The 461,373-nt window shown below is 45.9% G+C and carries 357 protein-coding genes, 13 tRNA genes, 4 rRNA genes, 1 other RNA gene and 5 pseudogenes (1 of these 380 cut by a window edge); 197 read left to right on the top strand and 183 right to left on the bottom strand.

The features are described from left to right. The 3 genes in view from ACZ42L_RS06060 to ACZ42L_RS06050 are tightly spaced (at most 29 nt apart) and all read right to left on the bottom strand, a layout consistent with a single transcriptional unit that may run on beyond the window. A protein-coding gene (locus tag ACZ42L_RS06060; RefSeq protein WP_464707042.1) for a LutC/YkgG family protein crosses the window boundary here: on the bottom strand, positions 1-75 show its 5' end (the start). Its footprint begins 507 nt before the window's first position; the window shows 75 of its 582 coding nt (coding positions 1-75); its start codon is at positions 73-75; the stop codon falls past the left edge of the window. A 29-nt stretch (positions 76-104) separates the two neighbouring features. Then, the gene (locus tag ACZ42L_RS06055) at positions 105-1,478 is read right to left on the bottom strand and encodes a lactate utilization protein B (protein WP_464701456.1); all 1,374 of its coding nucleotides are present in this window, start codon (positions 1,476-1,478) and stop codon (positions 105-107) included. Continuing rightward, complete coding sequence (locus tag ACZ42L_RS06050; RefSeq protein ID WP_464716922.1) at positions 1,475-2,212, bottom strand: (Fe-S)-binding protein; 738 nt, start codon at positions 2,210-2,212, stop codon at positions 1,475-1,477. The genes ACZ42L_RS06055 and ACZ42L_RS06050 overlap by 4 nt, the downstream gene beginning before the upstream one ends. Before the next feature lie 244 nt (positions 2,213-2,456). Between ACZ42L_RS06050 and ACZ42L_RS06045 the strand changes: the two genes are divergently transcribed. From ACZ42L_RS06045 to ACZ42L_RS06015, 7 genes are all read left to right on the top strand, one after another. Beyond that, positions 2,457-3,326 (top strand): electron transfer flavoprotein subunit beta/FixA family protein, encoded by an 870-nt coding sequence (locus ACZ42L_RS06045; protein WP_464716921.1) that lies wholly within the window; start codon positions 2,457-2,459, stop codon positions 3,324-3,326. 77 nt (positions 3,327-3,403) lie between these two features. Then, on the top strand, positions 3,404-4,426 hold the full coding sequence (locus tag ACZ42L_RS06040) for an electron transfer flavoprotein subunit alpha/FixB family protein (RefSeq protein ID WP_464707040.1): 1,023 nt from the start codon (positions 3,404-3,406) through the stop codon (positions 4,424-4,426). 78 nt (positions 4,427-4,504) lie between these two features. After that, a complete protein-coding gene (locus ACZ42L_RS06035) occupies positions 4,505-4,897 on the top strand; it encodes a four helix bundle protein (RefSeq protein WP_464716920.1) in 393 nt (130 codons plus the stop codon). A 79-nt stretch (positions 4,898-4,976) separates the two neighbouring features. After that, positions 4,977-6,689: an acyl-CoA dehydrogenase family protein gene (locus ACZ42L_RS06030; protein WP_464701451.1), complete on the top strand. Its 1,713-nt coding sequence runs from the start codon at positions 4,977-4,979 to the stop codon at positions 6,687-6,689. 188 nt (positions 6,690-6,877) lie between these two features. Then, on the top strand, positions 6,878-7,789 hold the full coding sequence (locus ACZ42L_RS06025; RefSeq protein ID WP_464716919.1) for a M48 family metallopeptidase: 912 nt from the start codon (positions 6,878-6,880) through the stop codon (positions 7,787-7,789). Between the two features lie 125 nt (positions 7,790-7,914). Beyond that, on the top strand, positions 7,915-8,370 hold the full coding sequence (locus tag ACZ42L_RS06020) for an NfeD family protein (protein ID WP_464701449.1): 456 nt from the start codon (positions 7,915-7,917) through the stop codon (positions 8,368-8,370). Between the two features lie 31 nt (positions 8,371-8,401). Further along, positions 8,402-9,355 (top strand): SPFH domain-containing protein, encoded by a 954-nt coding sequence (locus ACZ42L_RS06015; protein ID WP_464701448.1) that lies wholly within the window; start codon positions 8,402-8,404, stop codon positions 9,353-9,355. A gap of 109 nt (positions 9,356-9,464) precedes the next feature. Here ACZ42L_RS06015 and ACZ42L_RS06010 read toward each other — a convergent pair whose 3' ends face one another. Then, positions 9,465-10,013: a cysteine hydrolase family protein gene (locus ACZ42L_RS06010; RefSeq protein WP_464716918.1), complete on the bottom strand. Its 549-nt coding sequence runs from the start codon at positions 10,011-10,013 to the stop codon at positions 9,465-9,467. A gap of 282 nt (positions 10,014-10,295) precedes the next feature. On the opposite strand from ACZ42L_RS06010, the gene ACZ42L_RS06005 reads away from it, so the two are divergent. Continuing rightward, positions 10,296-11,384, top strand: a complete 1,089-nt coding sequence (locus tag ACZ42L_RS06005) for a UDP-N-acetyl glucosamine 2-epimerase (protein ID WP_464716917.1) — start codon at positions 10,296-10,298, stop codon at positions 11,382-11,384. A gap of 597 nt (positions 11,385-11,981) precedes the next feature. On the opposite strand, the gene ACZ42L_RS06000 is transcribed toward ACZ42L_RS06005, so the two are convergent. Genes ACZ42L_RS06000 through ACZ42L_RS05990 form a run of 3 tightly spaced genes read right to left on the bottom strand, consistent with a single transcriptional unit; the run spans position 11,982 to position 12,826 of the window. Beyond that, on the bottom strand, positions 11,982-12,245 hold the full coding sequence (locus ACZ42L_RS06000) for a hypothetical protein (RefSeq protein ID WP_464701445.1): 264 nt from the start codon (positions 12,243-12,245) through the stop codon (positions 11,982-11,984). 7 nt (positions 12,246-12,252) lie between these two features. After that, the gene (locus ACZ42L_RS05995) at positions 12,253-12,603 is read right to left on the bottom strand and encodes a phage holin family protein (protein ID WP_464716916.1); all 351 of its coding nucleotides are present in this window, start codon (positions 12,601-12,603) and stop codon (positions 12,253-12,255) included. Positions 12,604-12,610: 7 nt separating this feature from the next. After that, complete coding sequence (locus tag ACZ42L_RS05990) at positions 12,611-12,826, bottom strand: YtxH domain-containing protein (RefSeq protein WP_464701443.1); 216 nt, start codon at positions 12,824-12,826, stop codon at positions 12,611-12,613. Between the two features lie 226 nt (positions 12,827-13,052). On the opposite strand from ACZ42L_RS05990, the gene ACZ42L_RS05985 reads away from it, so the two are divergent. The 4 genes from ACZ42L_RS05985 to ACZ42L_RS05970 are packed head-to-tail and all read left to right on the top strand — an operon-like array spanning position 13,053 to position 16,584. Next, on the top strand, positions 13,053-13,535 hold the full coding sequence (locus tag ACZ42L_RS05985; protein WP_464701442.1) for an SPOR domain-containing protein: 483 nt from the start codon (positions 13,053-13,055) through the stop codon (positions 13,533-13,535). A 16-nt stretch (positions 13,536-13,551) separates the two neighbouring features. Then, positions 13,552-13,971 carry a Holliday junction resolvase RuvX gene (gene ruvX / locus ACZ42L_RS05980; RefSeq protein WP_464701441.1) on the top strand — a complete coding sequence of 140 codons (420 nt, stop codon included), beginning with the start codon at positions 13,552-13,554 and terminating at the stop codon, positions 13,969-13,971. A 45-nt stretch (positions 13,972-14,016) separates the two neighbouring features. Further along, complete coding sequence (gene def, locus ACZ42L_RS05975) at positions 14,017-14,580, top strand: peptide deformylase (protein ID WP_464701440.1); 564 nt, start codon at positions 14,017-14,019, stop codon at positions 14,578-14,580. Positions 14,581-14,601: 21 nt separating this feature from the next. Continuing rightward, entirely contained in the window at positions 14,602-16,584 is a 1,983-nt protein-coding gene (locus ACZ42L_RS05970; protein ID WP_464703979.1) for a tetratricopeptide repeat protein, read from the top strand. Positions 16,585-16,630: 46 nt separating this feature from the next. Here ACZ42L_RS05970 and ACZ42L_RS05965 read toward each other — a convergent pair. The 7 genes and pseudogenes from ACZ42L_RS05965 to ACZ42L_RS05935 form a co-directional block, all read right to left on the bottom strand. After that, positions 16,631-16,703: transfer RNA gene (locus ACZ42L_RS05965), tRNA-Lys, on the bottom strand. An 18-nt stretch (positions 16,704-16,721) separates the two neighbouring features. Further along, positions 16,722-16,797, bottom strand: a tRNA-Lys gene (locus tag ACZ42L_RS05960). A gap of 202 nt (positions 16,798-16,999) precedes the next feature. Further along, on the bottom strand, positions 17,000-18,634 hold the full coding sequence (locus ACZ42L_RS05955) for a RagB/SusD family nutrient uptake outer membrane protein (protein WP_464716915.1): 1,635 nt from the start codon (positions 18,632-18,634) through the stop codon (positions 17,000-17,002). A gap of 11 nt (positions 18,635-18,645) precedes the next feature. Next, positions 18,646-21,813, bottom strand: coding sequence for a TonB-dependent receptor (locus ACZ42L_RS05950; RefSeq protein ID WP_464716914.1), 3,168 nt, complete (start codon positions 21,811-21,813; stop codon positions 18,646-18,648). A 220-nt stretch (positions 21,814-22,033) separates the two neighbouring features. Next, positions 22,034-23,053 (bottom strand): FecR domain-containing protein, encoded by a 1,020-nt coding sequence (locus tag ACZ42L_RS05945; RefSeq protein WP_464701924.1) that lies wholly within the window; start codon positions 23,051-23,053, stop codon positions 22,034-22,036. A gap of 631 nt (positions 23,054-23,684) precedes the next feature. After that, the gene (locus tag ACZ42L_RS05940) at positions 23,685-25,205 is read right to left on the bottom strand and encodes an RNA-directed DNA polymerase (protein WP_464716913.1); all 1,521 of its coding nucleotides are present in this window, start codon (positions 25,203-25,205) and stop codon (positions 23,685-23,687) included. 235 nt (positions 25,206-25,440) lie between these two features. After that, positions 25,441-25,740: pseudogene (locus ACZ42L_RS05935) on the bottom strand (DUF3408 domain-containing protein); the annotation flags it as partial. A gap of 759 nt (positions 25,741-26,499) precedes the next feature. Here ACZ42L_RS05935 and mobA point away from each other — a divergent pair. Then, positions 26,500-26,946 carry a conjugal transfer protein MobA gene (mobA, locus tag ACZ42L_RS05930; RefSeq protein WP_464716984.1) on the top strand — a complete coding sequence of 149 codons (447 nt, stop codon included), beginning with the start codon at positions 26,500-26,502 and terminating at the stop codon, positions 26,944-26,946. Positions 26,947-27,003: 57 nt separating this feature from the next. On the opposite strand, the gene ACZ42L_RS05925 is transcribed toward mobA, so the two are convergent. From ACZ42L_RS05925 to ACZ42L_RS05875, 11 genes are all read right to left on the bottom strand, one after another. Beyond that, positions 27,004-27,330 carry an RteC domain-containing protein gene (locus ACZ42L_RS05925; protein WP_464716983.1) on the bottom strand — a complete coding sequence of 109 codons (327 nt, stop codon included), beginning with the start codon at positions 27,328-27,330 and terminating at the stop codon, positions 27,004-27,006. Positions 27,331-27,615: 285 nt separating this feature from the next. Next, complete coding sequence (locus ACZ42L_RS05920; protein ID WP_464716912.1) at positions 27,616-28,974, bottom strand: MATE family efflux transporter; 1,359 nt, start codon at positions 28,972-28,974, stop codon at positions 27,616-27,618. Between the two features lie 96 nt (positions 28,975-29,070). Then, positions 29,071-29,919: an AraC family transcriptional regulator gene (locus tag ACZ42L_RS05915; RefSeq protein ID WP_464716911.1), complete on the bottom strand. Its 849-nt coding sequence runs from the start codon at positions 29,917-29,919 to the stop codon at positions 29,071-29,073. A gap of 33 nt (positions 29,920-29,952) precedes the next feature. Further along, entirely contained in the window at positions 29,953-30,483 is a 531-nt protein-coding gene (locus ACZ42L_RS05910; protein ID WP_464716910.1) for an HXXEE domain-containing protein, read from the bottom strand. Between the two features lie 193 nt (positions 30,484-30,676). Then, a complete protein-coding gene (locus ACZ42L_RS05905) occupies positions 30,677-31,171 on the bottom strand; it encodes a sister chromatid cohesion protein PDS5 (RefSeq protein ID WP_464716909.1) in 495 nt (164 codons plus the stop codon). 38 nt (positions 31,172-31,209) lie between these two features. Next, the gene (locus ACZ42L_RS05900) at positions 31,210-32,184 is read right to left on the bottom strand and encodes a nucleotidyl transferase AbiEii/AbiGii toxin family protein (RefSeq protein WP_464716908.1); all 975 of its coding nucleotides are present in this window, start codon (positions 32,182-32,184) and stop codon (positions 31,210-31,212) included. After that, on the bottom strand, positions 32,169-32,900 hold the full coding sequence (locus ACZ42L_RS05895) for a DUF6088 family protein (protein WP_464716907.1): 732 nt from the start codon (positions 32,898-32,900) through the stop codon (positions 32,169-32,171). The genes ACZ42L_RS05900 and ACZ42L_RS05895 overlap by 16 nt, the downstream gene beginning before the upstream one ends. A 47-nt stretch (positions 32,901-32,947) precedes the next feature. Further along, positions 32,948-33,985 carry a nucleoid-associated protein gene (locus ACZ42L_RS05890; protein ID WP_464716906.1) on the bottom strand — a complete coding sequence of 346 codons (1,038 nt, stop codon included), beginning with the start codon at positions 33,983-33,985 and terminating at the stop codon, positions 32,948-32,950. 1 nt (position 33,986) lies between these two features. Next, positions 33,987-36,638, bottom strand: coding sequence for a hypothetical protein (locus ACZ42L_RS05885; RefSeq protein WP_464716905.1), 2,652 nt, complete (start codon positions 36,636-36,638; stop codon positions 33,987-33,989). 739 nt (positions 36,639-37,377) lie between these two features. Then, entirely contained in the window at positions 37,378-37,539 is a 162-nt protein-coding gene (locus ACZ42L_RS05880; protein WP_464716904.1) for a hypothetical protein, read from the bottom strand. 18 nt (positions 37,540-37,557) lie between these two features. Beyond that, complete coding sequence (locus tag ACZ42L_RS05875) at positions 37,558-38,793, bottom strand: site-specific integrase (protein ID WP_464716903.1); 1,236 nt, start codon at positions 38,791-38,793, stop codon at positions 37,558-37,560. 532 nt (positions 38,794-39,325) lie between these two features. Here ACZ42L_RS05875 and ACZ42L_RS05870 point away from each other — a divergent pair. Beyond that, positions 39,326-39,907, top strand: a complete 582-nt coding sequence (locus ACZ42L_RS05870; protein WP_464716902.1) for an RNA polymerase sigma-70 factor — start codon at positions 39,326-39,328, stop codon at positions 39,905-39,907. Between the two features lie 158 nt (positions 39,908-40,065). Here the strand turns inward: ACZ42L_RS05870 and ACZ42L_RS05865 are convergent. From ACZ42L_RS05865 to ACZ42L_RS05835, 7 genes are all read right to left on the bottom strand, one after another. After that, positions 40,066-40,138, bottom strand: a tRNA-Gly gene (locus tag ACZ42L_RS05865). A 5-nt stretch (positions 40,139-40,143) separates the two neighbouring features. Then, positions 40,144-40,216, bottom strand: a tRNA-Thr gene (locus ACZ42L_RS05860). A gap of 127 nt (positions 40,217-40,343) precedes the next feature. Further along, on the bottom strand, positions 40,344-40,982 hold the full coding sequence (locus tag ACZ42L_RS05855) for an HD domain-containing protein (protein ID WP_464716982.1): 639 nt from the start codon (positions 40,980-40,982) through the stop codon (positions 40,344-40,346). 7 nt (positions 40,983-40,989) lie between these two features. Then, entirely contained in the window at positions 40,990-41,898 is a 909-nt protein-coding gene (gene menA, locus ACZ42L_RS05850) for a 1,4-dihydroxy-2-naphthoate octaprenyltransferase (protein ID WP_464716901.1), read from the bottom strand. Between the two features lie 24 nt (positions 41,899-41,922). Next, the gene (locus ACZ42L_RS05845) at positions 41,923-44,253 is read right to left on the bottom strand and encodes a putative porin (RefSeq protein WP_464716900.1); all 2,331 of its coding nucleotides are present in this window, start codon (positions 44,251-44,253) and stop codon (positions 41,923-41,925) included. Beyond that, positions 44,250-44,504 (bottom strand): mechanosensitive ion channel protein MscS, encoded by a 255-nt coding sequence (locus tag ACZ42L_RS05840; RefSeq protein ID WP_464701436.1) that lies wholly within the window; start codon positions 44,502-44,504, stop codon positions 44,250-44,252. Before ACZ42L_RS05840 ends, ACZ42L_RS05845 begins: the two co-directional genes overlap by 4 nt. 12 nt (positions 44,505-44,516) lie before the next feature. After that, on the bottom strand, positions 44,517-45,431 hold the full coding sequence (locus ACZ42L_RS05835; protein WP_464701435.1) for a DUF4468 domain-containing protein: 915 nt from the start codon (positions 45,429-45,431) through the stop codon (positions 44,517-44,519). Between the two features lie 338 nt (positions 45,432-45,769). Here ACZ42L_RS05835 and ACZ42L_RS05830 point away from each other — a divergent pair. The 5 genes from ACZ42L_RS05830 to ACZ42L_RS05810 all read left to right on the top strand — a co-directional run bounded on the left by ACZ42L_RS05830 (position 45,770) and on the right by ACZ42L_RS05810 (position 55,166). Beyond that, a tRNA-Ser gene (locus ACZ42L_RS05830) sits at positions 45,770-45,857 on the top strand. Between the two features lie 371 nt (positions 45,858-46,228). After that, positions 46,229-49,405: a SusC/RagA family TonB-linked outer membrane protein gene (locus ACZ42L_RS05825; protein ID WP_464701433.1), complete on the top strand. Its 3,177-nt coding sequence runs from the start codon at positions 46,229-46,231 to the stop codon at positions 49,403-49,405. A 14-nt stretch (positions 49,406-49,419) separates the two neighbouring features. Further along, a complete protein-coding gene (locus ACZ42L_RS05820; RefSeq protein WP_464701431.1) occupies positions 49,420-51,123 on the top strand; it encodes a RagB/SusD family nutrient uptake outer membrane protein in 1,704 nt (567 codons plus the stop codon). 496 nt (positions 51,124-51,619) lie between these two features. Then, positions 51,620-53,626 (top strand): beta-glucuronidase LacZ4, encoded by a 2,007-nt coding sequence (lacZ4, locus tag ACZ42L_RS05815; RefSeq protein WP_464716981.1) that lies wholly within the window; start codon positions 51,620-51,622, stop codon positions 53,624-53,626. A gap of 7 nt (positions 53,627-53,633) precedes the next feature. After that, entirely contained in the window at positions 53,634-55,166 is a 1,533-nt protein-coding gene (locus ACZ42L_RS05810; protein ID WP_464701430.1) for a sulfatase family protein, read from the top strand. A 182-nt stretch (positions 55,167-55,348) separates the two neighbouring features. Here the strand turns inward: ACZ42L_RS05810 and ACZ42L_RS05805 are convergent, their stop codons facing one another. The 15 genes from ACZ42L_RS05805 to ACZ42L_RS05735 form a co-directional block, all read right to left on the bottom strand. Beyond that, positions 55,349-56,152, bottom strand: a complete 804-nt coding sequence (locus ACZ42L_RS05805; RefSeq protein WP_464701428.1) for a gluconate 5-dehydrogenase — start codon at positions 56,150-56,152, stop codon at positions 55,349-55,351. Between the two features lie 41 nt (positions 56,153-56,193). Further along, positions 56,194-57,105 carry a 5-dehydro-4-deoxy-D-glucuronate isomerase gene (gene kduI / locus ACZ42L_RS05800; RefSeq protein WP_464701426.1) on the bottom strand — a complete coding sequence of 304 codons (912 nt, stop codon included), beginning with the start codon at positions 57,103-57,105 and terminating at the stop codon, positions 56,194-56,196. Between the two features lie 23 nt (positions 57,106-57,128). After that, positions 57,129-58,499 carry a PTS galactitol transporter subunit IIC gene (locus ACZ42L_RS05795; RefSeq protein WP_464701656.1) on the bottom strand — a complete coding sequence of 457 codons (1,371 nt, stop codon included), beginning with the start codon at positions 58,497-58,499 and terminating at the stop codon, positions 57,129-57,131. 25 nt (positions 58,500-58,524) lie between these two features. After that, entirely contained in the window at positions 58,525-59,316 is a 792-nt protein-coding gene (locus tag ACZ42L_RS05790) for a hypothetical protein (protein WP_464707027.1), read from the bottom strand. A 57-nt stretch (positions 59,317-59,373) separates the two neighbouring features. Then, a complete protein-coding gene (locus tag ACZ42L_RS05785; RefSeq protein ID WP_464716899.1) occupies positions 59,374-61,323 on the bottom strand; it encodes a heparinase II/III domain-containing protein in 1,950 nt (649 codons plus the stop codon). A 47-nt stretch (positions 61,324-61,370) separates the two neighbouring features. After that, complete coding sequence (locus tag ACZ42L_RS05780) at positions 61,371-63,164, bottom strand: DUF4955 domain-containing protein (protein WP_464716898.1); 1,794 nt, start codon at positions 63,162-63,164, stop codon at positions 61,371-61,373. Between the two features lie 44 nt (positions 63,165-63,208). Beyond that, on the bottom strand, positions 63,209-64,408 hold the full coding sequence (locus ACZ42L_RS05775; protein ID WP_464716897.1) for a glycoside hydrolase family 88 protein: 1,200 nt from the start codon (positions 64,406-64,408) through the stop codon (positions 63,209-63,211). Between the two features lie 14 nt (positions 64,409-64,422). Then, on the bottom strand, positions 64,423-67,440 hold the full coding sequence (locus ACZ42L_RS05770; RefSeq protein ID WP_464716896.1) for a chondroitinase family polysaccharide lyase: 3,018 nt from the start codon (positions 67,438-67,440) through the stop codon (positions 64,423-64,425). A gap of 166 nt (positions 67,441-67,606) precedes the next feature. Beyond that, positions 67,607-71,590, bottom strand: a complete 3,984-nt coding sequence (locus tag ACZ42L_RS05765; protein ID WP_464716895.1) for a hybrid sensor histidine kinase/response regulator — start codon at positions 71,588-71,590, stop codon at positions 67,607-67,609. 17 nt (positions 71,591-71,607) lie between these two features. Then, the gene (locus ACZ42L_RS05760) at positions 71,608-72,828 is read right to left on the bottom strand and encodes a DUF4861 domain-containing protein (RefSeq protein ID WP_464716894.1); all 1,221 of its coding nucleotides are present in this window, start codon (positions 72,826-72,828) and stop codon (positions 71,608-71,610) included. A gap of 715 nt (positions 72,829-73,543) precedes the next feature. Further along, positions 73,544-73,723: a hypothetical protein gene (locus tag ACZ42L_RS05755; protein ID WP_464701413.1), complete on the bottom strand. Its 180-nt coding sequence runs from the start codon at positions 73,721-73,723 to the stop codon at positions 73,544-73,546. A gap of 16 nt (positions 73,724-73,739) precedes the next feature. Further along, complete coding sequence (locus tag ACZ42L_RS05750; RefSeq protein ID WP_464716893.1) at positions 73,740-75,797, bottom strand: leucine-rich repeat domain-containing protein; 2,058 nt, start codon at positions 75,795-75,797, stop codon at positions 73,740-73,742. A 323-nt stretch (positions 75,798-76,120) separates the two neighbouring features. Then, positions 76,121-76,408 (bottom strand): hypothetical protein, encoded by a 288-nt coding sequence (locus ACZ42L_RS05745; RefSeq protein ID WP_464716892.1) that lies wholly within the window; start codon positions 76,406-76,408, stop codon positions 76,121-76,123. Between the two features lie 202 nt (positions 76,409-76,610). Continuing rightward, positions 76,611-77,429, bottom strand: coding sequence for a hypothetical protein (locus ACZ42L_RS05740; RefSeq protein ID WP_464701901.1), 819 nt, complete (start codon positions 77,427-77,429; stop codon positions 76,611-76,613). 441 nt (positions 77,430-77,870) lie between these two features. Continuing rightward, positions 77,871-78,665, bottom strand: a complete 795-nt coding sequence (locus ACZ42L_RS05735) for a hypothetical protein (RefSeq protein WP_464701900.1) — start codon at positions 78,663-78,665, stop codon at positions 77,871-77,873. A 215-nt stretch (positions 78,666-78,880) separates the two neighbouring features. Here ACZ42L_RS05735 and ACZ42L_RS05730 point away from each other — a divergent pair, with 215 nt between their 5' ends. The 3 genes from ACZ42L_RS05730 to ACZ42L_RS05720 are packed head-to-tail and all read left to right on the top strand — an operon-like array spanning position 78,881 to position 86,340. Beyond that, positions 78,881-84,379, top strand: coding sequence for an alpha-2-macroglobulin family protein (locus tag ACZ42L_RS05730; RefSeq protein WP_464716891.1), 5,499 nt, complete (start codon positions 78,881-78,883; stop codon positions 84,377-84,379). Between the two features lie 12 nt (positions 84,380-84,391). Next, entirely contained in the window at positions 84,392-85,459 is a 1,068-nt protein-coding gene (locus ACZ42L_RS05725) for a DUF1573 domain-containing protein (protein WP_464716890.1), read from the top strand. 11 nt (positions 85,460-85,470) lie between these two features. After that, complete coding sequence (locus ACZ42L_RS05720) at positions 85,471-86,340, top strand: 4-hydroxy-3-methylbut-2-enyl diphosphate reductase (RefSeq protein WP_464701404.1); 870 nt, start codon at positions 85,471-85,473, stop codon at positions 86,338-86,340. Positions 86,341-86,460: 120 nt separating this feature from the next. On the opposite strand, the gene ACZ42L_RS05715 is transcribed toward ACZ42L_RS05720, so the two are convergent. Then, a tRNA-Gln gene (locus ACZ42L_RS05715) sits at positions 86,461-86,531 on the bottom strand. A gap of 505 nt (positions 86,532-87,036) precedes the next feature. On the opposite strand from ACZ42L_RS05715, the gene ACZ42L_RS05710 reads away from it, so the two are divergent. From ACZ42L_RS05710 to ACZ42L_RS05695, 4 genes are all read left to right on the top strand, one after another. Then, positions 87,037-88,053, top strand: coding sequence for a branched-chain amino acid aminotransferase (locus ACZ42L_RS05710; protein WP_464716889.1), 1,017 nt, complete (start codon positions 87,037-87,039; stop codon positions 88,051-88,053). Between the two features lie 75 nt (positions 88,054-88,128). Beyond that, on the top strand, positions 88,129-88,761 hold the full coding sequence (locus ACZ42L_RS05705; protein ID WP_464716888.1) for a DUF975 family protein: 633 nt from the start codon (positions 88,129-88,131) through the stop codon (positions 88,759-88,761). Positions 88,762-88,864: 103 nt separating this feature from the next. Beyond that, positions 88,865-89,635 (top strand): tRNA (guanosine(46)-N7)-methyltransferase TrmB, encoded by a 771-nt coding sequence (trmB, locus tag ACZ42L_RS05700; protein ID WP_464716887.1) that lies wholly within the window; start codon positions 88,865-88,867, stop codon positions 89,633-89,635. 17 nt (positions 89,636-89,652) lie between these two features. After that, the gene (locus ACZ42L_RS05695; protein WP_464707140.1) at positions 89,653-90,750 is read left to right on the top strand and encodes an Mrp/NBP35 family ATP-binding protein; all 1,098 of its coding nucleotides are present in this window, start codon (positions 89,653-89,655) and stop codon (positions 90,748-90,750) included. Positions 90,751-90,831: 81 nt separating this feature from the next. Here the strand turns inward: ACZ42L_RS05695 and ACZ42L_RS05690 are convergent, their stop codons facing one another. From ACZ42L_RS05690 to ACZ42L_RS05665, 6 genes are all read right to left on the bottom strand, one after another. Beyond that, positions 90,832-91,308, bottom strand: a complete 477-nt coding sequence (locus ACZ42L_RS05690; protein WP_464701396.1) for a MarR family winged helix-turn-helix transcriptional regulator — start codon at positions 91,306-91,308, stop codon at positions 90,832-90,834. Positions 91,309-91,416: 108 nt separating this feature from the next. Next, positions 91,417-92,517, bottom strand: coding sequence for a metallophosphoesterase (locus ACZ42L_RS05685; protein WP_464716886.1), 1,101 nt, complete (start codon positions 92,515-92,517; stop codon positions 91,417-91,419). A gap of 244 nt (positions 92,518-92,761) precedes the next feature. Beyond that, positions 92,762-93,445, bottom strand: coding sequence for a peptidylprolyl isomerase (locus ACZ42L_RS05680; protein ID WP_464716885.1), 684 nt, complete (start codon positions 93,443-93,445; stop codon positions 92,762-92,764). Positions 93,446-93,454: 9 nt separating this feature from the next. Beyond that, positions 93,455-94,597, bottom strand: a complete 1,143-nt coding sequence (locus ACZ42L_RS05675) for a cytochrome d ubiquinol oxidase subunit II (protein WP_464716884.1) — start codon at positions 94,595-94,597, stop codon at positions 93,455-93,457. Between the two features lie 11 nt (positions 94,598-94,608). Next, positions 94,609-96,186, bottom strand: coding sequence for a cytochrome ubiquinol oxidase subunit I (locus tag ACZ42L_RS05670; protein WP_464716883.1), 1,578 nt, complete (start codon positions 96,184-96,186; stop codon positions 94,609-94,611). A 28-nt stretch (positions 96,187-96,214) separates the two neighbouring features. Then, a complete protein-coding gene (locus ACZ42L_RS05665; RefSeq protein WP_464701386.1) occupies positions 96,215-96,436 on the bottom strand; it encodes a DUF4492 domain-containing protein in 222 nt (73 codons plus the stop codon). Positions 96,437-96,674: 238 nt separating this feature from the next. Between ACZ42L_RS05665 and ACZ42L_RS05660 the strand changes: the two genes are divergently transcribed. From ACZ42L_RS05660 to ACZ42L_RS05635, 6 genes are read left to right on the top strand one after another with little or no spacing between them, the layout of a single operon-like run. After that, on the top strand, positions 96,675-97,544 hold the full coding sequence (locus tag ACZ42L_RS05660; protein ID WP_464716882.1) for a hypothetical protein: 870 nt from the start codon (positions 96,675-96,677) through the stop codon (positions 97,542-97,544). Beyond that, positions 97,544-99,031 carry a TolC family protein gene (locus ACZ42L_RS05655; RefSeq protein WP_464716881.1) on the top strand — a complete coding sequence of 496 codons (1,488 nt, stop codon included), beginning with the start codon at positions 97,544-97,546 and terminating at the stop codon, positions 99,029-99,031. The genes ACZ42L_RS05660 and ACZ42L_RS05655 overlap by 1 nt, the downstream gene beginning before the upstream one ends. A gap of 14 nt (positions 99,032-99,045) precedes the next feature. Continuing rightward, the gene (locus ACZ42L_RS05650) at positions 99,046-100,032 is read left to right on the top strand and encodes an HlyD family secretion protein (RefSeq protein WP_464701381.1); all 987 of its coding nucleotides are present in this window, start codon (positions 99,046-99,048) and stop codon (positions 100,030-100,032) included. A gap of 41 nt (positions 100,033-100,073) precedes the next feature. Continuing rightward, positions 100,074-101,243, top strand: a complete 1,170-nt coding sequence (locus tag ACZ42L_RS05645; protein ID WP_464701379.1) for an ABC transporter permease — start codon at positions 100,074-100,076, stop codon at positions 101,241-101,243. A gap of 5 nt (positions 101,244-101,248) precedes the next feature. After that, positions 101,249-102,502 carry an ABC transporter permease gene (locus tag ACZ42L_RS05640; protein ID WP_464716880.1) on the top strand — a complete coding sequence of 418 codons (1,254 nt, stop codon included), beginning with the start codon at positions 101,249-101,251 and terminating at the stop codon, positions 102,500-102,502. A gap of 38 nt (positions 102,503-102,540) precedes the next feature. Then, a complete protein-coding gene (locus ACZ42L_RS05635) occupies positions 102,541-103,479 on the top strand; it encodes a cation diffusion facilitator family transporter (protein ID WP_464716879.1) in 939 nt (312 codons plus the stop codon). A 193-nt stretch (positions 103,480-103,672) separates the two neighbouring features. Here the strand turns inward: ACZ42L_RS05635 and ACZ42L_RS05630 are convergent, their stop codons facing one another. Then, positions 103,673-104,317 carry a hypothetical protein gene (locus tag ACZ42L_RS05630; RefSeq protein ID WP_464716878.1) on the bottom strand — a complete coding sequence of 215 codons (645 nt, stop codon included), beginning with the start codon at positions 104,315-104,317 and terminating at the stop codon, positions 103,673-103,675. Positions 104,318-104,627: 310 nt separating this feature from the next. Between ACZ42L_RS05630 and ACZ42L_RS05625 the strand changes: the two genes are divergently transcribed. The 19 genes from ACZ42L_RS05625 (at position 104,628) to ACZ42L_RS05535 (ending at position 129,893) form a co-directional block, all read left to right on the top strand. Beyond that, entirely contained in the window at positions 104,628-106,478 is a 1,851-nt protein-coding gene (locus tag ACZ42L_RS05625; protein WP_464716877.1) for an FAD-dependent oxidoreductase, read from the top strand. A 248-nt stretch (positions 106,479-106,726) separates the two neighbouring features. Continuing rightward, complete coding sequence (locus ACZ42L_RS05620) at positions 106,727-107,257, top strand: RNA polymerase sigma factor (RefSeq protein ID WP_464701371.1); 531 nt, start codon at positions 106,727-106,729, stop codon at positions 107,255-107,257. Positions 107,258-107,270: 13 nt separating this feature from the next. Beyond that, complete coding sequence (locus ACZ42L_RS05615) at positions 107,271-108,254, top strand: FecR family protein (protein WP_464716876.1); 984 nt, start codon at positions 107,271-107,273, stop codon at positions 108,252-108,254. Positions 108,255-108,264: 10 nt separating this feature from the next. Beyond that, complete coding sequence (locus tag ACZ42L_RS05610) at positions 108,265-111,708, top strand: SusC/RagA family TonB-linked outer membrane protein (RefSeq protein ID WP_464716875.1); 3,444 nt, start codon at positions 108,265-108,267, stop codon at positions 111,706-111,708. 12 nt (positions 111,709-111,720) lie between these two features. Beyond that, positions 111,721-113,250, top strand: coding sequence for a RagB/SusD family nutrient uptake outer membrane protein (locus ACZ42L_RS05605; RefSeq protein WP_464716874.1), 1,530 nt, complete (start codon positions 111,721-111,723; stop codon positions 113,248-113,250). 13 nt (positions 113,251-113,263) lie between these two features. Next, positions 113,264-114,700: a DUF4832 domain-containing protein gene (locus tag ACZ42L_RS05600; RefSeq protein ID WP_464707001.1), complete on the top strand. Its 1,437-nt coding sequence runs from the start codon at positions 113,264-113,266 to the stop codon at positions 114,698-114,700. Between the two features lie 16 nt (positions 114,701-114,716). Beyond that, complete coding sequence (locus ACZ42L_RS05595; RefSeq protein ID WP_464707000.1) at positions 114,717-116,486, top strand: hypothetical protein; 1,770 nt, start codon at positions 114,717-114,719, stop codon at positions 116,484-116,486. Between the two features lie 60 nt (positions 116,487-116,546). Beyond that, complete coding sequence (locus tag ACZ42L_RS05590) at positions 116,547-118,124, top strand: glycoside hydrolase family 31 protein (RefSeq protein WP_464716873.1); 1,578 nt, start codon at positions 116,547-116,549, stop codon at positions 118,122-118,124. Positions 118,125-119,116: 992 nt separating this feature from the next. Next, positions 119,117-119,623 carry a DUF6707 family protein gene (locus tag ACZ42L_RS05585; protein WP_464716872.1) on the top strand — a complete coding sequence of 169 codons (507 nt, stop codon included), beginning with the start codon at positions 119,117-119,119 and terminating at the stop codon, positions 119,621-119,623. A gap of 184 nt (positions 119,624-119,807) precedes the next feature. Next, positions 119,808-120,257 (top strand): hypothetical protein, encoded by a 450-nt coding sequence (locus tag ACZ42L_RS05580; RefSeq protein WP_464716871.1) that lies wholly within the window; start codon positions 119,808-119,810, stop codon positions 120,255-120,257. A gap of 1,319 nt (positions 120,258-121,576) precedes the next feature. After that, positions 121,577-123,106, top strand: a 16S ribosomal RNA gene (locus ACZ42L_RS05575). 140 nt (positions 123,107-123,246) lie between these two features. Further along, positions 123,247-123,320: transfer RNA gene (locus ACZ42L_RS05570), tRNA-Ile, on the top strand. Between the two features lie 21 nt (positions 123,321-123,341). Then, positions 123,342-123,415, top strand: a tRNA-Ala gene (locus tag ACZ42L_RS05565). 167 nt (positions 123,416-123,582) lie between these two features. Further along, a 23S ribosomal RNA gene (locus tag ACZ42L_RS05560) occupies positions 123,583-126,480 on the top strand. 88 nt (positions 126,481-126,568) lie between these two features. Further along, positions 126,569-126,681: ribosomal RNA gene (rrf, locus tag ACZ42L_RS05555) — 5S ribosomal RNA — on the top strand. The 16S, 23S and 5S rRNA genes sit together here with 2 tRNA genes alongside, the layout of an rRNA operon. 351 nt (positions 126,682-127,032) lie before the next feature. Beyond that, the gene (locus tag ACZ42L_RS05550) at positions 127,033-127,476 is read left to right on the top strand and encodes a lytic transglycosylase domain-containing protein (protein WP_464701354.1); all 444 of its coding nucleotides are present in this window, start codon (positions 127,033-127,035) and stop codon (positions 127,474-127,476) included. A 160-nt stretch (positions 127,477-127,636) separates the two neighbouring features. Next, positions 127,637-128,197, top strand: coding sequence for a LemA family protein (locus ACZ42L_RS05545; RefSeq protein ID WP_464716870.1), 561 nt, complete (start codon positions 127,637-127,639; stop codon positions 128,195-128,197). A 4-nt stretch (positions 128,198-128,201) separates the two neighbouring features. Continuing rightward, positions 128,202-129,203 (top strand): M48 family metallopeptidase, encoded by a 1,002-nt coding sequence (locus tag ACZ42L_RS05540; protein ID WP_464716869.1) that lies wholly within the window; start codon positions 128,202-128,204, stop codon positions 129,201-129,203. 3 nt (positions 129,204-129,206) lie between these two features. Then, positions 129,207-129,893, top strand: a complete 687-nt coding sequence (locus tag ACZ42L_RS05535) for a GDSL-type esterase/lipase family protein (RefSeq protein ID WP_464716868.1) — start codon at positions 129,207-129,209, stop codon at positions 129,891-129,893. 268 nt (positions 129,894-130,161) lie between these two features. Here the strand turns inward: ACZ42L_RS05535 and fabG are convergent, their stop codons facing one another. Together fabG and ACZ42L_RS05525 are read right to left on the bottom strand one after the other, a co-directional pair. Further along, positions 130,162-130,914, bottom strand: a complete 753-nt coding sequence (gene fabG, locus ACZ42L_RS05530; protein ID WP_464701346.1) for a 3-oxoacyl-[acyl-carrier-protein] reductase — start codon at positions 130,912-130,914, stop codon at positions 130,162-130,164. A 40-nt stretch (positions 130,915-130,954) separates the two neighbouring features. Next, positions 130,955-131,548: a TetR/AcrR family transcriptional regulator gene (locus ACZ42L_RS05525; RefSeq protein WP_464701344.1), complete on the bottom strand. Its 594-nt coding sequence runs from the start codon at positions 131,546-131,548 to the stop codon at positions 130,955-130,957. A 195-nt stretch (positions 131,549-131,743) separates the two neighbouring features. Between ACZ42L_RS05525 and ACZ42L_RS05520 the strand changes: the two genes are divergently transcribed. Continuing rightward, positions 131,744-131,816 (top strand) — tRNA-Met (locus ACZ42L_RS05520). Between the two features lie 96 nt (positions 131,817-131,912). On the opposite strand, the gene ACZ42L_RS05515 is transcribed toward ACZ42L_RS05520, so the two are convergent. The 4 genes from ACZ42L_RS05515 to rlmN are packed head-to-tail and all read right to left on the bottom strand — an operon-like array spanning position 131,913 to position 136,102. Continuing rightward, the gene (locus ACZ42L_RS05515) at positions 131,913-132,941 is read right to left on the bottom strand and encodes a lysylphosphatidylglycerol synthase transmembrane domain-containing protein (RefSeq protein WP_464716867.1); all 1,029 of its coding nucleotides are present in this window, start codon (positions 132,939-132,941) and stop codon (positions 131,913-131,915) included. Beyond that, positions 132,938-134,098, bottom strand: a complete 1,161-nt coding sequence (locus ACZ42L_RS05510; RefSeq protein ID WP_464706996.1) for a PdxA family dehydrogenase — start codon at positions 134,096-134,098, stop codon at positions 132,938-132,940. Before ACZ42L_RS05510 ends, ACZ42L_RS05515 begins: the two co-directional genes overlap by 4 nt. A gap of 20 nt (positions 134,099-134,118) precedes the next feature. Further along, positions 134,119-135,063: a DUF4837 family protein gene (locus tag ACZ42L_RS05505; protein WP_464716866.1), complete on the bottom strand. Its 945-nt coding sequence runs from the start codon at positions 135,061-135,063 to the stop codon at positions 134,119-134,121. Continuing rightward, positions 135,047-136,102, bottom strand: coding sequence for a dual-specificity RNA methyltransferase RlmN (gene rlmN / locus ACZ42L_RS05500; RefSeq protein ID WP_464716980.1), 1,056 nt, complete (start codon positions 136,100-136,102; stop codon positions 135,047-135,049). Before rlmN ends, ACZ42L_RS05505 begins: the two co-directional genes overlap by 17 nt. A gap of 91 nt (positions 136,103-136,193) precedes the next feature. Between rlmN and ACZ42L_RS05495 the strand changes: the two are divergent. Both ACZ42L_RS05495 and ACZ42L_RS05490 read left to right on the top strand, forming a co-directional pair. Further along, positions 136,194-138,464: pseudogene (locus tag ACZ42L_RS05495) on the top strand (DUF4922 domain-containing protein); the annotation flags it as partial. Between the two features lie 28 nt (positions 138,465-138,492). Next, on the top strand, positions 138,493-139,773 hold the full coding sequence (locus tag ACZ42L_RS05490) for an MFS transporter (RefSeq protein ID WP_464716865.1): 1,281 nt from the start codon (positions 138,493-138,495) through the stop codon (positions 139,771-139,773). A 24-nt stretch (positions 139,774-139,797) separates the two neighbouring features. On the opposite strand, the gene ACZ42L_RS05485 is transcribed toward ACZ42L_RS05490, so the two are convergent. Together ACZ42L_RS05485 and uxuA are read right to left on the bottom strand one after the other, a co-directional pair. Further along, positions 139,798-140,610, bottom strand: a complete 813-nt coding sequence (locus tag ACZ42L_RS05485) for an SDR family oxidoreductase (protein ID WP_464716864.1) — start codon at positions 140,608-140,610, stop codon at positions 139,798-139,800. A 9-nt stretch (positions 140,611-140,619) separates the two neighbouring features. Further along, positions 140,620-141,819 carry a mannonate dehydratase gene (gene uxuA / locus ACZ42L_RS05480; RefSeq protein ID WP_464716863.1) on the bottom strand — a complete coding sequence of 400 codons (1,200 nt, stop codon included), beginning with the start codon at positions 141,817-141,819 and terminating at the stop codon, positions 140,620-140,622. A 346-nt stretch (positions 141,820-142,165) separates the two neighbouring features. Between uxuA and ACZ42L_RS05475 the strand changes: the two genes are divergently transcribed. Next, complete coding sequence (locus ACZ42L_RS05475) at positions 142,166-143,743, top strand: thiol-activated cytolysin family protein (RefSeq protein WP_464716862.1); 1,578 nt, start codon at positions 142,166-142,168, stop codon at positions 143,741-143,743. Between the two features lie 239 nt (positions 143,744-143,982). After that, positions 143,983-144,381, top strand: a transfer-messenger RNA (tmRNA) gene (gene ssrA / locus ACZ42L_RS05470). A gap of 609 nt (positions 144,382-144,990) precedes the next feature. Here ssrA and ACZ42L_RS05465 read toward each other — a convergent pair. Continuing rightward, positions 144,991-145,530, bottom strand: a complete 540-nt coding sequence (locus tag ACZ42L_RS05465; RefSeq protein WP_464716861.1) for a hypothetical protein — start codon at positions 145,528-145,530, stop codon at positions 144,991-144,993. A gap of 86 nt (positions 145,531-145,616) precedes the next feature. Between ACZ42L_RS05465 and ACZ42L_RS05460 the strand changes: the two are divergent. Then, positions 145,617-145,930, top strand: a pseudogene (locus ACZ42L_RS05460) (conjugal transfer protein TraG); the annotation flags it as partial. A gap of 227 nt (positions 145,931-146,157) precedes the next feature. Here the strand turns inward: ACZ42L_RS05460 and ACZ42L_RS05455 are convergent. From ACZ42L_RS05455 to ACZ42L_RS05410, 10 genes and pseudogenes are all read right to left on the bottom strand, one after another. After that, positions 146,158-146,628: a hypothetical protein gene (locus ACZ42L_RS05455; RefSeq protein ID WP_464716860.1), complete on the bottom strand. Its 471-nt coding sequence runs from the start codon at positions 146,626-146,628 to the stop codon at positions 146,158-146,160. Between the two features lie 122 nt (positions 146,629-146,750). Continuing rightward, positions 146,751-147,708 (bottom strand): annotated as a pseudogene (locus ACZ42L_RS05450) (IS30 family transposase). Between the two features lie 126 nt (positions 147,709-147,834). Continuing rightward, a complete protein-coding gene (locus ACZ42L_RS05445; protein ID WP_464701326.1) occupies positions 147,835-147,993 on the bottom strand; it encodes a hypothetical protein in 159 nt (52 codons plus the stop codon). A 346-nt stretch (positions 147,994-148,339) separates the two neighbouring features. After that, a complete protein-coding gene (locus ACZ42L_RS05440; RefSeq protein WP_464701325.1) occupies positions 148,340-149,278 on the bottom strand; it encodes a DUF6528 family protein in 939 nt (312 codons plus the stop codon). A gap of 63 nt (positions 149,279-149,341) precedes the next feature. Then, positions 149,342-151,171, bottom strand: a complete 1,830-nt coding sequence (locus tag ACZ42L_RS05435) for a BACON domain-containing protein (RefSeq protein ID WP_464716859.1) — start codon at positions 151,169-151,171, stop codon at positions 149,342-149,344. 30 nt (positions 151,172-151,201) lie between these two features. Beyond that, positions 151,202-152,137 carry a phosphodiester glycosidase family protein gene (locus tag ACZ42L_RS05430; RefSeq protein WP_464701321.1) on the bottom strand — a complete coding sequence of 312 codons (936 nt, stop codon included), beginning with the start codon at positions 152,135-152,137 and terminating at the stop codon, positions 151,202-151,204. A 50-nt stretch (positions 152,138-152,187) separates the two neighbouring features. Further along, positions 152,188-153,960: a RagB/SusD family nutrient uptake outer membrane protein gene (locus ACZ42L_RS05425; RefSeq protein ID WP_464716858.1), complete on the bottom strand. Its 1,773-nt coding sequence runs from the start codon at positions 153,958-153,960 to the stop codon at positions 152,188-152,190. 20 nt (positions 153,961-153,980) lie between these two features. Next, complete coding sequence (locus ACZ42L_RS05420) at positions 153,981-157,490, bottom strand: TonB-dependent receptor (protein WP_464716857.1); 3,510 nt, start codon at positions 157,488-157,490, stop codon at positions 153,981-153,983. Between the two features lie 145 nt (positions 157,491-157,635). Next, positions 157,636-158,565, bottom strand: a complete 930-nt coding sequence (locus tag ACZ42L_RS05415; RefSeq protein WP_464716856.1) for a FecR family protein — start codon at positions 158,563-158,565, stop codon at positions 157,636-157,638. 56 nt (positions 158,566-158,621) lie between these two features. After that, positions 158,622-159,200, bottom strand: coding sequence for an RNA polymerase sigma-70 factor (locus ACZ42L_RS05410; RefSeq protein WP_464716855.1), 579 nt, complete (start codon positions 159,198-159,200; stop codon positions 158,622-158,624). A 401-nt stretch (positions 159,201-159,601) separates the two neighbouring features. Between ACZ42L_RS05410 and ACZ42L_RS05405 the strand changes: the two genes are divergently transcribed. Next, the gene (locus tag ACZ42L_RS05405) at positions 159,602-160,483 is read left to right on the top strand and encodes a carbohydrate kinase family protein (protein WP_464716854.1); all 882 of its coding nucleotides are present in this window, start codon (positions 159,602-159,604) and stop codon (positions 160,481-160,483) included. A 308-nt stretch (positions 160,484-160,791) separates the two neighbouring features. Here the strand turns inward: ACZ42L_RS05405 and ACZ42L_RS05400 are convergent, their stop codons facing one another. Next, positions 160,792-163,185, bottom strand: coding sequence for an outer membrane beta-barrel protein (locus ACZ42L_RS05400; RefSeq protein WP_464716853.1), 2,394 nt, complete (start codon positions 163,183-163,185; stop codon positions 160,792-160,794). 170 nt (positions 163,186-163,355) lie between these two features. Next, positions 163,356-165,050: a putative transporter gene (locus ACZ42L_RS05395; RefSeq protein ID WP_464716852.1), complete on the bottom strand. Its 1,695-nt coding sequence runs from the start codon at positions 165,048-165,050 to the stop codon at positions 163,356-163,358. 248 nt (positions 165,051-165,298) lie between these two features. On the opposite strand from ACZ42L_RS05395, the gene ileS reads away from it, so the two are divergent. From ileS to ACZ42L_RS05365, 6 genes are all read left to right on the top strand, one after another. Beyond that, positions 165,299-168,913: an isoleucine--tRNA ligase gene (ileS, locus tag ACZ42L_RS05390; RefSeq protein ID WP_464716851.1), complete on the top strand. Its 3,615-nt coding sequence runs from the start codon at positions 165,299-165,301 to the stop codon at positions 168,911-168,913. Between the two features lie 75 nt (positions 168,914-168,988). Further along, positions 168,989-169,372 carry a TraR/DksA family transcriptional regulator gene (locus ACZ42L_RS05385; protein WP_464716850.1) on the top strand — a complete coding sequence of 128 codons (384 nt, stop codon included), beginning with the start codon at positions 168,989-168,991 and terminating at the stop codon, positions 169,370-169,372. Continuing rightward, positions 169,369-170,040, top strand: a complete 672-nt coding sequence (locus tag ACZ42L_RS05380) for a lipoprotein signal peptidase (protein WP_464716849.1) — start codon at positions 169,369-169,371, stop codon at positions 170,038-170,040. Before ACZ42L_RS05385 ends, ACZ42L_RS05380 begins: the two co-directional genes overlap by 4 nt. Continuing rightward, on the top strand, positions 170,021-170,968 hold the full coding sequence (locus ACZ42L_RS05375) for a DUF4296 domain-containing protein (RefSeq protein WP_464701302.1): 948 nt from the start codon (positions 170,021-170,023) through the stop codon (positions 170,966-170,968). The genes ACZ42L_RS05380 and ACZ42L_RS05375 overlap by 20 nt, the downstream gene beginning before the upstream one ends. Then, complete coding sequence (locus tag ACZ42L_RS05370) at positions 170,968-171,174, top strand: hypothetical protein (protein WP_464706979.1); 207 nt, start codon at positions 170,968-170,970, stop codon at positions 171,172-171,174. Before ACZ42L_RS05375 ends, ACZ42L_RS05370 begins: the two co-directional genes overlap by 1 nt. 64 nt (positions 171,175-171,238) lie before the next feature. Then, positions 171,239-172,888, top strand: coding sequence for a dipeptidase (locus ACZ42L_RS05365; protein WP_464716848.1), 1,650 nt, complete (start codon positions 171,239-171,241; stop codon positions 172,886-172,888). A gap of 163 nt (positions 172,889-173,051) precedes the next feature. Here ACZ42L_RS05365 and ACZ42L_RS05360 read toward each other — a convergent pair whose 3' ends face one another. The 3 genes from ACZ42L_RS05360 to ACZ42L_RS05350 all read right to left on the bottom strand — a co-directional run bounded on the left by ACZ42L_RS05360 (position 173,052) and on the right by ACZ42L_RS05350 (position 178,593). Further along, a complete protein-coding gene (locus ACZ42L_RS05360) occupies positions 173,052-173,645 on the bottom strand; it encodes a hypothetical protein (RefSeq protein WP_464716847.1) in 594 nt (197 codons plus the stop codon). Positions 173,646-173,792: 147 nt separating this feature from the next. Continuing rightward, positions 173,793-177,359: a pyruvate:ferredoxin (flavodoxin) oxidoreductase gene (gene nifJ, locus ACZ42L_RS05355; RefSeq protein ID WP_464706976.1), complete on the bottom strand. Its 3,567-nt coding sequence runs from the start codon at positions 177,357-177,359 to the stop codon at positions 173,793-173,795. Positions 177,360-177,405: 46 nt separating this feature from the next. Beyond that, positions 177,406-178,593 carry an ATP-binding protein gene (locus tag ACZ42L_RS05350; RefSeq protein WP_464701653.1) on the bottom strand — a complete coding sequence of 396 codons (1,188 nt, stop codon included), beginning with the start codon at positions 178,591-178,593 and terminating at the stop codon, positions 177,406-177,408. A 243-nt stretch (positions 178,594-178,836) separates the two neighbouring features. Between ACZ42L_RS05350 and ACZ42L_RS05345 the strand changes: the two genes are divergently transcribed. Then, positions 178,837-179,919: a hypothetical protein gene (locus ACZ42L_RS05345; RefSeq protein WP_464716846.1), complete on the top strand. Its 1,083-nt coding sequence runs from the start codon at positions 178,837-178,839 to the stop codon at positions 179,917-179,919. Between the two features lie 461 nt (positions 179,920-180,380). Further along, positions 180,381-181,242 (top strand): annotated as a pseudogene (locus ACZ42L_RS05340) (Abi family protein). 56 nt (positions 181,243-181,298) lie between these two features. Here the strand turns inward: ACZ42L_RS05340 and prmA are convergent. Further along, the gene (gene prmA / locus ACZ42L_RS05335) at positions 181,299-182,156 is read right to left on the bottom strand and encodes a 50S ribosomal protein L11 methyltransferase (RefSeq protein WP_464716845.1); all 858 of its coding nucleotides are present in this window, start codon (positions 182,154-182,156) and stop codon (positions 181,299-181,301) included. Positions 182,157-182,297: 141 nt separating this feature from the next. Here prmA and ACZ42L_RS05330 point away from each other — a divergent pair, with 141 nt between their 5' ends. The 7 genes from ACZ42L_RS05330 (at position 182,298) to ACZ42L_RS05300 (ending at position 192,593) form a co-directional block, all read left to right on the top strand. Further along, positions 182,298-183,245 (top strand): hypothetical protein, encoded by a 948-nt coding sequence (locus ACZ42L_RS05330; RefSeq protein ID WP_464716844.1) that lies wholly within the window; start codon positions 182,298-182,300, stop codon positions 183,243-183,245. A gap of 58 nt (positions 183,246-183,303) precedes the next feature. Then, positions 183,304-184,884 (top strand): OmpP1/FadL family transporter, encoded by a 1,581-nt coding sequence (locus ACZ42L_RS05325; protein WP_464716843.1) that lies wholly within the window; start codon positions 183,304-183,306, stop codon positions 184,882-184,884. Positions 184,885-185,057: 173 nt separating this feature from the next. Continuing rightward, a complete protein-coding gene (locus tag ACZ42L_RS05320) occupies positions 185,058-186,350 on the top strand; it encodes an MATE family efflux transporter (RefSeq protein WP_464716842.1) in 1,293 nt (430 codons plus the stop codon). After that, the gene (locus ACZ42L_RS05315) at positions 186,341-187,618 is read left to right on the top strand and encodes a DNA recombination protein RmuC (RefSeq protein ID WP_464716841.1); all 1,278 of its coding nucleotides are present in this window, start codon (positions 186,341-186,343) and stop codon (positions 187,616-187,618) included. Before ACZ42L_RS05320 ends, ACZ42L_RS05315 begins: the two co-directional genes overlap by 10 nt. Before the next feature lie 152 nt (positions 187,619-187,770). Beyond that, on the top strand, positions 187,771-190,038 hold the full coding sequence (locus ACZ42L_RS05310) for an aconitate hydratase (RefSeq protein WP_464716840.1): 2,268 nt from the start codon (positions 187,771-187,773) through the stop codon (positions 190,036-190,038). A 14-nt stretch (positions 190,039-190,052) separates the two neighbouring features. Continuing rightward, entirely contained in the window at positions 190,053-191,234 is a 1,182-nt protein-coding gene (gene icd, locus ACZ42L_RS05305; protein WP_464716839.1) for an NADP-dependent isocitrate dehydrogenase, read from the top strand. A gap of 12 nt (positions 191,235-191,246) precedes the next feature. Continuing rightward, positions 191,247-192,593: a citrate/2-methylcitrate synthase gene (locus tag ACZ42L_RS05300; protein WP_464716838.1), complete on the top strand. Its 1,347-nt coding sequence runs from the start codon at positions 191,247-191,249 to the stop codon at positions 192,591-192,593. 185 nt (positions 192,594-192,778) lie between these two features. On the opposite strand, the gene ACZ42L_RS05295 is transcribed toward ACZ42L_RS05300, so the two are convergent. Then, positions 192,779-193,942 carry a hypothetical protein gene (locus tag ACZ42L_RS05295; protein WP_464716837.1) on the bottom strand — a complete coding sequence of 388 codons (1,164 nt, stop codon included), beginning with the start codon at positions 193,940-193,942 and terminating at the stop codon, positions 192,779-192,781. Positions 193,943-194,099: 157 nt separating this feature from the next. Here ACZ42L_RS05295 and ACZ42L_RS05290 point away from each other — a divergent pair, with 157 nt between their 5' ends. After that, positions 194,100-194,807 carry a TetR/AcrR family transcriptional regulator gene (locus tag ACZ42L_RS05290; RefSeq protein ID WP_464716836.1) on the top strand — a complete coding sequence of 236 codons (708 nt, stop codon included), beginning with the start codon at positions 194,100-194,102 and terminating at the stop codon, positions 194,805-194,807. A 166-nt stretch (positions 194,808-194,973) separates the two neighbouring features. Here ACZ42L_RS05290 and ACZ42L_RS05285 read toward each other — a convergent pair whose 3' ends face one another. Genes ACZ42L_RS05285 through ACZ42L_RS05275 form a run of 3 tightly spaced genes read right to left on the bottom strand, consistent with a single transcriptional unit; the run spans position 194,974 to position 197,407 of the window. Next, on the bottom strand, positions 194,974-195,108 hold the full coding sequence (locus ACZ42L_RS05285; RefSeq protein WP_464701269.1) for a dehydrogenase: 135 nt from the start codon (positions 195,106-195,108) through the stop codon (positions 194,974-194,976). Positions 195,109-195,116: 8 nt separating this feature from the next. Continuing rightward, on the bottom strand, positions 195,117-196,553 hold the full coding sequence (locus ACZ42L_RS05280; RefSeq protein ID WP_464716835.1) for a DUF4270 domain-containing protein: 1,437 nt from the start codon (positions 196,551-196,553) through the stop codon (positions 195,117-195,119). A gap of 41 nt (positions 196,554-196,594) precedes the next feature. Beyond that, on the bottom strand, positions 196,595-197,407 hold the full coding sequence (locus tag ACZ42L_RS05275) for a glycogen/starch synthase (RefSeq protein ID WP_464701834.1): 813 nt from the start codon (positions 197,405-197,407) through the stop codon (positions 196,595-196,597). Between the two features lie 162 nt (positions 197,408-197,569). On the opposite strand from ACZ42L_RS05275, the gene panC reads away from it, so the two are divergent. Then, on the top strand, positions 197,570-198,421 hold the full coding sequence (panC, locus tag ACZ42L_RS05270; protein WP_464716834.1) for a pantoate--beta-alanine ligase: 852 nt from the start codon (positions 197,570-197,572) through the stop codon (positions 198,419-198,421). Between the two features lie 2 nt (positions 198,422-198,423). Further along, positions 198,424-198,765 (top strand): aspartate 1-decarboxylase, encoded by a 342-nt coding sequence (panD, locus tag ACZ42L_RS05265; RefSeq protein WP_464716833.1) that lies wholly within the window; start codon positions 198,424-198,426, stop codon positions 198,763-198,765. A 79-nt stretch (positions 198,766-198,844) separates the two neighbouring features. Here panD and ACZ42L_RS05260 read toward each other — a convergent pair whose 3' ends face one another. The 6 genes from ACZ42L_RS05260 to hisG all read right to left on the bottom strand — a co-directional run bounded on the left by ACZ42L_RS05260 (position 198,845) and on the right by hisG (position 204,349). Further along, positions 198,845-199,270, bottom strand: coding sequence for a biotin/lipoyl-containing protein (locus ACZ42L_RS05260; protein WP_464716832.1), 426 nt, complete (start codon positions 199,268-199,270; stop codon positions 198,845-198,847). Positions 199,271-199,274: 4 nt separating this feature from the next. Then, positions 199,275-199,424, bottom strand: a complete 150-nt coding sequence (locus tag ACZ42L_RS05255; protein WP_197421711.1) for a hypothetical protein — start codon at positions 199,422-199,424, stop codon at positions 199,275-199,277. A gap of 21 nt (positions 199,425-199,445) precedes the next feature. After that, on the bottom strand, positions 199,446-201,011 hold the full coding sequence (locus ACZ42L_RS05250; RefSeq protein ID WP_464701257.1) for an acyl-CoA carboxylase subunit beta: 1,566 nt from the start codon (positions 201,009-201,011) through the stop codon (positions 199,446-199,448). Positions 201,012-201,124: 113 nt separating this feature from the next. Continuing rightward, positions 201,125-202,165 (bottom strand): histidinol-phosphate transaminase, encoded by a 1,041-nt coding sequence (gene hisC, locus ACZ42L_RS05245; RefSeq protein WP_464716831.1) that lies wholly within the window; start codon positions 202,163-202,165, stop codon positions 201,125-201,127. 35 nt (positions 202,166-202,200) lie between these two features. After that, entirely contained in the window at positions 202,201-203,490 is a 1,290-nt protein-coding gene (gene hisD / locus ACZ42L_RS05240; RefSeq protein WP_464716830.1) for a histidinol dehydrogenase, read from the bottom strand. Positions 203,491-203,497: 7 nt separating this feature from the next. Continuing rightward, positions 203,498-204,349: an ATP phosphoribosyltransferase gene (gene hisG, locus ACZ42L_RS05235; RefSeq protein ID WP_464716829.1), complete on the bottom strand. Its 852-nt coding sequence runs from the start codon at positions 204,347-204,349 to the stop codon at positions 203,498-203,500. 88 nt (positions 204,350-204,437) lie between these two features. Here hisG and ACZ42L_RS05230 point away from each other — a divergent pair, with 88 nt between their 5' ends. Next, complete coding sequence (locus ACZ42L_RS05230; protein ID WP_464716828.1) at positions 204,438-205,646, top strand: MltF family protein; 1,209 nt, start codon at positions 204,438-204,440, stop codon at positions 205,644-205,646. A 441-nt stretch (positions 205,647-206,087) separates the two neighbouring features. On the opposite strand, the gene ACZ42L_RS05225 is transcribed toward ACZ42L_RS05230, so the two are convergent. The 5 genes from ACZ42L_RS05225 to mazG form a co-directional block, all read right to left on the bottom strand. Further along, the gene (locus ACZ42L_RS05225; RefSeq protein WP_464701247.1) at positions 206,088-206,531 is read right to left on the bottom strand and encodes a hypothetical protein; all 444 of its coding nucleotides are present in this window, start codon (positions 206,529-206,531) and stop codon (positions 206,088-206,090) included. Positions 206,532-206,629: 98 nt separating this feature from the next. After that, positions 206,630-207,349, bottom strand: coding sequence for a GYF domain-containing protein (locus tag ACZ42L_RS05220; protein ID WP_464716827.1), 720 nt, complete (start codon positions 207,347-207,349; stop codon positions 206,630-206,632). 35 nt (positions 207,350-207,384) lie between these two features. Beyond that, complete coding sequence (locus tag ACZ42L_RS05215) at positions 207,385-208,299, bottom strand: ribonuclease Z (protein ID WP_464716826.1); 915 nt, start codon at positions 208,297-208,299, stop codon at positions 207,385-207,387. A 3-nt stretch (positions 208,300-208,302) separates the two neighbouring features. Then, complete coding sequence (locus ACZ42L_RS05210) at positions 208,303-208,866, bottom strand: lipocalin-like domain-containing protein (RefSeq protein WP_464706943.1); 564 nt, start codon at positions 208,864-208,866, stop codon at positions 208,303-208,305. Continuing rightward, positions 208,863-209,747 carry a nucleoside triphosphate pyrophosphohydrolase gene (gene mazG, locus ACZ42L_RS05205; RefSeq protein ID WP_464701239.1) on the bottom strand — a complete coding sequence of 295 codons (885 nt, stop codon included), beginning with the start codon at positions 209,745-209,747 and terminating at the stop codon, positions 208,863-208,865. The genes ACZ42L_RS05210 and mazG overlap by 4 nt, the downstream gene beginning before the upstream one ends. 102 nt (positions 209,748-209,849) lie before the next feature. On the opposite strand from mazG, the gene ACZ42L_RS05200 reads away from it, so the two are divergent. Both ACZ42L_RS05200 and ACZ42L_RS05195 read left to right on the top strand, forming a co-directional pair. Continuing rightward, complete coding sequence (locus ACZ42L_RS05200) at positions 209,850-212,495, top strand: valine--tRNA ligase (RefSeq protein ID WP_464716825.1); 2,646 nt, start codon at positions 209,850-209,852, stop codon at positions 212,493-212,495. Between the two features lie 94 nt (positions 212,496-212,589). After that, on the top strand, positions 212,590-213,807 hold the full coding sequence (locus tag ACZ42L_RS05195) for a clostripain-related cysteine peptidase (protein WP_464716824.1): 1,218 nt from the start codon (positions 212,590-212,592) through the stop codon (positions 213,805-213,807). 85 nt (positions 213,808-213,892) lie between these two features. Here the strand turns inward: ACZ42L_RS05195 and ACZ42L_RS05190 are convergent, their stop codons facing one another. After that, positions 213,893-215,641: a phospho-sugar mutase gene (locus ACZ42L_RS05190; RefSeq protein WP_464701234.1), complete on the bottom strand. Its 1,749-nt coding sequence runs from the start codon at positions 215,639-215,641 to the stop codon at positions 213,893-213,895. A 176-nt stretch (positions 215,642-215,817) separates the two neighbouring features. Between ACZ42L_RS05190 and ACZ42L_RS05185 the strand changes: the two genes are divergently transcribed. From ACZ42L_RS05185 to ACZ42L_RS05135, 11 genes are all read left to right on the top strand, one after another. Further along, positions 215,818-216,135, top strand: coding sequence for a DUF4491 family protein (locus tag ACZ42L_RS05185; RefSeq protein ID WP_464701233.1), 318 nt, complete (start codon positions 215,818-215,820; stop codon positions 216,133-216,135). A 13-nt stretch (positions 216,136-216,148) separates the two neighbouring features. After that, the gene (gene rlmH / locus ACZ42L_RS05180) at positions 216,149-216,619 is read left to right on the top strand and encodes a 23S rRNA (pseudouridine(1915)-N(3))-methyltransferase RlmH (RefSeq protein WP_464701231.1); all 471 of its coding nucleotides are present in this window, start codon (positions 216,149-216,151) and stop codon (positions 216,617-216,619) included. 356 nt (positions 216,620-216,975) lie between these two features. Then, entirely contained in the window at positions 216,976-217,287 is a 312-nt protein-coding gene (locus ACZ42L_RS05175; protein ID WP_464716823.1) for a T9SS type A sorting domain-containing protein, read from the top strand. A 92-nt stretch (positions 217,288-217,379) separates the two neighbouring features. Then, the gene (locus ACZ42L_RS05170) at positions 217,380-218,855 is read left to right on the top strand and encodes a L,D-transpeptidase family protein (protein ID WP_464716822.1); all 1,476 of its coding nucleotides are present in this window, start codon (positions 217,380-217,382) and stop codon (positions 218,853-218,855) included. Between the two features lie 14 nt (positions 218,856-218,869). Further along, positions 218,870-219,397 (top strand): RNA polymerase sigma factor, encoded by a 528-nt coding sequence (locus tag ACZ42L_RS05165; protein ID WP_464716979.1) that lies wholly within the window; start codon positions 218,870-218,872, stop codon positions 219,395-219,397. 47 nt (positions 219,398-219,444) lie between these two features. Beyond that, positions 219,445-219,816, top strand: a complete 372-nt coding sequence (locus ACZ42L_RS05160) for a hypothetical protein (RefSeq protein WP_464716821.1) — start codon at positions 219,445-219,447, stop codon at positions 219,814-219,816. A 2-nt stretch (positions 219,817-219,818) separates the two neighbouring features. Next, entirely contained in the window at positions 219,819-220,262 is a 444-nt protein-coding gene (locus ACZ42L_RS05155) for a hypothetical protein (protein ID WP_464716820.1), read from the top strand. Next, positions 220,262-220,996: a tRNA pseudouridine(38-40) synthase TruA gene (truA, locus tag ACZ42L_RS05150; RefSeq protein WP_464716819.1), complete on the top strand. Its 735-nt coding sequence runs from the start codon at positions 220,262-220,264 to the stop codon at positions 220,994-220,996. Before ACZ42L_RS05155 ends, truA begins: the two co-directional genes overlap by 1 nt. 2 nt (positions 220,997-220,998) lie before the next feature. After that, positions 220,999-221,916 (top strand): EamA family transporter, encoded by a 918-nt coding sequence (locus ACZ42L_RS05145; RefSeq protein WP_464716978.1) that lies wholly within the window; start codon positions 220,999-221,001, stop codon positions 221,914-221,916. 139 nt (positions 221,917-222,055) lie between these two features. Then, positions 222,056-222,943, top strand: coding sequence for a 4-hydroxy-tetrahydrodipicolinate synthase (dapA, locus tag ACZ42L_RS05140; protein WP_464701814.1), 888 nt, complete (start codon positions 222,056-222,058; stop codon positions 222,941-222,943). Between the two features lie 11 nt (positions 222,944-222,954). Beyond that, positions 222,955-223,842, top strand: coding sequence for an AraC family transcriptional regulator (locus ACZ42L_RS05135; protein WP_464701215.1), 888 nt, complete (start codon positions 222,955-222,957; stop codon positions 223,840-223,842). Positions 223,843-223,851: 9 nt separating this feature from the next. On the opposite strand, the gene ACZ42L_RS05130 is transcribed toward ACZ42L_RS05135, so the two are convergent. Beyond that, the gene (locus tag ACZ42L_RS05130) at positions 223,852-224,886 is read right to left on the bottom strand and encodes an asparaginase (RefSeq protein ID WP_464706926.1); all 1,035 of its coding nucleotides are present in this window, start codon (positions 224,884-224,886) and stop codon (positions 223,852-223,854) included. A gap of 136 nt (positions 224,887-225,022) precedes the next feature. Here ACZ42L_RS05130 and uxaC point away from each other — a divergent pair, with 136 nt between their 5' ends. The 6 genes from uxaC to ACZ42L_RS05100 all read left to right on the top strand — a co-directional run bounded on the left by uxaC (position 225,023) and on the right by ACZ42L_RS05100 (position 234,734). After that, positions 225,023-226,426 (top strand): glucuronate isomerase, encoded by a 1,404-nt coding sequence (gene uxaC / locus ACZ42L_RS05125; protein WP_464701211.1) that lies wholly within the window; start codon positions 225,023-225,025, stop codon positions 226,424-226,426. 322 nt (positions 226,427-226,748) lie between these two features. After that, positions 226,749-227,546 (top strand): polysaccharide biosynthesis/export family protein, encoded by a 798-nt coding sequence (locus ACZ42L_RS05120; RefSeq protein ID WP_464716818.1) that lies wholly within the window; start codon positions 226,749-226,751, stop codon positions 227,544-227,546. Between the two features lie 143 nt (positions 227,547-227,689). Continuing rightward, entirely contained in the window at positions 227,690-229,576 is a 1,887-nt protein-coding gene (locus tag ACZ42L_RS05115; RefSeq protein WP_464701208.1) for an amidophosphoribosyltransferase, read from the top strand. 20 nt (positions 229,577-229,596) lie between these two features. Then, complete coding sequence (carA, locus tag ACZ42L_RS05110; RefSeq protein ID WP_464716817.1) at positions 229,597-230,673, top strand: glutamine-hydrolyzing carbamoyl-phosphate synthase small subunit; 1,077 nt, start codon at positions 229,597-229,599, stop codon at positions 230,671-230,673. Between the two features lie 8 nt (positions 230,674-230,681). Next, positions 230,682-233,906, top strand: coding sequence for a carbamoyl-phosphate synthase (glutamine-hydrolyzing) large subunit (gene carB / locus ACZ42L_RS05105; RefSeq protein WP_464716816.1), 3,225 nt, complete (start codon positions 230,682-230,684; stop codon positions 233,904-233,906). A 177-nt stretch (positions 233,907-234,083) separates the two neighbouring features. Continuing rightward, on the top strand, positions 234,084-234,734 hold the full coding sequence (locus ACZ42L_RS05100) for a DUF1349 domain-containing protein (RefSeq protein WP_464716815.1): 651 nt from the start codon (positions 234,084-234,086) through the stop codon (positions 234,732-234,734). Between the two features lie 109 nt (positions 234,735-234,843). Here ACZ42L_RS05100 and ACZ42L_RS05095 read toward each other — a convergent pair whose 3' ends face one another. The 3 genes from ACZ42L_RS05095 to ACZ42L_RS05085 form a co-directional block, all read right to left on the bottom strand. Beyond that, positions 234,844-236,253 (bottom strand): threonine/serine exporter family protein, encoded by a 1,410-nt coding sequence (locus tag ACZ42L_RS05095; protein ID WP_464716814.1) that lies wholly within the window; start codon positions 236,251-236,253, stop codon positions 234,844-234,846. A 174-nt stretch (positions 236,254-236,427) separates the two neighbouring features. Further along, positions 236,428-238,116, bottom strand: coding sequence for a putative transporter (locus ACZ42L_RS05090; protein ID WP_464716813.1), 1,689 nt, complete (start codon positions 238,114-238,116; stop codon positions 236,428-236,430). A 390-nt stretch (positions 238,117-238,506) separates the two neighbouring features. Further along, entirely contained in the window at positions 238,507-239,325 is an 819-nt protein-coding gene (locus tag ACZ42L_RS05085) for a hypothetical protein (RefSeq protein WP_464701197.1), read from the bottom strand. A gap of 139 nt (positions 239,326-239,464) precedes the next feature. Between ACZ42L_RS05085 and ACZ42L_RS05080 the strand changes: the two genes are divergently transcribed. From ACZ42L_RS05080 to ACZ42L_RS05070, 3 genes are read left to right on the top strand one after another with little or no spacing between them, the layout of a single operon-like run. Beyond that, positions 239,465-240,739 (top strand): replication-associated recombination protein A, encoded by a 1,275-nt coding sequence (locus ACZ42L_RS05080; protein ID WP_464716812.1) that lies wholly within the window; start codon positions 239,465-239,467, stop codon positions 240,737-240,739. Positions 240,740-240,769: 30 nt separating this feature from the next. Next, the gene (locus ACZ42L_RS05075) at positions 240,770-241,726 is read left to right on the top strand and encodes a D-2-hydroxyacid dehydrogenase (protein WP_464716811.1); all 957 of its coding nucleotides are present in this window, start codon (positions 240,770-240,772) and stop codon (positions 241,724-241,726) included. A 4-nt stretch (positions 241,727-241,730) separates the two neighbouring features. Further along, positions 241,731-242,372 (top strand): trimeric intracellular cation channel family protein, encoded by a 642-nt coding sequence (locus ACZ42L_RS05070; protein WP_464701191.1) that lies wholly within the window; start codon positions 241,731-241,733, stop codon positions 242,370-242,372. Positions 242,373-242,434: 62 nt separating this feature from the next. On the opposite strand, the gene ACZ42L_RS05065 is transcribed toward ACZ42L_RS05070, so the two are convergent. From ACZ42L_RS05065 to ACZ42L_RS05055, 3 genes are read right to left on the bottom strand one after another with little or no spacing between them, the layout of a single operon-like run. Continuing rightward, positions 242,435-243,736 (bottom strand): NCS2 family permease, encoded by a 1,302-nt coding sequence (locus ACZ42L_RS05065; RefSeq protein ID WP_464701190.1) that lies wholly within the window; start codon positions 243,734-243,736, stop codon positions 242,435-242,437. 23 nt (positions 243,737-243,759) lie between these two features. After that, positions 243,760-244,536, bottom strand: coding sequence for an NAD(+) diphosphatase (gene nudC, locus ACZ42L_RS05060; protein WP_464716810.1), 777 nt, complete (start codon positions 244,534-244,536; stop codon positions 243,760-243,762). Then, positions 244,536-246,293 carry a bifunctional metallophosphatase/5'-nucleotidase gene (locus tag ACZ42L_RS05055; RefSeq protein WP_464716809.1) on the bottom strand — a complete coding sequence of 586 codons (1,758 nt, stop codon included), beginning with the start codon at positions 246,291-246,293 and terminating at the stop codon, positions 244,536-244,538. The genes nudC and ACZ42L_RS05055 overlap by 1 nt, the downstream gene beginning before the upstream one ends. A 98-nt stretch (positions 246,294-246,391) precedes the next feature. Between ACZ42L_RS05055 and ACZ42L_RS05050 the strand changes: the two genes are divergently transcribed. The 10 genes from ACZ42L_RS05050 to glmM all read left to right on the top strand — a co-directional run bounded on the left by ACZ42L_RS05050 (position 246,392) and on the right by glmM (position 260,510). Further along, entirely contained in the window at positions 246,392-247,063 is a 672-nt protein-coding gene (locus tag ACZ42L_RS05050) for a DnaJ domain-containing protein (protein ID WP_464716808.1), read from the top strand. A 74-nt stretch (positions 247,064-247,137) separates the two neighbouring features. Continuing rightward, on the top strand, positions 247,138-247,842 hold the full coding sequence (locus ACZ42L_RS05045) for an RluA family pseudouridine synthase (protein ID WP_464701184.1): 705 nt from the start codon (positions 247,138-247,140) through the stop codon (positions 247,840-247,842). Positions 247,843-248,023: 181 nt separating this feature from the next. Continuing rightward, on the top strand, positions 248,024-248,347 hold the full coding sequence (locus tag ACZ42L_RS05040; RefSeq protein ID WP_464706896.1) for a hypothetical protein: 324 nt from the start codon (positions 248,024-248,026) through the stop codon (positions 248,345-248,347). A 130-nt stretch (positions 248,348-248,477) separates the two neighbouring features. After that, entirely contained in the window at positions 248,478-248,945 is a 468-nt protein-coding gene (locus ACZ42L_RS05035; protein WP_464716807.1) for a hypothetical protein, read from the top strand. Between the two features lie 154 nt (positions 248,946-249,099). Next, positions 249,100-253,725 carry a translocation/assembly module TamB domain-containing protein gene (locus ACZ42L_RS05030; RefSeq protein WP_464716806.1) on the top strand — a complete coding sequence of 1,542 codons (4,626 nt, stop codon included), beginning with the start codon at positions 249,100-249,102 and terminating at the stop codon, positions 253,723-253,725. Beyond that, complete coding sequence (tamL, locus tag ACZ42L_RS05025; RefSeq protein ID WP_464716805.1) at positions 253,722-256,088, top strand: translocation and assembly module lipoprotein TamL; 2,367 nt, start codon at positions 253,722-253,724, stop codon at positions 256,086-256,088. Before ACZ42L_RS05030 ends, tamL begins: the two co-directional genes overlap by 4 nt. A 99-nt stretch (positions 256,089-256,187) precedes the next feature. Next, positions 256,188-257,099: a glycosyltransferase family protein gene (locus ACZ42L_RS05020; protein ID WP_464701176.1), complete on the top strand. Its 912-nt coding sequence runs from the start codon at positions 256,188-256,190 to the stop codon at positions 257,097-257,099. A gap of 250 nt (positions 257,100-257,349) precedes the next feature. Next, positions 257,350-258,387 carry a DHH family phosphoesterase gene (locus ACZ42L_RS05015; protein ID WP_464701790.1) on the top strand — a complete coding sequence of 346 codons (1,038 nt, stop codon included), beginning with the start codon at positions 257,350-257,352 and terminating at the stop codon, positions 258,385-258,387. A gap of 75 nt (positions 258,388-258,462) precedes the next feature. Then, a complete protein-coding gene (locus ACZ42L_RS05010; RefSeq protein ID WP_464701173.1) occupies positions 258,463-259,098 on the top strand; it encodes a DUF4827 domain-containing protein in 636 nt (211 codons plus the stop codon). Between the two features lie 29 nt (positions 259,099-259,127). Next, positions 259,128-260,510, top strand: coding sequence for a phosphoglucosamine mutase (gene glmM / locus ACZ42L_RS05005; protein WP_464716804.1), 1,383 nt, complete (start codon positions 259,128-259,130; stop codon positions 260,508-260,510). Positions 260,511-260,518: 8 nt separating this feature from the next. Here the strand turns inward: glmM and ACZ42L_RS05000 are convergent, their stop codons facing one another. The 12 genes from ACZ42L_RS05000 to epsC all read right to left on the bottom strand — a co-directional run bounded on the left by ACZ42L_RS05000 (position 260,519) and on the right by epsC (position 275,710). Then, complete coding sequence (locus ACZ42L_RS05000) at positions 260,519-260,989, bottom strand: DUF4112 domain-containing protein (protein ID WP_464716803.1); 471 nt, start codon at positions 260,987-260,989, stop codon at positions 260,519-260,521. After that, positions 260,973-261,722 carry a hypothetical protein gene (locus tag ACZ42L_RS04995; RefSeq protein ID WP_464701168.1) on the bottom strand — a complete coding sequence of 250 codons (750 nt, stop codon included), beginning with the start codon at positions 261,720-261,722 and terminating at the stop codon, positions 260,973-260,975. Before ACZ42L_RS04995 ends, ACZ42L_RS05000 begins: the two co-directional genes overlap by 17 nt. Then, the gene (gene queG, locus ACZ42L_RS04990; RefSeq protein WP_464716802.1) at positions 261,715-262,692 is read right to left on the bottom strand and encodes a tRNA epoxyqueuosine(34) reductase QueG; all 978 of its coding nucleotides are present in this window, start codon (positions 262,690-262,692) and stop codon (positions 261,715-261,717) included. The genes ACZ42L_RS04995 and queG overlap by 8 nt, the downstream gene beginning before the upstream one ends. Beyond that, positions 262,670-263,281, bottom strand: coding sequence for a polysaccharide deacetylase family protein (locus ACZ42L_RS04985; protein WP_464701165.1), 612 nt, complete (start codon positions 263,279-263,281; stop codon positions 262,670-262,672). The genes queG and ACZ42L_RS04985 overlap by 23 nt, the downstream gene beginning before the upstream one ends. A gap of 6 nt (positions 263,282-263,287) precedes the next feature. Then, on the bottom strand, positions 263,288-266,620 hold the full coding sequence (locus ACZ42L_RS04980; RefSeq protein WP_464716801.1) for a protein O-mannosyl-transferase family: 3,333 nt from the start codon (positions 266,618-266,620) through the stop codon (positions 263,288-263,290). A gap of 313 nt (positions 266,621-266,933) precedes the next feature. Then, on the bottom strand, positions 266,934-267,644 hold the full coding sequence (locus ACZ42L_RS04975) for a metal ABC transporter ATP-binding protein (protein ID WP_464716800.1): 711 nt from the start codon (positions 267,642-267,644) through the stop codon (positions 266,934-266,936). A 3-nt stretch (positions 267,645-267,647) separates the two neighbouring features. Continuing rightward, the gene (locus ACZ42L_RS04970; protein ID WP_464716799.1) at positions 267,648-268,880 is read right to left on the bottom strand and encodes a metal ABC transporter solute-binding protein, Zn/Mn family; all 1,233 of its coding nucleotides are present in this window, start codon (positions 268,878-268,880) and stop codon (positions 267,648-267,650) included. Then, positions 268,856-269,794 carry a hypothetical protein gene (locus ACZ42L_RS04965; protein WP_464701158.1) on the bottom strand — a complete coding sequence of 313 codons (939 nt, stop codon included), beginning with the start codon at positions 269,792-269,794 and terminating at the stop codon, positions 268,856-268,858. The genes ACZ42L_RS04970 and ACZ42L_RS04965 overlap by 25 nt, the downstream gene beginning before the upstream one ends. Positions 269,795-269,842: 48 nt before the next feature. Then, positions 269,843-271,111 (bottom strand): phosphoribosylamine--glycine ligase, encoded by a 1,269-nt coding sequence (gene purD, locus ACZ42L_RS04960; protein WP_464701156.1) that lies wholly within the window; start codon positions 271,109-271,111, stop codon positions 269,843-269,845. Between the two features lie 51 nt (positions 271,112-271,162). Beyond that, the gene (locus ACZ42L_RS04955; protein ID WP_464716798.1) at positions 271,163-273,343 is read right to left on the bottom strand and encodes a S9 family peptidase; all 2,181 of its coding nucleotides are present in this window, start codon (positions 273,341-273,343) and stop codon (positions 271,163-271,165) included. Beyond that, positions 273,333-274,796, bottom strand: coding sequence for a THUMP domain-containing class I SAM-dependent RNA methyltransferase (locus tag ACZ42L_RS04950; RefSeq protein ID WP_464701152.1), 1,464 nt, complete (start codon positions 274,794-274,796; stop codon positions 273,333-273,335). Before ACZ42L_RS04950 ends, ACZ42L_RS04955 begins: the two co-directional genes overlap by 11 nt. A 17-nt stretch (positions 274,797-274,813) precedes the next feature. Then, positions 274,814-275,710 carry a serine O-acetyltransferase EpsC gene (gene epsC, locus ACZ42L_RS04945; protein WP_464701778.1) on the bottom strand — a complete coding sequence of 299 codons (897 nt, stop codon included), beginning with the start codon at positions 275,708-275,710 and terminating at the stop codon, positions 274,814-274,816. Positions 275,711-275,923: 213 nt separating this feature from the next. Here epsC and ACZ42L_RS04940 point away from each other — a divergent pair, with 213 nt between their 5' ends. The 8 genes from ACZ42L_RS04940 to ACZ42L_RS04905 all read left to right on the top strand — a co-directional run bounded on the left by ACZ42L_RS04940 (position 275,924) and on the right by ACZ42L_RS04905 (position 284,875). Continuing rightward, positions 275,924-277,192 carry a Gfo/Idh/MocA family protein gene (locus tag ACZ42L_RS04940; RefSeq protein ID WP_464716797.1) on the top strand — a complete coding sequence of 423 codons (1,269 nt, stop codon included), beginning with the start codon at positions 275,924-275,926 and terminating at the stop codon, positions 277,190-277,192. A gap of 292 nt (positions 277,193-277,484) precedes the next feature. Then, entirely contained in the window at positions 277,485-278,246 is a 762-nt protein-coding gene (locus ACZ42L_RS04935) for a GIN domain-containing protein (RefSeq protein WP_464716796.1), read from the top strand. 153 nt (positions 278,247-278,399) lie between these two features. Beyond that, a complete protein-coding gene (locus tag ACZ42L_RS04930; protein ID WP_464716795.1) occupies positions 278,400-279,125 on the top strand; it encodes a sugar phosphate nucleotidyltransferase in 726 nt (241 codons plus the stop codon). Positions 279,126-279,135: 10 nt separating this feature from the next. Beyond that, positions 279,136-279,936, top strand: coding sequence for an ATP-grasp domain-containing protein (locus ACZ42L_RS04925; RefSeq protein WP_464706860.1), 801 nt, complete (start codon positions 279,136-279,138; stop codon positions 279,934-279,936). A gap of 5 nt (positions 279,937-279,941) precedes the next feature. Further along, the gene (locus tag ACZ42L_RS04920; protein ID WP_464701143.1) at positions 279,942-280,865 is read left to right on the top strand and encodes a CDP-alcohol phosphatidyltransferase family protein; all 924 of its coding nucleotides are present in this window, start codon (positions 279,942-279,944) and stop codon (positions 280,863-280,865) included. Positions 280,866-280,892: 27 nt separating this feature from the next. Beyond that, positions 280,893-281,597 (top strand): HAD family hydrolase, encoded by a 705-nt coding sequence (locus tag ACZ42L_RS04915; RefSeq protein WP_464716794.1) that lies wholly within the window; start codon positions 280,893-280,895, stop codon positions 281,595-281,597. Further along, on the top strand, positions 281,594-284,212 hold the full coding sequence (locus tag ACZ42L_RS04910) for a DUF5686 family protein (RefSeq protein ID WP_464716793.1): 2,619 nt from the start codon (positions 281,594-281,596) through the stop codon (positions 284,210-284,212). Before ACZ42L_RS04915 ends, ACZ42L_RS04910 begins: the two co-directional genes overlap by 4 nt. 24 nt (positions 284,213-284,236) lie before the next feature. Beyond that, positions 284,237-284,875: a response regulator transcription factor gene (locus ACZ42L_RS04905; protein ID WP_464701137.1), complete on the top strand. Its 639-nt coding sequence runs from the start codon at positions 284,237-284,239 to the stop codon at positions 284,873-284,875. A 134-nt stretch (positions 284,876-285,009) separates the two neighbouring features. Here the strand turns inward: ACZ42L_RS04905 and ACZ42L_RS04900 are convergent, their stop codons facing one another. The 6 genes from ACZ42L_RS04900 to ACZ42L_RS04875 all read right to left on the bottom strand — a co-directional run bounded on the left by ACZ42L_RS04900 (position 285,010) and on the right by ACZ42L_RS04875 (position 293,020). Continuing rightward, the gene (locus ACZ42L_RS04900; protein ID WP_464716792.1) at positions 285,010-285,927 is read right to left on the bottom strand and encodes a dihydrodipicolinate synthase family protein; all 918 of its coding nucleotides are present in this window, start codon (positions 285,925-285,927) and stop codon (positions 285,010-285,012) included. Positions 285,928-285,966: 39 nt separating this feature from the next. After that, entirely contained in the window at positions 285,967-287,199 is a 1,233-nt protein-coding gene (locus ACZ42L_RS04895) for an MFS transporter (RefSeq protein ID WP_464701134.1), read from the bottom strand. Between the two features lie 48 nt (positions 287,200-287,247). After that, complete coding sequence (locus ACZ42L_RS04890; protein WP_464716791.1) at positions 287,248-288,270, bottom strand: cyclically-permuted mutarotase family protein; 1,023 nt, start codon at positions 288,268-288,270, stop codon at positions 287,248-287,250. Positions 288,271-288,341: 71 nt separating this feature from the next. Beyond that, positions 288,342-289,121 carry a creatininase family protein gene (locus ACZ42L_RS04885; protein WP_464716790.1) on the bottom strand — a complete coding sequence of 260 codons (780 nt, stop codon included), beginning with the start codon at positions 289,119-289,121 and terminating at the stop codon, positions 288,342-288,344. A 99-nt stretch (positions 289,122-289,220) separates the two neighbouring features. Then, the gene (locus ACZ42L_RS04880; protein WP_464716977.1) at positions 289,221-290,750 is read right to left on the bottom strand and encodes a Gfo/Idh/MocA family protein; all 1,530 of its coding nucleotides are present in this window, start codon (positions 290,748-290,750) and stop codon (positions 289,221-289,223) included. A 140-nt stretch (positions 290,751-290,890) separates the two neighbouring features. Next, positions 290,891-293,020, bottom strand: a complete 2,130-nt coding sequence (locus ACZ42L_RS04875; RefSeq protein ID WP_464716789.1) for a Tex family protein — start codon at positions 293,018-293,020, stop codon at positions 290,891-290,893. A gap of 129 nt (positions 293,021-293,149) precedes the next feature. Here ACZ42L_RS04875 and abc-f point away from each other — a divergent pair, with 129 nt between their 5' ends. Then, the gene (gene abc-f, locus ACZ42L_RS04870; protein WP_464716788.1) at positions 293,150-295,105 is read left to right on the top strand and encodes a ribosomal protection-like ABC-F family protein; all 1,956 of its coding nucleotides are present in this window, start codon (positions 293,150-293,152) and stop codon (positions 295,103-295,105) included. A gap of 38 nt (positions 295,106-295,143) precedes the next feature. Beyond that, a complete protein-coding gene (locus tag ACZ42L_RS04865; protein ID WP_464701650.1) occupies positions 295,144-297,177 on the top strand; it encodes a M13 family metallopeptidase in 2,034 nt (677 codons plus the stop codon). A 78-nt stretch (positions 297,178-297,255) separates the two neighbouring features. Here the strand turns inward: ACZ42L_RS04865 and ACZ42L_RS04860 are convergent, their stop codons facing one another. Next, complete coding sequence (locus ACZ42L_RS04860; protein WP_464716787.1) at positions 297,256-298,734, bottom strand: alkaline phosphatase family protein; 1,479 nt, start codon at positions 298,732-298,734, stop codon at positions 297,256-297,258. 386 nt (positions 298,735-299,120) lie between these two features. Between ACZ42L_RS04860 and metA the strand changes: the two genes are divergently transcribed. From metA to ACZ42L_RS04845, 3 genes are read left to right on the top strand one after another with little or no spacing between them, the layout of a single operon-like run. Next, entirely contained in the window at positions 299,121-300,038 is a 918-nt protein-coding gene (metA, locus tag ACZ42L_RS04855; RefSeq protein WP_464716786.1) for a homoserine O-acetyltransferase MetA, read from the top strand. A gap of 8 nt (positions 300,039-300,046) precedes the next feature. Continuing rightward, positions 300,047-301,897 carry a peptidase U32 family protein gene (locus ACZ42L_RS04850; RefSeq protein ID WP_464716976.1) on the top strand — a complete coding sequence of 617 codons (1,851 nt, stop codon included), beginning with the start codon at positions 300,047-300,049 and terminating at the stop codon, positions 301,895-301,897. Continuing rightward, entirely contained in the window at positions 301,887-302,894 is a 1,008-nt protein-coding gene (locus ACZ42L_RS04845; RefSeq protein WP_464716785.1) for a zinc ribbon domain-containing protein, read from the top strand. The genes ACZ42L_RS04850 and ACZ42L_RS04845 overlap by 11 nt, the downstream gene beginning before the upstream one ends. Positions 302,895-302,907: 13 nt before the next feature. On the opposite strand, the gene ACZ42L_RS04840 is transcribed toward ACZ42L_RS04845, so the two are convergent. Then, complete coding sequence (locus ACZ42L_RS04840; protein ID WP_464701118.1) at positions 302,908-303,561, bottom strand: hypothetical protein; 654 nt, start codon at positions 303,559-303,561, stop codon at positions 302,908-302,910. A 190-nt stretch (positions 303,562-303,751) separates the two neighbouring features. Here ACZ42L_RS04840 and ACZ42L_RS04835 point away from each other — a divergent pair, with 190 nt between their 5' ends. The 12 genes from ACZ42L_RS04835 (at position 303,752) to ACZ42L_RS04780 (ending at position 315,699) form a co-directional block, all read left to right on the top strand. Further along, the gene (locus ACZ42L_RS04835; RefSeq protein WP_464706837.1) at positions 303,752-305,200 is read left to right on the top strand and encodes a hypothetical protein; all 1,449 of its coding nucleotides are present in this window, start codon (positions 303,752-303,754) and stop codon (positions 305,198-305,200) included. Continuing rightward, positions 305,197-305,712, top strand: coding sequence for a DUF6646 family protein (locus tag ACZ42L_RS04830; RefSeq protein WP_464706835.1), 516 nt, complete (start codon positions 305,197-305,199; stop codon positions 305,710-305,712). The genes ACZ42L_RS04835 and ACZ42L_RS04830 overlap by 4 nt, the downstream gene beginning before the upstream one ends. A 304-nt stretch (positions 305,713-306,016) precedes the next feature. Then, positions 306,017-306,607 carry a Tat pathway signal sequence gene (locus tag ACZ42L_RS04825; RefSeq protein ID WP_464706833.1) on the top strand — a complete coding sequence of 197 codons (591 nt, stop codon included), beginning with the start codon at positions 306,017-306,019 and terminating at the stop codon, positions 306,605-306,607. Between the two features lies 1 nt (position 306,608). Further along, a complete protein-coding gene (locus tag ACZ42L_RS04820; RefSeq protein WP_464706831.1) occupies positions 306,609-307,490 on the top strand; it encodes a tetratricopeptide repeat protein in 882 nt (293 codons plus the stop codon). Between the two features lie 303 nt (positions 307,491-307,793). Continuing rightward, entirely contained in the window at positions 307,794-308,624 is an 831-nt protein-coding gene (locus ACZ42L_RS04815; RefSeq protein WP_464706829.1) for a prephenate dehydratase, read from the top strand. Positions 308,625-308,660: 36 nt separating this feature from the next. Continuing rightward, positions 308,661-309,842, top strand: a complete 1,182-nt coding sequence (locus ACZ42L_RS04810) for a pyridoxal phosphate-dependent aminotransferase (RefSeq protein WP_464706827.1) — start codon at positions 308,661-308,663, stop codon at positions 309,840-309,842. A 13-nt stretch (positions 309,843-309,855) separates the two neighbouring features. Then, on the top strand, positions 309,856-310,923 hold the full coding sequence (locus ACZ42L_RS04805; RefSeq protein ID WP_464706826.1) for a bifunctional 3-deoxy-7-phosphoheptulonate synthase/chorismate mutase type II: 1,068 nt from the start codon (positions 309,856-309,858) through the stop codon (positions 310,921-310,923). After that, positions 310,920-311,705: a prephenate dehydrogenase gene (locus tag ACZ42L_RS04800; RefSeq protein WP_464716784.1), complete on the top strand. Its 786-nt coding sequence runs from the start codon at positions 310,920-310,922 to the stop codon at positions 311,703-311,705. The genes ACZ42L_RS04805 and ACZ42L_RS04800 overlap by 4 nt, the downstream gene beginning before the upstream one ends. Positions 311,706-311,707: 2 nt before the next feature. Further along, positions 311,708-312,661 (top strand): endonuclease/exonuclease/phosphatase family protein, encoded by a 954-nt coding sequence (locus ACZ42L_RS04795; RefSeq protein ID WP_464716783.1) that lies wholly within the window; start codon positions 311,708-311,710, stop codon positions 312,659-312,661. A gap of 409 nt (positions 312,662-313,070) precedes the next feature. Continuing rightward, a complete protein-coding gene (gene ffh, locus ACZ42L_RS04790) occupies positions 313,071-314,420 on the top strand; it encodes a signal recognition particle protein (protein ID WP_464716782.1) in 1,350 nt (449 codons plus the stop codon). Positions 314,421-314,472: 52 nt separating this feature from the next. Continuing rightward, positions 314,473-315,351, top strand: coding sequence for a bifunctional methylenetetrahydrofolate dehydrogenase/methenyltetrahydrofolate cyclohydrolase FolD (gene folD / locus ACZ42L_RS04785; RefSeq protein ID WP_464716781.1), 879 nt, complete (start codon positions 314,473-314,475; stop codon positions 315,349-315,351). 204 nt (positions 315,352-315,555) lie between these two features. Beyond that, complete coding sequence (locus ACZ42L_RS04780) at positions 315,556-315,699, top strand: hypothetical protein (protein WP_464716780.1); 144 nt, start codon at positions 315,556-315,558, stop codon at positions 315,697-315,699. A gap of 21 nt (positions 315,700-315,720) precedes the next feature. Here ACZ42L_RS04780 and cobC read toward each other — a convergent pair whose 3' ends face one another. From cobC to cobU, 4 genes are read right to left on the bottom strand one after another with little or no spacing between them, the layout of a single operon-like run. Further along, the gene (cobC, locus tag ACZ42L_RS04775) at positions 315,721-316,257 is read right to left on the bottom strand and encodes an alpha-ribazole phosphatase (protein ID WP_464706823.1); all 537 of its coding nucleotides are present in this window, start codon (positions 316,255-316,257) and stop codon (positions 315,721-315,723) included. Further along, positions 316,254-317,051: an adenosylcobinamide-GDP ribazoletransferase gene (gene cobS, locus ACZ42L_RS04770; protein WP_464701743.1), complete on the bottom strand. Its 798-nt coding sequence runs from the start codon at positions 317,049-317,051 to the stop codon at positions 316,254-316,256. The genes cobC and cobS overlap by 4 nt, the downstream gene beginning before the upstream one ends. A 3-nt stretch (positions 317,052-317,054) precedes the next feature. Further along, complete coding sequence (cobT, locus tag ACZ42L_RS04765; protein WP_464701742.1) at positions 317,055-318,098, bottom strand: nicotinate-nucleotide--dimethylbenzimidazole phosphoribosyltransferase; 1,044 nt, start codon at positions 318,096-318,098, stop codon at positions 317,055-317,057. Position 318,099: 1 nt separating this feature from the next. After that, positions 318,100-318,627 (bottom strand): bifunctional adenosylcobinamide kinase/adenosylcobinamide-phosphate guanylyltransferase, encoded by a 528-nt coding sequence (gene cobU / locus ACZ42L_RS04760; RefSeq protein ID WP_464706821.1) that lies wholly within the window; start codon positions 318,625-318,627, stop codon positions 318,100-318,102. A gap of 419 nt (positions 318,628-319,046) precedes the next feature. On the opposite strand from cobU, the gene ACZ42L_RS04755 reads away from it, so the two are divergent. The 6 genes from ACZ42L_RS04755 (at position 319,047) to ilvC (ending at position 326,574) form a co-directional block, all read left to right on the top strand. Next, positions 319,047-320,222, top strand: coding sequence for an OmpA family protein (locus ACZ42L_RS04755; protein WP_464706820.1), 1,176 nt, complete (start codon positions 319,047-319,049; stop codon positions 320,220-320,222). 322 nt (positions 320,223-320,544) lie between these two features. Further along, entirely contained in the window at positions 320,545-322,347 is a 1,803-nt protein-coding gene (gene ilvD, locus ACZ42L_RS04750; RefSeq protein WP_464701085.1) for a dihydroxy-acid dehydratase, read from the top strand. A gap of 16 nt (positions 322,348-322,363) precedes the next feature. Further along, positions 322,364-324,079, top strand: coding sequence for a biosynthetic-type acetolactate synthase large subunit (gene ilvB / locus ACZ42L_RS04745; protein WP_464716779.1), 1,716 nt, complete (start codon positions 322,364-322,366; stop codon positions 324,077-324,079). A gap of 28 nt (positions 324,080-324,107) precedes the next feature. Next, positions 324,108-324,650, top strand: coding sequence for an acetolactate synthase small subunit (gene ilvN, locus ACZ42L_RS04740; RefSeq protein WP_464701737.1), 543 nt, complete (start codon positions 324,108-324,110; stop codon positions 324,648-324,650). Beyond that, positions 324,637-325,407, top strand: coding sequence for an acyl-[acyl-carrier-protein] thioesterase (locus ACZ42L_RS04735; RefSeq protein ID WP_464716778.1), 771 nt, complete (start codon positions 324,637-324,639; stop codon positions 325,405-325,407). The genes ilvN and ACZ42L_RS04735 overlap by 14 nt, the downstream gene beginning before the upstream one ends. A gap of 123 nt (positions 325,408-325,530) precedes the next feature. Continuing rightward, entirely contained in the window at positions 325,531-326,574 is a 1,044-nt protein-coding gene (gene ilvC / locus ACZ42L_RS04730; protein WP_464716777.1) for a ketol-acid reductoisomerase, read from the top strand. Positions 326,575-326,647: 73 nt separating this feature from the next. Here the strand turns inward: ilvC and ACZ42L_RS04725 are convergent, their stop codons facing one another. Together ACZ42L_RS04725 and recJ are read right to left on the bottom strand one after the other, a co-directional pair. Continuing rightward, positions 326,648-328,555, bottom strand: a complete 1,908-nt coding sequence (locus ACZ42L_RS04725) for a RecQ family ATP-dependent DNA helicase (protein WP_464716776.1) — start codon at positions 328,553-328,555, stop codon at positions 326,648-326,650. A gap of 13 nt (positions 328,556-328,568) precedes the next feature. Beyond that, positions 328,569-330,299 (bottom strand): single-stranded-DNA-specific exonuclease RecJ, encoded by a 1,731-nt coding sequence (recJ, locus tag ACZ42L_RS04720; RefSeq protein WP_464701075.1) that lies wholly within the window; start codon positions 330,297-330,299, stop codon positions 328,569-328,571. A gap of 582 nt (positions 330,300-330,881) precedes the next feature. Here recJ and ACZ42L_RS04715 point away from each other — a divergent pair. After that, positions 330,882-333,311, top strand: coding sequence for a DsrE/DsrF/DrsH-like family protein (locus ACZ42L_RS04715; protein WP_464716775.1), 2,430 nt, complete (start codon positions 330,882-330,884; stop codon positions 333,309-333,311). A gap of 7 nt (positions 333,312-333,318) precedes the next feature. Further along, entirely contained in the window at positions 333,319-333,675 is a 357-nt protein-coding gene (locus ACZ42L_RS04710; RefSeq protein ID WP_464701071.1) for a MarR family winged helix-turn-helix transcriptional regulator, read from the top strand. A gap of 93 nt (positions 333,676-333,768) precedes the next feature. On the opposite strand, the gene ACZ42L_RS04705 is transcribed toward ACZ42L_RS04710, so the two are convergent. Both ACZ42L_RS04705 and ACZ42L_RS04700 read right to left on the bottom strand, forming a co-directional pair. Further along, on the bottom strand, positions 333,769-334,974 hold the full coding sequence (locus ACZ42L_RS04705) for a C1 family peptidase (RefSeq protein WP_464716774.1): 1,206 nt from the start codon (positions 334,972-334,974) through the stop codon (positions 333,769-333,771). Between the two features lie 68 nt (positions 334,975-335,042). Further along, on the bottom strand, positions 335,043-336,443 hold the full coding sequence (locus ACZ42L_RS04700) for an aminopeptidase P family protein (protein ID WP_464706814.1): 1,401 nt from the start codon (positions 336,441-336,443) through the stop codon (positions 335,043-335,045). Positions 336,444-336,551: 108 nt separating this feature from the next. On the opposite strand from ACZ42L_RS04700, the gene ACZ42L_RS04695 reads away from it, so the two are divergent. Further along, entirely contained in the window at positions 336,552-337,394 is an 843-nt protein-coding gene (locus tag ACZ42L_RS04695) for a patatin-like phospholipase family protein (protein ID WP_464716773.1), read from the top strand. Positions 337,395-337,398: 4 nt separating this feature from the next. On the opposite strand, the gene trmD is transcribed toward ACZ42L_RS04695, so the two are convergent. Continuing rightward, positions 337,399-338,079: a tRNA (guanosine(37)-N1)-methyltransferase TrmD gene (gene trmD / locus ACZ42L_RS04690; RefSeq protein WP_464701729.1), complete on the bottom strand. Its 681-nt coding sequence runs from the start codon at positions 338,077-338,079 to the stop codon at positions 337,399-337,401. A gap of 160 nt (positions 338,080-338,239) precedes the next feature. On the opposite strand from trmD, the gene ACZ42L_RS04685 reads away from it, so the two are divergent. Further along, positions 338,240-338,983 carry a nucleoside-specific channel-forming Tsx family protein gene (locus ACZ42L_RS04685; protein ID WP_464716772.1) on the top strand — a complete coding sequence of 248 codons (744 nt, stop codon included), beginning with the start codon at positions 338,240-338,242 and terminating at the stop codon, positions 338,981-338,983. Between the two features lie 47 nt (positions 338,984-339,030). Here ACZ42L_RS04685 and ligA read toward each other — a convergent pair whose 3' ends face one another. Then, a complete protein-coding gene (gene ligA / locus ACZ42L_RS04680) occupies positions 339,031-341,010 on the bottom strand; it encodes an NAD-dependent DNA ligase LigA (RefSeq protein WP_464716771.1) in 1,980 nt (659 codons plus the stop codon). A gap of 306 nt (positions 341,011-341,316) precedes the next feature. On the opposite strand from ligA, the gene ACZ42L_RS04675 reads away from it, so the two are divergent. Genes ACZ42L_RS04675 through ACZ42L_RS04645 form a run of 7 tightly spaced genes read left to right on the top strand, consistent with a single transcriptional unit; the run spans position 341,317 to position 348,696 of the window. Continuing rightward, entirely contained in the window at positions 341,317-342,087 is a 771-nt protein-coding gene (locus ACZ42L_RS04675) for an amidohydrolase (protein WP_464701061.1), read from the top strand. A gap of 34 nt (positions 342,088-342,121) precedes the next feature. Continuing rightward, positions 342,122-343,720: a thiamine pyrophosphate-dependent enzyme gene (locus ACZ42L_RS04670; RefSeq protein ID WP_464716770.1), complete on the top strand. Its 1,599-nt coding sequence runs from the start codon at positions 342,122-342,124 to the stop codon at positions 343,718-343,720. Continuing rightward, positions 343,717-344,295, top strand: a complete 579-nt coding sequence (locus tag ACZ42L_RS04665; RefSeq protein ID WP_464701057.1) for an indolepyruvate oxidoreductase subunit beta — start codon at positions 343,717-343,719, stop codon at positions 344,293-344,295. Before ACZ42L_RS04670 ends, ACZ42L_RS04665 begins: the two co-directional genes overlap by 4 nt. 3 nt (positions 344,296-344,298) lie before the next feature. Then, positions 344,299-345,612, top strand: coding sequence for an aminotransferase class I/II-fold pyridoxal phosphate-dependent enzyme (locus ACZ42L_RS04660; protein WP_464716769.1), 1,314 nt, complete (start codon positions 344,299-344,301; stop codon positions 345,610-345,612). A gap of 13 nt (positions 345,613-345,625) precedes the next feature. Beyond that, complete coding sequence (locus ACZ42L_RS04655; RefSeq protein WP_464716768.1) at positions 345,626-346,927, top strand: phenylacetate--CoA ligase family protein; 1,302 nt, start codon at positions 345,626-345,628, stop codon at positions 346,925-346,927. After that, positions 346,927-348,240, top strand: a complete 1,314-nt coding sequence (locus tag ACZ42L_RS04650) for a phenylacetate--CoA ligase family protein (protein WP_464716767.1) — start codon at positions 346,927-346,929, stop codon at positions 348,238-348,240. The genes ACZ42L_RS04655 and ACZ42L_RS04650 overlap by 1 nt, the downstream gene beginning before the upstream one ends. 27 nt (positions 348,241-348,267) lie before the next feature. After that, on the top strand, positions 348,268-348,696 hold the full coding sequence (locus ACZ42L_RS04645; RefSeq protein WP_464716766.1) for an amino acid-binding protein: 429 nt from the start codon (positions 348,268-348,270) through the stop codon (positions 348,694-348,696). A gap of 47 nt (positions 348,697-348,743) precedes the next feature. Here the strand turns inward: ACZ42L_RS04645 and ACZ42L_RS04640 are convergent, their stop codons facing one another. Next, positions 348,744-349,142, bottom strand: coding sequence for a PaaI family thioesterase (locus ACZ42L_RS04640; RefSeq protein ID WP_464701050.1), 399 nt, complete (start codon positions 349,140-349,142; stop codon positions 348,744-348,746). A gap of 193 nt (positions 349,143-349,335) precedes the next feature. On the opposite strand from ACZ42L_RS04640, the gene ACZ42L_RS04635 reads away from it, so the two are divergent. Beyond that, entirely contained in the window at positions 349,336-350,001 is a 666-nt protein-coding gene (locus ACZ42L_RS04635; protein WP_464706804.1) for a B3/B4 domain-containing protein, read from the top strand. On the opposite strand, the gene ACZ42L_RS04630 is transcribed toward ACZ42L_RS04635, so the two are convergent. Then, positions 349,998-350,900 (bottom strand): YitT family protein, encoded by a 903-nt coding sequence (locus tag ACZ42L_RS04630; RefSeq protein WP_464701648.1) that lies wholly within the window; start codon positions 350,898-350,900, stop codon positions 349,998-350,000. The two genes, ACZ42L_RS04635 and ACZ42L_RS04630, sit on opposite strands and share 4 nt — an antisense overlap. Before the next feature lie 349 nt (positions 350,901-351,249). Here ACZ42L_RS04630 and coaW point away from each other — a divergent pair, with 349 nt between their 5' ends. The 5 genes from coaW to cbiD are packed head-to-tail and all read left to right on the top strand — an operon-like array spanning position 351,250 to position 358,360. After that, entirely contained in the window at positions 351,250-352,080 is an 831-nt protein-coding gene (gene coaW, locus ACZ42L_RS04625; protein ID WP_464701718.1) for a type II pantothenate kinase, read from the top strand. A gap of 8 nt (positions 352,081-352,088) precedes the next feature. Beyond that, positions 352,089-353,498, top strand: a complete 1,410-nt coding sequence (cobJ, locus tag ACZ42L_RS04620; RefSeq protein ID WP_464716765.1) for a precorrin-3B C(17)-methyltransferase — start codon at positions 352,089-352,091, stop codon at positions 353,496-353,498. A 20-nt stretch (positions 353,499-353,518) separates the two neighbouring features. After that, complete coding sequence (gene cbiE / locus ACZ42L_RS04615) at positions 353,519-354,730, top strand: precorrin-6y C5,15-methyltransferase (decarboxylating) subunit CbiE (RefSeq protein WP_464716764.1); 1,212 nt, start codon at positions 353,519-353,521, stop codon at positions 354,728-354,730. Further along, complete coding sequence (cobM, locus tag ACZ42L_RS04610) at positions 354,727-356,487, top strand: precorrin-4 C(11)-methyltransferase (RefSeq protein ID WP_464716763.1); 1,761 nt, start codon at positions 354,727-354,729, stop codon at positions 356,485-356,487. Before cbiE ends, cobM begins: the two co-directional genes overlap by 4 nt. Next, positions 356,474-358,360 (top strand): cobalt-precorrin-5B (C(1))-methyltransferase CbiD, encoded by a 1,887-nt coding sequence (gene cbiD, locus ACZ42L_RS04605; RefSeq protein ID WP_464716762.1) that lies wholly within the window; start codon positions 356,474-356,476, stop codon positions 358,358-358,360. The genes cobM and cbiD overlap by 14 nt, the downstream gene beginning before the upstream one ends. A 9-nt stretch (positions 358,361-358,369) precedes the next feature. On the opposite strand, the gene ACZ42L_RS04600 is transcribed toward cbiD, so the two are convergent. Both ACZ42L_RS04600 and ACZ42L_RS04595 read right to left on the bottom strand, forming a co-directional pair. Then, a complete protein-coding gene (locus ACZ42L_RS04600; RefSeq protein WP_464716761.1) occupies positions 358,370-359,395 on the bottom strand; it encodes an iron chelate uptake ABC transporter family permease subunit in 1,026 nt (341 codons plus the stop codon). Positions 359,396-359,408: 13 nt separating this feature from the next. Beyond that, positions 359,409-360,566 (bottom strand): ABC transporter substrate-binding protein, encoded by a 1,158-nt coding sequence (locus ACZ42L_RS04595; RefSeq protein WP_464706798.1) that lies wholly within the window; start codon positions 360,564-360,566, stop codon positions 359,409-359,411. A 223-nt stretch (positions 360,567-360,789) separates the two neighbouring features. On the opposite strand from ACZ42L_RS04595, the gene ACZ42L_RS04590 reads away from it, so the two are divergent. The 5 genes from ACZ42L_RS04590 to ACZ42L_RS04570 all read left to right on the top strand — a co-directional run bounded on the left by ACZ42L_RS04590 (position 360,790) and on the right by ACZ42L_RS04570 (position 371,228). Next, a complete protein-coding gene (locus ACZ42L_RS04590) occupies positions 360,790-362,256 on the top strand; it encodes an SLC13 family permease (RefSeq protein WP_464701034.1) in 1,467 nt (488 codons plus the stop codon). Between the two features lie 555 nt (positions 362,257-362,811). Beyond that, the gene (locus ACZ42L_RS04585) at positions 362,812-365,718 is read left to right on the top strand and encodes a TIM-barrel domain-containing protein (RefSeq protein ID WP_464716760.1); all 2,907 of its coding nucleotides are present in this window, start codon (positions 362,812-362,814) and stop codon (positions 365,716-365,718) included. A gap of 2 nt (positions 365,719-365,720) precedes the next feature. Beyond that, entirely contained in the window at positions 365,721-368,162 is a 2,442-nt protein-coding gene (locus tag ACZ42L_RS04580; RefSeq protein ID WP_464716759.1) for a glycoside hydrolase family 2 TIM barrel-domain containing protein, read from the top strand. Between the two features lie 169 nt (positions 368,163-368,331). Continuing rightward, entirely contained in the window at positions 368,332-370,215 is a 1,884-nt protein-coding gene (locus ACZ42L_RS04575; RefSeq protein WP_464716758.1) for a TonB-dependent receptor, read from the top strand. Positions 370,216-370,247: 32 nt separating this feature from the next. Continuing rightward, positions 370,248-371,228, top strand: a complete 981-nt coding sequence (locus ACZ42L_RS04570; protein ID WP_464703952.1) for a DUF362 domain-containing protein — start codon at positions 370,248-370,250, stop codon at positions 371,226-371,228. A gap of 191 nt (positions 371,229-371,419) precedes the next feature. Here the strand turns inward: ACZ42L_RS04570 and ACZ42L_RS04565 are convergent, their stop codons facing one another. Together ACZ42L_RS04565 and ACZ42L_RS04560 are read right to left on the bottom strand one after the other, a co-directional pair. Further along, the gene (locus ACZ42L_RS04565; protein WP_464716757.1) at positions 371,420-372,058 is read right to left on the bottom strand and encodes a DUF4230 domain-containing protein; all 639 of its coding nucleotides are present in this window, start codon (positions 372,056-372,058) and stop codon (positions 371,420-371,422) included. Positions 372,059-372,064: 6 nt separating this feature from the next. Then, the gene (locus ACZ42L_RS04560; protein WP_464716756.1) at positions 372,065-372,742 is read right to left on the bottom strand and encodes a DUF4230 domain-containing protein; all 678 of its coding nucleotides are present in this window, start codon (positions 372,740-372,742) and stop codon (positions 372,065-372,067) included. A 366-nt stretch (positions 372,743-373,108) separates the two neighbouring features. Between ACZ42L_RS04560 and ACZ42L_RS04555 the strand changes: the two genes are divergently transcribed. After that, positions 373,109-373,582 (top strand): DUF4738 domain-containing protein, encoded by a 474-nt coding sequence (locus ACZ42L_RS04555; RefSeq protein WP_464716755.1) that lies wholly within the window; start codon positions 373,109-373,111, stop codon positions 373,580-373,582. A gap of 14 nt (positions 373,583-373,596) precedes the next feature. On the opposite strand, the gene ACZ42L_RS04550 is transcribed toward ACZ42L_RS04555, so the two are convergent. The 4 genes from ACZ42L_RS04550 to ACZ42L_RS04535 are packed head-to-tail and all read right to left on the bottom strand — an operon-like array spanning position 373,597 to position 375,690. After that, entirely contained in the window at positions 373,597-373,977 is a 381-nt protein-coding gene (locus ACZ42L_RS04550) for a DUF6557 family protein (RefSeq protein ID WP_464701021.1), read from the bottom strand. Between the two features lie 23 nt (positions 373,978-374,000). Beyond that, positions 374,001-374,498, bottom strand: a complete 498-nt coding sequence (locus tag ACZ42L_RS04545; protein WP_464716754.1) for a 3'-5' exonuclease — start codon at positions 374,496-374,498, stop codon at positions 374,001-374,003. Between the two features lie 12 nt (positions 374,499-374,510). Continuing rightward, positions 374,511-374,987 carry a 6,7-dimethyl-8-ribityllumazine synthase gene (gene ribH / locus ACZ42L_RS04540; protein ID WP_464716753.1) on the bottom strand — a complete coding sequence of 159 codons (477 nt, stop codon included), beginning with the start codon at positions 374,985-374,987 and terminating at the stop codon, positions 374,511-374,513. A gap of 1 nt (position 374,988) precedes the next feature. Further along, positions 374,989-375,690, bottom strand: a complete 702-nt coding sequence (locus ACZ42L_RS04535; protein WP_464716752.1) for a tetratricopeptide repeat protein — start codon at positions 375,688-375,690, stop codon at positions 374,989-374,991. 164 nt (positions 375,691-375,854) lie between these two features. Between ACZ42L_RS04535 and recF the strand changes: the two genes are divergently transcribed. Then, positions 375,855-376,958, top strand: coding sequence for a DNA replication/repair protein RecF (gene recF / locus ACZ42L_RS04530; protein ID WP_464716975.1), 1,104 nt, complete (start codon positions 375,855-375,857; stop codon positions 376,956-376,958). A 6-nt stretch (positions 376,959-376,964) separates the two neighbouring features. Continuing rightward, the gene (locus tag ACZ42L_RS04525) at positions 376,965-377,255 is read left to right on the top strand and encodes a DciA family protein (RefSeq protein WP_464701014.1); all 291 of its coding nucleotides are present in this window, start codon (positions 376,965-376,967) and stop codon (positions 377,253-377,255) included. Positions 377,256-377,264: 9 nt separating this feature from the next. On the opposite strand, the gene ACZ42L_RS04520 is transcribed toward ACZ42L_RS04525, so the two are convergent. The 13 genes from ACZ42L_RS04520 to ACZ42L_RS04460 form a co-directional block, all read right to left on the bottom strand. Beyond that, a complete protein-coding gene (locus ACZ42L_RS04520) occupies positions 377,265-377,807 on the bottom strand; it encodes a 5-formyltetrahydrofolate cyclo-ligase (RefSeq protein ID WP_464701012.1) in 543 nt (180 codons plus the stop codon). 46 nt (positions 377,808-377,853) lie between these two features. Next, complete coding sequence (locus tag ACZ42L_RS04515) at positions 377,854-379,503, bottom strand: S41 family peptidase (RefSeq protein WP_464716751.1); 1,650 nt, start codon at positions 379,501-379,503, stop codon at positions 377,854-377,856. Beyond that, complete coding sequence (locus ACZ42L_RS04510) at positions 379,490-379,927, bottom strand: deoxycytidylate deaminase (protein WP_464701008.1); 438 nt, start codon at positions 379,925-379,927, stop codon at positions 379,490-379,492. Before ACZ42L_RS04510 ends, ACZ42L_RS04515 begins: the two co-directional genes overlap by 14 nt. Before the next feature lie 2 nt (positions 379,928-379,929). Further along, positions 379,930-382,011: a M3 family metallopeptidase gene (locus tag ACZ42L_RS04505; protein WP_464701006.1), complete on the bottom strand. Its 2,082-nt coding sequence runs from the start codon at positions 382,009-382,011 to the stop codon at positions 379,930-379,932. A 321-nt stretch (positions 382,012-382,332) separates the two neighbouring features. Further along, a complete protein-coding gene (locus ACZ42L_RS04500) occupies positions 382,333-384,480 on the bottom strand; it encodes a M3 family metallopeptidase (protein ID WP_464716750.1) in 2,148 nt (715 codons plus the stop codon). A gap of 37 nt (positions 384,481-384,517) precedes the next feature. Continuing rightward, complete coding sequence (locus tag ACZ42L_RS04495; protein ID WP_464716749.1) at positions 384,518-385,117, bottom strand: Crp/Fnr family transcriptional regulator; 600 nt, start codon at positions 385,115-385,117, stop codon at positions 384,518-384,520. Between the two features lie 101 nt (positions 385,118-385,218). Continuing rightward, on the bottom strand, positions 385,219-386,244 hold the full coding sequence (locus tag ACZ42L_RS04490) for an FAD:protein FMN transferase (protein ID WP_464716748.1): 1,026 nt from the start codon (positions 386,242-386,244) through the stop codon (positions 385,219-385,221). Between the two features lie 21 nt (positions 386,245-386,265). Then, complete coding sequence (locus ACZ42L_RS04485) at positions 386,266-386,958, bottom strand: DUF6048 family protein (RefSeq protein ID WP_464716747.1); 693 nt, start codon at positions 386,956-386,958, stop codon at positions 386,266-386,268. Then, a complete protein-coding gene (locus ACZ42L_RS04480; protein WP_464700997.1) occupies positions 386,909-387,388 on the bottom strand; it encodes a DUF6452 family protein in 480 nt (159 codons plus the stop codon). The genes ACZ42L_RS04485 and ACZ42L_RS04480 overlap by 50 nt, the downstream gene beginning before the upstream one ends. Continuing rightward, positions 387,376-388,338 carry a glycosyltransferase family 2 protein gene (locus ACZ42L_RS04475; protein ID WP_464700996.1) on the bottom strand — a complete coding sequence of 321 codons (963 nt, stop codon included), beginning with the start codon at positions 388,336-388,338 and terminating at the stop codon, positions 387,376-387,378. Before ACZ42L_RS04475 ends, ACZ42L_RS04480 begins: the two co-directional genes overlap by 13 nt. 2 nt (positions 388,339-388,340) lie before the next feature. Continuing rightward, positions 388,341-388,868 carry a DUF4199 domain-containing protein gene (locus ACZ42L_RS04470; RefSeq protein ID WP_464700994.1) on the bottom strand — a complete coding sequence of 176 codons (528 nt, stop codon included), beginning with the start codon at positions 388,866-388,868 and terminating at the stop codon, positions 388,341-388,343. A gap of 162 nt (positions 388,869-389,030) precedes the next feature. Then, positions 389,031-389,104, bottom strand: a tRNA-Thr gene (locus tag ACZ42L_RS04465). A 198-nt stretch (positions 389,105-389,302) separates the two neighbouring features. Then, positions 389,303-391,885, bottom strand: coding sequence for an endonuclease MutS2 (locus ACZ42L_RS04460; protein WP_464703838.1), 2,583 nt, complete (start codon positions 391,883-391,885; stop codon positions 389,303-389,305). Between the two features lie 135 nt (positions 391,886-392,020). On the opposite strand from ACZ42L_RS04460, the gene ACZ42L_RS04455 reads away from it, so the two are divergent. Both ACZ42L_RS04455 and rpe read left to right on the top strand, forming a co-directional pair. Continuing rightward, positions 392,021-392,146, top strand: coding sequence for a hypothetical protein (locus ACZ42L_RS04455; protein WP_464700990.1), 126 nt, complete (start codon positions 392,021-392,023; stop codon positions 392,144-392,146). Between the two features lie 17 nt (positions 392,147-392,163). Then, positions 392,164-392,823: a ribulose-phosphate 3-epimerase gene (gene rpe / locus ACZ42L_RS04450; RefSeq protein ID WP_464716746.1), complete on the top strand. Its 660-nt coding sequence runs from the start codon at positions 392,164-392,166 to the stop codon at positions 392,821-392,823. Here the strand turns inward: rpe and ACZ42L_RS04445 are convergent. Beyond that, positions 392,820-393,416, bottom strand: a complete 597-nt coding sequence (locus ACZ42L_RS04445) for a sigma-70 family RNA polymerase sigma factor (RefSeq protein ID WP_464716745.1) — start codon at positions 393,414-393,416, stop codon at positions 392,820-392,822. The two genes, rpe and ACZ42L_RS04445, sit on opposite strands and share 4 nt — an antisense overlap. Before the next feature lie 458 nt (positions 393,417-393,874). Next, positions 393,875-395,224, bottom strand: coding sequence for an MATE family efflux transporter (locus ACZ42L_RS04440; protein WP_464716744.1), 1,350 nt, complete (start codon positions 395,222-395,224; stop codon positions 393,875-393,877). A 145-nt stretch (positions 395,225-395,369) separates the two neighbouring features. Here ACZ42L_RS04440 and ACZ42L_RS04435 point away from each other — a divergent pair, with 145 nt between their 5' ends. Next, entirely contained in the window at positions 395,370-396,071 is a 702-nt protein-coding gene (locus ACZ42L_RS04435) for an alpha/beta hydrolase-fold protein (protein WP_464716743.1), read from the top strand. Here ACZ42L_RS04435 and ACZ42L_RS04430 read toward each other — a convergent pair. Beyond that, positions 396,054-397,139, bottom strand: coding sequence for an AAA family ATPase (locus tag ACZ42L_RS04430; RefSeq protein WP_464706780.1), 1,086 nt, complete (start codon positions 397,137-397,139; stop codon positions 396,054-396,056). The genes ACZ42L_RS04435 and ACZ42L_RS04430 overlap by 18 nt on opposite strands. A 236-nt stretch (positions 397,140-397,375) precedes the next feature. Here ACZ42L_RS04430 and ACZ42L_RS04425 point away from each other — a divergent pair. Then, positions 397,376-397,449: transfer RNA gene (locus ACZ42L_RS04425), tRNA-Pro, on the top strand. 39 nt (positions 397,450-397,488) lie between these two features. On the opposite strand, the gene ACZ42L_RS04420 is transcribed toward ACZ42L_RS04425, so the two are convergent. Genes ACZ42L_RS04420 through ACZ42L_RS04400 form a run of 5 tightly spaced genes read right to left on the bottom strand, consistent with a single transcriptional unit; the run spans position 397,489 to position 402,252 of the window. Beyond that, positions 397,489-398,385, bottom strand: coding sequence for an outer membrane protein assembly factor BamD (locus tag ACZ42L_RS04420; RefSeq protein WP_464716742.1), 897 nt, complete (start codon positions 398,383-398,385; stop codon positions 397,489-397,491). A gap of 10 nt (positions 398,386-398,395) precedes the next feature. Next, entirely contained in the window at positions 398,396-399,103 is a 708-nt protein-coding gene (locus ACZ42L_RS04415) for a glycoside hydrolase family 25 protein (protein ID WP_464716741.1), read from the bottom strand. Between the two features lie 56 nt (positions 399,104-399,159). Further along, positions 399,160-399,858, bottom strand: a complete 699-nt coding sequence (locus ACZ42L_RS04410) for a hypothetical protein (protein WP_464716740.1) — start codon at positions 399,856-399,858, stop codon at positions 399,160-399,162. 12 nt (positions 399,859-399,870) lie between these two features. After that, the gene (locus ACZ42L_RS04405; protein WP_464716739.1) at positions 399,871-401,163 is read right to left on the bottom strand and encodes a Na+/H+ antiporter NhaC family protein; all 1,293 of its coding nucleotides are present in this window, start codon (positions 401,161-401,163) and stop codon (positions 399,871-399,873) included. 24 nt (positions 401,164-401,187) lie between these two features. Continuing rightward, positions 401,188-402,252, bottom strand: a complete 1,065-nt coding sequence (locus ACZ42L_RS04400) for a LacI family DNA-binding transcriptional regulator (protein WP_464716738.1) — start codon at positions 402,250-402,252, stop codon at positions 401,188-401,190. Between the two features lie 247 nt (positions 402,253-402,499). Here ACZ42L_RS04400 and ACZ42L_RS04395 point away from each other — a divergent pair, with 247 nt between their 5' ends. The 5 genes from ACZ42L_RS04395 to ACZ42L_RS04375 all read left to right on the top strand — a co-directional run bounded on the left by ACZ42L_RS04395 (position 402,500) and on the right by ACZ42L_RS04375 (position 409,255). Then, complete coding sequence (locus ACZ42L_RS04395; RefSeq protein WP_464703813.1) at positions 402,500-403,522, top strand: PfkB family carbohydrate kinase; 1,023 nt, start codon at positions 402,500-402,502, stop codon at positions 403,520-403,522. A 13-nt stretch (positions 403,523-403,535) separates the two neighbouring features. Continuing rightward, positions 403,536-404,207 (top strand): bifunctional 4-hydroxy-2-oxoglutarate aldolase/2-dehydro-3-deoxy-phosphogluconate aldolase, encoded by a 672-nt coding sequence (locus tag ACZ42L_RS04390; RefSeq protein ID WP_464716737.1) that lies wholly within the window; start codon positions 403,536-403,538, stop codon positions 404,205-404,207. A 271-nt stretch (positions 404,208-404,478) separates the two neighbouring features. Then, on the top strand, positions 404,479-407,931 hold the full coding sequence (locus tag ACZ42L_RS04385) for a sensor histidine kinase (RefSeq protein ID WP_464716736.1): 3,453 nt from the start codon (positions 404,479-404,481) through the stop codon (positions 407,929-407,931). Positions 407,932-407,937: 6 nt separating this feature from the next. Next, positions 407,938-408,663, top strand: a complete 726-nt coding sequence (locus ACZ42L_RS04380; RefSeq protein WP_464700967.1) for a DUF5932 domain-containing protein — start codon at positions 407,938-407,940, stop codon at positions 408,661-408,663. After that, on the top strand, positions 408,653-409,255 hold the full coding sequence (locus ACZ42L_RS04375; RefSeq protein ID WP_464716735.1) for an ABC transporter substrate-binding protein: 603 nt from the start codon (positions 408,653-408,655) through the stop codon (positions 409,253-409,255). The genes ACZ42L_RS04380 and ACZ42L_RS04375 overlap by 11 nt, the downstream gene beginning before the upstream one ends. Here ACZ42L_RS04375 and ACZ42L_RS04370 read toward each other — a convergent pair. The 3 genes from ACZ42L_RS04370 to ACZ42L_RS04360 form a co-directional block, all read right to left on the bottom strand. After that, positions 409,252-411,033 (bottom strand): ABC-F family ATP-binding cassette domain-containing protein, encoded by a 1,782-nt coding sequence (locus ACZ42L_RS04370; RefSeq protein WP_464716734.1) that lies wholly within the window; start codon positions 411,031-411,033, stop codon positions 409,252-409,254. The genes ACZ42L_RS04375 and ACZ42L_RS04370 overlap by 4 nt on opposite strands. Then, a complete protein-coding gene (yihA, locus tag ACZ42L_RS04365) occupies positions 411,033-411,629 on the bottom strand; it encodes a ribosome biogenesis GTP-binding protein YihA/YsxC (protein WP_464716733.1) in 597 nt (198 codons plus the stop codon). Before yihA ends, ACZ42L_RS04370 begins: the two co-directional genes overlap by 1 nt. A gap of 235 nt (positions 411,630-411,864) precedes the next feature. Continuing rightward, positions 411,865-413,196: an ATP-binding protein gene (locus ACZ42L_RS04360; RefSeq protein ID WP_464700960.1), complete on the bottom strand. Its 1,332-nt coding sequence runs from the start codon at positions 413,194-413,196 to the stop codon at positions 411,865-411,867. Positions 413,197-413,537: 341 nt separating this feature from the next. Between ACZ42L_RS04360 and ACZ42L_RS04355 the strand changes: the two genes are divergently transcribed. Then, entirely contained in the window at positions 413,538-414,824 is a 1,287-nt protein-coding gene (locus ACZ42L_RS04355) for a DUF3078 domain-containing protein (protein WP_464716732.1), read from the top strand. Positions 414,825-414,907: 83 nt separating this feature from the next. Here ACZ42L_RS04355 and secA read toward each other — a convergent pair whose 3' ends face one another. The 3 genes from secA to ACZ42L_RS04340 form a co-directional block, all read right to left on the bottom strand. After that, positions 414,908-418,249, bottom strand: coding sequence for a preprotein translocase subunit SecA (gene secA, locus ACZ42L_RS04350; protein ID WP_464716731.1), 3,342 nt, complete (start codon positions 418,247-418,249; stop codon positions 414,908-414,910). A 129-nt stretch (positions 418,250-418,378) separates the two neighbouring features. Next, positions 418,379-419,791, bottom strand: coding sequence for an alkaline phosphatase family protein (locus ACZ42L_RS04345; RefSeq protein ID WP_464716730.1), 1,413 nt, complete (start codon positions 419,789-419,791; stop codon positions 418,379-418,381). Continuing rightward, positions 419,788-420,999: an Lnb N-terminal periplasmic domain-containing protein gene (locus tag ACZ42L_RS04340; protein ID WP_464716729.1), complete on the bottom strand. Its 1,212-nt coding sequence runs from the start codon at positions 420,997-420,999 to the stop codon at positions 419,788-419,790. Before ACZ42L_RS04340 ends, ACZ42L_RS04345 begins: the two co-directional genes overlap by 4 nt. A gap of 86 nt (positions 421,000-421,085) precedes the next feature. On the opposite strand from ACZ42L_RS04340, the gene ACZ42L_RS04335 reads away from it, so the two are divergent. The 8 genes from ACZ42L_RS04335 to ACZ42L_RS04300 all read left to right on the top strand — a co-directional run bounded on the left by ACZ42L_RS04335 (position 421,086) and on the right by ACZ42L_RS04300 (position 430,817). Beyond that, positions 421,086-422,393 carry a hypothetical protein gene (locus ACZ42L_RS04335; RefSeq protein ID WP_464716728.1) on the top strand — a complete coding sequence of 436 codons (1,308 nt, stop codon included), beginning with the start codon at positions 421,086-421,088 and terminating at the stop codon, positions 422,391-422,393. Positions 422,394-422,409: 16 nt separating this feature from the next. Further along, positions 422,410-423,075 carry an OstA-like protein gene (locus tag ACZ42L_RS04330; protein WP_464703951.1) on the top strand — a complete coding sequence of 222 codons (666 nt, stop codon included), beginning with the start codon at positions 422,410-422,412 and terminating at the stop codon, positions 423,073-423,075. A 20-nt stretch (positions 423,076-423,095) separates the two neighbouring features. Beyond that, the gene (locus ACZ42L_RS04325; protein ID WP_464716727.1) at positions 423,096-424,355 is read left to right on the top strand and encodes a hemolysin family protein; all 1,260 of its coding nucleotides are present in this window, start codon (positions 423,096-423,098) and stop codon (positions 424,353-424,355) included. 170 nt (positions 424,356-424,525) lie between these two features. Next, positions 424,526-426,667 carry a SurA N-terminal domain-containing protein gene (locus tag ACZ42L_RS04320; RefSeq protein ID WP_464716726.1) on the top strand — a complete coding sequence of 714 codons (2,142 nt, stop codon included), beginning with the start codon at positions 424,526-424,528 and terminating at the stop codon, positions 426,665-426,667. Positions 426,668-426,791: 124 nt separating this feature from the next. Next, positions 426,792-427,160, top strand: coding sequence for a transposase (locus ACZ42L_RS04315; protein ID WP_464698446.1), 369 nt, complete (start codon positions 426,792-426,794; stop codon positions 427,158-427,160). An 8-nt stretch (positions 427,161-427,168) separates the two neighbouring features. Beyond that, positions 427,169-428,050: an IS3 family transposase gene (locus ACZ42L_RS04310; protein WP_464698445.1), complete on the top strand. Its 882-nt coding sequence runs from the start codon at positions 427,169-427,171 to the stop codon at positions 428,048-428,050. Positions 428,051-428,743: 693 nt separating this feature from the next. Next, positions 428,744-429,727 (top strand): Gfo/Idh/MocA family protein, encoded by a 984-nt coding sequence (locus tag ACZ42L_RS04305; protein ID WP_464716725.1) that lies wholly within the window; start codon positions 428,744-428,746, stop codon positions 429,725-429,727. Positions 429,728-429,776: 49 nt separating this feature from the next. Continuing rightward, positions 429,777-430,817, top strand: a complete 1,041-nt coding sequence (locus ACZ42L_RS04300; RefSeq protein ID WP_464703778.1) for a DUF4421 domain-containing protein — start codon at positions 429,777-429,779, stop codon at positions 430,815-430,817. Positions 430,818-430,819: 2 nt separating this feature from the next. On the opposite strand, the gene ACZ42L_RS04295 is transcribed toward ACZ42L_RS04300, so the two are convergent. From ACZ42L_RS04295 to ACZ42L_RS04285, 3 genes are read right to left on the bottom strand one after another with little or no spacing between them, the layout of a single operon-like run. Then, positions 430,820-431,674 (bottom strand): N-acetylmuramoyl-L-alanine amidase-like domain-containing protein, encoded by an 855-nt coding sequence (locus tag ACZ42L_RS04295; protein WP_464716724.1) that lies wholly within the window; start codon positions 431,672-431,674, stop codon positions 430,820-430,822. A gap of 1 nt (position 431,675) precedes the next feature. Continuing rightward, entirely contained in the window at positions 431,676-433,886 is a 2,211-nt protein-coding gene (locus ACZ42L_RS04290) for a RelA/SpoT family protein (RefSeq protein ID WP_464716723.1), read from the bottom strand. Positions 433,887-433,901: 15 nt separating this feature from the next. Beyond that, positions 433,902-435,422, bottom strand: coding sequence for a DUF4301 family protein (locus ACZ42L_RS04285; protein WP_464716722.1), 1,521 nt, complete (start codon positions 435,420-435,422; stop codon positions 433,902-433,904). A gap of 348 nt (positions 435,423-435,770) precedes the next feature. On the opposite strand from ACZ42L_RS04285, the gene ACZ42L_RS04280 reads away from it, so the two are divergent. After that, the gene (locus ACZ42L_RS04280) at positions 435,771-436,805 is read left to right on the top strand and encodes a GNAT family N-acetyltransferase (RefSeq protein WP_464700936.1); all 1,035 of its coding nucleotides are present in this window, start codon (positions 435,771-435,773) and stop codon (positions 436,803-436,805) included. Between the two features lie 63 nt (positions 436,806-436,868). On the opposite strand, the gene thrC is transcribed toward ACZ42L_RS04280, so the two are convergent. From thrC to thrA, 3 genes are read right to left on the bottom strand one after another with little or no spacing between them, the layout of a single operon-like run. Then, positions 436,869-438,176: a threonine synthase gene (thrC, locus tag ACZ42L_RS04275; RefSeq protein ID WP_464700934.1), complete on the bottom strand. Its 1,308-nt coding sequence runs from the start codon at positions 438,174-438,176 to the stop codon at positions 436,869-436,871. Continuing rightward, on the bottom strand, positions 438,173-439,429 hold the full coding sequence (locus tag ACZ42L_RS04270) for a cofactor-independent phosphoglycerate mutase (protein ID WP_464716721.1): 1,257 nt from the start codon (positions 439,427-439,429) through the stop codon (positions 438,173-438,175). The genes thrC and ACZ42L_RS04270 overlap by 4 nt, the downstream gene beginning before the upstream one ends. Before the next feature lie 5 nt (positions 439,430-439,434). Continuing rightward, positions 439,435-441,870, bottom strand: coding sequence for a bifunctional aspartate kinase/homoserine dehydrogenase I (gene thrA / locus ACZ42L_RS04265; RefSeq protein WP_464716720.1), 2,436 nt, complete (start codon positions 441,868-441,870; stop codon positions 439,435-439,437). 182 nt (positions 441,871-442,052) lie between these two features. Between thrA and ACZ42L_RS04260 the strand changes: the two genes are divergently transcribed. After that, positions 442,053-443,642: an NAD(P)/FAD-dependent oxidoreductase gene (locus ACZ42L_RS04260; protein WP_464716719.1), complete on the top strand. Its 1,590-nt coding sequence runs from the start codon at positions 442,053-442,055 to the stop codon at positions 443,640-443,642. A 188-nt stretch (positions 443,643-443,830) separates the two neighbouring features. On the opposite strand, the gene kdsB is transcribed toward ACZ42L_RS04260, so the two are convergent. Continuing rightward, the gene (gene kdsB, locus ACZ42L_RS04255) at positions 443,831-444,586 is read right to left on the bottom strand and encodes a 3-deoxy-manno-octulosonate cytidylyltransferase (RefSeq protein ID WP_464716718.1); all 756 of its coding nucleotides are present in this window, start codon (positions 444,584-444,586) and stop codon (positions 443,831-443,833) included. Between the two features lie 142 nt (positions 444,587-444,728). On the opposite strand from kdsB, the gene ACZ42L_RS04250 reads away from it, so the two are divergent. From ACZ42L_RS04250 to ACZ42L_RS04235, 4 genes are read left to right on the top strand one after another with little or no spacing between them, the layout of a single operon-like run. Next, complete coding sequence (locus ACZ42L_RS04250) at positions 444,729-445,841, top strand: phosphatidylinositol-4-phosphate 5-kinase (RefSeq protein WP_464703949.1); 1,113 nt, start codon at positions 444,729-444,731, stop codon at positions 445,839-445,841. Positions 445,842-445,847: 6 nt separating this feature from the next. Continuing rightward, positions 445,848-446,297, top strand: coding sequence for a NanQ anomerase/TabA/YiaL family protein (locus tag ACZ42L_RS04245; RefSeq protein ID WP_464716717.1), 450 nt, complete (start codon positions 445,848-445,850; stop codon positions 446,295-446,297). A gap of 23 nt (positions 446,298-446,320) precedes the next feature. Then, positions 446,321-448,378, top strand: coding sequence for an alpha amylase C-terminal domain-containing protein (locus ACZ42L_RS04240; protein ID WP_464716716.1), 2,058 nt, complete (start codon positions 446,321-446,323; stop codon positions 448,376-448,378). A 3-nt stretch (positions 448,379-448,381) separates the two neighbouring features. Then, the gene (locus ACZ42L_RS04235; RefSeq protein WP_464716715.1) at positions 448,382-449,542 is read left to right on the top strand and encodes a DUF6057 family protein; all 1,161 of its coding nucleotides are present in this window, start codon (positions 448,382-448,384) and stop codon (positions 449,540-449,542) included. A gap of 9 nt (positions 449,543-449,551) precedes the next feature. Here ACZ42L_RS04235 and ACZ42L_RS04230 read toward each other — a convergent pair whose 3' ends face one another. From ACZ42L_RS04230 to ACZ42L_RS04205, 6 genes are read right to left on the bottom strand one after another with little or no spacing between them, the layout of a single operon-like run. Beyond that, positions 449,552-450,031: a hypothetical protein gene (locus ACZ42L_RS04230; RefSeq protein WP_464716714.1), complete on the bottom strand. Its 480-nt coding sequence runs from the start codon at positions 450,029-450,031 to the stop codon at positions 449,552-449,554. A gap of 11 nt (positions 450,032-450,042) precedes the next feature. After that, a complete protein-coding gene (locus tag ACZ42L_RS04225; protein WP_464716713.1) occupies positions 450,043-451,527 on the bottom strand; it encodes an ATP-binding cassette domain-containing protein in 1,485 nt (494 codons plus the stop codon). Positions 451,528-451,535: 8 nt separating this feature from the next. After that, positions 451,536-452,111 (bottom strand): crossover junction endodeoxyribonuclease RuvC, encoded by a 576-nt coding sequence (ruvC, locus tag ACZ42L_RS04220; RefSeq protein ID WP_464700914.1) that lies wholly within the window; start codon positions 452,109-452,111, stop codon positions 451,536-451,538. Positions 452,112-452,121: 10 nt separating this feature from the next. Next, a complete protein-coding gene (locus tag ACZ42L_RS04215) occupies positions 452,122-452,763 on the bottom strand; it encodes an MBL fold metallo-hydrolase (RefSeq protein ID WP_464700912.1) in 642 nt (213 codons plus the stop codon). A gap of 1 nt (position 452,764) precedes the next feature. Further along, on the bottom strand, positions 452,765-453,391 hold the full coding sequence (gene rsmG / locus ACZ42L_RS04210; protein WP_464700910.1) for a 16S rRNA (guanine(527)-N(7))-methyltransferase RsmG: 627 nt from the start codon (positions 453,389-453,391) through the stop codon (positions 452,765-452,767). 7 nt (positions 453,392-453,398) lie between these two features. Continuing rightward, positions 453,399-454,196: an RsiV family protein gene (locus ACZ42L_RS04205; protein WP_464700908.1), complete on the bottom strand. Its 798-nt coding sequence runs from the start codon at positions 454,194-454,196 to the stop codon at positions 453,399-453,401. 66 nt (positions 454,197-454,262) lie between these two features. Here ACZ42L_RS04205 and ACZ42L_RS04200 point away from each other — a divergent pair, with 66 nt between their 5' ends. From ACZ42L_RS04200 to ACZ42L_RS04165, 8 genes are all read left to right on the top strand, one after another. Further along, entirely contained in the window at positions 454,263-454,919 is a 657-nt protein-coding gene (locus tag ACZ42L_RS04200) for an HAD family hydrolase (protein ID WP_464700907.1), read from the top strand. 190 nt (positions 454,920-455,109) lie between these two features. Then, positions 455,110-455,928, top strand: coding sequence for a 3-methyl-2-oxobutanoate hydroxymethyltransferase (gene panB / locus ACZ42L_RS04195; protein ID WP_464716712.1), 819 nt, complete (start codon positions 455,110-455,112; stop codon positions 455,926-455,928). A gap of 22 nt (positions 455,929-455,950) precedes the next feature. Beyond that, entirely contained in the window at positions 455,951-457,135 is a 1,185-nt protein-coding gene (locus tag ACZ42L_RS04190; protein WP_464706752.1) for an MFS transporter, read from the top strand. 78 nt (positions 457,136-457,213) lie between these two features. Next, positions 457,214-458,581 carry a right-handed parallel beta-helix repeat-containing protein gene (locus tag ACZ42L_RS04185; RefSeq protein WP_464716711.1) on the top strand — a complete coding sequence of 456 codons (1,368 nt, stop codon included), beginning with the start codon at positions 457,214-457,216 and terminating at the stop codon, positions 458,579-458,581. Between the two features lie 24 nt (positions 458,582-458,605). Beyond that, positions 458,606-459,076 carry a cytidine deaminase gene (gene cdd / locus ACZ42L_RS04180; RefSeq protein ID WP_464700900.1) on the top strand — a complete coding sequence of 157 codons (471 nt, stop codon included), beginning with the start codon at positions 458,606-458,608 and terminating at the stop codon, positions 459,074-459,076. Positions 459,077-459,458: 382 nt separating this feature from the next. After that, positions 459,459-460,988, top strand: a 16S ribosomal RNA gene (locus tag ACZ42L_RS04175). 138 nt (positions 460,989-461,126) lie between these two features. Further along, positions 461,127-461,200: transfer RNA gene (locus ACZ42L_RS04170), tRNA-Ile, on the top strand. Positions 461,201-461,221: 21 nt separating this feature from the next. Then, positions 461,222-461,295, top strand: a tRNA-Ala gene (locus ACZ42L_RS04165). Positions 461,296-461,373: the final 78 nt, after the last annotated feature.

Raw genomic sequence — 461,373 nt, 5'->3', positions numbered from 1 at the left:
GATATTCATATCGGGCATGTCAAACTGTTCTTTTGTATTGGAACGTAGCTTGGCAAATAATTCTTCCTTCTTCATTTCTATATTCGTTTAGTCACGGAAACAGGTTATTTCACTTTTCCTTCTTTCCATAATTCGTGGAAAGATTTCTTGGCAAACTCTGGTTTGGCATGTCCGATACCCCACGGATTGAGTCTCTGGAAATGGGTGAGAGCTTCCGGAATGTAGTTGGCTAGTGGTGCAAACTTCAATGCCGTGGTATAGAGCGTGGGCGAATTGAACAGCACTTTCATGCCTGTAGACATGGTCTTCTTCATCGGGTCGGCCTTGCCATATCGGTCGAGACGTTGACGCCAGAAGTAGATTTGGCTTCCCGGATTGACATGGGTGGGGCATACATTGTCGCAACTCAGGCACAATGAGCATGCACTGACATTGTCGCTGTACTTCTGTGGATTCTTCAGCATACCCAGATTGACACCGATAGGGCCGGGGATGAAGTAGGTATAGCTGTAGCCACCCGAACGGCGATATACAGGACAAGTGTTCATACAAGCACCACAGCGGATACACTTCATGCTTCTCCAGTGTTCTGCGTCGGCAAGCATATCGCTGCGCCCGTTGTCCACAAGAATCACGTGCATCTCGGCACCCGGACGGGCTTGGCGGAAATGAGAGGTGTAAGTGGTGGTGGGCTGACCTGTTCCGCAACGGCAGAGCAGACGCTGGAATACAGCCAGGGAGTCGTAGTCGGGTACTAGTTTCTCGATACCCATCGACACGATGTGCAACTTGGGCATTGAGGTTGTCATGTCGGCATTGCCCTCGTTGGTGCAAACCACGCAGTCGCCGGTGCTTGCCACACCGAAGTTGCAGCCCGTCATGCCGGCTTCGGCTTCCATGAATTCCTCACGGAGATGGTAGCGTGCGCAGCGTGTCAGGTAGGTTGGGTCGTAGTTTCCAATCTCTTTGCTGATGCCTTTTTCCTCGAACATGCGCCCCACCTCTTCACGTTTCAGGTGGATAGCCGGCATCACGATGTGGCTGGGAGCTTGGTCGAGCAGCTGGATGATGCGCTCGCCGAGGTCGGTCTCTACCACGTCAATGCCACGTGTCATCAGGTAATCGTTCATGCCACACTCTTCGGTAAGCATGGATTTGGATTTCACCATCTTCTTTACCTTGTGGCTTTCAAGGATTTCGAGAACGGTCTTGTTGAATTCTTCGGCATCTTTGGCCCAGTGTACGATGACACCTCGGCTCTCCAGATTCTTGGAGAACATGTCCAGGTAGTCTGCCAGATGAGTGACGGTGTGTTTCTTGATATCGCTGGCATGTTCGCGCAAGTCTTCCCATTCGGGCAGTTGCTTGGCCATGTTGTCTCTCTTGGTACGTACAGACCAGAAAGTCTGGTCGTGCCATGTAGTTTTTTCCACATCCTTATTAAATAAGGTGGCGTTTTTGGAATGAAGTGTGCTCATAGTCCTGCTGCTAAGATTTCTGCTACATGAATGAATTTGATAGGTTTCTGTTCGCGCTTGGCAATGCCTTGCATGTGCATCAGGCACGAACTGTCTGGGCCTGTGATGTACTCGGCTCCGGTAGCCATGTGGCGAGCAATCTTGTCTCGTCCCATGCGGGTAGAGACTGCCGGCTCTTCCACGGCGAACATTCCGCCAAAGCCGCAGCATTCGTCTGAGCGTTCGGGTTCTTTCACCGTGATACCTTCTACAAGGTTCAGTAAGTCTACGATTTTATTGTATGGGGGAATATTTCTCTCAGTGGGCGAAGATAGTCCCAGTTCACGTACGCCGTGACAACTGTTGTGTACACTCACCACATGGGGGAATTTGCTGGGCAGCGACTTCACTTGAATGATGTCGTGGAGAAATTCCACAATGTCTTTGATGCGGGTAGAAGTGACGCATTCGTGTTCGCCTTTGAGAATTCTGGGATAGAATGTCTTGACGAAGGCTGCGCATGAAGCAGAGGGAGCTACCACATAATCAAAGGCCTTGAACATGTCTTCAAACTTCATGGCCAGTGGTTTGGCCATGTTCTCGAACCCGGCATTGGCCATAGGCTGGCCACAGCATGTCTGCTTGACAGGGTAAGTTACGTCTAGTCCCAAATGGGTCAGTAACTTATAAGTAGCCACTCCTGCTTCAGGATACAGGGCGTCTACATAACAAGGTATAAATAAACCTATCTTCATATTGTTATATTGTTCGCTAAATCAACTTATCGCTTACAAATTTAATTAAAATATTAATATCTTTGTCAAGACATGTTATAAACTTTGGGGCGTTGTATTTATTTAACTTGAATGGGAGTTCTGCATCGGATTCACATTCGGGTAGTAAGCATGTTATTTCGTATTTTTATTTGGTTTTACGTGGGAATTTAACTACTTTTGCGACGATATACACGTAAAACCGAACAATAGATATATTAATTTTATGACATTGAAAATCGTTGTACTTGCCAAACAAGTACCAGACACAAGAAATGTAGGCAAAGATGCGATGACTGTCGAAGGGACCGTTAATCGTGCTGCCTTGCCCGCAATCTTCAATCCTGAAGATTTAAACGCGCTGGAACAGGCCCTTCGCTTGAAGGACCAGTATCCGGGTTCTACCGTTGGTGTACTGACAATGGGTCCTCCTCGTGCAGGCGAGATTATCCGCCAAGGACTCTATCGCGGTGCTGATACGGGTTGGTTGTTAACCGATAGGTTGTTTGCCGGTGCTGATACGCTGGCTACGAGCTATGCCTTGGCCACAGCTATCAAGAAGATTGGTGGCGTGGATATTGTTGTCGGTGGTCGTCAGGCCATTGATGGTGATACGGCACAGGTTGGTCCTCAGGTGGCTCAGAAACTGGGCTTGAATCAGGTGACATACGCTGAAGAAATCCTGAAAGTAGAGAATAGCAAGGCAACGATTCGTCGCCATATCGACGGTGGGGTGGAAACGGTAGAAGCACCGCTGCCTGTAGTAGTGACAGTGAACGGAAGTGCTGCTCCCTGTCGTCCTTGTAATGCAAAGTTGGTGATGAAGTATAAGTATGCTACATGCCCGATGGAGCGTAAGGGTGATGAACCTTGGACGGACTTGTATGCCGAGCGTCCTTATCTGACATTGAATCAATGGTCGGTAGCCGACGTTGACGGCGATGCAGAACAATGTGGTTTGAGCGGTTCTCCTACGAAGGTGAAATCGGTTCAGAACATTGTGTTCCAGGCGAAAGAAAGTCAGACACTGACGGCTAGTGACAGCGATGTGGAAGGTCTGGTGAAGGAATTGTTGAACGAAAAGATTATTGGATAAGTGATTGGGTTTTTGGGTTGCCGACCTTTATCGGTGGCACGAACTCATCAACTCATAGACTCAAAGACTTGATCATTATGAATAACGTATTTGTATATTGTGAGATTGAAGGCACGGAAGTTGCTGAGGTGTCTCAAGAATTGCTGACCAAGGGTCGCAAGCTGGCTAATCAGTTAGGGGTAGACCTGCATGCCATTGTTGCCGGAACAGGTATCAAGGGTAAGGTTGAAGACCAGATTCTGCCCTATGGTGTGGATAAATTGTTTGTGTTCGACGCAGAAGGACTTTTCCCTTATACCTCTGCTCCACACACAGATATACTCGTCAATCTGTTTAAGGAAGAAAATCCGCAGATAGCTTTGATGGGTGCAACGGTGATAGGACGTGACCTCGGTCCACGTGTTTCTTCTTCGTTGACCTCGGGACTGACTGCCGACTGTACGCAGTTGGAGATTGGCGACTATGATGATAAGAAAACCGGGAAGCATTATGAGAACATGCTTTACCAGATTCGCCCTGCCTTTGGTGGTAACATCGTGGCTACTATCGTGAATCCTGATCACCGTCCCCAGATGGCAACGGTTCGTTCGGGCGTGATGCAGAAGGCAATCTACGACGGTCAGGCTAAGGGCGAAGTGGTATATCCCGATGTTGCCAAGTACGTGCCGGAGACCGACTATGTGGTGAAAGTGATTGATCGCCATGTGGAAGCTGCGCAAAACAACCTAAAAGGCAGTGCTATCGTAGTGGCCGGTGGTTATGGTGTTGGCAGCAAGGAGGGCTTTGACCAGCTCTTCCAGTTGGCTAAAGAGCTTCATGGAGAAGTAGGTGCTAGCCGTGCAGCTGTGGATGCCGGATGGGTAGACCACGACCGCCAGATAGGTCAGACAGGTGTCACGGTGCATCCCAAGGTGTATATCGCTTGTGGTATCTCTGGTCAGATTCAGCATATTGCAGGAATGCAAGATGCGGGTATCATCATCTCTATTAACAATGATCCGGACGCTCCAATCAATAAAATAGCCGATTATATCATCAATGGTACGGTAGAAGAGGTAGTTCCGAAGCTCATCAAATATTACAAACAGAATAGCAAATAATAAATGAATCGGAGATAACCGGAGTTATTGGGATTTAATCGGCTTGTCGGCCGACGGAAGTTAACAGATTGATGTCTTATGGCGAATAGTTTCACCGATATTATTGCATGGAAAGAAGCACACAACTTTGTGTTGCGTGTATATGGGATTACAAAAGGGTTTCCTGATATAGAGAAATTTGGACTCACCTCGCAATTCCAGCGTGCAGCAGTATCTATTGCAGCAAATATATCGGAGGGCTATCGTAAACTGTCCAAAGCAGATAAATTAAGGTTCATGAATATAGCTCAAGGAAGTTTGGAAGAATGTCGTTATTATATTATTCTTTCACATGATTTGGGATATATCAATGAAGAGAAATATCTGGATTTGAATAATCAGATTGAAAAGACAAGTTGGTTTCTCAATGCTTATACTAGAGGCATCTTGGAGAATCATGCTTTGCGGAAAGAGCAGGAGAATCAATCATAGATAAGCTGTTGTCGGTTAACTTTGGCGCATAGCGCCTAACTTCAAATAATTTCAGTTACCTACCATAAACGAAAATAACATGGCAAATTATTATACAGACCATCCAGAGATAGGATTCCACCTGAATCACCCTCTGATGAAACGCATTGTAGAACTCAAAGAACGCGACTTCGTAGAGAAAGAACAGTTCGAAGATGCACCCGTTAACTATGAGGATGCAATCGAAAACTACAAGCGCATTCTGGATATTACAGGTGATGTTGCAGCTAATATCATCGAGCCAAATTCCGAAGATGTAGACATAGAAGGACCACACTTGGAAAACGGGCGTATGATTTATGCGAGCAAAACGTATGAGAATCTGGATGCAACACGTAAGGCCGGACTGTGGGGAATCTCCATGCCACGCCGCTTTGGCGGACTCAATCTGCCCAATGTAGTGTTCTCTATGCTCTCTGAGATAATCTCTGCTGCCGATGCAGGATTCCAGAATATATGGAGTTTGCAGAGTTGTATAGACACGCTCTATGAGTTTGGAACGGAAGAGCAGTGCCAGAAATACATTCCGCGTATTTGTGCCGGAGAGACCATGTCGATGGACTTGACCGAACCGGATGCCGGTTCTGACTTGCAGCGTGTAATGTTGAAGGCTACATTCGATGAGAAAGAGAACTGCTGGAGACTCAATGGTGTGAAGCGTTTTATCACTAATGGCGATTCTGATATCCATCTGGTACTGGCCCGTTCGGAAGAGGGAACACACGATGGACGCGGACTTTCCATGTTCATCTACGACAAGCGCGACGGTGGAGTAGATGTACGTCATATCGAGCATAAACTCGGTATTCATGGTTCGCCGACCTGTGAACTTACTTACAAGAATGCAAAGGCAGAGTTGTGTGGCAGTACCCGTCTGGGTCTTATCAAGTATGTGATGGCCTTGATGAACGGTGCTCGTCTCGGTATTGCAGCACAGAGTGTCGGCGTAGAGCAGGAAGCCTATAATGAAGGACTCGCTTATGCCAAGGACCGCGCACAGTTTGGCAAGAAGATTATTGAATTCCCGGCTGTTTATGACATGCTTTCACGCATGAAAGCTAAACTGGATGCCGGTCGCTCATTGCTTTACCAGACGGCGCGCTATGTGGATATCTACAAGGCGCTTGACGATATTTCGCGCGACCGCAAGCTCACTCCCGAAGAACGACAGGAACAGAAGAAGTATACACGTCTGGCCGATGCGTTCACTCCTTTGGCCAAGGGTATGAACTCGGAGTACTCCAATCAGAATGCCTACGACGCCATCAGCATTCATGGTGGTTCCGGTTTTATCATGGAATACAAGAGCCAGCGCCTGTTCCGCGACGCTCGTATCTTCTCTATCTATGAGGGTACTACGCAGTTGCAGGTGGTTGCCGCCATCCGTTATATTACCAATGGAACTTATCTCGGTATCATGAAAGAAATGCTGGAAGCCGAAGTTTCCGACGCTTTCAAGCCTTTGCAGGCTCGCACAGCTAAGCTCGTAGCTCTCTACGAAGAGGTATTGGAGAAGGTGAAGGCAGCCGATAATCAAGAGGTTCAAGACTTCTTGGCCCGTCGCTTGTATGATATGACAGCCGACGTTATCATGTCATTGTTGATTATCGACGATGCTAACCGTGCTCCGGAACTTTTTGCCAAGAGCGCCAATGTGTATGTTCGCCATGCCGAAGAAGAAGTTTGCGGTCATGCAGCATATATTAATAACTTTGATGCAGACTGTCTCGAAAGTTTCCGTGTCGCAGAATAAGTAAGCTCGGTAGTATATATAAAAAAGGTATATTTCCTCATCCGCAGAGGGAATATACCTTTTTTGTTTCTCCGGTAGAATCATGGTGAATGTTAAAAAACTACATTTTCCCTGTTCTACATGTCTTCTTCATTGCGATTTTTTTTACCTTTGCCGTGTATTTATAGATATTTCAAAAATTAGAGAAGATGAAAAGTTGCAAGTTTTTATTGCTATCCTTAGTGGTATCTATGTTGATGGCTTCTTGTGGAACCACATCAACGGTGCCAATTACTGGGCGTAAACACTCTTTGATGGTGTCGGATGCCGAGGTCTTAAGTTTGAGCAAACAAGAGTATACCAAATTCATGAAGACTGCCAAAACCTCTACTGATGCTGTGAATTCGGCGATGGTCAAGCGGGTAGGGCAGCGATTGGCCAGTGCCGTAGAGAATTATTTGCGTAGCAATGGTATGGCTTCTGAAGTTCAGAACTTCGCTTGGGAATTCAATTTGGTACAAGATAAATCGGCCAATGCGTTCTGCATGCCCGGCGGTAAGATTGTTGTTTACGAGGGACTCCTCCCATATACGCAGACCGAGGACGGTCTGGCTATTGTCTTGGGGCATGAGATTGCCCATGCCGTAGCTAAGCACAGCGCCGAGCAGATGTCTAAGAAGATGCGCCAGCAGTATGGTACACAGATAGGTGGCAGCGTACTTTCTGCCATTGGATTGGGTGATGTGTCGGGTATTGCTTCTGCCGTTGCCGGACAATATTTCTCATTCCGCAATCTGAAGTATTCGCGCGACAACGAGACTGAGGCCGACCATATGGGCTTGATATTTGCCGCTATGGCCGGATACGACCCACAGGTGGCCATTCCGTTCTGGAAACGTATGTCGCAAGGCAAGAGTGGTGGCAGCGATATGTTCAGCGATCACCCCTCCGACACCAAGCGTATCGCAGCGTTGCAACAGCAGATGCCGGAGGCTTTGAAGTATTACCGGGCATCGGGAGCAGCTGTCAGAAGTATAAATATCGGTTCTGCCACGACCCCTAAGACCACGAAAAAGGCTACTTCCAGAAAGACTACTGTCAAGAGTAAGAAACGCAGATAATTGGCAGCAAGGATTGCCAAACCAAGAAATGGAGCTATAGTCATAGGATTATAGCTCCATTTTTTTGTAGTCAAAAATCTTTTCATTATCTTTACGGTCGACAAATCATTATCACAGAATAAGCTATGATAGAATACTTTGTACAGCATTTATGGCTCTTTTGGACCATCATTGTCTTCGTGTGTTTAATCCTTGAACTTACTTCGGGCGACTTTTTTATTACCTGTTTTGCTATCGGTGCATCCGTGGCGTGCGGTGTGAGTCTTCTCGATTTGCCTTTCTGGGTACAAGTCTTGGTATGGGCCGTTGCCTCTGTCATGAGTATCTGGCTCATCCGGCCACATCTGGTAGCTCGCATACATGCCGGTGCCGACGAGCGGTTGAGCAATGCCGACGCCTTGATAGGGCGTGTGGGGCGTGTCAGCGAGACAATCGTAGCCAGTGCATCGGGCAGGGTAAAGATAGACGGTGACGACTGGAAGGCCGTTGCTCCGGGCATATCCGAGGATATTGCAGTGGGGAGTAGGGTGAAAGTTGTGTCGCTCGACAGCATTATCCTGACCGTAGAACCAGTGGACTAATTTTATTTTCAAACTTAATATCTATCAAATTATGACATTTACATCAATTGTACTGATTGCTATTGTTGTCTTGGCACTTATCTTTGTCAAGATGGCTGTGGTCATTGTTTCGCAGAGCGAGACGATGATTATAGAGCGTCTGGGCAAGTACTATGCTACACTTAAACCCGGAATCAACGTCATTATTCCGATTATTGACCAGTCGAAGACCATCGTAACAATGACCCGCGGTATGTATCGGTATTCCAATACCATTGATTTGCGCGAGCAGGTGTACGACTTTGCCAAGCAGAATGTGATTACGAAGGATAATATCCAGATGCAGATTAATGCTCTGCTGTATTTCCAGATTGTCGACCCGTTCAAGGCTGTGTACGAAATCAACAATCTGCCCAACGCCATAGAGAAGCTCACGCAGACCACGCTGCGTAATATCATCGGCGAATTGGAACTCGACCAGACGCTGACCAGTCGAGATACCATCAATACCAAGCTGCGTGCAGTGCTCGATGATGCTACCAATAAGTGGGGTATCAAGGTGAACCGCGTGGAACTCCAGGACATCATTCCGCCCGAAAGTGTGCTTCAGGCTATGGAGAAACAGATGCAGGCAGAGCGTAACAAGCGTGCCATGATTCTTACAAGCGAGGGCGACAAGCAGTCGCAGATATTGCAGTCGGAGGGTGAGAAGGCAGCCACCATCAATCGGGCTGAGGCCGACAAGCAGCAGGCAATACTTCGAGCAGAAGGTGAGGCACAGGCCCGAATCCGTAAAGCTGAGGCCGAAGCTGTGGCTATTCAGAAGATTACAGACGCTGTCGGACAGAGCACCAATCCAGCCAACTATCTGCTTGCTCAGAAGTACATTGCCATGATGCAGGAACTGGCTGCGGGCGATAAGTCAAAGACCGTGTACCTGCCTTACGAGGCTACCAACGTGATGGGCAGCCTGGGCGGTATCAAGGAATTGTTCAAAGGCGAGTAACCTCAGGACGATATTATCATAACAGAAGCCGGAGTAAACATCCGTCTGTCTCCCTGCATGGGTGAGGACAGCAGATGTTTGCTCCGGCTTTTTGTGTATATACGTGTCGTCAGACAATCTCTGCACCGAGCGAATGCTCGAAATGTCCGAGTGCCCAAGCATGTCCTTGCGGATTGAAACTGGCCACAGCGGCTTGGTGAACGACGATTCTAAATCCTAGATTGTATGCGTCTACAGCGGTGTGGAGTACGCAGATGTCGGTACACACCCCTACCAGATGTACTTCTTCGATACCGCGCACACGTAGTTGCAGTGCCAGGTCGGTGTGTGCAAAGGCCGAATAGCGCGTCTTGTCGAGGTAGTATACATTCTTGTCATGCTCGATGGTACTGTAATATTCGCCGAGTCGTCCGTAGAGTCGGCGTCCTTCAGTTCCTTCCAGATTGTGGGAAGGGAAGAGCTTGTTCTCCGGATGATATTCGTCATTGAGTTTGTGCAGGTCGATGGCGAATACGACAAACTCGCCGTCGTCGTGGAACTGTTGGGTAATGCCGACGATGGCAGACTCTATTTGCTGTCCTGGTACGCCGCAGGTCAGTTTTCCGTCGGTAGCCACGAAGTCGTTTGTGTAGTCGATGTTGATTAGTGCTTTCTTCATGTCTCTATGTTTTTGTTTGCGGATAAGTTTTTACAAAGTTAGTCAATAAACCGAACAATCGAGCATGGCAGACCATGTAATTTGCTTGCTGGCATGAATCTTCTCCCTTGTTCCTGCTCTAATCCCTGCTAAATATTTATCTTTGCAGTGCAGAATATAAGGTTCTTACAGGCAGCATCCCACAGGTCTTATCCTTTGGCATGTTCAGGATAAGGTACAGGGAACTCTTTGCTGCCATCACAAAAAGAAAATAGTAAAAAAACGTTTTAACAACTTTAGTATATGAATATTTGTATTGTCGCCGGCGCTCGTCCCAATTTTATGAAGGTAGCCCCCATTGTCCATGCCATTCAGCGGGCAGCGAAAGAGGGGAAGGATATTGATTTCAAATTGGTTTATACCGGTAGCGAGGGCGATTCCACGCTTGAACCGTCGTTGTTTGCCGACTTGGAGATAGCTCCTCCCACCATATATCTGGGTGTAGACTGTGAGAATCTGAACGAACTTACGGGGCAGGTGATGTCGGCATTTGAGAAGTATCTGGATGCGAGTCCGGCCGATGTGGTCATCGTCGTAGACGATTTGGCTTCAACGATGGCGGCCGCCATCGTTACCAAGAAGCGTGGGGTGTGTCTGGCCCATTTGGTTGCAGGCACGCGTTCGTTCGATATCAATATGCCCAAAGAAATCAACCGATTGGTCATCGACGGCTTGAGCGACCTGCTTTTCACTGCCGGTATGGGTAGTAACAGTATTGCTACACGTGGCGGAACAGAGAATGCACAGGTGTATATGGTCGGGAATATCCTGATGGATACGCTGCGTCTGAACCACGGGAAGGAGCAACGCCCGGCTATTTCAGATGATTTGAGGGATGGGGAGTATCTGATGTTTACACTCAACCGCAAGGCACTCATGGCCAATGAGGAAAATCTGAAGCTCATGTTGGCCCGCCTGATAGAGGAGGCACAGTCGTTGCCCATCGTAGCTCCGTTGCGTGGCATGGCGGCGAAGGTGGTAGAGGCTTGTCTGCCCGCCAGTGCCGGAGGATTTAAGATAGTAGAACCGCTGACATACTTGGAATTCGGTTATCTCATGGAGCATGCCAAGGGAGTGATTACCGATTCGGGCAATGTGGCCGAAGAGGCTACCTTCCGCCAGATACCGTGCATCACGCTTAACAGCTATACCGAGCATGCAGAGACCGTCAAGGTGGGTACGAATGTCTTGGTGGGCGAAGATGCCGAACTCTTAGCCCAGTCTGTTCGTGGCATGGTGCGTGGAGAGTGGAAGAAGGCCGGTATTCCCGAGCGGTGGGATGGGCGCAGTGCCGAACGCATCGTACAGATACTGCTCGATATGAAGTGCTAGTCGGAGGATTTCCAGTTTATCCTGTCTGGCATCTAAGGTATTGTTCCCGAAGCCCAAAGACTTATGGACTTTCAGTCTTAAAAACTCAGTTCGTTTACTGCAAGGCCTCCGCAGTATCGCTGCAAAGCCCGAACAGAAACACTGCAAAGCCTAGTCAGCAATGCTGCTAAGGCCTTGCAGTGTTTTAATTGACAAGTATACGGGTAAACGAGCAGACGGGGCTATGAGGTACAGGTGGAGAAGTTGGGGACTATGTGAAGTCAATCAGTGCTGGTTGTAAGGTCTGGATAGGGCGATTTTGTATGGAGAGTCGGAGGGAGAACAGCGTATTTGGTGGGTGATATAGATATGCTGTAAATGGATGGAAAATAACCAATCGTGCTGTAAAATGGTATGTTTGAGTTAATAATTGTTATAAAAAGATGCTTTTCTCCTTACATTATTTGTATATGATTAAATAATTCGTACATTTGCAATGTGTTTTTCATAGTATTAGATTTAAGGTTAACAAGGTTGGAGTACGGCGGTACTCCTTTTTTAATGTCTTGATGTTAACCCCTTGCATTGCGAGTTGTTACAAACTGCTTGTTGTCTGCTTTATTTCTTCTTGAACTTCCGATAGAGTTTCCATCCGAGTATGATACCATCGAAGAGTCCTGCCCCGGTGCTCATAAGCCCGGAGAAACGCTTGGACGGAGTGGATGAAACCATCTCTTTGGGTGCATGGAACAGGTCGTTCCAGAGTATTTTGATGCGCTTGTCATCGTTCTGTATCTCGTTGAGCAAAACCTCTTTGCGCAGTCTGATATCGCTTAGTGAGCGGAATGTCTCCGTGGGTTGGTTTTGATGGTCGATGTGCATAATATGATTATTTAGACATGAGAAGGCTTGCCAGGAAGCGTACAAGCGGACGTTCTATCCATGCCTTTCTGAATGCCACAAATAAAATGAGGATAAAAATGTAGACACCTGCTACCAGGCCGAAAGCTCCTACGCTGCCCAAGGCTGGCTGCAAGGCGTAGGCAAGGGCGAACGACAGGTAGATGAGAGCCAACAGAAGCAGCAGGGCGAAAGCCGCTGCAATGGCGATAACGGTGAACAGGCGTACTATCTTATCTATTACATCGAGCTTCACGTATTCGCTCTGAAGCCCGATGTAATGTTTGACAACCTCTACGAGCTGTCCGATGTTGTCGATGTTTCTGTCGTTAGAAAACATGTACTCCTTATTCTGTAACGGTGCTGGCGTCCTTGATGTCGTCTACCAAGTCGTCTACTTCCTTACGTGTGAGTTTGATGTTGTGCTTCTGGCAGAAGTCGTCTACAGTTTCGGCAATCTTGTTGCGAGTGTCTGTTCCCTTCTCTGGAGCCATGAGTAAGCCGAGTGCTGCGCCTGCAATAGCGCCACCCAGGAATGCTCCGATATAACCTAATGTCTTCATAAGCTTGTTTTTAAATTAAACGATAAAAATGTATTGGGACAAATATAGTAAATGTTTTGTGACTGCAAACTGTGTCCTAGGTGATTTTTTGTTAAATACCCTGTATTCAAACGATTTAACAATCTTTATGCGGGCTAAACTTCTGATTTCGTCGGATATTTTGTAATTTCGCAAGATAATATTAGTAACGAGCAATTAAGTTTAATCGTCTAAACAATTAAGAAATATGAAGAAGTATATGGTTGCATGTGCCGGACTTTGTGTGGCATTGGCTTTTACAAGTTGTAAATCGAGTGAGAGTGCTTACAAGAAGGCTTACGAAAGGGCTAAAGCACAGGAACAGACAACGACCGAACCAGAGACAACGACTCCGACAGTGACACCCGTAACCCAGCAGCCTGTAACCCAAGCAACGGTTGTGGACAATGCTGATAATGCAGTCGTACGCCGTGAGAATTATGCTGTGGTGAGCGGTCCGGCTATCAACGGTTTTGGTGTGGTGGTTGGCTCATTCTCTTTGAAGGCTAATGCCGAAGGACTTCAGAGCACTTTGCAGTCTGCCGGTTATACTCCGTCAATCGTATTGAACAGTGAGCGCGGTATGTATCGCGTCGTAGCAACATCTTTTGCATCTAAGAGTGATGCTGTCCGTAGTCGTAACGACTTGCGTAGTAAGTACCCTGATGCGTGGTTGCTCTTTAAGAAGTAAACCATACATATATTGAGTGGGACGTATACTTGCTATAGATTACGGTAAGAAACGTACAGGGCTTGCAGTCACCGATCCGTTGCAATTGATAGCTAATGGATTGGCGACTGTTTCTACGTCTGAGCTATTCGACTATCTCCAGCAGTACATCGGGCGTGAGCCGGTGGACCGCTTGGTTATAGGCAAGCCCATGCAGACCAACGGATTGCCGAGCGAAAACATGCAGCGTGTACAGCTGTTTGTCAATCGTTGGCGCAATGCCCACCCTGAGATACCTATCGACTTTTACGACGAGCGGTTCACGTCTGTATTGGCTCATCGCGTATTGATAGAGAGTGGAGTGGGGAAGAAGGTCAGGCGGGAAAACAAAGGACTTGTAGACGAAATCAGCGCGACTATCATCTTGCAGGATTATATGTCGAGCCGTGGCCTGTAAGGCTATATAGACACAGAGATAACAAACTAAAATTAGAACGAGAAAGTGATTTTACCCATTTATACTTATGGTCAAAGTGTGCTTCGACAGGTGGCAGAAGACATTACACCTGACTATCCGGAGCTTGACCAACTGATTGCCGACATGTTTGAAACCATGACCGCTAGCGAGGGGGTGGGACTTGCTGCACCGCAAATTGGCAAGCCCATACGTCTGGCAGTGATAGATTTGGACGTGTTGAGCGACGATTTACCTGAATATAAGGATTTCAGGCGTGCTTACATCAATCCGCATATCCTGGAGATAGACGAAACCTCCGAGAAGGTAACGATGGAGGAAGGATGTCTCTCTATACCGGGAATTCATGAGGGAGTGCCGCGCTATTCGCGCATCCGCGTGAAGTGGATGGATGCCGACTTTACGGAGCATGAGGAGTGGGTAGAGGGGTATCTGGCTCGCGTTATGCAACACGAATTCGACCATTTAGACGGAAAGATGTTCGTAGACCATCTGACACCTTTCCGCAAGCAGATTATCAGCAGTAAATTGAAAGCCCTTGTCAAGGGTAAGTTTCATTGCGGTTATCGGGTAAAGGTAGCTCGCAAATAAGACCATTCTTGGTTTGCGATGATGAGGAATAGGAAACTTGTAGTCCTGATACTGTTCGTGTGGTGTACCGTTTCTATGCGTGCACAATACAATACGAACAGGCTTTTGATTTCTGCGGAAATCGCATTGGATTATCATGACTATGTAGTTGCTATTCAGCATTGCAACAATATTCTTTCAGGAAAACCCTATCTTTATCAGCCGTGGTTCTATCGGGGAGTTGCCAAGGAGTCTTTGGGCGACTATGCCGGAGCAGAAAGTGATTTCACGGAGGCTGTCAAACTGAATCCCTACATCTATCAACTCTTCAACTTTCGTGCAGAGAGCCGACTGAATCAGGAAAAGTTTCAAGATGCCATTGCAGATTTTGATGCGGCATTGAAACTGAATCCCGACCAGAAAGGGAGTTGGTTCAATCGTGCTTATGCCCGATATAGAAGCAAAGATGTAGGGAAAGCACGCGAAGATTTGGAATATGTCATGAAGCGTTGGCCCGATATGGCCAATGCCTATGGCTTGATGACAGAGACATATCTGAATGCCAATGACACGGCTACGGCTTCGCGATGGTTGGAGAAGACATTGAAGGTGAATCCGTATGATGGCAATTCGTGGTCTATCGTGGGGCGTCTGAATCTTCAACGTAAGAATTGGGCGACAGCAGAGAAGGCTTTTTCCAGTGCCATCCATTATACCCCGAACGTGGTTAACAACTATACGTATCGGGCCATGACGCGTGTCAATCTCAATAAGTTGCGTCAGGCAATGGAAGACTATGATCGTGCTATCAGCATGAATGATAATAACTTCATAGCACATTACAACCGTGGATTGCTCAGACAGACGCTTGGCGATGACAACCGTGCCATCGAAGACTTTAATTTTGTGCTTCGCTTGGAGCCTGATAACTTGTTGGCGCTGTATAATCGTGCTATCTTGTTGGACCGAACGGGAGATTATCGGGCTGCCATTAGAGATTATTCGCGCGTAATAGAGAAGTTTCCGAACTTCTGGAGCGGTCTGATGAGCCGTGCCAACTGCTATCGCCGACTGGGTATGACGGCCAAGGCAGAACAGGATGAGTTCAGAGTTCTGAAGCGACAGATGGATAAACATGTCGGTATTCAGCAGCGTTGGTCGCGCAGCAAGCTCCGTCAAGTACGCAAAATGAGCGATATTGATGTAGAGAAATACGATCAGTGGGTAGTGCAGGATGATGAGGTGACGACGCCCGAATATAAGAATGAATACCGTGGAAAAGTGCAGGATAGGAATGTGGAAGTAGAATATATGCCGATGTTCATCCTGTCGTATCTACCTTATAAAAATGGTATTAACAGCTATCAATTGGTAGACCGCGATGTAGAACGGTTCAATCAGACTGTCGGTCCTGTGTTGCCAGTATATATTTCATGTAAATCCAATGCACTGACGCAGGAAGAGTCGCGTCGCTATTTTGTGGCTATTGACAGTCTGAGTACACGTATCTCGGACGTGAAAAATCACCATCAAGTCACTACTTTGCTTTTTCAGCGTGCCGTGGCGCATGCCAGTACGCACAATTTCTCTGAAGCTCTGAACGATATCAACGATTATATCACGATGGATTCTACTTCCGTGCTGGCCTATTGGGAGCGTGGGGTGTGTCAGGCCATGATGTCTGGTTATGCCCAAGGCAATGGAAACGATTTGAAGTTGATTGTGGGTAAGTCGCTTGACGACTTGCGTAAGGCCTCTGAGATGTCTGGAAAGAAGAACGCCTTTATCATGTATAATATCGCCAATCTTCAGGCCATGCAGCGTAGCTATGGTGATGCTGCCGACACATATACGCAGGTAATCAATCTGAATCCTAGTCTTGCGGAAGCTTATTTCAATCGTGGATTGACGTATATCTTCAGTGGCAATAAGGCGAAAGGGCTTGCCGATTTGAGCAAGGCCGGTGAACTGGGTATCTATGATGCCTACAGTGTGATGAAGAAATACGCTTCGGAAAAACATTAAACTAAAGGAAATAAAAAAAGAGAAACATCGAAATGTTTCTCTTCTGTGCGCCCTTAGGGACTCGAACCCTAGACCCACTGATTAAGAGTCAGTTGCTCTACCAGCTGAGCTAAGGGCGCGTTGCTCTGCTTTGTGTGTGGTGCGCCCTTAGGGACTCGAACCCTAGACCCACTGATTAAGAGTCAGTTGCTCTACCAACTGAGCTAAGGGCGCATACTCTATCCAATGAAATGAGCATTTCTGAATAGCGAGTGCAAAGGTAATGCGTTTTTCGTTAACATGCAAATCTTTCCACTGTTTTTTGCCAAAAACAATGCGAGAATGCCTGAACGTAGACAATCTCGCATTGATTTTAGTGGATTCGGATATTTGTCATGCAACAGTGTTACTATTGCTTTGCTATCTTTTAGGGGTATTATCTCTTTAGGTTCGGATTCTTTTCAACCTCACTGCCAGGATAAGGCAGATAGTTCATATTATCATTCCAGGTTCCGGTTACAGGTACACTTTCTGTGGCTGTGAAGCCTTCGGCAACTGCAAGTGGAGCATTGCTCTTGCGATATTCAAAGTTGTCTTTCAACATGTTGAGACGGAATTCGTCGCTGCGGCGTGGAACTAGTGCCACCCAGTTTCCGGCAACTTCCCATCCATGTTCTTTGAAGGCTGCTTTGGCCAGTTGGTCGGCACTCATGGCGTCGATATTTACGCCGTCGACTTTTTTGGCAGCAGGACCATCGACAGCGCGTACACGTACTTTCTTTAAGCATTCTTTGGCCAATGTAAGGTCGCCACCACTGCGGGCAGCACTCTCTGCGTACCAAAGCATGACTTCTGGATAGCGGATGAGTTGATGCCTTGTGTCAGTACACATACCTTCATAGGGGCGTTGTGTATAGTCGTAAGGTGCTTTCACTTCGCTGCCGTTCTTGTCGGCATTGAGCGTGAAGATGGAAAACATTGGGTGGCGTTCTGGTACTATGGCTTTACCTTGGCTGTCGAGTGCCCACCAGTCTACGAGAGAACCATCCTTTTGTCTAATCTGTGGATCGTATATCGCACGTTTACGTGGACCGTCGGGGAATTCTTTCCAGAATTTAATCTCGCCCCAAGCGTCGCCCCATCCACCGAGACTTTCAAACAGGCAGCAACTTGAGAATTCAGAATCGGTAAACCAGTTTTTGGTGGGAGAGAAGTTGATTCCTAGAATGGTTTCCTTGTTGTAGTTGTTTCCGTAAGAGTATACGTTCTTCCAGTCTGAATCTATCGTTGCGTCGTATTTACCGGAATTGACCCCGTCGATTACTTCTTTGGCTTTGGCGGCAGCCTTGGCATAGTATGATTGTCCAAGATTGAGCGGTGTACCTGCCATCGACATGTATACAGCAGCCAACGTAGACTTCACGGCCTGTTGGGTGACGTAGACATCTACACCGAAGAGATGGGCTGGTTCTGATGTATAGCTAGCTGGCAGATTGAGCTTGTCGGCTGCTTCAAGGTCACTTACGATGATGTCGTAAATGCCTTTTACATCGGTCAATTCGGTCTTGCTGTAGTCGTTCTCGTTGTGTAGGTTGACGGGCAATGGACCAAAGATACGTACCAAATAGTAATAGGCATAGGCACGCCAGAAACGGGCTTGACCAACGGCGATATTGACCTTGTCGGCTGGCAGTGTCGTGTTTTCCGCAGCGTCGATAATAAGATTGGCTGCTTTGATGACATTATAGTGGAATCTCCATGAGTCGTTCACACCCTTGTTGTTGTCTGAAGCATTGAAGGCATCGATAGCTGCACATGCTTGCTTGTTAGAGCCGGGATTGGCGGTGATGTCATCTCCCTGCCACTGAGGATAGCCTGGGTTTGTGTAGTTTTGTGTGTGGTTCACTTGTTCGTAAAGCGCATAGAGACTTTGGTCAATGTCGCTTACGGTCGTGAAGAAATTACCAGGTGTACGTTGTCCTTTCGGGTCTTCGTCAAGGATATTGCCACATGATTGGAATGTTAGGGCTGATGCTGCAAGCAGGCAGCCGAGAAATATCTTATTTTTCATGTTTAATGCTGTTAGAAATTAAAGCGAATATTGAATGTAAAGGTTCTTGGATTGGGATATGCACCCATGTCGATACCATTGTCCATGTCGACATTGCTCTCTGCAAACGACATACCTGATGGGTCGGCTCCCTTATATCCTGTGATAGTGAAAAGATTTTGTGCGCTCAGGCTTAGCCTGATGTCGGCAAAACGGGTGTATTTGCGTGCAATGTTGTAGGCTATACTGATGTTTTCGCAACGGACAAAGTCGGCATTTTCAATCCACTTGCTGGAATTTCCTAAGTTGTTGTTACCTACAGCGTTGAGAGCCGGCATGGTCTTTCCTATCTCACTGATGTAGTTGGCATCGGTTACAAACTTTGAAGCACCTACCATGGAGTTCATCGCAAAGCGTACAAGGTTGAGACGCTGAGCACCGAAAGCGCTGTTGAAGAAAGCGTTGAATTCCCAGTTCTTGTAAGTAATTGTATTGTTCCAACCCATAGTGAAGTCAGGGTTAGCACAGCCTAAAACCTGACGGTCGTTGCTCTGTGGTGTTGTCGTAATGCTGCCGTCTTGCGCATAGTAGCTATCAAGGCCTTCTGTATTGAGTCCGGCCCATTTATATCCGTAGAAAGTACCGATAGGTTGGCCAACTTTAACAATAGTAGAAGGGTCTACTGTACCGGCTGAAGGTGAGTTGCCATAGAGTACCGGGTCTTCTGCTGTGAGTTTTTCAACTCTGTTCTTCAGATACGAGCCGTTGAGCGTAGTGGTCCAAGAGAAATCTTGAGTCTGGATGATATGTGCTGTGAGCGACATGTCAAAACCTTTATTGCTGATTTCTCCTGCATTAATCCAATATTGGCTTCCGCCGAGATAGTTGGCTAGTGACTTGTGCAGCAGTGCATCGGTAGTCTTTTTATTGAAATAGTCGAAGGAGAATTCAATGCGGTTATTGAGGAAACTGACGTCAAGTCCCAAGTCAAACTGCTTGCTTTTTTCCCATGTCAAGTCTGGAGTAGCCACGCCGGCAGCCCAATAGCCTGTATAGGACGAAGAAGTACCGAAGTCGAAACTTGTAGTAGCGAGGTTACCTAATGTGGCATAGACAGGAATACTTTGATTACCAATGAGTCCATAGCTGGCACGTAATTTCAGGTTGCTGATCCATTCTATTGATTCCATGAATTTTTCGTGGCTGACAGTCCATGCAGCTGCAATGGATGGGAAATATCCCCACTTCTTCTTGCTGAAACGTGAACTACCGTCGGCACGCATCGTAGCTGTCAGCATGTAGCGGTCATCGTAGTTATACATCACACGACCTACACCAGAAAGAAGCCCCCATTTACTGTATGAGTTAGAACCTGAGCGACTGGCAGCATTGTTATAGTCCCACCATCCCACGCTTTCAGAGAGCAGATTGGAACCTGACAGTCCCATCATACGCGTAGTACATTGGCTGGCTTCAAATACACCGGTAGCCGTCAGAGAGTGTTTGCCCCAGTTGCCCATGTAAGTGAGATTGTTTGTTGATTGAAGCATCATGCGCTGCATATCATTGTTACCCATACTGCTCTTGGGGTATACTGTGGCACTGGAAAAGCTATAGCCCTTTCCATCATAATAGTCAAATCCGTTGGTAGAGGTAAATGTCAGGCCGGGAAGAATGTTGAACTTCAGGTCTACACGTCCGTTGATAATGTCCGTACGATATTGGCTGGCATTTCCTGTGAGTACACCGTATGGGTTGCTCTCAATGGAGTTGTAGGGATCATGATTGAAATTGCCGGCTGTATCGCGGACTTCCATGGTAGGAGAGTAGTTCTGAGCTATCCATAGGGGATTGCCTTGTGCCATACTGAAACCTCCTCCGAGACTTTTGCCGTGGCTGTAATCAAGGTCGCCCGTCACTTCAAACCATTTATACAGTGTGGAGTGCAAGTTGATTTTTGCTTGATAGCGTTCGTGCTGTGTACTTTCTACCACACCTTTGTTTTTCAGATAACTGCCGCTGATATAGTACTGGGTTTCTGCATTACCTTTGGAAATGACAACCTTGTAATTCTGTACTACGCCTGTGCGAAGTATCATATCCATCCAGTCTACACCGGGATTAGTGCCATCAAGATAGGGTTGAAGTTCGGTTTTGTTGCTTACTTTGTTGCCGTCAAGTAAGGCCTGTGCATAATCTTTTGTTCCCATTACTTTAGGCATGTGGTAGGCATTCGATAGTCCAAGGCTGGCATCGAATGTAATAGTCTGCTGTCCTTTTTTACCTTGTTTGGTCTGGACAAGTACCACACCGTTAGATCCACGGCTTCCGTAAATGGCAGTAGACGAAGCATCTTTCAGCACTTGAATGCTCTGGATGTCTTCTGAGTTGATGCCGTCAAGTCCGCTTTCGCGCACAATGCCGTCAACCACGTAGAGTGGGTCATTGTTACGATGAATGGAGCTAGTACCTCGAACGCGTATTTTTACGCTACCACCGGGTACGCCGCTCTGTACTACATTGATACCGGTCATACGGCCTTGGAAAGCTTCGCTGATATTTTTGATGGGTTGGTCTTTGAAAGCCTTATCGTTCATGACTGCCACCGAGCCGGCCAAATCGGCTTTGCGTACACTTCCATAACCTATTACAATGACCTCATTGAGTACATTGTTGTCTTCCGTCATCGTAATCTTCCAGTCGTGACGGCTGCCCACCGGCAGTTCCTGAGTGGTAAAACCTATGTATGAGATTTGGAGTGTGTTACTGTTGTTGGCATCAATGGTGAAGTTGCCATCTATATCTGTGAGTGTGCCGGCATTACTACCCTTTATCTTGACCGTAGCCCCGACAATAGGATCTCCGTTGGCGTCAATGATAGTTCCGGTTACCTTGCGTTTTGTGGCATTACCTTGTTGTGTCTTGGCAGGCTGTACATTGCCTGTAGAGAGTACGATGGTGTTGTCTACCAGTTCATAGCTCACTCCCGAATCGGCGAACAATTCCGACAGGAGGGTTTTGAGAGCTTTGCCATTAGCAGTAACTTGTGTTGGCCGTTCTGTATTAATTTGGCTGTTGTTGAAGAAAAATTTGTAGTGTGTCTGTTTCTCTATGGCATTCATGGCCGCCTTGACAGTATGTACATTTTTGCCAAATGTCACGTTTTGGGCATGTGCAGGCATAGCCATTAATACAGACATACACCCAGAGAGTATTGTTAATTTAAGACTCCCTTGCGAAGGTGATAGATTTGAATGTTTTTTCATTTTGTTATTAGGTTTAGAATTGTTTACTGTAAAAGATTCTATAAAGAATTTGTTGCATGCGTTAGACGGTTTACCGTCCTGCATTGACACTCTATGCAGGAGTTCTCGCTTTCATGATGTTTTCTGTTTTTTTAGTTATTGTCAGTTATTAATCTCAATATATTTCTATGGTCTGCGCTTGTTTCTCTATGTCTGCATTAGGTACGTAGCGGAATTTCATGTTGGACGATATGGAAAGAATCTCAAGAATACGCTCAAGTCGTTGCCGTTTGAGTGTACCGGTGAATCTGTTATGGTATACAGAAGGATGTCTGACAATAAAATTAATGTCGAATCGTTTCGATAGGCTGCGGAGAACTGCTGTCAGTGGAGTATTACGGAAAATGAGCATTCCGTCCTTCCACGATGTGGCTACGTCGGTTTCTGTGTCAAATACGCGAGCCTGATGTTCGTTGGCCGAGTAGACAATCTGTTGTCCTGGGTGTATTCTGCGTTCGTTCCATTGTCGTGAAGGTGTCATGTAATTCAGCCCTATCGATCCTTCTACTAGTGTGGATATTACTTGGTGGGTCTCGTTGTCGATTTCCAGATTGAAATGTGTGCCATATACTTTGACATGGGCATCGTAGGGAGTTTTAACGATGAAAGGGTGTTTTTGATCTTTGCTTACATCGAAGTATGCTTCCCCTGACAGGCTTACTTGGCGTTCGTCGCCATCGAACTGTGCTGGATAAGTGAGTCGAGAATTGGAATTGAGCGTCACTTTTGTGCCATCGGGCAGCAAGGCGGTGGCTGTCATACCCGGATTGGTGGCTACAGATAGCATTTCCACAGAATGAGAACGATAATTCTGATAGAACATGACAGCAGCTGAGAGTAGCAGAGGGATAAAGAGTATGGCTGCTACGCGCTCTATTTTCCGCATGGCAGTTTCCATACGAGTCCGCCACAGTCGGTTGTTCAGCCTTTTCAAAGCCTGTTCGGTGTCGGTATGCTCGGCGATGTAGAGGTTGTCCAATGCCTGATATGCCCGGTCCATATTTTGGGCTATATGTTGGTGGTCGTCCGATTCATTGAGCCATGTTTCCACCTGTTGGACTTGCTGCTCGTCCAGTTTTCCTTCCATGTAGAGTGGAAGCAGGTATTCGATATTTGGTTTTTCAGATTCACTCATAGTCAACTGTTTGAGATTGCGGTTCTATTTATATGACAGAGCAAAAACGGATGTTCCTAAACAATAGTTCGTATTTTTTTTGTTAAAATCTATCATTTAGGTTCAAATGATTGGCATTCAACAGCCTAATGAGTTATGAAATGCAATAGGTAATGATTTAGCGACCTATCTTCAACAGTGATATACAACGCTTTGCATAACTCGAATAACCTATTGCAAAGATAAGGGTATATCGTGAGAAAAAAGAATTTTCTCCAAATTATTTTCGTAAAGCCGTCCGTTGGGGCGGCTTTTTGTTTTCGCCCCGCTTCTCAGTCTGCATATCCTCCACTTATGCCCGTGTATCATGTCGGGATCGGTTGTTCGTTGTCAGCGGCAAAGGTAGCTCCGGGCTTCTACGGACAAAAAAGGTCGGGGCGGCAAGCCGTTTAGACGACAATCTCCACACTTCCATTTCATTGCAGGTAGTATTCTCGCCGTAAAACCTTGTTTGTCCTAAGCCCTACCTTTTTACGCCACTGAAACGAAAACGACCGACCCGACGGAAAGACGCATAAAAAAATGTCGGGTATGCGAGAAGCAGGGAAAAAGAAAAAGTTGAAACTCAAACTTTTATGGAATGATAGCCTCATCATAGAGAATGTGTAAAAATATCTACTTCATCATCCTTTATCATTTCATCCATTTTAGCAAATATAGTTTTGTCAAAGATGGACGTTGGAAGTATTAGTTTCTTGATTCTATTATTACCACTGAACCAACTATTATCCCAAATATCAATACTTTCTCCTCTCACGATACTGCACAACGCTTCTTTAAAGCAAAATTTATCAACACTATCTTTTAGCATCCTTTGTAACCAAATTTGAGCAAATTCAGAATTTGGTGTTTCCATTAAACGTTTATATATCTTATTTGAAATGGATAACTTCATCTTTTCTTCTGTGTTCTTTAGTATTTTACTAATAATAGAACAGCATACAGGTATTGCTTTAGGATTATGAAGCATAATGTCAACCGTTATGCTGATAATTTGAATGGATTTTTCTTTGTCTGATATTTTCTTGTTTAATTCCGTTAATCCTCGAGCGACACTTCCAGAATTGAGGTACATAAGACTATGCTGATGAATCAATAAAAATTGCTTTTGTAGTATTATGTCGCCTTGATTAAGCTGAAACCATGATAATTTATCAGGTTTAACAGAACTTGATATGATATTTTTGTTCTCTCTCGTTTTCGAAGAGTTTAATTTTAATCCGAAAGGAACGATGATCTCCGACAATAGCCTTAAAATCACCTCTCCATCATTTGGAGCATTTACGAAAATCTTATAGTCATCTCTATATCTAAATATATTGTAGTTCTCTATTTTATTTTTACTTATTTCGACTGCGAGCAATTCATCAATATAACCTAAAATTATTTCTGCAATAAAATCCATCAAAACAGAACCTTGAGGAATTCCATTAGTTTGCCCATACTGCATATTTCTTATATGAGTGTCTATTTTATTTCCTAATAAATTCCCATCTCTTTGCTTTTTTGCAATGTCAATTGTTTCAATAGCCCATGCTATAGAATGAGTGTATAGTGAGCCATAACAATCAGCAATATCTGTATCATATGAAAATTTATAATCCAATGATTGGTTTATAGATTCCTGTTCTATGTTTTCCCACCATTGAAGTATCTGTTCCGCCTTATCTGATTGTTTGCTTCTTGCTTCTACTGGGATACTAAAACACTTTATCTTTTCGTTGCTCTGAAAATCATGGAATCTGCCCAATAATTTTTTCCAATTTGCTTCCTCTGTGATTTCTTTGACTAATAGAACATAAAGAAAAGGATGTATTATTTGTAGTGGTCGCCAAGAAAGTTTTCCATCTTTGTTTGCAAATAATATGTGGTTTACTTTTTCACAGTTTCTCAAGTTGCTTTCAGAATAAAAAGTTGAAACATCTTGTGCTTTATCTACAGCCTTACTTATTTTACCTAATAGCTTAGCAAAAGAAAAGTATTCAGGAAGATCTATATTGCAATAACTTTCGTCTTTTAGAAAGAATACCTTTGCTTCTTCATGAGACATTTCAATTATTGATTTTCGACGCATACACTCATATTGAAGTTTATTTTTAGCAAAGTTACTCATACATAATGAGAAAGGCTAAGAAAATGGCAAGAAAACGCCCCTTGTGGAGCATAAAATGTCGCAAGAGGCGTATCTGACAATCAAGAAACAAACAAGGACAAACTCCATCTTTCGCTGTTTGGCAAGTCCTTTTAGGCCTTTTCCTTAGTAGCGATAGAAAGAGATTATTCTTTGTGGGAAATCCCCCCCTAAAATCTATGCCCCATATAGCAATTTACAACAGCTACCTAAATTTCATCTCCGCCAATGTATCTTGCAGTTCTTTGGCAATATAGATGGTCTTGCGATTTTTCAGGGTGTTGCGACAGATGAAAAGCGACTCATAATCCCCCTTGTCGGACTTTCGCCTTTCTCTTCTTTGGTGTATTGAAAAATCCTTTGACATTGGCTCGTCATTTGGACGTTCCGATTCGACACTCTGCTCTTCAGATTGAGAGCGTTTTATCTCACTCTCTTTTCTTTTCATGGGAATACCTTGTGAAATAAGTTCTCGGATGGCAACGGGATCAACCTTACCGTTCTGGTTCTCTGTCATACTTTTTTAATTTTTATTGTCATTATACAATTCACTGTCCGTTTCGTTGCCGATATATTTACCGATGAAGATGAATACATCCACTATCTAAGATATGCCCGATAATGGGATTGTACCAGCAGAGGTACATCCTTTCATTCAGTTCCTTTCTGTGGAGATGTTCATTGGTGTCTATCAATACAATCGAACGATTGTATCTGCTTTCGCACATTCCCACGTTCGAATAAGGGAATCAAGGACATGTTCTTTGATATACCTCCTCACCTATATCGCTCATCGGAACGTGATGTTATCGAAGACACATACCCTCATCGACATATTCGACGGTGCAAATATATGGCTCGGTGATGCTGTAATCAGCGTGATTTCCTTTGGTGCGTACTTGTGGCTTCGATTTGGATACTTGTGGCTTCATCTCTCCTAATGGCTTTGGGGACAAGAGGTAGTAACTTTGCAGCAGGCGATAAGCCGGTATTTCATGGCTTTGAAAACATACATTTCGGGAGAATAACATATCGTTCTTCGGAACGAATTTATTTGCATCAGTGCAAATAGCAAGGTATGTCTTGCGTTACCCGAAATTATTTCGATAACTCAAAACCCTTGCTCTTGGCAGAGGGCGGAACAACTCCGAAGTCGGTGTTCTTGGATGGAAGTTTTCGTTGTCTTGACAGGCTGTTTTATCACAAATGCTCTCTAATGGAATTAGCACGTTCTGTTTCCCGAAGAGAGAATTATAAACCATTAAAATCAGAAGTAATGACAAAGAGAAATGTGGGACGACCTCCCAAGAATGAACGAGCCAGCCATTGTTGTATGGTTCGATTTACGGCCACTGAATTTGCTTGTTTCTTTACACTAATCGAGCAATCGAGGCTTCAAAATAAAGCCACTTTCATCAAGGCAAGGGTCTTTAATGAGACATTTCGGGTGATAAAGGTGGATCGTTCCCTGCTGGATTATTATCAGAAACTGACGACTTTGTACGGGCAATTCCGCAGTGTGGGAGTTAATTACAACCAGACAGTAGTTACAATGAAGAGCAACTTTAGTGAGAAGAAAGCCTTTGCCATGCTCGCAAAACTGGAGAAATTGACGCTTGAATTGGCAATAATCGGAGGTGAAATCGTGCAACTCACTCGTGAATTTCAAGAGAAATGGCAACATCGGCAACAGCCTTTTATTGTGTATTTTATTCCTCAATGAAAGAGAATCAGGCTTCCCGAAATGAGAGGAAAGCCTGATTAAGCCATTTGAATGCAGTTATCGTTTCTTGAAGTTACCACCTTTCAGGTCGCTATCCACCATACGCTTATTGAGTTTCTCACGGAGTTCATCAAGAAAATAGGTGCGGCTGTTATCTTTGCGACGCTTCATGTTCATATAGACGTTGTAGCAGTTCTTTATCTCCACTCCGAAGATTTCCGAGAGAGCATCTGCCAACTCCTCTACACCTATTTCTCCGTTGTTGATACAGTCGCAGGTGTCGAGAGCATAAAGGAGTTCAACTAAATCTGTTGCTTTGCCTGTCCAACAGAGTTTCTTGGCTGGTTTGACGGGAAAAGCAGGAAGAAGCCCCTGCATTCGCATCTTCAGTAACTTCAACTCCGTGTCAATGACAAAGAGTAGCTCCGACACATTTTTTCCCTTTCCGTCCATCAAATACACCGCTTGCAAAGTTTGTAAACGAAAACGAGTATAGCGGAGAATACGGAACAAAGAGATGGCATCGTCTTCTGCATCACATAGATCAATAATCCTCTTCATAAAGTCCTCCAATGCTTTTTGTTCTTGTTCATTTGTAGAGCAAGACAAAATTATCATCTTAAATTCTTCCGTTTGAGTAAGTCTTAGCATAATCATATCTTTTATGGTTCAACATTGCAGATTCTCTGTTGTGAGATGTGATTTATGACCTATCTCCTTATGAATTCGGACAGCAAAGAACAGTGTCATTAAAGTTGCAAAGACGTCGGCAATAGGCTGTGCATAAAGCACTCCATTTAGTTCCCAATACGATGGAAGCAGCAATATTATAGGGATAAAAAACAAACCTTGCCGTCCGATGTTTAGCAGAAGACTTTGCCTTGCTCTTCCGATTGCCATATATAGTGTGGAATACACAAATTGGAATCCGAAAGTGAAGAACATAATCGTATTGGCTCTAAGCGCAATTCTTGCTATTCTCTGCATTGTTTCGTCTTTACCGAAACAACTGACGATAGGAGAGGTAAAAATGACTATAAGAATACTCCAGAGCACACAAAACGAGGTTGTGAGTATCAGAGAACAGCACACCGCTTCCCTTAATCTTTGAAAATTGCCTGCCCCGTAGTTATAGCCTGCCATAGGTTGGAGTCCTTTTACAAATCCGAAGACCACGTTTGTTCCCAATGTGACGATTTTCAGGACGATACCCACAGCCGCAACAGCCTCTGCCCCATATTTCACAGCGGCTTTCTGCAACAAACTGATGGAAAGGGTCTGGAGCAGTTGCAAAAAGAGCATAGAGATACCAATCTTAATGATGTCTGCGTATATTCTTATCGTGGGAGCGAACAAGGCAAGAGATACTTTTATCTCTGCTTTCGTAAGGAAACGGATGTAAATAGCTGTCGTGATGATTCTTGAAAGAATAGTTGCCCATGCAGCACCTTCCACATCCCAATTGAAAGTGTAGATAAACAAGGGGTCTAATGCAACATTAACGATAGAGCCGATGATCATTGCCGACGCAGATGTCTTCGACGCACCTTGTGAAACAATGATATTGGACATGGACACATTCAATGTTCCTATGACACAACTGATGATAAAAAGCCTGCCATAGGATTCTGCCAAACTCATCATCTCCTCGTTTGCTCCCATGAAAAGTAGGATGTCCGGCAGGAACGCATTGCACATAAGGGCAATGAGAGCTGCCAATATCACAGAGGTAATCACTGAGACGGAAGCGACCTGACTTGCCTTTACAATTTGTCTTGCTCCCAACAGACGGGATATATACACTCCGCCTCCGACACCGAACATCAATCCTATCCCGAGAAACAACAGCGACAGAGGGAAAACGACCGATACGGCGGCAACAGGAAGAGTTCCCAAACGTGCAACCCAAAAAGTATCTACCACATTGTATATTGCCATAATCAGCATTGCGATGACAATAGGTATCCCCAACTTTGTTAGGGCTTTCATCATACTTCCTTCTTGCAAAATATTCACAGCGTCGTTCATCCTTATAATCCGTATCTTTTAAAGTGAATAAAGTTCACTGCAAAGGTACGGTGGGATACAGACTGTCACAATAGACGGACAATGGTAATGATAGCACTATTCGTGGTAAGTCCTTCTGAAGAGCGTGGGAGAAACGCCTGCAACCTTGGTAAACAGCCGTGTGAAGTAGGAGTAATCGTTAGAGCCTAAACTATGTGCAATCTCTTTGATGGAATCTGTAGTATAGACCAATTGACGTTTAGCCAACAAAATAATCTCGTTTTGGATATGGTGGCTCACACTTGTCCCCAGAACAGAATTTACAGCTTCATTCAGGTAGGCAACGGTAATGTTCAGCCGCCCGGCATAGAATGATGGCGAACGTTTGCTTCGGATATTGCTTTCCAACAAATCCCGAAATTCCCATACTATTTCCTTGTGTCTGGTCACTGTCCCCTGCAATTTAGATTGAGCTATCGTTGCATTTACAATGTTCTCCACGACTAACCCTACAATGACGGTGGTCAGTCGCTGAACGACTGCTTTGGCAGATAGATTTTCCATGCCACTCAGTTTGCAGTCAAGAAGTGATAATAATAGTTTCTGTTCCGATATGTCGGATAGTTGTATTTGAGGGCGACCGTATCTCTCAAGCGTTCGTTTTTCCTCCTCGTTTACCAATACAGAGTCGATAATCAGAAACGTTGCGGAAAGATTGAAAGCGTCGATGATACGGTGTACTTGTCCCGGACGGATGATGACCAGACTTTCCTTCCTGAAAGTGTATTCCTCGAAATCAATATTCAGACAGCATTGCCCACCCTCGATGAAGCCAAAGAAATAATAGTCGTCAGTATGAGAAAAGGCATATCTGTCTGAAGATGCAGATGTTTTAGATATAATCGTCTTCAGATAGACTCCAAAATCTGTGAGTTGTGAACTTCTATGGATTGGTAACTGGGGCATATCTTTCAGTTATTTCATGATTGACAATACTTTCTATCTTTTAGTCTGCCATTTTTGAAACTTGCTCATCAAGAAAAAAGCGGAGAGTAAGCTAAGCATTGTTAGGATAATCCCGACAATTGACCATAAGAACATTTGTGAAGGAGATAGAATAGATGCCTTTAGAAATTCAACAAAGGCATAGACACAATATGGCAATGTCAAGATTGTGGTAATGATAACAGGTATATATTTTCGGTATATTGCCCATTGTGCAAGATGTACTATAAGATGGACGGAATACCCTGCAAATGCAGCGAACCACCATTGATAAGCGTCTAGCCATATCGAACAGAAAGAAATAGCAGAAAACAGAATAAATTCATGAGCCGTACCAACAGCAAACGTGGCTGTTGAATAGTCAAAATGTCCCCTATGTGCAAGAAACTGCTCGAATTTCGGGAAACGCCTTTTTAATTCGTTTCTATTATTGCCAAGCCAATTCTGGAACATAATAATCTCTTCGTATTCGTGAATCATGAATACAATAGGGAGAAGTAGCACTATCGTTTCTAATTTCGTCATCTCTCATCCATTATTCTATATTGGTTTACTGTTAGGATGAAACTTTATAATCACATATAGTCCTGTAATGCTTTCTCTGTGATGCGGATTGCCCCCGCACTATGAATACGGACGACAGAATGTTGGTCATTATCAGCAAACCATTGCAATTTATCCAAATAAGGTTCTACAACTTTAGGTTTTCTCTTTCCCATCACACGAAACATCTCAGGAGTTCTATCCGCACTCTTTCAGACTCGTCTTGCATCAATTCGTAAAACAGCTTTAGCCTTTCACAGAACAACTCTGGAGCACTCGTTGCAATATTTTCACAAGCCCAAACAAATGACAGTCTTACATTATCGGCTTCATCTTCTACCATTTGCATCAGTCTGTCTAAATAAGGAAGAACTAAATTCTTATCTGCTCTACCTATCCGTCCTATTGCATTTACTGCTCGTTCCCGTAGTTTGGGATCTTTGTTTTCTAAATAGTTGGCAATTTTGCCAATGTGTTCTTGCATTCGCAAAGGATATTTTAGTCCCATTTCTCCAAGAAGCCACAAAACCTTTGCTGTTACAGCAGATGAATATTTTTCTGAAAGTCCTGTTGCAACATCATCTATCGCAAATTCCCATTTATCTTTGCTCTTTGTCCGCAATTTCAACTTATCCAAAAATTCTTTTTCGGTATTTGTCGGTTTATCCATAATTGTTATAATATCGCTTAATACCTTATTTATGCACATTACTGAATCAATAAATTATTTAAGACTTTGGTGAAATTTTCCGCTATCAACATTTCGTTAGGAATTTCAGAGAATGCTAAAGGCATTAACTCTTTCCGATAATTAGGACTAAGTTTCATCCATATTCCCTGAAAATCTTTAATCAAAGGGGAATCCTTAACAGGTTTTATACACCACCCATTAGGCTCGGAAAATTGTTGTTGGTCGTGTATAAAAAGTTCTTGGAAATCGCTCTGGAAAGCAGTTGATTGAATATAATCATAGCATTCATTATCGTTTATCAAATAATACAAATCATAGAAATGACGAATTTTCGAAGATAAGGATTTAATGGTATCAGCCTCAAATGAGAAACGAAACAATGAAACCAATTTCTCCACAGTCGTTCTCCGTTTGTCTAAAACATTGATTGAGAAAGATTTTAAATTGTATTGTTCTATTAAATCTATTCTGCCAATAGTTACAAGATACTCTGTCAGAAACGAGCTGATTTCCTTATTGATGTATGGATATGGGTTCGCATAAGTATTGATCTCGATTAGGATCTGTCCTGCTTTCATAGCGGAAGAAGTTAGTCCGACCAAGTTTGGATATTGATAAATTGCCTTGTAGAAGCGAGATCCTTTACTTGTTACATTGGGTACGACAAGTTCGTTTAGATCGGCTGACATATCCTTCGCAAGTCGTTTGATGAATGTTTTTAGTTGATTTCCAGAAAAAGAATCCGCATCAATGACAGCTACATCTATATCCTCAGAAAAGCGATTGGTTAGACGGTATGCTTTAGAGAGGGACGTTCCCCCTTTGAAAACTACTTTCTTGGCATTGATATTTTGAGACATTCTCTGTAACGCACGAGTAATCCAATAGTCTTTTTCGATAAATTCTGGTCTTATATTCAAGGTGTTTGCTGCAAAATTGAGTAGTTGGGCAAACAGAGGTTGATTTTCGTGCAGTTTCATCTTATATTCCATTTCTTTTGATTAGGCAATACTTCTTGCGGAATTGATAAATTATAAAATGTCTGGTAGTTAAGCGACGTTTGCAATATCAGAACATCTTCGTTCGGATTCAACACTTCAAGCATTGCACCCAATAATGCGATTGTCTGCGGAGTGTATTTTAAAGACAGTTTTTTTATTTTGTTGCGTTGAATTTCGCTTAACTTAGATAATAGTCCCAAGAGTTTTTTACAGTTATCCGCAGGGTTAGTGTCAGGAATATTTTTGAAGAAACGAAGGCAATCGAGTAACTGCAAAAGTGGGATATTCTCTTTTGTGATAGTATTCCATTGCTTTACAAATTTTATCCTGTAATAACCACGCTTTGTGCTTTTCTTATCTTTGATAGTTCCTATCTGCAAAATGGCAGAAACTTGTGTAGTTAATCCAAGTTCATTAAAAATTTGATATCCTGTAATATAACCAATCAGTTTGCCGTTCTCTTCCAGTAAGTCCTTTACAATCTGATAACTGTTGGGCATAAGCTCGCCAAACTCTGTCATTTTTGTTTTATAATATCGTCCTTTCGATAAACGTCTAATTTCACCAGCTTTAGTCAAGTTTTCTAACACCTTGTTTACTGATTTTTGCTTGGTAACTGCAACAGGAAAATCGCTTGCAGAAAACACGATACCATAATCTGTTTTCTCTATTTTGTTTCTTACTATTTCTGAGATATTTCCGCTCATAAATTCGTTTTTATTCCGACAAAAACACGAATATCTTTTCGCACAATTCAATCTTCATCTTTATAATACACCTTGTAAAATTTTCCACGCTCATCTTCTCCCTGTTCTACATTTTGGCGATTGCCGGCAATGACGATTTGGATTTTCTTATCCAAATTGATGACCCGTTTATAGGAACGTTGCTGCTTTTTACAAGCAGATTCGGAAATTTCGAACTGATTATCGATGACAATTTCACTTTGGTTCTCGTACTCCTGCTTATACTGATGAAATCTTTCAATCACTTCGGGTTGAGCAATTACTTCATGGGCAAAATCATTAATATCAAAAGTTCCTTTCTCTTTGAAAAAATCCAACGACTTGTTAAGCAAATCAATTTGATCTGCTTTGGAAACTTCAAATTCCTTAGGCAATTCTTTGGTTACAAAGTTTTTTGCTAACGCCATAAAATTTTGCGTATTAGCGTATTCGTCTTTTCGTTGGCGGACATGCAGGAAATCATCAATCCAGTATTGGGCTTCTACGCCCTTATTGGTATTATCAACCACAGCAACTACATATCCGTTTTCTCTGTCCTTATTGAAAATCAGGCAGCCTTTGTCCAGCTTTTTAATGTTGATACCCTTGTCGCTCTCTAAGTTGAAACTGTTGTTTTCATGCAACACCTTCAAAAAAGTATCCTTGTTCTCAGACTTGAATAGCCCTACAGCATCAAGAGTTTCTCCATCTAATATACAGTCTTTAAAATAGACAGTATAAAACTCTCCGCCTTTGATTTTAGGGTGGGTGCTTTGCTCATACAAATGTTTTGCCAGATTTATCGATTGTTCATATAGTTGCTCAGGTTCATCAAATATCTTGGATACATAGGTATAAACCTCATTCAATACCAAATCACTCTCGTGGTAGAGTTGGTAATACTCTTCGGAAGTGAATGGAGAGAGGAAATAGTTGATTAATATCTCTTGTATAGAAATTATACGATCCAAAGAAGAATTAGAATAACTTATTCCTTCATCTCTAAGTTTATTTCCTATTTTATGCAAAGCACAATTCTGTATTTTTATCTCAAATGCTGAAAACATTTTATATTCTATTAAATTGTTTAAACTTCTCTTTCTTTAATTTATTAAACTCTAGTTTTAATTCTGTTTCTAAAGCACTTTTACTTTTAACCTTATCCTTAGATTTATTGTCAATATATAGTGTTGATTTAACATTAAAAATGCCATCTTGTATGGGCTTGTTAACTAAAGCTCCAGAAAAATTCAAAATAATATAGTAGTTTCCCGAAACTCCTCTTATACAATACCTATAATTGATTGCCAATTCTTCGCTTAGAATAATCTCTTTCAAAGTATCATTCTGTAATTCTTTGATTGAATCTAAGTTCTTGCCTTTCAAAAGTGTAGTGCACTCTTTTCCTTTTTTATCAGCATATTCATCAGGAAGATTTGCTGATTCGTCAAACATGTATTTAAACGATTTGGCGTTAAAACTTTTGAAAATATCAGAAGAATCGATATTAGTAAAACTCAACAAAAAATTAGTTCGCTCTTTATTAGTAAACTCAGAAAACCTAACTTCAATACACTTATCCTCAATTTCGTTGCTTTGAATTAATTGTTCTGATAGTTGTTTAACAACTCTTTCTGCTGCTACTCTTGCTGGTTTTGAATTATATTCTTTTGTAAATTCTATTTTGTTAACATTTTTTTTGACGATTACAGTTGCAGTACTTCTCGCAATACTTACAAGAGCCTGTTTATTAGGGTTCTTTTGTTCCAAATGTATTTTGACCGTGTAACTATCGGTATCTTTTTTAGGCTTTGTTTGTTCCAAAGAAACAATATCAGCTTTCAAGCCATCTTGTAATGTATCTTGATCGATAGTTTTATTAGAGAACAACTGATTCAGTTGCTTGTTTTCGTCAACTAAGTTGTACTGCGCAGAACTAGATTCCATAGTTTTATTATCAATATTCACAAACTCAACTAATAATTCAATGTCAAGTGAACTAAAAAGCATACTTGTCATCAACTGAATTATTTTCGTTTTGTTGGCTGTTTTAAAATAAATACCTTTGCTTTGCAAGAAGATTTTTAAGTCTTCTGTCTTTACTGCATCTGAATCTAAAAATGGCTTTAAAGAATCTCCATAAGGTAAATAGTCTATGAGATGGGGTTCAATTCTCAATTGTTTTGTCTTATTGATTGTCTCATCGAAATCTTCATCTTTTAAGCTAATTATATTCGACGGTACAATTCGCAATTCGGAAGAATTGCATAAATTTAATTTTTCGATGAAGATTTTGCCTATTAAATCATTGTTACTATAACTACGGATAGTTTCATTAACCTCATTACCATATTGACCAGCGTCATAATCAGTAAAGTAAATTTTATATTCATTTGCCAAACCACTTGTTAATCGTATAAGCAGCCATATAACCTTTCGCAGCCTATCTTTACTATATGGGTCTGAACAAAAAAGTAGCACACTAATTTTATCTCTATCTTCTTTTATGATAGGCAATATCGAAGAATTAAGATATTGAGGAGGCATATAAGTATTTCTTTTCCCTATTTTATTTATTTGAGAATTATCATCCGTAATTGGGTATAGGAATTTTACTGTCAAATCATCTCTATATTTTCTTGCAGTAATTATAGAGCTAATTAAGAAATCTGCCTTTTTATTGTCAATTGCATAGTAAATAATGTTTTTATCCATTTTATTTTTCTTATAAGCATCATTTAATTTTGCAATTGCTTGATTTTGTTCCGATTCTTTCATGGATAAAAGAAATTGAATGCAATATTCAATAGAATTATCTCTGTTTATTTTCTTTTCTTTAATTAGGTGTTCTCTTACACTATGAACGCTAAAAAGACTATTTTTAATTGTGTTTGTATAGTCGGGGAAATATTCGGCATCTATATTTGCATTGATATAAACAATGTCTTTTAGATTATCTTTAAGAGGGCAATCGTAATTTCCCCAAAAATCAACCTTAAATTGTTGCTCTTTTCCTAGTTTTTCATCATAATGTGTAACCGTTTCATCAATATTCAATGAGTTCCAACCTATCAGTTTCAAAATATGTTCCATTATTACAGAACTAACGTCTTTATTACGAGGAGGTGTATCGGGAAGTAGCAATGAATAAGAACATCTTTCTAAATATCTTTCAATCCCTTGTAGAGACTCAAGCAAATTATTTTCAAACTCAGAATGCTCAACTGTTTTCCCAATTACAGATTCTTGTAATATTTGAGAATTTAATGCACGGACAAACATTTGCCCTAATTTTGGGCTAATGACATTCTTGCCTTTCCTATCAAAAAAAGAATTAATTTTTTGTATAATTACTGCTTCAAAATCTTCTATCGATAAATCCTTATTTACAACTACTACCTTGTCAATTGTGCTATTGGGTAATTTTCGCAATTTAGAATCGACATAACCAACTAAAGTTAGTTCATATTCATCAGCATTGAGACTTTTTATACTTAATTCATTAGCCCATTTTTTTGCAATTGAAAAAGAGATGACATTTTTTGAAGACTTAACCTGAACAACTTTTTTCTTCCCACCATTATAAGTCCATAATATGTCTACTTTTTCGGATTCGTCATTGGGTTCAACACAAACAGTTTCCCAATCTGTTTCAAAGGAATCTAATAAAGCAACCAATGACTGTAAAAGATACCCCTTTATAGCATATTGACCATTCATAATTCTTTCTTTTTAGATTAACATTTCCCTTTTAATTATAAACTATTTCATTATATAAGTATTTGTACTATTTTGGATGCCGTCCTTTAGGAAAGTATATTGATTTGTAATGTTTTAATTACAAACAAAATAGAACTCCTCTGCCGAACCATTACAAAGATACAATATTTCGTGTTTATGCCAAATAAAACACGAAATCTTTTTTTTGTGAGGGAGTGTCAAAAGTCAAGTTAGAGAATTTGAGCTTGTCAAAATGATAGGTTGAAGTTCTTTATAGCTTCCACGGGAGTAGCATGAGCTACGCCGTGTTAATAGGTAATAACCAATCCTTCAACCCAGTAATGGGTACGCAACTACCTATATTTTAATACTCTAAACAATTTAACCCATACAGACTTGCGGGGGTTAAGGACTATTTGTCACGGGGTAGGGTAGGCTAGCTCCGCTCACCAACCGTCGTGCTATACCTGTGGAAGCCCTATGGGTTTTCCCTATCAAAATCTAGGTCAGAAATTCTAATATTAAGTTTTGACACACCTCCGTTGTTTCATAGAATAATTTACATGAATAAAACTAATGCTTGAGTATGTGCCATTTGGTTCTAACTTTACCTCCTCTCATTGATGGAAATTTCTTGTCCCTTCTCCCCGAAAGCAGAAAGCCAACAGAATGATGACTTCCATGTCATAAAATTCCAAGAAAATTGTCCTTATGGAAAAGGTTCTTCTTTTTCCCATTCTCAAGAGAAGAGTTCTTCCCTGAATATCGCTCTGATTTGTGCGTTCACCGTGCCGGAGAATGCCCCAAGCAGGTCGGCAATTTCGCAAGCAGACATCCAAACGGGAGCAGTCGGGAGATGTACTTTTCCATTCTCTCCAATGATTATGATTTCTCTTTTCATCGTGCGTCCTCCTTTTCATTATATGGTGATACCGCTAAATTGTTCTATCTTGCTCAACTTGTCAGAAAGGGTATTCATGTCCCGGCTTTCCTTTTCGTGGGTGATTTTGGCATAGATTTGTGTCGTGCGGATATTCGTATGCCCCAGTATCTTGGAAAGCGTTTCTATGGGAACTCCGTTGGTCAGACAAATCTCCGTTGCCATGGTATGGCGACTGGTGTGCCACGTTATGTTCTTCTCTATTCCGCAAAGTCCGATGATTGTTTTGAGGTTCTTGCAGGCGGTAATGTACTGCGGAACGGGCAGGAGATAATTTTCCTTTGCCATGCCGTCATACTTTTCGATAATCCTCATTAGAATGTCCATCAACATGATGTTGGATTCCACGCCAGTCTTCTGTCGCTTGGTCATAATCCAGAGTTTCCCGTCAAAGGAGGTTTGAAGATTGTCTTTGGTCAGGTTCTTCATATCGGTGAACGACAAGCCGGTAAAGCAGCAGAATACATAAAGGTCACGCACCAGTTCCATTGACTTGCGGCGAAACTTCAAATCCATCATTTGACGTATCTCGTCCTTGGTCAGATAATCCCTTTCCGTACTCTCGGCGGAGATACTGTAGTCCACGAACGGGTCTCGAACAATCCAACCGTGATTCTGGGCAATGGTAATCATTCGGCGCAAAGGCATTATGTAAATCCATACGGTATTGTTGCAACACTGTTTTTCCGTGCGAAGGAAAATCTCAAAGTCCGTGATGAATGCGGGAGTAAGCTCTCGCAAGGCAATATCGCTCAGACGGTAGCGTGTCCTGATGAATTCTTCCAAGTGCTTATAGACCGTGCAATACTTGTCGTAAGTGGATTGGCTCCGCAAGCCTGCATCGACCTGCTTGGCAAAATCTTCATTGTGTTGGGCATAGACCGTCAGCAGTGTCTCGTGCCGTATCTCCAGACCCAAGAAAGCGTTTTTTATTTTCTCTGCTGTGACATAGTTGTCCCTTTCGGCAATCTCCTTGTATTTGGCATTGATACCCACCCGGATCTTATCCAAGAAGCGGTTGGTCTCCAATGCCACGGCACTCTTTCCCGACGCCCGGTTACTCTTGATATCCCATAGATTGGGGAGGATGTCGCATTTGCAGCTGAACTGTGCAATGGTTCCGTCGATGGTGATGCGACACATCACGGGAACGGAACCGTCTTTCTTAGGGGCGTTCTTTTTGAGGTAGAACAGAACCTTAAACGTACTTCGCATAACTCTGACTCTTTATAAGTTACAAAACTATTTATTGTCAGGTTATTCGCTGATACGCAATTCATTGTACTTTGACGGGAAAGATTCCAAGCATTCATTTTTTTGCCTTTTTCCTTTCCATTGTCCCTTAATCGGGCTATCTTTGCAGAAGATTTCAGTTGGGGGTTAGCCCATTCGTTACCGTTTTTGCCATTCCTTCCCAGTTGGATATAGGGTAATGTTTTAGTAACGCTGCTCTGTCCAAAGTTGGCAAAAGTCCGTCTTTTGGCGGTTTTTCCCCGAATGGTCAAATAATCAGAACTGACTGACTCACAAATCATTTGCTATGTCCTCTCATTTTTTGACCGTTGAGGATAGATTTTTCAGGAAAACTATTCTGATTTACTTTTCAACCTAAAACTAGTCTGTCAAAATCGGTTGTAATATGATAATTTTATGTAAGTTTGCATGGCTTAGTAATTTTAATACGGGTAGCAGAGATGAGTATTTTGTACTCTTCTGTTTCTAACAATGCCATCATAATCACATAAAGATGTCGGATACAGAACTGGATATAGCATTGCTTTCGCTTTTAAAGTCGGGAGATAAAAGAGGATTCGATACCCTTTTTCGTAAATATTATCGTCCTCTTTGTGCTTATGCTTATCGTTTTGTAAATTTTGAAGATGTCGAAGAAATTGTGCTGGATGTATTGTTGTGGATATGGCAGAATCACGATAATCTTACCATTCATACGAGTGTTCAAGCCTATCTCTATAGGGCGGTTCATCTGCGTTGTCTCTCCTGTATCGAGCAGCATACAGCTCGTGAGCGTGCTCATCAGCGCTATCAGCTTGAATTAGGCGATGTGATTGCTTCGGAGATTGATAGTTTCGAGACCCACGAACTGCTTCTGAATATCCAGAAAGCCATTAATCGACTTCCACCGAAATTTAGAGAGGCTTTTGTGATGCACCGTTTTCAGAATCATTCATATAAGGAAATAGCACAGTTATTGGATGTTTCGCCAAAAACTGTTGACTATCGTATTCAGCAGGCTCTGAAACTTTTACATGAGGATTTGAAAGATTATTTTCCCTTTGCTCTCCTTTATATTGGGATACATTCACTCTGAGGAGACTATAAACTAAAAGTCAAACCAAAACTCAAACTGCAAACTATCAAAATACGCCCAAATGCGCCCAAATTTGATGTTTTCAATAAATAAATTCTTGCTTTTTAGGTGTTTGAAACAATCTTTTCAAACGTGTAACTTGCTGATTATCAACGAAGAGCGGTAAACGGGGCTCGAACCCGCGACCTTCGGCTTGGGAAGCCAACGCTCTACCAACTGAGCTATTACCGCTTGTGAGCCGATACCCGGACTCGAACCGGGGACCTATTCATTACGAATGAATTGCTCTACCAACTGAGCCATATCGGCATCAACATGCAGATTTCATCTCTCTGTGTAGATGTGAGTGCAAAAGTAGTCTTTTTTTTTAGATTGACCAAACTTCCTGTAAACTTTTTAAGGGTTACGAGCGAAGAACAAAAAACAAGGGCTGGGCTTACTTTTGTTCTGCTATCTCTTGGTCGTATATGCGGTCAAACTGAGCTTTAAGATTCGTCTCGATGGCTATGATGTCTCGTATCGTCTTGAGATTTTTCTCGTTTGGGCTATTTCTAATCCATAGATGTATGTAGCCGTTGGCTGAGTATTTCTCTTGCATGTGCGATTTAAAGCGTTCCCACTGTGCTTCTTTGTCAAATTCCGGATGTTGCTCCAGACCGTATTGAACAGCTCTTCTGAATACGGTATCGGGTTCTAAGTCGCGATCGGCCTCTGCCACAATCTTGCCATAGATGCTTCGGGGAGCATGACTGGCACTTGCCCTATGGTCTTCCACAGCCTCTTTCATAATCTTGATTTGTTCTGTTGAGAACCATTTCTTGAGTCTGGCATCGGCCAGGAGTATTTTTCCTCCGGTGATGTGGTGGATGGCACGAGGCCCTTTCATGCCCAAGTCGTGGTAAGCTGCGATGGCATACGACATGTTGATGTCGGCTCCTACTGTCCTTGCGAGCAGCATACTGTTCTTGATGACACGATTGACATGGCCCAGGCCATGACTCCTTCCGAACTCATTATAGCGTGGGAGAATGTTTTTTTCGACAAACTCCATCAATTCTAAATCTACATTGGCTATGACCATATTATAATATAAGGAGACTTATGGAGGTTAACATACCATATATAAACATATTGCGAGCTGTCTGTCCCAAAATGAGGTTGAGCGCCTTGCCACGGTTGATTTCCTTCATTTTGCGCCATGTGCGTGTGTGCAGAATGAGATAGACGGCCGGTAAGGTTGCTGTAAATAGGTGGGCATTGAGCATTAGCAATACGACGATGTTCAGTCCCACGGCTATCCATCCACATGCCAGATAGAGCCATTCGGTATTTGTTTCGCCAATCATGGTGACCAATGTATGCTTCCCGGCAGCCATGTCGTTTTTCCTGTCGCGGTAGTTGTTTACCAGCAATAGGGTGTCGATGACCAGTCCGCAAGCTATTGAGGCTATGAATACCGGCCACGCGATGTCGGTCGTTATCAGGTAGTAGGTGCAGCACACTGGCACGATACCAAAGAAGACAAGCACCAGCACGTCGCCCATGCCGATGTAAGAGAGCTTCGTGGTGTATAGAAAACAGAAAGCTACGCATAGCAATCCCACGATAACCATCTCTGTTCCGCCATACCAAATGAGCGGCAGACCTGTTATACACGCTATGAACGTCGTCACTATCAAGCCTTTCTTCATGGCTTGGGGAGTTATCCATCCCTGCGCACAGGCCCTTCGTGGGCCTAGTCGGGCATCGTCGTCGTTGCCTCTGATGAAGTCGAAGTAGTCGTTGATGAAGTTGGCGTCAATCTGCATGATGAATGCGAAGAGCAGACAGAGAACGGCTGGTACAATCCTGAATGTGCCATGCCTTAGTTGCGTGGCTGCCAAGGCTATGGCCACCATAATAGGCACTGCCGCACCTGTCAAGGTCTTCGGACGCGATGCCAGCATCCAGGCTTTGCCCGAGTTTGTCTTGATTTCGCTTTGTACTTCCATAAAAAACGATTCCAGCAGTTTTGATTAATTGAAGAAATTCCAACTTAGGCCGAACCTCAAAAGTCGCCCGTTTAGTGGGTGATGAGGGGTCAGGAAGTAGTTTTTCGTGCCGCTTCCGGCATTCACATGACTATACATCACGAAGAATCTGGTATGTTTCAAGTGGAAATTGGCATATACGTTCACAATAGGGTAGTTGCCTGTTTTCACCCGGCTGTCCTCGCCCGTGGTGCTGGTATTTGTCTGTACGGTATATTGTCCAAGTGCCGGACTGTATTCGGGCGCATAGTAAGCTGTGAAGTAGCGTGCATCTGCTCCGAAATCGCACTTCAACACGCGGGCAATCTTGAATCTCAGGTAGAGGTTGGTGTAGGCATTCAGTGTCGGCACGGGTAGCACGTCGTTGTTGCTAGACTTCTGATAAGTGATGACACTTTCCCAATTTATAGGGCCGAAAGTGAAATCCTGGCTCAGCTCTGCGGTAAAGAGCGTGACAGCGCCACTATGTTGCTTCACTGCGACAGTATTGGCCGTGCGTGTGTTTTCGCCTGCGGTGTAGCTCTGGGCAAAGTAAGTATGGTTCTTGATATTGTCGGCAGCCACGCGTAAGTGCGTCCGAGTTTTCCTGAGCCATAGCGAGCCTTGCAACCTTGTATGGAGTATTTTGCTCATGTCGTCATTGTCCCACCAGAAATGTCGGGCATGATAATGGCGATAATAAAAGGTAGGATTGGTGCGGTGGAAGAATCCCGATGCTGCCAACTGAACCGTGTCTCCCAGCAATTTGATGTTCAGGTCGGCCGTGGCATCCAACTTTAATTGTCCGGCATCCTTACCGGCCAGCCACGTCTCAAGTACGGCATTGTAGTGCAGCATTTTCCCCTGTGCCTTGTTCAGTTGCGCTCCCACGCTGATGGTCTGTTCGTTGTAAGTGTCCACACCGTCGGCCGAGGGGAGGGTGAAGTGGCGTATGTCGCTCGTCAGAAATCCTTTCAGTCCGGCTTTGGCATATTTGTTGAATCCTTCCAACAGCGATATGGCAAAGGTATTCTTCAGCTGGTAGTGCCGTGTCAGGTCGTAGATGGAGTCGCCTTCCAGTTTCTCCAGTGCCTTGTACGTGTTGGCGTAGAAGTTTTCGGGGGTCTCGTAAGCCTGATAGATGCGACGGGCATAGTCGAATTGCAAGGTGTGGATGAAGCTCGTTACAGGCACGTATTCGTTTTTCAGCCATGTAGTATCCTCCTTAGCCTTGTCGGCAGCCGCTATCAGGCTGTCTGCCTGCTGCTTGCCGTTCACTCTGATTCGTCCGCCATCTTGTGCGCCTGCTACAGGCTCGTCGCCCACCACTTGCGCATCATCCGGACGGCCGGCAAAGGTCGCCGGCTCTTTTTCGTCCTCGTTTCTTCTTCGTTGCGGCTCGTCAGGCAGTCCTTCTTTCTCCCTGGTCTTCCTTAAGTCCTGCTCTTTCTTCGACTCTATAGCAAACTTTCTTGCCTTGATTTCCTCTTCGCTCATGCGTACCTTGCGGTTGAAGCCCAGGTTATATCGTTGCGATAAGAAGATGTGGTGATTGTCGTTTCGGTTCCAGTTTTTGGACAGGATAGTCGGAATCTCGTCGGTGGAATAGCTGTCTGTATAGCTCTCCGGGTGTCTGATGTAGTTGTCGTTGGCAATACCTCCGTTTTCAGCCACCTTCTGATGGTTGGTCGATAGCAGCAGATGGGCCTGATAGCGGTCGGCTATGTAACTGCCATACATGCTGTAGTTAAAGTGCGATGTACTTTGAGATGTATAGAAACCGCGTCCGTATAGATAGTCGAAATTAAATCCTACACCCAATTTCTTACCGGCATTCACACCGAATTGTGCTGTAAAATGGTCCTCGCCATTTACCTTTCCACCAGCCGTATTGTAGCTTAGGTTGGTGAAAGGGGAGAGCGTATTGGTGAATTTGAATTTATCTACAGGCTTCACGAAGAAGTCGTAGGGCGCTGTGAAGATAAATTGCCCTGCTTCCGGGCGGTCTATAAATACGCGATGGATGCGTGGCGCACCCAGGTTTCCGGTCGTGCTGTACTCTCCCCTCAGTCCAGTCGTGAAGATGGTGTTCATATACATATGGGAGAGCGTGTCCATTTGGGTGGGCTGCACGTCGCCGAATCGCGAATCCACAGTCCATACCTTGATACCCTTGGGAATCTCTTTATGACTTCCAAGGCTATCAGCCTGATTATTCTTGTTTCTTCTGCTGATGTTGCCGCTCTGGTCTATCTGGTTAAATTCGTTGTCGTCAAACTGTGCCAGGGCTGTTCCCGCAAGGCACAATAGACAGAGCGTGATGAATGCTTTTCTCATTTATGGAACATTCGTAATGCGACCTCTATGAATTTAATCACTACTCCCGCTATCATGATGGTGATGGCAATGCTTTTCTGCATTGTGAAGACATACATGCAGACACCTGCGATGGCCAATACCATGAAGCAGATGTTCAGAATGTTTCTCAACTTGAATAGCGAATCCCTAGTGTCGATACGCTCCATGCGGTGCTTGGGTCTGACAGCTATCTGTTCTTCCGTCGCCTGTTCCTTATTATCCTGTGACATACTTATCTTTCCTTATCGTAGTGCTTCAGCCAATGCTGCAAATATCTCATTCTTGCGGTCGATAGTTCCTCTTCTGAACTTTCCTGTCAGTTTGACGAGCTTTGTGCCGGCTTTGTTGAGACACTTCTTGTCTGTAATCAAGTCTTCAGCCGACGATTTGAAGCCTGTCGGACGGTCAGTCTCATACGCATAGCTCAGGCGTTCCATGGTGATGTGGGCGCGTCCTTCGTCGCATTTGACCAGTAGCAGATAGTTGAACTCGGTCCTGTCTATTGACAGGAAGCTGCTGTTGAAGACCATCCATTCCTTGAATTTACCTGCAATCACGTTCTCCTCTTCGTTGACAAGTGCCATGCGGCTGTCCATTTGGCCGTCTTGTGTCATCAGTTCCTGTATTTTGGCGTACAGCAATTGATAGATTTCCTGGGCCGTTTTGCCGTTCGCTTCTATCTCTGTTTCAAACACTACCTTGCCCTCAACTTCGGGTACAGCACCTGCCAGATAGTCTTGTGCCAATGCCTGTTGCCCAGTTGCTGCCGCTTCTTTTTTCTTCTCGGCAGCCTTGACAGGGGCTTTAGGTACTATCCATCCCTTCTTCACGTCGCCGGTAGACTTCTTCATCGTACCGTCATTGGTGGTTTTAGTAGCTGTGTTTTCTATCTTTGTAGCCGGAACTACAGTCTTCTTGGCAGGCGTCAGGGGCGTGGCCGGTATTGTTTGTGCAGGGGTGGGCGTGGCACTCTCACCCTTTATCTTGGCCAACTTCTTTTGCAGCTTGGCTGCTTTCTTAGCTTCCTTGATGGCTTGCTTGGCTATCTTTTGGGCCTCTTTGGCCTGTTCCAGTTGCTGTTTGGCGTTTTCTACGACGGTTTGTGCTTGTATGCCCAATGACAGACACAGCATCAATGCAGTGAAAATCTTTCTCATGTGCTGACGTTTTAAACTAGTAATAATAGGCAAAGTTAGTAAAAAAGATGAGAAATGAGAATATAAAGAAAATGGAATGGTGTAACTTGACAATTATTAACGGTTTACTGCAGGGCCTTGGCAGTGTTGCTGTTTGGCCTTTGCAGTATTGCTGAATGGGCTTTGCAGAGGTGCTGCCGAGGCTTTGCAGTAAACTCATGGTGAAAGACCGGTGGGGCAGAAGTGGCAGTCCGATTATGTTAAAAACTCTCAAACACCATGCTGTTGGTCACTTTTTATACCGTAATATGCCGAAAATCCATAAAAAAGTAATACTTTTGCACCGCTTTACAACACAAGGAGAGATGCTCGAGTGGTTGAAGAGGCACGCCTGGAAAGCGTGTAAACCCCTAAAGGGTTTCGTAGGTTCGAATCCTATTCTCTCCGCAGTTGAAGCATGATAATTAATATATGATGTAATTATCGCTTCCTTTCCAGTTTTGTTTCTCGTGTTTGTCAGAACGTCTGGCTGTCTGTTTTTCTTTCCCGGATTTATTGTTGCAGTTGGCATACTTGCCATATTTGCGTCTGTAAGCATGCGCCTGACATGCCGAATGGCTTGTAATCGCCCTGTTCGTCGGGCTGCCCGATAGGATATAAAGGTTTTGTACGAGCTGTCGGAATATCGTGTAAATCTGTGAAAAATACAATTTTAGACTTTATTTGTACGATTTTGCACTATACATATAAACCGATATATATATATTTGCAGCGATAAAACTTGATGAAATAACACTAACCTAAATAGTTTATAGTCTATGGATTTTTTGATAACAAATTCATTCCTACGACGGGTTTGCCTTGGTTCTGTCATGGCTTTTCCGTCTGTTACGGTGTTGGCAGGGGGAAATATTCCTACCTTCAATGCCTCAGTCATTCAGTCTCCTTTACAGAAGACCGTTACGGTCAAGGGTGTCTTGACCGATGAATCCGGACCGATGATAGGTGCTACTATCATGGAAAAGGGAACATCCAATGGTGTCATCTCCGATTTGGATGGTAAGTTTTCTATTCGTGTATCCTCGCCCGATGCCGTCTTGGTGATTTCCAATGTGGGCTATCTCACCAAGGAAGTGAAGGTGGGTGGACGCGAGCATATCAACATCAAGCTGGAAGAAGACCGCAAGACATTGGATGAGGTCGTAGTAGTGGGTTATGGCACACAGAAGAAAGTGAACATGACGGGTTCGGTCTCAGCTGTCAACGTGGCCGAGATGGCCAAGAGTCGTCCCATCACCAATGTATCTCAGGCACTGGCTGGTGTAGCTGCCGGTGTGTCGGTCATGTCGAACAACAACCAGCCGGGTAACGACAATGCCTCCATTCTGGTGCGTGGTCAGGGTACGTTGAACAGTTCTGCACCTCTTATTATTATTGATGGAACGGAAGCCGGAATCAATACCGTGAATCCACAGGATATAGAATCGGTATCCGTGTTGAAAGATGCGGCCTCTTCTGCCATCTATGGTTCGAGGGCAGCCAATGGTGTCATCCTGATTACCACGAAATCCGGTAAGCGCGGTAAAATCTCTGTCGATTACAACGGCTATGTGTCTTTCGAATCTATCCGCAAGACATTGACCCCAGTATCGAACTATGCCGACTACATGGGAATCATCAATGAAGGTTACAAGAACAGTAAGAAGGCAGAGCCTTTTACGCAGGATGTCATTGATGCTTGGCGAAACGATGCCGGTAAGAATCCGTTGCAGTATCCTAATACCAACTGGATTGATGAGACATTCAAGACAGCTGCTGCTACCAATCATGCCATTTCCGTTTCCGGCGGTTCTGAGAAGATTCGCTTCTACGGTTCGTTCGGCTATTTGAATAATCCGGGTGTCATGTACAATGCCGGCTTCAAGAAGTACAGCGGACGTCTGAATCTGGATGTCGATGTGGCTAAATGGCTGAATATCGGTATGCACATGAACGGCTATGTATCTGACATGGAGCCGGGCAATAACGAGATAGACAATGTCTTTACCTATACATCTGCCACCACTCCGGGTATGGTGTTCCGTGCGCCCGATGGTCGTTTCGGTGCTATGAACAATGAGCAAGACGCTGCTCAAAGTGCTGCCAACAACCCCTTGATACGTGCTTTCAAGTGGGCCGGAAATAACAGGAAGAACAATTTCCATCCTCGTTTCACAGCAACTTTGAAGCCTCTGAGCGGCTTATCTCTGGCACTCAGCTACTCGTACGAGCTGCTCGACCAGGAGATTTCTCGCAAGCCTGTCTTGCTGGAAGGATGGAATTTCCAGACAGAGCAGATTACTTCTACCACTAAGACGCGGTATTCTTATTATAATTCCGATGGCAAGACAGAGCGTTATTTCAACGATGCTGTGTTGCGTTATGAGAACAAACTGTTCAAGAATCAGTTAGCTTTCAATGTGATGTTGGGTGCTAGCCAAGAGCTATATAGAAACAAGAGCTTCCATGTTTCCAAACAGGATTTGATAGATTTGAACATGGATGCACTGGATGGAGCGACCGGTCAGGCCAGTGCCGGAGGTAATAAGACGGAGTGGGCGATGCGCTCTTACTTCAGCCGCCTGAACTTAAACTGGCAAGACAAGTACCTCTTTGAGTTCAACTTGCGTGCCGATGGCTCTTCTCGTTTCCAGTCCAACAAGCGTTGGGGATACTTCCCATCGGCTTCTGCTGCATGGCGTATTGACCAGGAAAAGTTCATGGAAGCAGCTTCCAACAGTTATTTGAGCAACTTGAAACTGCGTGTTTCATACGGTTCGTTGGGTAATAACTCTGTAGGCAACTACGATTCACAGGCGCTCTATACGAGTGATGCCGGTGCTTACAACTACGTATTGGGCAATTCTATGGTTACAGGTATGGCGATGGCAGCATTGGCCAATCCGCTCTTGACATGGGAAACCACAAAGGTTTTCGATATCGGTCTCGACTTTGGCTTCTTCAATAACAGGCTTACCGGTACTATCGATTACTTCAATAAGCGCACCACCGACATCTTGATTAATCTGCCTGCTCCCCATGTTCACGGTATTACATCTCTGCCTAAGACCAATAGTGCCATCGTTACGAATAAGGGTATGGAGTTTACATTGGGTTGGCAAGACCGTATCAGCGACTTTACATACGGCATTACGGGTAACCTCACCTATGTCACCAACAATGTCGATAAGTTTAAAGGTACTGATAAGGGAGGCCAGTCTATCAGCGATGCCAACCTTATCTGGGAGGGTCACAGCATCAATTCGCAGTATCTGTTGCGCGTAGACCGTCTGTTGCAGACCGACGAAGACATGAAATTGGTTCAGCAGATGATAGACAACGCACCGAAAGATGCCAATGGCAAGAAGATGAATCCGTTTGCGGCATTCGGAACACCCGAAAAGGGAGACTTGCTGTATAAGGATGTGAACGGTGACGGTATTATTGATAACCAGGATAAGGAAATCGTCAGCGATGGTCCGAATCCGAAGTTCCTTTTCGGTCTGAACCTGAATGCAGCTTGGAAGGGATTTGATTTCTCTGCCTTGATTCAGGGTTCTATGGGTGCAAAGATGTTCTGGCAGCACGATGCCTACAATACTCCTAACGTGCGTATCGGTTATCAGCTGAACAGTGATGTGGTCAATGGCCGTTGGACAGAGGGCCGTACGGATGCCACCTATCCACGCCTGTTGGAGTATCAGGACCGTCGCAACGTCCAGACGAGCGACTTCTTCCTTGAGAACAAGAGCTTTGTCAAGATTCGCAATATCCAGTTGGGATACACCATTAATCAGAAGTTGACCAGAAAGATTGGTCTCGAACGTCTGCGCTTCTATGGCAGTTTGGAGAACTTCTTTACTTTCACAGACTACAGAGGATTCGATCCTGAGGTGAGCGGAATGGCTTATCCTTCTATGAAACAAGCCGTAGTCGGTATCAACTTATCATTCTAATAAATACTATGAACATGAAAAAGATATATTCTATTATACTGGGTCTGCCCCTTATCCTGACGTTGTCGGGATGCTACGACCTTGAGCGTGTACCGGCAGACCAAATGAGTGCTTCTACATTCTATCAGAATGAAGAGCAGACAAAAGAAGCCATGATGGCTGTATATAGCAACATGCAGAACGACCATGCTTTTGGAATGCAGTTTGCGATGGACGGACTGGGTGGTATAGCTATGGGCTATGGTGTGTATTCGTATCAGAATTTCCAGGTAGGCACATACGATGTGAACAACAGTTGGATTCTCAACAAGTGGACATACTTGTTCGAAGGCGTGGCCAGAGCCAACAATGTGTTGCAGAATGCAGAGAAAGCTAAGATGTCGGACGACTTGAAGAAGCAGTATAAAGCAGAGGCCAAGTTCATGCGTGCATTGTATTACTTTACGCTGATGGACTTCTTTGGCGAAGTGCCTATCTACGATGAGACCGTCGTTATTACCGACAGTTATGCCGATATGAAGAAACCACGCAACTCAATGGATGAGGTAAGGACGTTCATCTTGAATGATTTGACCGAAGCTTCTACCGTGTTGCCTGAGAAGTGGGGTAAGTCTGATGCCGGACGTGCTACCAAATATGCAGCTACTGCCTTGATGGGTAAGGTGTATCTCTACAAGAAAGACTACAAGAATGCAGCTGCCAACTTTAAAAAAGTCATCGACAGTAAGCAGTTTGAACTGTACAACGACTATGCCGGACTCTTCAAACCGGGTGGCGACGAAAGCTCTGAAATGATTTTTGCCATCCAGAATATGGGCGGTGTAGGTACCGATCATGGTATGCCGATGTGCTTCTATATGGGTTCTCGCGAAACGTTCGGAAGCTGTTGGAACAACGTCATGGTTTCGCCGTATTTCGTAGATAGCTATGAATACAAGGACGGCAAGCCCTTCAACTGGGACGACTGGTTCCCCGGAATCCAGACCGATGACAAGAAGAAGGTGGCTACATTCAGGGCTACATTGAAGAATGGTAAGGTGACGAAATATCCTGCCGGCAAGGCCAAACTGCTTGAAATGTACGACAAGCGCGACCCCCGTATGATGGCTACAGTCATCATGCCATACACACGCTACGCCGGTTGGTATGCCAATGCACCAGAAGACTGTGAGTTTATTATTGCTACCGGTATTACCAGTGGTAACGGCTATATCCGTCCGAACCAGAACTACGAAACCTATCTGTGGCGTAAGTTTGTACCCGAAGGTAATATGGGCGGAGCTATCAACAACCGCCAGCACACGCCTATCAACTTCCCGTTGATTCGCTATGCCGATGTACTGCTGATGATGGCCGAATGTGAAAACGAACTCGGCCATCTGGACGAGGCTGTGAAACTCATCAATCAGGTGCGCAGTCGTGAGAGTGTTAAGATGCCCGGTATCAATAGCGGACCGGCTTACTTGGAGGCAAAGACCAAGGAAGATGTGTTCAAGCGTATTCGCCATGAGCGTGCCGTAGAGTTTGCCGGCGAGGGTTTGAGCTTCAGCGATATGAAGCGTTGGAAGTTGCTTGAGGAACTGGACGGTCGTAAGGAGAACGACATCACAGGTAAGTATCGTTACACACGTTCTGCCAAATCGCGCGATTATCTGTGGCCGATACCCGGAACAGAGATTGAAAAGAATCCGGACTTGAAGCAGAATCCAGGTTGGTAAGATTATGTGAGTTCGACGAATTAAAAGAGTGCAAGCTGTGTATCAATGTGTAGGAATAATTGATACACAGCTTCCTTGGAAACCTGCAATAACCACCCGACGCTCCGAGCGTTTTACTATAAATTATTGAAATATCTGTGTCTTGAAAGATTTATCAGGATGATGTTCTCTAATAGGGTATGTTGCCGTCAAAAGAATAAAAAAACTTGCAGAATTCATCTACCATAAAGAAAAATTCTGTAACTTTGTTTTCGGTGAGCATAGCAATGATTTTTTATAATGCTTTGATAATTAATATATTAAAGTTGAAATAGAATCTGATTATTCACCAAATTTTGTAGATACTTATAATTCGTCGAACTCACATTAAGATATGAATATGAAAAATAGAAATCTATTGCAAAGCCGAGTCAGCATTGCTGCCAAGGCTTTGCAGCATTGTTGCCGAGGCTTTGCAGCAAAACTGCAAGGCCTTTGCAGTTTTGTGTTGTTGGGCATGTTGCTGTGCCATCAGATTCCCGTGTTGGCACAACGAAGTTATCGGCCGTTGAATGAGAAGTGGATGTTCCGCTTCTCTCATCAAGTGCAACGGGGTTCGGAGGTGCAGGTTGACCTCCCCCATACGTGGAATGCCGTCGACGCTTTGAGTGGTAAGGCAGACTACAAGCGTGGCATCGGCAACTATACCAAGAAGTTTTTTGTTCCCAACGAGTGGAGTGGCAAGCGTCTGTTCATTCGTTTTGAAGGAGCTAACAGCGTGGCCCATGTCTTTGTCAACGGCAAGTTCTTGGGCGAGCATCGCGGCGGCTACACTGCCTTTATCTTTGAGTTGACCGATAAGGTGGACTACGGAAAGGAGAATACTGTGCTGGTGCGTGTGAATAATGCCGAGGATTTGAGTGTGATGCCACTGGTGGGCGACTTCAATTTCTATGGCGGTATCTATCGTGCCGTATCTCTGTTGTTGACCGATAAGACCTGTATATCGCCCTTGGACCATGCGTCTTCGGGGGTGTATCTCCAGCAGGAGTTGGTAGATGGAGCATCGGCCAAGGTCAATGCACGCATCGTTCTTTCTAATGCCACTCCTGAAACGAGTAAGGTTCAGGTGAGGCTGACGGTCTCTGATGGGACAAAAGAGCTGTTGCGAGAGACGAAGGCGGTAGATATTGCTGCCCGAACCGATTTGCAATCGCTTGATATTCCCTTCACAATCAGCAAACCGCACCTGTGGAATGGTTGTGCCGATCCATTTATGTATCGTGTCCGTGTATCGCTTTGGAACGGGCAGCGAAAGCTCGATGAAGTAGAGCAGCCACTGGGTCTTCGCAGTTATCGTTTCGATGCCGACCGAGGTTTCTTCCTCAATGGGGTTCATCTGGCCTTGCATGGAGTATGTCGCCATCAGGAGCGGGCGGTCGTAGGCAATGTATTGACGCCCCAGCATATTGAGGAAGATGTGGCCATCATGCGCGAGATGGGAGTCAATGCGGTGCGCTTGGCCCATTATCCACAGTCTGCTTATACCTATGACATGATGGATAAGACGGGTATTCTGGCGTGGGCAGAGATTCCTTTCGTAGGGCCTGGTGGGTATGCCGACAAGGGCTTTGTAGATACAAAGGCGTTCCGAGAGAATGGAAAGCAGCAGTTACGCGAGATGATTCGGCAGCATTATAATCATCCCAGTATCTTTGTGTGGGGACTGTTCAATGAGTTGAAATACGACGGTGATAACCCCGTAGAGTATGTCAAAGAACTGAATGCCTTGGCTCATCAGGAAGACCATACGCGCCCTACGACCTGTGCCAGCAATCAAGATGGCAATATGAATTTAATCACCGACGTGATGGCGTGGAACCGCTACGACGGCTGGTATGGTGCTACTCCCAAGTCGCTGGCCACTTATCTGGACAAGATGCACGCTGCTTATCCGAAACTATGTATCGGTATCAGCGAGTATGGAGCAGGTGCAAGCATCTTTCAGCAGCAAGACTCGTTGAAGCAACCTGTGCCTACAGGCATGTGGCATCCGGAAAACTGGCAGACCTATTACCACATGGCCAACTGGGATATTTTGTCGCATCGCCCCTATGTATGGGGCACGTTCGTGTGGAATATGTTTGACTTCGGAGCGGCGCATCGTACTGAGGGCGACCGAGTAGGAATCAACGATAAGGGCTTGGTGACCCACGATCGCAAGACAAAGAAGGATTCTTACTTCTTCTACAAGGCCAACTGGAATCCACAGCCAATGGTCTATATCGCCGAACGTCGTGCTGTTGAGCGTACACGGCAGCAGACTGTGGTCACGGTCTTCTCTAATTGTAAGTCGGTAACGTTGCTTGTCAATGGTAAAAAGATAGCCACGCAGCACCCCGATTCCATGAATGTATGTAAGTTCGAGGTAACCTTGCAGAGCGGCAGTAATACCCTGCAAGCTGTTGGGACAGCCAAGAAACAGCAATTATCTGATACTTGTGAATGGTTTCTTAATTTATAAATAAGTAATGAATAATAAGACAAACAGTATATTATGTGGTCTGATGCTGGCGCCGTACACTTTGTGTGCAGCCAGTCAGGCCGACAATCGCCCAAATGTAATCTATGTATTTCCCGACCAGTTGCGCAACTGCGCATTGAATTTCTGGTCGCAACAGGGGTTCAGAGAATCCGTCAACTTCAAAGCCGACCCTACGCATACGCCGCGTATCGACAGATTTGCACGTGAATCGGTGGTGCTGACATCGGCTCAGAGCAACTTCCCCTTGAGCAGTCCTCATCGTGGCAGTCTGCTCACTGGTATGTATCCGAACCGCAGCGGCGTGTCACTTAATTGTAATTCCAACCGTCCGAACAGCTATATTCGTGAGTCGACCACCTGTATAGGCGACGTGTTCAGCCGTAATGGCTACGACTGTGCCTATATCGGGAAACTGCATACCGACCGCCCGGAGAAGAATGATCCGGCCCGCCCCGGCCACTATGTGCAGGATATAGACCCCGTGTGGGATGCTTTCACGCCTGCCAACCGCCGGCATGGATTTAACTATTGGTATTCATACGGTACGTTCGATGAACACAAGAATCCTCATTATTGGGACAACAATGGGGTGAAGCACCAGCCACATGAGTGGTCGCCCATACACGAGGCCAAGGTGGCTGCGGACTATATCCGTAATCAGGCCAACGTGAGGGACACGAAGAAACCCTTCTTCATGATGGTGGCGATGAACCCACCGCACAGTCCTTACCGCTCGCTGAACGACTGTATGCCCGAAGATTATGCGCTCTATGCCGACAAACCGATAGATAGTCTGCTCATTCGTCCGAATGTAAACCTCCAGATGGGTAAGGTGAAATCGGCTGCCTATTACTTTGCTTCGGTGTCGGGAGTAGACCGTGCGTTCGGTATGATACTCGATGCTTTGAAGGAAGCCGGACTGGATAAGAATACCATTGTCATTTTCTCGTCTGACCACGGGGAGACAATGTGCAGTCAGAACACCGATGACCCCAAGAACTCGCCCTATACAGAGTCGATGAATATTCCGTTTATCGTGCGTTATCCAGGGCACATCACGCCACGTGTAGACCCGTTGCTCATGTCTACGCCCGATATTATGCCGACTGTATTGGGACTGGCCGGACTCGGACAGGATATTCCTTCTACAGTGCAGGGGCGTGATTATTCGGCGTTGCTGAGCCAAGAGAATATCAAGGCGAAGCGTCCGGATGCCGCGCTCTATATACAGAATGTGAATGGGGAGAAAGACGCTGCGGGTAAGACGATAGACTATTTCCCATCGGCAAGAGGCATCAAGACGGCACAGTATACCATGGCCATCTTCATCAATAAGAAGTACAAGGTGACACAGACTTTGCTCTTCGACGACCAGAAAGACCCTTATCAGCAGCATAATTTGGATATAAATACACATAAGGCAGTGTATAAAAAGCTGTTTAAGCGCATGTCGCAATTACTGAAAGAAGTCGACGACCCTTGGTATTCGAAAGGAATCGTCAGGAAACTGAGAAGATAATGACAGGTTTACAGTAGACTCAAAAACGATTGATAAGCGTAGCCCGGCTGCCCATGGATGGCGGTCGGGCTTTTTGATATAGTCGTGTTGGAGGCAAGATACAAAAAGAAAGGCTGACTCTACATCACGTAGAATCAGCCTTATAATACAATACCTAATCTTAATGAAACCTTATAAAAGGATTATGGTTGTTTGCCGATGTAAGCTAGAATACCACCATCTACATACAGAATGTGACCGTTGACAAAGTCACTGGCATTCGATGCCAGGAAAACAGCAGGTCCCATGATGTCTTCGGGAGTTCCCCAGCGCGCAGCGGGAGTCTTGCTGATGATGAAACTGTCGAAAGGATGACGGCTTCCATCGGCCTGGCGCTCGCGTAGGGGTGCTGTCTGTTGGGTAGCGATATATCCTGGTCCGATGCCGTTACATTGGATATTATGCTCTCCAAACTCTGAACAGATGTTACGAGTGAGCATCTTCAAACCACCCTTGGCAGCTGCATAGGCCGATACGGTCTCGCGGCCAAGTTCGCTCATCATCGAACAAATATTGATAATCTTGCCTGCACCCTTCTTCTTCATGCCAGGAATGACGGCCTTGCTCACGATGAATGGCGCATTGAGGTCGATGTCTACCACCTGGCGGAAGTCTTCTACCGACATCTCTTCCATCGGTATGCGCTTGATGATACCGGCATTGTTGACGAGAATATCAATCGTTCCAAGCTCGCATTCGATGTCGGCTACGAGTTTTTTTACTTGTTCTTCGTCGGTCACGTCGGCTATATATCCTTTTACTTCGATGCCCTTGGCAGCGTAATCGGCCAGTGCACGATCCAGATGTTCTTGACTGCGACAGTTGAAAGCTATCTTAGCTCCTGCCTTATAGAAAGCCTCGGCAATGGCGAAGCCTATTCCATAGGCTGCTCCGGTGACCAAAGCTACCTTCCCCTCAAGAGAGAAGTTTTTTGAGAATGTGTCCATATAATGATTGATTGTTGGATTTTAAGTTGTTAATCGTACTTTTATTTCAAATCAGTCATCTTCACTACCTGCATGTCGCCGTAGTCAAGATTTTCGCCTGCCATGCCCCAGATAAAGCTGTAGCTGCTTGTTCCGGCTGCACAGTGGATACTCCATTGCGGAGAGATGACAGCCTGCTCGTTGCTCATCCACATCGGGCGGGTTTCCTGAGGTTCACCCATGAGGTGACAAATCATCTGGTCTTGGGGTACTTGGAAATACAAGTAAGTCTCCATACGACGCAAGTGAGTGTGGGCCGGCATGGTGTTCCAGACCGAACCTGTCTTCAGTTCTGTGAGTCCCATTTGCAACTGACAGGTGCGAACGCCGGCTACTCCGTCGATAATCAATTGGTTGATGACACGGTCGTTTGAACCTGCCAGCGAACCAGCCTTGATAATCTTAGCCTCTTTCAAAGTCACCTTGCGCACAGGAAAAGCTGTGTGAGCAGGAGCGCTGTTGATGTAAAACTTGGCTGGCGAAGCGGCATCCTTGGAAGTGAGAACCACTTCTTTTACGCCACGGCCAATATACAAAGCCTCTTTGAAGCCGAGTTGATAGGCTTTTCCGTCGACAGTGACTGTGCCTTCACCGCCGATATTGATGATTCCCATCTCGCGGTTGTCGAGGAAGTGCTGTGTATGGAGCGGTTGGATAGATTCCAGTTTCAGTGGAGCTGCTACGGGTTCAGCCCCTCCAATGAGGAATCTGTCGTACATGGAGTACACCCAATTCACTTCACCAGGTGCAAAAACCTTCTGTATGAGAAATTCCTTGCGCAACCGTTGGGTGTCGTATTGCTTGGCATCCTCAGGGTGGTGGGCATATCTCACTTCATAGTGGGTGTAACTATTTTGCGCCATCATTGCGATAGCTGTGAATGCGAATGTAAGTAATAAGAATGTTTTCTTCATGCTTCTATGTCGTTTTAATGGGTTTAACCGAGTGAATTCTTCTCCTCTTGCAAGATTCTGCGTCTGTTGATGAGCATCAAGGCAATAGCCAGAACTACCAGCAGTGCTGGCCCTATATAGGATAGGTAACAGGTAAGTTTATAGATGCACCATCCTAGTAGAGACGAAGCAAAGTCGAGAGCACCGCCTGCAAAGCCATCGGGAATCTTGGCTGCTGCGTCTTGTGTGGCTGCATATACGGCGTTGGCTGCTACGGTGAAGTCGGCTGCCATGTCGGTAACGAAATACAGACCGACGGTAAGTGCCACCAATCCGATGATGAAGGTCTTGACAACATTGCCTTTGGTAATGGGCAGAACCAGTGGAAAGAGGTAGAACATGCCAGCTAATGAAGCCAACGGGAGGAATTGGTTGCCCGGCAAGATGACGGCGAGGAAGAGTACGGTAGGGATGAGCAGCAAGCTCACAACGAGGGTTGTGGGATGTCCGATGACCAGTGCCGGACTCATACCGATGTTCACTTGTCGACCGTTGAACTTCTTCTCTACAAGCGTCTTTGTCTTTTCCGAGATAGGCAACAGACCGTCTATGAACAGGCGAGTGATGCGGGGAATCAATTCCATGACAGCTCCCATGATGATACCAAGTGTCAGAATTCCCTTGATGTCGGCCTGTGCAAGGTAGCCGATAAGGATTCCGACGATAACTCCGAGTACAAGTGGTTCGCCCAATACGCCAAACTTCTTCTTCAATCCTTCGGCATCTATATCGAGACGGCTGAAGCCTGGTATCTTGTCTAGGAGTTTGTTCACAATCAAGGCGAAGGGAACGAAACTCTGGCAGAAAGGTTGTGGAATGGAGATACCATCGAGGTTGCCATAGTATTTCTGGAAACTATTGGCTGTGAGATCGGCCATCACCATAGTGATGATATAGCAGATGATGGCAGCAAAGTAGCCCCACAACAGGCTTTCGCCCATGACAAAATAGACCACTGCACCTATAAAGGCAAAGTGCCAGTAGTTCCACAGGTCGATATTGACAGTACGGGTGGTCTTGGTGAGCAGCATCAGGAGATTGACACCGAGACACACCGGAATGACGAGTGCGCCTACTGCGGTGTTGTAAGCAACACTGGCTGCTGCCGGCCAACCCATATCGAAGACTCCTAATTGGAGATTGTAGATATTGGCAATCGACTTGAGTGGTTGTTCAAAATTACTGGTGAGCAGACCGGTTACTATACCAAGACCGACAAAACCGACGCCAACATAGAGGCCGGATTGAAGGGATTTGCCCGGTCGCAAACCGATGCAGATACCTATTATCGTGAAGAGAATAGGCATCATGACGCTTGCGCCCAGGCTGATGATATAGCTAGAGATTTGTTCAATGATCATGTTAGCTTATACTTGAAGATTATTTCTTGATGAATTTCTTTCCCTGCTTAATATAAACACCTTTGGGAAGTTTGTTGAAGTCTGTTCCTACAAACTGGCCATTGAGGTTGTAGATACGCTCAGGATGCTTAACACCGGAAGTTTGTATTGCTGCGATGCCGGTGGTAGGCTTCTTTACTTCTACGCTTAATAGGATGCTAGGTTTGTCTATAGAACTAATGAGTACATAACCATCTACTTTAGAAATACCCTTGTTTGTTGTGTTAACGGCTTCTGTAGATTCAAAACCTTTTATGATTTCAAGGTCTTGTGATGTAAGTCCGCGGCCTTCTTTACCACCGGGGCGACTTACAACGATAACCGTATCGCCTTTGGCTACATTAGGAATTACGAAGAAAGCCCCATCCACACGAAAGAATATACCATTTCCTTTGTTATTTTTGTAGATGCGGAAGGCTTTCTTGTTATTGCCATGGAAACGTCCATTTTTTGTATTGACAAGTCCAAATCTCAGCCCCTTAGTCATTTCGAGTTCCATACCATTGGCTTGGATTATAGAAGAATAAAGTGCAGCAGAGTCTCTGTTGGTAAAGTATGGACTGTAATCTTTACCTTCCTTGGAATAGCGTCCTACATAGATGCCTTTACCACTGGTACTGGTGTTGTAATAATAGTCGTTTTCTAACGTCCAGTCTGCGTCAAGATTGCTGATGTCAGTGTCTGATAACTTGAGGAAATCCCATTTCTGTTGAGCTACACTGGTCATGCAGACTGTGAATAATACTAATGTCAATAGGTAAAATCGTTTCATAATAGATGTGTTTAATGGTTGATAAATTGATAATAAATAGTTTTCAAATGATGTATTTTATTGTTTTGTAATGGTGAAATTGTATTTCCCCTTGTTGGCAATCTTTTTGGCTTTCAGTGTCACTCTGATGATTTCGTTGCCCCAAACATTAGAGAGACGTTTGTCGGTGATGCTGACCGTTTGCAGTGAGGGGATGAACATATTGGCATCGTAGTGCAGACAAGCCTTCTGTTCTTTTACCAGTATATTTACTTGTCCGGCTTTGGAAATGTCTACTTGTCCCCAAGTCATGAAGTTGATTTCATTGGCTACAATAGCACCGGAAAGCTCGAAAGCGTCGGTGATAGTCATCTTGTCTTTGAGAAGTCTGTACGAACGGTTCCATGTCTTCACCTGTGCCGTTGCAGGATAAGCCTTGGCAATGTCTACACTGAACTGCATTTGCTTTGCATTGAAAGTCGTATTGGTAGCCTTGTATTGCGCCCCTTCATGTTCCGGAATACCATTAATCAAAGGAAGATTGTGGTAGTTGCTTTGCATGGTCCAGATATTATAGCGCTCATTGCTGAAAGTCTGCTTGGTATAAGTACCCACACCGGCATCAATAAAGATAGGTGTAGAGTTGATATACAGTGAGAATGTACCCACGTCGTTGTGGTTATGACTCTCATTATTGAAGCCGCCTTTCATGGCTAGAAACATCTTGCTCTTATTTGTCATGTAACAGAATTCGGTCTCTGGATACCATGTATAGGCAGGATGATTGAGAGTACCTTGGGTAGCTTTCAGCTCTTCTTTGATAGCAAGCGTAGCCAACATGCGATAGACATCTGTGCCAGCAGACAGGTATCGGCCTTGTTCTTCGGTCTTCGCGCTTCTCTTATCAAGATAGGCTGCGAAGTTTTTCATGAGTTGGCTGTCTGTACCTTTACCGTAACGGAAGACTACGGGGATGAAGGCTAAGTCGGCTTTAGCAGATGCGTCGGCAAAGTTGACAACGTAGTCGTTGCCTACATAGCTGCGGACGATGTATTCGCCCATGTTGCGAACCATCGGGTCGCGCATCACATCTACTCTTCCTCCGGTACTCATTCGGAGTAACTCGATGTAATCGAAGAACTTTCCGGGTGCATGTCCCCAATAAGACGGGCCTTCTTCGCATGCTCCGTCTTGCTTGATGTAGTTGAGATATTTGTCTACCGATTCAATCGTCAGATACACGGCGTTGGCCAGTTTGTCGAGGTCGTTCTCTATCAGCATGTAGCTTTGGAGTACGTTGAAGTTGCACCAGGGAGTCCAGTTGTTGAGCAAACTGCCTTTCTGGTAGTTACGCGCCATCCACCACAGGTTGTTATTGTGGATGAATGGGAGTAATTGGCGCTGTACAATCTCGCGCTTGAGACGCGGAGACAGCGTCTTGTTGACCTTATCAAACTCTTCGTGGAAGAAATAATAGATCCACGACATCATAGCTCCAACCTCGCCACTCCCAAGGTCTATAATCTCTTCATGGATGGATGGGAGAGAGGAGTGAGATTTCTGTAGGCTGTTTAGATGAGCGGAAAGTACCCACGATGCCTTTTCACAGGTGAAGTAGACACCATTGATGAGTTGTGGGATGAAGCGTCCTTTACCCTCGGCAAGTTCGGCCATCATCAGAGCGGAGATTGCAGAATTGTTACTACTGTTGGGTTCTTGCATGATATTGCGGTTGCCGGTCTTGCTATATTCCAGGTAGTCGGTAGCCTTAATTACCCGCCATTGATAATCAAGATAGCGTGTACCACGTTTGATGGCAGCTTCCTTGGATGCACCGAACAGTTTGTCCCATCCGCTTCTATCGCTGTAGGCAGGATAGGAAACCCATTTCTGGTTCATGACAAGTGCATCTTTCAAAGTCTCTTTGGAGACCTGATGCCCCAGCAAATTCCTTTCAGTATAAGCCCTGCCCGATACACTACATAGTAGTATCAAGGCCAGAAGCGAATATTTTATGATGTTTTGCATGTTGATAGTTGTTGGAAAGATTGGGTATATAGGTGTGTACCTACATGTTAGTTGATTCGTACCTTCTTACCGTCAATGATATAGAATCCTTGGGGAAGTTGGTCGACGTCCATATCCAGTTTTTCACCTTTCAATGTATAGATGCCTTTATCCAGTCCTTCTGCAGGTCTGAAGATTTGTGGAGACTCTATACCTGTGGTAATCTGTTGCATCCACTCGTTCTTCTTGCCTAAACGGCGCTCTAGCTGAGCTAGATAGAGCGATTTAGGATTGACTGCTGTCCCATAGCTTTCATTGCATTTCATTTGGCTTTCGGCAAAGTTGATGAGGTGTCCGTGGAATCCAACGACCATTGGAGGCATCACTTTAACCCATACATTACCAGAGTTCCACCAGTTATAGGTGCCGAATGGTACTGTCTGGGTGGGTTTTGATTTGAAGTTCCAAATCAGCAAGTCGTCCAGATGGTTGGGGAGCTGGTTTCTGTCTCCACCCATTCTTCTGGGCATAAATCCACCTGTGCATACGTCGATGAGGGTAGCGCGAGGCTGTGTAGCGTGGCTTTCAAAGCATGCGTCCAGTCCCCAGTCGCAATTCCAGATAACGCATCCGATGCTGTGCTTGGATACGCCACAGGCATGATATTGGCCCAAGCCGTCGTAGCGTGTCTTGTAATCTTGCTCTACATAGTAGCCGTCAGAGTGGTCGTACACGTTTCCGATGAATGCACGTGTGCTGTTTGCAGCGCGTACGGCGGAGTGTCCACGGTTGCCGGATATTTCAATTTCGTATGCACTTGTATTGGCACAATGCTCGAATGTGAGTGCTTCGCTGATGCTCTGGAAGCCGACCCGGCGTACCCAAGAGTCGGTCAGACGCATGAGTAGGAGAGGCTTGTAAGCACCGTCATCCTCCCAAGTACGATGATGGACGAAATCGTTGCAGGCGTGTCCTACAAAAGTCAGGTCTTCTATACCCACTTCTTCATAGTGTGGATATTCTTGTAGTCGCCATCCCCAAGACTCTTTTACCTCGTGCATAATGGGTTCTTTGAAGGTGACAACGTTACCTTTAACAGATTCAACGACATGATATTCGTCCACTTGCACACCATTGTTGATAAGGTCGGTCATCGTATGTTCAATGGTGCAGTTTTGTAATTCTTCAGTAATGACATCGTCTCTATAGTTCTGTACTTTGAGCCATACCCATTGGCCAGGTTTTACCTGACTGGCATCTTGAATAGTAATAGAATGTGAACCTTTCTTAGAATCGGCGGTAATAAGGCCATATACCTTTAAATCGGTTTCTTTTTTACCATTATGTTTAATCTGCAACATAATGGGGGAACTATACAATGCTTTAGTCTTTGGCAGATTGGGAGTCTTCATCTCTAGGAAGGTTTTGTCTTTACCGTCACCTTGGATAACAAAGTGTCCCATGTTTACAACAATAGGCTCTGACTGTTGCATACCAGCTTTCATGATATTATCATCGTCATCATGGAGAATATAATTTCCTTCAGGGAAGTAGATGATGGCTTTGGCTTTGGCTTTCTTGCCAATTTTGGTAATGAGATCCTTGAATGCTTGACGATCGGACTTGCCATCATTGGGGATTAACCCATATTTAGTAACATTATATTCAGTATATCCAGAGGCTTTGAGTTCTGCAATTGTAGGGGGAACTTTCTCTCCATGTTTATATCCAGCATAGGAGTAGTCCAGAATAGCACTGTTTGTAGGGTCTGCATTGAATTCCGTCCAATAGTGGTTGTCACCCTGTGCATAGGCTATAAGCGACATACCTAGTCCGATGAAGATAGATAATTTGTGTTTCAATGAATGGTGATACATATTAAATAGATTATAAGTTTATACTCATGTTATTTTTTTGTAGCTTCTACTTTTCGACTTAAAGCCTCCAAGAAGTAGTAATCGGCATAGTTGAGAGGAACGTCGATTTCGTTGTTATGGGGAATACTACCTACAGAGTGCATCAGTAGGAAACAGCCGTTCTCTCCCAAAGCAGAGCGATATGCCGGTTTAGACATGTTTTTCAACATCTTGTCAGCAATCTTCATGTAGCCCTTGTTTGGTGCATATTGTTCCAGTTCGTAGAGTGCTGAGGCTATACAGGCTGCGGCAGAAACATCCCGCGGTTCGTTAGGAATCTCAGGGGCATTATAATCCCAGTAAGGTATGAGGTCTTTCGGCATGTGCTTATCGTGCAACACAAAGTCGAGTACACGTTCTGCCAAGTCAAGATAACGTTTGTTTTTTGTGTAGCGATAGCATACGGTGAAGCCGTAAATGGCCCATGCCTGTCCACGCGACCATGCTGATTCGTCGGCATATCCCTGTGCTGTGACGCGTCGGCGCACCTTGCCAGTGTTGTCGTCATAGTCGACAACATGGTAGCAGCTGGCATTCTTGCGGAAGTGATTCTTCAATGTTGTGTTGGCATGTGCTACTGCTACATTCCAGAAAGTAGAGTCGCCCGACAGCTTGGTAGCCTCGAACAGTAGCTCCAGATTCATCATATTGTCGATGATAACGGGGCATTTCCAGCCACGTTGGGCTTGCCATCCGCGGTCTACATTCCATGATTGGATGATTCCTGCCTTGGGTCTGAATCTGGTACAAAGCGATTTTGCCGTCTGTACAATGACGTCTTTATATTCTTGATGTCCTCCGAGACGATAGCCATTGAGATAGCTGGAGCCAATCATGAAGCCCACATCATGATGCCATGTCAAGTATTTAATGGAGTCGAGAATCAATGTATATTGCTCTGCATGTTTCTTCCAGCTCTCTTTATTGGTCAGATTATACAGATACCACATGCTGCCTGCCGGGAATCCGGAACACCAATCATCGGTAGGAATATACACGACTTGCTGTTTGGAATAATTGTATGTCTTTGGTAGAGCGAGAGGTTTAACCTTTGAAATGTTGTCTACCATCAGTCCATATTGTTTGTCGGCAAACTGGATATTTTTTTTTATCCACGTGCTGTTTGCTCCCTCTGCAAAAGCCGAGAGCGAGAAAAAAACTGTCAGTCCAAGTGATAGTAATTTTTGCATGGTTGATTAACTATTTATTGTTTGATGAATTCTAAATCATAGCTTGTACCATCTTGCGTTTCTATCAGAATCGTAGTGGTGTCTTGTTGTATCGTTGTCTTGACGTTGGGCAACAGATTTTGAAGTTTCCATTTGCCTTTTATATTCAGCGTTACGGGAACTGTCTGGCTCTTGTTTCCTGTCCACGAGCGTGAATAAATACTGCGTTCTACCCATTTCCCCTGTTCGTCGTAGCGCTCGTCGCTTTGGCCACGGTATAAAGCGAGGTCGGGCTGGGCGATAGTAAGCGTCAGGCGAGAGGCTGTCGGTACATAGGCCATCAGCAGACAGGCGGTATCTACACGGCGAACCAAATCTCCAGGAAGTGGGGTAGTGGTTGCTTTCCAAATAACGTATGAATCTGTGTGATTCGCTTTCGAGCGGATAATATGTGCAATGCTATCTTGTTTGAGCACCTCATAAGTGGGGGCTTTGGCAAAAGTTTCTAGCTGCTTCTGCGTTGTGTTAGGCAATATTGCATATTGATATTTTGCATTTTGCGGTGCTTTTCCGTGTTCTATAACAAGCGACACCCAGTCTCCTTTGCTCTCTTCATCGGTGTCCTCGGTGCGTGATAGCTGTGGGAAGTTCTTTCGTAAGATAGCACCATTGGGACAATAATATCCTGTTGATAAAGCGTCAAGACACACATTGCCTGATAGCGAGGTCCGATTCCAATAATCATGTTGTGCAGATGAGCTTACTGCTTGCTGCAAAATGGTGGTTTCGGTGGGATACTCTGCAACCTTGTTTTTAATGTCTGAACCCAGGCAGACAATCGTCCCATCTATGAAGTGGAAGGACTTGTGCGCCCAAAGCGAGCCGTTATATTTCTCGTTCTCATGCAGAATCATTCCAAAATTTCCATTTCGACCTAGCTGTGACAATCCTCCGGCAAAGCTTTGGTCTGAGAGTAACATCTCTTCCAGACCTGAGAATGTATCTACATTATATATTCGGGCTTTCAGTAAATGGAATGGTAAGACGGTTGCTGTCGTTCCTGGAATATGCGACCAGTCAAATCCTGCTTGTTGCCATCCGCTTGTTAGTGGTGTCACATCGCCTTCTTGACTTGTCAGGAGTTGCAGACTTCCATGAGCCAAATAGCGTCCATAGAGATTTTCTTTGTTGTAATGCTCGGCTGCCCAAAGGTATCTGGAATGGCCTACGGCTACTGCCGACCATTCTCCTCTGCGATGAATGGAAGCACAGGCGTATGGCATTGCCAGATTACCCTGTGGAGCTTGTTCCGCCTTCAAGCCTTGTGCTTGCAGCGTCTTCCATATCTGCTTCTCTAGATATGATTTTTTTGGCAGAGCCAATCTTAGATAGGCAGCAGCCATTGTTGTGTCAATCTCACTGCCGTTTTCCGGGCATCCAGTCATAGCCATGAGTGCATAGTGCAGTGGAATCAGTTCTCCCAATCCGTCAGGATGCCGTCCCGACATCGCCAAGGGGAAGTGTCGTTTGTTGCAATACATCCGCATGGCCAACAGGGCTTTGCGAATTGTTCGATGTGCTTCTACTCCTATTCTGAATGATGTCTGTCTTAATACGTAGGCCATTTGGGTGATTCCAGTCAGTCCGCCGATGGCGTATGCAGGGTAATGATGACAGTGATGATAGGCACTTCCGTCTATTTTCAAGGCGTCTTTCAGTCCGTCGGCCGGTCGACAGCCGTTGTCTATCCATCGGCTGAACGCCTGTAATCGTCCCACTTTCTCCTGCCCATCTTCCATTAACAATATGCTTGCCATGCAACCGATAGCTTCCGTGTTGAACGTATCCATATCAGCACCATTTTCTGTAGGCACGTCATAAAGCGAATTTGTCTGGGCATACCACAGCAAAGTCTGCTCAGCTTCATGCGAACGGCCACTCTCTCTGAGTACCTCTCTCATGAGGTAATAAGCCGGGAACATCTGGCGCAAGCTGTATCCGTAGTGGTGTATGTTTCCCCAACAGCTTCCATATACGACACCTTGATCGGTAATATGGTCGTACAGGTTCAAGAACATATCCTTCAGTTCGCCTTTGTCTGTTGCCGAAGTGGCATGGTGGTAAGCCGTTGCCACCTGATTCATCAGCTTGAAATAGTTACCCATTTCTACACCGGCTTTGATAAATAGATTTTTGTCCCATTGAGGGAGCAGGCGTTCATAGGCTTCGGCATGTCTTACAAAGAAGACAGGTGTGCCTGTCACATAGCCGTTTTTCCGTTCAATGTGATATTTCTGATATTGCTTTCGCATATTCTCCATAGTTTTGGGAGTTAGTTTTCCGGGACTATAGATAATATCCATGAAACGCTTTTCCATCATCTTAATGTCACTCACATGAGAAGGTGTGAGGGCAGGGAATGGAGTTTGGGGCTTCTTGAGCGAATTATTGTATATCTGCAACCAGTGGTTTCTGGTCTCTTTATTGACAAATGGTACTTGTATATCGGCTGTTTGTTGGCGGGCGTCAACCTTTGTAGCCAATATCATGTGGTCGAAATATAGATTGCCGGCAGCCTTCGGTGCTTCCACGCGCAATTGGTTCATACCCACTTGGGGTGTTCCTTCCATGTCGCGCTCATAGCATACCCATACGCCACGCCATCCCTTGTAATTGATATTCATGGGGAAAGAACAGCACGGCTTGCCATTTTTGAGGAAAGAAAAACGAATCTGTGCATCCAGTGGTTTCTCATTATACACCCACACGATAAATGCGGAAAGGTAGGTGTCTTTACCTGTCGCATCCTTAGGCTCAAATTCTATATCTTTGGATAGTGTGAGAATGCCGTTGGCTTTAAAATTCCAGTGTATGGAATTTGCCCCATGCTTGAAGTGCTTGGATGAAATGTCAATCTTCGATTTCGAGGTCTGAATATCGTTGAGGGCTTTCGTGTCTTCGAATGACAATAGCTGTCTCAACTCCATAGGCTGTGCTGTAGCCGGTATGGAACTGATAACAAGTGCCCACAAGATAATTAGACTGCGAATCATTGTCTGACGATGTTTAGGTACGAATACTCAATCGCGAGTGATTGTCAATACTCGTATTTCGTTACGTAAAGATTAATGGTTAACGCAAATTTAAATCTAAATTCACGCGTATCAAAATATATCTGTGACGAAAAAGTACAAAAAGAGTCAGAATTAATACAAGTGCCTAATTATCAGTGTCTTCTGTTCTGTACTTTGATGGCATGATGTGGTAGAAGTCTTTGAAACATTTACAGAAATAGCGGGCAGAAGAAAAGCCATTCTTGTCGCTTACTTCTGCTATCGTGAGGTCGGGTTTTGCTTTCAACATACTGGCGGCTTTTTTCAATCGGTAACTCTGGATGAAGCTCATCGGCGTATCAGATGTGAGGCTCTTCCACTTGTTGAATAGTGCTGTTCTTGACATACCTATCTCGCGTGCAAACTTGTCTACGTTGAAGTTCGGGTCGGCATAGTTCTCTTCTATCAGCTTGAGCGCACGTTCCAGCAGCTTCTTGTCTATCTCGTTGGTGGCCAGCATATCGGGTTGTTGTTCTGCCGATTTGGAGAAACGCTGCTGCAACATCCTACGGTTATTGATCAGATTGTTGCATCGTGCCAGCAGAATACTGGCCACGAAGGGCTTGGTGATATAGTCGTCGGCACCTATCTTCAGGCTTTCTACTTGGTTGTCTACGGATGTACGGGCTGTTAGAAGCACCACGGGAATATGGCATATCTCCGGATTACGCTTGATAGAGCGACATAATTCCGTGCCAAGCATCTTCGGCATCACCAGGTCTGTCAATACAATATCGGGCAACGCCTCTTTGACAGCTGCCAGTCCTTGTTCGCCATCTTGTGCTGTCAGCACTTTGTAGTATGGGCGAAACAGGTCTTGAAGCATGGTGAGAAGTGTCTCGTTGTCTTCCACGATAAGGATGGTGGCAGTTTCTTCTTTCCGCTCTTCTGTCTTTTCTTCTTCCGTGTCGGGCATCAGCACAGTGTCCACAGGGAGCGTTTGTACCATGAGCTGTTGCTGTCCGGTAATCTCTCCTTTTGGAATCTTGATGATAAAAGATGTTCCATTGGTGGCGTTGCTCGTCACATGTATCTCACCCTGATGTAATTCCACGATGCCTTTTACCAGTGCCAAGCCGATACCGGTGCCTAGTTCGCGCGATGATAATTCCAGCTGTTCCACCTGATAGAAGCGGTCGAAGATTTTTTCTATTTGCTCTGCTGGGATAGGATTGCCGGGATTATTTACCAATAAAGTGAAAGTCCTCTCGTCGGCCGACAGTACGATAGACACATCTCCACCCTGTGGAGTATGCTTGATGGCATTAGCCAGAAGGTTGTTGATGACCTTTTTCATTTGCAGCAAGTCGAGTTTGGCAATGATATGTTCTGCGTCGCATTGCAGTTTCACCTCTATCCCTTTGGCCACTCCGTATTCGCGGTAGATGAGGAAGGTCTCATATACCAGCGAAGTCAGGTCCAGTTCTATGGGATGTATCACCATCTTGCCTTGCTCTTGCTTTCTGAAGTCGAGCAGTTCGGATATGAAGTCTCTCAGTTGCATACTGCTCTTGTGTATGCTGAGTAGCTTCGAGTACACCCGTGGATTGAATGTATCCATCCCCAGCATACTTTCCGATAGTCCTATAATGACTGTCAACGGATTTCGGATTTCGTGCGAGATGTTTGTAAAGAATCGCAGTTTCGACTGATTCATCTCTTCGATGTCCGACGCCCGTTTGCGTTCGTATTTCAACGAGGCATACAGATTGACGCGCTCCAGATAGTTGCTGGTGAAATACCATATGATGAAACCGAGTATGAACGGGTAAGCCAGATAGGCCCACCACGTTTTATACCACGGCGGCAGAATGCGAATCTCCAGTTTGGTAGCTTGTATTTCCGGTCTCGACGACTTGCAGATGAGGGTATATGTACCTGGATTCAAGTTGGTGAAGCTCACTACCGACTGTCCCTCGTGCAGTTCGTTCCATGTCTTGGAGTAGCCCTCCAGCTGATAGACCAGCCGTGCACGGTTATCTTCTATATGATTGGAATTGGCTATCTCTATAGCAAACATCTTCACGTTGTTCTTCAGTACCAGCTTAGATGTGTATTCCAATGCTTGTTCCAGTAGTCCTGTTTCGTCTTGTGGATTCACTTCTTTACCGTTGACGAAGAGTTTGCCAAACTGTATATTGTATTTCTTTGAGATATTGTGTAGCTGTTTCTCGTTGAAAAACAGCATGCCGTTGACACCGCCTAGGAACACTTGTCCGTCTTTACTCATGTAGAGTGCCCGCTCGTTGACGGCCGACAATGGGAAACCGTTGTTCCTGCCGAAGTTCTGAAAATGTTTTTCCTTGAGGTTGAATTCGGAGTAGCCTTGATTGGTGATGACCAGCATTTTATTGTCAGATACCGACGATTCGCAGATAGAATAGACGCAGTCGCTCGCCAGTCCATTCTTATTGGCATCGTAGTTTTCAAAGCTGTTGGTCTGTGGTATATATCTGTCTATGCCCGTACCCGATGTGCATATCCATATATTTCCTCGGCGGTCAGTATAAATCTTGTTGATGTTGTTACTGCTTAGCGAATGGCGGTTGTGTTCGTTGTGCCGATACCAGTATAGCTTCTGTCTCTTCATGTCGTAGCAGAACACGCCGTCTCGCTCTGTTCCTATCCAGAGTTGCTGCTTCCTGTCTATCGTTATACAGGGAATAACCGATATGTATTTGCTGAATTTGTTTCGCCTTAATAGCTGTTGGCATTTACCTGTTTCCGGGGTAAATAGGCAGACTCCGTTTTGAGTGGCCAATATCAGTTTGCTGCCATAGGGTACAATGTCTCTCACAATGTTCGAGGGGAGCGAATGGGGGTCGCCGTCCCGTCGGCTGTAGTTGGTTATCTTGCCCGATTTCAAGTCCATTCTGTTGAGGCCTCCCAAGTGAGTTCCTATCCACAGACATTGTCTTTTCTTGTCGTAGTATATGGACTTGAGGTTGTTGTGCGTGATGATGTTAGGAGTAGAGGGGAGCGAGAACCATTTGATTTGTCCCGTGTTTCTGTCATACATGTTCAGTCCGCCCCCTTCTGTACAAATCCACAGATGTTTCTGATCGTCTTCCGTCATGCTTCCAACGATGGGACTGCTTAGTCCCTCGGCAGGGCTTTTACCCTGTCTGAAATAATTGTATATTTCAAATTCCGGATTGAAATAGTTCACTCCGCCGAAGTAAGTTCCCATCCAGAGTGTGCCCTGTGAATCCTTGGCAATGCTCCAGATAGAGGCATTGCTCAGGCTTCCGGCTTTACCGTCGGCACTGTAGAGTTGGAATGCACCGCTCTGTTTATCCAGTCGTTGCAATCCTCTGAAAGTTCCAAGCCATATATAGCCAAGATTGTCTTGGCAGAATGTACGTACGAAATTGCTCTGTAAGCCGATATGGTCTTCGGCCCTGACATTTCGAACTCGTCCGTCGACACTCATTCTATACATTCCGTCGGCCCAGCTCCCTATCCATGTTTCATTCTCTCTGTCGGTATAGATGTCGGTGATGCTGCCTCTTGGAATGATATGTTCCATCGTCCCGGCTTTCGTTCTGCGGTACACTCCGTTGTTGTTAGTACCGATAAGCATGTTCCCTCTGCCGTCAAATCCGATACTACTGATGGTCGTATGGCTGGGAAGTACGGTAAATACCGTATGTTGAAGCTCATGGTCGTAGGCATAGACGGTATTCTCTACGCCCACATACAACTGTTTGTTGAATCTGATGGCACCAATGGGGGCATGGGTAATAGTCTTGAACTTTCGGGTAGCAATATCCATCATAGCCAGTCCCTCGGTGCATTGCAGATATAGTCTTTTATGTCCGTCGGATATAACCCTGCTGACAGTATTGCAGAAGAGCGAATGGGGTTCTCCCTTTTTCTTGCGATATACCGTGATGGTATTGCCATCATAGTAGTTCAGTCCCTCGCGCGTAGCAATCCATATCATCCCCAGCGAGTCTACACATACACTGTTCACAGAGACTTGCGACAACCCATCTTCAGGCATCAGATGCTTGAAAGTGATGTTCTGGGCCAGCAGTGATGTGGTCTGTAGGATGATAGATAGAAAGAGCAGTGAGAGTCTTTTCATGTAGGGATAGTTCGTGATTATCGGATGGTTAGTTTGAGCGGACTCTTCAATCCCGCCATATATTCCTCTGACCTGAGTTGCCATTCGGCTTGTGTACGGACATCGTAGTTGCTCCATGCACTGCCGAAGTAGTAGGTATAGCGTGCATTATTCTGTAATTTCCTCACGATACCGACCACATGCCCTTCGTAGCCTTTGTCGTTATTGGTCTTCGGCAGATACGTTGTCTGGGCGCTTTGGGGGAACAAAACCCCTGTATATATCTGGAAGTTATGTTTTTCCGGTGCATCGGTAGGGTCTACATATAATATATAGTCTTTGCCCAGTGTCATGTCTTTCTTGTCGGTAGAGTGTACCACGATACCGGCTGCCATATCCATCGGCTTTTGCAGGCCGTCGTACCATACGGTTGTCTTGTTGTAGTTCGAGCCTTTATCCAGACTGATGATGCGGTGTTCGGTCACTTGGTCGTTGTCGCCTATCTTCTTGGTGTCATACGTGAGTGCCAGTGTGAAACGCAAAGGACCGTTGTCGAGTATCTCATACTCCTTGAAACAGTAGGGAAAGACCAGCTCGCCCTGGCTCATGAGTGCCGGTGTGCCACATCCCAATGTTGGCCCGACATTATAGCAGTCCATGCCATTTCCCTGGTCTAGGTGGAATGTTGTCGCCATTCTGATGGCCTCTGCCTGCTCCTTTTTTCCTGCCTTGATGAGCTTCTTCTGTCGGGTTGTGCCGTCCAGTGCTGTCGTGTAGCGGTCTTTGACCACCAGTTCTGGCGTATTCTTGGTCCATACATCAATGCCAAAGGCACGCTCTCCCGTTCTTTGTAATGCCGGACCATATACGCGATAGATACCCCTGTCGTTTTCCCATGTGATATCGTCAACTCTTTCAGGGTATATTTTACCATACACCCATGCTTTCATGGGTTGGGGAATGCCTTTCTCTACAGTGAATGTAGCCTTGCCGTGGGGCAGTATTTCCACATCAAAAAGCAGTTTCCGATCATGCGTCAGTTGGTATGTTATCTGTTGTCCGAAAGCATTTTTTACGACGACCGATTCGTATGGACCTACAGGGATGCGCTTCAATATACTGTCGTAAGGCACTTCCACGACTTCTTGTCGCTGCATAGGTAATTCGTTGGTGACGGTTAAGGTCACTTGTTGTGCATGTCCGGCGAGAGGCAGCAGGTAAAAGAGAGACAGTATGCTGCTGATTTTAAGTTTCTTCATGATATGTCGTATTTACTATTTTGTGTAAGTTAGTTGTCTCAAAGTGGATATGAGTTGTATTCAGAACCAGTGTCTTTGTCGTATATCGTGGCTTCACAGATTGTTAATCACTGCTATTCGACGACGTAACTGTAGCTCTGTCTACCTTGCAGGGAGATGATACTACCTCAGGATTTCTCCACTTTTGGTTTTACAAAAATACGTAAAACTCTCTTTTTACAAGCCATTTTGTATTTGTTTAACAATGTTGACGAGTAAACAAGTTGTAGAGACAAGAGGTTTTTGAGTTGATGAGTTGATGAGTTGTAGGGGCGAATTGCAGGATAAGTAGTTGATGAGTTTTTAAGTTTGTGAGTTGTAGGGACGAATCACGTATACTTATGAATAGTATCGGCGTTGCAAAATAGCCCGAAGGGCTGCTCATTCATAGTCGTGAAGCGAAGTGGAAACCTATGGAAAAAGGGAAGGGGGGATACAGCCCGAAGGGCTACCCATTCATAGCCGTGGGCCTTTAGGCCTACGGAGAAAGGCGCATAAAAATAATTGAGTCTGAAAGACTCCCCATATATAAATAGGTGTAGGGCAGTCTTGCCAGACTGGATAGATAGCAAACGACAACCGGAGACAATCTTGCTCTCGCTCGACTGTCCCCGGCTATGAATGGGTAGCCCTTCGGGCTGTCAATCAACTTTTTGACAAATTCGTACTGATTCGCTTAGAGCGATTCACCACCATCCCAGTTTTCCACAGGACCGGTAGGATCCAGATAGTGGTCTTTGTTTTGATTAGGAGAAGTTCCTCCTACTTCTGCCTCACGGCTCGTACGCATCAGGTATCCCTCGTGTTTTATTTCGATGATGTTGAATTCAGGGCTAGTATATGTTTTTTTATTCATGACGAATCCTCCTTTATTAGTGTACCATGATTTTCTTACCATTCACTACGTAAACGCCTGCTGGCAATCCATTGAGGTCTTCAGACCCTTGGCGAACCAACTGGCCATTGAGGTTGTACACATTCACCAGGCGTGTTGCCCCGTTGCCTACCTCGATGGCAACTTCATCTATACCAGTGGTGGGGTCTTCGTCTTCAAGGCCGAAATATGAGATGCTTCTTGCACCAGCACTGGCATCAGTAGAGAAAGAGTCGTCGATACCGTCGGTACCTACTCTTTGATTCTCTTTAAATATCTGGACAGTGGCTGTATATGGATTCCATTTACCTGTGGTACCAATCTGATAGAAGAACTTATGCTTGTCGCCACTCTTACCTAAGAAGTAGCTGAATTTCGGCATGTTGATGGGTTGGCCTTTACCGTCATTTACGTTTTTATCTACATTTGTTAGATAGCAACCGATAAAGCGATAGTTGTATACGTTCTTCTGTTCTTCAGCGGTCTGGATACCCTTTTTCGTCGCATGTACGATGGTGGGTTCCGGATATCCAGGCTCTCTATGATAGCCTTCGAAGGTGTATGTCTCCCCCGTATTCAATGCCTTGGTTGGGAAAATCATATACGAGATATGGTCCTGTATCACCATTGCATCATCGCCAGAGGCTTTCTGGTATTGGTCGTCCTTGAACTTCAGGGTAATTCGATTCTTGTCATAATCTCTCACCACTTCGTTCAGTTTACATACTTCTGTATTCTCACCAAATACCTCGCGCACTTGGGCTTTGGTCATTTTGAAAGGTACACAGATGGTCCACCATTGGTCGGGGGTTATCTTGGAGAACTTCCATTTCTCCGTGTCAGTATTAGGTGCGTTGATGTCGGATACGGCAATGGAGAATTTGTGGAGTCCCATGTAATTCTTGTCGTACGTAGTAGTTCCATTCCAAAGCGTTCCAGCTACAGCATTGTCGTAGGTATGGTTGTATGAGTATTGGCCGGGCCATATCTTCATATCCCCGTAATACAAGTCTTTGAAAGCAGCATACTTGTTGTCCCCTCTTTTCTCTACTTTGTATTCGCGTGTGATGTCGATATACTTGGCACGTTCGTCATTGGTCAGGTCTGAACGAAGATGGAGTACAGCCATAGTGTTGGCAGCATAGGTATAGTTGCGACGTTCGGCATAGCCGTTATTTGTATCGCCGAATTTGTTTTCAAGGTCAGCACTATAATTAGTGTCTACCATACCGCCATTGCCCTTATAACTACCATCGTCAAAAGCACTTTGACCAACGATTGGAGCTGTCTTCCCAAGGAAATATACATCCAGTAAGATAGTCCTTTCAAATACCTTGTCTCCCAATTTCTCAAAACCCTCCGGGAAGCTGATTGTTTTCAAATTAGGGCATTGTTGGAAAGCCTCATCGCCAATAGACTTCAATGAATTTGGCAACGTAATGGCGTTGATGGCAGTATAGTCGAATGCGTTACGACCAATAGATACCAATCCTTCTGGTAGGTCTATGGTGGCCAACTTTTCTTCGTGTGAGAAAGCATAGTCTCCTATAGAAGTGTAGCCTTTAGGAATGGTTACACTTTTGAGATTGTCTCTTGTAAAACAAAACCCAAAATAATGGGGTAGGATACCATCAGTAGCTACAGGGAGAACTACTGACGTTGCATTGATGTGGGTATAGTTGTTTGGTAGAAAATCATGCTCGTTAACACTGTAAGTCCCACTCCCTTCAACTTTGATGGAAGAGATAGTAGCACGGCCCATATCCAATGTAGGAATGGTCCAAGTATTGGATGTCTGATTTTTGCTGACCAATGTCTTGATATCCGTGCTGTTGATATTGCCGGTAATCACGAGGTGGGTTGCAGCCTTAATAAGTGCTTGTTTCGCAGAAACCTCTGACGAATACTCATAATTACCGTTGGATAATTGTCCAATCTGCCCAGCATTGCCTTCTACAGCGATAGTAACAATGCCGTTGGCGCTTGTTACTTTAACGGTAGCCTGCACACTCACAGCCATGAGTATGGCTATGATTATAAATAATAGCTTTTTCATCCTTATTTAAATTAATCTTTTTATCTTCTCTAATTGAAAGTAGAATTGATGTAGTTTATATCCTTTTATCTTCGATAGAATGAATCTGTCTGTACTAAGAATATCCAGTTTCTTTTTATTCTAACTTTACATATATATGGCAACAAAAGTATCTCAAAATTCTAAAATAGAACAGAAAAGCGTATGTAAAGAACAAAAAGTTGTGTTTGTTTAACGTCCCCCCCCCCCCCGTTAACAGGCGTTAACAAAAGTTCGTGGGTTGATGGGTTGTTTAGTTTGTAGAGTTGTAGGGGCGAATTGCATTCGCCCAATAGGTGAGGATGTTACGTTATGTGATAAAGACGGTGTAGAGACGGAGTGTACTCCGTCTCATAGGCAATGCTGGTTATCAGGGGAAGAAACTGAGGAGGCGGTGTACACACCATCTCTACATGTCCAATGCTATGGACGATATAAGTATGGTAGCACAATTGTAGGGACACGGCATGCCGCGTCCCTACGATACCATTTATATATGATTGTAGGAACGAATAGCATTCGCCCGATAGGTGGGAACATTGCGTCAGGTGATAAGCATGGATAGAGTAGAGACGGAGTGTACTCCGTCTCATAGGCAATGCTGGTTATCAGGGGAGGAAACTGCGGAGACGGTGTACACACCATCTCTACATCTCCAAGGTTATGGTCAGAATACCTATATATATTAAATGAGACTGTCCAGCGTTGCCACATACGAAAACCGGAGACAGTCGTGGCATTTGCCCGACTGCCTCCGATTGTGTATAGGTGGCTTTTCAGCCAAACGATGTATGATTAGCGGATAACTTTCTTGGTTGTTCCGTCGCTCATCTTGACGATGTTCAGTCCGCGTTGCATCTTCGATAGTTGGCGACCGTCAACAGAGTAAATAGCTGTAACAGTAGCTTCGGTCTCTGTGTTAGGCTGGTCGATGCCATTTATGATAAGATTACTTTTGGGAACGATTTCGACTTCGCTCTTTACAACTGTTCCACCTTTTACAACTGCTTTAGCACCGCTATATGCACCGATGGTTGCATCTATAGGAGTTAAGAGTTTGCAGTTTTCGAGAGTGATTTCAGCCCATCCTCTGATAGAGCCTGTGTTTTTTCCTGTAGCTTTGACGGTAGCGTTACGGATGTGAAGTTTGTGCTTGTTACTGGAATTAATACCTGAAGTACCACCATTGGCGATGAGGGTACAGCCGTCGATGGTGACGGTAATGTTATTTCCAAATACAGGCGTAATGGCTGTTCCGGGGCTGGTGACAGTAAGTGTACCCTCTCCCTTGATAGTCATGGAATTGCTTGTAGAAAGTGCTGCGAAGAAGTTCTTAGGATTGTTCATAGTGATGGAGCAGTCGCCTTTTACTATGATAGACAATCCATTGTCAAAGTTGTCCACTACAGTGCCAGTGTGGCTAATATGAGCATTCTCAAGAGTCAGTGTCTTGGTTTGGGCGTTGTAATGTACTTTGCCACTGATGCCTGGGCCAGTGATGCTCTGTGTGGTGCTATAGCTTTTTCCAGCAACATAGATGTTAGCTTGTGCGCTGTTAGTCCACAAGAGTGCCACTGTGGCGAAAAGGAATGAAAGGAGTATATTTTTTCTCATAAATTACTGTGCCTCCCTATGACCCCCTCTCGTTTGTTAGGGGAGCGTCTTGCGGAGGCTCGGACGCTTGGGTTAATTACTTATATATTTAAAAACTCATGAAGTTTATGACTTTGTCGTGCAACTAGGCACGGAGATTTTGCCCTTAGAGAGGGCGAATGCAATTCGCCCCTACAGTTAAATAGTACAAAGGACTGCCACCATAATTATATATAGGGGAGTCTTTTCAGACCAGGTAACTCACGAAATCATTTACTCGTCAATTCACCCACGCTACATGCTAAAAACTGCAAAGGCCAAACAGCATTGCTGAAAAGCCCCTGCATTTTTACTGCCAAGCCTTTGCAGCAATGCTGTTTGGCCTTTGCAGTAAAATGATGGTAAGCAGACACGTGGACAACCATGCGAACCTTGCTCGCCGACAGGGATGTGTGGGCCTCGTCAGTCGGCTGCATTGTAGTCGAATGTAAGGCTGGTGGGCGACGTCTTTCCGATATAAATCTTCTTCCAGACTTGGTTTCCCTTACCGTTTTTCTGCCTGAGTACCATTACTTCTGCACTGTCGTTGACAGCCAGGGGAATGGTGTAATGCACATTGGGCTGTGTGGCTTTATAGTCTTTGCCGTAACTGCCGTAAAAGTGCCTGATGCCTTTCTCGTCTTTGGAGAAGAATCCCGCCGACGTTTTTATACTGATATAAAACTCGTTGTTGGAATAGTCTTGCGTGCTGAATCCAGTCAGTGTCACATCTATCTTGCGACATTCGGGAATCATGCAGTCTACTTGTTCGGAGGCATCGGGACGCCCATATATTTCCATCTGATAAGTCGCATCCTCCGGAAGCAGATATTTGTCGGCTGACAACTTGCTTGCATCTGCTGTCAACCTATAGGCTACATAGGGAAGATGCTGCTTGAAGAGCGTATCTTCGTCGGCCCGTACATAGAATTTCAGCTGATAATTACCGTTCTGGTCGGTCTTGGTCTCACTCTTTTTACGCGTAAGACTGCTAAACAATCGGGCGTCGATGAAGTCTACATGCAGCTTCACGTCTTTGATGCCGATGCCGTCTGAATTGACCACTCGGCCGTTGAATACCACTGCATTCTGTTCGTCCGGAAAACCATTGTCTTCTTCTTTCTCATTGCAGGCAGATAATAAAAGGCTACAGGCAAGAAGAATAAGTACGCGCGAGAGAATGCGTTGTACTTTTGTTTTTCTATTGCCGTATTTCATAATGACTCTGTCTTTTGATGTAATTACGTTAGTCCATTGATGGTGCAAAATTATAAAAATAGCCTGATTTTGCGTGTTTCGTTTAACAAAAATAAACAAAATAACATGCGATTCTGTCGTGCAAAAGTCTGGTTTTCCTTTGATTCGCTATGGAAATCTTGTATCTTTGCATGAGATAAGTGTACTTGTAGGGAATCAGTTTTAAGCATATTGATATGAAGAAATATTTGTTGGCACTCGTTGCGCTGATTACTTTATGTCCCTTTGCAGGCATGGCCGAGAGCTATGTGTCGCTGTGGAAGAGGGTGGCTGTGGCCGAACAGAAGGATCTGCCCAAGACGCAAATCGCGATACTCAATGCGATTGTGAATAAGGCTACGGCTGCCGGAGACTACGGACAGCTCATCAAGGCGCAGCTGAAGATGGCCGAGGCAGAGACTGCCATATCGCCCGACTCGCTGGGAAAGCACATCGAGCGATTGGAGAAAAAGCAGAAGAAGGCCGAAGGAAGGCAGCAGGTGCTGGCCGATGTCTATGCCGCGGTGTTGGGACATATCTATAAAGACTATACTTCAAAGGAAGAACATGCGCGTATCAGCAAGCAGTACTACGAGCTGTCGGTGCGGCATCCCGACCTGTTGGCCCGCCAACTGGCTAAAGACTATGAGCCACTCGTGGTAAAAGGATATGACAGCAGCATCTTCTATGAAGACTTGTTGCACGTGGTAGGTTTGGAGGCTGAGGCTTACAAACTACTGCACGATTACTACAAGGCGCATGGAAACAGGGCCGCGGCTTGTATCTGTGCCTATCTGATAACGCAGCAAGACCGCCGGGAAGACGTGATGATGGTGCGCAAGTCGCACTATCTGCAGACGCTCGATTCGCTCATCAGCGAGTATGGCGACCTGCCGATGGCAGGCGAAGTGGCCATAGAACGCTACAACTTTATGGATAAGGCGGTGGATACGTCGGTAGAAGAGAAGATAAACTACATCAACTATGCGCTCAGCCGGTGGGGAACATGGCCACGTATGAATGTGCTGCGCAATGCGAAGACGACACTCACGCTGCCCTGTTTCCTGATAGATATGGGACGGGGAGTGCAGATTCCCGGCAAAGAGCGCCAGGTTGCCATCCGCTCTATCACCAATGTGCAGCAGCTGAAGATGACGGTGACCAGGTTGGACTATACCGCTTCTACAGACTTAGACCCTAACGATGCAGAAGACTATGCCGAACTGCGCAAACATCTGCAACTGGAGACACAGAAGACCGTGGCCCATCGGTACATCGGACTGCCTGCCTATAAGGTGACGAGTGACTCGATGGTGATAGAAGGACTGGCCAAAGGCGTGTATCTGGTGGAGTTTACGACAGACAACAGCAACATAACTGCCGAGCGTGCCTTGCTGCATGTGAGCGACGTGTATGCCGTCTCTGAGGTGTTGCCAAAACGGCAAATCAGGATAGCGGTGGTGAGTGCCACCACAGGGCAGCCCATTCCTGGGGCAAAGGTGAGATTGTTCACTGGTTCTTATTACGGCGAAAAGGCAGTGGTCAATACTGTTACGTGTGATGAAAAGGGAGAGCATCTGTTCAGTTATTCAAAGCGTATGCCCGATAGGATATATGCGTTCACGGCTGAGGATAAATACTGTCCGGATGCAGACTTGAATGGTTACTTCGGTTACAACGGGCGTAGAGACACGTCGGAGGTGGCACAACTGCTGACCGACCGAAAGGTCTATCGACCCGGCCAGACCGTGCATGTGGCTGCCATCGTATATAAAAACATGGCCCAGGCAGACACGAAGGCTGTTCAGGGCAAGGAGTTGACACTCACATTGCATGATGCCAACGGGGAACAAGTGGCCTCGAAAGAGGTAAAGACCGATGGTTTCGGCACGGCATCGGCCGAGTTTACGTTGCCGACATCGGGACTGACGGGGCGTTTCTTGGTGCGTGCCAATGTGGGTTATGCCAGTACGGACTTTTCGGTAGAGGAATATAAGCGGCCCACATTTGAGGTCTTGTTCGATAAGGTGAAGCAAATCTATCACAGTGGCGATACGGTGAGGGTGCAAGGAAAGGCGCATACATACGCCGGAATGCCCGTGCAGGGAGCACAGGTGGCCTATTCGGTGGTGCGCCGGTCGGCTTTCTGGTGGTATCGCTCGGCTGGTTCGACCCTGACGGTGAAGACAGATACCACGGTAACGGCCGATGACGGAACTTTCAAGATAGATGTGCCGATGCTTTTGCCGGAGGAAGGTGACGTCAATGCACCGCGGTACTATTCGTACGAGATAGAAGCCAAGGTGACCGACCTGAATGGTGAAAGCCACACGGGCGAGACTCGCTTGCCGTTGAGCAACCGTACGGCGGTGTTCACCACCGACCTGCCTGCCAAGATAGAAAGCGACAGTTTGAAGGCTGTCAGCTTCAGTTATCTGAATATATCGAGTGAACCTGTCGCTGGGAAAGTGTATTTCAAGATAGACGATATGCCCATGTCGGGCCAGACGAACACCCCCATCAGCGATGTGCGCATGATGAAACTGAAGTCGGGACTGCATGTGCTGAAGGCTATATGCAATGAAGATACGCTGGAACAGAAGTTTGTCGTGTTCTCTGTGAAAGACCGGAAAACAGCCGTACCGACACATGATTGGTTCTACCAGAGTGCCGAAATATTCCCGCGGGATGGTAAACCTGTGTATGTGCAGATAGGATCGAGCGATGCCGACCAGCATATCCTTTATACGATGATGAGTGGGGACAAGGTGTTGGAGAGTGGGGTTATCAGGCAGAGCGAGGCCCTGAATACACGTGCTTTCCGCTATCAGAAAGAGTGGGGAGACGGCATCTTGCTCACTTATGCGTGGGTGAAAGACGGGCAATGCTATACGCATGTAGCAGAAATACTTCGTCCTCTGCCCGACAAGCGATTGCTGTTGGAGTGGAAGACATTCCGCAACAGATTGGTGCCGGGACAGGATGAGGAATGGACGCTGACCGTGAAGCGCCCCGACGGTAAGGCGGCGGATGCACAGTTAGTGGCAACACTGTACGACAAGAGCCTGGACCAGATAAGGAAGAACAAGTGGAATTTCGTGCCATCACTGCATCTTAGTCTGCCCAAAACATATTGGCAGGCTGTCAATTTCGAAGAAATAACCATGTATGGCGAACTTCCTATGCAGGCTTTGCCGGAGAAAAACCTCAGTTTCTCGCACTTCGATGAATCGCTGTTTGACTTGGATTATGGTCTAAGATTGTCTACACCTTACTATGCTTTTGCTGCGGCAAAACCCAGAAGTTTTATGACAGGCTCAGTCAGTACAAAGGAAAAGAAGATGATGAAAGCCGAAGTGCTTATGGCAAATATGGCTGACGCAGTCGTAGGAGAGAATGAACTGAGAGGGCAGGAAGAAGATAAGGCGGCTACGGCAACTGGTCAGTTGCGTGAAAACCTGAACGAAACAGCTTTCTTCTATCCCGCTTTGATGGCAGATAAGAATGGAGATGTGAATGTGAAATTCACACTTCCGGAGAGCGTGACGACCTGGAAATTCATGGGATTGGCACACGATGCCGATATGAGATATGGTATGCTGGAGGGTGAAGCTGTCGCACAGAAGACGGTGATGATACAACCTAACATGCCTCGCTTTATGCGTCTGGGCGATAAGGGAGAAATCAATGCGCGCCTATCCAACACTTCTGATAAGTCGGTAAAGGGCAAGGCTATGCTGCAAATCATTGACCCGGAGACGGAGAAGGTGCTTGCAGAGGTAGTACGCAACTTCAATGTGGAGGCAGGAAAGAGTGCGAACGTGAACTTCACCGTAGTTCCTCGTGAATTCATGGAGGGACACGGGCTTGCTTCTTCGTTGTTGATTTGCCGTACAATGGTAGAAGGTCGTGGGGTCAGCGATGGCGAACAGCACTATCTGCTTGTTCTTCCGGAACAGGAAATGGTGACCAATACATTGGCATTCTCGCAACAGGGAGCTGGTGTGAAAATGGTTGATTTAGCCCAATTGGCACCTGTAGGCAAGGAGGTGAAGCTCACAATAGAATACACCAACAACCCTGAATGGTTGATGATACAGTCGTTGCCTACCGTCAGCAACACGCGTGAGAATGACGCTATCAGCCTGGCAGCTGCCTATTATGCCAATAGTCTGGCTGCACATATCGTGTACTCCGACTCCACTATCGGTCATGTGGTGAAGCAGTGGAAGGCAGAGAACAATGCTCAACAGACGAGTAAGCTGATGCAGAACGAAGAGTTGAAGTCGCTGATGCTGGACGAAACGCCGTGGTTGACGGATGCCAAGAACGAAACGGAGCAGCAACAGCTGTTGGCCGATTACTTGGATGAGTCGCAGTTGGACAAGCGCCAGGCTGCCGTATTGAAGAAATTGAGCGGCTTGCAGAATCCTGATGGCTCGTGGAGTTGGTGGCCCGGTATGCAGGGCAGTCGTTACGTGACGGCCGAAGTGACCAAGATGCTGGCCCGTCTATGCACGGTGGCGCTCGATCAGGAAGCCTTCAGGCTCATCACGAAGTCTATATCGTATCTGGATAAGCAGCTTCAAGAGGAATACGAGCGCATGATGGCGGAACGGAAGCGTGGTGTTACTATCGAGACTCCGAGTGAAATGGCGCTGGAGACGCTCTATATCAAGTCGCTGCTGAAGAACCTTGGCCGACAGGGAGGAGAGGCGCAGGCCTACATGTTGAAGCTGATAGCTGCTTCGCCTGCCCATTATACCATCTATGGCAAGGCCAACACGGCCGTTATCCTGGCTCGCAACGGCTACAAGAAACAGGCCGAGAACCACCTTAATAGCCTGAATGAGTATAGTGTCTATAAAGAGGAAATGGGTAGGTATTACGATGCGCGAAAGGCTTTCTATAGTTGGTGCGATTATAAGATTCCGACGGAAGTGGCTGCCATCGAGGCTATGTATCTGCTTCGTCCGACCGATAAGCAGACCATCGCCGACATGCAGCGCTGGCTGTTGCAATGTAAACGCACGCAAAGTTGGGACACGCCAATAAATGCAGTCAATGCCATTTATGCGTTTACATTGGGTTCTGGCAGTGAGAAGGGGGCGTCTGCGTTCCGATTGAATGCCGTTCCTGCTACGCTCTCTATTGATGGTAACGCGATTGAGACAAAGGAATCGACTGCCATCGGGTATGTGAAAACGGTAAAAGAGGGTAAGGCTATGAAGACATTCACAGCCGAGAAGAAGAGCGGAGGCACGAGCTGGGGGGCGCTATATGCCCAATTTACCCAGAATACCGCAGATGTCAAAGCTGCAAGTATGGGCATTCAGGTGAAGCGAGAAATCGTTGCCGGCCAATCTACACCGTTGAAAGTGGGTGATAAGATAAAGGTGCGTATCACGATAACAGCCGACCGTGACTATGATTTTGTGCAGATACAAGACAAGCGGGCCGCCTGTCTGGAGCCTGTCAGTCAGCTCAGTGGCTATCATTGGGGCTACTACTGCACTCCCCGCGACAATACTACGAATTATTATTTTGACCAGATGGCCAAGGGTACACATGTGGTAGAGACAGAATACTATGTAGACCGTGCCGGTGAATACCAGACCGGCTTGTGTACCGTGCAGTGTGCCTATGCTCCCGAATACAGTGGACGGGCAGCAGTAAAGGCCATACATATTAAATAAGAAAACAGACGAATGAACAGAAAGACAATGTTAACAGCCTTGTTCATGATGGCTTCTCTAGGCCTTCATGCACAGCAGATAAGAGCCGAGCGTGACGAATTGAATATGGGACAGGTGCTCTTTCGCGCTCCCTCAACGGTGGAATTTAAATTGAGAAATACGGGAACGACGGAATTACGAATAGAGAAAGTGCTGTCGGATTGCGGTTGCACACGGGTGAATTTCCCAATCAACGGCATTGCACCCGGTGCAGAGTTCACTGTAAAAGCCACGTATGATGCCAAGCAGTTGGGGCATTTCCATAAGCAGATAGGCGTCTATGCAGCTGGCGGGACAGCTCCCGTGATGCTCACTTTGAAAGGTGTCGTGGTGGCAGAGTTGACTTCTTTTGCAGGGAATTATCCTGTCCAGCTCGGTCAGCTGCATACCGATATAGGTGATATAGAGTTCGACGATGTGAACCGAGGAGACATGCCGGTGCAGAAGATACATATTTATAACAGTACGGACCGCACGGCCGAGCCGGTGATGATGCACCTGCCCAGTTACCTGAAAGCCGAGATAGCTCCTTCGCGCATAGCTCCGGGGCGTATGGGTGTGGCTACGGTGACGCTCAATTCGCGTATGGTTCGCGATTTAGGACTCAATCAGACGACCATATATCTGGGTTTCATGCCTGGCGATAAGGTGTCTGAAGACAAGGCAATTTCCGTCTCTACCGTATTGTTGCCCGATTTTAACCAGCAGAATGCAAGCTTTAAGCGTGGCACTCCCGTCTTCTCGGCTTCTGCTACGACACTGAGCCTTGGACGCTTTCAGGGTAAGAAGCGCCTGAGGGGAGTTATTGAAATAGAGAACAAGGGTAAATCTACGCTCGATATCCGGCAGTTGCAGATGTTCACTGCCGGTATAGAAGTGGCTCTGAACAAGGCTAAGATTGCGCCCGGAGAGAAAGCAAAACTCAAGATAACGGGCGTGGCCGACCAGTTGCGTAAGGTTCGTACCAAACCGCGCGTACTGATGATAACCAACGACCCTAAGCAGTCGAAAGTGATTATCAGCATTGATTACAAACTGTAGAAAGGATATTCATGTTACAAATAGAAATAGATAATGGCAGCGGCTTCTGCTTCGGAGTCACCACGGCCATTCAGAAAGCCGAAGAAGAGTTGGCTTCCGGCAAGACGCTCTACTGTTTGGGCGATATTGTACACAATGGTATGGAGGTGGAACGATTGCATGAGCGTGGGTTGATAACAATAGACCACGACCAATTGCGCACCCTTCATGATGTGAAAGTGTTGCTTCGTGCGCATGGCGAACCGCCTGAAACCTACGAGATAGCGCGTCGGAACAATATCGAAATCATTGATGCTACATGTCCCGTCGTATTGCAGTTGCAGCGCCGTATCAAGAAACAGCACGACAATAACGAGGATAATGCGCAGACGGTTATCTTCGGGAAGAACGGTCATGCAGAGGTGTTGGGACTCGTGGGACAGACCCATGACAAGGCCATCGTGATAGAGAAGTTTGAAGATGTGAAGAAATTGGACTTCTCGCGCGACATCTATCTCTATTCGCAGACGACGAAGAGTCTGGATGAGTTCCATCGGATTATAGACTATTTGCAGAATCACATGCAGGGTGGGGCGACATTCAAGAGTTTCGATACCATCTGTCGACAGGTGGCCAACCGCATGCCCAACATTGCAACCTTTGCCACCCGGCACGATGTCATTCTCTTCGTGAGTGGGCGGAAAAGCTCGAATGGCAAGGTATTGTTCAAGCAATGCCAGAACATCAATCCCAACAGTCACCAGATAGAACGTGCCGAGGAGATAGATATGAGTTGGTTTGAAGGTATCAGGACGGTTGGCATCTGTGGTGCAACCAGTACGCCAAAGTGGCTGATGGAGGAATGTCGGGATTATATCCTACGCCATGTAGAGTCAGAATAAAAACAGAAGAGTGGGGTGTCGGTTGAAAAAAGATGCCCCACTTTTTTGTTTGTGGGGAGATTATATCAAAAAGAAAAGAGGCTAACTCGTTGTCTTGACAACTTGTTAGCCTCTTTCTAGTTGGGATACTCGGACTCGAACCAAGAATGACAGGACCAGAATCTGTAGTGTTACCATTACACCATATCCCAATTTATGTGCAATCAAAATCTCCAATTCCGAATTGCGATGCAAAGGTAGCCGTTTTTTTTGAAACCGCAAAATTTTCATTCATTTTTTTCATTCTATTTGTTTCGAGGACTAATCTCTTTCCTTGGGTATTGGAACGGGAAAATTTCTGTTCCGTAGTCCTCTTGCCTTTTATTTCAGGTCTGGTCAGCCTGTCAGTACTTTCAGCTCTCAGCTCTTACCTCTAAACATTTTCCTCAATTTACTGCAAGGGCTTGGCAGTGATGCTGTTTGACCTTTGCAGCATTGCTGTTCGGGCCTTGCAGTGATGCTGCTAAGCCTTGGCAGTAAAATGAGCTTGATGTGTTGATGGGGCTTTCGTTTGGTGGGTTGATGGCGATAGGGGCTTTGCTGTGAGTGTAAACTGTCGATATTGTAGAAAAAAGGAGGTAGTATTGTTGTGAATGAAAGATATTATTATTACTTTTGTAGGAAAGTATCATATAAAACATTAAATTCGTTGACATTATGAAAGATTTGGATTGGTCTAATCTGTCTTTCGGTTACATACCGACAGACTACAATGTCCGCTGCAATTATCGTAACGGCAAGTGGGGCGAGGTGGAGGTTTGCTCCGATGAGTATCTGAAACTTCACATGGCTGCCACCTGTCTGCATTATGGTCAGGAAGCCTTCGAAGGGCTGAAAGCCTATCGCTGCCCTGATGGCAAGGTGCGTGTCTTTCGCATGGATGAGAATGCTGCCCGCTTGCAAAGTACATGTCGTGGCATTATGATGCCCGAAGTTCCGACCGAGCTTTTCGAAGAGATGGTGAAGAAAGTGGTACGCCTGAATCAAGAATACATCCCTACATACGAGAGTGGGGCGACACTCTATATTCGCCCGTTGCTCATCGGTACAAGTGCACAAGTGGGTGTTCATCCGGCCGATGAATACATGTTCTTGATTTTCGTAACGCCCGTAGGTCCTTATTTCAAGGGAGGTTTTGCGAGCAATCCATACGTGATTATCCGCGATTACGATCGTGCAGCGCCTTTGGGTACGGGTATCTATAAGGTGGGCGGAAACTATGCAGCATCGTTGAAGGCCAATCAGATAGCCCACCAGAAAGGCTATGCCAGCGAATTTTATCTGGACTCTAAGGAGAAGAAATATGTAGACGAGTGTGGCGCAGCCAATTTCTTTGGTATCAAGAACAATACATACGTTACGCCGAAATCAAGTTCTATATTGCCTTCTATTACCAATAAGAGCTTGATGCAGATAGCAGAAGACTTGGGGTTGAAGGTGGAACGACGCCCTGTTCCGGAAGAGGAACTCGACACGTTCGAGGAAGCCGGAGCATGCGGAACGGCTGCCGTTATCTCGCCAATCTCGCATCTTGACGACCTCGATACGGGCAAGGTCTACAGCTTTGGAGACCAGCCCGGTCCGTGGTCCAGGAAACTCTACGACACGCTTCGTGGCATCCAGTATGGTACGGTGGAAGACAAGCATGGATGGATTACAGTGGTAATTGACTAGGAAACTTTATTCATGGAGCATGTCGGGGTGTCTCTCGGCATGCCCTTATTTTATAATCTAATCATCATTGAATTTATGGACTCACTTTCTAATTATCGTCAACGTGCGTTGCAGTCGCTCGAAGGCAACTGGGGAAATGCTGTAATCGTAACGGTTATCTATTTGCTTATCGCTTCAATTTTTCAAGTTGGTCTGGAATCTGTGTTACCTTTTTCTAAAGACATATCGAAATTGAGTGGTGGCCTTCTTAGTATCTTGGTACTTGTGCCAATAGGTTGGGGATTTCTGGTGTACTTCCTGCGGTTGGTACGACATGAAAAATTGGGCGTGAAAGATTTATTTGCAGGCTTCGCCGATTATGCTCGTGTGCTGCTGGCCATGCTCTTAAAGACCGTCTACATCCTCTTGTGGACGTTGCTTCTTATCCTGCCGGGTATCTACAAGTCGCTTTCCTATGCTCTGACAGAGTATGTGCTGTTAGACCATCCGGAAATGAATGGCGAGCAAGCTATCAGGGAGAGCATGCGCCTGATGCGCGGTAAAGAGCTTTCGCTGTTTCTGCTTGGCCTCACGTTCATCGGTTGGGCGATACTCTCGATTATCACGCTTGGATTGGGATTCATCTTCTTGATACCCTATATCCAGACGGCATTGGCCCATTTCTATGAGGATGCTGTGAAGGAAGACAGGGGCGTTATAGAACTATAAAGGCGCGGAAATCGCTCTTTGATGCCTGGTTTGGTCGGGCTTCTTTGCACTGGCGAAATAATTGTTGTACCTTTGTACCCGGAATAAAAAGAGAATCAAACAAATGGGAAAAGGTAAGTTAGCTAAGTTTGCAGAGATGAAAGAGATGGCCAACGTCTTCGAATATCCGTTCTCGGTGGTCGATAACGTGCCGTTCACGATGAAGGGTCGTTGGCGCGAAGAGTATTTCCACAACGACAATCCTATCGTATTGGAGCTGGGATGTGGCAAGGGAGAATATACCGTAGGACTGGGCAAGCTCTTCCCGAATATCAATTTTATAGGTATCGATATTAAGGGTTCGCGCATGTGGACGGGTGCAAAGCAGGCTCTCGAACAGCAGTTGCCCAATGTAGCGTTTCTCCGTACAAGCATTGAAATCATCGACCGCTTCTTCGGCAGGGATGAGGTGCAGGAGATATGGCTTACTTTCTCCGACCCTCAGATGAAGAATCCGCATAAGCGACTCACCTCTACTTTCTTCATGGAGCGCTATCGTCGTTTCCTCGTAGATGGCGGACTGATTCATCTGAAGACCGATTCCAATTTCCTCTTCACCTATACTAAGTATATGGTGGAGCATAACCGACTGCCTGTAGAAGTGTGTACGGAGGACCTATACCACGCTACGCCGACGGCTCTTGTGGGACAACCCATCCTCACCATACAGACTTATTACGAGTCGATGTGGATAGAACGGGGACTCAATATCCGCTACCTGCAATTCCATCTGCCACACACAGCACCGTTGGCAGAACCCGATGTGGAGATTCCGCTCGACGAATATCGCAGTTATCATCGCACCAAGCGTAGCAGTAAAGATACGGCAAAATAAGCAAAAACATTAGAATGATGACATTATATCCCAAGTTAATAACAGATGCACTGGCTACCGTGGTCTATCCCGGTACCAAGAAGAATCTGATAGAAAGTGAAATGCTGGCCGATGATGTGCGCATCAACGGCATGAAAGTAGAGTTTACGCTCGTGTTTCCACGCGAGACTGATCCTTTCCTGAAGTCTACGGTGAAGGCTGCCGAGGCTGCCATCCACTACCATGTAGATAAGTCTGTGGAGGTAACCATCAAGACAGAGTTCAAGAATGCAGCTCGTCCAGAGGTGGGAAAATTGCTTCCGGAGGTGAAGAACATCATTGCCGTGAGTTCAGGAAAAGGCGGAGTGGGCAAGAGCACGGTGTCATCTAACCTCGCCATCTCGCTCGCCCGACTGGGCTATAAGGTTGGTCTGCTTGATGCCGATATCTTTGGGCCGTCAGTGCCTAAGATGTTTGGAGTAGAGGATGCGCGTCCATATTCTGTTCAGAAAGACGGTCGCACGCTGATAGAACCTATCGAGAAGTATGGTGTAAAGCTGCTGAGTATCGGCTTCTTCATCGATCCTGACACGGCAACGCTATGGCGTGGGGGCATGGCTACGTCGGCTCTGAAACAGCTGATAGCCGATGCCGACTGGGGAGACCTTGATTTCTTCATTCTTGACACACCGCCGGGAACGAGCGATATCCACCTGACGCTGTTGCAGACCCTGTCTATTACGGGTGCTGTGATAGTCAGTTCGCCACAGAAGGTAGCCTTGGCCGATGCGCGCAAGGGCATTGATATGTACCGCAACGACAAGGTGAATGTACCTATTTTGGGGTTGGTGGAGAATATGGCATGGTTTACACCGGCCGAGTTGCCGCAGAATAAGTATTATATCTTTGGCAAAGATGGCTGTAAGAATCTGGCCGCAGAGATGAATTGTCCGTTGTTGGCGCAGATTCCTATCGTACAAAGTATTTGCGAGAGTGGCGATGCCGGAAAGCCGGCTGCTTGCAATATCGACACCATGACGGGACAAGCGTTCATCAATCTGGCGCAGGCTGTGGTGACAGTGACCAACCGTCGTAACAAAGAACAGGCACCGACGAAGATTGTAGAAGTGGATTAAGTCTTTTCGCAACGGCGAAAAGCGATAAAAATTAAATCTCTCGTAGTAAGTGGAATCACCATGCTACGAGAGATTTTCTTTTTATTTCGTATTCTCCTCTGCCACTTCACTCTTGCGATGGTCGAGGATTGGATTGATGAAACGGTCTAACTGTTCGCTCAGTGCCATCAGTTCGTCCATGCTGATATCGTAAGTATTGAAGATATTGATGAGGCATCCGGGGAAGTCCTTGCATTCATCTTGCATCGTCTTTCCTTTCTTGGTGAGAGATACAATCTTCTGTCTATGGTCTACCGGTCCGACAGTGCGGACTACCAAATCCAGCTTCTCCATGCGCTGAATGAGTGGAGTCACGGTATTGGTCTCCAATACCAGTTTTTTGGCAATGTCGTTTACGGGTTGGTTATCCTGTTCCCATAGAACCATCAATACCAGATATTGCGTGTACGTAATGCCTAATTGCTTGAAGAAAGGCTCGTAAGCCTGAATGATGAGTCGACTAGCTGTGTAGAGTCTGAAGCAGACCTGATTCTTCAATTTTAACTGTTCATATGCCATAAACAAAATCTTTATATTCGCTGAAATTATATCTCCCAACGGAGAAATCAAAGTGCAAAGATAAAGATTTGTTTTTGTATCGAAGACGATAGGGATGTTTTTTTCTTATCATTTAACCGATGTTAAGGTCAAAACGACATATTCTGACCTTGTTCCGATACGAAATTTGCCTCCCCAGATACCAATACCGCTGCTTACATAGTATTCTGTCTTACCTTTTGTCAACGGTCCGAAAGCGTCTTCGTAGATGGCATCTTCAATCCAACTGATGGGCCAGACCTGTCCGTAGTGGGTGTGTCCGCTGAACTGGAAGTCGATGCCGGCGCGTTCGGATTCCTCCAGATGGTAGGGCTGATGATCGAGTAGGATGGTGTAGGTAGACTGGTCGACGGTGGCTACAAGTTCCTTCAGCGACTTGCGATGCTTGTTGGTGCGGTCGTCTCGGCCAATAATGGTAAGCTCGCTGTTGAAGACGATGCTGCTGTCTCGTAGTAGGTGGATGTTGGCAGCGCGATAGAATCGTTCGCTCTTCGGTTCGCCTGCGTAGTAGTCGTGGTTTCCCAATGCCGCATAGACAGGGACTTGGAGGCGTCGGAACTCCTCGGCCATATCGGCACGGAGCAGCGGTTCGACGCTGATATCGACTATATCGCCGGCAATCAAGACCAGGTCGGCATGTTCGGAATTTACCTTATTCACCCATTGGGCCAGGTCTGCCCGCGTATTATGGTAGCCCAGGTGCAGGTCGCTCATCAAAACAATCTTCAGAGGTTTATGCAATGGCTTCTCTGTAGTGAAGTTTAGGGGTACGCGTACTTTGTCGTAGTAGTGCAGATTGCCATAGATGAAGAGGGCAGAGATGATGACTAATACGGACAATGTCCCTCGTATGCTGCTGTGGAAGAATGAAGCTGGGACGATATGGACGGCCCGTCCGAGGTCTAGGAGCAGGAATAGCATGACCAGGTACAGCAATACGAAGAGCGACGACGTGCCGGTTTCGTACACGATGCGTGCTATAGTCGGCGGCAGATTATCTGGTCCGACGAGGAAATTGAGAAAGAGCATGGAGAAGCACAGTACCATACCGGCAATGATGACGGCTTTTAGCAGATTGCTAAAAGGCAGCATCATCCACACGTGCCAGCCCACATAGCTACAGCCGATGACTGGAAGCAGAAAGAAAATGATAGCCCACATTGTATTCATTGTTTATGTGTAGCAAAGGTAATGGTAGTTTCTGAAAACTGGAAATGTTCTCGCTGTTTTTATAGCAGAATCCTTGCTGATAGTTGCGTGGATCGGCTCTTCAATCCATATGATTCTTTATACAAAAACTGCCAAGGCTCAGCAGCAATGCTGCCAGGCCTCGGCAATGTTGCTGTTTGGGCTTGGCAGCGTTACTGCAAGGCCTTTGCAGAGAAATGAGTGATTTTATCCTCCTCTCTTATCTTTATTTTACTACTGTTGCACGAACGATGGCGATGTCTTGTAGAGGACGGTCGTTCTTGTCGGTTTCGGTGTTTTGGATGTCTTCTACGATGTTGAGGCCCTCCACTACTTCACCGAATACGGTGTACTGTCCGTCGAGATGGGGAGTCCCACCTTGGTTGAAATAAGCTTCACGCAGTGTGGGCGGAATAACTACCGTACCTTTGGTGGCTTGGTCAATACGCGCCTGTACCTGATCCATCATGTCGTCGTTGTAGCGACGGCCATAGGATATGTAGAACTGACTGGCCGATGACCGACGTTCCGGATTTACATCGTCCGACTCGCGGGCAGCTGCTACTGCTCCTCGTTTATGGTATAGTTGCGGGTAATGTATTTCGGCCGGCAGCGTATAGTCGGGCGAATAAAGTCCTAATTCGGCTTCCGGTTCGGCATGGCGCGATGTAGAATCGCCCGTCTGAATCATGAAACGATTGATGACGCGATGGAATAAATTGCCATCGTAGTAGCCTTCTCGCACAAGTTTCAGGAAGTTGTCGCGATGGAGTGGGGTTTCATTGTAAAGAACGATACGTATGTTTCCCTTTGTAGTCTCCAAAAGCACTTCATGGCGCAGAGTGTCGTTCTGCGCCATGAGTGATAGAGGGAACAATAGCAGGGCTATTGTATAGATGAGTTGTTTCATATCTGTTGATTAATAGACATCACCTTGAGACACCTCGTCTTTTGTTATCTCTTTCTTGTCGAGTGCTCTCCATGCCACAACGATGTAAGCCAATACGAAGGGAATGAACAGCGATACGACCGACATGGTCTTGAGTGTAAACGGACTACTGCTGCTGTTGGCAATGGTCAGCGAACTCTGTAGGTCGACGTTGGAGGGATAGTAAGCCGTGTTGTTCCAGCCTGCCATGAGGAAGAGAACCAATACCACGAGTACGACACCGATACCGGTGGGCCAGATGCCACGGATAAAATCTTTCTTCAACACGGTAGCGATGACACCGCCAAGTACCAATACCACGCCCACTAGGAAGATGATGGTGAGATACCACATGTCTAGGAAGTTGTGCAAATATTTGTAAGGTTCTATGGCGATGATTCCTGTAGCAGGGTCGTAGGCGAAGCCGTCTTTGCACAGCATACGAACCAAGAAAGACAGGAAGAACACGAGGAACGGAACGGTGGCATACATTAATTGCTTGCGGGCCTGGCTGCGAACAGCCTCGTCGTTCACATTATTAATAATATAGAGAGTTCCAAGCATGCGGGCAAGGAAGAACACTGCGAATCCGAAGATGAGATTCCAAGGGTCGAGCAGGGCATCCAGACCGTGACTGAGGTTGGCCCAACGGCTGATAACCGGTTGTAATTCCTGGGTGATGTTCATTTTGTCGACGATGAAGTTGCTGCCGTCGAAGAATGTGGCTACAGCGCCACCGAGCAGCAGCGGAGCTAAAATTCCGTTGATGACGAGCATCCACTGGAATGTACGAGTACCGAGCAGATTGCCCAGCTTGTTCTGGAATTCGTAGCTGACAGCCTGCATGACGAACGTGAAGAGGATAATCATCCACAGCCAGTATGCACCGCCGAAGCTGGTGCTATAGAACAATGGGAACGAAGCAAAGAAAGCTCCGCCGAAAGTAACGAGTGTGGTAAAGGTGAGTTCCCATTTGCGGCCGGTAGAGTTGATGACCATACGACGCTCTTCGGGGGTCTTGCCAAGGCTGAATATCAGTGAGTTAGCACCTTGTACGAAGAGCAGGAAAACGAGCAGTGCTCCCAATAATGATACCAGGAACCACCAATAATGTTGTAATATGCTATAGTCCATAATTGTTCAGTTTAGATAGTTATTGATGTTTCAGACTCTTCTGTAGCAGAGCTACTGTGCTCAGGTCCTTTCTTGATTTCTTTGAGAAGGATGCTGATTTCTACAGCCAGCATCGTTGTGAAGAGGCCCAGGAAGATGAAGAAGGTGAGGGCTATGCTACCCGAATTGATGTCGCTCACGGCAGCCCATGTGGGAAGCATGTCCTGGATGGTCCAAGGTTGGCGTCCCATCTCGGCTACAATCCATCCCGATTCGCTGGCAATATAAGAGAGTGGGAGGGTGGCAATGCCTGCCCACAGCAGCCATTTGGCCTTGCTGATGTCCTTGCGATAGACGAAGAACAGGGTCAGGGCGAAGAGCAGGATAAACAAACTGCCTAAACCGACCATGATACGGAAGGCCCAGAAATTAATCGGAATGAAGGGGACAACCTGATCGGCTGACTTCACGTAACCGTATCCGAAGTAACGTATGTTGTCGGCCAGTGTCTTCTTGGTAGCCTCGTCTTTCTTGCCGGAGCGGTATTGCTGTAAGGCAGCGATAGCCATCTTGCCTTTGGCTATCTTCTCTTTTACGGATGGCTCGCGTGTTCCGTCGGGCTTGGTGTAGCCGTTGATAAGTTCATTGACGCCGGGTACATAGCCATGTAAATCGTGTGTGGCCATGAAGGAGAGTGCGTAGGGAACGGCTATACGGAAAGGTGCTTCCTGCTCGTTGGCATAATCGGGCTGCTTGAAAGGATTTACCCAAGCTGCAACAGTCAGGCTTTGGTCGTTCCCACCATTATATAATGCTTCCATGGCAGCCAATTTCATAGGCTGCACCTTGCTTACTTGGTAAGCGCTGCTATCGCCGGTGATGGCAGCGAGGAGCGAAGCGATGAGACCTACGCAAGCACCTATCTTGATACTTTCGGTGGCCAACTTCTGCTCGCGCTTCTTTAATAGATACCAAGCGCTCACAGCTACAGTGAAGGCTGCACCGATAATCCACGAGGAAGTGACGGTATGGCAGAACTTATCAATAGCAAATGGCGACAAGGCTACGTCAAGGAATGAGTTCATCTCGAACCGCATGGTGTCGGGATTGAAGGTCTGGCCGATGGGATATTGCATCCATGCGTTGGCAACGAGTATCCACCATGCAGAGATTGTAGCTCCCAGGCCGGTCAGCCATGTCGATGCGAGATGGAAACCAGGGGAAACCTTTTTCCATCCGAAGAACATGACAGCGACGAATGTTGATTCCATGAAGAAGGCTATGATGCCTTCGATGGCTAGTGGAGCGCCAAAAATGTCGCCCACAAACCAAGAGTAATTACTCCAGTTGGTGCCGAATTCAAACTCCAGGATGATACCGGTAGCTACGCCCATAGCAAAGTTGACACCGAATAACTTTTGCCAGAAACGGGCTGCATCGCGCCAGAAACGCTTTCTGGTTCGATAATAACAAGTCTCGACGATACCCATAATGACTGCCAATCCCAGTGTCAATGGAACAAACAGCCAATGATACATTGCCGTTAAGGCAAATTGTGCCCGTGACCAATCAATGGTTGCGGCAGAAATGTCTAAAAGTTGATTTACCATACTTTGTGTGTAATTATTGTGTTGTTTACTATTTTGCCCTGTTGATTAATTGCTCCGATACGAATTGCCCTTTTTGTCCTTTAGGGGCTTTCTTGCCTAGAAAGTCGGGAAAGAAGAATACCTTGAGGATGGCAAACATGATGAAGAGCTTGATGAGAATAACGGTCCAGAGGGTTTTCCCCAGCGTCATGTGGCGAAAACCGTCGTAGTATAGGTCATAGGCTCTGTACAGAAAACTATCTTTTTTCATGATGTTTTTCTTGTAATATATGGTTTAACAATGTCTTGACAGACTGTTTGAAAAGTCTGAAAATCGTAATGATTACAATTTTGATTGTAAAAATACAAATTAAAATTTAATGTAGTTGTCTTTTTCCATAAAAATGCTAATTTTTAATATATTATGGGATAGAAATGCTGGAATTCTTGGAAAGTTAAGATAAAAAGTTTAAATTTGCATAGCTGTTGAATCGAAATCAAATCTCAAAATGAAAAAGATATATTATCCTTTGATTATTATAGGTTTGTTGCTTGTTGCAGGTATCGTGTATTTGAGTATAAATCTGCACGAACAGCAGCAGCAGAATAAGGAGATGCAGGAACTGGCGGAGCTGGATAAAAAGGAGATGGAAAACGAGTATCAGCAATTCGCCAACCAGTATAGTGAGATGAAATCGCAGATATCCAACGACTCTATCGTGGCACAGTTGACTGCCGAGCAGGAGAAGACCCAGCGCTTGTTGGATGAATTGAAGAGCGTGAAGAGTTCTGATGCTCGCGAGATTGCGCGCTTGAAGCGTGAACTGGCTACGGTAAGGCAAGTGTTACGAAGCTATGTCATGGAGATAGATTCGTTGAATAGACTCAATCAGAACCTCACGGCAGAGAATACTCACATCAGAGGGCAATACGAGGAGGCTACGAAACAGATAGAAGGTCTGAGTACCGAGAAGGCTTCGTTGTCGCAGAAAGTGGCCATTGCCGCACAATTAGATGCTACAGGAATTAACATGATATTGAAAAACCGTCGTGGAAAGACTACAGACAAGGTGAGCAAGTGTACCGTTATTCAGGTGAACTTCAGCTTGGCTAAGAATGTGACTGCGGCTAGTGGAACGAAGACTGTGTACGTAAAAATCGTTTCACCAACGGGTTCTACTCTCGGAGAAAGTGGAAGTTTTGACTATGAAAATCGTACGTTGACCAGCACGATGAGAAAGTCGATAGAGTATGGTGGACAGGAAACGCCTGTCACTCTTTACTGGAATGTGACACAAGCCCTTGAAGGGGGTACTTATGTGGTAAGTATCTTTGCAGACGGAAACATGATAGGATCGAGGAACTTTACATTTAAGTAATGAAGAAGTTACTAACTTTATTTTTATGGGTTGGTATTCTGGCGTCGGCAGAGGCGCAGAGAGTATTGAGCTTGGATAGTTGCCGTGCCCTGGCATTGAGCAACAATAAGCAGCTCAATGTCTCTAAGCTGAAGCAGCAGGTGGCCGCGAATATCAGGAAAGCAGCACGTACGAAGTATCTGCCGAAGGTAGATGCGTTGGCTGGGTACGATTATACCAGCCGCGAAGTGTCTCTATTGAATAAAGAACAGAAGTCTGCCTTGGGCAATTTAGGTACTACTGCTACGGCGGGTGTGGGCAGCAATCTCACGACCTTGACAACCACATTGGTGCAACAGGGAATCATTTCGCCGGGCGTGGCTCAGCAACTTTCCGGAATCTTGGGGCAGTTGACACCAGCTTTGGCACAAATGGGAAACCAGTTGGGAAGCAACATCAGGGATGCTTTCGAAACGAATACGCACAATATCTTTGCCGGCGCGGTGATGGTTCGTCAGCCTCTTTATATGGGTGGAGCTATTGTTGCGGCTAACAATATGGCGCGTATCAGTGAGCAGTTGGCACTGAATAATACGGATGTCGTGACCCAATCCACCTTATATAATATAGACCAGGCATATTGGACGGTGGTATCTCTTCGTCAGAAACATAAATTGGCGTTGAGCTACCATGAGCTGGTTTCGAAATTGGATGCCGATGTCCATAAGATGATTAAGGAAGGGGTGGCTACCAAGGCTGATGGATTGAAGGTGGATGTCCGTGAGAATGAAGCCGACATGCAGTTGACCCAGGTGGAAAATGGACTCTCGTTAGCCAAGATGTTGCTATGCCAACTCTGTGGCCTTCCATTGGATGAGGACATCGTGTTGGCTGATGAGAACAAGGATGGGTTGGGGGTTGACGAGTTGGCCCCGACGATGGATAAGGAACAACTGGACCAGTCGCGCCCTGAATTGCGCATGCTTCAGAACTCTGTAGATTTGAGTAGGGAAGCTACAAAAGTGATTCGTGCAGCTTATCTTCCGCAAGTGCTTCTGACTGGAGGTTATTTGGTGTCTAACCCCAATGTGTATAATGGTTTTGAGAATAGATTCTCCGGCATGTGGACATTGGGAGTGATGGTGCGTGTGCCGGTTTGGAATTGGTTTGAAGGAAGCTATAAGGTGCGTGCATCGCGCATCGCTACCGACATGGCTACGCTGGAGTTAAGCGACGCCCGTGATAAGATAGGATTGCAAGTTGCACAGAGTCAATTCCGTGTCAAGGAGGCACAGAAGAGATTGAACATGGCTCGACAGAATATAAAGAGTGCAGAGGAGAACCTACGTTGTGCCAATTTGGGATTTAAGGAGGGTGTGATGGAGTCGACGGATGTCATGGCTGCGCAGACGGCATGGCAACAAGCGCAGAGTCAGAAGATAGATGCGGAGGTCGATGTCAAGCTTACCCTCGTTAATCTGAAGAAAGCTCTTGGTATATTACAATAATCGAATAGAATATCATGTCAGTAAAATCTCAACATAATAATATTCTGCTAGCCGTCATTGGATTTGCGGCAGCTGTCGTCATTGTGGCTCTTATCGGTTTCTTTACGTTAGGAAAAACAGAGGAAATCATTCAAGGCGAAGTGGATGTGTCGGAGTATCGGGTATCCAGCAAACTGCCTGGGCGTGTGGTCGAACTTTGTGTGAAGGAGGGAGATTACGTTCATGTGGGCGATACCTTGGCTTTATTGGAAGTACCTGAGGTCGATGCACAGAAGCAAGTGGCTGAGGCTACGCAGGGAGCGGCAGCTGCTATGCGTGATATGGCAGCCAATGGAGCACGTAAGGAACAGATTCAGGGTGCTTATCAGTTGTGGCAGCAGGCTTTGGCAGCGTGCGATATAGCTCAGAAATCATATACGCGCGTGCAGCATTTGTATGATGAGGGCGTGATGAGTGGCCAAAAGCGTGATGAGGCTTTTGCAGCTTATAAGGCTACACAGGCACAGGTAAAGGCTGCTGAAAGCCAGTACGAAATGGCTAAGAATGGTGCACGTGCAGAAGAAAAACAGGCTGCTGCCAAACAAGCACAGGCTGCCAAGGGAGCTGTGAACGTGGTGAAAGCATTGTTGAAAGAGACCGTTCAGATAGCACAAGTAGAAGGTGAAGTGAGCGATGTATACCCCAAAGTGGGCGAACTTGTAGGAATCGGTTCACCCATTATGAGCATATCGGTGATGAAAGATATGTGGGGAACTTTCAATATACGTGAAGATCAGTTGAACGGTATGAAGGTGGGAGATATCGTAACAGCTTATTCGCCGGCTTTCAATAAAGACCTCCAGATGAAAGTCTATTACATAAAGGATGAAGGTTCGTATGCCGTTTGGAAGGCAACAAAGTCAAACGGGCAATACGATATGAAGACTTTTGAGGTAAAGGCACGTCCTATCAAGGCTTTTGAAGGGCTTCGTCCCGGCATGTCATTGGTCATTAAGAAATAACAGGAGTATCAGATTGTCGTAAACAGCTAGTCATTCTTGGAATGCACACCATTAAACAGATATATCATATTGCACTTCGCGAGTGTGGCATTTTGTCCCACAATCCTATTTATCTGTTTTGCATGGTCATTTTTCCCATCATCGTTGTGGTCTTTTTTACTTCGTTGATGAGTGCCGGACAGCCCACCGATATGCCCGTGGGTGTGGTCGATTTGGATGGCACAGCAACCACACGGCAACTTGTTCGTAAACTAGATGCGTTTCAGTCGACGCAGGTGGTGGCCCGTTATGATAATGTGAACGAGGCACGCACGGCCATTCAGCGCAATCAGATATACGCATTTCTGTATATCCCCCATGGAACTACCGACGGACTGATGACCGGTAGCCAACCCAAAATATCTTTCTATTATAGTAATACGTCGTTGACGGCGGGTGCATTATTGTTTCGCGACCTCAAAACCATTTCCACGTTAGGCTCGGCCTCAGTGGGGATGAAGAAACTGTCTGCCATCGGTAAGACCGAAGATGAGATTCGTACTTATCTTCAGCCCATTGCCGTGGATCTCCATACCATTAATAATCCGTGGGTAAGTTACAACGTCTATCTTAGCAATATGCTTATCCCTGGTTGCCTGATGGTCTTTTTCTTCCTGATTACGGCCTATTCTTTGGGTACGGAATTGAAATTTAATCGTGCCAAGGAACTCATGCAGATGGGCGAAGGCAATATCTATCTCGTGCTTTGCGGGAAATTCTTACCTCAGACTTTGATATTTCTTGCCATCACCTATGGCTATATGGGCTATGTTTTCGGAATGTATGGATTCCCACATCCAGGTGGTGTTGTTCCTATGTTGCTGCTTGGATTGCTCACAGTTCTGGCATCCCAGTGCTTTGGCATCTTCATCTTCGGCCTCATCCCGTCTATGCGTATGTCGATGAGTGTCTGTTCGTTGTGGGCCGTATTGAGTTTCTCAATGGTGGGAGCAGCCTTTCCGGCCTTTGCCATGTCTCCTGCTCTGGAGATGCTGGCCAACCTATTCCCCTTACGGCATTACTACATGATTTACCAGTTATGTATCTTCAACGATTATCCGTTGCTTGAGGCATGGCCCTATATTCTTGCCCTGATAGTATTCATGGGCCTACCGTTGTTCATTATTCGTCGACTCTACATCGTATTGTTGACTTATGACTATATATCATAATAGGTATGGATAAAGACAGTCTGATATATAAAATAAGTCGAGGATTGCGCGATATGTGTTATATATGTATCCGCGAGTTAAGACAGACGGTCACCGATGAGGGAGTCTTGATTTTCTTCATTCTGGTGCCTTTGCTCTATCCGCTGGCCTATTCATGGATATATAACAATGAGGTAGTGCGCGATGTACCGGTAGCTGTGGTCGATTTATCACACAGCCATGCCAGCCGCGAATTTGCCAGATTGCTTGATGCGTCGCCCGATACCAAGGTGGCTTATTATAGTAACAGCTTGGACGAAGCGAAAGATTTGGTGGGCAAACAAGTTGTCAATGGTGTCATTTATTTCCCCGAACAGTTCCAGACCAAGCTCTATCGCCACGAACAGACGCATGTGGGAGTATATTGCGACATGAGTTTGATGCTTACGTATAAGGCTATCTACCAGTCGGCCCAGGCAGTAGCATCGCAGATGAATACCGACATCCAACTCTCTCTCTCCAAGAATGTCACTTCGCGCGATGAAGAGATAAGCAGCAGACCATTGGATTTTGACGAAGTTCCCATCTTCAATACCACTGGTGGATATGGTAACTTTGTTATTCCGGCTGTACTTATGTTGATTCTACAGCAGACTCTTTTGCTTGGAATCGGTATGTCGGCAGGCACTGCACGCGAAACGAACAGCAATCACGAACTAGTTCCCATCAGTCATTATCATGCCGGAATTTTCCGTATTGTATTAGGAAAGTTCATGTGCTACTTCATGATTTACATGGTCTTGGCAGCTTATCTCACGCTGGTAGTGCCGCGTATGTTTGGCTTCATATCGTTGGTTTACGCCTACGATCTCACCATGTTCATGCTGCCTTATCTGTTGTCTTGCATCTTTTTCGGCATGACGATGTCGTGCGTGGTCCGTTATCGCGAGAATGTCATGTTACTGGTGGTATTTACATCGGTCCCATTCTTGTTTCTGTCAGGCGTGTCGTGGCCACAACATAACATCCCTGGAGTTTGGCAAGGCATCTCATGGTTGTTCCCATCGACGTTCGGTATTCGTGGATTTGTGCGTATGGGTAGTATGGGAGCACGCCTGTCCGACATTCATCCGGAGTATATTGCACTCTGGATTCAGACGCTGGTTTATTTCTTCCTGACCTGCATCGTCTATCGTAATCAGATGCGTCGAGCGCATCCTAAGGTATCTAAGGATTCTATGAAAGCTACATATGCTGATGCTCCGGCGGTGACAGATTAAGCATCTGCATCATTCAAACAATTATAAATTCTTATCTCATGAAAGAGAAATCTCATGGTATGGCAAGTGTGTTGGCTGCTTTGGCTGCCAATCTGTTGGTCGCCATATCCAAGTTTGTAGGTTTTGCCTTTTCCGGTTCGACGGCGATGCTGAATGAATCTATCCATAGTGTAGTAGATTGTGGCAACCAGATATTGCTGTTGATAGGCGACAAGCGTGCTAAAGGCATGGCCAGCGAGAGCCACCCTTTCGGCGAGTCCAGGGCAAAATATTTTTTCAGTATCGTGGTGGCCATGATGCTGTTTTTTGCTGGTGGAGCGCTAGGTATCATGGAAGCGACGGAAAAACTCTTTCATCCCGAACATTCGGTAGAGAATACTTGGCTGGTCATGGGTATTCTGGCTTTTGGCATGATAGTCGAATGCTTCAGCCTGCGGGTGGCCATGAAAGAGATAGCCGAGCTGAACAAGGAGAAGCTACCCTTGTTCCGTTTCTTGCGTGAAAGCCGTCATAGCGAGGTGCTTATTATCTTTGCCGAAGACCTTTGTGCCGTGATAGGCCTGCTTCTGGCCATGCTTGGTACTATATTGGTGGCTGTTACCGGTCTGGCATTCTTCGATGCTCTGTCGGGTTTGCTCATAGGTCTCATGCTCTGTTTGGCAGCTTTGTTCCTGGCGCGCGAATTCTATAGCCTCATCATCGGTGAATCCATGACTGCAACCGACCGACAGCTGATGAATAAAGCGTTTGACAGAGCAGAGGTGAAGCATCTCATCAATCTTAAAACCATCCATCTGAGTCCGACAAATATCTTGGTGGCTGCAAAGATAGAGCTGCAAAGTGAATATCGTGCCGAGTCGGCTACGGTCATCAATAGGATAGAGGAAGAGATACGCCGGAGTTTCCCACAGTATAAGATATACATTTATATAGAAACCGATGTATATCAGCCGGGTTATCAAGTGAAATCGGAGTAGTCGGCTGCAAAGGCTTTTCAGCAATGCTGCCAAGGCTTCGCATTATTTCTGACTAGCCTCGGCAGCATTGCTGTTACGGCCTTGCAGTGAAGTCATACTACTTTATACTAATTATATCCGATAGAGTATAATTAGCTAGTATCAAGTCAGACTGCGTTCGCTAGGGTATAATCTCGCTGTCTTATAGGGGAAATCATTGTATCATTGATTGAATCCTTTTGATGACTTCCTCACTGATATCATCAGGTATCTTCATGTCCCCAAATGTGACTCTTCTGTCTTTTGGGTACTCATTTCCCCATATAACAGATTCAAGAGAGTTGTAAAGAGTTTCTATGTCCGGTATCTGAAATTCGTCATCCTTGTATGTACTTAGTGCTTTGTTGAACAATGAGAACAGCAGGGATATATATGTCTTATTCTTTGTCGTATGACAATAGCTTCCCATGCAGCTAATAGCTGTACGGATAGTCTCTTCATAAGTTTCATCATCTATATTGATGAATTTACAAAGCAAGTCTTCATATTTTGCAGCTAAATTCCAGTAGCTGTTGCTACATAATACCTTTAAAGCGGTGGCTGTGATAGAGTCGCAAAATGCTTCTGTATTGATGAATTTTTCAATGAGGGCAATGTTGTCTCCGGTTGGTTTCGTGCAGAGACCAAAAGCTGCAATACCATTGTGAATCCCCAACGAAGAATCCTCCTGCCACGAACATGTTTCAATCTCATTCAGTGTGCTTTTTAAATATAGCAGTTCTTCTGCGGTCAATGAGAATGTCCATTTGGCTTTGTCAAACAAAGCAGCCATATCCTTGTTGTTAATCCGTAATTTCATAGGTCTTGTTTCATATCTTATGTCAGCGAAGACCATCGTAACAGATTTGTCAGGCTGTATAGATAATGTCTGGCTGTGTTCATGTTTGTTTAATATATTCGTGCAGACAAAAGTAAGAAAATATATTGATTAATAGGAATAGACCACTTATGAATCTGGGAATATCAAAAAAAGAACGTAAAAGATTTGTTGTAAAGAATAATTCTGTAACTTTGTCTCTGTATGAATTCATATCTATATCTATGAAGATACTATAGTATATGATATCTTCTATATTATGTTGTATGTACTGTTTTAATACATAGAAGTGATGAATAGAAAAGTCAGACCTTTGTTTTTACTGCTTGTAATGAATCTTTTTGCGTTTCAAGGTGTCGCAAAAGACTATGATGTATTGGTAATAGGAGGTGGCGCAAGCGGTGTATGTGCTGCTGTACAAAGTGCCAGGTTGGGTAGCCGTACAATATTAATAGATGATACCCCTTGGCTTGGTGGCATGCTCACTTCTGCCGGTGTTAGTGCTACGGATGGAAATTTCAGACTTCCAAGTGGCTTGTGGGGTGATTTTATAGATGAGTTGGTTTCTTATTATGGCTCATTGGATGCGTTACGCACAGGGTGGGTGAGTAATATTCAGTTTGAACCATCGGTGGGAAATACTATTTTCCAGCGTTGGGTAAAAAATGAGAAGTTGCTGACGTATTGTCCAAATACAAGATATGTCAGTATTAAGCGTTTGCAAAATGGATGGGATGTTGTTATACAAAAGGGGAAGCAGAGAGAACATATAAAGGCTTCTTATATCATAGATGCCACAGAATTAGGCGATGTTGCCAAAGAGGTGGGTTTGTCCTACCGTGTGGGACTTGATGCGCGTGAGCAGACAAATGAGAAGGCTGCATTGGCCCAAGCGAGTAATATGATTCAGGACATCACTTATGTCATGATTCTGAAGGAGTATGATGAACCGCATCTGATAAAGCGTCCGGATGGGTATACCCCTTATGAATTCAGAAATTGTTGCATCAATCCATATAATGATTCTACGGCTAAGCAAAAGCCCTGGTCGCAGGAGATGATGATAACTTATGGTAAATTGCCTAATCGTAAGTATATGATTAATTGGCCGATGTTCGGCAATGATATTTACTTGAACGATATAGAATATACACCGGAGCGGCGCAGGAAACTGCACAAACAAGCCAAAGCCAAGGCTTTGCGTTTTTTATATTTCATGCAGCATGAACTGGGGATGAAAAACTTTGGACTTGCCGACGAATATCCTACGGCTGATAAACTTCCTTTTTACCCTTATTATAGAGAAGGTAGAAGGTTTGAAGGAAGAGTCATGTTCACCTTGAATGATATTTTATATCCTTATGAGCAGTGTTCGGCACTTTATCGCACGGCAGTGGCAGTGGGTGATTATCCGGTAGACCAGCATCATAATGAAAGAGAGGTTGAGGGGTTGGAATTACCTAGTATACCGTCGTGGGGATTGCCCATGGGCGTGTTTTTCCCAAAGACAGAGGACAGATTGTTATTGGCAGAGAAGGCCATATCGGTTACAAACTTAGTAAATGGTACAACCCGTTTGCAACCTGTGGTTTTGCAAATAGGGCAGGTGGCAGGAACTTTGGCCGGTATGGCTGTAAGAGAGGGCTGTAGTCCTCATCAATTATCAGTAAGAAAAGTACAGACGCAGTTGCTAAGTACAGGAAATTATTTGTTGCCTTATTTGGATGTCAAAAAATCCAGTCCTCTATTTCAGGTATATCAGCGGATAGGTGCTACAGGAATTTTACGAGGTATAGGCAAACATGTGGGTTGGTCGAATGAAACATGGTTAGAGGTTGACAGTGTTTTGTGCAGGAAAGATCTCTCTGGGCTGATCTCTTTTTATCATTTAGAACCATTGGACTATGACGATTCGATGGTATCTGTGGATGATGTCGTATTGCTTATTACGAAAATAGCCCGTAAGGAAAACATTGTATTCCGACAGGATGTTCGTAGTTTAATATCTGAGTGCTTTGGAAAGTATGGATTTAAGATGGCTAATCATACAATTAGCCGTGGGGCGTTTGCCACGGTTATAGATCAGTTGCTTCATCCTTTTGAAGCTAAGGATTGTGACTTGTTTGGCAATCTTCAGCATTGATTATTGCTAAGCAATATTCTGACGAGCTGTCTAAATGAATGTACATTCAAAGCATCTGCACTCACTTAGGTAGCTCGAATTGTGTAAATCTGTTGTCGATATTTTACCCATCATTGCGTATAACTTTGAGAATAATGGCCTACCTTTGCCATTCCAGAAACTAATATTAGCTAATATTAACAAAAACTTTGTAGCAGTTATGCGACGATAGCTACTATACAGAACATAGATAACCTCATAAGTCTGATATGCCACAATTAGATAAAAGCATTTTGTTAGGACTTCGAAATGGTAAGTTAAAGCATTTTGAAATGGTATTCCGTCATTATAATAGATGGATATATAATTTCGTATTCGATTTATTAAAAGATGCTGCCGCGGCTCAAGATATTACCCAGGATGTCTTTATACAAGTTTGGAATCATCGTGAAAATATTGATAGTGATGCTAATTTTGAAGGTTATTTATTTACGATAGCTCGTAATATGGTGTATCATGCTGTGCAGCAAGAAGTGAAACGGCAGCTATATGCCCAGCAAGTACAATACCAAGGACATGAACAAGACGTGGAGTATAATGAGGCAGACAAGTTGCTTATGGAAGAGTATATCATGAATTTGTCGAAGCAACTGCCTGATATGCGGCGTCAAATCTTGATGCTCTATTGGAAGTCGGGGCTTAACTATCGTGAAATTGCAGAGTGTCTGAATATTTCGGAAAGTACTGTCGCAACACAGATTCAACGCTCTTTGAAATTTATTCGCTCAAAGATAGACTAATAACAGAGTAAACATGAAGCATCAGCAAAATATATATCGTTCATTATTAGGCAGACTTTATAGTCGCCATGTAGATGTAGGTGATTTGAAATCATTGAAGTCATGGCTTGAGGACGAGCATCATGAATTTGACGAATTGTGTCAAGAGGTGTGGGATACTGTGCCTACGACGGCCAGCGACCATCGCGAAGAGCCAATGTTGGAGAGTATTTTGGAACAAATAAGTGTAGAGCCACGCAAGAATTATTCGTTGTTGTTTCTGAAGATAGTAGCATCTGTATTGTTCTTGTTGTCTATGGTGCTAGGCTACGACTGCTTTAAAAACTATTCTCATGCCAAGCAGCTGGCTATGCAGTCATCGGAGGTCGTTGTAGATTATGGACAGCGAGCACATCTTACGTTGCCTGATGGCTCACGAGTCTGGCTGAATTCGGGGTCTCAGCTGAATTATGGAGCGGATTTTAACCAGAAAAATCGTACTGTAGAATTATTGGGCGAAGCCAAATTTGAAGTGGCTAAAAATCCAGAAAAGCATTTTATAGTGAAATGTTCCGGTATCCAAGTAGAGGCTTTGGGTACGGTGTTTGCCGTGAAAGGATATCAGATAGATTCAACTGTTACGGCATCGTTGCTGGAAGGCAAGGTGCGCGTTTATAACCATACGTCGGGTATAACGCTTATGCCGATGCAGCAAATCATATATAATAGGAATCAAGGGACTTTTACCATGCGCGAAATGGAAGATTCATGCGAAGCTGATTTCTGGTTGAAAGGATTCTTGTATTTCCATGATACCTCACTGGCTGAAATGGCTTTGACACTGGAAAGATTATATGGTGTGAATGTGGTGTTTTCCACAAATGAATTGCGCAAGGCCACATTTACCGGGACTATCCGTAACAACAGTCTCCAGAATGTATTGCATATTATTAGCCTGACCTATCCATTACGTTACGAGATAAAGAATAACACAGTTGTGTTGAGTAATAACCTATAATTATATAAGTATGATAAAACATCCTAATGATCTAATTCGGAGGGGAATAGTAGGAGCTTCTCTGCTATTCTCCGTACTGGGAATGCAAGCGCAGATAACGATGCGTGTGCAGAACAAGACGTTGAAAGAAGCTTTACAGCAGATTGAGAAAGAGTCGGGGTATAGCGTGTTCTATAGTAACAAGCTGACGGGACTCGATAAAAAAGTCTCAATTACAGCGAAAAATGAACGTGTAGAACATGTGCTGGATCAGTTGTTACGTTCTACCAGTATTTCTTACAGCATTGAGGGAGGGCAGCAAATTGTCCTGAAGATGCGCCAAAAGAAGACTGCACCTACAAGTATCTCTAAGACTAAAAAGACAGTCAAAGGTCAGGTGACTGATGTCAATGGCGAACCTCTTATTGGTGTAAGCGTAGGTGTTGAGGGAAATACAGCAGGTGCAGTGACAGATTTAGACGGACGATTCCAGCTGCTGGCTGCGGTGGGCAGTACATTGAAGTTCTCGTATGTTGGATTTCAAAGTCAAACTCAGCGTGTCACCAATGCCGATAATTACACGATAGTGCTTGCCAGCGACGACAAGCTGCTGGACGAAGTGGTAGTTGTAGGATATGGTGCGATGAAAAAGCGTGACCTCACTGGTGCAGTATCATCTGTGAAGGGTAACGACATAGCTTTGCCCGGAGTAGCTTCTGCAGCACATGCTTTGGCAGGAAAAGCTGCCGGTCTTTATGTGCGGCAAAATTCTGCCCAGCCTGGTGGTGGATTGGATATATTGATTCGTGGTGCAGGTTCGGTAAATGCCAACAATGATCCTCTTTATGTGGTCGATGGTTTTCCCATTGCCAAGATAGATCAAGGTAAAGGTACAAATGCACGTATGGACCCCGGTACACAGGGTGTCTTGAACTTTATCAACCCTAACGATATAGAAAGCATAGAGGTGCTGAAAGATGCTAGTGCCACGGCTATTTATGGTGCACGCGCAGCCAATGGTGTTGTCATTGTGACAACTAAGCGTGGTAAAGAAGGACGTGTAAATGTGAATTATAATTATAACTACTCGCATCAGCAATTCACTGATAACTACGATGTGTTATCGCTGAAAGAGTGGATGCAAGAGAAAAATAAGTCTACTTGGGAATACTGGATTTGGGAGAATCAGGTAGGTCCTTGGGGTAAACGTACATTAGAAGAAGCGTTGGCTGCACCGGTCAACGGTCAGGGATATACACGTCCGTTTACAGATGCCGATATTGCAGCAGCCGGTGATGGTACTGATTGGGTAGGATTGATAACACGCAACGGGCATATTCAGGAACATAATCTAAGTATTCAAGGTGGCAGTAAAGATACACAATACATGGTCTCGTTTAACTATTACGACAATGTGGGTATTATCCGTAATTCGGGCATGACACGTTATACAGTGAAAAGTAATATAGACCAACGGTTTTTGAATATCTTTAAGACCGGTATGAACCTTACGCTCTCACGAATTAATAATGATAATACCCAGCTGGGATCGGAACAGTACGAAAAGTCGGGTATTATTCGTTCAGCAGTGCAGATGGGACCACATATCAAGGCTTATGATGAGGCTACGGGTACTTATCCTGTCAATCCATTGCTAGGTACGCAACCCAACCCTTATTCGCTATTGAACAATATTGATAAGGGGCGTACCGACCGCTTGTTGGGAAATGTATATTTGGAGGCTACGCCTATTAGCGGATTGCTTCTGCGCTTGAATGCTGGTATTGACCGTGCAAACATTAGTCGTAAGACGTATGAACCCAAGACCACTCTTTATGGAAAGGCCCAACAAGGTAATGCCGACATTTATACCTATGACAATAACCAGTATCTGCTGGAAGCAACTGCTACCTATAATAAGACATTTAAAGATATCCATAAAGTAAACTTCCTGTTAGGAGCTTCGTATGAGAACTTCAATTTCGAAACGTCGAATTTAGGAAATAATAATTTCCTGACCGATGGTTTCACCTATAACAACATGGGAGCGGGTACTGGAACCAAGTTGGTAGGTTCGGGATTTACCAAGAACAAGATGGAATCTTACTTTGCGCGTGCAGGCTATATACTGAAAGACCGCTATTACTTCACGGCTACGATGCGTGCCGATGGAGCCAGTGTGTTTGCCAAGAATCATAAATGGGGTTATTTCCCCTCAATGGCCTTGGCATGGACTGTCAGTGAAGAAAATTTCATGCAGAGTCTGCCCAAGGTGAGTTTGCTGAAATTGAGATTGAGTTGGGGTAAGACAGGTAACTCTGGTATTGGTTCTAATGCCTTTGCCAGTTACTATGCTGCACCTGCTTATAATCGTGGCGACGGTTCGCAGATTATTGGCGTATTCCAAGGAAAGTTGGAAAATCCCGATTTGAAATGGGAAACAACTACCGAATGGAACGCCGGTTTGGATCTGGGATTTTTTAAGAACCGTATTTTGTTGAGTGTAGAATACTATCATAAGGTTATCAGTGATTTGTTGAATTATAAGCCTTTGAACTATTATCACGAGATATCGCGTGTGATGGCTAATATCGGTAAAACCCAGAGTACGGGTATCGAAATAACTTTGAATACCAAAAATATTGATACACGAAACTTTAAGTGGTCTACAGATTTTGTGTTCACCAAATATAAAGACCGCTGGAAAGAGCGTACACCTGACTGGAAACCTGCTGTATTTGAGCGCGAAGACGATCCTATTCGTTCTATCTATTCACGATTGGCCGACCACATCTTACAAATAGGTGAGGAAGTGCCGGCTGCACAACCATTATTGAAACCGGGAGAAGTCGTAATAAAGGATCTCAATGGCTATAAACGCGATGAAAACGATCAACCTGTGGTGGATGAAAAAGGTCGATTTATTCTTACAGGTGGCCCTGACGGACGTATTGATGATGCCGACTATGTACTTATCGGGTCACAAGATCCAGGATGGCTTGCCGGTATGACAAATACGTTCAAGTATAAGGATTTTGATTTGGGTATTCAACTCAATGGTATGTTTGACAGGGTGATGCAAGATCCCACAGAAATGGCTTACGGCCTTGGTGGTGGTGACATTGCACGTTATGGTTACAATGCGTTGCGTATTATTAAGAATCGGTGGACTTGGGATAATCCATCTACAGAGTATCCTTGTTCGTTCAATGCTTGGAATACCAACTATACTACCGGTGACTGGTATTATCAGAAAGCGTGGTTTGTGCGCTTATCCAATATCACACTTGGTTGGAATATACCGCAGAATTGGCTGGCAAAGACAAAAGTTATTTCTAAAATTCGGTTGACGATGAGTGCAAGCAACCTGTTCTGTATAACACCGTATAAGGGACTTGACCCGGAAACCGATTATTATACAGCCGCTTATCCCAATGCACGCACGTATAGCTTTGGCGTAAATATCTCATTTTAAGTAGGAATCAATATGAAAAGAATATATTTAATCAATACTTTGTTTACAGCATTGCTGGCACTTGCAACAACAGGATGTACCGACCTGGTGCCTGTAGACTCTTCGGAAATCAATACTTCCAACTTCCCCTCTACCGAGGCCGATATCGAGTCGCGTGTCATGTCGTGCTATTATCCTCTACGCGGTAACTGGTGGGATGGTATATTTACTCCCTCAGAGCGTGGTGTCATGTTTGTAAATGACTGTACTACGGGTATCTTAACAGGAAACTTTGGTGCTCAGAAGATGGCATCGGAATTGAACTTCTATCCGGAAAGTGAAGAGATAACCTGGTTTTATTACAAGCGTGATGAGCCTAATGGGTATGCTAATAAGGTCAGTCGTTGCACATTGGTACTCGATGAGATAGAGCATAGTACCATAGACGAAAAGGCAAAGGCTAAATATATGGCAGAAGTGAAGTGCGCCCGCGCATTCCTGTCTTATGTATTATATGATATGTATGGTCCTCTTGTGGTGCCTCCATTGGAGGTATTGAAAAATCCTTTGGATGAAAAACCCTTGCCAAGATTAGAGCGTGCTGAAATGGTAAAGTTTATAGAGGATGATTTGAAGTTTGCCGCAGATAACTTACCTGTAAATCCGGAGTATGGACGTTTTAGCAGTGGTTTGGCCCATATGTTGCTGATTCGTCTTTATCTACACGAAACGGCAGTAGATAAAAGCTACTTTGCCAAGGTTGAGACCGAGGCACGAGAATTGATGAAGGCCAAATATGGTTATGGCCTGCAAGCAGACTACAATAAAATGTTTGAACTGGGCGGGCAAGGACAGGGCAATAAGGAAATCATCTATGCCATACCTTGCTCTTATGATGGTCCGAACTATAATCAGTGGCACATGATGGTATTGCCGACCGACTTTCAGCAGAATGGTATGTCGGGTGGTTGGGGAACTGTTACCAGCACTTGGTATTTCTATCAGTCGTTTGAGGCCAATGATGTACGTAGAGCCAAATTGCTGACCTCTTATACAAATAGTGCAGGAGAGACAGTTGATAAGGATACTCCCCAATCTCCATTGGCAGCTGGTCCAATAGCCTTGAAAATAGGATATGATCCAAAGGTGAGTGGTTCTGGTGGATATTCGGATATAGACTTGATACTCTTTAGGTATGCTGATGTGTATTTGTCGTTGGCTGAAGCTTTGTGTCAGAAAACGGGTGCTACGGCTGCTGACTTGAAAGAGGCTGCAAGTTATGTAAATGTAATCCGTAATCGTGCTGGTTTAGGTAATCTAAAGCCTGAAGATTATGGTACTTCTGATAAACTGCTGGATGCTATCTTAAATGAGCGTTGGCATGAGTTCTGGTGTGAGAATGGTCAGTTCAGAGCCGACCTGATTCGTTATCATCGCTTGATACCATTGGTGAAGAAAATCAATCAGTCGCCTTATGCCGAGAACTATAAGGAGTTGTATCCATTACCACTCTCTGTAATCTCTGATGGTAAGGGCGAAGTAAAACAGAATCCAAATTATTAGACATTAATTCGACATGAACATGAATAAACGTATATTATATTCCATCATATTCTCTGTGTTAGGATTGACCACTTCGTGTGGAAGTAACAATGAATCTAATGAGAATGTTGAGCCGGAGAAGGAGACACTTGCATTGGTTAAATATGTTTCGGACAATACTGAGTTTGCAAATCCAGAGCGTGGATTCTATACGCAGCTGGAAGGTAATATGACCACTCCGGTATCGGAATCAAGGCTGCGTGAACTTCGCAATGATAAAAAGTCGTTGGTGATGTTGATGTACTATATGAAAGAGTATAGAAACGCCGATTTAGGGAAAAATGTGATAACCAAATTGAGTGCAGACTTGGATAAGGTAAGGAATACCGGACTGAAGGCTATTATCCGTTTTGCCTATACCAACGAAATTGATGGCGAAGATGCTCCATTGGATAGAATTCTGAAACATCTTGATGAATTGAAGCCTCTGTTCGCAAAAAACAAAGATGTAATAGCTTGTGCGCAGGCTGGTTTTATCGGTGCATGGGGTGAATGGTATTATTCCACCAATCGACTGAACAATACGGCAGCTTACAATGCAGTGATAAAGAAGTGGCTTGAGGTGTTGCCTACTGATAGATGTGTGCAGGTGAGAACACCTAAGTATAAGCAGGACTATCTCAATGTAAAAGCGGGATTGACTCCTGAATTGGCCTATGCCGGTACACCGGCAGCTCGTATTGCCCACCATAATGATGCTTTTATGGCTGATGAAAACAATATGGGTACTTATGCAGATGTAAAGGTCGACAAGGCTTATATTGCAGAAGAAGGTCTTTATCTGCCTATCGGTGGTGAAACCTGTTTGCCCAGCCCATCGGCTGCCATATCAACAGGTGCGGCTGCTGTGACAGATCTCAGCATGCTCCATTGGTCGTTTTTGAATGATGCCTACGACAAAAAAGTACTCAATAAATGGGAAAGTGAAGGGTACATGACCGATATCAAGAATAAATTGGGCTATCGGGTGTCCTTATTACGTGGTGAATATTCAACAAAGCATCAACCAGGAAGCGATTTCGTATGTAAACTGTCCTTGTTGAATCTGGGTTATGCGGCAATGTATAATCCAAGAGACATATATGTAGTTTTGCGTTCGGAGAGCAATAATCAAGAGTACTGGGCAAAGTTGAAAGAAGACCCACGTACATGGAAACCGTTACGTAGTGCGAAATTGAAGTTAGAGATAGCTTTGCCCACCGATATTCCGGCTGGTAAGTATAAAGCCTTCCTCTTCTTGCCCGACCCAGAACCCACCTTGGCTAAACGACCTGAATATGCTGTAAGATTAGCTAATAAAGATATGTGGGAAGATAAAACCGGATACAACGATTTGAATGTCAGCATCACGGTAGATGCAAATGGAAATCTGCCCGCAAGCAAATCGTCACTTCATTTCGTCAAGAAATAATAAAAGTAATTATAGTATGAAAGTATTTAATCATTTATATATCATCGCATCATTGATGTTGTCATGCTTGGTAATGGCGTGCAGCGATGACAATACGCCGGAAAGTGCAGGGAAAGATGGACCTAAGCCTTCGATGGATGTGCTGGTGTCTCCACAGGGTGGTCTCCACTATGGAGATAAGTTAAACCTTACAGGTCTCATGGAGGATGAGAGGAATCTGGACCATTATGAGTTGGTGTTGAAGAACAGCAAAGGTGATACGCTCACAACGAAGTATCAGATGCTGTTAGGCAAATCGTTTAATGCCAATGATTACTTGCAGATACCTTTGCCTAAGAATGCACAAATTGATGACCTGACGCTCCAAGTAAAGCTTGACAATACGCGGAACGGTGAGGTGGTTGAGGAATTCGACCTGCCTATGGTGGGACTTCCGATTTTCGAGAAATTGAATTTGATTCTTGGTAATGGTAAAATTATAGAGCTGGAGAAGCATGGCGATATTTACGAAAGTGCTGTAGAAAATGTATTCCCTGCTAAAATCAAGGGTATCATCTCTACGACCACGGGAAAGAATGGAATTTATTGGGGTGTTAAGAATGGTGAGGTTGCCACTATGGCTTCCGATTCAATAGTTGTGGGAGCAGATATAGAAGCATCTTACACTGTCTCGTTTAATCCCCAGACTTTCGAGTTCAAGACGGGTGAACATCATGTGTGGACTCCATTGCCATCGGATAATGTCTATTATATCTTGGGAACGATATCAGGGCATTGGCAAGATGGCGAAATTACGAAAGAGCGTTCAAAGATGATGCTCACAGGATTTGAAAGTGGAAGTGAACGCTATTATACGTGGACGGCTCCCGATGGTGAAGATCCGGAAACAGGTATGTGGGGACAAACTGCTGCTGGTACATTCCGTCTGAAGAAAGGTGGCGAACAGAAATATATTTTGTGGGATGGTAATAAAATTGTAGAGAGTGCCACCGATAATACAGGAAAAGCATTCCCGGTAACTGCTGGTGGCCCGTTCACCATTAAGAGCAATTTCAAGAATAATGTTTGTACCTCGGTAGAAATTGCCGGTGGTGGTAAGTCGCTCGTATTTAGCAATGGAAAGGTTGTCGTAAATGGTGTCCCTGCTGCGGCTTCTATTCTGTTTGCTAACAGTACATTGCCATTGAAGCCTGGTACAAGCTATATATATGAAGGTACTGTAAATTTGAAGAAAGGACAGACTATCGCTTCGGTATTTGATTTGTCTTCATTCACTTGCAATCCAGACTTGTTTACCGGAGGTGGTAATTCTACATGGACGTTGAAGGCTAACAGTGGTAGCTATCTCATTCGTTTGGATGCCTTTAGTGGTGCTCTTTATGCTTGCCCCACAACAGCCTATCCTGATGTCATCTATATGGATGGTTGGAGTTGGGCACCTACATCTACTTCCACTGCCGTTGCATGGAATGCCGAGAATGTGCTGCCACTGGTGAAGACTTCTCGTGGTACGTATGAGGCTACTTTCTATAACTTTGGATGGGGTGGTGATGTCGCATTCTATGTCACGCATCCAAGTTCTGGTGCGACAACTCGTCTGCCTATTACCAACTTCAATAGTGGATATTTGAATCCGTCGAATGGTGATACCAGTTTCAAGATTCCTGCTGCGGCTGGTTACTATAAGGTAGTAATAGACCTGAAAGAGGGAGTTAATATTAGTGCTGCTGGTGTCGTGACACCTAAGGGAACTTCTAAGTTCTCAATAGACTATGTTGAACAATAAAAGTGTAATATCTCGTTCCTCATTATGGGGGACGAGATATTTTAAATTAAAATTATCGTTATGAGAAAAATACTTGTTCTGTGTTTGTCGTTTTTTGCGCTGTCTCATCTACATGCTCAACAAGTAGCCATGCAGCCGAAAGAATGCTGGTGGGGCATAGGTACGGGTGTCGGAACTCAACTGCCTATAAGCGACCATACATTCGAGGCAAATACACGTGTTGAAAATTTCAACAACCAAACTGCCCCTTTGTTGTTATCAAATCAAGGGCGAGCCATTTGGTTGGATGCGGCCTATCGTTTGAAAGCTTCCAATCGGGTGCTCCAGTTCCAACCTGCTAAGGGTGGGATAGATATGCAAGTGTATGGCAAGACTTTGCGTGATGCCTATTTAGGTGCTATGAAAAGTCATTTCCCAGCGACAGGAGAAGTCCCTCCATCACTGTTTTTCGAGCGTCCTATTTATAATAGTTGGATAGAATTGCTTTATAATCAAAACCAGGCAGACATATTAAAGTATGCACACAATATTATTGATAATGGTTTTGCCCCCGGCATCCTCATTATTGATGATAATTGGCAGCAAGATTATGGTGAGTGGGAGTTCAGGGCCGAGAAGTTTCCGAATCCAAAGCAAATGATAGACGAACTCCATAGTCTGGGATTCAAAGTGATGCTGTGGGTATGTCCGTATGTGTCGCCTGATAGTAAGAAGAGTCGGGATTTTGAAGCCAAAGGATTCTTTGTGAAGGCGAAGGGGACAAATCAGGCCGTAGTGGCCCGATGGTGGAATGGTCATAGTTTTGTTTACGATTTGAGTAATCCGGAAGCTTATAATCAGATACGAGGAGAACTGAAGGATTTGCAAAAGAAATATGATATAGATGGATTTAAGTTTGATGCGGGCGACTCTTACAGTTATTTGGAAGAGAATGTAGATGTGTACGATGGTAAATCTTTCGATATTGAGCAAACTTATTTGTGGGCTGCGCTAGGACGGGAATTTCAGTATAATGAAATGCGTGCCTGTTGGAAACATGGCAACGAGGGACTCGTTCAGCGTCTAGGGGATAAAAAGTATTCATGGGTAGGAGTGAGCCAGTTAGTACCCGATATGATTTCTGCCGGCTTACTGGGCTATGCTTTTACTTGTCCCGATATGATTGGTGGCGGTGAATATGGTAGTTTCTACAATGTAGACGAAGATAAATTTGACCAAACGCTTATCATTCGTTCGTGCCAGATTCATGCCATGATGCCTATGATGCAATTTTCGGTAGCGCCGTGGCGCATTCTGTCTAAAGAAAATCTGGCCATTGTCCGTCAATATGCGCATTGGCATACAGAGCTTGGACCTTATATTTTAGAACAAGCAAGGAAATCAGCTCAGACTGGCGAACCTATTGTTCGCCACATGGCATACAGTTTCCCGAATGAAGGATTTGAACATATAAGCGACCAATATATGTTTGGAGATAAATATCTGGTAGCTCCTGTGACAACTGCTGAAAACCACCGAACGGTGAAACTTCCTAAAGGGAAGTGGCGCGATGACCAGGGAAAGGTATATGTAGGTGGTAAAGTCTATTCATTAAATGTGCCACTTGATCGTTTGCCTTGGTTTGTGAGAATAAAATGATATACACTAAAAGCATGTTATGCCTCTCGTAGTGTGGAGAGTGCTTGACCATCTTAAAAAGCCTGTAATGCTCACCACTCTTTTTGTGAGAGAGGGCTGGGGAAAAGGCTGATATAGCCAGAAAGGGCGACCCGTTCATAGCCGGGGACAATCGAGCGAAAGCGAGATTGTCTCCGGTTGTTGTTTGCATCTGTCAATCTAGTCTGACAAGACTGCCTTTAGATATTATAGATATTTACAAAGGATGGTATAAATGATGGAATTCCACAATAAATGGCTATATTTGCAATCATAGGATGGTGTACTTATAGCCCAATGGGATGAAAAGACCCCAATCAGAGTTGTTATGAATTATCCTTGAAACATGGTTTTGATTTGGCAAGATTTTATGAGAATGAAAGATAATGAACTGTCAAATTAAGAAACAATCACGTATTAATTTAAAACGTACGGGGTAGAAAAATCCATTCATTTACTGCAAAGGCTCGACAGCATTGCTGCCGAGCCTTTGCAGCACTGCTGTTTGGCCTTTGCAGCATTGTTGCCGAGGCCCTGCACTTTTCGAGGGGCAGACATTACATATCATATTCACTTAGATGAGTTATATTCCTTAAATAGAGAATGGAAGATTTTCTTATTCAAAAGAAGACATCAAGGCAGAAAGAATGATTTATGTTTTTCTATCACCTATTCTTAACTAATCCGAGCGAATGGAACTGATAGATAATTTCTTTGGAATCCTTTTCGCTTACCTCTGCAAGCAGAGTGCGTACACAGCTCCTTGCTTTTAGTGTTGTTCGTCATCCTAGAAATGTTTTTGCTATTTATGTTTGGCAAGAAAGAAATATTTTACTATTTTTGAAACGGAACAAAATGCAACTGAAGATATTTTTCGGAAGAGTCTTTACTGGGTTAAAACGAATTTCGTTAATTGCCAGTCTTACAAGTGTCTACCATTCATCGTAATCATAGTAAAATAATTGATTAATATAATGATGGAGAAGAATATATTATCATTAAAAAACATACAAGAAGTTTATGAATATTGTACTAAGGTATATAAATTATTTATATTAGGCGAAGAAGAACAAATTTTGCTGAGAAGGTTAGAGAACGTTGAAAAGATACCTTTTGGGAATTATGATAGTTGGACTTGGATTGAGCCGTTAATTATGCTGAAAAGTAAATTATCAACGGATTCAAATATTAAAGCTTTATGCCGTGAAAGAGTACTTATGGTTCTTAATACTGGGAATGAATTACAGCGAAAAGTTAAGAAAAATGTTTTTCAACGTATTCTAAATGGTAAGGAACTGGGATTAGATTTAATTGAAAATGCAAAATATGATAACAAGAATGAACTCCTAATTGAATCATATTTAAAAACGATAATGCAGATTATAACAATAATCGAAATGGGAGCTTCTTCTGATTTTAGTGTTGAAAAGGCTGAGAATTTACTGCAAAAATTGATAGCAGAGGTAAAACCGTTAATATAATTTCCCTTGCTCGTCTGGCAGATAGACCTCATTGGATTTAAATACGACAAAAGAAATGATGGTGCTTTTAATATAGCTGGAACTATCCAAGATTGTGTATCAAGGTTCTCAAAAAAAGGAAATAGCTAAATAAGTACGGATAGAATTTATAATATCATCGAAAATCATCAAAACAACAAGAATTATGAATAATAATTTTGATAATGACTTTCATAGTCTTTTAACTGAAATAGTAGAGCTGGCATTTGAATATGTAGATAATAATATTGACGAAGTTGATGTTGTTTATGCTATTGGATTAATTGAAGAAGGATATTTTTTCAAGACGTTTTATAAAATAAATGGGCAATTAGCAAAGTCACACAAAGTAAATGATATATCTAAAAAACAGTACGATATTTCAAGTACAAGAGCATTTAATTTATTAAACCTTGGAAATGAAATTTTAATGAAGATAGAAAACCTGTTTATGAATTGCAACAGAGAAATTCCAACGATACTTAAATTAGTATACTTCCCTAAAACGGGTAACTTTGAAAGTTACTTTGGGTATGAAAGAAATTTTTCACATTCTACGACCAAAACAGCTCAGGATATTTATGAGGAATGGTATCGCAATGAAGGTGTTTTGTAACCAGATTGAGATTAGTTGCATGAGTATCATTTTATATATACCAAAATATACCCGACGATTTTGGATGTCAGGATTTATACTGTGCAAAATAAATGTTAGGATAGGGCAAAATATGAGTAAGATTAAATCATTAATATATTTGCATTGTATAGATAATGGCAAGATTCTATATTATACTGATTATAGTAAATCAAAAGAAGAAACATGTGCTATTAAAAAATGTGGTTAACAGAATCTGTTAAAGATAGAGACATACGGGGAAGGAATCCTCGCACTCCTGCTACTGCTGGCTTTGGCTTATCTGTATTGCTATTATCGGTAAACTGTAGGGAAAGGTGTCAATGTGAATTTCGTTTGGGAGCAATCTCTTGATAATTAGAAAAATCGGTTATGTAAGATGATATTAAAAACAGGAAAATCATTATATCTTCGCATTTGGCAGGATGCACTCTATAATATTCGGAAGCACAATCCCGAAGATTACAAATGGATGTCGCTTGTTTTCATTTCTATGGGGAATGCACTTAACATACTGTCGCTACTCATATTGCTGCACTTGATTGTCGGCACTCCCATATTGTTGTTCCAATATGTGCATGCCGATTTTAGTAGCATCCAGCCAATAGACAGTTTCATGAAATTTTTTATTCAGTTTTTCCTGTTGCCACTTCTGTTGAACTATTATTTTATATTTTACAGAAAGAAATATGTTACACTTTTAAATGTTACCGAAAAACATCATCGAGGGCGATTATTCGCCTCTTATATGATAGTCTCAATCATGATGCTTGGCTTCATGGTGATTCTTTCCTATATAATATTGTGATTAAAAGTATTCTCAATTTGGGTAAACTATATTACCATCTCGAATTTGGGGAATAATATATGCTTTGGAAAAGGAGAATAGAGAATAGTCATAAACAATTAAATGCAATCTCTAAGTCGTGTCAATGGCTATTATGATAGTTTTTTGTGTAAACTCTGCTGTTTTTCTTGATTTACATCAACGTTGTGTGTAAATTTTGCTATTTTTCTAAAAATATTCGTTTAAAGTTTTGGCAGTTTGGATATAATGCTGTACTTTTGCATCCGCTTTCGCCTGATAACGGCGTAGCACTAAAGAAAGAGTTCTTTGAAAAGATTTACATAGACAGAGAAGTAGTACAAGAGCGACTCTTCCGTATTTTTGATATGGTGAGAGTCGGGTAAAAGAAACGAACCGTCAATATGATATTGAGACAGGTATTCTTTAGACCATGAATGCTAATCCTACGAGCGAAGGTATATTAGTTCCTTATTATGGGACACAGACAGATTTTACAATGTAGAGTTTGATCCTGGCTCAGGATGAACGCTAGCTACAGGCTTAACACATGCAAGTCGCGGGGCAGCATGGGGATTGCTTGCAATCCCTGATGGCGACCGGCGCACGGGTGAGTAACACGTATCCAACCTTCTCCTTACAACGGGATAACCCGGCGAAAGTCGGACTAATACCGTATGGTATCCGACGCAGGCATCTAACTCGGATTAAAGGTTCAGCGGTAAGGAATGGGGATGCGTCTGATTAGGCAGTTGGCGGGGTAACGGCCCACCAAACCGACGATCAGTAGGGGTTCTGAGAGGAAGGTCCCCCACATTGGAACTGAGACACGGTCCAAACTCCTACGGGAGGCAGCAGTGAGGAATATTGGTCAATGGGCGGAAGCCTGAACCAGCCAAGTAGCGTGCAGGATGACGGCCCTATGGGTTGTAAACTGCTTTTATACGGGGATAAAGTGGGTCACGTGTGGCCTTTTGCAGGTACCGTATGAATAAGGACCGGCTAATTCCGTGCCAGCAGCCGCGGTAATACGGAAGGTCCGGGCGTTATCCGGATTTATTGGGTTTAAAGGGAGCGTAGGCCGCTTGTCAAGCGTGTTGTGAAATGTAGATGCTCAACATCTGAATTGCAGCGCGAACTGGCGAGCTTGAGTATGCACAACGTAGGCGGAATTCGTCGTGTAGCGGTGAAATGCTTAGATATGACGAAGAACTCCGATTGCGAAGGCAGCTTACGGGAGCATTACTGACGCTGAAGCTCGAAAGTGCGGGTATCGAACAGGATTAGATACCCTGGTAGTCCGCACGGTAAACGATGGATGCCCGTTGTATGGTCTTCGGACCATGTGACCAAGCGAAAGCATTAAGCATCCCACCTGGGGAGTACGCCGGCAACGGTGAAACTCAAAGGAATTGACGGGGGCCCGCACAAGCGGAGGAACATGTGGTTTAATTCGATGATACGCGAGGAACCTTACCCGGGCTTGAATTGCAGAGGAAAGATCCAGAGATGGTGATGCCCTTCGGGGCCTCTGTGAAGGTGCTGCATGGTTGTCGTCAGCTCGTGCCGTGAGGTGTCGGCTTAAGTGCCATAACGAGCGCAACCCCTTTTCCCAGTTGCCATCGGGTAATGCCGGGCACTCCGGGGATACTGCCGCCGCAAGGTGTGAGGAAGGTGGGGATGACGTCAAATCAGCACGGCCCTTACGTCCGGGGCTACACACGTGTTACAATGGCCGGTACAGAGCGTCGGTCGTATGCAAATACGATCCAATCCTTAAAACCGGTCTCAGTTCGGACTGGGGTCTGCAACCCGACCCCACGAAGCTGGATTCGCTAGTAATCGCGCATCAGCCATGGCGCGGTGAATACGTTCCCGGGCCTTGTACACACCGCCCGTCAAGCCATGAAAGCCGGGGGCGCCTGAAGTCCGCGACCGCGAGGACCGGCCTAGGGCGAAACCGGTGATTGGGGCTAAGTCGTAACAAGGTAGCCGTACCGGAAGGTGCGGCTGGAACACCTCCTTTCTGGAGCCGTGGGTTTTAGCATGGTATGTTGGATACCTGTATGGTTCGTTTTTTTTTCTTGTACTTCTCTATCTGTTTAAAAAATAAGAGAAAAGGGAAGCCGGGCGGTCCAGCCCAGAGGCCTGAACACCGCCGGACAGAGTCCTATAGCTCAGTTGGTCAGAGCGCCACACTGATAATGTGGAGGTCGGCAGTTCAAGTCTGCCTGGGACTACTCTGTAGTGTAAACCCTTGCGGGGGATTAGCTCAGCTGGCTAGAGCGCTTGCATGGCATGCAAGAGGTCAACGGTTCGAATCCGTTATTCTCCACAACAGTGGGTATAGGTAGTAAGTGATGAATCCATGGGTCAACAACTCATGAACTTACAGACTTACGTACTTACAGACTCACATCCGATCTTTGACATATTGACACAAGCAAGACTGTAGAATATAACAACAGTACAAAGTATGAGCATCCAAATTTATTTTGGTGCCGTGAAAGTAAGTAAGGGCGTATGGCGGATGCCTAGGCTCATGGAGGCGATGAAGGACGTGATAAGCTGCGATAAGCTGCGGGTAGATGCAAATAATCTTTGATCCGCGGATTTCCGAATGGGACAACCCGGCCGTCTGAAGGACGGTCATCCCCGCTGTGCGGGGAGGCTAACCGAGGGAACTGAAACATCTTAGTACCTCGAGGAAAAGAAAATAAATGAATGATTCCCCCAGTAGTGGCGAGCGAACGGGGAACAGCCCAAACCCCGGTTGTGGCAACGCATCCGGGGGGTTGTAGGACCACGCCGTTGTACCTTGCGTGTGAGAGGAACCGTCTGGAAAGCCGGACCGTAGCGGGTGACAGTCCCGTACTCGAAGCACAATGGGGCATAGTGGTATCCTGAGTAACGCGGAACACGAGGAATTCTGCGCGAATCCGCCGGGACCATCCGGTAAGGCTAAATACTCCCATGAGACCGATAGTGAACCAGTACCGTGAGGGAAAGGTGAAAAGCACTTCGATGAGAAGAGTGAAACAGTTCCTGAAACCATACGCCTACAAGCGGTCGGAGCTCAGTAATGAGTGACGGCGTGCCTTTTGCATAATGAACCTACGAGTTACCGTCACCGGCAAGGTTAAGGTGTTCAGCACCCGAGCCGCAGTGAAAGCGAGCCTGAACAGGGCGTATAGTCGGTGGTGGTAGACGCGAAACCAAGTGATCTACACTTGACCAGGTTGAAGTCCCGGTAACACGGGATGGAGGACCGCACCAATAAGCGTTGAAAAGCTTCTGGATGAGTTGAGTGTAGGAGTGAAAGGCCAATCAAACTTGGAGATAGCTCGTACTCCCCGAAAGGCATTTAGGTGCCGCGTACAGTGTTCTCCGTGAGAGGTAGAGCGACCGATAGGTCAAGAGGGCTTCACCGCCTATCGCGACCTGACGAACTCCGAATGCTCACGGACCGGAGCTGTGCAGTAAGGGGGCGGGTGCTAAGGTCCGTCCCCGAGAGGAGAAGAATCCAGACCGTCGTCTAAGGTCCCGGAATTCTGCCTGAGTTAGTCTAACGAAGTCTGGTCCCCGTGACAGCCAGGATGTTGGCTTGGAAGCAGCCATTCATTCAAAGAGTGCGTAACAGCTCACTGGTCGAGGGTCCGGGCATGGATAATAATCGGGTATAAGGCAGATACCGAAGGCACGGGATAGTATTAAAGAAAGTATCGGTAGGGGAGCATTCCATCGGCGTCGAATGGTTTACGTAAGTATTCCTGGAGCTTATGGAAAAGCAAATGTAGGTATAAGTAACGATAAGAAGGGTAAGATTCCCTTCCGCCGTAAGACTAAGGTTTCCCGGGCAATGCCAATCATCCCGGGGTTAGTCGGGTCCTAAGTCTCAGCCGAATGGCGATGGCGATGGCAGACACGGTCAATATTCCGTGACTACCAATGGGAGCGACGTGGAGACGGAGCAGTGACACAGCCGCGGACTGACGGAAATGTCCGTTGAAGGGTGTAGGCGTTGATGGGAGCAGGCAAATCCACTTCCAGAGCCGAACCTGAGAGTATGGAGCCCTCCTCGGAGGAATCCAATAGCGCTGGTAACCATACTTCCAAGAAAATCCGCTAAGCATATTCCATTGGTACCCGTACCGTAAACGGACACACGTAGTCGGGTAGAACATACTAAGGCGTTGAGAGATTCATGGTTAAGGAACTAGGCAAACTGACCCTGTAACTTCGGGATAAAGGGTCCTCATAGGAATATGAGGCGCAGAGAATAGGTCCAGGCAACTGTTTAACAAAAACACAGGGCTGTGCTAACTCGAAAGATGATGTATACAGCCTGACACCTGCCCGGTGCCGGAAGGTTAAGAGGAGATGTCACCAGCAATGGGAAGCATTGAATTGAAGCCCCGGTAAACGGCGGCCGTAACTATAACGGTCCTAAGGTAGCGAAATTCCTTGTCGGGTAAGTTCCGACCTGCACGAATGGTGTAATGATCCGGACGCTGTCTCAATCATGATCTCAGTGAAATTGTAGTATCGGTGAAGATGCCGATTACCCGCGATGGGACGAAAAGACCCCGTGAACCTTTACTACAGCTTAGCATTGACCTTGGTCATCCGATGTGTAGGATAGGCCGGAGGCTTCGAAGCGTGTGCGCCAGCATGCGTGGAGCCATCCTTGAAATACGGCCCTTTGGCTGTCTGAGGTCTAACGCGCTGCTGCGCGGACACTGCTTGGTGGGTAGTTTGACTGGGGTGGTCGCCTCCAAAAGCGTAACGGAGGCTTCCAAAGGTGCCCTCAGGTCGATTGGTAACCGACCTTTTAGAGTGCAATGGCATAAGGGCGCTTGACTGGGAGGCAGACATGCCGAGCAGGCAGGAAACTGGGGCATAGTGATCCGGCGGACGTGTATGGAAACTCCGTCGCTCAAAGGATAAAAGGTACTCCGGGGATAACAGGCTGATCCCCCCCAAGAGCTCATATCGACGGGGTGGTTTGGCACCTCGATGTCGGCTCGTCACATCCTGGGGCTGGAGAAGGTCCCAAGGGTTGGGCTGTTCGCCCATTAAAGTGGCACGCGAGCTGGGTTCAGAACGTCGTGAGACAGTTCGGTCTCTATCTATCGTGGGCGCAGGAGTTTTGCGTGGTGCCGACACTAGTACGAGAGGACCGTGTTGGACAGACCTCCGGTTTACCGGTTGTGCCGCCAGGCGCACCGCCGGGTATCTGAGTCTGGATTGGATAAGCGCTGAAAGCATCTAAGCGCGAAGCCAGCCGCAAGATTAGAACTCCACATGAGGGCCGTCGCAGACGACGACGTTGATAGGGTGCAGGTGTAAAGACGGCGACGTCAAAGCCGAGCACTACTAATTGCCCGATACTTTCATGGCAGCGTGCTTCTACTTTGTACGGTGAGCCTTCCCTTTGGGGGAGGTAATTATGACAGTCATTTGCTTGTGTGCAATAGTCAACCCCATATCAGGTGGCTATGGCGGCGGTGTCCCACCTCTTCCCATTCCGAACAGAGAAGTTAAGCCCGCCTGCGCCGATGGTACTGCAATGCAATGCGGGAGAGTAGGTGGCCGCCTTCTTTAACGGGAGCCTCGATTACAGATGTAGTCGGGGCTCTTTTTGTGTTTGTATCTCTTGTGAAGGTGGTAAAAATATATCTTAATAGTTTTGATAAACTTTTACATTAGGTCCTTTTGAAAATATAAAAAGCGTTTATAATCAGTGCTTTATGCGTTTTTTATTCTTTGTTTTCAGATGTTTTTTGTACCTTTGCATTGATAAGAATAAGGATAACACTTCTTGTTGTATTAGAAGAGTTGTTCGCTAAGGTATCTAACGGAATCGAGGATATTGGTAACGCTTTTTCTCAATAGCCATATTCGTGTGCATTTTTGCTTTTCTTCTTGCACAGGTTCCATAAATAAAACAAAATGGAGAGAATAAAGAAAGTTGTATTTTTATTTTTACTTATCTTTGCGTCATTTCAGGTGACGGGCCTTGCGGCAAATGGTTTAAAAGCTGTACCTAACAGTAAACAAGTGGATTGGAATCCGGTGATGGATGCCATTATCCAAGTAGAGAGCAGAGGAGATTCGAAAGCCAAGAGTGGTAATTCGGTTGGTGCAATGCAAATTACACCGATTTTAGTTGCTGAATGTAATCAGATTCTTAAGCGAAAGAAAAGCAAGAAGAGATTTAAGTTGTCTGATCGGTTCAGTATTTCGAAGTCCAAGGAAATGTTTATACTTTTCCAGTCTGCACATAACCCTTTGAACGACATCGAAAGAGCTATACGCTCATGGAACGGTGGTCTTCACTTTAGTGTCAAGCGAACGCAGCGATATTTAGAGAAGGTTATGAACGTCATGAAATAAATTATTATTTCTATAAAATCCAGTCAGTAGATTGATGCTACTGACTGGATTTTTCCTTTTATAGCGTAAACAATCTAATAAATCTTAAAATCGTGTTGTATACTCAACTTTTGCACTATATTTGTATACTAATAGATATAAACTATAAATTGATAAGAATATGACATTAATTATTGTTGTGGTAGTCGTTGTACTACTTCTTGTATGGGGTGTAAGCCTTTATAATAACTTGGTGAAGCTGCGCAATAACCGCGAGAATGCCTTCGCAAACATTGATGTACAGTTGAAGCAGCGTCATGATTTAGTGCCACAGCTTGTGGCAACGGTAAAAGGATATGCCAATCATGAGAAAGAGGTGTTCCAGCGTGTTACAGAAGCACGTGCGGCAGCGATGGGCGCTACCTCTGTCAATGACAAGGTACAGGCAGAAAATGCTTTGACCGGCGCTTTGGCTGGACTGAAAGTTTCTCTGGAAGCTTATCCGGAACTGAAGGCAAATGAGAACTTCCTCCAGTTACAAAACGAGCTTTCCGATATTGAGAACAAGTTGGCGGCAGTACGTCGTTTCTTCAATTCTGCAACGCGCGAATTGAACAATGCTGTTCAGACGTTCCCTTCAAATATCTTTGCCAAGATGTTTGGCTTCCAGAAAGAGCCTATGTTTGAAGTTCTACAGGAGGAGAGAGCCGTTCTAGACAAAGCTCCTGAAGTAAAGTTCTAGGCCGATGAAGTATGTAGGCATGCAGACCCAAATCAGCCGTAACAATGCGTTAAGCGTGTTGTTGCTGCTTATGTTTCCAGTGATTATATTGGGAATGGTTTGGGTGTTCCTTGCTCTTTTAAACTATTTCGGTGGCGGATATTATGATGAGTATGGCAACGTCGTGCATCAGCTGGAAGTCGATACCGTCAATTACTATTTCATAACGAGCATTCCGTGGGTAATTATCGGTGTGTTAGTGTGGTTTGTTATTGCCTATTACAGCAATGCCCGGATGATACAGACAGCTACCGGAGCGCGTCCGCTGAGCAGGCGTGATAATCCTCGTGTATATAATATTGTGGAAAACCTGTGCATGACCTGCAATATGGACATGCCCCAAATCAATATTGTAGACGATGACCAGCTGAATGCTTTTGCCAGCGGAATTGATAAAAAATCATATACGGTCACTGTTACCACGGGTTTGCTCAATCTGCTTACCGACGAAGAGTTGGCCGGTGTACTTGGACATGAACTCACCCATATTCGCAATCACGATACGAAATTGCTGATTACCAGTATCATTTTTGTCGGCATCATCTCTACGGTGATGTCGCTTGTGGTGCGAATGATGTACAATATGATGTGGTATGGGGGCGGTCGGAGCAGTCGCGACGGCGAGAAGAACGGACTTTCTGTTATTGTTATCATGCTGATAGGGGTGGTATGTTGTGCCATAGCCTATTTCTTCACGCTTATTACTCGATTTGCAATATCCCGTAAGCGTGAATATATGGCTGATGCGGGTGGGGCAGAACTGTGTGGCAATCCGCTAGCTCTTGCTTCTGCCTTGCGTAAGATTTCGGCCGATCCGGGACTTGATAACGTCAAGCGTGCAGACGTGGCACAGCTCTTTATTATTCAGCCCGACGAAATGGAGCAGGGATTAATGGCTTTTATGAATTCTCTGTTCAGCACTCATCCCGATACAGCCAAGCGCATACAAATTCTGGAACAGTTTTAGGAAATGAATCAATTAAAGTGTCTCTTGACCACAGTGTTGGTCGTCTCTTCGCTATCTATGGAAGCGCAATCAGTGAAGTACAGCCCGTTTCAGCATTATACCGAGCGTATCAAGGAGTTTGATAGCATGGCGCCTATTGATAGTTCGTCCATTGTCATGTTGGGCAACAGCCTGACAGAGAATGGAGGCGACTGGAATGCCCGGTTGGATGGCAAGCGCATTAAGAACCGTGGCATCTCCGGTGATGATGCCGAAGGTATCAAGCATCGCCTGGTTCAGATACTTCCCGGTCGTCCGAAAGCGATTTTCCTGATGGTGGGAGTCAATGATTTAAGTCATCAGCTGACACCTCGGCAGGTGTTTGATAATATCTGTTCGGTGATAGAGCAGATTCGTAGCGAGTCTCCACAGACCCGTTTGTTCGTCCAAAGTCTGCTTCCTATCAATGAGTCGTTTGGCCGATGGAAGACGCTGGAAGGCAAAACCGATGATATTCCGGTCATCAATCGGCTGCTGAAGCAGTATTGTCAGAAGCATGATATTACCTATATCAATCTCTTTAAGCAGTTTGTACGCCATAGTACGAACGAACTGAGAGCCTCCCTCTCAGTCGACGGTCTGCATCTGTCCTCAATAGGTTATAAGATTTGGGCCTTTGAGTTGCGACGCTATATACGGGACTTGGAATAAGTCGGAAAGGCTGTGTGTAATAGACTTGGCCAGCGTTTGGTGCATGGTCGCGTTGCCTGATAGTCAGCTTGGCTAGCCATGAATGTATCACCCTGCATACTGCAAGGCTTCGGCAGTGCTGCTGCAAAGCCTTTGCAGCCTTGTTGCATGGGCTTGTCAGCGATGCTGTCCGGCCTTTGCAGTAAATTCAGAGTTACGTAAAAGAAAAGTCCAATGTATATCCTTGGGATGTACATTGGACTTTATGTTTGTTCGGTATGTGAACTGATTACATGTTCATACCGCCGTCAATCTGGATAACCTGGCCAGTTACATAGCTTGAAAGGTCTGAAGCCAAGTAAACTGCTGTGTTTGCGATGTCCTCTACCGTACCTCCACGGCGCAATGGAATCTTGTTGGTCCATTCCTTACGGATGTTCTCAGGCAGCGACTGCGTCATAGCTGTGTCGATGAAACCGGGAGCAATGGCATTGGCACGGATACCCTTGGGGCCCATTTCCTGTGCTACGCTCTTGGCCAAAGCTATCAAGCCTGCTTTGGAAGCAGCATAGTTGCTCTGGCCTGCGTTGCCGTGAACGCCCACTACAGAAGCCATGTTGATGATAGAACCCTGGCGCTGACGCATCATGACAGGCACACAGGCGTGGATGAAGTTGAATGCGCTCTTGAGGTTTACTGCGATTACGGCATCCCACTGCTGCTCAGTCATACGCAGCATCAGTCCGTCTTTGGTAATGCCGGCATTGTTAATCAAAATATCAATAGAGCCGAATTCTTCCTTTACCTTGTTCACCACTTCTTCGCTCTCAGCAAAGTTGGCTGCATTGCTTGCATATCCTTTTGCCTTCACACCCTTAGCTGCAATCTCACGTTCTGTAGCCAATCCGCCATGCTCTTCGTCGATAACGAGGTCGGTGAAAGCGATGTTAGCGCCTTCTTCGGCAAACTTCAAGGCGATAGCCTTGCCAATTCCACGTGCAGCGCCTGTAATCAGGGCTGTCTTACCTGTTAATAATCCCATTGCTTAATTGTTTTATTGTTTTATAATAAATATCTGTTTCCTATTTTTGTTTGGATTTTCCGAGTGCCCCGTAAACAACCTTAGCCACCAGGGGCTTGCTGCTCTCTTCTGTCAGTCCGTGTCCTAATCGTCCATAGATGAAAGGCACTTCCAGTCCTTTGATACAATAATGGGTGATGTCGGCCACCAGTTCCACATCCTCAATGTCAAACTCGCCGTCGTTTTTCCCGTCCTGATATACTTTGCGGAAAAGTTCTATTTCGTCTTCATCGAAATTCTTCCTCACCTTTTCCACCATCCAAATGTTCCTGAAGAACTCTGCTCGCAGATTTCCATTTCTTACCACGGTCTCGCGTATCATGCTCAGATGCGTGTATATCAGCTCAATAATTTTATCCTGAGGACGAATCTTGAGTGCAGCCACTTCGTCGAGTCTGTCTGACAGACGCTCCAATTCCGACTCGATGACAGCCGAGTAAACATCCTCTTTCCTGCTGAAATAGGTGTAAAGAGTTCTGCGTCCCTTGCCCGATGCAAGGGCAATGTCGTTCATAGTCGTATTTGCAATGCCGTTTTTGGCAAATAGTTGTCTGGCGACATCTACAAGTTTCTGTCTGGTTTTCGATATAGACATCTGTTGATTCCTCCTATATTTCTGTTGTTTGCACATTGTGTTGTACTGTGCAAATGTAATAGAATTCTGTCATACAGCCAAATTCTATGCGTTGTTTTACCCCTTTTAACGAAAAAACTGCTCTAACATTTGGTCATATCAAATAAAAGTCCTACCTTTGCACTCGCAATCCAGCAAGGGGTTGATTATTAATATCGCGGAGTGGAGCAGTTGGTAGCTCGCCAGGCTCATAACCTGGAGGTCGCATGTTCGAGTCTTGCCTCCGCAACTGTAAAGTCCGAAAGTTATCTTACTGATAAACTTTCGGACTTTTTCTTTTTTGTTTCCCCTATTTAGGGGGATGACTTTTCTTGCAAGGCAATTCTTACCGTCCGGTTTTTCCGATGCCTGCGGGTCTCTTTTTCTCCAGTTTGATAAGCAGAAGACCTATACCAGTCCATGCAAGTTCTCGCAATCTGACGAGCAAGGCTACGAAGATGCCTGCACTGGCTGTAATGCCTAAGGCCGTGGTAGACATGAGAAAACCGCCTTCACGGCCTCCTAATTGCAGGGGAATGAAGAATAGCAGATTGGCAAAGAGGGTGGTGAAGGCAATGATAAGGATACATTGCAGATAGTTGACCTGGGGCATGAGTACCAGTAGTATGAAGAAAACTTCAAGTGCCGAACAGATACGGCAGCTCAATTCCAGCAGTACTGCCGACACGAACGTCTTGGGATTTTGCTTGTGTAAGGCTGCTATCTGGCTGTCAATCGTGTCTAGTTGTTCGCGATGTTGCTCGATGAAAGGTTGTGCCCACCTCTTCAAGATGGGGATGTGGCGCAACAGGTTCATGGCTCTCACGGCTAGGCCCTTGCGGTATCCGGAGGTGAAAAACCATATACCGAGTAGACAGAAAGCTCCGGTGGCAAGCAGTAGGCAGCCCATCAGGAAGTTGACGTGCTGCGTAAAGATATATAAGAAGATGGAAATAAGCCAGAACCAGAAATGGCTGAAGATATGCGTCATGGCGTAGAGGATGACTGATGACGAGGCGCGCTCAGTTCCTATTTTCGGTGCTAGCGACATGATACGATAGGGTTCGCCTCCCATCAGTCCACCCGGTGTGGCGTAGTTGAGGGCAAATCCCGATACCGTAATCTTGTATAGCCACCAGAATGATACCGGCGAGCGCTTGCCATTGCCTTCTGTCTTGTCTTGGCTGTGGATGATGATATACCATGCTCCTGCATTGAAACAATAGAGGAACAGCCATAATAGCAGCACGGCGAAGAACCAATAACCGGCATGTTTCAGTCCGTTCCATACCGCGGCAAAGTCGAGTTGCGTCACCATAATGGCTAGCACGGCGATGCCGAAGGCAAAGAATGCGTTCTGATATTTCTTGTTCATGACTCTTCTTGTGTGTCGGTATTTGTCGTTGGTTTGCCCTGTGGTTTACGGGAAGTGCCGTTCTCATGCTTCTTTGGGATGGAGAACCTCACTTTCTCGCTCTCGTCTCGTCTTTCGTGATAGAGTTTCGGAAGCGGATGAGACAATGGCTCGTCGTAACGTTGACGGTTGCGGAATATGTCTATGGCCAGGAAGATGGCATGTCTGAAGGCGGTTTCGTCGACCACTCCCTGTCCGGCTATGCTGAAGCAAGGAGTCATATCAGGCGATGTGGTGACGATAGGGATACCGGCTGCAAACTTCACGTTCCTTTCGTCAGTGAGTGCTTTGAACGGTGCGATGCCCTGATCGTGATACATGCCCAGAATGCCATCGAACTCGTCGTAGGCTCCCGAACCAAAGAACGTAGTGGCTGTGTATGGGCCGAATGCCTGTATTCCCTGACTTGCGAGTTCGTTGATGGCCGGTTCGATGATTTCCTTTTCTTCAGTACCCAGCTCACCTTCTTTATTGATGGCATTCAGCGAGAGTACCGCAATACGTGGATTGGAAATATTGAAATCTCTGCGCAATGCTTCAAAGAAAAGTGTTGCCTTGCGCTGTATGTTGTCTTTTGTGATGTCTGACGCAATATCTTTGAAAGCACAGCGATTTGATACGGTAGCAATGCGCAGGTCGTCGTGAACACATATAATCATAGACTTCTTGCCATCGCCCAGGCTTGTCTCTATATATTCGGCATGGCCGGGAAACTTAAATCCCTCTGCCTCGATGTTACCGCATGATAGGGGAGCTGTCACCAGGACGTCGTAGAGGTCTTTGCGATAGTCGGTCATGGCGCAGTCGAGTGCTTTGAGAGCTGCTTTCCCGCTTTCCGGTGTAGGCTGCCCCATGTCTACTTTCACCTCTTCGTCGAAACAGGGAATCAGGTTGATGCGTCCGTCTTCTATTTCCTCGGCGCTGTTGACGATGCTGAAATTAGTCTGTATGTCCAGAGCTTTGCGATGATAGGCTGCTGTTTTGGGCGAACCATATATGATAGGCGTACACAGCTCCAACATTTCTGGTTCTGCAAAGGTCTTGAATATGAGTTCATATCCGATTCCGTTGGTGTCGCCGTGTGTGATAGCCACACGGATTTTTCTATTTTCGTTCATTTCTTTTATATTGATGTTGTTCAATCCTCGGCTTTCGTCTTGAAGGTGAAGAGTATAGCTTCAGACTGTCTGATTAAGTTTCTTTTCTTCGTTTCGGGCGCATATACGAATGCTTCGGCAACAACAAGCCTGTGACGGATGTTGTCGGTTTTTATACGGCAAACGAACGGTCCGCCCATGTCATCGCCTTTCATGTCCCACAATCCACGAATGAATTGTCGGAAGACGAGCGATTCCGCAACTGTCTGCATGTACATAGAGTCGGTCTCGCCCTTAATGTTTTCTCGCATCACACTGTCTCTTATGTGGGTAAACATTTCGGGTGTGATGGTCTTTTCTGTAGTATTCTGTGGGAGCGTGTAGACACATAAGCCTTGCATCCCTGTTGTAGTGGTGGTGGATAACCACACGAAATCCTTTCCCCATTTACTCGCAGTCATGTCGGCTGGAATCCACATCGTGATACCAAGGCGGCTTCGTAGTAATTTTTCCGCTTTAGTATAGCGCTTGACCTTGAGTTGTGCCACGGTATGTTGTATCTCATGGCGGAGCAGCATGTTTCTTACTTTCAGCCCTAATAGGCTTTGCTTCTCTTTCAATGTGCTTGCCGATGGGGCAGAGACATGGATTATTAATTGAGGAGAAGCGTATACATTGCGCTCGATTTTAAGTCCCACTCGTGAATATTGTGCAGAGTCTATGGAAACTCTTACGATATTGCGGGCATTTTGTGTGATGGCATTGAGTGTAGTCGTAGATAATGTGGAAACATCGAACGACGGCTCCGGTTGTGGGAGAGCTTCCACGTCTGCCGTGAGCATACAGTACACAATGCTGTCTTGATCGCCCGTGAGCAACACCTCGTATGGGCGGCCACCACTCTTGGGAAGCAGGCCGTTGCGACCTTGGCATGCAGCCAGTAATGCTCCCACGAGAATCAGCACAATTTTAAGATGTGCTTTCATCCTTTCTCATTTCACCAATCTTCTTGGCTGTACTTAGCAATCCGCAGGCTGCAAAGATATCCTGTCCTCTGCTAGCTCTGATGGTGGTGAAGATGCCGTGAGCCGTCAGATAGTCACGGAATGCTTCCATTTTTTTCTCATCAGTGCCATGTAAGGGTACGTCGGGAATCTGGTGGAAGCGTATCAGGTTGATGCGACACTCTATTCCCTGAAGTAGTTTGAGAATTTCTCGCGCATGTGTCATGGAATCGTTAATGCCGCCGAACATGATGTATTCGAACGACAGACGACGCTGGTGAGAGAAGTCGTAGTTGCGAAGCAAGTCGACAATCTCTTGGATGCTTATGCCTTTCTGTGCCGGCATCAGTTGAACTCGCTGCTCGGCCATAGGTGTGTGCATGCTGATAGCTACATGGCAATCACTTTCTTCGAGAAATCTCTTTAGTTTGTTCCTGACTCCCACACTGCTGACAGTGATGCGTTTCGGACTCCAGGCGTAAGCGTAATCGGCTGTAAGAATCTCCGTTGTGCGCAACACATTGTCGAGATTGTCCATAGGCTCACCTTGTCCCATGAAGACTATGTTGGTGAGTTTCTCGCGTTCGGGCAGTGAGTATATCTGGTTAAGGATGTCGCGGGCTTCCAAGTTCCCCTCGAATCCTTGTTTTCCTGTCTGACAAAACAGGCAATTCATTTTACAGCCCACTTGTGAAGATACGCAGAGAGTGGCTCTGTCATTGTCGGGAATATAGACCGTTTCTACAAAATTGCCATGCTCGGTAGGGAATAGATACTTGATAGTTCCGTCTTTAGAGTGCTGTGCATCAATCGGTCCGGCACATCCAATTTTATATTTCTCGGACAAATTCTCCCGATTGGCTTTCGAGATATTGGTCATCTCTTCAATCTCTTTGACATGTTGACCATAAATCCACTTGGCCATCTGGCCACCTGTGAAAGATGGCATTCCCAATTCCTTGGCCACTGATTTCAGCTCGGCCAAAGTCATTCCTAGAAGTGATTTTTTTTCACTAATCATCATGCAAAGGTAAATGTTTTCGGTGAGAAAGTATTATCTTTGTGTCAGATTTTAATTGGAAGGGAAGAATATGAGAGAAGAATTACAGTCTGATAAAAACCTACAACAATTTTTTGATAGTCAGTTAGAGGTTTGGGAAGATGCCGGTCAGCGTTTTCGCGATTTGACTAATGTGACAGTGAGAGATTTCGGTATGGTTCGCCTACAGTTCAATCCGGCACGTATGGTAAGCACAGGCGCAAAGATAGATAAGCAGACTTTGCAGGAAAGACCGTGCTTCTTGTGCGCCAAGAATCGACCGGTCGTGCAGACTTCATTGCCGTTTGGTGATGATTTTGAGATATTGATTAATCCTTTTCCAATTCTTCCAGTTCATTTTACGATACCAGCTCGCGTGCATCAACCGCAAAGCATTCAAGGGCATTATAGCACTATGCACCGGTTGTTGGAAGAGCATCCAAGTCTAATGGTGTTTTATAATGGGCCGAAATGTGGAGCAAGCGCACCCGACCATATGCACCTTCAGGCTGGTACGGGATGTGAATTACCGCTTCAAGCTAATTGGGCTACACTCTCAAAGCAGCTTAATGTAGTCTGCGAACTAGCCGGGGGCGACTGTTTAGGAACTGTAGATGGATTCTGTTGTCCATTGTTTGCCATTGTCAGCAAGTCGAGAGAGAATAATGAGAAACTTTTCCAACTACTTTATAAGGTTCTGCTAATACGCGAAGATGAGCCAGAACCTATGATGAATATCGTGTCATGGCGCGATGGCGACAATTATATTTTTGTAATTATCCCACGTGAGAAGCACCGTCCAGATTGCTATTTCGCGGTGGGGGAAGAGCAAATACTTGTGAGTCCGGGAGCTTTGGATATGTCGGGACTAGTGATTACACCACGTTTGGAAGACTATCAAAAGTTGTCGGCTACCGATGCCGAGGGCATCATAGCAGAGTGTGGAATCAGTCGCCATAACATGCAACAAATCGTAGATAAGTTGAAATCTGAAGTTGTCGGAATATCGTCAGTTCAGTCAGTTTTCCATCAACAGCAACCAAACGTATCTGTCGGTATCGTCGGTGCGCACCGGATAGAGTTTACCTTTCATTCTCCTTATTTGGTAAATGAGCAGATGGTAGTGGGAAAACAGGAGGTGACACTTGCTGGGGGTATGATACTATGGAATGGAAAGATATACGAGCAACTATCTTTTTCTCCTCAGCAAGATAGTGCTTCTTTCTCTTTGGAAGATGTGACGATAGGAATCAATTTCCATTGGGAACGTAAAGAGGTACAAACCTTCCTCGGTATCTTGAGATTTACCGTCGATGGCGACCGAATCTGGGCTATCAATGTATTGCCTGTGGAGCAATATCTGGAGAGTGTCATCTCCAGCGAAATGAGTGCTACGTCGAGCCTGGAATTGCTCAAGGCGCATGCTGTTATTTCTCGTAGCTGGCTTCTCGCTCAGATGGAAAAGCGTAATCGGGCAAATGATGAGACAGAGAAAGTTTCGTCATGTACGAGAGACGATGAGCAGTTGATACGTTGGTACGACCGGGAAGACCATACTTTGTTTGATGTTTGTGCCGATGACCATTGCCAGAGATACCAGGGAATAACGAAAGAGACGAGTCCGCATGTAAAAGAAGCGATTCGACAAACGAGTGGTCAGGTGCTTATTTCGAAGGGCGAAATATGTGATGCCCGTTTCTCGAAAAGTTGCGGTGGTGTGATGGAAGAGTTCCAATATTGCTGGGAAGATACGCCGAAAGATTATCTTGTGGCTCTTGCTGATACGGCCAATGAACATGTGTTCCCTGATTTGCGGATAGAGAAAGAGGCCGATAGGTGGATTCGCACGACTCCTGAATCGTTTTGTAATACGCACGATAAACATGTGCTGAGTCAGGTGTTGAATGACTACGACCAAGAGACAACTGATTTCTTTCGTTGGCATGTAGACTATACACAACAGGAACTAAGTGCTTTGATACTGAAGAAAACACAGATAGATTTTGGGCAGATACTCGATTTGCAGGCTGTAGAACGAGGAAAGAGCGGAAGAATATGTAAGTTGCGCATTGTCGGGACTAAGCGAATCTTCACGATAGGCAAGGAACTGGAGATACGCAGGGCCTTGAGCGAGAGCCATCTCTATAGCAGTGCGTTCGTGGTAGATAGATTGGATATGGATGCTAACGGCGTACCCCGGCAGTTCCGTCTCATTGGAGCAGGGTGGGGACACGGTGTCGGTTTGTGCCAGATTGGGGCTGCGGTGATGGGGGAGCAAGGATATCTTTACAATCAGATTTTGCTTCATTATTATCCCGGTGCATCTGTCTGTAGTCTCTATTAGGAGGAATCGGAATACCATGAATATACGTATGATGAAATATAAGAATCCGTGGTTGTGGGTCTCGGAACTGTCTTTTGCCGAAAGCTTGTCTTTTGTGGCACTCATGACTTTGTCCATGATACTCTATAAGCAATTAGGATTAAGCAATTCCGAAATTACATTTTATACCTCATGGTTGTATCTTCCATGGGTATTGAAGCCTTTGTTACGGCCTTTTCTTCCTGTTATTAAGGATAAGCGTGCCTACGTTTCGATGATGCAATTGCTCATAGGATCAGCCTTCGGCGGAGTGGCTTTCTTTATTCCATCCAAAGATTGGTTGCAAGGCACATTGTTTTTCTTTTGGTTAATGGCTTTTGCCACAGCTATACATAGTGTGTTTGGTGCTGCTTATTATGAACAAGAACCAGCTCAGCGCCGCCGATTCAGAGTGAAAGGTATCTATACAGTCTTTCATCATCTGGCCATCATATTCGGGCAGGGTGTACTTGTAATGATTGCCGGAAACCTACAGGTTATCTATCGTAACAGCATCAGTTATTCGTGGAGTCTTGTATTTTATGGTGTGGCAGGTTTGTTTATTGCTTTTTGGTTATGGATTCATTATGCGTTACCTGGCTCTCGCGAACAGACGAAGAAGCACCAGACAAATATCCGCGAGCAGTGGAGTGATTTCAGACAAGTCAGCTATGAGTTCTTGCAACGTCCCCAAACGTGGCTGGGATTGCTCTTTGCCTTGTTCTATATCATGCCCCAAGGTCTGTTGGTACGGATGTCTCCGCTGTTCTTGTTAGACTCCTTGCGCAATGGCGGGTTGGGACTTTCTCCCCAAGAATTTGGCTTTGTGCAAGGTACGGTGGGGATTATAGGTCTGGCATTGGGTGGCCTCCTTGGTGGAATGGCAATTCGCCAGTCCGGTTTAAAGGCCTGGTTATGGCCTATGGTGTTGGCTTTTACCCTGCCTGATGTGGTGTATGTCTACCTTAGTCATGCAGTTCCGACTAGCCTGATGGTGATTAATCTATGCGTGTTTCTAGAGCAGTTGGGATATGGGTTCGGTCTTACGGCTTATATGTCTTGCTTGTCTTATTATTGTCAAGGAGAACATAAGAATTTGTACCATTCCCTCTGTATGTCTATGATGGCTTTAGGGATGATGATTTCCGGATTGTTTTCGGGAATGATACAGACAGAATTAGGCTATAAAATGTTTTTTGTCATTGCTGTGGTGAGCAATATGGTAACCTTTATAGTCGTGGCGTTAGTGCGTGTGACGGGCGATTATGGGAGAAAGTCTCAACAAGTATAGGAGACTTTCTCACCCTTTTCCATATTACATGGCAAAGATATTAAATCCGCCATCCACTACGGCCACCGTTCCTGTAACGAAGGCTGAGGCCTCGCTCATCAGATAATGGATAGTACCGCACAGTTCTTCCGGTTTACCCATTCTGCCAAACGGAGTTTGGCGTATGACGTTCTGTCCTCGTTCGGTATATGTCCCATCAGGATTGGTAAGCAGTGTTCGATTTTGCTCGGTAATAAAAAAGCCTGGTGCAATGGCATTAACCCGGATACCTTCACCGAACTTCTTGGCTGTTTCGTGGGCCATGTAGGCTGTGAAGTTGCTGATTCCGGCCTTTGCAGCCGCGTATCCGCATACGCGGGTTAAGGGTCTGAAGGCAGCCATACTGGAAAAGTTGATGATGCTACCTTTACCTTGTGCTACCATGGGGCGTAGGAATACCTGCGTTGGTATGACTGTTCCCGTAAGATTGAGATTTAAAACTTGCTGGAACTGGTCGGGCTTGAGGTCAAAGAAGTTTTGGCCAGGGCCGATAGTTGCGCCGGGTTGATTACCACCGGCTGCATTCAATAAGGTATCAATTCTGCCATACTTCTCGATGATATCTTTGCAGTTCTGTTCTACGACTTCTTGATTCATGACATCGGTCTTCCAGAATGAGGCTTCGCCACCTGTTTCCTTTATATCCTCTACAATGGTATTACCCACCTCTTCATTTCGTCCCAATATGTTTACTTTGGCCCCGTTTTCTGCCAGATATTTTGCTATACAGCGTCCTAATACACCTGTGCCGCCTGTAATGACGACCACATTGTCCTTGATATCAAATAAATTGTTCATAGTAAATGGTTAATCAAAAAATCCCTGTTGTTTATATTCTATTCCCAATTCTCGGTCTACCGTGGCGAGAATACCCTGCACCTGTCCCATAGCAAACATGCGGCCGAGGAAACTGTAGCCTGCATTATAGCCTCGTTCTGCATCTCCTAGCATGGTCATACCGTGGTCTACGCGCATAGGAAGGCTGGGATTAGTGCGTTCGAAGATACGTACCAGCTCTATAATGTCGGCACGTCCACCTAGATGGCTGGCTTCTGTGAAGTCGCCGTTGGGGAATATGTGGCACGAACGTAAATGTACAAAACTGGTACGTGAAGCATATTTGCGAGCCAATGCCACTACATCATTGTGTGCACCGGCCGACAAGCTGCCCGCACAGAATGTCAGTCCGTTGTGTACATTGTCCACAGCGTTGAGCAACCAGGCTATATCTTCATCGCTTGTCACGATACGTGGAAGTCCTAAGATGGGGAAAGGTGGGTCGTCGGGATGAACACACATATATATATTGCATTCCTCGCAAGTGGGCATGATGGCATTGAGAAAGTAGCACATGTTCTCACGTAGTTGGTCGCGCGTGATGCCTTCGTATAGGGCAAGCAGTTCGCGGAACAGTTCTACGGGGTGTTCATCATCTTCTTTGATGTTTCCACTGACGAATCCCTGCGTCTTCACGATAATGTTTTCTACCAATCGATGATTGTCTTCCTGGGTCATCGTGTGTTTCAATTTCTCTACTTCTGCCAATATTTCAGGGCTCCAATCCTTTTCCGCACCGTCTCTCTGAAGAATACAAATGTCGAAATAGGCAAATTGGGCATGAGAGAAATAGAGGTTGGTACTGCCGTTCGGATTTTCGTGCGTGAGGTCCGTACGCGCCCAATCCAATACCGGCATGAAGTTATAACATACCGTATGGATGCCTTCTGCTGCCAGATGGCGCAGACTTTGTTTGTAATTCTCGATGAGAATATCGCGATCCGCCGAACCATATTTGATACCTTCGCTTACAGGAAGACTCTCTACCACGCTCCATCGCATGCCATAGCTTTCTATATATGTACGGAGGTCGTGTATTTGTTCCTGTGTCCAAATTTCACCGTTGGGTACGTCATGTAGGGCGGTTACGATCCCCTCTACTCCTATTTGTTTCAGCATGGCAAGTGTAATCTTGTCTTTTTTGCCAAACCATCTCCATGTTCTTTCCATGAATTCTCCTTGTTTTATCTGATTAGATTATATGGTTGCAAACTTAATGAATTTATTTGAATTCCCTGTTTTTTACTAGATTTTTTATCATACAAGTGAGTATATGGTTTGAAAAAGGGAAATATAGAGATGCGGCTTTTTTTATAAATAACAAAAAAAAAGTTATATGAAATATTTGTATATCAATGAGTTAGCTATATAGTACACTGCTTTTTAAACACGCATGGCTATATTGATAAATGAAAAAGAATGTTAAAACGAGACTTCTGGCGTGCAATGTTTTCCATATTGTTTCATTAGCTTATCATATACGAACAGTAATTATTCACTAACAGTAATAACAATTATGAGAAAAACAACATTCAAAAAAGGCCTCTCAGTGTTGGCCTGCGGGGCTATGATGCTATTGGCTTCATGCTCACACGACGACTTGGAAAATGACAATTCACGTGCGCAACGCACAAGTATTAACGACTATGTGTACGCTCTTCCCTCCGTTCAGCAAATCAATCCGTTCAGGGAACGCCTTGTGAACGATGGTCAGGCTCACGAAGTAGGTCTCAATATGCAGCAGTTTCGTCCCACACGCAGCTATATGACACGCGCTTCAAAATTTGAGGAAGAGTATGAACAGGCTAAAGAAGTAGAGGAGATGTTGCTCTTTACCGAAGATCAGGAGCTTTTCTATCCTGGTGCGCTGATTCGTTCGAAAGAATGGGTGACGGGAAACTACCTGCCTATTGAGGTAGAGCGTAAACCCCTCACGCTTTCTACCACGTTGCTGGGAAAAGAAAAGAGTGTGGTAACAGTTCAGAATCCTACCCTTTCAAGTATCCGGGCAGGTATGAACGAGTTGCTCACCAAAGAGTATGATGCCCCAGCGGCTAACATCACATACTCAAGTGAGGAAGTATTTGACGAGGAGCATCTCAAGATAGCCATGGGATTCAACTACAGTGGGGCTGGCGGTTCGGCAAAGGCAAACGGAATGTTTGACTACAAGAAAGAGCGTAACCGCTTCCTTGTGAAGATTCAGCAGGTATTTTATACCATCGACGTGGATAAACCTCGTACGCCGGCCGACTTCATCGCCATTCCCGAAGGCGACTATGAACGCCAGATAGGAAATGAGAAACCCGTGTATGTTTCATCTATCAAGATGGGGCGTGTGTTCCTTCTGGGTATAGAAACCACACTGAGCAAAATCGAGGCACAGGCTAAGATTCAGGCCTCTTTCCTGTCGGGAAGTGTGGGGGTAGAAGCAGAAACGGCCTTCGACAATTTGAAGAAGAACTCTACCATCACTGCGCGAGTGTTGGGAGGCGATGCTAAGCTCAGTGCACAGGCCATCACCGACATCAAGCAAGTCCCCACGCTATTGGCCGAGGGGGCACGCTTCAGCCGCGAGAATCCGGGGGCTCCTATCGCCTATAAGCTGCGCGAGTTAGGCACTAACAAGCCATTCAAGACAGTTATCTACTCGAAGTACCACAAGAATGGAGCACGTTTCAAGGACAACAAGCTTGACTTTACCGTGAGACTTTCAGGTACATCACTCAAGACGTCGGCAGGTGAACAGCTGGAAGAAGTCGGTGTTTCGCACATCGTGGTAAAGCGCAAAGACGCATCGACATCGAAGAGAGAACTCAAATTCCTCACTGGGTGGATTGCCGATGCACCTCTTTCGGGCTTGCAGGTTGGAGATAAGGTTTACATGGAGATAGACCGTACGGCCAAGGGCGATAAATACAAGAAATTATATACCTTTGAGCTACCCGACATAGAGAGTCTCATGCGCCGTACCGAACAGTTACGAGGGAGCAAGCCTCTATATGATCCGAAGGAGAGCGAACCGCTCATCATCACCGATACGAATAAGGAGGTGACGCTCTCACTTATCATCAAAGACCAGAAATTATATTAAGATAATTCTTTAAATATCAGTAAATACAGCAAAAGATTGTAGACGTTAGAATCTTTAGATTCAACAAAGGGTAACAGTATGAGATGGGTATGGCCGTGGAGGTCGTACCCATCTTTTATAAGATGTTGAGTAGGAATTAACCGACTTGGCCATACAAAAAGTAGCTTTTCTTTGTATGAATCATATATTTGCTATATCTTTGCAGTGGAAAAGTATTTCCATACATCTATCATTATCATGGGGTTGACTGGATTTGACAGCGGGATGAAATGGGATGTAAGCACGCGGAGGCTCGTCGGCTACCTCCATAATCTGAGTGGACACAAATTTAATTGGCGAAAACAATTACGCTCTCGCTGCCTAATCGAAGTACAGTAGATTACTGGCTTTATCCCTTCACCAGGTGAGGGGACGAGACATCGCTCTAAGGATGTTGTTCCGAATCTGAGGGTCAAGCGGTGCAGGAAAATCGGGAATAGTCTATGTAAGCCTCGTTGCATGGATGAAATTTAGAGGATAAGGTTGCAGTTGGTGGTCCGGGTCTTGCTGCAATTCGAAAACCTAAGGCCGGAATAAGCGTGTAGAAAGCATGTTGTTTCCCTGTTTGGACGTGGGTTCGAATCCCACCAGCTCCACATTTATTTACTCTGAATAAGAGAAACTATTTAATCAGATAATCGCCGTAGCTCCAACGAGTTGCGGCGATTATTCGTTTATATACATCCCTGTTTGGGGGTAATATACAGATATTGCCCTTATACCTGATTATTTACAACCCTATTGATTATCAGGTTGTTATTCTTACAATTCTCAATTTGGAGCATTACCCTTCCAGTTGTGAGCTGGTATTAATCTCATAGCATACTTGCGGATAGAATACGCTCGTACTCATAACTATCTTTTTCTTTTCTTCCTTACCCATTTATAAAGTTCCCACAGCCAAAAGAGAGTAATATATATTATTAAAAATCCCATTTAACTCCTTCGCTTATAGGAAGAAACACAATAAGTATGGGGAGACCTACTGCAATTATTGACGCTATTAAGTACGTTATAATTATAGCTATAAGAGGCATTTTTTTCTTACTCATTTTATTTTGCACTTTCCAAATTGTACCACTTTTAATTTCCCTTCTTCAATAATAGCTTTATGTCGTTTTCGATTCCGTCCAAAGAAGTACCTACTTACAGTATATACATGCCCTTGCATACCACCTTGCAATGTTCCGATTACAAAAGCTCCTGCTTTAGCTTTCATTCCACCACATAATACTGATTATACCTGCACAAATTGCGCCGATGAAAAATATAGAAGAAATAACATACCAAACCGCATTATTCTTATGACTTTCAAATTTGTGGAAATAGCCTATATATTCCTCATTCTTTTGACCCATGAAGTGGGTAAACAGTAAGGAGAGAACACAAATGATTATAAGAAATATAAGGAAATGGGAATTCTGGATAGGAAGTATTCTAAGTTTCTTGAAAACTGACAGAATAAGCATTTCATAAGGAACAAACATAAAAGCCAATGTTCCTTCTGCACGCGAAATACTCATTCCTATATTTATATCATAAAAAACGACTTCCATCGTTTTATACACATTTTTTATATAGTGCTCCAGCGTTGGATTATTTTTCTGAATATAGCCGAGCGGATTCCAAAAATATAGCCGTTTGCATACACGATTGATGAAAGGTTCAAGTATTCGCATCGGCATGCGATAACTCCATCTTTCTGCACGATATAGAGAATATAAGAGTCTTATTACAAAGAGTTTCATAGCTAATAAACGTGATCTTATAAATATTATTTGATATTTGCTTTTTTTACTAATACCAACAAACTACTTGCTTGCCTTCTAAAAAGTCAAGCAAGATTTCTAATCTCACGCAGGGTATGTTTGTCGGTGCTGTGTCCGACAACTTTGATGAACGTATCGACCAAAAGATTTTCCATGCAGAGATAGTGGTGGATAGCGCCAAAGTCTCTGCTGAGATGAAAGCCTACCAGCCCATACCCGTGATAGCGAACTTTATAAACGAAGATGGTTCCGACAATCTCAAAGAGACCATCGAAGCCAATTATCGTAAGGTAAAACAGAGATACTGTCGCTTGTTGATTCAGAGATTCAAAGGATAAAGAATACCCCTGCCTTGTCTCATCTCATTTCGGACAAGTAGCGCAAACATGAATCAGATAGTGTGGATGGTGGTATAATGGTTTACAGAGCAGAACTATATCCACAGGTTGATCTTATGATAGCCGTCAGCATTAATAATTACGCTTATACCAAATTGTTTTCGTTTCAATTCTTTTAGCCCAGATTTTTACGACCAAAATTATTTTTCATAAATTTTCAGGATGTTTTTGTTAGCATAAAAATCGCCCCCACATTTTTTATGGGGGCTCATATATGAATTAAAACACATACAAGAACCGCCCCCACTATCATGTCAGCAATCGCAAACAACAAGCATTGATAACGCCATTTTTTTATATTGATGTCACGTATGCTTTCGAAGTACTCAAAATAGCAATGGTCATATTTTGATATGGACATAATATAAAGCGACAAACAAAATAATATCAATACAATATAGCAGGCCATTATTTTGTGCCCTAGAAAGAGGCTAACTAGAACCATAAACAACAAGGCTATAGGTGCAGAAAGAACACCAATTATAGCGATTGAATGATTGTTAGCCACCCATAGCGAATCACGTCTTAATCGTTTTTTATCATAATGCCCTAGTATGTTTTTGCCAAATGTTATCTTTGCGTCTATTGCCAAATCCCATTGGGAAAGCATATCGCTTATAACATAATTTAGAATATTGTAATAATAGACAAATGTTCCCAGATAATTTCTTTTCTTCATATTTTAATTATTGGATACCTTTGCAGAGAATCTATCTGCAAAGGTAACACTTTTTATTAAGAAACTATTTAAAAGTAAATAAAAGCAGAATCCCACACTAAGTCAGAAACCCCAGGGCAGATTCAACCAGCAAGTGCAAAATTACGATATCTTATTGAAGAACTCTTTCTTCGGCGTTGAAAAGTTTATCTTTTCCCTTGGCCTTCTATTCAATTTCTTCTGAATAGTCATAATATTCTTGTCTGTGAACTTACTAAAATTTTCCTTCTTGGGTATGTATTGCCTTATGAGTTTGTTCAAGTTCTCAATGGCTCCCTTTTGCCATGAGGCGTAGGGGGCGGCAAAGTACACCGGTACACCAAGGTATTCTGTAATGTCTTTGTGTGCGGCGAACTCTGGTTCATTATCCGTAGTTATCGTCCTGATGTGTTTTTTGTATGGCAATAGCAGCTTTCTCACCACTTTGGCCAGAGGTTTGGATTGCTTCCCCATAGGAAGCTTCTGCATGAATAGCATACTTGTCGATTTCTCCACCAGGGTAAGTATTGCGTTTGATTCGGAATCCACTATCAAATCCATCTCGAAGTCTCCGAAACGTTTCCCATCCACTTCCTTGCTACGTTCGTGTATACTTACCCTGTCCTTAATAGGTAGATGCCTGCCCTTAGGACGAGTTCTGTGCCTGAGCTTGTGGCGCATATGGCTTGCAAGCACTCCTGTACCGTCATTGTAGACCAGGTTATAGATTGTCTGCCGGGATACCTTTATACCTTCGTCCCTAAGAAGATAGCCCGATATCTGCTGAGGAGACCACTGTTCCTCGATAATGAAATTCTTTATTCGCCAAATGAGTGCATCATCCTTCCTGGAGTTTGATACGCTACGCTTTCTGCGAGCCATAGCTTTCTCTTGAGCCTTAAATCAGATGTACTTACCTGAGGCTGTGCTGTTGCGCTTTAGCTCACGTGAGAGGGTGGCTTCACTGATGCCAACTATCTTGGCAATCTCTTTTCTTGATGTTTTCTTTTGAATTAAGGCGAAAATTTGCGACCTTTGCTCCGAGATTAATTGATGGTACATAAGCAATACAAAGTTAATTAATCTTTGGGAGACTATGGTCTCCCTTTTTATTTGTATTGCCGGTTGTTTCTTTTTTCCTTGCCGAGAGAGGCAAGGGCCTATTGTTATTGCACTTCGTTTTGGAAGTTACACTTCAAGTTCAATCCTGATGGCATCTGCTACGGTTTTGTCTGCAATAGCATCGTACCATGCTCCTACAGGTATCTCCTCCCTCTGCCATGAAGCGCAGCTCTGCCAGGCGTTGTATGAGATTGCAGTCAATCCCCCTTGGGGTGCTGTAGTCATGTTCCACCGATGCCTGATAGCAGAAGCCTGCCTGCCGTATGAGCCTCTTTATAGTAACCCTTAGCATCATCAGAAAAACTCGTTTACTCGTCAATCTGTCTACTTTTAAAAACTGCAAAGGCTCGGCAACATCGCTGCAAGGCCCGAACAGTAATGCTGCCAAGGCCAAACAGCAACGCTGCCGAGCCTTTGCAGTTTTTAGAAGTAGACAACTAAACAAATTGACGAGTAAATGAGTAGACAAGTAGGTGAGTAATCGAGTGGACAAGCTGGCTGTAGAATGGAAAATATATTAAAAAAAAATAGCGCATCGTCTGATGAGAGGCGATGCGCTATTTGCGTCTGTTTACTTTCCTATCCAGCGGGCTTTGTAGATTTTAAAGCCGTACGAGCGGAAGATGGTCTTGCCGGTTTCGTCGATAAGATCGTCGGCCCACCACTCTTCTTTAGGGCATAACATGATGATGCCGTGAGTAGAATTAGATACGCTCTTGACAGCATAGAAATTGGAAAACTCCTTGACCGAATTGTCGCGCAGATTGTATTTCCATACCTTCTGGTTGGTAGCCAGCCACAGCATGTCTTCTTCGCCCTCAATGGGATATAGCTCATGCACACCGATAAGTTTTCCGTCGGGCGAGTCTACGTCTTTTGTCTCGTGGTTTTTCAGCAGTGGTTTTTCCTTGTCTCCATTATACTCAAAGATGTGCATGGTGTGGGCAGCCGAATACAGTCTATTGCGTTTCTTGTCCCAATACACATTGTGGGCGGCCGGTAGGTCGTATTTGGCCACCATTGTTCCGAATCCTTTGATGGTATCGGTGCGGAATGTAGCGAGGATACCGTCGGTAGATGATGCCGTGACGATATTGCCGTCGGGCAATAATTCGGCAGAGTGGGGATTCACGCCGGCATAGCCGTAGAACAATGTCTTCTTGTCGGCAATACGGATGAGGGCTACGCCACCGCCGGAGGCAGCCATCAGAATGCACGTGTTGTTGTAGACGGGTTTCACATCGCTGGGATTAGAGAACCATTTGCGATGTTCTTCGTTCACTTTTCCTATGGTTGCCGTCCATTTCCATACCACCTTTTTGGCATCGGCATCGGCTATGACTACCGACGCATCGGCCTGATTGGTGATGACAATGGCTTTCTCTGGCATGACAAACTCGGCTTTCTTGAGTGTATCGACGGGAGAGTCTTTGCTGCAACCGCAACTACAGCTTAATATGATAACAGCAATTAAGCCTAACAGGGGATTATTGGTTTTAATCTTTTTCATATTTGTGGGTTTGGTTTTATGAGGTGGCAGCAGTGGTGGCTGCCGCCTCATAGTGGATATATGTTATTTTCCGTCGTACTCGAATGCACCGAGGTCGATGGCCGAACCAACGACGCGCGGATTGCCCATGATATCGTATGGCAGCTGGAAGTCAGTTTTCTTGCCGGCATTGATACACTTAGATCCCGTCTTCAACCGATAGTCTCCGTTGACTACAGGGTTGACAAACTTTGGTCCGTTGGCGTCGTCGTTGTTCACATTCAGCTCGAAGCAGTCGATGAAGTTGATATTCTTCTCTTTGATTCCGCTGTGAACGGCACTGTTGGTAACCGTAGCCTGGCCGGCAACGAATGCACGGTAGCCAGTTCCTGCGGTCCGCTTGATAGCCCATATAATCGAGTTGAACCACTTGCTGCCACCACTCATATAGTTGGTGTTCCAACCATCCGACATAGAGCTGACCAGTGTACAGTTGTAGAATTCGGAACCGTCTCCACGCACGATGTAGTTCTTGGAGTGCAAATCGTGTATGTAGCAGTTCACCATCTTGCTCTTTTGCAGATAGAATATCTGTTTGCCGTGGCGTATGTTGCGGAATTCGCAGTTGCGGAAACCGTGGTTCATGTAGATTTCGAAGCATCCCACATCCGTATTGGTGTAGTTGTCGCAGTCGGCAAAGACGATGCCATCCATCCAGCAGATAGCTCCCGTATTGTTCCAGGCAGCCATGAATTTACGCTCTCCGCCAATGAATACGGGCTTGTTCTTGAGGTTGCGGAGGTGCAGTTTGTCTTCAGTTCCCTTGAAACCGCCATATACGTTCACGGCTTTCCACGTGAGGGTAGACTTGAACTGATACTCGCCCGATGCCACCCATATTTCCATGTCACCATTGTTTGAGGCTGCACCCATCGCATCGTGGATGCTGCCGAATGCCCGTTCCCAAGAAGAACCGTCGCCATTGCCGCCGGGCTTGACGTAGATAATCTGGGAAACGCCGCGCTGGGTAATCAGGATGGTATCGGAAGCATCGGCCACAGCGCCCTTGTTCTTGATGACTATATAGCCGTTGCGCTCCTGTCCGGTGGTGTTGGTTTCCACCTCTGCCGATATAAGCACGTTCTGTACGGTCTTTCCAGTAGCTGGAGGAGCAGACTTAATCTTTATCCAATTGGCGCTGGGTACACATTCGTAATCGACATTGAGGGTTACCGGAATATCCAGTGCAAACTCGCCCTTCTTGATGACCAAATCCTTCTGTGAGGCCTCCAATGGTATGAACAATATCTTATCGGTGGGCTTCTGGATGACAGACAGCGTGGCCGACTTCTTTTTGTCTTTGTCGTAAATAGTCACTTCGGTGGTGCGGTCCTTACCCGTCGGATTGGGTGTAGCTGCTACTTTCAGATGGGTCTTGTCGGCTTTGGTAAAGCTGAATCCGTTTTTTGCTGCCACTTCGGGCTGCCAGTCCAGATGGGTTTGCACTTCGAGCAGCACCTCGCCACCCTGTTTGTTGAAGTAGACCAGGCTCTGTGGGAGGGTGATGAGTGTACCGCGTCCACGCTGGGTAACCTTGATGCGCTGGCTGTATTGGTCCATCAGTCGCACTTCGATATAGCCCTCGCGGTCGTCCATGGTAGGATTCTCCTCACAGGCGAAAACGATAGAGTCGGATTTCAATGCCTGTCCGCGATAGCGGCTCAGCTGAATCCAACCGTCGGAAGCCTCGGCAAACCACGGATATGACGACTTCAACGGCATCACCAGACGCTCGCTCTGAGGCTCTGTGGTAACACTCTCTTGCACGTCGAGACTTGGCTCTACGCGTTGTATATCATATTTCTCGCTGCATGATGTAAGGACATGGAAGCATGTCATTGCACCTACTAGCATTGTTGGTATTAATCGGTAGCTCTTCATAACTTATCCTTTCTTTATGACTACTAAACCATTAAATATCGGTCGTTGCTCACCGTCGGATGGTTTGTTCAATACATTGATAGTGCCTTTGCCATCTTTGGCGGCAAAGGTGGAAGATGCACCACCATCCAAATTCAACGCATTGTGGCATCCTGCGTGCTTACAGATACCGATGGCGTCTTCTACACGTATTCCTTTGGAGAAATCGTCTTGCTGTCCGTCGACCACGAAGAGATAGCATTTCTTGCCGTCTTGCGACAAGCCGACGAAGGTGCGTGGGGCGAATGCCATAGTGAGGTCGTTGACTACCAGCAGGTCGTTGGTCTCGCCGTCGGTTATCAGGGCATGGAATCCGCCTATGGCATCTTGGATGTCGGCTGCATAGCTCTTGAAGAATCGGGGATGTATGATGCGAATATCGCCATTCTTCAACTTGACTATCATGCCTTCATTGCCTGCGGTATATGTGTCTTTGATAGCTTTTCCATCCTTCACAAACACATTCATGGACTGGTAGTTGTCCTTGACTTTACCGAAGAAATCGCCATTCACACCGGCATAGACCGTCTGTCCGGCCTTCTCCAGAGCTTCTATCTGCCCTGTCAGTGGCTGTAGGGTCGTAGGATTTTCGGCATTATCGGCACAACAGGCAGCTAATGTCAGGTTCTTGGTTAAATCGACCTCGGCAATAAGCATGTGGGTCTTGTATGTACGGAACACCATCTTGACCTCGGTTACGTTCACGCCGTCGGTCACACTCCACATAGAGTCTTTCTCTACACGCTGCAATTCGGGCAGATTGTCGGCTATGTTTTGCATCAGTGCAGTTTTAGCCCCTTTGTGTGGAAAAGCCGCATCTGCATTGTCGGACGAGTCTGAACAGCTCGCCGTGAACAGTACTATGCAGCTCAATATTGAATATAATATTGTTGATTTCATTACTTCTGGTTTTAATAATCTATCAATATCGGTCTCTTGTTCTCCGTGGTCTACCATCCCGGATTGTCGGGTAGGAGGTTCGGATTCAATGAGGCTTCGTTGATAGGGATGTTATACAAGTAATTCTTCTCTGTGAAGGAAGGCTTGTAGGTAGCACGGATGGCATAGGGAGTGATAAAGCCTTTCGCATCCATGCCCACTTTCTCCTTGATGGTCTGTATCTCTTTGGCTGTATAGAACTTGGTGTCCATAGGCATACCGCGACGCTCACGGTTCAGTAATTTGACGGCAGCATGCCAGCGACACAGGTCGTCCCAGCGCGTATTCTCGGCAAACATCTCTATTCGGCGTTCTCGGCGAATCTCCCGAATCAGGTTCTTGTTTGTCCCAACGATTTCCGGATACTTGTCTACAAGGTCGGGGTCTTCTATCGGATTCTCGCTCAGCTTATGGGCGAATCCAACTCTCTGACGCAGCGCATTGATGGTCTTATCCAGCTCAGGGTCTAAACCCAGTTCGGCAGCAGCTTCTGCCCGGATGAGCAACACCTCGGCATAACGCATCACAGGAGCATCAACCGAACCTTTGAAATGCTCAGTTCCCTGCCATTCCGACTCTTTATAATATTTGCTGATGCAATAGCCTGAAGCCGAAGTGCCATAGAAGGGACGGTCGTCGGTAGCATTGAGCAGGCTGAAGATGTTGGGCGCACCGCCCTTTCTCTTGCCACCGTCGGTCCTGTATAGGTATTGAGCGTGTTGGCTATTGGCATCGGGGACACAGATAGTCTGCATCAATCGGCCGTCACGATTGGTCATTTCTGCCAAATATCCCATGTCCGGCTTGTGGCAACCGCATATAGATATGGGCTTACCAGTTTTGGAACACAGGTATTCTTCATAGCAGTCACGGCTCATACCCATATCGCTTAATGGGTGTGAACGCGAAATCATGTGGCCCATATTGACTGTGGGGTCGTATTCGCGCGTCAGGATGATTTCGGAGTTACCCTTGTAATTCTCCTGAATGAAGAGATTGAAGTAGCACATGTCGACTCCACCCTCTGTGTAGAGAGAGTGCTTGTATTCCGGTCTCATCAGTTCGCCGGCAGCATCGTAAGCCAGTTTCAGCAATTTCTCATCACCTTCCAGATGGCGGTATCTGCGCCATGTACCTTCGTAGAGGCACACTCTGGCCTTCAGTAGGAGTGCTGCGTTCTTGCTTACCTTGCTGACATCCGTAAGCATGGGTAGGTATTCGATAGCCCTGTCCAGGCACATGATGATGGAATCGGTCACCAATGTACGCGAATCTCTCTTCTTATACAGCTCCGGATCTTTTTTGTCCAGTACCTTGTCATACCATGGCACATCGCCGAAACGCTTCATCTTATTGAAATAGTCCCATGCCTTGAAGAAATAAATCTCGCCGGCATAGTGCTTCTTGTCAATGGCATTGGCCGGTGTCTTGTGGTAGTTTGCCAAGAAAGCGTTGCATCCTCGTACCGTACTCCAGTTCCAAGCACCGTCGGTCTGGGTCTTCACGTTCTTACCGAATGCTATCTGGTTGGGCGCACCTCCCAAGATATTATCGGTCTGCATGTCGCCTCCGAACATGGGGGAGGTGTCATACGAGCGCGGATCGCCATGTCCGATGATGAGCCGCGGATAGTATGTATGGCAATATTGCTCCAGTGCCACTCCATTGGCTGTTGACCAAAAGCGATCTTCGGTAATGGTATCGTCCGGTTCAACGTCTAGGTAGTTACAGCTTGCAAGCAGGATTCCTGCGCATGCAGTTAATAATATATGGTATTTTTTCATTGTATCCAGTATTTAAATTCTTAGAATGAAACATTGACACCAAACGAGAATTGACGCATGAATGCGTATTCTTTTCCCGCATTAGCTCCACTGCCGGTCAGACTCTCCACGATATCAGGAGTCATGAAGGGTGGCATATATGTCTTCTCCCAGAGGTTGTTGCCGCTTATATAGACTTTCAACTGGTCTATGTGCAGGCGCGAAATCAGCTGTCGGGGGAATGTATAGCCTATTGACAGGCCTTTCAATCGCAGATAAGCTGCATTCAGCAGATATTTGGATTGGCGTTGGGTGTTTCGGCTGTTGAGCGATTTTCTGGGATAATAGGCATCCGGATTTTCCGGACTCCACGTATTGTCAATGTGGTACTGATTGATGTTTCCGTTGTAGATACCGCGTGGGAATCCCCAGAATTGGTCACTCTCCGTCCAGACATCGCGCTTGCCCAGGCCGTCGAACATAATCCAGAAGTCGAATCCTTTCCAGTTAAGGGTAGCCTGTACATTATAGCGGTAGCGCGGTGTGTTGTTGCCGATAATCGTACGGTCGCCCGGTTCGGCAAGTGTATTCTTACCCACGTCGATGACACCGTCGTTATTCAAGTCGCGATAGCGAATGTCACCGGGTTTCCATGTGTGATAGATAAACTTCTGGACGTAGTTCATACGAGCGCCTTCGTGTTCGTCTCTCACATATCCATCGGTGATATATCCCCAATAGTCGCCTAGTTTCTGTCCCTCATAATACATCGACAATGAACCGGTAGGATTGTCAAACTTGGTGATTTTGGCCTGATAGTCGGAAAGTCCTACAGATAGTGAATAGGTCAGTGGACTGTTAAATACGTTGTTAATCTTATCTTTCCAGGCCAATTCGATTTCCCATCCTGTTGTGCGCAGGTCTGCAATGTTCTCCTGGCCACCACTGCTTCCCAGTACGGCCGGTAGAGTGACGGAGCGAATCATGTCTTTGGTGTCGCGCACATAGTAGTCGAATTGTCCGGTCAGGCGTTGGTTAAACAATGCCCAGTCGATTCCGATGTTCTTGCTGATGACCTTCTCCCAGGTCACGTGGTTGGGAACTGAAGGTGCAGACAGATAGGTCAATGGGTCGCCATTCATCATGTAATTGCTCATAGCACCGCCGTTCAGGCTGGCAATATACGAGAAATATGAGCTGATGGCTTGGTTGCCAAGCACACCGACAGAGCCTCTGAACTTCAGATTGTCGACCACTTTGCGAAGTGGAGCAAAGAATTTTTCCTCAGAAATGCGCCATCCCAAGGAAGCAGATGGTACGAATACGTGGCGTTTACCTTTCTGGAATTTAGACGAACCGTCGTAGCGGCCATCCAACTGTACCAGATATTTATCTGCATATTCATAGTTGAGGCGATAGAACAAGCCCTGGACACGCCACTTGGTATCGGTTTCCCAGTTGCTGGCATAGTTGATAGCCAGATGGGAGATAGGTGTACTGTTGTCAAACAGGTCGGTCATCTTCAGCGTGAATCCTTTGTAGTCTTTCCCCTCTTGGTTGTAGCCACCCATGATTTTGATGTGGTTTTCCTTGTTCGGATTCCAGTCATACTCTGCCCATACGTTGAGTGCCTCGTAAGTATGTTCGCGGTTTCCGTTGGCCACATGGTTGGGCGATTCGGCCTGTAGGGCCTGTGCGCCTTCGGGCATGGTCTGATATACGGTCTTTCTGTGTTCCTTGGTACGGCTGAAGAATTTGTTGATAGAGTAATTACCCTTGATAGACAGGCCCTTGAGTGGGTGGAAATCGAAACGTCCCGTGTACCACATATCGTTGCCTGAAATCACCCTGCGTCCTGCATTGGCCATGTGTCCGATGACATTGAAATTGCCTCGGCTCAGCGACATACCGGCAAACTCGCCGTTAGGCAGGAATACCGACAGGGTAGGGAACATTCTGTACACTTCGTAATACCATGTCGCACCATCGCCACCATATTTGAACGGTTCGTCGCTTTGGGTGTAGTTATACTTGGTTGAGAAGCCTATATCGAGCATTTTGTTAATCTTGGTATCGAACGTAAATGCCAGATTGTAACGCTTGTAGGTGTCGTTACCATAGCGGAAAATACCGTTCTGGTCTTTAAAACCACCCGAAAGATAATAGCGGTTGCGGTCGTTGCCACCCGAAAGACTCACGTTGTGCTGTTGCATCAGAGCTGCGCTCTTGTAGAATTCGTGTATCCAGTCGGTATTGCCCACGTAGGCCCATCCCGGCTGGTTGGGTGTATAGTTGGGACTTTGAATACCCTCGGTATCGACAAGCACAGCCGGATTGTGTTCAGGGTCGGCTATGTGGGCATCCAGAGCCTCCAGAAAGCGGTCGGTGAAGTAGTAATTTCCAGGTTGCTCACTGTCATAGGCATCGTTCCAAGCGCGTGCCCAGACGTCTGCCCTGGGCATCTTGGGGAGTCGTGCCGGTTTGCTCCAAGCTAAATTGTTGCTGTAGCTGACCTTTACCTTCTGGTTGGCCTTGCCTTGCTTCGTGGTGATGAGCATGACACCGAAGGCTGCACGTGCACCGTAGATGGCGGCAGAAGAAGCGTCCTTCAATACAGATACGCTCTCTACGTCTTGCGGATTGAGCATGGAGATGTCGCCCTCCACGCCGTCAATCAGTACCAGGGCAGAGCCACCGTTGAGAGATGTGTTACCACGGATGTTGATACCGGCACCGGCCGATGGCTGTCCGCTGCTGAATGTGATATTCAGATTGGGTACTACACCCTGCAAACCTTGCGCGATGTTGCCGATGGGGCGGTTGTTCAGCACATCGCCCGATACGGCTGCCACTGCGCCCGTCATGGTAAGTTTCTTCTGTTTGCCGTAGCCCACGACCACGAGTTCGTCGAGCAACTTGGCATCTTCGCTCAGTACGATGTCGAACGAACTGCGCCTTCCTACCTTCATGTGTTGGCTGGTATAGCCTATATACGATACGGCGAGCATAGCGTTGTCGCCCACCCGCAAACTGAATCGTCCGTCAATGTCGGTCACCGTAGCGTTGTTAGTACCGTTCTCTACGACACTGGCTCCGATGATGGGGTCGCCTTTCTCATCGGTCACCACACCGTGTACCAAGCGTGTCTGCTGGCTGTTTTGCAGGGTTGCGCTTTTTCTTTGCGTTTTTTCGCTGGCTGTTCTTCGCGAAGTGAGCATGATGTTGGTGCCTTCTATCACATAGGTGGTAGCCGTACCTTTAAATAATTGGTCGAGAACGGTGTTGATGGGTTTCTTGGTGGCATCAATGTTTACACGCCTGTTTAAGTCAACTTCTGTTTCGTTATAGACAAAGAGGTAGTCGGTCTGACGTTCTATCTCTTTCAGAATCTGTTTAGTGTTGCTGTTGTTCAACCTAATGGTGACGCTATGTGCCTGGGCATAGGATTGCATAGCAAATGTAGGGTTGGTGCCTAAGAACCAGATAAAGACACCGGCTTTTATCAATAATGCAAAGCGTCGGTCTATCTTCAGATTACATTTGAAAATCATGTTAGTGTGGTATTAAGGATTTACTCATAGGTCTTTTTGTCGTCAATCGTTCCCGACTGAACAGTAGAAGGCTTGCCGGGATGGCAGCGGAGTGGCTATTGGGGTGTATTCATAGGCATGGTGGTTTTAGGGGTTTGACGATATGTCAGTGTATGATAATGGTCTTGGTGTCGCTATTCTTGGTATAAGTGAAGTCGTTGTCCAGCTGTAGCACGCGCAACACATGCTCTATACCGTCTTTGGTTCTGAATTTTCCCGTATATTGCTTGTAGGCTATCTGCTTGTTTTTCATCACAATGCGGTAGTCGAAGTAATTGCTCAGTAAGTGCATCACGTCGACAAGCGGAGTGTTCTTGATGGACAGTACGCCTTCGCGCCATAGGAAATAATCGGTGTTGTCTATGGATTTCTGTATCAGCTTATTGCCTACGAGCGTTGCCGTGGTATTAGGTGTCAGGGTAGTTCTGATATGCTTGTCTTCGCTTATCAACTCTATCTTGCCGTTTACGAGCGATGTTTCCCACTCTTTCTCATGTGCATAGGCACACACGTTGAACTCTGTACCCAGCACTTGTATATTCATCTTAGAGGTGGAAACGACGAACGGACGCTCCTCGTGCTTGGTTACTTTGAAATAGGCTTCGCCGTCGAGCGCCACGGTTCGGGTCTTGCCGTCCATCATGGCATCGAAAGTCAGCCGGGTATTGGCATTGAGCCACACCTTGCTACCATCGGGCAACGACATCTCGGTGCGCTGTCCGGAGGGCGAATATACGGTTACCATCTGGTTGTCAGTGTGTTGCAGCGATGTAAAATGCCATGCCAATGCAGCTCCCACCACTAGGAATACTGCTGCTGCAACACGCCACCAGGGACGTAGCTTGCCCACGAAAGACGATTGCGACTGGACTTCTGTGTCGCCGCTTTCGTACCACACGGCTGCATCATACACCCTGTGCAGCCGTATGAACTCTTGCTTGTTAGCTGGGCTTTCGCCTATCCAGTCTACCACAGCCTTACGCTCTTCGTCGGTCGGGCAGCCTGCCAGGTAACGATATAACACTTCTTGCTCCATATTATATATACGTAACCCAAGGATTACCTCCTAAAGGAAATATGAAAAAAAAGAACTTATGCGCCAAATAGAAATAGAAACATGGGAAGATAGTCGCGCAAGGTCTTGTGCAATGCCTTCAAGGCTTTGGTAATATGATATTCCACTGCTTTCTCCGATACCCCCAGCTTGTCGGCTATTTCCCGATGGGTGAGTATTTCGTTGCGGCTCATCTCGAATACCATTCGTGTTTTCTCAGGTAATGTGTTTAAGGTCTTGTGTGCTATGTCCATGATTTCTTCCTCGAAAATGTTATCTGTGGTGCAGCTTTCCAAAGCCTCAGTCTGGTATTCCACCTCGCGGATGGTCCAGGTCTCTACGTGTTCCTTCATTTGCAATTCGCTTTTGCGGTGGCGCAGGTAGTCCAGTGTCCTGCTTCTTAACACGCATAGCAGATAGGCTGCAATGCTATCCTTACGCTCCAGATCAATGTTTTTCCACACGCTGATCATGGCCTCCGACACGATATCCTCCGTTGCCAAATCGTCGTGGACGTACGATTTCACAAAGGCTAAGGCTCGTCTATAGTACTGTTTGTAAATGGTATTAAACGTCAATGACAGGGCTGGGCTATCATGTTTCTTGACTGGAGACATCGCGAACGTTTCAGTTTTGATGTTAAGGATGCTGTGAGAGATTCTCGTTTCAAAAGTAATATATTTTTCTATCTCCTCAAAATAAACCCTGCTTTTTTATGCTTATGTAGTCGAAAGAGTGGGAAAAGGGAGTTTGTATGGTAAGCTTCCACCCCTGTAGTATTTACAGTCTAAAGTATATATGACTGTATTGTGTGATAAGAATCGTTCATTTGCATTAGAAAAATGGTACATGCAATCTTTTTACAATCAAATGATTGATTCCGACCATCATATATGCTTGATAAATTGTATTTTTGCAAATGTCAAATAGTTTATCTCTTTTCTTACATCGGAAGGGTGAGAGCGTAGGCACATGAGTGAAACAGATAAATGATGAAAACCAACTAAACACAATGATTATGACTAATCAAGAACAGAAGAGATATGTAGTAGGGCTGGGCGAAGCGTTGTTCGATTGTCTGCCCGACGGTTCAAAATTGGGTGGTGCACCCGCTAACTTCGCATACCATGTCAGCCAGTTCGGCTTTCCGGCTATGGCCATCAGTGCTTTGGGCAACGATATATTGGGCGACCAGGCCAAGACTGAATTCGACGAGAAACATCTTAACTATATCATGCCCACGGTTGCTTATCCTACCGGAACGGTGCAGGTGGAGCTTGATGATGAGGGTGTACCCACGTATGAGATCAAGACTGGTGTGGCTTGGGACAACATTCCTTTCACACTAGAGATAGAGGCTGTGGCCAGGAATGCACGTGCCGTGTGTTTCGGCTCGCTGGCCCAGCGTGGTCCGGTGTCTTGTGACACTATCCAGAAGTTCCTCGCTGCCACTCCCCATGATTGTCTGAAGGTATTTGATATCAATCTGCGACAGAATTTCTACACCAAGGAAATCATCTGCCAGTCGCTCAAATCCTGCGATATTCTGAAGATAAACGATGAGGAACTGGTCACTATCGGTCGCCTCTTCGGCTATCCCGGTCTCGATATAGAGAATAAATGCTGGCTCATCATGGGCAAGTACAATCTGAAGATGCTCGTGCTCACCTGCGGAGTCAATGGCAGCTACGTGTTTGCACCAGGGAAGAAGAGTTTTGTGGAGACCCCGAAAGTCGATGTTGCCGACACTGTGGGGGCTGGAGATTCGTTCACGGGCAGCTTCACGGCCGCCATTCTTGAAGGCAAGTCGATAGAAGAAGCACATAGGCGAGCTGTCAAAGTGAGTGCCTATGTGTGTACGCAGAAAGGTGCTATGCCCAAAATCAAGATAGAGGATTAGTTCCTTTGCAGAGGGATACACCCACGTTCAAAAGTTAAAAGTATAGTGTTGTAACAAAAAAGTTATCTTTCTGTACTGTTTTTCATTTATATAAAAGAGTCTAAACCTCTAATGCGTGAAGCATTGGAGGTTTTTTGTTCGGTTGCGTATAGATTTGAGATGATTTTACTGCAAAGGCTTCGCAGCAGTACTGCCAAGCCTTTGCAGCGATGCTGTCTCGGCCTTGCAGTCTTGCTGCGAAGCCTCGGCAGTAAACTGAAGGTAAATAGTGGGGGAAATAAACTGATGTGCGTTGCGGATGCAAAGACTCAGAGTCGCTCGGCTTCCTTGATTGTCTTATGTTCCACATTATATTTCCTTGCTCCTAGGTAATACCTTACTTTGAAGCCTATCTGTCGCGTCTCACTATGTCCCCACGATGCTATCTGCAAATTATCGGTATGCCCATAGCTGTCCCAACGCTGTGTATGGAAAGCATCGGTCAGGATGATGGATGTGTGAAGCCGGTCGTTGAAGAAGTTTCTGCTGATGCTGGTGTTGACATATCCGCTGGATTTCAGTACATCATAGCTACCACCCTGGCGTTTGGAGCGATATTGTGCAGCCACTTCCAGGCGCAATTTTGCCGGCAGGGTGATGTTGTTGGTGAGGTTGAGCGTATATGATGGTCTGCGATAGACATGGTTATGGCTTTCGTAATCCAGTTTGTTGACAAAATAATAAGCACCTAGGTTCATGTTCGTATCCCACCATGAGGCAATACGCTTGCTGTAGACTGCCTCTATGCCCACTTGCCGTTGCTGTCCTATATTCTTTGTGGTCATCACTATCTTATTGTTGTCGTAGACATCGTTGAGTCCTGTGAAATAGTTGTCAAGCATGTTATACGAGAGGGTGACGGCCAGTTGCCTGTGCGACAGACTGAATAGGAACTTATGGTTTGTCTGTGGAGTGATGAATGGATTGCCTTTCCAATAGGTCAGTTCGTCCAGCAGATACTCAAAAGGGTTCAGGTCTTCATATCTTGGTTTATCCTGACGCTTGCTGTAGGCCAGTGTCATGCGTGTGTTCTGTGTTGCCTGATAGGAGACAGAAGCGTTAGGGAAATATCCGAAACGGTTCACTTTGTTGGTTTCGTCTTGGGCTTGTGGGGTGTATGGGCGTAGCAGACTTTTGCTGTGCATGTATTCCAGTCTCATGCCGGCTGTGGCCATCCACTTGCCCAGATGCAGTGTATATTGCAGATAACCTTCAAGATTTCGCTCGGAATATCTGAACCGATTGGACCTGGTACGGTCTAGTTGGAGTGCCGAAGAGAATTTGAAATCGTTATCGCTGTTGATGGTTGAGGCTTTGACGCCTGCCAACAGTTCATTCCCTTTACCTGTCTGCTGTTTGTAATCGAGCATCACGGAGGCTATGTCTATGTGCTTGTCGGTTTCTGATTGATATACGTCTTGATGATGGAGCGTGCCGTTTGGCTGATAATAAGTGTTAGGCTGATTGCAGTATATATAGCCGCCGACATGGATGTAATCTGCATTTACCGAGAATATCTGCTTTTGATTCGGTGTGAAAGTATAGGCTATATTGCCGCTGTATCTGGGGATACGTTGTCTCTGATAATCGTTTTCGGCATATAGTAATTGTGTCAGTTGGTTCGTTGTGTCATATATCTGGGTCTGGGTCGATGTGTGGCCTGGTCCTTTGTTGATACTGACAGAGGTGTTGAGCGTGAACTTGTGCTTGTCGTTGGGCTGGTATACCAGGTCCATGTTGCCTGAATAAGTGTCTCGTTTGTCTGCATCTTCGGTGGTCGACAGGTTTCTGTTGCCATCTTGTATCCTGTCGCTGCCATATTCCATAGCGTAGTGGCCGATGGTCTGATTATAAGCGACGCCTATTTGCCAATGTTTCCAGTTGTATGACAGCAAAACGTCAGAAGTCTCATGGATATAATTCCAATATGATAGGCCGTGCGAAGTGGTAAGGTGGAAGCCTGCATCGGTGTTGTTTTTCAACACGATGTCTATGATACCTCCTGCTCCTTCGGCTTCGTAAGAGGCATTGGGGTTGGGCGAAGTGCTGATTTTTTGTATTCGTGTAGAGGAAAGTGAGCGTAGATAGGCAGCTAAGTCATCTCCCTGTAAGGCAGTCTTCTTGCCGTTGATGTAGATGGCTGTACCACCCAGCGACGACAGCGATATGTTGCCTTTGTTGTCGATGTGGATGCCGGGCGAATGCTTCAATACGTCTATGGCATTGCCTATGTCGGCCAGATAACTTTGGGCCACGTCTATATTTACTTTTCCAGCTTCCATTTTAATGGTGGGTCGGTGTTTCTTGGCAGTGATGATGACATCGGCGAGGTGGGCAACTTCGCTTTGGATGGTAATCTTGATAAGTTGCTCTTTATGGGGAATGGTAAAATTGAGCGTAGTGTCCTTATAGCCGAGTGAGCTGATGTATGCGCTGTAGTGGCCTTTGTCTAGTTGCATGTGGACTTCTCCCAACGTGTCGGCAATGCCATTCCTGACCACTCGCTTGCTATCAGTGTCGGTAATAACGATGCTTGCTGCATCGGCTGCCACGTGTTCCTTGTCTTTTATTTGAAAAGTGATGTGTTGTTGTGCTGATAGGTTCTGGATGGCAAATGATGCAATACAGATGATGGCTAGCTTCATGATAAATCGTTTTTTCATACTGATGGTAATACTGTTTTATGTTGTAAAGGTAATAAAAATAATTATCATGTGTAAAAAAAAACGAATCTTTTGCTTTTTTTTAGATTTATATCTGAGGACAAGAAACAAAGAAAAGGGGTATGACTGTGATGAGCCATACCCCTTTTTCGTAATGTTTTATTGTGTTGTTATGCTCCGCAGAAGAACAAGACGACTATCTGTGCCGAGAAGATTCTCAGGAACATACTCAATGGATATACCGTACTGTAGCCGATGGCCGGTGCCTCTTTGGTGCAAGAACTGTTGGCATAGGCCAATGCGGGTGGGTCGGTGTAGGTTCCGGCAATCATACCCATGATGGTGAAGTAGTTGAACTTGAACTTCAGGCGAGCTATCGTTCCGACAATCAGGATAGGAATGACGGTAATCAGGAAACCTGTATAAACGTATTTCAAGCCGTCGCCCTGAACTACAGTCTCCCAGAATCCAGCTCCGGCCTTGATACCAACGGAGGCCAGGAACAATACAAGTCCGATTTCGCGGAGCATCATATTGGCCGAAGTGGTGGTATAGGTGACGAGCTTAAACTTGTATCCGAAACGGCCGATGAGAATAGCGATAATCAGCGGACCGCCCGCGATACCTAGTTTCAAAGGTACAGGCATGCCGGGAAGGGCGAGTGGAATGCTACCGAAGAGGATTCCGATGAGGATTCCGATGAAGATGGTAGCGATGTTAGGTGCATCGAGACGCTTTATAGAGTTGCCCATCATCTCGGCTACACGGTTCACGTTGTCTTCAGGACCTACTACCATCAGGCGGTCGCCCACTTGGAAATGGTGGTTGCGACTGGCAAAAAGATCCATGCCCTGACGGGTGATTCGAGTGACGTTGACACCGTAGACACTGGAGAAGTGCATCTTGCCAAGGGTCTTACCGTTCATAGAAGGACGGGTAACGACGATACGCTTTGAAATCAATGGTTGCTTCTCGTTGCCCGTTTCCCACGGAGTATCTATTTCCGGACCGATGAAAGCCTGGATGGCTTCAGCGTCGGCTTCGGCACAAACAACGAGTATCTCATCGTTCTGGCAGAAGATGGTATCGCGTGTAGGAATGGTAACCTGTCCGTCGTGGAGCAAGCGTGAGCAGACGATGTCGCGATTGAGGAATTGCGAAATCTCAAGGAGTGAGCGTCCGACAATATAGGTGTTGGTGACACGGAGGTGCATCTGATAAGGCTTGGCATGAGGATTCTCGGCCTCCTGCTCGTTCAGTTTAGCCTCTTCGTCTTCTAATCTTGTGTGTGTGATATAGCGGATAGCGATGGTAGCACCGATGATACCGAGCACACCGAGTGGATAGGCGCAGGCATAACCCGATGCTATCTGAGGTACTTGTCCTTTGGGAAATACGCTGTTCAAGGCTTCGTTGGCAGCTCCAAGACCCGGCGTGTTGGTCACAGCTCCGTAGAGTGTACCGACCATCATAGGCAGGTTGTTGGGGTTGCTGGTATCAAAGAACAGATAGTAGCAAGCAAACATGACCAGCACATCGAGGAAAATCATGGCTGTAGACAGGGCGTTCAGCGTGACACCGCCTTTGCGGAAGCTCTCGAAGAAGCCTGGTCCTACCTGCAAACCGATGCAGAAGACGAACAATATCAAGCCAAAGTCTTGGATGAATGTGAGGATGTTTGTCGGAGCTGTGAACCCCACGTGTCCGGCAAGGATGCCCGCAAACAGTACAAAAGTGACTCCGAGAGAGATTCCGCCAATCTTGATTTTACCCAAGAGTACACCTACCGCAATGACTATAGCGTAGAGTAGGGCGATGTGCGCCACGGAGTCTGTTGTAGTAAATAAATTAATTAACCAATCCATAAGATATTTAAGATTTGACTGCAAAATTACGCTAAAAAGGGCAAATTGCAAAATAAACATAATTGTTTTTCTTTTTCTGATGATTGAAAGTGGTCGGGGCTGTAGATACACCTTATTATTATACTAAAAAACAAGGCTTGGTTTGGCTGTGAAGTTTTTTTTTCTTACCTTTGCGCCCTATATAAAAAGCGTGTGTACGCTTACTTTTCAGATGTATAATTACGTAAAAATAAAATCGTAAAGGCAATATGGGTAAGAAGTTTACCGAGCATAACGGTCTGGATTTGACACGGACCAATGATGACGTTTTAGCAGAGTGGGAGAAGAAAGATATTTTCCATAAATCCATTGACGAGCGCGAGGGATGTCCTCAGTTTGTGTTCTTTGAAGGGCCTCCTTCGGCAAATGGTCATCCGGGTATTCACCATGTGCTTGCCCGTGCCATCAAGGATACATTCAACCGATATAAGACTATGAAGGGCTTCCAGGTTTACAGGAAGGCCGGATGGGATACGCACGGACTCCCCGTAGAGCTTGGTGTGGAGAAAGAATTGGGTATCACGAAGAAGGATATCGACAATAAGGAGTCGGAGAAATACATCTCTGTAGAGGATTACAATCACAGATGCCGCGAGAATGTGATGAAGTTTACGCAGGAATGGCGTACGCTGACAGAGAAGATGGGCTATTTCGTAGACTTGGACCATCCCTATATTACCTACGACAACAAGTATATCGAGTCTATCTGGTGGCTTCTGAAGCAGATTCACAATAAGGGGTTGCTCTATAAGGGCTATACCATTCAGCCTTATTCGCCTGCTGCCGGAACGGGATTGAGTTCGCATGAGCTGAACCAGCCGGGCTGTTACCGTGATGTGAAAGACACTACGGTGACGGCGCAGTTCCTCATCAAAGAACCCAAAGAGGAATGGACGAAGTGGGGTAAGCCTTGTTTCTTGGCTTGGACGACAACTCCTTGGACGTTGCCTTCGAATACTTCGCTCTGTGTGTCGCCAAGTATTGACTACGTGGCCATACAGACTTATAACGCCTACGATGCTCAGCCGTTGACGCTTATCATGGCCGAAGCACGTGTAAATGCTTACCTGAAACCCGAAGGCGAAGTGACTGGCGATGCCGAGCTACCCGCTTATGCACATGGTGATAAGGTTGTTCCTTACAAAGTCATTGGTCATTATAAAGGCGAGGAACTTCTGGGTATCAGGTATGCACAGCTGATGCCGTGGGTGAAGCCGTGCGAAAAGCTGAACGATCTCTCTGCCCCTTACGTACAGGAATATGCCCGGCTGCATCCGGAAAAGGTGTTTGCAGGCGAAGACGGGCGCGATAAGTTCGTCGAAATGGAGAGCGAAGCCTTCCGTGTTATCTCTGGTGACTATGTCACAACAGACGATGGTACGGGTATCGTGCATATCGCTAACACTTTTGGAGCAGACGACGCACGTGTGGCTAATGCTGCCCATGTACCGGCATTATATCTTATCAGCAAGAAAGGCGAGACACGTCCAATGGTCGATTTGCAAGGCAAATACTACTTGCTGGATGAGTTGGATGCCAACTTCGTGGCCCATTGCGTAGATGTGGAAGCCTATCAGCGTCATGCAGGCGATTATGTAAAGAATGCGTATGCCCCGAAGTTTAATCCTAATGGAGTGTGGGATAAGAAGGCTACCGAATCTTCTGAAGACCTCAATGTGGTTATTTGCATGGAGATGAAACAGGAAGGTACGGCCTTCAAGATAGAGAAACATGTACACAATTATCCCCATTGCTGGCGTACAGACAAGCCGATTCTCTATTATCCATTGGATAGCTGGTTTATCAAAGATACGGCGAAGAAAGCCCGTATGGTAGAGTTGAACAATACTATCAACTGGCATCCGGAGTCAACGGGTACAGGTCGTTTCGGTAACTGGCTTGAGAACCTGAACGATTGGAATCTTTCTCGTTCACGCTTCTGGGGTACTCCATTGCCTATTTGGCGCGATGAGAACCGTGGCGAAAAGTGTATTGGGTCGTTGGAAGAACTTTACAACGAGATAGAGAAGAGTGTGGCTGCCGGTGTTATGCAGTCTAACCCGATGAAGGATAAGGGCTTTGTACCCGGTGACTATTCTCAAGAAAACTATGATAGGATTGATCTTCACCGTCCATATATCGACTATGTGGTCTTGGTAAACGACGAGGGACAGCCTATGTATCGCGAGATGGACTTGATTGATGTGTGGTTTGACAGCGGGTCTATGCCTTATGCACAGTTGCATTATCCCTTTGAGGGAGAGATGGCATCGGGCACCGAAGCCGACCGTGAAGCTATGGTGAAGAGCCAATATGAAGGTACTGCCATTGCTCCTAAGTTCTTCCCGGCAGAATTTATCAATGAGGGTGTAGACCAGACTCGTGGCTGGTTCTTTACATTGCATGCCATTGCAACGATGGTTTTCGACAGTGTTGCCTTCCGAAATGTCGTTTCTTCCGGTCTGGTACTGGATGCCAAGGGCAATAAGATGAGCAAGCACGTGGGCAATGTGGTAGATCCTTTTGAGATGATAGGCAAATATGGAGCAGATGCAGTACGCTTCTATATGCTGACCAACAGCGAGCCTTGGGACAACTTGAAGTTTGATGCTACGGGTGTAGACGAGACCCGTCGTAAGTTCTTTGGAACGCTTTACAACAGCTATTCATTCTTTGCGCTCTATGCAAATGTAGACGGGTTTGACCCAGAAATGGCTGCTGTGGCTCACGACCAGCGTCCGGAAATAGACCGTTGGATACTCTCTTGTCTGAATACATTAATCAAGAAAGTCGAGAAGGAACTCGAAGATTACGACCCAACCCGTGCAGGCCGTCTCATCGAATCGTTCGTCAACGATGATTTGAGCAACTGGTATGTACGTCTGAATCGTAAACGTTTCTGGGGTAAAGAGATGGACGGAGACAAGCTCAGTGCTTATCAGACACTCTATACCTGTCTGATGACGGTGAGCAAACTGCTGGCTCCGATGGCGCCATTCTATGCCGATGAGTTGTATCACGACCTTGGTGGCCAACTCGAAAGCGTACACTTGGAGAAGTTCCCCGTTGCCGACGAGTCGGCTATAGACTCCGCTTTGGAGGAGCGCATGGAGATTTCTCAGAAGATTACTTCGATGGTTCTGGCCTTACGTCGTAAGGTCAACATCAAGGTCAGACAACCGTTACAGCAGATTATGATTCCTGCTGTCGACGAACAGCAAAGAGCTTACATTGCAGCTGTGTCCGACCTGATTAAGAGCGAGGTCAACGTGAAGGAACTGAACTTCGTCGAAGGTCAGAGCATGCTGGTGAAGAAAGTGAAGTGTAACTTCCGTGTCATGGGTAAGAAATTCGGTAAACTCATGAAAGAAGTTGCTGCCCAGATGGATAGTCTCAGTCAGGAAGCTATTGCAGCATTTGAATCTGACGGCAATATCCGGTTGACTGTGCAAGGCCAGGAGGTAGTTGTCGAGGTGGCAGATGTAGAGATTATCAGCGAAGATATTCCCGGATGGCTCGTTGCAAATGAGGGAAATCTGACAGTAGCATTGGAAGTTGAACTGACCGACTCATTGTTGAATGAAGGTATGGCTCGCGAACTTATCAACCGTATACAGAATCTCCGCAAGTCTTCGGGCTTCGAAATTACGGATAGAATTGTGGTGACGGTTGCACCGAACAAGCGTTCTGATGCCGCTATTGCCGACTTCTGCGACTATATCAAAGCTCAGGTGTTGGCCGATGATATCGTCATTGCCGACAATGACGGACCGGAGATAGAGTTTGAAGAAGACAAACTGAATATCAAGATAGAACGAAAATAGAAAGTGACTGGATGGGAGATGGGTTTCTAAAGAACTCATTTCCCATTTTTTGTTCAACTTAATAATCACATAATTATGGAGAAGAAAGTGCGTTATTCTGATGAGGACTTGGAGGAATTCCGTGTGGTCATCAACGATAAACTAAAGTTGGCTCGTCGCGATTACGATGCCATGATGCGACAGCTGATGAATCTTGATGGCAATGATGTGGACGACACGTCTCCTACTTACAACAAAATGTTGGAGGAGGGTAGTGCCAATCAGAGCAAAGAAGAGATGATACAACTGGCGCAACGTCAGCAGAAATTTATCAAGGGACTTGAAGCTGCACTCATTCGCATCGAGAATAAGACCTATGGTATCGACCGTATGACGGGTGAACTCATACCTAAGGAGCGCCTTCTCATAGTGCCTCACGCAACCCTCAGCGTTGCTTCTAAGAATGCACGCAAGCGATGAATAGGATGAGGGTGCGTTTGACTGACGGTCGATTGGCCTTCATCTTGATTCTTGCCATCATTATCATTGATCAGATTATCAAGGTAGAGGTCAAGACCAACATGTGTCTTGGTGAATCTATCCATGTGACCGATTGGTTCTATATCAGTTTTATAGAGAACAACGGAATGGCCTATGGTATGACACTTGGTAGCAAGTTGGTATTGAGTATCATGCGTATCATAGCCATCTGCTGTATCGGATGGTATATCAGTAGTGTGGTGCGGGCAGTCCATCATACCGGCTATGTCATGGTGCTTTCCATGATTCTTGCTGGTGCGGCAGGCAATGTTTTCGACTCGATGTTCTACGGTTTGTGTTTCAATGAGTCGTCTCCTTTCGTCGTTTCCCACTTTGTGGACTTTGGAACTGGCTATGCTTCTTTCCTCGAAGGGAAAGTGGTCGACATGTTCTATTTTCCCCTGATAGTCACTACGTGGCCGGAGTGGGTTCCGCTCTATGGAGGACAAGAATTTATTTTCTTCTCTCCGGTGTTCAATTTTGCCGATGCCTGTATCAGTGTCGGAGTCGTTCTATTGTTAATTTTCTATCGTAAGGATATGGAAGGAATGGGCAATACGTTCAGAAACTCATTCCCTAAGAAAGCAGATGAACACACAGAATCATAGCAATATCGTCCGTGTAGCCACATTATTTCGCATGTTGGGCTTGCTTGTCATGGCGGGAATGTTGGTCGTATCCTGCAAACCTACTGTGCCATCGAGCATCATCCAGCCCGGCGACATGGAAGATATTCTGTATGATTATCATTTGGCTGAAGGGATTGCAGGACTTCCCGGAGCCGACAGCAAAGAATTTATTACCTATCGGGAAGCTGTGTTGAAGAAGCACGGTGTGACCTCGGCCGAATTCGATTCGTCTATGGTCTATTACCTCCGGCATACCGAACGGTTGGAGAAGATATACGAGTCGTTGTCCAAACGATTGAGCGATGAGTCGGCATCCTTGGGTGGCAACCGTGGAAGCGATGCCTATGGCATGCTTTCGGAGAATGGAGATACAGCTAATATCTGGCGTGGCGAGCGATCAATGGTGTTGTCGATGTACGAGCCTTTTAATCTCTATTCCTTTGTTCAGCCGGTTGATACGGCATTCCGTAAGGGCGACCGCCTGATGCTCGACTTCGATTCCCAGTACATATTCCAGGACGGTTCGCGCGATGCCGTGGCAGTATTGGTGGTGAAACTCCAGAACGACAGCATCGTATCTCAGGTGGTACATATCGGTGGAGGTAGCCGCCAGTCGGCTTCAATCGAGGATACCGGCAAGTTGGGAATCAAAGAAGTGAGAGGCTATCTCATGCTGAATACACGCTCGGATATTTCATCCCGCTCTTCAACGACCTTGCGTCTGTTGCTGATTAACAATATACGGTTGATTCGGATACATGCCAAGGCCGAGTCGCAGACGGCTTCTCAAGATAGTACCGCGGTGTCAGGGAAGGTGGATTCTGTTCCTCCGGCATCACGACCTACGCCTGATGGACGGCCGAGAAGATTGCCGCCGACGAGAGTTCCGATGGGAGGCATACGCTGATGAAGGATTCGTCGCCCCGTATTAAGCGTATTGCTGTGAACCGCTTGTTGGTCGATGGTGTGACGATTTGCCCGGCAGTGGTAGAGTTGCAGGGAGAGCGTGTACTCTCATTTTGTTCGCTGACCGAAGAACTTGCGATGACCGAATGGCTCGGAGGTACGTTGCAACTGGTGAAAGAGGGCGGTATATATAGGGTACGCATATAAGAATCCCGTTGCTTGACGGGCTTGGATATATAGCAAATAACAATGTTTTAATGGATTATTGGATATGGGAAAGAGAAAGATGTCTGTTCTCGTCATGCTGATGATGTCGGCATGGGGATTGGCATGTACTAATTTTATTGTAGGCAAGAAAGCCAGTGTGGACGGCAGTGTGATGTGTACTTACAACGCCGACGACTATGGTATGTTCATCGGATTGTGTCATTATCCTGCCGGCGTACACGCCAAGGGCGAGATGCGTAAGATTTACGACTGGGATTCAAAGGTATATCATGGTGAGATACCGGAAGCCCCGATTACCTATAATGTCATTGGCAACATCAATGAGTTTCAGGTTTCCATCGGCGAGACCACATACGGAGGGCGCGAAGAGATGGTCGATACCACCGGTATCATAGACTATGGCTCACTCATCTATTTGGGCTTGCAACGCTCGCGTACCGCTCGCGAAGCCATCCAAGTGATGACTAAGCTCGCAGAGACCTACGGTTATAACAGTGGTGGAGAGACTTTTACCATCTGCGACCCTAACGAAGCGTGGATTATGGAGATGATGGGCAAAGGTCCGGGTAGCAAGTCGGTAGTCTGGGTTGCCCAGCGTATTCCTGATGATGCCATCTGCGCCCATGCCAACCAGAGCCGTATCGGCAAGTTTGATATGAAGGACAAGGCTAATGTGATGTATAGCAAGGATGTCGTTTCGTTTGCTGTTTCCAAAGGATGGTATGATGGCAAGAAGGCCGATTTTTCTTGGAAAGAAGTCTATGCCAAGCCCGATTTCTCCGGACGTCGCTTCTGCGATGCGCGTGTATGGTCGTTCTTCAATCGTTTCAAGGCTGGCTTCGAGCGTTATCTGCCGTGGGCAGAGGGCAAAGACCCCAATGCCGAAGACATGCCGTTGTGGGTGATTCCCGATAAGAAATTGAGTTTACAGGATGTCGAGGCAGCCATGCGCGACCACTATGAGGGTACGGCTTTGGCTACCGACAGCGCCGATATGGGCGGTGGTATATGGCAGATGCCGTATCGGCCGACGCCATTGATGTTCAAGGTAGACGGCAAGGAGTATTTCAACGAGCGTCCCGTGAGCACACAGCAGACTGGTTTCTCGTACGTGGCCCAGCTGCGTGGATGGTTGCCAAGAGAGATTGGCGGTATTCTGTGGTTTGGCAACGACGATGGCAACATGGTAGCCTATACGCCCGTCTATTGCGGTAATAAGATACAGCCCAACTGCTATAACACACCTGGGGCAGATGCCGTGACATTCTCGATGGACAATGCTTTCTGGGTTTGCAACTGGGTAAGTAATATGGTATATCCGCGTTACAGCCAGATGTTCCCCGAATTGAAGGCAGTGCGCGATAGTCTCGAACAGTCTTATTTTGCAGCACAGAAGGATATCGAAGACAAGGCTATGCACCTCTATACTGCCGATAAGACAGCTGCATTGAAGTATCTGAATGATTACAGCAACCAGCAGGCCGAGCAGATGTTGGCTCGTTGGAAGCAGTTGGCTACCTATCTCATCGTGAAGTATAACGACATGACAGTGAAACCTACCGATGCCAACGGTCGCTTCAAGCGCACGCCGACCGGTTTGGGAGCACGTGTGAAGCGCGTAGGTTATCCCGATGCTTTCGCCAGAAAGCTGATTCAGTCTACCGGAGACAAATTCGCTGTGCCACAACCGTAATTTACTTGATATACTGCAAAGGCTTGTCAGTTTTGTTGCCAGGCCTTCGCAGTATTGCTGACTGGCCTTTGCAGCATTGCTGCTGAGCCTTTGCAGTAATTCGATATACAAATAAAGGGATGACCGTATGGCCATCCCTTTTTCCGTATCGTGTGTATATGGATTACAGACCGAGCTTCTTCATCGCGTCACCGGCAGCTTTAGAAGCTGCTTCGCCAGCTTTCTGCTTGGCTGTTTCCTTAGCCGATTCTACAGCCTCGTTAGCCTTTTTCTTGGCCGATTCCTTAGCTGCTTCTACACTTTTGGCAGCATCTTCAGCACCGGTCTTGGCTGCATTGACAGCTTCGTTGGCTGTAGTGGCTGCATCGGTAGGCAGGCTCTTGATGCCACTGATAAGTGTATTCACTGTAGCATTGTCTCCAACTACGCTCTTGATTTGGTCGGCATGTTCTTCTACGAATTGCTTTACTACCTGAGCATACTTCTTGGCTTCTTCCAGTTTGCCACCCTTAACAAGCTCTGCATACTTGGTCTGAAGTGAGGTGAGTGTCTTTGTCAGGTCTGTGCCGTTCTTCTCAGTCAGTTGATTGTTCAGCAAGTTAACGACTGCCTCGGCACTGTTGGCTGCAACAGCGGCTGTATCGACAGCAGCTGCTATTGAATCTGAATCAACTAATTGTGATGCACTCTTGGTCTGGTTGCCACAGCTAGCCATTGTCAAAGCTACAGCTACGGCTGCAAAAAAGATTTTTTTCATTGCGTTCTCTAATTTTAAATGATTACTAAATCGCTGCAAATATAGGTCATTTTTGGTTATGAAGCACTTTCTTTCAGTTAATAATAACAAAAAGAGAGCTGTAAAATGATTTACAGCTCTCTTCAACAGTTATTTTATCTGAATTGCTTAAATGGTTTCAGACCAATCTTCCTTTGTCTTGCGAACGTAGCTCTGGTAGCGGAGCTTAGCCATCTGCTCGGCAGCAGCGAACAATTCTTCTGCCTCGTTAGGATAAGCCTTCTGCACAGAGAGGTAGCGCACCTCGCCCAGGAGGAATTCGCGGAACTTGCTCCAGTCTGGTTCTTTAGAGTCAAGCGAGAATGGGTTCTTGCCTTCCTCGGCCAACATAGGATTGTAACGCCACAAGTGCCAGTATCCGCTTTCAACGGCGCGACCTTCTTCGGCTTGGCTCTTGCCCATACCACCCTTAGCTTTCAAGCCGTGGTTGATACAAGGAGCGTAAGCAATTACCAATGATGGTCCGGGATAAGCTTCGGCTTCACGGATAGCCTTCAAGGTCTGTGCCTGGTCTGCACCCATTGCAATCTGGGCTACATATACATAACCGTAGGTTGTTGCCATGAGTCCGAGGTCCTTCTTACGGATTCTCTTACCCTGAGCAGCAAACTGTGCGATAGCACCCAGAGGAGTAGACTTAGAAGACTGACCACCGGTGTTAGAGTAAACCTCTGTATCCAAAACGAGGATGTTTACGTCTTCGCCGGAAGCTATTACGTGGTCCAGACCACCGTAACCGATATCGTAAGAAGCACCGTCACCACCGATAATCCACTGTGAACGTTTTACCAGATAGTGGTCAAGTGTCTTCAACTCGGCACAAGTGGGGCAGCCGTTGGCAGCGCCTTCGGCAATCAGTGGCTTCAACTTAGCGGTAGCTTCCTTAGAAGCGGCAGCGTCGTCCTTACCCTCAATCCATGCCTGGGCAGCCTCTTTGAATGCTGCCGGAGTAGAATCCTGGGCAATCAGGTCGTTCAGCAGCAGGGTGATGCGCTCTTTCATCTTCTTGTTTCCGAGTGCCATACCCATACCGAACTCGCAGAAGTCTTCGAACAATGAGTTGTCGAAAGCAGGACCTTGTCCGTTCTCGTTGGTGGTATAAGGAGTAGAAGGCAATGAAGCCGAGTAGATAGAAGAACATCCCGTAGCGTTGGCAATCATTTCTCTGTCACCGAAGAGTTGAGAAATCAGCTTCACATAAGGAGTCTCACCACAACCGGCACAAGCACCTGAGAACTCGAACAGAGGCTGAGCGAACTGAGAGTTCTTCACGTTGCTCTGTACATCAATCATGTGCTGCTTGCTCTTAACGTTCTGAATGAGGTAGTTCCAGTTGTCAATCTGCTTCTGTTCACGTGTGAATGGAACCATCGCGAGAGCCTTACCCTGCTTGTTGCCCGGACATACGTCGGCACAGTTACCACAACCTACACAGTCGAGCGTGCTTACCTGAATGCGGAAGTGCATGCCTGCCATAGGCTTCGGAACCTTCATTTCGAGTGTCTTGTCGTCGAAGCCCTTCAGTTCTTCCTCGTCGAGTACGAACGGACGGATACATGCGTGAGGGCAAACGTAGGCACACTTGTTGCACTGGATACAGTTTTCAGCGGTCCACTCTGGGTGGAATGCCTCTACACCGCGCTTCTCAAAGGCAGAAGAACCGTTCTTCATCGTACCGTCGACCATATCGTATTTCACGAAGTCTGATACCTTCAAGAGGTCGCCCACCTGTCCGTTGATAGGACGTACAATCTCCTTGATGTATGCGGGAGCTGTATCTGTAGCGTCTTCTTCGTCGTCTGCAAGGTTAGCCCAAGCTGGGTCAACTGCCAGTTGCTTGTATTCGCCACCGCGATCTACGGCAGCATAGTTCTTGTCTACAACGTCCTGACCCTTTGTGCCGTATGATTTCACGATGAATTTCTTCATCTGCTCTACTGCCAAATCAACAGGGATAACCTCTGTAATGCGGAAGAATGCGCTCTGGAGGATCGTGTTGGTACGGTTGCCCAGACCAATTTCCTGTGCTATCTTGGTAGCATTGATATAGTAGACAGTAATATTGTTCTGTGCGAAGTAACGCTTAATCTTGTTAGGAATGAAGTTAGCAAGCTCCTCACCCTCGAAGATAGTGTTGAGAAGGAACGTTCCGTTCTTCTGCAAACCGCGGATAACATCGTACATTCTCAGGTAAGCCTGAACGTGACATGCCACGAAGTTAGGTGTATTTACCTGATAGGTAGAGTGGATGGGAGAATCTCCGAAACGCAAGTGAGAGCAGGTGAAACCTCCCGACTTCTTAGAGTCGTAAGAGAAGTAAGCCTGGCAATGCTTGTCGGTATTGTCACCGATAATCTTCACAGAGTTCTTGTTAGCACCTACAGTACCGTCGGCACCCAGTCCATAGAACTTAGCTTCGAACATACCTTCGCCACCCATCGGAATCTCTTCAATCAAAGGAAGTGATGTAAAGGTAACATCATCCACGATACCTACGGTGAAGTGGTCTTTCGGTTCAGCCAGTTCGAGGTTGTTGAATACGGAAATGATGTGTGCAGGAGTAGTATCGGCAGAACCCAAACCATAGCGACCACCCACAATCATAGGCTTGTTCTCTACGTCGTAGAATGCACTCTTCACATCGAGGTACAGTGGCTCACCCTCAGCTCCAGGCTCTTTGGTACGGTCGAGAACGGCAATACGCTTAACGGTCTCAGGCACAGCAGCGAGCAAATGCTTTACAGAGAATGGACGATACAGGTGTACTGAAATCATACCCACTTTCTTGCCTTGCTTCATCTGGTAGTCGATAGCCTCGCGAGCTGCCTCTGTTGCCGAACCCATCAGGATGATAATGTTCTCAGCATCCTTTGCACCATAGTAATTGAAGAGGTGATATTCGCGACCGGTAATGTCGGAAATCTTAACCAGATAGTCTTCTACTACTTCAGGAATATTCTCGTAATACTGGTTGCAAGCCTCACGATGTGCGAAGAATGTCTCTGGGTTTTCAGCTGTACCACGTGTTACAGGGCGCTCAGGTGAGAGCGCACGGTCGCGGAAACGCTTGATATCTTCCGGGTCAACGAGCTTAGCTATCTCGTCTTGGTCAATCTGTTCTATCTTGTGGTACTCGTGTGAAGTACGGAAACCATCAAAGAAATTGATGAAAGGAATGCTTGTCTTCAGCGTTACGAGGTGAGGAACTGCTGTCAAATCCATCACTTCCTGAACAGAGCCAGAGCAGAACATAGCGAAGCCGGTCTGTCTACAAGCCATGACGTCTGAATGGTCTCCGAAGATACAGAGAGAGTGTGTAGCAATGGTACGGGCCGATACGTCGAATACACAAGGTAACATCTCGCCCGCAATCTTGTACATGTTAGGAATCATCAACAGCAAACCCTGAGAAGCAGTGAATGTTGTTGTCAATGCACCTGCTTGCAGCGAACCGTGCAAAGCACCGGCTGCACCACCCTCAGATTGCATTTCCTGAACTGTCACCGTCTGACCGAACAAGTTCTTACGACCCTTGGCTGCCCAGGTGTCTACGTGTTCTGCCATCGGAGATGATGGTGTGATAGGATAGATAGCTGCTACTTCTGAGAACATGTAGCTCACATGAGCGGCTGCTTCGTTACCATCACAAGTGATAAACTTTTTTTCTTTAGCCATTTTATTGCAGATAAAATATTAATGAATTGTTTTTGTATATATTTACTTAATACAGAAAACCCAATAGCCATAAAGGTATTCTGTTGTCTTTTCCTATTTCTGTGTTGTAGCGTGCATAGAATGTATCGGGGTTGTACCTGATCTTATGTTCGCTCTTGGCGTCGCACACTCTGAACTTCAAGTCGTTGTCTACGATGAAATGTTGGTTTTTGCTGCCTTGGTTTACCAAGTGGTCTTTCCACAAGGCATTCACAAAGAAAGTCTCCATCATGTCCTGCTGATTCACCTTGATAGGGTAGATGGCGTGCATGAGATTGGAGTTGTGGAGCATCACCTTCGACGGCTTCTTGGGGAAATCCTGTCCCACAGGATAGATAATATTGATGAGTCGGGCATCGGCCAGATACTTGATGTAGTTCATGACGGTGGCTCGACTCGTGTTGATTTCTTCTGCCAGATTACTGATGTTGGGTGCTTTCGACCCGTCGAGTGCCAGCAGATAAAACAGTTTTTTTATCTTTGTGAGGTATTTCAGTTCTATTTGTTTGATGAGCAGAATATCCACTTCCGTCATCATATTCATGGTTTTGAGCAGATTCTCAGAGAAGTTCCTGTTCTCCAAAAAGAATGGATAGAAGCCATGATGCAGATAATCGGGGAAGAATTTCATCGGACTCACCTTGGGCAGAATCTCTTTGATGATGTGCTCGTGGTTCTCCAGAATGTCGGTTAAGGTGTAGGGAGCAAAGCTGTTGCCCGTCAGTAGGTTGATGTATTCGCGGAATGAGAATCCACGCAGGTTATAGCTCTTGACGATGCCGTTGAGTTCCGGGTTTTCTTCTTTCAGTCTCATGACACTACTACCTGTAAAGATTATCTTCAGTGCCGGGTAGTGGTCGTAGCATTTCTTGAGTTCCGAACTCCAGTTTGGCTGCTTGAACACCTGGTCTATCAGCAAAACCCTACCTCCCCTGTCTACGAAATCACCGGCAAAGTCGGCTATTCCTCTGCCTTGGAAATAGAAGTTGTTCATGTTGATATACAAGCACTGGCGGTCGTCAAGCTCGAAGTGTTCTTTCGCATATTGCAGCAAGAAAGTCGTTTTCCCTACGCCACGCGTTCCTTTGATGCCAATCATACGGTCGGACCAGTCTATTTCGTCCATCAGAGTGCGGTGCACCGGGGCGTTCGTATGCTCTACCAAATATTTATGCGTGCTGAAGAAAGCTTCCATATTTGCCTTGTCAGTTCTTGTGTCTATATTCTGTGCAAAGATAATCAATATTTCCAAATTTGCAAACTCTAGATAGCAAAATATGCTAAATGAACAAAAATAATTCATCGCAGATATTTGATGGTAAATTCATCTGGATAAATCAAAATCAAGGAAAAGAGGTTTTGCAGTCGAATTATGTTTCCGAATGGCATTCCTTCGGCGGAATATTGCTACTTTTGCATCACTTTTTCAGAACGCAAGATGAAACTACATATATTCAATCCCGAACACGACTTGGCATTGGCAGCCAACATTCCCAACTTTACTGCACCCCATGCAGCCCGTCAGCTTCGTGCCGACCTGGACTTTTTACCGGCTTTGTGGGCCGACGAGGGCGACTGGGTATTGGTCGATGACGTTGATGCTGTCGTGCGCCGGACGCGTCATTTGCGTCGCTATATGGCCGACGTGGAGTTTGTGACGCCTAAGTGTTTGGGTGAAAGGGAGATAGACGGAGTGGATATTCAGCCCTGGGGGCATGACACCGCACTTAATTATCAGCTGCTACAGATGACCCCCGCCTTTGCCGAAAGTGTGTTGTCCGATTTCCGTCTGGGACAGCAACGGCAGATGAGCGGACGGCCCTGGGCAGCCAAGCACTTGCTGCCGGCTCTGACGGAGTTTGACGGTACGGTGGGCAAGTCGTGGATAGTGACGAGCATGGATGGGCTGCGCGAGATTGTAGACGGTGGCGGCGACTTCGTATTGAAAGCTCCCTGGAGCAGCAGTGGGCGTGGCAACCGTTACTGGTTGTCCGACCGCGAGGTAGATACGCATCTGTTGGGATGGTGCGATAACATCATCCGAAAGCAGCATGCCTTGATGGTAGAACCTCTTTATAATAAGGTCTTAGATTTCGGGGTGGAGTTTTATGCGTCGGGCGCCGGGCAAGTCAATTATCTCGGATTGAGCATGTTCCGTACTGTTCATGGCGTGTATCGTGGCAATCTGCTCATGGCTGAACGGCAGAAAGAGGAGAGGTTGCAGAGCTATATACCTGCCCGACTGATACAGGATGTCTGCAATCGTATAACCCTACTGATGGGCGAACTGCTCGGTAATACCTATATAGGTCCGTTCGGAGTGGATATGATGGTGGTGACGGGCGCGAAGAAAGACGGCTCGACCGGTGATTTCCTGTTGCATCCGATGATAGAATTGAACCTGAGGCGAACGATGGGGCATGTGGCTTTGAGCCTTTCTGCACATCTGAATGAAGACGAAAAACGTGTCATGGTGATAGACTATGCCGACCGTTATCGCTTACATGTGGTCCGCAGCTGATGGCTGTTTGTCAGCTTTGGAAATTTACCTGATTGAGTGCAGGGGCTAGTCAGTTTTGCTGCCGAGCCTAGTCAGCATTACTGCAAAGGCCGGGCAGTAATGCTGTTTGGCCTTTGCAGTAAACGAAGTCCCCCCTTTGAATTCGAGGGTTTCTTCAAATCAAGAGCATAATAGTGTTGGAATTATAATGTATTGAATGGTAATTGGGGAGAAGCTTCCCCAGTTACCATTTTTTATTTTGAACATTCAAGATAGAATTGCATTTTTTTGAAAGAATATTTGGATAATTTAGAAAAAGCATTATCTTTGCAATCGAAAATTAGAAGATTCTCGGAATAGTTCCGAATCAACGATAACAGAACCCGTCGGCATCCCGTAGAACTGCTGGCGGGTCACCTTTTTTATATGGGCAAAAGCCACGCACGATAGAAGAACAGTTGCACTTGCTAAGAACTCGTGGAATGAAGTTCAATAGTGAGGAGAATGCGAGGACTTGTCTCTCACACATCAGCTATTTCCGTCTGAAATACTATTGGACGGATATGCTTGATGATGAGACAGAGCATGATTTCCTTCCCACTGCATTGTTTGATGATGTGCTTGCCCGTTATAACTTTGACCGTAATCTTCGGTTGGTACTTTTCGACGCCATTGAGATTATTGAGGTTGCTCTTCGTGCCAAGATAATCAATCACCTGTCACAAGCAAAAGGGAATGGGCTGTGGTATCTTGACAAGACTCTGTTTGAACGTGAAGACTATTTTGAGGACTTTGTGCTTGACTTGAAATATGAGTTCAGTCGTAGCACAGAACCCTTCGCAAAAGAATATATAGCTAACGCCCCTAACTGGGATGCAGAATCTAGGTGGTGACAATCCCGATGCTTGGATGATTATGGAGGTGGCTACCTTCGGTACATTATCAAAAATGTACAAGAACCTGAAGAACCAGTTGCCCTAACGGTCTATGATAGCCAATGACTTCGGTCTTTATTCTGCCAAGGAAATGTCAAGTTGGCTGGAGGCTATTTCTGTCCTGCGAAATATCATTGCTCACCATTCCAGGCTGTGGAACCGAAGCCTTTCTAAACAACCGATGAACCTCAAAGGACATCGTGACAAATGGCTCATCACGCTATTGAGTGACAATCAGAAGAAAAAGCCCTATGGCGTGATAACTGCTATGTTGTATTTGTGCAATGCAGTATATCCAGAGAACCAAATCAAGCAGAAACTGTTGCAACTGCTTGAAAGTAGTACCGATATACCCTATGCTCGACTCGGCTTCACAGGAGATTGGTGCAAAGAACCAATTTGGGGATAGCTTATTTAATGGGTTTTCTTATTTTCACGGAAAGCTACACTTCATAAACTCACCAACTAATTACCGAATACGAGGCAGCACCAATTATCCTTGGTAGTGGTGGATAAAAGTTCCAAACCGTTGTCTGTAGCTTTCTGAATGAGGCTCTCGGCGTCTTCGGTGTAGAATCCGCTTAGGATGAGTTTGGCATTGCTGCCCATCACATCTTTGAAGTTGTGCATGTCGTCGAGCAATATGTTGCGATTGATATTGGCCATTACGACGTCGAAGACACCACATACATGCGATAAAACGCTTGAGTTGCCCAGCAAGACGGTCAGGTTTTCGACATTGTTCAACCGTGCGTTGTGCTCAGAATTCTCTACACTCCATTCGTCGATGTCATAGCCTATGACTTCGTGGGCGCCAAGTTTGGCAGCCACAATTCCCAGAATACCAGTGCCACAGCCACAGTCAAGCACGCGTTTCTGCGATAAGTCCAACGCCAAGAGTTGCGACACTATCATCTGAGTGGTCTGATGTGTACCCGAACCGAACGCTTGCACTGGCTCAATGCCTATTTCCAGGTCTGTCAGCTGCGGAGCTTCGGCGGTATGCTTGGCATCGTATATGGTGATTTTCCCATCTACACTGATAGGGTCGAAGCCCTGTTCTTCCCATTCCTGATTCCAATTCTTGTCTTCAGCTTTCTCTGCCGTATAAGTAATGTGGATGCCTTCGAGTGGTAGTTGGGCAATTTGCTGGCTGACAATTTCATCATGAAACATGTCTTCCTGGATATATCCATTGATACCATCTTCTGTGTCTTCGAACGCCTCGAAACCTATTTCTCCCATAGAGTCGGCCAGCAGTTCGCTGGCAGCTTGTCTTAGTTCGCCTGTGGGAATGTTGAATTTAATGATTATATATTTCACGATGTGGTTTAATTTGTGTGCAAATATATAAAAAATAGGGAAAAACCTATCACTGGATAGGGAATTTCCTTATATTTGCATATAAATAGTAGATACTTTTGTATTAGTAAAAAGCGTAAAAGAATAAAAAGGAGCATAAATATGAAAAAGTTATTTTTTGTTTCGATGCTGGCTACATTCTTGCCATTGTCGTTGATGGCACAGGACGATGATCTCTACTTCACCGCGAAGAGGAGTGCTGAGCCAACTGAGATTTCTCCCAAGGCCGACAATAGAAATACCTATTATGTAGGTAGCAAGCGCGATGTCGATGAATACAATCGGCATGGCAAGTCGTGGAGTCTGTACCAGAAGGTAGGTGAAGATGGGAAAGGCAATGACATTATCCAGTTTCAGAAAGGTAATGGAATGTATCCGGATTCGGCCTACATCGACACGACTTTCGTGGGAAAATACTACGATACGGTGGTAGAAGATGACGATTATGCCTATACGCGTCGGATGTCAAGATGGGACGGATATTATGGTTGGTATTCTCCCTGGTACTCTCGTGGATGGGGCTATGGCCCTTGGTACAGTTCGTGGGGATGGTACGATCCTTGGTATTCGTCTTATTATTATGGTGGATGGGGATGGTATGATCCTTGGTACTATGGTGGCATGTATGGCGGATGGGGCTATCCCTATCGTGGTTACTGGGGCTATGGGGGCTATTGGGGCTATCCCGGTTACAGAGGCTTGTATGCCGTAGGCCGTCCGAGCAATGGTGTGCGTACCTATAGTTTCCCGAATCACCGTGGGGCAACGGCTTCTTCGCGTAGTGGTGTAAGAACATACTCGCGCAGCAATGCGGCAGGCCGTTCGGTTCGTCCAAGCCGTTCTGTATCCAATAGTAATTTTGGTCAGCGCTCGTTCGGCTCACGTTCTTATACGCCTAATATGAATAGTGGTGCATCCAGAAGCGGTGGCTCGTTTTCCGGTGGCGGTAGCTTCGGTGGCGGAACGCGCTCAGGCGGAGGGTCATTCTCCGGTGGTGGTCATTTCGGTGGAGGTAACTTCGGCGGTGGTGGTCATTTCGGACGTCGCTAAGGCTTGTCGTATCGTGAATTCAGAAATAGCTTAATTAAGGAAATAGTTTGTATCAATCATGAAGATTAAATATTACTCATTGGCTGCGATGCTGTCGTTGTCGCTGCCGGTATTAGCACAGGAAACCTATCAGGACGTAAAGTTGATAGACAATGATTTGAACGGAACTGCCCGTTATGTGGGCATGGGTGGCGCGATGGAGGCTCTCGGAGCTGAAATCTCTACCATCAGCACAAACCCTGCGGGCCTTGGCTTGTTCCGCAGCAGTCAGGTATTGATTTCGGGAGGATTGGTCAGTCAGCAAGACGCCAAGACGAGTCTGCCTTACGATAATTTCCGTTTCGACGGTAAGAAGACCAATATGAGCTTCGACCAGATAGGTTTGGTGTGGTCTCACCGTTATGGACGCACGTCGTTTGTGAACGTAGGTTTCAACTATCATAAGAGCCGTAACTTCGACCAGATACTCTCTGCTATGAATACGCTGTCGAATGCGTCGCAGAATAAGAACACTGCCCGCAAATACGACTACGGTAAGGAATTGAAGAAGCAGTATGGAGGCGATGTGGCCGATATGGTATGGAATGGTGTGGATGCTGCGTATGCAGAGATGCTTCCGTATGATAAGACGAATGATGTATATGGCTATTTCAATGCCAATAGGTTTATGTTCGGGCAATATCAGAAAGGATATATCGGCGAATACGACTTCAATATCAGCGGTAATATTAATGACCGCGTGTACTTGGGCTTGACATTTGGTTATCACGACGTGCATTATCGCAGCAACAGTTACTATACGGAAGACTTGGTTACGACGGATAATGCGATAGTCAATTCGTGGGAGAGCCTGAAGATTACGGGTTCGGGCTTTGATATTAAAATTGGTGGAATCTTCCGTCCGATGGCCGACTCGCCTTTCAGAATTGGTGTATATGTCAACAGTCCGACATTCTACGATCTGGATATGAGTTCTACGCAAGACTTGGAGATGGGTACAGCCACAGACAACAGGTCGGCCAAACACGGTTCTTCCTACAGCTATAAGGTATATACCCCGTGGAAATTCGGTTTGAGTTTGGGACACACGGTAGGCAACTACTTGGCGCTGGGTGCGACTTACGAGTATGCAGACTATGGCTCTATCAACAACAGACTGAACAGCGGCTCTTATTATGATGGGTGGAGTGTTTATGAGACGACGACCAAAGATGCCGAGATGAATACTCATACAAGTTCTACGTTGAAAGGTGTTTCTACCTTGAAATTGGGTATGGAGTTCAAGCCGGTAAAGGATTGGGCTGTTCGCCTGGGGTATAATTATCTGTCGCCGATGTTCGATAAGAAGGGTGTGCGTGATGGCTCGGTCATTTCTCCGGGTACGATGAATGCCTCGTCTACGGATTATACCAACTGGAAGTCGACCAATCGCTTCACTTGCGGTGTGGGCTATACGGTGAAGAAGTTCAATATAGACCTGGCCTATCAGTACAGTGCGCAGAGTGGCGATTTCTATCCATTCATGCCATACTACTACAATGCCGATGAAAGTGCGCATGTAGAGAACAACGTGGCCGATGCAACAAAGGTTGACTTCAAGCGTCATCAGTTGCTGCTGACCTTGGGTTATAGATTCTGAAAATCCCGTTATAGGGCTACTGAAAGATATTTGTATAACATTAGTTTTTTTAGTGGTTAATTTAGTTTTAGTAAGTATGTGAGAGACTTGTCGGGAGACAGGTCTCTTTTCGTTTGAAATAAGTGGAGGCTATATTTGTATTTTGGTGCTTTTTTGTGTATATTTGCAATACAATGAAACCGATAGACAGCCGTATCCTCCAATTAGCCATTCCCTCCATCATCTCTAATATCACAGCTCCGCTGCTGGGTATGGTAGACTTGGCTATTGTGGGCCATCTCGGCGACATGGCCCTTATCGGGGCTATTGCAGTGGGGGCGATGATATTCAATGTCATGTATTGGCTGCTGGGATTTCTGCGGATGGGTACGAGCGGTATGACGTCTCAGGCATTGGGCAGACGAGATTTTGGGGAGGTGATGACACTGTGGCTGAGTTCGCTGGTTGTAGGAGTAGGATTGGGCTGCCTGCTCATTCTTCTCCAATGGCCTATCGGCCACCTTGCTTTGGTCGCTATTCAACCCTCAGATGCAATTTGGCAGTTTGTCGAGACCTATTTCAGGATATGTATATGGGGCGCACCAGCCATGTTGGGACTGTATGGACTGACTGGTTGGTATATCGGCATGCAGAATACGCGAGTGCCGATGCTCGTGTCTGTCTTCCAGAATGTAGTAAATATAGTGGCCAGTCTGACCTTGGCGATAGGGATGGACATGAAGTTGGAAGGTGTGGCACTGGGAACATTGACAGCCCAATGGAGTGGCTTCTTGCTGTCTTTGCTGATTTGGCTGATGCGATATGGGAGGCTGAGCCGATATATGACGGGTGTGCGGCTGACGGGTAACTTCTTCACCGTGAATCGGGATCTGTTTCTTCGAACCGTATTTTTGGTGTCTGTCAACCTGTTCTTTGTCTCGGCAGGAGCGCGAAGTGGCGATGTGGTATTGTCGGCCAATACATTGCTGATGACACTTTACACCCTGTTCTCTTACATCATGGATGGCTTTGCCTTTGCCGGTGAGGCCCTTGGGGGGAAGAGCTTTGGGCAGCGCGACCGTGCCGGATTCGATGAACTATGCCGTAGGTTGGCTTTCTGGGGAGGTGGAATGGTGGTACTGTTCACCTTATTATATATGGTAGGTGGACATCTGTTGCTCAGTCTGCTGACTTCCGATGTTTCTGTATTGGCTGTGACCGACAGTTATTTGGGATGGGCCTTACTGATTCCGGCAGCCGGTGTCGGAGCTTTTATATTAGATGGAATCTTCGTGGGGTTGACTGCAACGCGTGGTATGATAACCTCCTCTTTCTTGTCGACAGTGCTGTTTTTAGTTGTCTATTTTGCAGGAATGGGCGTCTGGAGCAATCATGCACTCTGGTTGGCGTTTATCCTCTATCTGATGAACCGAGGAATAGTAGAATATATTTGGTTGAAAAAAATAAATAGAGTAATATGGAAATAGTTTATCTGTTAATAGGTTTGTTGATAGGAGCATCCGTTGCTTATCTCGTGCTTCGGACTAAGGAGAAAGAGAGGTATATGAATTTTCAGATACAGCAACAGCAGGAAATCAATGGAGTCAGGCTTGAGTTGGAACGTACCACCACCCAACTGGAGGAGGAGCGGAAGCATAATGAGAAGGAAACGGTACTGAGACAGGAGCAGATGAATCAGCAGTTGGAAACGGTGAGAGAGCAATTAGTGAATGCTGCTAATAAAATATTGGACCAGACGACGGACAAATTGAAAGGGCAGAATATGGAGTCTATGGGCCACCTGACGAAACCATTGATAGACAATATGGCCCAACTGGAACAGGCTATTCATCGTACTAACCAGGAGACAGCGAAGAATACGGCTTCGCTGTCGGAGCAGTTGAAGTCGATGGTAGAGCATACTGATAAGATAGATGCCACGGCTACAAGGCTCGCCAATGTGATGCGTGGGGCGAATAAGGCGCAAGGCTCGTGGGGCGAATTGGCTCTACAGAACCTTTTGGATAGCCAGGGATTGCGCTTGGGTATAGACTATGACATCCAACAGACGATTACCGACGAGAAGGGTATGGTGATATTGAATGAGGACAGTGGGCGACGTATGATTCCCGATGTGATACTCCATTATCCCAATAACGAAGATGTAGTCATTGATGCAAAGATGAGTATTGAGGCTTATTCGAAGTACATGAACGAGGAAAATGAAGACTTGAAGCGGAAATATGCCGAGGAAGTGGTGCGCAGCATCCGTACCCAATACCAAGGACTGGTGAAGAAAGACTACAGTCGGTATATCAAGAAGCCTAGAAGAGCCATTGACTTCGTGATAATGTATGTGCCTTATGATGGGGCTTTGCAACTGGCTTTAGAGACTGATCCGAAGCTATGGAGTGAAGCTTTCGACAAGCAGGTGTTTATTACCAGCCAACAAAACCTGATGGCTATTCTGAAAATCATACAGATAGCATGGCGTCAATACTCGCAGACAGAGAATCAGAAGAAGACATTTGAATTGGCTGAGGAGATGTTGAAGCGTGTTGGTGACTTCATTAAGAAGTTTGATAAATTAGGTAAAGACATTGATACGCTTCACAATGATTATACGGAGGCATATAAAAAGGCCTATACGGGCAGGCAGAGTATTGTGCAGAAAGCAAATGAACTGAAGGAGCTGGGGGTGAAGGAGACGGCAACCCATCCTATTCCTACGACGGTGGCAGAACTCGAAGCATAGTAGACAAAAAGTCTGGTGTTGTATAATAATACGACATATTTTTAGTTTTTGGCAAATGTTTGTTTCATATTGTTGAAATAACAGGAGATATAGTTATAGATAACTTTATTTTCGTATATTTGCAGAAACGAATGAATAAATAGCGAGAAGATATGATACTAGACATGGAAATGCTACAGACATTCTACGCTTCTTATGGAGACAGAGTGCGGAAAGCGAAGGAAAAAATACGCCGTCCACTTACTTATGCCGAGAAAGTGTTGTTTGCTCATCTATATAGCAATGAAGATTTGAAGCCTTATAAGCGTGGGGTGGACTATGTGAACTTTCGTCCGGATAGGGTAGCGATGCAGGATGCAACTGCCCAAATGGCTGTATTGCAGTTTATGAATGCCGGAAAGAGTCGTGTGGCAGTTCCTGCCAGTATTCATTGCGACCATTTGATTCGTGCCGATGTGGGTGTGCAAGAAGATTTACCTCAGGCACTGAAGACCAATCAGGAAGTCTATGATTTCTTAAAATCGGCTTCTCAAAAGTTCGGTATCGGTTTCTGGGGGCCTGGAGCTGGTATTATTCATCAAGTAGTATTGGAGAATTATGCTTTTCCAGGAGGGATGATAATAGGTACAGACTCGCACACTCCCAATGCTGGAGGATTGGGGATGGTAGCTGTAGGAGTGGGGGGAGCAGATGCAGTGGATGTGTTGACAGCTCAACCGTGGGAACTCAAGATGCCTAGATTGATAGGTGTGAAGCTTGCGGGAAAACTCTCTGGATGGGCATCTCCCAAGGATGTGATTCTGACGATACTGGGAATGTTGACGGTCAAAGGTGGTACAAATTCTATTTTGGAATACTTTGGCGATGGCCTGGAGTCGATTAGTACTACCGGTAAAGCCACTATCTGTAATATGGGAGCCGAACTTGGTGCTACATGTTCTGTCTTTCCATTTGATACCCAAGCCGATGATTACTTGAGAAATACAGGGCGTGAGGCGATAGCATCGCTTGCACAGCAATGTGCTGGAGACTTGCGAGCAGATGCAGAGGTGTATGATTCGCCCGGAAAATTCTATGATCAACTGATAGAAATAGACCTTTCAAAAGTAGAACCTCATCTGAATGGTCCGTTCACACCGGATGCTGCGACACCCATTTCCCAAATGGAGGCGAAGGTTTCGGCCAATGGTTATTCCCCGATTGTGGAGGTTGGACTCATTGGAAGCTGTACAAATTCCAGTTATGAAGATTTGTGTAGGGCTGCAAGTGTGGCTCGACAGGTTGCTGAAAAACATATTCCGGTGAAAGCACAGCTGATTATTAATCCTGGTTCGGAGCAGATACGATATACCGCAGAGCGGGATGGTATACTGGCCGAATTTACTAAAATTGGTGCTGTGATCATGACGAATGCGTGTGGCCCATGTATTGGTCAGTGGAAAAGGCATACCGATGATAACGAGCGGAAAAATTCCATCGTGACATCATTTAATCGTAATTTCAGACGTAGGGCAGATGGAAATCCCAATACATACGCCTTTATCGGTAGTCCGGAACTGACAATAGCTTTGGCCATAGCAGGTAGGTTGGACTTTAATCCTGCTACGGATACGTTGTTGGACGAGAATGGTAATATCGTGAAGTTGGATGAACCGACCGGTTATATTTTCCCACCCAAGGGGTTTGAAGTGAAAGACAAAGGCTTTATAGCGCCTTCTGACGAGTACAATAACACCGAAGTAATCATCAATCCGCAATCCAATCGCCTTCAAAGGTTAGCTCCGTTTGCAGCATGGGATGGTCGGGATTTCACAGACTTGCCATTGCTTATCAAGACACAAGGGAAGTGTACGACCGACCATATTTCTATGGCTGGGCCGTGGTTGAAGTTCCGTGGGCATCTGCAGAATATCTCTGATAACCTTTTGATGGGTGCGGTGAATGCTTTCAACGGCGAGAGTAATCATGTGAAGTGTCAACAGGATGGGATGTATATGGCTGTCTCTGCGGCAGCGAAAGCATATAAGGAAGCAGGCCAGGGGAGTATCATAGTGGCCGAAGAAAATTACGGTGAAGGGTCTAGTCGGGAACATGCTGCCATGGAACCGCGATTCTTAGACGTGAAAGTGGTGCTTGCCAAGAGCTTTGCCCGTATTCATGAGACCAATTTGAAGAAGCAAGGAATGCTGGCATTGACCTTTGCTGATAAGGCTGATTACGATAAAATATACGAGGACGACCGTCTGTCTGTAGTCGGACTGGCAGACTTTGCTCCCGACAGACCACTGCATGTGATTGTCAAACATCAGGATGGAACGCAGGAAGAGTTTCTTGCCGAGCATACTTATAATACTGTTCAGGTGGCTTGGTTTAAAGCCGGGAGTGCACTGAACTATGCAAAACTGAATGAAGAATCATAAATCCTACGTCGAATATGGCAAGAGTAAGTAAGACAGGACAGATATTGAATGTGCCCCATGTGGTCACTGTGCCGTTTATAGAGGGCGACGGTGTAGGAGGTGAAGTGATGCCCGTGTGCCAAAAGGTTGTTGATGTTGCTGTGCAGAAGGCCTATCAGGGCAAGCGAGCTATCGAATGGATGGAGGTCTTGGCTGGTGGAAAAGCTTTTGAACAGACAGGAGAATGGCTGCCAAAGGTAACGCTAGATACTTTTCAGGATTATCTTATCGGTATCAAAGGACCGCTGATGACGCCTATAGGTGGTGGAATTCGGTCGTTGAATGTAGCTTTGCGCCAGACGCTCGATCTGTATGTTTGCCAGCGTCCTGTGCGTTATTATCAGGGTGTTGTTTCGCCGGTAAAGCATCCGGAGAAGGTGGATATGTGTATTTTCAGAGAGAATACGGAGGATATTTATGCCGGTATAGAGTGGGAGTGCGGTAGCATTGAGGCTCAAAGATTCTTTCAGTTTCTGCATGCCGAGATGGGAGTAACGAAGGTTAGATTCCCGGAAACATCAGCATTTGGGGTGAAACCAGTGTCCCGCGAAGGTTCAGAAAGACTTATAAGAAGTGCTATCGAATACGCTTTGGCACATCAGTTGCCCTCTGTGACGCTTGTACATAAGGGCAATATCATGAAGTTTACTGAGGGTGGATTCAAGAACTGGGGCTATGAATTGGCCGAACGAGAATATGGTGATGCACTCAGGAGTGGGGCTTTGGTGGTGAAAGATTGTATCTGTGATGCCTTCCTTCAAAATGCACTCTTGAAACCGGAAGACTATAGTGTGATAGCAACGATGAATCTGAATGGCGACTATGTGAGCGATATGTTGGCTGCTCAAGTGGGTGGTATCGGTATTGCGCCAGGGGCAAATATCAACTATCAAACCGGCCATGCCATCTTTGAAGCCACTCATGGTATTGCTCCCGACATAGCAGGGAAGAATCTTGTGAATCCATGTTCACTTATTTTGTCAGCAGTGATGATGCTAGATTATCTGGGATGGAAGGAAGCTAGCGAACTAATCAATCAAGGATTGGAGCATCTGTTTGCCCAAGGATATGCCACGACTGATTTGGCTAAGTTTATGGAGACAGGTAAACCGCTTGGTACACGTGAATTCGGTGATATGCTGATAGACTCACTTTAAAACTATGAAACAATGAAAAAAGAATATTTGATATACAAACTCAGTGATGAAGTAAAGAATTCCAGCAAGATAGATAAAGATGCCTTTGCCCAGTTCGGAGTCAAGCGTGGCCTGCGAAACGATGATGGCAGCGGTGTGCTTGTGGGCCTGACGAATATCGGTAACGTTGTCGGTTACGAGCGAGATGAAGATAATAAGTTGCAACCTACTGAAGGAAAACTGTTTTATCGAGGCTATGAACTCGACGATTTGGTATCACCTCTGCTCAAAGAGAAGCGTTTCGGATTTGAAGAAGTAGCCTTCCTGCTTCTGTCGGGCAAGTTGCCTGATAAGGAGGAATTGGGGGCTTTCAAGGAACTGCTCAATGATAATATGCCACTAGATCATCGCACCATCGTGCATATCATAGACTTGGAAGGCTCTAATATCATGAATATTCTGGCCCGATGCGTACTCGAAATGTACACATTCGACCCCAATCCCGATGATATAAGTCGTGATAATCTGATGCGTCAGAGCATAGAACTGATAGCCCGTTTTCCCACGATTATCGCCTATGCTTACAATATTTACCGCCACTCGGTGCAGGGACGAAGCCTGAATATTCGTCATCCGCATGAGAATTTGAGCATTGCCGAGAACTTCCTCTACATGCTGAAGCATCACGACTATACCGAGTTGGATGCGCGGATGCTTGACTTGTTGCTTATCATCCAGGCTGAACATGGTGGTGGTAATAACTCTACTTTCACCGTGCGTGTGACGTCTTCTACCCGTACAGATACTTATTCGAGCATCGCAGCCGGTATCGGTTCGTTGAAAGGACCATTGCATGGAGGTGCTAACATTAAGGTGATTAATATGTTCCACCACCTGAAAGACCAGATTAAAGACTGGAAAGACATCGACGAGATAGATACTTATCTGAATCGGATGTTGCAGAAAGAAGCGTACGACAATACGGGACTGATTTATGGTATCGGGCATGCTGTCTATACCATGAGCGACCCTCGTGCCGTAGAGTTGAAACGACTGGCAGGCGAGTTGGCCAAGGAGAAAGGCCGTACTGATGAGTATGATTTCCTTTGCCTGTTGGAGCAGGAAGGTATCAAATGCGTATCGGCGTTCCGTAAAACAACGAAACCCATTTGTGCAAATCTCGATTTCTATAGCGGATTCATCTATGAAATGATAGGATTGCCACAGGAAATCTATACGCCTATCTTTGCAATGGCGCGTATTGTGGGTTGGACGGCACATCGTATTGAAGAGCTGAACTACGAAGGGCGGCGCATTATTCGTCCTGCTTACCGTAGCGTGCAGGAAACAAGGAAGTATATCAATATAGACAAGCGATAAACTTAGTGATAATTGAGAAAAGGCGAGGAAAATCATTCCTCGCCTTTTTTTTGTTAGGGCCATCGGTAGAATCAGGAAAAAGATGCACACCTACTATTTCAAAGTGGCACTTTGGCCATCCCAGTCAGTGTGAAGAGCAGGATTACTCTAATGGCTGGGAATTCTATGATTTTTATTTCGAGAAACTATTTCTTCGTGATGAAATGAACGTCGAGCACCTGGATAACCTCATTGTTTTTGTTAGTAAGCCAAATTCGTCCTTTGGTGTCGGTATCAACAGGCTTTTTGGCAATAGATTTTAGTGCATCGGCTGACACGAAATCGGTCCATAGCAAGTCTCTTGTTTCGCGGTAATGGCGTTCGCCCGGATTCTCTACTGGTGTACCGGAGAACATGACCATGCTAATCGTTGCCGCACGCTGAAGGGCTGCATCTTCCTTGCCGGGGATAGGTTGGATGCTGAACCGTTCGTAGGGATGTGCTGCACTACCGTCCTTCGTCAGCAACAACTCTCCCTGTTGATTCACCCATACGGTGTCTTGACTCAACGCATAGATTTCGTTTTGAGGCATAAGCGATTTATCTTCCGACCACAACCACAAACTCTTGGTGCTCGTACCATCGGTAACCGATATGTCTACCCCGTTCTTCAGAAGCGTCAACTTGACATGCTTGTCTGCTATTTCTACCTTTACGCGGTCGGAACCGTTGGGTGTGAGTACTTTGAACGAGCCGTTATAGTCGGGTACATCAAACTCAAAGACAGTGCCATCTACTTTAGTTTCTCCCTCATCAACACTTATTTTCAACCAGCCCTTGGCATTGAAATCATAGGTATAGTGCTGTGTGAAATACTTCATGTCTTCCGCAGTCATACGTGTGTAGACACTCACAAGATGCGTATCACTTCCTTCCGCTCTGAGTACAACCATCCGGTTGCCTTTCAGAGAGAGTATTTTGATGTTATTGGAGGCTTGGATGTCAATCATATTGTGTGAAGCATCATAGTGGTATTTGTTTAGAAGATAGCCCACGTCTGGTTTGGAGTGTGATTGGATATAGCAGCAGACAGAGTCTGGAGATATGAAATTGTATGCAGCATGGACAAGAGTCTTGTCGGCAGAGTAGTAGGATGCCGGGTTTATGCTACCGTCGGCAAGCACTTCATGGCTCTCGTAGTGATACCAAGCCTTTCCTATAACCTGCTGTTGAAATATGGTCTCAGAGATGGTCTCAGGATGATCATAGAATACCTGGAACTCATTTTCGTCATCGTGGTGGCATGAAGTCAAGACACAAAAAAGCAAGACAGAAAGTGCCATTAAGGTGGTCTTCAATAGATTCTTCATATAGCTGTTTTATTTTAAAATGTTTATACGTTGTGCAAATATACAATATTTATTATATAAAATAACTTTTATGATATAATGATTTTTTCTGTTTCGGTTAATTTCTTTATATTTGCAATAGATTTTATACTATATATATTTCTTATAATTATATGATATGCTGATGGAGAAGAATAGTTCCAAGCGATATAGAAGAACGAAAGCTGATTTGGAAGCTGATATTATCAAGTCGGCGGAAGCTCTCATCAAGAAGAAAGGATTTTCAGCAATGCTTGTCACGGATTTGATGAAGAAGGCAAAGATAGAACCTCCTGTGTTCTATAATCGTTATCATAATCTTGATGAATTCTTTGACGACTTCGTAAAAGAGTATGACTATTGGTTTAAGGACGTGGTTGCAGGAAGTCAATTTCCAAGCAATACCGAGGCTGGATACGTGAGTATATTCAAAGAGGTACGGAAAGCATTGGTGGATCGATCCGTCATGCTTGAACTTCTGCGCTGGGAAATAGCCGAAGGAAATGAAACGACGAAGCGAACGGCGATGCTGCGCGAGATGCACACGTTGCCTCTGGTAAGGAGTTTCGAGGAGCGTTTCAAGGATTCTGCTATCGACATTGCTGCCATTTCATCTTTGATTATCGGTGGTGTCTATTATCTCAACTTGCATCGTGACCGTTCCCTTTTCTCAGGTATTGACGTGAAGAGCGAGGAGGGACAGGAGCGCATAGAGCATGCCATAGAGACTTTGGGACGCATGATTTATCGATACGATGATGTGCGGAATGAGAAAGCTGCAATAGCAGAGCGGTTGAAACGAGAGGGAGTCAGCCAAGATGTGATTGACAGATGTGTGACTTTGTAGGTAACTAAGAAAAGCGGGTGTACCATTTGGCACACCCGCTTGCGCTATGTTTGAAAATTGATTTAACTATATGGAATGAGTGCAGGGGCTTTTCAGCATTACTGCTGAGGCTTTGCAGCGTTGCTGTTTGGCCTTGGCAGCAAAGATGCCGTGGCTTTGCAGTAAACTACAGTGCTTCGTCTTCGGCTCTGGCAATGCCTCCCTGGGATTTCAGGCGGGGCAGTCCCCGCTTCTTGCGAAGCCACTCTGCCTTTCTTTTCTCATACTCCTGTCGGTGTCGTTCCAAGAAGTTGTCAGCCATGGGACGCGCTATTTGAACTTACTGTAGATTACGTTTATCTTAATGGGCGTGTCTCCTCCCACGAGTCTTGTACTCTTGAGCGTCATGTCATGGTAAATGCCCGATATGACTGTCGTGTTGTTGGCCGTCACGGTGGTAGATTTTACCGGAATGATGAGTACCTTGTTCCAGTTGGCCGACGCCTTTCCAGCCTTCTTGTTGTCGTACATCTTCTTGATGAGCGAACCGATGTTGTGGAACGTATATGTATTCGTGTAGCGCGAAGTCGTATTATTGATTTGCTTCGTGTCGGCCACTGTGAGGAACGAAGTCCTTGAGTCGGTCACCTGTTTGTTCTTGAAGAACGATGCCAGACTGTCGGCAGGTATGAGCAACAACTCCTTGGGGAAATCAAAGGTATATTTGCTTGTCGTAGTATTGTTGAGACGTTGCAATACGATTTCGGCCGTATTGATGGAGTCTCGTTCATGATTCTGCATGATTTTCTCTACCGGCAGGGTCATCTCTGTGTAGATACCGGCAGGACTCTTCAGGTAAGTACACGACTTGTCAGCAAGTAGTGGGGCGGTATTCTCGTTGGAGATTTCGGTCGACTGCAATACTTCGGTAGTGCCGGCAAAGCGGGTAGAGCCGACATAGGTGGTGGAATCCTTGGCTTTGAAATAGATATTCATCAAGCTCGCATAGATATACATCATCGAACCTTGGCCGCTCTGAGTCTTGAAATAGAATCCCGGAATGACATTCTGAATCAGTTTGTATGAGTTCTTGAAGTATTCAGGATGCGCATAGTACATTTGCATGACGTATGTACCGAAGTTTTTATAGGTCTTGCCATCTGCCCCTGTGTATGGGTCGTTCAGACTTATTTTGATATGCTTGAAATACTCTTTTGATTTGCGCTCGCCTTTTGAGAGTCCTAAGTCGGTGATGGTGTATGCCTTGTCTACTTTAATCCCGTTGCTGCGAACCATGCCGTTAGCTTCGGGGTTGAAGTCCGAATAATAGTCGACTCCTTCTTTATAGGGCGTCTTCAACTCCATGGCACGTACTTTCATGGTAGCCAATGAGTCGCCGTAGAAATCGTCAAAGTACAGCCTGATGTCGCATGAGTCGGCATAAGCCAGTCCGTCTGTCTTGCTGACGATGCTGTCTAATGCAGGGAGTTTGAAATTTTCCAAGGTATGGAACTGCGTCATGAAGTTGCCGGTAACATAAGAACCGGTCTCCGTATCCTTGACTTTACCCAATGCACCAAACGAACTACGCGAGAGAACGCTATTGGCTGCGACCGAACGTGTGGTCACCTGAAACGTATCGGTAGATACAATTATCTGGTCTTTGGTATTGTTGCTGAGTGATGTTCCGATTTCGTCTGTAGTGCTATCGCATGCGGTAATCATGAAAGCAGCAAGAATTGCACTTGCAAAAATCCTGAATTTCATACTTCTTATTCTGTGAATTAGTATTTAAGATTTGTCCCTGATTAATCTTCTGAGGGACAAATCTTATTATAGAAATCTGTATATGCAGCTGAATAATCCTCTCCCGGATAGTTCAGAATGTCTATCTTCTTGTCCTTGGCATAGTCGAGCAGCTCTTGGTTCACATTCGGACCGGCCTCGATAACGGCATCGCTATAGTCGATGGCCAGCTTGCCCAGTTCCTTGAAGTCGAATGTCTCGTTGTAGTTTTTCAGCAAGGCAGCCTTTGCACTGCGGAATTCTACACAGCTCTTGAAGTTCTTTCCAAGATCGGTTTTCAGTTGGCTTTGGAAGAGCGAGGTGATGACTTTGGTATTGGCAAAGCATGGCTCTTCGTGGTAGGCAGTCTTGATATAAAGTGGAATGACAGCTCCCATCCATCCTTGGCAGAGGATGATGTCGGGCGACCAGCGCAGCTTCTTGACGGTTTCGAGTACACCGCGGGCAAAGAAGATGGCTCTCTCGCCATTGTCCGGATATTCTGTACCGTCCTCATCTTCTGTCATTTGGCGCTTCAAGAAGTAGTCGTCGTTGTCAATGAAATAGACTTGGATGCGGGATGTCGGGATAGAGGCCACCTTGATAATCAGCGGATGGTCGGTATCGTCGATGATAAGATTCATTCCCGAAAGGCGTATTACCTCATGTAATTGTCCCCTCCGCTCGTTTATGTTTCCCCATTTGGGCATAAACGTCCTGATTTCGAAACCACTCTCCTGGGCTTTTTGTGGGAGGTCTCTTCCCATGATAGACATTTCGGATTCTGCTACGTAGGGCGCAATTTCTTGGTTTATGAATAATACTTTTTTAGCCATAAAATCAAATTTATACCTTGCAAAGGTACAAAAAATCCTTCACATTCTTGGTGGGCTTACTTCTAAAACACGCAATTCTATGTTTTATTGGCATATTTTTAATAATATTCTTTCTCATTTAAGAAAAAAGTTGTTATTTTGCGGTGATTAAATTTTAAGGCAATGAAAGTATTTCATACGGTAGTTGAGCTTCAGAATGAGTTGTTTTTAGTGCGTAAACAGGATAAGAGTATTGGTCTGGTTCCTACGATGGGAGCTCTCCATGCGGGCCACGCGTCGCTCATCAGGAGGTCGGCATCCGACAATGACGTAACCGTTGTTTCTGTCTTTTTGAATCCAACACAGTTTAATGACCCTGCCGACTTGGAGCGTTATCCGCGTACATTGGACTCTGATTGCGCGATAGCTGAAGAGAGTGGGGCTGATTATGTATTTGCTCCATCGGTGTCGGAGATGTATCCTGTTCCCGACGAGCGCCACTTTGAGTTTCCGCCGGTGTCTACAGTGATGGAGGGGGCGAAGCGTCCCGGACACTTCAATGGGGTATGCCAGGTGGTGAGCCGATTGTTTTATATCGCCACTCCCGCCCGCGCTTACTTCGGAGAAAAGGACTGGCAGCAGATAGCTGTGGTGAAACAGCTTGTGAAATACATGGGGCGTGACATTGAAATCGTAGAATGTCCTGTTGTTCGCGAGGCCGACGGATTGGCCATGAGCAGTAGAAATGCGCTGTTGGCAGCCGATGAGCGCACCATAGCACCGGCTATCTACAAGGCTTTGGCTGAGAGTGTGAAGCTGTCGGAAAGCAAGACCGTGGCCGAGATTCATGAGTATGTGGTGTCTGCCATCAATGAGGTCGAAGGCTTGGATGTGGAATATTTTGAGATTGTAGATGGCAATACGTTGCAAGAGGTCGGCTCTTGGGAAGAAAGTCCGTATGTAGTTGGCTGTATTACAGTGAATTGCGGAAAGACTCCCATCCGCTTGATTGATCATATTAAATATCGTTCGTAAGCATGCTGATAGAAGTATTAAAGAGCAAACTTCATTGTGTTAAGGTGACGGAAGCCAATCTTAACTACATGGGGAGCATCACGATTGATGAAGATTTGATGGATGCTGCCGGTATGATAGTGGGCGAGAAAGTTCAGATAGTGAACAATAATAATGGTGAACGCTTTGAAACTTATATCATCAGAGGTGAGCGCGGAAGTGGTTGTATCTGTTTGAATGGAGCGGCGGCCCGCAAGGTTCAGGTAGGCGATGTGGTCATTATCATCTCCTATGCACTGATGGATTTTGAGGAAGCCAAGACCTTTAAACCTAAAGTAGTGTTTCCGGAGAATAATAAGGTATAGATTTTTCACTTGTTATAAACATAAAAGGGATGACATTGCGCAAGCAAGTCATCCCTTTTTTATAGTCGGGCGGCTGTGATTATTCTATCACAACCAGGGCATCTTCCTCTAGGACAGCCTGTCCTTGCTTTACACAGATGGCTGTAACCTTGCCGTCTTTTTCGGCTTCTATATTGTTGGCCATCTTCATAGCTTCCAATACTACGACCGTATCGCCGGCCTTCACCTCGTCGCCTACAGCCACGTTGATGGCTGTAATGGTACCGGGTAGCGGTGCCTTGATGGCGTTGGCGGTATTCACGTTGGCTGTAGGAGTGGCAGAAGATTCAGTTTCTTCCTGTACAGGTTTGCCCAGAACCACTTTCTCTTTCTTGGGCTCTTGCTCCTGTTCCATTTCTACTTGATACGCATCGCCGTTGACTGTGACGTTGGCAATGTTGTTCTCAATGTCGCCGATGGCAACCTTGTATTCCTTGCCATCAATTGTATATTTGAATTCTTTCATCTTTTTACGGTTTTGCGGTGAAACTCAGGAACTTGGCATTCCATAGCGTTTGTTTGGGCTTGATGGTTATAATGCCCGGCTCTTTATCATGCACGTTGTTGCCTTGGTATTCAAACAAGGCAAGTGCAATGGCTGCATATACGTTTTTATCCATTTTTTTCCTCGTTACTTGAAATTACATAGGCATACAACCATGCTTCTTGGCGGGCAGACTCTGCTTCTTGGAAGCCAGCTGTGCCAGTCCGCGGCAGATACGGAAGCGTGTGTTGCGAGGCTCGATGACATCATCGATGTAGCCAAACTGTGCTGCCTGATAAGGATTGGCAAACTTCTCCGTGTATTCATCTTCTTTTTCCATGAGGAATGCCTTGACGTCACCTCCTGCCTCTTTGATATCTTTGGCTTCCTTGCCACAAAGCACTGCAACAGCTCCACTTGCTCCCATAACGGCGATTTCTGAAGAAGGCCATGCGAAGTTCAAGTCGGCACGGAGTTGCTTGCAGCCCATTACGATGTGGCTACCACCGTAGCTCTTGCGCAGTGTGATGGTAATCTTTGGCACTGTAGCTTCTCCGTATGCGTACAACAGCTGTGCTCCGTGCAGGATAACAGCATTGTACTCCTGGCCTGTACCGGGCAAGAATCCGGGTACGTCTACCAATGATACGATTGGAATATTGAAGGCATCGCAGAAGCGAACGAATCTGGCTCCCTTGCGACTGGCATTTACATCCAACACTCCGGCGTATGCTGAAGGCTGGTTGGCAACGATACCTACGCTCTGACCATTGAAGCGTGCGAAACCTGTAATGATATTCTTGGCAAACTTAGGCTGTACCTCGAAGAACTCACCGTTGTCGGTCACGGCAGTAATTACCTTGTACATGTCGTATGCCTTATTGGGATCGTCGGGTATAATCTCATTCAATAGGTCGTCTTTACGGTCTATTGGGTCAGTGCATTCTACACGCGGTGCTTCCTCTGTATTGTTGCTTGGGATATAGCTCAACAGTGTCTTGATAATCTGAAGGCATTCCTCTTCAGTCTTGGCTGTGAAGTGGGTAACGCCGCTCTTGGTAGCGTGAACGCTCGCACCACCTAAGTGTTCAGCGTCAATGTCTTCTCCGGTAACGGTCTTCACTACCTTAGGCCCGGTCAAGAACATATAAGATGTATTCTCGGTCATGGTGATGAAGTCGGTCAATGCAGGAGAATATACCGCACCGCCGGCACATGGACCCATGATAGCACTGATTTGTGGGATAACTCCACTGGCCAAGATGTTGCGCTCAAAGATTTCGCCATATCCGGCTAGGGCAGAGATGCCTTCCTGGATACGAGCACCACCAGAGTCGTTCATGCAGATAACCGGTGCACCGTTCTGCATTGCCATATCCATGACCTTGCATATCTTCTGTGCCATTGTCTCGCTCAGTGAACCACCGTTAACGGTGAAATCCTGGGCGTAGAGATATACCAGTCGGCCGTCGATGGTAGCACTTCCGGCAACGACACCGTCGCCAAGGTACTGCTTCTTTTCCATGCCGAAGTTGTGGCAGCGATGGAGTTTGAACATGTCATACTCTTCGAAGCTTCCTTCGTCTACCAACATATCTATTCTCTCGCGTGCCGTATATTTGCCACGTGCATGTTGCTTCTCGATAGCTTTGGCACCACCGCCCAAGCGAGCTTGCTCACGTTTGGCAATCAGCTCTTTGATTTTTTCAACTTGTTTACTCATAAATATAATTATGTATTTTTGTATTTTCGGAATTGTATATTGGGTACAAAGTTACTAAAACTTATTGAATATCGGAAATCCGTACTTGTAAATTATGTTACATTCATTCTGTGTCAGAGTCCATAGACGCGTAGTGCTGCCAACAGTTCGTTGTTTTCAGACTTTGCCCCTACGGTAATTCGTAGGCAGTTGTTGCATAATACCACCTTGGTACGGTTTCTGACAATGATTCCCTTAGCAACCAAGTAGTCGTAAATCTGTTGTGCTCCATCCATTTCGGCAAGGAAGAAGTTGGCATCTGAAGGGTAGACAGTCTTGCAGATAGGCAGCTCCTTGAAAGCCATGCACATTCTGTTGCGTTCTGCCAAGATAGTCTTCACCCATTTTTCCACCTCGAAAGCATCGTTCAATGCTTCCATAGCCTGCTGTTGGGTCAGCAGATTGACATTGTAGGGATACTTCACTTTGTTGAAGAGGTCGATGATTTCCCGACTGGCAAAGGCCATGCCCAGTCTGATGGCAGCGCATCCCCATGCCTTACTCATGGTGTTGAGTACGATGAGGTTGGGATAACTTGCCAGTTCGGAGCGGAGGGACTTTGCACTGGAGAAGTCGCTGTAGGCTTCGTCCACGATTACGATTCCGTCGAAGTGGGTAATGACTTTGATGATTTCTTCTCTGTCAATATTGTTGCCAGTCGGGTTGTTCGGACTGCAAATCCAAATCAATTTGGTATTCTTGTCAGTTGCTTCGAGTAGTTTTTCTGCCGATATTTGGAAATGTTCGTCGAGCAATACCGAGCGATATTCTACATCGTTGATATCTGCGCATACTTCGTACATGCCGTATGTAGGCGCTATGGCCACCACATTGTCTATTCCCGGCCGGCAGAAGATTCGATAGGGGAGGTCTATGGCCTCGTCGCTGCCGTTGCCGAGGAATATACATTGCGTGGGCACACCTTTCACCTTGCTTATCTTCTCCTTCAGTTCGGTCTGCAAAGGGTCTGGATAGCGGTTGAATGGTTTGTTGTATGGATTCTCGTTGGCATCCAGAAATACATGTGCCTGATGTCCGGAATACTCGTTTCTGGCACTGGAGTACGGAGCTAAATTCCAAATATTCTCTCTACAGAGTTCTCTTAATTCTTTCATGAATGTCTATTCTTACGGGTGCTTGCAATCTTGATTTATAGCTCTCCCAATTCTTGTAGCCTGACGCGCATGGCGTTGGCATGGGCCTCCAGTTGCTCGTTTTCGGCCATGCAAACCACAGCTTTGCCTATCGAGTGGATTCCTTCGGGCGTCAGTTCCTGAAAAGTTACCTTCCTGTTATAGCTGTCTAGGTTCACACCATTGTAGGCGTGGGCATATCCGTGAGTCGGTAGGGTGTGATTCGTACCGCTGGCGTAGTCGCCCGCACTTTCACAGGCGTATTGTCCCATGAACACACTTCCGGCATTGACTACCTTCTCGGCCAATGTCCTATAGTCTTCCGTGCAGAGTATCAGGTGCTCCGGCGCGTAGGCATTGCTCAGCTCTATGGCTTCGTCTGTGTTACGGACTAGCACCAGTTTGGAGTTCTCCAGCGTCTTGGCAGCTACTTCCTTACGGGGTAGTCTGTCCAGTTGAATCTCGATTTCCTGCATCACGGCATTGAGTTTCCGCTCACTTGTGCAGATGAGGATGACTTGCGAATCCGCGCCGTGTTCTGCCTGCGACAGTAAATCGGCAGCAACGAAGGCCGCATTGCTCTTGTCGTCGGCAATGACGCAAACCTCCGATGGCCCGGCCGGCATGTCGATGGCCACGTCGTGAAGGCTCACTTGTTGCTTCGCAGCCATCACGTATTGGTTACCCGGACCGAATATCTTGTAAACCTTTGGCACGCTCTCCGTGCCGTAGGCCATTGCTCCGATGGCCTGGATACCACCGATTTTAAATATCTTGCTGACTCCGGCTATAGATGCAGCCATCAATATGGCAGGATTCACCTTACCGTCTTTGTCGGGCGGTGTGCATAGTACAATCTCCTTGCACCCTGCAATCTTGGCCGGAGTGGCCAGCATCAGCACGGTAGAAAAGAGGGGAGCTGTGCCTCCCGGAATATAAAGTCCGACCTTTTCGATGGCTACTGCCTTCTGCCAGCAGGTAACTCCAGGGCATGTCTCAATCTTTTCCGGTTTGAAAGTTTGTGCCTGATGAAACTTCGCAATGTTGCTGTGGGCCAATACGAGAGCGTCTTTCAGCTCCTGATCGATGAGATTTTCAGCTGCATTGAGTTCCTCTTTGCTCACAGCCAATGTCTCCAGTGTGGCATGGTCGAACTTCTGTTCATACTCTTTGACAGCCTGGTCGCCACGCTGCTTGATGTCGCTCAGTACGCCGGCAACAATGTCGTTCAACTTCGAGACGTCCAAATGCGGACGCTCAGTTATCTCTGTCCATTCAGAAATGGTAGGATACTTATATATTTTCATTGTCTGCTTATAGAATCATTTTCTCTATGGGGCTTACGAGGATGCCTTGCGCTCCCAGCTCCTTGAGCTTGCCGATAATCTCCCAAAAGCGTTTTTCTTCCAGCACCGTGTGGATAGAACACCAGTCGTCGTCTGCCAATGGGATGATGGTAGGACTCTTGATGCCGGGCAATACTTCCGCTATCTCTTTCACCTTAGCCTTGGGGGCATTCATCATGACGTATTTCTTGTCTTGCGCCGAGCGCACGGCTTCGAAGCGGAACAGCATCTCGTTGAGAATCTGATGCTTTTCCTCGTCCATCTTCCAGTTGCCGATGAGCAGTGCTTCGCTCTTCATCACGACTTCAACTTCGCGCAGGTTGTTGCTCACGAGCGTGCTGCCTGAGCTGACAATGTCGAAGATTCCGTCGGCCAAACCGATGCCCGGACTGATTTCCACAGAGCCGGTAATCACGTGAATGTCGGCCTGTATGCCTTTCTCGTGTAAGAATTTTCCGAGTATATGGGGGTATGAAGTGGCAATCTTGCGCCCGTTGAACCATTCGGGGCCGGTGTACTTGAATTCCTTAGGAATAGCCAGGGAGAGGCGGCACTTACTGAATCCGAGCCTGGAAATAATCTGTGCGTTCTCATTTCGTTCCACGAATTCATTTTCACCGACCACGCCTATGTCGGCCACACCGTTTGCCACGCTTTGAGGAATATCGTCGTCGCGTAGATAAAGCACTTCCAATGGGAAGTTGGACGACTGTACTAGGAGGGTGCGCTTGCTTGCGCTGATTTTGATATCAGCCTCCGACAGAAGATTCATTGTATCTTCAAAGAGACGACCTTTGGATTGTACGGCAATTCGTAACATATATTATTCTTATTCAATTAATTAGGCAAATTTACTTATTTCCAAGGATATGTGCAAATTAAATCTTAACTTTGTGCCGTTTTTTAATATGGTACATAAACTCATAAAATTTAGGTTGAAATACGTATTCTTTCTCGTATCAGCGCTATGTTTTGTCTTGGCGTCATGCCAGGAGTCGAAGAAGCCTGAACTTACTCCTTGGGGAACGGTCTTGGGGGGTGATACAGCTGTCGTGGCATCTTCGTTTACGTTCAGCGACATGGTGAACAATGGCGAGATGATTATGCTCACGCTCAGTGGGCCGGAAACTTATTACGATTATCATGGCCGTGGGTTTGGTACGCAATACCTGCTTTGTGAGAAGTTTGCCGAGAAGGTAGGCGTGTCGTTGCGTGTGGAAGTGTGTAAGGATACGGCCGAGCTGATTTCCAGATTGAGGAATGGCGACGGCGACTTGGTGGCCTTCCAGTTGCCTCAAACACGTCGTGATATCATATATTGCGGTGTCGGTGTGGATTCGGCCAAAACCCAATGGGCTGTGCGGGAGGACAGTCGAGAGCTGGCCGATACGCTGAATCGGTGGTTCAAGCCGGAGCTGATAGCCGAGGTAAGGCGCGAGGAAGATTTTGCGCTTTCTACGCGTAGCATTACGCGTCGGGTCTACAGTCCGATGCTCAATCGCAGTAGTGGCGTCATCTCCCACTACGATGTGTACTTCAGGCGTTATGCTCCTTTGTGTCGGTGGGACTGGCGATTGCTCGCCGCCCAGTGTTATCAGGAGTCTACTTTCGACCCGCAGGCTCGCTCGTGGGCCGGTGCTTGCGGACTGATGCAGATTATGCCGGGGACAGCCAACCATCTCGGACTGCCGCAATCGCAGCTCTTCGAGCCGGAAGCCAATATCGCAGCGGCGTGTAAATACATCGCCGAGTTGCGACAGCATTTCCGCGATGTGCGCAATCCGATGGAACAGACTCTCTTTGTATTGGCGGCTTATAATGGTGGTTCGTTTCATATTCGCGATGCGATGGCACTGGCACGGAAGTATGGCCGCAACCCTTATAGTTGGGCCGACGTGCGCGAATTCGTGTTGAAACTCAGTACGCCGGCTTACTATTCCGACGCCGTGGTGAAGCATGGGTATATGCGTGGGTCGGAGACGGTGGGCTATGTCGACCGTATCAGAATGCGATGGGCGCAGTATAGGGGAGTTGCCGGAGGTGACGTCTCTATGGGCGGAATGTCCGTGGGAGCTACTCCGAAGAAGGCGAAAAGAAGGAATCGTTTCCAGATATAAAAAAAGCGATAACCTTCACAGGCAACCGCTCCAAATCTTCAATAGGTATTAGTCTCTTTAAGGTAAAAAGATTGTTTTCAGGATAACGTTTGCAAAGATAAGCTAAATTTTCTAACTTGCAAATCTTTCCAGCTACTTTTTTGCTCAAAATAGCCTTTATGTGTATCAGACTGCATTTTTCTGAGATTTCTGCAGGGCCTTGGCAGTGTTGCTGAATGGGCTTGGCAGCATTTCTGTCAGGCCTTTGCAGTGACGCTGCCGAGCCTTTGCAGTGAAATGAATGGAAAATGGTTAGTAACTAAACAGGTGGAAAGGTGTGTGAAAAGGCGATGCCCGCAGCCTGTGGTATGACGGTTCGGGCATAAAAAAGAGTCGAAGCTGGGCTTCGGCTCTGTCTGTCATATATGGTATGTATTCTGTTGCGGTCGGTCGCTTCAGTCCTTATTTGCTGATAAGGTCGTTGAAGAAGCTGTCCAAATCATCGTCGAGTCCGGTCATTAAGTCGCCACCGATGATGATGGTGTCGTCGTCGGCCACGTAGAGTTCTGCTATGTTCTCGTTCTCATCGTCTTCGAGTACGAAGCTATAGGGTTTGAGCAGACCGAGGTTGTTGGCTATGTCTGCATTCTTATGAAGGAAATCTCGCAGGATTTTCGTTACACATAGATAGAACTTGTCGTCCTTGTTGTCTATCCATTCTTCAACCACGCATCGTGTTATCTCTGTATCGCTGTCATCGAGTGCCAGCATTTCGCCGGAATCTTGAGATACCTTGATATGAATGTCGGTCATCATAGTGGGAGACTCACAGGAAGAGAGTTTCTGTGCAATCTTGTTGAGAAAACGTTCTAATTGCAGATGAGTTTGTTCGGTTGGTGACGTCATATTCTGATGGGTTTAGATGAATTGCTACAAAAGTAAGATAAAAATGTAAGGCAGGCAAGCATATATACAGAAAATATTGCGGCAGTCGTCATTATCTGTCAAAGTGCTTGTTGGTCTGGAGATGCTTCGCTGCCGTCTTCGGAAGCATCTTCGGGAGTCAGTCCGTGTTTCTCTAATGCCTGTTTTACGTCGGTCTTGTCGAAAGTGTAGACGTGTCCCAATATGCCGTATGATATGGTGTGCGACTTGCCGTTGAGGTGTATCGTGCCGATAGAGAAGATTCCGTAGTTATCGACTTCGAGCATCTGGTCGACGATGGCAGATGTCATGTGTCTGGTTATCAGGCCACTGATAATCTCCATTCCCTGAGAGAAAATATCCTCGTCACTGTCGTATTGCTGTGTATTGAGGACTTCCTTCACGGCTTGCTGTATGGCTGCGTTGTGGTCTTCGCGGCTAGGATTGGTGATGGCCAGGATGCCAAGGATGATAGCAATGCCCAGAAATACGAAACCTCTCCAATGGCTTCGTTGTTTGGAAGCTACCTGATGAACTGGTTGGGGCTGGTCTGTCGCTTCCGGATGTGATGGCTCGTCTTCGGGCGTCGGGATGGCTTGCGGTGGAATAGGAGGGGGAACGGCTGTGGCAGACGATAGGTTGAACAATGGTTTCAGTTCTTCTACTAGCCATGCCGGTGTCCATTGTGTTAACTCGGCCGACCATACTAAAGTCTCTTGTCCTATGTGCATGTCTTGCAACTGTGCAAGCGTATAAGGGCCTTGCTGCTGATTGTCGACAATGATAAAATACTGTGTCATCTTTTATTCTGTTGTATAATAGGTGTCAACCTGCATTAAACATTGATAGTCATGCCCTCTTTCGTCAGTTCGGTGTTGGGGAATATGGCTCTTGCTTCGGTGAGTAAGGCTGACTCGTCGTTGTATCGGGCACTGTAGTGGCCCAGTAGCAGCTTCTTCACATGGCCGTCTCTGGCCACCATTGCTGCCTGTTCGGCCGTGCTGTGGTAGTATAGTTGTGCGCGTTTGAGCTGCGAAGCATCGTATGTACTCTCGTGGTAGAGCAGGTCGACCCCTGCGATTCGGGTGTGCAGTTTGGGCATGTACTTGGTGTCACTACAGTATGCGTAGGCTCTCGGAGGGTCGGCAGGTGTCACTAGGCGTGCATTGGGAATTGTGTCTCCATCCTCGTTCGTCCAGTTTCTTCCGGCCTTGATGTTGTTGATTTGACTGATAGGGATGTGGTAGAAGTCTATCATGTCGCGGCGGATATGGGGTGGGGTGGGTTTCTCGCGAAACAGGAAACCGCAGCAGTCGATGCGGTGATTCAGTGGGATAGACTCTACGCTTACGCCACGGTCTTCATAGATAATCTGTGCTACCGTGGTGTCTACGGTGTGGAATACAACTTGGTATTCGAGTCCACTGCAAAACATCGGCAGCTCCAGGTCGAGCAGCTTGCCCAGGTCGGCAGGCCCGTAGACGTGTAAGGGAGCTGTGCGTCCCAGCATGCCGAAAGTGGAAATCATCCCTATCAGGCCGAAACAATGGTCGCCGTGGAGATGGGAGATGAAGACGGCATTGATTTTCGTGAAACCGATGCGCATCTTTCTTAATTGATTCTGCGTGCCTTCTCCGCAATCTACCATGAATGATTTGCCCCTCACTTCTACAATCTGTGAAGTGGGTTGGTGTTTCATGGTGGGCAGTGCGCTGCCGCATCCGAGGATGTAAATACGGAAAGGTTCCATCGCTTACTTGCTGCGTTTGTAGGCAAAGATGCCTTCCTTGTTTTCCAAGTACAGGCTGTCTGCGCCCAGGTTGTTGATGTCGAACGTGTCTTTGTTGAGTACAAGGCGGCCGTTCCAAATCTTCCACGAGGTCCAAGGCTTGCTTTCGGCCTTGATATTGCTGCTGATGATGCCACCCTCCTGAATCTCGAAATTCTTGTCTAGACTGGTCCATTTGCCCAGGAGTGTGGTCAGGTTGATAACCTTTAAGGCCACGTTGCCATCGGTGGTTTGCTTGGCGATGACTGCCATGCGGTCTCCGGCCAGAAGTCCACCGCGCACGATGGCAGAGTCGATTCCCTCATCCAGCATCTCGTAGGTGAGTGTGTCGCCGGCATCCGAGATGATTTCGAGGTTGTGCATAGCTGTAGATTCGCCGCAGACGCCATAGATAGTACTGTCTGGGATGGTCGATGTCGTCAGGCTGTCGGCAAACTGTTGCTTGACCACTTTCCCTTTTTGCTGTTGGCAAGCAGAGAAAACGACTGTACTCATTGCCACGACGGCCAGTATTATTTTCCTGTTCATACGTTTTGTTCTCCTTTTTTAGATTGTGCTTTAGCCTCATTCCAGAGTGCATCCAATTCTGACAAAGTGCAGTCGTCGAATGTCTTTCCTTGTTCTTTGAGGCGTTTCTCGATATATTCGAAGCGGGTGATAAACTTCTGGTTGGTGCGTTCCAATGCTGTTTCCGGATTCAGATGGTAGAGTCGGGCGGCATTGACAAGGCTGAAGATGTAGTCGCCCAATTCGTCGGTAGCGGCTTCCTTGTCTCCTTTGTTGAGTTCGGTCTCCAACTCGCCTAACTCTTCTTTCACCTTATCCCATACATCTTCTTTCTTCTCCCAGTCAAATCCAACGTTGCGGGCTTTGTCCTGTATGCGGTAAGACTTGATAAGAGCAGGTAGCGCCGTCGGAACTCCTGAGAGTACAGTGCGGTTGCCATCTTTCTCTTTCTGTTTGATTTGCTCCCACGTTCCTTCCACCTGGGCGGCGGTTTCGGGGCGGCCAGAAGAAATGGTCGTGTCTTCCTTGCTCACCACTTGACCGGCTTCATTGATGGTCATGTTGGGATTTGACACCTGCCAGCCAGTCCAATCAATGAACGGATGACGGAACATGAGCTTGTCGGCTTCTTGGTTGCACACATCCGAAACGTCGAAATGACTATCTTCTGCTCCCAAAATCGAATAGAAAAGCACGTGTTCCATGACGTCTCCCAGTTCTTTGCAGACATTCTTGAAATCGCCCTTTGCCAGGGCATCGCATAGTTCGTAGACCTCTTCGATAGTGTTAGGCCTGAGGCTTTCGTTGGTTTGTTTGCGGTCCCAAGGGCATTCTTTCCTTAATCTGTCCTGTACATCGAGCAGTCGACCGAATGCTGCAAGTTTTTCTTCGCGTGTGTGCATGTTCTTAAATATTTCTGCAAAGATAATGAATTTCAATTATAAATTCGTAATTTTGCAACGTTTATTAAACAAGATAGAAATCAATATTACGCTATAAAACAGATGGAATTAGCAAGCAAATATACCCCACAGGAAGTGGAGTCTAAATGGTATCAATACTGGTTGGATAACAAACTCTTCAGTTCTAAACCCGATGGGCGCGAGCCATATACGGTGGTTATTCCGCCACCCAATGTGACTGGTGTGCTCCACATGGGCCATATGCTGAACAATACGATTCAGGATATTCTCGTGAGAAGGGCCAGAATGGAGGGTAAGAATGCTTGCTGGGTGCCGGGAACAGACCATGCTTCCATTGCGACAGAGGCCAAGGTGGTTGCCCGTCTGGCTGAGCAAGGTATCAAGAAAACAGACCTTTCGCGCGAGAAATTCTTGGAGCATGCGTGGGATTGGACCAATGAACATGGGGGAATCATCCTCAAACAGCTTCGTAAGCTGGGTGCTAGCTGCGACTGGGATCGGACTGCCTTCACCATGGACGAGACTCGTTCGAAAGGTGTCATCAAAGTTTTCTGCGATTTGTATAATAAAGGTTTGATTTATCGCGGGGCTAGAATGGTGAACTGGGACCCACAGGCCCAGACGGCATTAAGCGATGAAGAGGTGGTATACAAGGAGGAACATTCAAAACTCTACTACCTTAAATATATGGTGGTAGAGGAACCTGGCAAGTATGCCGTGGTTGCTACGACACGTCCGGAAACCATTATGGGTGACTCTGCGATGTGTATTAATCCTAACGATCCGAAGAATACGTGGCTTAAAGGTAAGCACGTCATCGTACCATTGGTCAACAGAGAGATTCCCGTTATCGAAGACGAGTATGTGGATATAGAGTTTGGAACGGGCTGTCTGAAAGTTACTCCGGCGCATGATATCAATGACCATGCACTTGGACTCAAGCATCATCTGGAGACTATTGATATCTTCAATGATAATGGTACTATATCTGAGGCTGCCGGGCTGTATGTCGGACGGGACCGTATGGTTGTGCGTAAGCAGATAGCAAAGGACTTGGAGGTTGCCGGGCTGATGGAAAAGGTGGAAGACTATAACAATAAAGTGGGTTTCAGCGAGCGTACCAATGTGCCTATTGAGCCGAAGTTGTCTACACAGTGGTTCTTGAATATGCAGCATTTTGCCGATTTGGCGCTGTCTCCAGTGATGGATGATGAGATAGAGTTCTATCCCAAGAAATATAAGAACACATACCGTCATTGGCTGGAAAATATCAAAGACTGGTGTATTAGTCGCCAGCTATGGTGGGGACATCGCATTCCTGCCTATTATTTCACGACTTCTGATGGCAAGAAAGATTTTGTTGTGGCAGAGTCGGCAGAGCAGGCTTTGGAGATGGCGCAGGCTAAGGATGCCGCTTTGACAGCCGCCGATTTGGACCAAGAGAGCGATTGTCTTGATACATGGTTCTCTTCCTGGTTGTGGCCTATTTCTGTGTTTGATGGGGTGAATAATCCGGATAACGCGGAAATCAATTATTACTATCCTACCAGCGACCTTATTACCGGTCCGGATATTATCTTCTTCTGGGTTGCCAGAATGATTATGGCCGGTTACGAATACCGTGGTAAGATGCCGTTCAAGCATGTGTATTTTACCGGTATCGTGCGTGATAAGCTAGGCCGAAAGATGAGTAAATCGCTCGGAAATTCTCCCGATCCGCTCGCGTTGATAGAGAAATACGGTGCCGATGGAGTGCGCATGGGCATGATGTTGTCTGCTCCTGCGGGCAACGACATCCTCTTTGACGAGAGCCTATGTGAGCAAGGACGTAACTTCAATAATAAGATATGGAATGCCTTCCGTCTTGTTAAGGGATGGGAAGTGGCCGATATGGCACAGCCGGAAGAATGTGCTATCGCCGTGAAATGGTTCAAGTCGAAGTTGAAGATAGTCAATGCAGAACTGAATGAGCAGTTCCGTCAATATCGTATCAGTGAAGCATTGATGACTGTTTATCGTCTTTTCTGGGATGAATATTCCAGTTGGTATCTTGAGATGATTAAGCCGGAATATGGAAAACCCATTGATAGAACTACCTATGAAGCAACGCTTGAGGTGTTTGAAAGCTTGCTGAAGATGCTGCACCCGTTCATGCCTTTCATCACGGAAGATTTGTGGCAGCATATCTATGAGCGCAGAGATGGAGAGTCTATCATGACTCAACAGTTGGAAATCGAAGCTCCTACAGATGCCGACAATGTGCTGGATAAGTCTGTTGAGAATGTGAAACAGATTATCGGTGGCGTCAGGATGATTCGCAATCAGAAGAATATTTCTCCGCGCGAACAGCTTGTCTTGCAGGCTGTGAAGTCTTTCAACGAGGCTGATTTCATCTCTGTTGTCTTGAAGATTGGTAATCTGGAGAAGGTTGAAGTGGTAGAAGAGAAAGCTTCAGACGCTGCTCAGTTCATGGTGGGAACCGATGAATATGCCGTACCTATTGGCTCGTTGATAAATGTTGAGGCCGAGATAGAGAAGGCCGAAGCACAGTTGAAGCATCTTGAAGGCTTCTTGGCAGGCATCAAGAAGAAGCTTTCTAATGAGAAATTTGTGGCCCATGCTCCTGCTCAGGTAGTGGAATTGGAGCGTAAAAAGCAAAGCGACTCTGAAGAAAAGATAGCTGCACTCAAGCTTACCATTGCCGATTTGAAGAAGAATCAAGATTAACTCATAACACTCCTTTCATGGTTTTTGTTTGCAAATCATGGAGGGAGTGTTTTCTTTTAACTCAATTTTTATGCGTCAAAAAAATCTATTATATGTGTTATTGATTTTGAGTCTGGGATGGATGGTGACTGCCTGTCATCATAAAAATCCGGAAGACGACGAATTGAATGGTAGATTCAAGCCTACCTCCAAGACTCTTTTTGTGTATATGCCTTGGACTGCCAATACACGAGGTACGGATAATAATAATTCTCTCTATACCGATTTTCAGGGGAACATCAATGACATGAAGAAAGCCATCAAGACGATGGGAGGGCTGGGGGACAACCGACTTATTGTGTTTATTAGCCAAAGCTATACGAAGGCACATATGTTTGAAATCTCCTACTATAAGGGACAGGTGGTTTGTGATACACTGTTTACCTACGGGGGTACTAAGGCCGATGCGTCTTCTGCGTTGAAGACACTGCCCGCGTTAGGCGAGACAACCGGCGTTACAAGCATCCTGAACGATGCTTATTTGCATTCTCCATCAAAGATCTATGCCACAGTTGTCGGCTGTCATGGTATGGGATGGTTGCCCAAGGGTAGTTATCCAGCCCGTAGTAGGGCGTTTGGAGGAAGCGTTGCAGCCACCCAGATAGATATTGTTGATTATGCTGCTGCTATCAAAAACTCCAGGATAGGGAAGATGCAGTTTGTTGCTTTCGACGATTGCTACCTCTCTAATGTGGAGACAGCATACGATATGCGGCATGCAACCGACTATATAGTGGCCTCTACGAGCGAGATTATGAGTGCTGGTATGCCTTATGAGCTTGTTTTGCAATACCTGCTGAATACGCCCAATTATAATAAGGTGTGCCAATCCTTCCATCAATTTTATCTAACCTATTCGTATGGTGGACAGCCTTATCCCTATGGAACGCTTTCAACGATAGATTGTAGCCAGGTAGAGAAGATGGCCTCGCTCATGAAGACCATCAATACCCAGTATCCATCCGGTGTATCCGAGCTTGCCAAGGTGACTATCTTAGACGGTTTCACCAACCATGTATTCTACGATATGGAAAGCTATGTGAACCAGTTGTGCCAGGATGCGACGCTGAAAAGACAGTTTGCTGACCTCTTGAAGAGATTAGTACCCTATACGGTTTGTACTCCCGAAATCTATAGTGCTTATCTAAATTATAATGCCGGTGGAGCTTTCGCTGTTTCCAGGAGTTCGGGTATCACCATCAGCGACCCTAGCTTGAATAGTGATGCTATAGAGAGCAAGAAACTTACTGCATGGTGGAAGGCCACGCATTGATGAAGAATCTGTTATAGAAAAAGTCTATAAACGCAAAAGAGACGAAGCGCGAGCTTCGTCTCTTTTTTATTCTCAAATAGGAATCTTAGTCTAAGTTCAGAGATTTCTTGATGGCTGCTACCTTCATATCGCCCTTCTTATCAAGCTCCACGTAGTCGGCCTTGTCGTTCATCTGGTCTTTTACTTCCATGTAGAACTTAATCTTTGGCTCTGTACCCGATGGGCGTACCGAAACCTTAGTGCCGTCATTGCAGAACCACTGGAGTACGTTGCTGGTATCGGGCATGTCGAGTTTGGTTACATTGCCATTCTCGTCAGTCTGTTCCAAAGTCTGGTAGTCTTTCCAGCATACAACCTTACTGCCACCCAAGTCCTTCGGAGGATTGCTACGGAAGTCGCTCATCATTTGCTTGATTTCGTCAGCACCGCTCTTGCCGGGGCGTACTACGTTGACAGTAAATTCCTTGGAGAAACCATATTCCAAGTAAATATCCATCAGCAAGTCGTATAGTGTCTTGCCCTGATTCTTGGCATAAGCACATATCTCAGCCAGTAATGACATAGCCGATACGGCATCCTTATCGCGCACGAAGTCTTCTGCCAAGAAGCCGTAGCTCTCTTCGCCACCGCCAATGTACTGCTGTTTGCCCTCTGACAAGAGAATTTCGCGGGCAATCCACTTGAAACCGGTGTAGCAGTCGCGCATCTCGATATTGTTTTTATCGGCAATCTGCTTGATGACTTCGGTTGTCACAATGGTCTTCACGATGAAGTCTGTAGGTTGCATCAGTCCTTTTGCCTTGCGGTTGGTGATGATGTAGTACAGGAATATCAGGCAAGTCTGGTTACCATTAATCAATACCCATTCGCCCTTGTCGTTCTTACAAGCCATACCTACGCGGTCGGCATCGGGATCGCTGGCCATCACGATGTCGGCATCGAGTTTCTTTGCGTCACGTATAGCCAGTGTCAGTGCTTCGCTATTCTCCGGATTCGGGCTGACGACTGTAGGGAAATCGCCACTCTTGACCATCTGCTCTTCAACGCAATATACGTTGTCGAAGCCCCACAACTTCAGGCTGCGGGGAATCATCGTCATACCCGTGCCGTGCAACGGAGTGTAGACTATCTTCAGGTCGTGCTGCTTCTTGATAACCTCCGGGTCGATGCTGAGCGTGTGGACTTTCTCTAGATACGCCTTGTCCACCTCTTCGCCGATGATTTCAATCAGTTCCTTGTTACCTGTAAACTTCACGTCGTCCACAGTCACCTTGCTTACCTCATCAATGATGCCCTTGTCGTGAGGTGCCAATACCTGTGCTCCGTCTTCCCAATAAGCCTTGTAGCCATTGTATTCCTTGGGGTTGTGGCTGGCTGTGATGTTCACACCTGCCTGGCAACCGAAGTGGCGGATGGCGAACGAACATTCCGGTGTGGGGCGCATATCGTCGAACAGATAAGCCTTAATGCCATTGGCCGAGAAGATGTCGGCTACGGTCTCGGCAAACTTCCTGGAGTTGTTACGGCAGTCATGGCATACAACGACAGAGATTTGTTCCTTATCCTTGAAGTTGATTTTGAGGTAGTTGGCAAAACCTTGGGTAGCCATTCCCACTGTGTAGATATTCATTTTGTTGGAGCCGGTGCCCATGATGCCGCGCAGACCGCCTGTTCCAAACTCCAAATCTTTGTAGAAGCTCTCAATGAGTTCGGTTTTGTCCTCGGCGTCAAGCTTGGCTTGTACGTCCTTACGGGTGTCTTCGTCGAAAGCCGGCGACAGCCATTGCTTGGCCTTGGCTTCGCATTGTGCAATAAGTTCTGTGTTGTTTGCCATAATATATATTAATAATGTGTCAGTTCTATGATAAGGCAAAGATAAGCAAATTATTTGAATGTGTCTCTACAATTTCATTAATTTTTCGTATCTTTGACAGCGTTTCAATTCCCCCTGTAGCTGCTCATGAAATCATGAGGAAAGTGCTATGTGGGTTTATCTAAAATCAAAAACTTATGTATTTTACAGGTTTAATTATTGCTATAAGTACTTTTCTCATTATTGGTTTCTTCCATCCTGTCGTTGTCAAGGTCGAGTATTATTTCGGCACTCGCTATTGGTGGCTTTTCCTGCTCCTTGGCATCGTGGCCATAGTCTGCTCTGTCTGTGTGGCCGATGTGGTGTGGAGCAGTCTGCTCGGCGTCTTGGGGGCGTCGTTGCTATGGAGTATCGGCGAGATATTCAGCCAGAAGAAGCGAGTGGAGAAAGGGTGGTTTCCGGCTAATCCTAAGCGTATTGATGAGTACGATTTCAAGGATGGTGTGCAGCATTGATTCCCGTTAGCCTATGAAGACAGAACTCGTCGTGGTCGGGAAGACCGTCAACAAGCATTTCATTGCCGGTATTGAAGATTATACGGAACGTATCGGGCATTACATGCCTTTTGAGATGACTGTGATACCGGAACTCAAAAACACGAAAAGCCTGACCGAAGAGCAGCAGAAAGAACGCGAAGCGGAGTTGTTGTTGCGCCGCTTCCAGCCTGGAGATACCGTCGTATTGCTCGACGAACACGGCAAGGAATTCCGCTCGGTGGAGTTTGCACAGTGGATAGCCAAGAAGCAGTCGACTGTCCGCAAACTTGTTTTTGTGGTGGGCGGACCTTATGGTTTCGCGCCGAGTGTATATCAGCGTGCCGACGAAAAAATCAGTCTGTCGCAGATGACTTTCAGCCATCAGATGATAAGACTCATCTTTGTGGAGCAGATTTATCGTGCCTGTACCATTATCAAGGGCGAGCCTTATCACCACGAATAGATAAGTGGCCGGAAGGAATAAGGGTGTAGTTCCGTGGCTTGCTATTCCTTGTGCCATCCCGTATAAATCATTCTTATTAATCACCTGTTATCTACCCATTTTACTGCAAAGGCTTCGCAGCATCGCTGCCTGGGCTTTGCAGTAGTGCTGTTCGGGCTTTGCAGCAATACTGCCGAAGCCTTGCAGTAAATGAAGTTGATGGGTGCCGGGGGACGATGGTGGGAAAATAGAAGACCCAATACGTATTTATTGCATTGTCGGTGTGAAAAAATATTAAAAGATAGACGTTGGTGCTGGCGTCGGAATCCTAATTACTTGATATTTTATACCTTTGTGTTATAAAATAGGTTTGTAAGATGATGAAGCGATTGTTATCACTATTGGCTGTCGGGATGTTGGCAATGACAACACCCCAGATATTGCATGCTTCGTCGGTAGAATATTCAGTAAACGATGAATTTTCTAAAATATCTATCTCTATTATAAACCGGAACGTATTGGCAATTACAGGGGCAAATGGTCAGGTGGTGCGTGTTTATAACCTTACCGGCATGTGTGTGGTGAGTTATAAGATTGATGCAGATAATTTCCACTACGACCTGAATCTCCCCAAAGGATGTTATATTGTCAAGGTAGGAACTGTCGTTCGTAAAGTCTCTGTTAGTTGAAGTGTCTGAAGTTTGTTCTTCTGGTTGCAGTGAGTTGCTTCCTTTTAGGAGCTTGTAACGAGAAACCGGTCAACCCAAATAGAAATCTGAGCTTGGAAAGTTTTTCAAGTTTGGATTCCAGTGCATTCTCCCTGAATTCTCACCGCATACGCGAATATATTGATGTGGCTATGCGCAATGATGCCGACTCGATGAAGGCCGACTACGAGACGCGTCGTTACTATCGCGCCAAGGGAGCTTTCGTATGGATAGACAGGCTGGGGGTAGACCATCGGGCTTTGCAGTTGTTGGAGCAACTCAAGACTGTATCGAGCATGGGATTCTCTGAGAAAAAGTTCAGTGTAAGCCAGATTGAGGAGGATTTGGCACGGGCCAGAGCATTGGATTTCGATTCAGATGAAAACCAGATAAATAAGGTATATGGGCGATTGGAGTACCACCTGACCAAGGCCTACTTCCGGTTTGCGTCGGGACAGCGATTCGGCTATGTCAATCCCCGGCGTCTGCTGAACTCCCTGGATGTGAGAGACAGCGACTCCGTACACGTCAGCTATAGGCAGTTGTTCGATGTGGGACAGGACAGGGTGGACGAATCGTTCTATCGTGTGGCGCTGCGCAAGGTACGTCAGGATAGTGTAGCTGTTTTTTTGAAAGAAATTACGCCGAAGAACGCACTCTATACAATGTATCTCAATCTGCTGAACGACACTCGTCAGAAGTTCGACCGGATGAAGATACTATGCAATCTGGAACGTGCAAGATGGCGTACGTACGACGACCCGTCAAAGCACCGGAAGTATGTGCTGGTGAATATTCCGGCATTCAGATTGATGGGAGTGGATGGCAAGGATACCATCACCATGCGTGTGGGATGTGGCAGTTTGGAAACGAAGACGCCCTTGCTGTCGAGCCAGCTGGAGCGTATGGATGTGAATCCGAGGTGGGTATTGCCTGCCAGCATCGTGAAGAAGAGCGTGGCCCATCATGCCGGCGACAGTGCATACTTTGCCCGTAAGCGTTTCTCGGTGATAGATCGGCATACGGGAAAGAAGGTGTCTGTGCATCATGTCACGGCCGGCATGCTGATGTCGGGGCGTTATTACGTAGTGCAGACAGGCGGTGTGGGCAACTCCTTGGGTAGGATTATTTTCCGCTTCAACAATAATTTTGCCGTGTATCTGCACGATACTTCACAACGCGACTTCTTCAATCTACACGACCGAGGAGTTTCTCATGGCTGTGTGCGGGTGGAGAGACCGTTCGATTTGGCTGTGTTCCTATTGGCCGAAAAAGATGGGAGTGTGGTAGATAAAATCAAATATTCGATGTCTGCACCAGTGGGACTGGAGGCCGGGCAAGCCGACGATGAAGAGACGGATAAGGCAGAGAGAGAGGAAATAGACCGGAGTATGCTGATACGCTCTGTGGCGATAGCTCCTAAAGTGCCACTCTATATCACGTATTATACGCTCTATCAGAATGCTCGCGGGGTGCTGGAAGAGTATCCTGATGTATATGGCTATGACCGTGTGTTGTATGGTATGTTGAAAAACTTCGGTGCGCGATGAGTGTAGAAGTGGATATGTGGCAACACGGGTTGACCGACCCTGCCAAACGACGGGAAGCTTTCTCGATGGCAGTGCGCCGATACAGCGAACCGCTGTATTGGAAGATTCGTCATATCGTGCTGACCCATGAGGATGCCAACGACGTGCTTCAGAATACTTTTATCAAGGCTTGGAACAGTCTGGATAATTTTAAGAATGATTCGAAAATCTCTACTTGGCTGTTCCGCATAGCTATCAATGAGAGTCTGGACTTTGTACGTAAGCAGAAAGTACGGGCGGTTGTCAGTCAGGACGGGGATGGGGCGGTGGCCGATACGCTGCTGGCCGACACCTACTTCGACGGCGATAGGACGCAGGCTCTGTTGCAGGAAGCCATTGCGCAGTTGCCCGAAGTGCAGCGTGCAGTCTTTACCTTGCGCTACTATGACGAGATGAAATACAGCGCCATGAGCGAGGTGCTGGGTACAACTGAAGGGGCGCTGAAGGCAAGTTACCATCTTGCCGTGAAAAAAATAACAGAATATTTAAAGACCAGGGATTAAACCCTTGTGGTTGGTTTACGTCTGAATAATAAAAGGAGATGAGCATCATGATAGACCAAGATGAAGAAATACTGAGACGGGAGTATGGGAAGGCAGAGTGTTTTCGCGTACCCGATGGCTATTTCAGTCAACTGGCCGACGAGGTAATGGGCAGGATAAGGCAACCGGAGCAGACCGTTACCGTTGCGCCCAGGCGTCGGGTGCGTCGTCGTATTGTCTCTGTTGTGGCAGCAGCTGCATGTATAGGTGTGGTAGGAATAGCGTTGTGGACCTATTTCCCACAGTCGGGAAGCAAGCAGGTGATGCCTTCCGATAAGCGCGTGATGAGTGTGAACGTGAATGAAACGGCGGTAGATGAGGTGGCAGATTATGCCATGCTCGACAATGAGGATATCTATGCGTCTCTGGTAAACGAATGAATATGAGTAGGATAATGGTCATGAAGAGAGCTTTTGTCGTTGTATTGACGCTCACCATTGCGTTGGCTGTCAATGCCCAAGGGCCGAAGCGGAAGTTTGATCCGGTTCAGTTTGAACGCGACTTGGAGCAATATATCACGAAAGAGGCTAGTCTCTCGGTGTACGAATCGTCGGTATTCTTCCCTCTGTATCGTGAGATGATGGGGAAGCAACGTGTCATTTTCGGGCAGATGAAGCGTTACCGCTTTGTCGATGTGCAAGACAATGAAGCGAGTGCCGATGCTATTGAGAAGCAAGATGCGCTCGATATTAAGATGAAAGAGCTGCAACAGGAGTATCATCGTAAGTTTATGAAGGTGTTGCCGGCAGGCAAAGTGTTTCAAATCATCAAGGCTGAGTCGCGTTTCCATAGACAGGCATTCAGGCGGGCAGCGAGGGCTAGATAATGAATAGACGTTACTTTATATGGCTGCGCTATGATGGTACGCACTATCATGGGTGGCAGATACAACCTAATGGGAACTCTGTACAGAATGAAGTGCAGAAGGCTTTGTCGTTGTTATTGAAAGACGAGACAGAGATAGTGGGCGCTGGAAGAACCGATGCGGGTGTGCATGCGCGCATGATGGCAGCCCATTTCGATACCGAAGCGATATTTGAATGTGCTCAGTTGACCTATCGGATGAACAGTTTGTTGCCCCGTGACATCTCTGTAGATAAGATAGAAGAGGTGGATGGCGAATTGCATGCACGCTTCAGTGCCAAGAGTCGCACCTATCATTATTTCATTCATCAGGGTAAGAATCCATTTCTGAACACCTACTCTTGTGAGTTGAGGTATCAGCTCGATTTTGATTTGATGAATGAGGCGGCTCGCCGGTTGTTGGAGGTTAAGGATTTTGCGGCTTTCTGTAAAAGTCATACCGACGTGAAGACGACGTTGTGCGATGTGACGGAAGCACGTTGGGTGGAGCTGCCCGACAGGCAATACATGTTTGTAATTACTGCCAATCGGTTCTTGCGTAACATGGTTAGGGCTGTGGTAGGTACCCTGTTGGATGTGGGGAAACATCGCTTGACGCTGGAAGAGTTTGATGAAGTCGTGAAGACGGGTAATCGTTCGAATGCCGGAGAGAGCATGCCGGCCAAGGCTTTGTTCCTGGAAAAGGTGGTATATTGATGATTTGGCTGACGTTTGCATTCCTATCGGCTGCGCTGTTAGGATTTTATGATGTGTTCAAGAAGAAAGCCTTGCGTGACAATGCGGTTATCCCCGTATTGTTCCTCAATACGGTATTCTGCTCGTGCATCTTCCTTCCGTTTATATTATTCTCTGCTTTCACGCATGTCTTGGATGGGAATATGTTCTATGTTCCCACTGTAGGATGGGGCGTACATAAGTATATCGTACTGAAATCCTGCATTGTTTTGTCGAGTTGGGTATTCGGTTATTTCTCGATGAAGCATCTCCCTATCACGATTGTCGGGCCTATCAATGCCACTCGTCCGGTGATGGTACTGGTGGGAGCGATGCTTGTTTTTCAGGAGAGACTGAATGCTTGGCAGTGGGCAGGAGTGCTTTTGGCTATCTTCTCGTTGTGGATGTTGAGTCGGAGCGGAAAGCGGGAAGGCATTGATTTCAAGCATAATAAGTGGATTGTCTCGTTGCTCTTGGCTGCCGTGTTGGGGGCTGTCAGTGGCTTGTATGATAAATATCTGATGGCGAGCACGGCTGATGGGGGAGTGGGTTTGAACCGCATGGTCGTTCAGAGTTGGTACAATATTTATCAAATGGGCATGATGGGAGCGATGATGTTGCTCATTTGGCTGCCCACTCGTAAGCATACGACGCCGTTTCATTGGGATTGGAGTATCATCATGATATCCATATTCCTGTCGGCAGCCGACTTTGTCTATTTCTACGCATTGGGTATGCCCAGTGCTATGATATCCATCGTGTCGATGATAAGGAGAGGAAGTGTTTTGGTAAGTTTCCTGTTTGGCGCAATGATTTTCCACGAGAAAAACCTCAAAGCCAAGACTTTAGACCTTTTCTTTGTCCTGCTCGGTATGATATTCCTGTATATTGGGTCAAAATGAGAAATGAATCATTGTAGTATAAAACGGTACTTATATTTCGAGATTGATATAATTTAAGCGTTTTTCTTTGCATATTTCTTTAAATCATGTAACTTTGCAAATAGAACTTGATGGAAAATCTAAGGAATACAAAGAAGCTATGGCACAGAATATTTTCAGGGGTTTAGGCGTTGCATTGATAACTCCTTTTACTTTAACAGGAGAGGTTGATTACCTCTCATTGAAGCGTTTGGTTGAATATCAGATTAGCAACGGTGCTGATTTCCTGTGTATTTTGGCCACTACCGGTGAAGCTCCTTGTCTGTCGGATGAGGAGAAAAACAAGATTACCGAACTGGTAAAGACAGTCAATCAAGGGCGTGTGAAGATTCTGAAATATTGCGGTGGCAACAATACCGCAGCCGTGGTGAAGGAAATTCAGACTACCGATTGGAGTGGAATTGATGGTATTTTGAGTATTTGTCCTTATTATAATAAGCCGTCGCAAGAAGGTCTGTATCAGCATTTCAAGGCTATTGCCGAGGTATGCCCGTTGCCCATAGTGCTTTATAATGTTCCAGGAAGAACGGGAATCAACATGAAAGCTGAAACAACCATACGCCTGGCGAAAGATTTTCCCAATATCGTTGGTGTGAAAGAAGCAAGTGGCAGTCTCGAACAAGTGGATGAAATCATTAAAGGTAAGCCCGATAATTTTGATGTCATCAGTGGTGACGATGCCCTGACATTCTCCATGATAGCCAGTGGCGCAGCCGGTGTCATCTCCGTGATTGGTAACGCTTTGCCCAAAGAGTTTTCACGAATGATTCGTCTGGAGTTCAAGGGTGAGTTCGAGCCGGCACGCAAAATCCATCACATGTTTACCGAGTTGTATAGTCTTCTGTTCGTAGAAGGAAACCCTGCCGGTGTAAAAGCCTTGCTAAGCGATATGGGAATGATAGAGAATGAGCTGCGTCTTCCGTTGGTTCCGACGACGATTAAGACTCGCCAAAAGATGTCTGCCATCTTGAAAGATTTAAGAATTTAACACTGTAACGGATGAGTGAGGATAGGAGAGTGATTCATGAGATAACTCCACTTATGGGGAAAGATGTGTTATACATTGCCGATCGCCATAAGAAAGAGTTTACGTATCCTATCCATAATCATGAGGTGTATGAGTTGAACTTCGTGGAACATGCTGCCGGAGTCAAGAGGATAGTGGGTGATTCCAGCGAAGTAATAGGTGACTACGACCTGGTCTTGATTACCAGTTCCGACTTGGAACACGTATGGGAGCAGCACGAATGCCACAGTGAGGATATTCGGGAGATTACCGTTCAGTTCGATTTTAATATGACGGAAGACAATCTGTTCGGTCGAAATCCGTTCGTGAGCATGCGCAAAATGATGATAGAGGCCCGAAAAGGTCTGTGTTTTCCGATGAGTGCCATCGTACGTGTGTACAAGATGTTGGATAGTTTAAGTGGCATACAAGATGGTTTTTATGCCGTTACTCAGTTTCTTTCTATCTTGTATGAACTGTCTAAATGTCCCGATGCCCGTACACTTTCATCGACTAGTTTTGCCAAGATTTCGGTAGAAGACGACAGCCGTCGCATCCTGAAGGTGAAGAATTTCATCAGCAGGAATTACATGGATGAGATTCGACTCACCGTATTGTCGGAGATGGTCGGTATGAGTCCGAGTGCATTCAGTCGTTTCTTCAAGTTGCATACAGGGCGCAGTTTATCAGATTATATTATTGATATCCGGTTGGGATATGCTTCGCGTATGTTGGTAGATACGGCGAAAAGCATCTCTGAAATCAGCTATGAATGTGGATTCAACAATCTTAGCAACTTTAACAGAATATTCAAGAAGCGCAAAGACTGTTCTCCCTCCGAGTTTCGGGAGAACTATCATAAGACTCGCGTTATTGTCTAGTCATTCGGTTTATCTGACCGTTATTTCGCCTGCTATGCAGGTATTCATCTTTTCTCTTATTATTTTTGGGTCGTCGTAGCAGTCCAGCAGATACATCAATTTGGTAACTGCTGCCTCCACCGTACTGTCATATCCGCTGATGACACCAGCTTCCTTGAGCTGGTATCCAGTGTCGTATCGGGCCATTTCTACCGTTCCGGAAATACATTGACTGATGTTCACGACGGTAATGCCTCTTCTGCAAGCCTCGGTTAACAATTCTACCAGCCACGGACTCTGTGGCGCATTCCCACTTCCATAACTTCTCATGATGATGCCTTTTAGCTCAGGTGCGTCGATGACATGTCCCACGATGTTGTCTTGGATACCTGGGAAAAGCGAGAAAACAATCACATTTGGATTCATTGATGCGTGCGGAATCATATCCTTGGTGTAGTCGGGTGTGAGAATATGATGGTCGTGGAAAGTGAAGTTGACACCTGCTTCGCACAGATGAGGATAGTTGAACGAGTCGAAAGCATTGAATCCGTCGGCATTCTGCTTGGTCGCTCTGTTGCCTCGAATCAGTTTTCCACCGAAATAGATTGATACCTCTGGAACAGCCGGTCGGCCATCTATATTCTTCATGGATGCCAACTCGATGCTTGTCACCAGATTTTCTTTACCGTCGGTGCGCAGCAGTCCGATGGGCAGTTGGCTTCCGGTGAGTATCACGGGCTTGGTGAGATTGCCTAGCATGAAGGAGAGGGCGGAAGCTGTATAAGCCATAGTATCTGTGCCATGAAGTATGACGAAACCGTCGTATTCGTCGTACTTTCTGCTGATAATCCGTACCAGTGTACTCCAAAGTCTTGGAGACATGTCGCTTGAATCAATCGGGTCTTTAAACTGGTACACGTCTACGCCGACCGATAGCAGGGCAAAATCGGGAATCTTACTGATGAAATGACTGAAATCGAGTGGTTCCAACGAACCCGTTTTCGGGTTTTGTCCCATGCCAATAGTTCCACCTGTATATATCAACAGCACCTTCGAATCTTTCATGTGTCGTTATTTCCTTGGTTTGAAATGCAAATATAGCTTAAATTACTTAGTCGCACAAAAAAATGAATTATATTTGCATGATAATCTAGAACAGACGAACTTGTTGTCATAATATATAAAGAATATCCGATTACCAATGAAAGAATTTATGGATGAGAACTTCTTGCTGGAGACGAGCGTCGCACAAGAACTATATCATAATCATGCTGCTCAGAAGCCAATTATAGACTATCACTGCCACTTGAGTCCCAAGATGGTGGCTGAAGATCATCGTTTTGGGAGCATCACCGAACTGTGGCTAGGTGGAGACCATTACAAGTGGAGAGCAATGCGTACCAATGGTGTGCCCGAAAAGTATTGTACCGGTGAGGAAACATCGGATTGGGAGAAGTTTGAGAAGTGGGCGGAGACCATGCCTTATACCTATCGTAACCCTTTGTACCACTGGAGTCAATTGGAGTTGAAGACTGCCTTCGGTATCACGAAGCAGCTCTCTCCGCATACAGCCCGCGAGATATACGATGAGTGTAATGAGAAACTTGCCATGCCGGAATATAGTGCCAGAGGATTGATGCGGCATTACCATGTGGAGTGTGTGTGCACTACCGATGACCCGATAGATGACTTGTGCCATCATCGGGCGACCAGGGAGAGTGGCTTTGAGGTGAGAATGTTACCGACATGGCGGCCAGACAGAGCTATGAATATAGAGAAGTCTGGCTATTCGAACTATATTCATCAGTTGGCAGAGGTGGCAGGAGCAGACATCAGGAAGTTTGCCGATTTGGTGGATGCGTTGCAAAAACGGCACGACTTTTTTGCAGCAAATGGCTGTAAACTCTCTGATCATGGTATTGAGGAGTTTTATGATGAGCCTTATACGGATAGCCAGATAGAGACCATTTTTGAGAAAGCTATGCGTGGACAGTTGCTCTCTAAGTTGGAGATACGGCAATATAAGCACGCTTTCCTGACCATGTGTGCCGAGATGGATGCTGCATCCGACTGGGCGCAGCAGTATCATTACGGTGCTATCCGCGATAATAATGGGCTGATGCTCGACAGGATTGGCGTAGATACGGGTTTTGATTCTATCGGTACATTCAGTACGGCAAGAGCCATGAGCCATTTTTTTGATGAATTGAATAAGAAAGGTATGCTTACGCGTACGATAGTTTACTGTCTGAATCCTTGCGATAACGAGATGGTGGCAACGATGATGGGGAACTTCCAAGACGGTAGTGTGCCGGGCAAGATGCAGTTTGGTGCAGGCTGGTGGTTCAACGACCAGTTGGATGGAATGACCCGACAAATCAATGCGTTGTCTAATCTGGGACTACTGAGCAGGTTTGTCGGGATGCTCACCGACTCCCGTTCTTTCCTGAGTTATCCCCGACATGAGTATTTCAGAAGGCTGTTGTGTAACATCATCGGCAACGATGTGGAGCATGGATTGATACCAAACAATCCGGTAGAATTGTCCCGTATGATAGAAGACATCAGTTACAATAACGCGCGTCACTATTTTAAGTTGTATTAGTGCAGGGGCTTGGCAGTGTTGCTGCAAAGTCCAAACAGCACTGCTGCAAAGCCTAGGCAGCAATACTGCTAAGGCCTTGCAGTAAAATGAATGAATTTTAAAACATCATTGATAAATGATAATTGGTGGGTAAGCTGGTAGCTATGGTGGGGCAATACGGATTGTCTCCTATCTTGCCGTTGGGCTTTTGGATGGTTCGCGGAGTTCTGTTGACGAAAGTTAAAACCTACTCGCATTTTATTAGGACAAAAACTTGGCAAATTAAAAAAATACAAGTATATTTGCACAATCATTAAACGATAATTATACTATTATTATAGTTATGAAAAAAACTCTAACAATTCTACTTTTCATAGTAACTGTCTTGGTATTAGGTAGTTGCTCTGGTGCGAAAAATGTAGCTTATTTCCAAAACATCGACTCGATAAGCTTGCAGGTATCCAAAGGTCTTTACGATGCGAAAATCATGCCGAAAGACATGCTTACCATTACGGTTATTACGACCGACCCGGCAGTTGCAGCTCCTTTCAACTTGGCTGTTCAGAATACTATCGGTTCGGGAGGCCAGATTAGCGGTGGCTATGGTACGCTTCAAGGATACTTGGTTGATAATGACGGAACTATCGATTTCCCGGTTATTGGTAAATTGCATGTGGTAGGATTGACGAAATATCAGTGTCAGAACTTGATTAAAGAGAAGATAGCTCCATACTTGGCTGCATCGCAGAATCCTATCGTGACGGTTTCGATGGCCAGCTATCGAGTGACGGTTATCGGCGAAGTGGGCCGTCCGGGAGTTGTCCCTGTATCTACAGAGAAGATGAGTGTGGTTGAGGCTTTGGCGCAGGCTGGCGATTTGACAATCTATGGTAAGCGCGACAATGTGATGCTTATCCGCGAGGATGCAACTGGTAGAAAGGAAAGTCATCGACTCAATCTGAATGATGCCAACTTGATAAATTCTCCATATTATTATCTGCAACAAAACGATATTCTGTATGTTGAACCCAATAAGGTGAAGGCACAGAATGCGGCAATCGGCTCTTCGACAACCATTTGGTTCTCGGTTGTCGGTATTCTGACCAGTTTAGCATCATTGATAATAAATGTAGTAAAATAAGAAAAATGAAGAAGTGAAAGATTGATAAGGTTTTAGTTCAGTCTTTCACTTTTTTGATTTATGCCTCTTGTAGGCGTTGGTGTGACAGTGTTGTCGCACCATTTGTAAAATAGGGAAACTGTAGATAAAAAGAATATAGAATTGTGGAAACTCTAAAGCATGAATGTGGTGTGGCCTTGGTGAGGCTGCTGAAACCTCTGGAATATTACCAACAGAAGTATGGTACGTGGATGTATGGCTTGAACAAGCTGTATCTGATGATGGAAAAACAGCACAACAGAGGGCAGGAAGGTGCCGGTATGGCATGTGTAAGTCTGGAAGCTGAAGCCGGACAGGAATATATGTTCCGTCAGAGAGCAGAAGGCACTAAGGCCATAACAGAGATATTCGGAGAGGTGCATCGCTCGTTTAAGCACTTTTCGGCAGAGCAACTGAATGACGTGGAGTATGCAAAACGCCATATTCCCTTTGCCGGAGAAATGTATATGGGGCATCTTCGGTATTCTACGACAGGCAAGAGCGGACTATCCTATGTGCATCCTTTCTTGAGGAGAAACAACTGGAGGGCAAAGAACCTGTGCTTGTGTGGAAATTTCAATATGACTAATATTGACGAGATTTTCGACCGATTGAGGGCACAGGGGCAGTGGCCACGTATCTATAGCGACAGCTATATCATGCTGGAATTGCTGGGGCATAGACTGGACCGTGAGGTGGAACGTAACTTTGTACAGGCCCAGAAGAATGGCTTGGAAGGCGTTGGCATAACTGAGTACATAGAAGACAATGTGTTGATGTCGAACGTGCTGAAGACTTCTATGACAGGCTTCGATGGCGGATATGTGGTTTGTGGACTTACCGGTTCGGGCGAGATGTTCTCCATGCGCGACCCTTGGGGCATTCGTCCGGCATTCTATTATATCAATGACGAGATTGCCGTGCTGGCTAGTGAGCGCCCGGTTTTGCAGACAACGTTTGACTTGGAATGCGACGATGTAAAAGAGTTGCCTGCCGGTGCAGCCTTATTGGTAAAGCGGAATGGCGAGTGCTCCATCGAACAGGTGCTGGAGCCGCAAGAAAAGCAGGCATGTTCGTTCGAGCGGATTTATTTCAGTCGAGGTTCTGACCGCGACATCTATAAGGAGCGTAAGAAACTTGGTGAGCAGCTTACTGAGCCTATTCTGAAAGCTATAGAGAACGATACGAAGCATACGGTGTTCTCTTTCATACCGAATACGGCCGAGGTTGCATTCTATGGAATGCTGGATGGTTTCAAGAACTACGTCAATGAGCAGAAGATTGCACGCTTGTCTGCTTTGGGACATACGCCTAGCCATGAAGAATTGATGAGTATCTTGCAGGAAGACGTGCGTAGTGAGAAAGTGGCATGGAAGGATATTAAACTCCGTACATTTATCACCGAGGGCAATTCGCGCAATGATTTGGCATCGCATGTCTATGATGTTACGTACGAGAGTATCGAACCCCATGTGGACAATCTGGTGGTTATCGACGACAGTATTGTGCGTGGAACAACGTTGAAGGAGAGTATCTTGCGTATCTTGGACAGATTGCATCCTCATAAGATAGTGATTGTCAGCAGTGCTCCGCAAATCAGATATCCCGATTACTATGGTATAGATATGCCCCGACTGGAAGAGTTCTGCGTATTCCGGGCAACCATCGAATTGTTGAAGGAACGTGGATTGCAGCATGTGGTAGAAGAGGTATATCATACTTGCCAGGCCGAGTTGGAGAAACCTAAAGACGAGATGAAGAATGGTGTGAGGGATATTTACAGCCCCTTCACGACGGAGGAAATCAATCAGAAGATTGTTGAAATGCTGCGTCCGGAAGGTATGAAGACTCCTGTAGAATTGGTTTATCAGTCTATCGAGGGATTGCAGATGGCCATACCTAATCATAGAGGCAACTGGTATTTCACCGGTAAATATCCTACTCCCGGTGGTACGAAGCTCTGTAATGAGGCCTTTGTAGATTACTTTGAGAATGTATATAAGAGTGAATAATATTCAATAAAGAGAATAGAATGAAGAAAGTAACATTAATATTGGAAGACGGAACAAGGTTTCATGGTAAGTCTTTTGGCTACGATGCACCTGTAGCGGGTGAAGTTGTATTCAATACTGCCATGATGGGATACCCGGAGAGTCTTACAGACCCTTCCTATGCCGGGCAGTTGATGGTATTGACTTATCCGCTTGTAGGTAACTACGGTGTACCTGCATTTACGATTGAGCCATCGGGCTTGCCCACTTTTATGGAGAGTGATAAGATATATGCGTCTGCCATTATTGTTGCTGATTATAGTGAAGAGTATTCTCATTGGAATGCTGTAGAGAGCTTGTCAGACTGGTTGAAGCGCGAACATGTACCGGGAATCACGGGCATTGATACGCGCGAGTTGACCAAGGTGCTTCGTTCTCATGGTGTGATGATGGGTAAGATTATTTTTGACGACGACCCTGATAATATTCCTCAAGCTGATTATGAGGGTGTAAACTTCGTCGATAAGGTATCATGTAAAGAGATTATCCGTTATAATGAGGGTGGCGGAAAGAAAGTCATTCTCGTGGATTGCGGCGTGAAGGCCAATATCATCCGATGCTTGATTAATCGTGGCGTGGAGGTGATTCGAGTGCCCTGGAACTATGATTATACCGGAATGGAGTTCGATGGACTCTTTTTGGGTAATGGTCCTGGCGACCCTGATATGTGCTCCGAAGCTGTGGATGTGATTCGTAAGCAAATCAGTATGAGCCGTAAGCCTATATGTGGAATCTGTATGGGCAATCAGCTTTTGGCTAAAGCTGGTGGTGCATCTATCTATAAATTGAAGTATGGACACCGTTCTCATAATCAGCCGGTGCGTATGGTGGGTACGAATAAGTGCTTCGTGACAAGCCAAAATCACGGTTATGCTGTCGATATCAAGACCATTGGCAAGGATTGGGAAGAACTCTTTGTAAATATGAATGATGGAAGTAATGAGGGAATCAAGCACAAGACAAATCCTTGGTTCACCAGTCAGTTCCATCCGGAAGCATGTTCCGGCCCTGTCGATACGGAGTTTGTATTTGATGATTTTGTTGCAACCTTAAAGTAATAGAGAAGATGAAAGATGAGAAGATAAAGAAGGTACTCCTTTTAGGTTCAGGTGCTTTGAAGATTGGCGAGGCCGGTGAGTTCGATTATTCGGGTTCACAAGCGCTCAAAGCCATGCGTGAAGAGGGTATTTACACCGTATTGATTAATCCTAATATCGCAACAGTTCAGACATCCGAAGGTGTTGCCGACCAGATATATTTCCTCCCTGTGCAGCCTTATTTCGTTGAGCGGGTCATTGAAAAGGAACGTCCCGATGGTATTTTGTTGTCGTTTGGAGGTCAGACAGCGCTTAATTGTGGCGTGGAACTCTATAAGAGTGGTATTCTGGAGAAGTACAATGTGGAGGTTTTAGGTACTCCCGTTCAGGCTATTATAGATACGGAAGACCGTGAACTCTTTGTTGAAAAGCTAGATGAAATCGACGTTAAGACCATCAAGAGCGAGGCTTGCGACACGATAGAGAAGGCTCGTAATGCAGCCCGTTCGTTGGGTTATCCGGTGATTATACGTGCTGCCTACGCCCTTGGAGGACTCGGTAGCGGTTTTGCAGACAACGAAGAGGAACTGAATAAGTTAGCAGAGAAAGCCTTCTCTTTCTCTCCGCAGGTACTCGTTGAGAAGAGTCTGAGGGGATGGAAGGAAATCGAATACGAGGTAGTACGCGACCGCTTTGACAACTGTATTACCGTATGTAATATGGAAAACTTCGACCCTCTGGGTATTCATACGGGTGAAAGTATCGTTATTGCGCCCTCCCAGACGTTGACAAACAGCGAATACCACAAGCTGCGTGCATTGGCTATACGAATCATTCGGCATATAGGAATCGTCGGAGAGTGTAATGTTCAGTATGCTTTCGACCCCCAAAGCGAAGACTATAGAGTCATAGAAGTGAATGCCCGATTGAGTCGTTCGTCTGCTTTAGCGTCTAAAGCTACAGGTTATCCCCTGGCTTTTGTCGCGGCGAAATTAGGTTTGGGCTATGGGCTGTTCGACTTGAAGAACTCTGTAACCAAGACTACCAGCGCGTTCTTTGAGCCTGCATTGGACTATGTTGTGTGCAAGATTCCACGTTGGGACTTGTCTAAATTCCGTGGGGTAGATAAGGAGCTAGGCTCTTCCATGAAGTCTGTTGGCGAGGTGATGGCTATCGGTCGTAATTTCGAAGAAGCTATCCAGAAGGGCTTGCGCATGATAGGGCAGGGCATGCACGGCTTTGTAGAGAACAAGGAATTGGAGATAGATGATATTGATGCGGCTTTGAGAGAACCTACCGATAAGCGTATCTTTGTGATTTCAAAGGCTATGCACAAGGCCTATACTGTTGAGCAGATTCATGAATTGACGAAGATAGACAGGTGGTTCTTGCAGAAATTGAAGAATATTATAGATATTGATGAGCAACTGAAGACTTGCAATATCAATACGCTTGATAAGGAGTTGCTACAGAAAGCCAAGGTCTATGGATTTACAGACTTCCAGATTGCACGTGCTGTAGGACTCGAAGGAGAACTTCATAACATGTTCAAAGCACAGCTGTTGGTACGTAATCTGCGTAAGAACTATGGCATTTTGCCAGTTGTCAAGCAGATAGATACCTTGGCGGCAGAGTATCCGGCGCAGACCAATTATCTCTATTTGACCTATGCAGGTGTGAAGAGTGACATCGATTTTGAGAAAGACAAGCGTTCTATTATTGTTCTTGGTTCGGGTGCATATCGTATTGGTAGCTCTGTGGAATTCGACTGGTGTGGTGTGCAGGCTTTGAATACAATCCGCAAAGAAGGGTATCGCTCGGTGATGATTAACTACAACCCAGAGACCGTTTCTACAGATTATGATATGTGCGACCGTCTCTATTTCGACGAGTTGACGTTTGAACGCGTCATGGATATTGTAGATTTGGAGAGTCCGCATGGTGTCATTGTCAGCACAGGAGGCCAGATTCCAAACAACTTAGCAATGAAGCTGGATGAGCAGAATGTACCGATTCTGGGTACAGCTGCGCAAGATATTGATGGTGCTGAAGACCGTGCCAAGTTCTCGGCCATGCTTACCCGCAATGGAATCAATCAGCCGGAGTGGAGTGCATTGACGAGTATGGACGACATCGGAAAATTTGTTGAGCGTGTCGGATTCCCTGTATTGGTTCGCCCGTCGTATGTCCTTTCAGGTGCAGCTATGAATATCTGTTCCAACGAAGAGGAACTCGTGAAGTTCTTACAGCTTGCTGCCAATGTGAGCGAAGACCATCCTGTAGTCGTATCAAAGTTCATTGAGCATGCCAAGGAAATCGAGATGGACGCCGTAGCGCGTAATGGTGAGATTCTGGCATATGCCATCAGCGAACACGTAGAGTTTGCCGGTGTGCACTCAGGAGATGCTACTATCGCCTTCCCACCGCAGAAACTGTATGTCGAAACAGTTCGCCGTATTAAGCATGTGAGCCGTCAGATAGCTAAGGAACTGCACATCAGCGGTCCTTTCAATATCCAGTTTATGGCTCGCGATAACGATATTCTAGTTATTGAATGTAATCTTCGTGCTTCTCGTTCATTCCCGTTTGTCAGCAAAGTGTTGAAAATCAACCTTATCGAATTGGCCACCAAGGTGATGCTGGGACTCCCTGTAGAGAAGCCGAACAAGAATCTTTTCGACCTCGAATATGTTGGCATCAAGGCTAGCCAGTTCTCCTTCAGCCGTCTGCAGAAGGCTGATCCGGTCTTAGGAGTAGACATGAGCTCTACCGGCGAGGTCGGTTGTCTGGGTATTGATACCAACGATGCGTTGCTGAAGAGTATGCTTAGCGTCGGACAGCGTATCCCGGAAAAGACCGTTTTGCTCTCTACCGGTGGTGCAAAGCAGAAAGCTGATATGCTCGATGCGGCTAAAGAGCTTGTAGACAATGGTTATAAGCTCTATGCTACAGGTGGTACTAGCAAGTATCTTACCGAGAACGGCGTAGAGAACGAGCGCGTGTTCTGGCCGTCGGAAGGCGGGCAAGAGCCGCAGGCATTGACCATGTTGCATGAGCATAAGATTGATATGGTGGTCAATATCCCCAAGAATCTGACGGCCCATGAACTTACCAACGGTTATAAGATACGCCGTGCAGCCATCGACCTGAATGTACCTTTGATTACAAACAGTCGTTTGGCAAGTGCATTTATCCACGCATTCTGTACGATTCCGTTGGATGAAATAGAGATTAAGAGTTGGTCTGAATATTAATCAGATTTGCAATATAACAAGAAGAGCAGATATCCGCTGGGATGTCTGCTCCTTTTTGTTGATATGCAAAAGTTTGCATCGTAGGTATGAAATAGCTCAATAGAATAATTGTTCAGTCCAGAAAAACTGGTTACTTTTGTATGTAATAATATTCAATATAACAAAAGAACAGAGAAAATGAAAAGATTATTCTTACTTGCGCTGATGTCTGTCATGCTGTTACAGTCTTATGCTCAGCGCCTTGACAAGATGCAGTGGTTTAACGAACCTGGTTCATACAAAATCACTGATCGTCAAGTGATGATGGATGTTCCGGCACATTGCGACTACTGGAGAATTTCCCATTATGGTTTTACTGTCGACGATGCACCTTTCTATTATGGAGTTTGGGGCGGTGAATTTGAAACCAAGGTAAAGATTTCCGGCGATTACAAAGTGCGTTTCGACCAAGCTTGTCTGATGATTCGTATAGATAAGGAGAATTATCTGAAGGCCGGTATCGAATATGTGGATGGAAAATACAATATCAGCTGTGTGGTAACTCATCATACGAGCGATTGGAGTGTCATCGCTTTGGACAAGCCTGTAGATCATATCTGGATTAAGGCTGTGCGCCGTCTGGATGCGATAGAGGTGTTTTATTCCTTCGACGACAAGGTTTATACGTTGATGCGTAACTGCTGGATGGCAGATAACACTCCTGTGCAGGTGGGCTTAGCGGCTGCATGTCCAGATGGTGAAGGATTTACGGCAAGGTTTGAGAACTTTCAAGTGAAGCATCTTCCCGACCAACGCCGTATAGAATGGTTGAAGGCTCATGCCGAATAACATTCCCTGTAGAGAGGAATAGTTTTCCAGCTTTCATAGAATAAGCCAAAGATTCCATACCCTAATCAAGATGGAATCTTTGGCTTATTGTTTTTATTAAATGTCTGTATTACGCTTCTTTCAATTCCGTGGCAGCATCGTGTTTACGCTGTCGCTCTATCACCATGTCGAGTAGCTTCTTATTGCGTTTGGGAGTTACCATGCGCCGAACGAATATATTGGGAATGGCCAGGCCTATGGCGATGAACAAGATAATCAATGTGGCCCTGATACCATTGTGCATGGCCACCGTAACTTCGCCTACAACACCGTGCATATCAATGAATGCAAACAATGAACGATACATCAGTACGCCCGGAATCATCGGAATAACGCAGGGGATAGACAGGCAGTGGTGGGGCATGTGAAACCAGTGCATGGCCTGTGTACAGATGATACTGATGAGCGCTGAGCCAACGAACGAGCCTGTAATCAGTCCCATGTCCAGACCTATATTATCGGTACTGGGACCCAGATTCACGAAGTTGCGTGTGCAAACGGCAATGATTCCACCTATAGCCAATACCGGCAACAGCCGTTTGGGGAAGTTATAGATGGTAGCGAATCCCACAGCCGAGATGGCCGCTGCAATCGAGAATTCCAAGTAAGTGTGATGAGGTATCATACTCAGATTCTTGACAAAGTTGTCGATGCCGCATATCTCTATAGCCATTGCGATACCAAACGCCATGGCAAGTACGAACATCAAGGTAATGACGGCACGCGTGATGCCTATCTGAACATAGTTTGTCAGCATGTCGCTGACAACGTTGATAATCGGCACACCCGGCACTATGAACAGCGTACATGCCATCAATGGATGCCACGGCGTATCCGTATGGAGTATCGAAGCCAGCATATCGGGCATTGCAGTCATCAGTTCTGTAGAGAGCGAGAATTTTGCAAACAGCCATGCGATGAGTGTGGCTACGAAAGCCGAAAGCGTGATATTGATATAGGTGTTCGACCCTTTCTTGTTCAGATAAGTCTTCAGGCGCATACCGAGCATCGCTGCTATCGAGGCATAGAAGAAGGCTGTCCAGTCGCATCCGAACTGAATGCAGAATCCACCACAGGCAAATCCGCTACAGGCAGCAACTTGCCAGTCGGTGTAGCTGTTCTTTCTCTCTTTGATGGCATTCAGTGCCTGTTCGTATTGTTCGAGCGAATAGTCTTCCTTGATAGCCAGCCACGACAGTTTGCTGATGGCTGTGATGGTGGCCATATTGATGCCATGTTTGTCGCATCGTTGGTATTTGCTGTACAGACGGCCGTCGATACAGACATTGACCATGAGAATGTTGAAGTTGAAATAGATGTGCATATCTTCCTCGATGATACCGAGAAATGCGGCTACACGTTTCATGTTTCTTGCAATGCGGGCAGTGTCGGCATTGCTCGACATGAGGAGACACCCTGTGTCCAGTAACAGTTCCAGTTTTTTGAGTACGATGGCTTCCGAGTTACAATGATTATCCATGATTCCTTTGTGTTCTTTGAAATAATGTTATCTGAATTTCTTGTGCAAAATTACGCAAAAGTATTGCAGTTTGAATGTGTTTTTTGAGAGATATAAAAAGTCTGCTATCGAACGAAGCGATAGCAGACCTGGGAAATTAGTCAGGTTTTGTCTAAATCTAGAATACTAATCTTTTCACCCCATTGCAAATATCATAATCTGTACTGTCACGATGCGCAGGAACATTGAGAACGGATATACCGTAGCGTAAGCGATGGCAGCCGAGTCGGTCGAAGTAAGTTCGTTGCTGTATGCCAGTGCTGCCGGATTGGTGTTAGCACCCGAAAGTACACCCAGCATCGTGAAGTAGTTGAGATGATACACATATCGACCGATGAGTCCTCCTATTAAGATAGGAAGCAGCGTAATGATGAATCCGAAGGCCACCCATGTAGCTCCTTGCCGGCTGATGACGGTATCGAAGAACGAGTTTCCTGCGCCGAGGCCCACGCATGCCAGGAAGATACAGATACCAATCTCGCGTATCATCAGATTGGCACTGATGGTATTGTAGGTTACGATACGGTATTTCGGTCCGAAGCATCCCATCAATATGGCCACGACAAGCGGTCCGCCGGTCAGTCCGAGTTTCAGAGGTGCGGGAATACCCGGTATTACGAAAGGTATGTTTGCCAATATACATCCGAGCGCAATGCCCCAGAATATGGATATGATGTTAGGAGTATTGAGACGGCGCATGGAGTTTCCGAGTATCTTCTCGGTATGGCCTATGGCCAACTCTGTACCTACCACCGTCACGCGGTCGCCCATTTGCAGTTGTAGCTGTGGTGTGGCGACGAGGTCGACACCCGAACGGTTTACCCTTGTAATATTGGCGTTGAAGTTGCTTCTGATTCTCAGTTGCGCCAGACTCTTACCATTGAGTTCGGGTTTAGTAATCAGGATGCGTCTCGATATGAGTTCCTTCTCGTATGGAGTCCAGTCCATTTCGATAGATTTTCCCATCAGTGCTATGATAGGCTCAATGTCTTTCGGATTGGCAATAATGAGCAGTTTGTCGCCCTGTTGGATGGTTGTCTGCCCCGTAACGAGGGCGTTGTGAGCCTGATTGGCGGCATGTATGATGCGCGAAATCACGAACTGGCGTTTCACCATAGGTCGGATATGCTTGATGCTCATGCCGTTGATCATCTCATTGGTCACCTCTACGGTGAATGTTCTCACGCTTAGCTCTTCCAGATGTCCCAGTCCGGTCTTCGCATTTGCATCCTCTTCCTCCTTGTTGATTCTGAGAATGTATCTCAGTAGTACGAAAGCCAGGATGACACCGAATATACCAAGTGGGTAGGTGACGGTATAGCCCAATGCTATTTCTGGTGCGTCGATGCCGTTGAGGTCGCTGTTGGCCTGTTGGGCTGCACCCAGTCCGGGAGTGTTGGTCACTGCTCCGGAGAGGATGCCGGCCAGTGTGGTGATGGGAGTCTGGGTGGTGAAGTGCAGTATGATGGTGATGACTACACTCAGAAATATCGTGATGATGGCTAGCATGGTGAGTGTCTGGCCGCCTTTACGGAACGAAGAGAAGAAGCTCGGACCTACTTGCATACCGATGGAGTAGACAAAGAGGATGAGGCCGAACTCTTTCATGAAGTGTAACAAATGCTCATCGAGATTCAGATTTAGCTGGCCGAACAGAATACCGAAGAAGAGTATCCACATGAGTCCAAGTGAAACATTACCTATTTTTATTTTCCCTAACGACAGTCCCATCGCAATGACAAGGGATAGAATTAATACTGAGTGGGCAACACCGCCTCCCCATAGGCCGGGCATTCCCTGAAACAAATGCTCTAAAATTTCCATGATTGGTCGTAATTGGTTTTATGGCTGCAAAGTTACCGCATGTCGGAGAGATAATACTATCGTGGCAATTACATTCAGAGAGTGCTGCTATTAGAATTTTCGATAGCCATGCGTGTTTTACTGCAAGGTCTCCGCAGCATTGCTGCAAAGCCCAGACAGTGATGTTACAGAGCCTAGTCAGTAATGCTGCCGACCCTTTGCAGTTTTCATTTGATGGGTTGGAGAGTAGACTGGTTGGCTATAAATAGGCGATAGTGGGTAGGTGATAAGGATTTGTTGACGATGTCTGCGACATGGAAAATGGTGTGGAGCTGGGTATTATTCAGATACGAAAAAGGGGAATCAGGCTTGGCCCGATTCCCCTTTTAGATGTTTATATAGTATCTCTACTTAATAGCTGTCGTCGTCCGACATGTCTTCTGCCTCCATATTGAGGTCGTCGGGATTCTCCTCGAAAGTAGTGCGATAGCTCTCTTCGGTCAGCTTGTCCTCGTCGAAAACATCTTCGTCGTCATCTGGCTCGTTGTAGTTGTCTTCGATTTCCGGTAAATCCTCGTCGTCGTTTTCGATGCTGTTGTCTTCAAAATCCAACTTGTCCAAATCGTCCTCGCTGTCAAATTTGATTCTCGGACGCTCCAGTTCTGGCTTCTCTTTGGCAAAGATGGCTTCAATCCATAGTCCCTTTGGAATTTCAAGCACGTCGAATCCGTCGGCCACCTTCTTCTCGTACATACCGCCTTTCTTGTGCAGTCTGTCTTTAGGCAGGGTGGTGGTGCTGATGTCGAACCCATGTTCGATGATGTCTCTGATGCTCTGTGAGAGTGACTCCCAACCGCCGCCGAAATTGCGGTCGATACATTCCAGCAGCTTGGCAGCAGAGATATGGTGTATATTCTCATAGGTAAGGTCGGACACACGCATGATGGCACGCTTCTTCAAAGCCCACTTAGCCTTGTTGTTTTCGCCCATTCTGAGGCGTCCTATCTTAAAGCCACGGTCTTCGTATTTCCTGATTACTTCCGGTTTGTCAACCTTAATCTCTTCTGCATCGAATGCGCTTTTGATGACATCTAAATAATGTCTCATGTTATCCTTTAGGTCTGCATCTTTCTCGGCAGCCTCCCACATACGGAATATATCATTCTCCTGAATATCCCAAACATTGCTTTTGCTGAGCGTCTTTAGGGTTAATACTTTTTGTTGTTTCATATAAGTGATTGCTATTTATCGTGCGTTAAATCCTGTGATGGATAGCGCTGCAAAAGTACATAGTCTGTATCATATTCACAAACTTTTCAAAGGGAATTTTTGTATTTCTCCTCCTTATTCTCTATTTTTGCATACATATATGAGTGAACCGTTAGCAGAGCGGATGCGCCCCAAAACTTTGGACGATTATGTCGGCCAGAAACATCTTGTAGGTGAGGGGGCTGTGTTGCGCCAAATGATAGACACCGGTAGGATTTCATCGTTCTTGTTGTGGGGGCCGCCGGGTGTTGGAAAGACTACGCTTGCACGCATCATTGCCAATAAGTTAGACACTCCGTTCTATACTTTAAGCGCTGTGACAAGTGGAGTGAAGGATGTTCGCGATGTCATAGCGCGAGCCAAGGAAAGCCGATTCTTCAGTACAGCCTCGCCCATCTTGTTCATAGATGAGATTCATCGCTTTAGCAAATCCCAGCAAGATTCCTTGTTGGGTGCGGTGGAGCAGGGAGTGGTGACGCTGATTGGAGCTACGACGGAGAATCCCTCGTTCGAGGTCATCAGACCGTTGTTGTCGCGCTGTCAGCTATATGTCCTGAAGTCGTTGGAGCAAGACGACTTGTTGGAATTGCTCCATAAGGCTATTACGACAGACATATATCTGAAAGAGCGCCACATCGAACTGAAAGAGACCAGTGCGATGCTGAGATATAGCGGTGGCGACGCGCGAAAATTGCTGAATATCCTGGAATTGGTGGTCGAATCGGAAGGGAAAAACGATGTCGTAGTGACCGACGATTTGGTGGTCGACAGGCTTCAGCAGAATCCTTTGGCCTATGATAAGGATGGTGAGATGCACTATGATATCATCTCTGCTTTTATCAAGAGCATCCGCGGAAGCGATCCCGATGCAGCCTTGTATTGGATGGCCCGCATGATAGAGGGTGGCGAAGATCCGCAGTTTATTGCACGGAGATTGGTGATTAGTGCCTCTGAGGACATCGGATTGGCCAATCCCAATGCGCTGTTGCTGGCCAATGCGGCTTTCGATGCTGTGATGAAGATAGGGTGGCCCGAAGGACGTATTCCCTTGGCAGAGGCCGTGGTGTATCTCGCAACGAGTGCCAAGAGCAATTCCAGTTATCTGGGTATTGATGCGGCATTGGAAAAAGTACGCCAGACGGGTAATCTTCCTGTGCCGCTACACCTGCGTAACGCCCCGACTAAACTCATGAAGCAGTTGGGCTATCATGATGGATATAAGTACAGTCATGATTATCCTGAACATTTCGTAAAGCAGCAGTATATGCCCGATGAACTTGCAGAAGAGCGGCTGTGGCATGCTCAGCCCAATGCTGTGGAGGCGAAGTTGCAGGAACGTATGGCTCGCTTTTGGGGCGAGAGATATAAGGAATAATATATATAATGGTATAAAGATATTGATAAAATGAAAATCGTTGAGTTGGATGCACACTCCATCAATCCCGGAGACTTGTCTTGGGATGGACTGAAAGCATTGGGGGAGTTTGTGGAGTATGAGCGTTCTACGCCTGATGAGGTGGTAGAGAGAGCCAAAGATGCGGATATAGTATTGACCAATAAGGTGGCTATTCGCGAGAAAGAAATGAGCCAGTTGCCTCGTCTGAAATATATCGGCGTGATGGCTACCGGGTATAATACCATTGATTTGGAGGCAGCCCGCAAACACGGTATCGTAGTGACCAACATTCCGGCATATAGCACCGACAGCGTGGCGCAGATGACATTTGCCCAGATTCTGAATATAACGAATCGGGTAGACTATTATGCCGGACAGAACAGGCAGGGCAGGTGGAGCAGCAATCCCGACTTCTGTTATTGGGACAGTCAGTTGCATGAGATTGCCGGAAAGACACTTGGTATCATCGGCTTGGGCAATATCGGTATGAAAGTGGCTGCCATTGCCAAGACTTTCGGTATGGATGTATTTGCTTACACGAGTAAGAATTCGGCCGATTTACCAGCTGGAATCCAGAAAACCACGCTCGAAGGACTCTTTGCTGTGAGCGATATTCTGAGTCTGCATTGTCCGCTGACGCCGGAAACAAGGGAGATTATCAATCGTGACAGCATCAATAGGATGAAGTGTGGGGCTATCGTTATCAATACAGGGCGTGGTCCGTTGGTCAACGAGCAGGATGTGGCCGACGCACTGGCAAGTGGACAGTTGGGGGGATATGGTGCTGATGTGATGTGCCAGGAACCGCCTCGTAAGGACAATCCGCTGCTCCGTCAGCCCAATGCCTTTATCACTCCACATGTGGCTTGGGCTACTATCGAAGCTCGCAAGCGGCTGGTTGATATTTGTGTAGAGAACGTGAAGGCCTTCATAGATGGCCATCCCATCCATGTAGTAAATGCTTAACGCTATGTTCTATCAAGACCCTGAGGTTGTTCGTACGGTTCAACAAGTCCTGGAATTTATTGGTACTTTCGCATTCGCCATATCTGGTATTCGACATGCGGCGGCTAAGCATTTTGATTGGTTTGGCGGCTTTGTGTGTGGCTTTGCTGTTGCTATTGGTGGCGGAACACTGAGAGACGTCATGTTGGGGACTACCCCCTTCTGGATGACTTCGTCTATCTATATTATTTGTACGGTTATAGCGCAGTTGTTTGTGATTGTTTTTGCGCGGTCGCTGAATAAGTTGGATAATGCCTGGCTTATCTTTGATACGCTGGGATTGGCGCTGTTCACCATCGCCGGTATGCAGAAGACATTGCAATTCGGTTATCCTTTTTGGGTAGCAATCATTATGGGGTGTATTACCGGAGCTGCCGGTGGAGTGGTGCGCGACGTATTTCTCAATAAAGAACCACTCATTTTCCAGAAAGATATTTACGCCATGGCCAGTATCGCAGGTGGTCTGGTGTATTGGGGACTCGTTTCTTTGGAGGTGAACGTGGGGATTGTGTCTATCGTAACGTTCCTAGTCATCTGCCTTATCCGCTTCTTGGCCATCCGATACCATATATCGTTGCCAATCTTGAAAGACGAAAACGATGCCTGACATATACCAACAATAAAGCCCGACAAATGTCGGGCTTTATTGTTGTATGCTTGTATGAAAATTTATTCGAATACGAACTTCATGATGAAGATGATAGCCAAGATAATCAACATCGGATTGAGAGCCTTGAACTGTCCGGTACATAGCTTGATAATGACATAAGCCAAGATGCCTAGGCAGATGCCGTCGGCGATGGAATAGCAAAGCACCATTGTAATCATGGTGATGAAAGCGGGGAATGCTTCGCTCACGTCGCTGAGGTTAGTCTTCTTGACACAGTCAATCATCAATACGCCTACGAGCACCAATGCACCGCTGGTGGCTGCGCTGGGAATAACCAGGAACAGCGGACTTAAGAACAGGCTGAGCAGGAACAGGCATCCTACGATGAAGGCTGTAAGACCGCTTTTACCGCCTTCTGCGATTCCAGAGGCACTTTCAATGTAGGTGGTGAGGGTTGAACTACCTAGCATCGCACCGCAAGTAGTACCGATAGCATCGCTCATCATAGCCTCTTTCACGCGTGGAATCGTACCGTCTTTTTCTACGATACCGGTCTTTTCGGATAGGCCGACAAGTGTTCCTATAGTATCGAAAACGTTGACAATAAGCAGGGTGAATACTACGATAAGCGTGTTGAAGTTGAGCAATCCGTCGAAATCAAACTTCCAGAAAATGGGCGAAATGTCCTTAGGAGTAGAAACAGGAGTCCATCCTGATTCCATTTGTGTAACTCCCATAGGAATTCCAATGATGGTTGCTGCCAGAATACCATAGAACAATGCTCCCTTCACATTCCTTGCCATGAGGATTCCACTGCCCAAGATAGCAATGAGACCCAGTATACATTCAGGGGTGAAAGCGCCCAGTCCGACGAATGTGCCTTCCTTGGCTACAATGATACCGGCATTCTTTAGTCCGATAAAGGCAATGAACATACCGATTCCGGCACTGATGGCATAGCGTAGATTAAGCGGAATCGAGTCGAGAATCATTTCTCTGACGTTCAGGAATGTAATCAGAATGAAGATGATACCTTCTATCAGCATAATGGCTAGACTCTGTTGCCAGGTGTATCCCATTGCCTGACACAGGGTGTAAGCGAAGAAAGCGTTGAGTCCCATACTGGGTGCCTGGGCAAACGGAAGTTTCGCCATGAAGGCCAGCAAGAGTGTTGCTATGGCTGCCGCTATGGCTGTTCCTGTGAACAATGCGCCTTTGTCCATGCCTGTCGTAGACAGGATTGCTGGGTTGACGGCAAGAATGTAACTCATCGTTAGGAAGGTTGTAGCACCGGCAATAAGCTCTGTCTTCACCTTCATTGTCTGTGGATTGAATCCAAGTGCTTTTTCAAGAAAACTCATATTGGTTATTTATGTTTAAGGAATTAATAATCGTTTGCCAGCCAGTCGTCCAATATCATACGGGCGATACTTAATTTTTCGGGGATGGTAGGCAGTGTCTCTTTGGTAAACCAAGCCCCTTTGCTCAATTCGTCTGCCTGTAATTTGATTTCGCCGGACACATAGTCGGCATTGAATCCTACCATGAGACCACTGGGATAGGGCCACGGTTGTGAGCCGAAATAGCGTAGATTGGTAATCGCAATGCCTGTCTCTTCCATCACTTCGCGATGTACAGCCTCTTCCAAGGTCTCGCCTGTTTCCACAAAACCAGCCACAAGACCGTAGAAATCGCTCTTGAAGTTTTTTGCATGAACCAGTAACACCTCGTTATCGCGATGTATCAATACTATGACGGCGGTTGCTAATTGCGGCCAAACTTCTTTCCCACACGATGTACAGCGCTTGCTGATGTCGGTGTGCATGTGCATTGGAGCACCGCAGACACCACAGAATTTCGTATTCTTGTCCCAATATAGCAGTTCATGACATTTGCCTGCCTTCAGGTAAAGTTCTGTACTCAATTTGTAATAGGATGCACGCAGTCCGCACATAGTGAGTCCCGAACGGTCTGTTACGGGTGTATCAATGCTGAAAGCCTTTGCTGGTATACCGTCTTCCGAGGGCGGAATATTCATGACGTGTGTCCAAGGTTTGAGGGCAACAGGTGGTTCTTCCCCACATGGAATAGAACAACTGCCGTCTTCCCGACACTCCAGTAGAATGTCTGACTTGCAAAATACAAACCAATAAGTCTTCATTATTTCATGTCTTTCGGATCTTGCGCGCGACTAAAGAGCAACATATTGTCGCGTTTGGCAGCCTCACGTGTCCATGTCTCAGGTATAAATTTCCAGTTGTTATTGGGCTTTGGGTCCATTACTTTTGCCTTTTCTATCTCCTTCATCAGGTAGTATCGCTGGTCTTTCTCGCTTCTCCAGATGATGCGACTCTCCAAGCTGTCGCGCGGAATTCCTGCACCTCGTGTGAGCAACTCGCCACCGCCGTTTCCCCGATAACTGTTGATAGCCACCTTATACCATTCGTTTTCCTTGAACGGACGGCCGTCGGCCATACTGATAATATGCACCTTTTGCCCGTCGGGTTTAGTCACATCCACCTCATAGATGATGCCGGCTGCACTGTCAAAGTTGAATGTGAAGTTCTTGAAGCCAAGTCGCTGTTGGTCGCCTTTGGTATCGGCCAGCAACAGCAGGTGGTCGTCCGGACTTTTCATCGTGTTCACCCACTGGTCGTAGCTCATTTCCAGGTGCTTGCGAATTTCCTCGCCTGTGAGTCGCATCACGTAGAGTTGATTCTCAAATTTATACAGGTTGAACATGTCGGATACATGCAATGTGCCGGCTTTGATGCTTGCATCGAAAGCTAGGGGAGCATTGAATGCAATATCGGCATCGGTAATCTGTAACTGCAAGTTGAGTATCAAATCGGTGAAGGCAGAACTTCCGAAGAAGCTGTCACGCGTATAAATGGTGTTCTTAAAACTGCCAATTTCGCGGTTCACAAAGCTGTTTACCTTTTCTATCTGACTCTTGAAATGTGCCATGTAAGCCTCGTCAATGGGCTGGTCGGTAACATCTACCAGTTTTCCTACGACCTTTTTGTCAATCACCTTGCCTTTTCTGTTGAGCGTAACCGTAATCTCTGCATCGGCCACAGTCATGGCGTTGTTGGCTGGATCGAGACATACCACAGGTTTGCCTGCAACATTCTGCACCGTTTCGTTGGAACGCGTGTGGTCGTGACCAAACAGCACAAGGTCGAAACCTGGTACTTCTCTGGCCACCCGATGAGACGCATTCTCCTCGTATTCATCTGTCTTGATACCATTGTCTTTTCCACTATGGAAAAGACCGATGATGATATCGGGATGCTCGGTATCCTGTACTGTCTTCACCCATTTCCTGGCCGAGACCACCATGTCTTCAAAGTACAGTCCCTCCCAAAGGCCTTTGGAGAGCCAACTGGGGATGGCCGGAGTCAGCATACCGATGATGGCAATCTTGACACCGTCTCTATTAAGTATGGTATAGGGCTTGATATAAGGTTTCTGGGTCTTCGTGTCTATGATGTTGCAACCCAGCATGGGACAGTCAATCTCTCGTATCCATTTGTCGTAGACAGCATGCCCGGTCTCGATGTCATGGTTTCCTACCGTCCCGGCATCATACTTCATGTAGTTGACAATGTCGGCGGCTACGTTTCGTTCTTCCGTGGCTATATAGTTATAGTAATAGCATGTGGGCTGTCCTTGCAGTATATCGCCGTTCTCCAGCAGCAGCACATTGCTGCCATAGTCCTTGCGCAGCGTGTTTACATAGCTGCTCACTCTGGCCATCGAACCTGCTTTCGGTTTGCGATTGATGAAGTCGTAAGGGAAGAAACTACCGTGTACGTCGCTTGTTTCAATCACTCTTATGTTGACAGTTTTATTTTTTCCCATAGCGTTTGTAGAAAGGCAGAGCGCCATGAGACATGCAAAGAAGATTCTTTTCATTTTGCTTTTTCATTTATGTGTGCAAAGATAATGTTTTTTTATGAATACGGCATGGTTTTTGCTCACTTCTTCATAAAGAATAAAAGAGCATAGAAATCATGGCATTTATAGATTATTACAAGATTCTGGGTGTCGACAAAAGTATCCCACAGAAGGATGTCAGAGCAGCCTACAGGAAGCGTGCAAAGCTGTTCCATCCCGATTTGCACCCTAATGACCCGAAAGCTAAGGCCAAGTTTCAAGCATTAAACGAGGCCTACGACGTGTTGAGCGACCCCGAAAAACGTCGCAAATACGACCAATATGGCGAAAAATGGCGCGAAGCCGATATGTTCGGTGGTGGTGGCAACCGTGGAAACTATCAGTGGTCTTCGGCCGATGGGGGTAATCCCTTTGAGGGGTTCGACTTCAACAATTTCGGTGGTGGAGGTTTCTCAAGTTTCTTCAAAGACCTCTTTGGCAGCGGACGTACGGCCAACGGTGGCCGCTCGGCACGCCAAGGGTCGGGCAGTGTGAACGCCGAAGTGAATATAGACCTTTACACCGCTTTGTTGGGCGGTGAGGTTATCGTACAGTTGAGCGATGGTACGAAAATCAAGTTGAAAATAAAACCAGAGACACAGAATGGTACGAAGGTGCGCTTACGAGGTAAAGGCGGGCGTCGTGCCGATGGCACATTCGGCGATTTGATAGTCACTTATCACGTCACATTGCCCACTGGATTGACCGAGCGCCAGAAGCAGTTGCTTCGCGAAATGCAACTGGGATAATGGGATGGGAATGCGGAATTGTTCGCATTCTCATCCTTTTTTGTATCTTTGTATTCGTATAAACAAATAAAGCGATGCAAGTAGTTTACGAAGACAATCATCTGATAATCGTCTCTAAGCGCAGCGGGGAGATAGTGCAGGGCGACAAGACGGGCGATACACCGCTCAGCGAGACGGTGAAAGCGTATATCAAGGAGAAGTATCGAAAGCCGGGAAACGTGTTCGTCGGTGTGATACACAGGCTCGACCGTCCCGTCTGGGGACTCGTGGTCTTTGCCAAGACGTCAAAGGGTCTCTCGCGAATGAGCGAGCTGTTCCGTACCGGCGACGTGCATAAGACTTACTGGGCCATTACGCGTAATGCGCCGGCACAGCCTGAAGGTACACTGACCCACTGGCTTGTGCGCAACGAAAAGCAGAACAAGAGCTACGCCTACGACCATGAAGTGCCACGCTCGAAGAAAGCTGTATTGAACTATAAGGTAATAGGCCGGTCGGACAACTATACGCTGATAGAAGTGGAACTGCTCACGGGTCGCCATCATCAGATACGTTGCCAGCTTGCAGCAATGGGCTGTCCCATCAAGGGCGACTTGAAATATGGGGCACAGCGCAGCAACCCTGATGGCAGTATCTCGCTGCTGTCGCATCAGGTGGAGTTTGTGCATCCTGTGTCAAAAGAACCGTTGCGTATCGTCGCTCCATTGCCCGAAGACCGCTTGTGGAGTGCCATTGCACCCCAAGGTGTATCACAAAAACCTAAAAACTCATCAACCTGAAAAAACTGCAAGGCCTCGGCAGCATTGCTGAACAGGCTTTGCAGCACTGCTGTTTGGCCTTTGCAGTATCGCTGCCGAGGCTCTGCACTGAATGGAGGGTGAGTTTTTGAGTTTCTGAGTTGATGAGTTAGAGCTTACAACGTTTTAGTTTTTGAGTTTCTGAGTTGGTGAATTTGTATTTATGATGAGAAACATTCGGGATTCGATAGTAGCCATCTTGTCTGTTGTTATCTGCACTATTATATATTGGTGCAGCATGGTTGTCAACCGTCTGAAGGACAGGCTGCTTCTCTTCTTCCTGCCCGATATTCCGTCGAAATGGTATAGTGAGGCTCTTTGGCAATATCGACTGGACCGACTGTTGGGTGTACACAGACCTTATCGTGATTATCTGGGAGAGACGGCAAACCGTAGGACGAGTGGCATGGAAGGGTGTCTGATACTGCTGTTGGTGGTGGCTGCGCTTGTATTCGTGGGTAGTGTCGCATATATGCTGATAGTGTGAATAGGATAGAAAGGGGCGTCTTATGCCCCTTATTCCTGTCCTTGTCTGCGTTTTTCCAAGGAAAAAACTTGTAATCCTAGAGAATAATATTTAACTTTACGGCAATATATTTCTATAACCTTTTATTATCATGGAAAACGAAAACACTCAGTATGAGAACTATTCTCACGGAGAAGAGAATGAATCTTGGTGGAATCGACGTAGTAGGTCGGGCTGTCTGGACACCGGCCTGAAGGTGGGTTGTGGTTTTGTTCTTGGAGTGGTAGTGACTTGCGTCGTGCTGACTGCCGGTTTCTTCGTGTTCAGTCCTCTTTTAGAATATGTCAAACAGGATGATGGGCAGCAGACAGAAAAAGTGATAAAAGACTATGAATGGTTTGAACTGTCTACGAAAAAAGGCGTCGTAAGGCTGCATACCTCTATGCCGAAGGATTCCGTGAAACTGCTGATGGGGCGTCCAAGTGCTACGTCTGTCAGTAATTCCGGGCGTTGGATGAGGGAAACTTGGGAGTATATGGGGCGCAATCAGTTCTCTGCAGAGTTTACTTTGGAATTTGAAGATGGCGAACTGCAATCGGTAAGTCAATATCGAGAATAACGAATGAAATGGCCGTGGTGCTGCATAGGTCGTTATAAAAAGCGGCTTTTTGAAAATTATCGCACTAAGAATTCGCCGTTTTTAGAAAAAAGTGGTTACTTTGTAGGCGTCTAAGGATGGGCAGCCTTTTGCCCGAAAACAGTATAAGATTTCTATGAAAAAGAAGCTGAAGTGGGTCGCTGTCATTATTTTGACGCCGATACTCTTGTTTGTCATACTCGCATTGTTGCTCTATTTTCCTCCCTTTCAGAATTGGGCGGTAGCTAGGGTGGCTGCTTACGCTTCTGAACAGACTGGCATGGAAATCTCGGTGGAGCATGTCAACCTGGAATTTCCGCTCGACCTGGGAGTTGAAGGAATCAAGGTGATTCGGCAGAATGACTCTCTGCCACAGCAGAAAGACACCGTGGCGGATATCCGCAAGGTGGTAGTCGATGTTCAGCTGTGGCCTTTGTTGAAGAAGCAAGTGCAGATAGACGAGCTTGCATTCAGCCAACTGAAAGTAAATACGACTGATTTTATTCATGAAGCAAGGGTAAAAGGTATTATCGGCGAACTCAATCTGAAAGCTCATGGCATAGACTTGAAGGCAGAATCTGTAAAGATAGAAGATGCCAACCTGAAAGATGCGAAAGTGAATATAGAGTTGAGCGATACCGTGCCACCAGATACTTCGCAGCAGAAAAACTTTTGGAAAATAGCGGTGAACAGACTCAATGTGGAGCGTACAGACGTGACGGTACACATGCCGGGCGACACTTTGCAAGTACAAGCCTACTTGGGTAAGGCTGTGGCTGAAGATGGCTATTTTGACTTGTACAAAGAGAGGTATCAGGTAAGGAAGTTTGATTGGTCTGACGGTCGGCTAAAATATGATAACAACTTCGAAATCTTTGGTAAAGGATTAGATTATAATCATCTGTTAATCAGTAATATATCGCTAGGATTGGATTCATTGGATTATTTTAGTCCGAAGCTTTCCTTGCATCTGCGAGCATGCCAGTTTGACGAGAGGAGTGGTTTGCAGGTGCAGCGATTGGCTGGGCGTGTGCAGATGGATTCCACGAGGCTGTATCTACCGTCAGTGATTCTTAGAACTTCGGAATCTTCGTTGAACGGCGATTTTGATATGGATTTGAATGCGTTTGCTGACCAGAATCCCGGAAAATTCAATGCTACGGTGCATGGAAGATTTGGCAAACAGGATCTCATGGTGTTCATGGGCGAAATGCCGTCAGGTTTCCGTCGGGCTTGGCCTAACTATCCTCTGTCTGTCGACGGTGTGGTAAGAGGTAACATGAAGCGCATTGCGTTGACGGGTGTGAACGTGAAGTTACCTTCTGCCTTTGATGTACGGGCCACTGGATATGTGTTGAATCCTACCGACGCCAAGCATCTGAAAGCTAGTCTGGATTTGAAAGCCGCGAGCTATCGGATGGATTTCCTGACCTCATTGTTGGACAAGGAATTGATGAAAACGGTTCGTGTGCCGGAGGGAATCACGTTCGATGGCCATGTGGATGTGAATGGGCAGACCTACGCATCGACTTTCGTGGCCGGCCAAGGAGGGGGCAGGCTGAGTGGAACAGCCCGTTTTGACGCTGCGCGAATGGCTTATGCGGCCCGTCTCACGGCCTCGCGGTTGCCCGTACAGAACTTTGTCCCGCACATGGGATTACATCCTTTTACGGGATTTGTGGATGTTTCGGGTGTCGGGACGGATATGTTGTCGCCTCGTACTCGCCTGACAGCCAAGGCTCGTATACAGAAATTCCGATATGGCAAGTACAATCTGGATAACATGACAGCCGATGCAACGGTGAGTCGTGGGCTTGCCCGTGCCGATATTGTGAGCCGGAACGACCTGTTGAAAGGCAATATACATGTGGATGCGAAGTTGAATAGCAGACATGTGGATGCCAAGGTGATGTGCAATCTGGGCAAAGCCGACTTCTATCATCTGCGTATTGCCGACAGTCCTTTGACTGCTTCGATGCGTGCCAACGTGGCTTTGCAGACGGATATGAAGCACTTCTATATGGTCAAAGGCACTATGCAGGATGTTGTGATAGACGACGGTAAGCATGTATATCGCCCCGGTGACTTGGATATAGACTTGTTGACACGTCGGGATACTACCCACGCGGTGCTTAATTGTGGAGATTTCCACCTGAGAATGAATGGAAGTGGAGGTTACGAACGATTGATGGCACAGGCTAACGGTTTCGTAGCTGAGGTGCAGTCTCAGCTTCGGAATAAGCAGATAGACCAAGTGAAGTTGTGGCAGAAGTTGCCCGATGCCAACCTGTATCTGGTAAGTGGTAAGGACAATTTCTTTGTAAACATGCTCAATCGCTATGGTTATCATTTTGCAAGTGCCAATATAGATATGCTGTCTTCGCCCGTAACGGGGCTTAACGGGCGCCTGCAAATCGACTCGTTGGTGGTCGATAGCATGCAGTTGGACACTATTCGGTTTAATATCTATTCTACTGATAATGCCTTTACATATCATGCTCAGGTGCGCAACAACGCTCAGAATCCGCAGTATGTGTTCAATGCCATTTTCGACGGAGGACTGCATGAACGGGGAGCTAACCTCAAGGCTAGGCTCTATGATGGAAAGGATAAACTGGGAGTAGCTATCGGATTGACGGCCGATATGGAGTCGAATGGTATCCAACTGCACATGGACGACCATCCGGTTTTGGGATATAAGCAGTTCTCGGTGAACGACAGTAACTTTGTATTTCTGGGTGATAACCGCAGGGTTAGAGCCGATTTGAAGTTGCGTTCTGCTGATGGGATGGGCGTACAGGTTTATTCTAATGATGATAATGCGGATGCGTTGCAGGATATTACTTTCAGTTTGAACCAGTTTGATTTAAAGAAAGTGCTGTCGGTAGTGCCTTATACACCTGATTTGGCAGGCGTCTTGAATGGGGATTACCACTTGATTCAGACGCAAGACGAGTTGTCGGTATCGTCGAATATGATGATAGATAACATGGTATATGAGAAGAGTCCGATGGGCAATGTGGGTGCAGAATTCGTCTATATGCCTAAAGCGAACGGCAGCCATTATGTGGATGGCATCCTCATGCACAATGGTAATGAGGTGGCAACAGTCAAGGGTACATATCTGTCAAAAGGTGATGGCTATCTGGATGCGACCCTTGGATTCGACCGTCTGCCCTTGTTGATGATGAATGGATTCATTCCTCAACAGCTGTTTGGTTTCAAGGGATATGCCGAAGGAAGTCTGGATATGAAGGGAAGTCTGAGCAAACCGGATATCAACGGCGAGTTGTATGTCGATTCGGCTTATCTGGTAAGTCAGCCGTATGGCGTGGAAATGCGGTTTGACAACGACCCAGTGACCATATCAGACAGTCGGTTGCTCTTTGAAAACTTCATGATGTACTCGCATAACGAGAGTCCGCTCATCATGTCGGGGTATCTGGATTTTGCCGATCTTAACAATATGTTGATGGACGTAAGGATGCGTGCAGACAATTTCCTATTGATAGATGCCAAGGAAAATTTGCGTTCTGAGACTTTCGGGAAGGCTTATGTAGACTTCTTCGGACGTATGAACGGGCGGGTAGAAAACTTGCAGATGCGAGGCAAATTGAATGTTTTAGGGGCTACGGATATGACTTATATCCTGCGTGATTCGGAACTGTCGACCGATACACAGTTAGATGAACTCGTGAAGTTTACCGACCTTCAAGACTCTATACAAGAAGTAGTGGAGCGTCCCAAGCCCGAAGGTTTCAACATGGCGTTGGCCATTAGTATTGACGAGGGTGCTCATATCGTGTGTGCATTGAATGCAGATAAGACCAATTACATCGACCTCATGGGTGGTGGAGACCTCCAGATGACGTATAATGAGGTGGACTTCGTGGGATTGAAAGGGCGTTATACGCTGAATAGCGGTGAAATGAAATACTCGTTGCCGATTATTCCTTTGAAGACGTTTAACATCCAAGATGGGAGCTATCTAAGTTTTACGGGCGACCCGATGAATCCGAATCTGCACATCACGGCGACTGAAAACGTGAAGGCTACGGTCAATGAATCGGGTAGTAACGGTAGGGTTGTGGACTTTACATGTGGTGTAAAACTGAGTAAGACGCTCAGTAAGCCGGGTGTGGAGTTTATCATTGATGCACCGAACGATATGGGGATAGCTGACGAACTGAATACAATGTCGACCGAAGGTAGGGGAAAAGTGGCTATTACGATGCTGGCTTCGGGTATGTATCTGACCGATGGTAACACCAGTTCGTTCTCGATGAACAGTGCATTAAGCTCGTTCTTGCAGACCGAAATCAACAAGATAACCGGTACGGCTATGCGCTCAATGGGGCTTGATATTGGTATGAGTGTGGATAATGCCACCACTTCGAGTGGTGCAATGCACACGGATTATAACTTCAGATTTGCCAAACGACTGTGGAACAACCGTCTGAAAATTATCGTAGGCGGTAAGGTTTCTACGGGTTCAGAACTGGAGCAGAATCGCAGCAATACTTTCTTTGATAATGTAGAAATGCAATATAGGCTTGACCAGAAGTCGAGTAAGTATCTCCGTCTGTTCTATAACAACAGTACCTATGATTGGTTGGAAGGAGTAATCGGGGAGTACGGCGTCGGTTTCAAATGGCGTCGGAAGCTTGATCACTTCAAAGATATTTTCCGATTTCATACGCCCAGGGAGGATGTCATACCAGCTTTGTCTGCCGATTCAGTAAAAATGAAGAAGAAAAAATGAGAAGTAATGCAAACAAGATAGTCTCACGGGTGTTGCTAGGAGTCATTGTCCTGTTAGCAACACAGTTGACCTCGTGTTCCTCTACAAGCGCAATACCCGATGGCGAGCAGCTTTATACGGGCTTAGAGAAGATACAATACACCAATTACGAGAAGAACTTACATGCCGAAACCACCCAACTGGAAATGGAATCGGCGTTGGCTGCCATTCCCAATGGCGCTCTCTTTGGCAGCAGCTACTATCGTACCCCATTCCCTATACGCCTCTGGATATGGAACGCTTTTTCACAATCAGAGTCTACTTTGGGCAAATGGATGACGAAAACATTTGGCACTCAGCCCAAGCTGATGAGCCAAGTGAATCCGGAGTTGCGCTCTTCTGTGGCCGAATCTCAGCTGAAGAAGTTCGGTTATTTCAATGGTAAGGTGTCTTATGACATTAAAACCGCACACAATCCTAAGAAAGCCAAGCTATCTTATACAGTCAATATGGGGCATTTATGGACTGTAGATACGTTGCAATATACTAATTTCCCCCAAGTAACAGACAGTCTAATACAGGCCGGAAGGACCGACGCGCTCATCAAGTCGGGCGACCCTTTCAGTGTTTCCATGCTGGATGGTGAGCGTCAACGCATCTCCCGACTGCTCCGCAATAATGGTTTCTATTATCAGCAAACCGGTTATAGCTCGTATTTGGCAGATACACTGAACACCAAAGGCAAGGTGGCACTCAAGCTACAGATGGCCGATAGCCTGGATGCCGATGTGCTTACGAAGTGGTATATAGGCAGGGTGACATTCAATCTTAAACGCAGTTTCCTCGACACTCTTTACAATTCGACGACCCGAAGAGCAATAACCATCAATTTCAATGGTCGTAAATCGCCAATACGAACGGGAGTTCTGCTGCGTGGTCTGCGCCTGCGTCCACGCCAGTTGTATAGTCTGGCCGACGAAGAAGAGACTTCCAAGTATCTACAGGGTACAGGCTTGTTTGCCAACAGCGATTTGGTTTTCATGAAGAGAAATGACGAACGACAGAGCGATACACTCGACCTGGCCGTGAATTGTGTTATGGAAAAGAAGTATGATTTCTATGTAGAAGCCAATGCTAAAGGCAAGACAACAGGCCGACTAGGTCCGGAATTGGTGCTGGGTCTTACGAAGTTGAATACTTTTCGAGGCGGAGAGAAGCTCGACATCAATATTCATGGCTCTTACGAATGGCAGACGGCGCATCGCTCTGAGGGAGCTGCTGCACAGATAAACTCGTATAATTATGGTGCAGATGTAGCTTTAGTGCTTCCCCGATTACTCACGCCTAGGAATCTGTTTGGCGCTCGTCGGGATTACACAAAATGGCGCAATCGCAGTCGCAGGCATTATTACTTTACCCCCACTACTACGCTCAAGGCTTCGTCGGACGTGCTGAACAGAGCTGAATATTATAAGCGTCACGTCGTTTCGGGTGAACTTACGTATGATTTCTGGACGAGTGCGCAGTCTCATCACAGCTTCAGTCCACTGATACTCTCGTATGAATACATGACCAGTACGACACAGGCGTTTGACAGTCTTTCGCGTACCAATGCTTATTTGCAGGTATCCATGCGCGACCAATTTGTCCCTAAGATGAGCTATACCTACCAATATACCAGTCCGTCTGCCTATCGCAACCCCATCACATGGTCGGCTACGGTAAGCGAGGCCGGCAATCTGATTTCGTTGGGGTATATGGCTGCTGGCAAGAAGTGGGGAGACAGGAACAAGAAGATGTTTAAGAATCCGTTTGCACAGTTCTTCAAACTGGAGACCGACTTTGTGAAGTTGTGGCAGCTTTCAGAATCTTCTTACATCGTGGGGCATGCCTCTGCCGGAGCTATATGGAGCTATGGCAATGCCACGGAAGCTCCTTACTACGAGCAGTTCTATGTAGGCGGTGCCAACAGTGTGCGTGCTTTCACGGTCCGGAGCATAGGTCCTGGCCGCTATAAACCGCAATCTTCCAAGTATTCTTATATCGAACAGACGGGTGACTTGAAGTTGCTGTTCAATCTGGAGTATCGTACAAGGCTGTTCGGAAGCCTCCACGGTGCAGTGTTCTTGGATGCCGGCAACGTGTGGACATTGCGAAACGATGTGTCGCGTCCTGAATCTCAGTTCAAGATAGATAGATTCTATCGCGATATGGCAGTGGGTACAGGCGTGGGCTTGCGCTATGATATGGGCATGTTTGTCATCCGTATCGACTGGGGCGTGGGACTGCACGTGCCTTATGAAACCGATAAGCGAGGTTTTTATAATGTTGCCAGCTTCCGCGATGCGCAGAGCCTCCACCTTGCAGTGGGTTATCCATTCTAGGAAAATAAGCTTATCGAAGATGTTCGGATTCTCATAATAATTGTTTACTTTTGCATAAAAGAAAATCTATATTTACCCAAATTCATAAAAATCAATAGTATGAAACCAACTTTGTTGCTTCTTGCTGCCGGAATGGGCAGTCGTTATGGTGGACTGAAACAGTTAGATGGATTAGGTCCTAATGGTGAGACTATCATGGATTATTCTATCTATGATGCCATGAAAGCCGGATTCGGGAAAATCGTTTTCGTTATCCGCAAGGACTTCGAACAGGATTTCCGCGAAAAGATATTATCTAAGTACGAGGGCCATATACCTGCCGACCTGTGCTATCAGGCACTCGACAGCCTGCCCGAAGGGTTCAGTGTACCCGAAGGTAGAGAGAAGCCTTGGGGTACGAACCATGCCGTGATGATGGCCAAAGGCGTCATCAACGAGCCTTTCTGCGTTATCAACTGCGACGATTTCTACAATCGCGACTCTTTCATGGTTATCGGTAAGTTCTTGGCCGACCTGCCTGAGGGAGCTAAGAATCAGTATGCAATGGTCGGTTTCCGCGTGGGTAACACGTTGAGCGACAATGGTACGGTGGCTCGTGGAGTCTGTGCCAAGAGCGAGGAAGGCAACCTGACCACCGTCGTAGAGCGTACCGAGGTGATGCGTGTAGACGGTAAGGTGTCTTATAAAGATGAAAACGGCGAGTGGGTTGCCATCGAAGACAACACACCTGTATCTATGAATATGTGGGGATTCACTCCCGATTACTTCGACCATAGCGATGCTTACTTCAAGGAGTTCCTGAGCGATCCTAAGAACACAGAAAACTTGAAGGCAGAATTCTTCATTCCATTGATGGTCAATAAGCTCGTGAACGAGGGTACTGCTACTGTAAAGGTACTCGATACTACGAGTAAATGGTTCGGCGTAACCTATGCTGCCGACCGTCAGGCAACTGTAGACCGCATTCAGAGTCTCGTTTCTGAAGGCCTATATCCCAACAAGTTGTTCTAAAGCAGATTTTCCTTGATTTACTGCCAAGGCTTAACAGCAATGCTGCCGAGCCTTGGCATTTTTGTTGCAAGGCCTTGGCAGAAATGTTGCCGAGCCTTTGCAGTTTTTTTATTTGGCGGGTACGGGATACAAGTAGGCGCGAAGATGAGTGGGAAGTAATGCTAATGAAGGGTCTACCCTGTACATCTTGTAGAGAATCTGTGGCTCTCCGGTTATGGCATTCTCTTTTTTTTATTACCTTTGCACCACTATGCAAATGAACATTCTCAACGATGCTGAACTGGCCGTATTACGACAGGTTATCAGCGATTCTAATCATATAGTAGTGTGTTGTCATAAAGGACCTGATGGAGATGCCATCGGGTCGTCGTTGGCATGGGTAGAGTATCTGCGCCAGATGGGTAAGGAGGCTACGCTGGTTATTCCGGATGCCTTTCCCGATTTTCTGAAATGGCTGCCCGGTGTGGAGCGTATTGTGCGCCATGACCGCCATCCCGACCGGGTGGAAGCATTGTTCGGACAGGCCGACTTGGTGTTCTGTCTCGATTTCAACGTACCGGGACGAGTGGAAGACATGGAGCAGGTACTCGTTGCGTCGGCTGCTAAAAAGGTGATGATAGACCATCATCTGAATCCTGATATGGACACTGTGCTGACCGTTTCTCATCCCGATATGAGCAGCACATCGGAGATGATATTCCGTATTATCTGGCAGTTGGAGGGTTTTGAGCAGATGACCAAGAAGATGGCCGTACCCATCTATTGCGGTATGATGACAGATACGGGAGGCTTCACCTACAATTCTTCGCGGCCTGAAATCTATTTTATCATCGGTCAACTCTTGACCAAGGGATTCGATAAGGATAAGATTTATCGTCAGGTATTCAATAATTACAGTTCCTGGGCCATTCGTTTCCGTGGCTATTTGATGAGTCAGAAGCTCAATGTCTTTGAAGATTTGCATGCCTCGTATTTCTCTGTCACCAAGCAGGATATGCAGGACTTCCACTTCATCAAGGGCGATTTGGAGGGGCTGGTGAACGAACCGCTGCGTATCAAGGGACTGAAACTCTCTATCTCGCTGCGCGAGGACGACCGTCATGAGAATACGGTATTGGTGAGTACGCGCTCGGTCGACAACTTCCCTTGCAATCTGTTGGCAGCCGAATTCTTCAATGGCGGTGGCCACATGAATGCTGCGGGCGGCAAACTGCATTGTTCCATAGCCGAAGCTGAGCAGATAGCACGTCGTGCCATCGCTCATTATGAGAATTTTTTAAAAGGTTAAAAGTTTTATAAAACATATAAGGTCAATCATAATTAGTAATCTTTTTTGTACCTTTGTGCGATAACATACAACATAATGAAGAAATTTACATTCCTCTTTTTCGCCTTGGTTGGTGTCATTATCTTTGCTTCTTGCCGCGACCATGAGTCGTATGCAGATAAGAAGAAGAAAGAGCGTACAGCCATTTCTCAATTTATTGCAAAGCATAAAATCAATCTTATTACTGAGTCGGAATTCTTTAAAGATACGACGACCGATGTCAGCAAGAATGAATATGTACTGCTGGAAAGTTCCGGAATCTATTTGCAGATAGAGAGAAAGGGAACTGGTAGTCTGATTAGGCCGGGCGAGACGGCCAATGTGTTGTGTCGTTTTACGGAGACAAACTTGATGACCGACTCCGTTATCTTGAGTAATAATGTGCTTTTTTACTCTATGATACCGGATAGAATAACGGTTCGCAATACGAGCGGTACATACTCCGGCGTGTTCGATAGCGGCAATAGTGTGATGTATACTGCCTATGGTAGTACATCCGTACCTACCGGCTGGATGTCTGTATTCCCTTATATCAAGATTGGCAGGCAGACTAGAGATAATGAGGAAATAGCCAAGGTGAGGATTATCGTTCCCAGTGACAAGGGAACGCTTTCAGCCTCTCGCTCGGTTTATCCCAGTTTGTTTGAGTTGACATTCCAGCGCGACATCTAGTAAAGAAACATAGTTTAAACCCTAATCCCATGACATTAATAAAATCTATTTCAGGTATCCGTGGAACGATAGGTGGTTCTACGGGCGACACACTGAATCCACTTGACATTGTCAAGTTCACTTCAGCTTATGCAACTTTTATTCGTCGTAGCAAACAGTCTGACAGCAATACGATTGTGGTTGGACGCGATGCACGTATCTCTGGTGAGATGGTAAAGAACGTAGTATGCGGTACTCTGATGGGTATTGGCTACGATGTGCTTGACATTGGACTTGCAACGACCCCGACAACCGAGCTGGCTGTTCGTATGAGCGGTGCTGCCGGTGGACTTATCTTGACAGCCAGTCACAATCCACGTCACTGGAATGCGCTGAAATTGCTGAATCATGAAGGCGAATTCCTGACCAAGGACGATGGCAACGAAGTGCTTGCCTTGGCCGAGAAAGAGGACTTTGAGTATGCTGATGTAGACCATCTGGGTAAGTATACAGCCGACTCTTCTTTCAATCAGCGCCATATCGAAGCTGTATTGGCACTGAAGTTGGTGGATGTAGAAGCTATCAAGAAGGCTCATTTCAAGGTGGCTGTCGATACGGTCAACAGTGTCGGTGGCGTTATCCTGCCTCATCTGTTCGAGGCATTGGGCGTGGAATATACCATGTTGAATGGTGAACCCAATGGTGATTTCGCTCATAATCCAGAACCGTTGGAGAAAAATCTGGGCGGTATCATGACCGAAGTGGCCAAAGGAGGATATGATTTGGGTGTCGTAGTCGACCCCGATGTCGACCGATTGGTATTCATCTGCGAGGATGGAAAGATGTATGGCGAGGAATATACGCTGGTTTCTGTGGCCGATTATGTGCTTGAACATACGCCTGGTAATACCGTAAGCAACTTGAGTTCTACCCGTGCTTTGCGCGATGTTACGGAGAAATATGGTTGTGAATATGCTGCTGCTGCTGTGGGAGAGGTGAATGTTACAACCAAGATGAAGGCTGTGAATGCTGTCATTGGCGGCGAAGGCAATGGTGGAGTAATCTATCCTGAAAGCCACTATGGTCGTGATGCGCTCGTTGGTATAGCTCTTTTCTTGTCTTCATTGGCTCATAAGGGGTGCAAGGTGAGCGAGCTTCGCGCTACATATCCTAACTATTTTATCGCCAAGAATCGTATTGATTTGACGCCATCTACCGATGTCGACGCTATCTTGGAGAAGGTGAAGGATATGTTCAAAGACGAACAAGTGACTGATATTGACGGTGTGAAGATTGATTTCCCCGATAAGTGGGTTCACTTGCGTAAGAGCAATACCGAGCCGATTATCCGTGTGTACAGCGAAGCTGCAACCATGGAAGAGGCCGACGCTATCGGTAAGAAGCTGATGCAGGTGGTCTATGATATGCAGTAAAGGCAGATTTACCAAATGAGGTAAATCTGCTTGGCGAGCCAGATGAGGCCCCATATCATACCTATAATCATAAGAATAAGTACAATGAGGGTTAGAACAGAAAGGGCAGCCTTTCTGTTCACTTCGTTTATAATGGCTTTGTCGTCGTTGATAAAGCCATCTACGAGTTGCATGTTCTTGCTGTTGGCACGATGAAAGAAGTCTGCCACGTTGCCTATGTAGAAGGGTATCAGGCCCAATAGCACGTCGCGCAGGGTGTTGTTGAGTATGGCAAGTGTCAGTGGGATAGACCTTAGCTTGAACAAGCTGAAGTAGATATGGACAAGAGAGAACAGGGCTGCAATCGTATCTCCGATACCTCCGGGTACAAAACCTATGAAAGCATCCAGATAGTATTGGTCCAGATACTGTGTCATCTGCTTCATACGCCCGTATAAAGCCGTCTTCTTGAGATTGTCTTTCCTAGTTTGATTTGTCATTGTCAGAGATGATTCCTTCTTCTTTGATAAGCTCTTTGTAAGTTTCATCCAGAGTATTCAGCATCACGTTCATATTGGTCTCATTACCGCAGGCAGCCATGAACAGGTCGTTCAGTTCGGCTTGTCCTGCTTTGAGTTGGCTGTTGTTGATAAGCAGATTGATGTTGACTATGAGCAATCGAAGAATGGATGGTTGATGGAGTGACAGCTTTTTTGTTCCCGAAAGTTTCATTCCTGTGGTATAAGCTTTAAGGATTGTGCGTACCATCAGGTTGATAGCTAGTGGCTCATCGGCTACTGATAATTGGCTGCCATGTGTATATTGTTTCAGATATTCTGGCACATGATAGAATTTTCCGCGTAGAAGATAGTCGAAGTTCTGCTTGTATTCAGTGACCATAGCATCGTATAGTTTTTGAGTTTTGCAGGCAAATCGCAGATAATCAGGCATTGTCGGCTGTTTGTTCGCAAACTCTTTGATCAGTCGTTGTTGCGCGTCTTCCACGTCGCGGTAGTTCAATCGGATGAATACAGTGAACATAATCATGAAGAAAGCATCTGCTATCTGCTCGTAATGTTCTAGCATAGCCTGCTTGATATTGCGCAGATTGTATTTCTTATCGGTGTCTTCGGTGGGGTAGAGACTATCCATGATACCCATGGTAAAGGCCTCGAAGAAAGCTCTTGTCAATGCGGCTGTGGCCTGATAACAGTTGATGTACTTGCTATTCATCGTCTTCTTGTTTGGTATTCAAAGTTAGTTCTTTTCCTTCATAATAGCAAGTCGCAGCCTTGATATTTCTCATAAGTCCGCTATATTTGGCTCTCTTGACTGCACTTCCTTTGAAAAGTTTGCGGTAATCTTCCTCACTAAGATTCAGCCAGTCGGCTCGTTTCATAACCAGAAGTTCTGCTTTGGGCTGCAATTCGGGTGTGTCGTTGGGACGGGCGAAACGATTCCAAGGGCAGACTTGCTGACAACGGTCACACCCATAGATGGTTTTACCCATCTTGCTTGCATATTCCGGCGGTATATCATCGCGATTCTCAATGGTCTGGTAGCTTAGGCAAGCAAGTGAATTGAGTTCCCGTCCTTCCTGTAAAGCGCCTGTCGGACAGTGGTCTATACACTTGTGACAGTTTCCACATCGGTTTCTTGCCGGCTTATCATATTCCAGTTCGATGTCCAAGAACAGCTCGCCAAGAAAAAACATGCTGCCTGCATGAGGAATAATCAACTGATGATTCTTACCCGTCCATCCCAGTCCTGCCTGTGTAGCCCAATACCGTTCGAGTACGGGAGCGCTGTCACAGAACACTCGGTAGTTGTTAATTCCAATTTTATCTGCCAGTAGTTTGAGCTTGTTTTTGACGATGTCATGGTAGTCTTGTCCCAATGCGTAGGCTGCAAACCGGAACTCTCCTGCTCCAAAATCCTGTGCCGGAGCATAGTTCAGCGCCACACAAACGATGCTCTTCAGTCCATCCATGAGCAACCGAGGATCGAGTCGCTTGTCGGTATAGTTGTTCATATACGCCATGCCTGCATAGTTTTCGTCGGCCAACCAGCGCCTGACGTGCCGGGCAGTGTCGTCTTCTACGCTGCCAGCTTGTGCTATGCCGCAAGCAAAGAAGCCGAGGTTTTTGGCCTCGGCTTTTATTTTTTCGCTCAGTTCTTGTTTATTCAAAGATTTTAAACTCATATCCTTGCTGTTGCAACCATTCCAAAGCTCTCGGCAGTGCATACTTTAATTTATCAATACTCTTGAGAGAATCGTGGAAAGTTATGATAGAACCGTTGCGCGCATAACGCTTTACATTGTTCAATACGTCTTCGCCAGACAACCATTTGGAGTAGTCGCGAGTGACCAAGTCCCACATGATAATCTTGTAACCACGTTTCAACCACCAGTATTCGCTGGGTCTTAACCACCCGTGAGGAGGCCTGAACAGATGGGCGTGTATCAATTCATTGGCCTTATGAGTGTTGACAGCATAAGTAAATGTCCAATGTTTGAAAGCTCCAACATGATTGAAAGTGTGATTTCCAACCTGATGTCCATCCTCTAGTATCTGGTTGTAGAGGTCATGATGGCGTAATACATTCTCACCCACCATGAAGAAGGTTGCTTTCGCATTATACTTCTTCAAGGTTTCGAGAATGAATGGTGTGGATTCGGGAATAGGGCCGTCGTCGAACGTCAGATATACTGAATGTTCGTTAGGATCCATTCTCCAAATTGCACTTGGGTATAACCAGCGCAGCCATTTAGCAGGTTGTTCAATCAGCATGTGGCCTTAATCCCTGCTTGGTAAGACGCCGCCCTTTGCTTGGTAGCGTGCAAATACGGCCTTAAACGTCTTGTCCCATTTGCCAGCGAGTTTCTTATCGACCAGTGGAGCGGCGTCTGCCACTTGTTGCATAATCGTCATTTCGCGAATACAATCACTCATTGACTGTGCAAACCGGTCGGAACTGAGGCTCAGATACCATTCCATGTACTGATAGGAGTTCTTCCATACATCGTTCATGATGGTCGTGGCTTGTGCCTTTTTGCCCAAGAGAGCGTACGCGCGGGCTAAATCCAGACTGCCGCTCACATAATTATTAGGAATATTGTAAGCAGGAATCTCTTTCTCCACCTTTTGCAATACCTTCAAAGCCTTGGCATTTTGATGCTCTGCGATGAGGTGGGTAGCCAGCTCGGCATATAGTCTACGATGCGTATAACACATGCGCATGACGGTCTCATCGAGGTAAAGTCCGGGTTTAGAGAGTCCGCCGAACTTGTAACGGTTCATCAGGTTATTGTATACCTTCTCTGTATCATATCGCTTAGCACCTGGCTTATTGGTGGTGAACGGCGTGATACGGTTAGCCAAACCTTCCTGCACGAAGTTGTCACCGAGATTCATGTAGTTGTCTTCGCCCACGGTCAAAGCCACATAGATAGGACGTTTCCAGTCAGACTGTGCTATCATTTCGAGCATCATCAGGTCGCCCTTGTAAAGTGCATCCTTGTTGGCGAGCGAGATAATCATGCGATCTGGGATGGTATCTCCGGCCATCAGCATGCCACTTTTTCGCACGGCATCCTTATCTACCGTCACATATACGGTGTCGGTGGGGATGAAGTGCATGTCTCCGTCTTTTGCGCGCACCCAGTATTTCAGGATGTTCTTCAACTCGAACGGATTGTCACCGAATTGCTTCTTGGCAGCTTCCGGATTAGTCTTGTAGAACTCTAATATCTGCTGTTTGGCTTCTGGCTGGACAGGCACATACTCATTGGTTCCTGAGCAATAGTCGAGACGAGGCCAAGTGATAGGCACAGAAGGAGAGTCGTAAGCCGGACGTCTCATCTGGTCGATGTACCAATCGGTCTGCAGATAACTGAGGTTGCAGACACGTGCATCGGTGCGGACGCCCTCTACATCCTGATTATACCACAGCGGGAAAGTATCGTTGTCGCCGTTGGTGAATATAATCGGGTTGCCTTTATCCTGCAATGTCATCAGATAATTCTGTCCGAAGTCACGGCAAGTGTATCTTCCACTGCGGTCGTGGTCGTCCCATGTCTGACTTACCATCTGTATCGGAACGAGCAATGCCAGCAGTGAAACGACCGCAGCCACAGTTGTTCCGCTTACATGCAAATATTTCTTGATGAGGTCGTAGACAGCAGCGACGCCGATACCGCACCAGATAGCAAAGGCATAGAACGAACCGGCGTAGGCATAATCGCGCTCACGTGGTTGCATAGGTGTCTGGTTCAGGTAGATGACGATGGCCAGACCAGTCATGAAGAACAAGAAGAATACCACCCAGAACTGGCGTATTCCGCGCTGTCCACGCCATGCTTGCCAGAATAGTCCGAGCAATCCGAGCAACAGAGGAAGACAATAGAATACGTTGCGTCCCTTGTTGTTCTTCAGATCGTCGGGCAGTTTGCTCTGGTCGCCCAGTCGTGCATTGTCCACGAATGGGATGCCCGTAATCCAGTTGCCGTGTTCCAACTCGCCGTTACCTTGTATATCATTCTGCCTTCCGGCAAAGTTCCACATGAAGTAACGCCAATACATGAAGTTGCATTGGTAGGAGAGGAAGAAGCGTATATTCTCCAGTTGCGAAGGCATCTTTACCATCATAGCCTCGCCACAGCGGTCGTATGCAGTTTCGTAGCCGTCTACACCGCCCATCCAGTCTTCGTAGGCTTGGGTATGGGAAGCGTCGTACATGCGTGGGAACAGCATGTTCTGCGCATATTGGTATTTGGTCTTATGGCTTACGATGAAGTAAGAGTCTTTCTCGTCTTTGTTGGCTTTTTCCTTGCGGCTATAGATAGGTGCATCCTTTTTGGTAACGGGGCGGCACATATTGCCATCCTGTTTCAGCGCCACCTGCGACGTATAGGCCTGTCCGTAGACCAATGGACGGTCACCATACTGGTCGCGGCTCAGGTAGTTGCCCAGTGTGAAGATGTCTTCAGGAGAATTCTGGTCCATCGGAGGATTGGCCGATGAGCGGATGACGATAAGCGCATAGCTGGAGTAACCTATCATCAGCATCAGCATGCAGAGCAATGTCGTATTCTTGATGCGGGCCGATATGTAGCTCACCTTTGTCTTGCCTTCGGTCTTCTTCAGGTTGAGGGCAAACCACAACACTGCCAGCACGACAATGCCAATAACGGCTGCACTTACTCCGTTTCCGACGAAAGGAATACCGAGCATGGCCACAGAGAGTACGAAAGCCAGGTTCTGCCTCTTTTCGCTTTTGTCTGTATAGCTCTCGTAGATGGCCCAGATAACCGTAGCCACCAAGAGGATAATGTAGATGATTTCGCCTGTATTGAACGGGAAGCCGAGTACGTTGACAAACAGCAACTCGAACCATCCGCCCACGGTGATGATGCCCGGAACTACACCGTAAAGCACAGCTGCCACGATGACAAATGCTCCCAGGAGTGCCAGCAGCGAACCTTTCAGTTCGATATGGGGGAACTTGCGGTAGCAGTAGACCAGTACGATGGCCGGGATGCAGAGCAAGTTGAGCAGATGCACACCGATACTCAATCCGGTCATATAGGCTATGAGCACGAGCCAACGGTCGCTATGAGGTTCGTCGGCATGGTCTTCCCACTTCAGTATGAGCCAGAATACAATGGCAGTGAAGGCCGATGAATAGGCATATACTTCACCCTCTACGGCCGAGTACCAGAACGTGTCGCTGAATGTATAAATCAATGCGCCCACCAAGCCGGCACCCTCGATGATGACGAGTTTGGCCGTCGTCAGCTCGTCCCAGTCTTTCATGATGAGCTTACGGGTGAGGTGGGTGATGGTCCAGAAGAGGAACATGATGGTTGTGGCACTCAATAATGCACTCATCGTGTTCACCATTCGGGCCACTTGTGAAGGGTCGCTGACAAACTGACTGAACAGGTTTGCGGTGAGCATGAAGAATGGTGCTCCGGGTGGGTGTCCGATTTCGAGCTTATATGCAGTAGTGATAAACTCAGGACAGTCCCAGAAGCTGGCTGTCGGTTCAATTGTTGAACAATATACGACAGCTGCAATGAAGAATGCAAGCCATCCAAGTACATTGTCCACTAATTTGTACTGTCTCATAAAATGTATTGTGAATAATGATTGCAAAGATAGATTAAATAAGGCATATTGCAAAATATTGCTTGCCTTTTTAAACATTATTGTATGGCCTGGATGCTTACTTCTCATCTCGCATCTGTCACCCCCTGTAGATTGCAAAGGCTTAACAGTAATGCTGCAAGGGCCTGACAGCAACGCTGCAAAGCCCCAACAGCATTGCTGCCGGGGCTTTGCAGTAAATGAAGAGAAAATCTACTCGGTAATAGAACGGGAAAGATGGGCTGCCAAGTGTGGTTGGTAACCCGTTCAGAGTGATGGGGAGTGGGGGGATGCCCTATGGCCTGATAGAGAGAAAATGCTGTTCTATCTTGGTGATAGGGATGTCGGTATGCTCGTGGTAGTGCAAGGTGCGGTTCACGCATGCCACGTGTTTCGCGTTTTCTATGATTTCGGCGATGTCGTGACTTACTACGATGACGGCACAGTCTTCATTGAGACGGTGCAACATCTCATACATCTGTTCCTGGAAACGCTTGTCGATGTAGGTGTTGGGTTCGTCCAGTACCACGACTTCGGGATTGGAAACGACGGCTCTGGCCAGTAAGACACGTTGCAGCTGACCGCCACTGAGTTGGCCGATGTGACGCTTTTCGAGTCCTTTGAGTTCCAGTCGTTCGATGGCACGGCGCACTTGCTGATGCTGCTCAGTGGTATAGGGGCGCAGAAAATGTTTCTGCTTGCTGAGGCCGGACAGTATCACTTCGTAGACCGAGATGGGGAACTTCCTGTCTATCTCATTGTATTGTGGCAGGTAGCCCATGGAAAGCTCGTTTACAATCTTGTCTCCGCGACGGAAGATAATCTCTCCTGCCTGCGGTTTCATCAGGCCTAGTATGACGCGCATCAGTGTGGTCTTGCCACCGCCGTTCGGTCCGATGATGCCCAGGTAGTCGTGGTCGTAGACTTGCAGCGAAACGTCTTCCAGTGCCATGACAGCACCGTAGGCGGCCGAAACGTGCTTGAGTTCAATGATTGGTTGTGCCATGGCTTACTTCAACAGTTTTGCTACTTTTATCATTTCCTTGTCCCAGTGATAGCCGAGCGGATTGATAACGGCCCGTTCTGCTGCCACTCCGTCGCCGACGATGTCCAGATTCCGGTTGGCCATCTCTTTCTGCACAAAGATGACTTTCACCTGTTTCCGGTGGGCCAGCTGAATGACTTGTTGCAGTTGGGCGGCACTCGGTTCGTGTCCCTCTTCCTCCACGGGAATCTGAGTCAGCCCGTAGTCGCGGGCAAAATAGGTGAGAATAGGGTGGTAGATGAGGAAGGCATTCGATTTATCTTGGGTGATGTATCCTCTCACTTCGTTGTCTACCGCGTTGATACGGTCGAGCAGGCTCTCCAGATTCTGCCTGAAGTACAGACTGTCTCGCGAGTCTATTTCTTTCAGTTTGTTGAAAATGTTGACGGCAATGATACGGGCGTTGGCCGCACTCATCCATGTGTGTGGGTCGGCATAGCCGTTGATGGTCTTGACGGGGACTATACCGTCAGATGTATTAACCATAATGGTGTGCGGAGCGTTTGTCGTGAGCTTTTTCATCCATGTGCGCTCGAAACCGATATTGCCGATTTTGAAGAATAAATCACTCTTGGCGAGCTGCATCATCTGCTTGGGTGTAGGCTCGTAGGTTTCCGGGTTGCCCCCTTTGGGTACCATTGTTGTGATTTTGAACTTATCGCCTGCTATCTGTTCTGCGAAATAGCGGAGCGGTTCTATCGACACCATGATGGTGCGCTGATTGTCTGTCTTGCTGCCGGTGCATGCTGTCAGTGAGGTTACCGACAGGATGATGACGACGTATCTTAAAAATTTCCCAATAGTCATACTGATAGTTGAAATAAAAATATTGGCTCTCATAAGTCCTAGTGCGATGGTAATAGCGCTCCCAAGGAAAGGCATGAAGGCGAAGAATCCCATCCAAGCGCCTCGCCCACTCATGAATTTCGTGGCACGGTCCAGTTTCTCCTGACTGACATGGAGGTATTTCTCTATCCAGTCGAGACGGCCCAGTCGCCCGATGCTGTAATTGAATAGGCCACCCATCACATTGCCGATGGTGGCAGATAGTACCAACGGCCACGGATTCAGACCGGCAGCCAGCAGGCCCAGCATGACAGCTTCGCTGCTGAATGGTAGGAAACTGCCGGCCAGAAAGGCTGATAGGAGCATACCCCAGTTGCCCCAGTCTATTAGAAACTCAGTGATGGAAACCATAGATTGATGACTGTTATAACAAGCGCAGCTGCCAGCATGGCATGAAAAGCTATGTTGGTTATCCTGGTACGTGTGAGTGCCAGGAAATGCCCGATGAGTGGTGCTGTGGTGACAATGCAAATGCGCAGCAGCTCCGAATAGTGTTGGGGCTGAAGGAATATAAAGACAAATGCGGCTGCATCTATCACCACAAAGACTTCATAGAACATGCGGGTTCTGATTTTATCATTATAGCTGTGGCGGAAAAAGTGAATAGTTCCGGTGACGGCGAGAATGAGTAAGAAACCGCAAGTAAGCAGTTGGTTGGTTGTAAGTAGCTGGATTTGACCTACGGGCTGGAAGTGGGCAAGTTGTTGGAAATGCAACATCAATGCCACCGGATGCCCCGTCCATACATCATACCCGGCTAGAAACCAGTAAGGGACTGACAGGCCGAGCAGACTGGCGCAGAGGGTTTTCACGCTTCCGGCAAGGATGTTGGTGTAGAGTATCACCCAAAGGATAGGTACGAAATAGAGTATATGGACGAAAAAGATACTGGCAATGCCCCACATGGCAAAGGCATAGAATACCCAGCCTGTGGCCCTGTTGTCTTGGTATCCTCTGAATAGGAACAGTAGGAAGGCAATGATGCACAATTGCAGAATGCTGCCTTCCAGGGATGGAAGCAGAAAGGCTGCCATCGTACATAGGACGAGGAAGGAGCAGGAAACCATGCGACTATAGATGCGGATGAGTGCATAGGCATTGTTAAGTTGTACCATCATCAGGGCAGCCAATGCCAGACATGCTGTTTGTATCCACAACTGATGCTCCATCAACGCATAGACACACACGCCTAGAGCATAGATGCTCGTAATGGGGAGCGTGTATCTGCTAGTCGCAATTCGTCTCTGTAAACTCTTGTTTACCAATCTGCTATACCTTCCTACTTCTGTTTTAAATGAATGACTTTTCCTGGATTACAGGTCGTGACCGATGTCTGTTCTGAAATATTTATCCTTGTACATAATCTTCTGAGCACCTCGGAAACTTTTCTGCAAGGCTTCTTCCTTGTCCTTCCCATAACTGCTGACGGCTATGACACGACCGCCATTGGTAACGACTTTGCCATCTTTGAGGGCCGTTCCGGCGTGGAAGACAATGGACTCTTCCACTTCTTCAATGCCTGAAATGGGATAACCTTTGGCATATTGTTGCGGATAGCCACCGCTGACAAGCATGACACAGACGGCAGAACGGTCGTCGAACTCAATCTGATGTTGGTCAAGATTGCCCTCGGCAACGCCTTCAAATAGGTCGACGATGTCGCTCTTGAGGCGCAGCATGACGCTCTCGGTCTCCGGATCGCCCATGCGACAGTTGTATTCTATCACCATTGGCTCGCCTTCTACATTGATAAGGCCGAAGAATATGAAACCCTTGTAGTCGATACCTTCGGCAGCCAGGCCTTCGACGGTGGGACGGATGATGCGGTCTTCGACCTTTTTCATCCACTCCTTGTTGGCGAATGGAACGGGCGAAACACTGCCCATACCGCCTGTATTCAGGCCGGTGTCGTGTTCGCCGATGCGCTTATAGTCTTTGGCTTCGGGTAGTATCTTGTAGTTTTTGCCGTCTGTCAAGACGAAAACAGAACATTCGATACCGCTGAGAAACTCTTCTATGACTACGGAAGCACTGGCATCGCCGAACATTCCACCCAGCATATCGCGCAGTTCTTGCTGGGCTTCTTCGAGTGTGGGGAGTATCAAGACTCCCTTGCCGGCACAAAGTCCGTCGGCTTTGAGTACGTATGGTGCTTTCAGTGTTTCAAGAAACTTTACCCCTTCTTCTATGTTAGTACCGTTAAAGGTGCGATATTGCGCGGTCGGGATATTGTGTCGCATCATGAAACCCTTGGCAAAATCCTTGCTGCCTTCAAGTACTGCCCCTGCCTTGGAAGGACCGATAACGGGGATGTGAGCCGTCCGTGCATCTTGTTTCAGATTGTCATAGATGCCTTTTACCAATGGATCTTCTGGCCCAACGACTATCATGTGAATATCATTCTGCAACGAAAACTCTTTGATGGCATCGAAATCGTCGGCTTTGAGATTTACGTTTGTACCGCAGTTGGCCGTTCCGGCATTGCCCGGAGCAATATATAATTGGTCTACTTTGCTGCTTTGTGCAATCTTCCAAGCCAAGGCATGCTCGCGCCCTCCGCTTCCTAATAATAGTATATTCATCGTCGTTGTGTAGTTTAAAGGGTTATATAGATTCTTGCATCAATATGCTTGTTATTTGTTTGCGGGCAGATAGTCAAAGAAGTATTGGCTGATACGCTCGTGCAGATGTGTACTTTGATGTCCGCGCATGTTGTGTGGTTCACCTGGATACATAAAGTAATCGGGCTGAGTACCATCCAATATGCACTGGTGGATGAATGCCTTGGCGTGTTGTGGAACTACTACGGGGTCGTTCTCTCCAATGATTATCTGTAATTTCCCTTTGAGATTCTTAGCCTGTTTGATTAAGCTTGTCTTGGCATATCCTTCCGGATTGCTCTGTGGAGTGTCCATATAGCGCTCGCCATACATAACTTCGTACCATTTCCAGTCGATAACCGGACCACCGGCAACGCCCACCTTGAATACATCGGGATAGTTGGTCATGAGCGAAGTGGTCATAAATCCGCCGAAACTCCAGCCATGTATGCCTATCTTGTCGGCATCCACGTAAGGCAATGTCTTCAGATAGGCAATGCCTTGCATTTGGTCTTTCATCTCTTCTTGACCGAGCTGGCGGAATGTTGCCTGCTCGAAAGCTTTGCCGCGGTTTTCACTTCCGCGATTGTCGAGGATGAAAAGCAGGTATCCATTCTGTGCCATAAAGGTCTCCCAGCCACGACTTGCGTAGTTCCAGCGGGCATCAACGTTGTGCGCATGAGGTCCTCCGTAGACGTAGATGATGGTGGGATACTTCTTGTTTGGGTCAAAGTGGGTTGGTTTCACCATTCTGTAATAGAGGTCGGTCGTGCCGTCTGTGGCCTTCAGTGAGCCACAGCTGTATTCCGGAACTTCGTAGCCTTTCCACGGATTGGCTGCGGTGAAGTAGCGAATCTGCTTTCCGTTCTCTGTATTCGTGATGTCGATATTGCGTGGTACAGTAGGTTCGGAATAGTTATCAAGGACGTATTGTCCACTATTGCTGATACTTGCGTTGTGCCAGCCGGTCCCATTGTCCATCAAAGCCCGTTTCCCAGTCTCGATGTCTATCATCCATGTGTTCTTTTGGATGGGCTTACACTCGTTGCTTGAAATGATGACTGCACGGCGTTTGGTGTTGAATCCGAGTATATCCATCACCACCCAGTTTCCTTGGGTGATTTGCTTGAGCTGCGTACCGTCACTGCTGAACAGGTAGAGATGATTGTAGCCGTCCTTCTGACTTTGCATGATGAACTTCGAATGATCCCATGGTAAGAATACTATGGGGTTCTGAGGCTCCACGTATTTGTTGTCTGTCTCACGATAGAGTTCGGCGATTTTGTCACCGGTAGTGGCATTGTAGCTTACCAAGCGGCAATCGTTCTGGTCTCTATTGAGTTCGAACATGTAGATTATCTTGGAATCCGGACTCCACGATATGTTTGTGAAATAGCGGTCGGTAGGGTCGCCAGCTTTCAGATAGACGGTACGTCCGCTCTGCAAGTCGTACACGCCGACAGTTACTTTGTGCGAAGTCTCACCTGCCATAGGGTATCTTAGCGGAGCTGGAGTGGCCATGCGTGATTGCCCGTCTGTAGGTTTCCAATTATTTTCAGGAATGTCAACGAGAGGATATGCAGCCACCATGCTCTGATCCATGCGATAGAATGCCAATTTATTACCGTCGTTGCTCCAGTATGTTCCCTTTGATATACCGAACTCATCGCGGTGTACGCTCTGCCCATAGACAATGTCATTGCTGCCGTCATGGGTCAGTTGTATCGTGCGATTGCCCTGCTGTACATAGAGTTGATGGTCTTTTACATACGCTGTGGCCTTGCTGGTTGCATGCCAGTCAGCATGTTCCTGTCCACTAAAAGACTGCGCCCAGACTGTCGTTTTTTTCCGAAAATCATAGAGTACACGGCTTTTTGAGTTTCTCAATAAGACCACAGGCTTGTCGCTATAGGGAAACCCTGCATAGTACAGACTATGTATTTTCCCCAAGCTGTCGGCTACGGTTTTGTTTACGTCTGATAGGTTAAAGAGTATCTTTTCCTTACCATTCTTCACGTCTACGGTGCGACATGCGTCTGCATCGAGTCTCACCAACTGGTCGCCCCACCACGTCATATAACGGTTTTGGGCCACCATATTATAATAGTTCTTACCTCCGAAGTTCAAATCTTCAAGGCTAAAGTGTTTCAGTTGTGCTTGACTCGTGGTCGTCGCTGCCATAAATAGAATGGTAAGTAAGCTCTTAATCTTCATCGTTATCAATTCTTTTGCGCTTTTTGTCAAATCCAGTGTGGCGGTCGGCTTTGCCGAATCCACCCTTAAATTCCTTTTTCCCGAACGAAGGCTTGCGGTCGTTGGTGAAGCGTTTGCGTGGACGTGCGTCATCTTCATCGGCACGGCGAGGCTCACGACGCTCCAAAGAATGGAACTTGAAGGAACGAATATCGGCAGCTTCATTTTCTTCCTCTTCGTCCAGGCGTTTCTTGAATTCACGGTTTTTCTTGAAGCGATGCTTCTCTGCCATCTCAGCCTTCTCTTTGTCAGTCTTCACGATACCTCCTTCTGACCGGAATTCTCTCATCCTGCCATCGAACATAGCGTACTTGCGGAATTCGCATTCAAGGCTTCCATTGTATACCGGTATCTTGATAGAAGGTTTCAGGCCAATCTGGTCGAAACACTCTTCGCGATAGCTTAATACCCACGCCTCGTTGCCTGTAAACTGATGCTTGAGTCGCTCGCCAATCATCTTGTATGTGCCTAACAGGTTAGGTGTGGAGATGCGCTCGCCGTATGGAGGGTTCATCACCATGATAGCAGGATTCTCTGGCTTGGTGAAATTCTTGAAATCCTGCTGTTCTATGGTTACATTCTTGGTGAGTCCGGCAGCCCGAACATTCAGTCGTGCCGTGTTGACCGCCTTCATGTCTACGTCGTAACCATAAATGTGGTGTGTGAATTCACGCTCCTGTGAGTCGTCATTGTATATCTCATCGAACAATTGCTGGTCGAAGTCGGGCCATTTTTCGAAAGCATATTCCTTGCGGAATACACCCGGACTGATGTTGCGGGCAATCAAGGCAGCCTCGACTGCAATCGTTCCCGACCCGCACATCGGGTCGATAAGGTCGGTTTCGCCTTTCCATCCGGTCATCAATATCATGCCGGCTGCCAGTACTTCGTTAAGCGGTGCTTCTACCGACTCTTGGCGATAGCCGCGGCGGTGCAGGCTTTCTCCGCTGGAGTCGAGCGACAGTGTTGCCTTGTCTTCGGCCACATGGATATTCAGCCTGATATCCGGATTGCTCACACTGATGTTGGGGCGATTGCCGGTTTTCTCACGGAATTGGTCTACAATGGCGTCTTTCACCTTGTAAGTTACGAAACGTGAGTTTCTGAATTCTTCTGAATAGACTACGGAATCTACCGAGAAAGTCTTACCTTCTTCTATATAGTTGCTCCAGTCTATCTTCTTTACTTCCTCATACATGTCGTCAGCCGACTTTGCCTTGAAATGTGCAATAGGTTTCAAGATGCGAATAGCTGTGTGCAATTGGAAGTTCGCACGATACATCATTTCTTTGTCGCCGGTAAACGAAACCATACGCCGGCCAATCTGTACATTGTTTGCTCCCAGTTGGGTTAGCTCTTGTGCCAAGACTGTTTCCAGTCCCATAAAAGTCTTGGCAATGAGTTCAAATTCCATTGTTTAAATTGCTATGTTTAATTTTTCTTATATTTCTTCGTCTGCGGTTCCATGTCTTCTGTCACCCACACGTTTGCTCCGATGATACAACCGTCGCCGATTGTGATACGGCCCAAGACGGTGGCGTTGGCATAGACAATCACGTTGTCTTCGAGGATAGGGTGGCGTGGGATGCCCTTGATGGGATTCCCGTTCTCATCGAGTGGGAAACTCTTGGCACCTAGTGTCACACCCTGATAGATTTTCACGTTGTTTCCGATGATACAGGTAGCGCCGATAACCACACCCGTACCGTGGTCTATGGTAAAGTATTGACCGATAGTAGCTTCCGGATGAATGTCGATACCTGTCTCGGAATGCGCCATTTCGGTCATCATTCGGGGTATCAGTGGCACGTTCAACTTGTATAATTCGTGGGCCACGCGATAGTTTGTCAGTGCTTTTATCACCGGATAACAGGATATAATCTCTGCATAATTGTCGGCAGCAGGGTCTCCATTGAAGGCTGCAATGACGTCTGTGCTTAGCGTTTGCCTGATTTCCGGCAGCTTGGCTATCAGCTTCATGGTCAAATCCTCAGCAGTCTGGCGGAGCTTGTCCATCGCATGTTCATCCTCCTGCTTATCACAATCGGCGAAACATAGACCGGCCAAAATCTGGTCGGACAATAGTTTGTAAAGGCGTTCGACGTTAACCCCGATATGAAATTTAATGGTATTGGTGTTTACAGACGATTTCCCATAATAGCCGGGAAACAGAATTGCGCGTGCCAAATCTATAATTTCCTCAAGCACCTTGCCTGAGGGAATAGGGTCGCCGTCGCGATGTTGGTGAAACAAACCTTTCAGTGAGCGTGGCTCGGACAGCTCTTCTACTGTTTGTGCCAACACTCGCGTTAGATGTTCATGACTCATTCCGATATTGATGTATCAATAATTTGGGAACAAAGATAATCATTTTTGTACTTAAAAAGTGTATGATGAAGCTATTTTTTGCATGATGAAATCATGATTTTTATCAACTTTAAGCCAATATAAACATTTACTTGGCTCTATATATTTGCCGGAAGCGTCTGTCGGATTCTTATTTTTCTATATCTTTGCAGCATATAATCAACATTTGAAAAGATGAAGATGAATTTCCAACCTCTTTCGACTCCTGTACCCAATCGAAAGAGTGGACAGCGCGATGTATTGCAGCTGGCCACAGAACCATTGGATAAAGTGCGCATCGGTTTTGTGGGATTGGGCTATCGTGGGCAGTCGGCTGTCAATCGGTGGCAGCACATCGATGGAGTCGAAGTCGTGGCCTTGTGCGATACCGACATTGACTTTGTCAACCGGTGTGCCTCTACGGTGCGTCATGGGGATGTGAGTCTGTTTTCCGGACCGGATGGATATACCCGACTGTGTGCATTGCCCCATCTTGACATCGTATATATATGTACCGATTGGCAGAGCCATGCAGAGATAGCACTCTGTGCCATGGAGCATGGCAAGCATGTGGCCATAGAAGTGCCTGCGGCCTTGTCGCTGGCCGAAATCTGGCAATTAGTCGACAAGGCTGAGACTTCTCGGCGACATTGTATGATGCTGGAGAATTCCGTCTATGATTATTTTGAATCGGCGGTGTTGCAGCTGCACCGTTGCGGAGCATTTGGGAATATCGTGCATGTAGAAGGAGGCTATGCACATACGATGATCGACCAGTGGACTCCCTGGCGCATGGAATACAACCGTACGCACCGTGGCGATGTCTATCCCACTCACGGATTAGGACCGCTCTGTCAGTTGTTGGACATTCATCGTGCCGACCGTCTCGATTATTTGGTAGCGATGCAGAGCGATGCCTATACAGGCAATACTGCCTATCAGGACATCATGGGTAAACCGTGCGAGGATTTTTCGAATGGCGATGAGACGACGACGCTTATCCGGACACTGCGGGGGAAGACCATCACGCTTACGCATAATGTGATGAATCCCCGTCCTTATAGTCGGGGCTACAAGGTTGTCGGCACGCAAGGATATGCCTCGAAGTATCCTCAACCGCAGTTGCTGTTGGCAGCAGAGGGTCTTCGCAAGTTGCGATTGCCGCCTGAACAGGCCAATCAAGTGTTGGCGGACGATGCGGCGGAGGCTCTGCTGAGCGCGTATTATCCTACCTATTTCAGTGAGCAGCAAGCCTTGGCTCACGAGTTGGATCCACGTGGTGGCATGTCGTTTTTTATGGATTACCGGTTGGCCTATTGCCTACATCACGGTCTGCCACTGGATATGGATGTCTACGATATGGCCGAATGGTGCTGCGTAAGCGAGCTTTCGGCTCTCTCCATTGCGCATGGAGCTGCCCCGGTATGTGTTCCTGATTTCACGCGAGGAGCTGCGTCGGTGTAGTGTAATTTCTCTTTGGCAGCGATGTCTCGGGCCGTATGCCACACCATTTTTGCATCTATTGCTTTTCAATGTGCAGTAAGTCAAATTACTGCAAAGGCTTTGCAGTGTCGCTGCCTAGGCTTTGCAGCAGCTCTGTTCGGGCTTTGCAGCATTGCTGCCACGGCCTTGCAGTTTTTTAAGGCTGTGCAGTGCTGAGTACGTAATGGTTGTTTTCATCTTTTTATCTCGTCTTGCAACTTTCTTTTATGGGGGTGCGTCAAATATTCAGAATCACTCAAATACTCAGATAAAGATGAAGAAAATATTGTTATTGGCTTTGATAGTTGCCTTCGGGTTAGGCGCAGTGGGATGCCGCTCGTATAGTGGTAGCAGCTCGGAAGAGCAAATAGGTCGGCGGGTTCGGGTTCGTCCTTTCGAGCAGATAGAGACCCGTTTGTTGGGGACTGTGATTTATCAGCAGGCAGATACTTTCGGGCTGAAACTCGAAGGCGATAAGAAAATGGTAGACGGTGTGCAGGTGTCGTACGAAGGAAATCGTATCGTCTTGACCCAGAAGAATAACGTGAATCTCTTTTCTTTTGGCAGTCGTCGCAGTGGTAAACTTACTCTCTACATCTCGTCTCCCGACCTGATAGGAGCAGACTTGGTGGGGGCAGGCTCTTTCGAAGTGCGGGGGAAGCTCGATACCGATACGTTGCGATTGGTATTGCGGGGGGCCGGAGATATGAATATACCCTACGTTGTGTGCGATTATCTGAATGCCGAACTGCGCGGTGCAGGCGATATGACTTTCGGTCATGTAGAGACTGTCGGCAGCGATGTGCAGGTTCGGGGCGTAGGCGATATTGATATTCGTCTGAAAAATGCGGCCCGCGCCCGTTTCGGTGTACATGGTACAGGCGATATAGATGCCAACCTGGAGCGTTGCGGCATGGTGGATTGCGAGTTGGTAGGCGTGGGTGACATTACCCTGAAAGGTGGTGCCAGACAGCTGAAGCAGTCGCTTCGTGGTACTGGTGATATTGATGTGTCTGGTTTGCTGATAGGGAAATAGGGCATAATAAAGGAAAAATGGAATGTACGTTATGCGCACTTGTCTTGTAGGTGTGCATAACGTATGTCGTGAAAAACAAAAATGTGCTAAAAAGTTTTTGCCTTTTAGCGAATATGCGTAACTTTGTTGCTGTTTAATATATAGACAGTTTTAATGGATTATGCAATTATTGCAGCCGGCGAAGGTTCTCGTCTGGCCCAAGAGGGAGTAGAAGCGCCGAAGCCTCTAGTACGGATTCAGGATGAACATTTGATAGATAGGCTGATAAGAATCTTTATGGCTAATGATGCTGAAAGGATTTTTGTCATCTGTAACAGCAAAATGTCCGACGTAAGTCTGCATTTGGTCGATTTGCAGCGAGACGGCTTGAACGGGCGTCCGATACCCTTGAATTTTCTGGTAAAGTCTACACCGAGTTCGATGCACAGCTTCTTTGAACTGAGCCGGCATCTTGTCAACGACCCGTTTGTACTGACGACGGTAGATACTATTTTCCGTGAGGAGGAGTTTGCCGATTATATCCAAGCTTTCAAGAGGACGGTTGAGACCGGTGGTGATGGCTTGATGGGGGTGACAGACTATATTGATGACGAGAAACCGCTATATGTAGGCACGGACGAAGACATGAACGTCACGGGATTCTATGACGAGTCTTTCGAGGGGTGTCGATATATATCCGGGGGCATCTATGGGCTGACGGGGAGTGCCATTGATACACTTACCGACTGTATGGAGCGTGGAGAGAGCCGCATGCGTAACTTTCAGCGCGGACTGGTAAGGGATGGACGGAGACTGAAGGCGTTTGCCTTTTCCAAGGTAATGGATGTTGATCATGCGTCGGATATCGTAAAAGCGGAGGCGTTTTTGTCTAATCAATAACCGGAAAAAATTGGATATAAGGAAGTTACATATAGTAGGTGTTCGCCGAGACGACCGCTTTTCGCCTAATTCGGTAGAGAAAGACCGTCTGATACTGGAGGCTGTCGGTAGGCATCTGGATACAGAAATGGCCGTGATAGACGAGGCTATGCTCGATGAGGACGTTGAGGCCGATGTCATCTTCTCTATGGCCCGACTGCCCAAGACGCTGCAAGTACTCCACTCGTTGGAGGAGCGTGGTGTCCGAGTGTTTAATACGCCGGGGAGTGTAGAGAACTGTTCGCGTGCCCGACTCGAAAAGATGATGATGGTGGCAGGCATCCCTATGCCGGGGGCGGAAGGCAAGGCTGGTTACTGGTTGAAGCGTGGCGATGCGGCAGCACAGCAGAAAACCGACGTCGTGTATTGCAAGGATGAGGAAGCACTGGTTGCAGCCCAGGCTGAGATGGAGCGTCGCGGTATTACGAGTTGGGTGGTGAGTGCGCATGTGCCGGGCGACCTAATCAAATTCTATGGTGTCAAAGGCGGTTTTTTCAGGTATTACTATCCCGGAGACGATGGTATCAGCAAGTTTGGAGCAGAGGCAGTCAACGGACAGGCACAGCATTATCCGTTTGCTTTGGACGACTTGAAGGAGACTGTGGCAAAGGTGGCCGAGATTACCGGTGTGGCCGTCTATGGTGGTGATGCCATTGTCGATGCTGCCGGACATTATTATATTATAGACTTTAATGATTGGCCAAGTTTCTCTCGCTGTCGCGAAGAAGCAGCTGTAGAGATTGCGCGTTTGGCCGTCGACAACGATAGATAAAAGAAATGAAGAGTAGTTTTAGAGAGCTGTTGCAGGCTTCGTTTAAATCGCAAGATACGGAAGAGTGGTTGGATGTGCATTTTACTCGTCCTATTGGACTGGTGTTTGCACTCTTCTGGAATAAGTTGAATGTTCATCCCAATGCAATAACCATTCTCTCTATTTTTCTGGGAATTGGGGCTGGGTATATGTTTTATTTCACCGACCTGATGCACAATATCATGGGTGTACTACTGTTGATGTTTGCCAATTTCTGCGATTCGACCGATGGACAGATGGCTCGTCTTACTGGTAAGAAGACGCTGGTAGGCCGTGTATTGGACGGATTTTCCGGCGATGTGTGGTTTGCCTGCATCTATATAGCAATCAGCCTGCGTCTCATGAACGAGAACATGCCTTACACAGATGTCAAGTGGGGAATATGGATTTGGTTGCTTAACATCGTGGCCGGGCTGGTATGCCACTCTCCACAAAGTTCTTTGAGCGACTATTATCGGCAAATACACCTGTTCTTCCTGAAAGGGAAGAGTGGCAGCGAACTCGATAATTATGCGAGTCAGCGTGTCGTCTACGAGCAGATGAAGAAAGAAGGAAATCTCTTGGGGCGTATTTTCTACTATAACTATGCCAACTATTGCAAGAGTCAGGAACACCGTACGCCGAAGTTCCAGACGTTTTTCAAGCGTTGGCAAGAGCAACCCAGCGAAGATGTGAGACAGGAATTTCTTGTCGGGAGTCGTCCGCTGATGGCTTATACCAATATTCTGACCTTCAACACGCGTGCCATCGTCATCTATATTACGTGTCTGCTGAACTGTCCATGGGTCTATCCCTTGTTTGAATTGTCGGTAATGACTTGCCTTTATATATATATGCACAGTCGCCATGAGAGCCTCTGTGAGCGATTGACCGGTAAACTGGCTCAGTGAATGTTGAACGATTTAAAGTGAGAAGAGATGATGGACGGGGTAAAGGGATATATATTCGATTACGGTGGAACGCTTGATACGGCTGGTTGCCATTGGGGAAAAGTGCTGTGGTATGCCTATCAGCGACAGCAAGTTCCGGTGACTGAGCAGCAGTTTCGGGATGCCTATGTGTATGGAGAGCGTACATTGGGCAATAGTCCCATCATCAAACCAGACTTCACCTTCTACCGTACACTTGATGTCAAGATTCGCCTGGAGATGGAATGGTTGTGCGAACATGGGGCTTGGAATGCCAATCTGGAAGAATTTAATCAAGCCCATGACGCGGTCCTTGAAGATGTCTACGCATTTGTAAAGAAGAATACCGCACACAGTCGCGAGGTTTTGACGCGCTTGGCACAGGATTATCCGATGGTATTGGTGAGCAATTTCTATGGCAACGTAGAAGTTGTATTGCATGAATTTGAGTTTGATAAGTTTTTCAAGAGCGTCGTTGAGAGTGCCGTGGTGGGAATCAGGAAGCCCGATGCACGCATCTTTAAGATAGGAGTAGAACGATTGGGACTGGATGCCGAAGACGTAGTTGTAGTAGGTGACAGTTTCTACAAAGATATAGAACCGGCACGGAAAATAGGTTGTAAGACCGTGTGGTTTAAGGGAGAGGGGTGGACCGACAAGCTGTATGACGAGTCGTTGCCCAATCAGGTGATTACTGATTTGAACCAATTATGAAAAGATTATTCAGGATATACATATTGATTATGGGGCTGTTGCTTGTCTCTTCGGGACTCAGGGCACAGATAACGGGTACTGTTACCGATGCAGCGACAGGCGATACTTTGTTTTATCCCAGTGCATCTTACAAGGGACACCATATCGCAGTGAGCGGTAATGCGTCGGGACTATACAGCATTGAGCGCCGCGAAGGGTGGGTGCTGACCATCAGTGCTGTCGGTTATCAGCCGCGTACGTTTATGATTAAGGCAAACACTCCGTCAGTCTTGAATGTGAAACTGCGCGAAGATGCGAAAACACTGACCGAAGTTGTGGTGAAAAGCAGTCGTGGTAAATATTCCCGAAAGAACAATCCTGCGGTGGAATTGATGAAGCGTGTGATTGCTGCCAAAAAGAAGACAGACCTGGATAATCACCCGTATTATCAGTACAATAAGTATCAGAAAATTACGCTGGCCGTCAATGATATCAGGCCATCTGATATAGACAGCGGCTTCTTTGCGAAGAAACAGTGGCTTATCGACCAGATAGAGACGAGTCCATATACTAATAAACTGATTCTTCCGGTGTCGGTCGATGAGACCGTTTCACAGCATATCTATCGTAAAGACCCTAAATCGGAGAAGGATATTATCACCGGACAGAACACCAACGGTATCAATCAGCTCATACAGACCGGCGACATTTTAAACACAGCCATGAAGGATGTGTTTACCGATGTCGACTTGTACGACGACCAGATAAGGCTTTTGCAGTATCCCTTTACGAGTCCCATAGGCAAGAATGCCATCTCGTTCTATCGGTATTATATAGAAGATACGGTCTATGTAGACCATGATTTGTGCTATCATCTGCAATTCTTGCCTAACAATCAGCAGGACTTTGGATTCCGTGGTGAACTGTATGTGTTGGCCGATTCTACCTTGCATGTGAAGCGATGCGAACTCACTATCCCGAAAAGAAGCGATGTAAACTTCGTCGATAACCTGCATGTGACGCAGGAATTCAAGAAGCTGGAGAATGGTGAGTGGGTGCTGAGTGTAGACGATATGTTCGTGGAGATGAAGTTGGCCAGCTTCTTATCCAAGTTCCTGGTGGTGCGAACCACTCGTCTGAGCGATTATGCGTTCGATGAATTGCCCAAACAATTATTCAAAGGCAAGGCAAAGGAGCGACGCGAAGCCAACGCTATGATGCGCGACGAAGCTTTTTGGAATCGCTACAGAGGGGTGGAATTGACGAAGAGCGAAAGCTCCATGAATGCGTTTATCCATCGGATAGAGCAAATCAAAGGCTTTAAATACGTCATCTTCGGAGTGAAGGCTTTCATCGAGAACTTCGTCGAAACAGGAGATTTGAACCATCCGAGTAAGGTAGATATCGGTCCTATCAATACCATGCTGACCAAGAACTTTATAGACGGTTTGCGCACTCGTGTGAGCGCACAGACCACGGCTAATCTCAATAAGCATTGGTTTGCATCGGGATATCTGGCTCGTGGATGGCGCAGCGAGAAGACCTATTATGAAGGAAACCTGACGTATTCGTTCAATAAGAAAGACTATCTGCCTCGCGAATTTCCAAGGCGCACTCTCACGCTTACCTCGGCTTATGACGTGATGTCGCCTTCAGACCGTTTCATGAAAACTGATAAGGATAATGTGTTTACGGCATTCAAATGGGCCAAGGTAGACAAGATGATGTTCTATAATCGTCAGCAGTTGAAGTTTGAGTACGAAGAAGAGTGGGGATTGAAGACTACCGTAGCATTTAAAACCGAAGCCAATGAGGCGGCCGGCCGCCTGTTCTTCGAGCCACTCAGCACTATAACAGCTACCAATCCCTTTATGTTGTCCACTCTTTCTGCATTGGATGACAGTGAGGTGGGGCGCTATTTGCATAACGGCAAGATACGTACGACCGAGCTGAGCGTGCAGTTCAACTTAGCTCCGGGGCGTACCTATATCAACACCAAGCAGCGCCGAGTGCCCATTAATCTAGATGCACCGGTGTTTACACTCGGCCATACGATGGGTATCAAGGGACTGCTGGGAGGCCAGTACAATTACAACTTGACCGAGGCAGGCATCTACAAGCGTTTCTGGATGGGTTCTTGGGGCAAGATAGACATGTATCTGAAGGCAGGGGCGCAATGGAACAAAGTGCCTTATCCGTTGCTCATCATGCCCGCAGCCAACTTGAGTTACATCGTGCAGAACGAGACTTTCAACATGATTAATAACATGGAGTTCCTGAACGACCGCTATGCCAGTTTCGATGCCAGTTGGGATTTGAATGGAAAGATATTCAACCGCATTCCGCTGTTGAAGAAGTTGAAGTGGAGAGAATATATCGGCGTGAAGACGTTGTGGGGAAAATTGACCGACAAGAATAATCCTCTGCTCGATCGGAATGCCGGCGACGGGATTTTGATGGCCTTCCCCGAAGGCACTTATGTGATGGATTCGAAGCGGCCGTATGTGGAATTGATAGCCGGTGTACACAATATATTCAAGATTCTGCATGTGGAGTTTGTCCATCGTATGAACTATAACCATCTGCCGACAGCGAAGAAAAACGGAGTGAGATTTATGTTGCGCATGACATTCTAACATTATATCCAGAAGCAAGTAAGTATGAGAATATTCCTCGCAGACAAGCAAGACATTACGCGGGCAGGCCTCATGTACCTGATAGAGCAAATGCCCGATACCGATTATAAGTATGTCATGGATAAGGGCGAACTGCTGTTAAACCTGCGTGAATATCCTGACAGTATCGTCATACTCGACTATACGCTGTTCGACATGAACGACGGTGAGGAACTGGTCATTCTCAGTCAGCGTTTCCGAAAGGTGCACTGGATACTCTTCAGTGAAGACTTGAGTCTGGATTTTGTGCGTGTACTCATCGCCAGCGGACCGGAGTTCAGCATCGTCATGAAAGAGTCTCCGATGTCTGAAATCAAGGCTTCGATAGCCTATGCAACCCGTAAGCAGCGTTTCATCAGCCAGCGTATGGCCGAAATGTTGCTGACGCCTGTTCCGCAGAAGGTGGAGAGAGCAAACCTGACGAAGACAGAGACCGAAGTGTTGAAGGACATAGCGTTGGGGATGACGACCAAGGAGATTGCCGAAAAACGTTTTTCGAGCTTCCATACTGTTAATACCCACCGAAAGAATATATTCAGAAAGTTGAATGTGAATAATGTTCACGAAGCCACTAAATATGCACTTCGGGCGGGCTTGATAGACTCCGCTGAGTACTATATATAGTATGTCAATTTTCTGCAGGGGCTTGGCAGCATTGCTGTTTGGCTTCGGCAGTATTACAGCAAAGGCCTTGCAGCATCGCTGCAAGGCCTTTGCAATAAATAGAGGTGGATTCCCAGGAATCCCAATATTATTCCTTAGAACTGGTTACAACGCTCGAAGAAGTTGATGGCTTCGAGTTCTTTGCGCATGGCAACCTCTTCTTCGGCTGTCATATTGCGGAAAGGTTTGCGGTTAGGACCGAGGTCAAAGCCCATCAATTTCATGATGCGTTTGCCACCGACAATGTTGCCGCGATAGTGGCAGATAACGTTGATAACCTCCTGAGCGAAGTTCTGATGTTCGCGGGCAGCTTCGATATCGCCGTTCTGCCAAGCATCGATGATGGCTGTCAGTTCGCGTCCGTTGTAGTTGGTCGTACCACCGATACCGCCTTGCGCACCACCTTGAGCCAATGATGGCAGGATGGTCTCGTCCTGTCCGTGCAACATATCAAACTTTCCATCCTTGTATAGGCGGCACTGATTGTACTCATACAGACTCTCAAAGGTATACTTGATACCAGCAAAGTTGGGAATACGACCGTCGACAGCCTTCAATAAGTCTAGCATGGGGAGGAAAGCTCCGTTGAAAGCAGGAATGTGATAGTAGTAGAAGGGCAGTTCAGGTGCAGCGGCAGCTATCTCCTCGCAGTATTCTACAAGCTCCTCGATGCGTCCGATTTTCGGGAAAGGAGGTGCCATTGAGCCGATACCGAAAGCACCAATCTGCTGTGCGTGGGCAGCTAGTTCGCGACTGTCTCTCAGGCAGCAGCTTCCTACATGGACAATCACCTTGAACCCTTCGGGAGCTTCGGCAATCCATTTCTCTGCCAACTGTTTACGCTCTTCGGTGGTCAGCATGTAGCCTTCGCCGGACGAACCGTTGATGAATACTCCTTTCAACCCATTCTTCTGGAGCATACGGGCGTATGCACCGATGGGTTCTAAGTTTACATCGCCATTCTCGTAAAACGGAGTAAATGGTGCGTCAATTAATCCAATAATCTTTTCCATATTCATAATTATATGTATGTTGTTATGTTTGAATCCGATTTATTCTAAATTATCAGCCTTTGGTTTAAGGAAGATGAGCTGTAAGAGCAGGGCAGCCAGCATGACCAGACTGAGCCAGGCAAAGCCTTCGCCAAGCATTCCGCCGTCTTTCCATTTGCCTAATACCTGTGTCACGGCAGCTCCGGCAAACACGCCGGTCATATTCATCAGACCGTAGGCTGTACCGCGATAGCGAGCTGATACGAACTGACAGAGTATAGGCATGTTGTTGGCATCGAACATACCAAAACCGATACCGAAGAGACAGCCAGCTCCGACGATGGCTATCAGGCTATGTCCGTAGCCTAAGAGCAGGAGCGATGGGATGGTCAGACCGAGTCCGATGGCGCTGGTATAGATACGACCGCGCAGGCAGCGTTGTACCCAACGGTCTGATAGGATGCCGCCCAGAATCACACCTAAGAATGAAGAGGCTGCTATGGTGATGGTAGATATAGGACCGGCTTGCTCCATTGATATGCCCAGGTTGGTGGCAAAAAGTGTTGGCAGCCAGTTCTTGGTGGCCCATCCCGGAAGACTTGGAGCTGCAAAGAAGAAGAGTATAATCCAGAAAGTCCATGTAGAGAGAACGATTCCTAATCCACTGAATACAGATGACAGGCCACGCTTCTGTCCTTCTGCGGTTGTAGCTTTGGCATGTTCGGGTTTGTCATGGAGCAACAGTAGCAGCACGACTGCATAGGCAATACCTATCAAGCCAAAGCTATGGAAAGCTGTATGCCATGTAAACAGTGAAGCTACGGCAGCACCAAAACCGCCGATAGCCTGCCCCACATAGAGACCCGTCATGTGGATTCCGATGGCCAATGAGCGTGTCTTGCCATCGTGCCAGTCGGCAATCAGCGATAGAGCAGAGGGTATATAGAGCGCTTCGCTCACACCCATGATGCCACGCAGCCAGTAGAGTGTATGGAAATCGTTGGCATATCCCATGAGGAATGTTACGGAAGACCATACGAACAGACTGCCCACGATGAGCCATTTGCGACTTACGCGGTCGGCAACGATGCCGGAGAATGGACTGGCAAGGCCATAAACCCAAAGAAATGCTGCCATCAGAGCGCCGAATGCTTCAGCACTATTGAGTTCGTGAATATCTAGAGACATGGCTTCCTGCATGGTGGAAAGCATCTGTCGGTCCATGTAGTTGAGTAAGGCTACAATCCATAAGAGGGCTACGACCAGCCAGGGATAATATTTCTTGTTTGTCATGTTTTGGGATTTTATCAGACTGATTAGACGAATAGAGCTTATTGGTTTTTATTTTAATGTAATCTTGTAGATGCCTGTCGAGCGGATGCCGGGCTTGAGTTCTCCGCCAATCTCATAGAGATGAGTGCTGTCGGTGAACAATGCTGCACCAGCACGAGCTGTAGCTTCGCTCTCTCCGAGAGTCTTCCATTGACCATCTTTGAACTGCATGACGAGTCGATTGAAGCGATACCATTCGACGGGGTGGGTCATGTAGCCCGGTTGCGGATGGTTTACGGCACTGAGGAACACGTCTTTGTTGACGCCACCCATGGCGACGATACTGCCATCAGCCAGTGTTGTAGCGCATCCACCGCCAAGGAATACGCTTTCTCCTGCTGCGTCTGTGGGAGCGGGGAGCGGCGACCATGTGGCAGAACAGAAGTTGAATTGCCAGCCTTCTAATCCTAGTTGAGCGTCTTGGGCTTCCGTTCTTGGAGAAGAACCTCCCCATAGGCAAAAGCTGTTTCCGTGAGATGCACAGACTGGTTGTACGCGGGCAATACCGGGGAAGTCGGGCAGTTGTTGCCAACCTTTATCGAGTGCAGACAGTTCCAGCATCAATACGCGATTAGAGGCATGGCCGTTCCAGTTGCCACCCAGCACGATAAGACTGTCACCTACGGCACATCCGGCATGGTTGTCCAGTTTGGCAGGGAGTGGGGGAAGGCTTGTGACGGTGGCTTTACCGTTTTTGAAGGTGATAGCTGAGACTGAACAGAGACTCGATTCCGTGTTGTTGCCACCGATGCAATAGAGGGTATCCCCCTTTACAATACTCATACCGTAGGCTATCGACGTCGGAAGTTCTCCCACCTTTGTCCATTCCTTGATATCTAGACCTTCAACGGGAGTGGCGTAAATACCTTTGTAATAACGTTTTTCTCCTTTCTCGGCAGCCGGGCGTTCGGGGAAATTACATCCTCCAGCCATGACCAAATGGCCTTGGATGAGTCCGGCAAAGCATGCCGAGACACCTTTTTCTATACCTGTTTCTGCTGTTGGGAAACCTTTTAATTGTTGAATATTCATGTGTCTAATATGTTGTTGACTTGCTTTGCACATAGATGTGAAGCAAGCTGTTAGTAATAATAAGATAATCCTTAAGGCCATGCTTCGTAGAAATCTTCAGTTTGGGTGATTTTGGCAAAGTCGTGTAGGAATTCGGCATAGCTCTCACATACAGCCTTGGCAAATTTTTCTCCCTTTTCCGGGGTAGACATGTGAGGGTCGCCGATGCCTGTGTCATGCGACACCATATCCCACTGACGGGGCATCCAGACTTTGCCAGACTTCATTGTTTTGATGGCATAGCCACGGCTATCGCCACTTCCAGCCTCTTCTAGCCGGACGAGTTCGGGGTGGTAGTGCATCATGACAGAGGTTTCGACCTCATCAGCATGGTCTCCGGGCGAGGTAAAGTAGTCTTTGGGATTGATGTGGTTGAACCAGTTGCTGGTTGTTATGAAGAAGTCGGGATAGTCTACCGACAGGTCGCGAATCATATTCTTGAAACTATTGCCACCATGCCCGTTGACAATAAAGAGTTTGCGGAATCCTTGATGATGCAACGAACTTACGATGTCGGTAAGGATGGCTTTCTGTGTTTCATAACGTCCGTGGATGCAGAAGGGGAGTTCGCGCTGGCCCGGATTCTGCGAACCAAGGGTGACAGGAGGTAATACCATGCACCTCACATTATATTTCTTCAAGGCCAAAGTGCCCGAATCAACAGCAATGGCATGTGAGAGGATGCAGTCTGTCATATAGGGTAAATGCAGGTTGTGAGGTTCTGTTGCTCCCCAAGGCAGTAATACTACTTCGTAATTTAGCTCTCGTGCAATGCCGTAAGTGGATACCGTAAGGTCTGTTTCTCTCATCATAAGATTTTGAATATCAATAGTTTGATGGAGGTAGTCAATAATTTTCTACCGCCTAAAACGAACATAGGAGGATTGAAGTCCTCCTATGTTGCGAAATAATTACTTCTTAGCTTTTTTGTCTACTTTTTCCCAATATTTCTTGCCTTGAGCTTTCAACTTGGCAGTGAAAGCCTTGGCTTCTGCTGCTGCCAGAGCCTCTTGCTCAGGAGTAGCAAATGCGTGGGTGTATCCCTTGACGTCGTAAGCGTGTCCACGAGTGAAGTCAGGCACTTCTACAGGGATGTTGCCATTGTCCATAGAGATAGCTCCAAGCTCTGCAAGGCAGCACCATTCGCCTAGATCGTAAACGTCCATGTCGAGTGGAAGACCATTCTGCAAGCAGTAAACCAGACGGCTGTCCATAATAAAGTCCATACCGCCGTGTCCACCGACTTCCTTAGCTTCTTCGCCATACTTCTTGACGATGGGGCTGATATACTTCTCTACAAGTGCATTGGCATCTTTCTCGGAGAGGTAATCATGCCCAGAGAGATTCTCTGCAGAAGGAGCTACGCCTGACGTCTTCATCTGCTTAGACGATACAGCATAACCTTCTGTAGGATATTTGTTGGCAAACCCTTCTGTACCCGTGAGCTGATACATACGGTTGTAAGGCTGAGGAGTCATAACGTTATGGTGAATCTCCAATACCTTACCATTTTCTGTACGAATCAAAGTGGTCGTGTGGTCTCCATTCTTGAAGTCTGTACATGCTTGGCCGGTAGCTTTTTCAACTACTTTCTTTCCATTGACCGACTTGGTATCCATAGCAACCAAGGTACGCATGCGGTCGCCACGGTGGATGTTAAGCACCTGTGCGATAGGGCCAAGGCCGTGAGTAGCGTATACGTCGCCACGGAACTTCTTATTGTATTCAAGTCTCCAGCCCAGCTTGTCGTTGGCATCTTTCTTCCAGTAGTAGGCCCAGAATGGACTCAAATCGTGACGGTAAGCACCTTGTGTGTAGAGTACATCGCCGAAAACGCCGTGCTGTGCCATATTCAAAGTGTTCAATTCGAAGAAGTCATAGCAGCAGTTCTCCAACATCATACAGTGGAGACGATTCTTTTCAGACAGGTTAATCAGAGTCCATATTTCAGTCATGTTCATGGCAGAAGGCACTTCGATAGCTACATGCTTACCATGTTCCATAGCGTATTTTGCTACGATGAAATGGTGTAACCAGTCGGTTGCAATATATACCAAGTCGATGTCTTTGCGCTGGCACAGTTCCTTGTAGCCCTCTTCTCCGTAATAGACGTCGGCAGCAGGCATCGAAGCTTTTCTCAAGATATTTTGGCATTTTTCAGCACGTGCTTTCTCGTGATCGCACAAAGCCATAATCTGAATACCGGGAATATGGGTCCAACGCTCTACAGCACCAGGTCCACGCATACCCAGACCTACGAATGCTACGCGTACAACTTTCAACTTCGGTGTAACCAAGTTGATAACATCTTTCTGTCCTTCCGGACGTGTAGGCACATCGGTAACGGCAGTACCATTCTTAATGGTGTAGTGCCAATCGTACTGTGCAAAGACTTGAACGGACCACATCATTGCCATCAAGGTGCAAACAGCGGTCGCCATAAACCTTTTACTTCTTCTCATTGTGAGTTTCATTTTGTTTGGTTTTGTAATTTAAATGGTAAATTGTTTGAACTGCAAATATAATAACTTTTGATAATATGGGCGAATTTATTTTGTTATAATTTTAATATCCTAGTGCTTTATATTCTCATCGTGAGACTAATTCTTCTGCGTTGGAGATCTATTTCTATGATTTTTACGCGTACATGCTGGTGGAGATGTACTGCTTCATTGGGGTCTTTTATAAAATTATTGGATAATTGAGAGATGTGGACAAGCCCGTCCTGGTGTACACCGATGTCTACAAAAGCACCGAAATTGGTGATGTTGGTAACGATACCCGGTAGTTCCATACCTACTTCCAAGTCTTTGATGTCTTTCACCCGTTCGTCAAACTCGAACGTTTCAATCTGGTTTCGTGGATCTCGGCCGGGCTTTTCAAGTTCTTTCATGATGTCGTTGAGGGTGGGCAAGCCTCGTTCGGTAGTGATATATCGGTTTAAATCAAGCGTTTTTCGTATGCTGTCGTCCTTGATAAGGTCGGCAACCGTGCAATGATTATCCTTGGCCATAGTCTCCACAATACCGTAACTTTCAGGATGTACTGCACTGTTGTCAAGTGGGTTTTTACTGTTTGGAATACGTAGAAAACCTGCACACTGCTGGAATGCAGCTGGTCCAAGACGCGGAACTTTCTTTAGTTCGGCACGTGAAGAGAATACACCGTTCTTAGTTCTGTATTCAACAATGTTGTTGGCAAGTGTCGGACCGAGTCCGCTTACATAGGTCAGGAGTTGTCGGCTAGCCGTGTTGAGATTGACACCAACCATGTTCACGCAGCTTTCAATAGTCTGGTCAAGACTCTTTTTAAGCAGAGTCTGGTCGACATCGTGTTGATATTGTCCCACACCAATACTTTTCGGGTCGATTTTGACTAGCTCTGCAAGTGGGTCCATGAGTCGCCGTGCAATAGAAACTGCACCACGCACGGTGACGTCTTGGTCTGGGAATTCTTCGCGGGCAATTTTGGATGCAGAGTATATGGAAGCTCCGTCTTCGCTTACAACATACACAGGAAGGTCTGGGCGATAAAACTCTGTGTGTTTGATGATGTCGCTAGTCTCACGGCTAGCCGTTCCGTTACCGATGGCAATGGCTTCGCATGAATACTTTTTGGCAATCTCTGCAAATAATTTTGAAGCTGAGAGTTGGTTCCCTTTTGGGGGTAATATGTCTACCACTGTATGATAAAGGAGGTTTCCCTGAGCATTCAGACATACAACTTTGCAGCCGGTCCGAAAACCAGGGTCGACTCCCATAACCTGTTTTTGTCCTAAAGGAGCTGCTAATAGAAGCTGTCTCAGGTTGCCGACGAATACTTTGATAGCTTCCTGGTCGGCTGTCTCTTTGCTCAAAGCAGCAAATTCATTCTCCATTGCTGGTTTGAGTAAGCGTTTGTAGGCGTCCTCTATGGCCTCTTCTACAAGTCTTTGGCATGGTCCGAAGCCTTTAATGAACAATCTTTTCAGACGCTCCAGACATTCGGTGTCGTCGGCCGAAATGCTGACTCGCAAAACACCTTCGCTCTCGCCTCTACGCATGGCTAGCAGTCTATGGCTGGAACAACGTTTCAATGATTCTTGCCAATCAAAATAGTCACTGAACTTCTGTGCCTCTTCTGTATCTTTCTTATTCTTGATGATCTTTGAGGTTATAATGGCTCCGCGGCGATAGAGCGTGCGCAATTGCTGGCGTGAACGCTCGTCTTCACTCACAGTCTCGGCAATAATGTCCTGCGCCCCTTTGATGGCTTCCTTGCTGTTTTTAATGTCTCCTTTGATAAATCTGGCCGCTGCACGCAGAGGGTCTTGTTCGCGTTGTAGCAGGATAATGGTGGCCAAAGATTCCAATCCTTGCTCGCGAGCTATCTGTGCTTTTGTCCTGCGTTTGGGTTTATAGGGGAGGTAGATGTCCTCTAACTCGTTGTTGTCCCAGCATTGGTTGATACGCAACTGTAGTTCATCGGTCATCTTTCCTTGTTCTGTAATAGTTTTACAGATGGTCTCTTTGCGTTTCGACAAATCGTTGTATTTGTCGTTCAGTTCGCTGATGGCAGCGATTTGTACCTCGTCCAGTGAGCCGGTTTGCTCTTTGCGGTATCGTGCGATGAATGGGATTGTGCAGCCTTCATCCAGTAGTTGCAGTGTATGTTCTACATTCCGTTCGGGTAAGGAGAGTGTTTTAGCTATGATGCTTGTAAAGAGATTCATATCTAATCGTATTTTTACTGTTCTGCAAAGATACTTCAATGCGCTGGATAAAGGGAACTTTCAGGCTGTTTATTTTGTCATATTATTATTTCGATGTAACTTTGCAATATAATAAGGTGAACTATAATAATGATTTCTGTAGAAGGTTTGAAGGTTGAATTCGGTGTGAAACCGCTATTCACTGACGTTAGTTTTGTTGTGAACGATCATGACCGTATTGCCCTTGTAGGTAAGAATGGAGCGGGCAAGTCTACCATGCTCAAGATACTATGTGGCATCCAGAAACCCACTGAAGGAACTGTCTCCGTACCCAATGATTGCACGATAGGCTATCTGCCGCAGGTCATGAAGTTGCAAGACGACACCACCGTACGCGAAGAGACGCGCAAAGCTTTCGCGAGTACGACAGACCTTCAGGCGCGTATCGAGAAGATGCAGCAGGAAATGGCCGACCGTACCGACTATGAGAGTGAAAGTTATGCTGCCTTAGTCGATAAGTTTACGCAAGAGCATGAGCGCTTCATGATGCTCGGAGGTGAGAACTATGAGGCCGAAATCGAGCGTACTTTGGTAGGTTTGGGATTCGAGCGCACTGATTTGGAACGTCCCACTCGCGAGTTTTCCGGGGGATGGCGAATGCGTATCGAGCTTGCTAAAATATTGTTGCAAAAGCCCGATGTATTATTGTTAGACGAACCTACTAACCATCTGGATATTGATTCTATCCAATGGCTCGAACAGTTTCTGGTCCAGAGTGCAAGTGCAGTCGTACTTGTCAGCCACGATAGAGCGTTCATCAACAATGTCACCAACCGGACTATAGAGATTACCTGTGGCCGTGCCGAAGATTATCGTGTCAAGTATAATGAGTATGTCAGTCTTCGGACAGAGCGTCGCGAACAGCAGCTCCGTGCCTATGAGAATCAGCAGAAAGAGATTGCCGACATTAAAGACTTTATTGAGAAGTTCCGTTATAAGCCCACAAAGGCCGTGCAAGTGCAGAGCCGTATCAAGCAATTGGAGAAGATAGTGCCCATCGAAGTCGATGAAGTAGATAATTCGGCCCTTCACCTCAAGTTCCCTCCATGCCTCCGTAGTGGAGATTTCCCTATCATCTGTGAAGACGTGCGCAAGGACTATGACACTCATACGGTGTTCGACCATGTCAATCTGACCATTCGTCGTGGCGAGAAGGTTGCTTTTGTCGGCAAGAATGGTGAGGGTAAGTCTACCCTTGTCAAGTGCATTATGGACGAGATAGACTACACTGGCAAGCTCAAGATAGGGCATAACATACAGATTGGATATTTTGCCCAGAACCAAGCCCAGCTGCTCGATGAAGAACTGACGGTGTATGATACGATAGAGCATGTGGCCAAAGGCGAGATTCGTCTGCGTATCAATGATATTCTTGGGGCATTTATGTTTGGTGGTGAGGCCTCTGATAAAAAGGTGAAATTCCTGAGCGGTGGCGAGCGCAGCCGCTTGGCAATGATTCGCCTGCTACTCGAACCTGTCAATTTGCTGATTCTCGACGAGCCTACCAACCATCTTGATATGCCTTCCAAGGATGTGCTGAAAGAGGCTATACGGGCTTTCGACGGCACGGCCATTATCGTGAGTCACGACCGTGAATTCCTCGATGGATTGGCTGAGAAAGTATATGAATTCCGTGGTGGTTTGGTGAAGGAACACTTAGGTGGAATCTATGATTACCTGCGAGCTTATCAGGCTGATACCGTCGGTGAGGCATTGCAAAAGGCCTCGTCGGCTGAGCAAATAGTTCCAGCGAAGGTAGATACTGTGGCTTCTACGCCGTCTCAGCCCAGTGGCAAGGAGAGTTATGCAGAGCATAAGGAATGGCAGAAGCGAGTGAATAAAGCAGAGAAAGCTGTGAAGGAAAGCGAAATGAGAATCGCATCCATGGAAAAGCGTATGGCTGAACTGGATGCCTTGCTATGCGACCCAGCCAATGCCGCTAACATGGAACTGGTTACTGAGTACACAGCAGTCAAGCGTAAGCTCGACGAAGAGAATGATAAATGGATGGAACTCTCCGAAAAGTTGGAGGAGTTACAAGCATGATAAGCAATGAATATATTAACAGTTTAAATAACGACATGATGAATTTAAAAACGATTGTCCCCATATTGGCGCTCGTGGCAATGCCCGAAATGGGTATGGCACAGAACGCAACGGGACTGAGAGCAGCCAATTTTGACAAGACCGTGCGTCCTGCCGACGATTTCTACGAGTTTGCAACCGGCGGTTGGCAGAAGAATAATCCACTGCCGGCAGCCTATAGCCGTTACGGAAGTTTCGACCAGTTGCAGGAGGATAACAACAAGCGTATCAACTCAATCCTGGACGAACTCCTGAAGAAGAAGTTCAAGCAAGGCACTACCGAGCAGAAGCTGAGCGACCTCTACAAACAGGCTATGGACTCGGTTCGCCGTAACAAAGAAGGTGTCAGTCCTGTCATGCCTCGTATGAAAGAGTTTGAAAGTGCGAAGACTGTTGCCGACTTGAAGGCTTTGCAGCTCAAGTATGCTGTCTTCGGCTATGGTGTTCCGTTCAGCACATGGTTCGGTGCCGACGACAAGAATGCCAAGATGAATATTCTGAGCATCTATCAGGGTGGTCTCACCTTAGGACAGAAAGATTACTATGTAGACAATGATGCAGCTACAGCCGACATTCGTGAGGCTTATAAGAAGCACATTGTACGTATGTTCCAGCTCTTCGGATTTTCTCAGGCCGTTGCCGAAAACCGTAGGGATGCCATCATGCGCTTCGAGACAGCAGTAGCCTTGATTTCCAAGAGCAACACCGAATTGCGCGACCCACAGGCCAATTACAATAAGATGACATTGGCTGAATTCAAGACCAACTATCCTGCTATCGACCTGGAAGGCATGTATAAGGCTCGTGGCGTGAAGACCGACTATATCCAAGAGATGGTTGTCGGCCAGCCTGCTTTTATGGCCGGCATCGACAAACTGACAGCTGTACTCTCTGCCGACGATCTCCGTGCCCTCATGGAGTGGGATCTTATCCAGTCTTCGGCGTCTTATTTGAGTGACGAGGTGATAGCTGCCAATTTCGATTTCTTTGGTAAAACCATGCGTGGACGCAAGGTTGACTATCCGCGTTGGAAGAAAGCTACCAATCAGGTAGAGGATGTCTTGGGCGAGGCATTGGGTAAGATGTATGCCGAGCGCTACTTCCCGGAGTCAAGCAAGAAGCGTATGAAAGAACTTGTACGCAATTTGCAGATTTCTCTCGGTGAGCGTATTGATGCGCAGACTTGGATGAGCGATACCACGAAGGCTGCTGCCCACGAGAAGCTGGATGCCTTCTATGTAAAGATAGGTTATCCCGATAAGTGGGAAGATATGTCGAAGCTGAACATCGACCCGGCTAAGTCTTACTACGAGAACATGCTGGCTTGCACCGAGTTCTGGAGCGCACGTCATATCGAGAAGAGAGCCGGCAAGCCCGTAGACCGCGATGAGTGGGGCATGACTCCGCAGACAGTAAATGCTTACTACAATCCTACGACCAATGAGATTTGCTTTCCGGCCGGTATCTTGCAGTATCCATTCTTCGATCCGAAGGCCGACGATGCTTTCAACTATGGTGCTATTGGGGTGGTTATAGGCCATGAGATGACTCACGGATTCGACGATCAGGGTCGTCAATATGATAAAGATGGTAACATGAAGGATTGGTGGACAGCCAGCGATGCCAATAATTTCAAGGAGCGCACAGACAAGTATGCCGATTTCTTCAGCAATATCAATGTATTGCCCGACTTGAAGGGTAACGGCCGATTAACATTAGGTGAGAACCTCGCCGACCACGGAGGTCTTCAGCTAGCTTTCACTGCTTACAAGAATGCTACGGCCAAAAAGCCTTTGAAAGCTAAGGAGGGATTCACAGCCGACCAACGTTTCTTCATAGCCTATGCAGGTGTATGGGGACAGAATATCACCGAGAAGGAAATACGCAACCGTGTGAAGAGCGACCCTCACTCGCTGGGCGAGTGGCGTGTCAATGGTGCGCTGCCTCATATCAATGCTTGGTACGAAGCCTTTGGAGTGAAGCAGGGCGACAAGCTGTTTATTCCTGAAAGCGAGCGTTTGCAACTTTGGTAAGCCATACGCTATATGACATTATAAACCCTGGCATCTCGTGTAGAGGTGCCGGGGTTATTTTTCGGGTGGGGCGTATGCTTATTCCACCACTTTTAATATAGCGTTGCCGACGCAGGCATCGGGCATCTGGATATGAAGCATCTGGCAGATGGTAGGGGCTATATCGGTGATATAGGTCGGTGTAGAGGTCTGTCCGGGTTTCACGTTCCATCCCATAAATACGAGGGGGATGTGGGCATCGTAGGGATTCCATGTACTGTGCGATGTGCCGATGTAGTCGTCCGACACCTTGTACGGCAACATATTAGGACGCTGAATGACCAGCAGCTCACCACTTCTGCCACGGCAATAGCCGTTGATAGCACGTTCGCGCACAACCTCATTGATGGGGGCTGAAGCGATGTTGTCCAAGTCTGCCACATAGACAAATTGCGAATCGGCTTTCAAGAAGTCCACAGCCTCTGCCTTAACAGCCTTTTCGTCGAGGCCAGCCTTTTGGGTAGCGTCATGGTTTAGATACATGGCAGTGGAGTAGATGTCGTTGAAGAGGTTGCCTACACCAAACTTCTGTTGCAGATGATTGTTGAGTGCTGCCATGGTAGCTTTGTAATCCCATCCACCGGCAGGAATATGATTCCTACGCAGTACGTTGGGATTGTGAGCACCGGCATGATCTGCCGATAGGAAGAAGAGATAGTTGCCACGGCCTATCTTCTTGTCCAGATAGTTGAAAAACTCAGCTAAGTCTCTGTCTAAGCGCATGTACACAGCGTGGTTTTCCTTTCCGCGAGTGCCGTATGTATGGCCGATGATATCGGTCGACGACACACTCACGCAGAGCATATCGGTCTGTCCGCGCATACCCATCTGTTCGTTTTCAATGGTAGCTTCGGCCATCTTGAACGTACTGGTCACTCCGTCGGGGATGCCCAGTATATCTACGTCTTTGGCAGGACGGTTGGCCTTGTTGAACTTTTCTACCCATGCAGGCAGTTCTTTCATATAATAGGTGCTTGTGATGTATCCCTGTACACTCTTGTCCCACCAGTAAGCTGCATCGGCAGCATGGCCGGCCGGCAGTATGGAAGCACGGTCTTTCAGGGCTACTCCTATCACTTTTGACTTGGCATCGGTAGCCATTTTGAGCATGTCGCCAATGGTTGTGGCCCACATGTTGCGTGGCGACATCATACCGGCTTTGCTGTTGCTGCCGACAGATTGTACTGTTGGGTCGGTACAACAGTAGACCATCTTATTGCCGAGGTGGAAGTTGTTGCCGGCAATGCCGTGAAGGGCAGGCACAGAACCGGTGTAGATAGACGTATGGCCGATGGCTGTTACCGTCGGGATGTAGTTAATCATGTTGTTTTCGCAACTGAATCCCTCTTTGAGCAAACGCTTGAGTCCGCCCTCGCCATACTGGTCGTAATAATAGTAAAGGTAGTCCCAACGCATCTGGTCAATAGCAAGTCCCACCACTAGTTTCGGTCGTGCAGGTTGTGCCAACGATATAAGCGTGGCGCAACATGCTAATAGCAAAATTGATAATCTTTTCATTTGATATTGATTTCTAGAAAGTTTGATAGTCACGATATCATGTACAAAGATAATTATATTTTATTCTCATCCGCCATGAAATGTCCGTTTTTTGTTTCCCCAAATTGCTTTTTCCTGTTTGTAGGCAGCTGTTTTGGTAAGATAGATACATGAAACAGAGAGTCCACCGCCAAACTGTATTTACTGCAAGGCCTTAGCAGTGTTGCTGCAAAGCCCAAACAGCATTGCTGCCGAGGCTAGACAGCGATGCTGCCAAGCCTTTGCAGTAAAAAGGGTATGACGTATATAGATTGTAATTCATATTTTCAGATGCAGCTAATTTATTTGGTTATATCTGTGAATAGCACTATCTTTGCGTAGAAATTGATAGATTGAAAGGAATATAGATGCCGTTAAGATTACCAGACAGGCTGCCTGCGATAGAGATATTGAAGCAAGAAAACATCTTCGTGATGGACGAGACGAGAGCGCACAATCAGGAAATCAGACCCCTGAAGATAGTGGTGCTCAACCTGATGCCACTCAAGATTACGACCGAGACAGATTTAGTGAGATTGCTCTCGAACACGCCGTTGCAGCTCGAAATCTACTTCATGAAGTTGAAAAGTCATACGCCGAAGAATACCCCGGTGGAACACATGATGATGTTTTATCGTGATTTTGAGAGTCTTTCGCGTGAGAAGTTCGACGGAATGATTATTACCGGTGCGCCCATAGAGAGTATGCCTTACGAGGATGTGGCGTATTGGCCGGAGATAACCCATATCTTCGATTGGACTCGTACGCACGTCACGAGTACGCTCTATCTGTGTTGGGGGGCAATGGCGGGGTTGTATCATTTCTATGATGTTCCCAAGTATGGACTGGATAAGAAGATGTTTGGTATCTTCAAGCAACGCACGATAACACCGCAACTGCCGATTTTCAGGGGCTTTGACGACGAATTCAATATGCCCCAGAGCCGTCATACCGAGGTGCATCGCGAGGACATAGAGGCTCATCCGGAACTGGAAATCATTGCCGAATCGCCGGAGAGTGGTGTCAGTGTGGTCATGGCGCGTGGCGGACGTGAATTCTTTATCACCGGGCATTTGGAGTATGCGCCCGACACATTGGATAAGGAGTACAAGCGAGATAAGAACATCCGCGACGACGTGGAGCTGCCTCAGAATTATTACCGCGATGATAATCCGGCGCAGTCGCCTGTTGTGAGTTGGCGCGCTCATGCCAATTTGTTCTACAACAACTGGATTAATTATTACGTATATCAGGAGACTCCCTATAATATAGACGATATTCGTTGATGGAAGAAATGCGCACATTGGAACTTCTGGCACCTGCCAAAAACCTGGAATGCGGTTTGGCTGCCATCGAGCATGGGGCAGATGCCGTGTATATCGGGGCAGCTCACTTCGGTGCCAGGGCTGCTGCCGGTAACTCTATAGACGATATTGAGCAACTGTGCAGATACGCCCACCTGTTCGGGGCGCGTATATTCGTGACAGTCAATACCATTATCTATGAGCAGGAACTGGCCGATACAAAAATGCTTGTCAAGGAGTTGGCCCGTATAGGCGTAGATGCCGTCTTGATACAAGATATGGGGATGGTCGATATATTCTGCCAAGTGCATGCGGAAGAGCCTGAATTGAAGCTTCCGGCATTGCATGCCAGTACACAATGCGATACGCGTACGGCAGAGAAAGTGAAATGGTTGCAGTCTGTTGGGTTTGAACGTGCGGTGTTGGCACGTGAATTATCAGTAGCAGAAATAGCGGCCATACATGAGCAGAATCCCGATATGGAGTTGGAAGTGTTTGTGCATGGTGCGCTGTGTGTGAGCTATTCGGGTGTCTGTTATGCCTCGCAACATTGCTTCGGTCGCAGTGCCAACCGTGGCGAGTGCGCACAGTTTTGTCGCATGAAGTTTGATTTGGTAGATGCTACAGGGCGAGAGATAGAACATCAGCGGTATTTGCTGTCGTTGAAGGATATGTGCCAAATCGAACAGTTGGAGCCTTTGGCCGAGGCCGGGGCATGTTCGTTTAAGATAGAAGGACGCTTGAAGGATGTGGGATATGTGAAGAATGTGGTCTCTGCTTATAGCAAACGGCTCAATCAGTTGGTGAAGAAATATCCTGCAAAGTATCGCAGAGCCTCGCGAGGTGAGGTGGACTATAGTTTTGAACCGAATCTGAATAAGACTTTCAATCGCGGTTTTACCAATTATTTCTTGGATGGACGGAAGCCCGCCATTGCCAGTTTCGATACGCCGAAAGCGATGGGCGAGTTTGTTGGTACGGTGAAAGAAATACGCCATAACAGCTTCAATGTGGCTGGGACGGCAAATTTTGCCAATGGGGATGGTCTCTGTTTTATCAATGCCAACAGGGAATTGGAAGGTTTTCGGGTAAACAGAGCTGAAGGAAACAGGCTGTTTCCGCTGAAGATGCCGACACACTTGAAGGCCGGTATGCGTTTGTATCGTAACAATGATGTGGTGTTTGAGAAGATATTGGCAGGACAAACGGCCGAGCGGAAAATCCGAATCAAGATGTCGTTTAGCCTGACGGAGACAGGGTTTGCATTGATGGCTGACGGGAAAACGGTTACGGTGAAATTCGCACATCAGGAAGCTCAGAAGCCACAACGCGACAATATCGTCCGTCAACTGACCAAACTTGGCAATACGCCTTATACTTGTGACGAGGTGATTGTTGCCGATGAGGCCGACCGTTACTTCTTGCCATCGAGCGTATTAGCCGATATGCGCCGACAATTAGTAGAATCGTTGTCGGCAGCCGATGCTCCAGTAATGGCAGCAAGTGCTGAAAAAAGGACGGTCAAAGTAGCAAATCTGGTATGGACTCCTGAATATAAAGCGTATTCATATCTATACAATGTGAGCAACCATCTGGCTCGCCAGTTCTATGAATCGCAGGGAATGGCCGGAGTGGGGAAAGCCTTTGAAGTCGCCCCCAAGTCCGATGCGCTCATCATGCAATGTCGGCATTGCATCCGATATTCGTTGGGTTATTGTGTCAAGCATGGTGGACGGAAACCAGAATGGAAAGAACCTCTCAAGTTGGTGCTGGGAGATGGCCGGCGGTTTGAGTTGGAGTTTAATTGTAAGGAATGTCAAATGAACATCTATGCAGAATAAAGCTGTACTTCGGATTGTAGACAGTGTATTGCTGTTGTTGTTGATTGTGGTGGCTTCTTCGTGTTATCACAAGGGAAGGACCACGCATGATGCGATGATACAATATAGTGAGCGTCAGCTGGATTCGCTCTCTTTTCAGAGTACACACCACTATACCAACAATTATAATTTTGTGGTCAAGAGCGATTCTATCGTCTTGATACAGCAGCAACCGGAGGAGTCGATGTCCGATTTGCTGACTGATTCGGTAGTCGTATATAAGCATGATCACTTGGTAGTGGCCGATATTCGTGTGCTGCCGAATGACTCTGTAGACTCGGTATGGGTGCAGTTGGCCCGCGATCAGAATACTTTTGGGTGGATACACGAGTCGAAGCTCATGCCCGGTGTAGTGCCTGACGACCCTATCTCGCAGTTTATCTCTACCTTCTCCGATGTCCATTTGCTCATATTCCTGGTCGTTATCAGCGTGATTGCGGTCGTTTATTGGCTGCGAAGAATGTTGCGTCAGCGGGCGCGCATCGTACATTTGCGCGATATCAATTCGTTTTATCCCACGCTGTTGACCCTTGTTGTGGCCACAGCTGCAACCTTGTATGCGAGCATTCAGCTCTTTGCGCCTGATACGTGGCGACATTTCTACTTCCATCCTACGCTGAATCCGTTCTCCGTTCCGACCATTCTTGGTATTTTCCTGGCATTGGTATGGGCTATGCTGATAGTGGGATTGGCAGCCTTGGACGACACTCGTCACCAGCTGAAGTTTGGCGATGCACTTACATATCTTAGTGGACTGGCTGCTGTCTGTGCTGCCAATTACATCATATTTAGTATTACTACCTTATATTATATAGGCTATCCGCTGTTGGTTCTATACTTCTATTTTGCTATCAAATGTTATTTGAGAACCGGATATGTGCGTTATACGTGCGGGAATTGTGGCGCTCCGATGCAAGAGAAAGGGCGTTGCCCAGTCTGCGGAACGAAGAATGATTGAGATTATTGGGGCTTTATGGCTTGCTTAGTGGGTAGTTGTATTGATCGAAATATTGGAAGTCTTTATTGTTATAGTGTGCACCTTCCACATTTACCTGAATGGAAATACTCCGATTGATGTTGTATTTCACGGCTGCACCAATTACATCTGCTCCACCGGTAAACATTCCCATGCCCCCAATAGGACCTCGATACCAGTAGCCTGGATGGTATAACGAAGAGTAGCTGTTACCATAATTGTTGGCAACATTCTTCTTGGCATACACCCATGCTTCCCAATGTTCGTTGAAACGATAGCCCAATGCGGCATAGAGAGCGCCGTCGCGATAGGAATCGCCACCCCAGTTGATGTTCTGAATGTAGCCTCCTGCTGCCAGCCAAAGCTTTTTATCTTTGGTAAGCGGAGTCAGGTATGTGGCGCTGAGACTTTGTGTGAATCCTCCGCGGTGAGGCACGTTTTTGCCAAAAGTGGCAAAGGCCGAGAGGTCTAACTGCACATTCAATCCTTTGTGAAGTCCCCATCCATAATTATGATAAGGTGTCATGGCGTATGCCACCGGTACAGGCGGCTGCATCACGGTGGTCGTGGTGTCTGCTGCCTGTTGGGCTTTGCCAATGGTGCAAAGTCCTAATAGGATGGTCGTTATGACTGCCTTTCTGTTCATCATGGGCAAAGTTAGGATTTTCAGGCAGAAAAAGCAAGTCTTACAAACAAGTTTAGTGATAATTTGCACTTATTTGGAACAATCCATGTGACATTTGGATGAAGATGTAAAATTTTGTTTCTGATTCACTTGGATGGAATTTTTTTTTTCTCTATATTTGCTGTGTAGTTAATAACTAATATTGTGTGTAAATATGAAAAAGCTGTTTTTGTTAATCTATGTTGCGCTGTTGGGCTCGATAGGGTGTAGCTTTGCGCAGGTGACGGGGCGTCTGGAGTTCAGTGCCAAAGACGATTACGAGGGCGAGAACATCGTCCCGATGGAGGAAAAAGGATTGATGGTGCAGTCGTTTGCCAAGGATTCCAAAGATGGGAAGCGATATTTCAAGATGCAATTCTTCTCTACTTCGATGCAACCGGTCTGCACGGATTCGGTGTTGGTAGATAAGCGTATGTATATCCATTCGAATATCTTTGACGACGGGGTGCTTTATTCGGTGTTGCGCGAGCGTAGCGGTGAGTTTGCCATCCTGGCATTCGATGCCAAGACCCATAGGGTGAAAATGACTGAAGGAGAGTATGCCAAGAAGGGGAGCATGCGCAATATACAGATTGTGAATGGCCATGCGGTTTTCAGTTCTACCGTCAAGAAGTTGGAGCGTGTGGGCATTATCGACATGAAGACAGGCGATTGCAAGTATGCAGATATTCACTTCGACGGTGTGAAAGACAAGAATGTGTTTATTCTGGAGACTCAGGTGATAGACGGAATTGTATATGCTTTCGTGCGTGCCGAGCGCGAAGTATATCTCTCGCGCATTGATATGCAGGGCAAGCAGTTGGGAGCTACGCTGCTGACTAAGGATATAGAGCAGGAGCTTGTGTCGGCTTCCATCTCGAAAGTAGGGAGCAAATACTTCGTTACGGGTACTTATGCCACGAAGAAAGTTGGTTCGCAGGGCATCTATTTTGGGGAATTGGCAGACTGGAAATTCAGTTTCCTGAAATTCTATAACTATCTGGATTTAAAGCATTTTACCGATTATCTGAGCGCAAGAGCACAGAAAAAGATAGAGCGAAAGAAAGAGAAGAAGGCCAAGGAGGGTAAGGAGTATACACGCAATTACTTCATGGCGTCGCACAAGATTATGAGCGACAACAAGGATTATTTCTATCTTGGCGAGGCCTATTATCCAACTTACCGTATGGTAAAGGTCGGTACGGGATGGATACAGGAGTTCGACGGTTATGCTTATACGCATGCTATTCTCGTGAAATTCAATCCACAGGGTGAGGTGATATGGGACAATAGTGTCGAGATGGAGCCGCGAACCAAGCCTTTCTATGTAAAGCGATTTATCTCGGCAAGTCTGAGTAATGCCGGAGCGAAGATGCTCTTTGCCGATAAGAAGCGTATTGTGATGAAGCTGTTCAACAATCAGTCGGGAGAAGTTATCAAGGAACGTACGGAGGAAGTCATCGAAACCGATAACGAGGACGAGAAAGTGAAGAAGGGCAAATATTCCGATTCGAGCCACTGGTATGGTGATAATTTTCTGGTATATGGTACGCATGTGGTTAAAAACACGCAGACCGGAGACCGTCGTAAGGTTGTCTATGTGAACAAATATACTATCAAATGAAACGTTGGTATCAATATATAGCACTGGTGATATGGGTCTGCGGCATGTCGTGTTCGGCATCTGCCCAAGCCTATGATGGCGACTTGGACCGCAAGATTTCGGCCGGTTACCTGCATGTCGATGGCCGTTCGGGAGTAGAACTTCGCTACGATTTGGGCATGAATGATTGGCTCTCGGTGGGAATGAAAGGGACGATGCTGTTTATAGGCAAGTCGCATTCCGACGCCGAACCCGATTTCATGGATGGTGTAGACTTGTCTTTGCCTATTGATGTGCATTGGGACGATGCGCTGAAACTGCCTTCCCAATTAGACTTCTATACCGGTGTGGGTGTCGGATTCCATGTACTTGATGTGCATAGTGGGCTTCGCTACAGTTTCAGTGAGACGTTTGGAGTGTATGCACAGGCGCAATACAATGTCTTCAGAATGCTGGAGCATGCTAGGGATTTTCCGAGTCTTTACTTGCATAAGGCGCAGTTGTCCGTAGGGCTGATTATCAACTTGGATTGAGCGACTGCAAGAATGAAGGTCTGAAAACAACAAGGGAATGATACTACCTGCCATTCTGCATGGAGTATCATTCCCTTGTTTGTATATCCATCTTATGGATATGGCGAGTCGTTGGTCAAAGATTGGTTTTACTGCAAAGGCTCGGCAGCGTTGCTGCAAGGGCCAAACAGCAGTGTTGCAAAGCCTAGGCAGTAATGCTGCGGAGGCCTTGCAGTAAATTGAAGTTTTTCCTAATAAAATTGAATAAGTTTGGTGCATCAGGTGGTTTTTGCTATTTTTGCCCAACTAACTAATAAGCATAACAATGATGAAGAAAACAGTGATGGGATTTTTAGCAGCACTTTTACTGATTGGTATGCCGGTGTGTGCGCAGAATACAGCCAAAAAAGAACCTATAGGTAAACGTCTTTCTAAGTTCTGGAAGAAAACCAAGACGACGATGGTCAATGCCGGTCACGAGTTGGGCGATGCCATTGGATTTGACGACCGTGTGGATAGAGATACCGATTTGAAGGAAATTGACGGGGTGAAGTATATGCCCATCTATTCTGTCGACCTCTTTGCGAAGAATCATCCTGATGACGACAAGACTCTCGTAGACTTGTCTACGGCGGCCTTTAAGAAGCAGTATCCCGGTGCAACGATAGTAAGTGCCGTCGTTCCACAGGTGGAATGGCTGAACACGGCAGTGAAAGAAGGTGGCAAGATAACGGGCTATCGCAAGCGTGCCTATTGCTATGTATTGGCCAAAGATGGCAGCGATGGCTATATCAATGCCCGTTTCTTCTTTATGTCGTACCGTAAGGCGGGTGGGAAATATATCGGGAGTAGCAGTTGGCCTAAGTGGGAACGTACCGATATAGTGCCTGTAAGTGCTTATGAAAAACTGAAATAAGATGAATTTTTTAAAGGCTTTGTTCGGTGGAAAGACCGAGGATAGTGAGGAAGAGAAGAAGCACCAGGAAGAGAAAGACTTCGAGGTGTTGAAGTATGATGGTGTACGTGCCATGAAAATGGGAAACCTGTCGCATGCCATTCGTTGTTTTCAGCATGCGCTGGACAGGCAGGAAGACTTGGAGATAAGGGATTACTTGTCTCAGGCTTTTATGATGGGAGGCGAGCTGTTGCAGGCGTATGAGCAACTGCAAAAGATGGCAGAGAAAGCTCCCGAAAACCAGAGAATCCTGATAAGAATGGCAAATGTGGCCTATATGATGGAGAACTATCAGGCTATGGGCGACGCCTGCGAGAAGGCTTTGCTGATAGATGATACCAATGCAGAGGTGCATTATCTCTACAGCCAGGCTTGCAAGGGGCAGGGAGACAGCACGAATGCGGTTGCCATGCTGACGAAAGCTATCGGTCTGAATGCTGAATATGGTGATGCCTACTTGCTTCGTGGCGAGATATATTTGAAGGAAGATGCCCTCACAGAGGCCGACGAAGATGCGCAGTGGCTGCTGGAGCATGTGGCGGAAAACGAGGACGTGTTGCTCTTGAAGGCCCGTATAGAGACGAAGAGGGACAATGCGGATGAGGCGATGGCATATTATAGTAAGGTAATAGAGGTCAATCCTTTCTGTCTTGCGGCCTATCAAGAGCGGGCAGTCGTGTTGAGACAGCTGGGTAAGATAGCAGAGGCAGAAGCCGATGAGCAGCAAGTACAGGAATTGGCGGTAGCGTCGGGAGAACCTCAGAATGCCGATGAGAAGGAGGCTGAGACCCTCCAACAAAAAATAGAAAACAAATACCGGGCAAACAATCCGTATGGCTTCTAGCTGATGAATCATTATCCGGATAAAATATTTTTGGATATTTTCTTTGGTCAGATAAAATTATTATTCTACTTTTGTACACAAATATAAACGCAACAACATAAAGAAATAGCGCATGAATAAGTCTTACGCATCTTTTTATTACTTTTATTTTTACTTTGCAAGAAATTGTGAAGCGGGAAGTTGCGTGTAGATTTTAACTGAAGAAATAAACATAGAATATAACGAAACGGTCCCGCTTACAAGAGTGAGGACCGTTTTTGTGTTAGGCAGATGGTTGAAACCGGAGCATAGAAATAAAGAGATATGAAGAGAATAGCAATACAGGGAGAGCTTGGTTCGTTTCACGATATAGCCGCTCATCAGTTCTTTGAAGGTGAACAGATACAACTGATATGTTGTGGAACGTTTGAGGAAGTGTTTGAGAATATACGTCGTGATTCCACCGTCATCGGCATGTTGGCCATCGAGAATACAATAGCCGGCAGCTTGCTTCATAATTATGAATTGCTCCGTAACTCTGGTGTGACGGTGGTCGGTGAGCATAAGTTGCACATAGAGCATGCCATCTGCTGCCTGCCCGATGATGATTGGGGCAGTGTAACAGAGGTTCATTCCCATCCGGTAGCACTTGCTCAGTGCCGGCAATTCCTTGCTAACCATCCCGAAATGAAAGTGGTCGAGGCGGAAGATACTGCCGGTTCGGCCGAATATATAGCTAAACATCGGGTGCATGGCTGGGCTGCCATCTGTTCGTCGTATGCTGCCAAACTGTATGGAATGCGTGTTTTGCAGGAGGATATTCATGACAACAAGCACAATTATACCCGTTTCCTGGTGGTAAGTACACCCCGGAAAGCAGATTCCCTACGTGCTTTGGAAAAGGCAAACAAGTCTAACCTGGTATTCTCCTTGCCCCACGAAGAGGGCAGTCTGAGCAAGATACTCACGATATTGAGCTTTTATAATATCAATCTTACGAAGATACAGTCGTTGCCAATTATCGGACATGAGTGGGAATACCTGTTCTATGTAGATCTTACCTTCGATAGTCTGACACGTTACCGTCAGTCAATAGATGCCATCACTCCTTTGGTAAAGGAACTTACTGTGTTGGGAGAATACTGCGAGAGTTAAAAGCTAACCTGACAAATAGATAAAAATATAGAGACAATGATACAACCAGCAAATAGATTAAACGAAGTACAGGAATACTACTTCAGCCGTAAACTGAAAGAAGTTGCGAAGATGAATGCCGACGGACAGAACGTTATCAGTCTGGCAATCGGCTCACCCGATATGCCGCCATCGCCACAGACGATAGATAAGTTGGTAGAAGTGGCCCGGCAACCGGCAGCTCACGGCTATCAGCCGACTGTGGGAATACCGGAGCTGCGTAAGGCTATGGCCGATTTTTATGCCAAATGGTATCATGTAGAACTAGACCCCGCGACCGAGATTCAGCCCTTGATAGGGAGCAAGGAGGGCATCCTGCATACTACGTTGGCATTTGTCAATCCGGGCGACTCGGTGTTGGTTCCCGATCCGGGATATCCCACTTATACTTCGTTGAGCAAGTTGCTTGGGGCTAATATCATCAACTATAATTTGAGAGAAGATAATGGGTGGCAGCCTGATTTTGAAGAATTGGAGCAGATGGAGCTTGACAATGTCAAGCTGATGTGGGTAAACTATCCACACATGCCGACCGGTGGGAATGCCCGTCGCGAAACTTATGAACGGCTGGTTGCTTTCGCCAGGAAGCACAACATAGTGGTAGTGAACGATAATCCTTACTCATTTATCTTGAATGAGGGTGAGAAACTGTCAATACTTCAAGTGCCTGGGGCAAAGGATTGCTGCATAGAATTCAATTCAATGAGCAAGAGTTTCAACATGCCGGGATGGCGTGTGGGACTCTGTGCGTCCAATCCTACGTTTATTAAGTGGATACTCAAAGTGAAGAGTAACATTGATAGTGGTACTTTCCGTGGTATACAGATGGCGGCAGCGGAGGCCTATCAGACCAATGATGAGGCTTGGCATCAGGAATATAACATAGAGGTTTATCGCCGTCGACGCCATATTGCCGAGCAGATAATGGCTGTGTTGGGATGCGAATTCGACCCTCATCAGGTGGGCATGTTCCTTTGGGGTAAGATTCCGGCGATGTATCAGGATGTCGAGGAACTTACCGAGCGCGTACTACATGAGGCAAAGGTTTTTATCACGCCGGGATTTATTTTCGGCAACAATGGCAGGCGGTATGTCCGAATCAGTCTCTGTGCGAAGGATGAGAAGATGCAGGAGGCACTGGAAAGAATCAAGAAAATGTCAACATCAATAACGAAATAAAATACGATTCAATATGGAATTAGAATTAGAATCCCTCAAATTACCCAGCGATCAGGAACGTCCGATTGTGATGGCAGGTCCTTGTTCGGCCGAAACAGAGGAACAAGTGATGACTACTGCCAGACAGTTGGCTGCAAAAGGATGCCACATGTTCCGTGCCGGAGTGTGGAAACCACGTACCAAACCGGGTGGCTTCGAGGGCTGCGGAGAGCAAGCTTTGCCTTGGCTAAAGGCTGTCAAGGAAGAGACTGGTATGCTGATAGCTACCGAAGTGGCAACCCCTGAGCATGTGGAACTGTGCTTGAAGTACGGCGTAGACATCTTCTGGGTAGGCGCACGTACTAGTGCCAACCCTTTTGCTGTACAGGCTTTGGCCGATAGTATGAAGGGTATTGATGTCCCGGTATTTGTAAAAAACCCTGTAAATCCCGACCTGGAGCTATGGATAGGAGCTTTGCAGCGTATCAACCAGGCCGGTATCAAACGCTTGGGAGCTATCCATCGTGGCTTCTCCAGTTATGATAAGAAGATTTACCGTAACTTACCAATGTGGCAGATTCCCATCGAACTCCATCGTCGTATACCGGCATTGCCTATCGTCTGCGACCCCAGTCATATCGGTGGGCGTCGAGATTTGATAGCTCCGCTGTGTCAGCAAGCTATGGATTTGGGATTCGACGGTCTGATAGTGGAAAGCCATTGCACGCCCGATACGGCTTGGAGCGACGCTTCTCAGCAGGTAACTCCCGATGTGCTGGACTATATCCTGAATCTATTGGTGATTCGTGACGAGCATACCACGACCGAAGGAATCCGCCAGTTGCGCAGTCAGATAGACGATTTGGACAATCAACTGATGGAACTCCTGGCCAAGCGGCTGCGTGTCTGTCGCGAAATAGGGCAATATAAGAAGGAACACAACATGACCGTATTGCAGTCTAACCGTTATAACGAAATCTTGGAGAAACGCGGAGCACAAGGAGTCTTGTGCGGGCTGAGTGCCCAAAGTGTAGCCCATATCTTCGAAGAGATACACGAAGAAAGTGTTCGTCAGCAACTTGAAATCCTCAATCAGAAATGAAAATATTAGTCATGGGTGCAGGCAAGATGGGGAGTTTCTTCATCGACCTGCTTAGTTTTGAACACGAGGTAGCTGTTTATGAGCGCGATGCCCAGCGCATGCGATTCACTTACAACTGCCAACGGTTCACGCAGTTGGATGAGGTCAGGACCTTCAATCCTGAACTTGTCATCAATGCAGTGACCGTTAAATACACCATCAGTGCCTTTCAAGAGATATTGCCCTATCTGGGTAAAGAGTGTATTGTCAGCGACATTGCCAGTGTGAAGACCGGACTGAAAGCGTTCTATGAGCAATGTGGGCGGCCTTATGTGAGCACTCACCCGATGTTCGGTCCCACTTTTGCCAATCTGAATCAGCTGAGTGAGGAGAATGCGATTATTATCAATGAGGGCGATTACATGGGCCGTATCTTCTTTAAGGACGTCTATCAGCGGCTGGGACTCAATATCTATGAGTACACATTCCAAGAACACGACGAGACAGTGGCCTATTCTTTGAGTATTCCTTTTGTGAGTACGTTTGTATTTGCAGCTGTGATGAAGCATCAGGACGCACCGGGTACGACCTTCAAGCGCCACATGCGCATTGCCCGTGGGGTTCTTTCTGAAGATGATTATCTGTTGCAGGAGATTCTGTTCAATCCCTATACGCACGATCAGGTGGCGCAAATCCGTACGGAGCTGAAGGAACTGTTGGAGATTATAGATACGAAAGATGCAGCCGGGATGAAGACATATCTCACTAAAATAAGGAGAAATCTGAAGAAAGACTTATCATAATTATGGCATTACTGACCCTTTTACTGAGCATCTTCACGTTTGTGGAGTTGAATACAGAGAATCTTTTCGACACGCAGCACGACTCCCTGAAGAACGATACGGAATTTCTGCCGGAGAGCTATCACTATTGGAATGCGAAGCGATATTGGAATAAACTCAACCACATAGGGCAGGAAATCATTGCTTGCGGAGGTGATTCGGCCGGATGGTCGTTGCCTGATATGGTGGCGTTGTGCGAGGTAGAGAACGACACGGTGATGCGCGACCTCACCAAACGCTCCCTGCTAAGCAAGGCACGGTACGAGTACTTCATGACCGATTCGCCCGATGAGCGAGGCATTGATGTGGCGTTGCTGTATTCGCCTTTCTCGTTCCGTCCCATCCAGCATCGTTCCATTCGCATCCAGCCGATAGAGGGTATGCGCCTGACACGTGATATTCTCTATGTGTCGGGGCAGTTGGCAGACGATGATACACTCCATGTGTTTGTGGTACATGCGCCGAGTCGGTCGGGAGGTGAGGTGCATTCCCGCCCGTTCCGTATGGTTGTGGCCGAGCGATTGATATCTGCGGTAGACTCTATTCGGGCGTTGTCGCCCGATGCCCGTATCATTGTTGCAGGCGATTTCAATGATTATGTGGGCGATAAGAGCCTGGTATATATCGGTGAACAAGGCTTGCAAGATGTTTCGGAGAATGCGACCGGCACGCATGGGGCAAAAGGAACATACCGCTATAAAGGCATGTGGGGAAGTCTTGACCATATCTTCTGTAGTCGGTCTATGCAGTCGGCATTGGATAGTTGTTACATCTTCGATGCGCCCTTTCTGCTCACCGACGACGAACGGTATGGTGGAGTGCAGCCCCGTCGCAACTTCAACGGTGCTAAGTATAACAATGGTTTCAGCGACCATCTGCCCTTGGTAGCACGCTTTAGGATAGGTGTTGAAGAGTAGGGGGATTGTAGGAGGAATTCCATGTCGATACGCCTGGTTTTGTGCAGAGCCTTTGCAGTATCGCTGCAAAGGCCAAACAACAACGCTGCAAAGCCCGAACAGTAATGCTGCCGAGGCCTTGCAGTTTTTTAGTTGACGAGTAGGTGGGTTTCAAGTTGGATTCCTGGCGTATCAATTGGAGTATGGCAGGCAATATCAATAAGGACTTATTTGAATTCGCCCAAAACAGGATGGTTTGTGCAGAATGACGCTTTGAGTGTTTTAAAATAATTTAAAACATTGTTTTTTATTCTTTTTTCACCCGTTTATACGGTACTTTTGCACTAACATTTATAAATGTATCTTGTTACCAATCAGCTTACGGGGTGAATTTGGAGTTATAACATAGAGTTACAACCAAGAAGAAATTATGTTTGAAAATCTAAGCGACAGACTTGAGCGCTCATTTAAGATACTGAAGGGTGAAGGCAAAATCACAGAGATAAATGTGGCCGAAACCTTGAAAGATGTGCGTCGTGCATTGCTTGATGCCGACGTAAACTATAAGGTAGCTAAGACTTTCACCGATACGGTCAAGACCAAGGCAATGGGTATGAATGTACTCACGGCCGTGAAGCCTAGCCAATTGATGGTGAAGATTGTACACGATGAATTGGCCGATTTGATGGGAGGCGAGGCTTCTGAATTGAAGTTGAGCGGTCATCCGGCCATCATCTTGATGAGCGGTTTGCAAGGTTCGGGTAAGACGACATTCAGTGGTAAGCTGGCCAATTTGTTGAAAAACAAGCAGCGCAAGAAGCCTTTGCTCGTGGCATGCGACGTGTATCGTCCTGCTGCCATCGAACAGTTGAAGGTTGTCGGTGAACAGGTGGGAGTGCCTGTATATACAGAACCGGAGAACAAGGATGTCGTAGAGATAGCCAATAATGCCATCAAGGAAGCCAAGGCCAAGAGTTACGATGTTGTCATCGTCGATACGGCAGGTCGTTTGGCGGTCGATGAGGAGATGATGAATGAAATCTCTCGTCTGAAAGAGGCATTGAATCCGGATGAGACATTGTTTGTGGTTGACTCCATGACTGGTCAGGATGCAGTGAATACGGCAAAGGAATTCAACGACTGCTTGGACTTCAATGGTGTTGTGTTGACGAAACTAGACGGTGATACACGTGGCGGTGCAGCCCTCTCAATCCGTACAGTGGTGACAAAACCAATCAAGTTTGTCGGTACGGGTGAGAAGATGGAGGCTATTGATGTGTTCCATCCTTCGCGTATGGCCGACCGTATCTTGGGTATGGGCGACATCGTCTCGCTTGTGGAACGTGCGCAGGAGCAGTTCGACGAAGAGGAAGCTCGCAAGCTACAGAAGAAGATTCAGAAGAACAAGTTCGACTTCAACGATTTCCTCGGCCAGATAGAACAAATCAAGAAGATGGGTAATCTGAAAGATTTGGCCGGTATGATTCCGGGCGTAGGCAAGGCTATCAAGGATGTAGATATTGACGATAATGCCTTTAAGGGTATTGAGGCTATTATCAAGAGTATGACTCCTAAGGAGCGTACCAATCCGGAAATACTGAACCAGAGTCGCCGTCAGCGCATTGCAAAGGGTTCCGGTACGGATATACAAGAGGTGAATAGGCTGATTAAACAGTTCGACCAGACTCGCAAGATGATGAAGATGGTCACAGGAAACGGTATGGCCGGCATGATGAGCAGAATGAAAGGAATGAATATTCCGGGAATGCCCAAGATGTAAGATAGAAGTGACAAGATAATAGATAAGGATTCATAGAATAATCATTGACGAAATGCAGTTGATTGACGGAAAGGCTACAGCTACGGCTATTAAGGCCGAAATAGCAGAAGAAGTGAAGAAGATTGTTGCCGCAGGAGGCAAGCAACCTCACTTGGCTGCTATTTTAGTGGGGCATGACGGTGGTTCGGAAACTTACGTGAAGAACAAGGTTATTGCCTGCGAGCAATGTGGTTTTAAGTCGACCCTGATTCGTTTTGAAGATACAGTGACAGAGGACGAACTGCTGGCAACGGTAGAAAGTCTGAACAAGGATGCCGATGTAGATGGTTTCATCGTTCAGCTGCCTCTGCCGAAACATATTGACGAGCAGAAGATTATCATGGCTATAGACTATCGCAAGGATGTAGATGGATTCCATCCTGTCAATGTGGGTCGAATGGCTATTGGTCTTCCCTGTTTCATCAGTGCCACTCCGCTTGGTATTATCACGCTGTTGAAGCACTATGGTATAGAGACTAGTGGTAAGAAGTGTGTGGTGCTGGGACGCAGCAATATCGTGGGTAAGCCTATGGCACAGCTCATGATGCAGAAACAATATGGCGATGCAACGGTGACAGTCTGCCACAGTCATTCGGCTAATCTGAAAGAAGAATGCCGTGAAGCAGACATTATCATCGCTGCAATCGGTCGGCCCGACTTCGTGACAGCCGACATGGTAAAAGACGGTGCGGTTATCGTCGACGTGGGAACAACCCGCGTTCCCGATGCAACTCGCAAGAGTGGCTTCCGCCTGAATGGGGATGTTAAGTTCGACGAAGTATCCCCCAAGTGTTCTTTCATTACTCCCGTTCCGGGTGGAGTTGGTCCTATGACCATCTGTTCGTTGATGAAGAATACCTTGGCAGCAGGCAAGAAGGAGTTTTACCGTTGAGCCTTGATGAATAAGAAGTAACTTGATTTTTTTATAACTCTCTAATTTTTGGGGGACCATTTCTCAGTGATGAGGAGTGGTCCTATTTTGTTTGATACGCTTATTCTGTTTAAAATCCTAATTGAAGATGTGTGGAATCATCGGTTTTCCTGATTTTTGCAGCAGGTGTTCCATACTTGAATTTCTGTAAAGAACAATCTCGGAGTGGGCGGACAACAGGGCAGTATCGCCATGAAAGATATGTCGGTATACGTCAATGAGGTGCTGGCTTTGATAGAATGGGCTACCAAGGACACCACAACAGGGATTGCATTAGCTCCTTACTCGTATAAGGTCATGGAACTATAGCTTCTCTGCCATTCATCCATATTATATTTCTATGCGCTCTATGCCTCCGTAATCCGTAAGATTTTCGAAGGCATTTTCTTTATCAAAGAGTTGCCCGTAGATGCCGGCACAGATGAGTACACCGCCGTGGGCAAAGATGGCTACGCGCTCATAATGCTTCCGGCGTAGCTCGTCCAGGAACTCCGCCACGCGTGCATACATCATGGGAAAGCTCTCGCCACCCGTTGCTGCCAGATTCATATAGTCTTGATACCATGCTTCTATGTGCGGATCTACCTTTGCAATATCGTCGTATAACCGCATTTCCCAGTCTCCCATATTCATCTCCTTAATCCTATCGTCGACCGTCGGAGAGGTATAACCGCAGTATGCAGCCAGCTTTCTCGCGCGCGTCAGGGGCGAGGAAAACACCGCATCGAACGGTTCGTCGGGTTGCAGATTTGCCTTGGTAATGGCAGCTTCCTGCTCGAAAGTGTCGGCTACAGGCACGTCGCTCCAGCCGTAACAAGTACCTTTGGGTACGTCTACACGTGTGTGTCTGATGAGGGTTACTTTCATATTGTGTGTAAAATGATGTTCAGTGTCAGGTAAAAACTCAGTTCGATGAGCAGGAAGATAGCTCCGCAACAGTCGCCCGTATATCCCTTGATGCGACTCCACATGAACCGATAAAGGGCATACATAACCAGACATGGAGTGAATACGAGCAAATCCCATCTCAGGAAATTGATGTAATAGAGCAACAGGGCAAGTGGCAGAATGCCCTGAACAAACAGGCTGATGCCGGCTGGAATGCTGAACTTGCGGTAGACTACACCGTTCTTGGCTGTCTCAGAGCTGCGTGCATAAGGCAGCATCTGTACTATCTGGGCAGCTAGCATCTTGGCGTATGTATCGCCGGCAAAGATGGCCAAAGCTGCCGTTAAGGGTGGTAAACTATACAGACACGCAATGAGCAGTATGGCATAGAAGACGAGTCCGAGTACACCGTACGACCCTATACGACTGTCTTTCATAATCTCCAGGATGCGCCCGCGGTCTTTTCCACCACCTCCGAAGCCATCCATGAAGTCGGCCAGTCCGTCTTCATGCAGTGCTCCTGTTAGCAGTAATCGAATGACAACCGCCACGACGACGGCTATGATATAAGGCATGATGAGCGAGCAGGCATAGAGGGTAAGTGCCATTGTAGCTCCGGTGAGCCATCCAACTAGTGGCCAATGTTCCACCACTGTCTCGTAAGCAGCCTTCGGTGGTTGGTAGATGCGCCAAAAGGGAAGCCGTGTGAAGAAGATGAGAGCTGCCCATATCTTGTCGTACCATTTGAGGTTGTGGTCGATGGAAACTTTCATTGATTAGAAATATTTAGTAATGTGAGCATGGTCAAAATCGTTCATCTCATTCATCATCCTGACAGACGACTTGATGATGGGATATGCGCAAAGAGCTCCAGTGCCTTCTCCCAGTCGCATGCCGAGCGATAGGATGGGGCTTGCATCCATGAGTTGCAGCAACCTTCTATGTCCATTTTCGTCGCTGCAATGCCCGAATATGGCATACCCCAGTACGTCGGGATAGAGCTGTGCAGCTGCCAATATGCAGGCCGTCATGATGAATCCGTCTACCAAGACGACCATGTGGAGTTCGGCAGCGCGTAGCATAGCGCCGATAGCCGCCACCATTTCGAAGCCGCCGAAGTATCTGATGGCATTGAGAGGCGTGTGTGGACATTTGCTGTGATAATGGTCTACGGCAGCTTTCAGCACGTTGTACTTATGCGAAATGCCCTCTGTGTTAAGTCCAGACCCAGCTCCAATGCACTCCGCCAGAGGTATCTGGCCGAACAGACTCATCCAAATACTGGATGGAGAAGTGTTGCCAATGCCCATCTCTCCGAGACAAATGATGTTGCATCCTTTCTCCTGACAGTTGTCGACAAGCTGCGCGCCTGTCTCTATACATTGCCAGAAGTGTGCTTCGGACATGGCCGGCGCGTGTAGAAAATTGTTTGTCCCATTGGCTATCTTACGGTTGATAATAGTGGGGCATGCCGATAAGTCGTGGTCGACCCCCATGTCTACGATACTGAGGTCGAATGAGTGCTGTCGGCAGAACATATTGACACCTCCGCCACCATTGGCAAAATTCAGCATTTGCTGCCATGTCACATCACGTGGCGAAACCGAGACGCCTTCGCGCTCAATGCCATGATCACCCCCTAATAGCAGATGGCAAGGGTGGGAAAGGCGAGGGGTGAGTGTGTGTTGGATAAGACTTATCTGCATGGCCAGGTCTTCCAACATACCCAGCGAACCCTTGGGTTTGTTCAGATTGTCAATCTTGGCTTGGATAGCCGGGCGTATATCCTTGTTCGTGGGTAGTATATGAAAGTTTCTCATATTATTTGATTTTTACAGGAATGCCTGATACCATCAGCAACACCTCGTCGGCCTTAGATGCTACATATTGGTTCATCCAACCCTGTAGGTCGGTAAATCTACGTTGTATCTCGTTGTTGCTGACACCTCCGCTTCCTATTTCGTTGGTTACAAAGATAAAGGTCGCGTCTTGCGAAGTAAATCGGTCGAACTCCTCCTGTAATTCCCGGAGAGCGCTGTCTACCGTGGGCTGCTCTTTTACCTTTTTATCGCTGTCGTAGAAAAAATTGGTACACCACAGGGTGATACAGTCGATGACCACCACCTTATTATATAGTTGGTGGCGCGATAAGTATTTTTCTTCTTCGATATTCGTCCAGTTATCGCCACGTCGTTGCTGATGCCGATTCACCCGTTCGCGGAATTCTTCATCCCATATATGGGCTGTTGCCAGATATACGGGAGTGTGCGACAGGGTCAGAGCCAGCTGTTCGGCGTACATGCTTTTGCCCGAACGCTGTCCGCCTGTGATGAGAATAATGCGTTTCATAATGCGAAGATAATAAAAAGTAGCGACATACTGTCAGGCCTGCTGTGCTATTTTGGGCAATTAGTCTCATTCTTCGATAGGGTCAACTCCCTGATTATTGTTTTCAGAACCATCACTCTCGGTTTACTGCAAAGGCTCGGCAGGGTTGCTGCAAAGCCCAAACAGCACTGCTGCAAAGCCTAGGCAGCAATACTGCTAAGGCCTTGCAGTGTTTTAAGTTGGCGAGTGGACGAGATATAAGTAGGCGGATAGTCTCTCTTTTTAATATTTTGAATGCGTGTTTTAGGACTTTTTGTGTTTTAAAACATGGAAATTGTGCAAAAGATTTGGAAGTTACAATTATTTTTAATTACTTTGCAGCCGTATTCGTAAGGATAAATAAATATTCGTAAAATATAATTTTTTAAATTTAGAGAGACATGAAGAAAATCGCATTACTATTTGCAGCAGCTGCTATGGCTGTTTCTGTTAATGCACAGACTGTAACAGAAAGCAAGACTTTCGACAATTTCTACATTGGTATTAATGGTGGTGTTGCAACCAAGACAACCGGTCATTCTTGGATGAAAGGTTTGGACCCAAACTTCGGTGTACGTTTAGGACGTAACTTTACTCCGGTTTTCGGTTTGGCAGTTGAGAGCAATGCTTACTTCTCAAATAAGCCTTTTGCTTCTACCGGAACAGCTGTTCGCTTCTTGAACACAAGTTTGTTGGGTACTGTAAACCTGAGCAACTGGTTCGGTGGTTACCAAGGCGAGCCTCGTGCATTTGAGGTTGTTGCTTTGTACGGACTTGGTTGGGGACATCTCTTTGGCAACACTGCACAGTATAAGGCATCTAAGTATCACAACAACCTGACTTCTAAGGCTGCTATTGACTTTGTATTCAACCTCGGCGAATCAAAGGCATGGCAGTTCTATGTTGAGCCAGCTTTGGTTTGGGGTCTCAACGATAAGACAGATGCTGCTAACTATAACTTGTCTAATTCTGGTATCAAGTATAACATCAACCACAGCTTTGTACAGTTGAATGCAGGTCTTATCTATAAGTTCGGTAACTCTAACGGTACTCATAACTTCAAGATTGCTCAGCTCCGCGACCAGTCTGAAATTGATGGTCTGAATGCTCAGATCAATAGCTTGCGTGGCGATTTGAACGATAAGGACGCTCAGCTTGCAGCTAAGGATGGTCAGATTGCTGACTTGCAGAACGCTCTTGATGCTTGTAACAAGAAGCCTAAGTATGTGAAGCCTGCTACTGCTACCAACTTGCAGCCTACGGTATTGTTCCGTCAGGGTAAGAGTGTCATCGACGCTGCACAGTATGCACCAATCGAACTGATTGCTTCTTACATGAAGAATCATCCTGAGGCTAATGTTGAGATTAAGGGTTATGCTTCTCCTGAAGGTTCTGCAGAGCTGAACCAGAAGCTTTCTGAGGCTCGTGCTGAGGCTGTTAAGACTGCACTGGTCAAGAAGTATAAGATTGCTGCCAGCCGCTTGACAACCAAGGGTATGGGTGCTACCGACAAGCTGTTCGAGCAGGTAGAGTTCAACCGTGTTGCTACATTCAACGACAACGCAAAGAACAACTAATCAGTGTAGACATCGCTGAATGAAGATATAGAAGGGATATACCTTGGCGGGTATATCCCTTCTTTGCGTTGGCAGGTATCGCTTATGGGTGTGACAGAGTGGTTTATATGTTAAGAATGTGTGTCGAATTAATTTGAAACCGAAAGTATAATTCGGCTATTAGTTACAAATTAATCGGTAATTGCCAAAATATGCACGCAGTTTATTGGTTGTTACATAAAAACTCTTTATCTTTGTAATCAAATGTATATACCTTGTCTTCGATGCAGTTGTTGGCAAGGCTTTTTTAAAGTATGGAATTTATAGAGAACAAGTAGATACGATGAAACATCAGTTGAGAAGTGCCGTCTGCACGGAAGGTAGGAGAATGGCAGGTGCAAGAGCGCTTTGGGTGGCTGCCGGCATGAAACACGAGCAAATAGGAAAACCTATCATTGCTGTTGTCAACAGCTTTACTCAGTTTGTACCCGGACACACTCATCTGCATGAGATAGGGCAGATTGTGAAGCAGGAAATCGAGGCTATGGGCTGCTATGCAGCTGAGTTTAATACCATTGCGATAGACGACGGTATTGCTATGGGGCATGATGGTATGCTGTATTCTCTGCCATCGCGCGATATTATTGCCGATTCCGTGGAGTATATGGTGAATGCTCATAAGGCCGATGCCATGATTTGTATCTCTAACTGCGACAAGGTGACGCCGGGAATGCTGATGGCTTCCATGCGTCTGAATATTCCGACCATCTTCTGTTCGGGTGGACCGATGGAGGCCGGACGATGGAGAGGTGAGAATGCCGACTTGATAACGGCGATGGTCAATGGCGGCGACGAGAGTGTGAGCGATGCCGACCTGATGGAGATAGAGAAGTCGGCATGTCCGGGATGTGGCAGTTGTTCGGGTATGTTTACGGCCAATTCCATGAACTCACTGACCGAAGCTATCGGCTTGTCTCTGCCTGGTAATGGTACTATATTGGCTACACATAAGAATCGTATTCAGCTTTTTAAGGATGCAGCACGCCAGATTGTGAAGAATGCGTTGGCCTATTATGAAGATGGCGATGAAAGCGTTTTGCCACGTAACATCGCTACCCGACAGGCATTTCTCAATGCGATGGCGCTCGATATAGCAATGGGTGGAAGTACAAATACCGTACTTCATCTGTTGGCTGTGGCGCAAGAGGGTGAGGTAGATTTCACGATGAAAGACATAGATGAATTGAGTCGTCGTGTACCTTGCCTGTGCAAGCTGTCTCCGAATACACAGAAATACAGTGTGCAGGAATGCAACCGTGCGGGAGGAATTCTTGGAATTCTGAGCGAACTGCATAAGGCTGGGCTGATAGATGGGCAGGTGGAGCGCGTCGATGGTAAGACATTGACGGAGCAGATGAAACGATATGACATCACGGGCGAGGCTGTTGATGCAGAGGCTAATCGTATTTACAGTAGTGCTCCAGGGCGTCGTTTCTCTACCCAAATGGGTAGTCAGGATACCCAATGGGAGAGTCTGGATGCCGACCGTGCCAATGGTTGCATCCGGGATATGGAGCATGCTTATACCAAAGACGGCGGATTGGCAGTCTTGTTTGGTAATATCGCACAGAATGGATGCGTGGTTAAGACTGCCGGAGTGGATGCTGCCCTATGGCATTTCGAAGGTCCGGCCGTCGTATTCGATTCTCAGGATGATGCTTGTGAGGGAATATTGAATGGCAAGGTGAGTGCCGGCGACTGTGTGGTGATTACGCATGAAGGGCCGAAAGGTGGTCCTGGTATGCAGGAAATGCTCTATCCCACCTCTTATATAAAGAGCCGTCATTTGGGCAAAGAATGTGCGTTGATTACCGACGGACGATTCTCAGGTGGAACATCTGGACTGAGTATCGGACATATCTCGCCCGAAGCGGCTGCTGGAGGAAACATCGGAAAGATAAAAGATGGCGACATCATCGAGATAGATATACCTTCGAGGTCGATAAACGTGAAGCTTTCGGATGCAGAATTGGACGCACGAGAACAGCAACCGTTAAAACGTAACCGCGTGGTTAGCAAAGCTTTAAGGGCCTATGCACAAAGTGTTAGTTCGGCAGATAAAGGCGGAGTAAGAATGATAGATTAAGTTTAGGAAAAAGATTATGGCAAAAGAAGTTATAACAGGTTCTGAGGCTCTGATGCGAGCTTTGCACAATGAAGGTGTAAAGACCATATTCGGTTATCCCGGTGGGGCTATCATGCCCGTATTTGACGCTTTATATGACTATACACGTAAGGAGAATCAAGTGTTCAATCATATCTTGGTTCGCCATGAGCAAGCTGCTGCCCATGCTGCAGAAGGGTTTGCACGTGTGAGTGGTGAAGTGGGGGTTTGCTTGGTAACAAGTGGCCCTGGTGTCACGAATACGCTGACAGGTGTGGCCGATGCCATGATGGATAGTACGCCGATTGTGGTGATTGCGGGTCAGGTGGCAGTGGGGGCACTGGGTACGGATGCCTTTCAGGAGGTGGATTTGGTGGGTGTAGCCCAACCTATCACGAAGTGGGCATATCAGATTCAGCGTCCCGAAGATGTGGCATGGGCCGTTAGTCGTGCTTTCTATATAGCACGTTCAGGTCGTCCTGGTCCTGTGGTTTTGGATTTTCCGAAGAATGCGCAGACTCATAAATGCGAGTGGGAAGACGTAAGAGTGAATCATATCCGCTCGTATGTTCCTTATCCTCGTATTGATGCTTTGGCTGTAGCGGAGGCGGCAGAGCTGATAAATGCGAGCAAAAGACCGTTGGCTCTTGTCGGCCAGGGAGTAGAATTGGGTGGAGCACAAAGCGAATTGCTGGAGTTCATAGAGAAAGCAGACATTCCTACAGGACGTACGATGATGGGATTGTCGGCGCTTCCGACCGACCATCCGCTGAATGTGGGTATGCTGGGAATGCACGGTAACTATGCCCCTAATATACAGACGCAACAATGTGATGTGCTGATTGCTATCGGAATGAGATTCAGTGACCGTGTAACCGGTTTGCCATCGACTTATGCCAAGCAGGCAAAGGTGATTCATCTGGATATTGATCGTACGGAAATAGATAAGAATATAAAGAGTACGGTGGCTGTCGTGGGCGACTGCAAGATGTCGCTTCCGGCTATCACCAGGCTATTAAAGAAGAACTTGCATACTGACTGGAGGGAGTCGTTCAGACAATATGATGACATGGAAATGGCTAGAGTCATTGAGCCGGCCATTCATCCTACGGAAGGACCGCTGCTGATGGGGGAGATAACCAATGTAGTAGCAGAGGAGACCAAAGGCGATGCTATATTGGTAAATGATGTAGGTCAGAATCAAATGTTCTCTAGTCGGTACTTCAAATACAACAGGAAGAGGTCGATAGTGACAAGTGGTGGACTCGGCACTATGGGCTTTGGACTGCCTGCAGGCATCGGTGCTACGTTTGGAGCACCTGACCGTACAGTCTGTGTTTTCATGGGCGATGGCGGTCTACAGATGAGCATTCAGGAGTTTGGGACGATTATGGAGCAAGGTTCGCCAGTTAAGATGTTCTTGTTAAACAATAACTATCTGGGGAATGTTCGCCAGTGGCAGGATATGTTCTTCAATCATCGTAAGAGTTTTACAAGAATGCTAAACCCGTGTTATGAAGATATTTGTAAGGCGTATGATATTCCGTATGACGTAGTTATCGACCGTAAAGACCTCTGTGAGAAAGTAGCTAAGGCATTGTCAACCGATGGTCCTTATCTGTTGGAATGTGCTGTGAAGGAAGAAGACAACGTCATGCCAATGACTCCTCCAGGTAAGAGTGTGGATGAAATGATACTGGAAGTGGGAGAGTAACCGCTTATTTATAGAAGCAAAAAGCAACATGGACAACGCAAAGAAATTATATACATTGTTGGTATATTCAGAGAATATAGCTGGTATACTGAATCAGATTACGGCGGTGTTTACTCGTCGTCAGGTGAATATTGAGAGCCTTAATGTGTCGGCTTCAAGCATTAAGGACATTCATAAGTACACCATTACGGTGTGGAGTGACGAAGAGCAAATTAAGAAAATTACGAAGGCTATTGAAAATAAGATAGATGTTGTCAAGGCAGATTACTATACTGATGAAGAATTATTCATCCATGAAGTAGCTTTGTTCAAGATTTCAACACCTGTCCTGATGGAAAATCCAGAGGTGTCTAGAACCATCCGTAAACACAATGCACGTATGATGGAGGTGAATCCTACCTATAGTACGGTACTGTTAGCGGGACTGACGGAAGAAATAGCCAATTTATTCACAAAGTTAGATGGATTCAACTGTCTGTTACAGTACACCCGTTCAGGGCGTATAGCAGTGACACGAAGCTTTGAAGAACCGATTTCTGACTTTCTACAAGAGCAAGATGGCAATACTTAGTAAGGTAGGTCGATACGAATTTTTGGCTGAACCATTCCATTGTGACTTCTCACATAGCCTGTTCATGGGCCATTTGGGTAATCACATGTTGAATGCGGCAGACTTCCATAGCAATGATCGTGGTTATGGAATGAACTATCTTAACCCTATTCATAAGACATGGGTATTATCCCGTTTGGCTATTGAGATGGATGAAATGCCAAAAGCCTATGACAAGTTTTTTGTAGAAACATGGGTAGAAAGTGCCATGAAATATTTTACGAGTAGAAACTTTAAGGTGATTGGTGGCGACGAAAAAGTATACGGATATGGTCGAAGTATTTGGGCAATGATAGATACTGACAGCCGACAGCCTACTGATATATTCTCTGTTCGTGATGGTCTGATAGCCCAATATATAGAGTCTGAGAAGGCTTGTCCTATTGATAAGAGTTCAAGAGTGAAGATGGGTAGTGGTGCGGAATTGGTAAGGACTGTCGATACCCAATACAGTGATGTAGACATGAACGGTCATATCAATAGCGTCAAATACATCGAACACATACTCAATCTTTTCGACCTCGATTATTACAGGAGTCATCGTTTGCAGCGACTGGACATTGCTTATGTGGCTGAAAGTCACCAGGGCGACCAATTGAATCTCTACCGCGAGCAAATGGCTGAAGGTGAGTTTAATATCTGTGTAGACAAATTGACACCACAGCAGCGAGAAAGAGTGGAAGTTTGTAGATGTAAGGTTAAATTTATAAAAGTCTGAAAGATTATTTTGTGGTTTTATTGTAAATTGTTACCTTTGTGTACAATAAAAGACCGTAAAGCATCTTATAGGATTAAAGATAACCGCGGTAGTATCATCCTATCGCATAAATAACAAAGTTATATGGCAGAAATGAATTTCGGTGGCGTAGTGGAAACAGTTGTCACCAACAAAGAATTCTCTTTGGAAAAAGCACGTGAAGTACTCAAGAATGAAACGGTTGCCGTCATTGGTTACGGTATTCAAGGTCCTGGCCAGGCTGGCAATCTTCGTGATAATGGATTTAATGTCATCGTTGGTCAGCGTCAGGGCAAAACCTATGACAAGGCTGTAGCCGACGGATGGGTTCCCGGTAAGTCGTTGTTCTCTATCGAGGAAGCTGTTCAGAAGGGGACTATCATTTGCATGCTTCTTTCTGATGCCGGTCAGATTGCTGCGTGGCCAACTATCAAACCTTATCTGACAGCAGGCAAGACTTTGTACTATTCGCATGGCTTTGCTATTAACTGGCAAGATCGTACAGGCGTAGTTCCGCCCAAGGATGTCGATGTTATCATGGTTGCTCCTAAAGGTTCAGGTACGTCTTTGCGCACGATGTTCCTCGAAGGTCGCGGTCTGAACTGCTCTTATGCAGTATATCAAGATGCTTCTGGCAAGGCCGAAGAGAAGACGATAGCCTTTGGTATCGGTATCGGGGCAGGTTATATGTTCAAGACAACCTTCCAACGCGAGGCTACATCCGACCTAACCGGTGAGCGTGGTTCGTTGATGGGAGCTATCGAGGGATTGCTGGAAGCACAGTATGAAGTACTCCGCGAGCACGGGCATTCTCCTTCGGAAGCCTTCAATGAGACTGTAGAGGAGTTGACCCAGAGTCTTATGCCGCTCTTCGGTGAGAAAGGTATGGATTGGATGTATGCCAACTGTTCTACCACAGCACAGCGTGGTGCACTCGATTGGGCTCCTCGTTTCCGCGAGGCTATCAAGCCTGTCATGGAGTGGTTGTATCTCTCTGTGCAGACTGGTAATGAGGCTCAGATTTCTATTGACAGCAATTCCAAGCCCGATTATCGCGAGAAGTTGAACAAGGAATTGGAAGCAATGCGCAACAAGGAGATGTGGCAGGCAGGCATGACAGTACGTCAACTTCGTCCCGAAAACGATTAATAGTTACATATACATAATAGGTATAAGGAGTTTGCCAGATTTGGCAAATTCCTTTTTTCGTTGTAGTGCCTGCTTATTTTCGTTTGATTAAGAAGTTTCCATCCATTCTGATGTCTTCTTCAGCCAATAAGTCTTCCAGTGCATCATCCAGTTGTTGCTCCGGAATAATAAACTTTTTCAATTCCGTGATATGATGTCTCGCACCATCGTTCAATAGCTCCAGTATGGCGTTGCGGGCTGGTTGAATGCGTTGTTCGCTGTGGGTATCTGAGGCATGGGACAGGCATACATCGCAGTGTTCGCAATCTGTAGAACGCATCTCGCCGAAATAGGCCAGTAATTGTCTGCTTCTGCACACATCATTGTTCTTGGCATACGCAATGACGGCATCTATACGCTTGGTGAACTGCTCTTTCCTGTCTTCATAGATTTCCTTGCTTATCACCACTCTCTCGCCGTCTTCTCTATCGCGTGTATAGACGATGAACGGTGTCTTGCGTCTGGGTATGAAGTGCAGGATGTGTCGACGACTGAGACTTTTGAGTATCAGATACACCTGTTCTTGCGTGAGTCCGGCCTGTTGGGCTACCAACCTTTCATCTATATACGTGTAGTCGGTGAACAATCCGCCGTAGTTTCTCAGCAGGGCTGTAATGACATTCTCTTCGTCAGGCGTAGTCTCTTCGAGTCGGTACAGCGAATTTCTTTCCAATAGGAACATGACTCTGGCCCTGGCATCAGGTTCAACTTCATATTCCAGGTAGCCTGCCTGTTGCAATATACGCAAGGCGGCATCTGTTGGAATGGGGAAATGTCGGAATGTACGGCAAAACTTATCTATCTCAAAGGTAAAGGTATGGCCTGCTCCGCTGCCTACGGCTAGTTGGAAATAGTAGGCCAGATGCTCGTAGACATCTCGTACATAGTCTTTTTCGGGGAAGTTGTCGCTGATGCGTTTGGTAAGTTTCCTAGTGTCACTATCGTTGTATAGCAGCACGGCGTATGCTCTGTTTCCGTCTCTTCCTGCACGTCCTGCCTCCTGGAAATAGGCCTCTATCGAGTCTGGGCAATCTATGTGAACCACCACCCGCACGTCAGGTTTGTCTATACCCATGCCGAAAGCGTTGGTTGCCACCATTACCCTGTATTCATTGTTCTGCCATGCTGTCTGCCTGATATCTTTGGTGTAAGCTTCCAAGCCTGCGTGGTAGAATGTTGCACTGAGTCCGTTGGCATCGAGCCATTCTGCCGTTTCCTTGCATCGCTTCCTACTCCTTACATATACAATGGCACTTCCTGGTACTGATTTCAGGATGTGGATGAGTTCTGCGTGTTTGTCGGATGCAGTGCGAACCACATAAACCAAATTCTTCCGCTCGAAACTCATACGAAATACATTCGGCTTCGTAAATCCCAGTTGTCTTTGTATATCGTCTACCACATTGGGTGTGGCCGTGGCTGTAAGTGCCAGTACCGGTGCTTGGGGCTTCTGCTTCCGGATGTCTGCTATCTTCAGATAAGCCGGTCGGAAGTCATATCCCCATTGGCTGATGCAGTGTGCTTCGTCGACGGTAATAAAACTTACGCTGATACGTTTCAGCTTGGCCAGAAACAGCTCTGAGCCTATTCGTTCCGGTGAGACATAGAGTATCTTGATACCACCGAAGATAGCATTCTCCAAAGTCTTGATGATTTCATGGCGGGTCATGCCCGAATAGATGGCGGCAGCGCGGATATTGCGTTGGAGCAAATGCTCCACCTGGTCTTTCATGAGGGCAATGAGAGGCGTGATGACAATGCACACCCCCTCCATTGCCATAGCCGGTACTTGGAAGGTAAGTGACTTTCCACCGCCGGTAGGCATCAAACCAAGTGTATCCTGTCCTTCGCCAATGCTTTCAATGATTTGCCGTTGAATGCCGCGAAAGTCAGGATACCCCCAGTATTGACGTAGTATATCAGTATATTTGTCTATAGACAAGTGCTGAGAATTTTTAGATTGTTTCCTTATCGTCTGGTCGGATATCTTCTATCTGGAGCTGCACCTGGTTGCGTTTGAATACATTGTCTTCAATCGTATAGGCAATGTCAAAACTGCGTTTGCTCTTGATGTAGCGCGACGATGCGCTCTGACCGAACGCAATGCCATTGACCACGTTACTCGATTTTGAGTCTACCAGCTCCAGTTTGATGTGTTCCTGTTCGCGTCCGACCACCTTGCTCGTGCCGTAGTCGTACACGCCGCAGGTACAGAATAGAGGCTTCTGGTTGCCCGGACCGAACGGAGAAAACTTCTTGAGGTCGGTATGCAGATGTCGGGTAATGTCCTTGAAGTCTATCTTGGCATCAATATCCAGTATGGCCTCTGTCTGTTCGGGTTCGATATGTTCCTCGACAAACTGCTGGAAACGCCTGCGGAATTCCGGTATATCGTCCCATCTGAGAGTCAAACCGGCTGCATAAGTGTGTCCTCCGAAGTTGGTCAAGAGGTCTCTGCAATACTTGATAGCCGCATAGACATCGAATCCGGCTACGCTTCGTGCCGACCCTGTGGCCAAGTCGCCGTCGCGTGTGAGCACCACCGTAGGGCGATAGTAGATTTCCGTCAGCCGCGATGCTACGATGCCTATAACCCCTTTTTTCCAATTCTCGTCGTACAGAACGATGGATGAGTGGTGCTTCTGGCTTTCTAGCTTAGCCACAATCTGATAGGCCTCTTCGGTCATCTGCTTGTCAATATCCTTGCGCTGCTCGTTGTATTCGTCAATGTGTTTCGACTTTTCCAGAGCTATGGCATAGTTTTTCTCCACCAGCAAGTCTACGCTTTCTTTACCACTCTCCATACGTCCGGAGGCATTGATACGTGGTCCTATTTTGAAGATGATGTCGCTCATGGAAATGTCCCGGCCACTCAAACCGCAAATGTCGATAATGGCCTTCAGTCCGATGCTCGGATTCTGATTCAGCTGTTTGAGACCGTGGTAAGCCAGAATACGATTCTCTTCTACCACAGGCACGATGTCGGCAGCTATTGCCACGGCGCAGAAGTCGAGTAGGGGGATGAGCATGGAGAATGGCAGACCATTGTTTTTGGCCCATCCCTGCATAAACTTGAACCCTACACAGCATCCGCAGAGTTCCTTGAACGGATAGTTGTCGTCGGGTCTTTTCGGATTAAGAATGGCCACAGCGTCGGGCATAGTTTCGTCGGGCACGTGGTGGTCGCAGATAATGAAGTCGATGCCCAGGCTCTTGGCATAGGCTATCTCCTCTATTGCCTTGATGCCACAATCGAGTATGATAATAAGTTTTACACCGGTTTCCTTGGCATAGTCTATTCCTTTCTTGCTCACTCCATACCCCTCGTCGTAGCGATCGGGGATATAGTAGTCTATATTGGAATAGAACTGCTGTAGAAACTTATACACCAATGCCACAGCCGTACAGCCGTCAACGTCGTAATCACCGTATACCAAGATACGTTCTTTATGCCCCATAGCATCATTGAGACGGTCGACGGCTACGTCCATGTCTTTCATGATGAAAGGGTTGATGAGGTCGGCCAGTTGTGGACGGAAGAATCTCTTGGCAGCAGATTCCGTCGTTATGCCGCGCCTAATCAGCAGTTGGGCCAGGACAGGACTCATGTTGAGCTTGCCCCCTAAGTCTTTAGCTGCTTGTATTTCGTCTGGTGTAGGTGATTTGTAATTCCATTTGAAGTGCATTTATATTGTTTTTGTTTTATTTCGTTTAAGGCCCGTGAGATGCACGGGAGAAAGGTTTTACCTTCACAAAAGGGTAAACCGTGTTCAAAGTTACTAAATAATTACGAAATATCTACAAAAGAATGGCAGATTATGAATAGTTTTTCGCGAGCCGTCCATTCGTACTATGGCATGCAACTCAATAACTCATCAACTTTAAATTCACAAGCTTAAAAAACTGCAAGGCCTTGGCAGCATCGCTGCAAAGGCCGAACAGCAGTGCTGCAAAGCCCAGACAGCGACACTGCTGAGCCTTTGCAGAAAATGAATGGTGTGTGAGCTGTGACTTGAGTTTTGCGAAGTATGACTGTGAAATCATGCCGGGGTGTGTAGCAATGATGGAAGAATCGTGTAATGTAATCGGGTTGTTGACGTGTGCATTATGCCATGATAGATGGAGAAAGGAAGGGCGGTAGATATCCTGCAATACCCTTATGTGCTGTTGATTAAAATATTTTCCTTAGGAAATTTGTTTTATTGGATAATATAGTTTACCTTTGCGAAAGTTTCCAGAGGAAAGTATTTAAAAACATAAAATAGAATATGAAGCATTTGATTATTGGTGGAGTTGCAGGAGGAGCAACCGCCGCAGCGAGAATAAGGCGGGCAGACGAGCTTGCAGAGATTGTATTGATAGAGAAAGGACCGTATATCTCTTATGCGAATTGTGGTCTGCCATATTATATAGGTGGTACGATTGCCGATCGGGAGAATCTGTTTGTGCAGACTCCGGAGTCTTTCGGCCGTCGTTTTGCCATAGATGTCCGTGTGGAGAATGAGGCTGTCGGTATCAATACCGAGGAAAAGACGGTGACCATTTGTCGCAAGGATGGCAGTGAATATACAGAGTGGTACGATAAATTGTTGCTTTCTCCGGGTTCTTCGCCCGTGCGCCCTCCTTTGAAGGGGATAGATTTGGATGGTATCTTTACGTTGCGTAATGTAGAAGATACCGACCGGATTAAGCAATATCTAGATACTCACAACGTCAGGCAGGCTGTGGTTGTAGGCGGTGGATTCATAGGTTTGGAGATGGCGGAGAATCTGCACCACGCCGGCGCGCAGGTGTCTATTGTAGAGATGGGAAATCAGGTGATGGCCCCTGTAGACTTTTCCATAGCTTCGCATGTGCATCGCGAGCTGATGAGCAAGGGCGTGAATCTCTACTTGGGCAAAGGCGTAGAACGCTTCGAGAGAGAGGGCGAGGGCGTCAAGGTGTTCTTCAACACGGGTGAGAGCATCCATGCCGATATTGTATTGCTGTCTATAGGTGTGCGTGCCAACACGCAACTGGCTCAGCAGGCAGGCATCGGACTGGGTGAACGGGGTATCAAGGTGAATGAATATCTTGAGACTTCGGCGAAGGATGTGTATGCCGTGGGCGATGCTATCGAGTTTACTCATCCGCTGACAGGGCAGCCCTGGCTCAACTTTCTGGCTAACCCTGCGAACAGGCAGGGCAGGATAGTGGCCGATAACATGGTGATGGGCAATACGCAGTCGTATGAGGGAGCGATAGGAACTTCCATTGCCAAGGTGTTTGATTTGGCAGTAGGTTCTACGGGACTGGCAGCAAAGCGTCTGAAGCAGTTGGGCATTCCGTATCAGAGCAGTACTACAATTTCGGCCGCTCATGCGGGTTATTATCCCAATTCTTTCCAGTTGACTACGAAACTGACTTTTGATCCTGAGACGGGAAAACTCTATGGCGCACAGTGTGTGGGCAGCGAAGGCGTGGATAAGCGTATCGACCAGTTGTCTCTTATTATTAAGAATGGTGGTACGGTGGCCGCCCTTACTCGCCTGGAGCATGCTTATGCTCCTCCCTTCTCGTCGGCTAAAGACCCTATCGCCATTGCCGGTTATGCCGCTGGTAATATTGTGAGCGGAGCGATGCAGGTGATGACATGGCGCGAGTTGAATGCGCTGGACCGCGGTGCTGTGACGCTTATCGACGTCCGTACGCCGGCTGAATATGAGTTGGGAAGCATCGAGGGAGCAATCAACATTCCTCTTGACGACTTGCGTGAGCGACTTGGTGAGATTCCGACAGACGGAAAGGCGGTCGTGGTGTTCTGTGCGGTTGGTCTGCGAGGCTATCTGGCTCAGCGCATTTTGGTGGGACGAGGTTTCCGGAATGTGCGTAATCTGTCGGGTGGTTATAAGACTTACAGTCTGGCAACACAGGAAATCAAGAACGAGGAAATGGCGGTTGAACCGAAGAAAGTTGTGCATACGGCGGTTCAAGACATCTTGCGTGTAGACGCGTGTGGATTGCAATGTCCCGGCCCTATCCTCAAACTGAAAAAGGCTATGGACGATATGGAAGAGGGGGAGAGCATCGAGGTGAAGGCTACCGATGCCGGTTTTCCGGCCGATGCCAAAGCGTGGTGTGCTACAACGGGTAACCTGTTGGAGACGAGCGACAGCAAAGATGGATTTCATACTGTCACGATTCGCAAGGGAAGTGCATCAAAACCTGTTGCAGGTGCGCCTGTAACGGAGAAGAACAAGACGCTCATCATGTTCAGCGACGACCTGGACAAAGCCTTGGCCACGTTTGTATTGGCCAATGGCGCTGCTGCAACCGGGCACAAGGTAAGCATCTTCTTCACGTTCTGGGGATTGAATGTGCTCAAGAAAGAGCAGAAACCAGCGGTGAAGAAAGATGTCTTCGGGCGTATGTTCTCATGGATGTTACCAGCCAGTTCTCGCGGTTTGAGCCTGTCTAAAATGAGTATGCTGGGCATTGGTGACCGCATGATGAGACACATCATGAAGCAGAAAAATATCTATTCTCTCGAAGAGATGCGCCAACAGGCATTGGATAACGGAGTGGAGTTTATAGCTTGCCAGATGTCTATGGATATGATGGGAATCAAGAAAGAAGAATTGCTTGATGAGGTAAATATTGGTGGTGTGGCCACTTATATGGAACGTGCCGAGCATGCAAACGTAAACTTGTTTATCTGAAAAGCTTATGGACAAACAGAAAATTTGCCGTATTCGCGACGTTTACCGTGCGATTATGTCGTTGGAAAGTGAGTTCCAGACGACCTATAATCTGAATATCAATGAGGCTATGTTGCTTTGTACGCTGCGGGATTGCAGCGGTATGACGTCGGGAGAGATAGCCGAACAGCTCAGTCTGACGCCCTCTAACACTTCAAAAGTAATAACATCGGTAGAAAAGAAAGCGTTGATAAGGCGCAAGCTGGATAAAGTGGATAAACGCCAGATGCACTTCGCCCTGACTCCAAAGGGCGAAGCGCTTATCGAAACGATGCACTGTAGCGAAATAGAATTGCCGGGAATACTGGCCCATATCATCAGCTAAAGTGCCTTTGTATCTTCCATAGCAAAGTAGGACAATCAAAAAAGGAAGACCAGACGGTCTTCCTTTTTATGTTGTATCAGTAGAACAAGCCTATTACAGTTTCAGTTTCTTGCGGATATCCTGAGGCACTGCATTCTTGTTTACCATGAAATCCATAGTCTTGTAAGCTACGAATGCCTTAGACATGTACCAGATTCCCTTGTAGTCTCCGGTCTCACCCCAAGAGTTTTTCACCATATAATACTCTTTACCATTCTGGTCTTTGGCGATACCGAAGATGTGCATGCCGTGGTCATCGGTCGTTGTCCAGTTGTCGAATGCTTCCTGACGCATCTTCTGTGTGGGTACAACTTCAGGTGCATTGACGCCTAATGAGTCTACAACGTCGCGCTTCTTCGACTTATTGTACTTCAGCCAACGGTCTGCATCAGTACCGCTCATGTCGCGTACACGCTCCATGTTGTAAGCCAGACCGAGACCGCTGCGGGTGAACCCCTCTTCAGACACGTCGCCACCCCAAGCTACAGTGTAGCCGTTGTAGATGGCATTGTCTATGATTTTGCAAAGGTCGTCGATAGGTACGTTCCAACTTAACGGCCAACGCCAGTTGTCCTGAACCTCTACTGCAAACTGAGTCCACATGGGGTGGTGGGTATAACTGGTGAAGCTGATATAATCGTTCCAGTCCAAACCAAGGCTGGCTGCAAACGATTGGGGAGTATAGCTCTTGCCTTCATACATGAATTTCTCAGGGCATTTTCCTAAGTATGCGTCCAGAATACCCTGCAAACCACTCTTCCACGCAGTAGATAATTTGTCATTTTTGCTCTTGGCTACACTCTCAATATAAGGAGTCATCACTGAGAACAGTTCAGAGAAGTTAGCCAAGGAGTCACCGTAAAGAGTACCGGGAAGGGGCATTGCATTTTCAGGAACGATACCATAGTTTTGTATGCAATACAAGGGATCGTATGCACTACCGCCTTGTGAGAACGATACATCACCGTGCATTCTCACAGCCATAGTGGCTCTGTCCATGTAAGTCTTGTTGGCTACGAACATCTCACAAAGGTCGTAGGTCTTTCCACTCTTCTTTAATATCTCGCTTTCAAAGAAACTCAAGGTTGAATAGTCCCAGCAAGTGCCGCTTCGGCTCTGGTTCTTGATGCTTGTAATCTTGTTTTCTTTAACTACCGTGAAGACCGGTTTGTTCTTGTTCTCTTTGGTTGTTTTTGTGTCTTGGGCACTTGCTACTGTACCTACAAAGGCCAACAGTGCCACTACTAATGCTTTTTTCATCGAAATTAAAGTTGCTTTGTTGCTGATAAAATCTATCTTATAAATTATCTTTTTTATAATATGTATGCTTAATTCTCTGCCATAAAGGCTTCTACATCTTTCGCGTGGTAGGGGATACGGTCCTTGCCTAGGAATCGACAACCGTCTTTCGTGATGAGCAAATCGTCTTCTATACGGATGCCACCGAAATCCTTATAGGTCTCCAGCTTGTCGAAGTTGAGGAATTCATTGCAATGTCCGCTAGCCTTCCAATTATCAATGAGGGCAGGAATGAAGTAGATACCCGGTTCGTCGGTCACCACGAATCCTTCTTCTAATCGACGTCCCATGCGCAGACAGTTGGTTCCGAATTGCTCCAAGTTGGGGCGGGTTTCTTCGTCAAAGCCAACGTTTATTTGGTCAAGTGCCTCCATATCGTGAACATCCATGCCCATCATGTGGCCTAAACCGTGTGGCAGGAACATGGCATGTGCGCCTGCTGCCACCGCTTCGTCAACGTCTCCTTTCATCAAGCCCAGCTCTTTGAGACGTTCTGTCATGAGCCGGCATACGGCAAGGTGTACATCCATATACTTCACTCCGGGTTTGGCAACCTCCAGAGCATAGTCATGACATGCCTCGACTATCGAGTAAATCTCCAGTTGTTTTTGTGTAAACTTTCCGTTCACCGGCATGGTTCGGGTGTTGTCCGAACAATAGTTGTTGATGGTCTCGGCTCCGGCGTCGCACAGTGCAAGGCGTCCTGACTCTAAAACAGCCATAGATGGACTGCCGTGCATGATTTCTCCATGCTGTGTAAATATGGTTGGGAAGCTCACCATAGCACCATACGAATTGGCAATACCGTCGACCTGTCCGCCCACAAACTTCTCTGTCACGCCGGGTTTAGTCAGTCTCATGGCTGTGGTGTGCATCTTATAGCCAATGACAGCGGCACGTTCCAGCTCTTCTATCTCCTGTTCTTCCTTGGTAGAACGCATCTTCACGACTGCTTGAATCAAAGTCATGGATGCTGATTCCTTCTGCTGAACAGGGTGAATGCCTAGTAAATCGAATATCTGAAGCTTAATATCGTAGCGATAGGGGGGCAGGAAGTGAATGGTTCGATGCTGGCGCATAGCCTCATTGCAGATGGTCTTGAGTCCTCTCATAGGCATGGTTTGGTTGATACCGACCTGTGCTGCCATGTCAGAAACACTGTCTACGCTGCCATACCATACGATGTCTTCAATGTCAATATCATTGCCTACCAGCATCTCTGTGTTGTTGTCCACGTCGATAACGCCAACCAAACCGTCTCTGTTCTGTCCGAAATAGTAGAGGAAAGAAGAGTCTTGGCGGAATGGATGATACCCGTTGTTTGGGAAATTACAAGGAGAATCGTTATTGCCGAATAGGATGATGACGCCTGATTTTACGAGTTTTTTCAGCTCATCACGACGTCGTATATATGTATCTTTGTTGAACATGTAACTCGTTTTTTGTAAATTTGCTTGCAAAGTTACGCATTTTTTACTACAATAACGTTATCTTTGCAAGGAAAATCAACGAATAAGTAAGAGATTGAAACGAAAGGAATGTTAATTAATCGAAACACAGGATTGGTGCTGGAGGGTGGTGGTATGCGCGGAGTATTCACAAGTGGAGTACTTGATGCTTTCATGAAACACGGCTTATATTTCCATTATGTCGTGGCAGTATCGGCAGGAGCATGTAATGGTATGTCGTACATGAGTCGTCAACCGCGTCGTGCCAGAATCTCCAATATAGACTATCTGGTTCGTTATGATTATATCGGCATCCGCCATTTGGTGACACAAGGCTGTATATTTGATAGGGATTTGCTTTATGACAGATTTCCCAATCAGCTTCTCCCTTTCGATTTCGACACGTTCTTTCAGTCTTCCGATGTATTCGAAATGGTGACAACTAATTGTAATACGGGATTTCCGATGTATCTGAGTGAGACTCGCGACCATCAGAGACTGTTGGACATCGTTCGTGCTTCAAGCAGTCTGCCTTATGTCAGCAAGATAGTTCCTGTTGACGGTATTCCCATGCTCGATGGGGGAATCGTAGATTCTATTCCTGTAATGCGTGCCGTGGAGACCGGACATCCTACCAATGTGGCTATTCTGACGCGCAATAAAGGTTGGCGAGATACGGGGAAAGACCGTAAAGTTCCGAAGTTTATATATAAGAATTACCCGCGTTTGCGTGTGGCATTGAGTCGCCGGCATATCCTATACAATCAGCAATTAGATATGGTGGATGCCTTGGAGGCATCCGGGCAGTTGGTATGTATCCGCCCCGAACGTCCTCTGGAAGTAGCCAGAATCGAAAAGGATATCAATAAATTGGAGCGACTCTATGAAGAAGGATTTGCGCTGGGCGAGCAGTTTTGTCAAACCTATGCTTGAAAAACTATTTCTTTTTCAGCAAATCAGGGCGTAATTGTTTGGTTCGTTCCCATGCCATGTCAAGCTCCCATTGCTTGATTTTAGCCTCGTTCCCACTGAGTAGAATCTCCGGAACTTTCCATCCTTTGTAGTCGGCAGGGCGTGTATAGATGGGTGCAGCTAGCAAATCGTCCTGAAAGCAGTCGCTCAGTGCACTCTGATCATCGCTGATAGCTCCTGGCAGTAGGCGCACGATGGCATCGGTCATCACCGCGGCAGCAAGCTCACCACCTGTCAACACGTAGTCGCCGATACTGATTTCGCGTGTAATCAAATGGTCGCGAACACGCTGGTCGATACCTTTGTAGTGGCCACAGAGAATAATCAGGTTGCCCTTCATGCTGAGATCATTGGCCACATGCTGGTTGAATTGTTCACCATCGGGACTGGTAAATATAACCTCATCATAGTCGCGCTCGGCTTTCAGTGCAGAGATACAGCGGTCTATAGGCTCGCATTGCATCACCATGCCGGCAAAACCACCATACGGATAATCGTCTATGCGTCGCCATTTATCAAGCGTATAGTCGCGCAGATTGTGCAAATGAATCTCTACGATGTCGTTCTTTTGTGCTCTGGCCAGAATAGATTCGTTGATGAATCCTTCGAGCATATCGGGTAGTACGGTGATAATGTCTATTCTCATGGATGCAAAGTTAGCAATTTTTCTTCGTTTTTTATTTTCCAGCGTTGCCGAAGTGATAGAATTGAGGCCTTTTCTTGTCTTTTTGTTCGTTTTATACCTAAAGTGTGAAATATTTTATATAATTTTGCAAAAATTAGTAATCAAACTTTTTAAACATCGTATGAAAAAGCATCTACTTGTAGCCATATTCTCAATGGCTGGTGTTCTTGGTGGATTTGCACAGAACGTTCAACTCCATTATGATTTAGGTCATTCACTCAGCAAGGAACTAACCAATCGTCCGAGTGTGACCACAACGGTCGAAATGTTTAAGCCAGACAGATGGGGTAGTACCTTCTTATTTACTGATATAGACTATCAGAGAGAGGGTGTTGCTGGCGCTTATTGGGAAATAGCACGCGAATTTAACGTGTCAAAGAACAAGCAGTGGGCTGCTCATATAGAGTATAACGGTGGGTTGTCCAGTAAAGAAGACTCATGGAATGCTACTCGTTTCCAGCATGCAGTGTTGCTTGGTGGAGCTTGGAACTGGCACAGTGGCGATTTCTCCAAGACATTCTCAGTTCAGGCCATGTATAAATACTATTTCAAGAACAAGCACTTCAATGCCCATCCATTCAGCGGTTTCCAGCTGACGGAGGTTTGGGGACTCACTTTTGCCAAGGGCTTGTGTACCTTTAGTGGTTTCTGTGATGTCTGGTACGACCCGAATGTAAAAGGTAAACTCATATTCTTGACAGAACCGCAATTCTGGTTCAATCTCAACACATTAAAAGGTATGAAAGATGTGAATCTGAGTTTAGGTACGGAGGTAGAGCTTTCCAAGAACTTTGTTTGGAATACAAAGGGTGAGAACGATAAGTTCTATGCCATCCCAACGATTGCTGCCAAGTGGACATTCTAAATAGAAAAGTGCACCATTTCCATGAGAGATGGTGCACTTTTTGTTTTCTATTCATTCCCGAATTGTTCGATGAAATCGTCTTCCGACAGAATGGGAATACCCAGTTGTTGTGCTTTCTGATTCTTGCCCGATGTAGAATTGACGTCGTTATTAATCAGGTAGTTGGTCGATTTGCTGACACTTCCCGTCACTTTGCCACCTTGACTTTCGATGTAGGCTTTTAGCTCGTTACGGTTTTTATAATGATGCACATCGCCCGTAACGACGAATACCATGTCTTTGCACTTCTCTCCTGCCGCCTCTTGGCGTTCTTGTGTGATGGTGAGTTCGGCCATCAGGTGTCTGACTATCAGCTGATTTTCTTCTTCCTTCATCCAGTTTACGAACGAAGCTGATTTCTCCGGACCGATGCCGTCGATACTTGCGAAGTGGTCTGTAGCATCTGTTTCTATAGCTATAGAGATAAGGTCGTCCAGCGCATAGGCATTGAGCAGACGTTTACAGACATCCTGTCCCACCATTGGGATGGTCAGGGCGTAGAGCAGTCGGCGTGCTTCCACGGTGCGAGCCTTCTCTATCGACTTCAGGATATTGTCTACCGACTTTGCACCAAACCCTTCCAATACCGACATTTCCTGCCTATATTCAGCCAGATGGTAGAGGTCGGCATACTCTTTAATCCATCCTAGATTAATGAATTTGGCAACCGTCTGTTCAGAGATACCATCTATGTTCAATCCTTCTTTCGATACCAGTCGGGCAAATTTCTTGAGTTGTTTTGCCGGACATTGCGTGTTGGTGCAGTGCAATGTCTTCGTACCACTGCTTTCGCTGATTGTTACTTCTGTGGCATGATGGCATACCGGACATTCGCCTGGAATTTCAAATTCTCCAATCGTTTCTGACACTTGGATGACTTTAGGTATAATCTTATTGGCCTTGATGACCGAGATCACGCTCCCAGGACCGCCGATTCCCAGTCGTTCGCATTCGCTGATATTGCATAGCGATGCTCGTTTGACGGTAGTACCCTCAAGCTCTACAGGCTTGAATACCGCCACTGGTGAAATCGTACTGGCAGCACACGACCATTCAATGTGGTCCAATTCTGTCGTGGCAGCTTCGTCCTGCCATTTGAAAGCATAGCCGGCGCGTGTGGCATGATGGCCGGTTACCGAACCGGTTGCAGCATATTCTGTATCGTCAAACGTAATGACAAGTCCGTCTACAGGGTAGGGACACCGCTTGCCTATTACCTTTTCCGTCCATTTGTCAATCGTGTGTTGAACGTTTTCGAGTGTCGGTGTGTCGATGAGTTCGCGCTCTACGGAGCTGAATCCTAGCTGGTCGAGCAGTGCCATACGTTTTCCCCACGATGCAATTTCTTCATCGCAATATACCAATGTGAATGGTTTCCACTGGATGTGGCGCAGTTTTACCTCCTCAGGGTCTTTGAGTGTAAGCGAGCCGGAAGCCAGATTGCGCGGATTGGCATATTCTTCCTCGGCCTCTATATTGAATTGCTCAAAGTCCTCGTAGGATATAACAGCTTCGCCACGAATCACAATGTGTCCTTTGGCCTGAATCTTTGGTGGGATTCCATTGATGGCACTGGCCAGATGGGTGATGTTCGTCCCGATGTGTCCATTGCCCCGCGTTACTACCTTGGTAAGTTTTCCGTCGTCGTAGGTAGCTACGAGCGTCAGTCCGTCGAGCTTCCACGAAATCCAGATAGGGCGCATTTCGGCCCATTTCACCAAGTCTTGGGGCAGCTTGGTCTTTGCCAGCGAGAGCGCAGAAAATTCGTGTTCTTCTTTCTGCCCGGTGATGTTGTCTTCCGAAACCTTGCTGGTAGGACTGCCGGGAAGCACTTCACCGGTTTCCTCCTCTAGTTTCTTCAATTCGTCGAACATGGCATCCCACTCATAATCGGTCATGAGTTCGCCCTGTCCGTTGTAATATGCTTCCGATGCCTGATTGAGTCTGTCTATCAACTCCTGCATCTGTATGGTCTTGTCGTTGCTCATTGTTTTTATATATAGTGCTTCAAAGATAGCGCAAAACAATCAAATGAGCAAATAACTGAAATAGTAATTGTATGAGACCATAATCTCAGCGGTTTACTGCAGAGGCTCGGCAACTTTGCTGTTCGGGCTTGTCAGCACTGCTGTTTGGCCTTTGCAGTGATGCTGCTGTGGCCCTGCACAAAAATGAGGTGTTCAATACCTGAAGACTATATTTATCGTTTGAAATTGTATTAATCTATCTGATTGTTGCTTGGTTTGGTTAAGTTTGTGTATATTTGCAATCAATTTAGCTTAAATACCTTAAAAATGAAAGTAGCAATATTGCAAATGAATATAATTTGGAACAATCCGTCGGCCAATGTAAAGGCTGCTGATGAATTGATAAGCCAACTGCCCCCATCCGATCTCTATGTTTTGCCAGAGATGTTCTCTACAGGTTTTGCCACTCATCCGGAGGGCATTGCAGAGAGCGACGATAGCGAGACGCTGCACTGGATGCAGCGCAAGGCGGCTGCCTGCAATGCTGCCATAGCTGGCTCGGTGGCTGTGACGGATGGCAAGCAATATTATAATCGTTTCTATTTTGTGAAGCCCGATGGCAGTGTTACCTACTATAATAAGCGCCACCTATTTACATATAGTGGCGAAGACAAGGAATTCACTCGTGGTGAAGAGCGTGTGGTGGTGGAGTTTCGCGGTGTGAGGTTCTTACTCGAAGTGTGCTACGACCTTCGTTTCCCTGTTTGGAGTCGCAATCGTGGCGACTACGATGCCATGCTGTATGTAGCCAGTTGGCCTGTTCCGCGTGTGGGTGCATGGAGTTCGTTGCTGGTGGCTCGTGCTATCGAAAACCAGTGCTATGTGGTTGGTGTCAACAGAGTTGGCACCGACCCGTCGTGCGAATATAATGGTGCATCGGTCGTATTAGACCCCTATGGTATGCCCCTTGTGGCTTGTGAAAAGGGGAAAGCATGTGCCGAGATAGCAGAAATAGATATGGAAGGATTGGAGGCTTTTCGGCAGAAGTTTCCTGTTATCAATGATGCAGACAGCTTTTTGTTGCAAGGTGAAGATTGAATCGTAAGGAGATCAATAAAAACATTATACAAGAATGGCTGAAAGAAGATTATTATTAGGCGACGAGGCCTTGGCGTTGGGTGCTATCCATGCCGGACTTTCAGGTGTGTATGCTTATCCCGGTACGCCATCGACGGAGATTACCGAGTTTATACAGGCTAACGCACTGGCTCGCGAACGTGGCATTCGCAGTAAATGGTGTACCAATGAGAAGACTGCTATGGAAGCGGCTCTCGGTATGTCGTATGCCGGGAAGCGAGCCTTGGTGTGTATGAAACATGTGGGAATGAATGTGGCTGCCGATGCTTTTGTTAATTCGGCCATCACAGGTGTGAACGGAGGAGTGGTTGTGCTGGTGGCCGACGACCCGTCGATGCACTCTTCGCAGAATGAGCAAGACACGCGTTTCTATGGTAAATTTGCGATGGTTCCCATCTTCGAACCGTCCAATCAGCAAGAAACATACGATATGATGAAGGAGGCTTTTGACCTCTCAGAGCGCTTGAAAGAGCCTGTACTGATGCGTCTGGTCACTCGTCTGGCCCATTCTCGTGCAGCAGTGGAGGAGAAGTATCTGTTGGAACAGAATGAACTGAATCCTTATTTAGGGCGCGATTGGGTGTTGCTGCCTGCTATTGCCCGTCGTCGCTATGCAGCCTTGCTCGACAAGCAGGCTGATATGGAAGAGGCTGCCGAAGTCTCCGCGTTTAATGTCTTTGAGCAGAAGGGCGGTCGGGGACTTGGTATTGTGGCTTGCGGTATAGGTTATAACTATGTGAAGGAGTTTGCACCGGTCGATGCTTCTATCTTGAAAATATCGCAATATCCATTGCCGATAGCCCAAATCAAGGCGTTGGCGGCAGAGAGCGGTGAGATTCTTGTGGTGGAAGACGGACAGCCGGTAGTGGAAGAACAGCTGCATGCCATTCTTGGAGCAGACTATCCTATCAGCGGGCGGTTGACCGGACGACTGCCCCGCACAGGCGAGTTGACGCCCGACAATGTGGCTGCTGCATTGGGAAAACAGCTTGAAGCACCTTTTGCTGCGGCCCGGAATCTGGTTCCGCGTCCTCCTGCACTTTGTCCCGGATGTGGTCATCGCGATGTGTATAAGGCTTTGAACGAAGTTGCCGCTGAGTATCCTGACCACCGAATCTTCGGTGATATCGGTTGCTATACACTGGGTGCGCTGCCTCCGTTTGCAGCTTTGGCCAGTTGTGTGGATATGGGAGCTTCTATCACGATGGCAAAGGGAGCTGCCGATGCCGGTCTGTTTCCGGCCATTGCAGTGATAGGCGACTCTACGTTTACACACTCTGGCATGACAGGATTGCTCGATGCTGTGAATGAAAATGCCAATATTACCGTGGTGATTTCCGACAATCTTACGACAGCCATGACGGGTGGGCAGGACTCTGCCGGAACGAATAAGTTTGAACAGATATGTATAGGCCTTGGTGTCGAACCGGAACATGTGCGTGTAGTTGTGCCGTTGGCTAAGAATATGGAAGAGATTACGCGTGTCATTCGCGAGGAAATCAATTACAAAGGAGTGTCGGTCATCATTCCGCGTCGTGAATGTGTGCAGACGTTAACTCGTAAAAATCGCAATAAACAAGCTGAGAAGAAATGAAGAAAGACATTATATTATCAGGTGTAGGAGGACAGGGAATCCTCTCGATAGCTACGATTATCGGTGAGGCTGCAACCGAAGCTGGAGTGAATCTGAAACAGGCCGAGGTGCATGGTATGAGCCAGCGTGGTGGCGATGTACAGAGTAACTTGCGCTTGAGTACGGAGATTATCTATAGTGACCTGCTGACACAGGGGGGAGCTGACCTTATTATCTCGATGGAACCGATGGAAGCCTTGCGCTATCTCACTTATCTGGGTGAGAACGGATGGATAATCACGTCTTCAAACCCATTTGTGAATATCCCAAACTACCCTGATCAGCAACAGATTCTTGACGAGTTGCTGACACTGCCACACGTGAAGATGGCGAATATCGACGACATTGCGAAGGAGAACCATACGCCACGTGGTGCTAATATGGTGCTTTTGGGTATGGCTGCACCTTATATAGAGATAGTCAGCGTGGAGCAGTTGCGCAGCGCCATAGCCCGTGTTTTCGCCCGGAAAGGTGAACAGGTGGTCAGTGATAACCTCAAGGCTTTTGATTTAGGTGTAGCTTTGGTAAAGGAATAAGTCATGAAGTTGTTTAATGAAGAATTGGTAGAGAAGGCTTGCCACGATATGAATGTTGCCGATTTGAGTATCGCAACAATCGGTGAAGTGTTGCTGGTGGCACAATATTTGGAGAAGGAAACGGGCATTCCGTTTATCCGCATGGATCAAGGTTCGCCCGGATTACCGGTCAATCAGTATGGTGTTGAGGCCGAGAAAGCTGCACTTGATCGCGGTGTGGGGTCGCAATATCCCGCTGCTGCGGGTATTCCTGAACTGAAGAAAGCTGCATCCGACTTCGTCAAGGCATTTATCAATGTGGATATTTCTCCGCGTTCGTGTGTGCCTACGACGGGTTCTGTGGCTGGCTCGTTCGCCTCGTTTATTGCTTGTACACAGCGCTTGAAGGGCAAGGACAAGGTACTCTTTATAGATCCTGGTTTTCCTATACAGAAATCACAGCTGCGTATTTTGGGAATCGGTTGGCGCGAATTCGACATCTATCAGTATCGGGGTGTGGCGTTGCGTGGGAAGTTGGAAGACGAGTTAAAAGGTGGCGATATTGCCGCTATCGTCTATTCCAATCCTAATAACCCGGCTTGGATATGTCTGGATGAGACAGAATTACAGATAATAGGAGAGTTGGCAACGAAGTATGATGCCATTGTTACGGAAGATTTGGCATACTTCTGTATGGATTATCGGCGCGATTTGGGGCATCCTTACGAGCCACCCTTTGTACCGACGGTGGCCAGATATACCGATAACTATATGCTGATGTTGTCGTCGTCAAAGATATTTAGCTATGCCGGTCAGCGCATGGCATTGACTTGTATCAGCGATAAGCTCTTCGAGAGGCATTATCCTGCACTTGCCGAAAGATACCATGATGCCGGTGTGTTCGGGCAGACTTTCATCGCGTCTATCCTTTATATGATTACAAGTGGGTGCACGGCTTCCACCCAGTATGGCTATGCCGAGATGTTGAAGTTGTCGTGTGAGGGCAAAATCAACTTTGTAGAGGATACACGGGAATACGAACACAGGGCAGCAAAGATGAAGAAAATATTCACAGAGAACGGTTTCCATATCGTTTATGATAAGGATGTAAATCAGCAAGTAGGTGATGGCTTCTTCTTCACTATCGGTTATGGAAAGATGACCGGAGGTGAACTGCTGAAAGAATTGATGTACTATGGCGTGAGCAGCATATCGCTTTCCACTACCGGTAGTGAGCAATATGGGGTTCGGGCCTGTGTCAGCAGAATGAAGGATGAACTCTATCCTGTCATGGAAGAACGTATGAAGGCATTTAAAGCTGATCATCCTGTAATGTAAGGGAGGTAACATCATGATTTGGAATCTCAATAAAGAGACAATGGGGCGTGATGAAATGAACGCCTTGCAAGGGAAACGTCTGCATAAGATAGTAGATTATGTCTATCATAATGTGCCTTTCTATCGGAACAAATTGCAGGCAATGGATATTACCCCCGATGATATTCAGACGATAGAAGATATACGCAAGTTACCGTTTACGACCAAGCAAGACCTGCGAGATAATTACCCTTTCGGGCTACAGGCAGCTCCGCAGAGCGAAATTGTACGTGTACATGCGTCTACCGGAACTACGGGTAATCCGACGATAGTGGGCTATACGCGTAAGGATATAGGTGTGTGGAGTGAGTGTATGTCGCGGTGTCTGACCGCTTATGGGGTTACGAGAGATGATACTTTCTCCGTGGCTTATGGCTATGGACTGTTTACTGGTGGACTTGGTGCGCACTATGGTGTTGAGAATCTTGGAGCAACAGTGGTTCCGGCATCAACCGGAAATACGGAGAAGCATATTCGATTGATTCACGACTTGGGCATCACAGGTATTGCATGTACGCCTTCTTATGCGCTGCATTTGGCTGAGACAATGGAGAAGATGGGGATTGGACGTGATGAATTGAAGCTGAAAATCGGGGCATTCGGGGCTGAACCGTGGACAGAAAACATGCGTAATGAAATAGAAAACAGGCTTGGGTTGGATGGTTTTAACATCTATGGATTGAGTGAAATCATGGGGCCTTGTGTGAGTTATGAATGCCAATGCAAGCATGGTTCGCATGTTAACGAAGATCATTTCTTTCCCGAAGTAATCAATCCCGATACACTCGAACCATTGCTTTACGGCGAGATGGGCGAATTGGTGTTCACCACACTGACCAAGGAGGGCATGCCGTTACTGCGTTATCGCACTCGTGACCTCTGTACATTGGATAATCAGGTGTGTGATTGTGGGCGTACTTCGGTCAGAATGGGCCGTATCATGGGTAGAAGTGACGACATGTTGATTATCCGTGGTATCAATGTGTTCCCGTCGCAGGTGGAGAGTGTAATCTTGAGTCAGGAGGAATTTGAACCTCAATATAAGCTGATTATAGACAGGGTAGACAATCTTGACAGATTGAAAGTACAGGTGGAGCTACGTAATGATTTCTTTACTGACGACATGGGACGTCTGGCCGAGTTGGAAAATCAGCTGGCTAATAAGTTGAAGAGCGTATTGAGCATTCGCGCGAAAGTACAGCTGTTGCCATCAGGTAGTCTTGAACGCAGCGAAGGTAAGAGTAAACGAGTGATAGATAAACGAATACTGCAATAATGAAAAACATTTCTGAATACTTTAATCCTGAGATGGAGACGCTTACACGTCCCCAGATAGAGGAGTTGCAATTGGCCCGGTTGAAGAAGACGGTGGCTCATTGTATGAACTCGGCATTCTATAAGAAGAGGTTTGATGAGGCCGGTCTGAAGCCGGAAGATATTAAGACTCTGGATGACTTGCGTCGTATTCCTTTTACGACCAAGCAGGATTTGCGTGATACTTATCCGTTTGGCATGGCATCAGTTACGTTGGACGAATGTGTGAGATTACACTCTTCGAGCGGTACGACAGGTAATCCGACCGTTATTTTACACACGCAGAAAGACCTGGATGAATGGGCCAATGCCGTGGCACGATGTCTATGGATGGTCGGTTGTCGCCCGGACGATGTGTTTCAGAACACTTCGGGCTACGGCATGTTTACCGGTGGACTCGGTTTCCAGTATGGTGCTGAGCATCTAGGAATGCTTACCGTACCCGCTGCGGCAGGGAATACACGTCGCCAATTGAAGTTTTTTATAGATTTCGGAACGACAGTTGTGCATGCCATTCCTAGTTATGCTGCCCGTATTTATGAAGTGATGGAGGCAGAGGACATCGTTCCTGGCCGTGATACAAAGTTGCGCACACTCATTATTGGGGCTGAGCCGCATAGTGAAGAGCAACGCAGGCGTATCGAGAAGATGCTTGGAGTGAAAGCGTATAATTCGTTTGGAATGTCCGAGATGTGTGGTCCTGGTGTGGCATTTGAGTGTCAGGAACAGAATGGTCTGCACATCTGGGAAGATTATTATATTGTGGAAATCGTAGACCCGGAGACACTTGAGCCGGTACCGGACGGCGAGTATGGTGAATTGGTCCTGACTACTATCAACCGCGAAGCGATGCCGTTGTTACGCTATCGTACACGCGATTTGACGCGTATCATGCCGGGTGAGTGTCCATGTGGACGTCACCATAAGCGTCTGGACCGTATGAAAGGTCGCAGTGATGATATGATGATTGTCAAGGGTGTGAATATATTCCCCATCCAGATAGAAACAGTCTTGATGCAGTTTAAGGAACTGGGCACTGATTACTTAATCACATTAGAAACTCTGGAGGACAATGATGCCATGACGGTAGAGGTGGAATTGGCTCAACTCTTTACCGACGATTACGGCCGTCTGCACGAGTTGACACGCGAAATCACGCGGAGATTGAAGGACGAAATATTACTCACACCGCGTGTGAAACTTGTTCCGAAGGGCGCATTACCGCAATCTGAGGGCAAGGCCGTGCGTGTCAGAGATCTGCGCAAGCATTACTAGAATATGTATCTTTAATATACTTATTATATGACAATCAATCAATTATCAATCTTTATAGAGAATAAGGCCGGCACATTGGTTAAGGTCTTGAAGTTGTTAAAGGAAGCAGAGATTCAGTTGATAGCCTCTACTATCGCTGATACTGTCGAGTATGGTATTTGTCGCATTATCTGTAGTGAGCCGCTCAAGGCTTACAAGATGTTGAAAAACCATGGCGTTTCTGTGGCATTGTCTGATGTCTTTGCTCTCGAACTGGACAATAAGCCTGGCTGTGCAGCTGATGCTATCGAAATCTTTGCCCAGGAAAACGTAGGATTGACCTATCTCTATTCATTCCTGCTCAATGGTAAAGGGGTGCTGATATTCCGTACCGACAATGCGGAGAAAGCCAAGGAAATCATCATCCTGAACAAGTTGGCATTCATTGCAGAGAAAGACCTTTCCTTGTTGGTATAAGAAAGACGAAGGGACTAATCATGAATGGTTAGTCCCTTTGTTGCTTTTTAAAAGTTTATATCGACGTCTTTCCTGTATCCGCTTGATGTAAAGACGCATAAAAGCTCATTATCCTCATTCGTAATCTTCACTTCTGCAAATGGCATCCGGTGATGATTGACCAGTTCTTTGGCCTCTGCATACACGTAGCCTTCGGTTGCAGATTTGATATAAGTGATGTTGGCAGAGGTCGACAACGTCAGTTTACGATGGCTGTTGACAGCTGCGGCAAAGGCAAGGTCGGCCATTGTAAACAATGCACCGCCTTGGCATACGCCACCGGCATTTAAGTGTTGCGGAGTTACTTTCATTCTTACGCGGGCATATCCCTCTTTCAGTTCGAGCAACTCTACACCTACGAGCGCTGCAAATTTATCTTGTTCGAAGAAACCTTTTAATTTTTCCATTGTCCTTATCTATATATTACGGTAGAATTCTACATCTGTGTTGAATCTGCCTTGGCGAAGTTACGAAGAAAAAGCGAGATATTCCTATTCGGCTCATAAATAGTGTATGAAGGTAGATGAACAGCAGCTTGGCAACCTGAAAAGTTTCATATAACTTCGAGAATGTTTGATAGCTTTTCCGTAAATTTGCAACATGAAGATGATAGTAGGAAAAGAAATAGAGCAGGTGTGTCCGCAGTTTGTGGGCGCATATATAGAAGCACAGGTGGTTAACACAGCCTATTGCCAACCTCTGTGGGAGGAAATCCATCGGTTAGGTGAGCATTATCGCGCAACATTGACAACCGAGCAACTGAAAGAAATCAGTGGTATTGCCGCTACCCGTAAGGTATATAGGGCCTGCGGAAAAGATCCTTCGCGCTATCGTCCGGCTGCCGAAGCACTTATCAGGCGTGTGTTGCAGTCAAAGCAACTCTATCAGCGAGATACGCTGGTCGACCTGATTAATCTCGCCAGTATGGCTTTCGGCTACAGCATAGGAGGTTTCGACGCCGATAAGTTTGTAGGCGATACCCTGCAATTAGGGGTGGGACGTGAAGGTGAACTCTATGAAGGCATTGGCCGAGGATTCATCAATATAGCCGGATTACCCGTTTATCGCGACGGTGAAGGAGGTGTCGGAACACCCACCAGCGACCATGAACGAACCAAAATCAACATGGAAACATGCCGTCTGGCTGTCATTATCAATGGTTATGACGGCCATGAAAAGCGGGTATGCGAGAATGCGGAGTTCGTTCAGGCACTGCTACGCAAGTATGCCGGGAGCGATGGGGGCGATTATTTCCTCTTCCGTTAAGCCTTTGCTTTCTTCTGTTTGGACATGCCGGTCTTGAATGTATCAAAGCCATTGCCGTATACTCCGATAACATTACTCTGAGAGACGAATGCCAGTGGGTCTATCTCGTTGATGATATGGAAGATGACTCCCGACTCTCTTTTCTTTGCCAGGATGAACAGCATCTTCACTTCGCGGCCGGAATAGAAGCCGTGCGCGTCGATGACGGTTGCTCCTCGGTGGGGTGATACATTGATGCGGCTTGCAATCTCCTGATATTTGTCCGAGATGATGAAGAACTGTACGGAACGGCGCATACTGTTGACTACGAGGTCTATGCAGAATGCTGCCACCCAAAGAACCACATAACCGTAGATTACCTGTTCAAAGTTGTGGAATACAAAGTAGCTCGACGAGATGATAAAGATGTCGCATATCATGATGACACGTCCCAAGGATATGTCTTTGTATTTGTTGATGATAGCCGCGATGATATCCGTTCCGCCCGTGCTGCCATTAAAGGAGAAGCCGAGACCGACACCGCTTCCGCAGAAGATGGCACCGATAATACTGGCCATGAAGGGTTGGTCTTCCAGCAAATGCACATGAACGTAATTCCTGAAGACTGCTGTTAAGACCGTCAATGCAAATACTGCAAAAATGGTCTTTATACAGAATTTCAGACCAAGTATGCGCAGTGCGATGACCAGTAGGATGGCATTCAGGGTGAAATAAGTATACTGTACCGGAATACCAAGCCCCCAATAGATGACCGACGAAATACCGGGAACACCATTGGTCGTAATGTTATTGGGCAGTAGGAATATAGTCCATCCTATTACATAGGATACCATTCCGATAAGAATCATGAGATAGTCTTTAATCTCATTGGTAAGAGCACGTCTGTCAGTTCTTAGCATTGTCATTTCAGTACATTAAATGTTGTTTATCTTGGTCAGTCAGTGTTTCATGTTATAAAGACGGTGCAAAGGTACACTATTTTTGATATTTCCATCCTTTCTGAGTCCTTTTTTTCTGTATTATCAGCTTGATTGTATTTCGGGCGTAAATATCTCAGATTTGTGCAGGGCTTTGGCAGCATTGCTGCCTAGGCTCGGCAACACTGCTGTTTGGGCCTTGCAGCGACGCTGCAAAGCCTTTGCAGTAAAGCGCGATGATGAGTTCGGTTCTCGTGAGTTTATTGGGGTGGGATGCCACTGTAATTCATTTAAATTGTTTATCTTTGTAGCGACAACACAAAATAAAGCAATGAAGAAAATTGTAATAGGCATTGACGTCGGTATCAGCACTACAAAAATTGTCGGTGTTGACGAGAACAGGATGGTTATCAATCCTTTCCGTATCAAGGCTACCGACCCTGTGACAAGTCTCTATGGGGCTTTTGGCAAGTATCTCTACGATAACAAGATAGAACTAGGCGACGTCGAACAGGTGATGCTTACCGGCGTAGGGGCGGCTTATATCAACGGCCCTATATATGGATTGCCCACCAGTAAGAGCCAGGAGTTTATTGCCGATGGACTCGGAGCGCGTTATGAGAGTAAACTCGACCGTATGATTGTAGTGAGCATGGGTACGGGTACGAGTCTTGTGATGTGCGATGGCGATGATATACGGCATATTGGAGGCATTGGTATCGGGGGGGGTACGCTTCAGGGGTTGAGCCGTATCATGCTCAAGACCGATGATATTAAGCAGGTGGCAAGTCTGGCGATGCAGGGCGACATCAGTAAAATCAATCTGCTGATAGGCGATATCAGTGCGCACCCTCTTCCCGGTTTGCCTATGAATGCCACGGCATCGCTCTTCAGTAATGCCAAGGCCAATGCCAGCAGGGAAGATATTGCCATCGGACTTATCTGCATGGTGTTGCAGTCTATAGGCAGTGCCAGCATCCTTTCCAGTCTGGGCAGCGGTATCAAGGACTTTGTGATGATAGGTAATCTGACGTTGTTGCCACAGTGCAAGGAAGTGTATCCGGGGTTGGAAAAACTCTATGGGGTACATTTCAGAATACCTAAATACAGCGAGTTTTGTACGGCTATCGGTGCGGCACTTGATTATATGGATAAGAAATAGACGACATCATGGCTGATGGAAAAATCATTATTGCCGGTATAGGGCCAGGCAGTAAGGAGGACATAACGCCTGCTGTACTCGATGCGGTCCATGTCTCCGATGTGATAGTGGGGTATAAATACTATTTCCAGTTTATTACCCCGTATCTTCGCGAGGGAGTATCGTGCATTGACACAGGAATGAAAAAAGAACGCGAGCGTGCCAGACTGGCTTTTGAAGAAGCCGAGAAGGGGCTGACCGTCTGTGTTATTTCCAGTGGCGATGCGGGCATCTATGGTATGGCTCCACTGATTTTGGAGATGAAACGCGAGCGTGACAGCAGTGTGGAGGTGGTGTCTTGTCCGGGGGTGAGTGCCTTTCAGAAGGCGGCTTCTTTGCTCGGTGCTCCTATGGGACACGACTTCTGCGTCATCTCGCTGAGCGACTTGATGACGCCTTGGAGTCTGATTGAACGACGGATTGTAGCTGCGGCACAGGCTGATTTTGTTACAGCTGTATATAATCCTAAAAGTAACGGTAGGTACTGGCAGTTATATCGGTTAGTTGAATTGTTTCTTCAAAGTGGGAGAAGCGCCGATACTCCTGTGGGATATGTGCGTCAGGCCGGTAGGCCGGAGCAATCTGTACAGCTGACGACACTGGGCGAATTCAATCCGGAAGATATAGATATGTTCACCATTGTTATCATCGGTAACAGCCAGACTTATCGGTGGGGGGAGCGTATGATAACTCCGCGCGGATATTATCAGGCCGATGAGGTATCCGAAGATAAGGTGGGGCGGCAGATTATGATTCAGAGTTTCCGGACCATTGCTGCGGAACTGAAAAATAAGGAAATCCCACTTGACCATCAATGGGCATTGCTCCACGCCATCCATACTACTGCCGACTTTGATATGGAAGACATCCTCTATACCGATACCGGGGCTGTGGCGACGCTTTACGGCCGTATAGCGGATGGGCAGATAGGTACAATCGTTACCGACGTGACAATGGTTAAGAGCGGTATTCGTAAGGGAGCTTTGGCCCGATTGGGTGTCAGTGTGCTTTGCTATTTGGACGATTCGCGTGTCAAAGAAATGGCAGAAAAAGAGGGAATTACCCGTACGCAGGCCGGTATAAGACTGGCTGTAGACGAGCATCCGCATGCCCTTTTCGCATTCGGTAATGCTCCTACGGCATTGATAGAGCTTTGTTCGCTCATGCGACGGGGCAAGGCAGTGCCGGCAGGGATTGTTGCCGCGCCTGTAGGCTTTGTTCATGTGTGCGAGAGCAAGCACATGGTAAAGACCTTCAAGGATGTGCCGAAACTTATAGTCGAGGGGCGGAAAGGGGGCAGTAATCTTGCTGCCACACTCTGTAATGCCATTCTCTGCTTCGACGATGCCGCACAGTTGCGACCGGGCAGAGATCTTTAAAACGTTTCTATCACTATCACATGCACATGAGATTTATCGTAGTCGGACTTCCTGATTCCCCCTGTTTTGAGTTGCCTGTCGAGGTTTTACAGGCAATCAGTACAGCCAAGGTGTTCTCCGGTGGAAAACGGCATCATGAATTGGTACGACATTGGCTGCCCCAAGATGCTTCTTGGATTGACATCGTCGCTCCGATGAAGGCAGTCTTTGATGAGTATGAGTCCACGTGCAGAGTCGTGCAGGCAGACGAGTTGGTAGTGTTCGTTTCCAACGACCCGCTGTTTTATGGTTTTGCCAACACTATCAAGCGTTTCATGCCTGATGCCGATATACGGTTGTACCCTTATTTCAATAGTCTACAGATGTTGGCTCATCGGTTGGTGATGCCTTATCATGACATGCGAATTGTGAGCTTGACCGGACGTCCTTGGCATGAATTTGACTGCGCATTGATAGAACGATGTCTGAAGATAGGAGTGTTGACCGATCGGGAGCATACGCCGGCAGCCATTGCCGCGCAGATGTTGGCATATGGTTTTGACGGATACACCATGTCGGTAGGTGAGCATTTAGGACATCCTGAAAAGGAGAGAGTACGCAGTCTTGCGGTGCAAGATGCTGTGGTCAATGAGTTTGAATATCCTAATTGTCTGATACTCCATGCAGAGGAAGGTGCTGTGCCGCAGCGTGAGTATGGTATCGAGGAGCGTCGCTTTGCATTGCTGGATGGCCGAGTCAATATGATTACCAAGATGCCGATTCGCCTGTTGTCGCTTCAGGCGTTGCATCTGCGTACCCACCGTGTGTTCTGGGATATTGGTTTCTGTACCGGGAGCATCAGTATTGAAGCCAAGTTGCAGTTCCCGTATCTACATGTTGTGGCCTTTGAAATAAGGCCAGACTGTGAAACGATATTGCAGGAAAACCAGAAACGATTCCACTGTCCGGGCATTACGCCGGTGATGGGAGACTTTCTGGAAGCCGATTTGGCCGGATTACCAACTCCCGATGCTGTGTTTGTCGGTGGGCATGGTGGACGGTTAAAAGAAATCTTGCACCGTATAGTTCCATTGCTGTCTGCTGGAGCGCATGTTGTCATGAACAGTGTCACGTCCCAGAGTCTTGCATCGTTCGATGAGGCTGTGGCAGAACTAGGACTGCATGCCATGAGGCCGATGTATATTACAGTAGACAATCATAATCCGATTCATATTTTATCAGCTACGAAATGAGAATAGCCATTATCCCAATATCATCCCAAGGTAGGCTTGTTGCCGAAAGACTCAAAGCCGAGTTGCAAGGCGAGATTATGACGCGCGAGAGCGTAGGAGAGGTTTTCCATGATTTTGAAGCCTTTGTATTTGTGGGCGCTATGGGTGTCTGTGTGCGTACGATAGCTCCTTTAGTGGAAGACAAGCATACAGATCCGGCCGTACTTTGTATTGACAGTACGGGTAAAAATATAATCAGCGTATTAAGTGGACATGTGGGTGGGGCTAACGAATTGACACATGAGATAGCCCGGATGCTCGGTGCGATGCCGGTCATAACCACGCAAAGCGATAACGAAGGACTTTGGGCATTGGATACATTGGCCCGACAGTTTGGTTGGACGGTCTCGGAGACGGAACTGAATCATAGTATCTTTGCTTTTACGAGCCGTAAACCGACAGCCTTGCTTTTGGAAGTAAAAGATAGAGGTACGGAATACCTGGAACGTACTTGTCCTGAATTCGTCGACATCTATTATTGTGCCGGGGATATAGATAGGCAGCGTTATGAGCTTATCCTGTCGGTGAGTTATCGTGAACGGCCTGTTATAGCCGACTGTCTGACGGTGAATTATGTGCCACGCTGTGTGCATGTAGGGTTGGGGTTGGCTCATCAGGCACAGCCCGTCTCCGAAATTCTGGATGAAATACGGGACTTGCTGTCGCAACAGAATATTTCGCTCGATGCCATTATAGATATTCATACAATAGATGTAAAAGCTGATGAGCCTGTTGTAAAGGCTCTGGAGGAATGGTATGCAGTTTGTCTCCATACGGCTGAAGCGCTGCAAAAGGTGAATGTACCTAATGCCAGTAAGGTGGTGGCTAAATATGTGGGTACGCCCAGTGTGAGTGAAGCATCGGCATTGCTGGCAGCAAAGGGAGGACAGCTTTTGCTGGAAAAGCAGAAAGGAGCGAAGTGGACATTGGCTGTGGCGATGGATTTGATGTATCAACGAGCAGCACATATAGAGTTTGTCGGGGCAGGACCGGGCGATCCGGATTTGATTTCGGTGAGAGGTCGCCACTTCCTTGAAACGGCTGATTTCATACTCTATGCCGGCAGTTTAGTGCCGAAGGCGGTGGTAAGTTGTGCTAAAGAAGGCGCAACGGTCAAGAGCAGTGCGGGTTTGGACCTTGAGGAACAGGTGGAACTGATGAAGGAATTCTATAGGAGAGGAAAGCAGATAGTTCGTTTGCATACCGGAGACCCCTGCCTATATGGTGCTGTTCAGGAGCAAATGGCATTGCTTGATGCAGCGAATATGGATTATCATATAACACCGGGAATCAGTGCATTCCAGGCAGCTGCGGCAGAGTTGCGCTCTCAGTTTACCATTCCGCAAAAGACACAGACGATAATTCTAACCCGCGGAGAAGGGCGTACACCCATGCCGGAGAAAGAGAAATTACACATGTTGGCTCGTAGCCAAAGCACGATGTGCATCTATTTGAGTGCGACACTTGTAGATCAGGTGCAGGAAGAACTGCTGATGGAATATCCGGCAGAGACTCCTGTGGCAGCTTGTTATCGGTTGACGTGGCCTGAACAGAAAATATTGAGAGGGCAGCTAAAGGATTTGGCCAAGATAGTCAAGGACAATCAGTTGACACTTGATACGTTGTTGGTGGTGGGAGAGGCTATTGATAATAGAGCCGGATTGAGTGAATTGTATGCTAGTCACTTCACACATTTGTTCAGAAATGCAAAGGAATGAACAGAAAAATGAGAATCAGTCTGCTGTAGGGAGTATCTTAGTCTACGGTGGAACGACAGAGGGAAGAATAGCCGTGCAGGTGTTGGAAGAAGCTGGGAAAAACTTTTATTATTCTACCCGGACAGCTTCGCAAGAGGTGACATTGCATCATGGTGTCAGGGTGGTAGGTATAATGACACATGAACAGAAGATTGCTTTTTGCCATGAACATGATATTCGGCTCGTCATTGATGCTACACATCCTTTTGCTGAACATATCCATGAGTCTGTAGTTAGGCTGGTAGATGAATTGGATATACCTTTGATACGATTCGATAGAATGTCTGTAGGGAGAGATATAAATATCTGTTGGGTTGATAGTTATGTTGATTTTGTTAAAGAGATAGAAAACTTTAAGACACATAGTAGACGGCTTGTCGTTTTATCTCTGTGTGGTGTGTCTGCCGTGAAAGAACTATGTGCCTTAGAAAATGTGGTGGATGTGCATTACCGCATATTGAATGTGGAGACAAGTAGACAAAAGGCATCGGAATATGGGGTAGCATTAGGGCATCTGCATGATAGCCGTGAAGAGTTGGAATGTCTTTTAGAATGCTTGCACCCTGACATTGTGCTTATCAAAGAGAGTGGGGCGTCGGGTGGATTCCAACAGAAGACGGAGATGGCTTTGCGTATGGGGTGCAAGGTATATGCTATCAGGCAACCTGACTACCAGACTGTCGTGGATAGTTACCATATATCTGCAAATCGTTATCAGCGAGTAGATGGGCCTCATGGGCTACGCCGGGCCACGGAAAAACTCTTTCCAGATTTTTTTGAATTGAAGAGCGGTCTTACTACAGGAACGTATGCGACGGCAGCTGCTATCGGTGCATGCAGGTGGCTGTTGTGTATGGATGATACCTTGACAGAGAAGGTGGATGTTGTCATTCCGGACGGTGAGTCGATTTCGGTACCTGTCTATTATGGTGAAGATGAGAGGGGGAAAACTTACTGCATGTGTATCAAAGACAGTGGGGATGATCCTGATGTTACCAATGGTTTGGAGATTCGTGCTTATGTAGAGTTGGATGCCACTGCCAAAAATCGGCAAGATGGCATTGATATTCGTGGTGGTGTGGGAATTGGCACAATTACTTTGCCGGGATTTGATGCTCCGCCAGGTTCAGTTGCCATCAATCAAGTGCCGCAGCAGATGATACGACATAACCTGAGATTGCTGACCAGGAAACCAATATGTGTGACGATAAGCGTTCCCCGTGGAGAGGAAATTGCCGGTCGGACATTCAATCCTAGGCTTGGTATTAAGGGAGGAATCAGTATCATAGGAGTGTCGGGTATCATTAAGCCTTTTTCCAAAGAGGGTTTCTTGAATTCTATCCGTAAGTGTATACATGTAGCCAAAGCGAGCGGTTGTGACCATGTGGTCATCAATAGTGGTGCAAAGAGCGAGCAATATGTCAAGGCATATTATGCCCATCTACCCGAACAAGTTTTTGTAGAGTATGGCAATTTTATCGGAGAGACTATTAAGATGGCTGCTGATGAAGGATTTATGAAGATTTCTTTGGGTATTATGCTGGGAAAGGCTGTGAAGTTAGCAGCTGGCCATCTTGATACGCATAGCAAGCATTCTGTTATGGACAAGCAGTTTATTGCATCAATGATGGCAGAGGCGCATTGTGGGAGAGAGGTTGTGGAAGCCCTAGCCAATATCAAATTAGCCAGAGAATTGTGGCAGATTCTGTCCGAAGCAGAGATGCGGAATTTTGTGGATGTGGTTCGCCGACATTGTCTTTTGCATTGTGAACCGTTGGCGCCGGATTGCGAGGTGGAATTGTTGCTGATAGATAATGAGGGTAGGGTGTGGTAGCATTAAGTCCTAGAATTTCCGTTGTCTTGAGAAAATAATTGAGGCAACGATAGGCGCACCGACCAGAGCTGTGACCGAATTGACTGGCAAAGCTCCTTCGATTCCAGGGAAACGTACCAATAAATTGCAGATAAGAGCAAGTAGACTGCCTGTCAGCATGGTTGCAGGGAGAAGTATGCGATGGTCGGATGTCTGGAATATAGACCGGCAGAGATGGGGCACGGCCAGTCCAATGAACATGATTGGTCCGCAATAGGCAGTGATGATGGCGACGAGCACACCGCTTGCTACAATAACCAAGGTGCGGGCACGGCGTACATTCAGGCCAAGGTTTCGGGCATAATCATCACCCAACAGAAGCAGATTGAGCATCTTGACCATGAGCATCTGTAAGGGTAATAGGATGCTCATGATTCCAACAAAAAGCCACATCTCTCCACCACTCACACGTGCAAAACTGCCTAATCCCCATACGACGAATGCTTTTACATCTTCTTCCGGCGAAAAGAATTTCAATACACCGATAATGGCTGTGGCCAGATAGCCAATCATGACACCGATGATAAGGAGGGTCACATTGCCCTGTACTTTCTGGGAGGTGGCTACAATCAGTGCCATAACGGCCAAAGCCCCGATAATAGCAGCTAATGTCATGGCTATATCTCCGAAGAAACCAAGGCGACTAAGGGCAACGCCACCGATAGAGCCGGACAGTAAGACCACGAAAGCTACGCCCAAACTAGCTCCGCTAGAAATTCCTAATACAGAAGGACCTGCTAGTGGATTGCGGAAAACCGTTTGCATTTGGAGACCGCTTACTGCCAACCCTGCACCGGCAACGAGGGCTACCATGGCTTGGGGAATGCGCGACTTGAATACGATGTTCTGCGAGATAATACCAACTCTATGGTCATTTATCAGTGCGTGATAGACTTCGTTGAAGGGGATGTGTACCGACCCAATCATGACGTTGAGAACCCATAATATGGCTATCAGCACAGTGATGAGGGCAAATATGATAATGTGCTTGTTCAAATGCGCAGGATATTTATTTCAACAGTTGGTAATATTTGGGCTTGTAACCTTGGAGCAATTCCGGATGAAAGATGTAGATAAGGTCTTTGAGCAATACATCCGGCTCAACAGGACTGCTCTCATAGTAAGGAGATTGTTGCATGTTGCAGTATATGACGTGTTTTTGTTGCCATGCTTTGAAATCCTTATTGCGTACATCGCTCTTGGCTAATGCTTCATAAGTGAACTGACCTTTGAAGCTGTTGAGGATACGCCAATAGTCGGCATTAGCTCCTTTAGCATACATTTCCTCATATTCCAGTGGGTATCCTCCGGAATGTTTGTCATGTTCCAGAATATATTTTGCTCCTGCATCGTGGAAAAGTTGGGCGAGATGGTTGCGCCCTCCAACGGCAAACCAACGTCCAGAATGTATCTCGCCACTCATAACCGTAGGCTTGTTTGGGGCATTGAGTGCCAATTTCCGGGCTTCCTCATATCGTTTGGCAATTGCGTTGAAAAGTGAGTCGGCCTCTTTCTCCTTGTCAATGAATAGCCCGATAAACTTCAACCACTCTGCCTGGCCGAGTGGAGTCTCCTCTTTATATCCTAGATGCGGAATCAGTACGATGCCGGTTTGTTTGACAACATCATATCCGCCACGTTTAAATGGGGAGATAAAGATAACCTGTGGGTCGGCAGCCATAATCTTTTCATTGTCAAAATTGCCTTCGTGGCCTATCTTAACGATAGTTCCGGACTTGATTCGTTGTTTGACATCTTGATTGAATAAGTTCTTGGTACTGGTGATGCCTGATACCTTGTCTAATGCCCGAAGAGCAATGAAATCGGCTAACTGTAGCGTTGTCATGGCAATACAGCGATTGATGGGGACATCAATGCGGGTATAGCCGGTAGGAATATCAATTACCATGTCTCTTGGGACTAGGGCAAATTTATAGTCGGTGGGCATCTCTTCAACACCTTTCATCGTTTTGATGGGTTTCACGTCAACAAGCTTTACGCCGTTTGGAAGATATTGTACGCTGAATCCTTTTGCGTAGTCAATATGGATGGTGTCGGTAGTTAGACTGTCTACAAGATTGTTATGGGTAGACTGCTTGTTGACTCCATTGCAGCTAATGAGCAGCAAGGACGTAAATAAAAGAAAGAGTGCACTATATTTTCTCATGTGAGTTGGATTCTTATATAATTCGCAAAATTAGTAAAAAAAATAGTTTTAGATGTATGTCTATGTATATTTTGGATGGGTATATCCGCAAGATAATATGTGAGAGTGATGATAAAAAAGTTCTTTTTTGCATAAATTTATAGGTCAAATGTATTTATTATATGTTTTTTCTATATCTTTGTCAGCATGTCTAAATCTATTATTAACTAATTGACAATCTATTATGCAAGAAACACTTCACAAAGTTTTATCGGGTGATTTCAATAAAACGAAATTCCTGATGTTTGCGATTACGATGCTTGTCACCGTAATCGTATGGAATCTTCCTATTGCTTTTTTCGGCATTGATGGGCTTACTGTAGTTCAGCAACGCGTTATTGCCATCTTCGTAATGGCTGTCTTGCTGTGGATAACCGAGGCTATTCCCGCATGGGCTACCTCCGTTTCCATTATCTTCGTGCTGCTCTTCTTCGTTTCCAACAGTTCCTTTAAGTTTTTCCAAGGTGCAGAAGGTCAGTATGGACAGTTGCTTGACTCCGTTGGTATTATGGCTTGCTTTGCCGATCCAACCATCATTCTGTTCTTAGGTGGATTTGTATTAGCTATCGCAGCAACCAAGAGTGGGCTGGATGTGATGATGGCCAAAGCCATGATTAAACCTTTTGGTAACAAGTCGGAAAATGTGCTTTTGGGCTTTTTGCTTATTACCGGTATTTTCTCTATGTTTATCAGCAACACGGCTACGGCTGCTATGATGCTTACATTCCTGACTCCGGTGTTCCGGGCTTTGCCTCCTGAAGGTAAGGGACGTATTGCCCTGACTTTGGCAATCCCTATCGGTGCGAACATTGGTGGTATGGGTACGCCTATTGGTACGCCCCCCAACGTTTTTGCCATCAAGTATTTGAATGATCCGGCAGGACTGAATATGGGTATTACCTTCGTTCAGTGGATGATGATTATGATTCCTCTGGTACTGGTATTGTTGACAATAGCATGGTTTCTTTTGACCAAACTGTTCCCATTTAAGCAAAAGACTATTAATCTGGAAATCAATGGTGACATGAGTCGTAATTGGCGTACAGTAGTTGTGGCCGTCACGTTTGTCGTTACAATCTTATTATGGGTGTTTGGTGATAAAGTAGGTATCAATGCGAATACTACTGCCATGTTGCCAATAGCCGTATTTGCCCTAACTGGTGTCTTGAGTGCAAAGGACTTGCAGGATATTGACTGGAGTGTTATTTGGATGGTTGCCGGAGGATTCGCACTCGGTATGGCTATGAATGGTACAGGCTTGGCCGAGCAGGCTATCAAGAGTATTCCATTCGGTCAGTGGAATCCGTTTGTCATCCTTATTGTAGCTTGTCTGATTTGCTATGCGTTGAGTAATTTCATCAGTAATACAGCCACAGCGGCCTTGTTGCTTCCTATTCTTGCAGTCGTTTGTAAGGGTATGGGTGAGAGTCTGGGTGCTATTGGTGGAACGGTTACAGTTCTCGTGGGTATTGCTGTGGCAGCTTCTGCTGCTATGTGTTTGCCTATTAGTACGCCGCCGAATGCTATTGCGTTCTCTACAGGACTGGTTCGTCAGAACGATATGCTTAAAGTAGGTATCATAGTAGGTGTTATTACATTAGTATTAGGTATTGGTGTCTTGATACTTTTTGGTAGACTCGGTATATTTTAAGATGTTATTAGATTAAAGCATAGTTCCTATGTTTGTAATGAGGGCTGATTTCTTGTATAGGGATCAGCCCTTTTTGTATAGTTCATATTTTGGCTTGTTATCAGTGATAGTTTTGATAAAATGTTAAAACAAATTTAATTAACAATCATTGTTATTATAGATTGCTCTTTGTTTTTAGATTTATTTTATATTTGTAACATCTAAAGTAGGATAGAATAACACAGATGCCATGTTGCCGTCTATCATGAAAAGAAAATCAACGTAGAGGTGTATACAAGGTGTTTGCATGATATGAGAACATAATTTAAAATGTTAATTATGATTGATGTGGTGTTCGGATTAAGAGAATACTGCATGAGGGATAGATATTAGGTATTTTATCTATCTGGTTTTTAGTTCAAATTGGGATATTGTAGGGATTTCACCGTGAGGTGTAATCCCTTCTTTTTTGTTCATGCAATTAGAAAGATATAAATTGTTTGAATCTTAAAAGAAAATATATGATTTTGATATAAATATCGTATCTTTGTAGCAAACTATTGTACTAAACAATCAATGAATACTTTAAAAACTATCTTTTTTTGTGGTATCATGTCTTTTGGTACTCTGAATGTGTCGGCAAAAAGTTATACACAGTCGGGTAACATGATAACCATTCAAGTGGAGAAACAATCTTTAGTGAGTCCGAAACTTGTTCGTCTCCAAGTTATTCATGATAAGATTATTCGTGTGGAGTCTACACGGGAGACCTCATTTCCAGTGAAGAATAGTCTTATAATTGTTCCTCAAACGGCGACTTCGAAGTACAGTGTAACCGAAAAAGGTAATATACTGACGGTGTTTACGAAGCAGTTGCAGGCAGTGGTAGATAAGCAGACGGGGCGTGTCCGCTTTTTGACACGTGATGGCAAGACTCTTTTATCAGAAGCCGAACAGCACGGTAAGACTTTTAGGCCGTTCGTAGTTCCACAGCGTGAGATTGGAGTAGGAACGCTTACTGACGCCCAAAGAAATGGATGGACATGGCATGCGGTCTTTGATAGTCCTGCTGATGAGGCTTTTTATGGATTGGGGCAACATCAATCAGAGGAATTGTCTATGAAGGGTAAGAATGAGGATTTGTTCCAATACAACACGAAGATTAGTGTACCCTTTGTCATTAGCAATAAGAATTATGGCCTGTTATGGGATAGCTATTCTTATTGCCGTTTCGGAAATCCAAATGATTATTTGCAGTTGAATGGGGCATTCAAGCTTTATGATAAGAACGGGAAAGTCGGCTCATTAACAGGAACTTATATTGCTAAAGACGGACAAAAGATTGAACGTTCTGAAGATAGTATCTATTTTGAGAATTCAGAAACGATAGGCAATCTTCCTCAAGGATTCAAACTGAACGGTTCTCATGTGACGTATGAGGGATTTGTTGAGGCACCGGTCGATAATCTCTATCGCTTTATCCTGTATTATGCAGGTTACGTAAAAGTGTTCATAGACGGTAAGGAAGTCGTTACTGAGCGTTGGCGTACAGCGTGGAATCCCAACTCTTATAAATTTACCCATCCTTTGAAAGAAGGTGTAAAGGCTCGCCTGTTGATAGATTGGTATCCAGACGGAGATGTTTCGTATTGTGGATTGCGTGCTGCTGTACCCCAAAGTGAGGCAGAACAGAATAAGCTCAGTATCTGGAGTGAGATGAGTAGAGATATGGACTACTATTTTATAGCTGGGCAGAATATGGATGATGTCATCTCTGGATATCGTACATTGACAGGTAAGGCGCAAGTCTTCCCTAAATGGTCGTTGGGTTTTTGGCAGAGTAGAGAGCGCTATAAATCTTCAGCTGATATAGAAAATACATTGGCAGAGTTCCGTAGGCGTCATATTCCAGTAGATAATATTGTTCAAGATTGGAACTATTGGAAATTGGATAGTTGGGGAAGTCATACCTTTGAAGAGTCCCGTTTCCCCAATCCGCAGGCTATGCTCGATAGTGTGCATGCCATGAATGGACGCTTTATGATTTCGGTTTGGCCCAAGTTCTATAGTTCAGTAAAGAATTATAAGGAATTAGACAGTAAAGGATGGATTTATCATCAGGCTATTAAAGATAGTATTTATGACTGGTTAGGCTTTATGGGGTCTTTCTACGATGCTTATGATCCAGGTGCTCGTAAGATGTTTTGGCGTCAGATGGATGAAAATCTATATAGTAAATACAAGTATGGTATAGATGCCTGGTGGATGGATGCGAGCGAACCGAATGTTCGTGATTGCACTCCAATGTGGTATCGCAAGGCATTGAGTGGACCGACAGCTCTTGGTTCCAGTACAGAATTCTTCAATGCTTATAGCATCGTGAATGCTGACGCCATCTATAATGGCCAGCGCTCCGTGAATCCTAATACCCGTGTATTCCTGCTTACTCGTAGCGGATTTGCCGGTGAGCAACGCTATGGAACAGCATCGTGGAGTGGCGATATTGGTACACGTTGGGAAGATATGCGTGCGCAGATGACTGCCGGCATGAACTATTCATTATGCGGTTTACCTTTCTGGGGCATGGATCAGGGTGGCTTCTGCGTAGAAAATCGCTATATAGCTGCTCAGCAGCATTTTGATGCTACAGGCGAAGAAAATGAGGATTTGAAAGAATGGCGTGAATTGCAGACTCGCTGGAATCAGTTTGGTTGCTTTATCCCATTGTACCGTGCACATGGCCAATGGCCATTGCGTGAAGTTTGGAATATTGCTCCAGAGTCCCATCCAGCGTATCAAACAATTGTTACTTATGATAAGTTGCGCTATCGATTGATGCCATATCTCTATAGCATGGCAGGTGCAGTCCATTTCAAGGACTATACGATGATGCGTGCTTTGGTGATGGATTTCACGAATGATACTGCTGTTAACGATATTAAAGACCAATGGATGTTTGGCCCATCATTGATGGCATGCCCGGTCGGAGTATACAAGGCACGTACACGTCAGGTGTATTTGCCCAAACAAACAGGATGGTACGACCTATACACGAATCAGTATTATCAGGGTGGGCAGACCATTACTGCCGATGCACCGTATGAGAAGATTCCTGTATTTGTACCGCAGGGTGCGATAATTCCTTTTGGTCCGGAGATAGAGTGGAGCGATGAGAAGAAACCCGAACTGATAACCTTATATGTCTATGCTGGTAAAAACGGAGAATTTACGCTCTACGAAGACGAGGGTGTAAACTATAATTACGAGAAAGGTAAGTATGCTACTATTTCGTTCAATTACGATGACAGCAAGCGTACTTTGACAATAGGAAACCGCCAAGGCGAGTTTGATGGCATGTTGAAGCAGCGCCGGTTCAAGGTTGTATTGCGTACACCCAGGCAGAAAGTAGAAAATCTGAATCTTGACACAGCGCAAGGTCGCATTGTCACTTATACCGGAAAACATATAACTATAAAATTATAATCATGAAAAAGCTTCTTTTATTATTTTTATTGACACTCGGACCGTTGTCAGTAGCGTATGCCCGTGATCGTCAGTTATTTACAGATGGTTGGTTGTTTGCCTTAGCAGACTCAAAAGAAATGTCTAATCCGGATTATCAAGATGTTAAATGGAGACGGCTTGATTTACCGCATGATTGGGCTATAGAGGGTGATTTCCATGCAGCCAATCCCTCTGGCGCCAATGGAGGGGCTTTGCCTGGTGGTATAGGTTGGTATCGTAAACATTTTACAATACAAAACCTTGGGCAGGGAAAGCGCTATTTTGTAGAGTTCGATGGTGTTTATATGAATTCTTCTGTCTACATCAATGGTCACAAGCTAGGAGAGCGTCCGTATGGATATATAGGCTTTGAATACGACCTCACTCCTTATCTAGTTAAAGGAGATAATGTGATAGCTGTTAAGGTTGATAATTCCGAACAGCCTAATTCGCGTTGGTATGCGGGTTGTGGCATCTATCGTAATGTGTGGTTTACACAAACCGAGGCATTGCGCATAGCCCATTGGGGAGTACATGTTCAGACTACGTCGAAAGGGCAGGTTTCCGTAAATACTTCTTTGGTCGACGAAGGACACCAGGGGCAGAAACCCATAGTGCGTAATACCATCTATGATGCCAATCAGCGTGTAGTTGCACGCAATGAAAGTAGCATGTTCAGCCAACGTTTGCGGGTAAAGAATCCTAGACTGTGGTCGATAGATAATCCTTATATATATAAAGTAAAGACGGAAGTTCTGCTTGGTGGCAAAGTCATAGATGAAGTAACCACGACCACTGGTTTCCGTGATTTCCGTTTCGATAATAAGACCGGATTTTGGCTGAATGGCAAGAATCTGAAGATAAATGGTGTCTGTGACCATCATGATTTAGGATGTTTGGGGGCAGCTATCAATACCGATGCTCTTGTACGTAAATTGCGTATGCTCAAAGAAATGGGATGCAACGCCATTCGTTGTTCGCATAATCCACCAGCCCCGGAACTTCTCGACTTGTGCGATTCTATGGGGTTTATCGTGATGGACGAGAGTTTTGACATGTGGAGACAGAAAAAGACAACGTTTGACTATGCCCTCTTTTTTGACAAATGGGCAGAACGCGATTTGACCGATTTGGTACTTCGTGATCGTAATCATCCATCTGTCATCATGTGGAGTTTGGGAAATGAGGTGCTGGAACAGTGGAATCCTAAGAAAGGAGCAGAGGTTGGCGATGTTAATATTTTGTTGAATGCTGCTCATGATTCATCAGAGCTTCAGCAACGGGAAAAGGGATTGAGTGATAATGCACGTTTAACAATCTGGTTAGCCAATATCGTTCGCAGGCTTGATACTACACGCCCAATAACAGCTGGTTGTAGTGAACCGTCTCCACAGAATCATCTGTTTAAGAGTGGTGCACTGGACATCATCGGTTTCAATTACCATCATCAGAATATCAAAGATGTTCCAGCAAATTTCCCTGGTAAGCCTTTTATCATGTCGGAGTCGGTGTCGGCTCTTCAGACACGTGGTTATTATATGATGCCAAGCGATTCAGTGTATATAGCTCCTACACATTGGCGTTTACCTTATACAGATCCATCATTCTCATGTAGTGCGTATGACAATATGCGTGCTGCATGGGGGAGTACACACGAGCCTACTTGGGATGTGGTGAAACATACTCCTTATGTGAGTGGTCAATTTATATGGACTGGCTGGGACTATATAGGTGAACCTACTCCATATAATTTCCCTGCACGTAGCAGCTATTTCGGAATTATCGATTTGGCAGGTTTCCCGAAAGATGTGTACTATATGTACCAAAGCGAGTGGACCGACAAGCCTGTATTACATCTCTTCCCACATTGGAATTGGATGCCCGGACAGACTATAGACATGTGGTGTTATTACAATCAGGCCGACGAGGTAGAACTCTTTGTGAATGGGCAGAGTGCCGGTATTCGTAAGAAGGGAACGCATGATTATCACGTGATGTGGCGTGTAAAGTATGCTCCTGGTACGGTGAAAGTTGTTGCTCGGAAGGATGGACAGATAGTTCGTGAGCAGGAAATACATACTGCCGGCAATCCTGATCATCTACGTATGAAGGCCGATCGTCAAGTATTGCAGGCCAATGGAAAGAGTTTGGCATTTGTAACCATCGAAGTTGTAGACAAGGATGGCAACGTATGTCCGGATGCCGGCAATCAACTCTATTTCTCGACTGAGGGTGATGTGAAGATTGCTGGTGTAGACAATGGCTGCCAATACTCCTTGGAGCGATTTAAGGACAATAAGCGCAAAGCCTTTAACGGGCGTTGCTTGGTGGTGTTACAGAGTGGAAAGTCGACTGGAGAGATTCAACTTCGTGCGCGTGGAGTCGGTTTGAAAGACGGTAGTATCACGTTGCAGGTACGTTAGTCAAAGGAATTGTTCATCATGTTATTGGTTAAATTGGTTTGCAAGGAAATATGCCCGTCGCGGCATATTTCCTTTTTTATTTTCCAATATTCTGTCTAGCAGTAAAATTGGTTATTTAATCTGTCATACGGGTAATGGGTGCTTTGCGAAATTTATATACTTTTGTAACATGAATATTTTATATCGTTATTCTATAGCTTTTTTTGTGTTTGCAGTAGGAGTGTGTTGCCCCTATGTGACGAGAGCGTCAGACGTGCTTACCGATAGCATTGATGAGGTTGTAGTTACTGGTACTAGGTTGAAGACTGCTATCCGGCAGTTGCCACTTACGCTGTCTGTTATTGATCGTGCCACTATAATCAATAGTCAGCATATAAATCTATTGCCAATCGTCAATGAGCAAGTACCTGGATTGTTTGTTACGAGCAGAGGCCTACTTGGATATGGTGTTTCAACGGGAGCAGCAGGCGGTCTGAAGATGCGCGGTGTCGGCGGTTCGCCCACAACGGAGATGATGGTTCTTGTTGATGGACACCCGCAATATACGGGATTGATGGGACATACGGTTGCCGATGCTTATCAGAGCCTGCTGGCCGAGAGGGTAGAAGTGGTGCGAGGACCGGCATCTGTGCTCTATGGCAGCAATGCTATGGGTGGCGTCATGAATATTATTACCCGGCAGGCAAATCGCAATGGTTACCGGCAGCATCTCATGTTGCAGGGTGGTTCGTATGGAACTATAGCTGGAGATTATGTTAGTGAACTCAGGTTAGGGAGTTTGACGAATGTTGTAGGCGTGGCGGCAGCAGCTTCCGATGGGCATCGTCGCCACATGCACTTCGAACAATATACATTTTTTGATAAGTTTGCTTACCAGTTGAATAAGCATTGGAGTGTTTTGGCAGACGTCAATCTGACGCATTATATTTCGCAGAATCCAGGAACAGTGTTTGTGCCTATGCTTGATAATATCATGAACATACGGCGTGGTGTGGCTTCGGCCAGTATCCAGAATGAGTATCGAAATATGTCAGGCTCTGCCACCTATTATACGAATTGGGGGCATCATAAAATCAATGATGGATATGCAGGGGACAGCAAGCCACGGGATTATTTATTCCATCTGCGCGACCACATGTATGGGGTTCATCTCTATGAAACGTTCAAGCTGTTTACTGGTAATCATACTACTTTCGGATTCGACTATCAGCATACGGATGGGACGGCGTGGAATGCTGCTATGGCGGATGGTGCGCGCAGCTATTTGGCTGATGACAGGCAGACGGACGAGTTGGCAGGATATATACTCTTCCGACAGTCGCTCTTGAGTTTTTTGACCTTGGATGCCGGTCTTCGCTACAATCATCATTCCGTTTCGGGTAGTTCTTGGATACCCCAGATAGGTTTGAGCTATCGTCCTACAAGTGCATCTACCTTGAAGGCAATGGTGAGTAAAGGATTCCGTAATCCCACGTTGCGCGAACTCTATATGTTCAGGTCGGCTAATCCGGCTCTGAATCCTGAGCGATTGATGAATTATGAACTATCGTGGGCTCAGACCGTTGATTCTCATTTTAATTATAGTCTCAATGTTTTCTATCTGAATGCGGATAATCTTATTCAGACGAATATGGTGAATGGGCGTATGCAGAATGAGAATATAGGTAAAACCGAAAATTGGGGAATTGAGGCCACTGCTGCTTATCGGCTGTCGGCAGATTGGTGTCTGAATGGCAACTATAGTTTCCTTCATACTTCAAAGGTTGTAACCTCTGCTCCTCGCCACAAACTCTATGTGGGAATAGATTATATACATGGCCGATGGAATGTGTCGACAGGCGCTCAGTGGGTGGGACATCTGGTCACTTCAACGGAAAAAGATGCTAGTGCCGAGAGCTATGTATTGTGGAATGCACGGTTGGCATATCAGGCATTGGCGTGGTTGAGGCTACAGGTTTCCGGTGAGAATCTGCTGGCACAGAGATACGAGACTTATGCCGGATTTACCATGCCTAGGGCAACGGTCATGGGAGGTTTTTCAATAGATATTTAAATATAAGATTAATATAACAAGACAGAACAATGATGAGAAGAGTTTTTGTTTCAATGCTCATGGCTGTGGCGATGACCTCAGCATGTAGCGCACAGCACACGGTTTCGGCACCTGACAAGCAGGTGGACCGCGCTACGGTTTATTTCATGGATTCCATATCACCTGAGAATCTTGTCAAGGTCTATAAGGCATTGGGGCGCGTTGCTACCGGACGTGTGGCTGTGAAGATTTCTACAGGAGAGCAGGGTGGCAACAATTATCTGAAGCCTGAACTGATTAAGGATTTGGTGAAGAGTGTCAATGGTACGCTTGTGGAGTGCAATACGGCTTACGGTGGGTCGCGCCAGGAAATCAGTAAGCACCGTCAGACGATTGCCAACCACGGATTCGACAAGATTGCCAAGGTTGATATTATGGACGAATTCGGCGAGACTTCTATTCCTGTGCCGGCTGGTTCTCACCTGTTGAAGAAAGATATTGTCGGTAAAGGCATGTTGAACTACGACTTCATGATTATGCTGAATCACTTTAAGGGGCACTCAATGGGAGGTTTCGGTGGTGCATTGAAGAACATGTCTATAGGTTGTGCCAGTACCAATGGAAAGGCGTATATCCATACGCGTGGTGTCGATGAGAAGCTGAACAGTGAGACGTGGTCAAAGCATCTGGCAGGTATTGACGAGTTTAAGGATGCTATGGCAGAGGCTGCCGGGGCTATAGCCAATCACTTCGGTGACAAGATATTGTATATCAGTGTGATGAATAATCTCAGTGTAGACTGCGATTGTGCTAGCCATCCGGCAGAACCGAAGATGAAGAATGTAGGCGTAATGGCTAGTCTGGATCCCGTAGCACTTGATCAGGCATGCGTCGATTTGGTGTTCAACAGCAATGATGAAGGCAATCGTGACTTGGTAGAGCGTATCGTTTCCCGGCATGGTACGCGCATTCTGTATTGGGCGCAGCATCTAGGTATCGGCACGCGAGATTATAATCTCGTGCATGTGAAATAAACTTTGGCCGACAGCCGTTATCGTTGGCTGGACTGGGTAAGTGGAATGCCAAAACTGCAAAGGCTCGGCAGCATCACTGTCTGGTCTTTGCAGCAAGATTGTTAGGCCTTTGCAGCATTGCTGCTAAGGCTTTGCAGTAAAATCAGGAAATGAAAGAAGGAAAGAGTCTGGAGTGATATGAGAAATCCATATCACTCCATTTTGTTGTCTTGAAACTTGATACGGACATTCTCAAACCCCATAGATTTGAAGAGACTATAAAATTGCCGGGTGGCATTTTCTTGTGCGTTATCTATGTTCTGTGGCGTAAGGCAACGCTGTTTCATGAGTCTATATGCCTTTCTGTAGAGTGCCTCGCGATCGGCATTGGTCCATTTCCCTTCTTCGTAGAATGATTGTGTCTTGGTCTCATCAATGAAATCATGGTCTAGGAGTTTGATAGGTGGGAGGGTAGCTCGCAACGTATCGCCGTCGGTCTTTATCCAGCCAGGGGTGGCTTCATGCAGGTTGAGTCCCATGCGTAGCGTTCCGTAATAGATGCGTACAAGTTTTGAATCGCCGAAAAAGCCTCGTTTGATGGTATCTACCAGTTCCTCATCGCTGATGGAAAGGAATTCCCATTCGCCAATATTTTCTATAGAGCGAATCTGGGTAGGGCTGATGTCAATACGATTGTCGCTGTGAATGGCTATATGGTTGTCGCGATTGTACCAAATGACGATAGATATGGCGATAGCTATCAGCAGGAAAATGCTGATGATGGTTATCCATACAGCCTTTGACATGTGCTTCAAAGCTGTGAGTAAAGGATGGTTATGAGGCTGTTCCATGGGGCTTTAGTTTCGTTTTTCTACAGTGGAGTTGTCGAGTAGAGTCGGTAAATCGCTGAGAGTGAATTTCTTGCGGAATGTGATGGTTATGTTTTCTTCTGCATACCCCATCTGTCTGATGATTGGAATGAGGGTGCGGGCGGCACTCTCTTGCGCCTGATGGAGGATGCCTAAACGAGGTATATCATTGATGATAGCTTGTCGTCCTTGCTTCTCGTATGATGCAAGTTCGGCATCACTGAAGTCGGAACGGGTTAGTGCTACGTATTGTCTGACCTCTTGATGATTGATTTTTGAACTGGTAAGCACGAGTTTGGGGTCGGGCAATATAATGTTGATTTTATCCCCATTCTTGTGTACATTGGCCTTCGAGAAAGAGTCGAAGTCTATATATGCCTTAATGGTGGCATCTATGGGGATGGCAACCTTGCGGTTGCCTAGTGGGAGGTCGATGCTGAAATCTTTGTTCATGAATGAGCCTGAGAGTTTTTTCTGGTCATTATGAGTGATAATTTTATGTACCTTGCATTCCGTCGTATAGAGTCGCGATGTTCTTTGGATTTGCATTATCATTTGCGGAATGGTGTCGATAGGGGATGCTACTGTTGCCTCACCGGCTTTCCGTTGGGAGCATGAACAGAAGATGGCAACCGACATGAGTATGTAAAAGAGATGCTTCTTCATTTGCAATTTCTATTGGTTGGTAACAGGGATAGTGCGAACAGGCGCAAAGAATGTTTGTTTTCGATGGGCCGATTGTAGACTATTTGATGCAAAGATAAGAAAAAACATTGACGTGTGAAATTCCAAATAAATGAATTGTCATTTGGCGGTATATTTCGTTGTGGCTATGGTAAAATCAGCTTTTAACAGGAGAGGTAGTTGATTTTATCATTGTTTTTTTGTAACTTTGCTTTCTCAATGAATCATTTAACAATGCAACGATTTCTATCTTTCATCATTTCTTGCACACTTATTGGCGGATTAACCGGGTGTGGAAAATCTAAAAAGAGTCAGGATATTATTACTCATAAGCCTAAAGCACAGGTAGTGAATAAGAAGCCTCAGAAGATAGGAGACTATCAGCAGACACGCGATGTAGAGTGGCTTGGCGCTAGATATAAGGTTCTGGTAGTGAGACAGGCTAATCAGTCTTTGCAACAAGTCGATGATGGGAATGGAAATCGTTATTATGACAATCAGATAACGGTAAAAATTATCCGTAAGGATGGTTCAGAGTTCTTTAACAGAACATTCACGAAGGCAGACTTTGAATCTTATGTGGACGATATATACAAGAAAAACAGTGCGCTGTTGGGTATTGTGTTAGATGAGGCACAAGGCGATAAGTTACGCTTTGCGGCCAGTGTCGGTTCGCCGGATAGGATGAGCGATGAGTATGTGCCTTTGGTATTGGTGATTTCAAGGACTGGAGGTGTTTCCATTTCAAAGGATAGCCAATTGGATACAGGAAATGGAACACAGAAAACAGAAGATGAATTAGCAGAGGAAGAGGGGATTTAATCCCCTCTTTTTTGTTATTTCAAGAGTTTCTTGTGGGCTGCTTCAAATTCTTTGGGATATTTGCTGATGAAGCACATGTTGACCAAGCAGTTGGCCAATATCTCAGCATTGCTCAAGTCGATACCACCACCTTTGGAGACATCTTTGCCCAGACACACTTCCCATGTTGTCATGAAAGCACTGTCTTCTGCTCCCATATATTGTTCTCCTTTCGTGTCTGAATCCATGATTTTATATCGGATGGTAGCCTTGTTGGGTACGGGCTTCATCTGCAAGATTATGTTGTATGCAGTTTCTAATGGTTCTCTGTACTTGCTGGTTCCTGGGAACATGTCGTTGATGACGGGCATGATTTCGTCGAATTCGTATGCCTGAAAGAGTTGATGTAGTTTCATTTCGTTTAATAGGAATGGTTGGATTATAATATCTTTATGGCTATATGGGCGCATGCCTCGGCATCAGCTAGAGCATGATGATGATTTTCTAGCGTGTATCCACACTTGGCTGCAACCGTATGTAGTTGATAGTTGGCAATCTCTGTTTTGCGGAATCGTCTGCGTGCACCGGCGAGTGTACAGAAGAAAGGGTAGTGGGGGTATGCCAGTTCGTATGCCTGGAACACTGCCTTCAAGCAATTTTCATCGAAAGATTTATTGTGGGCTACGAGTGGAAGATATTTGATTCTTGGTGCAATCTCTGCCCATACATCCGGAAAGCTGGGAGCATTATCGGTGTCTACACGTGTGAGTCCATGCACAGCTGTATTGTACGGATTGTAGTAATTAGGTATAGGACGAATGAGGTGATAGTATGAATCGGTTATAACCCCATTCTCTACTATCACCACACCTACACTGCAAATGCTTGTCCTGTAACCATTTGCAGTTTCAAAATCTATAGCTGCAAAGTCTTTCAACTATATTCTTCTTTAGAATTTAGCCATTTTGATGGCAACAATTGCGCATTCGTCGCCTTTGTTTCCGAGTCGACCACCGCAGCGATCTTGAGCTTGCTGAAGATCATTGGTAGTCAAGAGACCATAGACAACGGGAATCTCGCTAGTGGCATTGAGCCTTGCAATACCTGCGGTTACACCTTGACAGATATAATCGAAATGTGGTGTTTCACCACGAATCACGCATCCTAAGATGATGACAGCATCATATCCACCGTTGAGGACCATCTGGTGTGCGCCGTAAACAAGTTCGAAACTTCCAGGTACAGTCTTCACATGAATGTTCTCTGTCAGTGCTCCATGCTTTTCAAAAGTCTTCACCGCGCCGTCCAGCAAAGCTCCTGTTACCTCTGGATTCCATTCTGAAACAACAATGCCAAAGCACATGTTGCTAGCATCGGGAACCTTGCTGAGGTCGTAATCTGAAAGATTATGTAATGCTGTAGCCATCTTATATCGAAGCGCGTTCTATGTATTTGTCGATTTCCTGACTCTGAACGAGTGCAGAATTTACATACTTGCTCTTGATGTCTTGGTATATTTTCAAAGCTTCTTCTTTCTTGCCTTGGCTTTCCAGAAGCTCACCAGCTTGTAACAGGAAGGTCGGTGAAAGACTGACATTAACTCCGTCGTTGCCCTCGCTATCGGCCATGCTGGCAGCTTTCTTCAGGTTGCTGATAGCCTTGTCCAACTGATTTACGTGTGCATAGGCATTACCCAATGCAGCTACCGCAGCCGGACTTATCATAGAATCGTCGGCAGGTGAGTACTGATCCAGATACTTTACTGCATCGTTCCACTTCTCTAAATTGGCATAGCAAAGACCAGCGTAGAGGTTAGCCAAGTTGGCAGCGTCCGTTCCACTGAAATCATCTGCAATCTTAACAAAGCCTGCATAGCCTGCACCGTCTCCATTGAGAGCTTTGTCGAACATCTCGTTGTTGAAGTACTCTTGTCCCTTTCCTAGTTCCGTACTTGCTTTTTCTTCGCGTGGACCAGCTACGTAGGCCTTGTAAAGGAAGAATGCTACAATGATAACAATAAGGGCAATGACTGCACCGATAATGGCTTTCTTGTACTTATCAAAGAAAGCTTCTGACTTGTTGAGAGTTTCATTAGCTTCGAAAACTCCCTGTTCGTTCTGTTTTGACATTACTTTTATATGTTTTTTATTATTTCGGCTAAAAAGCTAAGGTATACAGCTGATGCCTGTATACCATAATCGTCGCAAAAGTACTGAATATATCTCATATATTGAAATTTATTTACCCCTTTTTTTCGTTTATGAATATCAAAAGCCCTAACTTTGCATCTACGATGTTATTGGAAAAGTTATCCATTATTAATTTTAAGAATATTGAGTCGGCTGATTTACAGTTGTCTCCGAAGTTGAATTGCTTAATAGGGAGCAACGGTGAGGGGAAGACCAATTTACTGGATGCCATTTACTATCTTTCCTTTTGTAGAAGTGCTTTCAATCCAATAGATTCTCAAGTCATGAAGCATGACACAGACTTCATGGTTTTGAATGGTCGGTATCTTAACGATGCCGCAGAGGTAGAGGAAGTATATTGTGGAATGAAGCGTGGACAGCGTAAACGGTTCAAGCGTAATAAGAAAGATTACAAGCGATTAGTAGAGCATATAGGCCTTGTTCCATTGGTCTTTGTGTCTCCGGCCGACAGTATTCTGATTGATGGGGGGAGTGACGAGCGTCGCAGATTGATGGATATTGTGATTTCACAGTATGACCATAACTACATGGAAGCCCTGATGGCCTATAATAAAGCGTTGCAACAGCGTAATGCTTTGCTCAAGATGGAGGCTGAACCGGATATGCAATTAATGGAAATCTGGGAGCAGCAGATGGCTGATAATGGTGAACTTGTGTTTCAAAAACGGGATGCTTTTATCCGTGAATTGATACCGTTGTTCCAGCAAATCTATCAATCTATTTCGGAAAATAAGGAAACTGTATCTTTAAACTATGTGTCGCATTGTCGTCGTGGACGTTTGTTGGACGTGATACAGCGTGACCGTTTCAAGGACAGGGCTGTGGGGTACTCTCTTCATGGTATTCATCGGGATGATATAGAGATGCTCCTTGAGGGCTATCATATCAAGCGAGAGGGGAGTCAAGGACAGAATAAGACTTTTGTACTGGCATTGAAATTGGCACAGTTTGATTTTCTCAAGCGGACTTCTTCCAATACTATTCCCTTGTTGTTGCTTGATGATATCTTCGATAAATTGGATGCTCGGCGAGTAGAGCAGATTGTAAAACTGGTATCAGGAGATAGTTATGGGCAGATATTTATGACTGATACCAATCGTGATCATCTTGATCAGATATTGCAGAGCAGCCATTGTGATTATAAATTATTCTCAGTTGAGAATGGTGAAATAACAGAAAAAGCATAGTCAGCAATGTTTAAAAGACAGGTCTTGACACTGGACGAAGTCCTTAATAAGGTTTTGCGTGTAGAGGGATTGGAGATTCCTCTCAAGCAAAAACGATTGGTTGATTCATGGCCGATAGTTGTCGGACCATCCATAGCTCGGTATACGCAGTCTGTATTTATCAAGAATCAAACACTGATGGTCAAGGTTTCCAATCCTGCATTGCGTCAGGATCTCAGTATGATGAAAGGGAAGCTGGTCGGTCGGCTGAATGAACAGGTGGGAGGATTTATCATCTCTGATATTAGGTTTTACTGATTGTCAGCACTATAACACCTCATCCATTCGAACATCGTATGTTGATGTTGGCACACAATCTACCTTTTGAAAGTCGAAACATACACCTATCTTATATAAGTGGGGCATCTGTACGAGCAGTCTGTCATAATATCCTTTGCCACGTCCCAACCTGTTTCCACGATTGTCGAAACTCATACCGGGAATGATACCGACCTCAATTTTGGTATACTCGGTGAATAGTTTGCCCATTGGTTCTAGTATGTGAAAGGCATTATCGGCTTTCAAGTCTTGTGTACCGGTGTAGCTTCGGAGGATTAAGTCAGACTCACCGATGATGACGGGTAGAAGTATCTGTTTCCCTTTTGCTACCAGTAGTTCTGCCAAATGGTGTGTGTTAACTTCGTCGGGGAGAGAGTAGTAGAGTAGGATATTCTGGGCTTGCTGGATTCTGGGATGCGCGAGTATACGCTCTGTCACGTTCTTAGACATGGCAGTCAGCATCTCCGGAGTATATTGCTTCTTTCGTTCTCGGATAAGTTTCCGCAGGTTTTTTTTATCTAATACTTCCATCTTATATAGCAAAATAGGAGTGTGGAAAGCCACACTCCTATTATTCTTATTTCTTTTTCTTTTGCGTTGTAGGCTTTTCTGCAACCTTTGGGAAAGCAGCATTGGCTTTGAATACTCCCAGTGCGTGGTCGATTACGGGGTCTGAAATATTGAGATATTCATTCCATGCCTCTTCGTCCAGCATGTTATAGATGATTCGACTGTTGATGTATTTGTCGAGTAAAGAGTAACTGCGTTTGATGAGAAGGTTGCGACGTTGCAGTCCTTTGCTTTCTGCGTAGGTGGCAAACTTATCTACCAAATTCTGTTTCTTCAGATAATCGCTCAACTCCGACATCTCCTTAAAGTTGTTCAACTTCGGTCTGTTGTCGTCTGTATAGGTGAAAGCATATTGCAGGATAAGTCCACTCATGGCAGCTTGCTTGTAATAAGAAGTCATGCCGAGTGTATCTTCCGGTACGAATATGTCTGGTGTGATACCGCCACCACCGTATACGGTACGTCCGATACTCGTGTGATATGCAGGGCCAGTGTGCTTGATACTGTCTTGAGAGAAATATTCCCCATGCTGATAACGGGTAATTAAGTCCTGTTCATACTCCGTATATTTACCGCCTGTGTAGGGCTTTTGAATACATCTTCCAGAAGGAGTGTAGTAGCGTGCGATGGTCAGTCGAATCATGCTGCCATCGGGGAAACCTATTTGTTTCTGTACCAAGCCCTTTCCGAACGAGCGACGCCCGATGATAGTAGCGCGGTCATTGTCCTGCATAGCGCCAGCAAAAATCTCTGCCGACGATGCTGAACCTTCGTTGATGAGTACTATCAGAGGAATCTTTTGATAGCTTCCGTGTCCATCCGAGCGATAGTCTTGACGCGGACTCTTACGTCCTTCGGTATAGACGATGAGCTTATTCTTTGGCAAAAACTCGTTGGCCATCTGTACAGCCGAGTTCAGATAACCTCCTGTATTGTCGCGAAGATCTATTACTAAGTTTGAGAATCCCTCTTGTGAGAGCTTCGCCAATGAGATAAGCAGTTCCGGATAGGTGGTTTCTCCGAAGTTCTTGATGCGTATATAGCCTGTATTGTCGTCAAGCATATAGGTGGCAGCAATGCTTTTCACTGGAATGTCGGCACGCGTTACGGTGAATTGTTTTGCACCCTTGACGCCGTAACGCAGCACGCCAATCTTGACTTTTGTATCTTTCGGCCCTTTCAGGCGGTGCATGGCTTCGGTCTGAGTCACCATTTTACCAGCGAAAGGTTTGCCGTCGATACTTACAATTTTGTCTCCTGCCAGAATGCCGGCTCTTTCTGCCGGTCCGTTCTTAATGACGTTTTGGACGTGTATCGTATCTTCCCTGATAGTGAATTCAATACCTACTCCAGAGAAAGAACCTTTCAAATCGTCGTTGGCAGCTTGTACGTCTGCTGCGCTGATATAGACAGAGTGAGGGTCCAGTTCTGACAATATCTGCGGAAGGGCATGGTCTACCAGCGAGTCCATATTGACCTTATCCACGTATTGGTCGTCAATAATGTGCAACAGGTTATTGAGCCTGTTACTACCCGAATTGATGATATTCAACCTGTTTCCAGAGAAATGGTTGGCATAAAATGTACCGATAATAATACCTAAGACAACACTGAGTGCCATCAATAGCGGCATATAACGATTCCTATTCTGATTCATTGTCGTCAGGATTTAAATATATAACTTCTATATTTGCCCTCTTTAATAAGTTGATACCGTCTTCCAAGCGATATTTTTCACCGTAGACAACACGCTTGATACCGGCCTGGATAATCAGTTTGGCACACTCTATACAGGGTGAAGCCGTTACATAGAGCGTACTCCCGTCGCTGTTGTTAGACGAGCGTGCCAGTTTGGTTATGGCGTTGGCTTCTGCATGTAGCACGTATGGCTTGGTCAGACTGTTCTCATCCTCGCATACGTTTTCAAACCCACTGGGCGTCCCGTTGTAGCCATCACTGATAATCATCTTGTCCTTAACCACCAATGCGCCCACCTTCCTACGCTCGCAATACGAGTTCTCGGCCCATATTCTGGCCATGCGTAGGTATCTTAAATCCAGATTTTGCTGTTTCTTATCCATGCTTATGCTTGCTTGATGCCGTTGCGAACCAATAAGGCTTCGATGCTAGGTTCTTGTCCGCGGAAACGCTTATAGAGCGTCATGGGATGCTCTGTACCTCCCTTTGACAATATGTTGTCTCTGAAACTCTGTGCCGTATCCTGGTCGAAGATGCCGTTTTTCTTGAACAGACTGAACGCATCGGCGTCTAACACCTCTGCCCATTTGTAGCTATAGTAGCCTGCGGCATATCCTCCAGCCATGATATGAGAGAACTGTACCGTCATACATGTGTCGGGTTGCTGCTTGGTAATGATGGCATCTTTCCATGCTTCCTTTTCAAATGGCATAATATCTGCATCGAAAACATCTTTCTGTGTATAGTATGCCATGTCCAAAAGCCCGAAACTTACTTGACGCAGACAGTTATAGGCTGCGAGGAAGTTGCGGCTACGGACAATGCGGTCTATCAGTTCGTCGGGCAAAGGTTCGCCAGTCTGATAGTGGAAAGCAAAGGTACGTAGGAATTCTTTCTCTACCGAATAGTTTTCCATGAACTGCGAGGGCAGTTCAACAAAATCCCACCACACGTTAGTGCCACTCAGACTCTCGAAGCGTGTATTGGCAAACATGCCATGCAAGGAGTGTCCGAACTCGTGCAGGAAAGTCTCTACCTCGCCAAGTGTCAGCAGTGCAGGTTTCTCGTCGGTGGGCTTGGTCAGATTCATGACCACACTCACGTGGGGACGTACATTGACTCCCTTATGGTCAATCCACTGGCCTTGGAATTCAGTCATCCATGCTCCACCCTGTTTTCCCTTGCGTGGGTGGAAGTCGGCATAGAATACGGCCAGGTAGCTGCCATCTTTGTCATAGACCTCGTATGCCTTCACGTCGGGATGATATACCTGGATGTCTTTGGCCTCCTTGAAAGTGATACCATAGAGTCGGTTGGCCAATCCAAACACGCCGTCAATAACCTTCGACAATTCAAAGTATGGCCGAAGCATCTCTGCATCGAGGTTATACTTTTCCATTTGCAACTTGTGGCTGTAGTAGCCAAAGTCCCACGGCTCTATCTGGAAGTCGTCGCCCTCACTTTGTTTGGCCAGTTGTTCTATCTCTTTCACCTCTTCTATGGCGGTGGGCTTGTATGCCTTGATGAGGTCGTCCAAGAGCTTATAGACGTTGTCTACGTTGCTGGCCATACGATGTTTTAGCACGTAATCAGCATAAGTATCGTGTCCCAGCAGTTGGGCTGTCTCACGACGCAGGTTGACGAGACGCTTGCAGATCTCCAGATTGTTCTCGCTGTTCTCGTGTGTACATTCCGTGTTGCGGGCCATGTACATCTGCTTGCGGAGTTCCCTGCGTGCAGAGTAGGTCATGAACGGGCTGTAGCTAGGATAGTCGAGTGTAAATATCCAGCCGTTTTCTTTTTTCTCTTTCGCGGTTTGTGCTGCTGCTTCAATGGCAGTATCGGGCAATCCTTCGAGGTCTTTTTCGTCGGTCAGGTGCAGCGTGAAGGCTTTGTTCTCTTTCAGCAAGTTCTGTGAGAATTGCAAAGACAGTACGCCGGCCTCTTCTGTCAGCTTGCGCAATGTCTCTTTCTGCTCATCGTTGAGCAATGCACCGCTTCTTACAAAACTATCGTAACTTGTTTCGAGCAGCATCTGCTCTTCAGGTGTAAGCTCGCGATGATGGTTGTAGACATGTTGTATGCGTTCGAAGAGTGGCTTGTTTAGCCTTACGTCGTTGGAGTGCTGTGTCAATATGGGGCTGAGCTTTTGAGCCAATTCGTCCAGTTCGTCGGTGGTTTCTGCGCTCAACATACATGAAAACACGTTTGATACGCGTCCCAGCAGGTCGTAATAATGCTCACCGTTTTCGTTGTCCACACGTATGATGGTGTTTTCGAAAGTGGGTGTATCTTTGTCGTCGATAATCTTTTGGATAGCTTCGTTATCGCGACGGATACCCTCCATGAATGCCTCTTCAAAGTCAGAAGTCTGAATGGAATTGAAGGGGATGGTATCGTGGGGAGTATTATATGGCAGAAAAAATGGATTAATACGGTTTTCTTTCTCTATTTGATTCTCATTCATACTAATTTCGTAATAGCTATTTGCAGGTGTAAAGTTACAGTAAATCAAGGTAATTACAAAATTTACCATCGCTTTTTTACCTAATTTATAGAACGGGTTCCGATATATATGTTTTACTGCTGCGGCTTGGCAATTTTTCTGCCAAGGCTCAGCAGCATTGCTGTCTAGGCCCAACAGTGATGCTGCGAAGCCTTTGCAGTAATCTAACTGTAAAGGCCTGCTGGGATAAGTGTTTCATGATAAGCTGATATCCATCTCTTTGTAAGGGTATAAAAAGAAAATCGAGTAGTCTGTTGGCAAACTACTCGATTTCTCTTGTTTTTATAATCCTTTTGCTTTGAGCAATCCTGCGGCATCGGGCGACTTCAGTCCTGTGAAGTCGGAGAAGATGCCCATTAAGTCAAGGGTGTTTCCTCGGCTTAATACCTTGGTGCGGAAGGCATCGCCGACAGCGCGTGTCAGTGCGCCGTGGGTAGCAAAGTAGTCAGCAACATTGACAGCCAGCACTTCGCTCCACAGGTAGCTGTAGTAGCCTGCTGCATATCCGCCACCCCATACATGGTTAAAGTATGATGTGTGATAGCGGGGAGGTATCTGGTTATCTAGGAGTCCGATTGCTTTCAAGGCGGTAGCCTCAAACTCGTTAGCCTTCTCTGCTGTAGGCACTTGAGATGGCTCTAGGCAGTGCCATGCCATATCGGCGCAGGTGGCGGCAAGGTTCTCGCCAAGCGCGTAGGCAGACTGGAAGGTAAGGGAGTTCATCATCTTGGTTTTCAGAGCTTCGGGCATTGGTTCGTTGGTCTGATAATGACGGGCATAGTTGTTGAATACTTCGGGGATGCTGGCAAATGATTCGTTGAACTGCGATGGCATCTCTACGAAGTCGCGTGCGACCGCCGTCCCACTCAGAGTGTTGTATTGGCAGTTGGAAAGCATGCCGTGGAGGGCGTGTCCGAACTCATGGAATAGTGTTGTTACATCGTCCCATGTGATAAGTGTAGGTTGGCCTTCGGGTGCTTTGGCATAGTTGCAAACATTATAGATGAGTGGAAGTTGGCCACGTAGCTTGCTCTGCTTGGCAAACGAACTCATCCATGCTCCACCTCGTTTGGTGGGGCGGCGGAAATAATCGCAGTAGAAGAGGGCCACCTGCTTGCCATTGTCGTCCAACACATCGAACACTTTCATATCTTGATGGTAGGTGGGTAGGTCTTTGCGCTCTTTGAAGTTGAGACCGTAGACGCGGTGTGCAGCGTAGAACACACCCTTGATGAGGACTGAGTCCAGGTTGAAATAGGGTTTTACGTCGTCATCGGAAAAATTGAATTTCTCTTGTTTCATCTTCGCAGAATAATAGAAGCGGTCGTAAGGCTGGAGCTTGAAATCAGCGCCTTCGGTCTGTTGGGCATATTCTTCGATGCTCTTGGTTTCTGCTTCTGCTTTGGGCTGATATGCTTTGATCAGTTGCTTCAAGAAGTTGTAGGCATTCGTAGGATTCTTTGCCATCGTCTTATCAAGCGAGTAAGAAGCATAGTCCTTGAAGCCCATGAGCTGAGCTTTCTCGGCACGCAGTCGGGCTATCTCCGATATGACGGGAAATGAATTGAAGCTACCTGTACCGTCGACGCGGTGAACAGATGCCTCAAAAATGCGTCGGCGCAAGCTGCGATTAGCAAGACTGGCCAATATCGGTTGTTGGGTAGTGTTGGTGATGACAATGCAATAGGGCGCTTTACCACCGCGACTTTCGGCATCTTTCTTGCATTGGGCGATGTCTGCCTCGCTTAATCCGGCGAGTTCCTGGACGTCATTTACCCATACGGCGGCGGCATTGGCAGCTTTGGGAAGCATGTTGCCGAACTCTTGTTGCAGTTTGGCCATACGGTTGTTGATGGCTTCCATGCGTTTCATCTTCTCCGGAGACAATAATGCACCGGAGCGAACGAACCCTTTATAGACTTCTTCCAACAATTTACGGTCTTCTCCTTTCAGTGAGTTGAGTTGATGGTCGTAGACATATTTAATGCGTTTGAAGAGTCTCTGGTTAAAGCTTATTTCGTTTTCAAAGTCGGTCAATAGCGGTATGATGATGTTTTCGGCTTGCTCCAATTCAGCAGTCTTGTCGGCTTCGGCAACGGCATTGAATATGCTGTTGACACGATCTAAGAGTACTCCGCTCTTCTCGTATGCCAGAATGGTATTTTCAAAGGTAGGAGTTTTCTTGTTATTGACAATATTGGCAATCTCCTGACGTTGCTGTTTGATACCTGCTTGAATGGCAGGCACGTAGTCGGCAGCTTTGATTTTGCTGAAGTCAGGTGCACCGAATGGGAGTGTACTGGGTTTCATAAGTGGGTTTGTTACGTGTGTCTGTACTTTCTTCTTCGTTATGCCATGAGCCATTTGCAGGGTTGGGATGGCGCAAGTAAGCATGGCAACGAGAAACACTTTCTTAGTCTTTGTGTTCATAAGTTGTATGTATTGTAAATTAAATGTTTCTGGAATTTTATGTAATAGGTTTGCCTAACCGCTCTAAAGCAGGGATGATGATATAGCCACGCTTGAGAGTCAGCTGGCCCAGATTCTGCATCTCATTGAGTGCTCGCGATATATCTAGCCGGCTGTCGTTGAGTTCTTCGGCAAGTTGTTGCATCTTGATTTTTACAATTTTTGGTCCTGCTGGATGCAGGCATCGGTCGGTGATAAATCGGGCAATGCGTTCTTTCAGATTCTCTGGCACGTGTCTTAGGGGAGCATGCTGCAATCGTTGACTTCTGGTCGATATGATATTGAGCAGGCTCATACGGAAGATAGTGTATTCGGTCGACAATTTCATGATTTCATTTTTGTCGAGAGTCATTACGTAACATTTCGTGTCGGCAGTGAATGTCTTGCTGAAGCGTTGTGCAAGTCCGAAGAGATGTTCGGGTTGGAGAATGTCTGGAGCCGTTGCATATTCCGTAATTTGATAGCTGTAATCATCGGCTTGGGTCGTGATATGTAGGCTTCCTGTTAACAGAAAGTAGAGGTGTGTGCAGGGAGAATCGGCAACTACGATAGGTTGTCTAGGCTCATATTGGTGGAATCCGAACTTTATCTCTCCCACAATAGTTTCAAGTTCTGAGCGACTTAAACCTTGGAATAGTGGGAGAGTAACGAGTTTGTGGTATAGATGGATGTCATTTTCCTGCATCTTGATGATACTTCCTATTCTACAATCTTGTTTTTAAGCGAAGGCGAATACCATACAGCTAGACGGCCGTGGGTATCGGAATAGATGAAATAAGCCATGAGATCTGGATGTTGTTCCAGCACTTTCTTAGCCCCGTCAATTCCCAATACCATGAATGCTGTAGCGTAAGCATCGGCTTTGGCGCATGTATTGGCAAGAACGGTAGATGACAGTAGGCTATGTTGTACGGGGTAACCGGTATGCGGATCAATGGTGTGGGCATACTTCTTACCTCCCTTATAATAGAAGTTACGATAATTTCCACTGGTAGCCATGGCTTTATCGGTGACATTCAGGACCGTTTGGAGTTCCTGATTGGTCTGCAATGAATCGTCGGTGGGTTTGGTCACGCCGATTTTCCACGGCATTCGTTTCTCGCTGATGCCGCATGTCACCACCTCGCCCCCAATTTCTATCATAAAGTTTTTAATATTTCTACTTTTGAAAAACCTTGCCACACAATCACTTCCGTAACCCTTTGCGATGGCACTACAGTCGAGCATGATGCGGGAATCGGCTTTGCTGACGGTGTTATCTTTGAGTGACACCTTATTATATCCTACAATCTTCAGAAGCGAATCTATTGTTTGCTTATCAGGATTTTTGCCATGCTTGAAGCCAAATCCCCATAGATTGACAAGTGGAGCGATAGTAATATCAAAAGCACCATCAGTCTGTTGGGAAATCTCTTTGGCCAGATTGAAAACTTCGTTGAACATTCTGTCGGTCTTGACAGGATGATTGTTATTGATTTGAGAGATGATAGAAGACTTGTTGAAAGTAGACAAAGAGTTGTCTACTTTGTTCAATTCTGCGATTATCTCCTTATTCAAATCGGTTTCACTTTGGTAGGTAATGTTATAGACCGTACCGAAGATATAGCCCGTATTGTGCTGATAAGGCATCGAGCGTTGCTGCTTGATAATATAGATTGTACCAATAATCAATGCAATCAGAAATGGCAATTGCCATGCTAGTTGTCTCTTTCGTTTAGTCTCCATATTTTTTGTGTCGTTGAGAAATTAGAATTCCAGTGCTACATTGAATGTCCCACCGAGTCGGGCATTCCCATATCGCCCATATCCCGGTACATACCATGGTGCACCTATATCTCCTTCGCTGTGTAGCAGACGCCGACGGTAGCGGAAACTCCACCCCAATCGGAGTGGTCCCCATATCTTTGCATCTATCGCAAAGATGGCTTCGAACCAATGGAAAGAGCCTTTGATGTCTGTTGCAGCGATAGAGGTGTTACCCTTCCAAATTGGATCTGCAAGTCCAGAACCTGCTACATCGTATTTAAAACTGGTGAAAGCATAGCGAAAACCACCATACAAACGGTAGATGTCGTGCTTGTCTTTCATGAGATTGAAATCTATACCAGCCTTGAAGTAGGGCGCATTAGTCTTGTAAGTCAGTTTGGTAGAGGCGTTCTCGGCATTGGCTTTTCCATATCCCAGTTCCACTGTCGGAAAGTATTTGTCTTTCAGATTCACCTTAACAGCTGCTTCATACTGTCCATAATCACTGACGGCAAGTTGTATTGGACCGACTAAATCTGCTGATACCTGTACTCCACGAAATGTCGGTATCGTGTCTTGAACCGGAACAATCTTCTTTTTTTTCTGTTGTGCGAAAGCAGGAATGCACCCCAAGAACAAAAGACTACTGATAGCGATCTTTGAAAGTGATATGGAAATGGCTTGGTGTTGCATCGTAAGTTACGTTAGCATTATTAATAGAAAGACTGTCAATCATGTGGGTAGTAAAGCGTACCGACTTGATAACATGAAAGACTACCGCATTGCAGTCTACCGATTCAAAATGTGGTAGATTGGATTTCTCGACGACAATGGTATCTCTTCCGAGCTTTCCGTTCTTATTTGCATATAAGAAATAGAAGGTATCTGAGTTGTTGGCGTAGCTCATCGGCAACTGAAAGCTATCAACTCCAATAGCTTTGTTGAGTACAATAGAGTCGATACCATTCCCTAAATCTGCCGATACAGTCAGTGTATCTTGAAGCTTCTTGATGTCCCCTTGGAGCTTATAAGTACTATAAACTCGGCTGTTCATGGGGCATTCTATGCTCGAACATGCTACCAGCAGTAGCCCTGACAAGATGAGTAGAATTAGTCTTCGCATCTTAATTTCTTCTCTATTTGATAGTCGTTGCGGTATGGATTGCTTCTGCTGATGAGGTCGCCAAGAAATCCTGCAAGGAACAGCTGTGTGCCGATGAGCATGGTAGTCAGTGCAATATAAAACCAAGGCGAACTTGTGATGAGGCGCTGGGGGATTCCGTTAGAAAGCGCATAGAGTTTATCGGCTCCGATTAGGACAACTGCAATAAAACCTATGAAAAACATAATAGATCCCAAGAGACCGAATACGTGCATTGGTTTCTTGCCAAAGTTGCTGAGAAACCACAGGGTTATCAAGTCCAGATAGCCATTGAAGAAACGGTTGATACCGAACTTTGTCGAACCGTATTTGCGTGCCTGATGCTGCACAACTTTCTCGGCTATCTTGTCGAATCCGGCATTCTTGGCCAGATAAGGGATGTAGCGGTGCATCTCGCCATATACTTCAATGTTTTTGATAACCTCTTTTCGGTAGGCTTTTAAACCACAATTGAAGTCGTGGAGATTGTGTACGCCGCTGATTTTTCGTGCAGTTGCATTGAACAGTTTGGTCGGAATGGTTTTCGACAAGGGGTCGTAGCGCTTCTGCTTGTATCCAGAAACGAGGTCGTAACCGTCTGCTGTAATCATTCGGTACAATTCGGGAATTTCGTCGGGAGAGTCCTGAAGGTCGGCATCCATGGTAATGACGACCTCTCCTTGTGCCTCCTGGAAACCGCAATAGAGTGCCGGACTCTTACCATAATTACGACGGAACTTGATACCTTTCACATTCTCGTCTTTCGAGCTAAGCTCTTCGATGACGTTCCACGACTTATCCGTAGACCCGTCATTGACGAAGATTATTTCGTAAGTAAAGTTGTTAGCTTTCATCACGCGCTGAATCCACGCATGCAATTCAGGTAAAGACTCATCCTCGTTATAGAGAGGAACAACTACTGATATATCCATGTTTAATGATTTATAGTGTTCTGTTTGGGACGCCTGAAGCAGAGGAGGGCAATCACTGGTGTAGCAATGAGACCCAGAATGATTTCATCTATCATAAAGATAGAAGTCAGTGCCAAAGGCGGCATTTGGGTATAAAAGCTCATGGCTTTAGCATATTCATGGGACTTTGAACCAGACAGGGTGTCCAGCATGATAGCTGTCGATGTCAACATAGATGCAAACTTTCCATCGTCAACCAGACTTAGGTAGAAGAATTGGAATGCAGAGAATATAAAAGCCCCACAGAAAAAGACATAGATACAATAAAGTATGGCGCGTCCTAATGGGATTACCCCGTCTAAGGCATAGTTACGGAATTTTACTAATCTCCACCCAACGAAGAACGGAGTGGACAGAGCAAGAAGCCCACCAAGTCCCAATTCTGGCAAGTAGATTGTGCTTAAGAAACTTACAATCCAGTAGATAGCCAAATAGACTCCGTCTAATCGGGCGAAAGCTTGAATCTGTAAGATGGAACGAATGTTTATCATTAACAGAAAAATATGTTTGTATTTAGTTGCAAAAATACGCAAATTCCTGCATAATATGCTATAAGTTGGGAAAAATTGTATTTTTTTAGGCGGTCGATAAGCTACTGTTTGAAAAGACAAAAGGAATAGAACTGCAATCAATGTGCGTCCTATTCCTTTTTGAGCCTCTTGTCGGATTCGAACCAACGACCCCGAGATTACAAATCACGTGCTCTGGCCAACTGAGCTAAAGAGGCGGGTGGGCAAGCGAATCATATCGCGCCGCTACAACCTAATACCCTTGCTGTGTTCCCACCCTGGGGGATTCAAAGGGAGCTGGCCGTATGAGACTTGCCCATATACTGCTTATAAAGCGGCTGCAAAGGTACGCATTTTGAATAATAAAAGGAAGAAACCTGGTCGGAAATCTGCTTTTATTAACATATATTTGTAACTTACATGTCAACGACTGTGATTCCTGCACCACCGAATTGTACGTGTTCGTCGGCATATCTAATGACGTTGGGGACGGTTGCAAGATACTGTCTGATGAGTTGACGGAGAATTCCGTTGCCTTTTCCGTGAAGTATTCTTACTCGGCTCATGCCCACCAGGATGGCGTCGTCGATAAAGTATTGTACGGCATTCAGGGCCTCGTCGCCTCGCATACCTCTCACGTCTAGATCTTGATGGAAATTCTGTCTGTGGTCGTCAATGGTGTTTCGAGTCTGGCGATTCAGTTCGTTAGAGATTTTCTCAATGGTCTTGTTGTTCTTTGTCATGTCGCTTTCGGGGAGGTTTTGCACTTGTTCGAGTCGGTCAAGCTTCAGCTTGGACCGCATTCCGCCGAATATAGCCATGCACGAATTGCCTTCAATGCTCTCTATTTGTCCTATCGTTTTCAATCCTTTAATGCGTACAGTGTCTCCCACAGCAAAGGCCTTGTCGGTTGCAGAAAGGGGACGTTTGTCGGTGGCGTTACGTAAAACTTCGACAGCGTGTGCCTCCTGGCTGGCTTTATCTTTCTTACGCTGTGCCTTTCTCTCTTTGCGCTGCTTGATTTGTTCTATCTTACGCGCAATGCTATCGTCGTTTGCTTTTGTGTCAATATCGCTGATACTCTCCTCAAACGTCTTCAGTTCCTGTCTGATGCGTTTGGTTTCTTCTTTCTCAGCCTGCTTTTCACGAATTTCACGAATGGTATTCTCAATGCGCTTATTGCTCTCTTTGATGAGCTCTTCTGCCTGTGCTTTCGCCTTTCTGAGGATTTCCTTACGTTGTTCTTCAATCTCTGTGATACTGTTTTCGTATCGGGCTATGGTCTTTTCCATATCCTTCTCGCGGAGACGGGCTGTCTGCCGTTTGCTCTCCCAGTAACGTTTGTCACGCACAATATCCTGTAGATACTTGTCACTTTGGATGTAGTCGTTGCCTACAATCTCTGATGCCTCGTTGATGACAGATTCGGGTAAGCCGGTTTTTCGTGCTATCTCAATGGCGAACGAACTTCCCGGCCGACCGATGGCCAGTTGGAAAAGTGCTTTCATCTCATGTCTGTCATAGAGCATAGCTCCATTGATGGCACAGTCGTGATTGTCTGCAAAGTGCTTTAGATTTTGATAGTGGGTGGTGATAATGCCCCAACAGCCTTTGCCGGCAAGATTGTTGAGCACACTCTCTGCAATAGCTCCACCTATCTGCGGCTCTGTTCCTGAACCGAATTCATCAATCAGTATGATGGTTTGCCCATTAGCTTGTCTCATCATGTTTTTCATGTTCCTAAGATGACTGGAGTATGTGCTCAGGTCGTTTTCCATACTCTGTTCGTCTCCTATGTCTATCATGATGTCTTCAAAGATACCGGCCCGTGAACGGTCTCCGATGGGAATGCTGAGTCCACATTGCAGCATGTATTGTAATAATCCCACGGTCTTCAGGCACACACTTTTACCACCGGCATTTGGTCCGGAGATAATGAGGATGCGCTTTTCCTCTGTTAGCATAATGTCTAGAGGCACTACGCGTTTCTGCTGCTTCTCTAATGTCATGCGAAGCAGAGGGTGAATGGCTTGTATCCAGTCGATTATGGGTTTTGACTCTACTATTGGTTCGAAGCTAGACATACGTCGTGCCATTTCTGCCTTGGCTCGAATGAGGTCTATTAAGCCTAAGAAATGGTAGGCGTCTAGCAGTTCGGATACATGGGGGCGAATCTTCTTGGTTACCTCTGTGAGAATGCGGATGATCTCATGTCGCTCATCACTCTCCAGTTCCCTGATTCTATTGTTGGCTTCTACCACTTCACTAGGTTCGATATACACCGTGCGTCCAGTTGCCGACTCATCATGCACGATACCCTTGATCTTGCGTTTGAGCGTCGGAGCAACGGGTATGACGAGTCGCCCGTCGCGCAATGTGGGAGTCACATCCTTGTCAACAACCCCTTCACTTTGTGCCGTACGCAGGATGCTATACAGTGTACGCGAGATAGAACCTTCGATACGTTTCAGTTCATGGCGTATGTTGAGCAGGGTGGGAGAGGCGTTGTCGCGCAGATGTCCAAACTTGTCTAATATCTGGTCAATGCGCTGTATCAGTAGTGGGAAAGTGGCTACGCCATCGGCCAGCGTATAAAGTGCAGGGTATTCTCCGCGCTCTCCGGGTAGGGCAGCGTCACCTTCGGCTTCGTCGATTCCTTCTACGCCCCGTGAGAGGAACTTCACGATACGTCCGATGGTGTCCATCGAACGTCTCAAATCGAAGAGTTCTTCTTCTTCCAGATGCGTGTTTTCTAGCCTGATGCGGGCTATGGCCATGCGCATGTCGAAGAAATATTCCAGTGGAAAGTCTTCTTGCGATTCTAGAATACGCCGAAACTCCCTGATTTGTCTCATCCATTCATTGATGGCGTCAGGCTCGTCTGTGAAAGCTATCTTGTCGGCCTCGTCTTTGCCCAAGGTCGATAGGCAATTGGATTTCAGCAGTTCCCTGATTTCTCGAAATCCTATTTTTTCCTCAAAGTTAGCGGGGTATATCATTGTTGTATTGATTCTTTTGATATTGAATGTGGCTGCGAAGTTACACAAATTTCTTTGACTGTGAAAATATTCAGTTTCTGATGTAATAAAGGTAATTGCTTGCCGTTTAAATAACGAAACCAACAAATATGGCCTATGAAGTTTTTTACCCAGGAAGAAGTAAAGCCGTCAGAACAGACTTTGCACATCATCAGGCAGATTGCCTATAATTATCGCATTGCCCATGTGAATGGTCGGGAAACCGTTTGTTGTCTTAATTAATCTTGTATATTGAAAGAATGAAGACTATTGTATCTCCCTCTCTGCTTTCGGCTGATTTCATTGATTTGAAGAGCGAAGTGGAAATGATTAATAAGAGTGAAGCCGATTGGCTGCACATGGACGTGATGGATGGTGTATTCGTGCCGAATATATCTTTCGGCTTCCCCATATTGGAAGCCGTAAGCAAGGTTTGTACCAAGCCGTTGGATGTGCATCTGATGATTGTAAAACCCGAACGATATATCGAACAGACCGCTAAATGCGGTGCTGAGTATATGACGATTCATTACGAAGCGTGTACCCATCTGCATCGTGCTATTCAGCAAATCCATGCTGCGGGGATGAAAGCCGGAGTCAGTTTGAATCCGTCTACTCCGGTTTGGGTGTTGGAAGATATTATCGAGGATTTGGATTTGGTACTGCTGATGAGTGTAAATCCTGGTTTCGGAGGACAACAATTCATCGAGAACACCATCGGTAAAGTGGCTCGTCTCCGTGAATTGATACAGCGTACGGGAAGCCATGCGCTCGTCGAAGTAGATGGTGGTGTACAGGCAGAGACAGCTCCGCGCTTGGTTGAGGCAGGAGTAGATGCACTCGTAAGTGGTAGCTATGTGTTCAAGTCTGCCGACCCTATAGCCACGATCAGGTCTCTGAAAGCACTCGAAAAGATTTAGTCAATCATCAGCGCTATGTTGTGTTCTTTGGCCATACGGCGCATGTTGAGCAGGGCATAGCGCATTCTTCCCAATGCAGTGTTGATGCTGACGTTTGTAAGTTCGGCTATTTCCTTGAATGATAAATCCTGATAATAGCGCATGAATACTACCTCGCGTTGTGGAGCGGGGAGCAGATTCATTATCTGTTTCACCTCGTTGAGCGTTTGCTGGTATACGTAGTAGTTCTCGATATTGCTGGTCAGTGCCTGTTGGGCGTAGAGATTGGAAAGGTCGTTGTCTGACGTCGGCTCAACTATTTTCTCTGTTTTCTGCGATCTGTACCGATCCATGATGATATTATGGGCAATACGTATGAGCCAGGCAGAGAATTTTCCGCTTGTTGTATATTTCTTTTCCTGTAGTTTACAGATTACCTTGACGAATGTTTCCTGGAAGATGTCATCGGCAATTTCGCGGTCTCTGACCACGAACAGTATGTATGAAAAGAGTTTGGATTGGTTGCGTGACAATAATTCATCAAACGCTCTGTTATCGCCGTCTACGTAACGGAGGGCCAAATCTTCGTCGGTCATCTCTTGGAGATAGTTCATTTCTTAAAAGTTAATGGTTTCAAGTAAATGTGTATCGATAGGCTGGAACGTTTCTAAAATTATTGTCTTGAAATTGTTAATTATATGCAAAGTTAAGCTGATTTTATCAATTTACCAAATTTTAGATATAAAAAAGAGGTTGGTGCAGGATGCTACCAACCTCAAAGATAGATTTCGATAAAATGGTCGAAATCATGAAAACTAATACCGCAAATGTAGGTTTTTCATTTGATAAAAGCAAATTTTATGCCCACAAAAGTCTTTTTTTTAACATAATTGCTATTTTCTAATTACTGCAAGGGCTTGGCAGCATCGCTGTTAGGCCTTTGCAGTATTACTGTTTGGGCCTTGCAGCAACGCTGCGGAGGCCTTGCAGTTTTTTAATTGACGAGTAGGCAAGATACAAGGTAAGAGGTATGAGGATTGGAAGCTGGTTTGAGTGGGTGAGTAGGATGGGATTATCCGCGTGTAGCCTCCTTGGTATAGGCAGCTAAGCGACGCTTGAAGAAATAGTAATACAGGATTCCGGCCGTAGTCAGTCCGATGGGAAATGCAGCCCAAATGCCCAGGAGTCCGTATTGATAGTGTATGCCCAGGAGGTATCCGGTTGGCAAGGATATGACGAAGTAGGCTATAAACGCTACGATGGTCAGCGGTTTGACGTCGGAGATACCGCGCAAGGCATTGGAATAGTTGCATTGCATACCGTCGCCAAACTGGTAGACGAACAGCATGATAATGACTTGTGATACAAGTGCTGTCACCTCTGGAGTGTCAGTGAACCATCCACCTAGGGAGTTGCGGTATATCAATACGGGAATGGAAATCATGACTGCCATACCGAGAATCAGGTGGAATCCGGCCGTAACAGTGTGTTGGATGTTCTGATAATCCTGTTGTCCGTGGAAGTGACTGCTTCTTACGGCGACGGCAGCAGCCATGCCGTAATAGACCATGTAGAAGAATTGTGAGATGGTTAAGATGATTTGGTGGGCTGCCAGTGCAGTAGTTCCAATCCATCCCACCATGACGGAGCTGAGGCTGAATGCGGCAGTCTCCATTCCCATCTGAAGTGCCAGTGGCCATCCCAGTTTGTTGAGAAGCGTAAAGTCTTTGCGGTTGAGACTTCCCCTGTGGTATCCCTTGCGTATCTCCAGGTGTTTGTTGGTGCAGAAGAACAGGTAGAAGAAGGCAATGGCCATGAGTATGCGCGAAATCATAGTGGCAATACCGGCGCCGAGTAGTCCTAGTTCGGGCAGTCCCATCTTGCCGTATATCAGGATGTAGTTGCCCAGAATGTTCAGCAGGTTTCCGCTCAGCAATATCCACATAGGTGTTTTTGTATCGCCTGTTCCATCGGATAATTGCTTGAAAGTATTAAACCATGCAACGAAAGGGATGGACGCAAGGTTGACGATGAAGTATGGACGCATGAGCGGAAGCAGCTCTTGGGGCTGGCCCAGACGGTCTATGTTGAGATAGATTGCACTTAGTAGGACTGTTACAATGATGGCCAGCAGTGTGTTAGCCACAAGACTGTTCTTTAGAAATTCGCCTATTTTCTGATTCTGTCCTTGTCCGAACAGTGAGCCGACAATAGGAGTGAATCCGTAGGAAAAGCCCATGGAAAAAATGAGGACCAGTATAAACAGATTGTTTACGAAGGCCGCTGCGGCAAGTTCTTGTGTACTATGATGACCTATCATCAGTGTATCGGCAGTACCAAGGATGATAGTTCCGATTTGTCCGACGATGATAGGAAGCCCTAAAGTGAGTAGCGACTTGTAATGGTTTGAATATAAAGACATCTTCAACATGTGCATACAAAGGTAGTTAATTTATGATGATGTAGTAGGTGCGGAGCATCAGAAAAAATAAAAAATGCTCATGCAGGGTGCATTATTGCCCGATAATGATTACCTTTAGCATTGGAAAAAGGATGGAGAAGGGAATATGGAGAAAAAGGAAATACAGATACATAATCGCTGCTGTCGGGTGTATGGTGGGGGAAATGTAAAGTATGTACTCGTTCAACCCGTCGACGAACACGATTTGGAGGCATTAGATGGGGAGGTTGATAGAATAGTGGAAGCTGTTGGTAATCACTTCCTGCTAGTTGCATATCCTATTGAAGAATGGATGACAGAATTGTCGCCCTGGTCAGCTCCACCCGTGTTTGGTAGGCAACCGTTTGGCGATGGGGCGGCCAACACGCTTCGAACCCTGACGGAGAAGGTTATCCCAACCTTGCAGCAACAGTTTATGTTGGATGTTTCACCACTATATATAATAGGTGGGTATTCCCTGGCCGGCTTGTTTGCCCTATGGGTGGGCTATGAGTCAAAACAGTTTCAAGCAGTTGTGGCAGCTTCTCCGTCGGTGTGGTTTCTGCAATGGATGGATTTCGCAGAGTCGCATCTGTCCAATGCGAAAGCCGTTTACTTGAGTTTGGGCGACCGCGAGGAGCATACACGTAACCGACAGATGGCTCTGGTAGGAGACTGCGTCAGGCGACAATATGAATTATATCAACGGCAGACTGGACTGTCTTCCATTTTGGAATGGAATTCCGGCAACCATTTTCAGCAATCAGATGAGCGAACAGCCAAAGGTTTTATATGGGCTTTGAAACAGTTGTCAGCGGCGCAAGGCTAGGTTGTAATTATAGTAGTCGGCATTGCCGGTGATGTCTTTGATGACTTTGACAAAGGGTGGAAATTTTACGTCTTCTTGCCTTTCTACCCCCTTTGCCTCTAGTATCATGAGGTTGTCGATAGGGCTGAGATAGGTATCAAGCTCGAAAAATTGCCCCTTCCAGATAAAACTCTTGCGCATCTTCCGAATAGTCTGTCGGTAAGGGTCGGCTTGTTGGAGCATAGAAGCGTAGAGATTGTTGTTGATTTGGCGCTCGGTTTCTATCTGCTCTGTCTCCGAAAGTCGCTTTTTGGTGGTATGGACATTGACGTACTTACCGTTCCAAGTGCGTCGGCGGAGTCGTACTTCGCAACCAGGGTCGGCCACCAGATAGGTTTGGATAATTTCGCTTTCAATGCTTCCAGGAATGTCTGAAATGCGCTCTACGATGTATTTCCGTTCTTCTACAATGGGTTGGGCTAGGCCTAATACGCTCGAAATTTCCTTGAGTACACGATAGAGTTTGTTATCGAAATTCTCGTGATTGTTGATGACTCGCAAATGAGGGTGGCCGGTCCAGGCCTCTATTACTTTCTTGTCGAGCTGTCGGGCCAGCTCTAATCCTTCGCTTCGGTGCTTGTTGTTGCTGTTGGTATAAAAGCTTTCAGCTCCGTCGGCTGCTGATACTAAGTGGAGTACAGCGTCGTATCGGGCATCGCGTAGTTGTGGTGTGGTTAGTCCAATATCACCGGTAATCTTGCTCCACATTTCCGGTTTCATATAAGCAGAGATGTCCATTACCCCGCGATCACAGATAATAATGACGGGTTCAGTACAGGTCTCGGCCATGCGTGTGAACTTGTTTTCTAACTCCAGTTGTATCTCTAATGTAGCTTTTTCGCCTTCGTAAAACAGCTGTGGATTGGAAGTGAGATAGTCCATACCTGATTGACTGAAGAGAGTAGGGACTTCCGGAATGGTGAAAACTTTAAATCCCAAACTGGAGAAGTGTTCTATCACTTTGACTAAGGCAGTGGTCTTGCCTGCGCAAGGCCCGCCTGTAAGTACGATTTTCTTAATTTCTTTCATTTCCGTCAATCTGTTGTTGTAGCTGTAAACAGACAACAAAAATACTCAAAATCCGGCATAGTGCCAAATAATACCTTTTGATAATGCCTTTTGTAGAGGTTTTGTCAGCGCACGACTTTGATAGAGGGATGAAATAAAAGTAGTTTTGAAAAAGTAGAAGGAAAATTTGGTGATATTGGAAATTGTTGTTACCTTTGCACTCGCAATTTGGAAATTCAAGTTTCTAATCATTGCAACGGGGTGTAGCGCAGCCCGGTAGCGCGCCTGGTTTGGGACCAGGTGGTCGCAGGTTCGAATCCTGTCGCCCCGACAAAAAAGCATACCATTTAGGTATGCTTTTTTATTTTATCTACTCGATGATTCTCGACATGTTGAGTTCTGTTATCTTTCCGTCGGGCCCCGTCTTCGCGTTGAATCTATATTTAGTCTGAGTATTTTTGCTGGCGTCGGTATATTCTGTGTTTTGAATAGCCGAGAAAGTGACTGTGTATTCATACTCGTCTTCGCCAACTTCTTTCTTTGAAATCTTATAATTGTTGTTGAGCAGCCATTGCATGCCTGTCATGTCTTCCTTATAAATCTTGTGCATGAATGTGATGACATCGCTCTTGATGGCATCTTGTTTACCTAAGAACGAGGTGAGAACATTGTTGACGGTGCTCAGCAGGGCATCTTCATTCCTAGTTTCAATGGCGTGGAAGAAGTTACGAAAGCTTCCGCTAATCATTTGCAGTTCTTCGGGCTGTACGGTTTTGGCCTTAATAGCCTTAATGGCATCCTTTGCCTGATTGAAGAATTCACCACTCGGATGGTCTTCCATATATGAATTGTAGGCGTCAATGCTATTGGTAGCCGATACCGTTTCCCAGTCTATAGAGTCGATTTTGCTGAGTGCTTCTTGCTTATGGGGGGAGTCGGGGTGGGCCGCCAGATAATCTTCCAACATGGATTTGGAGTTGCTGACGACTGCATTGGTCCAATCTTTGTCGATAGAACGCAGCATTGATAGGTGGGCGGTGATGCTGTCGCGATGCTCTTCCGGTGCATCGTTGTAGCTGTCAAGGTAACTTTGCAGTACATTTGGGTCTGTACTCTTCATGGCATATTCGTATGCTTCTTTCTCTTTGTTGCCCGTAGTGTGGGTGTAAAAGTAAAAGAAGATGCCGCATGCCAGTAAGGCAATGAGAAAACCGAGGATGAATGAAGAGCGTTTTCCGTTTTTCTGGTTGTTTTCTGTTGGTGTCATAGTAAGTGATTTATCTGTGTCTGAATCTGATTTCTCGTAGACTGTGGTTGCCCATCATACGACTCTTGTCCACGTATCCGTTGATACCGTTGATTCTGCCTTTACCGGTATACTGCCACATAATGAAGTCTCGATTGTCTTTCAAGACCGGTTCTCGTTGGGTATATTGGGCTATCATCAGCTCATAATTGTCGAGTTTGCCCAGTAAGTAGTTATTGTAGAAGTTGGTGAATGTATATAATAGGGGCTTTTGATGGTAGGCTTCTTCTACCATTGCAATGAATTTGAAGAGCGAATCGCAGAATTCATCTGTAGAGAGGCCGCTTTTTGTCTCAATATCAATCATAGGGATGAGATCTTGGTCGGCCGGTCTGCATTGTGTCATGAAGTTTCGTAACTGTGCTGTAAGGTTCGTCTTCGGTCGGAAGAAATGATAAGAACCCACTTTAAGTCCGTACTTATGTGCCAATTCTATATTGCGTTCGTACTTATCATCAATCCTGTCACCCCCTTCGGTAGCCTTGAGATACACGTAAGCCATCTTTGTATTGTCTCCCACAGTTTCCCAAAACACGTCGCCCTGATAATGACTTAGGTCGATGCCATGAATGTGCGAGCAGGTGTCTTCGCACTGTATATAATAGTCTTGAGCTTGTAGTTGGACGGAGAAAAGGAGCCCGAAGAGGATGTATATTACTTTCTTTAGAACTTGAATCATAAGTGCAAAAATACGGTAAAAGGCAGTAACGGCAAAGAAAATTAAATATATTTTGCTTATTCTTCTATCTCTGAAAGTGAATGGGCAAAGTTTCCAATGAAATTACTGATGGTCTCTATGGGGGCAAACTTGATGTAGTGAATGCTCTTGCGCAGGTTTTTGCGCAGTAGTCTGGGATTGTTATGCACAAATCCTGTTTTGTCTTGTCTGAAGTGCCATTCCTCTTTTTGAATGGACTCAGTGTGAGTTATCGTCCTGTTCATGAGCTTGAAGGAATCTTTCTCCAGGAATTCTACAAATGGAACCTCTGCAATTTCAAATCCAAAGAACTGTATCAGGATGCTTCCTTGCAGCTGTGCCATCCGACTGATATGGAGCTTTCGCAACCATAGTTCGAGTTTGATGAAGTCTACTTTGTCTCCTCTGGTTCGGAGATACTGGCCCAGGCTGACGATTCCTTTGATGGGAATGCCGCTGTTGATGGTCGCATTGACATTGGATACGATGATTCTCAGAAGTTCAATGGTATCCATTGAGGCATCTATGGCATGGCGTTCGTTCTCTTGGATATGTCTCAAGCGTCTGTTGAGAATGGGGGTGCTCATGGCCGTTTTCCCCTCATTGTTGTAGTCAATATTAGCCAACAAGGTCTCTAGTCTTTGCTGCTTGAATCTGGACATGGGCTCCAGTTGTTCGCCGGAAGCAAAGTGCTGTATTCTCAACTCTGCAAATAGATTTCGTTTGATGATATCCATACTTGAATGATATTAAGAATATTGCTTGGGGAATCTCAGCAATATGGCCAATATGGCCGACACGCCAATGGCCATAGGGTAATAGAGATAGGGGATAATATCTATCGGATTGATGTTGGCCAGCCCCGCAGCCAGCAACATTTGTACCCCGTATGGTATAAGTCCTTGCACACAGCAAGAGAAAGTATCGAGTATACTGGCTGCCTTTCTGTTGTCTACACCATATTTATCACCTATCTTTTTAGAGATATTACCGACTGTCAAAATAGCCACGGTATTGTTGGCTGTGCAGATATTGACGAATGAAACCAGCGCACCGATGGTGAGTTCGGCTCCTCGCTTGCCGTTGATATGGGCAGTAAGTTTTTGGATAATGAAATCTATACCGCCATTCTCGCGCACGATTTCCAGCATTCCGCCCGCCATCATGGCAATGATAATGAGTTCTCCCATATCCAGAATGCCGGTGCCCATCGTCCCAAACCACTGGAAAAGAGTATAGTCTCCGGCGATGATACCAATGGCTCCGCAAAGCACTAAACCTATTGTAAGCACAGCCATGACGTTCATTCCCATGATGGCCGTAATCAAAACGACCAGATAGGGAATCACTTTCATGTATTCCACAGTAGGCACTTGCGATGGCAGTTGTACGTCTGTGCCGATGGCAGCATAGGTTATCAATACCAACAAAGCAGCAGGGGCTACGATACGGACATTCACCTTGAACTTATCGCTCATCTTGCAACCCTGTGTTTGGGTGGCTACTACGGTGGTATCTGATATGAATGAAAGGTTGTCACCAAAGTATGCGCCGCCCACGATAATCGCTGTTACCAGTGGGATGTTGAAGTTTGTGGAATGGGCTATACCTACTGCTATCGGTGTCAGTGCCACTATGGTACCTACACTGGTGCCTATAGAGATAGAGATGAAGCAGGCTGCCAGGAATAGGCCGGGTAAAAGCAGACTTGCCGGCAACACACTCATGGCGAAATTTACCGTGGCGTCGATGCTTCCCATGCTTTTGGCAGAAGCCGCAAAAGCTCCAGCCAAGATGTAAATCCAGAGCATCAACAGCAGATTATTGCTTCCGGCTCCTCGACTGTAAATCTCTATTTTCTTATTAAGTGGTGCCACTCCGGGGATAGCTATCGCATAGACGCTGGCTGCCAGAAAGGCTACCGTCAGCGAGAGATTGGCTTCCTGGTCTGTCTTGCTGACAGAATATATCGTGAATATCACAATAAATGTGAGTAGTACGGCTAGTGGCGTGAGTGCCAACAGTCCTTTCTTGTTGTTCAATGTTTTATCTTTAGATAAGAGTGTTTATAGTTGTGTGCGGCGGTAGAACTCTACATTTTCCTTTGTCAGCAGCTCTATGGGCATATAGCTGACCGGTTCTACTTTCTTTTTGAGCACGATAGCCTTGAACAAAGTCTCGATGCAACCATAGCCTTGTTGGTAGGCATGCTGGGCTATCAAGAATGAGATACTGCCTTGTCTAAGGCAACTGGCATTCTTCTCTACCATGTCGTAGCCCATAATCTGGACGTCCCGACGGTTCGTGCGAAGCAGGAAGTCGCCGACAAGATGTGCTTTCGAGTTCAGTGTTATGCAATGATGCAGATGCGGATGTGCAGAGAAGAACTTTTCAAGTATTTGGTCGTATTCTCTCTTTGTCCCGTCTTGTGGCAGATTCACTTCTGTGATTTTAATTTCAGGGAAGTGATCATTCATGTAGTGTCTAAGTCCCACTTCGCGGTTGTTTTGCTGTTTGCTGACCACAATTCCGTTTTTCATCTGCTTCATCAGCATGATTTCTGTTTCTTGTGAGGCTATCAGCATTAGCATCTTGGCTGCAAAATATCCACTGGCAAACGAATCCTGACCGAGGAAGGACAAAGGCCTTAAATCGGGCATATACGAGTCTAGCAGGATAAAGGGGATATTCAGCTCGTGCAGTTGGTCGGTAAATTTGCGTGTAATTTCCAGTAGCACGGGTACGATGACAACCCCATCCGGAGAGGCTTCCAGGCAAGCGGCACAGGTTTGGGTAAAAGACTCGTTGTCAAATCGGTCGTAGAAAAGAATCTGGATTCCTATGTGGAAGTCGCGCCGCGATTCAGTCGCCTTCCTGGCGCCTTCCTCTATTTCTTCCCAATAGGCTTCGGAGTCGTGCTTGGGCAGAACGAGATAGAACGTATATGACTTGTTGTAGGCCAATGCACTCGCGTACATATTGGGCTGATAATTCATTTCGGTCAGTGCTTTTTCCACTTTCTCCCGTGCGTCGGCCGACACATTGGGGCGATTATGAAGAATGCGGTCTACTGTCCCAACGGAGACTCCTGCTCTTTTTGCAATGTCTTTAATTCTGATTCTTTCAGTCATTGAAATTCGAATAGCTAGTTTGTAAGAACGCTGCGATAGTGGATTTTATTCCTCATCGCGTGCGGTTACACATATTATATTTTGCAAACTTACATAATTTTTTTGAATTCTGCGCTGCCTGAAAGAAAAAGGTGTGTGCCTACACAATGAATTTTAATTTTGTGCTTTAACTTTCTCTGCTTTGCAAAATTATGTTTATATTTGCCGAAAAAATAATCGATATCTGACAAACGATAAATTTATAGTAATGGCAAAAGTAGTAACAATGGGCGAAATAATGCTTCGCCTGTCTTCCCCTGGACAAAAAAGATTTGTACAAAGTGATTCCTTCGACGTCGTTTATGGAGGTGGTGAAGCCAACGTAGCGGTGAGTTGCGCCAACTATGGAGACGATGCTTACTTCGTATCCAAAGTTCCGGCCCACGAGATTGGGCAGTGTGCTGTCAATGCGTTAAGACGTTTTGGCGTCAATACCGAGTATGTGGCGCGTGGCGGTAACAGACTTGGTATCTATTATCTGGAAAGCGGTGCAAGCATGCGACCGTCGAAAGTGATATACGACAGAGCCGGAAGTAGTATGGCAGAAGCCGATGTTTCGGACTTCGACTTCGATGCAATTATGCAGGATGCGCAGTGGTTTCATTGGAGTGGAATAACACCGGCCATCAGCGACAAGGCTGCCGAACTGACTAAGTTGGCTTGCGAAGCCGCTAAGCGACATGGTGTAACTGTGAGTTGCGATTTGAATTTCAGGAAGAAATTGTGGACATCCGAAAAAGCACAGAGCATCATGAAGCCTCTGATGGAGTATGTAGATGTGTGCATAGGGAATGAAGAAGATGCCCAGTTGTGTCTGGGATTCAAGCCTAATGCAGATGTGGAAGGTGGAAAAACCGATGCCGAAGGCTACTACAGTATCTTCAAAGCCATGATGGAACAATTTGGTTTCAAGTATGTTGTGAGTACGTTGAGAGAGTCGGTCTCTGCTTCCCATAATGGTTGGAAAGCGCTCATTTATGATGGAAAAGAATTCTATCAGAGCAAGCATTATGACATCATGCCCATCATAGATCGTGTCGGTGGAGGCGATAGTTTCTCCGGTGGACTTATTCACGGATTGCTGACTTATGACAATCAAGCTGAAGCTCTGGAGTTTGCCGTGGCTGCATCAGCCTTGAAACATACGATTCCAGGCGACTTCAACATGGTATCTGTTGCTGAAGTTGAGAGTTTGGCAGGGGGAAATGCAAACGGTAGGGTACAACGATAATATAACAACGACAATGGCAAGATTTAACAAAGTACAAGTGATAGAAGCCATGCGGGCTACCGGAATGGTCCCCGTGTTCTTCAACAATGATATAGACATCTGCAAAAACGTCATCAAGGCGTGCTACGAAGGTGGCGTGCGCGTGTTTGAGTTTACTAACCGTGGTGACTTTGCACACGAGATTTTCGGGGAATTAGTGAAGTGGGCGACAGTTGAATGCCCTGAGTTGATATTGGGAGCAGGAACGGTGATAGATGCTCCTACGGCTGTCTTGTATATGCAGTTAGGGGCTAATTTCATCGTAGGTCCTAACTTTAATCCCGAAATTGCGCCGGTATGTAACCGCCGATTAGTTCCTTATTCGCCTGGATGTGGCAGTGTGAGCGAGATGAGCGATGCCCAGGCGGCCGGTTGTGACGTGACTAAAGTGTTCCCGGCAGGCAATGTGGGTGGTCCGTCGTTTGTCAAAAACGTACTTGGTCCGCTCCGTTGGAGCAATATCATGGTAACGGGTGCGGTGTCACCCGACGAGGAGAATCTCACTTCTTGGGTGAAAGCAGGAGTTCTCTGTGTCGGTATGGGGTCGCAGTTGTTCCCCAAAGATGTGATTGCTGCCGCCGACTGGCACGCTATTACCGCGAAGTGCGAAGAGTCTTTAGGCTATATTGCCAAGGCTAGGCGATAGCATTGCCGGGTAAGAGTATCATATCGGAGAAACTTTACATTCACGGTCATTTTACTGCCGAGCCTCCGCAGCATTGCTGCAAAGGCTCGGCAGTTTTTGTGAAAAGCCTATGCAGTAACACTGCCGAGGCTTTGCAGTAAAACTAGGGTGACGGGGTGTGGGTGGGAAAGAGTGTTGTTAAAAAAGTCCAAAGGCTGGAATGTATGTAGAAAAAAAACACTACCTTTGGATTATCATGTCCAGCGTTGTATGTCATACGTACTCTAAACGGATGATAGACAAAGTGTTATTGGTAATCTCTTCGATTATCTATTTGTCTGTTGTCGTAGCGTGTAATCATTCAAATCATCAAGGAGTGGATGACTTGAATGCTCGTTCGTATGCTTTTCATTATCGTGATTTGGATTCAACCCTGAAGTATGCCAACAAGGCCTACGCTCTATCCAAGGGTTACGATGATGGTCGGGCGGAAGCACTCAATAATCTGGCTTTTGTCAGTATGGCCAGAATGGACTATAGTCGGGCAGCGCTGTATCTGGAAAAGGCACAAGATGCTACCGACAATCAGGTGGAACTATTGATAGCAGATGTTCAGTTGATGCGCTTGTGTCAACGACAATCTAAGAACAAGGATTTCTATAAATACCGTGAACGAGCATCTCGTCGGTTGAAACGAATTAACGAAGAGGTGGCGACACTGACTGCACGTCAGCAGATGCGCGTGGCTTATGCACAGAGTGAATTTGCTATTGTGGAGTCTACTTATTTCTATTACGTAGGTTTATCAGCCCCCTCTGTCAAGGCTATGGCGCGTATCGATCCCAACGGTATCGTATCGAAAGACACCGCACAGTTGCTGTCATATTATTACAATGTAGGGTCGGGAGGTATCATTATACGTGGGACGGAAGAAGAAATCGGTCAGACGGAGTTCGATTATCTGATGCGTTGTTATATCATGTCGCGTGAAAATAACTACCCCTATTGGGAGGCCAATTCCATGCAGGCCATCAGTGAACATCTGGAATCGCCCCAAATGGCTCAACGGCTGATTAAGAGTAATTTGCCGGCTATCAAATATCTGAATGTGGACCAGATGCCTGATTCCCTGTTGGCGGGCAACTTGGCACAACGGGCACTGGTCTTGTTTCAGCGATATGGCGATGTATATCAGACGGCCGGTGCTTATCGAACGTTGGCAGAATGCTATTGGGGGCAGAAAGACTACCGTTCGGCTATCATTTGTCTGAACAACGCACTGAACTCGAACACTGTCATCAAGCATGCACCCGACTTGGTGGCATCCATCAGAGAGCAGTTGAGTCTTGCCTTTTCTGCCATCGATGATAAGCCACAGAGTGATTACAATCGGAATATCTATCTTGATATACAGGAAATGACACGCCAAGACAGGCTGTTGGAGGCGCGTGCTGCCCAGTTGGACCAGTCGTCTCAGGTGCTGAATCTGATGATTGTTGCTGTCTTGGTGATGATTGCCCTCATTATGATTTTGCTCGTCCTGTTCAGTCGGATGCGTAAACGTAAGGACCAAGAGCTGAGTACGGAGAACCTGTTTGCACCTTTGGAACAGTGGAACAGGCAGTCCGAACAGCAGTTGGTGAATCAGCAGGATAAGTTGGAAGAGGTGGAAGAAGAAATCCAGATGATGCGCTTCCGCATATTGGACAATCGCAAGCGGAATATCGAGAAGCGGGCAAAGATAGCCTTGGTCAATAGTATTACTCCGTTGATTGACCGTATCTCCAATGAAGTCCAACGACTTACGACCACTAGCGAGGATGATGACATTCGGCAAAGACGATTGACTTATATATCTGAATTGACGAGTCAAATCAATGCTTACAATGATAAACTGACAGAGTGGATACAGTTGAAGCAAGGACAACTGAATCTGCATATTGAGAGTTTCAAGTTGCAAGAGCTGTTTGATTTGCTGAAAAAAGGGGGGATGAGTTTTGCCATGAAGGGCATTACCCTGGAAGTGGAAGACTCGGATTGTGTGGTCAAGGCAGATAAGACATTGACTTTGTTCATGCTCAATACATTGACCGACAATGCACGCAAGTTTACGCTGAAGGGTGGGAAAGTGTGTGTGAGCAGCCATGCGACTCCTGATTATGTGGAAATCTCTATAGCTGATACCGGTGTCGGGATGGACGAAGAGCATGTAACCCATATTTTTGACCATAAGCATCTGCTAGATGAGAAGAGAATCGAAAAATCGGAGAAATCCCATTGTTTTGGTTTGATGAACTGTAAGGGTATCATTGATAAGTATAGGAAAGTAAGTCAGATTTTCAATGTTTGCTCTCTCAATGTGTCGAGCGAAGTGGGCAAGGGAAGTGTTTTCTCCTTCCGACTACCAAAAGGCATTGTCCGTTTGCTGGTATTCGCCTTTTTGATGCTAGTTCCTAACGCAGTGAATGCCGGCAATAGAAATCTGTCTGTGGCATTGCAGTATTCTGATTCCGTGTATGACAGCAATATACGCGGTACTTATAATCGTACGCTGATTTATGCGCAAAAGTGTATTGATGCCCTCAATCATTTTTATCTGTCGAAGAAGATGGGTACGCAGTACCAGATGAAATTGTATGATACGGGAGATACTCCGGCCGAATTGATTTGGTTTGAGGATGGGTTACGTACCAATTACGATGTCATCTTACGGGTGAGGAATGAGAGTGCAGTAGCAGCTTTGGCCCTACATCAATGGAACTTGTATCATTACAACAACAAGGCTTATACACAATTGTTTAGAAAACGTTCGGCAGACAGGAACTTGGGTAATTATGTGACGCTGATGCAGCGTTCGGAAACAAATAAGAATGTCGCTATAGCCATCTTGATTATCTTGCTTCTGAGTATTCTTCCGGCTTACTATTTCGTTTATTACAGACATCGCCTTTATTACCGTTTCTGTGTAGAAAAGGTACATCAAATCAACGAAGTGCTGTTGTCTGACAGATTACCGGAAGAAAAGTTGGCCCTGATTAATAAACTGTGGAAGGGACTGAATCATCCTTTGCATCCTCGCTATACAGAGTTAAATAGACTTGTAAATCAGGTACAGATGTCGCTTAGCCAGAGTATCAAGCACACGGAGGAAGCCGAAAACAGGCTGGAGTTGGCCGAAGACGAGCTGAACAGAACGAATTATGAGAGTGCCCGACTGTACGTAAGCAACAGTGTTCTGGATAATTGCCTGTCTACTTTGAAGCATGAGACCATGTACTATCCGTCGAGAATCAGGCAGTTGATTGACGACAAGGGAGACTTGCAAGTAATAAAAGAGGTCGTGGACTACTATAAAGAATTGTATATGCTGCTGAGTATGCAGGCTATGCGACAGATAGATGGCAATGTTACGATTGACGATGATATTCTTAAATACCTGTTAGAGCATTTGCGTAAACTGACCGGAGCAAGCGAATTACAGCTGAGTAGTAGGGAGCGTGACAGTGCATACAATATAGTGACGGTGACCATTCCGCAGTTAGAGTTGTCAGAGCAACAATGTTCGGAGCTTTTCACACCGTCGTCTGTGAATGTGGAATATATGATTTGTAGGCAGATTGTGCGTGAAATCGGTGAATCGACCAATGCACGAGCCAGCGGAATACAGGCGCGGCGTGATACTGTAAATGGCGGGATTGCCATTGATATTGTATTGCCTAAGATGATAGCAGAAAAATTAAAGTAATCGAATATGAATAATTTCAAGATTGTAATTGTAGAGGATGTTCCGTTGGAACTCAAGGGAACACTTGGTATTATCCGTAATGATATACCGGAGGCAGAAATACTTGGAACGGCCGAGAATGAACAAGCGTACTGGAAACTGATGAAACAAGACTTGCCCGACCTTGTCTTGTTGGATTTGGGCTTGGGTGGCTCTACAACTGTCGGGGTGGAAATCTGTCGACAGACCAAGCAGACCTATCCTCAAGTGAAGGTGCTTATATTTACAGGTGAAATCTTGAATGAGAAGTTGTGGGTAGATGTATTGGATGCCGGATGTGAGGGAGTTATCTTGAAAAGTGGCGAGCTGCTTACCAGAGGTGATGTTTCCAGTGTCATGGACGGAAAGCGATTGGTGTTCAATCAACCCATCTTGGAAAAGATAGTAGCTCGGTTCAAGCGTAGTGTGAACAACCAATTAATGCGTCAGGAAGCCTTGGTCAACTACGAGATAGATGAGTATGACGAGCGTTTCTTGCGCCATTTGGCCTTAGGATATACCAAGGAGCAGATTACAAATCTACGTGGTATGCCGTTTGGAGTGAAGAGTTTGGAGAAGCGACAGAATGAATTGGGACAGAAGATGTTCCCTGAAGGCAACGGAGGAATGGGAGTGAATGCCACAAGATTGGTGGTGCGGGCTTTCGAACTGAGAATTCTTGATATAGACAATCTGCGTCCTGATGAGGAATAGCTATCGGATATGGAGTTTTGTGGCATTGGGATTATTGTTAAGCCAATTCTCCGTCATATTGCTGTCGTGGCTGATAACAGCAGCCATGCCGGAAGAACCGTTGCGCTCCTTATTGAGCAGTGAGGGTGTCAGATGGTATTTCGGACACATGATAGAGAACTTCTCTTCTCCATTTCTCAGTTGGTTGCTGTTATTGAGCGTGGCTTGTGGTGCAGTCAAGACTAGCCGCATTTTCAGTATCAAGTTTCCTTTGACGTTTCGACAGCGTTTTGCCCTGCAATTAGTTGGTGTAGAGCTGTTGGCCTTTCTGGCGATTCTTGTATCCCTGACATTGTTGCCTCATGCCATTCTGCTGAGTGTTACAGGCCATTTATATCCCAGTAGTTTCTCGGTAGGAATTATCCCGATAGGGGCATTTGCCTTGATTGTCTTCTCGATTACTTATGCTGTCGCGTGTGGAGAAGTACAGAGAATAGAGGATGCTTTCAGGATGTTGACAGCCGGTATCATATCAGCTGCACCGTTATTCGTAGTGTATCTCTTAGCGGTGCAGCTATATACTTCTATCCTTTTTGTGTTTGTTGGGAACTAGGCAAATTCGGCTAGTTCCAACCAACGCATTTCTTTTGTGTCGAGTTCGGCCTTGAGCAGAGGCAATTCTTTACTTTTCTCAGTGAGTTGTTCTACGCTCAGTGTTCCGCTGCATAGGGCAGTCTCAATGCTGTTAATCTTTTCTTCCAAGGCTGCAATGTCTGTTTCCAGTTGCTCGTATTCTCTTTTTTCTTTGAAAGAGAGTTTGCGTTTCGTGACATTGTGGTAGTCATTCTTTGAGGCAGAGATAGTCTGAACCGCCTTTTTCTCTTCCTCCTGCGATTTCAGGGCGCTATATTCCCTATATTGCGTATAGTTTCCAGGGAAGTCTTGTACCTCACCATCGCCTTTGAATACCAGCAAATGGTCGACAACCTTGTCCATGAAGTAGCGGTCGTGACTCACGACGATGACACACCCAGGGAAGTCTTGTAAGTATGCTTCTAATATCTGGAGTGTCTGGATATCCAAGTCGTTGGTTGGTTCGTCCAGAACAAGGAAGTTCGGATTTCGCATCAGGACGGAGCACAGATAGAGTTTACGACGCTCTCCACCACTCAGTTTATACACGAAGTTGTGTTGCTCTTCGGGTGAAAACATGAAATGTTGCAAGAATTGACTGGCTGTGAGATGCTTGCCTCCGCCTAAATCAATATATTCGGCAATGTCTGTAATTACGTCAATAACCTTTTGCTGTTCATTGAACTGGAGTCCTTCCTGGGAGAAATAGCCAAAGCGTACAGTCTCACCAATGTCAAATTTGCCGCTATCAGGCGGTATCAATCCTAGAAGCATCTTGATAAAGGTAGATTTTCCAGTCCCGTTATTGCCTACGATTCCCATTTTTTCGAATCGTGCAAAATTGTAGTAGAAGTCTTTGAGAATCACTTTTTCCGGATTCCACGCCTTTGATACATATTGGCATTCAAAAATCTTAGAGCCAATGTATACATTCTTTGCTTTCAGGCGCACTTGCCTTTCCTCTATTCTCTGTTTGGCTTTAGCTTCCAACTCGTAGAATGCTTCTTCGCGATAGCGCGCCTTGTGTCCGCGTGCCTGTGGCATGCGGCGCATCCAGTCCAGTTCGGTCTTATACAGGTTGTTGGCTCGTGCAATCTCTGCTCGTGTGTTGTCGATACGCTCTTGACGCTTTTCCAGATAGTAGGCATAGTTGCCACGGTAGGTATAGGTCTGCCTGTTGTCTAATTCGACAATGAGATTGCATACCCTGTCGAGGAAGAATCTGTCGTGTGTAACCATCAGGAGCGTCTTGTTGCCTCGCAATAAATAGCCCTCAAGCCACTCTATCATATCTAGGTCGAGGTGGTTGGTAGGCTCGTCAAGAATCAGGAAATCAGGTTCGGTAGTAAGTACATTGGCCAATGCAACACGCTTCTGTTGTCCGCCACTCAGTTCGCCCATCTTCTGATTCATATCACAGATTTTGAGCTGTGTGAGTATCTGTTTGGCCTTCAGCATCTTTTCTTCAGAACCGTGATGATTGAAACAAGCATCAAGAACCGACTCTTCTGGGTCAAAAACGGGAGACTGTTCCAGATAACCAATCTTCAAATCGTTGCGATAGATGATTTCTCCGGAATCTCTGCCTTCTTTTCCTGTAAGCACAGACAGCAAGGTAGACTTGCCTGTTCCGTTCTGTGCAATGAGGCCTACCCGTTGCCCTTCGGCAACGGAAAAAGAAATCTTATCAAACAGAACCAAAGCTCCGAAGCTCTTGGTGAGGTTTTGGACGTCTAGATAGGGGCGTTGTACTGGCATCAGATAGTCTTGTTGATTTCTTCAATACAGGTGAGTACTTCTTCCCGACCGGTTTTCTTTTCAGAACTGGTAATATAATATGGTGGCAGCTCTTCCCATCTGTCTTCCAGTTGCTTCATCCATTCGGCAGCGTTCTGACGTGCCTTCACCGGTCCTAGCTTATCGGCCTTGGTAAAGATGATGGTAAAGGGAATGTTGCTTTCTCCCAGCCAATCTACAAACTCCCGGTCTATCTTTTGCTGTTCGTGCCTGATGTCAATGAGTACGAATACATTGATAAGCTGCTCCCTTTGCAGGATATAAGAACTTATCATCTGTTCCAATTTCTTCTGCATCACCTTCGAACGTTTGGCATAACCATATCCGGGGAGGTCTACCAAATACCATTCATTGTTGATAATGAAATGGTTGATGAGAAGTGTTTTGCCGGGTGTGGCCGATGTCTTTGCAAGATGTTTCTGGTTGCAAAGCATATTGATGAGACTGGATTTACCGACATTGGATCTGCCTATGAATGCGTATTCCGGCTTGGAATCCTTAGGACATTGACTCACAGTCTGTGATGATATGACAAATTCAGCTTTCTTAATTTCCATATAATTGTATTGTAATCTTATGCAAAGATACAAAAAATAGATGAATAGACGGTTGCTGAATCCCTGGAAGCATAAATATTGTCTTCTTTTTATTTCTTTTTCAGAAGACAATTTTGTCACCCTTGTTTTGCTGCAAAGGCCAAACAGCAGTGCTGCTAAGCCCTTGCAGTAAAGCATTGTGAGATTATTGCCCATTTTATCTACAGGACTTAGAATGTGCCATGTAGCTTTGCGCCTATAGAAAAGGAGTCATATAAACTGGGAGCAGAAGTGTCTCTTTGTCTTTCTTCAGGTCTTTTGTATAAATTAAATATCGTTTTTCAGTGATATGAGAAAATTTTTCACAGAAAACATCCAAAGATGTATGTCTGTTATAACCAGAAGATTTAACTTCTATAGGATACAATTTTGTGCCACGTGAGAGGAGGAAATCTATCTCGTAACTATGTGTGGCATCTTTTGGCCATGTATAATAGAATAGTTTATTACCTGCTGTAGCAAGCATTTGTGCAATTATATTTTCGTATATATAGCCAAGGTTAGTGTTGAGTTTGTCGTTTAGCAGTTTCTGATAAATAATATTCTCTGTATAGTCTTTGTCCCAAAAAGCGAGAGTCACGAATAGGCCTGTATCTGCACAGAATATCTTGTACTTAGAGATGTCTTTTGTTAGCGACATACCTATATTAGGATCGTTAGAATGAAAAGAGAAAATCGTAGTCTTGCTGTCTTCCAAGTCTTTCATGAATTCCATTAATTTCTTACTATCTACATCGCCAAGTACAGAGTATGGCTTATATCTATTACTAGTTTGGCTCAGCTGAGACGGAATTTCCATGAACAGAGTCTCAAGGCGGCCTGTTGGATCTAACTTCTGAAAGTCATCTCGATAAATATTAATGATGGCACGTTTGGCAAGGTCTACCATACTGAAGTTATTGGTCTCAATATAGGTCTCAACAGCTTGTGGCATACCTCCTATGAGCATATAAAGCCTGAAGTCGCGCATCTTGTCGCGATGAGCTCTGTCCAGTGGAAGTCTGTTTTCATAGAAGGTACGGAGAAGGGGAACGGTAGCCTCATCATTGAGCGCCCACTTGAATTCTTCATAATCCATCGGATAAAGAGTAACGCGCTCTTCCTCACTAGGGATAGTAATGTTTTTAGTATTCTTCTTAATGCTGATGAGCGAGCCTGTTTCAATATAATCATAACGCCCGTCTTTTACCAAATATTTAATAGCCTGACGTGCAAGAGGATAGCTCTGTACTTCATCAAAGATGATGACTGACTTCCGTTTTTTCAAAACTACATTATATATGGCTTGAAGCTGAAGGAACAGATAATCCTTATTCATCATATTGTTGAATAACGACTTTACTTCATGTGAAGCTTCGTTGAAATCGATGAGAATATATGATTCATACTCATTTTTAGCAAATAGTTCTACAAGAGTAGATTTGCCGACACGTCGGGCGCCTTCTATCAGAATAGCTGATTTGCCGTTCTTGACTTGCTTCCATTCGAGAAGACGATCATACAGTTTGCGTTTGAATATTCGTTCCATACCGAAATGTTACTTGATGATGAATGCAAAATTAGCATTTTTCTTCAAATTACCTAAATGTTTTTTATGTAAAATGCAGAAAATACGTGAATTATATTGTTCTTTTTATGTGAAAATACCGTTTTTAATGAGTTCTGCTAGTTGTCAGAAGATTCACTTATTGCATGGAGTGGACATCGAAGAAACCTTATTATATTCTTAGATTCAATTTTGGCAACTCTAACTTTGCAAGACAGATTGTTTAACTGGGGGGTGTTGTAGGAACGTATTTTTGCCTATTACGGTAGATATTACGATTATTTTATCTACTTTTGCAGAGAGTACTCTACTATAATGATAAAATGATAAGCAAGAAATTTACGATTCTACTTTGTATGGCATCGTGTCTGCCTGTAGTAGCCCAACATAATAATAGGGGCAGGATGAATCTACGAGATTCACATTTTGTAGACCGCTACATGGACTCTTTAGCACAGGTTAGGCCTGATACGATGGCTTCTGGTATGGGCCTCAGTACGTTCACGCCGTCGCCCACTTATGCCAAATTGTTTTTGCCATTGGCATTTTATAAGAATGTAAGCCATCGTATGCTTTCACTGGATGGCGACGGCAAGAAACTATCGCCCACTGAAGAAGCCTTGGAACGTGCTTTGCTGTCTGTTTATATGAATCGTCCACAGTTGGTATCGACTACTCAGAGCAAACTTGATATCATTGGCCCGACATTGGAAGTGGGCGAACAGGTGAGGGAAGCGCATCCCGATTTGGTGGAACAGGTTGCTCCTACACCTATTGAGCCGGATATCATTGCTGCTGCCCCTATTATTCATAAACCCAATTTTTGGAGTTTTAGTGGGGATTACTATTTGCAGTTTTTACAGAATTATGTGTCTAGCAACTGGTATAAGGCGGGTGAGAGCAGTTATTCGATGGTCGGAGCAGTGACGCTTCAGGCTAATTATAACAACAAGCAAAAGGTGAAATGGGATAATAAGCTCGAATTAAAGCTAGGCATGCAGACCACGAAGAGTGATAGTCTTCATAGTCTGAAAACCAGCGAGGACTTGATTCGCTATACCGGAAAGTTAGGTTTCCAGGCTTCTAAGAGATGGTATTATACGATTCAGTTGATAGCCTATACCCAGTTCATGCGTGGCTATGCTTCGAACAATCCTTTTGTATTTAGTGATTTTATGAGTCCTTTTGGAGCTAATCTTTCTGTCGGTATGGATTATACGGTAGACTTCTTTAATAAGAAACTTACCGGTACGGTGCACTTAGCTCCTGCTGCTTACAACTTTAAATATGTAAGCCGTCTGGCTCTTGCCACTCGATATGGCTTAAAAGAAGGAAAGCATCAGTTGCATGATATAGGTTCGGAAATAACGGTAGATTTGAATTGGAAATTCAACGATATGATAAGTTGGAAGACGCGTCTCTATGGTTATACCACTTATCGTCGTGCGGAACTGGAATGGGAGAATACCTTTGTATTCAAGTTTAACAGGTATATATCGACCAATCTCTTTATCTATCCGCGCTTTGATGACGGTTCTAAGCGCGATGATCATCATGGATATTGGCAGTTGAAAGAGTATGCCAGCTTAGGATTCGCCTATTCTTTCTAGCAGTCTATATTGTATCTGTCGTTCCTCCGACGGTGATAACAAAAATAAAAAAAGTCATGGAATTTGCTCCATGACTTTTTTGTTTATAGGATATTGCGTCCGTGGCAATTCTTAAACTTCTTACCACTGCCACATGGGCAAGGGTCGTTGGGACGTGGCATCTTCTCTGCTACATAGGGCGTGTGGTTCACTTCGTTGTATCCCTCACGCGTGTCTTGGTGGGCAGCAGCCTGCTGTGCAGCCCTTTCAAGTTGCTCGTCGATGTCTTCTTTTTGCTCATGGTAGAGCTGAGAGTGCTGTTCGGGAGCTGCTTCCTGCACTTGTTGCTGTACTTCGGGAATCTGAGCACGCATCAGGATAGATGCTGTGCGATTGTTCATATCATCAATCATCGTATCCCATATCTTCACACTTTCGAGTTTGAAAATCAATAATGGGTCTTTCTGCTCGTATGAAGCGTTCTGCACAGAGTGACGCAATTCATCAAGCTGACGCAGATTCTCTTTCCAGTTATCGTCGATGATGCGGAGCATCGTGACCTTCTCAAACTGTTTCACGACATCTTTAGCTTCGGTGTCGTAGGCTGTTTTGAGGTTACACGGAATTTGATAAATCATCTTACCGTCTGTAATAGGAACCATAATGCGCTCGTAAAGCTGTCCTTGGTTTTCTTGTACATCCTTGATAACAGGCCATGCGACACTCTGAATTCTATCAGCTTTGCGCTTGAAGGCTGCCATTGCTGCCTGGAATGCGCGTTCTGCAAGGTCTGACTTAGAAGCGTTTTCGAATTCCTCTTGTTCGAATGGGCATTCCATGGCAAGCACTTTCAGGAATTGTTCTCTCGCTCCTTCGAAGTCGTTCTTTTCTATGATATTGACGCAACGGTCCCAGATGATATTGGTAATATCCATACCTATACGCTCGCCCATCAATGCGTGACGACGCTTTTCGTAGATGACGGTACGTTGCTTGTTCATTACATCGTCGTACTCCAGCAAATGCTTGCGAATACCGAAGTTATTCTCTTCGACTTTCTTCTGGGCACGCTCGATGCTCTTGGAAATCATAGGGCTTTCGATACGTTCGCCGTCTTCAAAACCGAGACGATCCATCACTTTGGCAATACGCTCGCTAGCAAAGAGACGCATCAACTTGTCTTCAAGACTCACATAGAAAACAGAAGAACCCGGGTCGCCCTGACGACCGGCACGACCTCGCAACTGGCGGTCTACGCGACGGCTCTCGTGACGTTCTGTACCGATGATGGCTAAACCGCCGGCAGCTTTTACCTCGTCGGTCAACTTAATGTCGGTACCACGACCGGCCATGTTAGTGGCGATGGTTACAGCACCAAGTCCGTCTGTAGAGCGACCGGCTTCAGCAACGATTTGTGCCTCCTGCTGGTGTTTCTTCGCATTCAGCACGTTATGTGGAATGCGACGCATCTTGAGCATCTTACTCAAAAGTTCACTGATTTCGACAGATGTAGTACCAACAAGGCAAGGGCGTCCGCTATTGCGCATAGCCTCAATCTCGTCGATGACAGCTGCATATTTCTCACGTGCAGTCTTGTATACTCGGTCGTCCAAATCCTGACGGAGGATGGGACGGTTGGTCGGTATTTCAACAACGTCGAGTTTGTAGATGTCCCAGAATTCACCAGCCTCGGTAGAAGCTGTACCGGTCATACCCGATAGCTTGTGATACATACGGAAGTAGTTCTGTAACGTAATCGTAGCAAAAGTTTGTGTTGCAGCCTCTACATGGACATGCTCCTTGGCCTCAACAGCCTGATGCAGACCGTCACTCCAACGGCGACCTTCCATGATACGACCAGTCTGCTCGTCGACAATCTTCACTTCACCATCGATAACGACGTATTCATCGTCTTTATTAAACATGGTGTAAGCCTTCAGAAGTTGCTGCAATGTGTGAACACGCTCACTCTGAACGGCATATTGATTGAGCAAATCGTCTTTCTTGTCTAGTCTGGCTTGGTCTGTCAACTCGTGGTCGGCTTCCAGCTCTGAGAGCTGTGATGTAATGTCGGGTAATACAAAGAGCGTTCTGTCATTCACCTGTTGTGCCAACCACTCTGTACCTTTGTCGGTAAGATCGGCACTGTTCAGCTTTTCGTCAACCACGAAGTATAGTGGCTTGACAGCCTTAGGCATCTCGCGGTTGTTATTCTGCATGTAGAACTCTTCGGTCTTGAGCATTCCAGCCTTGATGCCTTCTTCTGATAGGTACTTAATCAGTGGCTTGTTCTTGGGCAGTGCCTTGTATGAACGGTACAATGCAAGGAAGCCGTCGTCCAAGATTTTCTGGTCTTTCTTCTGCTGGCCTTCTGTAATCTTTTGTTTAGCTTCGGCCAATAATTCTGTAGCTTGTTTGCGCTGAACCTCATAGAGCCGTTCTACCAAGGGTTGATATTCCTCAAACATTTGGTCATCTCCCTTGGGGACTGGACCAGAGATAATAAGCGGAGTACGGGCGTCGTCAATCAATACGGAGTCAACCTCATCGACGATACCATAGTTGTGCTGACGCTGTACAAGGTCTGCTGGGCTGACTGCCATGTTGTCACGCAGATAGTCGAAACCGAATTCGTTATTAGTTCCGAAAGTAATATCTGCTTGATAAGCCTTGCGACGTTCGGGAGAGTTTGGACGGTGTTTGTCAATACAGTCGACTGATAGACCGTTAAATTGATAAAGCGGCCCCATCCATTCGGAGTCACGTTTTGCCAGATAATCGTTGACAGTGACCATGTGGACACCATTGCCGGTGAGGGCATTCAGGAATACCGGCAGAGTAGCAACAAGTGTTTTACCTTCTCCAGTTGCCATTTCTGCAATCTTACCTTGATGCAAGGCTATACCACCAAAGAGTTGTACGTCGTAGTGAACCATTGCCCATTTCTGCTTGTTTCCTCCAGCAGTCCATTCGTTGTAGTAGATAGCCTTGTCTCCATCAATAGTAATGAAGTCGTTCTTGGGGTCGGCAGCCAGCTCACGGTCAAAATCTGTAGCTGTAACTATTGTCTCTTCGTTCTCGGCGAATCGACGTGCCGTATCTTTGATGATACTAAATGCGACAGGCATCACCTCATTAAGAGCCTGCTCGTATATCTCTAAAGCCTCCTTTTCAAGTTTGTCTATCTCATTGAAAATGTCTTCGCGCTCGTCGATTGGAGTTTCCTCTATGGTCTTCTTCAGCTCTTCTATTTTTGTTTTCTGGTTTTTGGCTGAATCTTGTACATACTTTTGGATTTCTTTGGTCTTCGCTCTCAGTCCATCATTGCTAAGTGCTTGAATTTCAGGGTAAGCAGCCTTAACCTTTTCTACTAATGGTTGAATCAGCTTCATGTCTCTTGTTGACTTGTCGCCGAACAACGATTTTAAAAATTTATTGAAGTTCATATCTTATGTTGTTTTATTCTTATTGTTGTGGTGTGTCAATATCGGTGTGCAAATTTACTAAATTAATTTCACATCATTCGATAAAATATTGACTAAAAGCATGTCCCACCTTATTCCTGAAGATGTTTCCTAGAATAAGGGAGCTGAACTACACGCGTTCGGAGCGCGAATCTTGATAGCTTTGGAAATCGTAGGCGCAATTTGGTCTACTGTTACGGGTGTAGTGATTTTCTCCGCCTTTATACCATTTCCGTAAAAGATAATTGGGAATGGTATAAAGGCTGTACTACTGGTATAATTGTCTGGTATAATTTCATTGACCAACTGCCATCCCGGCGCAATCTCAATGGTAATATCTCCGCTGATAGGGGGATAGAATCCATTTCGCAGTTTTTGTATATCGTTGTTTCCGGAAAGCAGTCGCTCGCTGGTGAAGACATCGCTGATGCCAGTTGTCTGGATGAGCAGTTCTTGGCATCTGTTGAGGACCTCGTGGAGAGTGACCTTCTTTTGGCCGATGAGTCTATGGTTCAGATATATCTGGTTGTGGTAATATGCTTCCACATATTCTCCTGGGCCATAGATTGCACTTAAATATACATTAAGGAGTTTGGCTGTGCGATTAATATAGAATGTTCCTGTGGGAATACGATATTGGGTATAGTCGCGATTATCTGCTTGGGCATGTCCCGTACTCGTAATCACAAAAAGAACTTTGTCCTTTCCGCTTTGTGTCTCTATATTTCTGATTAATTTGCCAAGCGTCTTGTCAAGTCGCGTGTAGACTCCTTCCATTTCTGTACGGGCATCAGAACTCTGGGAGATTGGAGCTGCCGAAAGTGATATGTTTAATAAGTCGGGAGTTTCATCTACTCCCATTGCGCGGGCTTGGATGACGGTCAATGCCAATTCGGCAATCTGATCATTGTATTCCGTGGCGCTAAAGTTGTTCCCTTTTTTTGCCGCGTTTACTATAGGCGCTTGGGGTAACCATTTCTCAGGCTTGGGAGTATAATAAGTAGACGTACGCCATTTTCCTGTGTTCTCATCTATCCAAATAGCGTTGTCTGCTGCATGACCGGCTGACAGGATTGCAGCATCTTTGTAGGCTGCGAGACCATATACGATACTTGTACCATGGCTGCTTACCTTCAGTTCGTCTCCTATGGTAGATGTTTGTAGCTTTACCGGCGAAGCAAAATGTTTAATGTCGTCTACGCACGATGTGGGACGGAGAGTTTTATGGTCTAACCACGTAGACGATATAATGCCATGGTGATAGGGCGATGTACCGGTTGCAATTGATGATATGGCCGAAGCGCGGTCTATTGGAGTAAAATTGTATGATGCAGCATCGTAAACCTTACCTTGGGTGAATAGCTTTTTGAATCCTTCACTGCCAAATAGGGGAGAGAAAGTTTCGATGTAGTCTGTACGTAGCTGGTCGATATTGATATTGACGACAAGTCTGGGCGTCAACTGAAAAGCTTGCATCTCGGCGGATGTAAGTGCAGCTATCAATATGGCAAGGTAGCGATTCATCTATTTGTAGTTAACCGTTTCTGGATATATATTCTGTCTGCCAGATATATCAGCAAGCATGATGCCAAAAGTATGATTCCTTCTGCATACTGTTGGAAAAAGCTTAAAATGAAGAATAGTGTATAGCAAATTGTCAGTAAATGGATGTATTTATGACTATTTCTAAATCTCTGAAATAAGAATAGGGTGTTTAATGGGTTCAGTATTAGAATCTGAAAATTGAGACTCACTGTCGGATGTTGGCTGAATATCATAGCCAAGAGTATGAAACCGCATAATCCGGTAAGCGAGAAAAGCAGGAGGTAGAGTCCTAGACTTACAATTCTGATGGGGGCGTATATATGTGCTACTATAATCAATATGGCAGCTATGGCGAGCAGAATGGTAGCATAGCCTTGCGGTGTGCCGGGGAAAGTGCTGTGTTTGGCGCTAACTACTGTAGGTGGGATGAGCCAATGTGTGGTGGAAACTAATTTTTCAGAGCCTCCGGTACGGTTGATGGTTGCTAGGTCAAAATCGTGGCTTAGCGAGTCTGGTAGGAATTGTTGTTCAGTTTTCTCGGTCGGTTGGTCGGCTTTGACGCCCAATAATAAATCGTTGCCAAGTCGTGTCCATCTGCTATCTTCGTTCCATTGGTGAGTCATGGAACGATACGTAGCATCCGGGTTGCTCGTAGAGGGGTAGGAAACCTCGCCCTGCAAATTGTCGACTAAAATATCCCTGGCTCTTGTGGTGCAGTTGTCGTAGAAGTAGTTATAATGGTAGGTGCGATTTTCTGCTAGGTAATTCGTTTCTAAAGCTTTTTGTATATTCGCTTTCTCTATAGGGGTAAGATTCAGCATTTGTTCTTTTACCCATCGGCCCTCTGATTGATATTCGGCCAGAAAGGCATTAAAAGGAATTATTCCCATTTCGTAATCAGTAAGTCCAAATACAAACCTTAAAATGAAGAACCGTTGTCTGAATGAGAACATTCCATAATTGATAGCCAAATCCTCGCCTTTTGTTAAGTTCTGGAATCTAATGGCTGTATGTCCGTAAAGGGAGTAGACTTCAGAACCAGGGCCACAAGTTAACAAACTTATCTCAATGGAATCTTTTGATATTTCTCTTAGAGTGCCGTTTGCTTTCTGGGCTTTGGTAATACTTGTTAAAGACAGTAAAATTATAAAATAGGCTGTCCTTAATATGTGGCTGAAATGTTTCACGATGCAAAAATAACTTATATTTCCGAGTTATCCTGCATTTGTTTCTGTTTTTTTTGATAATTTTGCAGCGTTTATTTTATATCTAGATGAAAAAGAAACTTCTATGCGTTGCCTTAATGGCTGCAATCTCTAACTTGGTACTTGCACAGAGTGGAACGAATTCTCCTTATAGTCAATTCGGGCTAGGTATGCTCACTGAACAAGGAGCAGGCTTTAGTCGTGGTATGAATGGTTTAGGACTTGGTTTTCGTGAACATAATCAAGTGAATTATCTAAATCCTGCGTCTCTGTCTTCCATAGATTCTCTTAGTTTCATCTTTGATGCAGGATTCTCTGGGCAAATAACCAATTTCCATGAGAATGGAGTGCGTAAGAATGCGAATAATGCAACATTTGATTATGTTGTAGCTGGATTCCGTGCAGCCAAACATTTGGGAATAAGTTTCGGTTTGATTCCCTTTACCAATATTGGATATAATTATGTGACGACGGAAAAGCTAAACCCGCAGTCAAGTTATACGTCAAAGGCTTATAGTAACACATATAATGGTGAAGGGGGATTACATGATGTATATCTGGGGTTCGGGTGGGAGCCTTTCAAAGGATTCTCTTTTGGAGCAACTGCCGGTTACCTTTGGGGGAATTATACCCGTTCGGTTATCAATAGTTATAGCGATGCTTATGTGAATACATTGGCTAAATACTATTCGGCTTCTGTAAGTAACTACAAGTTGGATTTCGGTGTTCAATACACTACAAAATTAAATGAGAAAGATCAAGTTACTGTAGGTCTTACTTATGGTTTGGGGCATCAATTAAATGCAGATGCTGTTTGTGATGTAGTTTCAACAAACAGTCAGACAGCCACTGCCGATACAACGTCTTATGTCGCAGCTAAAGCTTTGGAGATACCAACATCCATAGGGGCAGGGTTTATGTGGAATCACCGTGAGGTGTTGAAGTTCGGTGTCGACTATTCTTTGCAAAAATGGGGAGCTACTGAGTATCCCCAATATACTGAAAAGAATGGAAGTGTAAGCTATACGGCAACATCTGGAATGTTCAAAGACCGGCATAAGTTTACTGCCGGATTTGACTTCATGCCAGTGAACAAACGTTCTCGTTCATTCTTTAATCGTATTCACTATCGGGCAGGTGTTAGTTATGCAACTCCTTATCTAGTGATAAATGGTCAAGATGGACCAAAGGAGATTAGTGCAAGTATTGGTTTTGGAATTCCGATTATCAATGTTTATAATAATCGTTCGATGCTGAATATCAGTGCGCAGTGGGTTAATCAGTCTGCTACCGGCTTTATAAAGGAGAATACTTTCAGGATAAATATCGGATTGACGTTTAATGAGTGTTGGTTCGCAAAGTGGAAAGTTGAATAAAGGACAAGCAGTCTTGATGAAATTCTCTTGGGGCATATTTAGTTGTTTGCTTTTACTGTTTCTTTCGTTGATGTCATGTCAGGAACAGAAAGAGCATACTGCACCTGCAATTTTAGAGAAAGATTCCGTTGCATTGATGACGTCGTATGGGGTCAACACCTTAATCTCTGATTCTGGGGTTATCAAATATCGTATCGTAACAGAAGAGTGGGAGGTGAATGAAAACCGAAATCCTCCTAGATGGATATTTAATAAGGGTCTGTTTTTAGAGCAGTTTGATGAGAAGTTTCATGTTCAATCGTATATTCAGTGCGATACAGCCTATTATTATACGCAGCAGAAAATTTGGGAACTGCATTCTCGTGTAAGGATTCTAACAAAAGATGGATTGAAGTTTCAAAGTGAACAATTGTTTTGGGACGAAAATAATCATGAACTGTATTCTTATGTCTTCTCTCGTTTGATTACTCCTGAACGTACATTGCAAGGAACTTATTTCCGTAGTGATGAGAAGATGACGAAATATTATGTGTCAAATACCAAGGGCTCTTTCGAGAAAGGAGACTTTGATAATAATGCAGACATGACAGACTCGACCAAGGTGGCTACTGATTCTATTCAGAAGGCTAGGCGGCCTCAGACTCAACCACGTAGGCAAACAGTATCTGCATTGAATCGCTAAAACTAATTATTTATATAAAATTGGATATTCCATTAATCATAAGTATTATACTTTCAATGCTCTTCTCCGCATTCTTTTCGGGGATGGAGATAGCTTTTGTGTCTTCCAACAGGATGCTTGCCGAAATGGACAAAGACCGCAATAGCATTACTCAACGCATTGTCAATTTCTTCTATCATCATCCGAACGATTTTGTTAGTACAACTTTGGTGGGAAATAATATAGTGCTTGTTGTCTATGGTATTTTGATAGCGCAGTTTTTTGATAGTACTATTTTTGCTGGTTTGGAGTCGGGCTATAGAGTGATGGCAGATACGGTTTTGTCTACTATTATAGTTCTGTTTGTAGGTGAGTTTATGCCTAAGACATTATTTAAGAGCAGCCCGAATAAACTCCTTTCTTTCTTTTCCCCACTGGTTTTTGTCTTTTATATTATTCTATGGCCGATTAGTCGGTTGTCTACATTCCTCTCGAAAATCTTGCTGAGGTTGTTTGGTATCAAGATACATACAGACCATGATGATGATAAATTTACTAAGGTAGATCTTGACTTCCTGGTTCAATCTAGTATAGAGAATGCAAAGAGTGAAGATGAAATAGAAGATGAAGTGAAGATTTTCCAGAATGCGTTGGACTTCTCGGATACCAAAGTGCGCGATTGTATGGTGCCGCGGACAGAAATCAATGCTGTAGAGAAGAATTGCACAATAGATGAACTGAAGCAAAAATTTATAGAGAGTGGCAATTCCAAGATTATTGTCTACAATGAAGACATAGATCATGTAGAGGGGTATATCCACTCGTCGGAGATGTTTCGTGACCCTGAACACTGGACCGACCATATCAATTCCATCCTTTTTGTCCCTGAAACAATGACTGCCCAGCGCCTCATGCACCTGCTTTTGCAAGAGAAGAAAAGTCTTGGTATCGTTGTCGATGAGTTTGGTGGTACGAGTGGTCTGGTGTCTTTAGAAGATATTGTAGAAGAAATCTTTGGCGATATAGAAGATGAACACGATAATATGAAATATATTTCCAAGCTGAATGAAGATGGAAGTTATACATTGTCGGCTCGTTTGGAGATAGATAGAGTGAACGAACTTTTCGATTTGTCATTGCCTGAAAGTGATGATTATATGACGATAGGAGGTTTTATTCTGCATGGTTACCAAAGTTTCCCTAAGCTCAACGAGGTTGTTCAAATAGGTAAATACAGATTCAAAATAATCAAGAATACGATGACTAAAATAGAATTAGTGCGGCTCTGGATAGATAAATAATAATGAAAAGTAGTGGTGAAAAATTGTTTCATCTATTCATACGATGAGGAAAATAGCTTGTAAAGCAAGCTTTTGTGATAGAAAAATTACTCTATTTATATTTTTATTGCTATTTTTGTAGCCACTTTGTATGATGAAAAAACATAAAAATAAATAAACATAATAAAGTAATGGCAGCATTAGGAAAAATTAGAAGCAAAGGTGTGACCTTGATTATTATCATCGGTCTGGGTCTTTTTGCCTTCATTGCCGAAGAGGCATTTCGCTCTTGCGAGACAAACCGAAACAATCAGCGCCAGCAAGTGGGCGAAGTGTTAGGTGAGAAAATCAATGTGCAGGATTTTCAGAAGTTGGTTGATGAGTACACCGAGGTGATTAAAATGCAGCAAGGTACTCAAAACTTGAACGACGAACAGTTGAATCAAGTGAAAGACATGGTTTGGAATACTTATATTCAGTCTAAGCTCGTTGAGAATGAAGCTGAGAAACTAGGATTGACAGTCACCAACCAAGAGATGCAGAATACCTTGAAGCAAGGAACTAATCCAATGTTATTGCAGACTCCTTTTGTCAATCAGCAGACAGGGCGTTTTGATGCTAATGCCTTGCAGAAATTCCTTGCTGAATATAAAGCGCAGAAGACTGCTAATCCTCAAATAGCACAGCAGTATGAGACTATCTACAAGTATTGGACTTTCATAGAAAAGACATTGCGTCAGCAAATGTTGGCCCAGAAATTCCAAAGCCTGTTGGCTCACGGTCTTTTGTCGAATCCTGTAGAAGCTAAGATGGCATTTAAAGAGGCTACTGAAGAAAATCAAATCCAGTTGGCATCATTGGCTTATAGCAGTGTATCTGATGATAAAATTAAGATTTCTGATGCAGATTTGAAAGCTAAGTACGAAGAGTTGAAGCCACGTTTCAAGCAGTATGTTGAAAGCCGTGATATCAAGTATGTTGATTATCAGGTAATTCCTTCTGCTAATGATAAGTCTGCTATCAATAAGCAGTTTGCTACTTATGCCGCAGAGTTGGCTGCTGCCGCAGATCCGGCAGAGGTCGTTCGCAAGAGTACTTCTTTGATTAGCTATCTTGGAATTCCTGTTGCAAAGACCGCTTTCCCTACAGATATTGCACAGCGTTTGGATTCAATGGCTATCGGACAGACTTTTGGCCCTTCCGTAAACGCTCAGGATAACACAATGAATATTGTGAAATTGGTTGCTAAACAGCAATTACCAGATTCTGTTCAGTATCGTCAGATTCAGATTAGTGGTGCCTCTGTGGATGTCGCCCGTAAGACTGCTGATTCTGTTTTTGCAGCTTTGAATAGTGGTGCTGATTTCGAAGCATTGGCCAAGAAGTATGGCCAGACTGGTGAAAAGACCTGGATGACGACAAGTCAGTATCAGAATGCACCTTCTATGGACAACGATACCAAGAAGTTTATCAATAGTCTGAATACGATGGCGGTTAATGCTGTTGTTAATATCCCTGCTACTCAGGGTAATATTATTCTTCAGGTAGTTGACCGTAAGGGTATGATTAATAAATATAATGTAGCTGTTATCAAGAAGAGCATTGAGTTCTCTAGAGAGACTTACAGTGCTGCTTATAATAAGTTCAGCTCTTTTGTGAGTGCCAATCAGACTGCTGAGGGTATCTTGAAGAATGCTCAGGCAAGTGGATTTAAGGTTCAAGAAGCCAATGACATTACAACAGCTCAACATTATTTGGCTAATATACATAGTACACGTGAGGCTCTGAAATGGTTGTTTGACGCAAAGCAGGGTAGCGTTTCACCTATGTATGAGTGTGGTGACAATGATCATTTGTTGGTTGTAGTACTCACAAAGGTTCACCCAATTGGTTATCGTTCTTTGGATGATAATCAGGTGAAGGAAGTTGTTAGGGCTGAAGTGCTTAAAGATAAGAAGGCTGAACAGCTGATGGCCAAACTCCAAGGTGTAAACAGCGTTGCTGCTGCAAAAGCTAAGGGTGCTACTGTCTCTCCTGTAAATCAGGTTACATTTGCTGCTCCTGTATTTGTTCCGGTGACAGGTGCTAGCGAACCTGCTCTTAGTGGTGCTGTTGCTGCAACCAAGAAAGGCCAGTTTAGTGCAAAACCGGTGAAGGGTAATGCTGGTATCTATGTATTCCAGGTAGTGAATAAGCAGGCTGGTTCTGCTAAATTCAATGATAAGTCTGAGGAGCAGAAACTTCGTCAGAAGGCTCTTCAGTATGCAGGTAACTTCATGAACGAACTTTATATGAAGGCCAAGGTGGTTGATAATCGCTATTTGTTCTTCTAAGTTCGAACTTGTAATAAGAACTTGTAATGAGCTCGGTATTTTATACCGAGCTCTTTTTTTATTATATGTAGTGTACTGAATAAGTTGACAGTATCCACGTATTAATTAAAAAACGTAAACCGTCATGATTAAGTACAATGAAACGGAGAAACTCTTGTTATTAAGTCAGTACATCACCAGTGGCCTTGATGCCTACCATTTCGCCGGGAGTCGCGGTATTCCCTACACCACGTTCCGCCACATCCTGCGTTGCTACGGTCATCCGGACACCTCATCCATATCCGAGCTGATGAAACAAGCACAGATTCCCACCACCGTCGAGGAACTCCAGGCCCAGCTGGCCCGTGAGCGTAAGGCCCACGCCGAGGAACTCAAGCGTCTCAAGCATGCCCTTGCCCAGGAGCAGGTTCGCAGCCTTGCCAACTCCACGATGATAGACCTTGCCGAGAAGAAGTTCAACATCCGTATCCGAAAAAACTCCGATGCCAAGTAATCAGTACCTTGTCTCAGGGGGAGGAATGCTGCCGGCTCAAGGGTTGCGTCTCCTTCCTCTGCGGTTATCTTGGCATCAGCAGGCAAGGCTATTACCGCCACGTAGAGCGCTCCATGGATGTGGACGTCCTTCGCACGAGCATCGTGCTGTATGCCGGCGAGGTCCTCAAGGACATGCCCAAGGCGGGCATGCGCGAACTCTATGCACTGTGCCGTAGGAAGTTCGGTCCCAAGTTCACCCTCGGCCGCGACCAGTGCTATGCCCTTTTCCGCTCCAACGGCCTGTGCCAACGCCGTCGCAAGCGTCCCCGGACAACCTTCTCCAACCACGGCTACTTCATCTACGGCGACCTGGTCAACACCACTCCCAAGCTGCGTCCCCACCGCCTGGGCGAACTTTGCGTGGCAGACATCACCTATGTCGCCACGTCTTCGGGCTGGGCCTACCTGTCGCTGGTCACCGATGCCGCCTCACGGGTGATCCTCGGCTGGGCCCTGCACCCCACACTGGCCAGGGAAGGCCCCATCCAGGCCATGCAGATGGCCATGGGATGCTACAGGGAGTACGGTGTGGACCTGACCCTCCTGATTCACCATTCAGACCGCGGTGTACAGTATTGCTGCCATGAGTACGTCTCCCTCCTGGAGCGTTCCGGCATCCGTATCAGCATGACCCAGACCGGAGACCCGCTCCACAATGCCCTGGCCGAGAGGATGAACAACACCGTCAAGAACGGCTGGCTCTTCGATACCCATGACAAGAGCTTTGAGGAGGTCAGTCAACTCGTGGCCAAGGCCGTGAGGCTATACAACACCGTACGCCCGCACCAGAGCCTGGAGATGCGGACACCGCAGCAGGAACTGCTCAGGCTCCTGGGCCGTGCAGCCTAGGGGATTCGCTCCGGGGAGGATGCAAGCCCCCGACGCCAGGACTCCCCCGGTATTCTCCATAGAGTCCATCCATCATAAAAAAAGAGGTCAACCTTTGGACGGACAATGAAGAAACATTAACTTTGCACTTCGACGACAGCTGTCAACCAGAAATGAACTTTGGAGAAAGAGGTGACAACCTGCATGGAAAATAAGAATCGCAGGTGTCAACAGATAATCAATTTAAAAACAAAAGCTGTCAACTAAAACCAGTACACATCAATAGGAATCAGACTGCAAGGCTTCGGCAACATTGCTGCCTAGGCTCTGCAATATTGCTGTCCGGCCTTTGCAGTATCGTTGCCGAGGCCTTGCAATTTTTGTAAGTTTTTGGATTGTTATTGGGCTACTCGTTTCTTAGCCAACTATGTAAGAATCTGCAACTTGGAAAAACTTTTATCAGGATTCTATTGCAAATGATGTTTTCTGATAATTTTACAGGCATGTACTGAATACATTTCCATCATTAATTGCTAGACTATATATCTATATAATAATATGGTGTACAAGAGCAGCTGGATGCAACAAATATCCTGGAAATTTTTATATATGTCTCATTTCTATTAACTTTGCAGAAATAAGCCTACAGGCAAGGAGATTGTCAGAGATTATATCTTCATGTTGGCATTCGTAGAATGGAAGAAAATAAGTAATATGAAACTAATTAGTTGGGGCTTTATTGGCTGTGGAGAAGTGACGGAAAAGAAATCCGGTCCGGCTTTCAACGAGATTGAAGGTTCTCATGTAGAGGCAGTTATGAGCAGGAGTGAGGAGAAAGCTCGTTCTTATGCAGAGCGTCATCATATCAAGAAGTGGTATGTTGATGCCCAGGAACTTATAGATGATCCCAATGTCAATGCTGTTTATATTGCCACTCCGCCTTCGAGTCATGCTACATTTGCTATCATGGCAATGAAGGCAGGAAAGCCTGTATATGTAGAAAAGCCATTGGCTGCCAGTTATGAGGATTGTGCTCGTATCAATCGTGTGAGTGAACAGACTGGTGTTCCATGCTATGTTGCTTATTATAGGCGTTATCTCCCTTATTTTCAGAAAGTGAAGAACATTATTTCCAGTGGTACTATTGGGAAGGTCACAAATGTGCAGGTAAGGTTTTCTGTGCCTCCTCGCGACCTTGATTATAATAGTTCTAAGAGCTTGCCTTGGCGTCTCCAGCCGGATATAGCAGGTGGAGGCTACTTCTATGATTTGGCTCCTCACCAGCTTGACCTGTTACAGGAGTTGTTTGGAGTTATTACCCGTGCACATGGATATTGTGCTAATCGTGCTCATCTGTATCAGGCTGAAGATACCATCAGTGCCTGTTTTTTGTTTGAGAATGGGTTGCCTGGTAGTGGCTCTTGGTGTTTTGTGGGACACCAGAGTGCCAAAGAAGACAGAATAGAAGTCATCGGAGATAAGGGTATGGTATCATTTTCGGTTTTTAACTATGATCCCATCATGCTCGTAACGAGCGACGGTACAACCAGTATCACGGTTCCTAATCCTGCTTATGTTCAGTTGCCGATTATTAAGAAAGTTACGGAGGACCTCCAGGGAATAGGAGCTTGCACATGTACCAGTGTAAGTGCGACACCGGTGAATTGGGTAATGGACAGAATCTTAGGTAAACTTTAAGTAGAACGTATTGAAAAAGACAGTTTTCTTATTCTTCATTTCTATATTGATGAGTACTCATACTCTATGGGCGCAAGGTGATACTATCGGCCATGAAAAGCAGAGTGTGTTTGCGAAACTGTATGAAGTGGTTAAGGAGTTTAGTCGTGTAGATACTAACTATATAGAGCCTCAGCATTATAATTTTACAGTGATGTTGCAAAACACCAATACCTATGAGATGTATTGGCTGCGTTCGGGACAGGGTACTACAATGAGATTGTCGCCTAAGCCTAGCATGAAATTAGGACCTTATGTAGGCTGGCGGTGGATGTTCTTGGGTTATACGGTAGACTTGACCCATTTATCTGGCGGTAATAACCGTAAGGAATTCGATTTGAGCCTGTATAGTAATCAGCTAGGGATAGATTTATTCTATCGAAAGACTGGTGATGATTATCGTATTAGTGAATTGGGAATAGGCCCTGGTATTGATACTTCACCCTTGGATAATGCTCCTTTTGATGGGTTCAAGGCCAGTGTGAAGGGGTTTAATCTCTATTATATCTTCAACCATAAACGTTTTTCCTATCCGGCTGCATTTAGCCAGAGCACTTGTCAGAAAATAAGTGTCGGGTCTCCACTAGTGGGTATTGGCTATACGCACCATGCACTAGACCTGGACTGGGGGGAGTTATACGACTTGGCTGAAGAGCGACTTAGCCCAGTGGCAGTAGACAAGATTATGGCCGATACGACTCTGTTGACTTCGGAGATAAAATATTCGGATATAGCTGTGATGGGAGGATATGCTTACAACTGGGTCTTTGCCAAAAACTGGCTGTTTGCAGCTTCGCTCTCTCTTGCATTGGGCTATCAGAGCAGTAAGAGTGATGAAGACCACAAAAACTTCAAGTTCAGAAACTTTACCTTCAAGAATCTGAACTTAGATGGAGTCGGACGTTTTGGGATAGTGTGGAATAATACGAAGTGGTATGCAGGTGCCAGTGCTATCCTGCATACCTATAATTACCACAAAAGTCAATTCCATGCAAACACTACGTTTGGGAATCTGAATATCTATGTCGGCTTTAATTTTGGCCGGAAATAGTGTTACTTGATTTCTATAATCCTTATACCAATTTGTATGGGATGTTTGCTCATGTAGGTTTTCAGCAGCATAGGCTCTTCTACCACTTTCTTGTGGACCTGTGAGGCATTCAGCATGTGAAGCCCGTCCCGATGCCATACGGCAATTCCTATGTGCGATGTATCCAGTCCGCGTTTGTTGGTAATGATGGCAATAATATCCCCATTCTTGATAGAATTCCGAAATAGTGCCGTGTTTGCAATCGTGTTTTTGGGAATGTAACGATACTGCAATCCGTCCAATGCCTTTTCCATTTGGGCGATTTCTGTCGTCCATGTTGGATTTTTTACAAGCATTGGGTAGTATTGAGGGTGCTCGCTCATATATCTTACTCGGATTTTTTGTATGGCGGTGAAAGGAGCTTGAGAGGTTTGTCTGTCTCTGACAAGTCCTAATTTGCTATTGCTGATAATCCATTCTGTAAAATAATGATGCCTTTTGGTGTATTTTATATCTCCTTTTTCATATCTGATTTTCTGTAGTTGATTGCAGAAATCCATGAAGGAAGTTTGTTTGTTTTTGACACACAAAGTCAAGGCAAGCACATTCTCTACATAGGTTGTGCAGTCCAGTTGCCGCAGATTGATAACCAGCTTCTCAGTCTGATTGTTCTCAAGAGTTTTGGCTACATAGGGTATATTGACCAGCTGTCTGGCAAAAAACAAAACATAGTTTGTCTCTGGCTTTTGCATTTTAGCCAGTTTTAGCAGTGATACCACCTTCGTGCTATCGTATTTTGTGTACTGTATTGGCTGGTTAGCAGCTTTTACCGCCAGTGCATTCAAGGCAATAAGAATGCCTAATAGTTTTCTATACATATCAAAGTCTTACTACTTGTTTTACTCCGCGAATCGTCTGGAGCTTCTTAATGAGTGAATTAAGCATGTCTATATTTTCAAGCATCACGACGACGTTGCCGTTGAAGATTCCATCATGGGAGTCTATGTTGATGGAACGCATGGTCAGTTTGTCCTCTTTTGAGATGATATTGGTGATGTTGTTGACAATTCCTATATCGTCATTTCCTACGATATGTAGTGTGATACTATATTTGTTAGCTCCTTTTCCGCTCCATTTGGCTTTCACAATTCGGTAGCCGAATCGTTTTCTTAATTCCGGTGCATTAGGACAGTCTGTTCGGTGGATGGTGATACCCCCATTGACGGTAACAAAGCCAAAGACAGAATCTCCATAGATGGGATGGCAGCATTTTGCCAGTTTATAGTCAAGTCCCTTCAGGTTTTTGTCAATGACTAATACGTCATCATTCTGCTTCAGTATTCTGGCGTCGGGATTGTCGTACGCATAATTCTCTGCACTTTCAGCAGCTTTGGGAGCATTGAGATTCAAATCGTGGTCTCTGACCTCTATGTATTTTTCTATGACACTGTTTGTATCTAGTTTCTCGTCGGCAATATCCTTGTAGAAATCAGAATTCTCTTTATACCCCAACTTCTTGATAAGATGTGCCATGATGCTCTCTTCAATCTCCAACTTACGATTCTTAAACCTACGCTCCAACAGCTCCTTGGCGAACAGTCCATCCTTGGCTTGCGTCTCTTTGAGGGCAAGTCTAATCTTCGCCTTGGCTCTACTGCTCTTGACTATGTTGAGCCAATCTCGTTTGGGGCGCTGATTGGTCTGGGTAATGATTTCGATGGAATCTCCCGAATGCAGTTGCTCCCGAAATGAGACCGCCTTCCCGTTGACGCGTCCCCCCACGCATGTATTGCCAATACCGGAATGGATGTGATAGGCAAAATCTAATATGGTAGACCCTTTTGGGAACTTTAAGATTTCTCCTTTGGGCGTAAATACATATACTTCGTCCTCGTATAAATCGAATTTGAATTGGTCCATCAATTTCAAATCGTCATTATTCTCAAGCGCCGCCCTGATGTTGGCCAGCCATTCATCGATTCCTCCTTCACTCTTGATGCCTTTGTATCGCCAGTGAGCTGCCAATCCGTGCTCGGCTATTTCGTCCATTCTCTCTGTACGAATCTGCACTTCTACCCATTTGTTTTCAGGACCAAGCACGGTGATGTGCAAACTTTCGTATCCATTACTCTTTGGCACACTTAACCAATCGCGCAAGCGTTTCGGATTGGGCTGATACATATCGGTGATAATAGAGTAAGCCTGCCAACACTGCATCTTCTCTTTCTCAATAGGTGAATCTAGAATAATCCTGATAGCGAAAAGATCGTATATACCCTCAAACTTGCATTTCTGCTTTTTCATTTTTTGCCAAATAGAGTGTATGCTCTTTGTTCGGCCTTTCATGTGGAATGATAATCCTGCTTGTTTTAGTTTCTCGTCAATCGGCCCGATGAAACGTTGGATATAGGCATCTCGGCTTTTTTTAGTGTCATTGAGCTTATCCTTAATCATGTAATAAGCATCATGCTCAAGATATTTCAAACTGAGATCTTCCAGTTCGCTTTTGAGTTTATAGAGTCCTAGTTTATGAGCGAGTGGGGCATAGAGATAGCTTGCCTCTTCGCTGACTTCTTGTTTATGTTCCAACTCTTTGGTATCGCGAAGCTGTCTCATCAGGTTTACCCTGTCGGCAATCATAATCAGGATGACGCGCATGTCTTCACTGAAAGACAAGAGCAGATTCCTGAAATTCTCGCTTTCAATGATAGGATTCTTGGTATACAACTCATGAATGCGACACAAGCCTCTGATAATCCGGAAAACTCCACTTCCGAAGTCTTTTTCGATACGTTCTAATGTCTCGGAATCATTGGATACACTCGTATATAGCAGTATTGCCAATACACCATCGCGTTTGATACCAATCTCAGAGACTGCCAGTTGGGCAGTCCTGAGACTTTCGAGTATGGGATTCAGTCCGAAAACATCTCTATGAATAATATCTGAGCCTATGGCTAAACCGAGATAGCGTTTGATTTTATGCTCGTCATCCGGCATCAGACTATCTGCCAGACTTTGGTGTAATATGCGCCTTAATTGCAGGGCTTCTATCTTCTCCTGGGTTGTAAATTCAAACTTATTATTCATAGAGATATGGTTATTTTATTGATGTTGTTCCCGTAGTAAGTCGTTGACCGTCTTGACGGGATTAAATGTACTGAGTGGCACTTCTACGAAAATAGTATTCCAGTCACTCATAGCGCCATTCCAAAGGCCAGGGAGTTCAAGTGCTTTCAACTCTTTGCCGTTTTTGCTCTTATGGCTGATGAAGCCGGTTGCTTTATCCACAAAATCAGGTAAATGGAAACGATTTCCTTGATAGTCTTTCGTAGCACAGACTAGGTCTACTGGATTGAAGTGTGTTCCTTCGGTGAACATCTTGCTATATTCGGCATTATCAGTGTCAATCTGGGTGCTTTCCAGAATCTGTAGACTGACGGAGCCGTCGTTGTTGTATACCAGGAATGGGCCACCTCCGGGTTCACCCACATTCTTTACCACCCCGCAGACTCGCATCGGTCGGTTCAGCTTATTCTTGAGATAAATCACGAGTTCGGCATCTTCAAGCATTTTGATGTCTGCTTTTCGGCAGCATAAATCCTGTTGCACGAATCGGATAATTTCTTCTAATGTGCTGTGGTTGTATTGTCCGCTCTCTATGATTCTGAGATAGTGGAATGCCCTTTCTTGCAACGTGACGAGGATGCCTGCGATTAATTGCTTGTAAACGACGGTATCTTCTTTGAGACGGTCGGGGACAACGTTGTCGATATTTTTGATAAAGACGATATCGGCATCAATATCATTGAGATTCTCAATCAAAGCTCCATGACCGCCTGGACGGAATAGCAAACTCCCATCCTCATTCCTGAAAGGAGTGTTGTCTGGATTGGTGGCAATGGTGTCTGTATTTGCTTTTTGCTCAGAGAATGATACATTATAATGTATATCAAATTTTGTCTCATAGAAAGATCGTTTTTCCGCCAGTCTCTGCTTGAAGAGTTCCAGATGGTCGTGGCTGACAGTGAAGTGTATATTAGCTTCACCTTTGGAGTTTGCATAGAGTGCTGCTTCTACCAGATGTTCTTCCATAGGCGTACGTGAACCTTCCTCATAGCTGTGGAAGAACAGTAACCCTTTGGGTAGAGAACCATAGTTAAGCCCTTTTTCATTGAGCATGTTGGCTACGACATCCTTGTGTCGTCCTTCATTTACAAGTGTTGGAATGTCTTTGCCGGTATTCTTCTGGCAGCAAGTGTTGAGTGCTTCATAGAAAGCAAATTGTTGTATATGGTCGAAATAGGCTTTCTCGAAGTCTGTCTCAGGTTTATTATAGTCTGCTTGCAGGAATGCAAACATATTCTTGAACATTCTGCTGGCCGCTCCGCTTGCTGGTACAAATTTTACAACTGTGTGTCCTTCACCCTTGTATGTATTCCAGGTTTCGATGTATTGGTCGCGTTCGCTCGCTGACGGTGCAATAATACCCTTGTTGATAGAGGCAGCCTGTTCCAGGCGAAGGAACGGAAAACCTCTTTTTATCTCTTGAAGTTGATGTTCTACATGTTCTGGAGTCATTCCATGATTGGAAATCTGTTTCAGGTCGGATGGTGATAGATTCATATTGTTAAGATTTAGTTTTACAAACCTGTGTTTATATTAGTCGTGTATGCGAATGAGAGGATTTCTCTGTCATTCAAGCTCCTTACAAAGATAAGGTTTTTGTTGTTATTGGCAAAAGAAATATGTCTATAAATCTCAACTTTATGACTGTACGGGTACTACCATAAGTGCTTGATACCTTGTATTAAGGTGTATATATTTTGTAATTAAGAGAATATACGTTATATTTGCATAATAATTTATCGCTTTTTGCCCTTGGGGGGGCTTTCTGTTGCTGTGACAAACCAAGGCTGGACAGCTTGTTCTATCAGTGAAAGGAGCGATAGGTAAATATTTAATATATAGTCAATGGAAATAGTAAATACTGATCCGTGTTGTGAATTGCAAACAACGAGCAATCTGTTGAAAATACGTAGTATATGGAAAGAAATCTATGATGCCAATGAGAAACATGGCGTTTTTCAAGAGTATTTTTACAATCAATGTATCTGGATACAACAGTTCCTACGTAGTTTAGGTAAAAAGCGTTATCCGCTTTTTGCTGTGATTTATGAGCATGGAGAACCTCTGCTTATTGCCCCGCTGAGTGTATCCTGGAAGAGAGAAAATCAACCGATGCTTTTTAACGAGATACAGGGCTGTGATGTCGCAGAATTTATTTATCGTAATAATATTACTGATGAACAATTGGATGCCTGCATTGACCTTCTCACGAATCGTTTTGGCACAATCAAGATGACGCGCTTTGACACTCAATCTAAAATCTATAGGCGTTATATTGAGCGGTATCCTGATATAGAGCAAACATTTTATCCGTATGTAGATATTCCTTTTGGTAATAGTCATGATGATTATCTCCGAAGTTTGAGTAAAAGTACACGCCAAAATTTACGCACTTCGTACAATCGACTGAAAAGCGATGGTCGAGAATTCCATTTTGCTGTAGAGGGAGGACGAGCATTTAGCTTAAAAGAGTGGAGTAAGTTCTATTTCTTTTATACTGATAGGCAGCAAGAGAAGTATCGCAAATATAAAGGGATAAAAAAGTACACGAAGATGTTTACCAAACATGATTGTGTGAGCATCAGAAACAGTAGCAGTAATTTTATAGCCACCTTATATTATGAAGAAAAGATAGCTGCTCTCTTGATGGGGTTGGTGAGTCGTGATGGTACACGTGTCGTAGTACCATGGTTGGCTATTGATGGTAAACTTGGAAGGTATTCGCCTGGTTACCAATTGGTTAATGAAACCATCAAGTATTGTATGGAACATACCCAAATACGTCATCTTGATTTGAGCCGAGGTGATGAAGGGTACAAACTCACTATGGGAGGTCGACTTTATTATACAGCCTATTTTGAAATGAAGAAACGAACATAAGGTGGGGAAATGGTTTATTTGGCAAGCCTATTGATGAAGAGACCGATAGACTAGCTTTTTTGTTTATTGATTGAAAAGGAACGTTTTGAAGTCTTCAAAGCTGTTGCTCATGGGGATGCTTTGTTTTTGGCCTTTCATGAATTCTGCCAGAGGTTGTGGAATCTCAATATCGGTATTGAGGACACTGTCCACTCTATCTTTGAACTTGGCAGGGTGTGCCGTCTCCAGAAATACACCCACTTCATTTGTTTCTAGTCCAGTCTTCAGCGCCTCATAGCCACATGCTCCGTGCGGATCAAGTATGTATTGGTTGGTCCGATAGCAAGTGGCCATGATGCGTTTGATGTCGGTATCGGAGTAGGTAGCACCGGATACGGCATCTTTGATGGCAGTCCAATCACCCTTATATAGGTCTGTGATTCTTGCAAAATTGCTGGGTGCTCCCACATCCATGGCATTGGCAATTGTCTGTTTACTGGGCTTGGGCGAGTAGATGCCTGTCTGCAAGTACTGGTAGAAGATGTCATTAGCATTGTTAGCTGCAATGAATCGCTTGACGGGGAGTCCCATGCGTTGGCCGAACAAGCCTGCCGTGATGTTGCCAAAGTTACCACTGGGAACGCATACTACCAGTTCCTTGCTCTCTAGTTGTCTGAGCTTTTTGAGTTGAGCGTAGGCATTGAAATAGTAGAATGCCTGTGGTAGGAATCTTGCAACATTGATGGAGTTGGCACTGGTGAGCTTCATGTGATTGTTCAGTTCTGTGTCCATGAATGCTTGCTTGACCAATGCTTGGCAATCATCAAACACTCCATCGACTTCTATGGCTGTAATATTCTGTCCGAGAGTGGTAAACTGGCTCTCTTGGATGCGACTTACCTTCCCTTTTGGGTATAATACATATACGTGAATCCCGTTTACTCCAAGGAAACCGTTGGCCACTGCACTTCCGGTGTCTCCACTGGTGGCTACAAGTACATTGACCTGGTCGTGGTTTTCTTGTTTGATAAAATATTGTAGTAAGCGTGCCATGAATCGGGCGCCGACGTCCTTAAAGGCCAATGTCGGACCGTGGAATAGCTCCAGTGTATAGATGTTTTCTTCTATTTCTACGACGGGTGTCTCGAAACTTAGGGTGTCATAGACTATTTGCTTGAGGGCATCTGTCTCTACGTCTTCGCCAAAGAAAGCCTTGGAAACTTCAAATGCCATATCCTGAAATGACATATTCTCTATCTCTTCAAAGAAGGAGTAGGGAAGCCGTTTGATGCTTTCGGGCATGTAGAGTCCTTTGTCTGGGGCTAATCCTATGACCACAGCTTCGTGCAGAGTGGCCCAAGGTGCTTGCAAATTTGTGCTGTAATATCTCATAGGCTTGTGGCTTTAATATTCATGAAAGTTTCCATGAACTGATTTAAATAGATAAGACCATAACTTCCTTCTACACAACTTATTTCGTCGTATAATTGAACTTTGTCTGGAATAATTCCCTGATGCCAGATTAAGAAGGGAATAGCCTCTTTTACATGTGTTCTTATTTCTACAGGTGTAGGGTGGTCTGGAAGTATTGCGATGCACACAGGTGTGTCCCAATGCTTGACTTCATGATAGATAGGTTCTACTATTCTGTGGTCGAGAAACTCTATCGTTTTCAACTTTAAATCCAAGTCGCCGTCGTGTCCGGCTTCATCGCTGGCTTCTAGATGCAGGAAGACGAAGTCTTGGTTCTTGAGTGCTTCGATGGCAGCTCTGGCTTTCCCCTCGTAGTTTGTATTTGCCAGTCCGGTACTTCCCGGTACTTTGATGATGTCTAGCCCAGCATAATGTCCGATTCCCCTAATCAAGTCTACAGCCGAAATACAACTCCCTGTCTTGATTTGTGGGTACAGTTGCATCAGCGTTTTCATGTTGGGACGATAGCCACCACTCCAAGGCCAGATGGAATTTGCTTTCTCCTTCCTGTCCTTGTTGAATGGATGTTGCGCTAGAAGTTGCTGGCTTCTCAATATAAGGTCATTGAGAAGGTCGGCAGTTTTTTGTGCTGTCATTCTTCCGTATCTGCTATCTTCGTCCTTCGCATCGTCATAACCTTTCTCCGGTCTGACGAGTAGTGGCTGCCATTCCTCATTGGGATGGTCGTGGGGTGGAGCACATTCCAAATGCTTGTTTCCGCCCTTGATAACCAGCAGATGTCGATATTGAATACCTGTTATGAACTTGATTTTGTCATTGCCCAGCTCCTTGTTCAGATATTGAATGAGTATATCGCTCTCTTCAGTTGTGAGATGTCCGCCGTGATGGCTTTTGATTCGCCCGTCTTCCAGACTGACGATGTTGCACCTAATGGCCATGTCGTCGGATTCCATTTCATATCCGATGGAAGCAGCTTCGAGCGGTCCGCGCCCTTCGTACACCTGATTTAAATCATATCCTAGGATTGAAGTGTTGGCCACTTCGCTTCCTGGATGGAATCCTTCGGGTATGGTCATCAAGCGTCCCGTTCTCCCTTTACGAGCCAACATGTCCATATAAGGAGTGTCAGCGTATTGAAGTAGAGTTTTGCCACCTAGTTTTTGGACAGCATGATCAGCCATGCCATCGCCAAGTATAATGATATGTTTCATACTTCCTAGATATTAGCGATAGACATGATGTTGGCAAATACACCGGCAGCGGTAACACTTGCACCTGCACCATAACCCTGTATTTGCATGGGATATTCCTTGTAACGCTCTGTTGTCAATAGAACAATATTGTTACTTCCCTCCAAATTGTAGAATGGATGATTATGGTCAACGACTTGCAGGGCCACACGAGTCTTACCTCTGTCCATAGTTGCAACAAATCTCCAGCGTTTTCCTTCTTTCTCCAAAGCCAGTCGACGTGTCTCGAAATCTTTGTCCAAGGAAGGAAGATTGGCCCAGAAGTTGTCTACATTGCCCTCGAAGAAAGAGTCTGGGACAAATAACTGTTTCTCTACATCTTCTTGTTCGACTTTGTAACCGGCTTCGCGACTGAGTATGACGAGCTTGCGTACCACGTCGGTTCCACTTAAATCAATACGTGGATCGGGTTCTGAATATCCTTGTTCTTTTGCTCTTCGCACGGTTTCTGAGAATGGTACAGTACTACTTATCTCATTGAAGATGAAGTTAAGGGTCCCACTTAGAACAGCTTCTATTTTGAGTATCTTGTCTCCGGAGTTCCTTAGATCGTTGATAGTGCCTATAATAGGCAGTCCCGCGCCAACGTTAGTTTCAAATCTGAACTTCACGCCACGTGTCAATGCTGTCTTTTTGAGCTTTAAATACTTGTCATATTCGCTCGATGCCGCAATCTTGTTGGCTGCGATAACACTGATGTTATGTTCCAGAAGTCGTTGGTATAGCTCTGCAATATCCTTGCTAGCCGTACAGTCTACAAAGACACTGTTGAACACATTCATCTCGGTAATCGTCTCATATAGTTTTTCCGGTGAACTGGCTTCGCTAGTTTTCAGTTCTTCTTGATACGTGTTAAGGTCTAGTCCTTCCCGATTATAGATGGCTTTCTTGGAACTAGCAATGCCAACGACGTTCAATTTCAGACCGTTAGCTTCTTTCAGAGTCTCATATTGATTCTTGATTTGCTCGATGAGCTTGCCTCCGACTGTGCCGACACCACATATAAACAGGTTCAGTACTTTATATTCTGACAAGAAGAACGAGTCGTGTAATACGTTCAGACTCTTTCGTAAAGAAGCCGAATCTATGACAAACGAGATGTTGGTTTCGCTTGCACCTTGGGCACAGGCAATCACGCTGACACCACTACGGCCTAATGTTCCGAATAGTTTTCCGGCAATACCAGGTGTATGCTTCATGTTCTCGCCGACGATAGCAATGGTTGCCAACCCTTTCTCCACATACATTGGGAACATCGCACCGTCTGTTATTTCGTTGGCAAATTCCTTGTTCAGTACATCAACAGCCTCTGCCGCATCTTGGTCGCGTACACCTATTGAGGTTGAATTCTCAGATGAAGCCTGACTGACCATGAACACACTGATGCCCTTATTGGCCAAAGCCGTGAAGATACGTCGGTTCACACCGATGACGCCGACCATAGATAGGCCCGTAACAGTAATCAGCGAAGTACCTTTGATAGAACTGATACCCTTGATAGGTTTGCAATCATTCTCTATTTTGCTTTTGATAGTAGTTCCCGGATTTTCCGGGTTGAAGGTATTCTTTACTTTGATTGGTATGTTCTTGACGCATACCGGATATATTGTTGGGGGGTAGATGACCTTTGCACCGAAGTTACAAAGCTCCATCGCCTCGATATAACTAAGTTCGTTGATGGTATAGGCAGTCTTGATAACACGTGGGTCGGCAGTCATAAAACCGTCGACGTCTGTCCATATTTCAAGCACGTCGGCATCTAATGCAGCAGCAATAATGGAGGCTGTATAATCGCTTCCACCACGTCCCAGGTTTGTTGTACGCTGCGTATGTACATCGCGGCTGATGAATCCAGGGACCAGGCTGATGCGTGGAAGGTCTTGGAATGTCTCTCTGACCAGCTTGGCTGAGATTTCACTCTCTAGCATGTGCTTGCCGTTGATATGCTCTGTCTTGATGAAATTGCGGCTGTCAAACCACTTTGCGCCACTGATAAGAGTCGCTACAATGTTTGAACTCAGGCGTTCGCCGTAGCTTACAATGGCGTCTTGAGTCTTTTCACTGAGATCGTGAATAAGATATACACCGAAATAAATGGACCGTAATTGCTCTAGAAGGGAGTCAATGGTTGTAAAGAGGGTTTCCCGTTTGGTGGGATCGGTAATGATGGTGTCGACCATTTGGTGATGTCTGTCGACCATGGAAGTGAATTCATCTTTCCATGCCTCGTCGCCTTTCAGGGCGAGCTGAGCGGTTGTCAACAACTGGTCTGTAATGCCGCCAAGTGCGCTTACTACGACAATGACAGGCTGTTTTTTTGCCTCGTTCTCTACAATACGTTTTAAGCTTAGAATGCTTTTTACGGAACCTACAGATGTTCCGCCGAATTTAAGTACTTTCATTTTTATGATGTTTAGTAATGCTCCGACATCCCTAAAACAAGCAGGGCATATCGAAACTTGATGGCAAAAATACTGATAAAAATATCAACGGCCAACGTTTTTGGCAATAAAATAAATCTTATTTGTACGGTTTAGTAATAGAATGTTGTTTTTATTGTGGGATAAATGTTACCTTTGCAACAATGATTCAAGAATACCAAATAAGGGTTTTACCCCAGACAGCATACAATATCGAGAATGTGAAACAGTTCATTGCGCAAGACAAAGGACTGGACGCACGAACTATTCAGCATATTCGTATATTGAAAAAGAGCATAGATGCTCGTCAGCGTACCATCTATGTGAATCTTAAAATACGTGTGTATATTAATGAAATGCCGCAAGACGACAGTTATATACATACAGAATATCCCGACGTGACAGGCAAACCGGCTGTAATAGTGGTTGGAGAAGGCCCTGCGGGATTATTTGCCTCGTTGAGATTAATAGAATTGGGATTCCGTCCTGTCGTCTTGGAGCGTGGTAAGGATGTACACGAACGCAAGAAAGACCTTTCTCAAATCACGCGCACTCATCAGGTGGATGGTGAGAGTAACTATTGTTTCGGCGAAGGCGGAGCAGGGGCTTACAGTGATGGAAAACTCTATACGCGCAGCAAGAAGCGTGGTTCTGTAGATAAAATATTGAATGTATTTTGCCAGCATGGAGCTAATACAAATATATTAGCCGATGCCCATCCGCATATTGGTACGGACAAGTTGCCTCGCGTGATAGAGAATATGCGAAATCAGATTCTCCAGAGTGGAGGCGAAGTGCATTTCGAAACCAAGATGGTAGGACTGCTGCAAGAAGGCGACAGTGTAGTCGGTGTAGAGGCTGTAGAGTTGCAGACGGGAGCTGAAAAAACGTTTCTAGGTCCGGTAATCCTGGCTACGGGACATAGTGCACGTGATATCTATAACTATCTGTACGATAGTGGTATAGAGATGGAAGCTAAAGGAATAGCTGTAGGTGTAAGATTGGAACATCCATCGCAATTGATAGACCAGATACAATATCATAATAAGCAAGGTCGGGGTAAATATCTTCCCGCCGCAGAATATTCTTTTGTAACTCAGGTTGCAGGTAGAGGGGTTTACTCTTTTTGCATGTGTCCGGGGGGATTTGTGATTCCAGCGGCTACTGGACCGGAACAAATCGTTGTGAACGGAATGAGTCCGAGTAACCGTGGAACGGCTTGGAGCAATAGCGGGATGGTGGTAGAGCTGCGTCCGGAAGACATCGTGCCGTCGGAAGAAGATACGACTGTGCCGGAAGTGTTGAAGGTAATGAACTTCCAGAAGCAGTTGGAGAAGTTGTGTTGGCAGCAAGGTAACATGCGGCAGACTGCTCCAGCACAGCGTATGACGGATTTCGTAAACAAGAAATTGAGCTATGATTTACCTAAGAGCAGCTATGCGCCTGGGCTAATCAGCAGTCCGCTGCATTTCTGGTTACCCAGTATGATCAGTTCTCGATTGCAAGAAGGATTCAAGACGTTTGGTAAATATGCGCATGGCTTCCTGACAAACGAGGCCGTGCTGATAGCTACTGAGACACGCACTTCAAGTCCGGTATGCGTCTTGAGAGATAGGGAAACCTTGCAGCATGTGCGTCTCCGCGGATTGTTCCCGTGTGGAGAGGGGGCTGGTTATGCAGGTGGAATTGTGTCGGCAGGTATAGACGGAGAGCGGTGTGCCGACATGTGTGCAGCCTATATGAGCGCTTTGTAATCATATAGGCATCATGATAAACAAAGTATATAAAAATTCTTGATTTACTGCAAAGGCTCGGCAGCGATACTGCTAAGCCTTTGCAGTGATGCTGAAGAGGCCGAACAGCAATACTGCCGAGCCTTTGCAGTAAATCAAGTGTGGTGTGGTCTAAGTGGAGTTAGGATTTCTGTATGGGCAGAAGCTGCCTATTCCTGCTCCTTAAACCTAGTCTGGAGGAATTCTTCCGCCTTTTCCAAGTCCTCTGGTGTATCTATCCCGATGGTCTCCGTGTGCGTAATACCTACCTTGATATGGTAGCCGTTTTGCAGCCAACGTAACTGTTCCAATGATTCTGCCTTCTCCAGGGAAGATTGGGGAAGCGACGTTATTTCGGCAAGAACATTGGAACGATAGGCGTAAAGGCCTATGTGTTTGAGGAAAGGATAGTGTTCCGGCCAGTCGCTTGGGGCTATGCCGCGGACAAAGGGAATGACACTTCGGCTGAAATAGAGCGCAAATCCTTGATTGTCGACAACGATTTTAGGGGAGTTCGGGTTCTCTACACCTGCCATGTCTTTAAAAGGTATGCCCAGTGTTGCTATCTGTGTGTCGGCATCATCAAAAGCCTGGCAAATGGTAGTGAGCTGAGACTGGCTGATAAAAGGTTCGTCGCCTTGTATGTTGACAATCACGTCAAAGGGCTGGTTGATTTTCCGATAGGCCTCTTCTATACGGTCGGTGCCACTCTTATGGTCGGTAGATGTCATGACGGCTTTGCCCCCAAAGGCTGCGACAGCATCGTAAATGCGTTGGTCGTCGGTAGCAACATATACGTCGTCCAGCACTTGGCTGGCTTGTTCGTAAACACGCTGGATGACTGTTTTTCCTCCTAACAGGACCAATGGCTTGCCGGGGAAGCGGCTGGAGCCATAGCGCGCGGGTATTAATCCTATGAATCTCATATCAAATATTGAATGGTTAATAACTACCTTTACAGTGCATAGAGTAACTGCGATTGGTATGCAAAAATAATAAAATTTACTAACTAATTTTGTTGTTAAACAATTATTTCTTAATTTTGGCGTATACTAAATTGTGAAAACATTGAAAAATAAGATATTAATATTTTTACTTTTGCTCACCCCTTTCTCTGGGTTCTCACAGAAGATTACGTTGGGTTCATGTACTACACATGATGGTGGTACTTATAAAGGGCAGATGGTTTCAGGTAAACCGCAAGGTAAAGGCAGTACCGTGTTTGGCAATGGCGATGTCTACGAAGGTGAGTACCTGAAAGGGAAAAGACAGGGTACGGGTATCTATACTTATGCTGATGGCAAGAAATATGATGGGCAGTGGTTTCAAGACCAGCGTCATGGTCGTGGGACATTCTATTTCCTGAACAATAATAAATATGTAGGACTGTGGTTTCGCGATAAGCAGCAGGGGCATGGTGTGATGTATTATTATAATGGTGATAAGTATGCAGGCGACTGGGTTGAGAACAAACGCCAGGGCAAGGGAAAGTATACTTATTCCAGTGGTGCCTATTACGATGGGCAGTGGGTAAATGACCAGAAAAGCGGTAAAGGCATCTTCGACTGGGGAGACGGTACTACTTATGACGGACAGTGGGTAGACAACCAGCGTTCGGGTAAGGGTGTGAACAAGTATGCAGACGGCGATGCCTACATAGGACAGTGGAAAGACGACATACAGAACGGTCGTGGTATCTATAAATTCCAAAACGGAGACATGTATGAAGGTGACTATGTGCAGGGCGAACGTACCGGTGAGGGAATCTTCAGATATGCCAATGGCGATAAATATACTGGCCATTTCTTTGAAGGTAATAAGGATGGGCAGGGAACTTTGGTCTGGGCGAATGGTGATGTCTACTCCGGACAGTGGAAAGACGACTTGCAGAGCGGTATGGGAAAACTGACCAAGAAGAATGGTGATGTCTTTGAGGGCTCGTTTAAGAATGGCGAACTGAACGGCGAGGTGATTATCCGTTATGCTAATGGCAATAAGTTCCGCGGTACATATAAGAAAGGTGTACCCCATGGTATAGCTCTGGAAGAAGACAAGGATGGCAATCGGTTCGAAGGAAGCTATGTTGATGGCCGACGCGATGGAAAGTTTGTTGAGAAAGACAGAAACGGTCAGATTGTCAAGAAGGGTAGGTATGAATTGGGTAGACGATTTGAAAACTAATACCAGATGATTATTGATAAACTTGAAAACCTAAAGATGTATGCGGCGTTAAATCCGCGTATAGCTTTGGTTTGTAAATATATAGCAACACACTCTTTGACTGATTTGCCTGTAGGCCGGCATTTCATAGACGGTGAGGGTGTCTATGTGAATATAGACTTGGTACAGGGGAAACATCGCGAAGAGGCCGTGTTGGAATATCACCATAGAATGATGGATATAGCAATTCCATTGACCGCGGAAGAGGAATATGGCTATGCACCTGTAGCCGAACTGCCGGATGCAGAGTTTGATACGCAGAGAGATTTTGCAAAAGTGGAAGAAGGTGTGTGTCAGACATATCTTACTTGTAAACTCGGCAATATGGTTATATGTCTCCCACAAGACGGGCATGCACCGGGAATCTGTAAATCTCCAGAACTAAAGAAGGCAATCTTCAAGGTTGCTATGTACTAACAAGAAATTAAAAGGAGCATAATATGGTAAAGAAGGCAAAGGAAAATGCTGCGAAGAAAAAGACTTCTGCAGCTTTGCACATGGGACTTGTCAAGAACGACTCATACTTGAAGCCTTATGAAGATGCTATAAGGGGACGGTATGAATACGCATTGTGGAAAATCAATCAACTGACCGAACAGGGTAAAAGGACTTTGAGCGACGTTGCCAACGGATACCAATATTATGGCTTGCACAGGACTTCGCGTGGTTGGGTGTTTCGTGAATGGGCACCTAATGCGAAAGAAATCTATCTGATAGGTGACTTCAACGATTGGCAACGTATCGAGCGTTATCGCGCAACCCGTATTTCAGACAATGGTGATTGGGAGCTTAAATTAAGCAGCAAAGCACTCAAGCATGGCGATTTGTTTAAGATGTATGTGGTCTGGGATGGGGGAGAAGGCGAGCGTATTCCGGCTTGGGCCACACGCGTTGTGCAAGATGAAAAGACGAAGATATTTTCTGCTCAGGTATGGAATCCGGAAACTCTATATACCTGGAAGAAGGCGAAATTTATCCCACATAAGGACCCGCTGTTCATCTATGAGTGCCATGTTGGCATGGGACAGGATGCAGAGAAGGTTGGTACTTATCGGGAATTTAAGGAGCAAGTGTTGCCACGTGTTATCAAAGATGGCTATAATTGTATACAAATTATGGCTATACAGGAACATCCATATTATGGAAGTTTTGGCTATCATGTGAGTTCTTTTTTTGCACCTTCATCACGATTTGGTACACCGGAGGAACTGAAAGAATTGATAGACGAGGCTCATTCGCATGGTATTGCCGTTATTATGGATTTGGTACATTCGCATGCAGTGAAGAATGAAGTGGAAGGATTGGGTAACTTGGCTGGCGACCCGAATCAGTATTTTTATCCTGGTGAACGTCACGAACATCCGGCATGGGATAGTCTCTGCTTTGATTACGGGAAGGATAATGTAGTTCATTTCTTATTGTCTAATTGTAAATATTGGCTCGATGAATTCCATTTTGATGGCTTCCGCTTTGATGGTGTAACCAGTATGTTGTATTATAGTCATGGATTGGGAGAGGCATTTACCAATTATGGTGACTATTTCAATGGCCTACAAGACGGTAATGCTATCTGTTATCTCACCCTAGCCAACAAGTTAATACATCAAGTCAACAAGCATGCTATTACCATAGCCGAGGAAGTAAGTGGCATGCCGGGACTCGCGGCACGTTTCGAAGATGGTGGTTATGGGTTTGACTACCGTATGGCTATGAATATTCCGGATTTCTGGATAAAGACCATTAAGGAACTGAAAGATGAAAACTGGAAACCCAGTTCTATTTTCTGGGAGGTGAAGAATCGCCGCAGCGACGAGAAGACTATATCTTATTGTGAAAGTCATGACCAGGCTCTGGTGGGTGACAAGACAATTATCTTCCGTCTGATAGATGCCGATATGTATTGGCATTTCAAGAAGGGAGACGAGAATGAAGCCGTCCGTCGGGGTATAGCTCTGCATAAAATGATACGCCTGGTGACTGCCGGAACGATGAATGGTGGCTATCTGAACTTTATGGGCAATGAATTTGGTCATCCCGAATGGATAGACTTCCCTCGTGAAGGCAACGGGTGGAGTCATAAATATGCTCGTAGACAATGGAATCTGGTAGACAATCAGGAATTGGATTATCACTATTTAGGCGACTTTGACAGGGATATGTTGAAAGTGCTTAAAACAGAGAAACGGTTCAATCTGAGTGAAGTTCTGGAGATTTGGCATCATGATGGCGACCAGATATTAGCCTTTATGCGTGGTGATTTATTGTTTGTGTTCAATTTCTCCCCTGTCAATTCGTTTACAGACTATGGTCTCTTGGTGCCAACGGGGAGCTATGATGTGGTGTTGGATTCTGATGCCAAGGTATATGGCGGTAATGGATTCAATGATGATTCTATCGTTCATCTGACCAATTATGATCCGGTATATGTCAACGAGCATAAGGAATGGTTGAAGTTATACTTGCCTGCACGTGTAGCACTTGTACTAAAGAAAAATTGATTTATGAAATCTTCCTATACCAATAGCACAGTCGTTGTCAGAATGATATGTGCTATTGTTTTTCTACTCTTTACATTCTTATATTTATATAGTTTCCAAGCTGATGTCTTGGCAGTAGCTCAACATGTCTTGTCAAAAGGTCAGACGCATTATAACCGCGAAGTAGGAGCTGTCTTGATTACAAGTATTTTGTGGTTGATACAGCTTGGAATCTACTTTTGGACGAAGTTGGATGGCAAGGTACATGCGCTGACTTATTTTCCCTCATTGTTGATATTGACCGTTATTACGGATATAAGTCCAAGTATAGACAGTGGACTTTCTTTGGGTGGATGGGTGTATGCACTTCCCATCTTAGTAGTTTTCTATGTCGGTATCGTGTGGCTGATATTGCAAATACAATTACCTGATGTAGTAAAGACACCGCATGGCTTGTTCTCAAAAGATATGTGGGTCAACTTATTGACGATGGCTTGCATGATATTCCTTGTCGGCTTGTTTGCAAACCATGACGATGTGTTCCATTATCGGGTACAAGCAGAACAGGCAATGTTGGAGGGCGACTATCAAAAGGCATTGAAAATAGGTCGGGGAGCGCATGCTACCGACTCTAGCCTTACGCTTATTCGCATGACGGCATTGACAGAGACGGGCCAGTTGGGAGAGAAACTGTTCGAGTATCCATTGGTTGGTGGCACTATGGCCATGCTGCCTGATGGAGTTACTACCAAATTTATGATGTATCCGGAAAAGCGATTATACCAGTCTCTTGGTGGATGGTTCAGGCAGTATATGTCTCCTTCCCGCTACTTCCAGTATATGAGTAGACATCATAAGGTGAATAAAAAACTGGAGGACTATAGGTTGTGCGCTTATCTGATAGATGGTAAGCTCGACCTGTTTGTCAAGACCTTGAAGCAGCGTCGTGATTCTCTGACAAACCTGCCTAAGCATTATAGAGAGGCCTTGGTGCTATACAATCATCAACATGCGAACCCGTTAATAGTGTATCATAATAATGTGTTGGATGCAGACTTTGAGGATTTCGAGTCTTTACAGAATAAAAGCAAGAATCCCTTAGAACGCTATAGCATGCTAAGGGATTCCTATGGAAATACTTATTGGTTCTGGTATTACTACCGGAATCGTATTCCTCAATCGTAGACTGGGGATTTATTCAATCCCCAAAGATTCTTTAACGTCTCTCAAAGCTCTCACCCAATCGGTGTCAAGGCTGAATTGTGTGATGTAGTTTGGATTTGAATAATAGGCCAATACCAACTCTTTATCCATGTCATTGAAACGACTGTTATTGATAGAAGCGACTTTGAAGATTTCTTTCACCTCGTCCTTATCAGTTTTCTTTTCTGCTTTGGTGAGTCTGTCGAGGAATAGATTCACGTATTCGTACATGGCATAAGCTTGGTAATCCAGCATACGCATGCTGCTATCAGGCATCAATTCTGCACTTTTGGCAGCCATGTAGTTTAGTTCGTCTACCTTGAAAGTTGCAATCTTTCGTGTTTCAATGTCTTTGGTCTGGTCGTTGGCAACTGCCTCGGACAAACGCTTGATTTCACTGTAAACGTTTTGTGCGTTCACCGAAGTGAATGCAAAGCCTATAAAGGCTAAGATAAATAATACTTTTTTCATATTTCTAAATGTTAGTTCTTTTGTAAATTTATATAGTTATCTATACATGCCGGTAATTCTTCTTTGTAATGTGTAACCATAATCATGGTCTTGTTGGGCCGTTGACAGAAGATTTCTATTACGTCTTTTACCAATCTTCTATTCCGTAAATCCAGCCCGTGCATAGGTTCATCGAGGATAAGCAGTTCAGGATCTTTGACAAATGCCCGTGCCAACAAAACCAATCTCTGCTCACCGCTAGAGAGTGTCAGGAAGCTTCTTTCTTCTAATCCTTCCAGTCCGAAAATACTCATCCATAATCGACAGGCATCATAATCTTGGGGATTAGGTTTACTGTAGAGACCTACTGAATCTTTCAATCCACTGGCGACAATGCGGATTGCCGGCATGTCGCGGTGATAAGCGCGGTGTAGTTCGGGCGATACATAGCCAATATGTCTCTTGATTTCCCATATTGTTTCGCCACTACCACGTGGTTGGTCAAAGAGGGTTATATCGCAAGCATAGCTTTGTGGATTATCGGCACATACCAGACTGAGCAGCGTAGACTTCCCCGAACCGTTCTGCCCACTCAAAGCCCAGCATTCACCATTCCTTACTGTCCAGTCCAAATCTTTGAGGATAGTACGCTCACCATATTGTATTCTTACCCGATTCATCTTGACAATCTCCTTGGCAAGGCAGACATTCTCTTTTGCAGGTAAGTTTAATATGAGACCTTTCTTGCTTTCGGGCAATACATAGCTGGGTATTGGAGGATGTTGTTCTATAAAGTCTGCGACGGATTGCTTTGGTTTTACAACCATGCTGTTGACCTCTACGACATGTGTAATGAAGTCGGGAATCTCGTCGGTTTTACTCAATACGAGGATGATTTGTAACCCTTCTTCTGCTGCAATGGTCTTCAAGAGCTTCTTGAGATTGTCCCTGGTTTCTGCATCCAACCCGATAAAAGGATTATCCAGAATCAGTACTCTGGGATTAGAGAATAATGTCCCGGCCAACTTGAACTTCCTAAGTTCTCCGCTAGATAGCAGAATGATATATTTATCTAGTAGTTCTTCTAGTCCTAATAACTTGTAGATATGCTGTTGCAAAGCTCTATGTCTGAGTGTATCTTCACCGGATAGCAAGAAAGCTTCTTCCAGTTTGCTGCCGACCGTAGGAGTCTCTTCGTCAATTTCTTGTTGATTCCATCTTTGTTGGAGGAAATATGTGCGGTCATTATCGCCCCCGTAGCAATCCCTGAACGTGATATACTTGATATTCTCACTAACGAGTTTCTTCTCGCTAGGCGCAAAATCGTATTCCGGTTCATGTACCAGTAGCGGATGTTTGCCCATGATAATGTCTACCAACATAGACTTGCCACCACCGTTAGGACCAACGATAGCGATATGTTCACCACTACACATCTCGAAATCAACGGGATGTGCAAAACGCCACTGGGGCATGCGAGTGACTCCATGATGGATAGAAATAATCCTATGACTCATATCCTTATCTAATCATTGTTGCTGACTCGCTGTTGATTCTTCTTCGCAAAGTCTTTCCAACTGTTATAGTGTGCAGCATCGGTTACAGGCGTTCCCAACTGTAGGAAATGGCAATAGGCTGCTCCCAAAGCATCTGTGGCATCCATAAACTTTGGCATATCTTGCTCTTGTATGTGTAGAATCTTCTGTAACATACCTGCCACCTGCTCCTTGCTTGCTTGTCCCTGACCGGTTATGGCCATCTTAATCTTCAGCGGAGCATATTCATGGATGGGGACGTCGCGCAGGATTGCAGCTGATATGGCCACCCCCTGAGCACGGCCAAGCTTCAGCATTGATTGTACATTCTTGCCGAAGAAAGGTGCTTCTATAGCCACCTCGTCGGGTAGGTACTCGTCTATGATACCTGTAACTCTCTTAAATATAGTACCTAAGCGCAAGTACATATCACCGATTTTCCGCAAGTCGATAACGCCCATTGCTATCAATGAGGCCTTATTGGCTTTCGTTTTCAGCACCCCGTATCCCATGATGTTTGTGCCGGGGTCAATACCTAATATTATTTTTTCAACTCTCTGTTTCAATCTTGTTGCTTTATCTGTCCAAATATGGATTCTCGGCCAGTTCCTCGCCAATGGTAGTTGGCTCTCCATGTCCAGGGTAAATGCGTGTATCGTCGGGTAATTGGCATACCATGCGGAGACTTTGTATTATCTGGAACATGGAGCCGCCTAAGTCTGTTCGTCCTATAGAACGCCGAAAAAGTGTGTCCCCTGAAAAAGCCAATCCCTCTTCTTGGCAGTAATAGAACACGCCTCCTGCTGTGTGGCCAGGTGTGGGAATGATGCTTAGCCGGTGATTGCCGAATGTGATTATATCTTCATCGTGCAGATATCTTCCAACAGGTGGGAACGTGTAGTCCAGTGTGATGCCTACGAAAGATTGCGCTTGTGCAGCTTGCTGGTGCATATTTCCCTCCTCGTTGGCGTGTACTTCAACTTTCAGTCCATACTCATTATAGATGGTGTTATTGCCAAAGTTATGGTCAATGTGGCCGTGCGTAGCCAGCAAATGGACCGGAGTCAGTTGCTCATCTTTGATATATTGCACGATGGCCTGCCGCTCTTCAGGATAATATGCACCGCAATCAATGATGACACATTCGTGTGTCTCATCGCTCACAATGTAGCAATTCTCCTGTATCATGTTGCATACAAATTTCTTGATGTTCAGCATATTAGATCGGAATATAGATGAGTTTTTTATCTTGTTTGAACCATTCTTCACTGAAATATGTATCGAGTGAGGTCACTTGTACTTGTTTCTTGAATGGAGATAGTTCCTCTGTGAGGTCGCCTCCTTTCAAGCATAGCAGTCCGTTGTGCAGTTTGTTGCAATACTCTTTCTTGATATTCTTACGGATAATGGGCATCAGTGACGATAGCTGCATGACTGCCCTGCTGACGATGAAGTCGTATTCCCCGTCCTCGTCTTCGCCTCTTCGATGCTCGGCTGTTACGTTTTTTAGTCCAATAGCCTGTGCAACTTCTTGAACCACACGAATCTTTTTGCTCGTTCCGTCAATGAGTTTGAAGTCACAATTTGGAAATAAAATGGCGAGCGGTATGCCCGGAAATCCCCCTCCTGTGCCGAAGTCCAGTATCTTCGTTCCGTCATTGAAGGTTATCTTCTGGGCAATGGCGAGACTGTGCAGCACATGGTGTTCATAGAGATTGTCAATGTCTTTTCTGGAAATGACATTGATTTTTGCATTCCAGTCAGTATAAAGAGGCTGCAACTGGCGGAATTGTGACTGCTGCTGTTCAGACAGATGGGGAAAATATTTAGTGATAATATCTATCATGTAATGCCTATTTGAGTATTTTTGTTAATTCATCGTTGTCTATTGCTACACGAATTTCTCCTTTGTCGTGTGGAGCTATTTCGTCTTGTCCGTACACAAATATAATCTTATCTTTCTTTAGAATGAAATTTTCAGATGGATATATGGGCGTATAGGCAAAAAACTTCATCCTTTTCAAACCATCTTTGTCACCGGCATTAAACTGCCTGATGAGTTTTTGCTCTATCATCTCGTTCAGCAGTGGTTTATATCCACTGACAAATAAATTGTCTAGATGGATAAGTTGACCAGTGTTTACGTCAAAGTTCAAGACAACGGGCATGCGTACTTCTGCATCCTTATCTACTCTATAATACACGTTGGCGGTATAGGTAATGGTGTTATCCTTGAAAGTTTCAACCTTTGTTCTTACATTGTATGTGACATTATAGCTGTCGGCGTCTTTGCGATTGTGCCGGTACATGTCTGAATACATATCCTTGTAATCGGTTATTATCCGAGAGACGATGGTGTCTATGCGCTGTCTGAAAGATAGTTTATAATAGTATGCACTGATGTCTCTATAGCCTAAAATCGCAGATTGTAGAAGACTGTCATTGATGATAGCTGCTTTTTGACCTTTTGCGTACAGGAGTCTGAGTGATATCGAAATACGGGGCGATTTTTCCTCTTTCGTCAAGGTGCATATTGAATCCACAGCTATACTGTCGAACTCAATATCCTTCAACTTGGAAATGGAATGACCTGAATTTCCGCATGAGACTACAAGCAATGCAACCAAGGTCGCCACCAGTAATTTCTTCATAATCGTGGGCAAAATTACACAAAAAGATTGTAACTTTGCGCCATATAATTAATAAATAAGGTGAAAATGGAAGAACTCAGAGTCGCGCTCTTCGACTTGGATGGAGTGGTTTTCGATACAGAACCGCAATATACGGAGTTTTGGAGATGCGAGTGCATGCGTTATCAACCTGATATTCCTAATTTGGAACAGAAAATAAAGGGGCAGACTCTTGTGGAAATATATGATAAGTATTTCGGACATGTGCGCTCTGAACAGCCCCAAATTACACAGCGCCTGAATAAATTCGAGACTCAGATGCACTTTGATTATCTGCCGGGAGTCGTTGAATTTGTTGCTGACTTGCGTGGACATGGTGTGAGGACTGCCGTTGTCACCAGTAGTAATCGGCCTAAGATGGAGAATGTATATCGTCAGCATGCCGATGTGGCCGATTTGTTTGACCATGTGTTTACGAGTGAGGACTTTACGAATGGCAAACCTGATCCGGAGTGTTATTTATTGGGTGCAGAATATTTTGGAGTCTCTCCGAAAGCGTGTGTCGGTCTGGAAGATAGCTTTAATGGGCTGCGTTCGGTACGTTCGGCAGGCATGTTTGTCGTCGGTTTGGCAACAACGAACCCTAGAGAGACCATTCTTCCGTATTCAGATATTGTATGGTCGGACTATACGAATAAAGGATATGAGGACTTGAATCATGCTTTTTTACAGGGAAAGCAATGAGGTCGATGTTTAGTGGAAATAGACTCGGATTATTGCAAACACTTAACAGCAGTGTTGCAAAGCCTATACAGTCTTGTTGCCAAGGCCTTGCAGCAAAGCTGCCGAGCCTATGCAGTAAAATGATAGATTTGTTACAGGAAAATCATGGTTGCCTGAATGGCAGCCGTTCATATTATAAATACAATTTGTGATGGGATATTTAACTACAGATAGGAAGAAAATTACAGTCAAGACATTTATAGAGAAAAAGAATGTTGGCGAGAAGATTGCCATGTTGACTGCTTATGATTATACGACGGCTGGCATTATAGATGCTGCCGGCATAGATGGAATCTTGGTAGGAGACTCTGCTTCTAACGTGATGTCAGGGAATGCCGACACGCTTCCGATTACCGTAGATGAGATGCTATATCATGCAAAGTCGGTAGCCAAGGCTGTGTCGCATGCTTTGGTGGTGTGCGATATGCCTATGGGTTCTTATCAGATTAGTAAGGAAGAAGCACTCAGAAATGCTATCAGAATCATGAAGGAGACGGGAGTTGATGCACTGAAATTGGAGGGTGGAATTGAGATTGCTGATACCGTAAGGGCTATTGTCAATGCGGGGATTCCAGTTATGGGGCATCTCGGACTGACTCCACAGAGCATCCACCAGTTTGGTGGATATGGACTAAGGGCAAAAGAGGAGGCTGAAGCAGAGAAGTTGCTGACCGATGCACATGCCCTGGAAGAAGCCGGATGTTTCGGTATTACATTGGAAAAAATACCTGCAATACTGGCGGCAAAGGTGACGGAGTCGGTACGATGTGCAACGATAGGTATCGGTGCGGGTAACGTAACTGATGGGCAAATCTTGGTTTATGCAGATGCTTTGGGGCTGACAGAGGGTTTCAAGCCGAAGTTTTTGAGACGATTTGCAGAGCTGAGAGAGCAAATGACGGCAGGCGTTGAGGGGTATATCAATGCTGTCAAAGCCATAGATTTCCCCAATATTGACGAAAGTTACTGAATTATTAGTTTAAGACTATACAATGGATACGCAAAACACTCCTATACATATAGGGTTATGGCATCGTAATTTTTGGATGTTGGCATTGGTGGGGCTGTTCCTTACGATGTCTGTGTATGTTCAGATGGTGTCGATACCTTATTGGGGGAATACCTATTTTGAATCTTCTAAAACTATAGGCCTGGCTTTTGGAATCTATGGTATTGGCCTGTTCGTTTTAGGAGCATTCTGCTCTTATCTGGTTCAGGCTAAATGTAGGCATTTGGTGTGTAAGGAGTCTATCTTGGTGGTAGCAGTCTTGTATGTATTGATGTGGTTGGCATTTAGGAATGCTGCATTGTTTCCCCAAGGCTGGTTTGTAAATGTTGTATTGGGTCTGCGCTTTTTGTTGGGGGCATTCTTTGGATTGGCTGAGATGGTGCTGGCAAGTACGCTTGTTATAGATTCTTGCGAGTCGTTCTATCGTACTGAGGCTAATCACTCGGCAGCTTGGCTTCGTCGTTTTTCCTTGTCTCTAGGCCCGGTGTTAGGTGTTTTAGTCGTTTCCAGATTCAGTGTGGTCGATACTTTCTTGGTTTCGGCAGTCTTGGCCATAGTGGCTTTTGTGCTTCTCTCGTTGGTACGGTTTCCCTTTAAAGCCCCTGAAGAAGACACGCATGTACTGAGTTGCGATCGCTTCTTTTTACCTCATGGGCTGATGCTGCACTTGAATTTCTTATTGACGACGACAGGGATAGGCCTTCTATTCTGCATGAAACAGCCGGAATCATTCTATGGGATGTTGATGGGAGGATTTCTTGTGGCCCTTCTTGCAGAAAAGTATGCTTTTGCAAATGCTGATTTGAAGAGTGAGAACATTACGGGCGCTCTCTGTATTGTGGCTTCGGTTTTAATCATGTATCTCCGACACGGGGTGATGCCTTTGTGGATTTCTGCTTTCTTATTGGGCTTAGGTGTTGGTTTAGTAAGTTCTCGTACTTTGCTGTTTCTCATTAAGTTAAGTCGGCATTGTGAACGCGGTACTTCACAGAGTACTTTCTTCTTGTTGTGGGAGGCTGGCCTGGCAATGGGCTTGTTTGTGGGCTTTTATCTCTTCGATGCAAATCAAGAAAAGGTGCTTTTGGTATCGTTAGGTCTGGTCATGTTTTCTTTGATGATATACAATTTCTTCACACATTCCTGGTATGTAAGAAATAAAAACAGATGATTTTCGTTATTGAATATAATGAGAATATTTTGTCTTACAATCCTGACAGTGGCAGTTGCATTCTTTTCTGCCTCATGTATGAGCGACGAATCATTTACAACTTCGTCGAATTATTTATTGGTGTATTCACACGATACGGTGTCCGTTGATACCGTATTTTCCAATGTTTCTTCGTCCACCCGTTCGTTTTGGGTTTATAATAAATCGGGCGAAGGCATCAAATTGGCCAATGTGAAGTTGGCGGGTGGAAATCAAAACGGTTTCCGAGTGAATGTCGATGGGGTATATCTGGGCCAAACGGCAGGTTATCAAGTTAATAATTTGGAGGTTCGTAATGGGGATAGTTTGCGGGTTTATGTGGAGTTCACAGCACCATCAACCGCTCAGCACGAACCACAACTGTGCCAGGATGATTTGGTTTTTAAGCTTGGAAGTGGGGTGGAGCAGAAGGTCCATCTGGCAGCTTGGGCTTGGGAGGCCTTGAAACTGAAGAATCTGGTGATTGATAAAGATACTTTGTTGTCAACGTCTACACCGCTGATTGTATATGGGAAGATAAGTGTAAACAAAGGTGCAACGCTTCGCATCTCTGGAGGTACGTCGCTATATTTTCACGATGGGGCTGGAATAGATGTGAAGGGTACGCTCCTGTGTGAGGGCAGAAAGGGTGCCGAAGTCTTGATGCGTGGTGATAGATTGGATCGGATGTTTGATTATCTGCCTTATGACCGCGTGAGTGGGCAGTGGGATGGACTTCACTTTTATTCGGAATCGGTCAACAACCGACTTCAATATGTAGAATTGCATGGCGCAAATACTGGTGTGCAATGCGATTCGAAATCGTCATTAATCATAGAACACTCTACCATACATAACAGTAAAGGCTATGGGGTTTCTGCCCAATTAGCACATTTGAAGTTGAGTGATAGTCAGTTGTCGAACAGTCTGAATGATTGTTTGTTGATAGACGGCGGACGGGTGAATGTGCAGGGATGTACGATAGCACAGTTCTATCCCTTTGATTCGGCGCGCGGATATGCCTTGAATCTTTCAAATTCAAGTGGTCCGCTAGAAGAATTTACATGTGACAATAGCTTGATAACGGGGTATGCCAAAGATGTTGTCAGTGGCTCTAATCATAAGACTACGGCTTTTAACTATCGGTTTTCATCGTGCCTTCTGCGTACCGTAGAGCCTTCTGCCGAGAATAGCAGTCGTTATGTAGATGTTCAATATGAAAATGTGGATGATACCATTGCTTTTGGCAAAAAGAACTTTATAAAGGTCGATGAACGTAATCTGGCCTATGATTTTCATTTGGCATCATCGTCATTGGCAAACAATAAGGGTGATAAGTCGAAGGCGTCATCGACCGACAGGACTGGAATGCTGAGGGAGGAACGGCCTGATATAGGAGCTTACGAGAGGAAACAATCAGACAAATAGAATTTAAACAGATATATAGTTAATATGGAAAATCGTAAAATAGAGATTTCTTATACATACTGTCAGAAGGAAGAGTTGGATGGTGTTTGTCAAAAATTGATTGATACGGCTATCGCGGCGACAGAAAATGCCTATGCGGATTATAGTCATTTTTACGTAGGAGCGGCTTTGTTGCTTGAGAATGGAGATGTTGTGATAGGGGCAAACCAAGAGAACGCTGCTTTTCCATCTGGATTGTGCGCTGAGCGTACTGCTATTTTTGCAGCCCAAGCTCAACAGCCGACGCAGGCTGTCAAGGCAATAGCCATTGCGGCGAGAAATGATAAAGGAATGTTGGAATCGCCGATAACTCCTTGTGGAGCATGCAGGCAGGTTATGCTTGAGATAGAAGAGCGCTATCACTCCAATATGAAAGTATATTTATATGGTACGAGTGGAGTTTACATCGTTGACTCGGTGAAAGATCTTTTGCCATTCGCTTTTGTCAGTTTATAATCTGCATACCGGTATCTGGGTTCTTAACTATTTTGCTAAAAACCTTACTTGGTTCTTGATTTACATCAACGCTGTGTGTGAATTTTGCTATTTTTCTAAAAATATTCGTTTAAAGTTTTGGCAGTTTGGATATAATGCTGTACTTTTGCATCCGCTTTCGCCTGATAACGGCGTAGCATTTAAGAAAGAGTTCTTTGAAAAGATTTACATAGACAGAGAAGTAGTACAAGAGCGACTCTTCCGTATTTTTGATACGGTGAGAGTCGGGTAAAAGAAACGAACCGTCAATATGATATTGAGACAGGTATTCTTTAGACCATGAATGCTAATCCTACGAGCGAAGGTATATAAGTTCCTTTTATGGGGAACACAGACAGATTTTACAATGTAGAGTTTGATCCTGGCTCAGGATGAACGCTAGCTACAGGCTTAACACATGCAAGTCGCGGGGCAGCATGGGGATTGCTTGCAATTCCTGATGGCGACCGGCGCACGGGTGAGTAACACGTATCCAACCTTCTCCTTACAACGGGATAACCCGGCGAAAGTCGGACTAATACCGTATGGTATCCGAAGCGGGCATCTAACTCGGATTAAAGGTTCAGCGGTAAGGAATGGGGATGCGTCTGATTAGGCAGTTGGCGGGGTAACGGCCCACCAAACCGACGATCAGTAGGGGTTCTGAGAGGAAGGTCCCCCACATTGGAACTGAGACACGGTCCAAACTCCTACGGGAGGCAGCAGTGAGGAATATTGGTCAATGGGCGGAAGCCTGAACCAGCCAAGTAGCGTGCAGGATGACGGCCCTATGGGTTGTAAACTGCTTTTATACGGGGATAAAGTGGGTCACGTGTGGCCTTTTGCAGGTACCGTATGAATAAGGACCGGCTAATTCCGTGCCAGCAGCCGCGGTAATACGGAAGGTCCGGGCGTTATCCGGATTTATTGGGTTTAAAGGGAGCGTAGGCCGCTTGTCAAGCGTGTTGTGAAATGTAGATGCTCAACATCTGAATTGCAGCGCGAACTGGCGAGCTTGAGTATGCACAACGTAGGCGGAATTCGTCGTGTAGCGGTGAAATGCTTAGATATGACGAAGAACTCCGATTGCGAAGGCAGCTTACGGGAGCATTACTGACGCTGAAGCTCGAAAGTGCGGGTATCGAACAGGATTAGATACCCTGGTAGTCCGCACGGTAAACGATGGATGCCCGTTGTATGGTCTTCGGACCATGTGACCAAGCGAAAGCATTAAGCATCCCACCTGGGGAGTACGCCGGCAACGGTGAAACTCAAAGGAATTGACGGGGGCCCGCACAAGCGGAGGAACATGTGGTTTAATTCGATGATACGCGAGGAACCTTACCCGGGCTTGAATTGCAGAGGAAAGATCCAGAGATGGTGATGCCCTTCGGGGCCTCTGTGAAGGTGCTGCATGGTTGTCGTCAGCTCGTGCCGTGAGGTGTCGGCTTAAGTGCCATAACGAGCGCAACCCCTTTTCCCAGTTGCCATCGGGTAATGCCGGGCACTCCGGGGATACTGCCGCCGCAAGGTGTGAGGAAGGTGGGGATGACGTCAAATCAGCACGGCCCTTACGTCCGGGGCTACACACGTGTTACAATGGCCGGTACAGAGCGTCGGTCGTATGCAAATACGATCCAATCCTTAAAACCGGTCTCAGTTCGGACTGGGGTCTGCAACCCGACCCCACGAAGCTGGATTCGCTAGTAATCGCGCATCAGCCATGGCGCGGTGAATACGTTCCCGGGCCTTGTACACACCGCCCGTCAAGCCATGAAAGCCGGGGGCGCCTGAAGTCCGCGACCGCGAGGACCGGCCTAGGGCGAAACCGGTGATTGGGGCTAAGTCGTAACAAGGTAGCCGTACCGGAAGGTGCGGCTGGAACACCTCCTTTCTGGAGCCGTGGGTTTTAGCATGGTATGTTGGATACCTGTATGGTTCGTTTTTTTTCTTGTACTTCTTGATCTGTTTAAAAATAAGAGAAAAGGGAAGCCGGGCGGTCCAGCCCAGAGGCCTGAACACCGCCGGACAGAGTCCTATAGCTCAGTTGGTCAGAGCGCCACACTGATAATGTGGAGGTCGGCAGTTCAAGTCTGCCTGGGACTACTCTGTAGTGTAAACCCTTGCGGGGGATTAGCTCAGCTGGCTAGAGCACCTGCTTTGCAAGCAGGGGGTCAACGGTTCGAATCCGTTATTCTCCACAACAGTGGGTATAGGTAGTAAGTGATGAATCCATGGGTCAACAACTCATGAACTTACAGACTTACGTACTTACAGAC

The sequence above is a fragment of the Prevotella mikamonis genome (assembly GCF_055381405.1).
Note: the sequence above shows the minus strand (reverse complement) of the source record. Positions and strands in the feature narration are given on the sequence as shown.

Bases quoted from the DNA above. Each gene is read 5' to 3' on its own strand.
- metA (WP_464716786.1), top strand. From the start codon at position 299,121: ATGCCGTTAAGATTACCAGACAGGCTGCCTGCGATAGAGATATTGAAG.
- queG (WP_464716802.1), bottom strand. From the start codon at position 262,692: ATGAGTTTAAAATCTTTGAATAAACAAGAACTGAGCGAAAAAATAAAA.
- ligA (WP_464716771.1), bottom strand. From the start codon at position 341,010: ATGAGCAACGACAAGACCATACAGATGCAGGAGTTGATAGACAGACTC.
- ACZ42L_RS04795 (WP_464716783.1), top strand. From the start codon at position 311,708: ATGGCATTACTGACCCTTTTACTGAGCATCTTCACGTTTGTGGAGTTG.
- ACZ42L_RS05610 (WP_464716875.1), top strand. From the start codon at position 108,265: ATGATAAAACATCCTAATGATCTAATTCGGAGGGGAATAGTAGGAGCT.
- ACZ42L_RS05600 (WP_464707001.1), top strand. From the start codon at position 113,264: ATGAACATGAATAAACGTATATTATATTCCATCATATTCTCTGTGTTA.
- ACZ42L_RS05790 (WP_464707027.1), bottom strand. From the start codon at position 59,316: ATGAAACGATTTTACCTATTGACATTAGTATTATTCACAGTCTGCATG.
- ACZ42L_RS05045 (WP_464701184.1), top strand. From the start codon at position 247,138: ATGCAAGTAGTTTACGAAGACAATCATCTGATAATCGTCTCTAAGCGC.
- ACZ42L_RS05945 (WP_464701924.1), bottom strand. From the start codon at position 23,053: ATGAGTGAATCTGAAAAACCAAATATCGAATACCTGCTTCCACTCTAC.
- ACZ42L_RS04645 (WP_464716766.1), top strand. From the start codon at position 348,268: ATGACAATCAATCAATTATCAATCTTTATAGAGAATAAGGCCGGCACA.
- ACZ42L_RS04575 (WP_464716758.1), top strand. From the start codon at position 368,332: ATGAATATTTTATATCGTTATTCTATAGCTTTTTTTGTGTTTGCAGTA.
- ACZ42L_RS04505 (WP_464701006.1), bottom strand. From the start codon at position 382,011: ATGAATGAGAATCAAATAGAGAAAGAAAACCGTATTAATCCATTTTTT.
- menA (WP_464716901.1), bottom strand. From the start codon at position 41,898: ATGGAAGTACAAAGCGAAATCAAGACAAACTCGGGCAAAGCCTGGATG.
- ACZ42L_RS05990 (WP_464701443.1), bottom strand. From the start codon at position 12,826: ATGAAGACATTAGGTTATATCGGAGCATTCCTGGGTGGCGCTATTGCA.
- ACZ42L_RS04560 (WP_464716756.1), bottom strand. From the start codon at position 372,742: ATGAAGAAGCATCTCTTTTACATACTCATGTCGGTTGCCATCTTCTGT.
- ACZ42L_RS05755 (WP_464701413.1), bottom strand. From the start codon at position 73,723: ATGAATAAAAAAACATATACTAGCCCTGAATTCAACATCATCGAAATA.
- panB (WP_464716712.1), top strand. From the start codon at position 455,110: ATGGGATATTTAACTACAGATAGGAAGAAAATTACAGTCAAGACATTT.
- ACZ42L_RS04835 (WP_464706837.1), top strand. From the start codon at position 303,752: ATGAAAAAGCTGTTTTTGTTAATCTATGTTGCGCTGTTGGGCTCGATA.
- ACZ42L_RS05230 (WP_464716828.1), top strand. From the start codon at position 204,438: ATGGTACATAAACTCATAAAATTTAGGTTGAAATACGTATTCTTTCTC.
- rsmG (WP_464700910.1), bottom strand. From the start codon at position 453,391: ATGATAGATATTATCACTAAATATTTTCCCCATCTGTCTGAACAGCAG.
- ACZ42L_RS04805 (WP_464706826.1), top strand. From the start codon at position 309,856: ATGGAATTAGAATTAGAATCCCTCAAATTACCCAGCGATCAGGAACGT.
- ACZ42L_RS05275 (WP_464701834.1), bottom strand. From the start codon at position 197,407: ATGGCTAAAAAAGTATTATTCATAAACCAAGAAATTGCGCCCTACGTA.
- ACZ42L_RS04865 (WP_464701650.1), top strand. From the start codon at position 295,144: ATGAATTTAAAAACGATTGTCCCCATATTGGCGCTCGTGGCAATGCCC.
- ACZ42L_RS04430 (WP_464706780.1), bottom strand. From the start codon at position 397,139: ATGAAAGAAATTAAGAAAATCGTACTTACAGGCGGGCCTTGCGCAGGC.
- ACZ42L_RS05845 (WP_464716900.1), bottom strand. From the start codon at position 44,253: ATGAGAAAAGCATTCATCACGCTCTGTCTATTGTGCCTTGCGGGAACA.
- ACZ42L_RS05580 (WP_464716871.1), top strand. From the start codon at position 119,808: ATGAATAATAATTTTGATAATGACTTTCATAGTCTTTTAACTGAAATA.
- ACZ42L_RS05135 (WP_464701215.1), top strand. From the start codon at position 222,955: ATGAGTGAGGATAGGAGAGTGATTCATGAGATAACTCCACTTATGGGG.
- lacZ4 (WP_464716981.1), top strand. From the start codon at position 51,620: ATGTTGCTGTGCCATCAGATTCCCGTGTTGGCACAACGAAGTTATCGG.
- carB (WP_464716816.1), top strand. From the start codon at position 230,682: ATGAAAGATGAGAAGATAAAGAAGGTACTCCTTTTAGGTTCAGGTGCT.
- ACZ42L_RS04985 (WP_464701165.1), bottom strand. From the start codon at position 263,281: ATGCTGATTGAACAACCTGCTAAATGGCTGCGCTGGTTATACCCAAGT.
- ACZ42L_RS05515 (WP_464716867.1), bottom strand. From the start codon at position 132,941: ATGAACAAGAAATATCAGAACGCATTCTTTGCCTTCGGCATCGCCGTG.
- ACZ42L_RS05285 (WP_464701269.1), bottom strand. From the start codon at position 195,108: ATGGCTGACAACTTCTTGGAACGACACCGACAGGAGTATGAGAAAAGA.
- ACZ42L_RS05490 (WP_464716865.1), top strand. From the start codon at position 138,493: ATGATGAAATATAAGAATCCGTGGTTGTGGGTCTCGGAACTGTCTTTT.
- panC (WP_464716834.1), top strand. From the start codon at position 197,570: ATGAAAGTATTTCATACGGTAGTTGAGCTTCAGAATGAGTTGTTTTTA.
- ACZ42L_RS05510 (WP_464706996.1), bottom strand. From the start codon at position 134,098: ATGAACGAAAATAGAAAAATCCGTGTGGCTATCACACACGGCGACACC.
- ACZ42L_RS05290 (WP_464716836.1), top strand. From the start codon at position 194,100: ATGCTGATGGAGAAGAATAGTTCCAAGCGATATAGAAGAACGAAAGCT.
- ACZ42L_RS04225 (WP_464716713.1), bottom strand. From the start codon at position 451,527: ATGAGTCATAGGATTATTTCTATCCATCATGGAGTCACTCGCATGCCC.
- ACZ42L_RS04455 (WP_464700990.1), top strand. From the start codon at position 392,021: ATGAAGTTTTTTACCCAGGAAGAAGTAAAGCCGTCAGAACAGACTTTG.
- ACZ42L_RS06005 (WP_464716917.1), top strand. From the start codon at position 10,296: ATGAATATTTGTATTGTCGCCGGCGCTCGTCCCAATTTTATGAAGGTA.
- ACZ42L_RS04890 (WP_464716791.1), bottom strand. From the start codon at position 288,270: ATGAATATTCAACAATTAAAAGGTTTCCCAACAGCAGAAACAGGTATA.
- ACZ42L_RS05160 (WP_464716821.1), top strand. From the start codon at position 219,445: ATGATAGACCAAGATGAAGAAATACTGAGACGGGAGTATGGGAAGGCA.
- ACZ42L_RS05095 (WP_464716814.1), bottom strand. From the start codon at position 236,253: ATGGATAATCATTGTAACTCGGAAGCCATCGTACTCAAAAAACTGGAA.
- ACZ42L_RS04885 (WP_464716790.1), bottom strand. From the start codon at position 289,121: ATGATGAGAGAAACAGACCTTACGGTATCCACTTACGGCATTGCACGA.
- uxuA (WP_464716863.1), bottom strand. From the start codon at position 141,819: ATGGAAAGAACATGGAGATGGTTTGGCAAAAAAGACAAGATTACACTT.
- ACZ42L_RS05595 (WP_464707000.1), top strand. From the start codon at position 114,717: ATGAAAGTATTTAATCATTTATATATCATCGCATCATTGATGTTGTCA.
- ACZ42L_RS05810 (WP_464701430.1), top strand. From the start codon at position 53,634: ATGAATAATAAGACAAACAGTATATTATGTGGTCTGATGCTGGCGCCG.
- ACZ42L_RS06040 (WP_464707040.1), top strand. From the start codon at position 3,404: ATGAATAACGTATTTGTATATTGTGAGATTGAAGGCACGGAAGTTGCT.
- ACZ42L_RS06045 (WP_464716921.1), top strand. From the start codon at position 2,457: ATGACATTGAAAATCGTTGTACTTGCCAAACAAGTACCAGACACAAGA.
- ACZ42L_RS04445 (WP_464716745.1), bottom strand. From the start codon at position 393,416: ATGAACTATCTCCAAGAGATGACCGACGAAGATTTGGCCCTCCGTTAC.
- ACZ42L_RS04320 (WP_464716726.1), top strand. From the start codon at position 424,526: ATGGCAGCATTAGGAAAAATTAGAAGCAAAGGTGTGACCTTGATTATT.
- ACZ42L_RS05620 (WP_464701371.1), top strand. From the start codon at position 106,727: ATGCCACAATTAGATAAAAGCATTTTGTTAGGACTTCGAAATGGTAAG.
- ACZ42L_RS05325 (WP_464716843.1), top strand. From the start codon at position 183,304: ATGAAGATTAAATATTACTCATTGGCTGCGATGCTGTCGTTGTCGCTG.
- ACZ42L_RS04655 (WP_464716768.1), top strand. From the start codon at position 345,626: ATGATTTGGAATCTCAATAAAGAGACAATGGGGCGTGATGAAATGAAC.
- ACZ42L_RS04515 (WP_464716751.1), bottom strand. From the start codon at position 379,503: ATGAATCAGAATAGGAATCGTTATATGCCGCTATTGATGGCACTCAGT.
- ACZ42L_RS04585 (WP_464716760.1), top strand. From the start codon at position 362,812: ATGAATACTTTAAAAACTATCTTTTTTTGTGGTATCATGTCTTTTGGT.
- ACZ42L_RS05985 (WP_464701442.1), top strand. From the start codon at position 13,053: ATGAAGAAGTATATGGTTGCATGTGCCGGACTTTGTGTGGCATTGGCT.
- ACZ42L_RS05900 (WP_464716908.1), bottom strand. From the start codon at position 32,184: ATGGAATATAAGATGAAACTGCACGAAAATCAACCTCTGTTTGCCCAA.
- mazG (WP_464701239.1), bottom strand. From the start codon at position 209,747: ATGCACACACGCGAAGAAAAACTTGCAGCATTCGGTCGACTGCTCGAT.
- ACZ42L_RS04375 (WP_464716735.1), top strand. From the start codon at position 408,653: ATGAGGAATAGCTATCGGATATGGAGTTTTGTGGCATTGGGATTATTG.
- secA (WP_464716731.1), bottom strand. From the start codon at position 418,249: ATGAACTTCAATAAATTTTTAAAATCGTTGTTCGGCGACAAGTCAACA.
- ACZ42L_RS05015 (WP_464701790.1), top strand. From the start codon at position 257,350: ATGCAAATGAACATTCTCAACGATGCTGAACTGGCCGTATTACGACAG.
- ACZ42L_RS05955 (WP_464716915.1), bottom strand. From the start codon at position 18,634: ATGAAAAATAAGATATTTCTCGGCTGCCTGCTTGCAGCATCAGCCCTA.
- ACZ42L_RS04525 (WP_464701014.1), top strand. From the start codon at position 376,965: ATGTTTAAAAGACAGGTCTTGACACTGGACGAAGTCCTTAATAAGGTT.
- ACZ42L_RS05225 (WP_464701247.1), bottom strand. From the start codon at position 206,531: ATGACGTCACCAACCGAACAAACTCATCTGCAATTAGAACGTTTTCTC.
- ACZ42L_RS04475 (WP_464700996.1), bottom strand. From the start codon at position 388,338: ATGGATATATCAGTAGTTGTTCCTCTCTATAACGAGGATGAGTCTTTA.
- ACZ42L_RS04280 (WP_464700936.1), top strand. From the start codon at position 435,771: ATGGAAATAGTAAATACTGATCCGTGTTGTGAATTGCAAACAACGAGC.
- ACZ42L_RS04940 (WP_464716797.1), top strand. From the start codon at position 275,924: ATGAAGATGAATTTCCAACCTCTTTCGACTCCTGTACCCAATCGAAAG.
- ilvB (WP_464716779.1), top strand. From the start codon at position 322,364: ATGGCAAAAGAAGTTATAACAGGTTCTGAGGCTCTGATGCGAGCTTTG.
- hisC (WP_464716831.1), bottom strand. From the start codon at position 202,165: ATGAAAGAATTAAGAGAACTCTGTAGAGAGAATATTTGGAATTTAGCT.
- ACZ42L_RS05725 (WP_464716890.1), top strand. From the start codon at position 84,392: ATGAACAGAAAGACAATGTTAACAGCCTTGTTCATGATGGCTTCTCTA.
- ACZ42L_RS05905 (WP_464716909.1), bottom strand. From the start codon at position 31,171: ATGGATAAACCGACAAATACCGAAAAAGAATTTTTGGATAAGTTGAAA.
- ribH (WP_464716753.1), bottom strand. From the start codon at position 374,987: ATGGCTACAGCATTACATAATCTTTCAGATTACGACCTCAGCAAGGTT.
- ACZ42L_RS05075 (WP_464716811.1), top strand. From the start codon at position 240,770: ATGAAAATCGTTGAGTTGGATGCACACTCCATCAATCCCGGAGACTTG.
- ACZ42L_RS05630 (WP_464716878.1), bottom strand. From the start codon at position 104,317: ATGAAATTACGGATTAACAACAAGGATATGGCTGCTTTGTTTGACAAA.
- ACZ42L_RS04420 (WP_464716742.1), bottom strand. From the start codon at position 398,385: ATGACACCAACAGAAAACAACCAGAAAAACGGAAAACGCTCTTCATTC.
- ACZ42L_RS04685 (WP_464716772.1), top strand. From the start codon at position 338,240: ATGAAAAAGCATCTACTTGTAGCCATATTCTCAATGGCTGGTGTTCTT.
- ACZ42L_RS05260 (WP_464716832.1), bottom strand. From the start codon at position 199,270: ATGAAAGAATTCAAATATACAATTGATGGCAAGGAATACAAGGTTGCC.
- ACZ42L_RS04630 (WP_464701648.1), bottom strand. From the start codon at position 350,900: ATGCTAAGAACTGACAGACGTGCTCTTACCAATGAGATTAAAGACTAT.
- yihA (WP_464716733.1), bottom strand. From the start codon at position 411,629: ATGGAAATTAAGAAAGCTGAATTTGTCATATCATCACAGACTGTGAGT.
- ACZ42L_RS04235 (WP_464716715.1), top strand. From the start codon at position 448,382: ATGAAATCTTCCTATACCAATAGCACAGTCGTTGTCAGAATGATATGT.
- ACZ42L_RS04215 (WP_464700912.1), bottom strand. From the start codon at position 452,763: ATGCTGAACATCAAGAAATTTGTATGCAACATGATACAGGAGAATTGC.
- ACZ42L_RS05760 (WP_464716894.1), bottom strand. From the start codon at position 72,828: ATGAAGAAACTTAAAATCAGCAGCATACTGTCTCTCTTTTACCTGCTG.
- ACZ42L_RS05690 (WP_464701396.1), bottom strand. From the start codon at position 91,308: ATGGCATATGAACAGTTAAAATTGAAGAATCAGGTCTGCTTCAGACTC.
- ACZ42L_RS05670 (WP_464716883.1), bottom strand. From the start codon at position 96,186: ATGGTAAATCAACTTTTAGACATTTCTGCCGCAACCATTGATTGGTCA.
- ACZ42L_RS04975 (WP_464716800.1), bottom strand. From the start codon at position 267,644: ATGGCACAACCAATCATTGAACTCAAGCACGTTTCGGCCGCCTACGGT.
- ACZ42L_RS05655 (WP_464716881.1), top strand. From the start codon at position 97,544: ATGAAGAAGTTACTAACTTTATTTTTATGGGTTGGTATTCTGGCGTCG.
- ACZ42L_RS04360 (WP_464700960.1), bottom strand. From the start codon at position 413,196: ATGGAACGAATATTCAAACGCAAACTGTATGATCGTCTTCTCGAATGG.
- ACZ42L_RS04240 (WP_464716716.1), top strand. From the start codon at position 446,321: ATGGTAAAGAAGGCAAAGGAAAATGCTGCGAAGAAAAAGACTTCTGCA.
- ACZ42L_RS05065 (WP_464701190.1), bottom strand. From the start codon at position 243,736: ATGAGTTTTCTTGAAAAAGCACTTGGATTCAATCCACAGACAATGAAG.
- ACZ42L_RS05435 (WP_464716859.1), bottom strand. From the start codon at position 151,171: ATGCTAGTAGGTGCAATGACATGCTTCCATGTCCTTACATCATGCAGC.
- ACZ42L_RS05130 (WP_464706926.1), bottom strand. From the start codon at position 224,886: ATGAAAGATTCGAAGGTGCTGTTGATATATACAGGTGGAACTATTGGC.
- ACZ42L_RS05870 (WP_464716902.1), top strand. From the start codon at position 39,326: ATGTCGGATACAGAACTGGATATAGCATTGCTTTCGCTTTTAAAGTCG.
- ACZ42L_RS05535 (WP_464716868.1), top strand. From the start codon at position 129,207: ATGAATCAATTAAAGTGTCTCTTGACCACAGTGTTGGTCGTCTCTTCG.
- ACZ42L_RS04640 (WP_464701050.1), bottom strand. From the start codon at position 349,142: ATGGAAAAATTAAAAGGTTTCTTCGAACAAGATAAATTTGCAGCGCTC.
- ACZ42L_RS05665 (WP_464701386.1), bottom strand. From the start codon at position 96,436: ATGAAAAAAGATAGTTTTCTGTACAGAGCCTATGACCTATACTACGAC.
- ACZ42L_RS04435 (WP_464716743.1), top strand. From the start codon at position 395,370: ATGGAGAAAAAGGAAATACAGATACATAATCGCTGCTGTCGGGTGTAT.
- ACZ42L_RS05805 (WP_464701428.1), bottom strand. From the start codon at position 56,152: ATGGACACATTCTCAAAAAACTTCTCTCTTGAGGGGAAGGTAGCTTTG.
- ACZ42L_RS04285 (WP_464716722.1), bottom strand. From the start codon at position 435,422: ATGAATCTATCACCATCCGACCTGAAACAGATTTCCAATCATGGAATG.
- ACZ42L_RS04335 (WP_464716728.1), top strand. From the start codon at position 421,086: ATGAAAAAGAAACTTCTATGCGTTGCCTTAATGGCTGCAATCTCTAAC.
- ACZ42L_RS05625 (WP_464716877.1), top strand. From the start codon at position 104,628: ATGAATAGAAAAGTCAGACCTTTGTTTTTACTGCTTGTAATGAATCTT.
- ACZ42L_RS04305 (WP_464716725.1), top strand. From the start codon at position 428,744: ATGAAACTAATTAGTTGGGGCTTTATTGGCTGTGGAGAAGTGACGGAA.
- ACZ42L_RS06000 (WP_464701445.1), bottom strand. From the start codon at position 12,245: ATGCACATCGACCATCAAAACCAACCCACGGAGACATTCCGCTCACTA.
- ACZ42L_RS05030 (WP_464716806.1), top strand. From the start codon at position 249,100: ATGAAAAAGAAGCTGAAGTGGGTCGCTGTCATTATTTTGACGCCGATA.
- ACZ42L_RS04550 (WP_464701021.1), bottom strand. From the start codon at position 373,977: ATGAAACTACATCAACTCTTTCAGGCATACGAATTCGACGAAATCATG.
- ACZ42L_RS04315 (WP_464698446.1), top strand. From the start codon at position 426,792: ATGATTAAGTACAATGAAACGGAGAAACTCTTGTTATTAAGTCAGTAC.
- ACZ42L_RS04980 (WP_464716801.1), bottom strand. From the start codon at position 266,620: ATGAGACAGTACAAATTAGTGGACAATGTACTTGGATGGCTTGCATTC.
- ACZ42L_RS05615 (WP_464716876.1), top strand. From the start codon at position 107,271: ATGAAGCATCAGCAAAATATATATCGTTCATTATTAGGCAGACTTTAT.
- ACZ42L_RS04830 (WP_464706835.1), top strand. From the start codon at position 305,197: ATGAAACGTTGGTATCAATATATAGCACTGGTGATATGGGTCTGCGGC.
- ACZ42L_RS04355 (WP_464716732.1), top strand. From the start codon at position 413,538: ATGATAAGCAAGAAATTTACGATTCTACTTTGTATGGCATCGTGTCTG.
- ACZ42L_RS04570 (WP_464703952.1), top strand. From the start codon at position 370,248: ATGAGAAGAGTTTTTGTTTCAATGCTCATGGCTGTGGCGATGACCTCA.
- ACZ42L_RS04295 (WP_464716724.1), bottom strand. From the start codon at position 431,674: ATGTATAGAAAACTATTAGGCATTCTTATTGCCTTGAATGCACTGGCG.
- ACZ42L_RS05925 (WP_464716983.1), bottom strand. From the start codon at position 27,330: ATGCGAATGCAGGGGCTTCTTCCTGCTTTTCCCGTCAAACCAGCCAAG.
- ACZ42L_RS05360 (WP_464716847.1), bottom strand. From the start codon at position 173,645: ATGAAAAAAATCTTTTTTGCAGCCGTAGCTGTAGCTTTGACAATGGCT.
- ACZ42L_RS05640 (WP_464716880.1), top strand. From the start codon at position 101,249: ATGGATAAAGACAGTCTGATATATAAAATAAGTCGAGGATTGCGCGAT.
- ACZ42L_RS04735 (WP_464716778.1), top strand. From the start codon at position 324,637: ATGGCAATACTTAGTAAGGTAGGTCGATACGAATTTTTGGCTGAACCA.
- ACZ42L_RS05750 (WP_464716893.1), bottom strand. From the start codon at position 75,797: ATGAAAAAGCTATTATTTATAATCATAGCCATACTCATGGCTGTGAGT.
- ACZ42L_RS04650 (WP_464716767.1), top strand. From the start codon at position 346,927: ATGAAAAACATTTCTGAATACTTTAATCCTGAGATGGAGACGCTTACA.
- ACZ42L_RS05705 (WP_464716888.1), top strand. From the start codon at position 88,129: ATGGACTCACTTTCTAATTATCGTCAACGTGCGTTGCAGTCGCTCGAA.
- ACZ42L_RS04490 (WP_464716748.1), bottom strand. From the start codon at position 386,244: ATGGAGACTAAACGAAAGAGACAACTAGCATGGCAATTGCCATTTCTG.
- ACZ42L_RS06010 (WP_464716918.1), bottom strand. From the start codon at position 10,013: ATGAAGAAAGCACTAATCAACATCGACTACACAAACGACTTCGTGGCT.
- ACZ42L_RS04840 (WP_464701118.1), bottom strand. From the start codon at position 303,561: ATGATGAACAGAAAGGCAGTCATAACGACCATCCTATTAGGACTTTGC.
- ACZ42L_RS05970 (WP_464703979.1), top strand. From the start codon at position 14,602: ATGAGGAATAGGAAACTTGTAGTCCTGATACTGTTCGTGTGGTGTACC.
- ACZ42L_RS05395 (WP_464716852.1), bottom strand. From the start codon at position 165,050: ATGGATTGGTTAATTAATTTATTTACTACAACAGACTCCGTGGCGCAC.
- ACZ42L_RS05645 (WP_464701379.1), top strand. From the start codon at position 100,074: ATGCACACCATTAAACAGATATATCATATTGCACTTCGCGAGTGTGGC.
- ACZ42L_RS05345 (WP_464716846.1), top strand. From the start codon at position 178,837: ATGAAACTACATATATTCAATCCCGAACACGACTTGGCATTGGCAGCC.
- ACZ42L_RS04400 (WP_464716738.1), bottom strand. From the start codon at position 402,252: ATGACTGAAAGAATCAGAATTAAAGACATTGCAAAAAGAGCAGGAGTC.
- ACZ42L_RS05120 (WP_464716818.1), top strand. From the start codon at position 226,749: ATGAAAAAAACTCTAACAATTCTACTTTTCATAGTAACTGTCTTGGTA.
- ACZ42L_RS05605 (WP_464716874.1), top strand. From the start codon at position 111,721: ATGAAAAGAATATATTTAATCAATACTTTGTTTACAGCATTGCTGGCA.
- ACZ42L_RS06030 (WP_464701451.1), top strand. From the start codon at position 4,977: ATGGCAAATTATTATACAGACCATCCAGAGATAGGATTCCACCTGAAT.
- carA (WP_464716817.1), top strand. From the start codon at position 229,597: ATGAAGAAAGTAACATTAATATTGGAAGACGGAACAAGGTTTCATGGT.
- ACZ42L_RS04995 (WP_464701168.1), bottom strand. From the start codon at position 261,722: ATGAATAGCAAGTACATCAACTGTTATCAGGCCACAGCCGCATTGACA.
- ACZ42L_RS04380 (WP_464700967.1), top strand. From the start codon at position 407,938: ATGAATAATTTCAAGATTGTAATTGTAGAGGATGTTCCGTTGGAACTC.
- ACZ42L_RS05400 (WP_464716853.1), bottom strand. From the start codon at position 163,185: ATGAAAAAACGATTTATCATGAAGCTAGCCATCATCTGTATTGCATCA.
- mobA (WP_464716984.1), top strand. From the start codon at position 26,500: ATGACAAAGAGAAATGTGGGACGACCTCCCAAGAATGAACGAGCCAGC.
- cobS (WP_464701743.1), bottom strand. From the start codon at position 317,051: ATGAAAGTTTCCATCGACCACAACCTCAAATGGTACGACAAGATATGG.
- ACZ42L_RS04460 (WP_464703838.1), bottom strand. From the start codon at position 391,885: ATGATATACCCCGCTAACTTTGAGGAAAAAATAGGATTTCGAGAAATC.
- cobM (WP_464716763.1), top strand. From the start codon at position 354,727: ATGAGAATAGCCATTATCCCAATATCATCCCAAGGTAGGCTTGTTGCC.
- ACZ42L_RS04260 (WP_464716719.1), top strand. From the start codon at position 442,053: ATGATTCAAGAATACCAAATAAGGGTTTTACCCCAGACAGCATACAAT.
- ACZ42L_RS04910 (WP_464716793.1), top strand. From the start codon at position 281,594: ATGAAAAGATTATTCAGGATATACATATTGATTATGGGGCTGTTGCTT.
- trmB (WP_464716887.1), top strand. From the start codon at position 88,865: ATGGGAAAAGGTAAGTTAGCTAAGTTTGCAGAGATGAAAGAGATGGCC.
- ACZ42L_RS05215 (WP_464716826.1), bottom strand. From the start codon at position 208,299: ATGGAACCTTTCCGTATTTACATCCTCGGATGCGGCAGCGCACTGCCC.
- ACZ42L_RS05735 (WP_464701900.1), bottom strand. From the start codon at position 78,665: ATGAAATACGGCAATAGAAAAACAAAAGTACAACGCATTCTCTCGCGC.
- ilvN (WP_464701737.1), top strand. From the start codon at position 324,108: ATGGACAACGCAAAGAAATTATATACATTGTTGGTATATTCAGAGAAT.
- epsC (WP_464701778.1), bottom strand. From the start codon at position 275,710: ATGAGTCATGAACATCTAACGCGAGTGTTGGCACAAACAGTAGAAGAG.
- ACZ42L_RS05050 (WP_464716808.1), top strand. From the start codon at position 246,392: ATGGCATTTATAGATTATTACAAGATTCTGGGTGTCGACAAAAGTATC.
- ACZ42L_RS04915 (WP_464716794.1), top strand. From the start codon at position 280,893: ATGATGGACGGGGTAAAGGGATATATATTCGATTACGGTGGAACGCTT.
- ACZ42L_RS04520 (WP_464701012.1), bottom strand. From the start codon at position 377,807: ATGGAAGTATTAGATAAAAAAAACCTGCGGAAACTTATCCGAGAACGA.
- ACZ42L_RS04270 (WP_464716721.1), bottom strand. From the start codon at position 439,429: ATGAAACATATCATTATACTTGGCGATGGCATGGCTGATCATGCTGTC.
- ACZ42L_RS06015 (WP_464701448.1), top strand. From the start codon at position 8,402: ATGACATTTACATCAATTGTACTGATTGCTATTGTTGTCTTGGCACTT.
- ACZ42L_RS04190 (WP_464706752.1), top strand. From the start codon at position 455,951: ATGGATACGCAAAACACTCCTATACATATAGGGTTATGGCATCGTAAT.
- ACZ42L_RS04185 (WP_464716711.1), top strand. From the start codon at position 457,214: ATGAGCGACGAATCATTTACAACTTCGTCGAATTATTTATTGGTGTAT.
- fabG (WP_464701346.1), bottom strand. From the start codon at position 130,914: ATGGGATTATTAACAGGTAAGACAGCCCTGATTACAGGCGCTGCACGT.
- ACZ42L_RS05200 (WP_464716825.1), top strand. From the start codon at position 209,850: ATGGAATTAGCAAGCAAATATACCCCACAGGAAGTGGAGTCTAAATGG.
- ACZ42L_RS04860 (WP_464716787.1), bottom strand. From the start codon at position 298,734: ATGAAAAGATTATCAATTTTGCTATTAGCATGTTGCGCCACGCTTATA.
- ACZ42L_RS05550 (WP_464701354.1), top strand. From the start codon at position 127,033: ATGGAGAGAATAAAGAAAGTTGTATTTTTATTTTTACTTATCTTTGCG.
- ACZ42L_RS05635 (WP_464716879.1), top strand. From the start codon at position 102,541: ATGAAAGAGAAATCTCATGGTATGGCAAGTGTGTTGGCTGCTTTGGCT.
- ACZ42L_RS05425 (WP_464716858.1), bottom strand. From the start codon at position 153,960: ATGAAAAAATACCATATATTATTAACTGCATGCGCAGGAATCCTGCTT.
- ACZ42L_RS05880 (WP_464716904.1), bottom strand. From the start codon at position 37,539: ATGAAAAGAGAAATCATAATCATTGGAGAGAATGGAAAAGTACATCTC.
- folD (WP_464716781.1), top strand. From the start codon at position 314,473: ATGCAGTTGATTGACGGAAAGGCTACAGCTACGGCTATTAAGGCCGAA.
- recF (WP_464716975.1), top strand. From the start codon at position 375,855: ATGTTATTGGAAAAGTTATCCATTATTAATTTTAAGAATATTGAGTCG.
- ACZ42L_RS05840 (WP_464701436.1), bottom strand. From the start codon at position 44,504: ATGTCACAGGATAATAAGGAACAGGCGACGGAAGAACAGATAGCTGTC.
- ACZ42L_RS05410 (WP_464716855.1), bottom strand. From the start codon at position 159,200: ATGTCTCCAGTCAAGAAACATGATAGCCCAGCCCTGTCATTGACGTTT.
- ACZ42L_RS05745 (WP_464716892.1), bottom strand. From the start codon at position 76,408: ATGAGACGGAGTACACTCCGTCTCTACTCTATCCATGCTTATCACCTG.
- ACZ42L_RS05175 (WP_464716823.1), top strand. From the start codon at position 216,976: ATGATGAAGCGATTGTTATCACTATTGGCTGTCGGGATGTTGGCAATG.
- ACZ42L_RS06035 (WP_464716920.1), top strand. From the start codon at position 4,505: ATGGCGAATAGTTTCACCGATATTATTGCATGGAAAGAAGCACACAAC.
- ACZ42L_RS04950 (WP_464701152.1), bottom strand. From the start codon at position 274,796: ATGGAATTTGAACTCATTGCCAAGACTTTTATGGGACTGGAAACAGTC.
- ACZ42L_RS05895 (WP_464716907.1), bottom strand. From the start codon at position 32,900: ATGAGCGGAAATATCTCAGAAATAGTAAGAAACAAAATAGAGAAAACA.
- ACZ42L_RS04580 (WP_464716759.1), top strand. From the start codon at position 365,721: ATGAAAAAGCTTCTTTTATTATTTTTATTGACACTCGGACCGTTGTCA.
- ACZ42L_RS05785 (WP_464716899.1), bottom strand. From the start codon at position 61,323: ATGCAAAACATCATAAAATATTCGCTTCTGGCCTTGATACTACTATGT.
- ACZ42L_RS04480 (WP_464700997.1), bottom strand. From the start codon at position 387,388: ATGCGAAGACTAATTCTACTCATCTTGTCAGGGCTACTGCTGGTAGCA.
- hisD (WP_464716830.1), bottom strand. From the start codon at position 203,490: ATGAAAATATATAAGTATCCTACCATTTCTGAATGGACAGAGATAACT.
- rlmN (WP_464716980.1), bottom strand. From the start codon at position 136,102: ATGATTAGTGAAAAAAAATCACTTCTAGGAATGACTTTGGCCGAGCTG.
- ACZ42L_RS05250 (WP_464701257.1), bottom strand. From the start codon at position 201,011: ATGAGTAAACAAGTTGAAAAAATCAAAGAGCTGATTGCCAAACGTGAG.
- nifJ (WP_464706976.1), bottom strand. From the start codon at position 177,359: ATGGCTAAAGAAAAAAAGTTTATCACTTGTGATGGTAACGAAGCAGCC.
- ACZ42L_RS05710 (WP_464716889.1), top strand. From the start codon at position 87,037: ATGAAAGATTTGGATTGGTCTAATCTGTCTTTCGGTTACATACCGACA.
- uxaC (WP_464701211.1), top strand. From the start codon at position 225,023: ATGAAAGAATTTATGGATGAGAACTTCTTGCTGGAGACGAGCGTCGCA.
- ACZ42L_RS04290 (WP_464716723.1), bottom strand. From the start codon at position 433,886: ATGAATAATAAGTTTGAATTTACAACCCAGGAGAAGATAGAAGCCCTG.
- ACZ42L_RS05430 (WP_464701321.1), bottom strand. From the start codon at position 152,137: ATGAAATCAACAATATTATATTCAATATTGAGCTGCATAGTACTGTTC.
- ACZ42L_RS04370 (WP_464716734.1), bottom strand. From the start codon at position 411,033: ATGCCAGTACAACGCCCCTATCTAGACGTCCAAAACCTCACCAAGAGC.
- ACZ42L_RS05475 (WP_464716862.1), top strand. From the start codon at position 142,166: ATGAGAAAAACAACATTCAAAAAAGGCCTCTCAGTGTTGGCCTGCGGG.
- ACZ42L_RS05190 (WP_464701234.1), bottom strand. From the start codon at position 215,641: ATGGCAAACAACACAGAACTTATTGCACAATGCGAAGCCAAGGCCAAG.
- ACZ42L_RS04825 (WP_464706833.1), top strand. From the start codon at position 306,017: ATGATGAAGAAAACAGTGATGGGATTTTTAGCAGCACTTTTACTGATT.
- ACZ42L_RS05000 (WP_464716803.1), bottom strand. From the start codon at position 260,989: ATGACAAATCAAACTAGGAAAGACAATCTCAAGAAGACGGCTTTATAC.
- ACZ42L_RS05100 (WP_464716815.1), top strand. From the start codon at position 234,084: ATGAAAAGATTATTCTTACTTGCGCTGATGTCTGTCATGCTGTTACAG.
- ACZ42L_RS05300 (WP_464716838.1), top strand. From the start codon at position 191,247: ATGAAAAAAGAATATTTGATATACAAACTCAGTGATGAAGTAAAGAAT.
- ACZ42L_RS05315 (WP_464716841.1), top strand. From the start codon at position 186,341: ATGGAAATAGTTTATCTGTTAATAGGTTTGTTGATAGGAGCATCCGTT.
- truA (WP_464716819.1), top strand. From the start codon at position 220,262: ATGAATAGACGTTACTTTATATGGCTGCGCTATGATGGTACGCACTAT.
- ACZ42L_RS05295 (WP_464716837.1), bottom strand. From the start codon at position 193,942: ATGAAGAATCTATTGAAGACCACCTTAATGGCACTTTCTGTCTTGCTT.
- ACZ42L_RS04670 (WP_464716770.1), top strand. From the start codon at position 342,122: ATGGCTGAAAGAAGATTATTATTAGGCGACGAGGCCTTGGCGTTGGGT.
- ACZ42L_RS04810 (WP_464706827.1), top strand. From the start codon at position 308,661: ATGATACAACCAGCAAATAGATTAAACGAAGTACAGGAATACTACTTC.
- ACZ42L_RS05825 (WP_464701433.1), top strand. From the start codon at position 46,229: ATGGATTTTTTGATAACAAATTCATTCCTACGACGGGTTTGCCTTGGT.
- ACZ42L_RS06025 (WP_464716919.1), top strand. From the start codon at position 6,878: ATGAAAAGTTGCAAGTTTTTATTGCTATCCTTAGTGGTATCTATGTTG.
- trmD (WP_464701729.1), bottom strand. From the start codon at position 338,079: ATGAGAATAGACATTATCACCGTACTACCCGATATGCTCGAAGGATTC.
- ACZ42L_RS05310 (WP_464716840.1), top strand. From the start codon at position 187,771: ATGATACTAGACATGGAAATGCTACAGACATTCTACGCTTCTTATGGA.
- icd (WP_464716839.1), top strand. From the start codon at position 190,053: ATGGCAAGAGTAAGTAAGACAGGACAGATATTGAATGTGCCCCATGTG.
- cobC (WP_464706823.1), bottom strand. From the start codon at position 316,257: ATGAAAGTAACCCTCATCAGACACACACGTGTAGACGTACCCAAAGGT.
- ACZ42L_RS04330 (WP_464703951.1), top strand. From the start codon at position 422,410: ATGAAATTCTCTTGGGGCATATTTAGTTGTTTGCTTTTACTGTTTCTT.
- ACZ42L_RS05320 (WP_464716842.1), top strand. From the start codon at position 185,058: ATGAAACCGATAGACAGCCGTATCCTCCAATTAGCCATTCCCTCCATC.
- ACZ42L_RS04700 (WP_464706814.1), bottom strand. From the start codon at position 336,443: ATGTTCAACAAAGATACATATATACGACGTCGTGATGAGCTGAAAAAA.
- ACZ42L_RS05820 (WP_464701431.1), top strand. From the start codon at position 49,420: ATGAAAAAGATATATTCTATTATACTGGGTCTGCCCCTTATCCTGACG.
- ACZ42L_RS04510 (WP_464701008.1), bottom strand. From the start codon at position 379,927: ATGGATAAGAAACAGCAAAATCTGGATTTAAGATACCTACGCATGGCC.
- ACZ42L_RS04970 (WP_464716799.1), bottom strand. From the start codon at position 268,880: ATGGTTTCCATCACTGAGTTTCTAATAGACTGGGGCAACTGGGGTATG.
- kdsB (WP_464716718.1), bottom strand. From the start codon at position 444,586: ATGAGATTCATAGGATTAATACCCGCGCGCTATGGCTCCAGCCGCTTC.
- ACZ42L_RS05650 (WP_464701381.1), top strand. From the start codon at position 99,046: ATGTCAGTAAAATCTCAACATAATAATATTCTGCTAGCCGTCATTGGA.
- ACZ42L_RS04410 (WP_464716740.1), bottom strand. From the start codon at position 399,858: ATGGATATCATCAAACGAAATCTATTTGCAGAGTTGAGAATACAGCAC.
- ACZ42L_RS05695 (WP_464707140.1), top strand. From the start codon at position 89,653: ATGACATTATATCCCAAGTTAATAACAGATGCACTGGCTACCGTGGTC.
- ACZ42L_RS04920 (WP_464701143.1), top strand. From the start codon at position 279,942: ATGAAGAGTAGTTTTAGAGAGCTGTTGCAGGCTTCGTTTAAATCGCAA.
- ACZ42L_RS05995 (WP_464716916.1), bottom strand. From the start codon at position 12,603: ATGTTTTCTAACGACAGAAACATCGACAACATCGGACAGCTCGTAGAG.
- ACZ42L_RS05370 (WP_464706979.1), top strand. From the start codon at position 170,968: ATGAAGGATTCGTCGCCCCGTATTAAGCGTATTGCTGTGAACCGCTTG.
- ACZ42L_RS04345 (WP_464716730.1), bottom strand. From the start codon at position 419,791: ATGAATCGCTACCTTGCCATATTGATAGCTGCACTTACATCCGCCGAG.
- ACZ42L_RS05680 (WP_464716885.1), bottom strand. From the start codon at position 93,445: ATGAAACAACTCATCTATACAATAGCCCTGCTATTGTTCCCTCTATCA.
- ACZ42L_RS04755 (WP_464706820.1), top strand. From the start codon at position 319,047: ATGAAGAAAATCGCATTACTATTTGCAGCAGCTGCTATGGCTGTTTCT.
- ACZ42L_RS05940 (WP_464716913.1), bottom strand. From the start codon at position 25,205: ATGAGTAACTTTGCTAAAAATAAACTTCAATATGAGTGTATGCGTCGA.
- ACZ42L_RS04230 (WP_464716714.1), bottom strand. From the start codon at position 450,031: ATGAAAAAAGTATTATTTATCTTAGCCTTTATAGGCTTTGCATTCACT.
- nudC (WP_464716810.1), bottom strand. From the start codon at position 244,536: ATGAAGACTTATTGGTTTGTATTTTGCAAGTCAGACATTCTACTGGAG.
- ACZ42L_RS04695 (WP_464716773.1), top strand. From the start codon at position 336,552: ATGTTAATTAATCGAAACACAGGATTGGTGCTGGAGGGTGGTGGTATG.
- ACZ42L_RS04955 (WP_464716798.1), bottom strand. From the start codon at position 273,343: ATGAAGATTAAGAGCTTACTTACCATTCTATTTATGGCAGCGACGACC.
- ACZ42L_RS05155 (WP_464716820.1), top strand. From the start codon at position 219,819: ATGAGTAGGATAATGGTCATGAAGAGAGCTTTTGTCGTTGTATTGACG.
- ACZ42L_RS05445 (WP_464701326.1), bottom strand. From the start codon at position 147,993: ATGACTACAGCACCCCAAGGGGGATTGACTGCAATCTCATACAACGCC.
- purD (WP_464701156.1), bottom strand. From the start codon at position 271,111: ATGAATATACTATTATTAGGAAGCGGAGGGCGCGAGCATGCCTTGGCT.
- ACZ42L_RS05255 (WP_197421711.1), bottom strand. From the start codon at position 199,424: ATGGATAAAAACGTATATGCAGCCATTGCACTTGCCTTGTTTGAATAC.
- ACZ42L_RS05350 (WP_464701653.1), bottom strand. From the start codon at position 178,593: ATGGAAGCTTTCTTCAGCACGCATAAATATTTGGTAGAGCATACGAAC.
- ACZ42L_RS04800 (WP_464716784.1), top strand. From the start codon at position 310,920: ATGAAAATATTAGTCATGGGTGCAGGCAAGATGGGGAGTTTCTTCATC.
- ACZ42L_RS05685 (WP_464716886.1), bottom strand. From the start codon at position 92,517: ATGAATACAATGTGGGCTATCATTTTCTTTCTGCTTCCAGTCATCGGC.
- ACZ42L_RS05770 (WP_464716896.1), bottom strand. From the start codon at position 67,440: ATGATTCGCAGTCTAATTATCTTGTGGGCACTTGTTATCAGTTCCATA.
- ACZ42L_RS04905 (WP_464701137.1), top strand. From the start codon at position 284,237: ATGAGAATATTCCTCGCAGACAAGCAAGACATTACGCGGGCAGGCCTC.
- ACZ42L_RS05085 (WP_464701197.1), bottom strand. From the start codon at position 239,325: ATGAAACAACAAAAAGTATTAACCCTAAAGACGCTCAGCAAAAGCAAT.
- thrC (WP_464700934.1), bottom strand. From the start codon at position 438,176: ATGAGATATTACAGCACAAATTTGCAAGCACCTTGGGCCACTCTGCAC.
- glmM (WP_464716804.1), top strand. From the start codon at position 259,128: ATGACATTAATAAAATCTATTTCAGGTATCCGTGGAACGATAGGTGGT.
- ACZ42L_RS05090 (WP_464716813.1), bottom strand. From the start codon at position 238,116: ATGGAAATTTTAGAGCATTTGTTTCAGGGAATGCCCGGCCTATGGGGA.
- ACZ42L_RS05525 (WP_464701344.1), bottom strand. From the start codon at position 131,548: ATGTCTATATCGAAAACCAGACAGAAACTTGTAGATGTCGCCAGACAA.
- ACZ42L_RS05720 (WP_464701404.1), top strand. From the start codon at position 85,471: ATGTTACAAATAGAAATAGATAATGGCAGCGGCTTCTGCTTCGGAGTC.
- ACZ42L_RS04850 (WP_464716976.1), top strand. From the start codon at position 300,047: ATGCGCACATTGGAACTTCTGGCACCTGCCAAAAACCTGGAATGCGGT.
- dapA (WP_464701814.1), top strand. From the start codon at position 222,056: ATGGCACAGAATATTTTCAGGGGTTTAGGCGTTGCATTGATAACTCCT.
- ACZ42L_RS04665 (WP_464701057.1), top strand. From the start codon at position 343,717: ATGAAGAAAGACATTATATTATCAGGTGTAGGAGGACAGGGAATCCTC.
- ACZ42L_RS04415 (WP_464716741.1), bottom strand. From the start codon at position 399,103: ATGATTCAAGTTCTAAAGAAAGTAATATACATCCTCTTCGGGCTCCTT.
- ACZ42L_RS06055 (WP_464701456.1), bottom strand. From the start codon at position 1,478: ATGAGCACACTTCATTCCAAAAACGCCACCTTATTTAATAAGGATGTG.
- ACZ42L_RS05835 (WP_464701435.1), bottom strand. From the start codon at position 45,431: ATGAGAAAGATTTTCACTGCATTGATGCTGTGTCTGTCATTGGGCATA.
- ACZ42L_RS05910 (WP_464716910.1), bottom strand. From the start codon at position 30,483: ATGACGAAATTAGAAACGATAGTGCTACTTCTCCCTATTGTATTCATG.
- ACZ42L_RS05675 (WP_464716884.1), bottom strand. From the start codon at position 94,597: ATGGACTATAGCATATTACAACATTATTGGTGGTTCCTGGTATCATTA.
- ilvD (WP_464701085.1), top strand. From the start codon at position 320,545: ATGAAACATCAGTTGAGAAGTGCCGTCTGCACGGAAGGTAGGAGAATG.
- ACZ42L_RS05210 (WP_464706943.1), bottom strand. From the start codon at position 208,866: ATGAACAGGAAAATAATACTGGCCGTCGTGGCAATGAGTACAGTCGTT.
- ACZ42L_RS05920 (WP_464716912.1), bottom strand. From the start codon at position 28,974: ATGAACGACGCTGTGAATATTTTGCAAGAAGGAAGTATGATGAAAGCC.
- ACZ42L_RS05775 (WP_464716897.1), bottom strand. From the start codon at position 64,408: ATGCAAAAATTACTATCACTTGGACTGACAGTTTTTTTCTCGCTCTCG.
- ACZ42L_RS04245 (WP_464716717.1), top strand. From the start codon at position 445,848: ATGATTATTGATAAACTTGAAAACCTAAAGATGTATGCGGCGTTAAAT.
- ACZ42L_RS05405 (WP_464716854.1), top strand. From the start codon at position 159,602: ATGACTAATCAAGAACAGAAGAGATATGTAGTAGGGCTGGGCGAAGCG.
- ACZ42L_RS04930 (WP_464716795.1), top strand. From the start codon at position 278,400: ATGGATTATGCAATTATTGCAGCCGGCGAAGGTTCTCGTCTGGCCCAA.
- ACZ42L_RS04300 (WP_464703778.1), top strand. From the start codon at position 429,777: ATGAGTACTCATACTCTATGGGCGCAAGGTGATACTATCGGCCATGAA.
- ACZ42L_RS05765 (WP_464716895.1), bottom strand. From the start codon at position 71,590: ATGAAAAGACTCTCACTGCTCTTTCTATCTATCATCCTACAGACCACA.
- ACZ42L_RS05010 (WP_464701173.1), top strand. From the start codon at position 258,463: ATGAAGAAATTTACATTCCTCTTTTTCGCCTTGGTTGGTGTCATTATC.
- ACZ42L_RS05660 (WP_464716882.1), top strand. From the start codon at position 96,675: ATGAAAAAGATATATTATCCTTTGATTATTATAGGTTTGTTGCTTGTT.
- ACZ42L_RS05040 (WP_464706896.1), top strand. From the start codon at position 248,024: ATGATGAGAAACATTCGGGATTCGATAGTAGCCATCTTGTCTGTTGTT.
- ACZ42L_RS04485 (WP_464716747.1), bottom strand. From the start codon at position 386,958: ATGCAACACCAAGCCATTTCCATATCACTTTCAAAGATCGCTATCAGT.
- ACZ42L_RS05455 (WP_464716860.1), bottom strand. From the start codon at position 146,628: ATGAAGAAAAGAAATTATCTGGGAACATTTGTCTATTATTACAATATT.
- ACZ42L_RS04900 (WP_464716792.1), bottom strand. From the start codon at position 285,927: ATGGAAAAGATTATTGGATTAATTGACGCACCATTTACTCCGTTTTAC.
- ileS (WP_464716851.1), top strand. From the start codon at position 165,299: ATGGGTAAGAAGTTTACCGAGCATAACGGTCTGGATTTGACACGGACC.
- abc-f (WP_464716788.1), top strand. From the start codon at position 293,150: ATGATTTCTGTAGAAGGTTTGAAGGTTGAATTCGGTGTGAAACCGCTA.
- ACZ42L_RS05420 (WP_464716857.1), bottom strand. From the start codon at position 157,490: ATGATTTTCAAATGTAATCTGAAGATAGACCGACGCTTTGCATTATTG.
- rlmH (WP_464701231.1), top strand. From the start codon at position 216,149: ATGAAGACAGAACTCGTCGTGGTCGGGAAGACCGTCAACAAGCATTTC.
- ACZ42L_RS04935 (WP_464716796.1), top strand. From the start codon at position 277,485: ATGAAGAAAATATTGTTATTGGCTTTGATAGTTGCCTTCGGGTTAGGC.
- ACZ42L_RS04710 (WP_464701071.1), top strand. From the start codon at position 333,319: ATGGACAAACAGAAAATTTGCCGTATTCGCGACGTTTACCGTGCGATT.
- ACZ42L_RS04535 (WP_464716752.1), bottom strand. From the start codon at position 375,690: ATGTCAAAACAGAACGAACAGGGAGTTTTCGAAGCTAATGAAACTCTC.
- ACZ42L_RS04705 (WP_464716774.1), bottom strand. From the start codon at position 334,974: ATGAAAAAAGCATTAGTAGTGGCACTGTTGGCCTTTGTAGGTACAGTA.
- ACZ42L_RS05875 (WP_464716903.1), bottom strand. From the start codon at position 38,793: ATGCGAAGTACGTTTAAGGTTCTGTTCTACCTCAAAAAGAACGCCCCT.
- ACZ42L_RS04895 (WP_464701134.1), bottom strand. From the start codon at position 287,199: ATGACAAACAAGAAATATTATCCCTGGCTGGTCGTAGCCCTCTTATGG.
- ACZ42L_RS04200 (WP_464700907.1), top strand. From the start codon at position 454,263: ATGGAAGAACTCAGAGTCGCGCTCTTCGACTTGGATGGAGTGGTTTTC.
- ACZ42L_RS04875 (WP_464716789.1), bottom strand. From the start codon at position 293,020: ATGAATCTCTTTACAAGCATCATAGCTAAAACACTCTCCTTACCCGAA.
- recJ (WP_464701075.1), bottom strand. From the start codon at position 330,299: ATGCACTTCAAATGGAATTACAAATCACCTACACCAGACGAAATACAA.
- ACZ42L_RS04440 (WP_464716744.1), bottom strand. From the start codon at position 395,224: ATGTCTTTATATTCAAACCATTACAAGTCGCTACTCACTTTAGGGCTT.
- ACZ42L_RS05365 (WP_464716848.1), top strand. From the start codon at position 171,239: ATGGGAAAGAGAAAGATGTCTGTTCTCGTCATGCTGATGATGTCGGCA.
- ACZ42L_RS04390 (WP_464716737.1), top strand. From the start codon at position 403,536: ATGGCAAGATTTAACAAAGTACAAGTGATAGAAGCCATGCGGGCTACC.
- ACZ42L_RS04500 (WP_464716750.1), bottom strand. From the start codon at position 384,480: ATGAACACAAAGACTAAGAAAGTGTTTCTCGTTGCCATGCTTACTTGC.
- ACZ42L_RS04590 (WP_464701034.1), top strand. From the start codon at position 360,790: ATGCAAGAAACACTTCACAAAGTTTTATCGGGTGATTTCAATAAAACG.
- ACZ42L_RS05590 (WP_464716873.1), top strand. From the start codon at position 116,547: ATGAGAAAAATACTTGTTCTGTGTTTGTCGTTTTTTGCGCTGTCTCAT.
- ACZ42L_RS05070 (WP_464701191.1), top strand. From the start codon at position 241,731: ATGTTCTATCAAGACCCTGAGGTTGTTCGTACGGTTCAACAAGTCCTG.
- ACZ42L_RS05885 (WP_464716905.1), bottom strand. From the start codon at position 36,638: ATGAATGGTCAATATGCTATAAAGGGGTATCTTTTACAGTCATTGGTT.
- ACZ42L_RS05280 (WP_464716835.1), bottom strand. From the start codon at position 196,553: ATGAAATTCAGGATTTTTGCAAGTGCAATTCTTGCTGCTTTCATGATT.
- ACZ42L_RS05035 (WP_464716807.1), top strand. From the start codon at position 248,478: ATGGAAAACGAAAACACTCAGTATGAGAACTATTCTCACGGAGAAGAG.
- ACZ42L_RS05545 (WP_464716870.1), top strand. From the start codon at position 127,637: ATGACATTAATTATTGTTGTGGTAGTCGTTGTACTACTTCTTGTATGG.
- cdd (WP_464700900.1), top strand. From the start codon at position 458,606: ATGGAAAATCGTAAAATAGAGATTTCTTATACATACTGTCAGAAGGAA.
- ACZ42L_RS04470 (WP_464700994.1), bottom strand. From the start codon at position 388,868: ATGATAAACATTCGTTCCATCTTACAGATTCAAGCTTTCGCCCGATTA.
- ACZ42L_RS04660 (WP_464716769.1), top strand. From the start codon at position 344,299: ATGAAGTTGTTTAATGAAGAATTGGTAGAGAAGGCTTGCCACGATATG.
- cobJ (WP_464716765.1), top strand. From the start codon at position 352,089: ATGGCTGATGGAAAAATCATTATTGCCGGTATAGGGCCAGGCAGTAAG.
- ACZ42L_RS04385 (WP_464716736.1), top strand. From the start codon at position 404,479: ATGATAGACAAAGTGTTATTGGTAATCTCTTCGATTATCTATTTGTCT.
- ACZ42L_RS05380 (WP_464716849.1), top strand. From the start codon at position 169,369: ATGAATAGGATGAGGGTGCGTTTGACTGACGGTCGATTGGCCTTCATC.
- ACZ42L_RS04635 (WP_464706804.1), top strand. From the start codon at position 349,336: ATGAAGATGATAGTAGGAAAAGAAATAGAGCAGGTGTGTCCGCAGTTT.
- ACZ42L_RS05080 (WP_464716812.1), top strand. From the start codon at position 239,465: ATGAGTGAACCGTTAGCAGAGCGGATGCGCCCCAAAACTTTGGACGAT.
- thrA (WP_464716720.1), bottom strand. From the start codon at position 441,870: ATGAAAGTACTTAAATTCGGCGGAACATCTGTAGGTTCCGTAAAAAGC.
- ACZ42L_RS06020 (WP_464701449.1), top strand. From the start codon at position 7,915: ATGATAGAATACTTTGTACAGCATTTATGGCTCTTTTGGACCATCATT.
- ACZ42L_RS05730 (WP_464716891.1), top strand. From the start codon at position 78,881: ATGAAGAAATATTTGTTGGCACTCGTTGCGCTGATTACTTTATGTCCC.
- ACZ42L_RS04815 (WP_464706829.1), top strand. From the start codon at position 307,794: ATGAAGAGAATAGCAATACAGGGAGAGCTTGGTTCGTTTCACGATATA.
- cbiE (WP_464716764.1), top strand. From the start codon at position 353,519: ATGCACATGAGATTTATCGTAGTCGGACTTCCTGATTCCCCCTGTTTT.
- ACZ42L_RS04395 (WP_464703813.1), top strand. From the start codon at position 402,500: ATGGCAAAAGTAGTAACAATGGGCGAAATAATGCTTCGCCTGTCTTCC.
- ACZ42L_RS05585 (WP_464716872.1), top strand. From the start codon at position 119,117: ATGATGGAGAAGAATATATTATCATTAAAAAACATACAAGAAGTTTAT.
- ACZ42L_RS05540 (WP_464716869.1), top strand. From the start codon at position 128,202: ATGAAGTATGTAGGCATGCAGACCCAAATCAGCCGTAACAATGCGTTA.
- ACZ42L_RS04820 (WP_464706831.1), top strand. From the start codon at position 306,609: ATGAATTTTTTAAAGGCTTTGTTCGGTGGAAAGACCGAGGATAGTGAG.
- ilvC (WP_464716777.1), top strand. From the start codon at position 325,531: ATGGCAGAAATGAATTTCGGTGGCGTAGTGGAAACAGTTGTCACCAAC.
- ACZ42L_RS04845 (WP_464716785.1), top strand. From the start codon at position 301,887: ATGCAGAATAAAGCTGTACTTCGGATTGTAGACAGTGTATTGCTGTTG.
- hisG (WP_464716829.1), bottom strand. From the start codon at position 204,349: ATGTTACGAATTGCCGTACAATCCAAAGGTCGTCTCTTTGAAGATACA.
- cobU (WP_464706821.1), bottom strand. From the start codon at position 318,627: ATGAAACGCATTATTCTCATCACAGGCGGACAGCGTTCGGGCAAAAGC.
- ACZ42L_RS04595 (WP_464706798.1), bottom strand. From the start codon at position 360,566: ATGAGAAAATATAGTGCACTCTTTCTTTTATTTACGTCCTTGCTGCTC.
- ACZ42L_RS05465 (WP_464716861.1), bottom strand. From the start codon at position 145,530: ATGAAACTCTTTGTAATAAGACTCTTATATTCTCTATATCGTGCAGAA.
- ACZ42L_RS05890 (WP_464716906.1), bottom strand. From the start codon at position 33,985: ATGTTTTCAGCATTTGAGATAAAAATACAGAATTGTGCTTTGCATAAA.
- ACZ42L_RS05385 (WP_464716850.1), top strand. From the start codon at position 168,989: ATGGAGAAGAAAGTGCGTTATTCTGATGAGGACTTGGAGGAATTCCGT.
- ACZ42L_RS05330 (WP_464716844.1), top strand. From the start codon at position 182,298: ATGAAAAAGTTATTTTTTGTTTCGATGCTGGCTACATTCTTGCCATTG.
- ACZ42L_RS05440 (WP_464701325.1), bottom strand. From the start codon at position 149,278: ATGAAAAAGATTAAAACCAATAATCCCCTGTTAGGCTTAATTGCTGTT.
- ACZ42L_RS05415 (WP_464716856.1), bottom strand. From the start codon at position 158,565: ATGGAGCAAGAAGTGTTATATCGTTACCTGGCAGGCTGCCCGACCGAC.
- cbiD (WP_464716762.1), top strand. From the start codon at position 356,474: ATGCAAAGGAATGAACAGAAAAATGAGAATCAGTCTGCTGTAGGGAGT.
- panD (WP_464716833.1), top strand. From the start codon at position 198,424: ATGCTGATAGAAGTATTAAAGAGCAAACTTCATTGTGTTAAGGTGACG.
- ACZ42L_RS04715 (WP_464716775.1), top strand. From the start codon at position 330,882: ATGAAGCATTTGATTATTGGTGGAGTTGCAGGAGGAGCAACCGCCGCA.
- ACZ42L_RS04205 (WP_464700908.1), bottom strand. From the start codon at position 454,196: ATGAAGAAATTACTGGTGGCGACCTTGGTTGCATTGCTTGTAGTCTCA.
- ACZ42L_RS06050 (WP_464716922.1), bottom strand. From the start codon at position 2,212: ATGAAGATAGGTTTATTTATACCTTGTTATGTAGACGCCCTGTATCCT.
- ACZ42L_RS05950 (WP_464716914.1), bottom strand. From the start codon at position 21,813: ATGTCTGTATTAATGGCTATGCCTGCACATGCCCAAAACGTGACATTT.
- ACZ42L_RS04880 (WP_464716977.1), bottom strand. From the start codon at position 290,750: ATGGCGACCGCTGTTTGCACCTTGATGGCAATGATGTGGTCCGTTCAA.
- ffh (WP_464716782.1), top strand. From the start codon at position 313,071: ATGTTTGAAAATCTAAGCGACAGACTTGAGCGCTCATTTAAGATACTG.
- kduI (WP_464701426.1), bottom strand. From the start codon at position 57,105: ATGAAGAAAACATTCTTATTACTTACATTCGCATTCACAGCTATCGCA.
- coaW (WP_464701718.1), top strand. From the start codon at position 351,250: ATGAAGAAAATTGTAATAGGCATTGACGTCGGTATCAGCACTACAAAA.
- ACZ42L_RS05055 (WP_464716809.1), bottom strand. From the start codon at position 246,293: ATGAAAAGAATCTTCTTTGCATGTCTCATGGCGCTCTGCCTTTCTACA.
- ACZ42L_RS05165 (WP_464716979.1), top strand. From the start codon at position 218,870: ATGTGGCAACACGGGTTGACCGACCCTGCCAAACGACGGGAAGCTTTC.
- ACZ42L_RS05505 (WP_464716866.1), bottom strand. From the start codon at position 135,063: ATGAAAGCACATCTTAAAATTGTGCTGATTCTCGTGGGAGCATTACTG.
- ACZ42L_RS04675 (WP_464701061.1), top strand. From the start codon at position 341,317: ATGAAAGTAGCAATATTGCAAATGAATATAATTTGGAACAATCCGTCG.
- ACZ42L_RS05740 (WP_464701901.1), bottom strand. From the start codon at position 77,429: ATGAGAAAAAATATACTCCTTTCATTCCTTTTCGCCACAGTGGCACTC.
- rpe (WP_464716746.1), top strand. From the start codon at position 392,164: ATGAAGACTATTGTATCTCCCTCTCTGCTTTCGGCTGATTTCATTGAT.
- ACZ42L_RS05485 (WP_464716864.1), bottom strand. From the start codon at position 140,610: ATGAACAATTTATTTGATATCAAGGACAATGTGGTCGTCATTACAGGC.
- ACZ42L_RS05915 (WP_464716911.1), bottom strand. From the start codon at position 29,919: ATGCCCCAGTTACCAATCCATAGAAGTTCACAACTCACAGATTTTGGA.
- ACZ42L_RS05020 (WP_464701176.1), top strand. From the start codon at position 256,188: ATGAAACCAACTTTGTTGCTTCTTGCTGCCGGAATGGGCAGTCGTTAT.
- cobT (WP_464701742.1), bottom strand. From the start codon at position 318,098: ATGAGAAACTTTCATATACTACCCACGAACAAGGATATACGCCCGGCT.
- ACZ42L_RS04565 (WP_464716757.1), bottom strand. From the start codon at position 372,058: ATGGAACAGCCTCATAACCATCCTTTACTCACAGCTTTGAAGCACATG.
- ACZ42L_RS05220 (WP_464716827.1), bottom strand. From the start codon at position 207,349: ATGACACAGTATTTTATCATTGTCGACAATCAGCAGCAAGGCCCTTAT.
- ACZ42L_RS05185 (WP_464701233.1), top strand. From the start codon at position 215,818: ATGTATTTTACAGGTTTAATTATTGCTATAAGTACTTTTCTCATTATT.
- tamL (WP_464716805.1), top strand. From the start codon at position 253,722: ATGAGAAGTAATGCAAACAAGATAGTCTCACGGGTGTTGCTAGGAGTC.
- ACZ42L_RS05375 (WP_464701302.1), top strand. From the start codon at position 170,021: ATGAACACACAGAATCATAGCAATATCGTCCGTGTAGCCACATTATTT.